The following is a 346367-nucleotide window of genomic DNA, read 5'->3' as shown; positions in this document are numbered from 1 at the left end:
TACTACGGCGACGAGATCGGCATGGGCGACAACATCTGGCTCGGCGACCGCGACGCCGTCCGCACGCCCATGCAGTGGACGCCCGACCGCAACGCGGGCTTCTCCTCCTGCGACCCCGGACGCCTCTACCTCCCCGCGATCATGGACCCGGTCTACGGCTACCAGGTCACCAATGTCGAAGCCTCCATGTCATCCCCCTCCTCACTCCTGCACTGGACCCGCAGGATGATCGAGATCCGCAAACAGAACCCCGCCTTCGGACTCGGCTCCTACACGGAACTTCCGTCGTCGAATCCCGCGGTGATCGCTTTTCTGCGCGAGTACAAAGACGATCTGGTGCTGTGCGTGCACAACTTCTCGCGGTTCGCTCAGCCCACGGAACTGGATCTGCAGACCTTCAACGGCCGGCACCCGGTGGAACTGATCGGCGGGGTGCGTTTCCCGGCCATCGGTGAACTTCCCTATCTGCTGACTCTGGCCGGACATGGCTTCTACTGGTTCCGGCTGCGCAGGGACCAGGCGTAGGCTCCACCCCTGTCACTCCCGGGCGGGGCGTTTCCACCGCCCCGCCCTGGGAACTCTCCCCGCACAACCGGCACTCCCGCACTTCTCCCTTGTCCGCACCGCGGAAAGGACGCGACGCCATGTCGGAAGCCGTCACCCGCCCGGGCATCACCGCGGACGCGCTGCTCGCCTCGCTCGATCCGCTGCTCCGCGCGTGGCTGCCACGGCAGCGCTGGTTCGCGGGCAAAGGCCGCCCCATCACCGAGTTCTCCGTCGTCACGGCGACCGAACTGCTGCCGCCCACCTCCGAGTCGGGGCTCCTGCACCTGATCGTGCAGGTCCGCCAGCCCCAAGTGCCGGGACAGGCGGGCGGCGCGCCCTCGCAGCCCGCCGACTGCTACCAACTCCTGCTCGGCGTCCGGCGCGAGCTGCCGCCCCGGCTCGCTCCCGCACTGATCGGCCATGTGACGCGCGGCCCGCTCAGCGGGTTCACGGTCTACGAGGCGCTGCACGACTCCCGGATGTCCGGTTTCCTCCTTGAGGCGCTGCGCATCCAGGCGCGTGTCGGCAAGCTGCGTTTCGAGCGCGACCGGCGCAAGGACATAAGCGCGGATCTCGCACCGCGCATGCTCGCCGCCGAACAGTCCAACTCTTCGCTGGTGTACGGCGACACGTACATCCTGAAGCTGTTCCGCCGCATCGTGCCCGGGTCCAACCCGGATCTGGAGCTGCCGCTGGTGCTGTCCCGCGACGGCTGTGCGCGGGTCCCCCCGCCCGCCGCCTGGTTCCTCGCGGACACGGGGGACTCCAAGGACCCGGCGAGCGTCCTCGGCGTGCTCCAGCCCTACCTGAAGGGCACGGTGGACGGCTGGGAGCTGGCCCTCGGGGAGCTCGCCGCGGGGCGCGACTTCAGCGGCGAGGCGCGGGAGCTCGGCCGGGCGACCGCCGAGGTGCACCAGGCGCTGGCCCGCGCACTGCCCACCGTCACGCTGGGCCGCGCCCAGGTGGAGCTGATCGCCGAAGGCATGACGGACCGGCTGACCACGGCGGCCGGGGCGGTGCCCGCCCTCCAGCCGTACGCCCCCGCGCTGCACACCACCTACGAGGCGCTCGCCGACCTGGGGCGCGGCGAGGAGACCTGGACGGCCCAGCGCGTCCACGGGGACCTGCACCTGGGGCAGTGCCTGCGCTCGCCGGCCGGTGAGTGGTCACTGATCGACTTCGAGGGTGAGCCCTCGCGCCCGCTCGCCGAACGCAGGATGCCGCAGCCGCCCGTACGTGACGTGGCGGGCATGCTGCGCTCCTTCGACTACGCGGCGCGCTCCCACGAGCCATGGGCCCCCGATTGGGCGGGCGACTGCCGGGCGGCGTACTGCGCGGGGTACGCGGCGGTCACCGGCCGAGATCCGCGCATGGACCCGGTCCTGCTGCGCGCCTACGAGACGGACAAGGCGGTCTACGAGGTGCTCTACGAGGCCCGCCACCGCCCCGACTGGCTTCCCGTCCCCCTTGCCGCGATCAAACGCCTCGCCACGAACGGCCCCGCCACCGAACCCCACTGACCTGCCATCGCCGAGGAGGCTCCCCCGTGACCCCCCGCCCGCAGCCGCGCAAACCGTCCGACGAGGCCAGCAAGAAGGGCAAGCGGAAGCCGGAGGCCGCCGGCAGGAAACCCGAGCCGCCCCGGCAGAAGCAGCCGAAGACACCGAAGCAGGCGGCACAGCCGCAGGCCGCCCGCCCCGAGTCGCCCGTTTCCCAGGACGACCGTGCCCGTCTCCTGGGCGGCACCCACCACGACCCGCACGGGGTGCTCGGCGCTCACGTCGTGCGCGAGGGCATCGCCTTCCGCGCTCTGCGGCCGTACGCCCGTTCCGTCGCCGTCGTCGCCAAGGATCTGCGGGCGGAGCTGCGGGACGACGGGGAAGGGTTCTTCTCCGGGGTGCTCCCGCTGCGCGAGGTCCCCGACGACTACCGGCTCCACGTCACGTACGAGGACGCCGAGCTGGAGATCCACGACGCGTACCGCTTCCTGCCCGCGCTCGGCGAGTTCGACCTGCATCTGATCGGCGAGGGCCGCCACGAGCAGCTGTGGCACGCGCTCGGGTCACGTCCGATGGTGCACGAGGGGGCGACCGGGACCCGCTTCACGGTGTGGGCGCCCAACGCCCTGGGCGTGCGCGTGGTGGGGAGCTTCAACTTCTGGGACGGGACGGGGTTCCCGATGCGCTCGCTCGGCGGCAGCGGCGTCTGGGAGCTCTTCGTGCCTTCCGTGGGCGAGGGCGAGCTCTACAAGTACGAGATCACCCGGCCCGACGGCACGAAGACGCACCGCGCCGACCCGCTCGCGCGCCGCACGGAGGCACCGCCCGCGAACTCCTCGGTCGTGCACGAGTCGCACCACGAGTGGCGCGACACGGAGTGGCTGGTACGCCGGGCGGAGGTGCCGGTCCACCAGGCACCCTTCTCCGTGTACGAGGTCCATCTGGCGTCCTGGCGACCGGGCCTGACGTACCGCCAGCTCGCCGAGCAGTTGCCCGCGTACGTCGCCGACCTGGGGTTCACGCACGTCGAGCTGATGCCGGTCGCCGAGCACCCCTTCGGGGGCTCGTGGGGCTACCAGGTCACCGGCTTCTACGCCCCCACGGCCCGCCTCGGCACGCCCGACGACTTCAAGTTCCTCGTCGACGCGCTGCACAGGGCGGGCATCGGCGTCCTGATGGACTGGGTGCCCGCGCACTTCCCGCGCGACGACTGGGCGCTCGCCGAGTTCGACGGCCGGACGCTGTACGAGCACGAGGACCCGGGCCGGGCCGCACACCCCGACTGGGGCACCCTGGAGTTCGACTACGGCCGCAAGGAGGTGCGCAACTTCCTTGTGGCGAACGCCAGTTACTGGTGCGATGAGTTCCACATCGACGGCCTGCGCGTCGATGCCGTCGCCTCCATGCTCTACCTGGACTACTCGCGCGAGGACGGCGAGTGGACGCCGAACGCGCACGGCGGACGCGAGAACCTGGACGCGGTGGCCTTCCTCCAGGAGATGAACGCCACCGTCTACCGCCGCGCCCCCGGCGTCGTCACCATCGCCGAGGAGTCCACGGCCTGGGACGGCGTGACCCGCTCGACGCACCACGAGGGCCCCGGCGGCTTCGGCGGGCTCGGCTTCGGCCTGAAGTGGAACATGGGGTGGATGCACGACTCCCTCGACTATGTGTCGAAGGAGCCCGTGCACCGCAAGTTCCACCACAACGAGATGACGTTCTCGATGGTGTACGCGTACAGCGAGAACTACGTCCTGCCGATCTCGCACGACGAGGTCGTGCACGGCAAGCGGTCCCTGGTGTCGAAGATGCCCGGCGACTGGTGGCAGCAGCGCGCCAACCACCGGGCCTACCTCGGCTTCATGTGGGCCCACCCCGGCAAACAACTCATCTTCATGGGGCAGGAGTTCGCGCAGGGCGCCGAGTGGGCGGAGGGCCACGGCCCCGACTGGTGGCTGCTCGACCCCGCGTACGGTGCGGAGGCCGACCACCGGGGCGTACGTGATCTCGTGCGCGACCTCAACACCGTCTACCGCGGCCAGCCGTCGCTCTGGCAGCGCGACACGGACCCGGGTGGCTTCGCCTGGGTCGAGGGCGACGCCGCCGAGGACAACGTCTTCGCGTTCCTGCGGTACGCCGATGAGGAGACGGACGAGGCACCGCTCCTGGCCGTCTCCAACTTCTCGCCGGTGGTGCGGCACGAGTACCGCCTGGGCGTCCCCGGCGAATACACCGCCTGGCACGAGGTCCTGAACACGGACGCGGGACGTTACGGCGGCGGCGACGTCACCAACCCGGACCCGGTCAAGACCGAGCCGGTGGCGTCGCACGGCCGTCCGGCGTCCCTGCGCCTCACCCTGCCGCCGCTGGCCACGGTGTGGCTGCGACCTGCTTGAGCGCCACCGGCAGCTCCTCGGCGTGCAGGATGCCGAGGCGCTGCGTGGCCCGGGTCAGGGCCACGTACAGGTCGCTCGTGCCGTAGCGGCCCGGCTCCACGACCAGGACGGTGTCGAACTCCAGGCCCTTCGCCTGACGCGGGTCGATCAGCACGACCGGCCGCGTCAGGTCCGGGGCCTCCCCGGCCGTCACACCGGGGAGCTTGTCGGCGAGCTCCGTATGCAGCTCGCGCGGGGCGATCACCGCGAGGCGGCCCTCGTCCCGTGCCTCGGCCGCCACCGCGTCGGCGACGGCCGCGGGAAGGTCGTCCGTGCGGTGCGCCCACGGGAGCACTCCCGTGGACCGCACGGAACTCGGCGGCGCGAAGTCGGGGTACTCGACGCGGGGCACCTCGGCGGCCACGTCCATGATCTCCACCGGGGTGCGGTAGTTGACGCCGAGCCGCGTGTACTCCCAGCGGTCGTCGACGTACGGCGAAAGGATCGTCTCCCAGGAGCCGCACCCGCCGGCCTCCGCCGTCTGCGCGGGGTCTCCGACCAGCGTCATCGAGCGGGTCGGGCAGCGCCGCATCAGCAACCGCCAGGCCATCGCGGAGAGTTCCTGCGCCTCGTCGACGATGATGTGCCCGAACGCCCAGGTCCGGTCGGCTGCCGCGCGCTCGGCGGCGCTGCGGTGGTCGGCCTCCTCCTGGCGCTCGGCCATCCGCTCGGCGTCGATGATGTCGTGCGCGAGCAGGACCTCCGACTCGTCGTCCTCCTTGTCCTCGAACTCGTACGTACGGGACGCGTACGACACGTCGAGCACGCCCTGCGCGTAGGCGATCTGCTTGGCGCGCTCGGCCTCCGCCATCGCCTTGGCCGCGCTGTCGTCGTTGCCGAGCAGCTCGGCGGCCTCGTCGAGCAGCGGGACGTCGGCGGCGGTCCAGGCGGCCTCGCGCGGTCGCCGGACCAGCCGGGCGTCCTCGTCCGACAAATGCGTCGGCTCCTCCAGGAAGTCCGCGAGGAAGCCCTCCGGGGTGAGCTGGGGCCACAACTCGTCGATGGCCGCGTGCACTTCGGGGCTGGCGGCGATGGCCTTGCCGAGCTGGGCGATGTCGTCGGGGCCGAGGAAGTTCGGTCCGCCGTACGGGTCGGCGCCGAGCCGCTCGGCGAGCTGCTCGGTGAGCATGTCGATGACGCGGAAGGCGAAGTGCGGCCGGCCGAGGTTGTGCGGGACGTCCGCCTCGCGGGCCGCCTCGCGCGCTTCCTGCGCGATCGTCCAGTCCAGGACGAGGTCGCCGTCGTCGTGCTCGATGATCACCGGGGAGCCGGGCTCCGGGGTCTGCTGCCGGTCGCGCACGGCGGCGGCGAGCACGTCCGCCATCTCCGCGCGCCCCTTGACCTCGTTCGCCTCGGGGGTGTCGGTGCCGGTGGCACTCACCCCGGGGAACAGCTCGCCGACGGTCGAGAGGAGGACGCCCGTCTCGCCGAGCGCGGGCAGCACCTCGCTGATGTAGCCGAGGAAGGCGGGGTTCGGGCCGACGATCAGGACGGCGCGCTTGGCGAGCAGCTGACGGTGGGCGTAGAGGAGGAACGCGGCACGGTGCAGCGCCACGACCGTCTTGCCGGTGCCGGGGCCGCCCTCGACGACGAGTACGCCGTGGTGCGGGGCCCGGATGATGCGGTCCTGCTCGGCCTGGATGGTCTGCACGATGTCGTGCATGCGCCCGGTGCGTGCCGAGTCGAGCGCGGCCAGCAGCACCTCGTCGGCGTCGGCGCCCTCGTGCCCGGTGCGCGTGGTGTCGCCGAGATCGAGGATCTCGTCGTGCAGGGCCGTGACCTCGCGGCCCTCAGTGGTGATGTGCCTGCGCCTGCGCAGTCCCATCGGCACATGCCCGGTGGCGAGATAGAAAGGACGCGCGACGTCCGCCCGCCAATCGATCACGAGCGGGGTGCGTTCGATGTCGGACGCGCGGATTCCGATGCGCCCGATGTGGTGATCACGGCCGTCGCGGAATTCGAGCCTCCCGAAGCAGAGGCCGTTCTCTCCCGCGTCGAAGGCGGCCAGCAGTCCGGACCGCTCGGCCACCAGGACATCACGCTCAAGCCTGGCCTGCAGACCGTTGCCGACCTGCGTCAACGACGCCTGCACGGCGGCTTGTGCCTCCTCGCGCAGCGCGTCGAGGCGCGCGTACAGCCCGGAGACGAATTGCTGCTCTTCCCGCAATTCCTCGGTTGACAATTCAGCCCCTCGCCAGTTACAGTGCTCTTATACAGATTCTCGCGATAACGGTATGCCCAGGCGGGTATGAGGTCGCGAAAGGATCTAATATACGCCAAGAAATACCCCGGACGTCAATTCGTCCGGGGTATTTCTCTTTCTGCGTGTGTTCCGCGCGGAGTGGAGGCGGGTGCGCTCAGAGCACCTCGGCCTCCGCGAGCTCGGCGAGGAGCTTGCGCTTGGGTCGCGCGCCCACCATGGACTTCACCGGCTCACCGCCCCGGAAGACCAGGAGGGACGGCACGGAGAGAATCCCGTACGCCATCGCCGTCTCCGGGTTGTGGTCCACGTCCAGCTGCACGATCTTCAGCCGGTCCGCCTCCTCGCGCGAGATCTCGCTCAGCACCGGCGCGAGCTGCCGGCACGGGCCGCACCACTCCGCCCCGAACTCCACGAGCACCGGCCGTTCCGCCTTGAGCACCTCCCCCTCGAAATTCGCGTCCGTCACCTCGGCCACGCCGTCCGCCTTGACCATCGCCATGCCGTGCTCCTCCCTCACCTCGTCAACCCGTCAGCCCGTCAGCCCGTCAGCCCGTCAGCCCGCACCGGGGCTCCGGGCCATCCGGGATCGCCGCCTCGGCACGCACCAACTGCGCCCCGACCTGTTCGCGCACGGCCGTCAACTCACCGATCAGTGCGTCGAGTTCACCGAGCTTGCGGCGGTACACGTCGAGTGAGGCAGGGCAGGAGTCGCCCGCCGGATGCCCCGAGCGCAGACACTCCACGAACGGCCGCGTCTCCTCCAGGTCGAACCCGAAGTCCTGCAGGGTCCTGATCTGCTCGAGGAGACGCACGTCGTCCTCGTCGTAGGTGCGGTAGCCGTTGCCACTGCGACGAGCGGGCAGCAGCCCCCGTGACTCGTAGTACCGAAGCGTCCGCGTGGTGGTGCCGGCCCGCTCCGCAAGTTCGCCGATGCGCATGCGTACGACGGTAATCCTTGACGCAGGCGTCAAGGCCAGCGTGATTCAGGGACTTCTTGGCGGCTGGTGCAGGCCGAAGGGTGAGCCCTGGTCGTCCTTGCACAGCCGGAACCGGCCGAAGGCCGCGTCCGACTCGTCGCTCTCGCCGCCGAGGGGCGCCTCGACGGTGCCGCCCAGTTTGATGACCGCGGCAAGCGCCGTCTCCAGGTCGTCCACCTGGAAAAAGAGATAGGGCGCAGCCCCCGCGTCACCGCCGTGCAGGCCTCCGGGGACACCCGGGGTCCCGATCACGTATCCCTGCCCCGAGGGTCCCGGTTCGAAGGTCCAGCCGAGCAGCTCCCCGTAGAAGGCCCGCCCCCGCTCCGGATCCTCGACGCCGATCTCGAAGAAACTCGGTTCACCGGTCATCGCACGGCTCCCACTCTGTGACGGCGGTCACTTTCACCGTACGCCGCTTCAGCGGGCGCCGCGTACGGCCTCGATGATGGCCGTCCAGCCGTCGGCGCCGTGCCCCTTGGCGATGGCCCGGTCCAGGACCGCCTTGATGCCGCTCAGGGCACCGACGTCCAGGCCCCGGTGCTCGGAGGCGTGGATGATGTGGTCGACGTTGGCGGCCTCCGTGACCAGCGGGGCCTGCTCGCCCGGGTACGTGTCGGAGTCGACCTCGACCGCCGTCGACTCGACGGCCACCGGGAAGATGGAGAGCAGGGCGCTCATGTACGGGGCCAGCTCCGCGCCCTTCACGCCGTCCGCCCCGGCCAGCGCGAAGGCGTGCACGAGGCCGTACATGCTGGTCCAGAAGAAGTCGAGCAGGGCGTTGTCGTAGACGGCCGCGAGTCCGTGGTCCTCGCCGAGGTACACGGTGTTGCCGCCGAGCACCTTGAGCGTGCTCTCGTGCCGCTCGAACACGGACCGCGGGCCACTGTGGAACAGCAGGGCGTCGGCGGTGCCGATCACTGTCACCGGCACGAGGATGGCGCCGTCCAGGTAGTCGATGCCGTGCCCGGCGGCCCAGGCCGCCGCCTCGCGCGAACGCTCCGGGGTGTCCGAGGTGAGGTTGACCAGGGCGCGTCCCGACAGATCGGCGGCGAGCGGGTCGAGCACGGCCTGCGAGACGGCGTAGTCGTAGAGGCAGACGACCACCACGTCCGAGGCGCGGACGGCGTCGGCCGCGGTCGTGGTGCGCGTGGCTCCCCTGGTCACCAGGTCGTCGCCCTTGCCGGGCGTGCGGTTCCAGACGGTGGTGGGGTGCCCGGCCTGGAGGAAGGCACCGGCGAGGGCCTGGCCCATGGCGCCGAGGCCGAGAACGGTCACTGAGGTCTTGCGCTGCTGATTCGTCATGCCGACCATGCTTGGCGAGCGCCCACCCCCGCACAAGTACGGACTAAATAGTCAGGTACTTACGAAAAGGTAAGCTTGGAGGGGGACTTGGGGCCGGGCCGGGCCCGGCCCGGCCCGGCGGTCGGTCCGGGAATCAGCCGAAGTCGAGTGCGCCGTACGCCCGCTTCAGCTCGCAGAAGCTCTGGACGCCCGCCATCAGCAGCACCCCGTCCCACAGCCGTCCCGCCGCCTCGCCCTTCGGCGCGGGCGAGACGACCGGGCCGAAGACGGCGCCCACGCCCTGGACGGACAGGACCGGCGTACCGACGTCGGGGCCGACCAGCTCGATTGCCTGCTCGTGCGAGGCCCGCACGGCTTCGTCGTACTCCTCCGTCCAAGCCGCCGCCGCGAGTTCCGTGGGCAGACCGGCGTCGGTGAGTGCGCGCTCGGCGCCGTCCCACTCGCCCCGTTCGTGCAGCCGCACCCCGAGCGCGTCGAGATACCTGCCCAGTGCCTCGCTCCCGTGCCGAGCGGCCACCGCCGCGCAGACCCGGCCTGGACCCCGCATGTAGTCGCCCCACTGCCCGTCGGGGTCCTCGGGGTCGACGTCGAGGTGTTCGTTGAGCACCGAGAGGCTCATCACCCGCCACCGCACGTGGACGTCCCGTACCTGCTCGACCTCCCGGATCCACCGGGAGGTCAGCCAGGTGTAGGGGCAGACGGGATCGAACCAGAAGTCGACGTCCTGCGGCGCATTCATGCAACAACCGTACGGGTGAGGGGGGTTGGGACTATTGCCTCGCGGGTCAGCCCGTCAGCCCGTCAGCCCAGCTTCATCACGCCGATGGCCTGGTCGGCCATCCTGGACTCGCCGAGGGCGTTCGGGTGCACCGGGACGAAGTTGGTGCCGAACAGCACCGGCTCGATCCAGCGCGTGCCCAGCGGCTTGCAGGCGTCGTGCCCGTCAGAGGCCGCGGCCATGTCGATGAACGTGGCCCCCGTCTCGGACGCGGCGCGCTGCACGGCCTTGTTCAGGTGCGCCTGGAGATCGCGCAGGTAGGGGACGTCCCCGGTGGCGATCGGCATTTTGGCGAAGCAGCCGGGGACGGACTTCTCCGGAACGATCCACGGGTAACCGAGCACGCCGACGCGGGCGTTCGGCGCCTTGGCCTTGACCGCTTGCAGGGCGGTCTTCAGCGCCGGGTACGTGCTCGCGTCGATCTGCTTGGTGAACTTGTCGCCGTTGGCGTCCTTGCAGGGGCTGCCCTTGCCGCCGGACAGCACGCCGGCGGAGCCGCAGGCGAGGATCGCGCTGATGAAGGTGTTGTTGTCGTTGCCGCCGATGGTCAGCGTCACGACATCGGTGTCGGCCTTCACGGCGTCGAGCTGCGGCGCGACACCGGGGTACTGCGATCCCGCGAAGTCCTTGGTCTGGGCTCCGCCGCAGGTCACGTCAGTGAGCTTGGCACCGGTCCGCTTGGCCACGACATGCGGGTAGTTGGCGGTCGAGCGGGCGCAGAGGAGGGGCGCGGTCACGTCGAGGGGCAGGACGCCGGAACCGGCGCTGAAGCTGTCGCCGAGGGCCACGTAGTCGAGCGGTTCGGCGCCGGCCGCCTGGGCGGGTGCGGCGGCCAGGCCGAGGGTGGCGGTGCCTGCGGCGGCGAGAGTGGCGGCTGCCAGGCGCAGGGCGCGTGCGCGGATCACCATCTGGAGTCTCCTTTGAATCCGATGGGGGGTCATTCCCGGAGAGGAGCGAGCAAGCCGCGGGCGCCAACAGCCGTACTGTGGGGGTGTTTTGAGCAGGCTTCAGCGGCTTTCGGCGGTTCTCAGTGGTGCAACGCTGAAGTTACTGGCAGGTTTGAACAAGAGTCAACAGTTTGCGCACGGGCCCACCTAGATGGCGGAACCCTCACCCAGCACGCGCCGCACCCGCCCACAGAATTCCTCCACCGCGCCCGGCTCCGGCGCCACACCTTCGGCGAACATCGCCGCCTGGAGGGCGGGGCCGTACGCATGGCCGTGACGCTCGATGTCATGCGTACGGGCGGGCTGCACGACGAAGTGCACGTGGCCGGGTACGCGTCCGGCATGGGACCAGAGGCAGACGTACATCTGCTCACACTCGTCGCCAACTTCCTTGCGCACGGCGGCGGTTACCCGCGTGAGCAACGGGCCGAGCTCGGCGCCTTCCTCGACGCCGAGCTCGTGTATTCCCGTGATGTGCCGCAGCGGCTTGACGATGAGGGTGCCGATGCCGAGGGGTCCCGTGCAGTGCTCGACGGTCCAGTGCGGGGTGCGGAGGAGGGTGCCGCCGGGTAGTGGTGCCGTGCCGTCGGCGAGCCCGCAGGCGAGGCAGTCACGAGTCTTCTCCGGCAAGTTGGGCCTCCCTGTGGGGTCAGGGCGGCTCCGCCCGTTCGCCGCGGATTCTTCCCACCCACCCACCCACCCGTCTACCCAACAGCTCCGACCAGGTGGCACGCCACCACCACCGTCCCGCCGCTCCGCGGCGGATCTATCCCACCCACCCGCCCGTTTACCCCGCAGCTCCCACCAGACGTAGGGCAACAACGCCTCCCCGGGACAATCGGCCCCACCCGATTACCCCGCAGCCCGCACCAGATGGCACGCCACCACCACCGGCCCGCCGCTCCGCGACGGATCTACCCCGCCCACCCACCCGTCTACCCAGCAGCTCCCACCAAACGTAGGGCCATAACGCCTCCCCGAGGCAATCGGCCCCACCCGATTACCCCGCAACTCGCACCAGACGTAGGGCAACAACGTCACCCGGGGCAATCGGGTGGGTGGGCGGGAAAGCATCCGCCGCGAAGCGGCGGCTCAGGCCGCAGCGGTGCCGCACCCGAGAAGCATCCGCCGCGCAGCGGCGGCTCAGGTCGGAGCGGTGCCGCACACGGAAAGCATTCGCCGTGCAGCGGCGGTTCAGGCCCGAACGGCGGCGCACCCGCGCCCGAAGCCGGGGTGCCGCCCCGCGCCTACCGGCGCCCCGCGGCCTCCGGGACCCCGGCGGTCTCCTCGGCCTCCGCGGCTTCGGCCTCGACCGTCGCCCCCGTCCGCCGCCCCGGCAAAAGCACCGCCACAACCACGGTCCCCACCCCCAGAATCACCGCACCGATCAAACTGGTGTGGGCCACCGCGCCAGAGAACGCGGAGCCCACCGCGTCCGCCATCTGGTGCGCGCCCCCGGCGAGTTCCTGCGCCTGCGACTTCAGCTGCGACGCCTCCTGGGGCGAGGACGCCTGTGCCGCCTTGGCCGAGAGCTCGCGCGCCTGCTCGGCGATGCCCTGCGCCACGCCGTTGCCCGCGCCCACCGAGTCCTGCGCCGTGTCGAGCGCGGAGGCGGGGAGCTTGCTGCCCGACGTCTCATCGGCCAGCTTCGACGAGTACGAGCTCGCCAGGACCGAGCCGAGGACCGCGATCCCCAGCGAGCCGCCGAGCTCCAGCGAGGTGTCGTTCACCGCGCCGCCCACGCCGAGCTCCGACTCGGGGAACGCGCCCATGATGACGTCCGTGCACGGCGAGACCGCGAAGCCGAGCGACAGGCCGAGGATGACCAGCGGCGCCACGAAGTCCCCGTACGTGGAGCCCGCATCGATCTGCGTGAGGAGCGCCAGCGCGACCGTGCCGCCGACCATGCCCGCGACCACCATGATCTTGCCGCCGATGCGCGGCGCCATGATTCCGGTGACCGCCGAGCCCACGAACACCGCGCCGGCCAGCGGCAGCATGCGTACGCCGGTCTCCAGCGGGTCGTAGGCGAGGACGAACTGGAGGTGCTGGGTCAGGTAGTAGAAGGCGCCGAACACCGCGAGGAAGAAGAGCGCCACGGCGAGGTTCGAGCCCGCGAAGCCGCGCTGGGTGAACTTGCGTACGTCCAGGACGGGGCGCGGGTGCTTCAGCTCCCAGACGACGAAGGCGATCAGGCCGAGGCCCGCCACCACCGCGGCGGAGATCGCGCGCACGCCCCACCCGAAGTGCGGACCGTCGATGATCATGAAGATCAGGCAGCCGACCCAGACGACCGAGAGCAGTCCGCCCACGTAGTCGATCCGGCCGTGCCGAGCGGCCTTCGACGGCGGCACGAGGACGAACGCGCCGACGATCGCCAGCACCGCCACCGGGATGTTGATCAGGAACGTCGAGTGCCAGCCGTTGTCACGGAGCAGCGCCCCCGCGATCAGCGGGCCCGCGGCGATGGCGATGCCGGACGTGGCCGCCCAGATCGTGATGGCCTTGGCCCGTTCCGCGCGCGGGAAGGTCGCCGCGAGCAGCGACAGCGTGGCCGGCATGATCAGCGCCGCGCCCACGCCCATCACCGCGCGGACCACGATGACGGCCGTCGAGCTGTCGACCACGGAGCCCGCGGCGGCGCCGACGGACATGATCAGCAGGCCGAGCACCAGCGCGCCCCGGCGGCTGTACTTGTCGCCGATCGCGCCGAGCAGCAGCATCAGCGCGGCGTAGGGGACGGTGTAGGCGTCGATGACCCACTGCAGGTCCGAGCTCGACAGGCCGAGGTCCATGGTCATGTCGGGCGCGGCCACCGTCAGCGCGGTGTTGGCCATCACGGCGATCAGCAGACTCAGACAGAGGACGCCCAGGGCCCACCAGCGGCGGGCGTACGGACGGTCCATCCGTTCGACCGGTTCCTTGATCAGCAGAGGCATCGGATTCACCCATCCCGTTTCTTGCACAGGCATCGCGCAGACAAGTGCACTGAACCTGGACTGACATTGCACAACCCTGTGCAACTACACACTGCTGTGCAAGATACTCCATGTTGCACAGAAGTGTGCAAGTGGGGGGAGCGGGGCCGCGGCCGAGTGGGCAGAATGGGGCCATGAATCCCCGCCCCGCGAGCAGCGTCAGAGCCGACGCCAACCGCCGCCGTATCCTCGACGTCGCCGTCGCCGAGCTGCTGCGCGACCCCGACGCCTCCATGGACCAGATCGCGCGTGCCGCGGGCGTCGTGCGGCGGACGGTCTACGGGCACTTCCCCAGCCGTGACGCGCTGATCGAGGCGATCGTGGAGCGGGCCATCGCGGCGGTGGAGACCGCGCACGCCGCGGGCCGGGCGGGCGTGGAGGACCCCGCGGAGGCGGTGGCGAGCTCGCTGCTCGCCGTGTGGGAGGTCGCCGACCGCTACCGCCTGCTGCTCTCTCTGGGCGAGCGGAGCGTGACGATGGGCGGCATCCGTGAGCGGCTCGGCCGCGTCCACGAGGAGGGCCTGGAGACGTTCCAGCGCGGCCTGGACGACGGCACGTTCGTGTCGCCGCTGCCGACGCGGGCGCTCGGCTACGTGCTCGAAGGCATCCTGTTCGCCCTGATGGAGGCCGTCAACGACGGTGTCGTACCAGCGGAAAAGGCGGGCAGGTCCACCGCGATCACGTTTCTGACCGCGGCGGGCCTGCCCGCCTCACAAGCCACCGAACTGGTGACACGGGTCGCCGACCGGAGAGCGGCGACCGTCGACGGCTAGGTCCTCAAGCCGTCAGGGACTTCTTCTCGCTGCTGCCCGGCTGCGTCGGGACGGCGTCCACCGCGTCCGGGTCCACGTCCTCCCGCTCGGAAGCGCCGTCGTCGTCGAGCAGCGTCTTCTCGTCGAAGGGCAGGCGCCCGGCGAGTACGTCGTCCACCCGCCGGCGGTCGACCTCCTTGGTCCACGTGCCGATCAGGAGCGTGGCCACCGCGTTGCCCGCGAAGTTGGTCAGGGCGCGGGCCTCGCTCATGAAGCGGTCGACGCCGATGATCAGGCCGACGCCGTCCACCAGGGCCGGCTTGTGCGACTGCAGGCCACTGGCCAGGACCGCGATGCCGGAACCGGAGACACCCGCGGCGCCCTTCGACGCGATCATCATGAACAGGAGCAGGGAGATCTGCTCGCCGACGCCGAGCGGCTGGTCCATCGCCTCGGCGATGAAGAGCGACGACATGGTCAGGTAGATCATGGTGCCGTCGAGGTTGAACGAGTAGCCCGTGGGGACCGTGATGCCGACGACCGGGCGGCTGACGCCCAGGTGCTCCATCTTCGCGATGAGCCGCGGGAGCGCGGACTCGGAGGAGGAGGTGGAGAGGATCAGCAGGAACTCGCGGCCCAGGTACTTCAGGAGCTTGAAGAGGTTGACGCCGGTCACCAGGCGCAGCAGCGTGCCGAGCACGATCAGGATGAACAGCGCGCAGGTGACGTAGAACCCGATCATGATCGTGGCGAGCGCCTTCAGGGCGTCCGTGCCGGTCTCGCCGACCACCGCCGCCATCGCGCCGAACGCGCCGATCGGGGCGGCCCACATGATCATGCCGAGGACCCGGAAGACCAGCCGCTGGATGTGCCCGATGCCGCGCAGGATCGGCTCGCCGGAGCGGCCCATGGCCTGCAGCGCGAAGCCCACGAGCAGCGCGACGAGCAGCGTCTGCAGCACCTCGCCCTCGGTGAAGGCGGAGACGAGCGTCTTCGGGATGACGCCGAGCGCGAAGTCGACGAGCCCCTTGTTCGCCTCGTCGGCGGCGTCGTGGCCCGCGCCCTTCTCGGAGTCGGAGATGTCCATGCCCGAGCCCGGGTGCAGGATGTTGCCGACGATCAGACCGATGGCGAGCGCGACGACGGACATCGCGACGAAGTACGCGAGTGCGAGACCGCCGACCTTGCCGACCTTGGCGGCCTTACGGACCGAGCCGACGCCGAGGACGATCGTGCAGAAGATGATCGGCGAGATCATCATCTTGATCAGGTTCACGAAGCCGGTGCCGAGCGGCTTCAGCTCCGTGGCGAAGTCGGGGAAGAGCAGGCCGACACCGATACCGAGGACCACGGCGATGATGACGGCTATGTACAGATAGTGGGTGCGGTCCCGCTTGGCAGCGGGAGCCTTGGCCACCTGGCTGTCGGTGGTGTCGGCCACGAGGGCCCTCCTTGAACGACTACGTCGGCGTTTTCGGCCAGTGCGTGCGGCTCACGTCCTGGGGGCGAATCTCGGGTGACTATCTCTCGCCCTGTGAGGGCGGTCACCCTTACGTTCATTTAGTTCGCACTTATACGGCGAGGCAGACTGGCAGCATGTCCCTCGCCCGTCCGCCCCGGCCACGCAGCCTCGCCGGACAGCTCTTCGCGATGCAGATCGTGCTCGTCACCGTCGTGGTGGCCGGATGTGCGCTCTTCACGTTCCTGAGCGACCGGCAGCAGGCCGAGGAGGGCGCGCGCCGCCAGGCGACGGCCGCGGCACGGGCGGTCGCGGACTCCCCCTCGGTACGTGAGGCGGCGCTCGCCGAGGACCCGACGAAGACCCTCCAGCCGTACGCCACCGCCGTGCGCCTGCACACCGGCGTCGACTTCGTCACGATCATGGACCCGGACGGCATCCGCTGGACGCACCCCGACGAGGACCAGATCGGCGCGCGCTTCCTCGGCCACCGGGCGGACGCGCTCAAGGGCAGGACCTTCACCGAGACCTACACGGGGACGCTCGGCCCCTCGGTGCGCGTGGTCACCCCGATCCTGGCCGACGACGGCAGCGGCCGGATCACCGGCCTGGTCAGCGCGGGTATCACCATCGAGGAGATCAGCCAGAAGGCGCGCGGCCAGCTGCTCACCCTGCTCGGCGTCGCGGCCGGGGCGCTCGCGCTCGGCGGACTGGGCACGTACGTCATCAACGCCCGCCTGCGCCGCCACACCCACGGCATGAACGCCACCGAGCTCAGCCGCATGCACGACTACCACGAGGCCGCGCTGCACGCCGTGCGCGAGGGCCTCCTGATGCTGGACGGACAGCGGCGCATCGCCCTCATCAACGACGGGGGGCGCGAGCTGCTCGGCGTGACGGGCGACCTGGTCGGCCGGAACGTCGCCGAGCTCGGCCTGCCCGCGCCGCTGACGGGCGCGCTGCTCGCGGCCGAGCCGCGGGTCGACGAGCTGCACCTGACGGCGGACCGGGTGGTCGTGGTGAACACCTCGCCCGTGTCGAGCGGCGAGCGCCGGGGCACGGTGGTGACGTTGCGCGACCACACCGAGCTGCAGGCGCTGACCGGCGAGCTCGACTCGGAACGCGGCTTCACGCGGGCGCTGCGCTCGCAGGCCCACGAGGCCGCGAACCGCCTCCACACGGTGGTCTCGCTCATCGAGCTGGGCCGCGCGGACGAGGCCGTCGACTTCGCCACGGCCGAGCTGGAGCTGGCCCAGACGCTGACGGACCAGGTGGTCGCGGCCGTGAGCGAGCCGGTGCTCGCGGCCCTGCTCCTGGGCAAGGCGGCCCAGGCGAACGAACACGGCGTGGAGCTCGTCGTGTCCCCCGACAGCAGCATCGACGACGGGATGCTGCCCGCGAATCTGCCCGCGCGCGATCTGGTAACGGTCCTCGGCAACCTGATCGACAACGCGGTGGACGCGGCCCAGGGCTCGCCCGCGGCCCGCGTCACGGTGACGGCGCGCGCGGACGAGGCGGGACTTACGCTGCGGGTGTCCGACACGGGACCCGGCGTCGACCCGGCGCACACGGAGGCGGTCTTCCGGCGCGGCTGGTCCACGAAGGCCACGGCGGGCCGCGGTCTCGGCCTCGCCCTGGTCCACCAGACGGTGACCAAGCACGAGGGGACGCTTAGGGTGCGGGAGGCGCCGGGTGGCGGCGCGGAGTTCGAGGTCCTGCTGCGGACGGCTGCCGCCGCCCTCGTGCCCACGACGCCGGGTGCCGCTGAAATGCCGGGTGCCGACGAAGAGGCGTCCGTTCCACCGGACGCAGCAGACGGAGGCACCACGTGACAGAGCCCATCCGCGTCCTGGTCGTGGAGGACGACTCCGTGGCCGCCGACGCCCACGTCCTCTACGTGAACCGCATCCCCGGCTTCCACGCCGTCGGCAAGGCGCACAGCGCGGCCGAGGCGAAACGCGCCCTGGACCGTACTGAGGTCGATCTCCTCCTCCTGGACCTGCACCTCCCCGACGGCCACGGCCTCCAGCTGGCCCGCTCCCTGCGCGCCGCGGGACACCGCACGGACGTCATCGCCGTCACGTCGGCCCGCGATCTCGCGGTCGTCCGCGAGGGCGTCTCCCTCGGCGTGATCCAGTACGTGCTCAAGCCCTTCACCTTCGCCACCCTCCGCGACCGCCTCACCCGTTACGCCGAGTTCCGCACCGCCGCGGGCGAGGCCACCGGCCAGGACGAGGTGGACCGCGCCCTGGCCACCCTGCGCGCGCCCGGACCGGCCGCCCTGCCCAAAGGGCTCAGTGGCCCCACCCTCGAAAGAGTGACGCGCACGCTGCGCGACGCGCCCCCCGAGGGCGTCACCGCGGCGGTCGCCGCCGAGACCGTGGGGATCTCCCGCATCACCGCGCGCCGCTACCTGGAGCACCTGGTCACCACGGGCCGCGCGGCCCGCACCCCGCAGTACGGCCACGTCGGCCGCCCGGAGTACGCCTACCGCTGGCTGACGTCGAACACCTGACGCACCAAATCCCCGCGCGCATACGCCGGTTGCCACCCCTCCGAAACCCCGGAAGCGTCCGCGTACCGCCTCCAATAACAACGTTGTCACGTTGATGACAAGGGGCGACGCACGGGCATTGACCTTGCTCCGAAGCCGCCCTTACGTTCACCGGGCAGCCCCGCGTTGCGCCCTGCGTGGTAACCCGGCCGCGTCGGCCAGTAGGAGGTCGTGCCCGTGCGTCCCACCGCCCCTCTGCTCCTCGCCACCGCCCTGGTCGCCGCCGGCACCCTCACCGCGTGCGGCGGGGACTCCGGCGACGATCCGGACACCGTGAAGGTCTCCTTCAAGCAGTCCACGGACAACCAGGTCAAGGTCATGGACACCTTCCTGGCGGACATCAAGAAGCAGTTCGAGAAGGAGAACCCCGGCAAGAAGGTGAAGCTGGTGCCGATCAAGGCACCGGACTCCGAGTACTACACCAAGCTCCAGCAGATGATGCGCTCCCCGAAGACCGCGCCCGACCTGGTCTACGAGGACACCTTCCTCATCAACTCGGACATCACCAGCGGGTATTTGAAGCCGCTCGACCCGTACCTGAACAAGTGGAAGGACTGGGACCAGTTCATCGACACGTCCAAGTCGGCGGCGAAGGCGGCGGACGGAAAGACGTACGGCGTGCCGGACGGCACCGACACCCGCGGCCTCTGGTTCAGCAAGAGCATCTTCAAGAAGGCCGGGCTGCCTGCCGACTGGCAGCCCAAGTCGTGGGACGAGGTCCTTGACGCGGCGCGCACCATCAAGAAGAAGGTCCCCGGCGTCACGCCCATGAACGTCTACACGGGCAAGCCCGCGGGCGAGGCGGCCACCATGCAGGGCATGGAGATGCTCCTGTACGGCACGGGTGAGGACCCGATGTACGACCCGAAGTCCAAGAAGTGGGTCACCGGCAGCCAGGGTTTCAAGGACTCCCTGGAGTTCGTCGAGACGGTCTACAAGGAGAAGCTCGGCCCTGACGTCTCCGACGCCCTCGACCCGAACTTCGCCACCCGGGTGCGCGGTGAGCTGCTCCCCGAGGACAAGCTCGGCATCAACCTCGACGGCTCCTGGCTGCCGCAGGACTGGGGCAAGGGCGCGGGTCACGAGTGGCCGGAGTGGTCCCAGAAGCTGGGCCTGGCCCATATGCCGACGCAGAACGGCGAGGCTCCCGGCAAGGTGAGCATGTCCGGCGGCTGGACCTGGGCGATCCCCTCCAAGGCGGCCAACCCGGACCTGGCGTTCAAGTTCATCGAGCAGATGCAGACCAAGGCCAACGCCCAGAAGTGGTACGTGGCGAACTCGGGCATCGCGGTCCGCAAGGACGTCGCCGCCGACCCCGCCTACCTCAAGGCGCAGCCCGGCCTGAAGTTCTTCACCGACCTGGTGGAGACGACGCACTACCGCCCCGCGTTCCCGGCGTACCCGAAGGTGTCCACCGCGGTGCAGGAGGCCATGGAGAAGGTCACGACGGGCGACGGGTCCGTGGCCGACGCGGCGAGCGGCTACGACGACGAGGTCAAGGCAGCGACCGACGGCGAGGTCATCGAGAAGTAGGCCGGGGCCCGAGAGGGTCCGAGATCCGGCAGGCAAGCAAGGGAAGTGAGATCCCCGAGGTGACCACCGCACCCACCGCCGGACCCGGCGGCGTCGTCAAGACTCCGGGGACGGGGGCCGCGCGGCCCCCGTCCCGCTCCAAGCTGACGGGCCGGGCCCTGTCCCGCGCGCTGCCCGTCTCCCCCGCCGTGATCCTCCTGCTGCTGTTCCTGGCGGGACCGATCGGCTACTGCGCCTACATCGCCTTCACCGACCTCCAGCTCACCGGCCAGGCGGAGTCGAGCTTCGTCGGGTTCGACAACTTCCGTAAGGCCTTCGGGGACGAGGCGTTCCTCAACGCGGTCTGGCTGACCCTGGTCTTCACGCTGGTGTCGTCGATCCTCGGGCAGAACACCATCGGCCTCGCGCTCGCGTCCCTGATGCAGCGGGCGTCCAAGCCGGCCCGCACGGTCACCGGCGCCATCGTGGTCACGGCGTGGGTGCTGCCCGAGGTGGTGGCGGCCTTCCTCCTGTACGCGTTCTTCCGCCGCGAGGGCACGCTCAACGCGGTCCTGGACTTCCTCCACCTCCCCTCCCAGAACTGGATGTACACGCTGCCGATCCTGGCGGTGTCGTTCGCCAACGTGTGGCGCGGGACGGCGTTCTCGATGCTGGTCTACTCGGCGGCCCTGAACGAGATCCCCAAGGAGATCACCGAGGCGGCCCAGGTGGACGGCGCGGGCGGCTGGCGCCGCATGTGGCACATCACGCTCCCGATGATCCGCCGCTCCATCGGCACGAACCTGATGCTGAACACCCTTCAGACGCTCTCCGTCTTCGGTCTGATCTGGGTGATGACGCGCGGCGGCCCGGGCAACCGCAGCCAGACCCTCCCCCTGTTCATGTACGAACAGGCCTTCCAGAAGAGCATGATCGGTTACGGCACGGCGGTGGCGCTTCTGCTCCTGGTCGTCGGCTCACTCTTCTCCCTCGTCTACATGCGCCTGCTCCGCACGGAGGTCTGAGTGTCCGCCAACACCGTCAAGTCGCCCGTCCGCAGAATGAGTTCTCGCCGTACGTCACGGCGCCTCGCGGCGGACGCCGGCCTGCTCGTCGTCGCGGTGGCGTTCGTCCTGCCGCTGATCTGGGTGATCCTGTCCTCGCTCGACACCGAGGCCGACCTCAAGGTGAAGGTCCCCGACGGCATCACCCTCGACAACTACGACGCGGTCCTGACCCCCGAGATCACCTTCACGCCTCTCCTCAACAGCCTGCTGCTGTGCGGCGGCGGCACGCTCCTGACGGTGGCCTGCGCGGCACTCGCCGCCTACCCGCTCTCCCGCTTCAAGTCCCGCCTGAACCGCCCCTTCATGCTGACGATCCTCTTCGCGACCAGCCTGCCGATCACGGCGATCATGGTCCCGGTGTACGCGCTGTTCGTGCAGGTCGACCTGATCGACACGATGCAGGGCACGATCTTCTTCTTCGCCGCGTCCCAACTCCCCTTCGCCATCTGGCTGATGAAGAACTTCATGGACGGAGTACCGAAGGAGTTGGAGGAGGCGGCATGGACGGACGGCGCGTCGTCGTTCCAGTCCCTGCTGCGCATCGTGCTCCCCCTGATGGGCCCGGGGGTGGCGGTGGTGACGGTGTTCTCGTTCGTCATGATGTGGGGCAATTTCTTCGTCCCGTTCATGCTGCTGCTCACCCCGGAACAGATGCCGGCGTCGGTCAGCATCAACGACTTCTTCGGCAACAAGGGGACGGTGATCTATGGCCAGTTGGCGGCTTTCTCGATCATCTACTCGACGCCGGTGATCCTCCTTTACGTACTGATCTCACGGCGGCTCGGCGGAGGGTTCGCGCTGGGGGGTGCGGTGAAGGGGTGACCCCGGCCCTCCTCGGCCGCCCGCCCCGCTGGCTAGGATCGCCGGGTCTACGGGCGGGGCCGAGGGAGGGCACATGCGGGGGCGTTTGCTGAACGGCCGGTACGAGCTGCTGGAGCGGCTCGGCGCGGGCGGCATGGGAGAGGTGTGGCGGGCGCGGGACCAGAGCCTCGGCCGCGAAGTGGCGGTGAAGCTCTTCGCGGCGGCGGATTCCGCGGACGCCGATGAGCTGGAGCAGCTCCTGGCCCGCTTCCGGCAGGAGGCGCGGGCCGCGGCCTCGCTGGACAGCCCGTACATCGTGGCCGTGCACGACCACGGCACGGACGACGGCACGGACGGTGGCACCTCGCAGCCGACGCCGTACCTGGTGATGGCCTTGGTGCAGGGACGTTCCCTCGACCACGTGCTGCGCGAGAGCGTGCGTGTGTCTGTGGCGGACGCGTTGCGCTGGGGTGCCGACGTCTGCCGCGCCCTGGACGCGGCGCACTCGGCGGGTGTCGTGCACCGTGACATCAAGCCCGGCAACATCATGATCACGCAGGACGGCACGGCCAAGGTCGTCGACTTCGGCATCGCGACGTTCGTGGAGCGGGCGGCGGGCGACTCGCGTCTGACGCGGACCGGGGACCTGCCGTTCGGCAGCGTGCCGTATCTGGCGCCGGAGCGGTTCCGCCAAGAGCCGGGCGACGGGCGCACCGACCTCTACGCACTGGGCTGCGTCCTCTACGAACTCCTGGTCGGCAGACCGCCGTTCACCGGCTCGGCGGCCGGCGTCATGTTCAACCACGTCAACGACGCACCGCTGCGTCCTTCGCGGGCGCGGCCCGAGGTGCCGGCGCCGGTCGAACGTCTCGTGCTCGACCTCCTGGCCAAGGACCCCGCCGACCGGCCCGCGGACGCGGCGACGACGCTGGAGCGGATTCTGGCGGCGGCCGATCAGGGCGTGGGCGGGGACGGCGGTGCGGGCGGGGCCGACGACGACATCCAGGACGCCGTCGTGGGCGAGCGGGAGCGGGAGCGGCAGGCGGCCGGGGAAGTGGAGGACGCACGCCCCCGACCCGAGCCCACACCTCAGCCCCAACCCCAGCCCCAGGCGGTCAGCAAGGTGACCCCGCCCCCGGCCCCGGACGCGATCGGCTCGCGCGGGAGGCGGCGTCTGCTCATCCCCGCGGCCCTGCTCCTTGCGGTCAGCATCCCGACGGGGCTCGGCATACGTTCTCTTGCCGCGTCCGAGGGAGGACCATCCGCCCGAGCCGTGTACGAGATCGGCGTCGCCCACAGCTACACCCACGTCGGCACGGCACGCTCCGGCGGCGGTGCCGAGGAGACCTCGGAGTACAAGCAGTTCACGACACAGCAGATGCGTACCGTCGAGTCCGCCTTCGCCGAGACGCTCGGCGAGAAGAGCGGCGGGGAGAAGAGCGGCGGGGAGAACGGCGAGAAGATCGGCGACCGCTTCCGTCTCGTTCCCGTGGCCGCGGACCCGGACACGACGTCCCGCGAACTGCTCGCCGAACACCCGGCCATGCTCGCGGTCATCGGTGACACCGTCGACTTCTCCTGGGTGCATGACACGGACGAGGCGTTCCTGCCGGAGATCAGCACGTGTTACGACGTCGCCCACGCCGGGGGCGCGTTCGCGATCCCGGCCGACGACGAACGGCAGGGCGAGGCGATGGCCGAGTACCTCCTGACGCGGACCGACGCACGCCGGGTGCTTGTGGCGGAGGACAAGGTCTGGGCGGACCGGCAGGACGGCATCGGGACCGGGCTGCGCAAGGCGGGCGTGTCAGCCAAGGCCTTGGAGGTGCGGCCGGACGAGGTGAAGACCGCACAGATCCCGGCGCTGGCCGAGGAGGCGAGGGCGGACGCGGTGGTGGTGCCGATCGGGACGGACGTCGCCGTGTGGGCGAAGAAGCTCAGGGCCGACGGCTTCACCGGCCCTGTCCTGTCCCAGAGCGCCCCCGAGGGGGTCTGCGAGGACTCGGAGGAGCGGGCGAGGGCCGAGAAGACGGCCGCGGGCATCCCGGAGGGAGTCCTGCGCACACGCAACTACTCCGGCGAGCCGGGCGACAATCTCCCCGCGCGCGGCAACCAAGAGCTGTACGACGGTGCCTTGGCACTGGCGACGGCACTCGACCGACTCCCCACGGACACCGCATCGCCGACGTCGCTCCGCCATACCCTGGACCGCGAGATCCAGAACGTCTCGGTCAACGGCGTCCTGGACGAGGTCTCCTTCGAGAAGCGCCGCTCGGCGCGTGAACGGCCGGTGTGGATCGACCGCCGGGAGGAGGACACGTGGACGGAGATCGGCAAGGTGGACGGTAAATACGAGCCGACGAAGCAGTAACGGCGGTGGTGGCGGTGGCGGTGGCGTTGCCGGCTAATACTCGACGGCGGCCCGAAGCCGCGCGGCGACGTCGGCCATCTCGCCCGGCGCCACATCCAGCACCCCGTTCTCGGTCATCAGGACGTGGAACTGCTGCTCCTCGTAAGGGATTCCGGGCGGCAGGGCGGCGATGTGCCAGTGAAGGTGGCTGTTCCCTTCCTGACTCCCGAGGGAGTAGAGGTAGGTGCGCTCGGAGTCGAAGACCCGCTCGACGGCGCGGGTGACCTGGCGCACGAAGAGCATGATCCGCACGTACGCGGCCTCGTCCAGGTCACGTACGGCGTGCTCCACGTGGGCCTTGGGCGCGACGAGAACCTTCCCGGGAAGGGTGGGCCACCGGTCGAGAAAGGCGACGTGCTCGTCGTCCTCGTGGACGAGGTGATGGTCATAGCCCGCCTCCCCGCCGAGAAACGCACAAACAAAACAGGGCCCGCTGCGAGCCCGCTCCATGTACCCCTCAAGATCCATGGCTTTCCGCTCCATCACCACGTGCGATCCCCTTTCTTGCGCCTCTTCTTGCGCCGCTTCTTGCGCCGCCCGATTCACCGGGATGAACCCCACACGCCCCATTGCTCAGCAGATTTCTCTCTGGTGCCGCCGATCAGCTCCCACTAGCGTGTTTGACTCGCGCCAACTCTCACCCTCACCAGGAGCCGTCAGTGAACCGCCCTCTCCGTCTCGCGACGGCCGCCCTCACCGCGACCGCGGCTCTGCTGCTGACAGCCTGCGGCAGCGGCGACGACGAGTCCAAGGACAACGACAAGATCGCTGGGGCGGACAAGGGGGGCGAGAAGGATTCGGCTTCGCCCAGCGCGAGCCCTGCAACGGACTCCGGCCGCCCAAAGATCGAGCTTCCGGCCGATCTGACCATGACCTTCGAGGAGCCTCGTACCGGGGACGCCGTGAAGAAGGCGGTGCTTGCCGACAACGCTGAGCGCATGCGCGCCGTGAATGCCGCCATCACGGGGACGGACCCGAAGGGTGAGGCGGTCGGCTACTACAACACCGGCAAGGCGCTCGAAGCGGCGGTGACGTGGGTCGAGAAGTTCAAGGCTGCCGATCTCTCCCTCACGGGGACAGTGCGCTATTACGACCGCCAAGTGACGCTCAAGGACAAGAAGACCGCCACGCTTTCCTTCTGTGCGGACGAAGGCAAGGGCTACACCAAGAACAAGAAGAACGAGAAGACCAACAAGACGCCGGTGACCAAGAACAGCTACGTCTCGTACAACACGCAGCTGATCAAGAACGAAGACGGCACCTGGCAGACCTCGCAGATCATCTCCACCAGGGGGGCGGCGCAATGCCAACCGTAGGAAGGGCCACAGCCCTGACGGCGTTCTTCGCGGGCCTGGCAGTGGCCTTGAGCGGCCCTCAGGCGTGGGCCGACATAGACCCGGGCGGCAACGACTCCGAGACGCAGGTGGACGCCGACAGCGACGGGCAGACCCTGTCGGCCACGGCGGGCGGCGTCAAATTCGACCGCTCGAAGAACGGCAAGGGCGGCACGGCGGGCCCGGTGACTCCGTCCACCAACTGGACGCCTCCGCCCTGCTATTACGCTCCCGCGCACACCCCGGCCCAGCTCCAGAAGAAGCTTGAGCCGATCTGGGAGGCCGAGTCCACCGGACCGCAGTGGGATCTGACGCAGCGCAATCGATACGTCGACGGGCAGCCCTACAAGGACTTCAACAAGGACAAGACCGGTGACGGCTACTGGTGGGACGGCTTCATCCCGGAAGGAAGGGAAAGCGCCCCGGGAGCATTCGACTGCGACAAGCCGTACTTCTGGGTCGACAAGGGAGACCCGCCGCCGGCCGACATTCCGGAAGCCGTTACTCCGGAGGTCCTCGCGCAGCTCGCGTACGCCGAGATCCGCGTACCCGACACCGAGGTCACGCTCGCCCCGGCGGAGACCACCAAGGTCAATCTCCCGACCTGGGCCTGGCTGGACAAGGCCGAGTTCAAGCCGGTGTCGGTGACGGCCTCGGTCCCGATCCTCGACCTCCAGGCAACGGCGACCGCCGAACCCATCTCCCTGAAGATCGACCCCGGCACCAAGGACGCCGAGACCTACCCCGCGTCCGGCGTCTGCCCGATCAACGGCGGCAAGATCGGCGAGCCGTACGCCAAGGGCAAGTCAGACGAGGACCCGCCCTGCGGCGTGAAGTACCTCCGCTCGTCCGGCGACGGCTCCTACCCGCTCAAGGCAACCGTCACCTGGAAGATCAGCTGGACCGGCACGGGGGTCGACGACCCGCAGGATCTCCCCGACGGCGAGTTCGGCGCGGATCAAGAGGTCGTGGTCGAGGAGATCCAGTCGATCAACCGCTAGACGACGACACACGAAAACCGTCGCCGGCCCTCGACGCTCGTCTCCGCATCCAAGATCTACGCCTCGACACGGAAGGGTAGAGAGCACGAGTGCCGGTGTACGAGTATGTAGGGCCTCCCGACATCAAGGAAGGCATTCCACTTCGCGGAGGGCATCGAGTTCAGTCCACTCAGGACTTGGATGCCTTTCTTGCTGCTCGCGACCAAGACGAATTGAGTCAGCCATTCACGTTCGTCATCGACATGTCACACACTCTGCTGCTCGCACCAAGACGCTCGGAGCATGTGGCATGCGCAGGCGGGAACACGGTCCTGGCCGCCGGAGAGATGGGATTTACCCGCTCGTCAGGGCGATGGTCGGCCACGTACATCAGCAATCAATCGACCGGCTACTGCCCGGGGAATGCGTCGTGGCCCACGGTCGAGAGCTGCCTGGGACACGTGGGCATCTACTGCGGTACCGGCTTCACACACCCCATCACCTTTCGCCACTGCTCCGCCTGCCGTGAATGGAACACCGTGAAGGATTGCCACTTCGTCTGTGTGTTCTGCGATGGCGACCTTTCGCGCGAAGAGCTGCCGCGGTGAGTGCGGCGGGCAGGAGCAAGTCGAGCGTCCCGAAGTGGGACGTCCCGGAGCTATCCCTCGCCCGTTCCGTCTTCGGCCCCCTCGGCGGCATCGTCGAGATCGGTGCGGTTGTCGCGACCGGCACGTGGGATCTCGCGGATGTCTCCGTGGGTGGATTCGTGGCGGGGCGGCAGGGTGATGTGGGGCGGCTGCTCGAAGTGGTCCGGCGGGTCGGGAACTTCGGGCAGCCAGTCATGGGGATCTTCGATGAACTCGGCTATCTGCGGGAGCATCCCGTCGAGGCGTCGAGTCTCCTGCTGTGGTCCTCCGGGTACGAGGACGTGCGGGGGCAGTTCGATCAGCCCCACGCCGTGCGCCGCATGAGCCGGCTCGGCGCGGACCTGCAGCTGACCCGCTTCCTCCAGGCCCTGATCACCGCGGCGATCGCACGCGGACCCAACGTCGCACGCGGAGCCGCACTCGTCGCCGAGGCGCTGCGGATCGCGGCAGGGCTCGTCGGCAGCACCACGGCCGAGGAGCCCGGCGGCCCCGCGGCCATGACCGTCCTCCGGATGTGGCGCGTCGCCCACCTCGCCGACCTGCTGCTCCCGAACTCCCCCGCGCACCCCGAGGCCCGCCCCCTCTTCCGCGCGTACGGGCACGCGCTGGAGGAGTTGCTCGGCGGGCCCCACGCCCCCCGCACACTCACCACTCCGTAGCTTCACACCAATCCGCAACCTCGTATGAACGCACCGTAGTCGCCAGCCCCCCGTGCCCATACCGTGTGCCCGTGCAATCGAGCCAGCCCAATCAACCGACGCCCCCGTTCAACTTTCCCGCCGCCCGGCGTCTGCGTGAGGCCCTCGGGATGGCGCACGGGCATGTCGCCTACGGGATGCGGGCGAGTTACGGGCTCACCTACATCACCCCCGAGACCATCGCCGCCTGGGAGCGCGGGCTTGCCGCGCCCACCTCCGCCGAGCTCACCGCCCTCGCGGGGACCTTGTGGTGCTCCCCCGGCGAGCTGATGGGCGCCGCCACCACCCTGCGCGAGCACCGGCTGGCCCGTGGGCTCGCGCCCGAGGACGTGGCCAGGGGGTCGGGTGTGGAGATCCAGGCCTATCTGCACATGGAGGAGACCAACAGCTGGCGCGGCAACGAGCGGCAGTCCGCCGCCCTCGCCGACGTGCTGCAGCTTCCGCTGCCCGACTTCATCAACGTCGTCGGACGCGCCGACGAGCTCGCCGACCTGCTGCGCAGGGCCGTCACCACCCGATGGCAGGGGTATGTGCGGCCCGTCAGCAAGATGCTGCCCGTGCAGAAGAGGCACATCGAGGATGTGCTCCAGCAGCTGCACACCGACTATCAGTCCCGCATGGTCCGCACCCTGAGCTGGGGCGGCGGGGCCGGGGCCGACGCCTCGGGGAGCGCCGGGCAGGACTTCCTGGACAAGATCCTGGAGCACTTCTGGACCCAGGTGCGCGGCGCCGCCGGGAGCTGACCCAGCGGAAGCGGAGACGGAAAGCAGTCCCTAGAAGACCGACTCAGAAGACCGACTCCGCCTCGTCCATCCTGTCCTTCGGCACCGTCTTCAGCTCGGTGACCGCCTCCGCGAGCGGCACCATCGTGATGTCGGTGCCCCGCAGGGCCGTCATCCGGCCGTAGTCGTCGCGGTGCACCGCCTCCACCGCGTGCCAGCCGAAGCGGGTCGCGAGGACGCGGTCGTACGCCGTCGGGGTGCCGCCGCGCTGGACGTGGCCGAGGATGACCGGCTTGGCCTCCTTGCCGAGGCGGCTCTCCAGTTCGTACGCCAGCGCCGTGCCGATGCCCTGGAAGCGCTCGTGGCCGAACTGGTCGATCGCGCCCTTGCCGTAGTTCATGGTGCCCTCGGCCGGGTGCGCACCCTCCGCCACGCAGATCACCGCGAACTTCTTGCCGCGCGAGAACCGCTCCTCGACCAGTTTGACCAGGTCGGCGGGGTCGAAGGCACGCTCGGGGAGGCAGATGCCGTGGGCGCCGCCCGCCATGCCGGACTCCAGGGCGATCCAGCCCGCGTGCCGGCCCATGACCTCGACGACCATCACGCGCTGGTGGGACTCGGCCGTCGTCTTGAGGCGGTCCATCGCCTCCGTGGCGACACCCACCGCCGTGTCGAAGCCGAAGGTGCGGTCCGTGGAGGAGATGTCGTTGTCGATCGTCTTCGGGACGCCCACCACCGGCAGGCCCGCGTCCGACAGCATCTTCGCGGCCGTGAGGGTTCCCTCGCCGCCGATCGGGATGAGGGCGTCGAAGCCGATCTCCTTGGCGAGCGCGGGCGCGTCCTCGCAGGCCGCGCGGAACCGGTCACGCTCCAGGCGCGAGGAGCCGAGAATCGTTCCGCCACGGGCCAGGATGCCGCTGACCTCGTTGAGACCGAGGGAGCGGTAGCGGCCGTCGAGCAGGCCCGCGTAACCGTCCTCGAAGCCGATGACCTCGTCGCCGTAGTGCGTGACGGCTCGGTGCACGACCGACCGGATCACTGCGTTGAGGCCGGGGCAGTCGCCGCCTGCGGTGAGAATTCCGATGCGCATCGTGCTGTGTCTCCTGCTCGCTGTTGATGCGTGTGAGCCGGTCCGATTGTTCCATGACCGCGCACCCGGTGCCGCTCACACACAGAGCGACCCCGTGCACGGCTGCCCCGGCCGATCCTGGGGAGAAGGCCCTTGGGCCCGCTTCACGAGGCCTTTCGTCCGGCGGGCGACCTAGCCAGCCGCAGAGGTATTGTCAAGAGGGCACGGCAACCTTATCGGGTCATTTGTCCGGCCCTGACGGGAGTCGTCCGGTCTCGCCGGGCGGCCAGGGAAACCCGCGGCGGAGCAGCGGAGAAGGAGAGAGCACGCGTGACGCGCAGCGTGTACGTGACCGGGATCGACCGCGGCGACGGCCGCCAGGTCATCGAGCTGGGAGTCATGGAACTCCTGACCCGCCAGGTCGACCGGGTGGGGGTCTTCCGGCCACTGGTCCACGACGGACCCGATCGCCTCTTCGATCTGCTGCGGGCCCGTTACCGGCTCGCGCAGGACGCGGCGTCCGGGTACGGCATGGACTACCACGAGGCCTCCGCGATCCAGGCCGAGCAGGGCACCGACGAGCTGGTCTCCCAGCTCGTCGACCGTTTTCACCGGGTGGCCCGGGACTACGAGATCGTCCTGGTGCTCGGCACGGACTTCGCCGACACGCAGCTCCCGGACGAGCTGTCCCTCAACGCCCGACTCGCCAACGAGTTCGGCGCGTCGGTGATACCCGTCGTCGGCGGCAAGAACCAGACCGCCGAGTCCGTCCGCGCCGAGACGCGCAACGCCTACCGCGCCTACGAGAGCCTGGGCTGCGACGTCCTCGCGATGGTCACCAACCGGGTGGCGCCCGCCGACCGCGACGAGATCTACGAGGGCCTCGCGGACAGCCTTCCCGTACCCAGTTACGTCCTGCCGGACGAGCCCGCGCTCGCCGCCCCCACGGTCGCCCAGATCACCCACGCGCTCGGCGGCCGCGTCGTGCTCGGCGACGACGCGGGCCTGGCCCGTGACGCGCTCGACTTCGTCTTCGGCGGCGCGATGCTGCCGAACTTCCTGAACGCCCTGACGCCGGGCTGCCTCGTGGTCACCCCCGGGGACCGCGCCGACCTCGTCGTGGGCTCGCTCGCCGCGCACAGCGCCGGTACGCCGCCCATCGCGGGCGTCCTGCTGACCCTCAACGAACAGCCCGGCGAGGCGATCCTCAAGCTCGCCGACCGCCTCGCGCCCGGCACTCCGGTCATCGCGGTCTCCGGCGGCTCCTTCCCCACCGCGGGCGAACTCTTCGCCCTGGAGGGCAAGTTGAACGCCGCCACGCCCCGCAAGGCGGAGACGGCCCTCGGCCTCTTCGAGCGGTACGTCGACACGGCGGGGCTGCTCGGCCGCGTGCAGGCCCCCAGCAGCGACCGCGTCACGCCGATGATGTTCGAGCACAAGCTGCTGGAGCAGGCGCGCTCCGACAAGCGCCGCGTCGTGCTGCCCGAGGGCACCGAGGAGCGCGTGCTGCGCGCCGCCGACGTGCTCCTGCGCCGCGGTGTCTGCGACCTGACGCTGCTCGGCCCGGTCGAGCAGATCCGCAAGAAGGCCGCGGACCTCGGTGTCGACCTCGCCGCCTCGCAGCTCATCGACCCGCAGACCTCCGAGCTGCGGGACGCGTTCGCCGCCAAGTACGCCGAGCTGCGCGCCCACAAGGGCGTCAACGTCGAGCTGGCGTACGACGTCGTCGCGGACGTGAACTACTTCGGCACCCTGATGGTGCAGGAGGGGTTCGCCGACGGCATGGTGTCGGGTTCCGTTCACTCCACGGCCGCCACGATCCGGCCCGCGTTCGAGATCATCAAGACGAAGCCCGACGCCTCGATCGTCAGCTCGGTCTTCTTCATGTGCCTCGCCGACAAGGTGCTCGTCTACGGCGACTGCGCGGTCAATCCGGACCCGAACGCGGTCCAGCTCGCCGACATCGCCGTGCAGGCGGCGGCCACCGCCGAGCAGTTCGGCGTGGAGCCGCGGATCGCGATGCTCTCGTACTCGACGGGCACGTCGGGTTCGGGCGCCGACGTCGACAAGGTGCGCGAGGCGACGGAGCTGGTGCGGGAGAGCCGCAGCGACCTGAAGATCGAGGGCCCGATCCAGTACGACGCCGCCGTGGAGCCCTCGGTCGCGGCGACGAAGCTGCCGGACTCGGAGGTCGCGGGGCAGGCGAGCGTGCTGATCTTCCCGGACCTGAACACCGGCAACAACACGTACAAGGCCGTGCAGCGCTCGGCGGGCGCGATCGCCGTCGGGCCGGTCCTGCAGGGCCTGCGCAAGCCGGTCAACGACCTGTCCCGCGGCGCCCTCGTGCAGGACATCGTCAACACCGTCGTGATCACCGCGATCCAGGCCCAGGGCCCGGCAACCGCCACCGCCACCGCCACCTCCGTATGACGTCTACAGAAAGCGCCGCACCCGTGACAGCCACCCGTGTCCTCGTCCTCAACTCCGGCTCGTCGTCGGTGAAGTACCAGCTGCTCGACATGCGGGACAGCACTCGTCTCGCCGTCGGCCTGGTCGAGCGCATCGGCGAGGAGACCTCGCGGCTCAAGCACACCCCGCTGGCCGGCGGCGGCGAGGAGCGGGAGCGCGAGGAGCCGATCGCCGATCACGAGGCCGCGCTGAAGGCGGTCGCCGCCGAGCTGACCGCCGACGGGCTCGGCCTCGACTCCCCCGAACTGGCCGCGATCGGCCACCGCGTGGTGCACGGCGGCCTGAAGTTCACCGAGCCGACGGTCATCACGGACGAGGTGCTCGCGGAGATCCAGCGGCTCGTGCCGGTGGCGCCGCTGCACAACCCGGCCAACATCACCGGCATCCGCACGGCCCAGGCGCTGCGCCCGGACCTCCCGCAGGTCGCCGTCTTCGACACGGCGTTCCACACGACGATGCCGGAGTCGGCGGCGCGCTACGCGATCGACGTGGCCACCGCCGACCAGCACCGCGTGCGGCGCTACGGCTTCCACGGGACCTCGCACGCGTACGTGTCCCGGGAGACCGCCAAGCTGCTCGGCAGGACGCCCGAGGACGTGAACGTCATCGTGCTGCACCTGGGCAACGGCGCGTCCGCGAGCGCCGTGCGGGGCGGCAGGTGCGTGGAGACATCGATGGGGCTCACGCCGCTTGAGGGGCTCGTGATGGGTACCCGTTCCGGTGACGTGGACCCGGCGGTCGTCTTCCACCTGGCCCGCGTCGGCGGGATGTCGATCGACGAGGTCGACACCCTGCTCAACAAGAAGAGCGGTCTGGTCGGTCTCTGCGGCGACAACGACATGCGGGAGATCAGGCGCCGTGTCGACGCGGGTGACAAGGCGGCCGCGCTCGCCTTCGACATCTACATCCACCGGCTGAAGAAGTACATCGGCGCCTATTACGCGGTGCTCGGCCGGGTGGACGCCATAGCGTTCACGGCGGGGGTCGGTGAGAACGCGGCGCCGGTGCGGGAGGCTGCCGTCGCGGGCCTGGAGGAACTGGGGCTCGCGGTCGACGGTGAACTCAACGCCGTACGTTCCGGCGAGGCCCGGCTGATCTCGCCGGAATACGCGCGGGTCGCGGTCGCCGTCGTCCCCACCGACGAGGAGCTGGAGATCGCTCAGCAGACGTACGCATTGGTGGGGAACCCGTCGTAGAACCTGTCGCAGAACCCGTCATAACCGCAATTCATCAGCATTTCTTCACCGCAACGCCTGAGCGCAGTTCCGCCCATTTGTAGATTCCACCAGACGGAATATTCCGAAGCGAAACAAACCGATAGGATCGCCCCTATGCGCCGTTCCAAAATCGTCTGCACGCTGGGCCCCGCCGTCGACTCCGAAGAGCAGCTCGTCTCGCTGATCGAGGCCGGCATGAACGTGGCCCGATTCAACTTCAGCCACGGCACGCACGCCGAGCACCAGGGGCGGTACGACCGCGTCCGTGCGGCTGCCGACAAGACCGGCCGTGCCGTCGGCGTCCTCGCCGACCTGCAGGGTCCGAAGATCCGTCTGGAGACCTTCGCCGAGGGTCCCGTCGAGCTGGTGCGCGGTGACGAGTTCACCATCACCACCGAGGACGTCCCCGGCGACAAGTCCATCTGCGGCACCACCTACAAGGGCCTGCCCGGTGACGTCTCCAAGGGCGACCAGGTCCTGATCAACGACGGCAACGTCGAGCTGCGGGTCGTCGAGGTGAGCGGGCCGCAGGTGAAGACGATCGTCGTCGAGGGCGGCGTCATCTCCGACCACAAGGGCATCAACCTGCCCGGCGCGGCCGTGAACGTGCCCGCGCTCTCCGAGAAGGACATCGAGGACCTGCGCTTCGCGCTGAAGATGGGCTGCGACATGGTCGCCCTCTCCTTCGTGCGCGACGCGAGCGACGTCAAGGACGTCCACAAGGTGATGGACGAGGAGGGCCGCCGGGTCCCCGTCATCGCCAAGGTGGAGAAGCCGCAGGCCGTCGCCAACATGGAGGGCGTCGTCGCGGCCTTCGACGCCGTCATGGTCGCCCGTGGTGACCTGGCCGTCGAGTACCCGCTCGAGAAGGTCCCGATGGTGCAGAAGCGCCTCGTGGAGATGTGCCGCCGCAACGCCAAGCCGGTGATCGTCGCGACCCAGATGATGGAGTCGATGATCACCAACTCGCGCCCCACGCGCGCCGAGGCGTCCGACGTCGCCAACGCGATCCTGGACGGCGCGGACGCGGTCATGCTGTCCGCCGAGTCGTCCGTGGGCGCCTACCCGATCGAGACCGTCAAGACGATGTCGAAGATCGTCGCGGCGGCCGAGGAGGAGCTGCTCGCCAAGGGCCTGCAGCCGCTCGTGCCCGGCAAGAAGCCGCGTACGCAGGGTGGTTCGGTGGCCCGTGCCGCGTGCGAGATCGCGGACTTCCTCGGCGGTGAGGCGCTGATCGCCTTCACGCAGTCCGGTGACACGGCCCGTCGTCTGTCCCGCTACCGCGCGGCCCAGCCGATCCTGGCCTTCACCACCGACGAGGCCACCCGCAACCAGCTCTCCCTGAGCTGGGGCGTCGACTCGTACGTCGTGCCGCACGTCGACAACACCGACGCGATGGTCGACCTCGTGGACGCCGAGCTGGTCAAGCTGAACCGCTTCAACGAGGGCGACACCGTGATCATCACGGCCGGTTCGCCCCCCGGTGTCCCCGGCACCACCAACATGGTCCGGGTGCACCACCTGGGCGGCGTCGGCCGCGACTGACGCCGCGCCTCCCCGTACGACACCGAGGGCGCCCCCTGACACAGGGGGCGCCCTCGGCGCTTCGCGGCTCCCGGTGAAGATCAGTCGGTGATCGTCTGGCTCAGGCCGGGGACGTGCAGGTTGCCGCCGAACTGGCCCGCCTGCTGCACCTTCACGTCCGTGAAGTAGATCAGCGGGATGTTCAGGGGCGGCGGGTGCTCCGGGTCGAACGTGATCGGGATCAGGCCGAAGAGCTTGCCGGAGATCGACTCGGTGTACATCGTCGTCTTGCCGCCACGGATCGTGGACGTGGAGCCCTTCTCGGCCTGTACGTGGTACTTCTTGCCGGCCGGGCCCTCGACGATCTGGTGCAGGTCGCCGATGTCCGTGCTGTCGACGACGTACTTCAGGGACTGCTTGGTCTTGCCGTTGGGCATCGTCAGGTTCACGACGCCCTGGTAGTCCGCGCCCTTGAGGGTGAGCGAACTGGCCTCCAGGTGCCACGGCTGGTTCGGGATCGGCGCGGGCGTCTGCTCGGCCTCTCCGTCGACCTTCTTCTCGACCACGCACGGGAACGGCTTCTTGCCGTCCTCGTCCGGTGCCATCGGGTCCGCGGACGCCTCAGGCTCATCGGACCCCGCCTTGCCGGCAGCCTCTTCGGCGGCCTTCTCGGCGTCTTCCTTGGCCTTGTCGACCGTGTCCCCGGCCTTGTCGGCACCGTCCTCGACGCCGTCCTTGACCCCGTCGAGGGCGTCGTCGACGGGCTTGGTGACGTCGTCGACCGTGTCCTTCGCCTTGTCCTCGGGGGACTCGGGGGACGTGCTCTTCTCCGAGGCCGAGGGGGTCGGCGTGGGGCTCTCGGACTCCTTCTCGTCAGGCGTGAAGAGGTCCTTGAGCGCGGGACCGACACCCAGCGGGTCCAGCGGGTTCTTGGTCTCGGAGGGCTCCGGAGCGGGCTCCTCGGCCTTGTCGTCCTCGTCCTCGGAAGCGGACGGCGACGGGGTCGGCTCGGCCTTCTCGGAACCGTCGGCGCCCGAGCCCGCCTTGTCACCGGCGGAGGGCGTCGGCTCGGCAGCCTCGTCCTTCTTGGCCGAGTCCTTGGCGTTCTTCTCCGCCAGTTCCTTCGCCGCCTTCTCCGCCTTCTCCTCGGCGGCCTTGTCGGCTTCCTTCTCGGCGTCCTTGGTCGCCTCGGAGGCGTCGTCCGGCGCCGTGACACACGGGCCGTCCTGGAAGGGGTTCTTCGGCAGCGGCTTGGCCTGCGCGAGCTGGGGGGTCAGGCCCATGCCCATGAGAACGGCGGTCGGCATGGCCGCGATGGCTATCGCCTTGCCCGCCGGGACGTGCAGGCGGGTGAGGAGCGGCTTTCTGGGTGCCGCGTGGCGCGGCCCGGATCTCGCGCGGGGCTCCCCCGCGGAGTCCACGTGGTGCACCTCGTCAGCCGGCACGGTGCCTCCCGTTCGTCCCGTTGTCCGGGCTCGTTCCTGACAGATCGTCCGTAGTGCCGCTCACCCCGTTCGCGGCCCCCGCGGCCGCGGGCTCCGGCGCCCCGTTGTCGGAGCCGTCGGCCCGCTTCTTCGCGGACTGCTTCACCGGCTTGTCCGCCGCCCAGGAGATGCCGAGGGCACCGCCGAGCATCGCGAGCAGGAAGCCGACGACGAAGCCGCCGAAGTTGGAGACCACCAGAGAGACCAGGGCGAGCAGAATCGCCGCGACACCCGCGAAGATCCGGGAATGCGGCTGGAACCACATGGTCAGGCCGAGCACGACAAGCAGGACCCCGATGATCAGCGAGCCGGCACCGGCGGTCGTCGCCATCCGGATCGTCATGGTGCCGATCGTGAGGTTCGCGTACGGGAAGTACATGATCGGGATGCCGCCGAGCAACGTCAGCAGACCACCCCAGAACGGGCGCTGACCGCGCCACCCTCGGAACGATCGGCGCATCCGGCCGAGCTTGTCGCCCAGTCCCACTTGCGCTTCGGCGCTCATGTCGTACAGCTCCTCGGGGAATGGCGTTGGTTCTGTGTCCTGCGGATTCGGGCACGGGGACGGTCGAGGTCAAGATCCGTGCGCCCCCGCGCCCGGCCGTTTCTTGGCGACAAGTGCCGCTGCTAAGGCATCAGTCGCCTCAGTAGCACTCGTGCTTGCCCTTCTTGACCGACATGGCCAGACCGGACAGCTTGAAGGTGCCGGCCGTGGTCGCCCACGCACGCTGCTTGACGTCGGTGAACCGCACCTTGTCGGCCTGCTGCGCGAACGAGTCGGGGACGTACTTGTCACCCTTCGACGGACCCGGGCCCTTGGTGGTCCGGTCGATCGAGACACCGATGTCCACGTTGGTGAACGTGGCGTCGGCCTTCAGGTCATCGGCGTCGATGTAAAGCTTCTTCGCCTCGACCCTGGGGCCGCCCTTGCCACCGGCCTTGAGGGTCATCGACACATCGCCGAAGACGGGGACCGGAACGACGACGGACTGACACAGGTTGGTGATCTTGGCCGAGTCGAGGCCGACGACGGCGACCGGGTGGTTACCCGACTTACCGCTGTCAAGCGCCCCGTACTGGACGAAACCCGTACCGTCGAGCTGGTCGGCAGTCACCTTGAACTGCTGACCGGACACACTGAACGATGCCGCGAGTGCACCCTGCGAGAGGGCCACGCCTATCGCGGCAGTCGCCGCGACGCTCGGCACCATGACTACGGCGAACCGCTTCCATCTGGTTCCGCCACGAGCCACGGACTCCATGACTTTCCTCCTTCTCGGACGTACATCTCCGGCCCTGGCTGCTGCCGTCGGAACGGCTCAGCCGGGCAGGGATGGGAGAAGCGCTACGTCCTCGGGAGATCACCCCCGAGCGACAACCACTGGTCGCACGCGACACGCACAACCTGCCGGACAGGCCCTGCCGGACGGCAGAGACCCCCCTGTCCTAGACCGGCGACGGGGTGTCTCCGGCCTGCTCGGTGGGGACCCAGAAAGCCCGCTCCCGACTGGCTTTCGGGCTGCGGGTTATTGGACCGAGCGTCGCCGATCGTGGTGCATTCTCGGTCCCCGCACAAGGGGGTTCGTTACTGGCTAGTAACGGCGCGATAACCGAACCACGACCGCCCGGTATCGGTCGGCCACAGACGGTGCACCCATGGGCAGGAACAGAACGGGATGTTGAAGGGCACACCAGGACAGAAGACTGACCTGGCCTTACTCCAAGTAACAGTGGCCGCGATTACCAAGTTTTGGTAAAGCGCGGCCACTGTGTCGCTCTGACGGCGAATTTTCACTCGGGCATCACAAGCCCCGGCGTTTAGGGACTGGTCAGCGAACGGCCCGGAAAACGGATCAGAAGAGGACCCGCGCGAGCTGCGTACGCGCCGCCGTCACTCGCGGGTCGTCCGAGCCGACCACCTCGAGGAGTTCGAGCAGCCGCACGCGCGCGGCGTCCCGGTCCTCGCCCGCCGTGCGCCGCACCGCGTCGATGAGCCGCCCGAAGGCGTCCTCCACATGACCGCCCACCAGGTCCAGGTCGGCGGCGGCGATCTGCGCGGCCACGTCCGCGGGCCGGTCGGCGGCGTCCTTGCGGACCTGCTGCGGGTCCAGGCCCTCGACGCGCTGCAGCAGTTCGGCCTGGGCCAGGCCGAGCTTCGCCTCGGTGTTGCCCGGGTCGTCGTTCAGCACGTTGCGGTACGCCTGCACCGCGCCGCCCAAGTCCCCCGCGTCCAGCGCCTGTACGGCGGCTTCGAGCAGGGCGTCGTGCGGTCCCGCGGGCACCTCGGCGACGGGGGCTTCCTGCTGCTCCCCGCCCTGGGCGTCCGGGTCGACGGTGAGACCGGTCAGACCGAAGCGCTCCTCGCCGACCTGGATCAGCTGGTCCAGGGTCTGGCGGATCTGCTCCACCGGGGCCGCGCCCTGGAAGAGCGGCAGGGCCTGTCCGGCCACCACCGCGAAGACGGCCGGGATCCCCTGGACCCCGAACTGCTGCATCAGCATCTGATTGGCGTCGACGTCGATCTTGGCAAGGACGAAACGGCCGTTGTACTCCCGCGCGAGGCCTTCGAGCAGCGGGCTCAGCTGCTTGCACGGCTCGCACCACTCGGCCCAGAAGTCGATGACGACGGGCACTTCGGTGGAGCGCTGCAGGACCTCGCGCTCAAAACCGGCCTCGTCTACGTCGATGACGAGGCTGGACGGCGAGACGCCCGACACGGCGCCCCCACCCTGCCTGGCGGCTTCGGCGCGCGCCTGCTCCGCCTTCGCCTTGGCCTCCTGGGCCGCCTTCACGGCGGCGAGGTCGACGACTCCGCTCATGGACATGTTCCGTGGCTGCATGAGTACATCCTCCCCCAAGCCGTGCGGGAACCGCGCCCGTCCGAGGCCCCCCGCCGGATTGCGGGGCCGCGGACGGCCGTGGCGCCAAGGTCCCGAGGAGGACCGATGGTTGTGGCGCAGGGTCCCCACCCTGTGCCGGTGCGTGCCGCTGTGGTTGTCGCTGTGGTGGTCGTCGTTCGTTCGCGGCGAAAGAAAGTGGGCGCCGAGGAGTTGCCGTTCATCTCGCCCACTTCTCTTTCGCTACGAGTCGTAGCGTAACTGCCGTGCCCGGCCGTGTGGACGGCGGACCTGCGAGAACTTCGGTGATCTGGCTCACTCGCCCGCGCGGGGGACGATTCCGTACTGGCCGGTATGGTCGCGGGATGCAGAGCCGCGTCCCCCCACCCGCCCGCACCGGCGGCCGCCCCCGCAACGCCGCGGCGGACACCGCGATCCTGGAGTCGACCCGCCAGGCCCTGGTCGAGCTCGGCTGGTCCAAGCTGACCCTGGGAGACGTCGCCACGCGTGCGGGCGTCGCCAAGACGACCCTGTACCGGCGCTGGGCGGGCAAGAGCGAGCTGGTCGTGGACGCGGTGGCGGAACTGTTCGACGAGTTGGAGCTGCCGGACCGCGGCAGCCTGGCCGCGGACATCGAGGGCGTGGTGCTCCAGTTCGCGGCGCTGCTGGGCCGTCCCGAGACGAAGACCGCGCTGATGGCGGTGGTGGCCGAGTCGACGTCGGACGAGCCGCTGCGGGAGCGCATCCGTACGTCGATCGTGGACCGCCAGAAGCGTCTTGTCCTCGCGGGCCGCAAGCGGGCGCAGGAGCGCGGTGAGCTGCCCGCTGAACCCGACCCCGCCGCGGCGGGCCGGACCGCCGACCTCATCTTCGACGTGATCGCCGGCGCGGTGGTCCACCGCGCCCTGGTCAGCGCGGAACCGGTCGACGAGGCCTGGGCCCGCCGCTTCACGCTGCTCCTGCTCGGCGGGCTCGCGGCGGCCGCGGCTCAGACCTGGTAGCGGTCCGGGGCGAAGAGGCGGAGGTTCTCGGCGACCCACTCCGAGGTCCGCTTCAGGCCCTCCGTCAGGGAGACCTCAGGGGTCCAGCCCGCCCACCGCATCGCCCGTGAGTTGTCGGACACGAGCCGCTGGACCTCGCTGCCCGACGGACGCAGCCGGGACGGCTCCACGACCACCTCCGCCTCGCGTCCGGACGCCTCGATCAGCGCCTGCGCAAGGTCCCCGATCGAGATCTCCCGGCCCACGCCGAGGTTCACCGCGTGGCCCAGCGCGGCGTCGCACCGGGCCAGGGCCAGGAAGCCGCGGGCGGTGTCCGTGACGTACGTGAAGTCGCGGGTGGGCGTGAGCGAGCCGAGCTTGATCTGCCGGGCGCCGGAGTGCAGTTGGGCGAGGATCGTGGGGATCACCGCGCGGGCCGACTGCCGCGGGCCATAGGTGTTGAAGGGGCGCACGACCGTCACCGGCAGCTCGAAGGCGTGCCGGTGCGAGAGCGCCATCATGTCGGCGCCGATCTTCGACGCGGAGTACGGGGACTGGGGCTGGAGGGGGTGGTCCTCGCTGATGGGCACCGTCAGAGCCGTCCCGTACACCTCGCTCGTGGAGGTGTGGACGAGCCGCCGCACGTCGTGCCGCCTGCACGCCTCCGCCACGTTCTCCGTGCCGACGACGTTCGTCTGGACGTACGCGCCCGGTGAGTCGTACGAGTACGGGATGCCGATGAGCGCGGCCAGGTGGAAGACGGTGTCGCAGCCCTCCACGGCGTCCATCACGCGCCCCGCGTCCCGGACGTCGCCCGCGAGCATCTCGACCCGCGGGTCCCCGAGGAGATGCGCGAGGTGGCCCTTCTCCGCGTACGGCTTGTAGTGCACGAACGCGCGGACCTTCGCGCCCTGTTCCAGGAGCAGGTCGACGAGCGTCGAGCCGATGAAGCCCTCCGCCCCGGTGACGAGGACCGTGCGTCCTGCCCAGCTGAAGGTGTTCTCGCTGCTGCTCATGCGTACTCCAAGTGCGGTGTGTGGTGGGTGAGTCGGATGACCTGCTCGGCGAGCAGGTCGGCGGCCCGCGCGTGCGGGCCCGGATCGGCCGCCCCGCTCATCGCGGTGAGGCGCGCCGGATCGGCGAGCAGCGGTCCGACGAGCTCCGCGAGCCGCGCGGCCGTCGTCTCGCCGTCGGGCAGCAAAAGACCGGCGCCCGCGTCGGACAGGACACGCGCGTTGTGGGTCTGGTGGTCGCCGGGCGCGTGCGGATAGGGGACGAGGACGGCGGGCACCCCGGTGGCGGCGAGCTCGGCGACGGTCGCCGAACCGGCGCGGCAGACCACCAGATCGGCGGCCGCGTAAGCGAGGTCCATCCGGTCGAGGTAGGGCACGGCACGCGCGGTCGCCTCCACGCCCGCCTCCGTCAGGCGCCGCCGCGTCTCGTCGAGCGCGGCGGGTCCCGTCTTGATCAGTAGCTGTACGTCGGCGCGATGCCGCCAGCGCTCCGCGAGCCCCACGGCCGCCTCGGTGAGCCGGGCGGCGCCGAGACTGCCGCCGTTGAAGAGCAGCAGCCGGGCCGCGTCAGGAACCCCGTACTCCCGCCGTGCCTCGGCCCGCAGCGCGGTCCGGTCGAGCGCGGCGAGCGGCGCCGCTATGGGCATCCCGGTGGTGTACGCCCGCTCGCCGCCCGGCAGATGCTCCCGGCTGCGGTCGAAGGCGACGGCGATGTGCGGGGTGAGGCGGGCCGCGAAACGGTTGGCGCGGCCGGGGACGGCGTTGGACTCGTGGATGAGGCTGGGCAGGCCGGCCATCCTGGCGCCGACGATGACGGGAGCGCTCGGGTAGCCGCCCATCCCGACGGCCACCTGCGCGCCCTGCGCCCGCAGGATCGCCCGGCACTGTGCGCCGGACTTCACCAGGGCGGCGGGCAGCAGGAACCGCTTGGCGCCGAGCGAGGGGTCGAACGGAATCATGTCGACGGTGTGCAGGCGGTAGCCGGCCTCCGGTATCAGCCGGGTCTCCAGGCCCCGTTCGGTGCCGACGAAGGAGACGACCGCGCCCGGCACCGCCCGGCGCAGGGCGTCGGCGAGGGCGAGCCCGGGATAGATGTGTCCACCGGTGCCGCCCGCGCCGATGACGACGGAGAGAGGGGCCCGCCCGTGGGTACGGGCCCCTGCCTCGGGAGATCGCATGTCGGGTGTTCGCATGGCAATGGAGCATCACGAGCAGGTCTAAGAGGGTTTTAAGAGCCGCGTTTGGCACCTTGGGTCCATGAGTCTCACGAGCAGGCCGGGCCCACCCGCGACCGGCGGCGGCCCGCCGCCCGCCAAGATCCTCGTGGTCGACGACGATCCCGAGGTCCGCGCGGCGGTGGAGGACGGCCTCTCCGTCGAGGGCCACCTGGTGCGCGGCGCCGCGGACGGACAGCGCGCGCTCTCGGCGGTGGCCCGCTGGGAGCCGGACCTCGTGGTCCTGGACGTGATGATGCCGGTGCTCGACGGCCTCGCCGTGTGCCGTCAGATGCGCGCCCTCGGCGACCGCACGCCTGTCCTCGTCCTCACCGCCCTCGGCTCGGTGAGCGAGCGTGTCGACGGCCTCGACGCGGGCGCCGACGACTACCTGGTGAAGCCCTTCGCGTTGGACGAGCTCGTCGCGCGGGTCCGCGCCCTCCTGCGCCGCACCGCGCCCGAGCCGCACGCCACCGCCGACGGCGACGACCTCGCGTACGGCGATCTCGTGCTCGACCCGTCCACCCGCACCGGCCGCCGCGGCCACCGCACGGTCGAGTTCAGCCGCACCGAGGCCGCCCTGCTCGAACTGCTCCTGCGCAACGCCGGGCAGGTCCTTCCGCGCGAACTCATCCAGGAGTCGGTCTGGGGGCGCGACTTCGGCCCCGACTCCAACTCCCTCGCCGTATACGTCGGTTACCTGCGCCGCAAGCTGGAGTCGGGCGGCGAACCGCGGCTCGTGCACACCGTGCACGGCGTCGGCTACCGGCTGGGCAGCCCGTGAGCGCCCGGCGCAGGCTCGGCGCCCGGTGGCGGCGCAGGCGCCCGCTGCGCACCCGGCTCGCGCTCGCCGCGGCGGCGGCCGTCGCCCTGGTCGCGGTCGGGGTGTGCGTGGCCGCGTTCCTCGTCATCCGCTACAAGCTCTACCAGCAGCTCGACCAGAACCTGGCCCAGTCGGCGAGCCTCATCGCCCAGCAGCGGAACTTCGACAACGAACCGGGCGTCGTCACCGGCGAGTGCCGCTACCTGGGCTCCCCCGCCTGCTCGCAGATCGTCCCCGCCGACCCTGCGGACGACCCGTCGAAGCCGTATCTGCTGCCGGTGAGCGAGTCCACGCGCAGGGTCGCGGCCGGAAAGGCGGGGCCGTACTACACGAGCCTCACCTTCCAGGGGAAGCCGACGCGGATGTACACGACCACCTACGGCAAGGGCGACGCCGTCCAGGTCGCCCTGCGCGCCGACATCGCCGAGCGCGGGGTGCGGCAGGCCGCCGGGCTGCTCTCCGCGGTGGGCGGCGCCGGAGTGCTCCTGTCGGGGCTCGGCGGCTACTGGGTCTCGCGCACCGGCCTCGCCCCGGTCGCCCGCCTCACCGCCACCGCCGAGCGCATCGCGGCGACGCGTGACGCCCGCCACCGCATCGAGCTGCCGCCGGGGCCGCCGGGCCGCGAGGACGAGGTGACCCGGCTCGCCGCCTCGTTCAACGCGATGCTGGCCGAGCTGGAGGAATCGGTCACCGCACGCCGCCGCCTGGTCGCTGACGCCTCGCACGAGCTGCGTACGCCGCTGACCGCGCTGCGCACCAACGCCGAACTCCTCGCCCGCGCCGACCGGTTGAGCGACGCCCAGCGCGATCGGGCGTCCGGCGCGCTCGCCCGGCAGCTCCGCGAGGTCACCGGCATGGTCAACGACCTGATCGAGCTGGCACGCGACGAGGAGCCGCAACCGCTCCTGGAGGAGGTGCGGATCGCTCCCCTGGTCACGCATGTCGTGGAGGCGGCGCGCGGCCACTGGCCGCAGGTGCCGTTCACGCTGCACGTGACGCCGGAGGCCGACGGCATGAGCATCCCCGGCGTTCCGGCACGCCTGTCCCGCCTCGTCACCAATCTCCTGGACAACGCGGCCAAGTTCAGCCCGCCGGGCACGCCCGTGGAGGTCTCCCTCTCCCCCGCCGCCCTGACGGTCCGCGACCACGGGCCCGGCATCGCGGAGGAGGACCTGCCGTACGTCTTCGACCGCTTCTACCGCGCCGAGAAGGCCCGCGCCCTGCCGGGCTCTGGCCTCGGTCTCGCGATGGCCCGCCAGATCGCCCACGCGCACGGAGCGGAACTCTCGGCGGAGAGGGCGCCGGGCGGGGGCGCGTTGTTCAGGCTGACGCTCTAGTTCTTCCAGGCGCAGCTGCCGAGCTCGGCGCGGCCCTTCGCGACGAGGCGGTCCGCTTCTCCGGCGGGCAGGACACGCGTGCCCTTGCCGCGGCAGACGACCGTGCGGTCACCGTGGCCCGCCAGGTCGACCAGGATCTGGTCCCAGTGGCGGTACTGCACGTCGTGCCCGGAGTCCGCGTACGTCCGCACCTTCGCCTTGCCCGGCAGCTCGTCCTGCCAGGTCTTGAGGGTGGCCGGCGGCACGGTCGTGTCCTTCTTGCCGCCGTAGAGGTAGACGGGGGCGTCGAGCTTCTTCAGGTCAGGGCCCGGGCGCCCGCAGTACAGCTTCTGCTCGTGCACCTGCGGCGCGGGGTCCGCCTGCTGGCCGCGCTGGTTGTAGGTGCGCGCGCCTTCCTCGTACGCCGTGTCGGCGAAGCCCGGTATCGACTTCACGGGGCTGTCGTCGGGGAAGGCCCACCACTTGCGCGGGTCCCGGATCGAGTCCCGCACCGTGTCGGCGAGCTCGTCGTCGGACATCGAGCAGTACGCGGGCTTCGTGCCGTAGGGCGGCAGGGCGGCCGCGAGGTGCAGGGCCGAAATCCGCTCGGGGGCGCGCCCGGCGAGTTCTGCGGCGTACGGGCCGCCACCGGAGATCGCGATGACGCTCACGTCGTCCACGCCGAGCTTGTCGAGGACTTCGAGGGTGTCGTCGGCGAAGTCGGCCTTGCCGAGCTTCTCGTCGTACTCCGTGTCGCCGAAGCCGTTGCGCTCGACGGAGATGAGGCGCAGCCCCAGGTCCTCGCGGGTCGTGCGGAAGAAGTCCGTCATGTGCGCCGCGCGGGCGCTGGTGCCGGTGCCGCCTATGAACAGGACGGGCTTGCCCTTCTTGTTCCCGGTGTCGGAGTAGTGAGCCGTCCGGCCGTCGGAGAGCTTCGCCGCGTGCACGTCGGGGCCCAGCGAGTCGAAGGTGTCCTGGACCTTCGGCTCGGCGGGCGGGCTCGCGCTCACCTCTCCGGAGCCGTACACCGTCAGCGCACCGAGCAGCGTGAGCGTCGCCGCCCCGATGGCGATCACGGCGGTACGGGTGGGTCCGGGCAGGCTCACGGGTGACACAGGGTGACTCCAGGGGCAGGGCGGGTGGACGGGCGGCGCCTACCCAGCCGCGCGCATCTGACACCCACGATTTTCCGCCGGGCCCGAGGAGGCCCCGCAGGGGCCTTCCAGGGGCGCGGGGAACTGCGCGACCAGCCACAGCGGGCCCGCAGATCCCCACGCACCTAAAGCACCCGGACTAGAACCCCGGCGGCTCGGTGTAGATCCCCCACTCGTCCCGCAGGACACCACAGATCTCCCCGAGGGTGGCCTCCGCACGGACCGCCTCCAGCATGGGCGGAATCATGTTCGCCCCGCCCCGCGCAGCGGCAAGCATCGCGTCGAGCGAGGCCCGCACCCGAACCTCGTCCCGCCCCGAGCGGCGAGCCCCCAGCACCTTGACCTGCTCACGCTCGACCTCATGGGAGACCCGCAGAATCTCCAGGTCACCGGTGACGGAACCATGGTGGACATTCACGCCCACGACACGCTTGTCGCCCTTCTCCAGCGACTGCTGGTACTGGAAGGCGGACTCGGCGATCTCCCCGGTGAACCAGCCGTCCTCGATGCCGCGCAGGATTCCGGACGTGATGGGCCCGATGGGGTGCTCCCCGCTGGGCTGCGCCCGGCGCCCCCGCTCCTTGATCTGCTCGAAGATCTTCTCGGCGTCGGCCTCGATGCGGTCGGTGAGCTGCTCGACGTACCAGGAGCCGCCCAGCGGGTCCGCCACGTTCGCGACGCCGGTCTCCTCCATGAGCACCTGCTGCGTGCGCAGCGCGATCTCGGCGGCCTGCTCGCTCGGCAGCGCGAGGGTCTCGTCGAGGGCGTTCGTGTGCAGGGAGTTCGTGCCGCCGAGGACCGCGGAAAGGGCCTCGACAGCGGTCCGTACGACGTTGTTGTAGGGCTGCTGCGCGGTGAGCGAGACGCCCGCGGTCTGCGTGTGGAAGCGCAGCCACTGGGCCTTGTCCGTCTTCGCGCCGTACACGTCCCGCATCCAGCGGGCCCAGATGCGGCGGGCTGCCCGGAACTTGGCGATCTCCTCGAAGAAGTCCAGGTGCGCGTCGAAGAAGAAGCTGAGCCCCGGCGCGAAGACGTCCACGTCCATGCCGCGGCTCAGGCCGAGCTCGACGTACCCGAAGCCGTCCGCGAGGGTGTACGCGAGCTCCTGCGCGGCCGTCGCCCCGGCCTCGCGGATGTGATAGCCGGAGACCGACAGGGGCTTGTACGCGGGGATGTCGCGCGCGCAGTGCTCCATCAGGTCGCCGATGAGGCGCAGGTGCGGCTCGGGCTGGAAGAGCCACTCCTTCTGCGCGATGTACTCCTTGAAGATGTCCGTCTGGAGCGTGCCGTTCAGGACGCCCGGGTCGACGCCCTGGCGCTCGGCGGCGACCAGATACATGCAGAAGACGGGGACGGCGGGCCCGGAGATCGTCATCGACGTCGTGACGTCACCGAGCGGGATGTCCTTGAACAGGACCTCCATGTCGGCGGCCGAGTCGATGGCGACCCCGCAGTGCCCGACCTCGCCGAGGGACTGCGGCTCGTCGGAGTCGCGGCCCATCAGGGTCGGCATGTCGAAGGCCACGGAGAGACCGCCGCCGCCCGCGGCCAGGATCATCTTGTAGCGCTCGTTCGTCTGTTCGGCGTTGCCGAAGCCGGCGAACTGGCGGATGGTCCAGGTCCGGCCGCGGTAGCCGGTGGGGTGCAGTCCGCGGGTGAAGGGGTATTCGCCGGGCCATCCGATCCGCTCGAATCCCTCATAGGCGTCCCCGGGCCGTGGCCCGTAGACCGGCTCGACCGGGTCGCCGGAGAGCGTGGTGAAATCCGCGTCGCGCTTCTTCGCGGTGTCGTACCGGGCCTGCCAGCGACGGCGGCCCTCCTCGATGGCGTCAGCGTCCATACCTCGAATTTACTTGGACGTCCTAGTAAATGTCGATGGCTCACCGCCACGGGTCTCTCCGTGGCGGTGCGGTTACGCCTTCGCGGTGGCCGGGGAGCCGTCGACGATCAGCGGCTCGACGTCCCGTGCGACCTTGCGCTCGACGAAGAACGCGGCCGTCGGGATGGTGCCGGAGACCAGCACCCACAGGAGCTTGCCGAACGGCCACTTCGCCTTGGAGCCCAGGTCGAAGGCGAAGATCAGGTAGATGATGTAGAGGACGCCGTGGACCTGCGAGACGACCAGCGTCAGGCCCTCGCCCTTGTCGAAGCCGTACTTGAAGATCATGCAGGTGCAGAGCACGAGCAGCATGACGGCGGTGACGTAGGCCATCACCCGGTAACGGGTCAGCACGGATCGCTTCATGCCACGAGCGTATCGGCCCGTTTTGCGCGATCTTCGGGCGGCCCCGGCACGAGCGGAACCCGAGGTTCTGCCGCTCGTCGTCCTACTGCTCGTCGAAATCCTCGGCGGCGACCCGCAACGGCCGCAGCATCGCGAAGATCTCCGCGCACTCCTCGGCGTCGTACACCCCGAGCCCGAAGTCCATGGCCATCAGCTCGCGGGTGGCCGCCTCGACGACCTCGCGGCCCTTCTCCGTGATGGAGGCGAGGGTGCCGCGCCCGTCGTTCGGATTGGGGCGTTTGTCGACGAGGCCGGACTTGACCAGGCGGTCGACGGTGTTGGTGACGGACGTGGGGTGGACCATCAGACGCTCGCCGATCTTGGACATCGGCAGCTCGCCGGCCTGCGAGAAGGTGAGCAGGACCAGCGCCTCGTACCGCGCGAAGGTCAGTCCGTAGGGCTTGACGACCGCGTCCACCTCGCCGAGCAGGATCTGGTGCGCCCGCATGATCGAGGTGATCGCCCCCATGGCCGGAACGGAACCCCAGCGCTGCTTCCAGAGCTCGTCGGCGCGGGCGATGGGATCGAAGGGGAGGCTGAGCGGCTTCGGCACGCCAAAGACCTTACCCGCCGGTCACATGGTGGTCAGCCCCGTCTCGCGATTCGGTCGTCTGTTCCCGTACGTTGGCGGGTTTGCCGTCGGCCCCGCGACGCGTGGCGCGCACCTCGGCCGCCAGGGCGAGGCAGCAGACCGTGCCGAGCACGCCCGACGCCGTGACGACGGTGCTCACCGCGACGAACTCCGCCGCGAGCCCGGCGAGCGCCATCCCGACGCCCTGGATCGTCATGAGCCCCGCCGTGTGCACGGTCATCGCCCGCCCGCGCAGTTCCTCGGGGACGGCGTCGACGAACCACCGGTCGACTCCCAGCGTGTACGCCGACCCGGCGCCGGCGAGCACCAGGGCGAGCATCGCCCACAGGAGACCCGGCGTGACCGCGTACACCGTGAGCGGCAGCAGCGTGACGGAGGCGAGCGGCAGGGCGACGCGGGCGCGTGAGGCCGCGGAGAGCATGGAGCCCGCGTACAGCTCGGCGGCGATCGTGCCGACCGGCAGCGCGCACATCAGAAGCCCGACGCCCGCGACGCCGACCCCGATCTGATCGGCGTACGGGGCGGCGAGCGCCTCCGGGGCGACCATGAACATCGGCGGCGCCCAGAGGAGGAGCAGCAGGGCCCTGATCCGCCGGTCGCCGAGCACCCGTCCGGCGCCGCTGAGCGAGTACTTCACCAGGGCGGAGCCGCCGCCCCCGCGCGCGGGCCTGCGTATGGTCCCGCAGCGCAGGAGCAGCGCCGAGGCGGCGAACGTACAGACGGTGATGAGGAGCGCGCCGCGCGGCGACACGACGGTGAGCAGGACGCCGCCTAGCCCGAATCCGACGAGCACGGAGCTCTGCGAGACGATCCGCAGCAGGGAGCGCCCGAGGATGAACAGGTCGCCGTCCCCGAGGATGTCGGTGAGGGTGGCCATCCGCGTCCCGTTGAACACCGGCGACACGAGGGCGATGACGCACCGCAGCGCGAGCAGGGCGAAGACGGGCGTGGCGGGCAGGGCCATGAGCGCCGCGCAACCGGCGCACACCACGTCGCACAGCACGAGCACCCGGCGCGGCGGGTACCGGTCGGCGATCCCGGACAGCAGCGTCCCGCCCACGAGGTAGGGCAGCATCCCCAGGGCGAAGGTGAGCGCGCTGAGCAGCGGCGAGCCGGTGAGCCCGTACACGAGCACGGTGAGCGCGACCTCGCTGACGACCACGCCGAGCAGCGAGAGCGCGTGCGCGAGGAAGACGGCACGGAACTCGCGGATCGTGAAGAGGCGGAGATAGCCGGTGGGTTCGGGGGCGGTGGGGTTCTCTTCGGGCATGCCCGCACCCTGCACGCGCGCGTGCCCGCCGCCCTAGAGTTTCGGTCTCAGGCGAAACATGGGGGTGAGCGCGTGCCGGACCGGCTGCACTTCGGTTCCGACGATCTCCTGCGGTGCCGGTTCGCCGTGTCGCCGCTGTGGGAGACGCAGGAGGCCGTGCGCACCCTGAAGCGGCCCGAGCGGCACGGCTACCACCCGCAGTGGCTGCGGCGCATCCGCGGGGCGAGCGCCGGACTCGAACTGGAGGCCCTGTGGCTCCTGATGCCGGTGCGCGGCTACACCCCGGACTTCATCGGCCCGCCGCCCATCGGCCCCGCCGCCACCTTCGACGAGGAGATCGCGGCCGTGCGCGCGGCAGACCCCGAGGCCGCGCGGGCGGAACTGGCGCGGGCGCTTGCCTCCACCGCGGGGGCCGCCGAGTCCCCGCGGGGCCGTGCGCTGCTCGCCGATCCCGTGCGCGCGGTGCGGGAGCTGGCCGATGCCATGGAGGCCGCCTGGCGCACCCTGGTCGAGCCGGACTGGCCCCGGCTCCGCGCGCTCCTGGAGGCGGACGTCTCCTTCCACTCGCGGCGGCTCGCGGAGGTCGGCCTCGGCGCGCTGGTCGCCGAACTCGACCCGCGGTTCGTCTGGGAGGCGGGCACGCTGACCGTCGCCAGACGGGCCGACCACGTACGGCACCTGGCGGGCCAGGGCCTCGTCCTGATGCCCAGCGTCTTCACCTGGCCCGACGTGGTGGGCGGCCACGAACCGCCCTGGCAGCCGACCCTGGTCTACCCCGCGCGCGGCCTCGCCGGGCTCTGGACCGAGCCGGGCGAGCACACCGCCGAAGCGCTCGTACGGCTCCTGGGGCGGGGCAAGGCCTCCGTCCTCGCCGCGCTCGACGACCCCGCCACCACCTCGGGCCTGGCGCACCGCCTGGGGCTCGCCCCCTCGTCCGTGTCCGCGCACCTCGGCGCCCTGCGCGGCGCGGGGCTGCTGGTCTCGCGGCGGTACGGACACCAGGTGCTGTATGAACGCACTCCGCTCGGCATCGCGCTGGCGGGCGGCGGGGGCATTTGAGGCCCTCCGAGGCCCGCCCCGGTGTCGTAACCAAGGGTGATTGGACCGTTATGTAACGATTGCCCGGTCACCGTCGCCCATAGGGGGCTGGATGTACCGGCTGCTCCGCACGTTCACCGCACTCACGGCCCTCACGGCCCTCGGGCTCACGGCAGGGTGCTCCTCCGAATCCGGCACGAAGGGCGAACAGCGGGCGGCCACCGAGGCCGACGCCTCCCCCGCGGCCACCGGCAAGGCCGCACAGAGCACCTTCTGGGTCGACCCGCAGAGCGCGGCCGCCCGGCAGGTCAGGCAGTGGGAGCAGGAGGGCCGCACCCAGGACGCCGCCGCGCTCAAGCGGATCTCCGAGCAGCCCATGGCCGTGTGGCCCGCGGGCGACGACCCGGCTCCGGACATCAAGGCGGCGGTCGACGGCGCCGCGCAGGGCGACCGCACCGCCGTGCTCGTCGCGTACAACATCCCGCACCGCGACTGCGGCCAGCACTCCGCGGGCGGCGCGCAGAGCCCGGAGTTCTACGGGCAGTGGATCGACAAGTTCGCCGGGGCCATCGGCGACCGGCCGGCCGTCGTCATCCTCGAACCGGACGCGATCCCGCACATCGTGGACGGCTGCACCCCCGCCGAGTACCACGCCGAGCGCTACCAGCTGCTCTCCGACGCCATCCAGCGGCTCAAGCAGCAGCCCCAGGTGAAGGTCTACCTGGACGCGGGCAACCCGGGCTGGATCTCCCAGGCGGGCAAGCTCGCCGAGCCGCTCCAGCAGGCGGGCATCGCGCAGGCCGACGGCTTCTCGCTGAACGTGTCGAACTTCCAGGACGACGAGACCATCAAGGCGTACGGCCGCGGTCTCTCGGGGATCGTCGGCGACAAGCACTTCGTGATGGACACCAGCCGCAACGGCAAGGGGCCGCTCGCCGGAGACCGCGAGGACGCCTGGTGCAACCCGCCGGGGCGCGGTCTCGGCACCCCGCCCACGGACAAGACCGGTGAGCCGCTGCTCGACGCGGTCCTGTGGATCAAGCGGCCCGGCGACTCGGACGGACCGTGCCGGGGCGGCCCGGCGGCGGGCCAGTGGTGGCCCGACTACGCGCTCGGTCTCGCGCGCAACGCCAAGGCCACCTGACCGCGGCGGACGCCGCTACTTCCCGCCCACGTGGATCCACTTCGCCTCTGACGACGTGCCGTCCTGGTCCGTCACGAAGAGCATGTACCAGCCCGGCGGCACCAGCGCGGTGTCGCCCCTGGGCACCTCCACCGTCACCTCGCCCTTGCCCTTGGTGAGGCCGAGCGCGATCGACCGCTGCTCGACGTCCGTCGTGTGCGTCACCGCGCTGGGGCGCATCAGACGGGCCGAGGCGATCTTCCCGGGATTCTTCGCGCGGAACGTCGCGCGGCCGTCCGCCGCCAGCTCCTCCGGGCCCTCGCCGAGGACGGGGCGGTTGTTTCCCGCCTTGTGCAGCGCGGGCGGCGTGAAGACCTCCATGCGCTGCTCGAAGTGGCCGAGCTTGGTGTTCTGCTGATTGTCGTAGAGCGGGTCGGAGCCGAAGGTGACGACCCGTCCGTCGGGCAGGAGCAGCGCCTCGGAGTGGTAGTTGCGGCCCACCTTGGGGGACGCCGCCTCCCGGAAGCTGTTCGACTTGGGGTCGTAGAACTGCGCCTTGAGGATGTTGCTCGCCCCGCGCCCCCGGTAGTCCTTGGAGCCGTTGGCCGTGAAGACCGAGTCGTCCGGCAGGATCACGCTGTTCAAGTAGCGGGTGCCCTGGGGGAGTTCGGGGCCCGTCCGGAAGGAGGGGCGCTTCTCCTTGAGGTCCACCACGGCCGTGCGCCGGGTCGCCTTGTCGGACTCGCCGACACCTCCGCCGCCCAGGATCATCACCTTCTGGTCCTGCGCCGGGGGCAGCAGGAGGGACGCGGACGTCTCGGTCTGGTCGAGGTCGACGAGGCCGGGGATCTTCTCGAACTTGTTGGTCTTCAGGTCCCAGAGGCCGGGCTCACGGCCCTGGTCGGCGGGCCCGTAGCCCGCGTTCGACGCCGGGTAGAAGAGCTTGCCGCCCTTGGTGAGGAAGAGCGCCGGATAGGTCGGGAAGTAGCGCTTGGGGCCGTCGGTCCACTTCTTCGTCTTCGGGTCGTAGATCTCGTTGTCGCCCGGGTCGATCTTGCCCACGTCGTCGAGGCCGGAGACCGCGAGCACCTTGCCGTCGTCGAGACCGACGAGCGTGGGGTACCAGCGGGCCTTGTCCATAGGCTCCACGGGGACGTACTTCTCGGCCTTCGGGTCGAACTCGTACGCCGCCTTGATCCCCTGGAAGTCCTGCTTGTCCATGGTGATCTTCTCGGCGATCCCGTACGCGTTGTCCGCCTCCTTGCCGGTGAGGCCCTCGATCTCGTACTGCGCGGACTTCTGCGTGGCGAACTCCTCGCCCTCCTGCATCGCCTCGACGAAGACGCGGGACTCGCTCGCCTTGACCGTCGTCTTCCAGGGCTTCATCACACCGGACTTGGTGTACGTGATCTCGTAGTCCCGCTCGGCCTTGGGAACCTTGACGTCGAACTTGCTCACGTACTCGACGCCCGACGGCGAGCGGAAACGCGTGCCCTTCTTGAGGACGATGGCCTTGTCGGGGTTCTCGTTCTTGACGCGCATGCCGCCGCCGGCCCGGTTGATCTCGCCGTCGAGCAGTTCGTAGCGCGCGGTGCCGCCCGCCACCAGGAGCCGCCCGTCGGGGAGCTGGGCGTGGCCCGAGCAGAAGAAGTCCTCCGGGGTCCTGACCTTCTTGAAGGTGTCGTTCCGCGGGTCCCAGAGGATCGTGTCGAAGGCGCCCTTGTCGAACTTCTTCTGCTCGTTCCCGGAGCCCGCGACGATCAGGACCTTGCCGGTGTGCAGGAGCGCGGCGTGGATGGCGTTGGTGCGGAACTCCTCGGGGATGCCGATCTGCTTCCAGGAGCCGTACTTGGCCTTGTAGCCGGGCTGGGCGATCTTGTACTCGTAGTACTGCTCCTCGGCGAACGACAGCGCCGCCGGTGCGTTGAGCCCGACGAGCAGCGCGCCCGCCCCGACACCCAGGAGTGTCTTCTTCGTCCGCTGAGAGGGCCGGTATGCCATGGGTCAGTTCCCTCCAGTCGTCGTACCGGTGGCGAACGCCGGCTCCGGCTCGCCGTCCGCGGCCGCGGTGGTGATGCCTTCCGCGTCCTGCCTGCCGCGCTGCCGGGCCCGCGCACGGGCCTCCTTGCGCCCCTCGTTCGCCCTGCGCTCCTTGAGCAGCGTGAAGCACCAGATCGTGACCGGGGCCAGCGAGATGACCAGGGCCAGGACGGCCCAGGTGCGCATCGCCGCGTGGGTGTGGCCGAGCACGAACGAGGCGACCAGTGAGCTGGTGAGCACCGCCGCCCAGAAGAGGTGGATGCGGAAGGTGAGCAGCCGGTCGGGGCTCGCGTCACCGCCCTTGGGCGTGACGACGAAGCGGCTGGGGCGGCGCACGACGGCGGCACCGAGCGACTTGGCGTAGATGGGTGCGGAGAGGGCCGACATCCCCATCCCGGCGAGGCCTCCGGAGCCGGCCGGTTCGTGCGGGGAGACGTTGTGGCGGCGGTTCCACAGATAGAGCCCCACCTGGAGGGCGGCCGCGTCGCTGTAGAGCATCAGCCAGACGGAGGCGGCGACCTGCGTCCCGGACGCGCCGAACCAGAGGAAGAGGACACAACTCAGCACACCGAGCAGCCAGTTGACGGCCGTCATGGGGTAGTAGACGAGCATCATCGTGTACGAGAAGAGGCGGCCGGGCGGCATCGTGAACGGTGCCTTCCAGTACTGCTTGAACAGCGTCTCGTACGTCCCGCGCGACCAGCGCATCTGCTGGGTGAAGAAGTCCGTCCAGGAGGCGGGCCCCTCGCCGACGGCGAGCACGTCCGGGGTGTAGACCGACCGCCAGTGGCGCTTGGTGAGCGGGTTCTTGTGCCGGTGCAGCTCGAAGCCGGTCGCCATGTCCTCGGTGATGGAGTCGTACAGGCCGCCGACCTGGCGCAGCGCCTGGATGCGTACGACGTTGTTGGTGCCGACGAACATGGGTGCGCGGTAGCGGTTGCCGGCGCGCTGGATCAGCGCGTGGAAGAGGAACTGCTGGGATTCCGCGGCCTTGGTGACGGGCGAGTCGTAGTTCCCGTACACCTGGGGCCCGACGACGAACGCGACGTCCTCGTCCCGGAAGTAGCCCATCATCCGTTCGAGGAAGTTGGGGAGCGGCACGTGGTCGGTGTCCACGGAGGCGAAGAAGTCGTAGTCGCCGCCGTGCATCGCGAGCCAGGCGTTGTAGTTGCCGTGCTTGGTGCGGGCCTTGTGGACACCCTTCTTGCGGTTCCACTCGGGCACGCCCTTGCGGGTGAAGTGACGTACGCCGAGTTCGGCGCAGAGGGCCTTGGCGTCCTCGTCGTCCCCCTCGTCCAGGAGCCACACGTCGAGGGGGCCGGGGTGGTGTATGCCCTTCGCTCCCTCAAGGGTGGCGCGGACCATGCCGAGGGGTTCCTTGCCCGGGACGTACGTCGTGAGGAACGCGACGCGGGTGCCGGGTTCGGGGGTGACCGGGATCGGGTCCCTCGCCACCATCGTCGCGTGGGCGATGGACACGACGTTGACGAGCATGAAGAGCTCGATCAGGCCGATGGCCACGAGCATCGTGATGTCGAGTCCGATGAGCCAGCTCTCGGCGCCCTCGCGCTCCGTCCAATGGCTCGGCCACACGAGGTAGACGAGGAGGAGGCCGGTGAGGACGGGTGCGAGCGTCATCAGGATGACGGCTCGTATTCGGTGGGGCTCACTGGAGAGAAGCTTGTTGTACTGCACCCGATAGCGGCCGCCTTCGCCGCTGCCGCTGCCTTCGCCGGCCGGCTCAGTGAGCGGTCCGGCGAGTGTGCTGTGGGTGTCGTAGTCGTAGCCCTCCGGCCGCACAGCGCCCTCCAGGTCGTGGGTGATCTGGCTCTGGCAGGTTCAGGTGCGAACAAGCCGATACCCACACAAAAGTGGAGTTTCCCCGGCGTGTCGAACCGGACGCGTCCGTGCGAGCGGTCTTACGGTGAGCGGTTCGGCCGGGGTTACGGGCCGGAAGCCCCCGGGGCAGCGACCGAATGAGGTTGCTCCGTCCGAGAACCGACCGGGCCTCGCGGCTGGGCGTCCGAACGCGCACACGTCCCCCACCCACCCGGTCGCGCACGCCCCACCCACCCGGGACACCGCGGGGTAATCGGGCGGGTGGGCGGGAAAGGCTTGTTCGGCCGGAGGCGGCTGCGGGGCAAACGGGCGAGTGGGTGGGAGAGGTCCCTACGGAGCCCGCCCACCGCAGGGGGCCCAGCTCAGGACCGCACAACCCGCCGTAGGCGACTCCGCATGGCCCGCTGAGCAATCGGCCCCAACTCCTCGACAGCCGTCACCAGGACGGACAACTGCTCCAGCGCATCCAGCGCCCGCTCCGCCCCCGCCGCGTCCACCCCCTCGTACAGCTCGATCCCCACGAAGGACGCCGCCACCGCCCGCGCGAGACCCACGGGATCCGCGAACTCCCCCAGGGGCGTCGCCGAGAGGACCCGTACCAGGACCTTCTCGATCTCCTCGATCCAGAGGGCGAGGCCCGCCGCCGTCGCGGGGGCGAGGCGAGGCTGCGTCTGGGCCCCCGCCAGGAGCTGGCCGAGGACCGCGACGTGCCCGGCGGCCCTCTCCTCCGCGTGCATCTCGCGGCCGAACTCAAGGAGTTCGGCCAGCGAGGACACCGCGTCGAGCCGCTCCCGGTAACGCGAGACCCGCTGCTCCGAGCCATGACGGCAGGCCGCGGCCAACAGCTCGTCGACGGACCCGAAGTGGTAGAAGACCAGCGCCTGATTGACCCCGGCGGCAGCCGCGATCGTCCGCGCGGACGTCTTCGCGATGCCCTGCTCCGTCAACGTACGCAGCGCCCCTTCGAGGAGCTTCTCCTTCGTGTCGCCGCTCACGCCCTCGCCTCCTCGCGGAGAGGCCGCAACCCCGGCCGCACACCGCAGCCGCGGACATCCGCGTACTCCGCCGTGAAGGAACCCTCGTACCCGAAGAGCGGCCCGAAGTGCCGGTTCACCACCCTGACCTGGATACGGAAGCGTCCCGCGGAGTCGTCGTAGGACTCCCGCACCTCCGCGTCACCGCCGATCAGCTCGGGGACTCGGACGTCCACCGGCCCCTCCCGGAAGCGGTGCTCCCCGGAGCGGATCAGCAGGGAGCCGTCCGGCTGGGCCCTGAGGTGGAGGTCGCTCGCGAGGTGCTGGTGAGTGCCCAGGTAGTCGAGGATCCGGTCGCCCTTGGGGCCCAGGACCATCTGGGCGTCGAAGCGGCGGGAGCGTCCTGGCAGATCGAAGGTGCGCACGAAGCTCACCGTCTCACGGCCGAACGTATCGACGTACGGCACGTTCTCGATGGTGAAGGGCACGTGGCGGCCCGCTCGGGGGACGAGGATGTTACGCGTGCCGCCGAGGGCCAGGAACGGCTTCACGAAGCCTCTGCCGTGCCAGATACGGTCCATGACGCCCCGCCCCGTGCATGCCTCGCCGCTCGCCAGGCCCACGGAGAAGCGGCGTTGCAGCTGGGGGTGCAGCCGGTCGAAGTCGGCGCCCATCACCGTACGGAAGATCGAGGTCCGCATCACTTCTCCTGGAGGGTCGCGAGTACACGCGGTGCACGCGCGCGTGCCGGTGGATTGCGCAGGCAGCGGCGCGCGGCCGGCGTCGTCGGCAGAGGCGGCAGGACGAAGGCGAGCGCGAGGACCGCGGGAGCCACCATCGGCGCGGCGACGGCGGCCGCGGCCACGCACCCGACGCGCACCCCCACCTCGGCCAGCGCGTGCAGCAGTTGGCGCTCGGGCGTGATCCCGCGCTCCAGCCAGAGCCGGAGCCGGTCGAAGGACCAGGCCGTGGCCCAGCCCATCAGGGGGCGGAAGACAGCGCGGTCGGCGAGCGCGCCGAAGCGGCCCCAGCGCGGCCGGTAGTCGTATCCGGTGAGGAAGCGGATGCCGCCGCCGGGGACGGGGACGTAACGCCAGTAGCCCGAGCCCTCCTGGAGGAGCGACAGCGGGTGCGGTGAGGCGAAGCGCAGGGCGGAGGTCCTGGTGCCGTCCGCGCGGCGCTTCTCGCCCGCGGAGATCCCGGTGCCCGCGACGGTCAGGAAGGGCAGTACGCGCGTGCCGTACCGGAAGTGCCGGGGCTCGCCCGGGACCTGCGGCAGGTAGTCGATCTCGGTGAAGCGGAGGTCCCAGCGCTGGTGCTGGGACGGCTCCTGGGTGCGTGCCCAGAGCTCGTCGAGGTCTGCGTCTATGCGTGCCTCGACGTACAAGCTCGACGGTCTCACGGAGTTCCCCCAGGTCAGTGCATTTTTGAGCGACTGCTCAAGACTGCTCAAGATGACCATAGGGATTTTTGAGCGGTCGCTCAAGTCCGCGGACAAAGAGAAGCCCCCGCCGTCCGACGGCGAGGGCTTCTCTTACGACACAGGGAGGCAGGCGACCACCCGGAGGTGATCTATGCGTAGGCGATCTACGCGGAGGTGATCTACGCGGAAAGGTGTCGCTCCACCGTCTCGACCTTCGACGTCATCCCGTCCGTCACCCCGGGACGGATGTCCGCCTTCATGACGACGGAGACGCGCGGCGCCCGCGCCTCGACCGCGGCGACGGCACGCTTGACGACGTCCATCACCTCGTCCCACTCACCCTCGACCGAGGTGAACATCGCGTCGGTCCGGTTGGGCAGGCCGGACTCGCGGACGACACGGACCGCGTCGGCGACGTACTCGCCCACGTCCTCGCCGACGCCCAGCGGGGTCACGGAGAAGGCGACGATCATGCGCTCACGACGCCTTCGCGGCGGGCGCGCGACGCGATCACGGCGGCCTCGGCCTCACGCTTGAGCTTGCGCTCGGCGAAGAAGCCGCCGGCCGGCAGGACGGAGAGGACGAAGTAGAGGGCGGCCGTCTTCAGGTCCCACTTCGTGCGGTTCCAGGCGTCGAGCCAGAACAGCACGTACAGCACGAAGAGCACGCCGTGGACCATGCCCATCACCGGCACGGCGTTGAATTCCGTGGTCCGCTTCAGCACCGAGCAGACGATCAGCAGCAGGAAGGAGACGGCCTCGGGGGCCGAGACCAGGCGGAGGCGGCGGAGTGCGGAAGCGGTCTTGATGTCCACGGATCACCTTCGGTGTGAGGCGGGAGCGAGGGGCGGGGCCGCCCGGCGGCATCGATCCGGCGATCTGGCGATCTGACGACCGGCGATCTTGTGAATGCGCGCACAAGCGACCCCCATTGTGACATCGGGGTGTTCTCGGGGTTCCCTCAGGGGCCGTTGCCCTGTTCCGACCCCATATCCGACGGCTACCGTCGATACGTGGCAACGTTCCGATTGCAGGGCAGCAGGGTGCTCGCCGTGGACATGACCGGCGACGCCGTCAAGGCGAAGAACGGCTCGATGGTCGCGTACGACGGCCAGATGGCCTTCAAGAAGATGACCGGCGGAGGCGAGGGGATCCGCGGCATGGTGACCCGTCGCCTCACCGGCGAGCAGATGACGGTGATGGAGGTGAAGGGGCACGGCACGTGCTGGTTCGCCGATCGCGCCACGGAGATCAACCTCGTGCAGCTGCGCGGCGAGAAGCTCTTCGTCGAGGCCGGCAATCTCCTGTGCACGGACGGGGGCCTGCGCACCGGCACCCAGTTCACCGGCGTCCGCGGCGCCTCCCAGGGCAATGGCCTGTTCACCACCACCGTCGAGGGCTCGGGGCAGGCGGCGATCATGTCCGACGGACCCGCGGTGGTGCTGCGCGTGAGCCGGCAGTTTCCCCTGACGGTGGACCCGGGGGCGTATGTCGCACACCAAGGAGACCTCCGCCAGAACCTCCAGTCGGGCGTCACCTTCCGTACGTTGCTGGGCGAGGGCGGCGGCGAGGCCTTCCAGATCCGCTTCGAGGGCGAGGGACTCGTCTATGTCCAGCCCAGCGAGCGGACGACGATCGCGGGGGACATCTGACATGCCCTTCCGGGAGATCAACTCGAAGATGATCGAAGCGACGGTGCTGCCGGGCCAGCGGCTGTTCAGCCAGCGCGGCGCGATGCTCGCCTACAAGGGAGACGTGGCCTTCACGCCCAACGTCCAGGGCGGTCAGGGCGGCCTGGCCTCCATGATCGGGCGCCGGGTGGCAGGCGAGGCGACGCCCCTGATGACCGTGGAGGGCAGCGGCACGATCCTCTTCGGGCACGGCGGCCACCACATCCAGGTGATCACCCTCACCGGGGACACCCTCTATGTGGAGGCGGACCGGCTGCTCGCCTTCGACGGGACGCTGCAGCAGGGCACGATGTTCATGGGCTCGCAGGGCGGCGTCATGGGCATGGTCCGCGGCCAGGTGACCGGCCAGGGCCTCTTCACGACCACCCTCAAGGGACAGGGCGCGGTCGCCGTCATGGCGCACGGCGGTGTCATCGAGATCCCGATCACCCCGCAGCGCCCGGTCCACGTCGACCCGCAGGCGTACGTGGCCCACCACGGGGACGTACGCAACAAGCTCTCCACGGCGCTCGGCTGGCGCGACATGGTGGGGCGGGGTTCGGGCGAGGCGTTCCAGGTGGAGCTGTCAGGAAGCGGTGCGGTGTACGTCCAGGCGTCGGAGGAGAAGCTGTGAACCCCTCAATGCCCGTGGGAGCACCCGCGGCCCTCGACCCGATGACGCTCCCGAGCGACGACAACGTGAACGCGTACACCTTCTGCGTGGAGCTCAAGGGGAGCCAGTGGTTCCTGCAGAAGGGAAAGATGATCGCGTACTACGGCTCGATCGAGTTCAACGGCATCGGTCACGGCCGCCTGGACCGCCTGGTGCGCACGAGTTTTCATTCGCCCCTGCACGCGAGCGACTGGGTGGTGGCCGACGGCCAGGGCAAGATGCTCCTCGCCGACCGGGCCTTCGACGTGAATTCGTACGACCTCGAAGACGGCAACCTGACCATTCGCTCGGGCAACCTCCTCGCTTTTCAGCCAACTCTCGCGCTGAAGCAGTCGATCGTTCCGGGCTTTCTGACCCTGATCGGAACCGGAAAGTTCGTGGCCGCGTCGAACGGCCCGGTGGTCTTCATGGAGCCGCCGATCCGGGTGGACCCGCAGGCCCTGGTGGGCTGGGCGGACTGCCCCTCGCCCTGCCATCACTACGACCACGGTTATCTGACCGGAGTCATCGGGGGCGTGCGGGCACTGACCGGGATCGGCGGAACCTCAGGTGAGGAGCACCAGTTCGAGTTCGTGGGAGCGGGCGCGGTGCTCCTGCAGTCCTCGGAGGCCCTCATGGCCGAGCACGCGACGGGCGCGGTGCCGCACCAGGCGGGCGTCCCGGGCGGTCACGGCGTGCCGGGGCAGCACGGCGGACAGGGTCAGCACGGCGGGCAGTCGGGACAACCACGCCTTCCCGGACAACTGGGGGACCTCCAGCGTCGCTTCGGCCTGTGAGCGGTAGTCTGCGGAGTGTGACGGGCGAACGCCTGTGCCCCTCTGACAACTGGGGGTCAGAGGCGCGTGTCACACACCGACATTCGTTCACCTTTCAACTTCTTAGGTAGAATCGATTCCATGGAGACCGATACGGCCCCGCAGTGGCTGACCAACGAGGAACAGTGCGCCTGGCGCACCCACGTAGAGGTCAACAGGATGCTGACCTATCAGCTCGAGAAGGACCTCCAGCCGTTCAACCTGACCATGAACGACTACGACATCCTCGTGCATCTCTCCGAGTCCGAAGAGAAGCGGATGCGCATGAGCGATCTCGCGGCCGCCACACTGCAGTCCAAGAGCCGCCTGTCCCATCAGATCACCCGCATGGAGAACGCGGGCCTGGTCCGCCGGGAGAACTGCGAGTCCGACCGGCGCGGGCTCTACACCGTCCTCACGGACGAGGGCATGGAGACCATGCAGCGGGTCGCCCCGCACCACGTGGACTCGGTCCGCAAGCACTTCGTCGACCTGATCTCACCCGAGGCGCTCGGCGAACTCCACAAGGCCCTGACCCCGATCGCGGAACACCTCCGCGCCCAGCGGGGCAAGCCCTGACCCTCACCGGGTGACGGCAGGGACCCTGAGCTCGAAGAGCGCTCCCCCACCGGGAGCCTCCTTGACCGTGAGGGTCCCGCCGTGCCGCGCGGCGACGTCGCGCGCGATGGCGAGGCCCAGACCCGCCCCGCCGTCATCCCTGGTGCGGGCGTCGTCGAGGCGGACGAAGCGCTCGAAGATCCGGTCGCGTTCGCCCTCCGGCACCCCGTCTCCGTCGTCGGAGACCTCAAGGACCGCCCACGCGCCCTCGGCGCGGGTGGCGACCGTGACGTGCGAGCGCGCGTGGCGCTGCGCGTTGTTCACCAGATTGCCGAGCACGCGCGCCAACTGGCTCCGGGAACCGGTGACGTCGACGTTCCTCAGATCCATGCGGACGTCGACGCGGTCCCGCGTGCGCTGCGAGAGCTCCTCGCGGGCGAGCGCCGCCACATCCACCTGCCCGCCGCCCGGCTTCTCCCCCGCGTCCAGGCGGGCCAGGAGGAGCAGGTCGGCGGCCAGTTCCTGAAGTCGTACGGTGTCCTCGACCGCACCGTCCACATCGAGCAACTCCGGGTGCGCGGCGCCCACTTCGAGCTGTGTGCGCAAGGAGGCGATGGGGCTGCGCAATTCGTGCGAGGCGTCGGCCACGAAGCGGCGCTGACGTTCCACCGAGGTCTGCAGGGCGGCGAGCGTCTCGTTCGTCGTCGTGGCCAGGCGGGCGATCTCGTCGTGCGTGTCCGGCTCGGGCACGCGGCGCGCGAGATCCTCCGACGCGGTGATCGCCGCCATCTCGGTGGTGATGGCGTCCACCGGGCGCAGGGCGCGGCGCGTCACCAGCCAGGTCACCAGGGCGATCACGGCCAGGAGCAGCGGGAAGCCGATGAGCATGGACGTCAGCGCCGTGGACACCGCGCTCTGCTGCGCCGCGAGCGAGGCGCCCGCGTGGACGGTGAGGTCGCCCTTCGTCTCGCTGTTCACCTCGACCGCGGCGAAACGGTAGTCCTGCGTCTCGCCGTCGACGGTCGCGGAGCCCGAGGTGACGCGCGGCTCGTCGTCGGAGACCTCCCCTAGTTCTGGGGCGTCGCCCTGGCTCGCGTCGTCGTCATCGTCGTCGCCCTTGGGGGGCGTGGCGGCCGGCCGGGGCTTGACCGCGGCCACACCTGTGCCGCTGATCCGCTGCAGGTCCTCGGTGGCGGCGACCAGCCTTCCGTCGCCGTCGACGACCTGGACCGGATGCTCCTCGTCGTCCAGGTCCAGGTTGTCGTACGGCTCGTTCGCCGCGAGCCGCGAGGCCACCCCGCGGGCCGCCGACTCCGCCTGGCCACTGGCCTGGTCGGTCAGGTTCGCGCGCAGCGAGAGCAGGACGGCGGCGCCGGCGGCGACCAGCGCGACGGCCACGACGAGGCTGGCGCCGATCGTGGCGCGCGCCCGTACGGAACTGAAGAAACGCTTGGTCATCGGGGGGCCTCCAGGCGGTATCCGGCGCCACGCACCGTCTTGATCAGCTGCGCGCCGAGCTTGCGCCGCAGCGCGCTGATGTAGACCTCGACGATGTTGGGGTCCCCCTCGTAGGCGAAGTCCCAGACGTGCTCCAGGATGTCGCCCTTGGAGACCACCTCGCCCACCCTCAGCACGAGCTGTTCGAGGACCGCGAACTCCTTCGCGGTGAGCGTCACTTCGTCATCCCCGTCGCCGTCACCGCCGTCCCCGCTGTCTCCGCGGAAGACGCGGCGCGCGGCGGTGTCGACCCTGAGGTCGCCGATGGTGTGGACGGGGGACGGCCCGCCGTTGCCACGGCGGCGCAGGAGCGCCTTCACTCGGGCGACGAGCACGACGTACGAGAAGGGTTTGGTGAGGTAGTCGTCCGCGCCCGTGTCGAGCCCTTCGGCCTCGTCGTACTCCCCGTCCTTCGCCGTGAGCATCAGGATCGGTACGTCGTGTCCCGCGGCGCGCAGGGTCGAGCAGACGCGGTAGCCGTTCATGCCGGGCAGCATGATGTCGAGGATGACCAGGTCGTACGTGCCCTCGCTCGCCCGGTGCAGCCCGTCGATGCCGTCGTGCACGACGTCCACGGCGTAACCCTCGGCCGTCAGGCCCTTGGCCAGGGACAGCGCGAGGCGCTTTTCGTCTTCCACGATCAACAGGCGCATGCGTTCAGGGTGGCAGAGCCAACCTGAAGAGTTCTTCAGGCGGCTTCAGCCTGGCTTCAGGGTCGCTCAGCCAGATTGGTCCGTGTCGAAAGCGAACGGCAGCGGCCCACCGGCCGCACAGCCAACGACTCGGGAGGAACCCCTCATGAAGCGCAACATCGTCATCGCCACCGTCGCAGCTCTCGCCCTGGTCGGGGGCGGCACCGCGACAGCGCTCGCCACGACCGGCGACGACGAGTCGTCGGCGGCCGCCAAGAAGTCCAGCGTTCAGCTGAAGGACCACGACCGGGACGACAACGACCGGAACGACGACCGGGACGACGACCGGGACGACGCCAAGGAGAACACCGCCGAGGCGAAGGCGGCCAAGGTGACGGCCGCCGACGCGATCAAGGCGGCCCTCGCGAACCAGTCCGGTACGGCGGTCTCCGCGGAGCTGGACGACGAGGACAACGGCGGCCTGGTCTGGGACGTCGACGTGCTCGGCAAGGGCAGCACGTGGCACAGCGTCCAGGTCGACCCCGGCACCGGCAAGGTGCTCGGCTCGCACACCGAGCAGGACGAGGACGGCGACGCGAAGCGCGTGGCCGCCGCCCTGAAGGGTGCGTCCACCTCGGCGGAGGACGCGGCGAAGGCTGCCGCCGCCAAGGGCACGGTCACGTCCGTGGACCTGGACGACGACGGCACCGCCGGCGCCTGGGAGGCGGAGACCTCCGGTGCGAAGGGTGCGGAGTCCGACTGGAAGGTTGACCTGCAGTCGGGCAAGGTCACGGCCGACAAGTCGGACAGCCACGACGACAATGACTCCGACGACGACGCCGACGACAACGACTCGGACGACTGATAACTCCCCCGTCCCCACCTGACAGCGCGCCGCCCCGCAGGGATTTCCCTGCGGGGCGGCGCGCTGTCGCGCTGGGCGGGGCCGTCTCCGCCCACCGGGCCGGCTTGCTGTCGCAACCACTAAACCGCCGCTTCGCGACGGATTTTTCCCACCCACCCACCCGTTACCCCGGGGTAATCGGGTGGGTGGGCGGGAAACATCGCCGCGAAGCGGCGGCTGGTTCGGCTGCCGGGCCAGCAGAAGGGGCAGATCCGCCCACCCACAGGCACCCGCCGGCTGCGGCCCCCTCAGCCCGCCGTCAAGCTCTCGACCAACTCATCCGCCGCCGCGTACGGGGACAACTCCCCGGCGACAATCCGCCCCGCAAGAGCGGACAGCCTCGCGTCCCCGTGCAGATCAGCGATTCTCTCCCGCAAAGCCGTGACCGCGATGGTCTCCACCTCACGGGCCGCCCGCGCGGCGCGCCGCTCCGTGAGGACGCCCCGTTCCTCCATCCACGCCCGGTGCTTCTCCAGGGCCTCGACGACCTCGTCGATCCCCTCGCCCCGCGCGGCCACCGTCTTCACGATGGGCGGGCGCCAGTCCCCCGCGCCGCGGGACTCCCCGAGCCCCAGCATGTGGTTCAGCTCGCGCGCGGTCGCGTCCGCACCGTCCCGGTCCGCCTTGTTGACGACGTACACGTCACCGATCTCCAGGATTCCGGCCTTCGCCGCCTGGATGCCGTCCCCCATCCCGGGGGCGAGCAGCACCACCGAGGTGTCCGCCTGCGAGGCGATCTCCACCTCGGACTGGCCGACGCCGACCGTCTCGACCAGGATCACGTCGCAGCCCGCGGCGTCCAGGACGCGGATCGCCTGGGGCGCCGACCAGGCGAGGCCGCCCAGGTGGCCGCGGGTGGCCATGGAGCGGATGTAGACGCCGGGGTCGGACGCGTGCTCCGACATCCGGACCCGGTCGCCGAGCAGCGCGCCCCCGGAGAAGGGTGACGAGGGGTCGACGGCGAGGACGCCGACCCGCTTGCCCGCACGCCGGTACGCCGACACCAGCGCCGACGTCGAGGTCGACTTGCCGACACCGGGAGATCCGGTGAGGCCCACGACGTACGCGTGCCCCGCAAGCGGAGCCAGCGCGGCCATGACCTCGCGGAGCTGCGGTGACGCCCCCTCGACCAGTGAGATCAGCCGGGCCACGGCCCGTGGCCTGCCCTCGCGGGCCTGTGCCACCAGGGAGGGGACGTCCTGCATGTCAGACAGCTCCGTTCCAAGACGTTTGCGAGACGGGGAAGGCTTGCACGCGCGAAACGCGCGCAACGCGTCAGGCCTTCGCCACCTTCACGATCAGCGCGTCACCCTGCCCGCCGCCACCGCAGAGCGCCGCGGCACCGACGCCGCCGCCCCGCCGCTTCAGCTCGAGGGCGAGGTGCAGGACGACGCGTGCGCCGGACATCCCGATCGGGTGACCCAGGGCAATGGCACCGCCGTTGACGTTCACCTTTTCCGAGGACACCCCGAGGTCCTTCATTGACTGCACCGCGACCGCGGCGAAGGCCTCGTTGATCTCGATGAGGTCGAGGTCGGCGACGTCCAGGCCCTCCTTCTTCAGGGCGTGCCGGATGGCGTTGGACGGCTGGGACTGGAGCGAGTTGTCCGGGCCCGCCACGTTGCCGTGGGCGCCGATCTCCGCGATCCAGTCGAGGCCGAGCTCCTCGGCCTTGGCCTTCGACATCACCACGACCGCGGCGGCGCCGTCGGAGATCTGCGAGGAGGTGCCCGCCGTGATCGTGCCGTCCTTGGTGAAGGCGGGGCGCAGCTTGCCGAGCGACTCGGCGGTCGTCTCGGCGCGGATGCCCTCATCCTTGGAGAACAGGACCGGGTCGCCCTTGCGCTGCGGGATCTCGACCGGGGTGATCTCGGCCTCGAAGATGCCGTTCTTCTGGGCGGCGGCCGCGCGCTGGTGGGAGGCGGCGGCGATCTCGTCCTGCGCGGGGCGCGCGATGCCCAGGCGGGTGTTGTGCTTCTCCGTGGACTCGCCCATGGCGATGTTCTCGAAGGAGTCGGTCAGGCCGTCGTACGCCATGGAGTCGAGCATTTCGATGGCGCCGTACTTGTAGCCCTCGCGGGACTTCGGGAGGAGGTGCGGCGCGTTCGTCATCGACTCCTGGCCGCCGGCGACGACGACGTCGAACTCGCCCGCGCGGATCAGCTGGTCGGCGAGCGCGATCGCGTCGAGCCCGGAGAGGCACACCTTGTTGACGGTGAGTGCCGGGACGTTCATGGGGATGCCCGCCTTGACGGCGGCCTGACGCGCCGGGATCTGCCCTGCCCCGGCCGTGAGCACCTGCCCCATGATCACGTACTGCACCTGGTCGCCGCCGATCCCGGCCCGCTCCAGCGCGGCCTTGATCGCGAAACCGCCCAGGTCGGCGCCGGAGAAGGACTTGAGGGAGCCGAGCAGGCGGCCCATGGGCGTGCGCGCGCCCGCGACGATCACTGAGGTGGTACCGGTCGTTCCAGACATGTGCCACGGCCCCTTGGGAGGAGGAGTTAATGAGGGTTTACTTGAATGTACTGAGCGGTACGCCGCGCGTCATCGGGCGCTAGGTGTGATCGCGCGCACGTTGCGTAATCACCGCCGGAAGGGCTGCACTTAAAACATGCTGACGCGAATCGATCACATCGGGATCGCCTGTTTCGACCTCGACAAGACCGTCGAGTTCTACCGGGAGACATATGGCTTCACGGTGTTCCACACCGAGGTCAATGAGGAGCAGGGGGTGCGTGAGGCCATGCTCAAGATCAATGAGACGTCTGACGGCGGCGCCTCCTACCTGCAACTCCTCGAACCCACCCGCGACGACTCCGCCGTGGGCAAATGGCTGGCCAAGAACGGCGAGGGCGTGCACCACATCGCCTTCGGCACCGCGGACGTGGACGGTGACGCGGCGGCCATCAAGGACAAGGGCGTACGGGTCCTCTACGAGGAGCCCCGGATCGGTTCCATGGGCTCCCGCATCACCTTCCTGCACCCCAAGGACTGCCACGGCGTACTGACCGAACTCGTCACCTCGGCAGCTCAGGAGTCACCGGAGCACTGACCTCCGCATACTTGGGCCGGTAGGGTTGGGGGCGGCCGTCCAAGTTTCGGGCGGCCGGTCGTCCGTACGCTGGGCGGCCGCTTGCCGGGGTCCGGGTTTCGGGGGACGAGCGTCAGGGCAGCAGCCCATGCTCTGCTGTTGATCTGACACCATTCCCCGTGGGCCCCGTTCGGCGGATGGACAGGGCTCGTAAGAAGAGACTTGCGACCAGGGGACGGATGGGACCGCGCAGTGCGGGGCTACGAACGCCAAGAGAGCTCGCGGGCTGAGACGGACCATCTTTCGCGGTTCGAGGCCGAGATGGACCGGCTGAAGACCGAGCGAGAGAAGGCTGTTCAGCACGCCGAAGACCTCGGCTATCAGGTCGAGGTGTTGCGCGCCAAGCTGCACGAGGCGCGCCGCAACCTCGCGTCCCGCCCTGCCTATGACGGCGCGGACATCGGCTACCAGGCCGAGCAGTTGCTCCGTAATGCCCAGATCCAGGCCGACCAGCTGCGCCAGGACGCCGAGCGGGAGCTGCGCGACGCTCGTGCGCAGACCCAGCGGATCCTCCAGGAGCACGCCGAGCAGCAGGCCAGGCTCCAGTCCGAGCTGCACTCCGAGGCGGTGTCACGCCGTCAGCAGCTCGACCAGGAGCTGTCCGAGCGCCGCCAGACCGTCGAGTCGCACGTCAACGAGAACGTGGCGTGGGCCGAGCAGCTGCGGGCCCGCACGGAGCAGCAGGCGCGTCGCCTGCTCGACGAGTCGCGCGCCGAGGCCGACCAGGCCCTGGCCGCCGCCCGCGCCGAGGCCGAGCGTGTGGCCGAAGAGGCCCGCCAGCGCATGTCGAGCGACGCGGAGTCGGCCCGTGCCGAGGCCGAGGCGATCCTGCGCCGGGCCCGTTCGGACGCCGAGCGCCTCCTGAACGCGGCGTCCACGCAGGCGCAGGAGGCCACCGACCACGCGGAGCAGTTGCGTTCGTCCACGGCCACCGAGTCCGAGCAGGCGCGCCGCCAGGCCACCGAGGCGAGCCGGGCCGCCGAGCAGCGCATGGCGGAGGCCGAGACGGCGCTGCGCGAGGCGCGCGCCGAGGCCGACAAGGTCCTCGCCGAGGCCAAGGAACTGGCGTCCAAGCAGCTCTCGGCCGCCGAGGGGGCGAACGAACAGCGCACGCGTACGGCCAAGGAGCAGGTCGCGCGTCTTGTCGGCGAGGCCACCAAGGAAGCCGAGGCCACGAAGTCCGAGGCCGAGCAGCTCGTCGCCGACGCGCGTGCCGAGGCCGAGAAGCTGATCAAGGACGCGGCCGAGAAGGCGCGCACGATCACCGCCGAGGAGACCGCGGGCCAGCTCGCCAAGGCGGCCCGTACGGCGGAGGACGTACTGGAGAAGGCGTCCAAGGACGCCAAGGACACGACGAAGGCCGCCACCGAGGAGGCCGAGCGGATCCGCAGCGAGGCCGAGGCCGAGGCGGACCGGCTGCGCGCCGAGGCGCACGACATCGCCGAGGGCCTCAAGGGCACGGCGAAGGACGACACCAAGGAGTACCGCGCCAAGACCGTCGAGCTGCAGGAGGAGGCGCGCAGGCTGCGCGGCGAGGCCGAGCAGCTGCGGGCCGACGCGGTCACCGAGGGCGAGCGGATCCGGGGCGAGGCACGGCGCGAGGCCGTCCAGCAGATCGAGGAGGCGGCCAAGTCCGCCGAGGAGCTGCTCGCCAAGGCGAAGGCCGACGCGGATGAGCTGAAGTCGGCCGCGACCACCGAGAGCGAGCGGGTCCGCACCGAGGCCATCGAGCGCGCCACGAGCCTGCGCAAGCAGGCCGAGGAGACCCTGGAGCGCACCCGCGCGGAGGCCGAGCGGCACCGCGAGGAGGCCGCCGAGCAGGCCGAGGCCACGAAGTCCGAGGCCGAGGACGCCGCGCGCGCCCTGCGCGAGGAGACCGAGCGGGCGATAGCGGCACGTCAGGCCGAGGCCGCCGACGAGCTGGCACGCCTGCACACGGAGGCCGAGGAGCGTCTTGCCTCCGCCGAGCAGGCACTCACCGACGCCCGCGCCGAGGCCGAGCGCATCCGCAAGGAAGCCGCGGACGAGACGGACCGCCTTCGCTCGGAGTCCGCCGAGCGGATCCGGACCCTTCAGTCGCAGGCCGAGACCGAGGCCGAGCGGCTGCGCACCGAGGCCGCCGCGGACGCGTCGCAGGCGCGCGCCGAGGGCGAGAACGTGGCCGTGCGGCTGCGTTCCGATGCCGCAGCCGAGGCCGAGCGCCTCAAGACCGAGGCCCAGGAGTCGGCCGACCGGCTCCGCTCGGAGGCCGCAGCCGCCGCCGAGCGCGTGGGCGCGGAGGCCGCCGAGGCGCTGTCCGCCGCCCAGGAGGAGGCCGCGAGGCGCCGCCGGGAGGCCGAGGAGACCCTCAGCTCCGCGCGCGGCGAGGCCGACCAGGAGCGCGAGCGGGCCCGCGAGCAGAGCGAGGAACTCCTCGCCTCCGCCCGCAACCGCGTCGAGGAGGCTCAGGCCGAGGCCGTCCGCCTCGTCGAGGAGGCCGACCGCAGGGCGACCGAGATGGTCTCCAGCGCCGAGCAGACCGCCCAGTCCGTACGGGACTCCGTGTCGGGCCTCCAGGAGGCTGCGCAGGAGGAGATCGCGGGTCTGCGCAGCGCCGCCGAGCACGCGGCGGAGCGCACCCGGACCGAGGCGCAGGAGGAGGCGGACCGTGTCCGCTCCGACGCGTACGCCGAGCGGGAGCGTGCCTCCGAGGACGCCGCCCGCGCCCGTCGCGAGGCGAGCGAGGAGGCCGAGGCCGCCAAGTCCCTGGCCGAGCGCACCGTTTCGGAGGCGATCACGGAGGCCGAGCGGCTGCGTTCGGACGCCTCGGAGTACGCCCAGCGTTCGCGTACGGAGGCCTCGGACGCCATCGCGTCGGCGGAGCAGGACGCGTCCCGCACCCGTGCCGACGCCCGCGAGGACGCCAACCGCATCCGCAGCGACGCCGCGAGCCAGGCCGACCAGCTGATCGGCGAGGCGCGCAGCGAGGCGGAGCGGCTGCAGAACGAGACGGTCGCGGAGGCCGAGCGGCTTCAGGCCGAGACCATCGCCGAGGCCGAGCGGCTGCGCGCCGAGACGGCCGCGGAGGCCGAGCGGGTGCGCTCGGAGTCGGTGGCCAAGGCCGAGAAGCTCATCTCGGACGCGACGGGCGACGCCGAGCGGCTGCGCGCGGACGCGGCCGAGACGGTCGGCTCCGCCCAGCAGCACGCCGAGCGCATCCGGTCCGAGGCCGAGCGCGTCAAGGCGGAGGCGGCGGCCGAGGCCGAGCGGCTCACCTCGCAGGCGCGGGACGAGGCCGAACGCACCCTGGACGAGGCGCGTCAGGCGGCCAACAAGCGCCGTTCCGAGGCGGCCGAGCAGGTCGACACGCTCATCACGGAGGCCGCGGCCGAGGCCGAGAAGCTGACGAGCGACTCCCAGGAGAAGGCGCTCAAGGCCACCACGGACGCGGAGGCGCAGGCCGACACGATGGTCGGCGCCGCCCGCACGGAGGCCGACCGGCTCGTCGCAGAGGCGAGGGTCGAGGGCAACTCCCTGGTGGAGAAGGCCCGTACGGACGCGGACGAACTGCTCGTCGGCGCCCGCAGGGACGCGACGGCCATAAGGGAGCGTTCCGAGGAGCAGCGCGACCGCCTCACCGCGGAGATCGAGGAGCTGCACGAGCGTGCGCGCCGCGAGTCCGCGGAGGCGATGAAGACCGCGGGTGAGCGCTGTGACGCGTTGGTGAAGGCCGCGGAGGAGCAGCTCGCCGAGGCCGAGGCCAAGGCCAAGGAGCTGGTGTCGGACGCGAGTTCCGAGGCCGGCAAGGTCCGGATCTCGGCCGTGAAGCGGGCCGAGGCACTGCTCAAGGAGGCCGAGACCAAGGTCGCCGAACTGGTGCGCGATGCCGAGCGGGTCAAGGCGGAGGCGCAGGCCGAGGCGGAGCGTACGGTTGACGAGGGCAAACGCGAGCTCGAGGTTCTCGTCCGGCGCCGCGAGGACATCAACGCCGAGATTTCCCGTGTCCAGGACGTGCTGGAGGCGTTGGAATCTTTTGAGGCCCCATCGGTCCCCGGCCCGAAGGATGGTGGCGTCAAGGCCGGTGCGGCGGCGGGCTCAACTCGATCGGGTGGCAAGCCGTCTGAGGGCTAGCCAAAGAACTTCGCGCGTGCTTTGTAAGGACCTTCGGCACTGTCGCTGGCAAGTGCTCCGGCGGTTAGCCACTCAAAAGGGGTGTCATTCTCCAGATCAAACGGGCATCTGCTCGATGACACGCCGCTTGGACCCCTAGGATTCCCCCTATCACCTCACCGGTCTCATTCGACAGGAACCCCATGAGCGACACTTCCCCCTACGGCTTCGAGCTTGTGCGGCGTGGGTACGACCGCGCTCAGGTGGACGAACGTATCTCCAAGCTCGTCTCCGACCGTGACAGCGCTCTTGCTCGTATCACTGCTCTGGAAAAGCGCATTGAGGAGCTGCACCTCGAGACGCAGAACGCGCAGGCGCAGGTAGCCGACGCCGAACCGTCGTACGCGGGCCTCGGCGCGCGTGTCGAGAAGATCCTCCGCCTCGCCGAGGAGGAGGCGAAGGACCTGCGCGAGGAGGCTCGTCGCGCAGCCGAGCAGCACCGCGAGCTCGCCGAGTCGGCGGCCCAGCAGGTGCGCAACGACGCCGAGTCGTTCGCGGCCGAGCGCAAGGCCAAGGCGGAGGACGAGGGCGTCCGGATCGTCGAGAAGGCCAAGGGCGAGGCGGGCGCGCTGCGCAGCGAGGCGCAGAAGGACGCGCAGCAGAAGCGCGAGGAGGCGGACGCCCTCTTCGAGGAGACCCGCGCCAAGGCCGCCCAGGCCGCGGCCGACTTCGAGACGAACCTCGCCAAGCGCCGCGAGCAGTCGGAGCGTGACCTGGCCTCGCGTCAGGCCAAGGCCGAGAAGCGTCTCGCGGAGATCGAGCACCGCGCCGAGCAGCTCCGCCTGGAGGCCGAGAAGCTCCGCACGGACGCCGAGCGCCGCGCGCGCCAGACGGTGGAGACCGCTCAGCGTCAGGCCGAGGACATCGTCGCGGACGCGAACGCCAAGGCGGACCGCATCCGCTCGGAGTCCGAGCGCGAGCTCGCGGCTCTGACGAACCGTCGCGACTCCATCAACGCGCAGCTCACCAATGTGCGCGAGATGCTGGCGACGCTCACGGGTGCGGCTGTGGCCGCCGCCGGGTCGCCCGCCGAGGACGAGCCTGTCTCTCGCGGGGTGCCGGCTCAGCAGACCCGATAAGGGCTGTCGAGACATTCAGAGCCCCCTGCCGCTCCGGTGGCAGGGGGCTCTGTCCCGTTCTAGCGTGGCCGCATGATCGAGCTCGAGGGGCTGACCAAGCGGTACGGCGAGAAGCTGGCCGTCAACGACCTCACCTTCACCGTGCATCCGGGCATCGTCACCGGCTTCCTCGGGCCCAACGGCGCCGGCAAGTCAACGACGATGCGGATGATGCTCGGGCTCGACAACCCCACGGCGGGCGCCGCGCGGATCGACGGCAAGCGGTACGCGCAGCTGAAGGACCCGCTCAAGTACATCGGCGCCCTGCTCGACGCCAAGGCCATGCACGGCGGGCGCAGCGCCTTCAACCATCTCCTGTGCCTCGCCCAGAGCAACGGCATCCCGCGCGCCCGCGTCCATGAGGTCCTGGACACCGTGGGCCTGACGCAGGTCGCCAAGAAGAAGGCCAAGGGCTTCTCGCTCGGCATGGGGCAGCGGCTCGGCATCGCGGGCGCGTTGCTCGGCGACCCGGAGATCCTGATGTTCGACGAGCCGGTCAACGGGCTCGACCCCGAGGGCATCCACTGGATCCGCAACCTGATGAAGTCGCTGGCCTCGCAGGGCCGCACGGTCTTCGTCTCCTCGCACCTGATGAGCGAGATGGCGCTGACCGCCGACCATCTGGTCGTCATCGGACAGGGACGGCTGCTCGCGGACACCTCGATGGCGGACTTCATCCAGCAGAACTCGCGCAGTTACGTGCGGCTGCGCTCCCCGCAGCGCGAGCGCCTCCTCGACGTGCTGCACCAGGAGGGCGTCACCGCCGTCGAGGCGGGCAACGGCACCCTTGAGGTGGACGGCACCCCCGCCGAGGACCTCGGTGAGCTCGCCGCCCGCCATCAGCTCGTACTCCATGAACTGAGCCCCCAGCGGGCCTCGCTGGAAGAGGCGTTCATGCAGCTCACCGCGGAGTCCGTGGAGTATCACGCGCACGCCGACCATGCGGGCTCCGGCGCCGCCCCGCCGCCTCCCGCGCCGGGCGCGGGCTGGGGCGAGAGCTGGCAGCAGCCGAAGAGGGGGGCCTGAGCGATGGCCGCGACGCAGGTACTGAAGTCGGAGTGGACCAAGATCCGCTCGGTCTCGTCGACCGTGTGGACGCTGGGTCTCGCACTGGTGGTCACGGTCGGGCTCGGCCTGCTGATCAGCATTCTGGCGAAGAACGACTACGACAGCCTCAACGCCCAGGACCGGCAGGTCTTCGACCCCACCTACACCAGCTTCGCCGGCATGAGCCTCGGTCAGCTCGCGATGATCGTCTTCGGCGTCCTCGTCGTGTCGAACGAGTACAGCACCGGCATGATCCGCACCTCGCTCTCCGCGGTCCCCCAGCGCGCCACCTTCATGGCGAGCAAAGTCGCGGTCGCCACGCTGCTCTGTCTGGTGGTGGGCCTGGTCACGAGCTTCATCGCGTTCTTCGTCGGCCAGGCGATGCTCGGCGAGCACAAGGCGCTGATCGGCGATCCGGGTGTGCTGCGCGCGGTGATCGGCGGCGGGCTCTACATGACGCTCATCGCGATGTTCTCGATGGGCGTCGCCACGATGCTGCGCAGCCCGATGCTCTCCCTGGGCATCCTGATGCCGTTCTTCTTCCTCATCTCCAGCATCCTGGGCAACGTCTCGGCGACAAAGAAGATCGGCCGCTTCCTCCCCGACCAGGCGGGCAGCAAGATCATGCAGGTGAAGACCCCCCTGGACGACGACACCCCGTACGGCCCCTGGGGCGGCCTCGCGATCATGGGGGTATGGGTGGCGCTCGCACTGCTCGGCGGCTACGCACTGCTCAAGAAGCGGGACGCGTAGCGTCCTCGTCCGGCGGCAGCAGCTCGTCGAAGCCGCGCCAGCCGTCCCACTCCCACACCTCACGTTGCAGGTCCGGTTCGAGCGGCACGAAGCGGCCCAGCTCGAAGTCCTCGGGCCCGACCTTGAACCAGCGCTCGTCCGCGACCTCGGTCCCCAGGCCCACGGTCCGCGCGGTCAGCCGCACCATCAGCTCCACACCGGCCGACTGCGACAGGTCCTTGCCCTGGATGCGGGTGAACGGCAGCCGCGGCACCGGAGCGTCGACCGGGATCCACACGGTGAACGGAGCACCCCGCTCGACGGCGAGCCAGCAGCGCTCCTCGGCCGGTTCGCCCTTCTCGTCGAGCACATTGAGCCACTTCTTGTAGATGACGAGGCTGCCGTCGTGCGGCGAGCGTTCGAGGTAGCGCAGGTGGGCGCGGGCGTGCAGGTCGACGACGGAGAGATTGTCGAAGCGGTTGTAGAACCGGATCGCGATGATCGCGTCCTCGCTCTGCGCGTGGGAGCGCCGGTACCCGGGGAAGTCGGCGGTCCACGCGTGCGAGATGGACGCCCGGCGCCGCCAGACGAAGGGCCGCAGCGCGAACATCTTGATCAGCACGAAGCCGAGGAGCACGGCGGGCGCGAGCGCCCCGATCACCGAGGCCGTCGTCGCCAAGAGCTGCTGCGAGGTGCTCCCCGCCTGGGGATCGAGGTTGTCCGTGCCGACGCACGCGCGCAGCGCGGACAGCGCGAGGTCGAACAGCCGTTCCGGATCGCTGAACCGCTCACCCAGGGAACGCGGCGAGTCCTCGGCCACCGTCCACAGCACGGCGATCCCCGCGGAGACCCCGGCGAGCACGGTCAGCGTCATGAGCAGCAGGGCGTGGACGGACCGGCCCGCGATCCATCCTCGCGCAGACGTCCGATACCGCGGGTGTGCGCCACCCCTGCGAGGCCATCTCACCAAGGACCCCAACTCCCCTCCCCCGCACCGGACTTCACCCGGCCCCCCACGGTGGATTGGCTTCTTTCCCGCAACCGGCCGGGGTTAACCCGGCGGCCGAGGAGCGGTGAAGCGGCGGCGCGGGTAGTTGTTCCCGTGGAAGGCTGTCCCCGCACCGCGTTGACCATCCCCGAAGGGCGCCATCGTGAGGACTGAGGACCGAAGCCTGGAGTCGCTGGGTCTTGACGGCGTACCGGCCAGAGAGCCACTGACCTATCCCGGCCGCCCCATCCCCGCCCCGTCGCTGCTCAACGGCGGCGAGCTGCTCCGGCTGGACGTGCGGACCGGCCGGCTCGGCGAGTGGTTCGTGGAGGAGCCGGTGCGGCGCCGTCTCGACGAGGCCCTCCTGGACCGGGGCCAGGCCGTCACCGGCCGCCGCCACCCGGTGATCGCCGTGGGGTCGAACGCGTCGCCCGGCCAGGTGGCGTACAAACTGACCCGGCTCGGCATCCCCGCCGCCGTGCCCATGGTGCCGGTCCGGGTGCGCGGCATCGCGGTCGGCTGCTCCGGGCACATCAGCCCGGCGGGCTATGTCGCGGGCACCCCGTACGTGGACCGGGACGCCGAGACGCCGCTTGTGGTGACCTGGCTGGACGCCACGCAGCTCAAGGCGGTCGACGACACGGAGTTCCCCGACTACCGCAGGGCCATACTGCCGGGCGACGACTTCGAGATGACCATGCCGTCCGGCGAGCGCCTCGGCGGCGCGTACATCTACTTCAGCGCGCACGGCGTCCTCGCCGACCCGGCGACCGAGCGCCCTCGGCCGGGCGGCGGCGACCAGGCGGAGCTGCTCGCCGCGCTCCTGAAGGACTCGCCCCGCCTGAGGGAACTGCTCGGCCCCGATCCGGCGAGCTGGGTCGCGGCGGCGGGCTCGGCGTCCCGGCTGCGCGAGCTGGGCACGCGCGTCTTCGGCGACGAGGGCTGGGTGCTGCCGCAGACCGATTTCCTGCCGTACGTCGACGAGTCGAGCCGGCTGCGGGTGTACGACGAGCTGCCCCCGCTGGCGGGCTCCCTGCCGTCGGCTCCGTGACGCCAGAGCCCTTTACGCACTCTTGGCCGGAACCGTCAACGCTCGGATACCCTCCTAACCCTTACGGGGGCGTGTGCCCCGACGTCCTGAACCATTCGATGGGTGCGGAGAATGATCGAGGCAGTCGGCCTGACGAAGCGCTACGGCGCCAAGACAGCCGTGTACAACCTTTCCTTTCAGGTGCGGCCCGGTACGGTCACCGGCTTCCTGGGGCCGAACGGCTCCGGCAAGTCGACGACCATGCGCATGATCCTCGGGCTCGACAACCCCACCACGGGTCAGGTGACGATCGGCGGCTACCCGTACCGCAAGCTCCCCAACGCCCCCCGCCAGGTCGGCGCGCTGCTCGACGCCAAGGCGGTGCACGGCGGGCGGCATGCCCGTAACCACCTCCTGTGTCTCGCGCAGCTGTCCGGTATCCCGGCCCGCCGGGTCGACGAGGTGCTCGGCGTCGTGGGCCTCCAGGAGGTGGCGAAGAAGCGCTCCAAGGGCTTCTCGCTCGGCATGGGCCAGCGCCTCGGCATCGCCGCCGCGCTGCTCGGCGACCCGCAGGTGCTGCTCTTCGACGAGCCGGTCAACGGCCTCGACCCCGAGGGCATCCTCTGGGTCAGGAACCTGATGAAGTCCCTCGCCGCCGAGGGCCGCACGGTCTTCGTCTCCTCGCACCTCATGAGCGAGATGGCCCTCACCGCCGAGCACCTGATCGTGATCGGCCGCGGGCAGCTCCTCGCGGACATGAGCGTCAAGGACTTCATCTCGCACAACTCCGCCGACTTCGCCCGCGTGCGCACGCCGGAAGGCGACGTGCAGCAGCGCGAGAAGCTGTCGGCCGCGCTCAGCGAGGCCGGCGGCCAGGTCATGCCCGAGCAGGACGGCGCGCTGCGCGTGACCGGCCTGCCGCTCCCCCGCATCAGCGACCTCGCGCACGGCGCGGACGTCCGTGTGTGGGAGCTCTCCCCGCACCAGGCCTCGCTGGAAGAGGCGTACATGCGGATGACGCAGGGCGCCGTCGACTACCGCTCGACCGTCGACCAGCGCGCGGGCCTCCAGCAGCAGCTGCCGCCGGGCGCGATGCCGCAGCAGCCGATGCCGGTGGCCGGACAGGGCCAGCCCGGGTGGTACGCACCGCCGCCGCCCCAGCAGGGCGGCCAGCCCTTCGCGATGCCGCAGGGCGCGCCCGGCGCACCGCAGGGCACCCCGAACCCGTACGCGACCGCCGCCCCGCAGGCGCCCGCCCCTGCCCCGGCCCCTGCCCCGGCCCCTGCCCCGGCCCCTGCTCCCGCCCCCGACATGACCAAGCGCGACAGCGAGGACCCCCGATGACCACGCCTCCGACTCCGCAGCCGCAGGCGCAGCCCCAGCAGGCACCTCACCAGGCCCCCCAGCAGGCCTACGCACAGGCCGGTGCCCCCATGCCGCAAGGCGCCCCGATGGCTCCCCCGCCGGCCGCCCCCGCGCCGCCCTCCGCCTGGCAGCAGGCGATGAACAACGCCTACACCTCGCCGATCCCGGTCAAGAAGACCCACCTCGGCAACGCCCTGGCCTCCGAGTGGACGAAGATCAAGTCCGTCCGCTCGACGATGTGGACCCTCGGCGTCTTCTTCCTCCTGGTCGTCGGCATCGGCCTGCTCGTGGCCGGGCAGACCGAGGACCGGGACTACGCGGACGTGCCGTTCACCATCCCGGCCTTCTTCGGTCTGGTGCTCGGCCAGATCTGCCTGATCACGCTCGGCGTCCTGGTGACGTCGTCGGAGTACGGCACGGGCATGATCCGTACGACGTTCACGGCGTCGCCGCAGCGCTATCGCGTGCTCACCGCCAAGATCATGATTTTCTTCGTGATCGCCTTCGTCGTCTCGGCGGGTTCCGTCCTCCTGGTGGGCCTGATGACGTCGGGGATGCACAGCGGTCCCGAGGCCGGCGACGTCGCCTGGGCGGGCACGGTCCTCAAGGGCGGGCTCTACGTCTCGCTCCTGGGCGTCCTCGCCCTCGCCGCCGGATCGATGCTGCGCCACTCCGCGGGTGCGATCACCGCGATGCTCGGCGTGGTCCTGGTCCCCGCGATCCTGCCCGTGTTCCTGATGATCTCCGAGGGCACGCGCCCGCTCGGCGAGAAGATGCTGGACTACAACGCCATCAACTCGCTCGCCAAGATCTTCGAGATGGACGGCGAGGGCGGCGGCACCTCACAGCTGCTGCTGCTCGTCGGCGTGACGGCGGCCGCGATCGCCGGCGCCTTCGCGCTCCTGGAGAAGCGCGACGTCTAGCCGTACAACCGGGTAGCCGTCAGTACCTCGGCGCGTTACGGGACCGCTGCACCCGCGTGGTGCGGCGGTCCTTCGCGTTCCAGCAGGCCTTGTGCCAGTGCCTGCGCTCGTCGACACCGGAGTGCTCGGGCCAGGCCACCACATGCGCGAGCCCGGAGGGGATCTCCTGGTCGCAGCCGGGGCAGCGGTAGGTCTTGCCGGCCGCGCTCGCTCCCGCGACGTGCCGCAGGCTCCACTGCTCGCCCCGCCAGCTCTCGGTGGACTGGAAGCCGCCGTAACGGCCCGTCGTGTCCCCGTCCATGCGCGGACTGTCTTCTCCGGCGCCCTTCGGGCGGTTGCGACGCGGGGACACGGGACACCTCACGGGATGTACGGGGGCCAGGGGTGTGTCCAGCCTACGCGGCGCGGACCCGGGTAGTCGTCCTGCACCAACCCCCACAGATCCCCCCTGCATTTCGCAGAAAATCCGTCAATCTTCATGCCAAGCCGTGCCTTTGGCACGTGTCATGCGTTGTTGCCCGTAGGGGGAGTGCCTGCGTCGGCGCCAAGGAGGCAGGAGTGCGATGCGTGTAGGTAGTTTTGTTCTGGCCGCCCAGTTCCCCGGACAGGGGCAGGGGGAGGCGCTGCACCGTGCGGTGCGGTCCGCCGAGGTGGCCGAGGAGGCGGGCCTGGACTCGGTCTGGCTCGCCGAGCACCACTTCGTGCCGTACGGCACGTGTCCGTCCGCCGTGACCCTGGCCGCGCTCCTTCTCGGGCGTACGCGGCGCATCCGGGTCGGCACAGCCGTGAGCGTCCTGCCGACGGTTCATCCCGTCGCCCTGGGCGAGCAGGCGGCCCTGCTGCACCTGACGTCCGGCGGGCGCTTCTCGCTGGGCGTGGGGCGCGGCGGACCCTGGGTGGACCTGGAGGTCTTCGGGTCCGGCCTCGAGGCGTACGAGAAGGGCTTCCCGGAGTCGCTCGACCTGCTGCTGCGGTGGCTGACCGAGCCCCGGGTCGCGAGCGACGCGGACCGTTTCCCGTTCCGCGAGGTCGCCGTGGTGCCACGGCCCCAGGAGGCGCTGAGCGGCTCGGACGGGGATGCCGGGGAGCCGCCCGAGGGCCCCGAGGTGATCGTCGCGTGCACCTCGCCGGCCAGCGTGCGGCTCGCGGCGGAACGCGGTCTGCCGATGCTCCTCGGCATGCATGTCGGGGACGAGGAGAAGGCCGAAATGGTGGCGTTGTGGCAGAGGCACGCGCGCGCCGCAGGGCGCACGCCGGAGGAGGTCCTGAGGGCCGCGCACGTCTCGGCCGGGGTCGCGCAGATCGCGGACCGGCGCCTGGACGCGGCGGAGACGCTGCAGAAGGCGATGCCGGGGTGGCTCAAGCAAGGGCTCGACGCGCACGTCACGGTCGACGGCCGGGCACGGGCCATGCGAGACCCGCTCGCGTACACGGAGCTGCTCTGCGGCCTGCATCCGGTGGGGACCCCGCAGCTGTGCGCCGACCGGATCGCGGCGACCTCGGAGCGCACGGGGATCACCCGCTTCGCTCTGCTCGTCGAGGGCTCGGGCGATCTGGCGACGACGGAAGAGAACGTCCGCAGGCTGGGGGCCGAAGTGCTGCCCCAGCTCGGCTGAGCCGGCGGGGCGGGGAGCTGCCGCTCCTGTACCAGAACACCTCCCGCGTACGGAGCGGCAGCAAAAGGCGTCAGCAGTCCCGCAGTTCGGGCGACTGGTTGAGCAGCTGGCCCCGGATCGAGGTGAACCGGGCGAGCCTGTCGTCCACGGATGCATCCAACGGGAAGACCGCCACACGGTGGCAGTTCTGGAATGCGAGACGCACTCCGAAGTGGCGCTGCAGAGCGCCGCGAATCGCGTCACTCGCCAGCGCCCGCAGGAGCTGTCCGCGTGCCTGCTCACTCGGCGGCGGCGTCTGGTTGTCGGCGAACTCGCCGCCGTCAACCTTCAGCTGGGCCACCAGGGAGCTGATCATCTCCCATGCGTAAGGCAGGGAGGTCCGGACGCAGTCGACGAATTCCGCTTCATCGACCTCGCCTCGCTCGGCCTGTTCCAACAGTGCCGGTGAGACGTCGAGCGACATGGGTTCTCCTCTCGCACCCCCGGGGAGCGGGGGCTTCCGGACAGGGCAGGAGCCCGTGCACGCAGCGTGCATGCACGGCGACCTCCTGCTTATACGGTAAGCACCGGACCCGAGCTGCACCAGGAGATTGGGAACATAACCGGCCAGGATCGAACAGGGCCATCGCCGGAGGAATCGCGCGGACCACCTGGGGTCGAGTAGCGTTGCGCCCCATGCGTCTCGTCATTGCCCGATGCTCCGTGGATTACGCGGGCAGGCTCACAGCCCATCTCCCGTCGGCCCCCCGCCTGATCCTTGTGAAGGCGGACGGCAGTGTCTCGATCCACGCGGACGACCGGGCCTACAAACCTCTCAACTGGATGTCCCCGCCCTGCACCTTGAAGGAGGGGTCGGGGGACGACGCGGGCGTGTGGACCGTCGTGAACAAGGCGGGCGAGAAACTCATCATCACGATGGAAGAGATCCTGCACGATTCCTCGCACGAACTGGGCGTCGATCCCGGCCTCATCAAGGACGGCGTGGAAGCACACCTTCAGGAGTTGCTCGCCGACCGGATCGAGACGCTCGGCGAAGGCTATTCACTGATCCGGCGCGAGTACATGACGGCGATCGGCCCGGTGGACATCCTCTGCCGCGACGCCGACGGGCAGACCGTCGCCGTCGAGATCAAGCGGCGCGGTGAGATCGACGGCGTCGAGCAACTCACCCGCTATCTGGAGCTGTTGAACCGCGACCCGCACCTGGCTCCCGTCAAGGGAATCTTCGCCGCCCAGGAGATCAAGCCGCAGGCCCGCGTGCTCGCCACGGACCGCGGCATCGGCTGCGCCGTCCTGGACTACAACGCGATGCGCGGCATCGAGGACGACAAGCTGCGGCTGTTCTAAGAGTTCTTGCAGGAGTTCTCGCAGGAGTTCTCGCAGGAGCTCTTGTACGGGTGAGGGGGCCGGGTCCCGGTGGACCCGGCCCCCTCTTCGTACGACTTCGTACGCGCGTCAGATCGTCGACGCCGGGCTGCTGCTCACGGATCCGCTCGCCGAGTCCGACATGTCCGGGGACGACGGCGGGTCCGGGGTCGGATCCGTGCTCGGCGGCGGAGTGGTCGGCGGCGGTGTCGTCGGCGGCTTGGTCGTGGGCGGCTTCGTGGTCGGCGGCTTGGTCGTCGGCGGCTTGGTCGTGGGCGGCTTGGTGGTCGGCTTGTCCGTCGGCTTCGTCGTCGGCTTGTCCGAGGTGTCGTCGGACGGCTTGCCGCTGTCGCTCGGCTTGTCCGACGGGCCGTCGCTCTCGCCCGGGGTGCCGTCGTCGGCGGTGCCGGGGATGTTGTCGGGGCCGTCGCTGTCCGGGCGGCTCGTCGAGTCCTTGGCCGGCTTGTCGGCGGTCAGGCCGTCGTCGTCCTGGTCCTCGCTCGCCGACTGCTCGGTCTTGACCTTGTCGGGCGGGTTGTCGTTCCCGTCCGACGTCGCGCCGAGGGTCACGACGGTGCCGAGGACCGCGGCGAGGAGGGCTCCCGCGCCCGCCGCCACGAGGTTGCGCCGGGTGCCGTTGACGATGGAGCGGCGGGTCGGAGCGGGGCTCGTGCCCACCGCGGGCGCGGCGTTGCGGGTGACCAGGGTCTCGGGCTCGGCAGGCGGTGTGGGCAGCGCGAACGCCGCCGGTACGCCGCCGGGGGGCGACGCCGACTCGTCGTGGCGCGCGTCGGGCATCTCTTCGCCCGCCGCCGGGCTCGCGCCCGGGATCACGCCGCCGGTGCGGTCGGCGACCAGGGCGAGGGCCCTGCGGCCCGCGATCGTGCCCCGCTTGTCGGCGAGCGCGCCGCGCAGGCCGACGGAGGCCTCCAGTTCGACGCGGGCCCGGTCGAGCTGTCCGCCGCAGAGCGCGAGGATGCCGAGCTCGTGGTGGAAGTACGCCTCTTCGGCGACCTCGCCCGCGGTCCGCGCGGCCTCCTGGCCCGACCGCAGGGCACGTTCCCAGGCGCCCCAGTCGAGCCCTCCCGCGAAGGCGGGCGCGACCGTACGGGCGAGCAGCACCGCGGCGCTCTCCTCGCCGGCCGCCGGCGCCCCTGAAGCGGACTGCCCCGCCACCAGGACGCCGAGGGCGGCGAGCACGGCGTCCGCCTCGGCGACGACCCGCTCCGGGCCGACCGAGGGGTGTCCGGCCCACCAGGCATAGTGCTGGGCGGCGCCCTGGGCGCGTTCGGCGGTGTCGTCCGCGTACCCGGCGGCCTCCAGCTGCGTACGCACTCCGGCGGCGAGCCGGTAGTGCGAGCCGACGGGGGTGACGAGCGCGGTGGAGACCAGCTCGGCGAGGGCCGCGTCCGCGTGGGTGTCGCCCACGAGAGCGGGCAGATGCGCCTGGTGCGGCAGTTCCCCGCCGAGCGCGACGGCGAACCGCAGGGTGCTGCGCGCGGACGGGCTCAGGCGGGAGGCGAGCAGCACCGCGGGCGCCGCGCCGTCGGCGAGCGAGGGCAGCGGCACGTCGTGGCCCTCGGCGTCGAAGGGCGCGTCGACCGGTCCCTCGGCGTAGTAGCCGTACTCGTCGAAGGCGTTCGGGTCGGCGCGCAGCTGGTCGCGCTGGCGCAGCAGGGCGCCCGCCTGGACGAAGCGCAGGGGCAGCCCCTCCGACTCGAACCAGAGGTCGCCCGCCCAGCTCGCCTCGTCGTCCGTCAGGACGCGGCCGACGGCGCGCTCCAGGAGTTCGAGGCCGCCGCTGCGGCCGAGACCGCCGAGGAAGACCTCTTCGAGGTGCGAGTCGGGCGACGGAGCCGCGACGTCGGGGGTCGCGGAGATCAGGAAGGCGCACTCGGGAGTGGCGTCGAGCAGCTCTTCCAGGGCCGCGGCGCCGAACTCCAGGTCGTCCAGGACGACGACGGCACCGATGTCGTGGACGAGTTCGAGCAGCAGGGCACGGTCGGGGCGGTGCAGCGGGGCGTTGTAGACCGCGCCGAAGAGGTCCTGGAGCAGGTCCGCGGGCGTCTTGTGGTACCCGGAGAGACGTACGACGCCGTCCGGTGCGAGGTCCGCGCAGTCCTCCGCGACGGCGTCCAGGAGCGACGTACGCCCCGAGCCGGCGGGTCCGGTGAGACGCACCGAGCGCCCGCGTGCGAGCAGGCGCACGAGCCGCTCGCGCTCCTCCTGGCGCTCCAGGAGCGGCAGCCGGGGCAGTGCGGGTCCCGGCGGCACGGGCGGCGCCGAGGCGCGGCGCACCTCGGCGCGCTCGGCCGCGGTGCGCCGGACGGGCCGGGCGGGCAACTCGCCGGGCGGGCAGGGTTCGATCTCGCTGCCGTCGACGGGGTTCACGGTGAGCAGGAAGTCGCCCGAGACGAGCTGCACGGTGCGGGCGAGCGCGGGCGCGGGCTGCCCGAAGTCTGGTGTCAGAGGATCACGCGGTGGACGCACGGGACGCGCCGAATCGTCGTCGTTGATGCCGTCATGGCCGTACTCTTCCGGTCCCCGGTTCATCGGGTCCATGGTCAAAGCCCCCCAGATGCGTCGTGTACACAGCCCCCTCCGGCCTTGTGCACACTGCGCTGTCGCTTCTGGTCCGGTGCCCCCGCTCGGGCGTCTGTCTCGTCATGACGGTGGGCGACCGAACCCTAGACCTTCGCTCAGTATCTACGAACGGGCGGGGTACCGCGCCGTCCGAGACGTCACAGCTTCGTGAGGATTGTGCGCGAGACGTGCCTCACACACGGGGAAGTGATTCGACCCCGATGCCACCTTCGATGGCGAGGATCCGGTGCAGCCGGGTGGCCACGAGCAGGCGCTGCATCTGCGGCGGCACACTGCGAAGCACGAGCCGGCGTCCGCACCGTCCCGCGCGCCGGTGCGCGCCCATGATGACGCCGAGTCCCGTGGCGTCCCACGAGTCGAGTTCGGACAGGTCGAGCACCAGGTCACCGGCTCCGTCGTCGACGGCCGAGTGCAGGACCGTTCGGGCGTCCGCCGCGCTGCGTACGTCGAGGCGTCCCCCGACGACCAGCTGGGCCTGGTCGCCCCTGATGTGCATATGCGCTCCCCGAGAGTGCTGAGTTTCGTGTGACGTCTGTTCCGTACGGCGTCTGCGTATGTCACTGCAACTGACTGCCGCATGGGCAAGGAAGTTGCCGTCTGTAAGCGAACCGATACCGAATTCACTCCGAGGGGTGACCCCACGGAGGAGGAAACAGACGTCAGTGCTTGTAGAAGCCCTGCCCGCTCTTGCGTCCGATGTCACCGGCGTCAACCATCCGGCGCATCAGCTCGGGCGGCGCGAACTTCTCGTCCTGGGACTCCGTGTAGATGTTGCTCGTGGCGTGCAGCAGGATGTCGACGCCCGTCAGGTCGGCGGTCGCGAGCGGTCCCATGGCGTGCCCGAAGCCGAGCTTGCACGCGATGTCGATGTCCTCGGCGGTGGCGACGCCCGACTCGTAGAGCTTCGCGGCCTCGACGACGAGCGCCGAGATCAGACGGGTCGTCACGAACCCCGCGACGTCGCGGTTCACGACGATGCAGGTCTTGCCGACGGACTCGGCGAACTCACGCGTGCGGGCGAGGGTTTCGTCGCTGGTCTTGTAACCGCGCACCAGCTCGCACAGCTGCATCATCGGCACCGGCGAGAAGAAGTGGGCGCCCACGACGCGCTCCGGACGCTCCGTCACGGCGGCGATCTTCGTGATCGGGATGGCAGAGGTGTTCGACGCGAGCACGGCGTCCGGGCGCACGATCTTGTCGAGCGCACGGAAGATCTCGTGCTTGACCTCGAGCTTCTCGAAGACGGCCTCGACGACGATGTCCGCGTCGGCGACGGCGTCCATGTCGGTGCTCGTCGTGATGCGCCCGAGCGCCGCCTCGGCGTCCTCGGCGGCGAGCTTGCCCTTGCTCACGAACTTGTCGTACGACGCCTTGATCCCGTCGGTGCCACGGGTCAGGGCCGCATCGGTGACATCCCGCAGGACGACGTCCCAGCCCGCCTGGGCGGAGACCTGTGCGATGCCGGACCCCATGAGTCCGGCTCCGATGACGGCGAGCTTCCGTGCCACTGTTACGACTCCCCTACCGCTTATCACGCCTGGCTTACACGCTGTTTACGCAAGCCCTTCCGGCGGACATTAGCGGTCGTGGGCGCGAGTGTGGCCGCGAAGTAACGCGCGTCACGTCTCAGATGACGGACATCACACTGGTACGGGTCATTCGGCGTCGCGCACCGCGTAGTTGAGGACCTTCTCGCCGAGCAGGTCCTCCATCTCGTCGAGCAGGACGAGGGCATCACGGGACACTTCCGCGGGTTTGCGGCACTTGGTCATCTCGTCGCCGATCCACGCCATGAGCGTGCCGTGGACCCACGAGAGCTGACCCGCGATCAGGCCGGGCATGGGGTCGTCGGCGGCGGCCTTCACCTCGTCGGCGAGGGTCTTCTTGAGGTGGTCGAGCGCTTCCTGCTGGATCTCCCAGAGCCGCGAGCGCAGGCCGTGCGCGTCGGTGATGACCTTCATGAAGTCAGCCCAGCCCGTGAAGAGTCCGACGGAGGGCGACACGCCCTCCACGTCCGAGCGCAGCTCGCGCAGGACGGCGGCGGCCGCGGACTCCCCCGCGCGACGGCCGCGTACGTAGCCGGAGAGCCGGTCGACGACGGCCTCACCTCGGTCGAGGAAGAGGTCCTCCTTGACCGGGAAGTAGTTGTAGACGGTGTTCACCGAGACGTCCGCGGCCTCCGCGACGTCCGCGACGGTCACCGTGACGAAGCCGTGCTCCAGGAAGAGCCCCGTCGCGATGTCGGAGATCCGCTGCTTCGTCTGCCGCTTCTTGCGCTCCCTGAGTCCTTCAGCCATGCCCTCACCCTACGACCACTGGCTAGGGCGACTGAAAACTTGAGCCGTCACAAAACTTGGTGTCATTGCAAAATTGCAGCGACTCTGTTTTTGTGGTCGCCATGGCAATCATCAGCACGGCCGGACTCACCCGGACCTTCCGGACCAAGCGCGGCGCCGTCGAAGCCGTGCGCGGCATCGACCTGACCGTCGCCCCCGGCGAGATCCTCGGCTTCCTCGGGCCGAACGGCGCGGGCAAGACGACGACGCTGCGCATGCTCACCACGCTCCTCGCCCCCACCGGCGGCGCCGCCACCGTCGCGGGCTGCGACCTGGCCCGCGACCCGGCCGCCGTACGGCGCAGGATCGGGTACGTGGCGCAGTCCGGCGGCGTCGACCTGAACATCTCCGTACGCGAGGAACTGGTCACCCAGGGGCGTCTCTACCGCCTGACCAAGCCCCAAGCAGCAGCCCGCGCAAAGGAGTTGGCGGCGGACCTGGACCTCACCGACCTCCTCGACCGCAAGTGCGCGACCCTCTCCGGCGGTCAGCGGCGGCGCCTCGACATCGCCATGGGGCTCATGCACCGGCCCGAGGTGCTCTTCCTCGACGAACCGACCACGGGCCTCGACCCGGGCAGCAGGGCCGACCTGTGGGCGCTGGTGCGGCGGCTGCGCGACGAGCACGGCACCACCGTCGTCCTGACCACGCACTACCTCGACGAGGCCGACGCGCTCTGCGACCGCCTCGTCGTCATCGACAAGGGCGTCGTGGTCGCCGAAGGCACCCCGAGCGCACTCAAGCTCCGGTACGGCGGCTCCATCGACGCCTCCCTCCAGGACACGTTCCTCGCCGTCACCGGCCGCGACCTCGCCCCCAAGGACACGGCGCCGGTCGCCGTCTAAGCCCTCACATCCCCGGGACCACACTCATGTCTGCGTTTCTCTCCGACACCGCGCTGATCTTCGGGCGGTACGCCCGCCAGACCCTGCGCTCCAAGTTCCAGATCCTCTTCGGCGTCCTGATGCCGCTGCTCTACCTGCTCTTCTTCGGCCCCCTCCTGACCGACCTGCCGCTCGGCTCGCGCGGTGACTCCTGGCAGGTGCTCGTGCCGGGCCTGCTGCTGCAACTCGGCCTGTTCGGCGCCTCGTACAGCGGATTCGCGATCATCATCGAGAAGCAGTTCGGCGTGGTGGAGCGGATGCGGGTGACGCCGGTCAGCCGGCTCGCGCTGCTTCTCGGGCGGGTGCTTCGCGACGCCGCGCTCTTCGTCTTCCAGGCGGTGCTGCTCGTGCTCGCGGCCGTGGTGATGGGGCTGCGGGCGCCGCTCGCCGGCATCCTCATCGGTTTCGCGTTCGTGGGCGTCCTGACGGTCGTCCTCGCGTCGCTGTCGTACGCGCTCGCGCTGCTCGTCTCCAAGCCGCACGAGTTCGGCCCCGTCATCAACGCGGTCAGCATGCCCTCGATGCTGCTCTCCGGTCTGATGCTGCCGATGGCGCTCGCGCCGGGCTGGCTGGACGTGCTCTCGCACTTCATGCCGTTCCGCTATCTCGTGGACGCGGTGCGGGCCGCCTACGTGGGCGAGTACGCGAGCACGGCGATGCTGTACGGCGTCCTCATGGCGGCGGCGCTCGCGCTCGGGTCCGTGACGGTCGGCACACGTGTCTTCCGGAAGGCGGGCGCGTAACTAGGCTGGCCCCATGGTCAATCTGACGCGCATCTACACCAGGACCGGCGACAAGGGCACGACGGCCCTCGGCGACATGAGCAGGACCGCCAAGACCGATCCCCGGATCACGGCGTACGCCGACACGAACGAGGCCAACGCGGCGATCGGCACGGCGATCGCCCTCGGTCAGCTCGCCGAAGAGGTCGTGAAGGTCCTGGTCAGGGTCCAGAACGACCTCTTCGACGTGGGCGCCGACCTGTCGACGCCGGTCGCCGAGAACCCGGAGTACCCGCCGCTGCGCGTCGAGCAGTTCTACGTCGACAAGCTGGAGGCGGACTGCGACCGCTTCAACGGGGAGCTGGAGAAGCTGCGCAGCTTCATCCTGCCGGGAGGCACCCCGGGGGCCGCGCTGCTGCATCAGGCGTGCACGGTCGTGCGACGGGCCGAGCGGTCCACGTGGGCGGCCTTCAAGGTCCATGGCCAGGCCATGAACCCCTTGACCGCCACCTACCTGAACCGCCTCTCCGACCTGCTGTTCATCCTGGCCCGTACGGCGAACAAGGCCGTCGGCGACGTGCTGTGGGTGCCGGGCGGCGAGCGTTAGAGCTTGCTGAGGGAGCTCGGGCGGTCGTCCTTGGCGGACTCCGCCGCCGGGGCCTTCTTCGGGAAGACCGTGTAGGTCGCCGCGATGATCACGTTGATGCCGATCAGCCACACCATCCGCTGCTGCCACCCCCGCAGCGAACCGATGTCGCCGTCACCCTCGACGTACCAGATCGCACCCTGGAGCAGTGCCATGGCGATCAGGCCCGCCAGGATCCAGCGGGCGGCGATCTTCCACTCGTGGACGGCACGCGCGGTGCCGTACTTGGGGGTGGACGGCGGCGGGCCGCCCGCGAAGCGGTGGGCGACGCGGACGTCGACCCACTTGATCGTGTAGTGACCGAGCGCGATGGAGTAGCCGATGTAGACGGCGGCCAGGCCGTGCTTCCAGTCCGGCTCGGCGCCGTTCTTCAGGTCGATCGCGGTGACGACGAAGAGGACGATCTCAAGGACCGGCTCGCAGAGCAGTACGGCGACGCTCGCGCGCGGCATCTTCGCCGCGTACCGCAGGGCAAGGCCCGCGGCCAGCAGCACCCAGAATCCGACCTCACAGATGATGATCAGCGTGACGATCACGGTTCGCTCCTCTCGGTCACCCTTCCAGGCTCCCGGCGGACCGGCCGCGGATCATCGTCACCAGTGACGAAGTGACACTGCATCCTTCGATGTAGCTGGGAGTTCCTCCCTCCGGATCACGCACTGCCCCGGCGCGCCGTGTTGGATGGACGCATGGCCTTGTCCCTCCCCCGCCCGCACCGCGTCGACGTACAGATCGCCGTGGGCAGCGTGCTCGCCGGGCTCGCCCTGTGGGGGCTCGGCCTGCCCATGCAGACGGACCGGCTGCTCGGCCTCAACTGGTCGCTGGTCCCGCTCTTCGTCCTGGGCGGAGTCGAGCTGCTGCGCCAGAGCATGCCGCGGACCGCCCTGGTCATCGCCACGCTCGCCCTGACCTTCGACCAGTTCACGGCCGGCAACCTGGCGTCGGTCCTGATGTTCACGGACATCATGTACGCGGCTGTCGTGTACGGGACACCGGCCTCGGCCCGCCGCATCCCGCTCACCACGGGTGCCATCACGGTGGTGCTCACGGTCGGCCTGCTCGCGTGGTGGCAGGAGCCGGAAGCGGTGCTCATCGGCGTGGCCAGCGGCATCGTCTCGTTCGGTCCCGCGGCCACCGGCGTCCTGGTGCGCAACCACCGCGAGGCCACCGCGGCGGCCAAGCTGCGGGCCGAACAGACCGCGCTGCTCGCCGAGATGGACCGCGTACAGGCCATCACCGCCGAACGCGCCCGGATGGCCCGCGAGCTGCACGACATGGTCGCCAACCACCTCTCGGCCATCGCCATCCACTCCACGGCCGCGCTCTCCCTGGACGACCCGAAGACCACCCGCGACGCCCTCGCCGTCATCCGCGAGAACAGCGTCGAGGGCCTGGCCGAGATGCGCCGCCTCATCGGCATCCTGCGGGACGCCGGCGACGACCTGGAGCCCACGGTCGCGCCCACCCTGGACGGCCTCGGCTCCCTGATCGCGGGCGCCCGTACCAATGGTCTGGACGTCACGCTCGACGACGGCCGCGAGCCGGAAGGCCCCAAGCTCCCCGCACCCGTGGAGCTCGCCGCCTACCGCATCGTCCAGGAGTCCCTGACCAACGCCCTCAAGCACGCGTCGCCCGGCCTGGTCACGGTGGCGCTCACTCAGGGCCCACGTTCCTTCGACGTCCACGTGACCAGCCCGTACGGCTCCCCCGCCGGACCCCGCGCCCCCGGCTCCGGAGCCGGTCTCGTCGGCATGCGCGAACGCACCGAACTGCTCGGCGGGACCTTCGAGTCGGGCCCCGTCGCCACCGCGGACGGCAAGGTCTGGGACGTCCGTGCCACCCTTCCCGTCGACCCCGCAGACCAAGGAGCCACCCCATGATCCGAGTGCTCGTCGCCGAGGACCAGTCCGCCGTACGGGCGGGACTCGTCCTGATCCTGCGCAGCGCGCCGGACATCGAGGTGGTCGGCGAGGCATCGGACGGCGAGGAGGCGGTGGCGCTCGCCCGTGAACTGAGGCCCGATCTCGTGCTCATGGACATCCAGATGCCGCGCCTCGACGGGGTCTCGGCGACCCGTCAGGTCGTCGCCGACGGTCTCGCGGACGTCCTCGTCCTGACCACCTTCGACCTCGACGAGTACGTCTTCGGTGCACTGCGGGCGGGCGCCTCCGGCTTCCTCCTGAAGAACACCGAGGCCAAGGACCTCCTGGAGGCGGTCCGCGCGGTCGGCCGCGGCGAAGGCCTGATCGCCCCGGCCGTCACCCGGCGGCTGATCGCCGAGTTCGCCGCCCCGAAGAACGCGCGGCCCGCGCGCCGGGAGAACGGACCCGATCCCGCCATCCTCGACACCCTCACCCGCCGCGAGCGCGAGGTGCTCGCCCGGCTCGGCGAGGGACTGTCGAACGCGGAGATCGCGGGCCGCCTGGACATGGCGGAGGCGACGGTGAAGACGCACGTCAGCCGACTGCTCGCCAAGCTTGAGCTGCGCAGCAGGGTCCAAGCCGCCGTACTCGCACAGGAGTTGGGTGTATGAGCCCGGCTCCGGTGCGCCCGACCGGCGCGATCCGGCCAATGGTTCAGACCTCTTGACCGCTGGTCCAGACCTTTCTATTCTCACCGCACTGCGGTGAGCACTCCCCCCACGTGTTCCAGGTGCTCACGGGCGGCGCAGGGATCCACCCCCTATGACCCCCGGATCTCACCCGAGGAGCACACCTTGCGCACCTTGCGCTTCAGACACAGAGCCGTGGCAGGTCTCACCACCCTGCTGCTCCCGCTCGCCACCCTGGTCGCACTCGGCGGTCCCGCCGAAGCCGCGCCGGAAGCCGCCCCCGCGGCCACCGCCACGTACGCCAAGACCCAGGACTGGGGCAGCGGCTTCGAGGGCAAGTGGACCGTCAAGAACACCGGAACCACCACCATCAGCTCCTGGAACGTCGAGTGGGACTTCCCCACCGGCACGAAGGTCTCCTCCGCCTGGGACGCCACCGTCACCAACTCCGGCAACCACTGGACCGCCAAGAACCTCGGCTGGAACGGGACGCTCGCCCCCGGCGCCTCCGTCTCCTTCGGGTTCAACGGCTCGGGCCCCGGCTCGCCCTCCAACTGCCTGATAAACGGAGCCAGTTGTGACGGCGGCAGCGTCCCCGGCGACGAGGCGCCCTCGGCCCCCGGCACCCCCACCGCGTCCGACATCACCGACACCTCGGTGAAGCTCGCCTGGAAGGCGGCCACCGACGACAAGGGAGTCAAGAACTACGACGTCCTGCGCGACGGCTCCAAGGTCGCCACGGTGACCGGCACCTCGTACGCCGACAGCGGCCTCAGCAAGGGCACCGACTACTCGTACACGGTCCGGGCCCGCGACACCGCCGACCAGACGGGACCGGCCTCCGGCGCCGTCAAGGTGCGCACGACGGGCACCACCGACCCGGGTCCAGGCCCCGGTGACAAGGTCAAGCTCGGCTACTTCACCCAGTGGGGCGTCTACGGCCGCAACTACCACGTGAAGAACATCGACACCTCGGCCTCCGCCTCCAAGATCACGCACATCAACTACGCCTTCGGCAACGTCCAGGGCGGCAAGTGCACGATCGGCGACGCCTACGCCGACTACGACAAGGCCTACACCGCCGACCAGTCCGTCGACGGCAAGGCCGACACCTGGGACCAGCCCCTGCGCGGCAACTTCAACCAGCTGCGCAAGCTCAAGGCCAAGCACCCGAACCTCAAGGTCCTGTGGTCCTTCGGCGGCTGGACCTGGTCCGGCGGCTTCACCGACGCCATGAAGAACCCGGCGGCCTTCGCCAAGTCCTGCCACGACCTCGTGGAGGACCCGCGCTGGGCCGACGTCTTCGACGGCATCGACCTGGACTGGGAGTACCCCAACGCCTGCGGCCTGACCTGTGACACCAGCGGCCCGGCATCGATGAAGAACATGATGCAGGCGTTCCGCACCGAGTTCGGCAAGGACGCCCTCGTCACCGCCGCCATCACCGCCGACGGCTCCAGCGGCGGCAAGATCGACGCGGCCGACTACGGCGGCGCCTCGCAGTACGCCGACTGGTTCAACGTCATGACGTACGACTTCTTCGGCGCCTGGGCGGCCAAGGGCCCGACGGCCCCGCACTCCCCGCTCACCTCCTACCCCGGCATCCCGCAGGACGGCTTCAACACCGCCGACGCGATCTCGAAGCTGAAGGCCAAGGGCGTACCCGCCGCGAAGCTCCTGCTCGGCATCGGCTTCTACGGCCGCGGCTGGACCGGCGTCACGCAGAAGGAGCCCGGCGGCACGGCGACGGGCGCCGCGCAGGGCACGTACGAGGCGGGCATCGAGGACTACAAGGTCCTGAAGAACTCCTGCCCCGCCAACGGCACCATCGCCGGCACGGCCTACGCCCACTGCGGCAACAACTGGTGGTCGTACGACACCCCGGCGACGGTCAAGAGCAAGATGGCCTGGTCGAAGCAGCAGGGCCTGGGAGGCGCCTTCTTCTGGGAGTTCAGCGGTGACACCACCAACGGCGAGTTGGTGTCTGCCATCAATGACGGTCTGAAGTAACCCGTCCCGCATAGACGAAGCCGGGGAGAACAGGTACGCCCCCTGTTCTCCCCGGCTTCTTGCGTGTGCAGCTAGGCCACGTTCACCCGCTGGCCCGGAGGCGCCGCCTCCAGCCAAGCCAGGAAACCCGTGAGCGCGTCCTCGCCCATCGCCAGCTCAAGGCGTACGCCGCGGTGCAGACAGCCGAGGACGATCGCGTCGGAGAGCAGTGCGAGCTCCTCCTCGCCGTCCGGCGCGCGACGGTCGACGACCTCGATGGCCGAGCGCTCCAGGGTCCGCCGAGGACGGGGAGCGTACGAGAAGACGCGGTACCACTCGATCCGGTCGCCGTTGTAGCGGGCGACCCCGTACCCCCAGCCCTTGCCGGAGGTGTCGCCCTTCTCCGGGGCGTTCCAGCGCAGGCTGCAGTCGAAGGTGCCGCCGGAACGCTGGATGAGCCGGCGCCGCAGCCCGAAGACGAAGAGCCCCACCAACACCAGCACGACCAACACGAGTCCGCACACGAGCAGAGTGAGGATCATCGGCACCGACCTCCTCGCCTCTACGTAACGGACCAACAGAATTGCACCCGCATTGCCTCAGCCGCGACCCGGTCCGGATTGCTCCGGACCTGGCCGCGGCTGAGTCACGTCAAACGCCGTCGCGCCGGTTTCAGCGCGACGACACCGCCCGCAGTCGGACGTCCGCGCGACGCTCGGCGGAGGCGTCGGCCTCCGACTTCGCGCGCTCGAGCGCCCGCTCCGCACGCTGGACATCGATCTCGTCCGACAGCTCGACGATCTCAGCAAGCAGCGACAGCTTGTTGTCCGCGAAGGAGACAAATCCTCCGTGGACGGCGGCGACGACCGTGTTGCCGTCACTCGTACGAATGGTCACCGGGCCCGACTCCAGCACACCCAGAAGCGGCTGGTGACCGGGCATGACGCCGATGTCGCCGGACGTGGTGCGCGCGACGACCAGGGTGGCCTCGCCGGACCAGACACTGCGGTCCGCGGCGACCAGCTCGACATGCAGCTCAGCAGCCAAGGGTGGCTCCTCGGGTCACCACCCGGCGGCTTCGCCGGGTGTTGGGTCAAATTCTAGTGGGCGTACCGGGAGGGGCGGGACTCGCCCACCCCTCCCGTGAGTCACGGACTCAGGAGACGCCGAGCTCCTTGGCCTTCGCCTTCAGGTCCTCGATGCCACCGCACATGAAGAACGCCTGCTCGGGGAAGTGGTCGTACTCGCCGTCGATGATCGCGTTGAACGCCGCGATCGACTCGTCGAGCGGCACGTCCGAACCGTCGAGACCGGTGAACTGCTTGGCGGCGTGCGTGTTCTGCGACAGGAAGCGCTCGACGCGGCGGGCACGCTGGACGACCAGCTTGTCCTCCTCGCTGAGCTCGTCGATGCCGAGAATCGCGATGATGTCCTGGAGGTCCTTGTACTTCTGCAGGATTCCCTTGACGCGCATGGCGGCGTCGTAGTGGTCCTGCGCGATGTAGCGCGGGTCCAGGATGCGGGACGTCGAGTCCAGCGGGTCCACCGCCGGGTAGATGCCCTTCTCCGAGATCGGACGCGACAGCACGGTCGTCGCGTCGAGGTGCGCGAAGGTCGTGGCCGGAGCCGGGTCGGTGAGGTCGTCCGCGGGGACGTAGATCGCCTGCATCGAGGTGATCGAGTGACCACGCGTCGAGGTGATGCGCTCCTGGAGGAGGCCCATCTCGTCGGCCAGGTTCGGCTGGTAGCCCACCGCGGAGGGCATACGGCCGAGCAGGGTCGAGACCTCGGAACCGGCCTGCGTGAAGCGGAAGATGTTGTCGATGAAGAACAGCACGTCCTGCTTCTGCACATCGCGGAAGTACTCCGCCATGGTCAGACCGGCCAGGGCGACGCGCAGACGCGTGCCCGGCGGCTCGTCCATCTGGCCGAAGACCAGGGCGGTCTTGTCCAGAACGCCCGACTCTTCCATCTCGTCGATGAGGTCGTTGCCCTCACGCGTGCGCTCGCCGACGCCGGCGAACACGGAAACGCCCTCGTGCAGCTTGGCCACACGCATGATCATTTCCTGGATGAGGACGGTCTTGCCGACGCCCGCTCCACCGAACAGACCGATCTTTCCACCCTTGACGTACGGGGTGAGAAGGTCGACGACCTTCAGGCCGGTCTCGAACATCTCGGTCTTGGACTCGAGCTGGTCGAAGGCCGGGGCCTTGCGGTGGATCGGCCAGCGCTCGGTGACGTCGGCCTCGGCCTCGGGGTGGTTCAGGATCGCACCGAGGGTGTTGAACACCTTGCCCTTGGTGATGTCACCGACGGGGACGGTGATGCCCGTGCCCGTGTCGGTCACCGCGGCCTGGCGGACCAGACCGTCGGTGGGCTGCATCGAGATGGCGCGGACGATGCCGTCACCGAGGTGCTGGGCGACCTCGAGCGTCAGCGTCTTCTTCTCGCCGTCCTTGGCCGGGTCGGCCACCTCGACGTGAAGCGCGTTGTAGATGTCCGGCATCGCGTCGACGGGGAACTCCACGTCGACGACCGGGCCGATCACCCGGGCGACGCGGCCCGTGGCAACGGCCGTATCAACAGTGGTCGTCATTACTTGTCACTCCCCGCGGAAGCGTCGGCCAGGGCACTGGAGCCACCGACGATCTCGCTGATTTCCTGGGTGATTTCGGCCTGGCGGGCCGCGTTGGCAGAACGGGTGAGAGCGTTGATCAGGTCACCCGCGTTGTCGGTCGCCGACTTCATCGCGCGGCGCGTGGCGGCGTGCTTGGAAGCAGCCGACTGGAGCAGCGCGTTGTAGATACGGCTCTCGACGTAGCGCGGCAGCAGGGCGTCGAGGACGTCCTCCGCCGACGGCTCGAAGTCGTACAGCGGACGGGCCTCGTCACTCTGGCCCGCCTCCTCCGCGACCTTGTCGAGGCTCAGCGGGAGCAGCCGGGAACCGGTCGCTTCCTGCGTCATCATCGAGATGAACTCGGTGTAGACGATGTGGAGTTCATCCACGCCGCCCTCGGCCGTGTCCGTCTCGATGGCCTCGATCAGGGGTGCGGCGATCTCCTTGACGTCCGCGTAGGACGGGGCATCGGTGAAGCCCGTCCACTGACCGGAGATCTTCCGCTCACGGAAGTTGTAGTGCGCGATGCCACGGCGGCCGACGATGTACGTGTCGACCTCCTTGCCCTCGCCCTTCAACTTCTCCGTGAGCTTCTCCGCACCCTTGATGGCGTTGGAGTTGAAGGCGCCGGCCAGACCGCGGTCGCTCGAGAGGAGCAGGACAGCGGCCCGGGTCGGAGCCTCGGCCTCGGTGGTCAGCGGGTGCTTGTCGTTCGCACCCGTGGCCACCGCGGTGACCGCGCGGGTCAGCTCGGTCGCGTACGGAGTGGAGGCGGTCACCTTGCGCTGTGCCTTGACGACACGCGAGGCGGCGATCATCTCCATCGCCTTGGTGATCTTCTTGGTCGCGGTGACGGATTTGATGCGACGCTTGTAGACCCGGAGCTGGGCTCCCATGAGTCAGGTCCCTTCCGTCGTCACTTGGACGCGTCGACGGCAGCCGGAGCGTCCTCGCCGAGCAGCTTGCCGTCCGAGGTCTCGAACTGCTTCTTGAACTCGGCGACGGCGTCGGCGATGGCCGTGATCGTGTCGTCGGACATCTTGCCGCCCTCCTTGATGGAGGTCATCAGGCCCTGCTCCTTGCGGTGCAGGTACTCGAGCAGCTCACGCTCGAAGCGCCGGATGTCGACGACCGGGACCTCGTCCATGCGGCCCGTGGTGCCGGCCCAGATGGAGATGACCTGGTCCTCGGTGGCCATCGGCTGGTACTGAGCCTGCTTGAGCAGCTCGACCATCCGCTGACCGCGCTCGAGGGAGGCCTTCGACGCGGCGTCCAGGTCGGAACCGAAGGCGGCGAACGCCTCCAGCTCGCGGTACTGGGCGAGGTCCACGCGCAGTCGGCCGGAGACCTGGCGGATCGCCTTGTGCTGGGCGGAGCCACCGACACGGGAGACCGAGATACCGACGTTCAGGGCCGGACGCTGACCGGCATTGAACAGGTCGGACTCCAGGAAGCACTGACCGTCGGTGATGGAGATGACGTTGGTCGGAATGAACGCCGACACGTCGTTCGCCTTGGTCTCGACGATCGGGAGACCCGTCATCGAGCCCTTGCCCATCTCGTCCGAGAGCTTCGCGCAGCGCTCGAGAAGACGCGAGTGCAGGTAGAAGACGTCACCCGGGTAGGCCTCGCGCCCCGGCGGGCGGCGGAGCAGCAGGGACACGGCGCGGTAGGCGTCGGCCTGCTTCGAGAGGTCGTCGAAGATGATGAGGACGTGCTTGCCCTCGTACATCCACTGCTGGCCGATGGCCGAACCGGTGTAGGGCGCCAGGTACTTGAAGCCCGCCGGGTCGGACGCCGGGGCGGCGACGATGGTCGTGTACTCAAGCGCGCCGGCCTCTTCGAGGGCACCGCGCACGGAGGCGATGGTGGAGCCCTTCTGACCGACGGCGACGTAGATGCAGCGCACCTGCTTGTTCACGTCGCCCGAGCGCCAGTTGTCGCGCTGGTTGATGATCGTGTCGACGGCCAGGGCGGTCTTGCCCGTCTGGCGGTCGCCGATGATCAGCTGACGCTGGCCACGGCCGATCGGGGTCATCGCGTCGACGGCCTTGTAGCCGGTCTCCATCGGCTCGTGGACCGACTTGCGGTCCATGACCGTGGGGGCCTGCAGCTCGAGGGCGCGGCGGCCGGACGTCTCGATCTCGCCGAGACCGTCGATCGGGGCGCCGAGCGGGTCGACGACACGGCCGAGGTAGCCCTCGCCGACCGCGACGGACAGGACCTCGCCGGTACGGGTGACCGGCTGGCCCTCTTCGATGCCGCTGAACTCGCCGAGTACGACGGCGCCGATCTCGCGCTCCTCAAGGTTGAGGGCGAGACCGAGGGTGCCGTCCTCGAACTTCAGCAGCTCGTTGGCCATGGCCGAGGGGAGGCCCTCGACCTTCGCGATACCGTCACCGGCGACGGTGACCGAACCGACCTCCTCGCGCGAGGCCGCGTCCGGCTTGTACGCCTGGACAAAGTTCTCCAGTGCGTCCCGGATCTCCTCCGGCCGGATCGTGAGCTCCGCCATCTGGGTTCCCTGCTCTCCTTGTTGGGCCCGAAGTTTCACTTTGGGGGTCTGGGGACTCCCCCCAAGTAAGAGGTGAATCCTCTGCACGGCCCAACTAGGGCCGTAATTACAACGTTTTGCGTTACTGCTAGCGCGCCATGCGGCGGTGTGCGTCCTCGAGGCGGTCCGCGATGCTGCCGTTGATGATCTCGTCGCCGACCTGCACCGTGATCCCGCCGAGGACCTCGGGGTCCACGTCGAGGTTCAGGTGCATCTCGCGGCCGTAGACCTTCGCGAGGGCGGCACCGAGGCGCTGCTTCTGCTGGTCCGAGAGCGGCACAGCGGAAGTGACGACGGCGACCATCCGGCTGCGGCGGTCCGCGGCCAGCTTGGAGAGGGACTCGAGTCCCGACTCCAGGCTACGTCCACGGGGCGCGGTCACGAGGCGCTCGACGAGCCGCTCCGTGGCCTCGTTGGCCCTGCCCCCGAGCAGGCTGCGCAGCAGCTCGCTCTTGGCGGCACCCGAGGCGGCGCGGTCGGTCAGCGCGGACCGGAGCCCGGTGTTCGAGGAGACGATCCGGCCGAACCGGAACAGCTCGTCCTCGACGTCGTCCAGCGCGCCCGACTTCTGCGCACCGGTCAGCTCGGCGAGGTTGGTGAGCTCCTCGAGGGCGTCCACCAGGTCACGCGACTGCGACCAGCGCGAGCGGACCAGGCCGGCCACCAGGTCGGCGGTCTCGCCGCCCACCTGCCCGCCGAGCAGCCGCCCGGCGAGCTCTGCCTTGGCCTCACCGGACTGCGACGGGTCGGTCAGGACCCGGCGCAGCGACACCTCGCGGTGCAGGAGCGCCGTGACCGAGGCCAGCTCGTCCGCCAGCTGCCGTACGTTCACCGAGGTGTTGTCGGTCAGCGCGTCGAGACGCTCTCGCGCGGCCGCGAGGGCCTCGCGGCTGGCTCCGTGCGCTGTCATCGAGCCGCCTCGGCCTTCTCCTCGAGCTCGTCGAGGAAACGGTCGATGGTGCGGCTCTGCCGGGCGGAGTCCTCGAGGGACTCACCGACGAGCTTGCCGGCCAGGTCGGTGGCCAGCTGGCCCACGTCCTGACGCAGCGACTGCGCGGCGGCCTTGCGGTCGGCGGCGAGCTGCGCGTGACCGGCGGCCACGATCTCCTCGCGCTGACGCTGGCCTTCGGCACGCATCTCAGCGATGAGCTGGGCGCCCTGCTCCTGCGCCTCCTGGCGCAGACGCGCGGCCTCGTGCCGTGCCTCGGCGAGCTGAGCCTTGTACTGCTCGAGCACGCTCTGGGCCTCGGTCTGAGCGGCCTCGGCCTTCTCGATACCGCCTTCGATCGCCTCCCGGCGCTCGTCCAGAACCTTGTTGATGTTCGGGAGGAGCTTCTTCCAGAAGAAGAAGAAGACGATGGCGAAGGCGATGGCGCCGACGAGCAGCTCAGGACCCGGCGGGACGAGCGGGTTCTGCTCTTCCTCGGCCGCCAGCTGAACCAGGTTGGCGATCACATCAATGCCTTTCGTCGAAAAGTGTCAGTAAGCAGTGACTACTTACCGAACACGAACGGCATAACGATGCCGATGAGGGCGAGCGCCTCACAGAAGGCGAAGCCGAGAATCTGGTTGGCGCGGATCAGACCGGCGGCCTCGGGCTGACGGGCCAGGGCCTGGGTGCCGTTACCGAACACGATGCCGACGCCGATGCCGGGGCCGATCGCGGCGAGACCGTAGCCGATGGAGCCGAGGGAGCCGGAGACGCCTGCGGCGAGTTCGAGGGTCGCGGACATGCCGTTACTTCCTTCTCTTTCATGGACCGGTGGGGGTTGGCCACCGGGCGATCTGGGGGCTGGAAAGCCGGGTCTTGCTCAGTGGTGCTCGGCGAGAGCGCCCTGAATGTAGGTGGCGGAGAGGAGCACGAAGACGTACGCCTGGACCGCCTGCACGAAAAGTTCGAAGAGGATCATGACGACGGTCATCACGAACGAGACACCGGCGGCGGGGATCATCCAGCTGTTCAGCAGGTACCAGGAGGCGACGGTGAACATCACCAGCATCAGGTGACCGGCGAACATGTTGGCGAAGAGTCGCACGGCGTGCGTGAAGGGACGCACAAGCAGGTTCGAGAAGAACTCGATGAACGACACGAGCCACTTGATCGGGCCCAGCGAGTTGTCGTAGCCGGTGATGTTCTTCCAGCCGCCGACGAACCCGTGGCGCTTAAAGGTGAGAGGCACCCAGATGAAGTAGACGATGGCCGCGAGGACGATCGGGTACGCGATGACCGACGAGACCGGGAACTGGGTCAGCGGGATCACGGACCAGATGTTCATGATCCAGATGAAGAAGAACATCGAGACCATCAGGGGGACGTACTTCTCGCCCTCCTTCTTGCCCATCGTCTCGTAGACGATGCCGCGGCGTACGAAGTCGTAGCCGGCCTCACCGATCATCTGCAGCTTGCCCGGGACCATCTTGGCCTTGCCGAACGCCGCGTAGAAGAAGGTGACAACGACGAGCGTGGTCAGCAGGGCGAGCAGCATGACCTTGTTGAACTCGAACCCGCCGACCTCGAAGATCGGCTTGAAGAGGAACGAGTGCAGGCCCGGAGCCGGGAAGCCACAGCCGTTGTCGGACATGATCCGACAGCTCCAGTCAAAGGCGAGCTCAGTTTGGTCAGCACTCACCGCGGGCTCCTTCGGCGTGACGCATAGGTACGGCAACCTCGTTGTCGTGTCGGCGCGGCGCGCAGCCGCGGTTCGGCACCAGACTGGTGTTTCGGATGTGGGCGCGGCGTCCAGGCATCGAGCCTCGCGATCGTGCAGGCGTCAGCTCAGATGCCCGCGCCGGCAGTGCCGCAGTTGGCACCGGACGATAGCAGCATCTCGAACGGCCATTTATCCCGCCCCTACCCTTCACGTCGAGGACCCCGACTTCTCCGGCTTGTCGTTCTGCTCGGAGTCGGGATCGACGTAAAGGATCTTGGCCTTCATGAACGCGCGGGCCTGCGACGCCATCCATACGACGGTCGCGACCACAAGACCCACGGCAAACGCCTTGGGGTTGAACAACGTGGTGTCCTTGAAGAGAGCCACGAAGACAAGAAGCAGCAGGAGTTGGGCGACGTAGAGCATCAGCCCCATCGCCTGGAACAACTGCGGAAGCGATTTCGCCGTGCGTTGCAGCACGAACATCCCGAGCCCCATGAACGCGATGACCACCAGCGTGCCGACGACCGCACCGAGCGCTCCCTTGCCGCCCGCGACCACGGCACTGACCGCGGCGGTGATCGCACCGGCGGCAGCAGTGGGTACGGCGGACAGAAGGAGAGTTCGGGTGTCTTGAGACGGCATGGCGGCGCTCCGCTTACTGATGGGGGCAGGGTGTCGTCATGGACGAGCGTAGTCCGGGGTCGAGAGTGTCCCTCGGGCCAATGGACCGTCGCACTACGGTCCTTCGGCTCTATCCCCTGGTTTCGTGAACGGTATCACAAACTATTTGATGAGGTCTTTACCTGCTAGGTGTGCTCGCCGTCACACATGAGAGTGGTTCCGCGCGTATGTGCACGCGGCGCGGCAACTTGTCTGGTATTGGGCGAGTTTGCCAGCCGCCGTCAACTCGATGACTCGGCCTTGTGCCGGTCGTCGAAGTGTGAGCGGGTGCCAACTGCCGTCGCTCCGTTGACGCCCGGTGCGACCGGAGGGCTGTCCTCCGTCGCTGCGTCCGTCGCATCCGTCCCGTCCGCCGCGGCACCCCTGCGCCGCCGGTAACGCGGCGGCACGAAGGACTCCGCCCAGCGCGGGATGTGCGGCCTGAACCGCGGCAGCATCAGCAGCACGAGGCCCACCGCGCTCAGGGCGACGATGACGAGCAGGATCCACATGCTGGCCGAGTGGACCGAGTACGCCACCGTGCCGAAGCCGATCAGCGCCGACCAGAAGTACATGATCAGCACCGCGCGGCTGTGGGAGTGGCCGATCTCGAGGAGACGGTGGTGCAGGTGTCCGCGGTCGGCGGCGAACGGCGACTTGCCGTTCCACGTACGCCGCACGATCGCGAGGACCAGGTCGGCGAACGGGATCGCGATGATCGTCAGCGGCATCAGGAGCGGGATGAAGACCGGGAGCATCGCGTGCGTCGCGTCGCGGGTGCCCCCGAAGTTCAGGCTCAGGGCGTCGCCGTCGATCTGACCCGTGGCGGAGATCGCGCCCGCCGCGAGCACCAGGCCGATCAGCATCGAGCCCGAGTCCCCCATGAAGATCCGGGCGGGATGGAGGTTGTGCGGCAGGAAGCCCAGGCACATGCCCATCAGGATCGCGGCGAAGAGCGTGGCGGGGGCCGCGGCCTCGATGCCGTAGCCGTACCAGATGCGGTAGGCGTAGAGGAAGAACGCCGTGGCCGCGATGCAGACCATGCCCGCGGCGAGGCCGTCGAGGCCGTCCACGAAGTTCACGGCGTTGATGGTGATGACGACGAGCGCGACCGTCAGGAGCGTGCCCTGGCCCTGGTCTAGGAGGACCATGCCGTAGCCGGGGACCGGGATCCACAGGATCGTCAGGCCCTGGAGGACCATGACACCGGCGGCGATCATCTGGCCGCCCAGCTTGATCAGGGCGTCGATCTCGAACTTGTCGTCCAGGACACCGATCAGCCAGATCAGCGCGGCGCCGGAGAGCAGCGCGCGCGGTTCGTTGGACCGCTCGAAGACGTCGTTCAGATTCGGCAGGTGGTCGGCGACGAGGAGTCCGGCGCACAACCCGAAGAACATCGCGATACCGCCGAGCCGGGGCGTTGGCTCCCGGTGCACGTCGCGGGCGCGGATCTCCGGCATGGCGCCGGCCACGATCGCGAACTTCCGCACCGGGCCGGTCAGCAGGTAAGTCACCGCGGCCGTGATGCAGAGCGTCAGCAGGTATTCACGCACGGGCTTCCCCACAGGTATCGCTGGCCATCTCAGCCCCACACCCTAGCTCTGCGTGCATATGGTGGGGGACTTCCGGGTAGCGACGATGGTTGCACGAGTACGCGCCTTCCTCTGACGCCGCTACCCCGACCTAGTCCGTATACGGCGGAAATCTGCCCACCAGTTCCCGCACTTCCTCTCGTACTTTCGAGTCGTTCGCCTCTTGTGACGGGTCCCGCACCGCATCGGCGAGGAGCCCGGCGATGCGCACCATCTCCGCGTCGCCCATGCCCTGCGTGCTGACGGCCGCGGTGCCGAGGCGCAGGCCGCGCCCGTCGGCGTAGGGCAGGGCGCAGGTGTCCAGGACGAGACCGTGGGCGGCGAGTCTGCCGCGTGCGGTGTGCGCGTCGACGCCCAGGGGCGCGGGGTCGGCCAGGATCAGGTGCGTGTCGGTGCCGCCGGTGATGATCGCGAAGCCCGCGGCGGCCAGCGCCTGGGCGAGGACCCGCGCGTTCGCGACGACCCGGTGGGCGTACGTCGTGTAGGCCGGGGTTTCCGCCTCGCCGAACGCGACCGCCTTGGCGGCGATCGTGTGCATCTGGGCGCCGCCCTGGGTGAAGGGGAACACCGCCCGGTCGATGCGCGAGGCGAGTTCGGTGCCGCACAGGATCAGGCCGCCGCGCGGGCCGCGGAGCACCTTGTGGGTCGTGGCGCAGACGACATCGGCGTACGGCACGGGGCTGGGGGCCGCTCCCCCGGCGATCAGGCCGATCGGGTGGGCCGCGTCGGCGATGAGGTACGCGCCGACGTCGTCGGCGATGTCGCGGAACGCCGCGTAGTCGATGTGCCGGGGGTAGGCGATGGAGCCGCAGACGATCGCCTTCGGCTGGTGCGCGCGGGCCAGGGCGCGGACCTCTTCGTAGTCGATGAGGCCGGTCTCCGCGTTGACGCCGTAGCCCACGAAGTCGAACCAGCGGCCCGAGAAGTTCGCGGGCGAGCCATGCGTGAGGTGGCCGCCGTACGGCAGGCCCATGGCGAGGACGGTGTCGCCGGGGCGCAGGAGCGCGGCGTACGCGGCGAGGACCGCGGAGGAGCCGGAGTGCGGCTGCACATTGGCGTGCTCGGCGCCGAAGAGTGCCTTGGCGCGGTCGACGGCGATGCGCTCGGCGACGTCCACCAGCTCGCAGCCGCCGTGGTGGCGGGCGCCGGGATATCCCTCGGCGTACTTGTTGGCGAGCGGTGAGCCCAGCGCGGCGAGCACCGCCGGCGAGGTGAAGTTCTCCGCGGCGATGAGCTGGAGGCCGGACGCCTGCCGGTCCTGCTCGGCGAGGAGCACCTCCGCCATCTGGGGGTCCGCGCGGCGGAGCGCGTCGAAGTCAGCGGGCGCCGTCGGGGCGGCGGTGGGTGCGGTGCTGACCGGCATCTTGGGCTCCGGGCCTCGCGAGGGGTGCGGGTCCCTCCAATGTAGGCCCGCCACACGGCGCCCGCGCGGCGTCGCGCGACCAGGGGGGAACAGAAAGGTTTACGCCTTGGCCCGCACGCCCGTCAGCGCCGTCACCACCGGGTCGAGCGCCTCGTTGATCTCGTCGCCCACCGAGCGGAAGAACGGCAGCGGCGCCCCGTAGGGGTCGTACACCTCGTCCGCCTCGGCCGTGGGCGCCAGGAGCCAGCCCCGCAGTGCCGCGGCGGCCCGCACGAGGGCCCTGGCCCGCTCCACCACTCCCCCGTCGGGGTGCGGCAGGGTCGCCGGATCTATGGCCCGCACGAGCCGCGTGAACTCCTTGAGCGTGAACGTGCGGAGCCCCGCCGAGTGGCCCATCGAGATGACCTGCGCCCGGTGGTCCCGGGTGGCCGTCAGGACGAGGTCGGCGCGGATGACGTGCTCGTCGAGGAGCTCGCGCCCCTTGAAGCCGGAGGCGTCCGCGCCGAAGTCGGCGAGCACCGCCTCGGCGTTGGTCTCCATGGGGGCGCCCTCGTGCCCCCACGTGCCCGCGCTCTCCACGATCAGGCCGCCGGTGAAGGGATCACCCAGGCGGTCGGCCAGGGCATGCCTGGTCAGCCGCTCAGTGATCGGCGAGCGGCACACATTGCCGGTGCTGACGTGGAGGATGCGGAACGAATCGGGATAAGCCGCTATGCCACGCCCCGTCTCAGGGGCTGTCAATTCGCCACCTCGAGGTCGGGTACCACCTTGCGGAGCTCCTCCGCGGTCAGGGCGCCCGCGCGCAGCAGCACCGGCACCTGCCCGGTGACGTCCACGATCGAGGAGGGGACGATGCCCGGCGTCGGGCCGCCGTCCAGGTACACGGAGACGGAGTCGCCGAGCATCTCCTGCGCGGCGTCGCAGTCCTCGGGGGACGGGTGTCCCGTGAGGTTCGCCGAGGAGACCGCCATGGGGCCGACCTCGGTGAGCAGTTCGATGGCGACGGGGTGCAGCGGCATCCGGATCGCGACGGTCCCCCGGGTGTCCCCGAGGTCCCACTGGAGCGACGGCTGCTGCTTGGCGACCAGGGTCAGGGCCCCGGGCCAGAAGGCGTCGACGAGCTCCCAGGCCGACTCGGAGAAGTCGGTGACCAGGCCGTGCAGGGTGTTCGGGGAGCCGATGAGGACAGGCGTGGGCATGTTGCGGCCACGGCCCTTGGCGTCGAGCAGGTCGGCGCACGCCTCCGGCGTGAAGGCGTCGGCACCGATCCCGTAGACGGTGTCGGTGGGCAGGACGACCAGCTCGCCACGGCGGACGGCCGACGCGGCCTCGCGCAGACCGGTCGTACGGTCGGTCGCGTCATTGGTGTCGTATCGCCGTGCCATCTAGCGGGCCTCCTCGTACACGTACTGCTGGCTTGAAGTGGTGGGGCTCACGGCATCGCCTTGCGGGCGGTCGCGAACCTCGGCCGATTGTTGAGGTCGGGGTGGTCGGCCGCGTCGGCCCAGCCCCGCTCCTCGGTGAAGATCCACGGCACCTGGCCGCCCTGGGTGTCCGCGTGCTCGATGACGACGACACCGCCGGGCCGCAGCAGGCGGTGGGCGGTGCGCTCGATGCCGCGGATCAGGTCGAGGCCGTCCTCGCCGGAGAAGAGGGACAGCTCCGGGTCGTAGTCACGGGCTTCCGGAGCGACGTACTCCCACTCGGTGAGCGGGATGTACGGAGGGTTCGAGATGAGGAGGTCGACCTGGCCGTCGAGCTCCGGAAGGGCGTCACGCGCGTCGCCCTGGGAGAGCTTGACCCTGGACCCCTCGACGTTCTTCCGCGTCCACTTCAGGGCGTCCTCGGAGAGCTCCACGGCGTGCACGCGCGAGCGCGGGACCTCCTGCGCCATGGCCAGGGCGATGGCCCCGGAACCCGTGCAGAGGTCGACGATGAGCGGCTCGACGACGTCCATCGCGCGCACGGCGTCTATGGCCCACCCCACGACGGACTCGGTCTCGGGCCGCGGCACGAAGACACCGGGCCCGACCTGAAGTTCGAGGTAGCGGAAGAACGCGCGCCCGGTGATGTGCTGGAGCGGCTCGCGGGCCTCACGGCGCGCGATCGTCTCCCAGTAGCGGGCGTCGAAGTCCGAGTCCTTGACGGAGTGCAGCTCGCCCCGCTTCACGCCGTGCACGAAGGCCGCGAGCTCCTCCGCGTCGTTGCGCGGCGAGGGCACGCCGGCGTCGGCCAGCCGCTGGGTGGCCTGAGCCACTTCCGCGAGCAGCAGGTTCACGCTGGTCCTCCGGGGGCAGTGCGGTTGTCGGGTGCTTACGCGGCCGCGAGCTTGGCTGCGGAGTCCGCGTCGACGCAGGCCTGGATGACCGCGTCGAGGTCTCCGTCGAGCACCTGGTCCAAGTTGTACGCCTTGAAGCCGACGCGGTGGTCCGAGATCCGGTTTTCCGGGAAGTTGTACGTCCGGATCTTCTCGGAGCGGTCGACGGTGCGGACCTGGCTGCGACGGGCGTCCGCGGCCTTGCTCTCCGCTTCCTCCTGAGCCGCGGCAAGGAGCCTGGAGCGCAGAATACGCATCGCCTGCTCCTTGTTCTGCAGCTGGCTCTTCTCGTTCTGGCAGGAGGCCACGACGCCGGTGGGCAGGTGCGTGATGCGCACCGCGGAGTCGGTCGTGTTGACGGACTGGCCGCCGGGACCCGACGAGCGGTACACGTCGATGCGCAGGTCGTTCGCGAGGATCTCGACGTCGACCTCCTCGGCCTCGGGCGTCACGAGGACACCGGCCGCGGAGGTGTGGATCCGGCCCTGGGACTCGGTGGAGGGCACGCGCTGCACGCGGTGCACGCCGCCCTCGTACTTCAGCCGCGCCCAGACGCCCTGGCCGGGCTCGGTCGCGCCGTTGCCGCCCTTGGTCTTCACGGCGACCTGGACGTCCTTGTAGCCGCCGAGCTCGGACTCGGTGGCGTCGATGATCTCGGTCTTCCAGCCCACGCGCTCCGCGTACCGCAGATACATGCGCAGGAGGTCGCCGGCGAAGAGCGCCGACTCGTCGCCGCCCGCGCCCGCCTTGACCTCGAGGATGACGTCCTTGTCGTCGCTGGGGTCGCGGGGCACCAGGAGAAGCCGCAGCTTCTCGGTGATCTCCTCGCGCTGCTTGTCCAGCTCCTTGACCTCCGCGGCGAACTCCGGGTCCTCCGCGGCCAGTTCACGGGCCGTCGCGATGTCGTCGCCGGTCTGCTTCCAGGCACGGTACGTCGAGACGATCGGGGTCAGCTCGGCGTAGCGCTTGTTGAGCTTGCGCGCGTTGGCCTGGTCGGCGTGGACCGAGGGGTCCGCGAGCTTCGTCTCCAGATCGGCGTGCTCGCCGATCAGTTCCTCGACCGCCTCGAACATCGGGGTCTCCTGAGTCTTCTACGCGAAGGTACTGCGCAAGGGTTCTACGCGAAGGTGGCTGCTGCGATCAGACGGCAAAGCGCCGGTCCCAACCGCCCCCTCCCGGGGGCGGCCGAAGACCGGCGCAGTGGCTCGCTACTTGTTGGCTGCAGCCTTGCCGAAGCGGGCCTCGAAGCGGGCCACGCGGCCACCGGTGTCGAGGATCTTCTGCTTGCCCGTGTAGAACGGGTGGCACTCGGAGCAGACCTCGGCACGGACGGTGCCGCTGGAGATCGTGCTGCGGGTGGTGAACTCCGCGCCGCAGGTGCAGCTGACCTGGGTCTCGAAGTACTCGGGGTGGATGTCGCGCTTCAAGGTGTCTCCTAGTTTCGGGAGGGCGCCGGGTCGTACGCGCGGATTGCTCGTACGTGAACCGGGGCCGACGTACCAGTCTGCCAGGACTGGTCGCATCTGCCCAAACCGGGGTGGGCGCCGTTCTATTCCCAGCGGGCCGCTGAGGGCGTTCTACCGGCTGGTCACGACATCGCTCGCGTCGCCCTTGTCGCCCGCGGACTTCTCGGTGGCGGACCTGGGGATGGGCTTGTCGGCCTTGAGCGCGTCCCAGACCTGCTGGTCGGCCTTCTCCAGGGGCAGGACGCGGTTGGGGTCGGCCGGGTCGTACTGGATGGGCATCGTGACCATCTTCATGTCGCCCGCGCCGATGCCCTTGAGGCCGCCCGCGAAGCCCGCGAGGCTCTTGACGTCGTTCAGGTCGGAGTCGGTGGTGATGGCGCTGGTCGCGTCGTTCGCGAGGTCGTAGAGCTTCTTCGGGTTGCTGAAGACGCCGACGTCCTTGACCTGGTTGATCAGGGCCTTGATGAAGGCCTGCTGCAGCTGGATGCGGCCGAGGTCGCTGCCGTCGCCGACGCCGTGCCGGGTGCGGACCAGGCCGAGGGCCTGCTCGCCCGTGAGCTGGTGCGTGCCGGCCTTCAGGTTGAGGTGGCTGTCCTTGTCGTTGATCGCCTTCTTGGTGGTGATCTCGACGCCGCCGAGGGTGTTGATGAGCTTCTTGAAGCCGGAGAAGTCCACTTCGACGTAGTGGTCCATCCGGATGCCGGACATCTTCTCCACGGTCTTGACGGCGCAGGCGGGGCCACCGACCTCGTACGCCGTGTTGAACATCTGACGCTGTCCGCCCGGGTCCGTGCCGTCGTCGGTCTTGCACTCGGGGCGGGATATGAGGGTGTCGCGGGGTATGGAGACGACGCTGGCCGTCTTGTGGCCCTTGTTCACGTGCACGACCATCGCCGTGTCGGAGCGGGCGGCGCCCTCGTCCTTGCCGTACTTGGCGTTGTCGCCGGAGCGGGAGTCCGAGCCGAGGACGAGGATGTCCTGCGAGCCGTTGTCGACGTTCTGCGGGCGGTCCGTGCCGAGCGCCGCGTTGATGTCGACGCCCTTGATGTTGCCGTTGAGCTTGAAGTACACGAAGCCGAGGCCCGCACCGCCGACGACGATCACCGATGCCGCGGTCCACGCGGTGACGACGAGGACCTTGCTGCGCTTCTCGCGCGGCTTGCGACGCCGACCGCCACCGCCTCGGGCGCGCTTCGGTGCCGTGTCCGCCGCGGGTGCGCTCTCGTCGGTCATGTGCTCCTCAGTCCTCGTCGGGTCGGTTACCCCCTGCTTTCAGGGTCAGGCGTGGTCTGGCGTCACTAGTCAGACGTGGAAACCGAAAGAAGGGTTGCACAGCGATTTGTGGGCGCCCCGGCGCGCACTTGTGACGCATCGTGCACTCCTTTGCCACCCTTATGGCCTCTCACCTGCGGTTTCTCCGGCCGCGGGGCTACTGCCCGTGACCATAAGGATCTCTTAGACGTGTGGCCAAGGTCATCACGCGCGCATCACGCGCCCCCTGCGACGCAAAAAGGGCCGCCCCCGTCGGATGACGGGGGCGGCCCTTCGCGATGCCGCGGGGACTAGTCGTTGCCGTTGCCCGGCGTCGGGGTCGTCTTCGCGATCTGCATGAGGAACTCGGCGTTCGACTTCGTCTGCTTCATCTTGTCGAGAAGCAGCTCGATGGCCTGCTGCGAGTCGAGCGCGTGCAGCACCCGGCGCAGCTTCCAGACGATCGCCAGCTCTTCGCTGTTGAGCAGGATCTCTTCCTTGCGGGTGGAGGACGCGTCGACGTCCACCGCCGGGAAGATGCGCTTGTCGGAGAGCTTCCGGTCGAGCTTGAGCTCCATGTTGCCGGTGCCCTTGAACTCCTCGAAGATCACCTCGTCCATGCGCGAACCGGTGTCGACGAGCGCGGTGGCGAGGATGGTCAGCGAGCCGCCGTCCTCGATGTTGCGCGCCGCACCGAAGAAGCGCTTCGGCGGGTAGAGCGCGGTCGAGTCGACACCACCGGACAGGATGCGGCCGGAGGCCGGGGCCGCCAGGTTGTACGCACGGCCCAGGCGGGTGATCGAGTCGAGCAGCACGACCACGTCGTGACCCAGCTCCACGAGACGCTTGGCGCGCTCGATGGCCAGCTCGGCGACCGTGGTGTGGTCCTCGGCCGGACGGTCGAAGGTCGAGGAGATGACCTCGCCCTTCACCGACCGCTGCATGTCGGTGACCTCTTCCGGACGCTCGTCGACCAGGACGACCATCAGGTGGCACTCGGGGCTGTTCGTGGTGATCGCGTTGGCGACCGCCTGCATGATCATGGTCTTGCCGGTCTTCGGCGGAGCCACGATCAGACCGCGCTGGCCCTTACCGATCGGCGACACGAGGTCGATGATGCGGGTGGTGAGCACGCCCGGGTCGGTCTCCAGGCGGAGCCGGTCCTGCGGGTAAAGGGGCGTCAGCTTGTTGAACTCCGGTCGCCCGCGCCCGGATTCGGCCGCCATGCCGTTGGCCGAGTCGAGGCGGACGAGCGCGTTGAACTTCTCGCGGCGCTCGCCGTCCTTGGGCTGACGGACGGCGCCGGTGATGTGGTCACCCTTGCGCAGACCGTTCTTGCGGACCTGGGCGAGCGACACGTACACGTCGTTCGGACCCGGGAGGTAGCCCGACGTACGGATGAACGCGTAGTTGTCGAGGATGTCCAGGATGCCCGCGACGGGGATCAGTACGTCGTCGTCGGCGACCTGCGGCTCGCTCGCGCCGCCGAACTCGTCGCGGCCACGACGGCCACGGCGGTCGCGGTAGCGCCCGCGGCGGCCACGACGGCCACCCGCCTCGTCGTCGAAGTCGTCCTGCGGTCCGTTGTCGCGCTGGTCGCGCTGGTCCCGCTGCTGACGGTCCTGGCGGTCGCCGCCGCGGTCCTGACGGTCCTGACGGCCGCCCTGCTGGCGGTTGCCGCCCTGCTGCTCGTCGCCCTTGTTGCCACGGCGGTCGCGGTCGCGGCCACGGCCCTGGCGGTCACGGCGGTCACGGCGGCCGTCGGCGTTGTTGTCGCCGGAGCCGTCGCCCTTGGCCTCGGACGGCGCGTCCGTCTTGGCGTCGTTCTTGTCGGACTTGGCCTCGGTCTTCGGCTCGCTCTTCGCCTCGGCGGTGACCGTCTCGGGGCTGCCCGCGTCGGCGGTGGCACGGCGACGGCGGCGCTCGCCCTTGTCGGCACCCGCGGGCTGGCCCGGGATGTCGATCTGCTGCTGGGCGGCGTCATCGGCCTTGGCCGGCTGCTCGGCCTTGTCGGCCTTGCTCGCCTTGGCGGCCTTGTCCGAGCTCGTCGAGTTCGCTGCGGTGTCCTCGCCCGTCCGGGCCTTCGAGGTGGCGCGGCGCTTGGGCTTCGTCTCGGTGTCCGCGGACGAGGCGGGCGCGGCACTCTTGGCGGAGGCTCCCCCTCCGGCCTGCGCCTCCTTGATGACCTCGATCAGCTGGCTCTTGCGCATCCGCGCGGTGCCCTTGATACCGAGGCCGGATGCGACCTGCTGCAGTTCCGCCAGCACCATGCCATCGAGGCCGGTGCCGCGGCGCCGCCGGGACCCGGCCGAAGCACCGGTGGCAGGCGCCGCAGAGGCGTCCGTGGCGGGCGTGTCGGCAGTCACGCCCATCAGATCGGTGGTGTCGCTCACGAAGGGTCCTTCCCTGGAGCGGACGTCGGCCTGTCTGGCTCGGCGACCGGTTGTGCTGTCCGGAGGTCCTTTGGTGTGTGGACCGTGCCGGGGCGGTGGTCCGCCAACGCGCGGCGGAAGAATTCACTGGTGATGGCGAGTCCCGGTGAGGTGCCACTGAGGTGCGGTGTCACTCGGCTCGGTCACGCCGGTTCCGGAGCGTGCTCGGCACCGCTCAGTGCGAGGCACAGAGCAGTTTGGGAGGCTCCCGGAAGGATGGATGTCCCGGACGGGGACACGAAGCACCTCGCCATGGTGGGGTCGGGTGCAGACTTGAGGTTAACACTACCGGATCCAACAAACATTCCCCCTCTTCTAACCGGCTAACGGGTGTCAGGGCGCAAGCGGCAACACGCTCGCGCCGGACGCGTCAAGAGCCAGGCGGTTGGCCGCCCAGCCTTCGCCGGCAAGGCGTGCGACCTTGTCCGCCGCACTCTCGTCGGCCAGCGCGAGGACCGTGGGTCCCGCGCCGGAGATCATCGCCGGGACACCGTCCGCGCGCAGGCGCTCGACCAGGGCGGCGCTCTCGGGCATGGCGGGTGCGCGGTAGTCCTGGTGGAGCCGGTCCTCGGTCGCGGGGAGCAGCAGCTCGGGGCGCCTGGTCAGGGCCTCTACGAGCAGGGCGGCCCGGCCCGCGTTGGCGGCGGCGTCGACGTGCGGGACGGTGCGCGGGAGCAGTCCGCGCGCGGTCTCGGTGAGGACGGGCTTTCCCGGTACGAACACCACCGGAACGACGGAGTCCGCGGGGTCCATCCTGATCGCCCGCGCCGCTCCCCCTTCCATCCAGGAGAGCGTGAAACCGCCGAGCAGACAGGCGGCGACGTTGTCGGGATGGCCCTCGATCTCGGTGGCGAGTTCAAGCAGGGCGTTGTCGTCGAGCCGGGCGTCGCCGCCTATGGTCACGGCGCGCGCTGCGACGATGCCGGCGCAGATGGCGGCGGACGAGGAGCCGAGGCCCCGGCCGTGCGGAATGCGGTTGGCGCAGACGATTTCCAGCCCGCGCGGCTGTCCGCCGAGCAGGTCGAAGGCGGTGCGCAGGGAACGCACCAACAGATGCGACTCGTCGCGTGGGAGCGTCTCGCTGCCCTCACCTGCGATGTCGATGTTCAGTCCGGTGTCGGCCACCCGCACGACGACGTCGTCGTACAGACCCAGCGACAGGCCTAGGGCGTCGAAGCCCGGGCCGAGGTTGGCGCTGGTGGCGGGGACGCGCACCCGGACGGCGGCGGCGCGGAACGCGGGACCGGCCATCGCTCGATGACTCTCCTTGAGCTGCGATCTTTTGAGGACTTGCCACGTGATGAGGCACTACCCGAAGGCCGCTCTGCGGCAGCACCGCGGCATATGCGGCGGGGCGGGTCCGGTACAGCCTATCGAAGGAAGGTTCTGTGGCGACATAGGGCGCACAGGAGGCGCACGATGCGTGTCGTAAGCCCCCTGTGCACCCCCTATGCGGAGTTGCGGGTTTTCCAGGCGGTTATGCCCGCCGTCAGGCTGCGGTTATCCCGGACCGGGACGGTTATGCCAGATCCGGGACACTCGCGCCAGACCAATTTCGGCTACGCCAGGCCCAGACGCTCGGCCGCGGCGGCCGAGTCGACCGGCACCGTGACCGGCTGCGGTGCGCCGGCGACGGCCCAGTCCGGGTCCTTGAGGCCGTTGCCGGTGACGGTGCAGACGATGCGCTGCCCCTTGTCGACCTTGCCCTGCTCGGCCGCCTTCAGCAGACCGGCGACGGAAGCGGCCGACGCCGGCTCGACGAAGACACCCTCCTGCGAGGCCAACAGCTTGTAGGCGCGCAGGATCTCACGGTCCGTCACCTCGTCGATGAAGCCGTCCGACTCGTCGCGCGCGTCGAGGGCGTACTGCCACGAAGCGGGGTTGCCGATGCGAATCGCGGTGGCGATGGTCGACGGGTCCTTGACGATCTCGCCGCGCACGATGGGCGCGGAACCGGAGGCCTGGAAGCCCCACATCCGAGGAGTGCGCGTCGAGATCGAGTCGGCGGCGTACTCCTTGTAGCCCTTCCAGTAGGCCGTGATGTTGCCCGCGTTGCCCACCGGAAGCACGTGGATGTCGGGGGCGTCACCGAGCGCGTCGACGATCTCGAACGAGGCGGTCTTCTGGCCCTCGATGCGGAACGGGTTGACCGAATTGACCAGCGCCACCGGGTAGTTCTCGGAGAGGGCGCGCGCGAGGTTCAGGCAGTCGTCGAAGTTGCCGTCGACCTGGAGGATCTTCGAGCCGTAGACGAGCGCCTGGCCCATCTTGCCGAGCGCGATCTTGCCCTGCGGCACGAGGACGGCGCAGACCATCCCGGCGCGTACGGCATAGGCGGCGGCCGAGGCCGAGGTGTTGCCGGTGGAGGCGCAGATGACGGCCTTGGCGCCCTCCTCCTTGGCCTTCGTGATCGCCATCGTCATGCCGCGGTCCTTGAAGGACCCGGTCGGGTTGGCGCCCTCGACCTTGAGATGTACCTCGCAGCCCGTGCGCTCGGAGAGCACCTGCGCGGGCACGAGCGGCGTGCCGCCCTCGCGGAGCGTCACGACCGGCGTCGTGTCGGAGACGGGAAGACGATCCCGGTACTCCTCGATGATTCCGCGCCATTGGTGGGTCATTGCTGCCTACTCCCCTTCAACCCGCATGATGCTGGCGACACCACGCACGGTGTCGAGATTCCGCAGCGCCTCGACGGTGCCGGTGAGGGCGGCGTCGGGCGCGCGGTGGGTGACGACGACGAGGGAGGCCTCGCCGTCCTTGCCCGTCTGACGGACCGTATCGATCGATACGCCGTGCTCGGCGAAGACCGTCGCGACCTGGGCGAGGACACCCGGCTTGTCGGCTACGTCGAGGCTGATGTGATAGCGCGTGACGACCTCGCCCATGGAGCTCACGGGCAGCTGGGTGTACGCGGACTCGCCGGGCCCGGTGGCCTCGCCGAGCTTGTTGCGGCAGACGGCGACGAGGTCGCCGAGGACGGCCGACGCGGTGGGAGCGCCGCCCGCGCCGGGCCCGTAGAACATGAGCTGACCCGCGGCCTCCGCTTCCACGAAGACGGCGTTGTACGCCTCGCGGACCGACGCCAGCGGATGGCTGAGCGGAATCATCGCGGGGTGCACGCGCGCGGTGACGGACCCGCCGTCGGCGGCGCGCTCGCAGATGGCGAGCAGCTTGATGGTGCAGCCCATGCGCTTCGCGGACGCGAAGTCGGCGGCGGTCACCTCGGACATGCCCTCGCGGTAGACGTCGTCGAGACGCACGCGCGTGTGGAAGGCGATACCGGCGAGGATCGCGGCCTTGGCGGCGGCGTCGAAGCCTTCGACGTCGGCGGTCGGATCGGCCTCGGCATACCCGAGCGCGGTGGCCTCGTCGAGGGCTTCCTGGTAGCCGGCACCGGTGGTGTCCATGGCGTCGAGGATGAAGTTGGTCGTGCCGTTCACGATGCCGAGGACGCGGTTCACCTTGTCCCCGACGAGGGACTCGCGCAGCGGCCGGATCAGCGGGATGGCACCGGCGACGGCAGCCTCGTAGTAGAGATCCCGCCCGTGCTCCTCGGCGGCGGCGTGCAGCGCGGCGCCGTCCTGCGCGATGAGCGCCTTGTTGGCGGAGACGACGGACGCACCGTGCTCGAACGCGGTGGTGATGAGGGTCCTGGCGGGCTCGATGCCGCCGATGACCTCGACGATGACGTCGATGTCCCCGCGTTTGACCAGCGCGGTCGCGTCGGTGGTGATGAGCGAAGGATCGATTCCCTCACGCACCTTCGAGGGGCGACGGACGGCGACCCCGGCGAGCTCCACCGGGGCGCCGATCCTGGCCGTGAGGTCGTCGGCGTGCGTCGTCATGATGCGCGCCACCTCTGAGCCGACGACCCCACAGCCCAGCAGCGCCACCTTCAGCGGACGCGTACGCATCATCCGACCTCACTTCTCCTACATCTACAGTGGGACCAGTCTCACCCACCGGATCGCGGTTTCATTCCACTGTCCGGACTGTGAGACATCTATTTCACTGGCCGATACTCTGCCAGACGTTGTTCCTCGGCCGGTATTTCCTCAGCCGACATCCAGACGCAGAAGATCTTCCTCCGTCTCGCGCCGGACGATGACCCGCGCCTCGCCGTCCCGCACGGCGACGACCGGCGGACGCAGGGCGTGGTTGTAGTTGCTCGCCATGGAACGGCAGTACGCGCCGGTCGCGGGCACGGCGATCAGGTCGCCCGGGGCGAGGTCCGCCGGAAGGAACGCGTCCTTCACCACGATGTCCCCGCTCTCGCAGTGCTTGCCGACGACGCGCACGAGCATCGGCTCGGCGTCGGACTCGCGCGAGACGAGCGCCACGCTGTACTCGGCGTCGTAGAGAGCCGTACGGATGTTGTCGGACATGCCGCCGTCGACGGAGACGTACGTACGCAGTCCTTCGAGGGGCTTGACGGTGCCGACCTCGTACAGGGTAAAGGCGGTGGGCCCGACGATGGCGCGGCCGGGCTCGACGGAGATGCGGGGCGTGCGCAGGTTCGCCGCCTCGCACTCACGCGTGACGATCTCGCTCAGCGCCTTGGCGATCTCGTGCGGCTCGCGCGGGTCGTCCTCGGAGGTGTAGGCGATGCCGAGGCCGCCGCCGAGGTCGATCTCGGGAAGCTCGATGCCGTGCTCGTCCCGCACCTCGGCGAGCAACTGGACGACGCGCCGGGCACTGACCTCGAACCCGGCCATGTCGAAGATCTGCGACCCGATGTGCGAGTGCACGCCGATGAGCTCGAGCCCGTCGAGCTGAAGCGCCCTGCGCACGGCTTCGGCGGCCTGGCCGCCGGCGAGGGCGATGCCGAACTTCTGGTCCTCGTGCGCGGTGGCGATGAACTCGTGCGTGTGCGCCTCGACGCCGACGGTCACGCGGATCTGCACGCGCTGACGTACGCCGAGCCGGTCGGCGATGTGCGCGACGCGCACGATCTCCTGGAAGGAGTCGAGCACGATGCGCCCGACACCGGCGGAGATGGCCCGCTCGATCTCAGCTTCGGTCTTGTTGTTGCCGTGGAAGGCGATGCGGTCGGCGGGCATGCCGGCGGCGAGAGCGGTGGCGAGCTCGCCGCCGCTGCACACATCGAGATTGAGCCCCTCCTCGTGCAGCCACCTCACGATGGCGCGGGAGAGGAAGGCCTTCCCGGCGTAGAAGACGTCGGCGTCCGAGCCGAAGGCGCCGCGCCAGGCGTGGCAGCGGGCACGGAAGTCGGCCTCGTCGAGGAAGTAGGCGGGGGTGCCGAACTCCTCGGCGAGCCGGGTCACCTCGATGCCGCCGACGGTGACGACACCGTCGGCGCCGCGCCCGACGGTCTGGGACCAGACCTTCGGGTCGAGGGAGTTCAGGTCGTCGGCCGGGGCGGTGTAGTGCCCTTCGGGCAGCACGTCGGCGTGGCGGGGCCCGGCGGGGTGTGCGGAACGGCTCATGTCGCGGTCGTCTCTCTCACTTCGGTCACGTGGGGCGCGGCTGGCGCGGCGGGCGCGGCGTTGATGTGTGGCGCGTCGTCGATACGTGGCGCGGCGGCCGCTGCGTCGATGTCCGTCACGTCAGTCACTTCAGTCGCGTTAGTCACGTCAGTCGCGTCTCTACGTGTCACAAGTAGTCGGGGGCACTGATGCCGAGCAGGGACAGGCCGCCTGCGAGCACCGTCCCGGCGGCTTCGGCGAGCGCGAGCCGGGCGCGGTGGGCGGCCAAGGGTTTCTCGTCACCGAGCGGCAGGACGTCGGGCTGAAAGGCGAGGAAGGCATCAGCGACGACGACGAGATGCCGGGCAAGCCGGTCGGGCGCACGGTGCCGGGCGGCCGCGGCGAGGATGCGGGGATGGTCGACAAGGGCGTCGAGCAGATCCCACGCCTCCGGCCCGGCTATGTCCCCGGGCTCGGCGCTGAAACCGAGGGCGGCGGCGTTGCGGCTGAGGGCACGGACGCGGGAGTGGGCGTACCGCACACGGAAGAGGGGGTTGCTCGCACGCTGGACCAGGTGCTCGTCGCCGAGGCGGGGCCGATCGTGCCCGGCGGAACTGAGCAGGGCCCAACGGGTGGCGTCGGGGCCCAGGGGGGTGGGGCTGGTGGGGGGCGCGGGGTGGGGGCGGAGGATTTCGGCGTGGGCGGAGGGCTTCGCGTGGGCGTCGATGTGTACGCCGAGCGCGGCGGCCGCCGGCCGGCTGGGGTCGGGGGTTTCGCCGCCGGGGGCTTCGTCGCCAGGGGCCTCGTCGCAGGTGAGGCGGACGGGGATGCCCTGGGTGCGGAGGATGCGGCGGAGGGAGTCGGCGAGGACGGCGGCGCGGGGTTCGCGGGGGAAGTGGAGGGTGAGGGGGGTGCGGGGGTTGGTGGGACCGTCCGCTGGGCCGGGGGGAACGTGGCCGTAATGGGCGCCGCGGGCGAGGACGTCACGTACGAGGGCGGCGCTGCCCGGGCGGGTGGTGAGGGGGCCACCGTGATCGAGGGTGATGTTGAGGAACCCGGGCCCGGTGATGTCGATGGCCGCGATGCCGGGCTCCATGGCGAGCCGCGGGGAGAGCACCTCGGCGACCTGCCGGGGCGAACGCCCGGCGGCGCGGGCGATCTGCAGGGCGACATTGGTGGCGTAATCCCCACACCCACCGGGCCTGGGCCGCTCGACGAGGACCCGCAAGGGGGTCCCGCCACTCATCTGGCCAGGGCCACCGAGCTCTCCAAGGCCAGTGAGCTCTCCAAGGCCGCTGAGCTCGCCGTCATCGACGGCGCGACACATGGCGCGCAGCACGGTGCGGGAGAGCTCGACGGGGGTCACGGGTCAAGCGTATGGGAGGAGGGGGGTGGGGACGCGACCTGGTTTCCCTGATGGTCCGGGATGTGGACGGGGAACGCTGAGGGCCGAAGGTGGTGGGGGCCAAGGCGAGAAAGCCAAACCGGTCGGGCTCAACCGCCGGGGCGGCCGGCGCGCTCGGCTTCACCGGCGGCAGCGCCGAAGTCGCCGCTGAGCGCCCCACCACCGCTCGCAGTCCCGCCACTTGCGGTCGCGCCACGCCTGCCGTTCTCCATCAACTGCCTTACGATGCCGAGGAGTTCGGACGGCTCGAAGGGCTTGGCGAGGAAGGCGTCGACGCCGACCTCCAGCCCGCTCTCCACCTCGTACTGAGTGCAGGCGCTGACGATGACGACGGGCAGATCACGGGTCCGCGGATCGGACCGCAGGCGAGCGGCGGTACGCAGCCCGTCGAGGCGGGGCATCACCACGTCGAGCGTGACGACATCGGGTCTGACCTGGTTGATCACATCCAGGCATTCGGCACCGTCAGCCGCGGTCACGACCTCGAAGCCCTCCAGCTCGAGGTTGACCCTGATCAGCTGCCGGATGACCTTGTTGTCGTCCACAACAAGCACGCGGCCTGGCACGCCTGACACAACTCGAGAGTAGGTCCGCGCCCACCACCGCGTCCGGGTTTTCCCCACTTCCGCCCCGCACGGGGTATGGCCCGGCGGCACCAGGGGCGACGTCTGGGACACAGGGTGCGGATGCGCCCGCCCGCACGGCCACGGAGTGCGGAAATACCTGTTCATGGGGAGCCGTTAGGAGCTGGTAGGGTTCTACACGTCGCCGCGCAAACCGGCCGACGCGCCCCCGTAGCTCAGGGGATAGAGCAACGGCCTCCGGAGCCGTGTGCGCAGGTTCGAATCCTGCCGGGGGCACCTTGTATGAGGTGCCCAAGACCCCGTCACCAGCGGAAACGCTGAGGGTGGGGTCTTCGCGTATCTGCGGGCGTGTGCAGCCGTAGGTCGCCCTGCGCGGCCCTGGGTGATCGCGGCCTGTGGGAGGGGGCCCCGGCGTTCGGTGTCGGCTCACCGACGTAACCAGGCTTGCCGGTGCCGAGCGATGGTGTACACCTTCTCGGCCTGCTCTGGTGTGAGTTCTCCGGTCACCGGACCGAGTGACGACACTTCGCGTTCAGCGGCGTAGCGGACGGGCTTTCCTTGATCGACGCGCGCCATCATGTCGCCCACCCAGACCGATGCCGCGTCGTGGTTCTTGGTGTTGATGCTGAACACTCCGCCGGGCCCGATGAGCAGATGGTCGATGTCACCGCCGTTGGCCTTGGGCACTCCGTGCAGCACCCGCCAGCCGTACGAGGACAGTCGCGCCAACTCGGCTCCGACACGGCGTTCGCCCGCCAGTCCCGCGTACCACGAATCCCACTCTGACGGCCGGCCAAGCACCTTTGCCCAGGTCCGCTGAATCGCCGACGGGCCCGAGCCGCGATAAGTGACAGCAGCTCGGCGCCGGGGCGGTTCTGCGCCAGGTCGTCAACCGTGGACAGCGCAGGCAGCTTGGGCAGGGCCGCCGCACGACCGCGCGAGGCCTGGCTGCCGCGAGACGTCGATGGAGGCTTTGAACGCGACGCCGGCAAAGGCGCGACTCGGAGGGGTGGGCCACTCGCCAGATGCCGGCGCAGCAGCTCCAGGGACTCGCGTCGGTAGGCGACCACGAGGATCGTGACTTCGCCCGTCCTGCGGTCGGCCCACGCCACGCTCTTGCCGTCCGGCAGATTGACGTACAGCCGGTCGTGGCCATGCCGCTTCCAGGGAACAACCTTGAGATCGCTCATGTCCGCCCCCAAACTGTTTGCCGCCCCCAACAACATGGCAGCAGCGGACCCGAGGCGTTAGCCGTGTGCGCAGCTTTGAGTGGTGGTGGTGTCGTGGGCGTCTTGTAGCGGTTGTTCGGGGGGGCGGCATGCTCTTGGGTGTGAGTGCTTATAGCAGTGATCTGGAGCTGGATGTCAGTGATGTCACCGGGAGTGGTGTTGAGGTCGATGTCGCTACGAATCTCTTGGATGGCACCGTGCGGCTGGCCGTGTTGTGCACTGATGAGATTATTCTGAGCCCTGGTGATGCTGAGCTCGTTGCCCAGGCTTTGCTGCGCGCCGCCGCGCGGGGGCGTCGCGTTGCTGAGGCGTGAGATTCGGCCGTTGGCGGGCTTGCGGTTCGGGCCTTGGGGCCTCGACCCTTCTGGCGATTAGTTTTGTTGTCGTAGGCGGTCTGTATTGGTGAACTGGTCGATCAGTCTGGGATTTGGGGATCATCATGGCCGTTACCTATACCTTTGACGTCTTCTCCAGCCTTGATGGCTTTGGGGGCGCCGGTGGTGACTGGACCGGGTACTGGGGCAAGCAAGGGCCCGAACTTCTCGATCATCGCCTTGGTCTTTATCGCGAGGATCAGCGGATGGTCTTTGGGGCCAATACGTATCGCGCTTTCTCTCAGATGCTGGCTGCCGGCACCGAGGAGTCCGAGGTTCGTGATCCGTGGGTCACGCGGATGATCAATCTGCCCGCGACGGTGGTGTCCGCCACTTTGGAAGAGCCTCTCGACTGGGCGGATGCGACCGTCGCGAGCGGTGACGCCGTTGAGGTCGTCGCCCGGCTGAAAGAGGAGTCCGCCGTGCCGTTGCGCTCGCACGGCAGCCTGTCGATGAACCGGGCGTTGATGGCCGCCGGCCTGGTTGATCGGGTCCAGGTCACGCTCTTTCCCGTGGTCACCGGTCGGAGCGGGCTGGATCCGATCTTCCAGGGTGCGGACGACTTCGATCTTGAGCTGATTGACAGCCGTGTGCTCGATGGTCGTACTCACGAGCTCATCTATCGGCCCTCCCTGCACGGCTGAGGGTTTTTAGTTCTATGGCCAGGGGGGCGGCCGTGAACATTGAGGAGTAGGTGCCCACCGCCAGACCGATCAGGAGAGCCAGGGCGAAGTCCGTCAGAGGGGCGCCTCCCAGCGTTGCCAGCGCCGTGAGAATGAATGCTGCGCCCATTCCTGTGTTGATGGTTCTGGGGAGGGTTTGCAGTAGCGCCCTGTTGGTGATTTGGGGGTAGGGGGTGGCGGTGGTGTTAGTTGTTTTGGTCTTTTTTGTTAGTTCTCTGATTCTGTCGAACACCACCACCGAGTCGTTTACCGAATAGCCGATCACCGTCAGGAGCGCGGCCAGGAAGATTCCGTCTATCGGTTTGCCCAGCCACGCGAAGATTCCGACGAGGATGACCACGTCGTGAGCCAGGGCTGCGACTGCGGCCGTTCCCAGTAGCCAGCGGAATCTGGCTGCCAAGTAAGCGAGTTGTGCGGCCAGCGCCACTCCGAGGGCGATCAGGGCGCCCTGGCGCAGTTCCTTGCCGAGGCTGGGGCCGATCGATTCGTCTCGGAGCTTTGTGGGTGGTCGGTCTGTCAGGGTGCCGATCGTGGCGGTGATCTTCTCTGCCTGGGTATTCGTCAGGGTGTGGGTGCGGATTGTGAGGTGATGGGGGGAGGTGGTGGTCGTGGCCGTGGCCGTGGCCGTGGTGGGAGTTTGGGTTTGGGTGGGGGTTCTGGGGGCGTTTGTTGTTTGGACTACCGTCTCCGGGAAGCCTGCCTGTGTTAGAGCTGTTCTGGCTTTTTCCGGGGCTATAGGGGTCTCGGTGGCGTACTCGATTACGCGGCCGCCCGTGAATTCGATGCCGAAGTCCAGGCCCTGTGAGGCGATGCCGGTGATCGCCAGGAGCAGCGCGGCCGCGGAAGCCGCCAGCCATCTGCGGGGGTGGCGCATCAGGTCGGGGTTCGCGCGGGTCAGGCGGGCTCGGATCGTGCCGATGCCCGCGATGCCGGTCAGGGCGGGGCGGCGGCGTATGGCTGGGCGTGCCGCGGCGTGGTCGGCCAGGGCGCGGGTGATGACCAGGGCGCTGAACATCGAGGCCAGGACGCCGATGCCCAGCGTGACGCCGAAGCCTCGTACCGGGCCTGACGCGAGGAAGAAGAGCAGGCCCGCGGCGATGAGCGTGGTGATGTTGGAGTCCGCGATCGCGCTGAACGCGTTGCGGAATCCCGCGGTCAGGGTGGACCGGGGTGTCGGGCGGTCCCGGGCTGCGTACTCCTCGCGGGCGCGTTCGAAGACGAGGACGTTGGCGTCGACCGCCATGCCGATGGCCAGCACGAAGCCGGCGAGGCCGGGGAGCGTGAGGGTGGCGCCGAGCGCGGCGAGGATGGCGTAGGAGATCAGGCCGTAGGCGGCCAGGGCCACGGTGGCGAGTACGCCCATGAGTCGGTAGACGGCGATGATGAAGAGTGCGGTCAGCGTGGTGCCGATGACTGCCGCCCAGATGCTGGCCGTGATGGCCTGCGCGCCGAGGCTGGCGCCTACCGTGCGCTGCTCGATGATTTCCACCGGTACGGGGAGTGCGCCGCCGCTGATCAGCAGGGCGAGTTCGCGGGACTCGCTGTCGCTGAATGAGCCCGTGATTTGTGTCGAGCCGCCGCTGATGCCGGTTCCGCAGGTGACCGAGGGGTCTACCTGTGGCGAGGAGATGATCTTGCCGTCCAGGACGATGGCGATTCTGCGGGCCGGGTCGCCCGCCGGGTGGCAAGCGGCTTCGCCCGTCAGGCGGGCCCAGGCGTCGCGCCCTGGTCCCTCGAAGTCGACGGTTACGTGCCAACCGGCGCCGCCCTGCTGGTCGAAGCGGTTGGTGGCTTTCCCGACCTGTTTGCCCGTGAGTGAGGCTTCCTCCAGGTGGAGGGGCGTGCCTGACTCGTCGGGCAGGGTTTGTTGGTGGGGGTCGGAGGGGGGTGTGGGGGACGTCGGGGTTGAGGGGGGCGTGGGGGTGGGCGTGGGGGTGGGCGTGGGGTTGTTCCGGGTTTCGTTGGTTTCCTTTGCTGCGCCGAGCACCTGGTGGAAGGTGAGTTCGGCTGTGCGGCCGAGCATGTCCGCCGCCTTGGTCGGGTCCTGGGCGCCGGGTAGTTCTACGACGATCCGGTTGTCCCCGGAGCGGGCGATGGTGGGCTCGGCGACACCCAGCGCGTCGATACGTCCGCGCAGCACCTCCACGGTGCGGTCCGTGGCCTCCTTGCCTGTCTCGGAGGTGGGGGTGGGGGTGGAGTTGGTGGTGGAGATGGAGGTGGGGCGGGTTTCCAGTACGAGTTGCGTGCCGCCGCGTAGGTCGAGCCCCAGGTGGACGGGCACGGTCAGGGCTACGTAGAGGGACAGGGCCACTGCGGCTAGGGCTAGTAGGGCTCTGATGAGTTGAGGGCGGGGGGTGGGTCGGCGTGGGGGGTGGGTGGTGGCTGATCTGCGCGGGGTCGGGCCGCGTGGGGATTTCTTTGCGTCGGGGTTCGGGAGTGGGCGGTGCACAGTGGGCCTCCGGCAGGCGTGCCGCAGCCAGGGCAGTGGCCACGGTCATCGGGGAAAAGGGGTGTCAGGTGCCGGGAGGTGGGGGCGGTGCGCGTACGCCGGGTGGGCCTGCTGCCTGCAGAGATGCGGGCGGACGTGGCGCCGTCGGGGGTGCCCACGCGGCCTGATCCAGGGCGGCAGTTGTGCCGTGCGTGGTGGGGGTGGCGGGGGGCAGCGGCGGTGAGGGGCGCTCGCCGGTGATGTCCCGTTGACTGCGGGTCGCGGCGCTGGAGGCTGCGGGGTCCGCGTCGTCTGCGTACGGGGTCTTGAGTGCGTACGGGGCTTTGAGTGCGGATGCGGCGCTGGGTGCGGGTGCGGGTGTGGGTGTGGGTGCGTTCGCATCGGCTGCGCGCGGGGCGTTAAGTGCGGGTGCCTTCGCATCGGCTGCGTACGAGGCGCTGAGTGCGGGTGCGTTCGCATCGGCTGCGTGCGGGGCGGTGCGTGCGGATGCGACCGCATCGGCTGCGCGCCAGGCGGTGTGTGCGGGTGCGTTCGCATCGGCTGCGTACGAGGCGTTGAGCGGGCGCGGCTTGCTGGAAACCGCCGGGGGCGTAGCGGCTGTATACCGTGCGCTGGATGCGGGTGTGTTCGGGCTTTTTGCGGCCGGGGTGCTGCGTGTGGGTGAGGTCTTGGTGGGTGTGGGTGTGGGTGTGGGTGGCGGTTGCTGACAGTCGTTGAGCGTCTGGGCCGGTGGGGCGTACGGCTGGTTGTGCGTGCCGTCATGCGTTTCTGTGGGATCGGCGGGCAGGCTCGGTGAGAGACCGTCAGATGTCTCTATCAGTGCGGCAGTTGTGGTGGGAGTGGGTGTGCTGCTGTGTTCTGGTGTGCCCAGCAGGGTGGTCAGAACCGTTAGCAGTACGGCTAGCCGTAGGGCGAGGGCGCGCGGGACGGTGTGCCATGAGCGTGCCACGGGCCGTCCCCCTCCTCGGGTTGTTGGTGGTGTTGGTCCACGTGCGTTCTAGGCCTCAAGGCCCGGCCGGGGAGTAGCGGCTGGGCCTTGAGGCGGTCTGGTGGGTGGGGGGAATCGGGTACGTCGGCGACGTTTGGCGGGCTGCGCTCGTCGCCCGGACCAGCCGCCGAGCGCACCAGGCAGGTGGCTCTGGCCGAGGCGGTGAGTGGGCAGGGCCGGTCGGGCCGGTAGCTGGGCAGGGGCGGTCAGGCCGGTAGCTGGGCCGGGCCGGTCAGCCCTCGGGGTGCATACGTGGGGTCGGTCAGGGGCTTGGGGATCGTCGGGTCCATCAGGCTCTGGAGAGCGTGGGTCCAGCAGGTCTTAAGGCTCGCGGGATCCATCAGGTACGGGAGGGCATGGGGTCCGTCAGGATTTGAGGCGGTCGGGGTCAGTCAGGATTTGAGGCGTTCGAGGGCCGTCAGGATTTGCGCGGTTGAAGATCGACAGGTCTTGGGATGCTTGCGGGCCGGCAGGCCCAGGGGCTTGCGGGCCGTCAGACCCTGAGACTTGCGGGCCGTCAGGTCTTGGGATGCTTGCGGGCCGTCAAGCCCAGGGACTTGCGGGCCAGCAGGGTCAGGGGGCTAGGGGATCGGCAGGGTCAGGGGGCTTGGGGGTCGGCAGGCCCAGGGGCTTGAGGATCGGCCAACCCCGGGGCTTGAGGGCCGGCACCCCCCGGGACTTGGGAGTCGGCAGACCCCGGGACTTTGAGGGCCGGCAGCCCCGGGACTTGGGGATCGGCAGGTTTTGGAGGGGTGGGGGTCGGCAGGTTTTGGAAGGGTGGGGTCAGGGTTCGATCAGGCCTGCTCTGATTGCGTAGCGCGTTAGTTCCAGGCGGTTGCGCAGGCCCAGTTTGTGGAGAAGGTTCGCTCGGTGTCTGTGGACCGTCTTGATGCTGATGAAGAGCATTTCCGCGATCTCCTTCGACGAATGGCCCTCGGCCACGAGCTTCAGCACCTCCTCCTCCCTCGCCGTCAGCACCTGGTCCGGCGGCTCCTCGCCCTGGCGGACCCGGTCGAGGTAGTTGCGGATCAGTGCGGTGACCGCGCCCGGGTAGAGGAAGGGCTCGTCCCGCATCGCCGCCCTGCAGGCGGCCACCAGGTCCCGGTCGGCCACCGACTTCAGCACGTAGCCGCTCGCGCCCGCCTTCAGCGCCTGGAAGAAGTACTGCTCGTTGTCGTGCATCGTCAGCATCAGCACGCGTACGCCCGGCTTCAGCGCCGCCAGTTCACGCGCGGCCTGCAGACCGGTCATCCGGGGCATCGCGATGTCCAGTACCGCCAGGTCGACCTCGTGCGTGCGGGCCAGCGCGATGGCCTCCGCGCCGTCCCCTGCCTCGGCGACCACCTGGAGGTCCGGCTCGCCGTCCAGGATGAGCCGCACCCCGCGACGTACCAGCGCGTGGTCGTCGGCCAGGAGGATGCGGATCGGCCTACCGATCGGCTCACTGATCGGCTTATTGATCGGCTTACTAGTCGTCATGGTTGCCATCGTTGTTGTCAGTGCGGCCCGACGGTTGCTGAGGGGAAGCGGTGTTCGACGTTTCGGGGTCGTCCGGAGTCGGGACCGTCAGCCTTACCTCCGTGCCGACGGCCTCTGCGCCGACGGCCTCTGCGTCTCTCGCCTGCAGGCCCGACGTGACATCCAGGCTCGCCCCGATGAACAGTGCCCGTTCGCGCATCCCGCGGATTCCCGCCCCCTCGTGGGCGACCCCCGTCCCCCGGCCGTCGTCCGCAACCGACAGCACCACCGCGCCGTCCGTCCTGGTCAGGCTCACCTCGACCCGGCCCGCCTCCGCGTGGCGGGCCGCGTTGGTCAGGGCCTCCTGGGCCACCCGGTACAGGACCAGTTCCGCCTGCTGATCCAGTGGGGGCAGGTGAGTGTCGAAGCGGCGTACCACTCGTAGCCCGGCGTGTGTGGCGAACTCCGTGGTCAGAGAGGTCAGCGCGCTGATCAGGCCCAGGTCGTCCAGCACGCCGGGGCGCAGCCTGCGCACCAGGCGGCGTACTTCGTCCAGGCTCCCCCGCGTGATCTCCTGCGCCTGCTGCAGCTCCTCGCGCAGAGGTTCGTCCGCCGCGTCCGACGCCCGCTTGAGGGCCAGCAGGACCGCGGTCATCGTCTGGCCGACCTCGTCGTGCAGCTCCTGGGCGATACGGCGCCGTTCCGATTCCTGGGCCAGCAGTACGCGGGCGCTGCTGGCGGCCCGTTCCTGCTCCAGCCGTTCGAGCATGGCGTTGAACGTGCGGATCAGTTCGGCGGTCTCCCCTCCGCCCTGTTCCGGCAGGCGGTGCCCGGGGCGCAGCAGGTCGACCGTGGTCATCAGGCGGGTGAGCCGTTCCAGCGGGGCCAGGCCGATGCGCAGCAGGGCCGCGTTGGCGACCAGCATGACGCCCAGGCCGGCCACGAGGATGATCGCCTCGGTCAGCACCACCGGCACGGAGACGGTCACCGGCGCCCACAGCAGCAGCGCGGTGGCGCTTCCCAGCACCACCGCGTTGAGCGCGAAGATCCGCCAGAACAGGGACAACGGGTGGCGCCTCTCTTTTTCGACTCACTTTGCCGGGTCGATCTTCGCCCGTCCTCCGTCCAGCCTGCCTGCTTCCGTTCCCTCCGTCGATGGGGCTCAATGCCCATTTCCTCACCCCGGCCTGCCCATGGACCTGCCCACGGACCTGCCCAGGCCGTGTCCGCCGGGATGGGCCTTCGGAACCTCCCTAGATGGGTATCGCGCCCGATGGGCTTTACGTCCCGTACGGGCGACGGTGGGGGCATAGAAGCGCCGCCCACCCTCGCGGTCGCCCCGCCGGAAGCCGGAAGAAGGACCTGCCATGTCGCACGACGCGCACCTGCGCCTGGAACACGAACGAGAATCCCGGCTGAGCCAGTTGCAGGCCATGCAGACCATGCGGGCCATGCGGGCCACTCAGGCCGGCGACGGAGCCGGGCACGAGGCCGAGGGGCAGGTGATGCTGGCGCAGAAGGACACCATCGAGCGGGTCCTCAAAGAAATCGAGGCCGCTCTCGCCCGCGTCCGCGACGGCAGCTACGGAACCTGCCCCACCTGCGCCAAGCCCATCCCGGTCGAGCGCCTGGAGATCCTGCCCTACACGCAGTTCTGCGTTCCCTGCCAGCGCAGGACCGGCTGACCCCGCCGCCCCATTTGCCCGCCCTCCGTCTCCCGCTCTCCCGTTTCTCCCTCTCTCCCGTCTCTCCCATCTCTCCCGCCCTGCCTGAGGGGTGAAGTGGTGAATCAGCAAACTATCGACGACCAGATCATCGACGACCGCGGTACGCACCTGTCGCCCGAGGATCTCGCCGCCCTGAGCGAGAACCTCCGCGAGCAGTTCCTCTTCCGCCGCGAGCAGTTGCAGCAGCTCTCCGCCCCCGCGCTGACCCGCGCGGACGCGCTCCTCGACCGGCAGAGCGCGTCCCGGACCGAGGTCCGCATCAAGCTCTCCGCCTCCGCCCGCATGGTCCTCGCCGACGTCGAGGCCGCCCTGCGGCGCATGGACCGCGGCGACTACGGCGGCTGCCACCTCTGCCGGCGCCCCATCGACCGCGAGCGCCTGATGATCGTGCCGCAAGCCCGCTACTGCGCGCGCTGCCAGCAGGTCCGAGGTGCCGATCGATGACCCTGACACCCGACCGCTCCCCAGCTCCAGCAGCGGGTCGGCACCGCTCATGGCCCTGGTGCCGCCGGTGTTCCGGCATCGCCCTCGACCTCGGCAGTGCGCGGACCCGTGCCTGGACGTCCGGGCGGCGGATGATCCTCGACGTGCCCACGGTGACCTTCACCGGCGGCGGTACCGTCCACCCCGTCCGGCGCGGCGCCATCGTCGACACCCCCGGAACCGCCCTGATGCTGGACCGGCTGCTCGGCCACCGGCTGCCCCGCTTCGGGCGCCCCTTGCTCATCCTGACCGCGCCCGTCCTTGGCGGGGTCGCCTACCGTGCCGCAGCCCGCGTCGCCGTCGAGGTCCTCCGTCCGCGCACCGTCCTCACGATCTCCACCGCGCGCGCCGTGGCCACGGCCGTGGACGCCGATCTGAGCCGTCCCCTGCTCGTCGTCGACATCGGCGCCCATCTCACCGAGGTCGCCCTGCTCTGCGAGGGCGATGTGGTCGACGCCCGGCACACCGCCCTGGGGACCAGCGACGTGGACGGCCCGACGACCCCATCACCGTCACCGTCACCGTCACCATTCCCCTCTCCACCCACACCACTGTCACCGTCACTGTCACTGTCACCGCACTCCCGAATCACCGCCTCCGTCGTCGCGATGGTGACCGCGATGCTCGAACAGGACCGCACCTCCCGGACCGGCGAAGCCCTCCGGCGGGGCGCGCTGCTCGCCGGTGGCGGCGCGCTGCTGCCCGGCGTCAGTTACGGACTCGCCGAAGAACTGCACGCTCCCGTCCAGGCCGTGCCCGCCCCGCACACCGCGGCGGTCCGCGGTGCCGCGAAACTCCTCGGGGCCGCGCACGCCCACCCCAGCAGGGCCCACCCCGAGTAGCCCACCTCGCAAAGAACATCCCGACGACAACCCGATGGCATCCCGATGGCATCCCGATGGCATCCCGACGACCCAAGGAGCCCCCGTGGCCGGCCCCATCCCCCCGGCGCAACCGCCCCCCGAAGCACAAGAACCCCACCTGCCCGACCCTCACCCCCATCCCCACCCCCACGCCCGTCGTCCCCACCCCCGTCCCCTCCTGTGGCGCCTGCGTCGCAACCCCATGCGTCGCCGCACCGACCTCGTACAGGGCTGGATCGCCGTCGGTCTGTTCCTGGTCGTCCTGACCGCCACCCCGGCGGCCGTCGTCCTGGTCGGCGACGCGGTCCGCCGCCACACCGAACAGATCGCCCGGCATCAGGCCGAGACCCGGCACCGCACCACCGCCGTCCTCGTCCACGACGCGCCCCGCCACCCCGAACCCGGGTCGGTCGAGTCGAAGAACGTCCGCTACCCGGTCACCGTCCGCTTCACCGACCGTCATGGAGACACCCGTACCGCGCAGCAGGACGTCGAGCCCGCCACGACCGCCGGGAGCACCGTCCGCATCTGGGTGAGTGACGAGGGGAAGCTCACCGGCCCGCCCCTCACCGATGACGAGGTCCGCGATCACACCATGGGCTACGCCGTCATGGCCGCCATCGTCGTCCCGCTCCTCGGCGCCGCCGCGTACGCATACGCCCACCGCAGGTTCGAGCGGATCAACCTCGCTCGGTGGGACGCGGACTGGGCAGCCGCCGCCACTCGGTGGGCCGCTTCTCCCTAGGACCGGCGGATCGGCGGCAGCTCGTACGTCCCGTCGAAGACCGAAGCGCGGGGCGTGTACATGCGCAGGATCGGGCGGAAGCGGCCCTCCGGAGTGGGCAGCCAGTTGGCCGCCGTCTTGTCGTCGGCGGGACGTCGTGGCTGGAGGAGGAGGGTGAGGGAGCCGTCGTCGTCGTAGCTCAGGCCCGGGGTGCGGTCGCCGATGGAGTGGCGCTCGGCGGGGTCGGCGACCAGCTGCCGGTCCGGCAGGCCGTACATCGTCACCGACCAGAACGCGTCCACCGGCGGCGGCTTCTCGAAGCGCAGGGTGTACGACTGCTCGCCCTCCAGCGGCCGGCCGTCGGCGTCGTCCCACGCCAGCGCGCACGCCGCTTCGTACCCGTGCGCGCCCCAAGGTGCCGTGTGCGCCGAGGTGGCACGCAGCATGCGGCCCGACTCCCGGTCGGCGCAGATCCATTGGGGGTCCTTGAGCGCGCCGGTCTCGAAGTGGTCGGCGTTGTAGTCGGAGGCGTGATACGCGAGTTCCCAACCGTTCTGCCGCGGTCCGCCCCCACTCCCGTCCCCGTCCCCGTCCCCGTCCGCGACCGCCTGCTCGACCCGTTCCTTGCCCGCCGCGTATCCCGCGCGCAGCGCTTCGGCGAGTTCCGGCTCGGGCTGCGCGTACGGGCTCTGCGCGTCCAACAGGCCCAATGGCGCGAACCGTTGCTGATACGCGAGGTCGGGCTGTGCGGGCGGGAAGGCGGCCATGCGGGCCCGCAGTTTCTCGTAGAAGAGGATCTCCGGCTCACCGTCCGGGACGTACGTGTGGGTCGGCAGCCCGCGGGGCTCGCCGGATGCCGTCCAGTACGGCTCCAGGAGTGTGTCCTCCTGGAGCTCCCGCACCGCCGCCACGTCATCCGGTCCCGTGCACGCCCATCGCCCGACGATCGTCGCCATCTCTGTGGGCAGGGCGATCTGGGTGGCACCCAGCGGGATGTCCTCGTCCCAGCCGGGGGGCGTGAGCAGGTAGCTGGCCTCGCCGGTGCCGGTGGCGCGGCGGCCCACGTAGGCGAAGTTGTTGGTCCACGCGTCCACGAACTGCAGGACGTAGTAGCGGCCGCCGGTGTCCGGGACGGTCAGGAGCAGGGCGCCACCGGAGAGGTCCAGCTGCGCCAGGGAGCAGATCGTGTCGGAATCAGGGTCGGAGTCGGGCCTGCTGCCGTGGCTGAACTCGTTGAACGGCGCGGGAGGCACGGAGCCCAGCCCGTTGCGGGAGACGCGGTCGACTGTGTCGAGGTTGAGCACCATCGGGTGGCCGTAGATGTACGCCTCGGCCGCCAGCGCCTGGAGATCGGTCGTGCCGTCGGTCATGCCCGCCGCCTTCTCGTGATCAAGCTCGTTCGTCGTTCGCGATCAAACTCGTTCGTCGTTCGTCGTTCGTGATCAAGGTTCTAGGGCCATCGTCGGGCCGCCCTGCCCCTCCTGCCACTCCTGCCGCACACGCGGCGTGGCGCGGTCGGGTGTGGCGGAGGCCGCGGATCACTCCGACGCGCCCGGCGCACCTGGCGCACCCGGCGGTGCCTGGTCGCCGAAGCGGCGTTCGAACTTGGCGACCTGGCCCTCGGAGTCCACGACCCGGGCGCGGCCCGTGTAGAAGGGGTGGCTCTCGGAGGAGATCTCCACCTCGACCAGCGGGTACGTCTCGCCGTCGTCCCACTCGATGGTCTGGTCGCTCTCGGCGGTGGAGCGGGTGAGGAAGGCGTAGCCCGCCGAGCGGTCCCGGAAGACGACGGGCCGGTAGTTGCTGTCCTTGTCCTGGCTCATGCCCCCAGGTTCCCCGCGCGCGAACACGACGGCGACCCCGAGGACGCCACGCGAGCTACGCAGCCACCGTGACCGCCGCCCTAGGCCCGGGCCCGGTTCTTCGTGGCCGCCTTCTTCGCGGGGGTCTTCTTCGCCGCGGTACTCGCGTTCGCCTTGGCCGTACTCGCCTTGGCCGTACCCGCCTTGGCCGCACCCGCCTTCTTCGCCGTCGACTTCTTGCCGCCCACATCCTTCGGGGTCGCCTTCGCCCGCCCGGATGAGGCCGCGGACGACGAGGGAGTCCGCTTCGACGCGGCCGCGGCCTTCTTCCGCCCGCCCCGCTCCAGCGGAGTCACGTCCGCCACCGATCCGTCATCCCGCGCCGTCTTCGCCGCGCGCACGCTCTTCTCCAGTGCCGACACCAGGTCGATCACCTTGCCCCCGTCCGAGTCGGCGTCGGTGGCCGGCGGCGCGGGGCTCGTGCCCTCGGCCTTCGCGGTGAGGAGTTCCTCCAGCGCCGCGCGGTAGTCGTCGTGGAGGGTGGAGACGTCGACCTCCCCCAGCGTGTCCATCAGGGCGTCCGCCAGATCGAGTTCCGCGTCCCTGACCTTGACCTGGGTGTCCGGGGCCACGCCTTCCGGGTCCCGGATCTCGTCCGGCCACAGCAGGGCGTGCATCGCGATCACGTCGTCCACTACGCGCAGCATCCCCAGCCGCTCCCGCCCCCTGAGCGCGTACCTCGCGATCGCCACCTTCTCGCTCCGCTTCAGCGCCTCCCGCAGCAGCGTGTACGGCTTGGTGGCGGGCACACCGTTGGCCGACAGGTAGTACGCCGTGTCCATCTGCATCGGGTCGACCTCGCCCGCCGGCACGAAGGCCACGATCTCGATCGTCTTGGCGGTCGGGAGCGGCAGGGCCGCCAGATCCTCGTCGGTGATCGGGACGACCGTGCCGTCCGGTTCCTCGTATCCCTTGCCGATCTCGGCGGACGTCACCTCCCGCTCCTCCAGCTCGCACACCTTGCGATAGCGGACCCGGCCGCCGTCCTCCGTGTGGATCTGCCGGAAGGAGACCGCGTGGTTCTCGGTGGCGTTCATGAGCTTGATCGGGATGCTGACCAAGCCGAAGGAGATCGCACCGTTCCATATGGATCGCACGTCAGGCACCTCTCAGCAGCCAAGCAGCGTTTCAGGGTGATTCATCCACATTCGTGGGATTCTCATCGTATGACGCCGATCACCGAGGTGGAGGGGCGGCGGCTCTCCCTCAGCAATCTCGACAAGGTCCTGTACGCCGCGTCCGGCTTCACCAAGGGCGAGCTGCTGCACTACTACGCCAGCACGGCCGACGCCCTGCTCCCCCATCTCCGCAACCGGCCCCTCTCCTTCCTCCGCTTTCCGGACGGGCCCGACGGCCAGCAGTTCTTCGCCAAGAACGTGCCCCCGGGCACCCCCGACTGGGTGCACACCGCCGAGGTGCGGCGCTCGGACGGCAACACCCGGCAGATCGTCGTGAACGACCTGGCGAGCCTGATGTGGGCGGGCAATCTCGTGACCGAGTTCCACACCCCCCAGTGGCAGGCGGACGCGCCCGCCATGGCCGACCGGCTGGTGCTCGACCTGGACCCCGGCGACCCCGCCACCGTCGTCGAGTGCTGCCGGGCAGGTCTCTGGCTGCGCGAGCGCCTCCGGGCGGACGGCCTGGACGTCTACGCGAAGACCTCGGGCTCCAAGGGCCTGCATCTCCTCTGCCCCTTGCAGCCGACACCCTCCGATCAGGTCACCGCGTACGCGAAGGCGCTCGCCCAGGCGGCCGAGGCCGAACTGCCCGACCTGGTCGTCCACCGGATGACCCGCAGCCTGCGCCCCCGCAAGGTCTTCGTCGACTTCAGCCAGAACGCCGCCGCGAAGACCACCGCCACCCCCTACACGCTGCGCGCCCGCCGGGAACCGACGGTCTCCGCACCCGTGACCTGGGAGGAGATCGAGGGGTGCGGCGACCCGGCGGACCTCGTCTTCCTGGCCGCCGACATCGCGCCCCGCCTCCAGCGGTACGGGGACCTGCTGGGCCCGCTCAACGACCCGGACCAGGGCCGACCTCTCCCGCGCGGGTTCCCTCGGCCGGGAGAGTGAGACCGTCCCGACGCCACGGGGGTCCGGCCGGAGGACCCTAGACCCGCAGCCACGTGTGACGGTCGCGGGCCATCGCGTGCAGCGCCTCCACATCGGCCGGTTTCAGTACGCCGCCGACGCCCGCGAGGGCCGACACCTCCCCGTCGCGCACGATCCGCACCTCGCGTGGCGGGGCCGTCACGTCGAGGTCCGTCGCCCCCGAGAGGGCGAGGACCGGGCGGATCTCGGCGGTCAGCGCGAAGGACGCCCGGTCGGCGTCGGCGCGGATCTCCCTCAGGAGTGGACGCGGGTCCGCGCGGCCGACCGTGACCATCGGGTCGGCGACGCGTACCCGCTGCTTGCGGGCGGGGAGCGTGTGGACGCTGAACAGACCGCCGGGGCCGATCAGGAGGTGGTGGATGCGGGCGCCGCCCGGCAGCGGCACCGAGTGCAGGGTGTGCCAGCCCGCGCCTTCGAGCCCGTCGAGCACCTCGCCGACGGCCTGCTCGGCGGTGAGGGCCCGCTGCCGTGGGTCGGCGCGCAGCCTGCGGGCCGGGGCCGGTTCGCGGTCGAGGGCGATCAGGAGGGCCTCGCCGGGGCGGTTCGGCGCGAGGTCGTCGTCCGGGTGGAGGGCGAGGCGGGCCAGCTCGGCGGGGGTGGGCACGGGCGGCGGGCCGATCGAGACGCCACCCGTGATGAAGGGGCCGAGGGCACGCAGGACCGCTTCTCTGTGGTCGTCGGCGAGGAGGGTCACGCGGGACGACTCCCTCTCGTACCACGCCACATTCCTGCCGTCCGCGCGGCAGACGTACAGCCGCTCCTGTCCGTGCCGCCAGGCCGGTATGACGCGCAGTCCGCTCATGCACCATCACCCCACGGACCATGGGAGCAGCAAGGACATGCCTTGGGCAAGAACCAGGCATGAACCTGGGTGCCACGGAGAGAAGTTGAGCCACTCGGGACGGCACTCGTGACGGCACTCGTGACGGCACTCGTGACGGCACCCGGGACGGCACGGCGACGGGGGCGCGACAGCCCCCGTCACCGTGCCGTCCTCGCAGTGATGGCCCGTTGTTACATTGCCGAGGAATGGTCGCAATAGCGGACATCTAGCTTCGGAGCAGAGGTGTCCGCGCCTCGACCGGCCAGCCCCCAGCCGTAAGGACCGTCCGCTCATGAGCAGCCTCCGCCGCCGCACCGTCCTCCGTTCCGCCGCCGTGACCGCTGTCGTCGGCGGCGCGCTCCTCACGCCGGCCGTCGCCGCCGTCGCGGACACACCCTCCCGGGCCGAGGACACCCGGACCGTGGCGCCGGCCGCCCCCGGCGCCCCCGAGGGCGGTGTCAGGGCGGGCACCGAGGGGTTCCACGGCGGCGACCCGGTGTTCATCGCCGCCGGCGGGGCCATGGCGGCCGCGGGTGCGGCCGGACTCGGGTACGCCATGCTGCGCCGCGGCCGCACCGACGCCTGAGCCCCCTCCCCCCCCCCACTTCCCCACCCGCAGGAGCCGCTGTGAGCACGAGCACCCCCGCCGACGAAGCGCCCGACCCCGCGTCGTCCGCCCCCGCGCCCGCCCCCGTGAAGCGCCGTCACACCACCCGCATCGCGGCCGCCGCCACGCTGACCGCCGCCCTCGGCGTCGGCCTCATCGCCTGCGGCCAGGGCTCCGGCGGCAGCCCCGCGCCCGACGTCAAGGTCGACAACGCCGTCGCCGCACCGGCCGCCGAGCCGCACGCCCCGCTGGAGAGGTCCCGGCCGACGGGCCTGCGCATACCCGCGGCCGGAGTCGACGCGAAGTCGATGCTCGACCTCGGCGTGGGCGCGGACGACGCGCTGGAGGTGCCGCCCGTCGACAAGGCGGACGAGCCGGGCTGGTGGACCGGGGGCGTCACCCCCGGCGAGAAGGGGGCGGCCGTCCTGGTCGCGCACTACGACACCGCGGAGGGGCCCGCGCTGATGCGGCACGTGGGAAAGGTGAGAATGGGGGACACGATCTCGGTGCCGCGAGCGGACGGGAGCACGGCGACGTTCAAGGTGCGCGAGATTGAACAGGTGGACAAAAAGAACTTCCCCACCCATAAGGTGTATGGGGCGACCGACCGGCCCGAGCTGCGCCTGCTGACCTGTGGCGGCCCGATCAAGGACGGTCACCGCACCGACAACATCATTCTCTACGCCGACCTCGCGCCGTAGCCGGACCCGGACCCGGGCAACGGGACCCGGACCCCGCGGCGCCGCAACCGAACCTCGCGCCGCAGCGGAGCAGCCCCGGGCCGCTCCACCGGCAGGCAGGAGTGCCGTGCACCGGAGCCGTCTCGCGCTCGCCGCAGGACTCGTGCTGCCCGCCGTCCTGCTGGCCGGCGGCTGTGGCGACCCCGGTGACCTGCGCGGCGCCGGCTCCACGCCCACCGCCGAGGCCCCCACCCGGCTGTGGCCGAAGCTGCCGCCCCCGTCGGCGCCCGCCGAGGACTACGGCACGATAGAGAGCCTGCCGGTCAAGGGCGTGGACGTACCGGGCGGCGACCTGCACAAGGTGAACCCGGTGACGGTCGCCAAGGCCGACTTCGACGAGAACCCGGGGATGTACAGCCGTTCGGACGCGGTCTACAAGCAGACGGCCGAGAAGCTCGACGCGTGCGACACCAAGGACGCCGACGACGCCGAGTGCCCCGTCCTGAAGGCCTACTACCGCGATCTCACCGGTGACGGCAGGGACGACCTCATCGTCGGCATCCGCCTGGCCCGCGGGCACGCCGAGAACCTCGACATACGCGCCTACGCCATGGAGAAGCGGCAGTTGACGCAGATCATGGAAATGGGGGACGCCGTGCTCGGCGTCGAGCTGGCCGGCCACGAGGTGATCGTCCGCGCCGTCTCCGGCATGCCGGGGTACGAGTACCGCACCGTCTGGTCCTGGGACTCCCACCAGAAGTCCATGCTGCCGACGACCGACGAGATCGTGCGCTCCCCCAACGCGCCGAAAGGCAAGCCCTCGCGCAAACCGGAACCCGCGGCGAGCAGCCGCCCCGTGCCCTCCCCCGGTGATTCACCGGGCGCGACCCCGGGCGCTTCCCCGAGCGGAAGCCGATGAGCCACCGACTGCCGCGCGGACCGCGGCTCCCCGCCTGGACGGCGACCCTGACCTGGAAGGCCGGGGTCTTCATCACCGTCATGTGCTGCGCGCTCGCCGCGCTGCTCGGCGCGCTCGTGCACGTGTCGGTGACCAACCAGACCGTGGGCCAGGCCCGCGAGCACGCCCTCACCCGGCTCGACGACGCGACCGAGGCGTTCGAGGCGGGCGACGACCTGGGCCCCGGCGCGGGCGTCGACCCCGAGGGCCTTCCCGAGCGGCTGCGGGATCTCGCGGTCGGCGGGGAGCGCGGGACGATGGTCGCCGCGCAGGACTCCCGGCCGACGATGTGGGCCGCGGGGCCGGCCACGGACCGGCGCGCCATCGCCGTCCGGGTCGACTACGCCCAGGGCGCCCGCACCATCGACGGGCTCGACCGGGCGATCCTCGGCTCCTCGGTCCTCGCGATCGGGGCGACGCTCCTGGTCGGGGCGTTCTCCGTGACCCGCGTGACGCGGCGCCTGCACCAGACGGCGACGGTGGCCCGCCGGATCAGCGCGGGTGACCTCGACGCCCGCGTGAACGATCCGCGCACCCGTGAGCCCTCGCGCAGCCAGGACGAGGTGGCCGCGGTCTCCGGCGCGCTCGACACGATGGCGTCCTCGATACAGGGCAAGCTGCAGAGCGAGCAGCGGTTCACCGCGGACGTGGCGCACGAGCTGCGCACGCCGCTGACCGGTCTGCACGCGGCGGCCGAGCTGCTGCCGCCGGGCCGCCCGACGGAGCTGGTGCGCGACCGGGTGGCCGCGCTGCGCACCCTCACCGAGGACCTCCTGGAGATCTCCCGTCTCGACGCGAAGAGCGAGCGCGTGGAGCTGGACGACCACCATCTCGCCCCACTGGCCGAGCGTGCCGTGCGGGGTTCGGGCATCGATGCCGAGCTGGTCGTCGTACGCGATGTCTGTGTGGTGACCGACCGGCGGCGCCTTGAGCGGGTGCTGGGGAATCTCATCGCCAACGCGGACAAGCACGGGCGCGGGCCCGTCGTGCTGACCGTCGACGGACCCACGCTCTCGGTGCGCGACCACGGCGACGGATACCCGGATTACCTGGTGGCGCACGGCCCGCAGCGGTTCCGCACGGAGGGCACGACCAGGGGCCACGGGCTCGGCCTGACGATCGCGTTGGGCCAGACGGCGGTGCTCGGCGCACGCCTCACGTTCGCCAACGCGGCGGACGGCGGGGCGGTGGCGACGCTGACGCTGCCGTACGAGGAGACCGGGGACGACGGTTGCCGGGGTGCCGACGGGGCGGTCTGAGCGGTGGTTTGACGCCGTGTGACCTTTTGCGCGCCCGGCGTGCCGATTTTAGTGTGAACTGCGGCCTATGACCCATGCTTCAGGGGCTCGACGCTCCAGGGACCCGCGGGCCGTATCGCATCCGCGCTTTCCAGAGGAGACCCCATGTCCCTTCGGTCCACCGCAACCGGCACCCGGCTCGGCATACTTCTCGTCGGCGGCGCGCTCGCCGCCTGCACCCTCACCGGCCCCGCAGTCGCGGCCGACGACACCGGCGCAGGCGGCCACCCGCGCACCTACAAGGGCCGCGTCATCGCCAAGTCCGGTCTGCTGCTTCGCACCTCCCCGCACCGGGGCGCCAAGGTGATCCGGAGCGTGCCGTACGGCAAGGTCGTCAACATCTACTGCAAGACGACCGGTGACCACGTTTCCGGCAACAACCGCTGGTACCTGCTCACCAACGGGACCTGGGCCTGGGGTGCCGCGCACTACATCGCCAACATCGGGCCTGCCCCGCGCTGGTGCTGACGCACCACAAGCACACGGTGACATAAGCGGACATTGACGCCTATCGCTTGCTACGTTCCGGGCATGACCGGAACAGCGACGGCGCCTCCCTCCGTACCCGCTGTTCGTGTGCCCCGGCGCCGTGGCACCGAAGTCGCACTGATCGTCGTGGCCGTCCTTCTCTCGGTCTACGGCTACTGCGACGTCGGCCTCGCCAAGAACGGCACCGTCCCGCCCGGCGCCGCCGGTTACGGCGCCGGGCTCGGCGTGCTCGCGCTCCTGGCGCATCTCGCGGTCCGCTTCCGCGCGCCCTACGCCGATCCGCTGCTCCTGCCGATCGCCGTGCTCCTCAACGGCCTGGGGCTCGTCCTGATCTACCGGCTCGACCTGGAGACCCCCGGTGACGAGGCGGCGCCCACGCAACTCGTCTGGTCCACCGTCGGCGTGGCGCTCTTCATCGCCGTCGTGTTCTTCCTGCGCGACCACCGGGTGCTCCAGCGGTACGCGTACATCTGTGTCGTCGCCGCCCTTGTCCTGATGATCGTGCCGATCTTCTTCCCGGCCGTGAACGGCGCCCGCATCTGGATCCGGGTCGGCGGATTCTCCATCCAGCCCGGCGAGTTCGCGAAGATCCTGCTCGCGATCTTCTTCGCCAGCTATCTCGCCGCCAACCGCAACGCGCTCGCCTACACCGGCCGTACGGTCTGGAAGCTGACGAAGCTCCAGCTGCCGACCGGCCGTGTGCTCGGGCCGATCGTCGCGATCTGGCTGCTCAGCGTCGGCGTCCTCGTCCTGGAGCGCGATCTCGGTACCTCGCTGCTCTTCTTCGGCCTCTTCGTGATCCTCCTGTACGTGGCGACCGGGCGCACCGGCTGGATCGCGGTCGGCCTGGTGCTCGCCGCGGTCGGGGCATACACGGTCGGCTCGCTCGAACCCCACGTGCACAGCCGGGTCGAGGACTGGCTGCACCCCTTCGCCTCCATCGACGCGGGCGAGGGGCCCAACCAACTGGCGCAGTCCCTCTTCGCGTTCGCGGCCGGCGGCATGCTCGGGACCGGCCTCGGGCTCGGCCACTCCATCCTCATCGGCTTCGCCGCCAAGTCCGACTTCATCCTGGCGACGGCGGGCGAGGAACTCGGCCTCGCCGGGCTCGCCGCGATCTTCCTGCTGTACGCGCTCCTGGTGGAGCGCGGCTACCGGGCGGGGCTCGCGCTGCGGGACGCCTTCGGGCGGCTGCTCGCGGTCGGGCTCGCCTCGATCGTCGCGCTCCAGGTGTTCGTGATCGCGGGCGGGGTGAGCGGGCTGATCCCGCTGACCGGCATGGCGATGCCGTTCCTCGCGCAGGGCGGGTCGTCGGTCGTCACCAACTGGATCATCGTGGCGCTGCTCATCCGGGTCAGCGACTCGGCACGGAGCCAGCCGGTGGGTCCCCCGCGGGAGGACGTGTGACGAGGTACATCCGGCATGCCGCCGCGTTCTGCGCGCTGCTCCTGATCGCCCTGCTCGTGAACGCCACCCGTGTCCAGGTCGTCCAGTCCGAGCACTTCGACGAGAACCCCGCCAACCGCCGCCAGGCCATCGCACGCTTCGGCCAGCCGCGCGGCGACATCATGGTCGACGGGCGCGCGGTCACCGGCTCCAAGGACACCGGGGAGCAGCTCCGCTACGAACGGACGTACAAGAACGGCCCGTTGTACGCGCCGGTGACCGGGTACGCCTCGCAGGTCTACGGCACCACCCTCCTGGAGAACGCCGAGGACGACATCCTCTCCGGCACCGACCCGATGCTCGCCCCGCTGCCCCTGTGGAACGACGTCAGCCGTGCGCAGAACCCCGGCGGCATGGTGCGGACCACCATCAGGGCCGCGGCGCAGCAGGCCGCGTACGCGGGGCTCGGCGGCAAGAAGGGCGCGGTCGCCGCCATCGAGCCCTCGACCGGGAAGATCCTCGCCCTGGTCAGCACCCCCTCGTACGACCCCGAACGGCTCTCCGGCACCAGCAAGGCGGTGGCCAGGTCCTGGGCGTCGCTGAACGGCAGCGCGGACAAGCCGATGCTGAACCGGGCGATCCGCCAGACGTACCCGCCGGGGTCGACGTTCAAGGTGGTGACGGCGGCGGCCGCCCTTGACTCCGGCACGGTCACGGACCTGGACGCCGCCACCAAGTCGCCCACCCCGTACACGCTGCCCGGCACGAGCACGCAGCTGACGAACGAGGTCGAGGGCTGCAAGAACGCGCCTCTGCGCTACGCCTTCGAGTGGTCCTGCAACACGGTCTTCGCCAAGCTGGGCGTGGACACCGGCCTCGGCGACATGCTGGACACGGCGAAGAACTTCGGCTTCAACGACAGCGGCCTGGAGATCCCCTCGTCGGTGTCAGCGAGCAACTTCGACACGACGATGGACAAGGCGCAGCTCGCGCTCTCCTCGATCGGCCAGTTCGACACACGGGCGACGCCCCTGCAGATGGCGATGGTCTCGGCGGCGGTGGCCAACGGCGGCCAGGTCCAGTCCCCTCATCTGGTGGACGAGACCACGACCGACGACGGCGACGTGGTGCGCAACACCGGCACCGGCTCCCTCCACCAGGCCATGAACCCGGCCACGGCCATGCAGCTGCGGGAGATGATGACCGACGTCGTCGAGGAGGGCACCGGCGGCAACGCGGCGATCCCCGGCGCGACGGTCGGCGGCAAGACGGGGACGGCCCAGCACGGCATCGACAACACCGGCACGCCGTACGCCTGGTTCATCTCCTGGGCGCAGAACTCCGGCGACGCCCAGCCGTCGGTCGCGGTGGCGGTGGTGGTGGAGGACGCGGCGGCGGACCGGGGGGACATCAGCGGGGGCGGCAGCGCGGCGCCGGTCGCGAAGGCGGTGATGGAGGCGGTGCTGGCGGGTTCCTGAGCGGAGGCCCGCGCCCGAGGCGGATGCCGGGCGCGGGCGCCCGGCACGGACGCCTGGTGTCATTTGGCGCCCGGCAGCGCTTCCCTCCGTCGCAGCCAGGCCTCCGGGACCGCGTCGACTCCCGTGCGCGCGCCGACCACTCCGCCGGTGATCGCACACGTGGTGTCCACGTCGCCGAGCCCCTCCGCAGTGGTCCACAGCGCCCCGACCAGGTCGTCGTGGTGCCGCGCGGCCGACCACAGGGCGAACGGAACGGTGTCCGTGGCCCGGATGCGCCAGCCGTTCCCGAGCTCGTCCGCCGCCTTCCACGGCTCGGTGTCGAAGGACAGGGCGGCCGCGCGCAGCACGCCCTCGCGGACCTCTCCTGCCGGGGTGCGCTCCGCGACCGCGGCCAGGGTCAGCTCCTCGCGTGCGGAGAGCGCGGCCGCCACGGCCACGGCCACCGCGCCCGCGATGCCCTCGGGGTGCGCGTGCGTGACCTGGGCCGACAACTCGGCCTGCGCGGCCACGAGTTCGAGGTCACCCGAGAACCACGCGCCCAGCGGCGCGACCCGCATCGCGGCTCCGTTGCCGAGGCTGCCCTGTCCGTCGAAGAGTTCGCGCGCCAGTTCCTGCCAGCGCTGCGGCTCCTCGACGAGCCGGGGCAGCAGCTCGTGCATGCCGCTGCCGTATCCGCGCCCCGAATCGGCGTCGTACAGCAGCGCGAACGCCCCGGCGAGCTCCGTCCGGCGGATCTCCCCGTGCTCGTCGAGCACCCGCTGCACGCCGAGCGCCATCGCGGTGTCGTCGGTCCAGTGCCAGTGCGGCTCCTCGGGCATCTGGCGCGCGCGGATCTGGGTGTACGCGATGCGCGGCTCACGCAAGAGCGGGAACCACCGCTCGCCGAAGGCGTCGCCGAGGGCGAGCCCTTCGAGGCTCCGGCGGGCGGCGGCGCGGTCGGCCGATGTGGAGGTCACGGAAGTCATGGGGCCATGCTGCCGTGCGGGACGACGCGCCGTGACCTTATTTTCCGTCGCCGGCGGCGATCATGTCCTCGACCTCCGCGACCCGTTCGCCCTCCTCCGCCGCGAACCGTTCCGCGTCCAGCTTCTCGGCGATCTCCTCGTCCTCGGCCATCAGCTGGTCGAGGTTGGCGTTGCCCATCTCGAAGACGCCCATGTCGACGTACGCCTCCTGGAGGCGCTTGCCCCACAGGCCGATGTCCTTGACGCACGGCACGATGCGGCTGAAGAGCAACTGCCGGAAGAGGGCGAGGAACTCGGAGTTCTCGCTGGCCTCCTCGGCCTCCGCCTTCGGGATGCCGAAGTTCTCCAGGACCTCGACGCCGCGCAGCCGGTCACGCATCAAGTAGCAGCCCTCGATGACGAATTCCTCGCGCTCGCGCAGTTCCGCGTCGGAGAGCTGCTTGTAGTAGTCCCGCAGCGCCATGCGGCCGAAGGCCACGTGCCGGGCCTCGTCCTGCATGACGTAGGCGAGGATCTGCTTGGGCAGCGGCTTGTCCGTCGTGTCGCGGATCATGCCGAAGGCGGCGAGGGCCAACCCCTCGATGAGGACCTGCATGCCGAGGTAGGGCATGTCCCAGCGGGAATCGCGCAGAGTGTCGCCGAGCAGGGACTGGAGGTTGTCGTTGATCGGGTAGAGCATCCCGATCTTGTCGTGCAGGAAGCGGCCGTAGACCTCCGCGTGCCGCGCCTCGTCCATGGTCTGGGTCGCGGAGTAGAACTTCGCGTCCAGGTCGGGCACGGACTCCACGATGCGCGCCGCGCACACCATCGCGCCCTGCTCGCCGTGCAGGAACTGGCTGAACTGCCAGGAGGCGTAGTGCTTGCGCAGTTCGCCCTTGTCGCGGTCGTTCATCTTGTCCCAGTGACGGGTGCCGTAGAGCGACATGGACTCGTCGGGGGTGCCCAGGGGGTCGTACGGGTCGACCTCCAGATCCCAGGCGATGCGCTTGGCGCCGTCCCACTGCTTGTCCTTGCCCTTCTGGTAGAGGGCGAGCAGCCTGGCACGGCCTTCGTCGTACTCCCAGCTGAAGCGGGCCGCGCCGTTCGCCGGTATCTGCCAGATGTTTCCGTCCGGGGCGTGCGTGTAGAGCTCATGCGTGGACACTGACGGCTCCTAGGTAAGTGGCCTCGTTCTCTCCGTAGTCCCCCCGTGCTGCTTTCGACTGCTCTGTACCGGTTGGTAGTTGGAAGGCTCACACGTTCGTAGACGTCGGGTCAACAAGTCGCACACAAGGGATTGACGCCCTTGCTGACAAGCAGTCTCATAATTCGTGACCGCCGGTAACTCTGACGACGAGGCAGGGGCAGAGTCATGACGACCACCACGGAGGACGCGGCGATCGAAGGGCTGCGGGACGCGCTCGGGGCGCTCAAGGACCGGGAGCAGGTGGCCGAGCGGCTCCTCGACTCCTCCGCCAAGCACTCCTTCGACCCGGACAAGGAGCTGGACTGGGAGGCGCCCTTCGAGGAGGGCAAGTGGTTCTGGCCCCCGGAGCTCCTTTCCCTGTACGGCACGCCGATGTGGCGGCGGATGAGCGAGGAACAGCGCATCGCGCTCTCCCAGCACGAGGCCGCCGCGCTCGCCTCGCTCGGCATCTGGTTCGAGCTGATCCTGATGCAGCTGCTCGTACGGCACATCTACGACAAGCCGGCCACGAGCGCGCATGTGCGGTACGCGCTGACCGAGATCGAGGACGAGTGCCGGCACTCGAAGATGTTCGCGCGCCTGATCACCCGCGGGGACACCCCGTACTACCCGGTCAGCGCCGTGCACCGGAACCTGGGCCGGCTCTTCAAGACCATCTCCACGACGCCCGGTTCGTTCACGGCGACGCTGCTCGGCGAGGAGATCCTGGACTGGATGCAGCGCCTGACGTTCCCCGACGAGCGCGTGCAGACCCTGGTGCGCGGCGTCACGCGGATTCACGTCGTCGAGGAGGCGCGCCATGTGCGGTACGCCCGTGAGGAGCTGCGCCGCCAGATGGTGACGGCACCGCGCTGGTCCCAGGAGTTCACCCGGCTCACCTCGGGTGAGTTCGCCCGCGTCTTCTCCATCGCCTTCATCAACCCCGACGTCTACACGAACGTCGGCCTGGACAAGCGCGAGGCCATGGCCCAGGTCAAGGCGAGCGCGCACCGCCGAGAGATCATGCAGACGGGAGCCAAGCGCCTGACGGACTTCCTGGACGACATCGGGGTGCTGCGAGGGGCCGGGCGGCGGCTGTGGAAGAGCTCGGGACTGCTGGCCTGACGCCCGGCCTGACTTCTGGCGCAGCGAAGAGGGTACGCAGGGTTCCGGGGCGCTTGTTCGAAAGGGCGGATACGCTGCGAGGCATGACCTCGCCTGCTCCCACCCGCGCGTACCGGCGCCTCAGTGTCGAAGAGCGGCAGCGGCAGCTCAAGGAGGCCGCCCTGTCCCTCTTCGCGGTGCGCGCACCCGACGAGGTCTCCCTCGACGACGTCGCCGAGGCGGCCGGAGTCTCCCGGCCGCTCGTCTACCGCTACTTCCCGGGCGGCAAGCAGCAGTTGTACGAGGCCGCGCTGCGCTCCGCCGCCGACGAGCTGGAGCAGTGCTTCGCCGAGCCGCCGGAGGGCCCGCTCACCCAGCGCCTGGCGAACGCGCTCGACCGCTACCTCGCCTTCGTGGACCAGCACGACGCCGGGTTCAGCGCGCTGCTCCAGGGCGGCAGCGTCGTGGAGACGTCGCGGACCACCGCCATAGTGGACGAGGTGCGCAGGACGGCCGCCGAGCACATCCTCGCCCACCTGGAGGTCGTCGGCGCCACGGGCCCGCGGCTGCGGATGACGGTGCGGATGTGGATCACCTCCGTCGAGGCGGCGTCCCTGATCTGGCTGGACGAGGAGAAGCAGCCGCCGCTGGACGAGCTGCGGGACTGGCTCGTCGAGCAGTTCATGGCGGTTCTCGTGGCCTCGGCCGGCCGCGACCCCCAGACCGCGGAGGCGGTACGGGCCGCGCTGGCCATGGAGAGCGCCGACGGCCCCGCGGGCTCGCTCGCCCGGCGCGTCCTGCCCGTGGTGAGCGACGCGGCGCACCTGCTGTGACGCGCGGCGGGCGTCTGCTGTGACACTGACCGGGTGAAGAGCGAAGACACCCCTTTCGTGGGTGGCCCCCTGGACGGCCGCGTACTGCCCATCCTGCTCGGCCCCACCGGCCACCCCCCGAAGGTGTACCGGGTCCCGGTGCCGGACGAGGCCGGCGGCCCGGCGACCGTCCTCGTGTACCGCCGGGTGGCCAAGGCCGGGGGCAAGCGGCTCGGCCTGCACCAGGGCTGGACGTACGCGTACGACCCGGAGGGCGACAAGGCCGGGCCCGGCCTGAAGTGGCCGTGGTCGAAGCCTAAGCCGGGCGGGGCGGCCTGAGCGCGGCTTGAGCGCGGCCTCCGCAAGGGTGGCGCGCCGTCGGGACCTGGACGAGTGACCGCATTGCGCCAACCCGCGCACCTTCCGGAGGCGGGCCGCGCCGGGGCCGCTGATGCTCGCGGTGCGGGGCGGAGCCGCCGCCGCGCGCCGGAGGTGATGGCATGTCAGGCAGGCTGCTGCGATGGGTCGGTACGGGTGTGGTGGTCGGCGCCCTGCTGACGCCCGCCTCCCCGGCGTACGCCGTTCCACAGCCGGAGGACACCACCGAGCGCCCGGTGGCCGAGCTCCTGAAGGACCTCCAGGAGCTGTACCGGAAGGCCGAGGAGTCGACGGAGACGTACAACGCGACCGCGGAGAAGCTGAAGGAACAGCGCGCCGCGGTCACCCGCCTCAACAAGCGCCTGAGCCGGGCCCGCGCCTCGGTCCACGACAGCCGGGGCGCGGCGGGCCGCTTCGCCCGCCAGCAGTACCAGGGCACGACGGAGATCTCCCCCTACGTACGCCTCCTCCTCGCCCGCGACCCGCAGCGGGCCCTCGACCAGGGACATGTCATCGGGCGAGCGGCGGCGGAGCGCGCCGCGACGGTGGACCGCCTGGTCGGCGGCGAGAAGAAGGCATCCGAGCTCGCGGCCACGGCGAAGAGCGCCCTGGAGACCCAACTCTCCCTCGCCGCCCGCCAGAAGGAGGCACGGGACACGGTCAAGGGCCAACTGAAGGAGGTCGAGGAACTCCTCGCCTCACTGAGCACGGAGCAACTGGCGGATCTCGCGCGGGCCGAGGAGGAGGGGATGGCGGCGGCGCAGCGGAAGTTCCTGGACTCGGGATCGCTGAGCGGGACCGCGGGGTCACCGGGGTCCCCTGGTTCCGCACCGACCCGCGCGCCTTCCCGGAAGGGCGACACAGCGCTCGACTACGCCGTGAAACAGATCGGGAAGCCGTACAAGTGGGGCGCGGAGGGACCCAAGTCCTTCGACTGCTCGGGCCTCACCTCGCAGGCATGGGCGAAGGCGGGCAAGGACATCCCCCGCACGTCACAGGAACAGTGGGCCCAGCTACGCCGCGTCTCCCTCCGGAAACTGCGCCCAGGCGACCTGATCGTCTACTTCCCCAAGGCCACGCACGTGGCCCTCTACCTGGGCGACGGCATGGTCATCCAGGCCCCGCGCCCCGGAAGCCGGGTAAAGGTCTCCCCCATCGCCTCGAACCCACTCCTCGGCGCGGTACGCCCGGACCCCTCGGCCAAGCCGATGAAGAACTACGTCCCGCCTAAGCTGCCGCGCGGGGCACGCAAGGGCGGGGACGCGGGGTACGGGCGGTCCGACGCGCCGGGGAAGGACTAGCCCGTGAGCCCCGTCAGGTACGCGCCCGTCTTCTCCGGCTCGTAGAAGAAGTTCTCGAAGTCCGACGGGTCGTTGAAGCCGTTGGCGAAGCGGTCTGCTGCCGGCTGGAGTTGGCCTGCGGCGCCGATCAGGTTCAGGACGTGCTCCGGCGGGGGCGAGAGCATCGCGTTCGTCCACTTGGTGACGTGCTGGGCCGTCTCCCAGTAGCGGTCGAACGTGGACTGCATCCACTCCTCGTCGAACGGCTTGTCGCCGTGCTCGACGATCGAGGAGAGGTACGCGGCCGCGCACTTGGACGCCGAGTTGGAGCCCTGCCCGGTGATCGGGTCGTTCGCGACGACCACGTCCGCGACGCCGAGGACGGCGCCGCCGCCGGGCAGCCGGCCGATCGGCTTGCGCACCGTCGGGGCGTAACGGCCGGACAGCGTGCCGCCCGCGTCCGTCAGCTCGACCTTGGTCGCCCGCGCGTACTCCCACGGCGTGTACTTCTCGAGGAGTTCGAGGGTCAGCGCGAGGTGCTCCGAGGGGTCCTTGACGCCCTGGAAGACGTCCAGCGGGCCGCCCGGGACGCCCTCCCAGAACAGGATGTCCGCGCGCCCTGACGTGGTGAGGGTCGGCATGACGAAGAGTTCGCCGACGCCCGGCACGAGGTTGCACCGCACCGCGTCGAACTCGGGGTGCTCGGGCCGCGGGCCCATCCCGTGGACGTAGGCCACGGCCAGGGCGCGCTGCGGGGTGTCGTACGGGGAGCGCGAGGCGTCGCGCTCGAACATCGAGACGAGCTCGCCCTTGCCCGCGGAGACGAGCACCAGGTCGTACGTGCGGGAGAAGTAGTCGAGGTCGGAGACCGCCGCGCCGTGGATGACCAGCTGGCCGCCCCGCTGCGCGAACGTCTCCATCCAGCCCGCCATCTTCACGCGCTGGTCGACGGACTGGGCGAAGCCGTCCAGCTTGCCGACCCAGTCGATGACGCGGGAGGAGTCGGGGCCCGCGACCGAGACGCCGAGGCCCTCGATCTTCGGCGCCTGCGACTCCCAGAAGTTCAGCTGGAGGTCGCGCTCGTGCTGCAGCGCCGTGTGGAACATGCACTGCGTGGACATCACACGCCCGGACCGGACCTCGTCCGCCGTGCGGTTGGACATCAGGGTGACCTCGTACCCCTGTGACTGGAGTCCGAGAGCGATCTGGAGACCGGCCTGACCGGCTCCGACGACGAGTATCTTCCGCATGCGGCGTCTTCTCCTACGTGCTGAAAAGCTTAAGGTTAAAGCTATTCGGGGGTTGCTGCGAGGGCGTGGCCGACCAGCGAGAGCAGGGACTCGATCACCGAGATCCGCTGCCTCGCGTCCATGATGAGCACCGGTATGTGTGCCGGGATCGTCAGCGCCTCACGGACGTCCGCGGGCTCGAACTCCTCGGTTCCGTCGAAGTGGTTGACGGCGACGATGTACGGCAGACCGCAGCTCTCGAAGTAGTCGAGCGCCGGGAAGCAGTCGGGCAGCCTGCGGGTGTCGGCGAGGACGACGGCGCCGATCGCGCCGCGCACCAGGTCGTCCCACATGAACCAGAAGCGCTGCTGCCCCGGCGTACCGAAGAGGTACAGCACGAGGTCGTCGTCGAGCGTGATCCGGCCGAAGTCCATGGCGACCGTGGTCGTGGTCTTGTCCGGGGTCGACGTGAGGTCGTCCGTGTCCTCGCTCGCCTGCGTCATCAGCGCCTCCGTCTGGAGGGGCGTGATCTCGGAGACGGCGGTGACCAGCGTCGTCTTGCCGACGCCGAACCCGCCCGCGACCACGATCTTCGTCGCGATCGGGGCCCGGGTCCGGTCCGTCTGCCAGGCTTGCAGGTTCTCGTCCGGGTCGGGGCCCGGGATACGCAGGTCAGAGACGGCGGAGCCCACTGAGCACCCTTTCCAGCAGTGCGCGGTCCGGCTGTCCCGGGCCATGGCCCGTTCCGTACACGCGGATCTTTCCCTGGTCTGCGAGGTCGCTGAGCAGGACGCGGACCACGCCGAGCGGCATCTTCAACAGCGCGGCGATCTCCGCGACCGTACGCATGCGGCGGCAGATCTCGACGATGGCCCGCATTTCCGGCATGACCCGTGCGATGGCGTTGCCCTGCGGCAGCTCACGGCGCTCCTCGGGGGCTTCGAGGGCGGCCACGAACGTCTCGACGAGCAGGACGTGGCCGAAGCGGGTGCGTCCGCCGGTGAGCGAGTACGGGCGTACTCGGGCGGGTTTGCGGTCGCCGCCCCGCTGGGGCAGCTTGCCGGGCCTACTGCTCATCGGACGCTCTCCATCGACTGGCGCAGCTCACTGCGGAGTTCGGGGGTGAGGACATGCCCGGCGCGGCCGACGAAGAGCGCCATGTGGTACGCGACGACGCTCATGTCGCAGTCCGGGGTGGCGTGCACGCCGAGCAGCGAGCCGTCGCTGATCGACATGACGAAGAGGCTGCCCTCCTCCATCGCGACGACGGTCTGCTTGACGGCTCCCGCGTCCATCAGCTTGCCGGCGCCGATGCAGAGGGAGCCGAGGCCGGACACGATGGTGGCGAGGTCGGCGCTGGAGCCCTTGGGCCCCGAACTGTTGTCCACCGCCTGCTCGTTGTTCCGGGCGGGGTCGGACGAGAGCAGCAGCAGGCCGTCGGAGGAGACCACGGCGACCGAGAGCAGCCCCGGCACCTCCTCCACGAGATTCGTCAGCAGCCAGTGCAGGTTGCGGGCTTCGCTGCTCAGTCCGAATCCGGCGGACCTGCCGCCGGCGGTGGAGCTGCCGGTGGACTTGCTGCCGGTGGAAGAACTGGGCGAGCGCATGGGCGCAGTCAACTACTTGCCTCCTCGACTGTGTCCCCCATGTTTTTGGTCTCTTCGTTACGTTCGGTCAGCTCGGCCTCTACGTCGCGACGGCCGCTGATGGCCCCCTGGTGAAAGCCTCCGAGACGCTTGCGCAGCGCTTCGGCGTCGACGGATCCGCTGCGCGCCCTGGGCACGGTGGGCTCGGGCGCGGAGATCTTCGGCGTGCGCTTGGGGAGCCCCTTGTCGGTGACGCGCTCCCACTTGGGGGTGGGGGCGGGCTCGGCTTCGGGCTCGGCTTCGGGCTCGGCTTCGGCTTCGGGCTCGGGCTCAAGATCGGTCGCGGTTTCGGTCTCGGGAGCCTCGGCTTCCGGAGCTTCCGGGGCCGCTGGAGCTTCCGGGACCTCCGGCTCCTCCGGGGCGGGCGGAACCGCGAGTTCCATGGTCGTCTCGGCCGAAACCTCGGGCGCGGCCTCTGCCGGAATCTCGGGCGCGGCCTCCGCGTCCGCTTCCGCGTCCCGCACCGTCCGCTCGGCAGCCGCGATCAGCGGGTCCGCGGCGGCGGACCCCGCCGAACGCCCCGGCAGCACGTTGGAGTTCGCCTCGGCCTCCGAGCCGGGCAGATGCACCGCGGGTGCCGCCCCGGCCACCGGAACGCCGACCGGTGGAGCGCCCACCGCGGGCGCCGCGGCGAGGATCGCCTTCGGCAGGACCACGACCGCCGCGACACCGCCCTGCTTCTGCTCGCGCAGCCGGACCCGCGCCCCGTGCCGCGCGGCGAGCCGGGCCACGACATAGAGGCCGAGCCCCAGGCCGTCCCCGCTCTCCTGGTCGTACGCGTCGTCGGGACGGAAGTCCGCGAGGCGGGAGTTGAGCTCCTCCATGCGGTCCTCGGTGACCCCTATGCCCTCGTCCTGCACGGAGAGCATGACCTCGCCGCTCTCCAGGAGCCAGCCCGAGACCTCCACGGAGGCGTCCGGCGGCGAGAACGAGGTCGCGTTCTCCAGGAGTTCGGCGACCAGGTGGCTGATGTCGTCCGCGGCGAAGCCCGCGACGTGCGCGTGCGGCGGCAGCGTGGCGATGCGCACCCGCTCGTACCGCTCGATCTCGCTGACGGCGGCGCGTACGACGTCGACCAGCGGGACGGGGCCGGGGTGCTGGTGGCCGTGCTCGGCGCCGGCGAGGACCAGGAGGTTCTCGCTGTGGCGGCGCATGACCGTGGCGAAGTGGTCGAGCTTGAAGAGGGTGGCGAGGCGGTCGGGGTCCTGCTCGCGGTCCTCCAGGTTCTCGATGACGGCGAGCTGCCGCTCGACCAGGCCGAGGGTGCGCAGCGCCAGATTGACGAACGTGCCATGGATGGACTGGCGCACCCGCTCCAGATGGGCGGAGGCCTCGCTCAGTTCGGCGCGCAGCGTCTCGCGCTCGTCGGCCATGGACTGCCGCTGGCCGATGAGGTGCTTGCGGTCGGCTTCGAGCGTGGTGAGGCGCTCGGTGAGGGCCGCCGCGTGCTCGTGCAGCGCGTTGACGGACCGTACGACCTGGGCGAACTCGTCGTCGCGGCCCGTGAAGCGGATCGGGTCCTGGGGCGCGGGCTCGTGGGCGAGGCGGGCCGAGCCGATGCGCAGGACGGCGAGCGGGCGGGTCAGGCTGCGGGCCATGGCCATGGAGACGCCGACGGCGACGAGCAGCGTGACGCCGACGAGCGCGACGCGGATCTCCAGCGCCGTCACGTCCTCGTCGCGCAGGTCGGTGAGGTTCTTGGTGCGCTGCACGGTGAGCGCGGACTCGGCGCCCCGCATCATCTCGATGCGGGCGGAGAGCGCCGCGTCGAGCTTCTCGCGGTCGAAGCCGAGCTCGGCGGTGGAGAGCGTGGGCTGGTCGGTGAGGCGGGTGAGGTACTTCTCCGCCGTGGTCACCTCGTGGCCCGTGACCGTCGAGTCGTACGTCGTGCGGGCTCGGTCCGTGGCCGCGTCCCGGAAGTCGGCGAGGGAGGCCTGCGCGCGCACGTGGGCCTGCTGGCCCGCGGCGCTGAGGGCGTCGCGGGTCTTGCCCGCGGCGGGCGACTCGTCGACCACCGTGGTGGGAAGGCCGGTCACGGGGTCGATGCTCGTGCTCGTCTCCGTGGAGCGCGGGACGGCGAGGGTGGCGAGGAGCAGGCCGCGGGCGCTCGCGGCCTGTTCGACGGCGTGGTCCAGGTCGGCGAGGGCGTAGGCGCCGGAGCCCGCGCGGGGCGGGGTCTTCTCGGCGAGCTCGCGGGTGAGGCCGTGCAGTTCGGTGATGACCTTCGAGTACGCCGTGTGGGCTTCGAGAGCGGTGCTCTTGCCGGTGAGCGCCGCTCTGCGCACGGCCCCGATGTCGGAGAGGTCCCCCCGCAGTGCGGCCGGGGCGTCGGCCGTGCGCAGCTCCTCGATCTGGCGGTCCACGCGGGCGCTGCGGCTTTCGGAGAGCCCCTTGCCCTGCGGGCGGCCCGCGGCGATGAACGAGGTGACCTCGTCGCGCTCGTCGGCCAGCGAGTGGCCCAGGGACACCGCGTCCTGGGTGCGCTCGGCGAGGGTCACCAGCTGCTGCGCGTCGTTCAGTTGCCCGGAGGCGGCGATGACGGCGGGCGCTCCGGCGCCGGCGATCGCGGCGGCCACCACGGCGACGGCGACGATCAGCCGGTTGCGCACGCGTGCGGTGGGCCTGGAGTTGGCCGACTTCACGGGCTTCGCGGGCTTCGAGCCGTCAGGAGGCGTCACCGCGGGGGCGGTGGGCTCTCCCGCCGCGTGCTCGGGGTTCTCTCCCGCTGCGGGCTCGGGCGAACGCTCCGTAGGGGTGGTCGCGCCCGGCGTGGCCCCTTCGGGAGCCGTCTGCTTGCCCTTGCGCCCAGGCCGCATCTTCTGCACCGGTGCTCGCATTCTTGTTTTTCGTCTGCCCATGGGCCCGGGTGACGATCCGTCAACACACGAGCCCCCCGGTACGGCTCCAGACCCTTCCAGTGCCGATGGGTGGCAGTCGTGCATCACATGCCTGGCCACCCGAAGGAGTGAACATCGGCGGGGAGTTGGCGAGCAAGTCCCGACGCGGGCCGAAAGTCCCGGCCACGGTGCGCCGGTTGGACGTCGACCGCAGGCTTTGGCAGGATGCGCCGCCACACGCCGCCGGAAGCGATCATTCCGACTGAAATCCGGCGTCTGACCTGCTGGTCCGGGCCAACCCCCGTTGTTTTGCGCCTTCCCGACGGCCTTGTGAAGGCCTCGTGCAGACTGGCCGAATGCGTATCGAACTCGCCACCGAGCCCGGGGACCCCGCGCGGCCCAACGAGGACTATGCCGCGGTGATCCTTCCCGCAGCCGGACAAGGCGGATCGCTCGTCCTCCTGGACGGGGTGACCCCGCCCGTCGGAGACGACGGCTGTCTGCATTCCGTCCCTTGGTTCACGGCGCGACTCGGCGGCGCACTGGGGGAACTGTCCGTTTCGCGACGGGATCTGCCGCTCTCCGAGATCCTCGCGGCGGCGATCGCGCGCACCGCGGAGGCCCATGGCGAGACTTGTGACCTTTCTCACCCGCGTACGCCTCAGGCGACCGTGATTCTGGTGCGTTGGGACGAGGAGCGGGTCGAGCACCTCGTCCTGTCCGACTCCGCGCTCCTGATGGCGGGCCCGGACGGTCACGTCACGCCGGTGCTCGACGTACGCCTCGCGGAACTGCCCCCGAGGATCCGCGCCCTGCGCGACGCGGTCCGCGCGCTGCCGCGCGGTACCGCCGAGCGCGAGGAGGCGGGCCGTGTGTACGGCGCCGCGGTCGAGGCCCTGCGGAACGCGGAGGACGGCTTCTTCACCGCGGCCGCCGACCCCTCGGCGGCCGCACGCGCCGTCACCGGAACCTGGCCGCGCACCGAGGTGACAGCGGTGGCGGCCCTCACGGACGGCGTCGGCCGCTGGGTCGAGACATTCCGGGAAGGCGACTGGGCGGAGTGCTTCGCGCTGCTGCGCAAGGAGGGCCCCCAGCGTCTGGTGGACCGGGTACGGGACCTGGAACGCGCGGACCCCAAGGGCACGACGTTCCCGCGGGGCAAGCTGCACGACGACGCGGCCGTGGTGTACGCGGAGCTCTGACGCAACCGGGGGCGCGCCCCAAAGGGGCGCGAGGAACGGCGCGAGCAACCACACCCAACCCGCAGACGGCAGACGTCTCAAGGGGCGCGGGGAACTGCGCGACAAGCCACAGCCCACCCGCAGGCAGAATCGCGCCCCCGACAACGCCCCGCCCTCAAGACTCCGGGGACTCATTCAGCTGCCGCAGCAAGCGGGCAAGCTCCGCGACCTCCGCCCGGTCCCACCCGGCCAGCTTCCGCACGTACCGCTCCCGCCGCCCCGCCCGCACCGTACGGAACCGCGTGCCGCCCTCCGTCGTGAGGTGGACAAGCCAGGCCCGCCCATCGGCCGGGTCGGGCTCACGGGCCACCAGCCCCAGTTCCTCCAGGGCCCGCAACTGGCGGCTCATCGTGGCCTTGCCGACGCCGATGTACGCGGCGAGGTCGGTGGCCCGCTGCGGGCCCGAGTCGTCGAGGCAGACCAGGAGTCCGTACGCGGCGGGCTCCAGATCGGGGTGGACCTGCCGCGCCATCTCACCGGACGAAGCCCGCGCCCGGCGCAGGAGCAGCGTCAACTCGCGCTCCAGGGAGAGGAACTCACGGTCGACCCCCCGGCTCACGTCGGGTCCACCGTCGTTCACGTCGGGTCCACCGTCGTTCACGTCGGGTCCACCGTCGTTCACGTCGGCTGCACCGTGATTCTCGCCCTCGTGCACTTCAGCACCCATGGCACGCTTTCTTTCCGGATCAGAGAAGTTTTCCGCCCCGCACGGCGGCAGACATCCGCGTCGGCCCATCGCCGCAGCTCGACCAGTATTTCGTAACGCCCCGCCGCACCGCGCCGAGGCCACCGCCGCTGGAGTAGACCAACGGCAGACACCGAACCCCCTTCCCAGCCCCGGGTCTACGTGCGTAGCGTCCTTCGTGACATGTTCACACCAGGAGCATGTCGACAGGTCCCCCCACGAGCTCCGACGAGCTCAATCGAGGCCTACGGAGGCACGCACATGCCCGTGCACAGACCCGGAACGCCCCGCCGCTCCCGCTGGTCAGCGGCCGCAGTCCTGCTCTCAGTCCTCTCCGCCCTCTCCCTCCTCCTCACCCTGCCGGGCGCCGCACAGGCCGCCGGCGGCGACGACACCCCCGCCCGCGGATCGGCCCGCATGGGCCAGGGCGTCGTCGAGCACGACGGGCAGGGCAGTTTGCCGCCCGGCGGCGACGCCGTACAGACCGAAGGCGTCGACGTCAGCAGCCACCAGGGCAACGTCGCCTGGTCGACGCTCTGGAACAGCGGCGTGAAGTGGTCCTACGTCAAGGCCACCGAGGGCACGTACTACAAGAACCCGTACTTCGCCCAGCAGTACAACGGTTCGTACAACGTGGGCATGGTCCGCGGCGCCTACCACTTCGCGACGCCCGACACCTCCTCGGGCGCCGCCCAGGCCAACTACTTCGTGGACAACGGCGGCGGCTGGTCCCGCGACGGCAAGACGCTGCCGGGCGCGCTGGACATCGAGTGGAATCCGTACGGGGCGGCCTGCTTCGGCAAGTCCCAGTCCGCGATGGTCACCTGGATCCGCGACTTCCTGAACCAGTACAAGGCGCGCACCGGCCGGCACGCGGTCATCTACACGGCGACCAGCTGGTGGAAGCAGTGCACCGGCAACTACGGCGGCTTCGCCGTCAACAACCCGCTGTGGATCGCGCGTTACAACACCTCGCCGGGTGAGCTGCCCGCCGGATGGGGTTTCCACACGATGTGGCAGTACACCTCGACGGGCCCGACGGTCGGGGACCACAACAAGTTCAACGGCGCCCTCGACAGGGTCGTGGCGCTCGCCAACGGCTGAGCGGACCCACCGAGCATGCGGGCCCGGCACCCCTTTCGGGGTCCCGGGCCCGCACTCACCGGCCACCTCCGTCACGCGGCGGCCGGAACCCTCACCTCGGCCTCCGTCAGGGCCAGTTCGAGCACCTGGCGGACATCCGTCACCGGGTGCACGTCCAGCTTCTGAAGGATCTCGGCCGGGACGTCGTCCAGGTCGGCCTCGTTCCGCTTCGGGATGATCACCGTGGTGATCCCGGCGCGGTGCGCGGCGAGCAGCTTCTGCTTGACGCCGCCGATCGGCAGGACCCGCCCGGTCAGCGAGACCTCACCGGTCATGGCCACATCCGTACGGACCAGACGGCCGCTGAGCAGCGACGCGAGGGCGGTCGTCAGGGTGACGCCCGCGCTCGGCCCGTCCTTGGGGACGGCGCCCGCCGGGAAGTGGACGTGCACGCCGCGTTCCTTGAGGTCGCCGACGGGCAGTTCCAGTTCCGCGCCGTGCGAGCGCAGGAAGCTCAGCGCGATCTGCGCCGACTCCTTCATGACGTCGCCGAGCTGGCCGGTGAGCGTGAGCCCGGAGGCTCCCGTCTCCGGATCGGCGAGCGACGCCTCCACGAAGAGGACGTCACCTCCCGCGCCGGTGACCGCGAGCCCGGTCGCCACACCCGGCACCGCCGTGCGCCGCTCGGCCGGGTCCTGCGCCGACTCGGGCACGTGGTGCGGGCGCCCGATGAGACCGCGCAGGTCGTCCTCGCCGACGGTGAACGGCAGCTCCCGCTCGCCCAGTTCGTGCTGCGCGGCGACCTTGCGGAGCAGCCGCGCGACGGACCGCTCCAGGTTCCGCACGCCCGCTTCCCGGGTGTACTCCCCCGCGAGCTTGCGCAGCGCGCTCTCGTCCAGGGCCACCTCGTCCGTGCCGAGCCCGGCCCGCTCCAGCTGGCGCGGGAGCAGGTGGTCACGGGCGATGACGACCTTCTCGTCCTCGGTGTAGCCGTCGAGCCTGACCAGCTCCATGCGGTCGAGCAGCGCCTCGGGGATGGATTCGAGGACGTTCGCCGTCGCCAGGAACACCACGTCGCTCAGGTCGAGCTCGACCTCCAGGTAGTGGTCGCGGAAGGTGTGGTTCTGCGCCGGGTCGAGGACTTCGAGGAGGGCGGCCGCCGGGTCGCCCCGGAAGTCGGAGCCCACCTTGTCGATCTCGTCGAGGAGCACGACCGGGTTCATCGACCCGGCCTCCTTGATGGCCCGCACGATCCGTCCGGGCAGCGCCCCGACGTACGTACGCCGGTGTCCGCGGATCTCCGCCTCGTCGCGTACGCCGCCGAGCGCGACCCGCACGAACTTGCGGCCCATGGCGTGCGCGACGCTCTCGCCGAGGCTGGTCTTTCCGACGCCGGGAGGACCGACCAGGGCGAGCACAGCGCCACCCCGACGGCCGCCGACGACCCCGAGGCCGCGGTCGGCACGGCGCTTGCGCACCGCGAGGTACTCCGTGATGCGCTCCTTCACGTCCTGGAGGCCCGCGTGCTCGGCGTCCAGGACGTGCTGGGCGCCCTTGATGTCGTACTCGTCCTCGGTCCTTTCGTTCCAGGGCAGTTCGAGGACGGTGTCCAGCCAGGTCCTGATCCAGGAGCCCTCGGGCGACTGGTCGCTGGAACGCTCCAGCTTGTCGACCTCCTTGAGGGCGGCCTCGCGGACGTTCTCGGGCAGGTCGGCGGCCTCGACGCGCGTGCGGTAGTCGTCGGACTCCTCGCCGTCCTGCTCGCCGTTGATCTCGCGCAGCTCCTTGCGCACGGCGTCGAGCTGGCGGCGCAGCAGGAACTCGCGCTGCTGCTTGTCGACGCCCTCCTGGACGTCCTTGGCGATGGACTCGGCGACCTCCTGCTCGGCGAGATGCTCGCGCAGCTGCTCGGTGGCGAGCTTGAGGCGGGCGACCGGGTCGCCGGTCTCCAGGAGCTCGATCTTCTGATCGGTGGAGAGGAAGGGTGAGTATCCGGAGTTGTCGGCGAGGGCCGAGACGTCGTCGATCTGCGTGACGCGGTCCACGACCTGCCAGGCACCGCGCTTCTTCAGCCAGCTGGTGGCGAGCGCCTTGTACTCCTTGACCAACTCGGCGACGGCGCCGGGCAGGGGTTCGGGCACGGTCTCGTCGACCTTGACGCCCTCCACCCAGAGCGCGGCACCGGGACCGGTCGTACCTGCACCGATCCGCACGCGGCCACGGCCGCGGATCAGGGCGCCGGGGTCACCGTCGGAGAGGCGGCCGACCTGCTCGACGGTGCCGAGGACGCCGGTCGCGGCGTACGTCCCGTCGATGCGCGGAACAAGAAGGACCTGCGGCTTGCTGCTCCCATCGGAACGGGCGGCGGCCTGGGCCGCCTCGACCGCGGCGCGCACCTCGGTGTCGGACAGGTCGAACGGAACCACCATGCCGGGCAGGACAACCTCGTCGTCGAGCGGCAGCACGGGCAGTGTCAGCGGTGTGGACGGCTTCGACTCGGCGGACTCAGTAGTCATGATCTCCCCTTCAGCATTCAAGTTGAGCTATGTGGGCTCAATGCTTGTGAGTGCTTGAATGTTCCCCAAGGGGTGTTCGCTGTGAGCGATCAGCGGATCAGTGTCTTGTAGCGGTGGACTTTGCATAAGTCAACTCCAGGCTGCACGTGATCTTGCATTGGTCAGCGTGACCTTGCATCAGTGGGCGGGGTTAGCTGGTCATGACTCGTGCGTTTGGCGTGGTGCCCGGTGGTGTGACAGGGCCTCCGGTGGAGGGGTTCGAGGTCGGCTACATCGACCCGGGCGGGTCGGAGTTCCGCCGTCCGCTGGCAGATGTGTGGGCGGTCCGGTTCGAGGACGCCATGCCGGTCCGCGAGTTCAAGTCGTACAAAGGACAGCGGCATCTGCCGGGGCTGTGGTGGTCGTCGACGGCGGGCGGGCACATCGGATACGAGTCCTGGCTGTAACGCGATCACGTCATGCTGCTGGACTTCGACCCCTCGGTGGTGGGGGTGTCCTCGCAACCGTTCTGGCTGTTCTGGGCGTCGGACAGCGGCAAGAGCGTCTCGCACGCGCCGGACTACTTCGCGCGGCGGGAGGACGGCTCGGCAATCGTGGTCGACTGCCGTCCGGCGGACCGGCGGGGGCCCCGGGACTGGGCGAAGTTCGTGGCGACGCAGTCGGCCTGCGACCAGGTGGGGTGAGAGTTCCGGCTGGTGGGGTCGCCGGACGAGATCGTGGTGAGGAACGTGCGGTGGCTGGCGGGCTATCGGCACCCCCGGCATCTGGTGGGGCCAGTCACGTCCGGGCTGCGGGAGGTGTTCGCCAAGCCGCACCCGCTGATGGATGGCGCCGGGCTGGCGGGGGATCCGATCGCGGTGCTGCCGGTGCTGTTCCACCTGCTGTGGTCGCAGGAGCTGGTGGTGGACGTGTCGGCGCCGCTGCACGCCGCGGCGATGGTGTCAGCGGGGGTGCGGTGATGGCCCACAAACAGGCTGCCGCGTTGCGTCCCGGCGATTGGATCGTCCACGACGACGGCGATCACCAGGTGGTGGCCCTGGCCGGGACGTCGGTACGGCTGCGCTCGTCCGGCGGGGCCGAATCCGAAACCGACGCCGCCGCCCAGTCGCCCGCGTCGGTGGTGTCCTTCGGCGTCTTCGACGCCCACGCGGAAGCCGAAAGGTGGCTATGAGAAAGCCCGCCCCGTCCCCGAGACCCGACACGGGCACGCCCGAGGAGCTGCCGCCGGATAGCCCGCTCACCACCAAGAAAGGCTGGCGCCACTTCGTCGGGCACGATCCCGTCCCGCCCCAGCTGCTGCCAGCCGCCGAGCGGGCAGCGCTGAGCGGACAGGAGCGGATGCGGGCGGACGACCGGCGCCGGGAGTATCACGCCGATCTCCCGCTGGTGAACACCCCGACGATCCGCAACGTCATCGCCACCACGCGGCTGCTGGTCCAGCTCAACCGCAACCAGGTCTCCGCCCGCCGGGGCGTGATCCTGTCCGGCGCTTCGGGCACGGGCAAGACCACCGCCCTGACCCAGTTGGGGCAGGCCCACGAGCTCGCCATACGCAAACGGTATCCACGTGACGGCAACCGGCTCCCGGTCCTCTACGCCACGGTCCCGCCCGCGGCCACGCCGAAAATGCTCGCAATGGAGTTCGCCCGCTTTTTCGGCCTGACCTTCCCCACCCGGGCCAACGTGACCGATATCGTCGGCGCGGTCTGCGCGACCACCGCCCACGTCCATGTCGACCTCGTGCTCGTCGACGAGCTGCACAATCTCAATCTGGGCACCCGGTCGGGCGCCGAAGCATCCGACCAGCTGAAGTACTTCGCCGAACGTCTGCCCGCCACCTTCGCCTACGCGGGCATCGACATCGAGTCACGGGGCCTGTTCGCCGGCACCCGTGGAGGTCAAATCGCCGGACGCTTCGTCGTCATCCCCGCTGCCCCGTTCTCCCACGCCGACGATGGGGAGAAAGACGCCTGGCGGGACCTGGTGGGCACCCTGGAATCCATGCTCCGCCTGCACCACCACACGCCTGGCACGCTCACGGCCCTGAGCGAGTACATCTTCCATCGCACTGGCGGAATGATCGGCACCCTCTCCCAGCTCATCCGCGGCGCCGCCGTTCTGGCCATCGAGGACGAGAGCGAACGCATCACCGAGGAGCTGCTCGCCCTCGTCCCTGTCGACTTCGCGGCCGAGCAGTCCGAAAAACTCACCGCACCATCCAAATCCTCCTCCCGACGGAGACGGGTGGCCTGATGCTCATGCGCCGGCTTCCTGATCCCGTGCCGCCCGCCCAGCACGAAATCGCCGCCTCCTATATCGCCCGCCTGGCCCGACTCCGCGGCCTCGACATCAATGCTCTCTGGCGATGCGTCACCGAACGCGAAGCCTGAGGAGGCATCCGTCGCGTCGTCGTCCCCGAACGCCTCGCAGCCATCACCGGCCGGACCATCCACGCCCTCGCCGGTGCTCTGCCGGAACTACGCTCCCCTCAGCCGGACTGGGCCATGTTCCGTCACCAGCCACAACCCGGCTGCCCCCACTGCAACGCCAAACACCCCGGCGGCGAGGTCATCAGGATCATGCCGCACCACCGCTACGTCTGCACCCAACACCGGTTATGGCTCTGCCCATCCGACGCCGACGGACACACCACGCCCCTCGACGCCCTCCCCGAAGACGTTCAAGCACAGCGCCGACATCTGCGCATCCTCCAACGTCACGGCTGGGCCGTCACCTACGACGCAGTCCTCACCGCCATACTCATCTGCGGCCAGCTCTGGTCCCTCCCGGAGAACAAGAACGGCGAAGCATGGCACGACTGGGTCCGCCGGGCCCGGGCCCTCATCCCACCCGACACAGCCGAATCGGGCTTCTCCGTGGCACGTCTCTGCGCAGCGGTCTATCCCGAAGCCATCTCACTGGCCACTCTCTTCGCATCGCCCTATTGGAGACAACAAGCGCAGAAAACGACATGGGATCGCGACCGCTTCAACAGAAATCGCCCAACGGCTACGGCACCCTGACCACAACTTCCGTAAGTACGACTTCCGCCAAAACCGCTACAACGACCCCATGAACTACAGCGATCCCATCAACCATTGGGCGGACGTGACTTCCAGGCGCCCTCCGCTTTCCACATGCTCCCGTCAGGCACTGAAGTCAGCCACCACAAGCGCGTCACTGACAGCTCGGCGGAAGTCCCCAAACAACTACCTCACAGCACCAACTGATGAGAGCCAGCAGCTGTTGCGAGTACGGCGTGCCACGCTGCCCGGACTCCGATACGACCAGCAGAAGCATACGACCATTGGGACGTCGACCCGTTCGCCAACGACACCTACACCTACGAGACTTTTGCGCCTAATGGGGAACCCCTTCAAGTCGACTCCAGAATTCCTGAGTTCCGACGCGTGTTCCGTCGTTAGCGAGGATCGCAGCGGGACTGCACTTCAGCCGGAGCCGGATTTTACGCTCCCCGCTCGCCGAGAAGTTCTCGTTCCCAGCGAGCCCCGAGGCTACGAGCTCGCTGACAAACCTCTTCCAGATATCCGGACCGTATTCCTGGGCCCATTTGAGCCTATTGTCCTCCGGTTGATGGTCACTGCGGAGAATGACGGACTTCTCTACACGCCGTGCCATCGTCGTCAGATAGTGGCGCGCGGCAAGCACCTCGGTGGGCGGCAGGCCGTCACGCTTATCCTCGGCGTCGACGACATCGGCTCCGTAGCGTTGCAGCGCTTCGAGGATGTGCTCCTTGCGGTAGAGAAGTTCGTTCGGAAGCAGCAGTTCCACCAGGTCGGAGTGACGCACGCCTCGCAGTCCGGCCAGATCAAGGGGCGCACCGCTCACCCTGATCTTCTTGATTACGGTGTTCCTCAGCGTCAGGGACCAGCCTCCCACCGCAGGCAGAACAAGCCCGTCGACCTCGCATCCAATGATGCGCGTATTCACTCCCTGCACCTGTGAGAGGTCAATCCCGTCCGCGAACACGGCATTGAGCACGTCCGTACCAGGAATACGGCCCGTTTCTTTAATGACAGCCGCCCAGAGGGCGCCCAGGTTGGTGGCCGCGACAGTGGACTCGATCTGCTCTTTTTCCGCGTTTTGGAGTTGTGGCGCAAAGTTCGCGATGGCCTGAACGACACGTTCCTCTCCAGCTGCGGCGACAACTCCCGTGACGGTGGCCGACCGCCAGGGGGACTGCTTGAGCATCGCTTGGAACAGAGAAAGGTGTCCGTCCAGAAGGTAGCGGCTTGCGGCGCCCGCTAGGAACTGATCGAAGAACAGCTCGTGCTGGAAACGGAAACGGGAGACTGACGCATCGTCCGAGGCTGCGGCGAGTCCGCAGAGCACAGGCAGCCGTTGCTTGAGGTGACGCCGGCTGGACAGCTCACTGTCCATGGCGTACTCGGCTGCGTCCTGAAGCTCATGAATGTCCGCCTCGCGCTCTTCGTGGCTCGCCATGAACTCTGCGACGTACTCAAACATGCGCCGCAGTTCGACACGGTTCATGAGGGCGGTGTCCCCCTGCCCCGTCAGTTTTCCTTCCTCGCGCGCCACATACTTGTCGAGCAGTCGATCGGCAAGTGTGTTGCTCTTGATCTCGCCATCGTTCGGGTTGAGCGTCATCTCCGCGAACGCATGGGCAAAGAACGGGAGACCCAACAACTGACGGTCATGCTCAGACAGTTGCCCCAGGCCCTCGCGCGGCACTCCGTAGTCGTCAAGGAACGCCTCGATGTCCTCCGGGGACCACCGCTGCACGGCTGCGACTCTGTGCCGCACAAAGGGCAGTCCCTGCTCATTGGCGCGCTCAACACTGGAGCGGTACTGCCCCATGTAGTAGGAGGAACGCGCGGACACCACCACTACGCCCCGACCACCGAGTTCATCGAGCCAGGGACGTAGCGACCCTATCGCGTCGCTATACCCCACCCCGCCGAGCAGCTCGTCAAATCCGTCGATGAGCAAGGTCATCAGCCCGTTCCGACACAGGGCCTTCACACCTCTGTCTGTTAGGTTGCGGGTCGATGCGACAGCGCTGTCCACCACGGTGCGGAGGCTGTCGAGTACCTGGCCGGTGGAACGGACGTACAGGAACAATGCCTGGTTCGACGGTTCGCCCGCCAGCATCGCCCGCTCGACCTCCTGGGCACGGGTCTTCGCTGCGTCGAGCATCGCCCGTGTCTTGCCAATGCCCGCCTCACCGTTGATGAAGACCACTTGCGTCTGGCCGCGGTTGGCCTGGAGGTCCTGGTCGATGCCGTCGATGAGTTCGGCGAAGGTGCAGGCGGGCTCTGTCTGGCTGCCGTCGATGTCGGAGACAACGACCTTGCTCATCCGTGTCGTGCCGCGCTCCTGGGACACCCAACCCAGAGTGTCGCGCTCCTCGGCCAGCACCTTGCTCTCCATCTGCTCCAGCTTCTGCCGCAGACGCGTCGCAACTACCTGCCAGTTGGCGAGTGAACGCAGATAGTCCGAGTACGGGACCCAACCGGACTCCGCGCGCCACTGCCGGGCATTGTCGGGGCCCAGGCGGAAGTAGTCACGCCGAGGCTGGGTTCCCGTGCCCTCACCCGTCGCCTTGTCCCAGTAGTACTCAAAGCCGTGATCGTGGTCAGCGTAAACGGGCTCAGAGTCGTCATCGGCGAAGCCGCGAAGATCCTGCTCGACGTCCTTGATGAAGTACACCAGCGTGCCGTTGTCCGCCTTCTGCGCCTTCAAAAGAGGCTGAAGTGCCGCGCGGATCGCCTCGTCTGAGGGAGAACTGCTCACCGATCCACCGCCGAAGCAGAGGAAGCTGGGCTGGGCACGGGTGAACTTGGAGAAGAGGTGCCAGACACCGATCGGCTTCATGAATAGGTACGGCCACAGCGACACCCTGTCCCCGTCCCAGACGAAGGACGGCCGTTGGTCCCCCGACTCGCCCTCCTCAATCGACAGCTCGGCCTCGTTGAGGGACTCCGTAATCGCGTCGGCGATGGACTGAACCAGTTGGTCCAGCGTTGCCAACTCGGTTTCTCCGGCGGGCAGCGGCCCCCCGTGGCTGATGTGGTCGCGTAGCCGCTTGAGATCGCGCAGTTCCCTGGGCGCGCCTGGAAAGCCCTGATCGTAGAGATCCATAACCCTGGTGACGGCCCGGCCCACACGGTCGGCCGGCACTGTCAGACATTCGTCCAGCTGCTGTCCGACACGCCGTAGATAGGCGGTCCACTCGCCGAGGCCCGGGGAGCGCCCGACCAGCGCGGGGGCCCGTCCCGCTGCCCGCACAGTCGCCGCCGCCAGCAGCGCCAGAAAACGCAGCTCAAAGTCGAGGACGGAGAAACCCTCATGGATGCTGCGCGGGCGTCCCGCCGACAGGGGGGAATAGGAAGTCTCCATGCGGCGGAACACCTCGGCGGGAGTCGCCGACCTCGCCCCCTCGGCCATCGATCCTCCAGCGTGGTGCACTGTTCCTCCCGACTGGGCCCGCTTAGCAGTGGGACGCACCTTATCGATCGCGCGGAGCCCCTGCCGGGCCTGTGGACAAACAGACCAGCGGGCGCAGCGGTATAGCCCCGGTAGGCCTCCGCTCAGCACCACTTCTCCAACGACCTCGTCGACATGGTGGGTCAGCCACGCCGTCCTCGGCAGTCAAGCCCGCTCCCCTCTCCCCGCCAGACCGAAGATGCAAGAAGCACTTGCGCAGATCCAGGGCGTGAGTCCAATCGATTCGTTCATCGACCAGTCCAGCGGCAGGTGACGATGCAACAACAAACCGCACCGGACAATCAGCAGCCGGCGACCAGCGGTCAGCGAGGTGCCGGGGACTGGCGCCACCGCCGCACCAGTGGCCACGTGGCGACGCCGATCGCCAGAGCCAGCAAGTGGCCCCAGTTCGTCATCGGGTCCGTGAACGCGATCAGGTCGTCGACGAGCATGCCGCCGAAGCCGGCGAGCACCAGCCACCGCAGCCATGGCCTGAAGAGCCCGGTCAGCGCGCCGACGCTCGCCGCGACACCGAAGCTGATGCCGTAGTCGAGGCGGTGCAGGGAGCTGTCGGGCAGGTGCCCCGCAAGGACCGAGAGGCCGACGGGGACCTCGGTCGCGAGGGTGGCCACGACATGGCCGAGCAGGAAGACGCCCGCCGTGCGCAGCGCGCCGATGCGGCGCTCCAGGGCGGTGAGGACCAGCAGGAAGCCGATCGCGTACGGCGACGCGATGCCCCCCGCGATCCACAGCGCGCTGGCCACCAGGACGAGCAGCGGCTGCTGCGTCAGGTGCGCGACGTCCGTGCTGGAGTGCCGGTGCAGGTCGGAGATCAGGGACGGCTCCGCGTACTGCGCCAGGAGCGACGTCAACGCGAGGACCGCGGCATAGCCGAACGTGAAGGGCGTACCGGTGGGGGTCGGCAGGACGCGCCACAGACCGGTGGTCCACGGGCGCCGGCCGGGCGCCGTCGCCTCGGGGGTCGTCGCCTCGGGCGCGCGGTCCCGTTGTCGCGGGATGCCGTCCAGGCCGGGCGGGGCCGTCTCCTCGGGCGCCGCGGGGGCGGTGTCCTCGGGCGCCGCAGGGGCCGCCGACGCGCTCGGGTCCAAGGTGAGACGCTCCTTCCGTCATGTCCACCCTTTGCCGATCTTTCCGGCACTGTCTATGACCCGTGCCACGCCCCGCGTCACGTGAGACGCGAATCACAGCAACCCCAGGGCCCGTGTCCGCGTCCGCCCCGAACAGCGCCCCCCGCGGTCATACCCTGACCGCCATGCAAACCCACACCACCGCCCCCGTCGTCATCGACCGGCGCGAGGGGCCGTACGGCGAAGTCGTACTGCGGCGCCATGGTGCGCTTCTGCAGATCATCGCCAACGGCTGTTTCCTGATGGACACTTCGGACGGCCGCTCGGAGCGGCTCCTCGTCGACGCGGCGTACGACACCCTCGACGACCCCCGGGAGCCCGCCCTGCTCATCGGCGGCCTGGGCGTCGGCTTCTCCCTCGCCCACGCGGCGGCCGACCCGCGCTGGGGCCGCATCACGGTCGTCGAGCGCGAGCAGGCCATCATCGACTGGCACCGCGCGGGCGCGGACGCCCCGCTGGCCACGCTCTCCGGCGCCGCGCTCGCCGATCCGCGCACGGAGATCCTGCACACAGACCTGGTGGCGCATCTTTCCGGTGCCGACACCCCCGAAGGCGCCCCGAGGACGTACGACGCACTCTGTCTGGACATCGACAACGGGCCGGACTGGACGGTGACGGAGGACAACAACTCCCTCTATTCTCCGGCCGGTCTGGCGGACTGTCAGGCTCGCCTGAACCCGGGTGGAGTGCTCGCCGTGTGGTCCGCCAGGCCCTCGTCCGCTTTCGACTTCGCTCTACGGAATGCCGGGTTCCGGTCGGTACGGACGGAAGAGATCCCCGTTGCCCGAGGCGTACCCGACGTGGTTCATCTCGGCGTAAGGGCTGCGTAGCCGAGGTGCCTTCGCGACCCGTACCCTGCTGACCGAACACAAGCGATCAGTGTCAGGGGCGGGCGATGGAGCAGACACACACCTCCCACAACGGCGCGACGGCGGCGATGCCAGGCGCCCAGCGCCGGGTTCTGGTGGTCGAGGACGACGCGACGATCGTCGACGCCATCGCCGCCCGGCTACGCGCCGAGGGTTTCGTAGTGCAAACGGCGATGGACGGTCCTTCGGCGGTCGACACCGCGCAGGCTTGGCAGCCCGATCTGCTGATCCTGGACATCATGCTGCCGGGCTTCGACGGGCTCGAAGTGTGCCGCCGGGTGCAGGCCCAGCGGCCGGTGCCGGTCCTCATGCTGACGGCGCGCGACGACGAGACGGACATGCTGGTCGGGCTCGGCGTCGGCGCCGACGACTACATGACCAAGCCGTTCTCCATGCGGGAGCTCGCGGCCCGCGTGCACGTCCTGCTGCGCCGGGTCGAGCGCGCCGCGCTGGCCGCGACCACCCCGCGCAGCGGCATCCTGCGGCTCGGCGAGCTGGAGATCGACCACGCGCAGCGGCGGGTCAGAGTGCGCAGCGAGGACGTCCATCTGACGCCGACGGAGTTCGACCTGCTCGTCTGCCTGGCCAATACACCGCGTGCGGTGCTCTCGCGCGAGCAGCTGCTCGCCGAGGTGTGGGACTGGGCGGACGCCTCGGGCACCCGGACCGTCGACAGCCACATCAAGGCGCTGCGCCGGAAGATCGGCGCCGAGCGCATCCGTACGGTGCACGGCGTCGGGTACGCCCTGGAGACCCCGACCCCCTGAGGTGAGCCGTCCTATGACAGGTCCCTTCGGCGGGCTGCGGCCGTTCTCCATCAAGACCAAGCTCGGCACCCTGGTGGTCGTCTCGGTCTTCATCACCACGGGTCTGCTGATGGTGGCGATGAAGACGGAGACGGAGCTGCGCTTCATCACCGTCTTCTCCGTGATCGCCACACTGCTGATCACGCAGTTCGTGGCGCACAGCCTCACCGCGCCGCTCGACGAGATGAACTCCGTGGCGCGCGCCGTCTCGCACGGCGACTACACGCGCCGCGTGCGCGGCGCCGACCGCCGTGACGAGCTGGGCGACGTGGCCACCACGATCAACCGCATGGCGGACGACCTGGAGGCCCAGGACCAGCAGCGCAAGGAGCTGGTCGCCAACGTCTCGCACGAGCTGCGCACCCCCATCGCGGCGCTGCGCGCGGTCCTGGAGAACGTCGTCGACGGAGTGTCCGCCGCCGACCCGGAGACCATGCGTACGGCCCTGAAGCAGACGGAGCGGCTCGGGCGGCTGGTGGAGACACTGCTCGACCTGTCCCGCCTGGACAACGGCGTCGTACCCCTGCGGGCCCGCCGCTTCGAGGTGTGGCCCTACCTGTCGGGCGTCCTGAAGGAGGCCAACATGGTGGCCTCCGCGCGCGCGGGCATCGCGTCGGGCTCCGGCAGTCACACGCGTACGGACGTGCATCTGCACCTGGACGTGACGCCGCCCGAGCTGACCGCGCACGCGGACGCCGAGCGCCTGCACCAGGTCGTGGCGAACCTCATCGACAACGCGGTCAAGCACAGCCCGCCGCACGGCCGCGTCACCGTGCGCGCCCGCCGCGGCCTCTACCCCGAGTCCCTCGACCTTGAGGTCCTCGACGAGGGTCCCGGCATCCCGGAGTCGGAGTGGCACCGGGTCTTCGAGCGCTTCAACCGCGGCAGCCACGCCAACACCCCTCCGCAGGGACCCGGCAGCGACGGCGGCACCGGACTCGGGCTCGCCATCGCGCGCTGGGCGGTCGATCTGCACGGCGGTCACATCGGAGTGGCCGAATCCCCTCGCGGCTGCCGGATCCAGGTCACCCTTCCGGGCCTGCCCGAACTGCGAAGTTGACGTATCGTTCGAAACGGAAGCGATTCGCGGGCGCATCGGAAGCGCGCCCGGGTGAAGCCGCCGCGCAGGGCAAGGCCCGCGCGGCAATTCTGCGTTCCGGAACCTCGCTTGTTTCCCGCCATTTACGCCGCCGAAACCATCCGTCCAGTGTGACTTACGCGACGGATGACGGGCCCGGCCTGCACCTGGCGGCGATGGAGGCGTAGCCTTGATTCCCGCTGTCCATCACCTTGTGAAGCGGAAGAGGGCGGTTACCGCCGTGTCGTCACAGTCCCCCAGTAGCTCGAGCATCTCGACCGACCAAGACGGGCAAGGCAAGAGCCCTGCTGCTGCCTTCGGTCCCAATGAGTGGCTCGTCGACGAGATCTATCAGCAGTACCTCCAGGACCCGAATTCGGTCGACCGAGCCTGGTGGGACTTCTTCGCCGACTACAAGCCAGGAGCGGGCGCGTCACCGGCCGCCGCCCCGGCCAAGCCGGCGGGTGACGCAGCCGCGGGGGCTGCGGCCACCAGTGCTCCCGCCGAACCGGCGAAGCCCGCGGCCTCTGCCGCGCCCGCCGCCCCCGCGGCCCCTGCCGCGAGCAGCACGGCCGCGCCGAAGGCCGCTCCCGCCGCGGCGAAGCCTGCGGCGGCAAGCAGCGCCGCAGGCGCCCCTTCCTCCAAGCCGGCGGCTGCTGCCGCCAAGGCAGCTGAGCCGGCCAAGCCCGCTGCCGAGGCCCAGGGGCCCGAGTACGTGACGCTGCGCGGCCCCGCCGCCGCGGTCGCGAAGAACATGAACGCCTCCGTGGAGGTCCCGACGGCGACGTCGGTCCGCGCGGTCCCGGTGAAGCTGCTCTTCGACAACCGCATCGTCATCAACAACCACCTCAAGCGCGCCCGCGGCGGGAAGATCTCCTTCACGCACCTCATCGGGTACGCGATGGTGCAGGCCATCAAGGCCATGCCGTCGATGAACTACTCCTTCGTACAGAAGGACGGCAAGCCGACGCTGGTCAAGCCGGAGCACATCAACTTCGGCCTCGCCATCGACCTCGTGAAGCCCAACGGCGACCGTCAGCTGGTCGTCGCGGGCATCAAGAAGGCCGAGACGCTGAACTTCTTCGAGTTCTGGCAGGCCTACGAGGACATCGTCCGCCGCGCACGCGACGGCAAGCTCGGCATGGACGACTTCACCGGCGTCACGGTCTCGCTGACCAACCCCGGTGGCCTCGGCACCGTCCACTCGGTCCCCCGCCTGATGCCCGGACAGTCGGTCATCATGGGCGTCGGCTCGATGGACTACCCCGCGGAGTTCCAGGGCACCTCCCAGGACACCCTGAACAAGCTCGGCATCTCGAAGGTCATGACGCTCACGTCGACCTACGACCACCGGGTGATCCAGGGCGCCGCCTCGGGCGAGTTCCTGCGGATCGTCGCGAACCTGCTGCTCGGCGAGAACGACTTCTACGACGAGATCTTCAAGGCGCTGCGCATCCCCTACGAGCCGGTCCGCTGGCTCAAGGACATCGACGCCTCGCACGACGACGACGTCACGAAGGCCGCCCGCGTCTTCGAGCTGATCCACTCCTACCGCGTCCGCGGCCACGTCATGGCCGACACGGACCCGCTGGAGTACAAGCAGCGCAAGCACCCCGACCTGGACATCACCGAGCACGGCCTCACCCTGTGGGACCTGGAGCGTGAGTTCGCCGTCGGCGGCTTCGCCGGCAAGTCGATGATGAAGCTGCGCGACGTCCTCGGCGTCCTGCGCGACTCGTACTGCCGCACCACCGGCATCGAGTTCATGCACATCCAGGACCCGAAGCAGCGCAAGTGGCTGCAGGACCGCATCGAGCGCACCCACGCCACGAAGCCCGAGCGCGAGGAGCAGCTGCGCATCCTGCGCAGGCTGAACGCCGCCGAGGCCTTCGAGACGTTCCTGCAGACGAAGTACGTCGGCCAGAAGCGCTTCTCCCTGGAGGGCGGCGAGTCCGTCATCCCGCTGCTCGACGCCGTCATCGACAGCGCCGCCGAGTCGCGTCTGGACGAGGTCGTCATCGGCATGGCCCACCGCGGCCGCCTGAACGTCCTCGCGAACATCGTGGGCAAGTCGTACGCCCAGATCTTCCGTGAGTTCGAGGGCAACATGGACCCCAAGTCCATGCACGGCTCCGGCGACGTGAAGTACCACCTGGGCGCCGAGGGCACCTTCACCGGCCTCGACGGCGAGCAGATCAAGGTCTCGCTCGCGGCGAACCCGTCCCACCTGGAGACGGTCGACCCGATCATCGAGGGCATCGTCCGCGCCAAGCAGGACATCATCAACAAGGGCGGCACGGACTTCACGGTCCTGCCGGTCGCCCTGCACGGTGACGCGGCCTTCGCGGGCCAGGGTGTGGTCGCCGAGACGCTGAACATGTCGCAGCTGCGCGGCTACCGCACGGGCGGCACGGTCCACATCGTCATCAACAACCAGGTCGGCTTCACCGCCGCCCCGGAGTCGTCGCGCTCCTCCATGTACGCCACGGACGTGGCCCGCATGATCGAGGCGCCGATCTTCCACGTGAACGGCGACGACCCCGAGGCCGTCGTGCGCATCGCGCGGCTCGCGTTCGAGTTCCGTCAGGCGTTCAACAAGGACGTCGTGATCGACCTCATCTGCTACCGCCGCCGCGGTCACAACGAGTCGGACAACCCGGCGTTCACGCAGCCCCTGATGTACGACCTGATCGACAAGAAGCGCTCGGTGCGCAAGCTCTACACCGAGTCCCTCATCGGTCGCGGCGACATCACCCTGGAAGAGGCCGAGCAGGCGCTTCAGGACTTCCAGGGGCAGCTGGAGAAGGTCTTCACGGAGGTCCGCGAAGCCATCTCGCAGCCCGCCGAGGCCGAGGTCCCGGCCCCGGAGGCCGAGTTCCCGGTGAACGTCGACACCTCCATCTCCCAGGAGGTCGTCAAGCGGATCGCCGAGTCCCAGGTCAACATCCCCGACCGGGTCACCGTCCACCCGCGTCTGCTGCCGCAGCTGCAGCGCCGCATGTCGATGGTCGAGGAAGGCACGATCGACTGGGGCATGGGCGAGACCCTCGCCATCGGTTCGCTGCTCCTTGAGGGCACGCCGGTCCGCCTGTCGGGCCAGGACTCGCGCCGTGGCACGTTCGGTCAGCGCCACGCGGTGCTCATCGACCGTGAGACGGGCGAGGACTTCACGCCGCTCCTGTACCTCTCCGAGGACCAGGCGCGCTACAACGTCTACGACTCGCTGCTCTCCGAGTACGCGGTGATGGGCTTCGAGTACGGCTACTCGCTGGCCCGTCCCGAGTCCCTCGTCATGTGGGAAGCGCAGTTCGGTGACTTCGTCAACGGCGCGCAGACGGTGGTGGACGAGTACATCTCGGCCGCCGAGCAGAAGTGGAACCAGCACTCCGGCGTCACGCTGCTGCTGCCGCACGGCTACGAGGGCCAGGGACCGGACCACAGTTCCGCCCGCATCGAGCGCTTCCTCCAGCTGTGCGCGCAGAACAACATGACGGTCGCGATGCCGACCCTTCCGTCGAACTACTTCCACCTCCTGCGGTGGCAGGTGCACAACCCGCACCACAAGCCGCTGGTGGTCTTCACCCCGAAGTCGATGCTGCGCCTCAAGGCGGCGGCCTCGAAGACGGAGGAGTTCACGACGGGTGGCTTCCGCCCGGTCATCGGCGACGACTCGGTCGAGGCGTCGGCGGTCCGCAAGGTCGTCTTCTGCTCCGGCAAGCTGTACTACGACCTGGAGGCCGAGCGGAAGAAGCGCGAGGTCACGGACACCGCGATCATCCGCATCGAGCGCCTGTACCCGCTGCCGGGTGCCGAGCTCCAGGCGGAGATCGCGAAGTACCCGAACGCCGAGAAGTACCTGTGGGCGCAGGAGGAGCCGGCGAACCAGGGCGCGTGGCCCTTCATCGCCCTCAACCTCATCGACCACCTGGACCTGGCGGTCGGCGCGGACATCCCGCACGGCGAGCGCCTGCGCCGCATCTCGCGGCCGCACGGCTCGTCCCCGGCGGTCGGCTCGAAGAAGCGCCACGAGCAGGAGCAGGAACAGCTCCTGAGCGAGGTCTTCGAGGCCTAGGCCTGAGCGGTTCGTTCGAGCGGTTCGTACGGCGGTGGGCCCGGTCCCGAGTGCTTGTCACCCGGGGCCGGGCCCACCGGCGTATCGGCTTATCCTGAATGTCCCGAGCAGTCGCTCATCTGTTGTCGTTTTCTCTGATCGCGGAGCCTGACTTGTACTTCACCGACCGTGGCATCGAGGAGCTGGAGAAGCGGCGCGGCGAGGAGGAAGTCACCTTCGAGTGGCTCGCCGAGCAGCTCCGCACCTTCGTGGACCTCAACCCGGACTTCGAGGTCCCGGTGGAGCGCCTGGCGACCTGGCTGGCCCGCCTGGACGACGAGGACGAGGACGAGTAGAGCCCGTCTTCCGACGCCCTCAGCCCGGCGCCGGCCCGGCGTCGGCGGCCCGCACCCTGTCATAGGCAAGTCCCAGAGAGCCGTGGACCAGCAGGAGCGCGCCGGCCACGGCCCATCCCCCGCTGCGCCGCCGTACGGCCCATGCCGCAAGCGGCAGCCCCGCGGCCATCTGCGCCACCGCGAGCGCGCGTGCCCGGGGTCCTCGCAGCCAGGGGCCGAAGGGCCCCCGCTCGACGACGTCCAGCTCCGCGCGCACCGCGTCCCGCCACCCGGACCACTCGATCTCCCGCACTCCCGGCGCCACGCGTGCCACCGTGCGCAGCCGGTCCGCGGGTTCGCCGGGGCCGAGGCCGGCCGGGAGGGCCACCTGTGCCCGCGCGAGGACTGCGAGCAGCCCCAGGAGCCGCGCACGGGCGTCGGACTCCGTGTCGGGGCGCCCCAGGGCCTCCAGGGCCTGCATGTCCAGTACGGGGTCGAGGCCGAGCCGGGCGGCGAAGGTCCGTAGCGCCTCGTCCTCGCCCACGGGCGTCCCGTTCGCCAGCCACACGTACTCGACGGTGCGGCGGAAGCCCGCGGCGAGGGTGCAGCCCGAGCGGTCGGAGTCCCACCACAGCGCGAGCACGGGCCAGGTCGCCCCGACGGCGAGCGCGGTGGCCCACCCCGTGAGCACCCGGTCCACCGGTTCGTCACCGTGCACCCAGGGTTTGCCCTCGGGCACGAGCACGCTCCACTCGCGCCCCGCCGGGGCGAGCAGCATCTGTTCGCGCAACAGGCGGGCGGCGGGCTCGACCGCGTCGGGTTCGGCCCGGCAGAGCAGCAGCGCACCGGCGGCGGCATGCTCGAAAGCTTCGGACGACATGGCCCCACGCTAGGTCAAATCACCATATTTGGCGCAGAGAAGCGGAGGTGTCTTGACTTTCCGTGACCGCGATATATCGTGTCTTGCAGAGACGCGATATGGCGCGTTGCCGCACAGCAGTCCAGCACGCCGAGGAGGTCAGCCCGATGTCAGAGTGGTCCGTCGCCGAGCCCCAGAAGCTCACGTTCGACGCCCCCGTGAAGACCCTCCACGTGCGCGTGGTCAACGGAACGGTGAACGTCGTGGGCACCGACGAAGTTTCCGCCCGCCTGGAGGTCTCCGAGATCGAGGGGCCGCCCCTGACCGTCACCCAGGCCGACGGCGTGCTGACCGTCGCCTATGACGACCTGCCCTGGAAGGGCTTCCTCAAGTGGCTCGACCGCAAGGGCTGGCGCCGCAGCGCGGTGGTCTCCCTGGCTGTTCCCGCGGGCACCCGCGTCGAGGTGGGCGTGGTCGGCGCGGGCGCCGTGGTCTCGGGGATCGAGGGGAGCACGGAGGTCAAGGGGGTCACCGGGGACACGACCTTCGTCGGCCTCTCGGGCCGGGTCCGCGCCGACACGGTCTCGGGCAGCGTGGAGGCCCAGGGCATCACCGGCGACCTGCGCTTCAACTCCGTCTCCGGTGATCTGACGGTCTTCGAGGGAGCGGGCTCCTCCGTCCGGGCCGATTCGGTGAGCGGCTCGATGATCGTGGACCTCGACCCGGCGGGCGTGCCGGCCGACATCGGCCTGACGAACGTCTCGGGCGAGATAGCGATCCGGTTGCCCCATCCGACGGACACGGACGTCGAGGCGAACACCGCGAGCGGCACGGTGTCCAACGCGTTCGAGGATCTGCGGGTCAGCGGCCAGTGGGGGGCGAAGAAGATCACCGGCCGCCTGGGATCGGGCAGCGGAAAGCTCAGGGCGACGACGGTGTCGGGGTCCATCGCACTGCTGCGCAGGCCACCGTCGGACGAGGCTCCGCCGGGCGCCTCGCCCCAGGACACTCCCCCGACCGACGACGCCGCCCCGACCGACAAGAAGGTGCTCTGAGATGGCCCCCGTGTTCGCCCATGGCCGACTGCGCCTGTATCTGCTGAAGCTCCTCGACGAGGCGCCGCGCCACGGCTATGAGGTCATCCGCCTCCTGGAGGAGCGCTTCCAGGGCCTTTACGCGCCTTCGGCGGGCACGGTCTACCCGCGCCTGGCGAAGCTGGAGGCCGAGGGCCTGGTCACGCACACCACGGAAGGCGGCCGGAAGGTGTACGCCATCACGGACGCGGGCCGCGCCGAACTGGCCGACCGCAGCGGTGAGCTGGCCGACCTGGAGCTGGAGATCCGCGACTCCGTCGCCGAGCTCGCCGCGGAGATCCGGGACGGTGTGCGGGGCGCGGCCGGTGAGCTCCGCCGGGAGATGCGGGAGGCGGCCAAGGAGGCGCGCGCGTCCGGTGGCGGGGCCGAGGGCAAGAGCGGGGGCAGGAGCGGGGCGGGTTCTGGAGCCGGCTCCGGCAGGCCCTTCCCCGACCCCTCGGACTTCTTCGACGGCTCCTGGGGCGACAAGGAGGGCTGGCGCCAGGCCAAGGAGGAGTTCAAGCGCGCCAGGACGGAGTGGAAGGAGCAGGCCAGGCGGGCGAAGGACGAGACCCGCAGGGCACGCGAGGACGCCCAGCGCGCCCGCCGCCAGGCAGAGGACGCGCAGGAGACGGCGCGCGCCCAGGTTCAGGAGGAGGTGCAGCGCATCGCGCGGCGCGTCCAGGACCAGGTGCAGGACCACTTCACGCGGGGCGACTGGCCGACCGGTGTGCGCGAGGGCCTGACGGAACTGGCCAAGGAGTTCGGCGACTTCGGCAAGGATCTCGGGAAGGACCTGGGCAAGGACTTCGGTGACTTCGGCCGCAAGGGGCCTCGGTCCACCGCCGAGGAGCCCAAGTTCACCGCGGCCCCCGAGGACGGGGTCCCCACGGAGTACGTCCCGGAGTGGGCCCAGGAGGACACCACCGGCAACCCGGCACGGGACCTGGACCGCCTCCTGGACCGCTTCCGTGACGACATCCGCGACACCGCCAGGGACCACGGCGTGACGGAGGACCAACTGCGGGACGCCCGCCATCACTTGTCGTCGGCGGCGGCCCACATCGCCGCGGCACTGCGCACGCCGAAGGGCTGACCCGGGGGCACCGAGGCCACCGGCCGCCTACACGGGGCCGGGGCCTGAGCCGGCCCCGTACAGCACCCGCTCCACCGACTCGTGGGTCACGCCATGGTCCGCGAGCACCTCGCTGACGATGCCGGGGCGGACGGTCAGGGCGAACAGGATGTGCTCGTCGCCGATCTGCCGGTCCCTGCGGGCGGTGGCCATGCGCAGGGACTTCACCAGGGTGTCCTTGGCCTCGCGGGTGAACGGCCGGTGCCCGCTCCAGCTCCGGCCGGGGCGCCCGGCCCTGCGCCCGCCCGCCAGCGCACCGGCGCCATGGGCCTCTTCGACCCGGGAGACGATCTCGGAGACGTCGATGCCGAGACCCGCCAGCGCCTCCGTGTCGGCCTGCGAGAGGCCCCCGCGGCGTCGCGCCTCGCCCAGGGCACCCTCGATCGAGTCGCGGCGGCGCGTGGCCCCGAGCGAGGCCAGGGCGAAGGACGCCCGGCTCGCCTCTCGGTCGAGCAGCGCGAGGAGCATGTGCCCGTCGTCGACGGAGGCCGCGCCTTCCCCCTCGGCGTGCTCGACCGCGCCCTTGACGACGGCGCGGGCGTCCTTCGTGAACCGCTCGAACATCACTGCCTCCCGTACTTCTTGTGCACGGCCTGCCTGCTCACTCCGAGCTCCGCGGCGATCCCCTGCCACGACCAGCCCTGCCGGCGCGCACTGCGCACCTGCACGGCCTCCAACTGCTCCACCAGCCTCCGCAGCGCGGAGACGGCCCGCAGTCCGACGCGTGGGTCACGGTCACCCGCCCGCTCGGCGAGATCCGTAGCTTCGGTCATGCATGTCAACTTACGTTGACAGGGAGACATTGTCAACCAATGTTGACACCCGGGTTCAGGCGCCTTCGAGCACGATCTTCCCGAACAGGTCGCCCGACTGGAGGCGCTCGAAGCCCTCGCGCGCCCGGTCGAGCGGCAGCACCTCGTCGATGACGGGACGGACGCCCGTGGCCGCGCAGAAGGCCAGCAGGTCCTCCAGTTCGTCCTTGGTCCCCATCGTCGAACCGACGATCTTCAGCTCCAGGAAGAAGATCCGGGTCAGCTCCGCGTGCGAGGGCCGGTCACCACTGGTCGCCCCCGAGATCACCAGAGTGCCGCCCGGCTTGAGGGACTTGACGGAGTGCGACCACGTCGCCGCCCCCACCGTCTCGATGACGGCGTCCACCCGCTCCGGCAGCCGCGCGCCGGACTCGACGGCCTCCACCGCGCCCAGCTCCAGGGCCCGCTTCCGCTTGGCCTCGTCGCGGCTCGTGGCGAAGACCCGCAGCCCCGCGGCCTTGCCGAGCACGATCGCGGCCGTCGCGACACCGCCGCCGGCGCCCTGGACGAGGACCGAATCCCCGGGACGCACCCCGGCGTTGGTGAAGAGCATGCGGTACGCGGTGAGCCACGCCGTCGGCAGGCAGGCCGCCTCGGCGAACGACAGGTCCTTCGGCTTCGGCAGCAGATTCCAGGTGGGGACGGCGACCTGCTCGGCGAACGTCCCCTGGTACTTCTCGGTCAGGATGGAGCGGCTCTCCGCGGGACCGACCCCATGGCCGGTCTGGCCGATGACGGAGTGCAGGACGACCTCGTTGCCGTCCTCGTCGATCCCCGCGGCGTCGCAGCCGAGGATCATCGGCAGCCTCCCCTCGGGGAGACCGACCCCGCGCAGGGACCACAGGTCGTGATGGTTGAGGGAGGCGGCCCGGACGTTCACGGTCGACCAGCCGGGCCTGGGGTCGGGGGCGGGACGCTCCCCCAACTCAAGGCCGCTGAGCGGCTGGTCACGGTCGATGCGGGCGGCGTAGGCAGCGAACATGTGGCAGACGATAGGCGTGCGGCCTACCCGCACGTAACCACGCACGACTGTGACACGCGCCGCGCCCCCGCCCCGTACGCAACACGTGCGTACGAGACGGGGGCGCGGGTCACGACGGGCGGCGCACCACTCAGCGGCGAGCCACGCCCTCGGCCCGGGCGGCAGCCGCAACGGCCGCGGTGACCGCCGGGGCGACCCGCTCGTCGAACGGCGAGGGGATCACGTAATCGGCGGAGAGCTCGTCGCCCACCACACCGGCCAGCGCCTCGGCCGCGGCGATCTTCATCGTCTCGGTGATCCGCGAGGCCCGCACCTGCAGCGCGCCCGCGAAGATGCCCGGGAAGGCAAGCACGTTGTTGATCTGGTTCGGGTAGTCCGAGCGCCCGGTCGCGACGACGGCCGCGTACTTGTGGGCGATGTCGGGGTGCACCTCGGGGTTCGGGTTGGCCATGGCGAACACGAACGAGTTCGGCGCCATGGAGGCGACCGCGGGCTCGGGGACGGTGCCGCCCGAGACGCCGATGAACACGTCCGCACCCGCGAGGGCGCTCTCCAGCGAACCGCTGAGCCCGGCCTTGTTGGTGATCTCCGCGAGCTCACGCTTGACCGGGGTGAGGTCGTCCCGGTCCCGGCTCACGACGCCCTTGCGGTCCGCGACCGCCACATCGCCGAGCCCCGCTTCCAGCAGGAACTTGGCGATGGCGACACCGGCCGCACCCGCACCGGAGATCACGGCACGCAGCTCACCGAGCGTGCGCCCGGTCAGCCGTGCCGCGTTCCGCAGCGCTGCGAGCGTGACGACCGCCGTGCCGTGCTGGTCGTCGTGGAAGACCGGAATGTCGAGCCGCTCCTGGAGCTTGCGCTCGATCTCGAAGCAGCGCGGGGCCGAGATGTCCTCGAGGTTGACGCCGCCGAAGGACGGCGCGAGCCGCACCACGGTCTCGACGATCTCGTCCGCGTCCGTCGTCGCGAGCGCGATCGGGACCGCGTCCACGCCGCCGAACTGCTTGAAAAGAATGGCCTTGCCCTCCATCACGGGGAGGGAGGCCTCGGGGCCGATGTCACCGAGGCCGAGCACGGCCGTGCCGTCGGTGACCACGGCCACGACGTTCGACTTCCATGTGTAGTCGTTCACCAGCTCCGGCTGCTCGGCGATCGCGGTGCACACTTTCGCGACGCCGGGCGTGTACGCCAGGGACAGGTCGTCCTTGTCCCGCACGGGCACGGTGGCCTGCACGGCCATCTTGCCGCCACGGTGCAGCGCGAACGCCGGATCGAAGGGCTCTTCAGCGCCTTCGTGACCCGTATTGCTGTCGCTGCGAGGATTGACGATCTCCGCTGCCACTTGTCTTACCCCTTAAGTCTTAAATCATCAGTTGAGGGTGTCCACTCCTGGTTGAGAAGTGGGCGGGCACCGCGTCTGTTCCCCGCCTGTCGGCGGAGGGAGGTACAGACACGCGAGCGCGCCGCACACGCGCTCTGGGCCCCGGATGAGGGGTGTAACGCACCTTTCTACCTGACGGTGCTCGGCCTGGGCGAGTGGGATTGGTTACCTGAGGTGCCCTTGACTGTTGTAGTGGTCCCACAAGAACGGGAGACGGGCCCACGGCGGGCCGGTCCCCGGATTTTTCGTGGCGAGCCCGTCACCGGTCCACATCGCGAGATTCACCCGGGATTCACCGAAGATCTCAAATGGCGGTACTTCGTTCCGGGCCGGTACGGCCCTGTTGTCCCGGCCTGTCTGGGTTGCCAGGTCACCCGTTATCCGATTTTGACATCTCTGGCACCCAGAATCGGACGGTCCGAATGGCAAGATGCGGTCATCACACGAGGTCGCGACACCCGAAGGTGTGTGCACGACCGCTCGGCAACTCCCTCATCCGCCGGAGGACCCTCATGACCGCACGCTCCATTTGTCGTACCACCGCCGGTAAGTCCGCGAAGTCACGGATGGCCACGGTCGGCGCGATCGCGGTCGCCGGCGCGCTGCTGCTGACCGGCTGCGGTGACCAGACCAAGAGCAAGGACGAGGGCGGCGAGAAGGTGAGCAACGCACCGCTCGCCGACAAGCTCCCCAAGGACATCCGTGACGCGGGTGTCATCAAGGTCGGTTCGGACATCGCGTACCCGCCCGTCGAGTTCAAGGACAAGTCCGGCAAGACGGTCGGCATCGACCCCGACCTCGGCGACGCCCTCGGCAAGCAGCTCGGCGTGGAGTTCCAGTTCGACAACGGCACCTTCGACACGCTGCTCGGCGGTCTGCGCTCCAAGCGCTACGACCTCGCGATGTCGGCCATGACCGACACCAAGAACCGCCAGGAAGGCGTCGACGAGGAGACCGGCAAGAAGATCGGTGACGGCGTCGACTTCGTCGACTACTTCACGGCCGGCGTCTCGATCTACACCAAGAAGGGCGACGACCAGGGCATCAAGACCTGGGGCGACCTCTGCGGCAAGAAGATCGTCGTCCAGCGCGGCACCGTCTCGCACGACCTGGCCAAGGCCGAGTCGAAGAAGTGCAAGAGCGGCAAGAAGATCACCATCGAGTCCTTCGACAACGACCAGCAGGCCCAGACCCGGCTGCGCTCCGGCGGCGCCGACGCCGGCTCGTCCGACTTCCCGGTCGCCGCGTACGCGGTGAAGACCTCGGGCGGCGGCAAGGACTTCGAGCTGGTCGGCGAGCAGGTCGAGGCCGCTCCGTACGGCATCGCGGTGTCCAAGAAGAACCCCGAGCTGCGTGACGCGATCAATGCCGCGCTCGACGCGATCATCAAGAACGGCGAGTACGACAAGATCATCTCGAAGTGGGGCGTCGAGGACGGCGCGGTCAAGGAAGCCCAGATCAACGGCGGCAAGTGACCGCGTAAAACGTCTCGCCGCTGAAAGGCCACTCCCGTGACAACCGACATCTCCAAGAAGGGGCCGGAGGACACACCCCCGTCCTCCCACCCCGAGGCCATCAAGGCCATCCCGGTCCGGCACTACGGCCGGTACGTCGCCGCTGTCGTCGCCATCGCGGCGCTCGCCGCGATCGTCTACGCGTTCTCCCAGGGCGACATCAACTGGAACGCGATCCCCGAGAACTTCTTCGACGACCGCATCCTCAAGGGCGTCCGCGAGACCCTGATCCTGACCGCCCTGTCGATGCTCATCGGCGTGGTCGGCGGCGTCATCCTTTCGGTGATGCGGATGTCGAGGAACCCGGTGACCTCGTCGATCGCCTGGTTCTACATCTGGTTCTTCCGCGGTACGCCGGTCCTGGTCCAGCTCTTCGTCTGGTTCAACCTCGGCTTCGTCTTCGACTACGTGAACCTCGGCCCCGTCTACAAGGACGAGTGGTCGGACTTCATGACGCCGTTCCTGACGGCGCTGCTCGGCCTGGGTCTCAACGAGGCCGCGTACATGGCGGAGATCTGCCGCGCCGGTCTGCTCTCGGTCGACGAGGGGCAGACCGAGGCCTCGCACGCGCTCGGCATGAGCCACGGCAAGACGCTGCGCCGGGTCGTGCTCCCGCAGGCGATGCGCGTGGTCGTGCCGCCGACGGGCAACGAAGTCATCAACATGCTGAAGACGACGTCGCTGGTCGCGGCGGTCCAGTACTACGAGCTCCTGCGGTACGCGCAGGACATCGGCACCTCGTCCGGCGCGACGGTGGAGACCCTGCTGCTCGCCGCGTGCTGGTACCTGATCATGACGTCGATCCTCAGCGTCGGGCAGTACTACCTGGAGCGCTACTACGCACGCGGTTCGTCGCGCTCCCTGCCTGACACCCCGTTCCAGAAGATCAAGGCCAACATGTTGTCGCTCGGCAACCGCGCGGGAGGTGTGCGCTGATGACCACCGCCATGGTGAAGTCCGAGGGCGTCCACAAGTCCTTCGGCCACGTCGAGGTCCTCAAGGGCATCGACCTCGAAGTCAAGTCGGGCGAGGTCTTCTGCCTCATCGGCCCGTCCGGCTCCGGCAAGTCGACGTTCCTGCGCTGCATCAACCACCTGGAGAAGGTCAACGCCGGCCGGCTCTACGTCGACGGCGAGCTGGTCGGCTACCGGCAGAAGGGAGACAAGCTGTACGAGCTCAAGGACAGCGAAGTCGCCCTCAAGCGCCGGGACATCGGCATGGTCTTCCAGCGCTTCAACCTCTTCCCGCACATGACGGCCCTGGAGAACGTCATGGAGGCGCCGGTCCAGGTCAAGGGCGAGACGAAGGCGGCGGCGCGGGAGCGTGCCGGGCAGCTTCTGGAGCGGGTCGGCCTCGCCGACAAGGCGAAGAACTACCCCTCGCAGCTCTCCGGCGGCCAGCAGCAGCGCGTGGCCATCGCCCGCGCGCTCGCGATGGAGCCGAAGCTGATGCTCTTCGACGAGCCGACGTCAGCGCTCGACCCCGAGCTCGTCGGTGACGTCCTCGACGTCATGCGCGACCTCGCGGAGTCCGGCATGACGATGGTCGTCGTCACGCACGAGATGGGCTTCGCCCGCGAGGTCGGCGACAGCCTCGTCTTCATGGACGAGGGCGTCGTGGTCGAGTCCGGCAACCCGCGCGACGTCCTGACGAACCCGCAGCACGAGCGGACGCAGTCCTTCCTGTCGAAGGTCCTGTAACGCGTACGTACGTCGAAGGGGCGGTACGGATCCTCGATCCGTACCGCCCCTTCGTGTTCCGCTACTTGAGGCCGAGCACCATCGCGTCCGACGGCGACGACCACACCGTCCGCGCCTCGCCGAAACCCGCGTCGCGCAACGTCCGCGCGTGCCACTCGGGCGAGGGGGTGTCGCCGTCCGCGTGCTCGCCGTAGATCTCGAAGCGCCTGGCGGTGGGGCCCGCGAGCACCGGGTCCTTGGCGGCGAGGTCCCACCAGTCGCGCCAGTCCAGGGCGCCCTCGGCCTTGGCCCGGTCCATGCGGGCGTGCCGCTGGGCGCGGTCGGCGTCGTTCAGGCGGGGCGTCGCGGGGTCGGGCATGTGGTCGGCGTTCAGGAAGACGCCGCCGTCCCGCACGAGCCCCGCGAGCTGGACGTAGAGCACGGTGAGGGGCTCGCTGTGCAGCCAGTGCAGGGCGGTGGCGGTGAGGACGGCGTCGTACGAGTCGTACGGGAGCTGGGCCGTCCACTCCGGGTCCTTGAGGTCGGCGGTCACGAACGTGACGCGGTCGTCCCCGGCGAAGGTGCCCTCGGCGATGGCCAGGAGCGCGGGGTCGAGGTCGACGCCCGTGCTGACCGCCTTCGGGAACCTCTTGAGCAGCCGGTCCGTAATACTCCCCGTACCGCACGCGAGGTCGAGGACGCGCGGTTCGGTGCCGACCACGGCCTCGACCATGTCCAGCATGACCCTGAACCGCTCCTCGCGGTCCGGCAGATACCACTCCTGCTGGCGGTCCCAGCTGTCCTGCCAGGCGCGCCAGTCGGCCGTGGACACCGTTTCCGTCATGAGAAGCCCTCCCGTACGTAATACGCTCTCGTAATACCCTAGAAGCACGCGCAACTGTTACTCACGCACCTGACGAAGATAGCCCGCCCCGGTAAGGACTACAAGTGGAACTGGCCTATTACTCGGACTACGCCGTACGTCTGGTCAACAGCGAGGAGCCGGGTCGCAACAAGGACACGCTCACGTCGGTCGAGGCGGTCCGTGAGCTGTTCGTGGGCAGTTCGCAGGCGGCACGGCGCGCCACGGACTCCGATGTCACCCGCTTCCGTTCGGTGCGGGCCAGGCTGAGGGCGGTCTTCGAGGCGGCCGACGGCGGCGACGAGACCCTCGCGGTCGACCTGCTGAACTCACTGCTCATGGAGTTTCCGGTCAGCCCGCAGATCTCGGGGCACGACCATCGCGACGACGACGGTCACCCGCTGTGGCACATGCACCTGGCCGACCACCCGTCGAACGCGACGTCCGGCTACGCGGCGATCGCCGCCATGGGCCTGGCCTTCCACCTCACCGAGCACGGGGTGGACCGCCTGGGCCTGTGCGAGGCAGCGCCGTGCCGCAACGCCTATCTCGACACGTCGACGAACCGCTCCCGGCGTTACTGCTCGGACCGCTGCGCGACCCGCGCGAACGTGGCCGCCTACCGCGCCCGCAAGCGCCTGGAGACGGAGCGGTCGGCCAGCACCGGGCGCGCGGCCGACACGGCCCAGCGCAGCAGGGTGAACGGCGAGCGCTGACCGGAGCCGAACTGGGGCGGGCGGTAGCGGAACCACACCTTCCCCAGGACGAGTTCCTCGGGCACCGTGCCGTAGTCCGTGCTGTCGCCTCCCGCGTACGTGTTGTCCCCGAGCACCCACCAACCGCCCTCGCGCCGCTCGGCGGCCCGCTTGACGACCAACAGGTCCTGCTGGAACGGATGGCGGAGCACCACCACGTCACCCGCTCGGACCCGTGCGCCCCACTGCACCACCAGGCGATCCCCGTGGTACAGCGTGGGCACCATCGAAGGGCCGGTCACCTCGGCCGCGCCCAACGGCAAGATGGCCCTTCTGCGTTCGCTCTCCTGTGACAGCTCCGGCATCCCCGCACCTCCCCGGTCCTATCCTCCACGAGTCCCAGTCTGACCCTGGACTTTTGTCCTAAGCCCATGGGGGCACTCGCGAAAAGCCGTCTCTCACGGAGTAATGTCCCACCTGAGAAGACGATCACGAGGAAGGACCGCTGCATGCTTTCCCGCCTGTTTGCCCCCAAGGTAAAGGTCAGCGCCCACTGCGACCTCCCCTGCGGCGTGTACGACCCGGCCCAGGCCCGCATCGAGGCGGAGTCGGTCAAGGCCGTCCAGGAGAAGATGGCCGCCAACGACGACGCGCAGTTCCAGACGCGCGCCATCGGCATCAAGGAGCAGCGCGCGGAGCTCGCGAAGCACCACGTGTCGGTGCTCTGGAGCGACTACTTCAAGCCCCCGCACTTCGAGAAGTACCCGGAGCTGCACCAGCTGGTCAACGACACCCTGAAGGCCCTCTCGGCCGCCAAGGGCTCGTCGGACCCGGCCACGGGCCAGAAGGCGCTCGACTACATCGCCCAGATCGACAAGATCTTCTGGGAGACCAAGAAGGCCTGACCCTCCGGTCGGCTCTTCTGGAGCACGGACGAAAGCACCCGGCATCCGCGCGGAGCCGGGTGCTTTCGCGTTTCCTCAGCCCTGCAGCGCCGCGAGGCCTTTGCGCAGGTCCTCCGCGTTCATCACCGGGTAGACCTCGATCTCCGCGCCGAGATCCAGGAAGAACGGCTCGGCGATGGCCGGGATCTCCGAGCTGTCCTGCATGTCGAAGACGAAGGTGGCGGTGCGCCCGCCGTCACAGGGGCCGAAGTACGCCGCCTCCGGCTTGAGCTGCTCCGTCACCGACTGAATGATCTTCGGCAGCGTGCCGCTCTTGATCGCCTCGTTCGAGACCTGCGTGTCCAGACGTGCTCTCAGCATGACTCTCATGGCTCTCACTTCCTCCCCTCCAGAATCCCGCATCAGGCCCGCTCGTGCAGCGCCGGACTCACCGAGGCATAAATCGGTTGCCGTCGCGCCCTGCCCCCTGTTGCACTCTGCGTACACCCAGACCCGTCAAGGAGACGTAATGCGCCGTTTGTTCATGTCCAGCCAGAAGGGAATTGCCATCAACCCAGAGGACATGACACTCAGTGCATACGTCACGCACGTGCAACACCCTGAACCTGGGAATCCTGGCGCATGTTGACGCCGGCAAGACCAGTCTGACCGAGCGGCTGCTGCACGCCGCCGGTGTCATCGACGAGATCGGTCGCGTCGATGCGGGGAACACCCAGACCGATTCACTGGCCCTGGAGCGGCAGCGCGGCATCACGATCAAGTCCGCCGTCGTCTCCTTCGCCGTCGACGACGTCACCGTCAACCTCATCGACACCCCCGGTCACCCGGACTTCATCGCCGAGGTGGAACGGGTCCTGAGCGTGCTCGACGGTGCCGTGCTCGTCATCTCCGCCGTCGAAGGCGTCCAGGCGCAGACGCGCGTGCTCATGCGGACGCTGCGGCGGCTGCGCATTCCCACGCTCGTCTTCGTGAACAAGATCGACCGACGCGGCGCGCGCCACGAGGACCTGCTCCGCGACATCTCCGAGCGGCTCGTCCCTGACATCGTGCCCATGGGGACGCCTCACGGCCTCGGCGGGCGCGACGCGGCTTTCGTGCCCTTCGCAGACGGTGACCCCTCCTTCACCGCCCGCCTCGTCGACGTACTCGCCGCGCACGACGACGCCCTGCTCGCCGCGTATGTCGAGGACGAGGACGGGCTATCCGGTCGGCGGCTCCGCGCCGAACTCGGCACGCAGACCAAGAAGGCGCTGGTGCACCCGGTGTTCTTCGGCTCGGCCGCCACCGGCGCGGGCGTCGGTGACCTCATCTCGGGCGTAAGGGAGTTGCTGCCCTCCGAGGACGGGAACCCGCTCGCCGACACCCCCGCGTCCGGCACCGTCTTCAAGGTCGAGCGCGGGGACGCCGGGGAGAAGATCGCGTACGTACGGATGTTCGCGGGGACGATCCGCACCCGGGACCGGCTGCCCTTCGGCGACGGACGCGAGGGCAAGGTCACCGCGGTGAGCGTCTTCGACCGCGGCTCGGCGATCCCGCGCGAGGGGGTGGCCGCGGGGCAGATCGGGAAGCTGTGGGGGCTCGGCGACATCCGGATCGGCGACGTCATCGGCGTACCGCACGCGAGGAGGGGCGTCGAAGGGCAGCACTTCTTCGCGCCGCCCACCCTGGAGACCGTCGTCGTGCCCGCACGGCCCGGCGACAGAGGCGCTCTGCACCTCGCGCTCGCCCAGCTCGCCGAGCAGGACCCCTTGATCGACCTGCGCCAGGACGACCTCCGCCAGGAGGTGCACGTGTCGCTCTACGGAGAGGTCCAGAAGGAGGTCATCCAGGCGACCCTCCTCGACGAGTACGGCGTCGATGTCACGTTCCGCGAGACCACGACCATCTGCGTGGAGCGCGTGACCGGCAGCGGTTCGGCCTTCGAGATCATCGACAAGGACGACAACCCCTTCCTCGCCACCGTCGGCCTGCGCGTCGATCCGGGCCCGCCCGGTTCCGGCGTGGAGTTCCGCCTGGAGGTCGAGCTCGGTTCGATGCCGTACGCGTTCTTCCGCGCCGTCGAGGAGTCCGTGCGGGAGGCCCTGCACCAGGGGGTCCACGGGTGGGAGGTCAGCGACTGCGTCGTCACCATGACGCACTCCGGGTACTGGCCGCGCCAGAGCCACGCGCACGGCACCTTCGACAAGAGCATGTCGAGCACGGCCGGGGACTTCCGGCAGCTGACCCCGCTGGTCCTCCTGAGCGCCCTGCGACGGGCGGGCACCGCGGTGCACGAACCGCTGCACCGCTTCCGGCTCAGCGTCCCGGAGGACGTGTTCGGGCTGCTCCTGCCCGCGCTCTCACGCCTCCGCGCGGTCCCGCACACCCAGACGGCGCGCGGAGCCTCGTACGTGGTCGAGGGCGACATCCCGGCGGCCCGCGTGCACGAACTGGAGCAGCTGCTGCCCTCGCTGACACGCGGCGAGGGCGAGCTGGAGTCGGCCTTCGAGCGGTATCAGCCGGTCCGGGGCGAGGCCCCGGACCGGCCGCGGACCGACCGCAATCCCCTCTGCCGCAAGGAGTACCTGCGGGAGGTGGCCGGTGTCCGGCGCTGACGCGACAGGGCCCGAACCCAGGTCAGCTCCGGAACGCGGGCAGGCCGAGGGCACGCACGCGGGCGGGGTCGACAAGGATGTTGAGCTCGACGATCCTGCCGCCGGCGATCGTGAACTCCATGACCGAGACGACCTCGCCGTCCGGCACTCCCACCATGCCGAACCGGCCGTTGACGAGCGCGATCTCGGTGCTCGGCGCCGCCTCCGAGAACATCGCCGCCTGCCCCGCCACCGCCGAAGCGCCCCGCACCAGCTTCGAGAGCCCGGAGGCAAGTTCGCCGGTGTCGGCCCGCAACACCACGTCCGGGTCGAGCAGTTCGAGCAGCGCGTCGAAGTCGCCGCCCCGCGCCGCCGCGAGGAAGGCGCCGACGACCTCGCGCTGACGCACGGGATCGTTGTCGGGGGTGGGCGCCGAGCCCTGCACCCGGCGGCGGGCCCGGCTCGCCAGCTGGCGCGTCGCGGCCGGGGTGCGCTCCACGATCGGGGCGACCTCGTCGAAGGGCACGGCGAACATGTCGTGCAGCACGAAGGCGAGGCGCTCGGCGGGAGCCAGCGTCTCCAGAACGACGAGGAGCGCGAGGCCGACGGAGTCGGCGAGCAGCACCTCCTGCTCGGGGTCGACCACGTCTCCCCAGCTCACCACCGGGTCCGGCACGTGGGTGTCGAGCGAAACCGACAGGGAGTCCTCGCGCCGCGACTGCCGCGTACGCAGCATGTCGAGGCAGATCCGGCCGACGACGGTCGTCAGCCAGCCCCCCAGGTTCGACACCCCGCTGATGTCGGAGCGGCTGAGCCGGATCCAGGCCTCCTGGACCGCGTCGTCGGTCTCGCCGAGCGACCCGAGCATGCGATAGGCGACCGCCTTCAGATGCGGCCGGTGCTCCTCGAACCGGACCGCGAGCGCTTCGCCCTGATCTACTGCTGCTGCTTCGTTCTGGTCCATCTGTCACATTCCCTCGTCGCGGTACGTCAGAGCAAGGACGCACCGTGCGGCCACACTTGGAGGAGAACAGTAATGAACACCGACGCGGCAGGACCCCGTACGCCCGAGCAGCGCAAGCGGGACACCCTGCACCGCCTCACGCACGACGTCGACGCGTGGGTGGCGACCGCCGACGCGGAAAGCGGGACCCCGTACATGGTCCCGCTGTCCTTCTTCTGGGACGGCGAGAGCCTGCTGGTGGCCACTCCCGACACCAGCGTCACCGGCCGCAACCTCCGGGCGACCGGCAAGGCGCGGGTCGGCATCGGGCCGACCCGCGACGTCATCCTGATCGAGGGGGCCGTACGCGCCCTGGGCGAGGACGAGTTGACCCCCGAGGACCGCGACACCTTCGCCGAGCAGACGGGCTTCGACCCCAGCAAACTCGACACCCTCTACACCTACTTCCGCATCACCCCGCAGCGGCTCCAGGCCTGGCGCGAGGCCAACGAGATCCAGGGCCGGGACCTGATGCTGGGCGGGCGCTGGACGGTGGCGTAGGCGGTCCGCGCGCCCCGGGGTCAGTCCCTGCCGAGCACCGGGGCCAGCGCCTCCCGGAGGTCGTCGGGGCCGGTGTAGTGGAGCCCCGTCATGCCGAGCGCGACGGCCGCGTCCACGTTCTCCTTGCGGTCGTCCACGAACAGGCAGCGCTCGGCGGGGATGCCCGCCCGCTCCACGGCGAGTTCGTAGATCCGGCGGTCGGGCTTGACGATGCCGACGTCGGCGCTGCTGACCACGGTGTGCGCCAGGTCGGCGATGCCGAGCTCGGCCAGGTCACCGTCGAGCCACGGGGTCGCGTTCGTCACGAGCGCCACGTGCAGGTGCGCGCGAACCCGTCTGAGCAGGTCCACCACGGTGGCGTCCGCGGAGAAACCGGCCTCGGCGAGCGCGGTGCCCAGGGCGTGCCCGCGCTCGTGGGGCACCCGGTCGGCGAGGCCGTGCGCGATGGCCTGGACCCACTCCTCCTTGCCGATGTGCCCGAGCATCAGCGGCTGATCGGTCTCGGGCGCGAAGGCGATCTCGGCGGTGCTGCCGTGTGGAAGACCGGCGGCGCGCTCCATCTCCTCCACCCGTGTCATGTCGTAGAAGCGGATCACGCCGTCGAGATCGCAGAGCACGGCGTCGAACGGCAGCGGCGGCACCTGCCAGGCGAAACGCAGCTTCTCCTTGGCGTCGGCGCCGATCCGGCCGTAGAAGCGGATCGCGCCCTCGTTCCACGCGGGCGTCTGCCACTGGACCTCGGTGAGGCCGAGGCGACGTGCCTCCGCGGCCACCGCGTCCGTCAGGCGCTCGCCGAGGCCGAGGCCCCGGTGGCCGTCCCGCAGGAAGAGGCAGTCCATGTGGAGGTACTCGGCGCCGTCCCAGGTGGAGATCTCCGGCGCACACGTGGCGTAGCCGACGACGTCGCCGCCGGGCAGCTCGGCCACCAGGCAGCGCAGCCGCGGGTCCGGCATCTCGAAGAGGAGGGTCCGCAGGCGCTGTTCGAGGCCGGGGGCGGGCGGGGCGCCCTTCTCGTACGCGGCGTGCTCGGCGATGAGTTCCACGACGCGCGGGAGGTCGGCGAGGCGTGCGTGGCGTATGCGGGGCGCCGGGTCTTCGTACGTCATCGCAGGTCCCCCTCGATGACGTCCTGGCCCCACGCGGCGAGTCGCTCCGCGAGGCTTCCGCTCCCGTCGAGCACGCACCGCACGTACGCGTCCCGCTCGTGCGTGAGCACGGCCGCCTCCCACACGCAGGGCGCCAGCCCGGCCCGCCCCGGCCTCAGCTCTTCCGGCTCCCCGGCGGGGCCCACGAAGACCGCGAGGTCGGACATGTACCCCTCGATCCAGCTCTGCACGAGGACGTAGTCCCCGTCACCGCCCGCGTGCACGATCAGCACGGCGAGCCCGGTCGAACCTCGGGCCTGGCCGAGCCCCAGGTGCGCCCCCGCGAGCGCGAGCGCGGACTCCTCGTCCCGCCCGGTCACCTTCCGCCCGGGGGCCTCGACGGCGTACGCCTTCACGAGATGCCCGCCGACCTCGCGCACGCCAAGGGGCCGTGCGGTGCGCGCGTGATGGCCGTCGGCGAGCGCGAGCAGCCGCTCACCGTCTACGGCCGACGGAAGTCCAACATCCTCGGTCATGTCCATGCGCCCATGATGCAGATGTCCCGTGCGTCATGGGACGCGGGTGTCCTCAGTCGTCGTCGGAGCGCGCGGGCGCGGGCTCCACCTCGGCCTCGGTCCGGTTCGCCGCGGGTTCGTCGACGCACGCGTCGCATCGCGGGTTGTGGCAAGGGCCGGGTCCCCACACGGGGACGTACGCCCCGAGCACCTTGCGTCGCTTGATGGCCGTACCGACAGGCCGTCCGCAGCTCGCGCACACCGGCTCGCTCCGCGGGCGGGGGCCGGACCGGCTCCCATCGCTGCCCATACGTCCAGGGTAGAGCGGGCCACCCCGGCCGGAAAGCCCGGCCGCCAATTCCTCTTGCGACCGCGTCACCCCCGGCGGATGCCCTCCGTGTCGAACTCCCCCGCCACCACCTGTTGCGCGCACTCCGCGAGCCGCAGCCGGTTCGCGCGGGCGTGGCGCCGGAGTGCCGCGAACGCCTCGTCGACCGTGCACTTCCAGCGTTCGGCGAGCACACCTTTCGCCTGCTCGATGACGATGCGGCTGACGAGCGCCTCCTGCAACTGGCCGCGCTCCGTCTCGCTCTGCTCCAGTGAGCGCCGCTGGAGTATCGCGATCGTGGCGACATCCGCGAGTGCCTGGGCGAGCGCGATCTCGTCGGGCCCCATCACCTGCGGCCGTGCCTGGAAGAGATTCAGCGTGCCGACCGCCTGGTCGCCCTGGTGCAGGGGCAGCACCTGCGTCATGGTGTAGCCCGCTTCCTTGGCCCGCGTCGCGAACTGCGGCCAGGCGATGTTCGCCTCCAGGCCGGTGAGCGCGATGTTCGTGTACGCCGTGCCGGTGCGGTAGCAGTCCAGCGACGGCCCCTCCTCCTGCTGGAGGGCGAACAGATCGAGCACCCAGGCGTGCTCGCCGGAGGCGGCCACGAGCTTCAACTTGCCCTGGGAGTCCGCCAACAGGACGCCCACGGCCGAGACGCCGAGCAGCTCCACGCAGCGCACGGCGAGGCTCTGCAGGAACTCGACGACCTCAAAACTCTCGCTGACGGAGTCGGCCATCTCCACGAAAGCCTCTGCCAGAGCTCGCTCGCGGGACGTGTCGCCGGACACCTCACGGGTCATTTTGCGGGACATGGGGCCTGTTCCCCCTTCGTTGGGCCTACGGCCAACACAGCGGCGCTACAACGACTTTAGGCGAATCGGCCGGTGTCGCCACTGTCCATGGAGAAAGGACGGGGCTCCCGCCACATCGGCCAGAGCTGCGGGCCGTCCGGCAGATCGACGGCTTTTCCCGTGAATTGGAATCCGAGCCGGGTGTAGAGCTCGCGGCTGCGGCTGTTGCTCGCCTCCAGATAGGCGTGCAGCCCATCTTGGTCACAGCGATCGAGTACGGCCGAGATCAGCGCCGAGCCGAGCCCTTCGCCCTGCCGCTCCGGGCTCACGCCGATCATGTGCAGGTACTGGTGGGGCCGGTCGGTCGGGTGCGCCTCGCCGGTCAGCCGGCCGATCTCCTCGATCCGCGCGTTGTCGGGGTCGACGGCGGCGCGCATTCGCGCGGGGCCCTCTTCGCCGCCCTCGTCCTCGCCCGCGGGGACGGACCACCACAGTGCGACGGCCGAGCCGTCCTCGGTGATGTCGACGTGACCCATGTCGAGCGCGAGGTCGAGAAAGGCGTTCATCAGGGCGCCGTGCCTGCGGCGGCGGTGCTCGGGGTCGGGGAAGACCCAGCTGCTCACCGGGTCGTCGTGGAACGCCTCGTCGAGCAGACGGACCGCGTCCGCCCTGTCGCTCTCCCCGGCTCTCCGGATGACTACGCCCACAGCACGCCCCTTCACCCCTCGACCACGCTCAACTGCGTGTACCGCCCCACTGGTTGCTTCTGTTGCAGCCTAGGCGATCGGGGTCCGACACGCGGGTGAGCCCCGCACCCTGACCGGATCTCGGGGGGTACGGGGCTCACGCAACGCGTCGTAGGTCTGCGCAGGACTACGTACGTACGCCTACACACGACTGCCTGCCCGGCGCACGCCTGCGTGCGTTCAGTGCGTACGCCGCGTGACGAACTCCGCGAGTGCCAGCAGGCTGCCCGCGGCCTCCGGAACCGGCACCGCGCCGGCCAGCTGGTTGATCGCGCGGGACATCCGGTCGCCCGCGTGCAGCAGCGCCCAGTCCCTGCCGCCCGCCGCCTCGACGGCGCGCGCCATGCGGTCCAGGTCGCCGTCGGCCGGCGGGCGGCCGTACAGCTCGGCCAGTTCGGCCGCGGCCGGGGTGCCCGAGGCCAGGGCGGCGACCACCGGCAGGGACTTCTTGCGGGCCGCGAGGTCGGCACGGGCCGGCTTGCCCGTGCACCCGGGGTCGCCCCAGATGCCGATGACGTCGTCGATGAGCTGGAAGGCGAGCCCCGCCTCACGCCCGAACCCGTCGAGCGCGTTCACCTCGCTCCTCCCCGCCCCCGCGTACAGCGCGCCCAGCGCGCAGGCGCAGCCGAGCAGGGCCCCCGTCTTGGCCTCGGCCATGGCGAGGCACTCGTCGAGCGTGACGTCGTCGGGGCCGCGCCTCTCCAGCGCGCCGTCCGCCTGCTGGCCCGCGCAGAGCTCCACGACGCAGGCGGCGAGCCGGGCGGCCGCCGCCGGGGCCCCTGGGTGGGGGTCCTCGGCGAGCAGCCGCTGCGCCAGTGCCTGGAGCGCGTCACCGGCCAGGATCGCGTCGGGTTCGCCGAACACGGTCCAGGCGGTGGGCCGGTGCCTGCGGGTGGCGTCGCGGTCGATGACGTCGTCGTGCAGCAGGGTGAAGTTGTGGGTCAGCTCCACCGCCGCCGCGGCCCGGACGGCCCTGGCCTGGTCCCCGCCAAGGGCCCGCACCGCGGCGAGCACGAGCGCGGGCCTGATCGCCTTGCCCGCGTGCCCGGCCGCCGGTGTGCCGTCCGCGTGTTCCCATCCGAAGTGGTAGAGCGCGATACGGCGCATCGCCCCCGGCAGCGAGTCGATCGCCCGGCGCAGCTCCGGGTCGACGCACTCGCGCGCCGACGCCAGGATCTCCGCCGCTTCGGACGCATCGCGCTCCGCGTGCTCCTCGTACTCCGTCATGTCCGTCGTCGTGTCCGTCATGGACTCACCCCGGAGAGGATGCGGACGGTGGCGGTTCCTGGGCCTGCGGGCGCGTACGGAAGAGGTCTACCCGGCCGCGCGCCCGCAGACACGGCCTCATCGCCAGCGGCCGATCTCGACGTTCTCAAGGACGCCCAGCGCGTCCGGCACCAGGACCGCCGCGGAGTAGTAGGTCGACACCAGGTACGAGATGATCGCCTGCTCGCTGATTCCCATGAAGCGCACGGAGAGGCTCGGCTCGATCTCGTCCGGGATGCCGGCCTGGTGGAGGCCGACGACACCCTGTTCCTCCTCGCCCGTACGCATGCAGATGATCGAGGAGGTGCGGGCCTCGGTGACCGGGATCTTGTTGCACGGGAAGATGGGCACCCCGCGCCAGGTGGGGATGCGGTGGCCGCCCATGTCGATGGTCTCCGGCACCAGACCGCGCTTGTTGAGCTCACGGCCGAACGCGGAGATCGCACGCGGGTGGGCCAGGAAGAGCTTCGACCCGCGCCTGCGGCTGAGCAGCTCGTCCATGTCGTCCGGGCTCGGCACGCCGTCGTGCGGCTGCAGCCGCTGCTCGTACTCGCAGTTGTTGAGCAGGCCGAACTCGCGGTTGTTGATGAGCTCGTGCTCCTGGCGCTCCTTGAGCGCCTCGACCGTGAGCCGCAGCTGCTGCTCGGTCTGGTTCATCGGCTGGTTGTAGAGGTCGGCCACGCGCGTGTGGATGCGCAGGACGGTCTGGGCGACGCTCAGTTCGTACTCACGCGGCGCCGATTCGTAGTCGACGTATGTGCCCGGCAGCACGGCCTCGCCGATGTGTCCGGCGGAGAGGTCGATGGGCGCCTCGCCGAACTTGTTGGTGCGCTGGGCCGGGATGGACCGCAGCCGCCGCAGGTGCTCGCGCAGGGAATCCGTGCGCTCGGCGACCTGCTCCAGGTCCTGGCGGGGCAGGGTGAGGACGGTGCACGCGGTGACCGCGCGCGTCGTGTACTCCCAGATGGCCTCCGGGTCGAGCAGTGCCTGCTCGCCGAAGTAGGCGCCGTCGGCGAGCGACCCGAGGACCGTGTCGTCCCCGTAGGGCCCGGTGCCGATCTTCTCGACCCTGCCGTGCGCGAGCAGGAACACCTCGTCGGCCTGGCTGCCGAAGGAGGTGATGACCTCCCCCGCGGCGAACTCCCGCTGCTGGCAGCGCTGGGCCAGCTCCCCCAGGACCTCGACGTCCTCGTAGTCCCGCAGGGTCGGCAGTTCGCCGAGCTCCGCCGGGATGACCTGGACCCGGTCCCCGGTCTTCACGAACGTCACGCGGCCGTCGCCGACCGAGTAACTCAACCTCCGGTTCACTCGATACGTACCGCCCTGCACCTGCACCCATGGCAGCGTCCGCAGGAGCCAGCGGGAGCTGATCTCCTGCATCTGCGGCGCGGACTTGGTGGTGGTGGCCAGATTCCGCGCGGCCGACGTGCCCAAGCTCTGCTGCGGCTCGGCCTGTTCCGCCCGGACCTCTTCGCCTACCGACATTGGCTATGCCCTCCCGATCAAGCGCTGATCTGCGCCGACAACCCTTCCAGCACGGTGAGTACCGGCGCCATTACACAAACGAGCGGGAATGGATCAGGCGAGACGGGGCACCGCGCGGGGAACTCCAAGATCCGCGCATCCGTTGAACGGGACACAACGGCCGATACGCTTCATACCGAAATGCACAGATCAGCACCAATCCGCACCTATGCGTAGGAGACGGCAATGGCAGGCTTCCTGGATCGCGCCAAGGAACAGGCGCAGCGCGGACTCACGCAGGGCAAGCAGAAGATCGACGAGGTCCAGGCGCAGCGCACCGGCGGCGACCTCCTGAAGAAGCTGGGCGCCGCGTATTACGCACAGCAGCACGGCACGGGGACGCCGCAGGCCACGCAGCAGGCCCTGCAGGCGGTCGAGGCGCACATCGCGACGAACGGCGACGCGTTTTTGCACGGCGGCGACCACCGCGGCTGACCAAATCGGCTCGCACGGTGCCCGAACAGCGGCAGATCAGGCCCGAACGGCTGGTTCAGGCACCGTGGTTCCGGTAATAGCGGACATACGAGACGGTCCGCGCCAGGCGGCCGTCGTGCTCCGCAAAGGAGTCGGCCATGGCTCCACCCATGTCCGCGGGCAGCTTCCTCAACGCGCTCAGGGACGAAGGGGTGACCGTCGTCGAAGTCGGCGACTGGCCGCACCACAACCGCAACCACAAGGGGCCGTGGGGGCCCGTGCACGGCGTGATGATCCACCACACGGTCACGTCGGGCAGCCAGCGGACCGTGGAGATCTGCCGTGACGGCTATGCCTCACTGCCCGGTCCGCTCTGCCACGGCGTCATCACCAAGGACGGCCGCGTCCACCTCGTCGGGTACGGCCGCGCCAACCACGCGGGCCTGGGCGACGACGACGTGCTGCGCGCGGTCATCGCCGAGAAGGCGCTCCCGCCGGACAACGAGGCGAACACCGACGGAAACCGCCACTTCTACGGCTTCGAGTGCGAGAACCTCGGCGACGGCGAGGACCCGTGGCCCGATGAGCAGCTGGACGCCATCGAGCGGGTCTCGGCGGCCATCTGCCGCCATCACGGCTGGACCCATCGCTCGGTGATCGGCCATCTCGAATGGCAGCCCGGCAAGATCGACCCCAAGGGCTTCACCATGAACGCGATGCGGGAGCGCATCGAGGAACGCCTCAAGTAGGCCCCCGGGCGGGCCGCCGTACGCGTGCCCGCCGGCACGGCGGCGGGCAGAATGGCGGGGTGAGCACCACCCCGCCGACCACCCCGCGCCCCCGGCTCCCGTCCCCGCTCCAAGAGCTCCGGGACGAGCGGTTCGCGCGGCGCGGCGTCACTCTCACGCTCAAGCGGGACGACCTCATCCACCCGGACCTCCCGGGCAACAAGTACCGCAAGCTCTTCCTGAATCTGGACGCCGCCGTCGAGGCCGGGCACGAAGCCCTGCTGACCTTCGGCGGCGCCTACTCCAACCACCTCAGGGCGACCGCCGCGGCGGGCCGCCTCCTCGGCATGGCCACCATCGGCGTGGTCCGCGGCGACGAACTCGCCGACCGCCCCCTGAACCCCTCGCTCACGCGATGCGCGGCCGACGGAATGCGCCTGCACTTCATCGACCGGGCGACGTACCGCGGGAAGACGGACCCGGAGGTCCTGGCCGCCCTGCTGCGCGAGACAGGCGCCGAGAATCCCTACGTCATCCCCGAAGGGGGCAGCAACTCCCTGGCCGTACGGGGCTGTACGGCCCTGGGCGAGGAGCTGCGCGGGCGCACCCACACGGCGGCCGTGGCCTGCGGCACGGGCGGCACCCTGGCCGGCCTGGCCGCGGGCCTCGCCCCGGACCAGCACGCGCTCGGCATACCGGTGCTCAAGGGCGGTTTCCTCGGCCCCGAGATACGGGCTCTGCAGCAGCGGACCTTCGGCGCCCCCACCGCCAACTGGCACCTGGACGAGCGCTTCCACTTCGGCGGCTACGCCCGTACGTCCCCCGAACTCACCGCGTTCGCAGACGACTTCGAGGACCGGCACGGCCTCCCCGTGGAGCGCGTCTACGTCGCCAAGCTTCTCTACGCGCTGACGGCCCTCTCCGAAGAGGGCGCCTTCGCCCCCGGCACCGACGTGACAGCGGTGATCACCGCGACGGAACCCGCGGCCCCCTAGGCCCCTCGGGCCCCTCGGACCCCCACGGATCAGTCCTCGACCTCCCGGTAGGCCGCGGCCTCCTCCAGGTCCAGCTTGCGCAGCAGCGTCCGCATCATCTCGTCGTCGATGCGCCGCTCGTCCCGCATCGTCACGAACACCTCGCGCTCCGCGGCGATCGCCTCCCGGGTGAGCCTGCGGTAGGTCTCGTCCGCCGACTCCCCCGTCACGGGGTTGGGTTGGCCGAGGCGCTCCCACACGGAGTTGCGGCGCCGCTCGAGAACCGTGCGCAGACGGTCCTGGAGGGGCTCTGGGAGGCGATTGCGCTCGTCCCGCATGAGTTCGTCCACCCGACGCTCCGCGGCCTGCGAGGCGGCGTTCTGCGCCTGCGCCTCCGCGAGCGTCTCCGCCTGCGTGTCACGCCCCGGCAGCCGCAGCACCCGGATCAGCCACGGCAGCGAGAGCCCCTGCACGACCAGCGTGCCGATCACCGTGGTGAAGGTCAGGAACAGCACGAGGTTGCGTGCGGGGAACGGCTCCCCGTCATCCATGACGAGCGGGATCGAGAAGGCGATCGCCAGCGACACCACACCGCGCATGCCGGCCCAGCTGACGATCAGCGGCCGCCGCCAGTCCATGTCGCTCTCGCGTTCCTTGATGCGCTTCGACAGCATCCGCGGCAGGTAGGTCGCCGGATACGACCACACGAAGCGCACGAGGACGACCAGGAAGAAGACCCCAAGGGCGTACCAGGCCGCCTCCAGGCCGCTGTACTCGCCGAGCCCCTTGAGCACGAGCGGCAGTTGCAGGCCGATGAGCGCGAAGACCGCGGACTCCAGGATGAACGCGACCACCTTCCACACGGCGGCCTCCTGGAGCCGCGTCTCGAAGTCGACCTCCCAGGAGCGGTGGCCCAGGAAGAGGGCGACGACGACCACGGCGAGCACTCCGGAGGCGCCCACCTGCTCGGCGGCCGCGTACGCGACGAAGGGGATCAGCAAGGAGAGGGTGTTCTGCAGCATCGCCTCCTTCATGTGCCGTCGCAGCCAGTGGATCGGCACCATGAGGACGAGACCGACGCCGACCCCGCCGACCGCCGCCACCAGGAACTCCTGGATTCCGCCCGCCCAGCTCGCGCCCTCGCCGACCGCCGCCGCCAGGGCGACCTTGTAGGCGGTGATCGCGGTCGCGTCGTTCACCAGTGACTCGCCCTGCAGGATCGTGGTGATCCGTGACGGCAGCCCCACCTTCCGCGCGATGGCCGTGGCCGCCACCGCGTCCGGCGGCGCGATCACCGCGCCGAGGACCAGCGCGGCGGTCAGCGGCAGATCAGGGATCAGCAGATACGCGAGATACCCGACGGCGAGGGTCGCGAACAGTGTGTAACCGACCGAGAGCAGCGCCACGGGCCGGATGTTGGCGCGCAGATCGAGGTACGAACTCTCCAGGGCCGCGGTGTGCAGCAGCGGCGGCAGGATCAGCGGCAGCACGATGTGCGGGTCCAGGTGATAGTCCGGCACCCCGGGCACGTACGCGGCGACGAGACCCGCCGCGACGAGCAGCAGCGGCGCGGGCACCGGTGTCCGGCGCGCGGCTCCGGCCACCGCGGCGCTCGCCGCGATCAGTGCCACCAGGGGCAGTACGTCCATCGGTCAGGCCCTCCGCGCTACGCGATCCCGTCGTAATCTGGCAATCATGAACGAGTGCCCGCATGTCACAGCGCTGCCGCACCCTGAGCCCGCGCCGCTGAGCGAGACCTGTCTCGAGTGCCTCGCGGCCGGCAGTCACCCGGTGCAACTACGGCTCTGCCTGGACTGCGGCCATGTGGGCTGCTGCGACTCCTCGCCCTTCCGGCACGCGACGGAGCACCACAAGGACACCGGACACGCGGTGATGCGGACCTTCGAACCGGGCGAGAGCTGGCGTTGGTGCTTCGTCGACGGTTCGATCGTCTGACGCCTGGGTACGTCAACCCGACGCCCGTACTCTCCAATTGGGCCCGCTCGACCCCTAGCCACTCTCCGTACCTATAGGCTTACTATGAGTGACAGCAACGGAGCGGGGTCCCCGGGACACGGAACTGGGGAGCGCGGTAGCGTCACCGCATAACTACGTGGTGCGTTACCCGTGTGACGCAGTCCGGCCCGCCGCACGACGGCGGACCTGGAGCCCCGAAAGTGCTTGTACCACCTTGGAGGTGAGGGTGTCCCAGATCGCAGGCGAGCCCGGGAATCAGGACTTCGTCGAGGTCCGCCTTCCGGCTGCGGGTGCCTACCTGTCGGTGCTGCGTACGGCCACGGCCGGTCTCGCGGCGCGTTTGGACTTCACTCTCGACGAGATCGAGGACCTTCGCATCGCGGTCGACGAGGCGTGCGCGATCCTGCTCCAGCAGGCCGTGCCCGGTTCGGTGCTCAGCTGCGTCTTCCGGCTCGTCGACGACTCCCTGGAGGTGACCGTCTCGGCGCCGACCACCGACGGCCGGGCCCCGGAACGGGACACCTTCGCCTGGACAGTGCTGTCCGCCCTCGCGGGTCAGGTCGACTCCTCCGTGGCCGAGGACAACACCGTCTCGATCAGTCTCTACAAGAAGCGCGGCGCGGGACCCGGGCCAGCGTGAGGGACGGGGAGGGGCCGGTGCGGGACGAAGAGCGCGGCACACGGGGTCTGCCCGGTGGCCGGGGAGGGACGCCCACGAGGCGCGGGGCTCCGGTGGAGCCGGCGCTCACGGGCATCCCCGAGCAGCAGGCCAGGCCGCACCCGGAGGACCCGGAGCAGCCGGGTCCGTCGACGGTGGCCGACGCGTCGGAGCAGGCAGAGCCGACCGCCCAGGAGGAGAGCGCCAAGCCCTCCGTCCGGGGCGGCGCGCAACGGGCGGGATACATGAGCGAACACGGTGAGCAGCAGCACACCCGGCACGATCCGCGGGACCGCAGTGGTGCACGCGCGATGTTCATCGAACTGCGCGAGCTGAAGGACGGCAGCCCTGAGTACGCGGATCTGCGCAACAAGCTGGTCCGCATGCACCTGCCGCTCGTCGAGCACCTGGCCCGCCGCTTCCGCAACCGCGGCGAGCCCCTCGACGACCTGACGCAGGTCGCCACCATCGGCCTGATCAAGTCCGTGGACCGCTTCGACCCGGAGCGCGGCGTGGAGTTCTCCACGTACGCGACACCCACGGTCGTCGGCGAGATCAAGCGCCACTTCCGTGACAAGGGCTGGGCGGTCCGGGTCCCGCGGCGCCTTCAGGAGCTGCGGCTCGCGCTGACCACGGCGACCGCCGAGCTGTCCCAGCTGCACGGCCGCTCGCCCACGGTGCACGAGCTCGCCGAGAAGCTGGGCATCTCCGAGGAGGAGGTCCTGGAGGGCCTGGAGTCGGCCAACGCGTACTCCACGCTGTCCCTGGACGTCCCGGACACGGACGACGAGTCCCCGGCGGTCGCGGACACCCTGGGCGCTGAGGACGAGGCCCTGGAGGGCGTCGAGTACAGGGAGTCCCTCAAACCGCTCCTGGAGGACCTTCCACCGCGCGAGAAGCGCATCCTGCTGCTGCGGTTCTTCGGCAACATGACGCAGTCGCAGATCGCCCAGGAAGTCGGCATCTCCCAGATGCACGTCTCCCGGCTTCTCGCCCGCACACTCGCGCAGCTGCGCGAGAAGCTCCTCGTCGAGGAGTGACGGAGGAGCAGGCCGCCCCTCCTGGTCTGCTCCTTCGGCGAGTCAGCCGGTCGGTCCCGTGCGGGACGGCTACTTCACGTCGTCCTGTGCGTTCCCCGGGCCCTTGATGCCGAGGGCCTCGGTCGTGGCGGGATTGACGAGCAGGACGAGCGCGGCGACCGCGACGGCCGCGAGTGCGATGCCCGCCGGAATGGCCATGCTGTCGGCCTGCAGCAGCTGCCAGGCCACCGGCAGCGCCATGATCTGCGTGATGATCGCGGGCCCCCGGCTCCAGCCGCGGCGGAGCAGGAGACCGCGTGCGGCGAGCAGGGGCAGGAGCGCGAGGACGATCAGCGTGACGCCGCCCGTCGTGGCCTGTTCCGGGTTGTCGGGGTCACCCGCGAGGCCCATCACGAGCATGTAGACGCCGGCGGCGATGAGGGCGACGCCCTCCAGTGCGGCAAGGGCCGCGGCGGCCGTCAGACGTCCGGGACGCGGGCCGGGCTCCGGTGCTTCGGGGGTGGGGTTCCGCTCAGTGCTCACCCTTGCAGGGTAGCTGTGCGTGTCCGTGCCCCGGCCTTGGGTCCGACCCCTCGGTCTGTGTCGGGCAGAGAGGGCTGGGTACTCTGCTTCGCATGCGTGCACTCCTTGTGGTCAACCCGGCGGCAACCACCACCAGCGCGCGCACGCGTGACGTACTGATCCATGCGCTGGCGAGCGAGATGAAGCTCGAGGCGGTCACGACCGAGTACCGCGGCCATGCCCGGGACCTCGGCAAACAGGCCGCGGAGAGCAAGGACATCGAGCTGGTCGTCGCCCTCGGCGGGGACGGCACGGTCAACGAGGTCGCCAACGGCCTGCTGCACAACGGACCCGATCCGGAGCGGCTGCCGCGCCTGGCCGTCGTCCCCGGCGGGTCCACCAACGTCTTCGCGCGCGCCCTCGGTCTGCCCAACGACGCCGTGGAGGCGACCGGCGCACTCCTCGACGCGCTGCGTGAGGGAAGCGAACGGACGGTGAGCCTCGGCAGACTGGCCGGGACCCCCGGCACCGAGGACGAGACGATCCCCGCACACTGGTTCACTTTCGCCGCCGGCTTCGGCTTCGACGCCGGAGTCGTCGGCCGGGTCGAACAACAGAGGGAACGCGGCAAGCGGTCCACGCATGCGCTGTATTTGCGCCAGGTGGTCCGTCAGTTCCTCGACGAGCCGCACCGCAGACACGGGATGATCACGCTGGAACGGCCCGGCATGGACCCCGTCAGCGATCTTGTCCTTTCCATAGTCTGCAACACCTCTCCGTACACCTACCTGGGCAATCGCCCGATGTACGCGTCCCCGCAGGCCTCCTTCGACACGGGCCTGGACGTGCTCGGTCTGAGCAAGCTCTCCACCACGGCGGTGGCCCGGTACGGGACCCAGCTCCTGACCTCGACGCCGGATCGCGGACCTCACGGCAAGCACGCAGTTACGCTCCATGACCTCACCAACTTCACCTTGCATTCGAAGGTGCCGCTCCCCCTTCAGATGGACGGTGACCACCTGGGGCTGCGCACGAGCGTGACGTTCACAGGCGTTCGCCGTGCACTGCGTGTGATTGTGTGAGTAGAAGGGCCCAAAGTCCTTTCACTCGAACGTTTAGGCCAGGGTCCACCCCATGGAAGTACGGCTGTGACCCAGTCGACACTGAGGAATCAAAAAAAACTTTCCGGAAGGGGTTGTATCCGCCGCCGAGGTTTGCGAATCTCTACATGGCGATCGGGACGGCCCGCAACATCGGCCCCACAGACCGCCAGAACCCCCTCCTCAACGCATAGGACATCGTCGCGTATGTGACGAACGTCCCTTCCGTCGTCGAGGGATTCGTGAAAGCGTTCACATTCACAAGCAACCTGCATGTAATACCAAGGAGAGGTAGCAGCCATGGACTGGCGTCACAACGCCGTTTGCCGCGAGGAAGACCCCGAGCTCTTCTTCCCCATCGGCAACACCGGTCCTGCGCTGCTGCAGATCGAGGAAGCCAAGGCCGTCTGCCGCCGCTGCCCCGTCATGGAGCAGTGCCTGCAGTGGGCGCTCGAGTCCGGCCAGGACTCCGGCGTCTGGGGTGGCCTCAGCGAGGACGAGCGCCGCGCAATGAAGCGCCGTGCCGCTCGCAACCGTGCACGCCAGGCAAGCGCCTGACGCTCACGCCCCCTAACGAGCCTTAGCCCGGCGGCGCGTACAGCGAGTACGCATCTCCCGCCCCCGAGCCGCAGCCGCGCAGTACCCCCCGATGCGCAACGCAACGTGAGCAGTGAGCCCCGGACCACTTCGGTCCGGGGCTCACTGCTTTCCGTCTGCTACTTGTCGGCGCGCATTGCTACTTGTCGGCGCGCACCGGGATGTCGAGGACGACCTGCGTGCCGCGCTCCGGGGCGCGCACCATGTCAAAGGTGCCGCCCATCTCGCCCTCGACCAGGGTGCGGACGATCTGCAGGCCGAGGTTGCCCGAGCGGTGCGGGTCGAATCCCTCGGGCAGGCCGACGCCGTCGTCCTGGACGGTGATGAGGAGCCGGGCGTCCTTGCTGGTGCCGCCGCGCACGGCGGAGACCTCGACCGTTCCGGTGTCGCCTTCCTGGAAGCCGTGCTCCAGGGCGTTCTGCAGGACCTCCGTGAGGACCATCGACAACGGTGTCGCGACCTCGGCGTCCAGGATGCCGAAGCGTCCGGTGCGCCGGCCGGTGACCTTGCCGGGTGAGATCTCGGCGACCATCGCGAGGACGCGGTCGGCGATCTCGTCGAACTCCACGCGCTCGTCCAGGTTCTGGGACAGCGTCTCGTGGACGATCGCGATGGAGCCCACCCGGCGTACGGCCTCTTCGAGCGCCTCGCGTCCGGCGGCCGAGTCGATCCGCCGTGCCTGGAGGCGCAGCAGGGCCGCGACCGTCTGGAGGTTGTTCTTCACCCGGTGGTGGATCTCCCGGATGGTCGCGTCCTTGGTGATCAACTCCCGCTCGCGTCGGCGCAGTTCGGTGACGTCGCGGAGCAGGACGAGCGAACCGATGCGCGGGCCCTTGGGCTTGAGCGGGATCGCGCGGAGCTGGATCACGCCGTCGCCGCCCTCGATCTCGAACTCGCGGGGCGCCCAGCCGCTCGCGACCTTGGCGAGCGCCTCGTCGACCGGGCCGCGGGACGGTGCGAGTTCGGCGGTCGCCGTGCCGAGGTGGTGGCCGACCAGGTCGGCGGCGAGGCCGAGGCGGTGATAGGCGGAGAGCGCGTTGGGTGACGCGTACTGGACGATGCCGTCGGCGTCGAGGCGGAGCAGACCATCCCCCACGCGCGGGGACGCGTCCATGTCGACCTGCTGGCCGGGGAACGGGAAGGACCCCGCCGCGATCATCTGGGCCAGGTCGGACGCCGACTGGAGGTAGGTCAGTTCGAGGCGCGAAGGGGTGCGCACCGTGAGCAGGTTCGTGTTGCGCGCGATGACGCCGAGGACGCGGCCTTCCCTGCGTACGGGGATGGACTCGACGCGCACCGGGACCTCTTCGCGCCACTCGGGGTCGCCCTCGCGCACGATGCGGCCCTCGTCCAGGGCGGCGTCGAGCAGCGGGCGGCGGCCGCGCGGGACGAGGTGGCCGACCATGTCGTCCTGGTAGGAGGTGGGGCCGGTGTTCGGCCGCATCTGCGCCACGGAGACATAGCGGGTGCCGTCGCGGGTGGGAACCCACAGCACGAGGTCGGCGAAGGAGAGGTCGGAGAGCAGCTGCCACTCCGAGACCAGCAGATGCAGCCACTCGAGATCGGAGTCACCGAGAGCGGTGTGCTGGCGTACGAGGTCGTTCATGGAGGGCACGTGTGCGAGCGTACCTGGCAGGTCCGGCGGGTCCGCTCCGGGAGATTCGCGACGAGCCGCGGCGCCTTCCCGACGAGCCGCGGCGCCAGGGCGGGACCCTCAACCCACCCACGGCACCGCAGCCCTTCAGGAACACCGACCACCGGAATGTGCGGTACCGGACGGCCGATCGGAGGATCCGACACGGTCAGGGCAGAGAGTGCCGGTTCCTCGGTCCACCCTCCTGTGCGGGAAGGGCGGATGCTTTTACCAACGCATTGTGGACTAGACCATTCACCTGTGTCTATGCGTCGGCAGATGTTTGTTGTACTTCAGGCCAGACCCTCATGGCCAGCTCGGCGACCGCCTCCAGCTCCTGTCGGCTCGCGCCGTCGCGGGACTGCTGGGACATGCCCTGGAGCACCGCGCCCGTATAGCGGGCCAGGGCAGGGGCGTCGGTCTGCGGGGGGAGCTCGCCCGTGGCGACGGCGGCCCTTATGCGGGACTCGATGGAGCTGATGTTCGCGTTGCGCCGCTCGCGCAGGCCGGCCTCGATCTCGGGCGTCGTGCAGTTCGTCGCGGCGCAGATGACCAGGCAGCCGTGCGGGTGCCCGGCCTCCGTGTACTTGTCGGCGGCCTCGTGCAGCATCCGCGCGACTCCGCCGCGGACGGTCGGCTCCTCCGCGAAGGCGCGCTCGCCGAAGGAACCGTGCGTCTGCCCGTACAGCAGCACGACCTCCTCGAACAGCGACTGCTTGTCGCCGAAGGCCGCGTACATGCTGGGGGCGCCGATGCCCATGGCCCGGGTGAGGTCCGCGACCGACGTCGCCTCGTACCCCTGATCCCAGAAGGTGCGCAGGGCCTGCTCCAGGGCCGTCTCGCGGTCGAAGGAGCGGGGGCGGCCGCGCTGTTTCGTCGCCATGGAGTGAATTGTATAGCGGCCGCTAGAAAAACTGCGCGGGGTGGGCTACGGTTCTTTCTGTAACGACCACTAGAGAAATTGGGGGCGGCTCTCATGGGTGCGCTTGCAGGGAAGCTCGCGGGCAGGACGGCGCTGGTCACGGGTGGCAGCCGTGGCATCGGGCGGGGCATCGCCGAGCGGCTGGGGCGGGACGGGGCACGGGTGGCCGTGCACTACGGCAGCAATGAGGTGGCCGCGAAGGAGACGGTCGCGGCGATCGAGGCGGCGGGGGGCTCCGCCTTCGCCCTCGGCGTGGAGCTGGGCGTCCCCGGCGACGCCGAGGCCTTGTGGACGGAGTTCGACCGGCATGCCGACGGCGTGGACATCCTGGTGAACAACGCGGGGATCGGCACGTCCCGCCCCTTCTCCGAGGCGGACGACGCGGAGTACGACAGGCTGTTCGCGGTCAACGCGAAGGCCCCGTTCTTCATCACGCAGCTCGGCGAGCGGCGGCTGCGGGACGGCGGGCGGGTCATCAACATCTCGTCGGGCCTCTCGCGCGCCGCGGTCATGCCGGAGATCCTGACGTACGCCATGACCAAGGGCGCCCTGGACGTGTTCACTCGGAACCTCTCCAAGGTCCTCGGCCCCCGGGGCATCACGGTCAACTCGGTGGCGCCGGGCATCGTGGACACGGACGTCAACGCCGCCTGGCTGCGCGGCGACGAGAACAAGGACGCGTGGGCGGGCGCGGCGGCGATGTCGGCGCTCGGCCGGGTCGGCACCCCCGCGGACATAGCCGACGCCGTCGCGTTCCTCGCGTCGGACGACGGGCGCTGGGTCACGGGGCAGTGGCTGGACGTGACGGGAGGGTCGCTGGCGTAGATCGCGGTCGCTCGATTGCGGGGGCGGTTGCTCGACAGGCGGGGGGCGGGCGCAGAGCCGAGCATGGGACGCGGGGACTTCGTGCTGCCGGGGCCGAGAACCTGGGCCACGGCGGGTCAGCTCTGCTAGATTGGTCTATACCACATAGACCAATAGTTCCCCCGTGGGCTCTCTCCCGGGCCCGCGTGTCCCCCCTCCAGATCGGCAGGCCCAGCGTGGAAGTTGTCATCGTCCCGGACGCCAAGGCAGGCGGCGAGCTCATCGCGGAGGCCATGGCCGCCCTGGTGCGCCGTAAGCCTGACGCCCTGCTCGGTGTCGCCACCGGATCCACCCCGCTGCCCATCTACGAAGCCCTGGCCGCCAAGGTCGGCTCCGGTGCCGTGGATGCCTCGCGGGCGCGGATCTGCCAGCTCGACGAGTACGTGGGGCTGCCCGCCGGGCATCCCGAGTCCTACCGCTCCGTGGTGCTGCGTGAGGTCGTCGAGCCGCTCGGGCTCAGCGAGAAGTCCTTCATGGGGCCCGACGGCAGCGCGCGGGACGTGCAGGCGGCCTGCGAGGCGTACGACCAGGCGCTCGCGGACGCCGGCGGGGTGGACCTCCAGCTGCTCGGGATCGGCACGGACGGGCACATCGGGTTCAACGAACCGTGCTCCTCGCTCGCCTCGCGCACCCGGATCAAGACGCTGACGGAGCAGACGCGGGTGGACAACGCGCGCTTCTTCGACGGGGACATCGAGCAGGTGCCGCACCACGTGATCACGCAGGGGATCGGGACGATCCTGGAGGCGCGGCATCTGGTGCTGCTCGCCACCGGTGAGGGCAAGGCGGACGCGGTGGCCGCGACGGTGGAGGGTCCCGTGGCCGCGGTGGTTCCGGCCTCGGCCCTGCAGTTGCATCCGCATGCGACGGTCGTCGTGGACGAGGCGGCGGCCTCGAAGTTGAAGCTTGGGGAGTACTTCCGGGCCACGTATGCGGCGAAGCCTGCCTGGCAGGGGCTTTAACCGGATCCCTGGGCCTTGAGCGAAGGTGCCGGGCCTGCCCCCTGCTGGGGGTGGGCCCGGCACCTCTTTGTCTGTAGCCATACCTGCGGGTGCATGGGGGCTGAGCGCGCAGTTCCCCGCGCCCCTTGTGAGGCGCCCCCTGCGGGCGCCCGCCTACGGGGTGCCCGTGATCACCTCTGCAGCTGCCAGGCCGCATACCCTTGCCGCGCCGTGGGTGGCGATGTGGAGGGAGCCTGTGGGGGCGGACTTGGGGACGCCCATCTCGACCACGATCGTGTCGGGGCGGGCGGTCAGCAGGGTGTCCAGGGCCTCCGCCATCCACGCGTGGCGGTGGGCGTCGCGGACCACGGCCACGATGCGCCGCTCCCCCGCCTCGTTCAGCGCGAGCGCACCCGCGTCCGGGCCGGTGAAGCTGCCCGTCTCCGTGCCCGGGAGCAGGCGTCGCAGTTCCGCGGCCACGCCCCACGGGGTCTCGTCGCCCACCGCGATGTTGGCCATCGGGGTGAAGGCGGCGACGAACGGAGCTTCGGTGAGCGGGGCCGCGTAGGACTCGCCCCGGGTGACCGTCAGGGCGCGGCGGGCCGCGACCAGGCCGATCTCGGTGCCGGGCGCGCCCCCCGAACGCTCGGCCGCGCCCGACACCGAAGTCCAGTGGGCGAGGGCCCGTACGCGCGTGGCCGCGTCGGCGAGGCGCTCCTCGGAGAGCTCGCCCGAGCGGACGGCCCCGACCAGCGCGTCCCGCAGGCGCAGGACCGTGTCGTCGTCCGCGAGGCCGCCGCCCACGCAGATCGCGTCGGCGCCCGCGGCGATGGCGAGGACGCTGCCGCGCTCGATGCCGTAGGTGGCGGAGATGGCCTGCATCTCCATGCCGTCGGTGACGATCAGCCCGTCGAAGCCGAGTTCCTCGCGCAGGACGCCCGTCAGGATGCGGCGCGAGAGCGTCGCCGGGTACTCCGCGTCCAGGGACGGGACGAGGATGTGGGCGCTCATCACCGCACGCGAGCCCGCGGCGATCGCGGCCCGGAACGGCGCGAGGTCACGCGCCCGAAGGACCTCGGGGTCCACCCCGATGCGCGGCACGTCGTGGTGCGAGTCGACCGCGGTGTCGCCGTGCCCCGGGAAGTGCTTGGTGCAGGCGGCGACGCCCGCGGACTGCAGCCCCTCCACGTAGGCGGCGGTGTGCCGCGCCACCAGGAGCGGGTCGGAGCCGAAGGACCGTACGCCGATGACGGGGTTGTCCGGGTTGGAGTTGACGTCGGCGGACGGCGCCCAGTTGAGGTTGACGCCGCACGCGGCGAGCCTGCGGCCCAGCTCGGCGGCCACGTCACGGGTGAGGCCCGTGTCGTCGACCGCGCCGAGGGCATGGTTGCCGGGGAAGGAGGAGCCGGAGCGGACCTCCAGGCGGGTCACGTCACCGCCCTCCTCGTCGATGGCGACCAGGACGTCGTAGCGCTCGGCCCGCAACTGGGCCGTCAGTGCGGCCAGTTGTTCGGGCGAGGCGATGTTGCGGCCGAAGAGACCGACCGAGGCGAGCCCTTCACCGATCCTGCGCAGCAGCCAGTCCGGCGCGCTGGTCCCGACGAAGCCGGGCTGCAGGACGGTCAGGGCGTCGCGGGTCAGGGTGTCGGTGGGGCTGGTGAGTGTCGTCATATGGCGGTTATCCCTTCACGGCACCGTCGGTCAGACCGCTGACGGCCCTGCGCTGCAGGAAGACGAAGAGGACGAGGATCGGGATGGCGAAGAGCGAGGCGGCGGCCATGGTGGCGCCCCAGTCGTCGCCGAAGGCGGTCTGGAAGCCGGACAGCCACACCGGGAGCGTCTTGGCCTCCGCCTCCTTGTTGAGGACAAGGACGAGCGGGAATTCGTTCCAGGCGGTGATGAAGCCGAACAGCGAGGTCGACATCAGGCCAGGTGCGAGCAGCGGCAGGATCACCCGGCGGAACGCCTGCATCCGTGAACAGCCGTCGACCATCGCCGACTCCTCCAGCTCGCGCGGCACCGCGGCGACGAAGCCGCGCAGCGTCAGGAGCGTGAAGGGCAGGATCATCACCATGTAGAAGAGGGTGAGCGGTACGAGGCTGTTCAGCATGTCGGCGTCGCGCACGATGATGTAGATCGCGATGACCATGACTTCCCACGGCGCCATCTGGGCCAGCATGAAGCCGATGATGAAGCCCTTGCGGCCCTTGAAGCGCATCCGGGCGAGCGCGAACGCCGACGCGAGGCCGATGATCAGCGAGAACAGCACGGCGAGGACCGTGACGGTGAGGGAGTTGCCGACCATCGTCCAGAAGTGGTCGGCGTTCACGGCCGTCTTGAAGTGCTCGAACGTCGCGTCGGTCGGGAACCACACCGGGTCCTCGCTGATGATGTCGCCGGTCGGCTTGAAGGCCGTGGCGAACATCCAGTAGACCGGGAAGACGAAGCCGATGAAGAGTACGACGGCCACCGCGTTGGGCCAGATGCGGCCGAACCTCTTCGCAGCAGTACCGGAAGCAGTACCAGGAGCAGTGCGCGTCACAGCTCGTCCTCCTCTTGCTTGAGCACGATCCGCAGGTAGAAGGCGGTCAGGGCCAGCAGGATGACGATGGTGAGCAGCGCGATGGCCGCCCCCATGCCGAAGTGCTGGTTGCCCATGCCCTCGATGTAGGCGTAGACGGGCAGGATCTCGGTGAGCCGGTCCGGGCCGCCCTCGTTGAGCGCCATGACCTGCGCGAACGCCTTGAAGACCCAGATGATCTCCAGGAACGTCGTCGCGTAGAGGAACGGCCGCAGGTAGGGCAGCGTGACGTTCGTGAAGCGCTTCCAGGCGCCGGCGCCGTCGAGCGACGCGGCCTCGTAGAGCTCCTTGGGGATCGTCGTCGTGGCGGCGTACAGGTTGATCGCCACGAAGGGGATCGACTGCCAGACGATCAGGGTGATGACCACGAAGAACGTGGAGTACTGGCTGCCCATCCAGTCGTAGTCGGCCATCGAGTGCCAGCCGGCCTTGTCCAGGACCCAGTTGACGACGCCGAAGCGCGTGGCGAACAGCCACTGGTAGACGGTCGTCGAGGCGATGATCGGCATGGCCCAGGCGAGCACGAGGCCGATCAGCAGGAACGTGCGCATCCGCTTGCCGAGCCGGGCGAGCAGCAGGCCCACCAGGGTGCCGATCACCATGATCAGCACGACGTTGACCGCGGTGAACGCGATCGAGCGTCCTGTGACCCGCCAGAAGTCCTCGCCGCTGAGGACCTCCTTGAAGTTGTCGATCCCGTTCCACTCCGTGAGGTGGAGGATGAACTGCCTCATGTTGAGGTTCTGGAACGACAGGATCCCGTTGTTGACCAGCGGCCAGCCGAGGAACAGCAGGGTGGCCACGAGCGCCGGGAGCAGCAGCAAATAGGGCGCGAGCGAGCGGGCCCCCGTGCGGGGCTTACCCGGATCCGCCGGCCGACTGTCCGATTTCAGATCCTCCGTCGGGCCGGAGGGCGGCCGTTCGGTCTGCACGGTCATGCTTCGCCATCTCTTTCGTGGGCATCGCGGAACGCAGCGCTGAACCGGGGCACCGGGCCCGGGGGTGAAGACACCCCGGGCCCGGGGGCCCCGGCAGGAGCGCGCCCTTACTGCTTCTGCGACAGGCGCTTGTTGAGCTCGCCCTCGACCTGCTTGGCGGCCGCGTCGTTGGACTTACCGTTCAGGACCGCGGTCATGTAGTTCTTGATCGGGTTCGGCGGGTTCTCCACCGCGGCCCACTCCGGGATCAGCGGGGTGGTGCCGCCACCGGCGGTCGCGGGGGCCATGGCCTCGGCGGCCGGGTTGCCCTTGAGCTGGGCCTCCAGGGCCTGCTTGTTCGGGATGACGCCGCCTTCCTTGGCGAGCGCACCCTCGAACTTGTCGTTCAGCGCGATCTTCAGGAACTCCTTGGCGAGCTCCTGCTTCTTGCTGGTCGCGGCCACGGCGAGGTTCGAGCCGCCGAGGAAGACACCCTCGGGCTTGTCGGCGGTGGCGCCGGGGATCGTGAAGTAACCGATGTCCTTCTCGATCTTCTTGTTGGCCTTGATCGCGGTCGCGGCCTCCCAGCTCATGCCGATGAAGGCGCCGGTCTTGCCCTTGGCGAAGACCTCGGCCTGCTGCGGGGTGGCCTCGTCCTTGTTCTTGGGGGCCTTGGAGAGGTCCGCGAACTGCTTGTACGTCTTCATGGCCTTGGCGACCTTGGGGTCGGCCAGGTTGGAGACGTACTTGTCGCCGTCCTTCTTGACCAGCTCGGCGCCCTCACCGATGGTCAGGCCGACGAAGTGGTACCAGTTCTGGCCCGGCAGGTAGATCGGCTCGGCGTCCGTCTTGGACTCGATCGTCTTGAGGTTCTTGAGGAACTCGGCGCGGGTCTTGGGCGTCTCCTTGATGCCCGCGTCGGCCCAGACCTTCTTGTTGTAGATGACGACACGGTTCAGGACGAACCACGGGGCGGCGTACTGCTTGCCGTCCACGACCGAGGACTTGTTGATCGACTCGGTCCAGTCGGCGCCGACGCCCTCCTTGAGGTCGCTGAGGTCGGCGAGGCCGCCGGTCTTGGCGTACGCGGCGGTCTGGGTGTTGCCGATCTCGAAGACGTCCGGCGGGTTCTCCTCGGAGAGGGCCGTGGTCAGCTTCTGCTGGATGCCGTTCCACTGCTGGATCTCGAGATTCAGCTTGGCGCCGGTCTTCTTCTCGAAGGCGGCCTTGACTTCCTTGGTCCAGCTGTCGGGCGTGGAGCCGTCCATCGCCCAGAGCGTCAGGGTCTCCCCCTTGAAGCCGTCCGCCCCGGCCTTCTTGTCATCGCCGTCGTCGCTGCCACAGGCCGCGATCGAGACCAACATGCCCGCGACACCGATGGCCGCTATGAGCTTGCGCTTCACGTCACCCTCCTCAAGGGATGCCAGTCAACCCCCCACCCGCAGCGACCAAATGGACCGAGATCTGCCCGTGGGACTGGAACCTGGTCTTTAATGGTGTAGACCAGTACGGGGAGCTTGGCCTAGACCTTTAGGGGTGTCAAGGGTGTATAAGAAGGGCTGTCGGGTCCGTTATCGGACCGACACCTGAGCGGGCACAGTAAGCCCGGCCCGGTACGTGCCACGATGTGAGCCGCGACAGACGGAGGAGCCGGTGACGGCAGCAGGAAGGCGGGCCATGGGCACCGAGGCGGGGAGTACGGACACCGAGGCGGGCACGTCCCCGGCCCCGGAGACCGGCGCGGCCGCGGCGGTCGGCCGCACCGCGCGCGTGCCCAAGTACTACCGCCTGAAGCGGCACTTGCTCGACATGACGGAGACCCTGCCGCCCGGCACCCCGGTCCCTCCCGAGCGCACCCTGGCCGCCGAGTTCGACACCTCGCGCACGACGGTCCGCCAGGCCCTCCAGGAACTGGTCGTCGAGGGCCGCCTGGAGCGGATCCAGGGCAAGGGCACCTTCGTGGCCAAGCCGAAGGTCTCCCAGGCGCTGCAACTCACCTCGTACACCGAGGACATGCGGGCCCAGGGCCTCGAACCCACCTCGCAGCTCCTGGACATCGGATACATCACCGCCGACGACACCCTCGCCGGCCTCCTCGACATCAGCACGGGCGGCCGGGTGCTCAGGATCGAGCGCCTGCGCCTGGCCAACGGCGAGGCGATGGCCATCGAGACGACGCACCTCTCCGCCAAGCGCTTCCCGGCCCTGCGCCGCTCCCTGGTGAAGTACACCTCGCTCTACACCGCACTCGCCGAGGTGTACGACGTCCACCTCGCGGAGGCCGAGGAGACCATCGAGACCTCCCTGGCGACCCCGCGCGAGGCCGGCCTGCTCGGCACGGACGTGGGCCTGCCGATGCTGCTCCTGTCGCGGCACTCCCTGGACGGCGGCGGCCAGCCCGTGGAGTGGGTCCGCTCGGTCTACCGCGGCGACCGCTACAAGTTCGTGGCACGCCTCAAGCGCCCCACGGACTGACCCACTCCCCTTCAAGAACCCTTCCGGGGTCTGGCGCAGATCACCGTGCTGCTCTACGTTCCTCCCGTCATCGCATGATGAACGGGAGGACGAGTCTGTGCGCACAGCGAATCCCCGCACCATCGTCATCTGGTCCCTCGTCGCGCTGGTGGGCGCCGCGGGCTGGACCGTGCTCGCCCTCTCGCGCGACGAGGAGGTGTCGGCCGCCTGGATGGTGGCGGCGGCCCTCGGCTCGTACGCCATCGCCTATCGCTTCTACTCCAAGTTCATCGTCGACCGTGTCCTGAGGGTCGACAAGAAGCGGGCCACCCCGGCCGAGCGCCTGGACAACGGCATCGACTTCCACCCGACCGACCGCCGCGTCCTGCTCGGCCACCACTTCGCGGCGATCGCGGGAGCCGGGCCGCTGGTGGGACCCGTACTGGCCGCGCAGATGGGCTACTTGCCCGGCACCATCTGGATCATCGTCGGGGTGATCTTCGCGGGCGCCGTGCAGGACATGGTGGTCCTGTTCTTCTCCACCCGGCGCGACGGCAAGTCGCTCGGCCAGATGGCGCGCGAGGAGATCGGCCCCTTCGGCGGGGCCGCCGCGCTGCTCGCCGCGTTCGCCATCATGATCGTCCTGCTCGGGGTGCTCGCGCTCGTCGTCGTCAACGCGCTCGCGGACTCGCCGTGGGGCACCTTCTCCATCGCGATGACGATTCCGATCGCGCTGTTCATGGGCTTCTACCTGCGCATCCTGCGCCCAGGGCGGGTCAGCGAGGTCTCCCTCATCGGGATCGGCCTGCTGCTCCTCGCGCTGGTCGCCGGGCGCTGGGTCGCCGAGTCGTCGCTCGCGGACACGTTCACCCTGGCACCCTCGACGCTGGTCATCTGGCTGGTGGCGTACGGCTTCATCGCCTCGATCCTGCCGGTGTGGATGCTGCTCGCGCCGCGCGACTACCTCTCCACGTTCATGAAGATCGGCACGATCCTGCTGCTCGCGCTCGGCGTCGTCATCACGCTGCCGACGATGAAGATGGACCCGGTGACCGACTTCGCCTCACGCGGCGACGGGCCCGTCTTCGCCGGGTCGCTCTTCCCGTTCGTCTTCATCACCATCGCCTGCGGGGCCCTGTCCGGCTTCCACGCGCTGATCTCCTCGGGCACCACCCCGAAGATGGTCCAGAAGGAGACGCAGATCCGGATGATCGGCTACGGCTCCATGCTCATGGAGTCGTCGGTCGCGGTCATGGCGCTCGTCGCGGCGAGCATCATCGACCCCGGGCTGTACTTCGCGATGAACGCCCCCGCGGGCGTCATCGGGGACAACGTCCAGGCCGCGAGCCAGGCGGTCGCGAACTTCGGGTACTCCATCTCCCCCGAGGATCTCGCGCAGGCGGCCAAGAACGTCGAGGAGTCCTCGCTGCTCTCGCGCACCGGCGGCGCGCCCACGCTCGCGGTCGGTGTCTCCGAGATCTTCTCGAAGGTCACCGGCGGCTCCATGAAGGCGTTCTGGTACCACTTCGCGATCATGTTTGAGGCGCTGTTCATCCTCACGGCGCTCGACGCCGGCACGCGCGTGGGCCGGTTCATGCTGCAGGACATGCTCGGGAACGTCTACAAGCCCTTCAGGAACGTCAGCTGGAAGCCCGGGCTCATCATCACGAGCGCGGTCGTCACCGGCCTGTGGGGCTACTTCCTGTGGGTGGGCGTGCACGAGCCGCTCGGCGGGATCAACCAGCTCTTCCCGATCTTCGGCATCTCCAACCAGCTCCTGGCCGCGGTCGCGCTCGCCGTCTGCACCGTGCTCCTGGTGAAGTCCGGGCGTCTCAAGTGGGCCTGGATCACCGGCGTCCCGCTCGTCTGGGATGCCACCGTGACCCTCACCGCGAGCTGGCAGAAGGTGTTCTCCAGCGACCCGCGTGTGGGCTTCTTCCAGCAGCGCTCCAACTACCAGGACGCGATCGACGAAGGAAAGATCCTGCCGCCCGCCAAGACCATGGACGACATGCACACCGTCGTCACCAACTCCACGGTGGACGGCGTCCTGACGGCCGCGCTCGCCCTGCTCATCGTCATCGTGATCGCGGACGCGGCACGCATCTGCGTGAAGCACGTCCGCGACCCGCAGGCGTCCAAGCTGAGCGAGGCGCCGTACGTGGAGTCGAAGCTGACCGCACCGGCCGGGCTCATCGCGACACCGGAGGAGAAGGCCGAACTGGCGGCGGCGAAGGCGAGGTCTTCCGACGACGCGCAGGTCCCGTCATGACGTGGGTGCTGCGCGGACTGCGCTGGGTGCGGTGGTACGCGCGAGAGTTGACCGATGAGTCCGCGTACGACCGCTATGTGGAGCACGCGCGGAACACACATCCCGGGTCATCCGTCCCGTCCCGGAGGGAGTTCGAGCGAATGCGGACGGACCGGCAGGAGTCAGACCCGAGGCAGGGATTCCGCTGCTGCTGATCCCGAACTGAACGGGCACATCGGCGCGTCCGGTATCCGGACGGGGGTTCCATAGATCAATCCTCTCGCTTAGATTTCCCGCACGTTAAAGGTGGGATAAGCGAGGGAGCGGAGCCGCGAAGTGTCAGATGCGCCTGAAGTGAGCAGACCGGTGGTCACGCCGGTCCGCGTGGTCGTTGCCCTCTGTCTCGTCGCGCCGTTCGTGGCGATGCTCTGGGTGAGCTCCTACGCGAAGATCGAACCGACCTTCATAGGCATTCCGTTCTTCTACTGGTACCAGATGCTGTGGGTGGTCATCTCCACCGCTCTCACCATGATCGCCTACAAGCTGTGGCAGCGTGACCAGCGCGCCCGCAAGGCCGAGCAGGCCCAGGGGGGTGCGACCCGATGAACGTGCTCGCAGCGGACACCGGCGGCGTCAACGGCATCGCCCTCGCCGTCTTCATCTTCTTCTTCGCGGCCGTCACGGCGATGGGCTTCCTGGCCGCGCGCTGGCGCAAGGCCGAGACCGAGAGCCTGGACGAATGGGGCCTGGGCGGCCGGTCGTTCGGCACCTGGGTCACATGGTTCCTGCTCGGCGGCGACCTCTACACGGCGTACACCTTCGTGGCCGTCCCGGCGGCGATCTACGCGGCGGGCGCGGCCGGCTTCTTCGCGGTGCCGTACACGATCCTCGTCTACCCGCTGATCTTCACCTTCCTGCCGCGCCTGTGGTCCGTCTCGCACAAGCACGGATACGTGACCACCTCCGACTTCGTGCGCGGACGCTTCGGCTCCAAGGGGCTCTCGCTGGCCGTCGCGGTCACCGGCATCCTCGCCACGATGCCGTACATCGCGCTCCAGCTGGTCGGCATCCAGGCCGTGCTCGACGTGATGGGCGTCGGCGGCGGCCCGGACACCAACTGGTTCATCAAGGACCTGCCGCTCCTGATCGCGTTCGCGGTGCTCGCCGCGTACACCTACTCGTCCGGTCTGCGCGCGCCCGCGCTGATCGCGTTCGTGAAGGACGGTCTGATCTACCTGGTCATCGCCGTCGCGATCATCTACATCCCGATCAAGCTCGGCGGCTTCGACGAGATCTTCCAGGCGGCGAACGACAAGTTCTCGGCGGCGAACGACGCGGCGGGCAAGCCCGTCGCGGGTCTCGCGCCGGGCGAGGCCGGGCAGTGGACCTACGCCACGCTCGCGCTCGGCTCCGCGCTCGCGCTGTTCATGTACCCGCACTCGATCACGGCGACGCTCTCCTCCAAGAGCCGTGACGTGATCCGCCGCAACACCACGATCCTGCCGCTGTACTCGCTGATGCTGGGGCTGCTCGCGCTGCTCGGCTTCATGGCGATCGCGGCCGGCGTGAAGGTGGAGAACGGCCAGCTGGCGATCCCGCAGCTGTTCGAGAACATGTTCCCCGACTGGTTCACCGGCGTCGCGTTCGCGGCGATCGGCATCGGCGCGCTCGTCCCGGCCGCCATCATGTCCATCGCGGCCGCGAACCTCTTCACCAGGAACATCTACAAGGATTTCCTCAAGCCGGACGCGACACCCGCGCAGGAGACCAAGGTCTCCAAGCTGGTCTCGCTCCTGGTGAAGGTCGGCGCGCTCGCCTTCGTCCTCACCATGGACAAGACGGTCGCGATCAACTTCCAGCTGCTGGGCGGCATCTGGATCCTGCAGACCATGCCCGCGCTCGTCGGCGGCCTGTTCACGCGGTGGTTCCACCGCTGGGCGCTGCTCGCGGGCTGGGCGGTCGGCATGGTCTACGGGACGGCTGCCGCGTACGGCGTCGCCTCGCCGACGCAGAAGCACTTCGGCGGCTCGTCCGACGAGATCCCGGGCATCGGCGAGATCGGCTACATCGGCCTCACGGCGTTCGTCCTGAACGTGGTGGTCACCGTGGTCATGACCTTCGTCCTGCGCGCCATGAAGGCCCCTGACGGCATCGACGAGACGTCTCCCGGCGACTACACGGCGGACGCGGGCGACCCCGGCGTCGTGGAGGAGCTGCCGCCGGCCACGGCGGGAGCGCCGGGCGGGCACTGAGGTTCTTCTTGTAGGCAGTACGCAGAGCGGGCCGCGGGGTTGATCCGGCGGCCCGCTCTCGTGCGCCCGGCCTCACGGGGACTCGTAGAGCTCCGTCCGGACCCGCGCCGCCGCCTGGGCCGCCGAGCGGATCGTCAGGTCCTTGTCGGGGCCCGCGTCCACCAGGACGAGCACGCCGCCGACCCGCACCTCGGCCTTGTAGTACGGGGTCTCGCCGTCGTACTCGTCGCCGCCCTCGGTCCGCGTGGACTCCAGGATCGCCTCGTCTCCCACGTCCGGCAGCTCCTCCACCGCGTGATGCTCCACCACCGGAGCCGCGTCGGTGTCGACCGTGACGCTGGGGCACGCCTTGTGGAGCTCACGGCGCAGTGCGACGTGGCGCCCCGCCTGCGCGGCCGGCATCGAGACCAGGCTCTGGGTGACGAAGGGGTCCCCCTCGTCGGCCATCGCTCCGGGGAAGGCGCGAATCGAGTGGCCGGCGCTGGCCCCGCGCAGGGCGAACAGTTCCTCGCGGGCCTTCGTGCCGGGTGCGCAGGTGCCCCAGTCACCGCCCCCGTAGTGCTGGTTGTACGACCCCGTGGTGACGTTGATCGCCTCGGCCCGCGCCCCGACCGCCTTCGCGGGCAGCAGCGCCGCCTTCAGCTCGGCGTCCGTGAAGACCTTGCGGGGATCGGCGTCGCCGTCGACACCGGCCGCCGTGGTCGGCCTCGGGGTCCGCGTAGGCTTCGTCCTCGCCTCGTTTCCGGCGTCCCCGCATCCCGTGAGCAGGAGCAGCAACACCGCGGCACAGCCCGCGAATCGCCCTCGCACGGCGCCTCCCCCGGTTCGGCATTCAGTTCGGCCGCCACCCTAGGGGATACCCGCGCCGACACAAGATGTGGGGCTGACTCCCAGAGCCAGCACAAGATGTATGCTCGTGCTCGCTGTCGCCGCAGGGGAATCCGGTGCAAGTCCGGAACTGTCCCGCAACGGTGTATGAGTACGCATTTGTCGTGCTCGCGAGTCCGAAGACCTGTCGACAGCGCGCCCGTTCCGACCGGTCCGGGTGCCGACGACGTCCGGGCCTCGTGGAATGGGCTGGTGGACGCGGGGTGCTGCCCTGCCCAAGGGCGGGCCCCCGTGTGTCACTCCCCCTCCTCAAGGCTCCGAGCCGAGCGAGGGAGTGCTCCGTGACCATCGCGCCAGCCGAACCTGCGTCAGCGCAGACCACCGACGGTCAGCAGACCGCCGACGGCCCAGGAACCGCGCTGCTGCGTACCCTGACCGACCTCACCGCCGACCTCCCCGACGCCGACCCCGGCCGCGTCGCCGCCGCCGCGCTGCGGGGCCGTTCGGCCAGGGCGGATCTGGCGGAGCTGCGGGAGCTGGCGACCGAGGCCGCGGCCGGCCTCATCTCCGAGGACCCCACGTACTCGCAGCTCGCGGCCAGACTGCTCAGCCTCAGCATCCGTGACGAGGCCGCTTCGCAGGGCGTGCGCTCCTTCACCGAGTCGGTCGCCGTCGGGCACCGCGAGGGCCTGATCGCGGACCGCACCGCCGCGTTCGTCACCGACCACGCGGAGCACCTCGACGGTCTCGTGGAGGCCGCCCTCCAGGACGGCGCGGACTTCCGCTTCGGCTACTTCGGCCTGCGCACCCTGCACAGCCGCTATCTCCTTCGCCACCCCATCACCCGGCACGTCATCGAGACCCCGCAGCACTTCATGCTGCGCGTCGCGAGCGGCCTCGCCGAGGACGGCTCCGCGCGCTCGGTGGACGAAGTCGCCGCCCTGTACCGCCTGATGAGCCGCCTGGACTACCTGCCGTCCTCGCCGACGCTCTTCAACTCCGGCACCCGGCACCCGCAGATGTCCTCCTGCTACCTCCTCGACTCCCCGCTGGACGAGCTGGACTCCATCTACGACCGCTACCACCAGGTCGCGCGCCTCTCCAAGCACGCGGGCGGCATCGGCCTCTCGTACTCCCGCATCCGCGCCCGCGGTTCGCTGATCCGCGGCACGAACGGGCACTCCAACGGCATCGTGCCGTTCCTCAAGACCCTGGACGCCTCCGTCGCCGCCGTGAATCAGGGCGGCCGTCGCAAGGGCGCGGCCGCGGTCTACCTGGAGACGTGGCACTCCGACATCGAGGAGTTCCTGGAGCTGCGCGACAACACGGGTGAGGACGCGCGCCGCACGCACAACCTCAACCTCGCGCACTGGATCCCGGACGAGTTCATGCGCCGGGTCGCCGCCGACCAGGACTGGTCGCTGTTCTCCCCGGCCGACGTGCCCGAGTTCGTCGACCTGTGGGGCGACGAGTTCGACGCCGCTTACCGCAAGGCCGAGGCAGCCGGGCTCGCCCGCAAGACGATCCCGGCCCGCGAGCTGTACGGCCGCATGATGCGCACCCTGGCGCAGACCGGCAACGGCTGGATGACCTTCAAGGACGCCGCCAACCGCACCGCCAACCAGACGGCGGAGCCCGGCCACACCGTCCACTCCTCCAACCTCTGCACGGAGATCCTGGAGGTCACGGACGACGGCGAGACGGCCGTCTGCAACCTGGGTTCGGTGAACCTCGGCGCGTTCGTGGACACGGCCGCCGGTGACATCGACTGGCAGCGGCTCGACGAGACCGTCCGTACCGCCGTCACCTTCCTCGACCGTGTCGTCGACATCAACTTCTACCCGACCGAGCAGGCCGGTCGCTCCAACGCCAGGTGGCGTCCGGTGGGCCTCGGCGCGATGGGCCTCCAGGACGTCTTCTTCCAGCTGAAGCTGCCCTTCGACTCCCCCGCCGCGCGCGCCCTCTCGACGCGCATCGCCGAGCGCATCATGCTCGCCGCGTACGAGGCGTCGGCGGACCTCGCCGAGCGCAACGGCCCGCTCCCCGCCTGGGAGAAGACCCGCACCGCGCACGGCGTCCTGCACCCCGACCACTACGGCGTCGAGCTGACCTGGCCGGAGCGCTGGGCGGCGCTGCGGGAACGTATCGCCGTGACCGGCATGCGCAACTCGCTCCTCCTGGCCATCGCGCCGACCGCCACCATCGCGTCCATCGCGGGCGTGTACGAGTGCATCGAGCCGCAGGTCTCCAACCTCTTCAAGCGCGAGACGCTGAGCGGCGAGTTCCTCCAGGTCAACGCCTACTTGGTGGAGGAGCTGAAACGCCTCGGCGTCTGGGACGCGCAGACCCGCGAGGCGCTGCGCGAGTCCAGCGGCTCCGTGCAGGGCTTCAGCTGGATCCCGGCGGAGGTGCGCGAGCTCTACCGCACCGCGTGGGAGATCCCGCAGCGCGGCCTGATCGACATGGCCGCCGCGCGCACGCCGTTCCTGGACCAGGCGCAGTCCCTGAACCTCTTCCTGGAGACGCCGACCATCGGCAAGCTCTCCTCGATGTACGCCTACGCCTGGCAGCAGGGCCTGAAGACCACGTACTACCTGCGTTCGCGCCCGGCGACCCGCATCGCCCGCGCGGCGGCCGGCCAGAGCGCCGAAGCCGCCCCCGTCCCCGCCCAGGCCACGGCCGAAGAAGCCGTCGCCTGCTCCCTGGAAAACCCCGAGTCCTGCGAGGCCTGCCAGTAATGAGCTCCACCACCAACGCCGAGAAGGCTGTGTCTTTCTCGAAGAACCTCCTTGACCCGGGCTTCGAGCTGACCCTGCGCCCCATGCGCTACCCCGACTTCTACGAGCGCTACCGGGACGCGATCAAGAACACCTGGACCGTCGAGGAGGTCGACCTCCACTCGGACGTCGCCGACCTGGCGAAGCTGTCCCCGGGCGAGCAGCACATGATCGGCCGCCTGGTCGCGTTCTTCGCGACCGGCGACTCGATCGTCTCCAACAACCTCGTGCTCACGCTCTACAAGCACATCAACTCCCCTGAGGCACGGCTCTACTTGAGCCGCCAGCTCTTCGAGGAGGCCGTGCACGTCCAGTTCTATCTGACGCTGCTCGACACCTATCTGCCCGACCCGGAGGACCGCGCCGCGGCCTTCGACGCGGTCGAGGAGATCCCCTCCATCCGCGAGAAGGCCGAGTTCTGCTTCAGGTGGATGGACTCCGTCGAGAAGATGGACCGCCTGGAGTCCAAGGCCGACCGGCGCCGCTTCCTGCTGAACCTGATCTGCTTCGCCGCGTGCATCGAGGGGCTCTTCTTCTACGGTGCCTTCGCCTACGTCTACTGGTTCCGCTCGCGCGGTCTGCTGCACGGCCTCGCCACCGGCACCAACTGGGTGTTCCGTGACGAGACGATGCACATGAGCTTCGCCTTCGACGTCGTCGACACCGTCCGCAAGGAGGAGCCCGAGCTCTTCGACGACGCGCTGCAGACGCAGGTCACGGACATGCTCAAGGAGGCCGTCGAGGCCGAGCTGCAGTTCGCGCGCGACCTGTGCGGTGAGGGCCTGCCCGGCATGAACACCGACTCCATGCGCGAGTACCTGCAGTGCGTCGCCGACCAGCGGCTCCAGCGGCTCGGCTTCGCGCCGGTCTACGGCTCCTCAAACCCGTTCTCCTTCATGGAGCTTCAGGGAGTCCAGGAGCTGACCAACTTCTTCGAGCGGCGTCCTTCGGCCTACCAGGTCGCGGTCGAGGGTTCGGTCTCCTTCGACGACGAGTTCTAGTCCGGCCGGTGTGTCCGGGCTGCGCGGGGCGTTTTCCGCCTCGCGCAGCTCGCGGTCGATCCGGCGGTCGTGGAGGTACCCGACGAGCGAGGGTGCGGCGAGGAGGAGGAAGACGGTCAGGACGGTCGCGTATGCGCTGAATGCGTTCATGTCCCTTACTGTCCTGCGCGCCGGACTGACGCGGCAGTGGCAGGACTGCCACACACCATCGACTTACTGCCACTCCTGCGGCACACTGGCGGCATGCTGAAGGCAGGGACCCTGAAGAACGTGGCCGTCGTGTTGCTCGACGGCGTGAATCCCTTTGAACTCGGCGTGGTCTGCGAGGTGTTCGGCCTCGACCGCAGCGAGGCGGGCCTGCCGGTGTACGACTTCGCGGTGGTCGCCGGAGAGAGCGGGACCCTGACCAATCACGCGGGGTTCACGATCACCACGCGGTACGGCCTCGACCGGCTCGAAGAGGCCGACCTCATCGCCGTCCCGGCGGGCCAGTCCTTCGCGGACCGCGACTATCCCGAGGATCTGCTCGCCGCCCTGCGCCGCGCGGTGGACCGCGGGGCCCGTGTCCTGTCCGTCTGCTCCGGCGTCTTCGTGCTCGGCGCCGCCGGGCTGCTCGACGGCCGCCGCTGCGCGGTGCACTGGCGGCACGCGACGGAGCTCGCGGTGCAGTATCCGCGCGCCCGGGTCGAGCCCGACGTCCTGTACGTGGACGAGGGCCCGGTCGTCACCTCGGCCGGCACCGCCGCCGGGATCGACGCCTGTCTGCACATCGTGCGCCAGGAGCACGGCATCGAGGTCGCCAACGCCATCGCCCGGCGCATGGTCGTACCACCCCATCGCGACGGCGGGCAGGCCCAGTTCGTGGAGCGCCCCCTGCCGCGCACGCAGTGCGACACCGTGGGCGGGGTCCTGGCCTGGATGGAGCGCCATCTGGACGCGGACGACATCACCGTCGAGCGGCTCGCCGAGCGCGCGCACATGTCGCCGCGCACCTTCGCGCGCCGCTTCCAGCAGGAGACCGGCACCACCCCGTACCGCTGGCTCCTGCGCCAACGCGTGCTCCTGGCACAGGAGTTGCTCGAAGGCTCGGACGAGACGGTGGACGCCATCGCCGGGCGTGCCGGTTTCGGCAACGCGGCGGCGATGCGTCACCAGTTCCTGCGGGCGCTCGGCACCACGCCGAACGCCTACCGCCGCACCTTCCGCGGCCCGGCCGTCAGCGCCTCTCGGCCCGCAGGACCAGACGCTTCGGCTGCAGCGTGATGCCGATCTTCGTGTCGGCGTCGGTCTCCTCGACCGGCGTCAGCCGCCACTTGGGCGCCACCGTCGCCAGGATGATGGCGAGTTCGGCCAGGCTGAAATGGTCGCCCGGGCACTTGCGGTTACCGGTGCCGAACGGCATCATCGCGAACTCCGGGACGTCTTGCGCTCGTTCCGGATTCCAGCGGTCCGGGTCGAACCGGAGATGGTGCTCGAAGGAACGCGGATCGCGCTGCATCGCGTACACGCTGTAGACGATGTCGGCACCGGCCGGAATGCGGTAGCCACCCAGGCTGGTTTCTCCCACCGACCTGCGGGTGAATATCCAGGCCGCCGGTTGTATACGCATGGCCTCCGTGACGACATTCCGGGTGTGCGGAAGGTCCCCGAGGTCGGCGAATGTGATCTCCCGGCCCGGTGCGACGGCATTTACTTCTTCAACCAATCGCCTTTCCTGCTCGGGGTGTTCGGCCAGCAGATGGAAGGTCCATGCCAGGGTCGCCGCGATATTCTCGGCGCCCGCCACGACAAGGGAGATCACATGGTCGTGAACCTCCTGATCGCTGAGCGGCTGACCTGATTCATCGCGCGCCCGCAGCATTTCGGCCAACAGGTCGTCCTGGTCTCCGCCCGCCGCCCTGCCTTCGGCGATGATCTCGTCGACCAGTGCGTGCAGATCGGCGAGCGCGCTCTGGAAGCGGCGGTTGCCCTGGGTCGGCACGCGGTACAGCGGCCCGACCGAGAGCACCATCCTGCGGTAGAGGCCCTCGAAGACGGTGTGCAGCGATTCGGCGATGCGGTCCGCCTTCTCGCTGATCGCGTCGACCTCCAGGAGCGAGCGGGAGACGACGCGCACGGCGGTGCGGAACATCTCCGCGTTGATGTCGATCGTGTCGCCCGACCGCCAGCGCGCGGCGGTCATTCGGGCCTCCTCCTCCATGACCTTGGCGTAGTCGGCGATCCGCTCGCGCCTGAACGCGGGCTGCATCATGCGCCGTTGGCGCCGGTGCAGCTTGCCGTTGCTGGTCGCCACCCCCTTGCCGAGGAGCACCTCCAGGGTGTCCCACAGGGGCCCTCCGACGACGTAGTCGGGGCTCCTCAGGAGTTGCCCGACCAGTTCCGGATCGCAGACCGCGTACGCCGTCTTGGGTCCCAGCCTGATGCGGACGAGATCACCGTGATCCCGTAGCGCGGCGAGGAAGCCGAGCGGGTCGCGCACCAGGTTCCAGGCGTGGCCGATGAGCGGGGCACCGCCGCTGACGAGCGGCGGCGTCATGGTCGCGGACTGCGCGGATTCGACGCTCATTCCTCACCCACCAATTCAGTTTCGGCCAAGTCGCCCATTGCGGCGTCGCTCACGTACGGCGGAATGGACCTGTCGTCCCAGCTGTCCACCCGATAGCGCCCGGATTCGTGATGGAACCAATAAACGGAAGAGAACCAGTTCCGCATGTTGGCGATGCACGATTCCACCGCGTCCGAGAGCTCCCTGCCCTGCACGCTGCCGTCGGCCAATTGCCCGGCGAGCCGGAGCACTTCTTTTTCTGCCACCAGGAAATCCGAAATGCACGTGGTGACCCGGCGGTGGACTTCCGACACCGCCTCTTCGAGGGAAAGTCCCTCGTGCTGGATCAGACTGATCCCGAGATTGTGCAATTCGTCTCCCGCGAGTTCTTTGGGGAGCGAGCACAGGTCGTTGTACCAGGCGGAGAAATCCTGCGTGGCGAGCGCCGCCCGCCGATATGCCGGATGCTTCCGCACGGCCGTCGGCAGCTCCTGCCGGGCCGTCGGTTCGAGCAGGTCGATCCACGCCCAGTGCGCGAACGTCAGCCTGCGCAGCTCGATGTAGGCCTCGACCGTCGGGACGGTTCCGGTTCTGCGGTTCCTGAACTCCAGGTCGTACGCCTCGATCACGCTGTGGAAATGCCGCGCGAACCGGGCGTTCCAGCCCGCGCCGAGGTGCGAGTACAGCCGCAGGACGCAGTCCGCGAACCCCGCCACCAGGGGATCACGGTGGTGCAGTTGCTGCCGGGGAGCCCGGAGTGTCTCGTGGAGCCCGCGGCACAGCCGGCGCCACTGCGCGGCCCTGCCGTGCACCGAGTCGCGGTCGTGCCGGTCGTCCCACGCGAAGAACCAACTGCTGAGGTCGGCTATCGCGCTGAGCAACTCGTCCGGCGCGCCAATGTAGTAGCCGGCCACCAGATCCGTGTAGCAGAGGCTGTCCGCGTACCGCTCGACCTTGTCCGCGGGCATGAGGCGCATTTCGCGCAGCCACGTCCGGGACTTCTCCTGGAGCTGCGGCCAATACGGGTGCAGTTGGCGAGGAAACCCTGACTCGATCACCGGAAGCACCAACGCCGGTGGCACGGATACCACCCGCGCATGTGTCTGTGTCGGTGAAATGCCATGTGAATATGCAGGCACGGACAAACCCCTCTCAGCCGCGTGAGGACGCGCGCCCCTCCCGCCGTACCGGGCGCGCGCCGTTGTGTATCCCCGCGCTTTCCATTCAGCACCACAACTGACCGTTCAGGGAACAGATTTGCGCCATTCACTACCCCCCAGTGCCGAGAAAATCCCCGTACGTGACTGATTATGGATCACCAAGAGCCTGATTCGATCGCACAGCTGACCGGTCCGGGTCGGTCCATGCGAACGGCCCCTGGCCGGGAGGGGGTTCCCGGCCAGGGGCCGCAGGTGACTCGCGGGGCGTGCGAGTCCGGAGTCGACTAGGCGTTCGGCACGACGGGGTAGCGCGGGGTGCCTTCTTCCATCTGCCGCAGCGCGTCCTTGCGGTCGCGCTTGGAGAGGCGGTCGATGTAGAGGTAGCCGTACAGGTGGTCCGTCTCGTGCTGGAGGCAGCGCGAGAAGTAGCCGGTGCCCCGCACCTTGATGGGGTTGCCCTTCTCGTCCTGCCCGGTGACCTCGGCGAAGTCCGGGCGGGCCAGCTCGGCGTAGGCCGTGGGCACGGAGAGGCAGCCCTCGTTCGAGTCGTCCAGACGGCGCCGCTCCGCGGGCAGCTCGCGCACGACGGGGTTGCAAACCACGCCGACGTGCCGCTTGCCCTCGTCGTCCATGCAGTCGTAGACGAAGACCTTCAGGTCGACGCCGATCTGGTTGGCGGCCAGGCCCACGCCCTCGGCGGTCCGCTGGCTGGCGAACATGTCGGCGACGAGCTGCTCCAGCTCGGCGTCGAAGGCGGTGACGTCCTTGCACTCCTTGTGCAGCACGGGGTTGCCGACGACCGTGATGGGCCGGGACGTGCCGCGCTCGCGGTAGGCCGTCTCCCGCTCCTCGCAGTCCTCCGTGTCGATGACGAAGCCCTCGTCGTCGACGGGGAGGACCCCGCCCGAGGCCTGCTGCTCAGTGTCCTGCGCCATTGTCCGACGTACGCCTTCCTGGGAACCCACGAGAGATAGTGCCGGTACAGCCTACGGCCAGGAGTCAGCAGACCTCTTCCAGATCCCGCCAGTCGCGGGAGTCCGGACTGTCCGCGACCCAGCCGTCGAGCAGCCCGCGCACCAGGGCGGCGGGCGCCGCGATGCCGCACTCCCGCTCGGGCACCCACAGGGCGCCGGGGCTGCGGTGGCCGAGCGGCCCGGGGTGACCCGGCTCGCTGTGGTCGTGCGGGTCCAGGTGCTCGCCGTCGCCCTCGTCGCTCGGCATGCGGCTCTCGGAGCACATCCGGCAGAGCAGCCGCACGGACGAGGACCAGTCCTCGGCGGCGAAGCCCGCGTCCGCGGCGAGCTTCTCCAGGGCGTCCCGGTCGTCCTCGGTGGCGGCCTCCAGGAGGACCACCCAGGTGGGGACGGGTGAGGGAGCCCACAGCTCGATCTCGTCGAAGACGGGATACGAGTCCCCCGCCCCCGTCGTCCGCTCGCCGTGCGGAACGCCGTCGTGCAGCACGACCTCGCCCCAGCGGCGCCCGGAGGAGGGCAGCGGGATGGAGAGCACCTCGATGCGGGCGGGGTCGAGCCTGCGCCCCCACACGACCTCGGCCTCACCCTCGGGCGAGAGCCGCACGGCTGCGCTGCCCAGGTCCATGCCGGTGGGCTCCCCGGAGGCGGCCACACCGCCCGGCACCTTCAGGCCGTACGCCTGCCAGGCGCGCCGGGCAAGGGGCCAGTCCTGCAGGGCGGTGGCGGCGATCCCCACGTTCCACCAGTCGGGGGCGCCCGCCGACCGGTCGAGCAGCGCGACGGCCCGCAGCCCCGCGGCCCGCGCCTGCTCCCAGTCGTGCCGGAACTTGTGGAGCAGCGCGAGGTTGAACCAGGACTCCGAGAGCCACGGCTCGAGATCCGCCGCGCGGGTCAGGAGTGCGCCCGCGTCCTCGTACCGCCCGTCGCCGATCAGCGTGAAGGCGCGGTCGGTGGCCTGCCGCCATGAGGCGGAGGGCCGGTGCCGTCCCTTGCCGAAGATCCTCACGATTCCCGCCTGCCGATGCATAAGTTCCTGTGTTCCGCCGTGCCCGAGGGCCCTCTTCGCATCCAACCACGTACGGTCGGACGGCCGCTCATTACCCATGGGTTACCCAACCGGCGGCAAGCTATGACCGCCCCGTGAAAGCACCCGGGCCAGGGCTTCCACCACTTCTGGCTGGTAGTCGCGGCCGGTGCCCAGGCGCAGCCGCTCCAGAGCGTTGAGAGGGCCTCCGGGACCTTCTCCCCTGGCCATCTCGTCGTACGCGTTGGCGGCCCGCACAATACGGGCGGTGAGCGGCTGATCGCGGTACGGGTCGGCCTGCCGCTCCACGACCACGGCGACGTCGCCCTTGACCCCCGTCTGACGCACGACGGCGCCCCCGAGCAGGGCGATCCGCCGCTGTTCCGCGTCCGGCAGGGCGGCGGTGGCGCCCGCAGGCACGGGGTCGACGAGGGAGAGCTGCCCGATGTCGTGCATCAGGGCCGCGTGCTCCAGAACGGCCAGGTCCGGCTCGGAAAGCCCCAGCTCACGCCCGACGGCCCGGCTGAGGGCGGCCACGCGGCGGGCGTGACCCTGCGGGGTGTACCCGGCGATCTCGGTGGACCGGGCGAGCGAGGTGATGGTCTGCCGGTAGGTGGTCCGCACCGCCGCGTACCGCCCGAAGGACAGCTGGGTGAGGAGCAGCGGCAGGCTGAACACCGGCAGCGCCCAGAGCCCCGCCACGGCCACCGCGAGCGCCATGACGGCCCCCGTGGCGCAGACGGCGGACCCGATGCCGAGCATGGCCCGCAGCTCGTCGCGCAGGAGCGGCCCGAAGGGCCACCGGGTGCGGGCGTGCGCCATGGCGGCGGCGAGCACGGCGTCGCAGAGGGCGGTCAGGACGAGCAGCGCGGCGATGACGGCGGCGAATCCCGGCCCTTGCCCGACCCACTCCTCCAACTTGCCCGCGTTGTAGAGCGGTTGGAAGCAGGCGGCGGCGAATCCCACGGTGAGCACGCGCCGGGCCACGTGGTCCAAGGCGGGCCCCTTGCCGAGCGCCACGTGCGGCACGGCCCCGACGAGCGCGGCGGCCACGACCACGGCGATCACCTGGAAGACGCCGTGGTGCGTGGTCTGCCCGCCGGCCTCCCCGAGCAGCGCGTACGCCAGCGCCCCCGCCGCCCCCAGCGGCGCGGGCTCCCGGTCGCTGCCGCCCGCGCCCCACCGGGCCAGCTCCCCCACGGCGACGATCCCCCCGAAGGCGAGCGCGATGCCCCCTTCGGCGACGCCGTGCCAGAGGGTCCAGCCGAGGGCGACGAGAGTAAGGGCTCCGGCGGAGCCGTGGACGGCCCTCACCGCGGCACCGTTCCAGGGGCCGCGGGGACACCGGGCGCCCCCTCGCGGGGTCCCGGCACCTCGCCGGTGTCCGCGGTGACCGCCGGGTGCCAGCCATGCCGGTCGAGGGCCCGCCGCAGGGCGCTGACCATCACGGGGTCGAACTGCGACCCCGCGCACCGCGACAGCTCGGCCATGGCGGCCGCGACGGGCCGCCCCCGCCGGTAGGACCTCGTGGACGTCATGGCGTCGAAGGCGTCCGCGACGGCCACCACCCGGGCGAACTCCGGGATCTGCCGTCCGACGAGCCCGTAGGGGTAGCCGCTCCCGTCGATCCGCTCGTGGTGGTGGAGGATCGCCGCCCGCGCCTCCCCGAGGAAGCCGATCCCGCGCACCATCTCGTGCCCGTACTCGGGATGCAGCTCGATGACCCGCCGTTCCTCGGGGGTCAGCGGCCCGTCCTTGCGAAGGAGCCGGGTCGGTACGCCGAGCTTGCCTACGTCGTGCAGGATCCCGGCGAAGCGCAGGCTCTCCACCCGCTCGTCCGCCATCCCCAGCTCCCGCGCGATCATCACGGAGGCCCGCCCCACGCGCTCGCTGTGCCCGCGGGTGTAGCGGTCCTTGATGTCGACGGCCTGCACGAGCGCCCGGATGGTGGCCTGGTGCGCCGCGCGCTCGCGGTGATATTGCGCGAAGACCCAGCAGGAGACCCCCATCGGCAGCAGCACAAGGAGCGCGGCGAGCGGCCCGTACGGACTGCGCCACAGCACCGCCATCATCAGACCGGCCAGGCCGTGCACGGCGACCGGCGCGAACGACCGCAGGAAGAGCCCGCGCCACGCGCTGCGCACGGGCACTCTTTCCGCCGTGGCGAGGATGCCGCCGTCCAGGACGGTCAGGACGACGGAGAAGGCCAGGACGGCCGCTCCCGCGGGCACGAGCGCGTACGGGAAGTCGGGCGACGCCACGGCCTCGCGCCCGCCGAGCGCGCCGTGCGTCCACGCGGCGGCCCAGGCGGCCAGGGCGAGTTGGGACGCGCGCCAGAGCCTGCGCACCCACCGGGGGCGCCGCTCGACACGGGCGAGCAGCGCCCCCGGCACGGCGACGAGCGCGGCGGCCGCGGGCGGCAGCAGGAAGACGGCGGCGAGCAGCACGGGGAAGAACGTGCCGAGGCCGCCCGGCGGAGCACCGGCACGGCGGCCGATGATCCGGCAGCGGGTGATCTGCTCGCACCCGGCGTAGAGCGCGGCGAGCAGCGCGAGCGCGGCCCACGGCGTGCGCGAGGCCGGTGCGGGCACGGCGCAGGCGGCGCCGGCCAGCGCGACGCACAGGATGTAGGCGCGCGCCCATGGAGCGATGGACCGCATGGCGCTGCCTCCTCCCCCGCGACCGTCCTCGGCCCCCGTGACCGTCCGCAGGGACCACGTTCCAAGGTCCGGAGACTAGAACGACTGCCGCCCGCTCCGAGCCCCGCACGCGGAAATTGGCACGTACGAGTGACGGTGAACAGAAAAAAGCAGGCCGTGACGGAATCCCGTCACGACCTGCTTGCGCTCAACTACCTGCGATTCAGGCTTCCTTGGCCCGCAGGCTCTTCGCGGACACACTGCCTTCGGCGGTCACCGTCTCCACCGTCACGTCATGCTCGGGCACGGCCTCGCCCGAGCGGATCAGATCGATGCGTCCCATGACCTTGGCGCGCAGGTCGACCGGCACGTCGTCCTGGCCGCAGCAGCGCTTCACCAGCTTCTTGACCGCCTGCTCGAGGCCGTACTTCTCCAGGCACGGAGAGCACTCCTCGAAGTGCGTCTCGAACTTGGTGCAGTCGCTGTCCGGCATCTCGTGGTCCAGGAACTCGTACAGATGGTCCAGGACTTCACTGCAATCCGTCTCGTGCGGCTCTCCGCAGCTCATGAGCCTGAGCCTTTCGCTTCGTTCGACGACTCTGACGCGGCGCCGGCGGGGACGAGGCCGCGGTCACGGGCGTAGTCCTCGAGCATGCCGCGCAGTTGGCGACGGCCGCGGTGCAACCGGGACATCACCGTACCGATGGGTGTCCCCATAATGTCCGCGATCTCCTTGTACGCAAAGCCCTCTACGTCGGCCAGATAGACGGCGATGCGGAATTCCTCGGGGATCGCCTGCAGTGCGGACTTCACGTCCGAATCCGGCAGGTGATCGAGCGCCTGCGACTCGGCGGAGCGCAGACCGGTGGACATGTGCGACTCGGCACGCGCGAGCTGCCAGTCCTCGATCTCCTCGGCGGCGCTGCGCTGGGGCTCGCGCTGCTTCTTGCGGTACGAGTTGATGAACGTGTTGGTGAGGATGCGGTACAGCCACGCCTTGAGGTTGGTGCCCTCACGGAACTGGTGGAACGACGCGTACGCCTTGGCGTAGGTCTCCTGCACCAGGTCCTCCGCGTCCGCCGGGTTGCGCGTCATGCGCAGCGCCGCCGAGTACATCTGGTCGAGGAAGCCCAGGGCGTCCCGCTCGAAGCGGGCCGTGCGCTCCGCCGACGTCTCAGCGCTTCCGTCGGGTCGCTCCGCCTGGCCGTTCTCGGCCCCTGCGTCGGTCCCAGTGACCGGACCCACCTCCTCCAAAGACGTGGCGAGACCAAAAGCAGTCCCACTCGAATCGGAGGATAGACGACGATCCGGTCCCGCCGCCGCTCGAATAGGAGCGGTCTTGGGCGCGCTCAGCACCGTCCATTCCAGGTCAGAGGCGCTGGAGCGGGAAAAAGAAGGTGCCGGGTTCTGCCCGTCCGCAGAAGGGCGGTGGCGGGAGACGGGCGGGCAGATGGTCGAACCCATGCGGCTGACTTCCTCTCGTACCAACAGCGTTTAGCTTCTGTTCGGCACAACAGAGGTCACGCACCCAACATTCCCGCCCACCGGATGACGCCATCCGTGACGATCGTCATGGCCTCGGCCTCGCTGATGTCAGCGCGTTTCGGGATCGCGAAGCCATGATCGCCGTACGGGACCTCCACGATCTCGTGCGTCCCCTCGGGGAACTCCGCAGGCTTCCCGAAGGGGTCGTTGCCGCCCTGCACGACGAGGGTGGGCACCCCGGCGCCGAGCAGTTCTTCGGCGCGGGACTTCTCCGGCTTGCCCGGCGGGTGCAGGGGGAAGCTGAGGGCGAGTACGGCGACGGCGCCGAGCTCGGTGGCCGTACGGCACGCCACCCGCGCCCCTGCGCTGCGTCCGCCCGCGATCACCGGGAGGCCCGGCTTCGCGAGGGCGGGCCACAGGCCCCGCCATCCCACGTCCAGGGTCTTCGGCGCGGGCGCCAGCTTCTTGCCCGCGACGCGCCAGGGCTGCTCCACGAGGGCGACGGTGACGCCGTGCGCGGGCAGGGCGGCGGCGATGGCCCGCAGGTCACGGGCCTCGATGCCGCCGCCTGCTCCATGGCTCAGGGCGAGGACCAGGCGGGCCTTGCTCTTCGGCGCGAGATGCCAGGTGATGCGTGCGTCACCCGCGTCGGTCGGTGCGATCTCACTCTTGGTCACAGCACTCTTGGTCACATCAGAAGAGTGTGCCTTCCTCGGGGCCCTCCAGCTCCTTCAGCAGCTCCGGGCCGTTGTTGCGTACGTTGCTGACCGCCGTCGACACCGGGAAGGCCCGCATCAGGCCGTGCGGCGGCGGCTCCAGGAGCGGCCGCAGATCCTCGACGTCCGTGCGCGAGGGGTCGAGCCAGGCGTCCCAGCGGTCCGGCGTGAGCATCAGGGGCATCCGCGGGTGGATGTCGTGCAGCGAGCGCGGGCCTTCCGCCGGCGCCACCCCCAGGGGCGCGGTCTCCGCCTCGGTGGTGATCACCGTGCACGTCACCCACCAGGCCAGGGGGTGCTCGTCGGGGAGCGTCTTGTCGCGCCAGAACTCGTAGAGCCCCGCCATCGCGAAGACCGAGCCGTCGGCGGGCGTCACGAAGTAGGGCTGCTTGCGAGGCCGCTTCTTCTTGCCCTCGACCTCAAGATCCCGCTCGGCGGAGGCGGTGACCCACTCGTAGTAGCCGTCGGCCGGGATGACGCAGCGGCGAGTGGCGAAGGCCCGGCGGTAGGAGGGCTTCTCGTGCACGGTCTCCGCGCGGGCGTTGATCATCCGGGCGCCGCCCTCGGGCGTCTTCGACCAGGACGGGACCAGGCCCCACTTGAGCGTGCGCAGCTGGCGAACCGGGCGAGGGTCTTCCGCGTCTTTCACGGGACGGTCCAGGACCGCGTAGACCTCCTTGGTCGGAGCCACGTTGAAATCGGGGGCCAGCGCCTCCTCCGGCTCCCACTTCTCGATCTCAAAGATTCCTGCGAGATCCTCGGGCCTACGACTCGATGCATACCGTCCGCACATACGTGCCAGACTGCCAGACCCCGTACGACCAGAGGAGTCAGTCCCGACAATGGCTGCAGCAATGGAAAGCACCGCGAACGCCAGCCTGACCGACCTCTGGGACCGGGTCTTCGGCACACAGGCCGCCCCCGACGAGTGGCTGGTGATCGCCACCGGCATCGTCGCCCTCGCCGTCGTCGTCCCGCACGGGATCTGGCGCGTGGCCCGCAACGCCATCACCATCGCGCACGAGGGCGGCCACGGCCTGGTCGCCCTGCTGACCGGCCGCCGCCTCGACGGCATCCGGCTGCACTCCGACACCAGCGGCCTCACCGTCTCCCGCGGCAAGCCCACCGGCATCGGCATGATCCTGACCGCGGCCTCGGGCTACACCGCGCCGCCCCTGCTCGGCCTGGCGGGCGCCGCGCTGCTCGCCGCCGGCCACATCACGGCGTTCCTGTGGATCGCGACGGCCCTGCTCATCGTGATGCTCGTCATGATCCGGAACGCGTACGGCGCCCTCACGGTGATCCTCACCGGCGGCACCTTCCTGCTCGTCTCCTGGCTGACCAGCTCGCAGGTGCAGGCGGCGTTCGCGTACGCGGTGGTGTGGTTCCTGCTCCTCGGCGGTGTACGTCCGGCCTTCGAGCTGCAGTCCAAGCGCAGGCGCGGCGGTGCGGGCGACTCGGACGCGGATCAGTTGTCCCGGCTCACGCACGTCCCCGCGGGCATGTGGCTCTTCCTCTTCCACGCCGTCTCACTGTGCTCGCTGATAGGCGGCGGACGCTGGCTGCTCGGCCTCTGAGCAGCCACGACCCCTCACCTCTCTGCCACTAAAGTGGGGGCATGACCGTAAACCCAGCGCACAGCACCCTCTGGCCAGCCCCGCACGCGAGCGGAGCCGTCGCCGCGACGGTCCATGTGCCCGGATCCAAATCGGTCACCAACCGCGGCCTCGTCCTGGCCGCCCTCGCCGCCGAGCCCGGCTGGCTGCGCCGCCCGCTGCGCTCCCGCGACACCCTCCTGATGGCAGGGGCCCTGCGCGCGCTCGGCGTCGGCATCGAGGAAGGCGTCGGCCCGGACGGCTCCGGCGAGGCCTGGCGGATCATCCCCTCCGGCCTGCACGGCCCCGCCACGGTCGACGTCGGCAACGCCGGCACGGTCATGCGCTTCCTGCCCCCGGTCGCCGCCCTCGCCGACGGCGCGATCCGCTTCGACGGCGACCCCCGTTCGTACGAGCGTCCGCTGCACGGCGTGATCGACGCCCTGCGCGCGCTCGGCGCCCGTATCGACGACGACAGCCGCGGCGCGCTGCCGCTGACCGTGCACGGCGCGGGCGCCCTGGACGGCGGCCCGGTCGAGATCGACGCCTCCTCGTCCTCCCAGTTCGTGAGCGCCCTGCTGCTCTCGGCCCCGCGCTTCAACCAGGGTGTCGAGGTGCGCCACACCGGCTCCGCGCTGCCCTCCATGCCGCACATCCGGATGACCGTCGACATGCTCCGCGCGGTCGGCGCCCAGGTGGACACCCCGGAGTCGGGCGGCGAGCCGAACGTGTGGCGGGTCACCCCCGGCGCCCTGCTCGGCCGCGACCTGACCGTCGAGCCCGACCTCTCCAACGCCCAGCCGTTCCTGGCGGCGGCCCTGGTCACCGGCGGCCGGGTGACCGTCCCCGACTGGCCCGCGCACACCACACAGCCCGGCGACAAGCTGCGGGAGATCTTCACCGAGATGGGCGGTTCCTGCGAACTGACCGAGCAGGGGCTCGTGTTCACCGGCTCCGGCTCGATCCACGGCCTCGACGTGGACCTGAGCGAGGTCGGCGAGCTGACCCCCGGCATCGCGGCCGTCGCGGCCCTCGCCGACTCCCCCTCGACCCTGCGCGGCGTCGCCCACCTGCGGCTGCACGAGACGGACCGCCTGGCGGCCCTCACCAAGGAGATCAACGAACTCGGCGGCGACGTCACCGAGACCGCCGACGGCCTGCACATCCGTCCGCGCCGCCTGCACGGCGGGATCTTCCACACCTACGACGACCACCGCATGGCCACGGCGGGCGCCATCATCGGCCTGGCGGTGGAGGGCGTACAGATCGAGAACGTCGCGACGACGGCGAAGACGCTGCCCGACTTCCCCGACCTCTGGACCGGAATGCTCGGGAACTGACGGGCGGAACAAGAACATGCGCCGCTACGGAAAGAACCCCGACGAGGACGACATCCGCGTCCGCCCCAACCGCAAGGGCAACCGCCCGCGCACGCACATCAGGCCCAAGCACGAGGACGCGTCCGACGGCATGGTCCTCACCGTCGACCGGGGCCGCCTCACCGTCCTGGTCGACGACCGGGTCGTCATGGCCATGAAGGCCCGCGAACTGGGCCGCAAGGCCGCCGTGGTGGGCGACCGGGTCTCGCTCGTCGGTGATCTCTCCGGCAAGAAGGACACCCTCGCGCGCATCGTGCGCATCTCGCCGCGTACGTCGGTCCTGCGGCGCACGGCCGACGACGACGACCCCTACGAGCGCGTGGTCGTCGCCAACGCCGACCAGCTCGCCATCGTCACCGCCCTCGCCGACCCGGAGCCGCGCACGCGCCTGATCGACCGCTGCATCGTGGCGGCGTACGACGGCGGTCTCACGCCGCTCCTCGTCCTGACCAAGTCCGACCTGGCGTCCGCCGACAAGATCCTGGAGACCTACTCCACGCTCGACATGCCCTACGTGGTCACCAGCCGCGAGGAGTTCACCGACAGCGCGGAGCTCGCCCGGGTGCACGAAGTGCTCGACGGCAAGGTCACCGCGTTCGTCGGCCACTCCGGTGTCGGCAAGACGACCCTGGTCAACGCCCTGGTCCCGGAGGAGCGCCGGCGCAGCACCGGGCACGTCAACGCCGTCACGGGCCGCGGCCGCCACACCACCACGTCGGCGCTCGCCCTTCCCCTTGCGGACTCAGCCGGCGGCTGGGTGATCGACACGCCCGGCGTGCGGTCCTTCGGCCTGCATCACGTCGACCCGTCCCGCGTCATCCTCGCCTTCCCCGACCTGGTGCCGGGGACGGAGGAGTGCCCGCGCGCGTGCAGCCACGACGAGCCGGACTGCGCGCTGGACGCGTGGGTGGAAGGGGGCCACGCGGACCCCGCGCGGCTCTACTCGCTGCGCAGGCTCCTCGCCACCCGTGAGCGACGCGACGACGACTGACCTCGCCGTTGTTTGCGCCCTGGGCCGAGCGGCAAAGGCATAATCGCACCAAGCCTGATCCAAGGCAGGCGAAGCGGTCACCGAACGTATGGTTGCGGAGGCACAGACATGGCGTGGCTGCTGGTCATCGTCGCGGGGTTCCTGGAGACCGGTTTCGCGGTCTGCCTCAAGCTCTCGCACGGCTTCACCCGGCTCTGGCCGACGATCACTTTCGCGGCGTTCGCCCTCGGCAGCTTCGGCCTGCTCACGCTCGCGCTGCGCAAGCTCGACGTGGGTCCGGCGTACGCGGTCTGGACGGGCATCGGCGCCGCGGGCACCGCGATCTACGGAATGATCTTCCTCGGCGACGTGGTCTCCACGCTCAAGATCGTCTCCATCTCGCTGGTGATCGCGGGCGTCATCGGCCTGCAGCTGTCGGGCTCCGCGCATTAGGCGCATGCCTAAGCGTTGATCCAGCGCCCGAGCGTCCCGCGCACGAGTTCCACGGGGTCCTCCCCCGCCTGCGAGGGCGCGACGACGTACGACAGCGCCATCCGCACGGCGCTCTCGCAGGCCATGGCGAGCTCCTCCGTGTCCTTCGGCCGCGCCCGGCCGTTCAGCGCGTTCACCGCCTTGTCCCTGACGAGGGCGAGCAGTTCGGCGGGCGAGGGGACTCCCGCGTCCGCGCGCCGCTGCGCCGGTACGGGCGACGAGGAGATGCCGGGCCTGGTCGGCGCGGGCAGCCGTTCGCTCCAGCAGCCGGTGAGCATGGCCCGGGCGAGTTCGTTCCCGCGGGCGGCGGTGATCGTCCACGCGCTCACGGCGGCGAGCCGGTCCACCGGGCCGCCCTCCACGGCCAACGCGCGCTCCACGCCGTGCAGATACGCGTCGGTCTCACGCCGGAGCAGGGCGCGCGCGAGGCCGTCCTTGCTGCCGAACTCGTTGTAGAGGGTCTGCCGGGACACCCCGGCGGTGGCCGCGACGTCGACCATGCGGACGCCCGGCCAGGGTCGGCGGGCGAGCGCCGTGTGGGCCGCGTCCAGTAAGGATTCCCGTGCCGCAGGCATCGTCGCCTCCCGGGGCCGAAGCGGCTCTGCGGCCAGAGTTGACGTGCTCGGAAGCCGTGTCAATACTCCCGGCGCGACCTGGCACGGTATGCGTCATGTCCCGGAATGGCCCGGACATACGGCGCTGTGGCTCAGGCACAACGAGATCGATACTGTTCACTCATGCCCGACTACCACGATGATCTGCGTCTTGCCCATGTCCTCGCGGACGCCGCCGACGCCGCGACGATGGACCGGTTCAAGGCTCTCGACCTCAAGGTCGAGACCAAGCCGGACATGACGCCGGTGAGCGAGGCGGACAAAACGGCCGAGGAGCTGATCCGGTCGAACCTGAAGCGGGGACGGCCGCGCGACGCGATCCTCGGCGAGGAGTTCGGCGTCGAGGGCACGGGCCCGCGCCGCTGGGTGATCGACCCGATCGACGGCACCAAGAACTATGTGCGCGGGGTGCCGGTCTGGGCCACGCTGATCTCCTTGATGGAGGCGGGCGAGGGCGGCTTCCAGCCGGTGGTGGGCGTCGTGTCGGCGCCCGCGCTCGGCCGCCGCTGGTGGGCCGCGAAGGGCGCCGGGGCCTACACCGGGCGCAGCCTGACCTCCGCGACGCGGCTGCACGCCTCCAAGGTCTCGCGGCTCCAGGACGCCTCGTTCGCGTACTCCTCGCTCACGGGCTGGGAGGAGCAGGGCCGCCTCGACGGGTTCATGGACCTCACGCGCGCGGTCTGGCGCACCCGGGGGTACGGCGACTTCTGGCCTTACATGATGGTCGCCGAGGGCTCGGTCGACATCTGCGCGGAGCCCGAGCTCTCGCTCTGGGACATGGCGGCGACCGCGATCATCGTGACCGAGGCGGGCGGCACCTTCACCGGCCTCGACGGCACTCCGGGCCCGCACAGCGGCAACGCGGCGGCGTCGAACGGCCTGCTCCACGAGGAACTGCTCGGCTACCTCAACCAGCGCTACTGAGGCAGGCGCCCCGCACGTCCGGGGCGCGCACCCCTTGTGCGTACGCCCTGAACCGGCAGCACGCGCCCCCTTGTTGACTCCCCGCATGGCTGCGACTCTGAGAGTCCCCCCACTTGTGAACTTGTGAATCGCTTCTCTTGCGGTCCACTCAGGAGGTGGCTCAAGCCCATGCTCGTCCGCGACGCCATGAGCACGATGGTCCTCACCATCGGTCCCGCCCACACACTGCGCCAGGCGGCCCGGCTGATGTCGGCGCGCCGCGTCGGCGCGGCCGTCGTCCTCGACGCCGACACCGGCCTAGGAATCCTGACCGAGCGCGACGTCCTCGTCTCGCTGGGCCTCGGCCAGAACCCCGACACCGAGACCGCAGGCACCCACACCACGACCGACGTCGTCTTCGCCGCACCGTCCTGGACCTTGGAGGAGGCGGCCGACGCCATGTCGCACGGCGGCTTCCGGCACCTGATCGTGATGGACGGCAACGAACCGACCGGCATCGTCTCGGTCCGTGACATCATCCGCTGCTGGGCCCCGAGCAGGCAGCCCGCACCCACCCTCACGGTCTGAGCGCTCCCCCGACACGACAGCGGGCCGGACCCCCGAGGGGATCCGGCCCGCCTTTTACCTACGACAAGCGATCTCAGCCGCGCAGGGCCTGGACCGCGGCCTCCAGACGCTTGCCGAAGTCACCGTCCGCCTGACGGAAGTTGTTGATCCCGCGGTCCACGATGTCCTCGCGCGAGACCTTGGCGAGGAAGCCCGCCAGGTTGTCGACCAGGCGGTTCTTCTCGTCCTCGGACATCAGGCGGTAGAGGTTGCCCGCCTGCACGAAGTCGTTGTCCTCGGCGTGCCGGGGCGTCTCGTGGTTGCCGGTGGCGCCGGTGACGGGGACGGGCTGCCACAGCGCGCGGTCCGTCTGGAAGGGGCCGCCGAAGGAGTTCGGCTCGTAGTTCTTCGTGCCCTTGTGACGGCCGTCGTACAGCGCGCCGTCACGCGAGTTGGTGCGCGCCTCGGTGGCGTGCGGGCGGTTCACCGGCAGGTGGTCGGCGTTGATGCCGACGCGGTAGCGGTGGGCGTCGCCGTACGCGAAGAGACGGCCCTGGAGCATCTTGTCCGGGGACGGGCCGATGCCGGGCACGAAGTGGGCGGGCGAGAAGATGGACTGCTCGACCTCCGCGAAGACGTTCTCCGGGTTGCGGTTGAGCTCCAGCTTGCCGATCTCGATCGGCGGGTAGTCCGCGTGCGGCCACACCTTGGTGAGGTCGAACGGGTTGAAGCGGTACGTCGAGGCCTCGGCCGCGGGCATGATCTGCACCTGCACGGTCCAGGACGGGAAGTCGCCGCGCTCGATCGACTGGCGCAGGTCGCGCTGGTGCGAGTCGGGGTCCTCACCGGCGAGCTTGTTGGCCTCGTCCTGCGTGAGGTTCTTGATGCCCTGATCGGTCTTGAAGTGGTACTTGACCCAGAAGACCTCGCCGGCCTCGTTGTTCCACTGGAACGTGTGCGAGCCGAAGCCGTCCATGTGGCGGTACGAGGCGGGGATGCCGCGGTCGCCGAACAGCCAGGTCACCTGGTGGGTGCTCTCCGGGCTGAGGCCCCAGAAGTCCCAGACGTTGTCCGCCTCCTGCGAGCCCGTGTACGGGTCGCGCTTCTGGGTGTGGATGAAGTCGGGGAACTTGATGGCGTCCCGGATGAAGAAGACCGGGGTGTTGTTGCCGACGAGGTCGTAGTTGCCCTCTTCGGTGTAGAACTTCAGCGCCCAGCCGCGCGGGTCGCGTACCGCGTCGGCCGCGCCGAGGTTGCCCGCCACCGTGGAGAAGCGCAGGAACGTCTCGGTCTGCTTGCCGACCTCTGAGAGGAACTTGGCCCGCGTCCACTGCGAGACGTCACGGGTGAGCGTGAACGTGCCGTACGCGCCGGCGCCACGGGCGTGCACGACACGCTCCGGGATGCGCTCACGGTTGAAGTGGGCGAGCTTCTCGAGCAGGAGCTGGTCCTGCACGAGCACCGGTCCGCCGAGACCCGCGGTCTCGCTCTGCTGGTTGTCGGCGACCGGCGCTCCGGCCTCCGTGGTGAGCGGTCCCTGCGTCACGTGCGCCTCCTGCGTCATTCCTGCGGGTCCTGTCCCTAGGTGTTTGCTGAACCCGATCCTACGATAGACATTGTCTAAGTCAAGTAAGCATCCAAAGTCACACCTCGTCGGGACTTAGGCTCTCTACCTGTTAGGCTGGTTCACATGAGCGACCTGTTGGAACGACTGCGCGGCCGCGGCTGGCGCATGACCGCGCAGCGGCGCGTCGTGGCCGAGGTCCTCGACGGGGACCACGTCCACCTGACGGCGGACGAGGTGCACGCCCGCGCCGTCGGCAAGCTGCCGGAGATCTCCCGCGCGACCGTCTACAACACCCTGGGCGAGCTGGTGACCCTCGGCGAGGTCATCGAGGTCTCGACGGACCGCAGGGCCAAGCGGTACGACCCGAACGCCCACCGCCCCCACCAGCACCTGGTGTGCGCGCAGTGCGGCACGATCCGCGACGTCCACCCCACGGGCAACCCGCTGAGCAGCCTCCCCGACTCGGAGCGCTTCGGCTTCACCGTCGAGGGCGCGGACGTCACGTACAGGGGCACGTGCCCGAACTGCGCGGCGGCGTAGGGCTTTCAGCACGCCTCTTCCGGAATCTGACGGTGCGTCATATCGTCGGCGGGCCCTGATATCCGCCTGCCCTCCGCAAGGAGATTCCCGTGGGAGACCCGCACCCGAAACTAGAAGCCCACGCAGTCACGAGAACCTTCGGCAGGGGCGCCAGAGCCGTGGACGCCCTGGGCCCGGTCGACCTCACCATCGCCCCAGGCGAATTCACCTGCATCGTCGGCCCCTCGGGCTGCGGAAAGTCGACCCTGCTCCGCATAGCCGCAGGCCTGCTGCGACCGAGCCAGGGCCGCCTGACGATCCGCACCGCGGACCCGCGCCCCGCCGCCATGATCTTCCAGGACTACGGCATCTACGACTGGAAGACCGTCCAGGCCAACGTCCGCTTCGGCCTCGACATCCAGCGCGTACCGCGAAAAGAAGCGAACGCCCGCGCCACCGACTGGCTGACCCGCCTCGGCCTGGCCGACTTCGCCGACGCCTATCCCGCCGCCCTCTCCGGCGGCATGCGCCAACGCGTGGCCATCGCCCGTGCCCTGGCCGTGGAGCCCGAGATCCTCCTGATGGACGAGCCGTTCGCGGCCCTGGACGCCCAGCTCCGCACGATCCTCCAGGACGAGCTCCTGGACCTCACCCAGACCACCCGTACCACCACCCTCTTCATCACCCACAGCCTCGAAGAGGCGATCGTCCTCGGCGACCGCGTCCTGGTCATGTCCGCCCGGCCGGGCCGCATCATCGCCGAACACCGCCCGCCGTTCCCGAGGCCCCGCAGCGGTGACGTACGCACGACGCCCGAATTCACCGCCCTCAAGGGCGAGTTGTGGGACCTGCTGCGCGGCGAGGTGGTCCCGGCATGACGACGACCACCCCCCGCAAGGCGGCCGACCCCGAGGAGGACGGCGTACTGGTCCGCAGGCCGGGCCCCCAGGAACTGCACCCCGCCCGCACCCACCGCAGGCGCCGCACCCTGGAGATCGGCCTCGCCGTGGCCGTCCCCCTCGCCCTGCTCCTCCTGTGGCAACTCGCCGCCACCCAGGCCTGGATCGACGACCGCGTCTACCCCGCTCCCCAGACCATCCTGGAGGACGGCTGGGAGCGCGCGGCGGACGGCGACCTGTGGCCCGACGTGTGGGCCACGCTCAAGCGCGTGCTCGCCGGTTACGCGATCGGCACGGTCACCGGCTACGCGCTCGGCCTCCTCATGGGCTCGCTCTCCCTCGTACGCGCGGCGCTCGAACCGCTCCTGGACGCGCTGTACGTCGTACCGAAGCTGGCCCTGCTGCCCGTCTTCCTGAACATGTTCGGCCTCGGGGAGGGCCCGCAGATCGCGCTCGTGGCGGCCACCGTCTTCTTCTTCGTCTGGATCTCGACGATGGCGGCGGTGCTCGCCGTGCCGTCGGGGCACCGAGACGCGGGCCAGGTCTTCGGGGCCTCGCCGTGGCAGATGTTCCGCCACGTCCTGCTGCCCGCCTCGCTGCCCGCCGTGCTCGTGGGCGCGCGCATCGCGGCGGGCGTCGCGGTCCTGGTGATCGTGGCGTCCGAGCAGATCGCGGCGTCGAACGGCCTCGGGCACCTCATCTTCGACTCCCGGGCGCTGTTCCAGAACGACGTGATGTTCGTCGGCATCGTCTGCGTCGCCGTGCTCGGCGTCGTCTTCTCCGAACTGGTGCGGATCGCGGGCCGGTTGCTCACCCCGTGGGCCCCGCGCGACCGCGGCAGAAGCCAGTCATGAACCAGTCATGAACCATTCGTACGCGTACGGAGGCTCCATGCACACCCGCACCCGGTTCTCCGCCCTGACCCTCCTGGTGGCGGGCTCGCTGCTCGCCTCCGCGGGCTGCGCGAAGGAGGACGACGCCCCGGACTCGGCCGCGCCCGCGAAGCCCCGCGCCGTCAAGGCGGTCGCCGGCTGCGGCGAGGGCAGCTGGACGGACCCGTCCGACCTCGCCGAGGACCGCGCGCCCGCCCGCTGCGACAAGGGCGCCCCGGCGCCACGCCCGCTGCCGAAGGAACGCGACCTCACCATCGCCACGGGCACGCTCAGCGCCGAGTACGTCGCACCCCTCCAAATGGCCGTGGAGAAGGGCGAGTTCAAGAAGGAGGGCCTGAACGTCCAGCTCAAGGTCCTGCCGACCCCCGACGCACTCCCCCTCCTCGCCAAGGGCGACATCGACGCCCAGTGGGCCGCACCCGAGGCCGCCGTCATGAACGGCATCACGGGCGGCTTCACCATCAAATGGGCCGCCGGGAACTTCTCCCCCGACCCGAAGTCCAAGAGCGGGCTCTGGGTGAAGCTGAAGAAGGGCGAGAGCGCGGACCACGTCCCGATGGCGGGCCGCAAGCTCGGCACCATGATCGGCAAGGGCTCGGTCATCTCGTACCCCATGGGCAAGGCCCTGAAGAAGCACGGCGGCGGCCTCGACAAGATCCAGTTCCAGCAGCTGGGTTCGGCGGACGTCCTGACGGCACTCCAGAACGGCGGCACGGACTCCGCGTGGCTCCTCGACCCGGTCTGGCGCAAGGTCGACGGCGACGAGCGGTACGCCTTCCTCGGCGGCCAGCCCCAAGGCGAACCGCTCGGCGGTCTGCTCTTCGGTCCCCATCTCCTGACCGAGGACCCGGACGCGGGCGTCGCGCTGCTGCGCGCGTACATCCGGACCGTGAACACGTACTTCGCCGGTGACTACAAGGCGGACAAGGCCTTCGTGGCCGACCTCGCGAAGCTCCTGAAGATCGACGAGGCGGTCCTGAGGTCGACTCCGTCACTGCGCATGGACTGGGAGATCCGGTCGGGCACGACGGACCGGCTCCAGGCGGCGTACGAGGCCGCGGGCGTCGCCGAGGGCGAGAAGGTCCCGGAGGGGAAGGCGGTGGACCGCAAGCTGTACGAGGAGGCGGTGGGACACAAGGGGCCTTGATCAAGCGCCGCCCTGAACACACCAGAGGCCGGGAAGCTAATGCTTCCCGGCCTCTGGCCTTTAGTAGCGGGGACAGGATTTGAACCTGCGACCTCTGGGTTATGAGCCCAGCGAGCTACCGAGCTGCTCCACCCCGCGCCGTTGTGTTGCAACCGTACGTCAGGGTCGACGACCAGCGCAAATCCGTTCCGGGCCCTGGCTGTGGGCAGGCGTTCCGCAGGGCGGAACGGGTGGGCACAGCCCACAGACGGCCCGCACCCGCTTGACAGCGGGAAGTCAGAACAGGCGCAGGCGCAAGGCGCAAGGCACACGCGGGCAGGGCGAGCCAAGGCAGAGGGCTAGGCAGTCAGCTCCTGCTGCAAGGCTTCACGCAACCGAGCGGCCCTCTCGGAAACCTCGGCCGGCCCAAGCTCCACGGCACGTGCGGCCCACCGCTGCCCCTCGACCAGCTGCCCGCGCCGAGCGTAGAGCAGCGCAAGCCGCAGAGCCGCCCGCCCGTGCCCCGCGTCAGCGGCCCGCGTCCACCAGAGCGCGGCCTCGGGCTCACTCCCCTCACGGGCAAGGAGAAGCCCCAGGTTGAACGCCCCGTTCCGGCTGCCCGCGTCCGCCGCGAGGCGGTACCACCGCGCCGCCTCGACGACATCCCCGCGCCCCGCGGCCAGCATCCCGACCCGCACCTGCGCACGCCGGTGCCCCTGCTGGGCAGCCCGCTCGTACCACTCCTCGCACTCGGTCTTCTCGGCGGCGGGCTCCCCCAGCGCGGGCGGGCCCGCGGCGGACCGCCGCGCGTCGAGCAGGGTGCCGAGGCGGTACGCCGCCTCCGCGCTGCCGCCACCGGCAGCGCACCGCAGATGCCGCTCGGCCTCCTGCTCGTCGCCGTCCCGCAGCCGCGCGGTGCCGACCTGGAGCGCGGCCTCGGTGTGCCCGGCGGCCGCCGCACGCTCGTACCAGGGCAGGGCGGAGTCGTCGTCGTCCCGGGACGCGTACAGGATCCCGAGGTTGAAGGCCGCGTCCACGCTGCCCGCCTCGGCCGCCTTGGAGAACCACGGCTCGGCGCCCGCCGCGTCGCCGCCCTGGAGCAGCAGCACGGCAAGCGCGTTGGCGGCCTCGCGGTGACCGGCGTACGCGGCACGCCTGTACCACTGGTCGGCCTGCGCGGTCCGCCCCTGCTCGGCGCAGAGCAGACCGAGGTTGTACGCGCCGTTCACGTCGCCCGCGTCCATGGCGGCCCTGTACCAGCGCTCGGCGGTCTGGGTCTCGCCGCGCTCGGCGTGCAGCGCGCCCAGGGCGTTCGCGGCGTTCCCGTCGCCGTCCTGGGCTGCTTTCAGCCACCAGACGGCGGCGCTCTCCTCGTCGCCCGCGTCACGCAGCAGGAAGCCGAGGGCGCAGGCTGCACGCGCCTCGCCGTCCTTCGCGGAGTTCAGGTACCAGCGCCCGGCCTCCTTCAGCTCGCCGCGCTGCTCCAGGATCGCGCCGAGATGCAGCGCGGCCCGCCGGTGTCCGCGCGCGGCGGCCTGGCGGTACCACTGCTCGGCCTCGGCGGCGGCGGAACGTGCTCCTTTGACGTCGGCCTTCGCCGCGGGCTTGCCGACGGTGCGCTCGGCGGTCGCCCGCCGGTCGAGGGCGCGGGCGATCCTGTACGCGGCCTCGCGGTGACCGCGCTCGGCCGAGGCCCGCATCCAGCGCTCGGCGCCGACGTCACCGCGGTGCTCGAGAAGATCGGCGAGGGCGTACGCGCCCAGGGCGTGACCCTGCTCGGCGGACTGCCGCAGCCAGTACTCCGCGGCGGGCTCGTCGCCGCGCTCACGGTGGTGGCGCCCGAGCGCGTGCGCGGCAGCGGCGGAACCGGCCACGGCGGCGACCCGCCACCAGCCGGCCGCCTCGTCGGCGTACCCGCGCTGGTGGAGGAGGACCCCGAGGTTGTTGGCCGCGGCACGGTCGCCCTCGGCGGTCGCGGCGCGCAGCAGGGACTCGGCCCCGTCGAGATCACCGCGGCGCAGCAGCAGGCTTCCGAGGACGCTCATCGCGTCGACATCCCCGGCCTCGGCGGCCATCCGATGGCGCAACTCTTCGGCGGCCGTCCCGGGATCCTCCCGGTCGGCCGCCTGCACAAACCGCCCTGTATCCAACAGAGTTGCCTTGTCCCCCATAACGTCCATCGTCGCACCACCTGCAACCCTGGGTATACCTGAAATACCGCAGCCAGTGAGGTCACTTCAGCGTTTTGTCGACATGCCCACAGAGAGATAAGTCAAACACGAATCCCTCAACTCCCCCCGGGCGGCGCACGGTTCGCACAGACCAGCGCACGACGTCACGGGCCCCACGCACACACGACGAAGGCCCGGATCCGATAAGGATCCGGGCCTTTGCCTTGAGTAGCGGGGACAGGATTTGAACCTGCGACCTCTGGGTTATGAGCCCAGCGAGCTACCGAGCTGCTCCACCCCGCGCCGTTGTGCTGCAACCGTACCACGGCGCGGAGGGGGTGTTTCGCAGCTGGTCAGCCGCCCTTCTTGTCGCCCTTGTCGTCGCTGTTCTTGTCGCCGCCCTTGTTGTCGTCGCCCGCCTTGGCCTGGGCGTCCTCGGCGCGCTGCAGGGCTTCCTGCAGGTCGTCCTGCGCCTTGCCGTACGCCTCCCAGTCGCCGTCCTTCAGGGCCGTCTGCCCGTCCTCGAACGCCTTCTGGGCGTCGTTCAGGGCGGCCTGCACCGTCGGGTCGTTCGACTTGGGCGGCTCGGTCGGCTCGTCCGTGTCGCCCTCGTCGGCCGGTGGCTTGGTGGTCCCCTCGGCGCCGAAGACCTGGTTGAGGCCGTCGCTCAGGGAGTCCGCGAACGCGGTCTCCGTGCCGTAGGACACCGCGACCTTCTTCAGGAGCGGGTACGCCGACTTGCGTCCCTGTACGTACACCGGCTCTACGTAGAGGAACCCGTCGTCCAGTGGCACCGTCAGCAGGTTTCCGTAGAGGACGTCGGAGTCGGCGCCCTTCATGTCCCGGACGAAGTTACCGACCTCGGTCATCGAGTTCAGCTTGTTCTGGACCTGTTCGGGGCCGTCCACGTCGCCCGTGACTCTCAGCAGTTGCATCTTGCCGAAGTCCTTGCTTCTGGCGTCGGCGTCGACCGTCATGAAGGCGCGCAGATTGGGGCGCCCGCTGGGGGTGAACGTCGTCGTCAGTGCGAACTGCTGCTGCGTCTGGCCCGGCGTCTTCATGGACAGGTAGTACGGCGGAACCGCGCTGTTGTCCTTCTTCGTCGGGTCGTTCGGCACCTGCCAGGCGTCACTCGCGTTGTAGAACTGGCCCGGGTCCGTGACGTGGTAGAGCGTCAGGAGCTCGCGCTGCACCTTGAACATGTCCTGGGGGTAGCGCAGGTGGTCCATCAGGGCCTTGGGGATCTCACCCTTGTCCTTGACGGTGTCCGGGAACGCCTTCTTCCAGGTCTTCAGGACCGGGTCCTTGTCGTCCCAGGTGTAGAGCTTGACCTCTCCGGTGTACGCGTCGACGGTCGCCTTCACCGAGTTGCGGATGTAGTTGACCTGGTTCTGCTGGGCCACCACCGCGCGCGCGTCGTCGGACTCCGACAGCGAGTCGGCCGTGGTGTCTCCGAGCGTGGTCCGCGAGGCGTACGGATAGCCGTTGCTGGTCGTGTAGGCGTCGACGACCCACTGGATCCTGCCGTTGACGACCGTCGGATACGTGTCGCCGTCGATGGTCAGCCAGGGAGCCACCGACTCGACGCGCTCCTTGGGGGTGCGGTTGTAGAGGATCCGCGACCCCTCACCGATCGCGCCCGAGTACAGCATCTGCGGCTCACCGAAGGACACCGCGTAGGCCGCGCGGTTGATCGGGTTGGAGAGATTGACCCCGCTGTCGCCCTTGTAGCTGTAGGTCTTCTGGCCGCCGCCGTCCTCTTCGTAGTCGAGCTCCTTCTGGGGCCCGCCGACGATCGAGTACTGGGTGGTCTTCTCGCCGTAGTAGATCCGCTGCTCGTACTCACCGAGGTTGCCGGAGGTCGGCAGACCGTAGTTCGTGAAGTCCGGGGCGCCCTTGGAGCCCTTCTTGGTCTCCGTGCCCTTGGCCGTGACCATGCCGTACCCGTGGGTGTAGGCGAAGTGGTCGTTGATCCAGTTGCGCTTGTCGAGCTTGTCGAGGCTGAGCTCACGCAGACCGACGATGGTGTCCTGGCCGTTGTAACGGTCCACGTCCAGGGTCGTCGGGAAGCGGTAGTACTCGCGCTCCTGCTCAAGCTGCTGGAACGTCGGCGAGACGATGTTCGGGTCGTTCAGCCGGTAGTTGGCGGCCGAGTCCGCGTCGTCGCGCTTCTTCTCCGGGTCCTCGTCGGCCTTGCCGGCGCCCTTGTAGTCCTCGGGCTTCACGTTGCTGATGCCGTACGCGTCGCGTGTCGCCGCGATGTTCTTCTCGATGTACGGCGCTTCCTTGGCCTGCTCGTTCGGCTGGACCTGGAACTTCTGCACGATGGCCGGGTACAGACCGCCGATCAGGATGGCGGAGAGGACCATCAGGCCGAAGCCGATGACCGGCAGCTGCCAGGTGCGCCGCCACAGCGTCCCGAAGAAGAGCAGGGCGCAGATGACGGCGATGCAGAAGAGGATGGTCTTGGCCGGCAGGTACGCGTTCGCGTCCACGTAGCGAAGACCCGTCCAGTCGCCCGTCGCCTTGAAGTCGCTGGACTTCACCGCGAGGCCGTACCGGTCGAGCCAGTACGCCACTGCCTTGAGCGTCACGAAGACGCCGAGCAGCACCGACAGGTGCCCGGTGGACGCGGCCGTGGCGCGCGCGCCGGGGCTGGTGACCCGCAGCCCGCCGTACAGGTAGTGCGTCAGGGCGGCGGCGATCAGGGAGAGCACCGTGGCCGCGAAGCCGAAGCCGAGCAGGAAGCGGTACCAGGGCAGGTCGAACGCGAAGAAAGACACGTCCAGGTGGAACTGCGGGTCCTTCTGGTTGAAGGAGACGCCGTTCACCCACAGCAGCCATGTGCGCCACTGGCCCGCCGCGGACGCGCCCGCGATCAGGCCGACGAGCGTGGCGATGCCGAGCAGCAGCCACTTCTTGTACGGCGCGATGCTCATGCGGTACCGGTCGAGGCTCTGCTGCTCCATCGACATGGCGCTCAGCGGCGGGCGCAGCCGGTGCGCCAGCCAGATGTTCAGTCCGACCGCGGCCGCCATCAGCAGGCCGAAGACGAAGAACAGGCCGATCTTGGTCCACAGTGTCGTCGTGAAGACCGACGAATAGTTAACCGAGCGGTACCAGAGCCAGTCCGTCCAGAACCCCGCGAACATGACGAACACCATGGCGAGTACCGCCAGGATGCCCAGTGTCATGAGCAAGGTCCGGACGCGACGGGACGGTCGGCCCACTCTGATCCGTGGCCCCGTCGGGCCTCCGCCGCGGTCCGGCATCTGGAAAGCCAAGGTGCGCACCTCGAAGTTCGATGTTGATTCTGTTGATCCGTCAGGGCCCTGTGATCGTGGACCCACACCTATGCAACTTACCTACGCTTTACTCGGTTCCCGTTTCTCGGGACTAACGAGGCAGGATTGTGACCATGTCCAACACTCCCATGGCAGCGAGCCCCCTCACCCGTGCCGTTCTCGAGATCGACGAGTACGCGTCCGGCCTCGGCTGGGACCGGCCCGCACGCCTCTTCGCGCTCGTCGACACGGCGCGACTGCGCTCCCAAGAACCCGGCCTCGCCAACCAGCTCGGCCTCGACAACTCCCCCGAGGAGACCGGCCTCACACCCATCGAGCAGGAGGAGATCCCGGAGGGCAAGCCGCTGGACGAGTTCCTCGGCACCATCGCCTGGCCGGACGCCGTGGCGGGCTGCGCGCTCACGGTGGAGCGTCTGATGCTGCCGCCGTCCGCGGAGACGTCCGTCCCCGAAGGGCTCAGCGAGGCTCAGCTCGCGAAGTGGGTGGCCGAGCACCCGGACCGCCAGGAGGTCCGCATGACGGTCGCGGTGCTGCGTGACGGTGCGCGCGAGTCGGCCCTGCGGCTGCGCGAGAAGGACTCGGCCACCGAGGTCCTCACGGGGTCCGACCTGGTTCCTGGCCTCGCGGAGGCGCTGGCGGCCACGTTCGCCTGAGACCGCGCCGTTCTCGTACGCGGGTGGGGTCGCCCCCGCCCGCGTACGTCCAGCTACTTCTTCACCGTGCACTGCGGCAGGTCCGCGGTGTCGCCCTTGCGGATGGCGTCGAGGGAGTCCACCGCGTCGTCGATGGTGTCCACCTTGACCAGCGTGAGGCCGTCCGGGACGTCCTTGGCCGCCGTGGCGCAGTTGTCCTTCGGCGTCAGGAAGTACTCGGCGCCCTTGGCGCGCGCGCCGACCGTCTTCATGCCGATGCCGCCGATCGGGCCGACCTTGCCGTTGTCCTCGATCGTGCCGGTGCCGGCCACGAAATTGCCGCCGGTGAGGTCGTTCGGGGTCAGCTTGTCGACGATGCCGAGCGCGAACATCAGTCCGGCGCTGGGGCCGCCCACGTCGGCGAGCTTGATGTCGATCGTGAACGGGAACGTGTGATCGGTGCCGGCCTGGATGCCGACGATCGCGCGGCCGTCCTTCGCCTTCTCGGTGGTGATCTTGACGTCCTCCGTGCGGGTCGGCTCCTTGCCGGCCTTCTCGGCGGCGGCCGCCTCCTTCACGGGGACGAGGCTGAAGACGACGTCCTGGCCCGGCTTGTGCTTCGTGACCAGCTCGGCGACGTCCGTCATCTCCTTCACGGGCTTGCCGTCGACCTTCTTGATGACGTCACCCGCGTGGAGCTTGCCCTCGGCGGGGCTGTTCTTGAAGACGGTGGAGACGACGACCTGCGACTTCACCGGGAGGTCCAGCTCCCTGAGCGCGGCGACCTTGGCGCTCTCCTGGGACTGGCTGAACTCCTCGGCGTTCTCCTGGCTCGACTGCTGCTCGGTCTTGCCGTCCGGGTAGAGGGTGTCGTGCGGCACCACGATGTTGTCGTGGGCCATCCAGCCGTACACGGCCTCCGCGATGTTCATGTTGTAGTCGGCACTCGTGACCCGGACCGTCGTCATGTTGAGGTGACCGGTCGTCGGATAGGTCTTGTGGCCGGAGATCTGCAGCACCGGCTCGCCGCCGTGGTCGCCGAGGGTGTTCACCGTCGGACCCGGGGACATCTCCGAGTACGGCACTTTGATGAGGACTCCGGCGCAGAGCAGCGCGATCAGCATCAGGGTGGAGGCGAGCATCGTCGCGGTGCGGCGTGGCATGGAACGACAGTACGGGACCTGTCTGTCAGTGCACCTTCGGGGCCATCGGCCTCACGTGCCCGAGTGGGACTTCTCCATCGCCTCACGGAAGGCCGCGTAGCCGTTCAGCTCGGAGTGGTCCCCGGTCTTGCCGGACTTGCGGTTGCGCGCGGCCAGAGCGGCCCACAGCCCCGCACCGACGGCTGCCGCGAACGGAATCAGCAACCAGGCAAGTGATGCCATGTCGACCTCCCGACCCCTTGAGCGACAACAACTGACTGATCAGCAGATTAACCATCCGCTGCGTCAACGCTCACGCCAGGGGTCGGGTTACGCAACCGGAGGCCGCTTGGGTTAACTGGCCCGGTGCGACGGCAACCGATCAGCAGGCGCCGACCCACTCCTCCTGGCCGGCCCAATCCCCGATGGCCGCTCTCGCACTGCTCGGCCCTGGCGGGCCTCCCAGGCTTCGACCGACCGCGTCGGACTCCGTCCGCCGACCGTGTCCGAACGGCCGGATCAGACGCGATCCCGTTCCGACCACGGCGGGCTCAGCAAGCGCCGACCCACTCCTCCTGGCCGTCGGAGAATCGTTGGTGCTTCCAGATCGGCACCTCGTGCTTGAGGTCGTCGATCAGCTTGCGGCAGGCGGCGAAGGCCTCTCCGCGGTGCGGGCAGGAGACCGCCACGACGACCGCGAGGTCACCCACCGCCAGGTCGCCCACGCGGTGTACGGCGGCCAGGGCGCGCACCGGGAACTCGGCGACGACCTTCTCCGCCACTCGGCGCATCTCGGCCTCGGCCGTCGGATGGGTCGAATAGCCGAGCTCGTCGACGTCCGCGCCGCCGTCGTGATTGCGCACGGTCCCCACGAAGAGCGCCGTGCCGCCCGCGGCGTCGTCGCCGACCGCCCGAAAGACCTCGTCCAGGGAGAGCGGTGCGTCACGGATCGCGAGCAGCCGGATGGGGTCCTGTGCGGCCTGCTCGCCGGGGTGGTCGTTCGTGGTGCGTGCCATGCGGCCATGGTGCCGCACGGCACGGACATCACGGAATAGCGCTTTCGCCCGGCACGCGCGCGTGCCGCGTTGGAGCTCTCTACAGGCCCACGGCCGGGCAGGGGTACGTCTCAGATCCGGCGCCGCGCCTTCCGGGCGCGCCGCACCACCGCAGCGGCGCCCAGCAGAGCGACCGTCGCACCCGCGGCACCCGCCGCCGTCGCGTCCTTGCGGCCGAGCCTGCGGCCGGCGACGGTGCGGCGCCCCGCGACCTCCTCCAGGAGCTCCCCGAGGACCTCCTCGTTGGTCCACCGCGGACGCCAGCCCGCGTCGTGCAGCCTGCTGACGCTGACCACCCACGGGTACATCGTGTACGCGAGGTCACCGGCCGGGGACGGCGTGAGACCGATGCGGTGCAGCCGCGCGGCCGCGCCCAGGGCGACCGTGGAGGGCAGCTCCATGCGCCGGATCTCGCTGAGCTCCTCGACCTCTTCCTGTTCGAGCCAGCCGTCGCAGCCGACGGCCAGCTCCCCGTCGACCTTCTCCAGGACGGCGTACTCCAGGGCGCTGCACAGGTCCTCGACGTGGCAGAACTGCCAGGCGGGGCGTGAGCCCGCCACCACGAGCAGCCGGGGCGACTCGAAGTACCGCGTGAGCGCGGTGTCCGTGCCGCCCACCAGGATCGCGGGCCGCACCACGGTGACGTTCAGGCCGGGGTGGGCCCGGGGAGCGCGCCGGGCGAGGCGCTCGACCTCCAGGAGGTCGCCGACTCCGGTGGCCTCCGCGGTGGCGCGCAGTTCGGCGTCTTCGGAGAGGGGCAGTTCGTTGTCCTCGAGCGCTCCGTAGACCATCGCCGACGTGCAGAGCACGACGCGGTGGACGCCGGCCGCGGCGGCGGCCGTCAGCACGGTCTGCGTGCCCCGCACGTTGTACGCCGTACGGGCCGCGGGGTCCGTCTCCAGGTCGAGATCGAGCGCGAGGTGGACCACGACGTCCGCGCCCCGCAGCTTCTCGGCGATGGCCGGATCCCTGACGTCCAGGATGTGCCACTGGGCCTGGGCGCACTCGCCCCGCCGCTCGTCGATGGCAACGACCTGCTTGATCTCCTCGGACGCGGCCAGGCGCTCGGTCAGCAGCGCGCCCACGCCGGAGGCGGCGCCGGTGACGGCGACCACGGGCCCTCGGACGGGGGCCGGTGTAGAAAGGTTTCGCGCTGCGCGAACCTGTGGATCTGGGGAACTCACCAGGCGTCTCCAGCGGTTGTCTTCAGTAGATACGCGAATGACGCGTACGTACCAGGTGGCATCCATCCTGCCGCAGGCCATGACTCGGCGGAGCACTGAGGCCCGATCCCGTCACGGTGTCTACGCTGGGTGGTGTTGTAAGGCAGCCGCCGCCGGAACCGTACCGGCGGCCTGACGAGCCGAGGAATCCCGTGAGTGACACCCCATTCGGATTCGGCCTTCCGCCGGAGGAGCCGGAGAACGGCGACGAGGGCAAGAAGAAGGAATCCCCCGGACAGGGACAGAGCGGGGGACAGGGCGGAGGACAGGGCTCCGGTGGCCCCGCGAACCCCTTCGGCTTCGGCGGCCTGCCCGGCGGCGCCGGCGGTGACAACCCGTTCGCCGCGATGTTCGGTTCGATGAACCCGAACGACCTGGGCGCCGCGTTCCAGCAGCTCGGCCAGATGCTCTCGTACGAGGGCGGCCCGGTGAACTGGGACATGGCCAAGGACATCGCCCGCCAGACCGTCTCCCAGGGGACGTCCGACGGCACCAAGGACGCGAGCGTCGGTCCCACCGAGCGCGGCGCGGTCGAGGAGGCCATCCGCCTCGCCGACCTGTGGCTCGACGACGCGACGTCCCTGCCGTCCGGCTCCGGCGTGGCCGTGGCCTGGAGCCGCGCCGAGTGGGTCGAGGCGACCCTCCCGGTGTGGAAGGAACTGGTCGACCCGGTCGCCGAGCGCGTCGGCCTCGCCATGGGTGACGTGCTCCCCGAGGAGATGCAGGCCATGGCGGGCCCGCTGATCGGGATGATGCGCTCCATGGGCGGCGCCATGTTCGGCCAGCAGATCGGCCAGGCCGTGGGCGTGCTCGCGGGCGAGGTCGTGGGCTCCACGGACATCGGCCTGCCGCTCGGCCCGGCCGGCAAGGCCGCCCTGCTTCCGGTGAACGTCGAGGCCTTCGGCAAGGACCTGGGCGTCCCCCAGGAGGAGGTCCGGCTCTACCTGGCGCTGCGGGAGGCCGCCCACCAGCGGCTCTTCGCGCACGTGCCGTGGCTGCGCTCGCATCTGTTCGGCGCGGTCGAGGGGTACGCCCGCGGCATCAAGGTCGACACGGCCAAGCTGGAGGACGTGGTCGGCCAGCTCGACCCGCAGAACCCCGAGCAGCTGCAGGAAGCACTCCAGCAGGGCATGTTCCAGCCGGAGGACACCCCCGCGCAGAAGGCGGCCCTGGCCCGCCTGGAGACGGCTCTCGCGCTCGTCGAGGGCTGGGTGGACGCGGTCGTGCACGCGGCGGCCAAGCCCCGCCTGTCGTCCGCCGACGCCCTGCGCGAGACGCTGCGCAGGCGCCGCGCGTCGGGCGGCCCCGCGGAGCAGACCTTCGCCACGCTCATCGGCCTCGAGCTGCGTCCGCGCCGGCTGCGGGACGCCTCGCGCCTGTGGGCCTCGCTCACGGACGCGCGTGGCGTGGACGGCCGTGACGGACTGTGGGCCCACCCGGACATGCTGCCGACGGCCTCGGACCTGGACGACCCGGACGGCTTCGTGCACCACGAGCAGCTGGACTTCTCCGAGCTCGACAAGATGCTCGGAGAGGCAGCGGGCGGCGGCGCCGCGAAGCCGGACCTGAAGAAGGACACCGGGGCGGCCAAGGCCACCGAAGAGGAAGAGACGGACGACAAGGGCGACAGCGAGAAGTGAGCCTCCACGACGACGCGGTCCTCGTGCTGAAGAGCTACGAGGACCAGGAAGAGCTGCGTCAGTACTACCTGGACCACCTCGCCGCCCACCCCGAGACCGGCATGTGGAAGGCGTGCACGGACGGTCATGTGACGGCCAGCGCCCTGGTGATCGACCCGGAGCGCGGGCGCGTGCTGCTGACCCTGCACAAGAAGCTGCGGATGTGGCTGCAGATGGGCGGCCACTGTGAGCCGGGCGACCCGACTCTGGCCGCCGCCGCGCTGCGTGAGGCCACGGAGGAATCGGGGGTCCCGGGCCTGACGCTCCTCCCGGGAGGCCCGGTCCGTCTGGACCGCCACCCGATCCCGGGCCCCTGCACCCAGCACCTGGACGTGCAGTACGCGGCACTGGCCCCCCGGGACGCCGTCGAGGCGATCAGCGACGAGTCACTGGACCTGCGCTGGTTCGCCTACGACGAGGTGGCGGGGGTGGCCGACAAGTCGGTGGTGCACTTGGTGGAGGCGACGCGGGCGCGGCTGTAGGCAGGGCCCCGTCAGGGGCGCGGGGAACTGCGCGACCGGCCACGACCGGCCCGCGGTTCCCCACGCTCCCGCTGTCTGGCTAACTCCAGACATTGCCCTGGTTCTGCCCCCGGGCCCCCTGCTGACCCATGCCGTACTGAGCCCTGGCGCCCTGCCCGATGACGGCGTTCTGGGGCGGCAGCAGCTCGCTCGGCTGGACGAGGGCGTAACCCTGGCCCATGAAGCTGAGCTCCCAGCCCTCACCGGTGTTGCCGCGGCGGCGCCACACTCCGGAGGAGTGCGTCTGGGCCTGCATCTGCACCCGCAGCCCGTTGGACCAGGCGACGATCGCGTCGGCGTCGGCGTTCACGTACTGGTCGGGCCTGACCTGCAGCATCAGCGGCTGCCCCGAGGTCATCAGGGCGACCTTGCCGCAGCCCGTGATGTTGAGCTGGTACTTGCCGGACCCGGAGATGCCGTACTGGCTGTCCACGGCGATGACCTGATGGGTCAGCGACGAGTCGAGCGCGAGGACATAGCTGCTGTCCACGGTCAGGCCGTCTTGGTCCACGTCCACCACGTGGATGTACTGGGCGAGGTTGGCGAGATAGACCGTGCCCTGGCCGTGGCAGCGCATCAGGTCGAGGCCTTCGCCGGTGTGCGCGCGGGCCCGCTGGTTGCCCTGGCTCTGGTACTCGGCGTCGAACTCGATCAGCCCCTGGTAGGCGACCATGGCGCCCTTGCGGGCCAGGATGTCGTCGTGGCCCCCGAGGGCGACCCGAAGGAGTTGCGGGTTCTGGACGGTGTAGCGCTCCTGAGTCTGCTGCTCGGTGTGCGCGAAAAGTGGGCTCTGCATGGTGTGTTGCTCCCCCTCAGCCCCGGGCTCGGAGACGGTCGGTGCTGTCCTCGCTGGGCTGTACGACGACGATGCCCTCTCCGGAGAAGCCCATCTGGTAGGCCTCGCCGCTGCCGCGCCCGATGAGCGAACCGGCCTTGAAGCTGCGCTTGCCCTTCACCTTGAGGTTCGGGGACCAGGCGATCAGGGCGTCCGGGTCGACGTACGTCTCGTCGTCGCCGCGGCCGCAGTCGACGACGACCGGGGTGCCGCGGGAGGTCAGCGCGACCCAGCCCTGGCCGGAGATCTTGATGTTCCACAGGCCCTGGCCGGCGAACTTGGCGAGGCCCTTGACCCGCTCGACGCCCCACTGGAGGTTCGCGTCGAGGGCCAGCAGGTTCGTGCCGTTCACCGAGAGCGAGTCGCCCGCCAGATTGATGACGACGACGTCGGCTCCGTAGTCGGCGAGATAGAGCAGGCCGTCTCCGGAGCACTTCATCAGAGGCGCGCCCTCGCCGGTCATCCACTCCCGCGCGATCTGCCGCACTGCGGGCGGATTGGGCTCGTACTGCACGAACCCTTCGTAGGCGACCATCGAGCCCACGCGCGCGAGGAGGTCGTTTCCGGTCTGCATCGCCACCTTGACCATGTGATGGCCGTGGTTCTCCATACGGGCGGCGACGGGCGCGGGGGCGAAGCCCGCGAGTTGCTGATTCATGACGGGCTCCCTCAGACCTCGAACGGCTGGACGATGATGAAGTTGCCGGGAGCGCCCCGGAACTGGAGGTTCACGCTCTCCCCCGTGGAGCCCGCGGACGCGTTGGCGCGCAGCCGCACCTGGCTGGAGACGATCGCCTGCGACGCGGCCGACCAGGCGACCACGGCGTGGCAGTCGGCGAAGGTCGTCGGGGTGACGGGCAGGACGACGGGCACACCGTGCGTCTTGACGATGACCGTGCCGGTGCCCTGGAACTGCATCACGAACAGCGCGCCACCGGGGATGCCGTGGCCCTCGATCCTGCGGACCTCGTGCTGGAGGGACTCGTCGAACGCGAGGACGTTCTCCGCGGAGACACAGATCGCGTCCCCCTGGAGCTCGATGGGGTGCAGATGCGTGGCTTCCTCGGCGAGGAAGACCTGGCCGCGGCCGGAGCAGCGCATCAGCTGCATCTCCTGGCCGGTCGAGTTGCCCACGACGCGGCCCGCGAAGCCCGCGCCCTTGTAGCTGAACTCGACCTTGCCCTGGTAGAGCACCATGCTGCCCTGCCGGGCGAGCACGGCCTGCTCGCTGACGCCGAGGTCGACGCGGATCATCTTCTCGTTCTGCTGCGTCCAGCGCTGCCCGGTGGGGGCCTCGCGGTACGCGGCGAGAGCCGCCGCCACGCCGCCGGCCTGCGGGGCTCCCTGGGGGGCGCCTGCTCCGTACGGGGACGGGGCCGCGGGCTGGCCGGGGAACTGACCGGGGGGCTGCTGGCCGTAGCCGGGGGGCATCGGGGCGCTCGGCTGCTGCCCGTAACCGGGCGGCAGGGGCGCCGACTGGCCGGGAACCTGGCCGAACTGCGGCTGCTGCGGTGGCTGCTGCTGGCCGGGCTGCCCGTACGGGGCGGGGGCCGGCGGGGGCGGGACGGTGCCGCCCTGCGGCGGGGTCATCGGCGCCACGATGGTCTGCGCGGCGTGCACCGAGGGGTCCGCGGGGGCCGGGGCCGGCGGCGCGAAGTTCTGGGCCGGGGCCGGGGCGGGCGCGGGGGCCGGTGCGGGGGGCGGGGTCTGCGCGGGGCCGGCGGGTGCGCCGAACGCGGGCGGGGCGGCGGCCTGGCCGGGCGGGGCGAAGGCCGGGGCGCCGGTGGCCTGCGGTGCCTGCGGCTCGGGCTCCTCCTCGGCGACCTCGCCGCCGAAGTTCTTCAGGAGCGCGTCGAGACCGCCGTCGAAGCCCTGGCCGATCGCGGCGAACCGCCAGACGTCCTTCATGTAGAAGTCGCCCAGCATCACGGCGCGCTCCGTGGAGAACTCCGCGCCGTTGAAGGAGTAGCGGGCCACTTCCTCGCCACCCGCGACGATCCGGATGTACCCGGGGGCGACCTGCGACATCTGTCCGGCGCCGTCGATCGTCGCGGTGAACGACAGCTTCTTGATCTGCGGCGGGATCCGGTCGAGCGTGACCCGGAAGGACTCCGTGTCACCGGCCTGCGCGCCGAGGAGCTGGATGGACTCCTCGGGCGACTTCGGCTGGTTGAAGAAGATGAAGTAACTGTCGTCCGACAGGCGCTCGTCCGCGTCCAGGCCGAAGCAGCTGATGTCGAAGCTCAGTCCGGGGGCGGAGATCTGCACGCCTACGTACAGATCGGTACCCGCGGTGAGGTCACTGATCTTGGCCTTGTGGCCGCGTTGGAATTCCCTGGCCATACGTAACGACCGTCCCCCATCCCGAATGTAAATGCGTCGCGCCAGGCTAACCGCAATCCGCGACAGCGGACCAAGCCGGTACAGACCCGGTACACAACCACCGCGCGGGGCGGAAGATCACTCGTCGCGGGCAGCCGGCAGATGGGGCAGGCGGTCGGCGGCGACCACACCTTCGAGGTACCCACGGGCCCGTTCCGTGCGGGGGTAGGCCTCGAGGAGCTGCCAGAAGTTGGGGCCGTGTCCGGGGACGAGGAGATGCGCGAGCTCGTGGACGAGGACGTAGTCGACGACGTACTCGGGCATTCCCTGCAGCCGGTGCGAAAGGCGGATGCTGCCTTCCGACGGGGTGCACGAGCCCCACCGGGTGTTCTGGTTCGTGACCCAGCGAACGGACGTGGGCCTGGCCCGGCCGTCGAAATACTGCTCGGAGAGCCGCTCGGCGCGCTCGGCGAGCTCCGCGTCGCCCAGGACCCGCTTGCTCTCCTGGGCCGCGAGCTTGTCGAGCATCACGTTGACCCAGCGCTGCTCCTCGGCCTCGGACATCCGGGCGGGGATGAGCACGACGGTGCGATCGCCCTCTCGGTACGCGGAGACCGTTCTGCGGCGGCGGGCGCTCCGTCTGACCTCGACCGCGCTCGCCACCGAGCCGGGTGACGGCGGGCTGGTCATGCTGCGCTGTGGGTTTCCGGCGCGGTGCAGTGGGTCGGCGGGCACGCCACGACGTTACCCGCTGGATGTGGGGGAAGTCCCGCCTCCGGGACGGTTCGGCGGGGTATCGCTCCCCGTGCGATCGATTAGTACGACGAATACCCCCTGCCTGTGGACAACGCTGCGCGGCCGTCCGCCGGGGCGGGCATTCTGGCTGTCGACCGGTGATGCGAACGGGGACAGCGCCGGAGAACGACGGGGGACGAAGACCATGCATCCGATCTTGAAACCCGCGCTGCGGCGCGGCTGGCGCGATCTGAACACGATCCAGTTCGGCGTGGCGCCCGCCCATGCCCTGGTGCTCGGTCCGGTGGACACGGCGACGGGCAGCTTCCTCCAGCTCCTGGACGGGACACGCGGGCTGCCGCTCCTGCGCGACGAGGGCAAGCGGATGGGGCTGCCCGACGAGCACGTGGACAAGCTCGTGCGGCGGCTGTCCGCGGCCGGGCTCCTCGACGACGCGACGGGCGGCGGCGCGGCGGCCGACGCCCTGCGCAAAAGGACGGCGGCCCTGGACCGGCTGCGTCCGGATCTGGCCTCCCTGTCGGTCGTGACCCCCGGGCCGGGTGACGGGATGCGGAAGCTGGCGGCGCGGCGCGCGATGCGGGTGCAGGTGCGGGGAGCGGGCCGGGTGGGGGCTGTGGTGGCCTCGGTCCTCGCCGGGGCGGGCGTGGGGCAGGTCGACGTGATGGAGGGAGGAGTCGTCGAACCCTGGGACGTGGCGCCGGGCGGCCTGCCCCCCGAGTCGGTCGGCCACCGCAGGGACACGGCGACGCGGCGGATCGTGCGGCAGTCGGCTCCGGACCGCCCGCCACGGCGCGGCAAGAAGGAGGCGGGTGCGCCTCGACAACCGGGCGAAGGGGATCCGGGGCTTGCCCTCGTGATCATCGCCCCGCGGGACGGACTCGACGTCCACGCGCCCGACCCGCGCACCGCCGAGCCACTCGTCGCGTCGGGGACACCTCATCTCTACGCGGGGGTGATCGAGGGAACCGGAGTGGTCGGGCCGCTCGTCCTGCCGGGGACGACAGCCTGCGCGAACTGTCTCGCACTGGATCGCGCCGACCGCGATCCGACCTGGCCGCGCCTGCTGGCGCAGTGGCGTTCGGGACGGGCACGTCGTGTGCACGCATGCGATCTGGCACTGTCGACCACGGTCGCCGGCCTTGCCGCGGCGCATGCCCTGGCCTTTCTGGACGGGGCGGCACCGGCGAGCGCGGGGGTTCGCTGGGAGGCGTCCGTGCCCGGATTCGACTGGCACGCACGGCCGGTGCCACCGCATCTCACGTGCCCGTGCGGGGCGGGTGTGGTGGATAAGGGGGAACACCCCGCCGGGGACGAACAGCCGCACGACACAATGGCCGGGTAACCGCTCGCGAGGGCGTGGCTGTCTGGGACTTGGAGGGGCGCATGTCTGATCTTCCCCGGAAGGCGGTAACCCGTACCGCCAAACTGGCCGCGCTGCCACTCGGCTTCGCCGGGCGGGCGACCTGGGGGCTCGGCAAGCGGATCGGGGGCAAGTCGGCGGAGATCGTCGGCCGTGAGCTGCAGCAGCGCACGGCGGAGCAACTGTTCAAGGTGCTCGGCGAGCTCAAGGGCGGGGCCATGAAGTTCGGCCAGGCGCTGTCGGTCTTCGAGTCGGCGCTGCCTGAGGAGGTCGCGGGGCCGTATCGCGCTGCGCTGACGAAGCTGCAGGAAGCGGCTCCGCCGATGCCGACGCGCACCGTGCACGCCGTGCTCGCCGAGCGGCTCGGCGAGGACTGGCGCGAGCTGTTCCTGGAGTTCGAGGACAAGCCGGCCGCCGCGGCCTCGATCGGCCAGGTCCACCGGGCGGTCTGGGAGGACGGGCGCGAGGTCGCGGTCAAGGTGCAGTACCCCGGGGCGGGTGAGGCGCTGCTCTCCGACCTGAACCAACTCAGCAGGTTCGCCAAGCTCCTGGGGCCGCTGATCCCGGGCATGGACATCAAGCCGCTCATCGCGGAACTGCGCGACCGGGTCTCCGAGGAGCTCGACTACAGCCTGGAGGCCCAGGCGCAGCGCGCGCACGCCGAGGAGTTCGCGGACGACCCGGATGTAGTGGTCCCCGATGTGGTGCACCAGTGCGAGCAGGTCCTGGTGACCGAGTGGATCGACGGGATACCCCTCTCGGATGTGATCGCGGACGGCACCCAGGAGCAGCGGGACCGGGCGGGACAGCTCCTTGCCCGTTTCCTCTTCTCGGGTCCCGCCCGCACGGGCCTGCTGCACGCCGATCCGCACCCGGGCAACTTCCGGCTGCTGCCGGACGAGAAGGACGGCTGGCGGCTCGGGGTCCTGGACTTCGGCACGGTGGACCGGCTGCCCGGCGGGCTTCCCCCGACCATCGGCCGCTCCCTGCGGATGACGCTCGACGGCGAGGCCGACGCGGTCTACGCGATGCTGTGCGAGGAGGACTTCGTCCAGGAGTCCGTGGAGCTCGAACCGGACGCGGTGCTCGACTATCTGCTGCCGATCATCGAACCGATGCTGGTGGAGGAGTTCACCTTCAGCCGAGGCTGGATGCGCGGGCAGGCGGCTCGGGTCGCCGATCCCCGCTCCCCCGCCTACCAGTTGGGCAAGCGGCTGAACCTCCCGCCGTCGTATCTGCTGATCCACCGGGTGACGTTGAGCACGATCGGGGTGCTGTGTCAGCTGGGGGCGACGGTGCGGATGCGGGACGAACTCGAGGAGTGGCTGCCGGGCTTCCTGGAAGAGGAGCCGGAGGAGGAGCCGGAGACCGAGGCGGACGGCACCACCGGGTAGGTCTCACCACCGGAGTTCACCGCTGGAGCTCACCACCACGGGGAGTCGAGCCGTCCCTCGATGGCTCTGAGGTTCTCGCGGGCGCAGGAGTCGCAGAAGTAGCGTCTGACGCCGTTCTCCACGGAACAGGTCCAGGTGGGCGGCGTGCCTTCGGCGATCGTGCCGCAGCGGGAACACACGAGATTCTCGGCATTCTCGCTGCCCGAGGGCTGGGGAGTCTGCTGGTCCACCCGGCGACCCTATCGCCGCGCCCGGAGGTTCGCCCGGCACAACGCACCGCGGGGGCCGGTCCGTTCGGACCGGCCCCCGCGGGCATCGTGGTGTGGCTCAGTCAGCGCGTCGGCCGACTCGTCACTGCATGACGGCGATGGCGAGCGCGCGCCTGGCGCGCAGCGACGCGCGCTCGGCGCGGCGCTGCATCCGGCGGGCGGCCATCAGGCGAGCGGCCGGGCGCTGGGCCTCGGCCTCACGCATGCGTTCGCGCATATGCGCACGAGCCATGGCTTCTGGGATGAGTTGCATCTCGCGGGTCCTGTTCTGGCGCGAGTCGTTCGCACCGGTGGTGGTGAAGTCCGGGGTGGCGGAGCCTGCGGGCTCGGCGGTGGCTGCCTTCATCGGGGCCTGCTTCTTGGGGTCGTGCGTCAGGGGGCGATCGATCGTTCCGATGGCGTTCATGCGGCAACGACCGGGTTCTTGCGCGGACGGCCACGCGGCCGCTTGCGGGCGACGACGACACCCTGGACGAAGAGCTCGCCGCCCCACACGCCCCACGGCTCACGCCGCTCCTTGGCGCCGGCCAGGCAGGCCTCCATCAGCGGGCAGGTACGGCAGAGGGACTTGGCGTACTCGACGTCGGCGGGCGACTCGGCGAAGAAGACCTCGGGGTCGTAGGCACGGCAGGGGACGGGTACGCCGAGGTTCTCGATGGCGTCGTCGAGCGCGGTGAGCGCGGTCAGGGGAGTCAAGGTCGGGTCCTCCGTGGGAACGGGCGGCGGGAGAGTCTCTGAAGGCGGTACGGACGGGGCGTGCGCTTCGAGTTGCACGGTGGTGTTTTCCTCGTCTGGTCGTGCCGGCCTGGGTCGGCCGGTTGGCGGCTGGTACCGGGTCTTGCTCGGCCCCTTCGCTCCGTCATCCCGTTTTGGGGAAAACAGAAGGGCCGCGGATCCCGGGTGGGGTTCCGCGGCCCTGAAGGCGCCGGTCTGATCGAGGATCAGACTGGATCACTCCAGGGTTCGAGCCCACGGAAGGCCCACATCGTGTGGTGCTGCGTCGTCTGCTTCTTGGATCCGGCACCGGCTGCGGCAAAGGCATAGGCCTGCGCCTGTGCCGTCACTACTGCTTCCGGTGCCTTGGTCGCTCGCTCGCTGCCTTCATTGACCTCACGCATCGGGGAAACGTTGAGACCGGTGCGCGGGAGGGACAGAGGCAGGACAGAGGACTCCGGACGGACGGCGGCGGCAGCGATGCCACCGGACAGACCGGTGCCCAGGTTCGAGAAGCCGAGCAGGCAGGAAGCGACGACCGAGCGATCGGTCATTTTCACGGTGCTGATGAAGCTCTCGTTGATGCTGATCACTGGAATCGCCTCCTCTCGGCGTCTATGGGATCGACCGAAACCGATCCTGCGGGCGGACTATTAAGTACAGCACGGAGCCAGGGCTTCGGAGAAGCCGCCGTTCCCGTGCTTAAGAACCTATGGGTCTTCCTTGCGCATGCGCAAACTATTTTTTCGACGAGTTTGAATCAGTCGCCATCGGCGCCCCTTACACGGTCGTCACCTGCACAAATGGCGAGGACATCAGATCCGAAGCGGTTGAGCTTGCGCACGCCGACGCCCGGGATCCGGGCCAGCTCGCCCTCCTCGTCGGGCGATACCTCCGCGATGGCGATCAAGGTCTTGTCCGTGAACACGCAGTACGCGGGCTGTCCGAGGAGCTCCGCCTGGCCCGAGCGCCACTCCCGCAGGCGTTCGTAGAGCCCTTCGTCCATGTCGGACGGGCAGTCCTCACAGCGCATCAGTTTCATCTCGCCCGCGTCGGTCAGTGACCGCCCGCAGACCCGGCACCGGGCCGGGGACCTGCTCGTCCGCCGACGGCTCCTGGCGCCGCCGCCCTCTGCGCCACCGCTGCCGCTGCCGCGCTCGACGCCACCGGGCCCGCCGCCCGCGGCGCGGGCCCCGGAGCCCGCCCCCGAGCCCGGTCGCAGCCCGTCCAGGAAGCGGCTGGGGCGGCGCCCTCCGCGGCCCCCCGGCGAACGCGACAGCGCCCAGGAAAGGGAGAGGCGGGAGCGCGCCCGGGTGACGCCCACGTACAGGAGGCGGCGCTCCTCCTCCACCTGTTCGTCGGTCTTGGCGTACGTGATCGGCATCATGCCCTCGGCGAGACCGACCAGGAAGACGGCGTCCCACTCCAGGCCCTTGGCGGCGTGCAGCGAGGCGAGGGTGACGCCCTCCACGGTCGGCGCGTGCTGGGCGTTCGCGCGCTCGTCGAGCTCCCCCACGAGGTCGGAGAGCGTCGCGCCGGGCTTGGCCCGCGCGAAGTCCTCGGCGAGGCGCACCAGGGCCGCCAGGGACTCCCAGCGGTCGCGGGCCGCGCCGGAGCCCGCCGGGGGCTGCGTCGTCCAGCCCTTCGTGGAGAGGACGGCCCGCACCTGCGAGGGCAGGTCGACGACGTCGTCCAGCAGGGAGTCGTTTCCCCCGAAGCGGGCCGCACCGCGCAGCGCGGCGCCCGCCTCCCTGACCTCGGTGCGCTCGAAGAACCGCTCGGCGCCCCGCAGCTGGTAGGGCACCCCGGCGTCGGCGAGCGCTTGTTCGTAGATCTCGGACTGGGAGTTCGTGCGGAACAGGACGGCGATCTCGCTCGCCGGGACGCCGTCGGCGATGAGGGCACGGATGCGGCGGGCGGCTCCCTCGGCCTCGGCGGGCTCGTCCGCATACTCCGTGTAGAAGGGCTCGGCCCCGGCGTCGCGCTGGGAGATCAGTTCGAGGCGGTGGTCCGCGGCGCGGCCGCGGGCCTGGGAGAGCAGGCCGTTGGCGAGGTGGACGACCTGGGGCGTGGAGCGGTAGTCCCTGACGAGCTTGACGACCGTCGCGCCGGGGTGGCGGGTGCGGAAGTTCAGCAGATGGTCGGGGGTCGCGCCGGTGAAGGAGTAGATCGTCTGGCTGGCGTCGCCGACGACGCAGAGGCTGTCGCGGTCGCCGAGCCACAGCTCCAGGAGGCGCTGCTGGAGCGGGCTGACGTCCTGATACTCGTCGACCACGAAGTGCTGGTACTGGGCGCGGACCTGGTCGGCGATGTCGTGGCGGTCCTGGAGGATGCCGACGGCCAGGAGCAGGACGTCCTCGAAGTCGATGACGGAGCGGTCGCGCTTGAGGTCCTCGTACGCCCCGTAGATCTGGGCGATCTCGGCCGCGTCGCGGGGGACGAGGCGGCCGGACTTGGCGGCGGCGGCAGCGTAGTCGGCGGGGACGGTCTGGGTGACCTTGGACCACTCGATCTCGCTCGTCACGTCGCGTAGTTCATTGCGGTCGAGGCGGATGCGGGACGCGGCCGCCGCGTCCGCGACGAGCTTGATCTTGCGGTCGACGATCCGGGGCAGCTGGCCACCGACCGCTTTCGGCCAGAAGAACTGGAGCTGGCGCAGGGCCGCGGAGTGGAACGTGCGCGCCTGAACCCCGGAGGCGCCGAGCTGGCGCAGGCGCCCGCGCATCTCGCCCGCCGCGCGGTTGGTGAACGTGACGGCGAGCACGCTGGCCGGCTGGAGGATTCCGGCCCGCACGCCGTAGGCGATGCGGTGCGTGATCGCGCGGGTCTTGCCCGTCCCGGCGCCCGCCAGGACACACACCGGCCCGTGCAGGGCGGTTGCCACCTCGCGCTGCTCGGGGTCGAGCCCGGCGAGCACCGCGTCGGCAGAGTCCGGGACCTGCGGGAAGAGGGTGGAGTGCGTTGCTGCTGTCACCCCGCCATGCTGCCAGGTCGCCGGAGGCGCGTGAGCCGGTTGTCCACAGGGAGGCGGGTGCGGTCGTACTAATGCGGGAATGGTGGCCGGGTCACGTACGTTCAGGTCATTGCGATGACGCACCCCGAGCAACAAAGGAGCGCGAGACACATGCCGGGCACTGTGACGATGTACAGCACCACGTGGTGCGGCTACTGCCGCCGGCTCAAGGGCCAGATGGACCGCGAGGGCATCACGTACAACGAGATCAACATTGAGCACGACCCGGATTCCGCGACCTTCGTCGAGAAGGCGAACGGCGGAAACCAGACGGTTCCCACCGTTCTCTTCCCGGACGGCTCGACGCTGACGAACCCGTCGCTGGCCCAGGTGAAGCAGAAGCTGGCCTAGCCGACGGTGCCCGGCTTCGGCAGGGGCTTTCCGTACCAGAGCTCGATCAGTCGGGCCGCAATCGAGATCCCGTAGGGAGGCAGGACCTCCCCGGACTCGAATGCGGCCCGCAGGTCTTCCCGGGAGAACCAGCGCGCCTCGGAGATCTCCTCGCCGTCCACGTTGATCTCGTACGACGTGGCGTTGGCCATGAAGCCCAGCATCAGGCTGGAGGGGAACGGCCAGGGCTGGCTCGCGACGTACTCGACGTCGCCGATGGTGACGCCGGCTTCCTCGAAGACCTCGCGCCGCACCGACGTCTCGATGGACTCGCCCGGCTCCACGAAGCCCGCGAGCGTCGAGAAGCGGCCCTCGGGCCAGTGCACCTGGCGGCCGAGGAGCGCGCGGTCCTGGTCGTCCGTCACGAGCATGATCACGGCCGGATCCGTACGCGGGTAGTGCTCCGCGCCGCACGCCTGGCAGCGGCGGATGTGGCCGGCCGCCGCGATGACCGTGCGCTCGCCGCAGCGCGAGCAGAAGCGGTGCAGGCGCTGCCAGTTCTCCAGGGCGACGGCGTGCACCATCAGGCCCGCGTCGCGGGGCGACAGGAGGAGCCCGGCCTCGCGCAGGCCCGCGGGGCGTGCCTGCTGGTCCATGCGGCCCGGCAGGGAGTCCTTCTGCAGCGCGAAGTAGCTGACGCCGTCGTCGTCCGTGCCCAGGAAATAGCGGTGGGCCTCGGTGAGGGGCGCCTCAAAGGACGGCGTCATCACCAGTTCGGTGGTGCCTTCGGGTGTCTCGTCGATGAGTACCTGGCCGCCGGAGACGACGAAGACCCGTGTCGTGGGGTGGCTCCAGGCGGCGGCGAGCCAGGCCTCGTCGAGGCGGTGGTGGGCTGCGCGATCGATGCCGCTCGGTGCGGTGAGCGAGACGGGACGGTCAGCGGTGCGGTCGGTCCAGGTGGTCACAGGTGCTTCCAACTCCCCCGATGGAATGGGTGGTGCGGCAAGGTCGACAAGGCGCGGCTCAGTGTGCATCGCGCCAGTGCTCGGCGAGATCGCCCCACAGGTAGGCCGTCGTCTCGACGCCCTTGAGGAGCAGATCGAGTTCGACCTTCTCGTTCGGTGCGTGCCAGCCGTCGGACGGCACGGAGATGCCCAGGAAGAGCACGGGGGCGGCGAGCACGTCCTGGAGATCGGCCGCCGGTCCCGAACCGCCCTCCCGGGTGAAGCGGATCGGCTGTTCGAAGGCCTGGCCCATCGCCCGTACGACGGACTGCAGGGCGGGGTGGTCGAGCGGCGTCAGGCACGGGCGCGTGGCGGCGCCGAAGGTGATCGTGTGGCTGATTCCGTTCGGCAGCTGGTCGGCGACCCAGGTGCGTACGGCCTCTTCGACGCGGTCCGGGTCCTGGCCCGCGACGAGGCGGAAGGAGAGCTTCAGGAAGGCGGACGACGGGACGATCGTCTTGCCGCCCGGCCCTTGATAGCCGCCGCCGATGCCGTTCACCTCGGCGGTGGGGCGGGCCCAGATGCGCTCCAGCGTGGTGTGGCCCGCTTCTCCGTGGGTCGCGTGCGACTTGGCCGTACGCAGCCAGCGCTCCTCGTCGAAGGGCAGCTCGGCGAAGAGTTCGCGCTCGCGGTCGGTGAGTTCGGTGATGCCTTCGTAGAAGCCGGGTACGGCCACGCGCGCGTGCTCGTCGTGCAGCGCCGCGACGAGGCGGGCGGCGGCGGTCGCCGGGTTCGGGACGGCGCCGCCGAAGGAACCCGAGTGGATGTCCTGGTCGGGGCCGCGCAGCTCGATCTCGCAGTCCGCGAGGCCACGCATGCCGGTGCAGACCGTGGGGGTGTCCTCCGCCCACATGCCGGTGTCCGAGACGATCACCGCGTCGGCCGCGATGCGCTCCTTGTGCTCCTCGATCAGCGCGCGGAAGTGCGGGGAGCCCGACTCCTCCTCGCCCTCGATCAGGAGCTTCAGGTTCACGGCGGGGGCGGTGCGGCCGGTGGCGGCGAGGTGGGCGCGGACGCCGAGTGTGTGGAAGAACACCTGGCCCTTGTCGTCGGCGGCCCCGCGGGCGTAGAGGCGGTTGCCCTGGACGACGGGCTCGAAGGGGTCCGTGTGCCAGCCGTCCTCACGGGCCGCGGGCTGCACGTCGTGGTGGCCGTAGACCAGGATCGTGGGGGCCTGCGGGTCGCCCGAGGGCCACTCGGCGAAGACGGCGGGAGCGCCGGCCGTCTGCCAGACCTCGGCGGTCGGGAAGCCGGTCTCCTTCAGCTGCGCGGCGAGCCAGTCCGCGCTGCGCCGCACGTCCTGTGCGTGGTCGGGCTGTGCCGACACCGAGGGGATGCGCAGCCACTCGGCGAGGTCGTCGAGGAAGGCGGCACGGTGGGTCTGAATGTACGTACGAACGGCGCTGACGCCACTGACGTCACTGTCAACGGACTGGCTCATGGTCACGAGCCTAGCCGCCCCCGGGAGCCGGATCGTCCGGTGGTTCGTCACCCGGCTGCGCGCCCGGTTCCGCGAGCAGGATGCGCTCCAGTTCGGCCCGGCCGGGCAGGTGCGCGGGGCGCGACGTCTCGCCGCTGCGCACGTACAGGAACGACGCCTTCACGGACTCCGGGGGCACGTCGTGCAGCTCGGCCCAGGCCAGGCGGTAGACGGCGAGCTGGAGGGGGTCGGCGGTGCGGGTGCGGCTGGTCTTCCAGTCGACGATCTCGTACGTCACGTCGTCGCCGTCGGCCTCCTTGTAGACCGCGTCGATCCGGCCGCGGACCACACGGCCGGCGAGCGTCAGCTGGAAGGGCACCTCGACGCGGTGCGGGGTGCGGTGGGCGTACTCGGTGCGCTCGAAGGCTTCCTTGAGCGCGTCCAGGTCGCGTTCGTCGGCGATCTCGGCCTCTCCGGGGCCGCCGCCCGGCAGGTCCTCGGGGCCGAGCAGCGGGAGGCGCAGCTCTTCGAAGCGGGTCTCGATCCAGGCGTGGAAGCGGGTGCCGCGCCGGGCCGCGGGCTGCGGCGGGCGTGGCATGGGGCGCGCGAGTTCCTGCGCGAAGCCCTCGGGGTCGGCGGCGAGGCGCAGCACTTCGGAAGCGGTGAGCGATGCCGGTACGGGGATGTCCCTGACCGCTTCACGGGCGCGCAGGAGTTCGCCGGTGAGGGCGTCCAGGTCACGGTCCCAGGAGGCGAGCGTGCGGGCCTCCTCCGGGGTGAGGCGGGTCTCCTCCGGGTGGGTGGTCACAGGGTGCGGGCGGGCGTCCGACTCGGAGGGCGGGGCGGCGGTCTGGTGCGGAATCGCCGGGCGGTCCGATGTCCAGGAGTCCCAGTCCTCGGGGTCGGCCTCGGGCATTCCGGCGTCTTCGTAGGGTGGCTCTTCGTCCTCCGGAGGGGGCGGCCAGTCCGGGTCCTCGGCGGGAGGCACGTCGTCGTACGCCGACGGGTGAGGCTCCTCGTGCGAGCGGGCGTCGTCCGGTGAGTCGGGTGAGTCCGGTGAGTCGGGTGCCCCCTCCCCCGTCAGGCCGTCCAGGTGCGTGAGGACCGTCTGCGCGGCGGCCCTGCGGCGCGCGAGGGACGTGTCGTCCAGCGGGAGCGGCCACGCGTGCTCGGCGGCACCTTCCGCCAGGGCGGGATTCTCCTCGCCCTCCTCCGGTTCGTCGGCCCAGGCCTCGATCTCCCCGTGGCCCACCGCGCAGTGGTCGTACAGCGCCTGGAGGAAGTCCGAGGGACCGCGCGGCTTCTTCTGCGAGGGCCCCCACCAGTGGCCGGAGCCAAGGAGCAGCGAGCGGGGCCGGGTGAACGTCACATAGCCGAGGCGGAGCTCCTCGGTGCGCTGGTGCTCCTTCATGTCCTCGTGGAACGCCTTCATGGACCGGGAGTCCCACGCCTCTATGTCGGGCAGGGTCGCCGCGTCGCCGCGCAGCGCGTGCGGGACGACCTTGCCCTGGGCCGTCCACTTCTCGCGGCCCTGGGTGCTCGGGAACGTCCCGGTGACCAGGCCGGGGACGGCCACGACGTCCCACTCCAGGCCCTTGGACTTGTGGGCGGTGAGCACCTTGACCGTGTTCTCGCCGCCGGGCAGGGCGTTGTCCAGGCCCTTCTCGTACTGCGCGGCCGTCCGCAGGAAGGCCAGGAATGCCAGCAGGCTCGCCCCACTGTCGTTCGCGGCGAAGGACGCGGCGACGTCCAGGAAGTTCGACAGGGTCTCGCGGCGGCGGGCCGCGAGGGCGTGCGGCGACGCGGAGAGCTCGACCTCCAGGCCCGTGACGGCGAGCACCCGGTGCAGCACGTCCATCAGGGGGTCGGCCAGCGAGCGGCGCAGATCGCGGAGTTCGGCGGCGAGACGGGCGAACCGCACCCTCGCCTCCGGCGAGAAGGGCAGCCCGTCGTCCTCCGTGCCCTCCTCCAGCGGCGTCTCCAGGAAGGTGTCGAGCGCGTCCGCGAGCGATATCACCTCGGCGGGGTCGACCCCCTCGACCGCTTCGGCGAGGCGCCGGTCCGGGTCGTCGTCCGTGGCCGCGTGCCCATGGCGTACGAGAAGGCGTGCGCGGCGGCCGAGGAGAGCGAGGTCACGCGGGCCGATGCGCCAGCGCGGGCCGGTCAGCAGGCGCACCAGGGAGGCGTTGGCTCCCGGGTCCTGGAGCACCTCGCAGACGGCGACCAGGTCGGCGACCTCCGGGAGGTGCAGAAGTCCGGAGAGGCCGACGACCTCCACGGGGACGTCTCGGGCCACCAGGGCGCCCTGGATCTGTGCGAAGTCGGTGGCCGTGCGGCACAGGACCGCGATCTCGCCGGGGGCCTTCCCGGTGCGCACGAGGTGCGCGATGGAGTCGGCCGTCCAGTCGATCTCCTCGGCGTGCGTGCGAAGGAGGGCGCAGCGCACCATGCCGTCGCGCTCGGCGCCGGGCGCGGGCCGCAGCGCCTCCACGCCCGCGTGCATGGCGCGCAGGGGCTCCGCGAGGCCGTTCGCGAGGTCCAGGAGGCGGCCGCCGCTGCGGCGGTTCTCGCTGAGGGAGTGCCGGGCCGCGGGGCGCCCGTCGGCGTGCGCGAAGTGCTCGGGGAAGTCGTCCAGGTTCGCCACGGACGCGCCGCGCCAGCCGTAGATCGCCTGGCAGGGGTCGCCGACGGCCGTCACGGGGTGGCCCGTGCCGCCTCCGAAGAGGCCCGCGAGGAGGATGCGCTGGGCGACCGAGGTGTCCTGGTACTCGTCGAGCAGGACGACCCGGAACTCGTCCCGCAGGATCTCGCCGACCTCCGCGCGGGTGCGGGCCAGCGTCGCGGAGAGGGCGATCTGGTCGCCGAAGTCGAGGAGGTCGCGGGCGCTCTTCGCCTCCCTGTAGCGGCCGACGAGCTCGGCCAGTTCGAGCCGGGCGGCCGCCGTCTCCGGCACCTTGCGCAGGTCGGCGTTGGAGAGCTTGGCGCCCTCCAGGACGTGCAGCAGCTCGGTGTCGTACGCGCGGAGCTTCTCGGGGCGTACGAGGTGCTCGGCGAGCTCGCCGTCGAGCGCGAGGAGGTCGCTGACGAGGTCGGGGAAGGAACGGGTCAGCGCGGGATACGGGCCCGGTGCCTCGCGCAGCACGCGCGCGGCGAGCTGGAAGCGGGTGGCGTCGGCGAGCAGCCGGGCGGTGGGTTCGAGCCCTATGCGCAGCCCGTGGTCGGTCAGGAGGCGGCCCGCGAAGGCGTGGTACGTGGAGATGACCGGCTCGCCCGGAGGGTGGTCCGGGTCGAGGGCCTCGGGGTCGGTGACCCCGGCCTTGATCAGCGCCTGGCGCACCCGCTCGGCGAGTTCACCGGCCGCCTTGTTCGTGAACGTCAGGCCGAGGACCTGCTCGGGGGCGACCTGCCCGGTGCCGACCAGCCACACCACACGGGCCGCCATCACCGTCGTCTTGCCCGACCCGGCTCCGGCCACGATCACCTGCGGGGCGGGCGGCGCGATGATGCAGGCCGTCTGCTCCGGGGTGAACGGGATACCGAGGAGCTCTTTGAGCTGCTCGGGGTCGGTGATACGAGATGACACGTCAGAGAGGCTAGCGGCGGCCACTGACAATCGGGGCCTCCCGGTCGTCAGTGGCCGCCGTCACGCATGACGTCGAGGCGTCAGGACTTCATGAGCTCTTCCATGTCCATGACGTCGCCCGGAGCCGGAGCCTTGACGGCAACGGGCTTGCCGTAGTCCGAGAAGTTCATCGTGCCCGGGTCCTCCTTGCCCGAGGTGACGACCTTCAGGAAGTAGGGCTTGCCTTCCGCAGCCACGTAGAAGGTGGTCTTCTTGCCGGACTTCTCCTTCGTGAGGACGGCCGCCTTCTTGCCGTCGACCTCGGAATCGTCCTCGCGCTTGAGCTTCTTGAGGTCCTTGGACTGGAACATGGCGTCGGCGTCACAGACACCCTCACCCTTCGCGTTCGGCGTCTTCACCCACTTGTCCTTGAGGGTCGAGGCCTTGCCGCTGCCGCCCATGGCGTCCTTCCAGAACGCCTCGTCGCCCTTCATGTACTGGGCGTTGCCGGACACGAGCAGCTCGGCGGTGCCTCCCGTGCCACCGTCCATCTTGCCCTTGCAGTCCCCCGACTTGGCGACCGAGAAGTCGACCTTGACCGTCTTGGAGTCCTGCTTGCCCTCGCCGGCCACCCGGAAGGAGCCCGCGTCCTTGGACGCGTTGGACGCCTTCTTGGCGATCTTGTCGGCGCTCATCCCCTCGAAGGGGTCCTTCTCCTCGCTGGAGCAGCCCGTGATGCCCACGAACGCGGCGGCGCAGACGACGGCCGCGGCCAGGATCTTCCGGTTGGCTGCCATGTGTGTTTCTCCTCATGAGACGTTGAGCTTTGCCGCGACTTTAGATGTCCTGTGCGGCTGCTATGAGCGCGTACACAGAAGGGTGACGTTGGCCACTGGCACCCCGGGGTGTCACTCCACGACCTGTCGGCCCTCCGGTCTCGCGCTGCATGAGGCGCGGAAGGCGCAGTGCGTGCAGTGCTGACCCGTGGTGGGCGAGAAGCGTTCGTCCAGGACCTTGCCGGCCGCCGTGGCGAGCAGGTCGCCCACCCACTCCCCGGCGAGCGGCTCCTGGGCCTGCACCTTGGGGAGGGTCTCGCCGCCGTCCTTCTTGGCGGCGCCCTGACGCAGCTGCACCAGTTCCGCGCCGCCCGCCTCCGGGCGTACGCCTTCGAAGGCGTCGTCGACCGCGCCCTCGCGCAGGGCGAGCTGGTAGACGGCGAGCTGCGGGTGGCGGGCCACCTCGGCGGCGGTGGGGGTCTGCTTGCCGGTCTTGAAGTCCACTACGTAGGCACGCCCTTGGGCGTCCTGTTCGACGCGGTCCATGGAGCCGCGCACGCGCACTTCGTAGGGCCCCGCTTCGAGGGTCACGTCGAAGTCGTGCTCGCTGCTGACGGGCGTGCGGGTCGCGCGGTCCATCACATGCCACTGCAGGAACCGTTCGAGCGCCACGCGCGCGTGCTCCTTCTCCTGCGCCGACTTCCAGGGGGCGTCGAAGGCCAGGGCGTCCCAGACCGAGTCGAGGCGCTCCATGAGGACGGCGAGGTCGGCGGGTGTCCTGCCGGAGGCCACCTCGTCGGCCAGGACGTGCACCACGTTGCCGAAGCCCTGGGCGGCGGTCGCGGGGGCGTCCGCCTTCACCTCGCGGCCCAGGAACCACTGCAGGGAGCAGGTGTTGGCGAGCTGGTCCAGGGCGCTCCCGGAGAGCACGACGGGCTTGTCGCGGTCCCGCAGGGGGACCTCGCTGGCCGTCGGCTCGTACATGCCCCACCAGCGGTACGGGTGTGCGGACGGCACGAGGGGGCGCCCGTCGGCGTCGCTCAGCGCCGCGAGCCGGGCCAGGCGGTGCGCGGCGGCCTCGCGCAGCGGCTCCGAGACCCGGGGGTCGACGGTGGTGGAGCGCAGCTCGGCGACGAGCGCGGAGACGGAGAGGGGGCGGCGCGGGCGGCCCGTTATGTCCTTGGGTTCGACGCCGAGTTCGGTGAGGAAACGGGACGGCTGGTCGCCGTCGTCCGCGGGCGCCTTGACGGCGGTGACGACGAGGCGTTCACGCGCGCGCGTGGCGGCCACGTAGAACAACCGGCGCTCTTCGGAGAGGAGCGCTCCGGGAGTCAAGGGCTCGGCGAGGCCGTCGCTTCCGATGCGGTCGGCCTCCAGGAGGGAGCCGCGGCGGCGCAGGTCGGGCCAGAGGCCTTCCTGGACACCGGCGACCACCACGAGCGACCACTCGAGGCCCTTGGAACGGTGCGCCGTCATCAGGCGTACGGCGTCGGGGCGTACCGCCCTGCGCATGAGGGTGTCCGCCGCGATGTCCTGCGCCTCGGTCTCCTCCAGGAAGTTGAGGGCGCCACGCCCTCCGGTGCGCTCCTCCGCGCGGGAGGCATACGCGAACAGTGCGCAGACCGCGTCGAGATCGCGGTCCGCGTTGCGCCCGGCGGCGCCTCCGCGGCGCGCTGTCCGCTCCAGGCGGCGCGGCCACGGCGTGCCGTCCCACAGCTCCCATAGCGCCTCCTCGGCGGTGCCGCCGCCCGCGAGACGCTCACGGGCCTTGCGGAGCAGCGCGCCCAGCCGCTGGGCGCCGCGCGCGTACGCGGGGTCGTGCGCGACGAGCCGCTCCGGTTCGGCCAGCGCACGCGCGAGGAGGTCGTCGGAGGGCGGCGGCAGGTGGTTCCCCGCGGCACGCTCCTCCGCGCGAAGGGCACGCCCCAGGCGGCGGAGATCGGCGGCGTCCATGCCGGCGAGGGGGGACGTGAGGAGGGTCAGGGCGGTCTCGGTGTCGAGCCAGGCGGAGGCCGTGGCTCCGGGGGCGACCGCACCCTCCGTCTCGCCTTCTTCAGCAGGCGGCACCTCCGACACCACCGCCGTCGCCACCGCCCGCAGCGCCGTCAGCAGGGGCGTGACCGCCGGTTCGTGGCGCAGGGCGATGTCGTCGCCGTCGATGTCCAGGGGGACGCCGGCCGCGGTGAGGCTGCGGCGGACCGCGGGGATCGTGTGGGCTCCCGCGCGGACCAGGACGGCCATCTCACCCCACGGGACACCGTCCTCCAGGTGCGCGCGGCGCAGGATGTCCGCGATGTTGTCGAGCTCGGCGCCCGCCGTCGGATAGGTGTACGTCTCCACGCGGCCGCCCTCCCTGACCGCGGCCAGCTCCCGGTGGGCCCGCACCTTGTCCGCGGGCAGCCTGGTGAGCGGCATGCGGCGGGTGAGCAGACGGGTGGCCTCCAGGAGACCGGCGCCCGATCTGCGCGAGGTCGTCAGGACCTCCACCGGCGCCGGGGTGCCGTCCGCGCGCGGGAAGCGGTCGGGGAACTCCAGGATGCCGTTCACGTCGGCACCCCGGAAGGTGTAGATCGACTGGTCCGGGTCGCCGAACGCGACGAGGGACCGCCCGCCCCCGGCGAGGGCGTGCAGCAGCCGCACCTGCGCCGGGTCCGTGTCCTGGTACTCGTCCACGAACACCGCGTGGTACTGCGCGCCGAGCGCCCGCGCGACCTCGGGGCGACGCGCGAGGAGCACCGCACGGTGCACCAGTTCCGCGTAGTCGAGCACTCCTTGCATGTCGAGTACGTCCAGGTACTCCGCGAGGAACGCCGCCGCCGCGCCCCAGTCCGGACGCCCCGCGCGACGGGCGAAGGCGTCCAGGGCATCGGGACCGAGGCCCAGTTCACGGCTCCGGGCGAGCACCGCGCGCACCTCGTCGGCGAAACCGCGCGTGGTCAGGCAGGCGCGCAGCTCGTCCGGCCAGCGGACGTGGGCGCGCCCCTCCCCCGCCAGGTCGATCTGGCCCGCGAGGAGCTCGCGTACGGCCACGTCCTGTTCGGGGCCGGAGAGCAGCCGGAGCGGCTCGACGAACAGGTCGGCGTCCTGGTGGGCGCGGATGAGGGCGTAACAGAAGGAGTGGAACGTCGTCGCCTGCGGGGCGTTGGCCGCTCCTATGCGCAGCGCCATGCGGTCGCGCAGTTCCACCGCGGCCTTGCGGCTGAAGGTGAGGACCAGGACCCGCTCTGGCTCCGTGCCCTTGGCGACCCGCGCGGCGACGGACTCCACGAGCGTCGTCGTCTTGCCCGTGCCGGGCCCCGCAAGGACGAGCAGCGGCCCTCCGGAGTGGTCAACCACCGCACGCTGCCGTGCGTCAAGACGAGGGGGGTCCACGCGCACCGGCGGGGTACGCACCAGCCGATAGGCACCCTGGGTCCCCTGTCGCGCCTGGAGGTGCGACGGGTGCCGGGTGTGCCGGGCGGAAGAAGTGGAGCTCACGTGGGTCGCCGGTCCTGGTGGGTGTACGGGGTGAAAAACGGCTGCGCGGTGGCTGCGGGCTGAGAGAGCGGGGTGAGGGAAATGCGTGCCGTCGACGCTACGCCAGCGGGCGTGCGGGACGCGTGGCTTCCCCCGTACGGGCCACCGGCCCCCCGCGACATCGCGGGATGGCCGAAGCTGTCAGGTGTGAGCCTCCGGAGCCCGCGGGTGAGCGTTCTCGCCGCTTCCCGCCGCGTCGTCGCCCGCCGCCTTGCCGCCCCCGTGCGGACCGGCGCCGTCCCCGTGCGGCCCGGCGCCGTCCCAGCGTGCCCGCCGCATGTCGAGGCGCGGCACATGGCCCTGGGCCGCGCGGCTCGCCTCGCGCAGGGGCGTGCCCTCCGCGCGGTAGTGACCGATCGCACGCAGTTCGTGGCCGGGCAGGAGCACACCGTCCGAGCGCACCACGCGCCACCACGGAACCGCGCCTCCGTAGAGCGCCATCACCCGGCCGACCTGCCGCGGCCCGCCCTCCTCCAGCCACTCGGCGACGTCCCCGTAGGTCATCACCCGCCCCGGAGGGATCAGCTCCGCGACCTCGAGGACCCGCTCGGCGTACTCCGGGTACTCCGGAAGCCCTTGCTCCGGTCCGCTCTCCTCGCTCATCCGGTCCATCCTGCCGTACCCCACCGACACAGTGAGCGGCCCGCGACAGAGTGTGCGGTACGAGACAAACTGGAGCTCGGTGAACACTTTGCGCCCCCGCATTGCACCCTGATGCCCCCCTCTGTCGGTGGGACATGCCACCATCGTGCGGGCGGTGACTGGTGATACGAGATCAAGAAGAGGCGACGGAGCAGCAGGATGTGCACCCCGATGAGACGGCGGGCACCCCTGCGGCCGAGGCGCACCCGGACACCGGTGGGCACTCCCTGAAGAAGCACGAGAAGTTCGAGAAGTCGGGCGGGCCCGACGAGGACGGCGCCGGGCTCTCCGGAGCCGGGTTCTCCGGAGCCGGGCAGGACATCCACGACGCCTTCGTGCCCGATGACTGCGCGGACGAAGAGGAAGCCCACACCGACCGCGTGGCCGGTGACGAACCGCTGCTCGCGGCGCGCGTGCACCGCCCCTCCGACCTGATGCGGCTCCTCGTCGGCATCCTCGGGATCGCCGTCGTGCTCGCCATCGCCGCGTTCGCGCACGGCACGACGTCGGGTCTCGCCCAGGACATCGACAAGGGCACGGACCAGGCGCCCGACCTCCTGATCAAGTTCGCGGGTCTCACCGCGAGCATCGGTGTCCTGCTCGTGCCGGTCGCGTTCGCCATCGAGCGGCTGGTCAAACGGGACGGCCTGCGCATCGCCGACGGCGTCCTGGCGGCCGTCCTCGCGCACGGCGTCACGCTCGCCACCGACCTCTGGGTCGCCAAGGCCGCACCGGGCTCCATCCAGGAGGCGCTGACCCGGCCGTCCCCCGGTGATCTGCACGCGCTCACCGACCCCGTGCACGGCTATCTGGCCCCGGTCATCGCGTACATGACAGCCGTGGGGATGTCCCGCAGACCGCGCTGGCGCGTGGTCCTGTGGGTGGTGCTGCTGCTGGACGCGTTCACCATGCTGGTCACCGGCTACACGACGCCGTTCTCGATCATCCTGACCGTCCTCCTCGGCTGGAGCGTGGCCTACGGCACGCTGTACGCGGTCGGCTCACCGAACGTGCGGCCCACCGGCCAGACACTGCTCGCCGGCCTGCGGCACGTCGGCTTCCACCCGGTCAGCGCGGCCCGCGAGGACGCCCCGGACAGCGAGCACGGCGACCGGGGCCGCCGCTATTTCGTCACCCTGGAGGACGGCCCGCCCCTGGACGTCACGGTCATCGACCGCGAACAGCAGGCCCAGGGCTTCTTCTACCGCGCCTGGCGCAGACTCACGCTGCGCGGCATCACCCAGCGCCGCAGCCTCCAGTCGCTGCGCCAGGCCCTGGAGCAGGAAGCCCTCCTCGCGTACGCGGCGATCGCGGCCGGGGCCAACGCGCCCAAGCTGATCGCCACCTCGGAGCTCGGCCCCGACGCGGTGATCCTCGTCTACGAGCACACGGGCGGCCGCACCCTGGACTCCCTGCCGGACGACGTCATCACCGATGAACTGCTGTGCGACACCTGGCGGCAGGTGCAGGCGCTCCAGTCGCGGCGGATCGCGCACCGCAGGCTCGCCGGCGACGCGATTTTGGTGGATCGTTCCGGCACGGTCATCCTGACCGACCTCAGGGGCGGTGAGATCGCCGCGGGCGACCTCGTCCTGCGGATGGACATCGCCCAGCTCCTGACCGCTTTCGGGCTCCGCGTGGGCGCCGAACGCGCGGTCGCGACCGCGGTCGACGTGCTCGGCCCCGACTCGGTCGCCGACTGTCTGCCGCTGCTCCAGCCCATCGCGCTGACCCGCTCGACCCGCGGAACCCTGCGCAAGCTGGCCAGGGAGAGGTCCCAGCGCGAGCGCGAGGCGGTCCTGGAGGCCTCCCGCCAGGACAAGCTGGCCCGCGCGGCGGAGGCGAACGCCGACGCGGCGGCGGAAGCGCTCGAGACCGCCGAGGGGGGCGCCAAGGGCCCCGACCGCAAGACCGTGCGCGCGGAGAAGCAGGCCGAGAAGCAGGCCATAGACGTCGCGCTCGACCAGGCCCGCGAGGAGGACCTGCTCACCCAGATCCGCCACCAGGTGCTGCTCATCCGGCCGCAGGCGCCCGTCGAGCCGGCCCAGCTGGAGCGGATCAGGCCGCGCACGCTCATCAGCTTCATCGCCGGTGCCATCGGCGCGTATTTCCTGCTCTCGCAGCTCACCCACGTCGACTTCAACACGATCGTCAGCGAGGCCGAGTGGGGCTGGGTCGCCGTGGCCGTGGCGTGCTCGGCGCTGAGCTACTTCGCGGCGGCGATGAGCCTGCTCGGCTTCGTGCCGGAGCGCGTGCCGTTCCTGCGGGCCGTGCAGGCGCAGGTCGCCGGGTCGTTCGTGAAGATCGTGGCGCCCGCCGCGGTGGGCGGCGTCGCGCTCAACACGCGCTTCCTGCAGCGCTCCGGAGTGCGCTCCGGCCTCGCGGTGGCGAGCGTCGGCGCCTCGCAGCTCTTCGGGCTCGGCTCGCACATCATGCTGCTGATGATCTTCGGTTATGTGACGGGCACGGAGAAGACGCCTTCCCTGTCGCCGTCCCGGACGGTCATCGCCGGTCTCCTGTCGGTCGCGGTGCTCGTGCTCGTCGTGACCGCGATCCCGTTCCTGCGGAAGTTCGTCGTCACGCGCGTGCGCTCGCTCTTCGCGGGCGTCGTGCCGCGCATGCTCGACGTACTGCAGCGCCCGCAGAAGCTGCTCACCGGCATCGGCGGCATGCTCCTCCTGACGCTGATGTTCGTGCTCTGTCTCGACGCCTCGGTACGCGCCTTCAGCACCACGGAGATGAAGCCGCTGACCCTGGCCAGCGTCGCCGTGGTCTTCCTCGCCGGAAACGCGCTCGGCTCCGCGGCGCCCACGCCCGGCGGTGTCGGAGCGGTCGAGGCGACGCTCACCTTCGGTCTGATCGCGGTGGGCGTGCCCAAGGATGTCGCGGCGCCCGCCGTGCTCCTGTTCCGCCTCCTCACCCTGTGGCTGCCGGTGCTTCCCGGGTGGCTGTTCTTCAATCACCTGACAAGGAAGGGCCTTCTTTAGAACGAGGGGCCTTCTTTAAGAGAAGGAGGCCGGTTCACGGAAGGCCGAGCCAGCCGTGCGCCCCGTTCACGCCCCCCGCAGGATGGGGAGCATGCCCAACCTCAAGGCGCGTGCCGCCGCCACCGTCGTCCTGCTGTCCGCGACCCTCGCGGCCTGTGGCACAGGCGACTCCAAGGACTCAGAGGACTCCGAGGACGAGAACCTGTCGGCCCAGGAGCTCAGCTGGAAGGACTGCCCCGCGCCCGCCGCGTCCGAGGGTGGCGGCGAGGCCCCGTCCCCGCTGCCCGGCGGCGCCGCATGGCAGTGCGCCACCATGAAGGCCCCCCTCGACTGGGACAAGCCCAGGGGGGACACCCTCGACATCGCCTTGATCCGCGCCGCGGCGAGCGGCGAGAAGGACCGGCGGATCGGCTCGCTCGTCTTCAACTTCGGCGGCCCCGGCGGCTCGGGCATCACCACGCTGCCCGCCTTCGGTGAGGACTACGCCAAGCTGCGCACCCGCTACGACCTGGTCAGCTTCGACCCGCGGGGCGTCGGCCGCAGCGCGGGCGTGCGGTGCGAGGACGACGAACAGCTCGACACGTATTTCCAGCAGGACTCCACACCCGACGACGACGCCGAGCAGAAGAAGCTCGTCGCCAACGTGAAGGGCTTCAACGGAGCCTGCGAGAAGAACTCCGGCGAGGTGCTCCCGCACGTACGCACCACCGACGCGGCCCGCGACATGGACCTGATGCGCCAGGTGCTCGGCGACGACAAGCTGCACTACTTCGGCATCTCGTACGGCACCGAACTCGGGGGCGTCTACGCGCACTTGTTCCCCAAGAGGGTGGGCCGTGCCGTCTTCGACGCGGTCGTCGACCCCACCGAGACCGCCGAACAGGGCTCGCTCGGCCAGGCCGAGGGCTTCCAGCTCGCGCTCGACAACTACGCGAAGGACTGCACGTCGAAGGTCGCGGACTGCCCCGTCGGCGACACCGAACAGGACGTCAAGGACAAGATCGCGGGGCTTCTCAAGGACCTGGACGCCAAGCCTCTGCCTGCCGTCGCGCCACGCGAACTGACCCAGACCGCCGCCACGAACGGCATCGCGCAGGCGCTGTACTCCAAGGACTTCTGGCCGTATCTCACCGAGGGCCTCGAAGAGGCGTACGACGGCGACGGCAAGATCCTCATGGCGCTCTCCGACTCCATGAACGGCCGCAACCAGGACGGCACGTACAGCAACATCCAGGCCGCCAACATCGCCATCAACTGCGCGGACGACAAGGAGCGCTACACCCCTCAGTACGTCGAGCGGAAGCTCCCCGAATTCCGTGCGGCGTCGCCGCTGTTCGGCGACTATCTGGCGTGGGGCATGGTCGGCTGCACCGACTGGGCGGTGGACGGCGCCGCCGAACACCCGGACGTCAGCGCGGCGGACGCACCGCCCATCGTCGTCATCGGCAACACGGGCGACCCGGCCACCCCGTACGAGGGCGCGAAGAAGATGGCGGACGCGCTGGGCAAGGGCGTCGGCGTCGAGCTGACGTACAAAGGCCAGGGGCATGGGGCGTACGACAGCAAGAACAAGTGCGTGCGCGACGCGGTGAACGGCTACCTGCTGGACGGCACCGTGCCGAAGGAGGGCACGGTCTGCGCGTGACGGGGTGATCAACCCGCTCAGGGGACTGTCGGTGGCCCCGCCTACTATGGATTGACTGTCTTCCGAGGGGGGAAGCGCTCCATGCCGCGTTTCGTACGGTCAGCAGCCATGGCCGCCGCAGGGGTTCTGGTGGCGGGGCTCGCCGTCGGCTGCGGTGGCTCCGACGGGGACGGGGGCAAGGACGACGCCAAGCCCGCCCCGACCGGACCCGAGCAGTCGCCGAAGCCCGACCCCTCCTCCACCCTGCCCGCCTCGCTCACCACCCAGAAGCTCGACTGGGGCGGCTGCAAGGCGACCGACGGCGACCCCGCCCCCGGCTCCGAGTGGCAGTGCGCGACCCTCAAGGTCCCCCTGGACTACGCGAAGCCGGACGGCGAGACGATCGACGTCGCGCTGATCCGCGCCAGGTCCACCGGTGAGGGCAAGCGCATCGGCTCGCTCCTGTTCAACTTCGGCGGACCCGGCGGCTCCGGTGTCTCCATGCTGCCGTCGTTCGCGGACATGTACGACAAGCTCCGCGAGCGCTACGACCTGGTGAGCTTCGACCCGCGCGGGGTCGCGGGCAGCGAGGGCATCCGCTGCCGCAGCGACAAGGAGACGGAGGCCGCGGAAGCCGTCGACCTCACCCCGGACACCCCGGCCGAGGAAGCGGCGTACTTCAAGGACGCGGCCGCCTTCGGCGCGGGCTGCGCCGACGACGCGGACCAGCTCCTCGGCCACGTCTCGACGGTCGAGGCGGCCCAGGACATGGACGTGATGCGCCAGGTACTCGGCGACGAGAAGCTGCACTACATGGGCATCTCGTACGGCACCGAACTGGGCGGCACGTACGCCCACTTGTTCCCCAAGAAGGTGGGGCGCCTCACCCTGGACGCCGTCGTCGACCCGACCGCGGACTCCGTGGGCCACGCCAAGAACCAGGCACGGGGCTTCCAGCGCGCCCTGGAGAACTACCTGAAGTCCTCGGGCCAGGACCCCGAGGACGGCTCGCAGAAGATAGTGCGCCTCCTCAAGCGCCTCGACGCCGAGCCGCTGCCCGGCTCCGGCGACCGCGAGCTGACCCAGTCCCTGGCCCTCACCGGCATCACGGTCACCCTCTACAGCCAGCAGACCTGGCCCGCCCTGACCCGCGGCCTGGAGGCGGCCGAGAAGGGCGACGGCTCGGCCCTGCTGCAGCTGGCCGACGCCTACAACGAACGGGACGACTCCGGGCGTTACAGCACGCAGAGCCACTCCCAGCGCTCGATCGCCTGCCGCGACGCCAAGGCGCGGACGACGCCCGCGCAGGCGAAGGCGCAGCTGGCCGACTTCCGCGAGATATCGCCCGTCTTCGGCGAGTTCATGGGCTGGGACACGGCCGGCTGGTGCCACAAGTGGCCGGTGGCCGGGCTGCACGACTCCCCCGACGTGAGCGCCCCCGGCGCGGCGCCGGTCCTGGTAGTCGGCAACACCGGAGACCCGGCGACGCCCTACGAAGGCGCCCGAAAGATGGCCGACGAGCTCGGCAAGGGGGTAGGTGTCGAGCTGACCTGGAAGGGCGAGGGCCACGGCGCGTACGGCATGGGCAGCGACTGCGTGGACAGCACGGTGAACGCCTACCTGCTGAACGGAAAGGCCCCCAAGAACGGCAAGGTCTGCGAGAACTGAGACAGCGGTTCAAGCAGAGGGGCCCCGCACCAACGGAAGGGGCCCGCACCAAAAGGTGCGGGCCTCCTCGTCGTCCGTTCAGGCGCTACGCCTAGTAGACCGGCTTCTCGGGCTCGATCTGGTTGACCCAGCCGATCACGCCGCCGCCCACGTGCACCGCGTCGCTGAAGCCCGCGGACTTCAGCACGGCGAGGACTTCCGCGGACCGGACACCCGTCTTGCAGTGCAAGACGATCTTCTTGTCCTGCGGAAGGCTCTCCAGGGCGGTGCCCATGAGGAACTCGTTCTTGGGGATCAGCTTGGCGCCGGGGATCGAGACGATCTCGTACTCGTTCTGCTCGCGTACGTCGATGATCTCGATCTTCTCGTCCGCGTCGATCCACTCCTTGAGCTGCTTGGGAGTGATCGTCGCGCCGAGCGCCGCCTCCTGGGCCTCGTCCGACACAACGCCGCAGAAGGCCTCGTAGTCGATGAGCTCCGTGACGGTGGCGTTCGGGCCGCAGACCGCGCAGTCGGGGTCCTTGCGGACCTTGACCTGGCGGTACTGCATCTCCAGGGCGTCGTAGATCATCAGGCGGCCGACCAGCGGGTCGCCCACGCCGGCCAGGACCTTGATCGCCTCGGTGACCTGGATGGAGCCGATCGACGCGCAGAGCACGCCGAGCACGCCGCCCTCGGCGCAGGACGGGACCATGCCGGGGGGCGGGGGCTCCGGGTAGAGGCAGCGGTAGCACGGGCCGTGCTCGCTCCAGAAGACGGACGCCTGGCCGTCGAAGCGGTAGATCGAACCCCATACGTACGGCTTGTTGAGCAGCACGCAGGCGTCGTTGACCAGGTAACGCGTGGCGAAGTTGTCCGTGCCGTCGACGATCAGGTCGTACTGGCTGAAGATGTCCATCACGTTCTCGGCCTCGAGCCGCTCTTCGTGGAGGATCACGTTCACGTACGGGTTGATGCCGAGGACGGAGTCCTTCGCCGACGCCGCCTTCGAGCGGCCGATGTCGGCCTGGCTGTGGATGATCTGGCGCTGCAGGTTCGACTCGTCGACCTCGTCGAACTCCACGATGCCGAGCGTGCCGACGCCCGCCGCGGCGAGGTACATCAGCGCCGGTGACCCGAGGCCGCCGGCGCCGACACACAGCACCTTGGCGTTCTTCAGCCGCTTCTGCCCGTCCATCCCGACGTCGGGGATGATCAGGTGGCGGGAGTACCTGCGGACCTCGTCGACGGTGAGCTCAGATGCTGGCTCGACCAGGGGTGGCAGCGACACGGAGACTCCGTTGGTCGGTATGTGGAAACGGTTGTTCTGTCCGTAACACTGCCACGCCCCTCTTCATTCCGAGACACCCGTTCCGATGCGCGAGACGATTTCGTCCCAGTACCCGGGCATCGACTCCCAGGGCTCGTCCCCTCCCCCGCCGTCCACCCGGTCGGTGAAGTAGATCGTCGACGCGCCCTGCCAGCGTGCGATGCGCAGCGCCTCGTCGAGATGGCCGCGGGGCATGCCGTGCACGAAGTGGCAGAAGCGCTCGGGCGGATAGTCGGCCGTCCACTCGGCCACCTGTGACCAGCGGTAATCGCTCCAGGGGCCGGAGAAGGTCACCAACTGGTCGGCGGATTCGGCGTATCCGGGATACGGGTGGGTGCCGTGCCCCAGGACGATGTGCGCGTCGTCACAGAGCGCGCGCAGCGTCGTGACCGTCCTGCGCACCTCCGGGAGCGCGGCACGCTCCGTGGGGCAGCGGTCCAGCGAGAAGCCGTCGACCTGATACCAGTCGAGGTAGCGGTGCGCGTCGGAGATGAGCTCCCCGAAGCCGCGCGCCCCGTACGTCACGTCGAGGTGACCGAGAACACGTACGCCCGCGTTCCGCAGCCGCCCGGCGGCCTCCAGGCAGTGCGGGTCGGGCCGCTCTCCCGGGCCCCTGCTCACATTCAGGACGACCCAGTGCAAAGGGGCACCAGGACGGGTGAGTTCGGACCATTCGGTGGGCGCGACGAGGGGATGCGCGAACCCGGGAATGCCGAATCCGAGCCGTACGTCGGTGTGCGCGGTGCCTGTGGCGGTGCTGGTCAGATGCGGCATGCCGCCTCCATCCAGATGTCGGCGAGTGATTCCTCGAGGTTGATCCGGGGGCGCCAGCCGAGCCGGTCGCGCGCGGTGCGCACATCGGCCTGCTGCCAGCTGCCGCACCCGTCGGGATAGGGATAGGCGGCCGGGCTCCCGTGGTCGGATTCGGAGCGGGGGTGCCCGATGGATTGCCGCAGGGCCCCTTGGTCGAGCTCGTGCAGGGCTCCGCCGTACCCTGCGACGCGCGCCAGGACGGCCGCCGCGTCACGCAGTCGTACGGCGCGACCGGCGCCGATGTTCACGATGCCCTGGGCGGCGGAGAGCGAGGCGGCGTGCACGGCGCGCGCCACGTCGCGTACGTCGATGAAGTCCCGCTGGACGCCGAGCCCCCCGAGTTTGAGCTCGCCGTCACCGGCCTGCATGGCCCGCCGCATGGCCTCGGCGAGCCGCCCGAGCGGTGATCCGGCGGGAGTACCGGGCCCGGCGGGCGAGAAGACCCGCAGGACGACCGCGTCGAGACCGGACCCGAGGACCAGTTCGGTGGCCGCGAGCTTGCTGACGCCGTACGGCCCGCCGGGCCTGGGCACGGCGTCCTCGGCGGTGGAGGACCCCGGCTGGCTCGGCCCGTACTCGGCACCGCACCCCAGCTGCACGAGCCGCGCCCCGCAACCGCTGCGGCGCAGGGCCTCGCAGATCGTGGCGACGGCGACGGTGTTGTGCCGGGTCAGCTCGCGGGCGCCGCCGCGGGTGGCGCCCGCGCAGTTGATCACGACGCCCGGGTGCACGGCGTCGAGGAAGCGGGTGAGCGCGCCGGGGCTGCCGCTCGCGAGGTCGAACCGTACGTCCGAGTCGTCGCCGCGGCCGAGCGCGGTGAGCTGCACCGCCGGGTCGGCGAGCAGCCGGTCGGCGACGAACCGGCCGAGGTATCCGTTGGCTCCGATCAGCAGCACCCTCATCGGGCGGCTCCCGGATCGGATTCTCGGATGCTGGGGGTCCTCATCTGGCGTTCTCCTTCAGGGGGTTGCCGTAGTGCACGGGGTAAGGCCCGCGGTGTCGGCCCCGCGGGAGAGTGAGTTGTCGAATGGGGCCAGGTGGAACTGGCGGTGCGCATCCTCAGGGCGCTCCGTCGCCGTGCGCGGAGGCCCGGCTGAGCACGCGCAGGCAGTGGAGCAACAGCACGCACGCGGCGGCGCCGCACGCGACGAGGGGGACGATGCCGGGCCCCCCGGCCCGGACCGCGCCCTCCACCGGAGCCGCGAGCCACGCACACCCGGGCAGGCGTCCCGCGAACACGGCGGCGAGCGAGGCCGCCTCCATCGCGCCGGCGGCCCCCAGCATCAGCAGGGGTGCCCGCGTGAACCCGTACGAGGAGAGCAGCCGGGCGAGGAGCAGCAGCGCGCCCAGCGCACCGGCGCCAGCGGAGGCCGGTACGCCATGGACGGCGGCAGCCCCCACGAGCAGGGCCCCCAGGGCGCACAGGTACAGCGCGACGCAGCCCAGCAGCAACGGCCGTACGGAAGCGGTGAATTCGGTGAGCCCCCGGCTGAGCGCGAGCCGTCGCCGTGCCCCCACGGCGAAGAGACGCACGCACCACATGGCGGGGGCCACCGCGAGCGAGAGCCCCAGGGCCGCGGCGATCGACGGCGCCCAGGGGCCGTCGGGCCCGCCGGATACGGCGGCCCGGGTGAGCCCGTCGCCGAACAGGGCGTACGCGACGAGAAAGCACGTCCACGCGCGCGTGGCCGGCACGACATGGTGCGCGGAACGCAGCGGTCCATGACGAAGGGCCACCCGGAGCGCGACGGCCACGGCGAGTGCTCCGCCGAGCCCCACCGCGTACCGCGCACGCCCCTCGCTCAGTTCGATCCCGACGGCGGTGAGCGCGCAGGCCACGCCCGGCAGCAGGGCGAACAGCGCCCACCCGGCGGGCACTTCGGGGGCGCGGCGTGCGGGGGCCGGCAGGGTGGTGCCGTGCTCTTCCTCGTCGCGCGGCACGCGCGCGTACATCTCCTCGGCGAGCGCGAACACGTCCCGGTGCCTGAAGCGCGCGGCGGTCCGGTCGGTCACTCCGTGCGCCTCGAGGCCCGCGGCGATCTCCAGCGGGTCGACGGCGCGCTCGCACAGCTCGCGATGCCGGTGCATCAGCGCCTTGACCGGGTCGACGCCACCGCGCCGCGCGGGCCTGGCGTCCGTCCCGGCACCACCCCCCGCGCCCCGCCAGGCCGCGGGCTCCCGCACCAGGGCGGCGTCGGCCACCAGGTCCTCCGACCGCGCGTCCCACCCGCCGGGGCTCCCCGGAGCCCGTGGCGCGTCGATCTGCTGTTCCTTGTTCATACGCCCGCCTCCTTCAACCGCTCAGGTCCGTCCGCCTCTTGGGCCCAGCGGGGCGCGCCGCCCGCGCCGGTGCCCGCGTCCCCGCCACCGGAGGCCACCGCCCACCGCCCCGGCATGTAGGCCTCCGCCGGGTTGCCGAAGGGCACCGGCTCGCCCGCGTCGTCGAGCGCCTCCCTGCGCACCGGGCAGTGCGAGACGATCTCCAGGTAGATGCCGCGGAAGGCTTCGGTGTTCTGCTCCACGGTGAACAGTTCGAGCGCCCGCGCACGCGCCGCCGCCCCGAGCCGGTCGCGCCTCCCGGCGTCACGCAGCAGCGCCACGCACGCCTCCGCGAGCGCCCGCGGATTGCGCGGCGGGACCACGAGTCCGGTGCCGCCGATGACCTCGACGACCGCGCCGACATCCGTGGAGACCGTGGCGCGCCCGCAGAACATGGCCTCGACCAGGCTGATCGGGAAGCCCTCGACGACGCTCGAAAGGACGACGACGCTGCCCGCGGCGTACGCGTCGGCGAGTTCGGGCACCTCGGGCGCGCCGATCTCCTCGAAGGAGACGGGGTTGTCCCCGACGGCGTGCGCGCCGTCCGCCTCGTCGGGGAAGAGCTGCGCCGCGAGCGCCTTGCAGTGGGCGAGGTACGCGGCCGCGTCGGGGCCTTCCGCGGGCGCCCCGACGATCCGCAGCCGGGCCTTGGGCTCCTCCTTGCGGATCTCCGCGAAGGCGTGCAGCAGGGAGATCAGGTCCTTGGCGGGCTCGATGCGGCCGACCCAGAGGAGGGTGTCGGGGTCGCCCGGGTCCTCCCGCTCGCCGACCTCCGCGAAGCGGGACGCCTCCATGCCCGGGTAGACCGTGCGCAGCTTCGACCGCTCGGCCCCGCACCGCTCCTGCCAGCGGCGGGCGTGCGTGTTGCCGGGGGTGATGACGGTGGCCCTGCGGTACACCTCGGCGGCGAGCTTGCCGTGGAAGGAGGTGAGCAGTGCCCGCGCCGGCGCACTGAGGGCCTCGTCGCCGGTCGCGAGGTAGTGCGCCCGCAGTTGCACGCCGTATTCGGTGACGAGGAGGGGTACTCCGGAGAAGTGCTGGGCGAGGAGGCCGGGGAGCGCCGCCGGGCCGCCGGACGTGGCGTGGCACAGGTCGACCGCGCCGAGGCCGTCGGCCCCGTACCAGTCGAGGGAGAGTGGTCGCAGCGCGCGTTCCAGGAGGCCCGCGACGGCGAGCAGGTCGGGTACGCGAGCGGTGCGCGCCGCGCGGAGTGCGCCGGGCGCGCGGCACGCGCCCTCCAGGGCACGCACAGCGGTTTCGGAACGCAGTGCCCCGACGAGTCCGCCTTGCTCGCCGGCGAGTTCGGCGAGGCCGTAGAGCGCGCTGCCGAAACGGTCCGCCAACGCTTCGGAGTCGCCGGAGGCGCCACCGGCGGCCCCCGTTCCGGAGTCGCACACCGCTGTGGCCAGTTCGCCGAAGATCTCCGCGAAGCGCCGCCGCGCACGGCGTCCGTAGCCGGCCCCGAAGGACGCTCCGTCGTCGGTCCAGTCGGCGGTCCACAGGGGCGCCGTCCGTACTCGGTTCACCTGGGGCGGCAGCTCGATCCAGCCCTGCTCCTCCTGCCGCTCGCTGCGGCTGAGCGCGTAGATGTCGAATTCGTGCTGCCCGAGCCCGCGCACGAGCCGGTCGCACCAGAGCCTGGCCTCACCGCTCACATACGGATAACCACCCTCCGTAAGCAATCCGATGCGCACGCGTACACCCCCGATCTCCCATGTGGGGAGCCGCCGTTGGACCGGCGGCTCGCAGCGGGATGAACGTATGCGGACATGCCGGTGGCGCGACGGACGGTTGTCCATCGCGCCACCAAAAGGGGTGAACGGCAGTAACTTTCTCGCCCCGGTAGCGTTCTGTCGCGCTATGCAGCCGGGAGAGCGCTCTTTCGCTACGGAGGGTTAAGCTGCGGCCAGCTCCCTGCGGGCCGCGCGGCGCCGTGCCGCGGCCTCGGGATCGAGCGCGGGCACGGCCGCCAACAGCTGTCTGGTGTACGCCTGTCGGGGCGCCCCGTAGACCTCGTCGACCGAGCCCTGTTCGACGATCCGGCCCTGCCGCATCACCGCGACCCGGTCGCTGACCTGGCGTACCACCGCGAGGTCATGGGCGATGAAGACGAGCGCGAGCCCGTGTTCCCGTTGCAGTTCGGCGAGCAGTGCGGTCACTTGCGCCTGCGTCGTCACGTCGAGCGCCGAGACCGGCTCGTCGCACACGATGACCCGTGGATCGGCGGCGAGGGCCCGCGCGATCCCGACGCGCTGACGCTGGCCGCCGCTGAACTCGTGCGGGTAGCGCCCGTAGTACGCCGGATCGAGCCCGACGCGCTCCATGAGGTCGCTCACGCGAGCGCGCACGACCGTGTCGCGCTCGCCCCGCGCACGCAACGGATCGGCGATGGACTCACCGATGGAGCGGCGCGGATTGAGCGAGGAGACGGGGTCCTGGAACACCATCTGCACGCCGCCCCGGGTGCCACCGTCCGTCGTCTTCTCGCCCGGCTCCCGCGCGTCCCCGTGGCGGATGCCTCCCGCCGAGGGCTCAAGGAGCCCCACCAGCATCCGGCCGAGGGTCGTCTTGCCGCTGCCGCTCTCCCCCACGACCCCGAGCGTCTCGCCCCGGCGGACCGTGAGCGAGACCCCGTCCACCGCGGCGAAGGCGCGCTTGCCGCGGCCGAACTCCTTGCGCAGGTCCACCGCTTCGAGGACGACGTCACCTTGCGCGTGCGCCGTGGGCGCCTGCCGCGGCGAGTCCACCCGGGGCACCGCCCCGAGCAGCTCTTTCGTGTACGCGTCCGCGGGCGTCCCGAGGACCTCCCGCACGGGGCCCCGCTCGACGGCCCGCCCGTACCGCATGACCAGGACGTCGTCGACGCTCTCCGCAGCGACGCCCACGTCATGGGTGACCAGGAGCAGCCCCATCCCGGTCTCGGCCCGCAGCGCGTGCAGCAGGTCGAGGATCTGGGCCTGCACGGTGACGTCCAGGGCGGTCGTCGGCTCGTCGGCGATCAACAGCTCGGGCTCGCAGGCCAGGGCCATGGCGATGAGCGCGCGCTGCCGCATGCCGCCGCTGAACTCGTGCGGCCGGGAGCGCGCCCTGCGCACGGCGTCCGGGATGCCCACCCGGTCGAGTACCTCGACGGCACGCGCGCGTGCCGCCCGGCGGGAGGCTCCGGTGTGCACGCGGTACACCTCGGCGATCTGGTCGCCCACCGCGTAGTACGGGTCGAGGGACGACAGCGGGTCCTGGAAGACCATGGCCGCCGTCCCGCCCCGCAGCCGCCGCAGCTCCGCACCGGACGCCTCCTGTACGTCGATGCCGCCGACCCGCACCGCGCCGCCGACGTTCGCCCCCGTGCCCCGGTGCAGCCCGAGCAGCGCGGACGCCACGGTGCTCTTGCCGGAGCCCGACTCGCCGACGAGACCGAGGGCGGCGCCCTTCTTCAGGGTGAAGGAGAGCCGGTCGACGGCACGGGTCTCCCCGAAGTCGACCACCAGGTCGTCCACTTGGACGAGGCTCGGGACCAGGCTCATGACAGGACCACCCTTCGGTCGGCCACCGCGTACAGCACGTCCGCGACGGCGTTGGCGAGCACCACGAAGAAGCCGGTCACCAGCACCATGCCGACCACGACCGGCAGATCGACGACCTTGACGGCGTGCACGAGTTCGCGCCCCATGCCGGGCAGCCCGAAGAGGGTCTCGCTGAGTACCGCGCCGCCGAACATCGACCCGAAGTCGTTGGCGCTCAGCGCGATGACCGGCGCGTACGCACCCCGCAGGGCGTGCTTGCCAATGATCGAGCGCTCCCCGACCCCGTACGCGCGAAAGGTCCGCACGTGGTCGTCGGCGAGGGTCTCCAGCATCGAGGCGCGGGTGAGGCGCGCGTACTTGGCGGCCTCGATCAGCGCGAGCGACAGCCAGGGAAGGAGCAGGTTCCACGCCCACTGCTGGGGGTCGTCGGTGAACGGTACGTACTGCGGGAAGGGCAGCCAGTTCAGCTGCCCGCAGACCACGATCATCAGCAGCAGGCCGATGACGAAGACGGGCGTGGCCGTGCCAGCGAGCGTGACGGCGGTCAGGACGCGCTCGGTGACGCGCCCGCGCCGCCAGGCGGACAGGACGCCGGTGCCGACGCCGAGGATCAGCCACATCACCATGGCGCCGAGCGCGAGCGACCCGGTGACGGGCAGCTTCGCCAGGATCAGCTGGGTGACCTGCTGGTCGCTCTGGTAGGAGAGCCCGAGGCAGGGGGCGTCGCAGTGCTCCACACCCGTGCCCGTCGAATGGTCCTGGCCGACGAAGATGCCCTCAAGGAAGTCCCAGTACCGGACGTACACCGGATCGTCGAGCCGCAACTGGTCGCTCACCTGCGCCACTTGAGCCGGTGAGCAGCGCGGCCCGCAGGTGATCTGGGCGACGTCACCGGGAGCGACGTAGAAGACCGCGTAGATGATCACGGAGATGGCGAGCAGCGTGACGAGGGCGCCCACCGAGCGCCGCAGAAGGAAGCCGGTCATGCCTCGCAAGGGGCTGCTCATGCCTTGCCCTCCCCCCTGTGCCCGGTGCCGATCCGCAGCCGCGACGCGGCCCGTGGGTCGAGCGCGGTCCGCACGCCGTCCCCGAGGACGGTCAGCGCGAGCACCGTCACGAACAGTGCCCCGGCAGGCAGCAGTAGGTACTGCGGCGCCGCCTGGTACCAGATGTCGGCCGAGGTGAGCATCTGCCCCCACGACGCGGTCGGCGGTTTGACGCCGACGCCGAGGAAGGAGAGCGCCGCCTCCACAGTGATGTTCATCGGGACGAGCAGCGCCGCGTACGTGATGACGGGGGCGGCGAGCCCCGGCAGGAGTTCGCGGCGCGCGATGCGCCAGGTGCTCCAGCCGCTGAGCCGGGCGGCGGCCACGTGATCGAGCTCCTTCAGGGTGATGGTCTGCGCGCGCACGATCTTGGCCGTGCTGCCCCAGGCGACGAGCCCGATGACCAGGGCCACCAGGACGGGGCGCGGGAATCCGCTGGGCACGACGGCCATCAGGGCGAGCGCGAGGACCATCAGCGGCATCGCGACGATGACGTCGGTGGCGCGGCTGAGCACCTGGTCGACCAGGCGGTTGCCGAGCCCGGCCGCGATGCCGACGGCGACGCCGAGCAGCACCTGCACGACGGTCGCGGCGAGCGCGACACCGAGGGAGACCCGCGCGCCGTACACGAGACGGGCGAAGAGGTCGCGTCCGGTCTGCGGTTCGACACCCAGCCAGTGCTCGGCGCTGATCCCGCCGAACGGGCCGATCGGCACGCCGCCGCGGCCGGAGTCGATGAGGTCGGGGTGGTACGTGCTGGGGTCCTGGCCCTCGACGGCGGCGAGCAGCGGTGCGGCGAGCGCGACCAGGACGAGCAGCGCGACGACGGCCGCCGCGACGAGGGCGGCACGCTGCGCACGCAGCCGCCGCCAGAACTGACGGGCACCGGAAGTCGGGGCGGGCGCCGTGGCGCCCGTCCCCGCTCCCGAGGCCAACAGGGCCTCGCTCATGGTGATGTGACCGGTAGCCCTTACTTGACCGCGACCTGGGAGACGTCCAGGACGCCCGTCCAGTCGCTGATCACGATGTTCTTGACGTCCTTGCCGTAGAGCCGCTTGTAGACGGGGTGGAAGAGCGGCACGGTCAGGGCCCGCTCGCCGATCTTCTTGTCGAGGGCGCCCCAGCGCTCGGCGGCCGCGTCGAGGTCGGTGAGCTTGTTGATCGCGTCGATCTCGTCGTTGACGGACTTGTCGTCGAGGAAGCCGGTGTTGAAGTTGGCGCCGTCCTTCACGATCTGCCGCCCGTCGAAGATCGGGGCGAGGAAAGGGCCGCCGGAGGGCCAGTCGGCTCCCCAGTGGGCGAGGAAGAGGCCCGGCTCGTCCTTGACGCTGTGGATCTTGTCCGAGTAGTCGTTGTCCTCAAGGCCCTGCAGCTTGACGGTTATCCCGGCCTTCTTCAGGGCGTCCTGGATCGCGGTGGCGATCTCCGGGCTCGTCTCGAAGTCCTTGGCGTTGGAGTGGGTCAGCGTGATGGTGAGCCCGTCCTTGTGCCCGGCCTCCTTCAGGAGCTCCCTGGCCTTCTTCGGGTTGCCGTTCGCACCCGCCGGGAAGTGGTCGTACTTCGTGTATCCGAAGGATTTCTGGTTCGGCAGGTACGTCGTCGCGGGCTCGGCGAGGGACGAGCCGCCGGCCGCGTTGACGACGGACGACCGGTCGACGGCGTACGAGACGGCCTGGCGCACCTTCGGGTCGTCGAAGGGCTTCACCTTCGGGTTGAAGGCCAGATAATTCGTGTATCCGAAGTGCCCGGTGCCGACCCGCGAGGCCAGTGCCTTGTCGCCGGTGACCTTGGCGAGTTCGGCGGGGCCGAGGTTCGTGTCGGTGGTCACGGCGGCGGCGTCCGCGCCTTGGCCCGCCGAGAGGCGCTGGTTGATGACGGAGGAGTTGAGGCCGGACCGCACGTCGATCGTGTCCGGGTAGGCCTTGCGCTCGGAGTCGGTCTTCGCCGACCAGTGCGGGTTGCGCTCCAGGATCAGGCGCTCGCCGTCGTTCTCGTTCTCGGCGACCTTGTACGGGCCCGAGGAGACCGGGTGTTCCTCGTACTTCGTGCCCTTGTCCTTGCTCTTGGGGACGGGCGTGAACTGCGTCTGCGTGGCCAGATAGGGGAACTCGCCCTCGGGCTTGTTGAGCCGGAAGACGATGGTCCGCTCGTCCGGGGTCTCGATGGAGTCGAGCCCGCCCTTGTCCTTGTAGGGCCCGGCGTACTTGTCGCCGCCGATCAGCCAGTCCCTCAAGTAGGGAGCCCCGCCCGAGAGTTCACCGGCGAAGGAACGCTCGATGCCGTACTTGATGTCGGCGGACGTGATCGGCGAACCGTCCTCGTACTTGAGCCCCTTCTTGAGGGTGTACGTCCACACCGTGGCGTTCTTGCTCGACTTGCCGAGGTCCGTGGCGAGGTCCGGCACGACCTCCGATCCCTTGGCGCCGTCCTCGCGGTTGCGGGTGGTCAGGGTGCGGAAGACGAGCGAGGGAACGTTGCCGCCGCCGGAGGTGTAGAGCCGCGCCGGGTCGAAGTCGACCTGCGGGTCGCTGTTGAGGACGGTGAGCGTGCCGCCCTTCGCGGGCTTGCCGTCGGCGCCGCCGCTCCCGGCGCCGTTGTCCTCGGGGCCCGCGCAGGCGGCGGCGCCCGCTGCCAGGACGAGGCTGACGGATGCCGCTGCCGCACGGCGGGCCAAGACGGACGATTGACGCATGGGAAAGGACCTCTCGGAGAAGCAAGCAGGGGAAAGAGAGCAGAGCTCGCCCCGGGGTCGCCGAAGAAGGTCAGTCAGGACAGCAGAAAGCGCACAGGTACAGAGAGCGCAGAGACTGCAAAAGGTCCCGAGAGAAAGCGACGCACGCGCCAGGGGCGGGCGTCAGCAACAGTGGACGTCGGACACGCAGAGCGCGGTCACGCCAAAGAGCGCCAGCTCAAGGGCGGCGCGCGAGGAGGCGTGACGAGGCGACATGCGGAGAAATATGAACGAACTTTCGGCGGATGTCAAAGCTGCTGATCGAAAGATGACCACATGACGAGCAGATCCGTCTCAACTCTTGGGAAAAGCCCAGGGGTTGGCCTTGCACTTGATTCCGTCGTGGTCGAGGAACTTCGTCTGCTGCTGCATGACCGGCGCGAGGTCGCCGTCCTTCGTGCAGTCCGTGTGATTGAAGCCCAGCCGGTGGCCGACCTCGTGATTGATCAGCATCTGCCGGTACGGGTGGATGCGGTCGCCGTAGGTCTTGGCGCCCTGCGCCCACCGGTAGGCGTTGATCATCACGCGCTCGGTGGCGGCGGAGTCACAGGAGACGTTCTGTTCCAGCGTGTTGAGCCCGGACTTCGCGCACCATTTCCCGGTCGTCCCCGGGCTCGCGAGCGTGATGACGAAGTCGGGCTTCCCCGAGGAGATCCGCTCGAAGGTCCGGCCTCCGCCGTGCGCCCAGCTCCGCTCGTCGTTCAGGGTCTTCTGCACGGCCGACGCGAACAGCTCGCCGTCCAGGCCCATCCCCTTCTCGACGTCCACGCGGTAGCGGAACAACTGCCCCTTGCCCGGCGCCTTGTCGAAGCCGGCCATCGCGTCGAACTTGCCGGACGCCGTGAGCTTGGCGTCGAGCGGGTACTTCTTGGCCATCTTCGTCTCGTACGTCGCCGGGGCGGACTCCGGAGGCGTGGGCCGGTCGTCCGAGCGGGACGCGTCCTCGCCCGCGGCACGGCTGTCCTGGCCCTTCGCGGCCCGGGGGGCGGCCTCGGGAGCAGAATCCTTTGGCCCGTCGGCCACTTGGCCGGCCACCACGACCGCGAGGACGGTCGTGACAGCGGCGGCGGCGATGCCGGCGAAGGCGCGGCCCTTGCCTCCCTTGCCGTCCTGGGCGTCGTCGTCCGCGAAGGCACCGGGGCCGTCGGCTCCGTCCGCTCCATCGGCGTCATCGGCTCCGTCGGCTCCGTCGGCTCCGTCGGCCCAGAGCTCTCCCCGCGCTTCCTCGTCCTCGTCGACCGAGCGGTCCCAGTCGGTGACGGAGGCGTACGGGTCGCGGGGCTGGGGTGTCCGCGGGGGCGGCGGCCCGGTCGGCGCCCGCGTGGCGCCGGTCGCACCGCTTCCGAAGAGGTCCTCGTCGGCGAACTCGTCGCCGAACGCGTCCACGTAGTCGCGGCGCGGCCCCGGCATACGAGGCGGCGCGGTCCGCGCTCCCGGCGTCCCGTAGGCAGCACCCATCCGCGGCCCGGCACCCCACGCCCCACCCGGCTCACGCTGCTCGGGGTGCCCGCCGCGGACGTGCGGCGTGCCGTGCGAGGGGGTGGCCTGGGGCATGCCGTGCGGCGGGGTGGCCTGCGGGAAACCATGCGGTGGCGTGGCCTGCGGAACGCCGTGCGCGGGCGTGCCGGGGTCCCCCGGGGCGCGTCTGCGGCGTCCCGTGCCGGGGCCGGGCGGGCGTGCGCCCTGCGCCGGCGGCAGGTCGCCGGTGTCCGTGTTGCTCGTACTGCCCGTGTTGCCCGTGTTGTCTGCGAGGTCGGTTGAACCCCGGCGGCTATGACGTCCCACTCGCCGCCTCAGCTCCCCGCGCCCGATTGACCGGATGCATGCAACTCGCCCGTGTCCGCGAGGAGTTCGCGGATCGCCGTGGCCACCGTATCCGGATACTCCATCATCGCCACATGCCCTGCGTCCGGCAGGGTGAGAAGCCGCGAGTCACGGAACGCCGCGGCGGCCTTGCGAGCCATGCGGTACGACACGAGCAGATCCTTGCCGCCGTACACCAGCAGCGTAGGCGCAAGGACTCGCTCCGCCTGCCGCCACAGGCCGTGCTGGCCGCCCAGCGTGTACGCGTTCACGATGCCGCGCGCCGAGCGGGCCATCGCGTCCCACATGTACGGCAGGGCGAGCCTGCGCTCCATCTCCCGCACCGCCGCGCTGTACCCCTCCGGCGAGACCCGGCCCGGGTCGCCGTAACAGAGCCCCATGACACCGCTGACCCGCTGCTCGGCCGTCCAGTCCTTGGTGAGCCTGGTGAACAGGGACGCGACGCCGGGCACCGCCAGAAGACCGGTCGGCACCGCCGTGCGCTGCACGCGGAGCTCGGGGAGCGCCGGCGAGATCAGCGTCAGCGTGCGCACCAGGTCGGGGCGGACGGCGGCGACGCGGGTGGTCACCGCGCCGCCGAGGGAGTTCGCGATCAGATGCACGGGCCCGTCTTCGCGCGAGTCCAGATAGCGGATCACCGCGCGCGCGTGCCCGGTGACCGAGTAGTCACCGTCGTCCGGCGGCGGCGAGTCGCCGAAGCCCGGCAGGTCGAGGGCCGCGCAGTCGACGACGTCCTCGAGGAGCGGCATCAGGGCCGACCAGTTCTGCGAGGACCCGCCGAGCCCGTGCACGTACAGCGCGGAGGGCAGTCCCTCGCGGACCGACGGCCTGGAACGCACCGAAAGCGTGAGCCCGGGGAGGGTGACCGAGTCGAGCCGCTCGCCGTCCGCGACCGCCACGACGCCCGGCTTGGGGGCGACGGTGGCGGCGATCACGTTCGGCAGCTCGGTCGAAGACATGCGGCAATGTTACGAGACGATCACACGGTGGTTCATGTGTTCGCCGTCACAGATCCGGCCGATCTCGCCCGGAGATCGCGTAGCGCCCGGTTCGGCAGTCTCCTACGCTCATAGAAGAGGGCGAATACGCTCATAGGAGAGGACGGACAGGGCACTCGCACCACTAGTCCTCTACGGAAGAGAGCCACGATGACCGTCGACCCCACCGACCCCGAGACCTTCGAGGCCGAGGCACCCACCGACACCAGCACCGAAGCGCCCGAGGCCGACGCCGCGGAGCAGCAGACCGACCTCGCGCCGCGCGGGGACGACTCCTTGCAGGGTGTGGACACGGACGCGGCCAACGAGGCCGACCTGGCCGAACAGGCCCGCGTCGTCAGCCTCGACGAAGACGACTACCGCTGAGCTGCCCGTGTTTGCCCTGCTACGCACGGCTTTCACGGTCGTCCGGTCCGTGAAATTCTCCGCTCGTACCGCGCACATCGCGGTTACTGAAAAGTACGATGGCCGCGCGGCGCACACCGCACATTCACGATCATGGGAGGCGGCGTGACAGCCATCGAGCAGACAGAGGCAGCGCGCCCGCGGGGCACACGCCTGCCGCGTCGTGCCCGACGCAATCAGTTGCTGGGCGCGGCACAGGAGGTCTTCGTCGCGCAGGGGTATCACGCGGCGGCGATGGACGACATCGCCGAGCGGGCCGGAGTCAGCAAGCCGGTGCTGTATCAGCACTTCCCCGGCAAGCTCGACCTCTACCTCGCCCTGCTCGACCAGCACTGCGAATCACTGCTGCAGTCCGTGCGTACGGCGCTCGCGTCGACGTCGGACAACAAGCTGCGGGTGGCGGCCACGATGGACGCCTACTTCGCGTACGTGGAGGACGAGGGCGGCGCTTTCCGCCTGGTCTTCGAGTCCGACCTGACGAACGAGGCGGCGGTCCGCGAGCGCGTGGACCGGGTCACCCTCCAGTGCGCGGAAGCGATCTGTGAGGTCATCGCGGAGGACACGGGCCTGCCCCGTGACGAGGCGATGCTGCTCGCGGTGGGCCTCGGCGGTTACTCACAGGTCGTCGCGAGGTACTGGCTCGCGAGCGGCAGCACGGTCCCGCGCGAGAAAGCGGTGGAACTGCTGACGTCGCTGGCCTGGCGCGGTATCGCGGGCTTCCCGCTGCACGGCCTGGAAGGCCACTGACGCACCCCGGAAGGCTTCCCGCCTTCTGTTCCCGATCTCTGTTCGCTACCGGCGTGCAGCGGCACAAGCATGCACGTCGCCTCACCGGGCTAATGTGTGCTGAGTACGGCGCGGCAGGCCGCGCACATCACTGACCGTCGGAGGGACAAAGCCGTGGAGGTCAAGATCGGCGTGCAGTACGCGCCCCGCGAGATCGTGCTGGAGAGCGGCCAGAGTGCCGAGGAAGTCGAGCACGCGGTGTCCGAGGCGCTGACCGGCAAGTCGCCGCTGCTGAGCCTCGTGGACGACCACGGCCGCAAGGTCCTGGTTCCGGCCGACCGCCTCGCGTACGTCGAGCTCGGCGAGCCGACCGCACGCAAGGTGGGTTTCAGCGCCCTGTAGTTCAAGGCGCTGCACGCACAGCACACACGAGAACGGCCCGGTGGTTGTGACCACCGGGCCGTTCTCGTGCGTCGCGATGCGTTGAGGCGACCTGCGGGGGAAGGCTTTGGAGGATTGCATTCCGGCCGCCAGGGGTAAGACCGGCTACGACCGTTTTGCACCTGGCCGCGAGGGAGGGAAGACCCTGTGATTCTGGAAGCACTCGGCTCCGCACTGCTCGGTTTCGCCCTGGCATGGGCGGCGGCCCACCGACTGTCCGCGCGGCTCCCCGCGCGCAAGCTGGTCCTGTCGACCGGCGCGGCCGGCGCCATGATCGGCGCGTTCGTCACACACATGGCCCTGGGCTCAGGCCACTTCCTCGGCACACTCGCAGGCGCCGTAGCCGTGGCAGCAGCCCTGCTCTCCCTCCTCCTCCGCCCCACCCGCGGCCACCTACGCCGTCGCTCAGCGACGGCGTAGGGAGAGCGCCCTACGGTCCCTGCCGAAAGACGCCCCGGCCCCCTTCAGGGGCACGGGAAACGGCACTCCGGACCCCTTCAGGGGCACGGGGAACGGCGCTCCGGGCCCCTTCAGGGGCACGAGAAACGGCGCTCCGGACCCGTTCAGGGGCACGGGGAACGGCGCTCCGGGCCCCTTCAGGGGCGCGGGGAACTGCGCGACAAGCCACAACGCACCCCGCAGGCGAGTACGGCGCCCAGGCCCCCTAAGGGGCGCGGGGAACGGCGCGAGGAACCACAACGCACCCCGCAGGCGAGAACGGCGCCAAGCCCCCTAAGGGGCGCGGGGAACGGCGCGAGAAACCACGACGCACCCGCAGCCGAGGAGAACCCGCCCCCCGGAGCCCCTGCGACTACGCGGCCAACCCCAACGCAGCCATCCGCTTGGTGTGCGCCTCAGTGATCCGAGAGAACATCCGCCCGACCTCAGCAAGGTCGAACCCATCGGCCACGCCCCCGACCAGCATGGTCGACAACGCATCCCGGTCAGCAACGACCCGCTGCGACTGCGAAAGCGCCTCCCCCATGAGCCGCCGCGCCCACAGCGCCAACCGCCCACCCACCCGGGGATCCGCGTCGATCGCGGCACGCACCTTCTCCACCGCGAAGCTCGCGTGCCCCGTGTCATCGAGCACGCCGAGGACGAGTCGACGGGTGTCACCGTCGAGCCGCGCCGCGACCTCGCGGTAGAAGTCACTGGCGATCGAGTCACCCACGTACGCCTTGACCAGCCCCTCGAGCCAGTCGGACGGCGCCGTCTGACGGTGGAAGCCGTCGAGCGCGGCCACGAACGGCTCCATCGCCTCGGTCGCGTCCGCGCCGATAGCCGAGAGCCGGTCCCGCAACTGCTCGAAGTGGTGGAATTCCGCCGACGCCATCTTCGCCAGCTCCGCCTTGTCGCCCAGCGTCGGCGCCAGCTTCGCGTCCTCCGCGAGCCGCTCGAACGCCGCGAGCTCTCCGTAGGCGAGCGCTCCGAGCAGGTCCACGACCGCGGCGCGGTAGTTCGGGTCGGCGGAAGCGGTCGTCCAGTCCTGGGCAGCGATTCCCGTGGGTTCGGCAGGTGTGTCAGCGGCGGTGTCAGGCGTCTCCATAAACCGCACAATAGCCCGCGCGCAGCAACGTGTAAGGGCCTGGTCAGTGACTGTGACGACAGTGACGTGACGAATTCGCCAGACACGGCTGCGAGATTCCGGGGTACAGTGGTAATGCGCCCGCCGAATATTCGACGGGCCGTACGAATGAGGATGCCCGGTCGGAGGCCCGATCGGCTCCGACCCGACAGCCCTCCAGGCGGCCCGCGCAGTGCGGACGGCACGAGGAGGGAACCTCAGCGGTACGAGCGCTCGAGCGCAGGCAGTGGTCCCGCGCCCCCGGCCCCGCCCCCCAAGCAGCCGGCGGTAGTGGCACGGTCACGACCCCCCAGCGTTCGCCTCGGGCCGCGTCTCACAGAAGAGGCAATGCTCTGACTACGACTTTCCGCGATCTCGGAATTCTCTCCGAGACGGCCGAGGCCCTTGAGGCCGTCGGCATCACCAGCCCTTTCCCCATCCAAGAGATGACGCTCCCCGTCGCGCTCTCGGGCAGCGACGTCATCGGCCAGGCCAAGACCGGCACCGGCAAGACGCTCGGCTTCGGTCTCCCGCTCCTGGAGCGCGTCACCGTCCCCGCGGACGTCGAGGCAGGCCGGGCCAAGCCCGAGCAGCTGACCGACGCCCCGCAGGCGCTCATCGTCGTCCCCACGCGTGAGCTCTGCCAGCAGGTCACCAACGACCTCCTGACCGCCGGCAAGGCGCGCAATGTCCGCGTCCTCGCCATATACGGCGGCCGTGCGTACGAGCCGCAGGTCGAGGCCCTCAAGAAGGGCATCGACATCGTCGTCGGCACGCCGGGTCGTCTGCTCGACCTCGCGGGCCAGAAGAAGCTCAACCTGAAGCACATCAAGTGCCTGGTCCTCGACGAGGCCGACGAGATGCTCGACCTGGGCTTCCTGCCCGACGTCGAGCGGATCATCAACATGCTTCCGGCCAAGCGTCAGACGATGCTGTTCTCGGCGACCATGCCGGGCGCGGTCATCGGCCTGGCCCGTCGCTACATGTCGCAGCCCACGCACATCCGCGCCACCGCGCCGGACGACGAGGGCCAGACCGTCGCGAACACGAAGCAGCACGTCTTCCGCGCGCACAACATGGACAAGCCCGAGATGGTCTCGCGCATCCTGCAGGCCGAGGGCCGCGGACTCGCGATGATCTTCTGCCGTACGAAGCGGACCGCCGCCGACATCGCCGAGCAGCTCGAGAAGCGTGGCTTCGCCTCGGGCGCCGTGCACGGCGACCTCGGGCAGGGTGCCCGTGAGCAGGCGCTGCGCGCGTTCCGCAACGGCAAGGTGGACGTGCTCGTCTGCACGGACGTCGCCGCGCGCGGCATCGACGTCGGTGGCGTCACGCACGTCATCAACTACCAGTCCCCCGAGGACGAGAAGACCTACCTGCACCGCATCGGCCGCACCGGCCGCGCGGGCGCCAAGGGCATCGCGATCACGCTGGTCGACTGGGACGACATCCCGCGCTGGCAGCTGATCAACAAGGCGCTGAACCTCGGCTTCAACGATCCGGTCGAGACGTACTCCAGCTCTCCTCACCTGTACGAGGAGCTGAACATCCCGGCGGGCACCAAGGGTGTCCTGCCGCGCGCCGAGCGGACCCGCGCCGGCCTTCGCGCCGAGGAGATCGAGGACCTCGGCGAGACCGGCGGCAAGGGCGGCTCGCGTGGCCGCGACCGCGGGCGCGACGGCGGGCGCGACGGCGGCCGTGACCGTGGGCCTGCTCCCGTACAGGAGCGCGAGCCGCGTGAGGCACGTACGCCGCGTCGCCGCCGCCGCACCCGTTCGGGTACGCCGCTGGAGGCTCCGGCGGTGGCGGTCGCCGAGGCCGCCGCACCGACGCCGGTAGCCACCCCCGCCCCCGAGTCCGAGCCGACGGAGCCGCGCACACCGCGCCGCCGCCGCAGGACGCGCAGCGGTACGGAGGCTGCGGAGGCAGCGGTCGAAACGGCGACCCTGGTGGAGACCGAGCCCCCGGTGGAGAAGCCGCGCCGCAGGACTCGCAAGGCAGCGGAGCCGGTGGCAGAGGCGACGGAGACCCCGGCGGAGAAGCCGCGCCGCACCCGCAAGGCAGCGGAAGCAGCGGTGGACACGGCCGAGGCCACCGAGACCCTGACGGAGAAGCCCCGCCGCAGGACCCGCAAGGCAGCGGAACCGACGCCCGAGGCGACGGAAACCCCCGCGACCAAGCCGCGCCGCACCCGCAAGGCAGCCGAGGCAGCGGTCGACACAGCCGAGGCCACCGAGGCCCTGACGGAGAAGCCCCGCCGCAGGACCCGCAAGGCAGCGGAACCGACGCCCGAGGCGACGGAAACCCCCGCAACGAAGCCGCGCCGCACCCGCAAGGCAGCCGAGGCAGCGGTCGACACAGCCGAGGCCCCGGCGGAGAAGCCGCGCCGCCGCACCCGCAAGGCAGCGGAGCCGGTGGCGGAGGTGACCGAGGCCGGGATCCCCGCGCAGCCGACGGAGGAGACGAAGCCGCGTCGCCGTACGCGCAAGGCCGCGGAGGCTCCGGCTGCCGCCGAGGAGGCCACGGTCACCAAGCCGCGCCGCAGGACCCGCAAGGCGGTGGCTGCACCGGCCGAGGAGCGCTAAGGCACTCCACCAAGCAGCAAGCAAAACCCGAAGGCCCGGCCCCCCACAAGGGACCGGGCCTTCGGCCTACCCACCCCTACAACCCACCGCCCGATTCCCCACATCAACGGCCAGGACGAACAGGCAACGGAGACGGACAGAAGACCCAAGGCCCTGCACCCGCATCGCACAAAAATCCCACCCACGGTGCTCTGACCACGGGCAACCGGAGGGGCGGGTGGGAAGAATTTGCGCGGAGGGCGGGCAAGTACTCGCGCGAAGCGGGTGCAGGACACTCGCGGCGCTCCAGCAAACAGCCCATCCACCCCGCTCCGACCACAGGGCAATCGGACCGGGAGGCGGGAGAGAACTAGCGCAAAGAACGTGCATGACACCCGTGGCGCGCCAGCCGAAGAGCCGCGCCCCCCTGCAACTGCGGGGCGCTCGGGTGGGTGGGCGGGAAACATCCGCGCGAAGCGCGGGCAAGGCACCCACGGCGTACCCGCCGGACAGTCCTGCCGCCACTGCGGGGTGCTCGGGTGGACGCACACGCGACGCACGGGCCGTCCACCCGCAACGCACCCACCCGCCGAACGGTCCCGCCCCTCTGACTGCGGGGCAATCGGGCGGGTGGGCGGGCGACATCCGCGCGAAGCGCGGGCATGACAGCCGCGACAGCCGCGACGTACCCGACGAACACCCCCCTGGACTGCGGGGTGCTCGGCCGGTGGGCGGGCGACATCCGCTCGGAGGGCGGGCAGGAACAGGCGCGGCGCGACAGCCGAAGAGTCACGCCCCCTGCAACCGCGGGGTGCTCGGGTGGGTGGGAGGCGCGGGTATGGCAGGCGCGGCGCGTCGGCCGGAGAGTCACGCCCCCCCCTGCGCGTCGGCCGGAGAGTCACGCCCCCGGTGACTGCGGGGTGCTCGGGTGGGTGGGTGGGAAAAAGCCGCGCCGCGGAGCGCGCGTACGACGTCCCCCGGCGTGGCAGACGAGCGGTCCCCTACGGCTGCGAGGCGCTCCGGCCCCCGGGGAAGCAAGCCGCCAGCCCCCACCAGAGGCGCCCCACCCCAAAGCCCGGCACGGACCCGTAGAACCCCCGCCCCACCCGCCAGCTAGCCTCAAGGCATGAGCAGGCCCCCGACCTTCACCCCGCCCCCCGGCGTCGACGCCCGGCGTCTTCGGACCGCGCGCGGCGACTTCGCCGCCCTGGACGCCCGCCCGGCCGGCAAGGCCAAGGGCACCGTCCTGCTGCTCCCCGGCTTCACCGGGAGCAAGGAGGACTTCATCGCGCTGCTCGAGCCCATCGCAGATGCCGGGTACCGAGCCGTCTCCGTCGACGGACGCGGCCAGTACGAGTCCGAGGGGCCGACCCACGACGAACTCCCCTACGCCCAGGACGAGTTGGCCCAGGACGTCCTCGCCCAAGCCGCCGCCCTCACCCAAGCCGACACCGACCCCCACCCCCCGCACCTCCTGGGCCACTCCCTCGGAGGCGTCATCGCCCGCGCCGCAACCCTCCGCGCCGCCACCCAGCAAGCCCCCGCCCCCACCTTCGCCTCACTCACCCTGATGGCGTCAGGCCCGGCCCAGATCGCTCCCTCGCAGCAGGCCCGCGCCAAGATGCTGACGGACGCGCTCGGGGTTCTGTCGATGGACGAGGCGTGGGCGGCCATTCAGGCGATGGACCCGCCGGAGGAGACGGACCTCGACGGTGACGCCCTGCGCGTCCGCTGGCTGCGCCACAGCCCCGCCCAGCTCATCGCCACCGGCAAGCAGCTCTGCGTCGAGCCCGACCGCGTCGCGGAGCTCGCCGCGCTCCCCCTGCCCAAGCACGTCATCTCCGGCGAGCGCGACGACACCTGGCCCATCCCCTGGCTGGACGACATGGCGGCCCGGCTGCACGCCCACCGCACGGTCATCGCCGGCGCCGAGCACTCCCCCAACACCGACCGCCCCGCGGAGACCGCCGCCGCCCTCATCGCCTTCTGGGACCGGATCAGCAGCAGCGGCGGCGGCAGCGACAGCGACAGCGACAGCGACAGCGCAGGCAATCACTAGTACTGCGTCTGCAGGTGCTCCCAGAATCCGTCCCGCAGCGCCCGCCGCAGATCCGACTGCCCCCGCAGCGAGTACGCGAGCAGCTTCTCGGCCTCCACCAGGAGCTCCTGGTCCACGGACCCGGGCAGGTACGGATGCCCCGGCAGCAGGTCCACCAGCGCCGCACGCCCCCGCGCGGCCAGCCATTTGGCGGCGATCTGCGCGCCCACGAAACGCACGTCCTCGCGCGCGGGCCGCGGCGTGCCCGCGCCCTCGTACGTCGCGTACGGCGTGACCGAGCGCCGGGACACGTACGGCTTGAAGAAGTCGAGGTCGAACGTGCGCTGGCTGTCGACCTCCCACAGCAGCGGCTCGGCCTGATTGCGGCCCTCGGCGGCCTCGATGCCCCACAGGTGCACCCGCGCGCCGTACCCCTGCGCCGCCTCCACCGCCGAGACCAGGTCCTCGTCGCCGCCGATCAGGGCCGCGTCGCTGATGGCGCGGTGCCTGGCGAGTGACTCCAGATCCGTCCGGATGAGGGAATCCACGCCCTTCTGCTGATTGTTGGCGTTCAGGTTTCCCAGGCGGACCTTGACGTCGGGGAGCTCCGCGATCGACTGCTGCTCCACCGTGTGGATACGGCGCCGCGCACCGTCGTACCAATAGACGCGCAGCAGGCGGCTGTCCGCGAAGATCGTGCGGGCCTTGTCGATGAACGCATCGATCAGCCCCTCCGCGTCCAGGTCGAAGGCGCGCCGGTCCTCCGTGCCGACCGCGAGCCGCCCCGCCGCGGCGTACACGTACCCGGCGTCGACGAAGATCGCGTGCGTGGACGGCGTCTTCGCCACCTCGGCGAGCATGCGCTCGAGGAGGCTGGTGGCGCGCTCCAACTGGGCACTGATCTGAGTGCCCAGCTCAGTGCCCAGCTCAGTGCCCAGCTGAGTGCCCGGCTGGGAGCCGTCCTGGAGGCCGTCCTGGGAGCTGATCTCGATCTCGTCGTTCATCGGTGCCATTGTCCCGTTGGTCACGCAGCGAACACAACCGGTTCCGCTACTCATGAGTAATTAGTCTGTCGAAAAATTTCCTTAGCGTAGGGAATGTTTGCTGGGGGCAACTCGTTGTACCCGTATGGAACGCCGGACACAGCTGTCCCGGTGGCCACCACACCAGTAGTTCTCCTTCAGGAGGATGACCAGACGAAGGGAGAAGCCTTATGCGCTTCGAAATCATGCGACTCGACGACGTCGACGGCGCCGCCGTGGACCGGACCGTCGTAGACGCCGCCTCCGTCAATCGGATCGTGCAGCAGGCCGCAGCGATCGGCCAGCGCATCTATATCCGACCGGCCGAATCCCCGGCCTCGTAACGCCAGGTTGCACGCATAAGTTGGCGCGCACAGGTTGCGCGCACAGGTTGAAGGGCCCCCGTACACCTTTGGTACGGGGGCCCTTGGCATGCCCGAACACGAACACATGGCTGCCGAGCCCCTAGGCGCCGTTGATCACCTGGGTCACGCCGTTGATGATCTGCTGCACCGCGATCGCGGACAGCATCATGCCCGCGAGCCGCGTCACCAGGACCACGCCGCCGTCCTTGATGACCCGGATGATCAGCAGCGAGTAGCGCATCACCAGCCACAGCACGACGTGCATCGCCACGATCGCCGCCCATACGGAGATCTGCGTGCCGACGCTGTCGGCGTCCTGGACGGCCAGGATGACGGAGACGATCGCGCCGGGTCCCGCGAGCAGCGGCATGCCGAGCGGCACCAGGGCGACGTTCACGTCCTTGGTCTGCGTCGGCTCGTCCGACTTGCCGGTGAGCAGGTCGAGCGCGATCAGCAGGAGCAGCAGACCGCCCGCGATCATCAGCGCGGGGACGGAGACATGCAGGTAGTCGAGGATCTGGTGCCCCAGGACACCGAAGACCGCGATCACGCCGAAGGCGACGCAGACGGCCTGGAAGGCCATCTTCTTCTGCACCTTGGCCGGACGGCCGGAGGTGAGTCCGAGGAAGATCGGCGTGATCCCGGGGGGATCCATGATCACGAAAAGGGTGAGGAAGAGGGAGCCGAAGACGGCGACGTCGAACACAGTGATGGCCTTGCAGTGAAGTGAGCGTACGAAAATGCCGCACGGGCGCGGCGGACAAGTGGGAGGAGCGGGAAGGAGTGGGCCCGGGAGGGGCCGAGGAGCGGCGAGCGGGGAAAGTGAGCCCTGCGGCGCCGGCTACGCGCCGGCGCGTCCGCCCGCGCCCGGCACCGGGAACGCCCCGGTCGCGCGCCGCGTGATCTCCCCGTAGATCTCGGGGTCGGTGGTGAACTCCCCGAGCACGCAGGTCTTGCGGCTGCCGTGGTAGTCGCTCGACCCGGTGGCGAGCAGGCCGAGGTCCGCGGCGAGGCCGTGCAGCCGGGTGCGGGTGGCCGGGTCGTGGTCCATGTGGTCGGCCTCGATGCCGTCGAGTCCGGCTGCGGCCAGCGCCGCCATCGCGGCCTCCGGCACCACCTGGCCGCGCTTGACGGCCGCCGGGTGGGCGAAGACGGTGACGCCGCCCGCGGCCTTGACCAGGCGGATCGCGTCGAAGGGGTCCAGTTCGTGCTTCTCGGCGTACGCCCGGCCGCCGTCGGCGAGCCAGTCCTGCGTGAAGGCGTCGGAGACGGTGGGCACGACGCCCAGTTCCACCAGGGCCTCGGCGATGTGCGGGCGGCCCACGGAGCCGTCGCCCGCGATGCGCGCGACCTGCTCCCAGGTGACCGGGACGTCGAGTTCCCGGAGCTTGTCGATCATCGCCTTCGCGCGGGGCACCCGGTCGTCGCGCACGAGCTCGCGCTCACGGGCGAGCTCCGGCTCGTCGGGGTCGAAGAGGTAGGCCAGCATGTGCAGGCCCACGCCGTCGAGGCGGCAGGAGAGTTCGGCGCCGGTGACGAGGGTGAGACCCCGGTCGAGCCCTTCCAGGGCCGCGACGGCCTCCGCGTGCCCGCGGGTGGTGTCGTGGTCCGTGAGGGCGACGACATCGAGTCCGGCGGCGGCCGCGTTGCGCACCAGCTGCGCCGGGGTGTCCGTGCCGTCGGAGGCGGTGGAGTGGGTGTGCAGGTCGATGCGCACGACGCGGACTCCAGGCTCTGACGGGGCGGGGGCGTACCGGTCCACGAGGGATGGCCGCAAAGGGGACGCTCAAGGATAACGGGACCGACACGTTCCACCGCCCGCCCCAAGGGAGACACCCCTCACTCCCCCGACGCGCCACCGCCCCCTGAAAGCCCCGACCCCACACACCTCACGGCATAGAGCCCCCACCACCTCAAGACATCAAGATCCGCGGCGAAAGCGCCCCGCACGGCAGCAGGTCCACCTCCGCGCCCGCGTCCCGCAGGTCGGTGAGGACCAGCTCGTCGTACATCAGGAGTCCCGACTGCTCCGGCCACGCGATCGCCCACAGCCACAGGCCCCGCGCCTCGCCAGCGAAGACCGCGCGGTCGTCCGGTGTGCCCGCCACATGCCACATCGGGGTCGGCCGACCCGCCGCGAGCAGCTTGGCCGCGGGGGGCTTCTCGACGTTCAGATACGGGCCGGGGTCCGGGCCGTCGACACCGGCATACCGCGCGCCGAGACCGACGCCGAGCTCCTCGGCGACCAGGACCAGCTCACCCATGCCGCCGAGCGGCGCGGGCCCCGAGCAGGCCACCGCGGTGGCACGGCCGCCGCTGCGGTCGTCGCCCGCGCAGGCCACGCCCGTGAACAGCCAGCCGACCGGCAGCGGCCACGGCATCCAGACCGGCACCTGCGCGCGATGCACCACGACCTGGAGCGCCTCGACGCTCGGCGGGATCACAGGTTGCAGCGGATGCACCGTCCCGTGCACATCGCACTGCCAGGAGTCGGCAAAGAGGCCGGGAGCCCTGACCCGGCCACCACACTTCGGGCAACTGGGTTCGCCCCTCATAGCGACCAACGGTCCTCCCCGGTCGTCGCCCCGTCAAGGACGATCACCCGTCCGGTGGCCCTGTCACCAGGCGAAACTAGATGTAGCTTGCATCTTTTAGCTTGGCTAACTAATGTGTGTATACGTCAACGATCTCGACGGAAGCCGCTTACGCAGCCGCGAAGGAGCAGGCATGAACAGCAGCACAGGAGGGCCCACGACAGGTCCCGCCGGAGGGCACACCGGAGGGTCCGCCGGAGTGGACCCGTTCGACGAGGGCGCGACCAGCCTCCTGCGGCAGCCCAAGGCCGTCTGGGCCACCGCCGGCGCGTCCGTCGTCGCCTTCATGGGCATCGGGCTCGTCGACCCGATCCTCCCCTCCATCGCCAAGGGCCTCGACGCCTCCGCGAGCCAGGTGTCCCTGCTCTTCACCTCGTACTTCCTGATCACCGCCGTCGCGATGCTGGTGACCGGCTTCGTCTCCAGCCGGATCGGCGGCAAGAAGACCCTGCTGCTCGGCCTCGCGCTCGTCGTGGTCTTCGCCGGGCTCGCCGGCACCTCGGGCTCGGTCGGCGAACTGGTCGGGTTCCGCGCAGGGTGGGGGCTCGGCAACGCGCTCTTCGTGTCGACCGCGCTCGCGGTCATCGTCGGCGCTTCGGCCGGCGGCAGCGCCGCCGCGATCCTGCTCTACGAGTCGGCGCTCGGCCTGGGCATGGCGTGCGGACCGCTGCTCGGCGCGGTGCTCGGCAACGCGAGCTGGCGCTACCCCTTCTTCGGCACGGCCGTCCTGATGGCGGTCGGCTTCCTGTGCATCACGGCCTTCCTGAAGGAGCAGCCCAAGCCCGCCCAGAAGACCTCGCTGCTCGCGCCGATCAAGGCTCTTGGTCACGGCGGGCTCGCGTCGGCCGCCGCCTCCGCGTTCTTCTACAACTACACGTTCTTCACGGTCCTGGCCTTCACGCCGTTCGTCCTGAACATGACCCCGTACAAGTCGGGTGCGATCTTCTTCGCGTGGGGCCTGCTGCTCGCGGTCTTCTCGGTGCTCGTGGCGCCGCGACTCCAGGCGAGGTTCGGCTCGCTGAAGGTGCTCGGCGGTTCGCTCGTGCTGCTCGCGGCGGACGTGCTGGTTCTCGGGTACGGCACCCACGCCACGGCCATCGTCTGCACGATCCTGTCCGGTGCCTTCATCGGCGTGAACAACACCGTCTACACCGAGCTCGCGCTCGGCGTCTCGGACGCGCCGCGCCCGGTGGCCAGCGCCGGTTACAACTTCGTCCGGTGGTTCGCGGCAGCCGCCGCCCCGTTCTTCGCGCCGAAGATCGAGGAGTGGAGCAACATCCACATCCCGTTCGTGGTCGCGGCCGTCACGGCGGTGCTCGGCGCGGCCGTGGTGTGGGTCCGCAAGGACTCCCTCACGCACGAGGCCGAGGAGCTCGAACCGCGGCACGCGACGGAGGACGGCGTCACCGTCTTCGCCAACTAGGGCTGCCGGCAGCGGACTTCAGTCCAGGGACACGGACTTGCGCAGCGGATCGCGCAGGTCCGTCCCGCTGCTCAGCCAGCGCTCCTGCAGGGCCTGCGCGCCGTGCACCCGCTTCCACGCGCCCTCGTTCGGCGTCATGGGAAGGAGCGGCAGGAACCGTACGGGATCCATGGGCGCGTCCAGCTCCAGGTCCTCCACCAGACCGCCGGGCTCCGCGACGAGCACCGACGTGAACTGGGCGCCGGGCCACAGCGGTTCACCCACGTCGAGCGACGCGCCGGGGGCCACGATCAGGCCCTCGACCACCGGCGAGGCCGCCAGTACGGCGAGGGGGCGCAGCACCTTGTCCGTGTCGGCGACCCCGCCCCGCACCGTGAGGATCAGTTCCGCGCGCGGACCCTTGACCGGGTCGGCAAGCGCGGCGGTGGGATCGGCCATCGGCTGGGCCGACATGCCGAGGGTGGCGTATCTGACCAGGTCCCCGTCCGTGAAACGCAGCACTTCGACGCGGTCGGTGCCGAGGAAGGTCACCGCGGCGCGGGCGTCCGGTTCACCGAGGCCGGTGCGGAGACGGGCCTCGACCAGAGCAAGAACATCAGCCATGACGCGAGCATAGAACTCGTCAGTGGCGGGTAAAGACGGGGCTTGACACTTCAGTCGGCTGATAGTGTTGGCCGCTGGTTCCGGGCAGCACGCAGAGCGCGCTTTCAAGCCCGGGCAGATGACTTGGCGCGCTACGCGCTTGGGACTTCCCCTACGGGGGACCGGCCGGAGGAGGTGGGGCTGCCATGGATCGAAGTCGACCGTGCAGTACCACCCGTTCTTCCGTCTGACACCTCACGCAGCCCTGTAGCTGCCACTGTGCGCCAGTACTCCCCGTGCTCGCGTGCGACGGAAGAGCACTTCGTTTCCACCTGATCTCTCTGTGTCCCCTGATCTGAGTCAGTAGCGAAGCTGCCACCGCGATGGTGCGGTGCTCCCCGCTTTGTGGACGTGCCGAACATCCTCAGCAGGACGTCCCCATTCCGGGTAGTTCCAACCGTCGCAGGCCGCCTCCGTCGAAGGAGCCTGCCCATGTCGATGATCCGTGACCTGCGTGCCGCCGTCCGTCCCTCGCTCCGCAAGGACGGCAGCGCCTACAGCTCGTACGACACCACGCGCGACCCGACCGCCGCCTCCGCCGTCGTCGACTGCGCCGTCTACCGCGACGGCCGCCGCGCGGCCTGCGACGACACGCTCACGCCGCACGAGGCGATGCTCCAGGTGCGTCGCGACGGCGGCTTCGCCTGGATCGGTCTGCACGAGCCGACGGAGGCCGAATTCGCCGGTATCGCCGCCGAGTTCGGGCTGCACCCGCTGGCCGTCGAGGACGCGGTGCACGCGCACCAGCGGCCCAAGCTGGAGCGTTACGACGACACGCTCTTCACCGTCTTCAAGACCATCCACTACGTGGAGCACGCCGAACTCACCGCCACCAGCGAGATCGTGGAGACCGGCGAGGTGATGTGCTTCACCGGGCGGGACTTCTTCATCACGGTCCGGCACGGTGGTCATGGCTCGCTGCGCGGCCTGCGGCGCCGGCTCCAGGAGGAGCCCGAGCTCCTCGCCAAGGGGCCCTCCGCCGTCCTGCACACCATCGCCGACCACGTCGTCGACGGCTATCTCGCGGTGGCCGACGCCATGCAGGACGACATCGACGAGGTCGAGACCGAGGTCTTCTCCGCCCCGAGCAAGGGCAAGGGCTCCGCGCGCGGTGTCGACGCCGGGCGGATCTACCAGCTCAAGCGGGAGGTCCTGGAGTTCAAGCGGGCCGTGTCGCCGCTGCTTCGGCCCATGCTGCTGCTGAGCGAGCGGCCGATGCGGCTCGTCGACCCGGACATCCAGAAGTACTTCCGTGACGTCGCCGACCACCTGGCCCGCGTCCAGGAGCAGGTCGTCGGCTTCGACGAACTGCTCAACTCGATCCTCCAGGCCAACCTCGCGCAGGCCGCGGTCGCGCAGAACGAGGACATGCGCAAGATCACCTCCTGGGCGGCGATCATCGCCGTGCCGACGGCGGTCTGCGGGGTCTACGGCATGAACTTCGACCACATGCCCGAGCTGCACTGGCGGTTCGGCTACCCGATGGTGCTCGGTCTCATCGCCGGAGCCTGCTGGACCATCCACCGCACCCTGAAGCGCAACGGCTGGCTCTAGGTCCCTCGCTGGACCCGGGCGCAGGCGGCACGCGGCTCGATAGGCTGCGCGCATGACAGACACGCTGCTCGCCCAGGCCCTCGTCGAGGAGGCCACCAAGAAGTCCGGCCTCATCTGGGTGCGCGGCGAAGGCCCTGCCCGTGCCCTGTGGCACGTGTGGCACGAGGGCGCGGCGTACCTCATCGGCGACGGCCCCGGCGAGCAGCCGCTGCCGGGTCTCGTCGACGGCGGCACCGCCGAAGTGACCGTACGCAGCAAGGACAAGGGCGGCCGGCTCATCGCCTGGACGGCGGAGGTGACCGAGCTCGCGCCGCGCTCCGAGGCGTGGGAGGCGGCCGTCGCCGAGCTCAAGGGCAAGCGCCTGAACGCGCCCGACGGCGAGCGGATGCCGCAGCGCTGGGCGGACGAGTGCCGGGTCGTGCGGCTCACCCCGCGGGAGACCGTCACCGACCTGCCCGACGGCTCACTCGCGGCCCCGCCCCTGCCGACCGGGGCGACCACCCGCAAGCCGGTGCCCGAGGCGCTGCCCCGGCTGCTGTTCAAGCGCAAGAAGCGGCGGGGCTGACCGGCCCCGGGCCAGGACTCTACGAATCGGGCAGCTGCTCGCCGTAGTCCACCATCTCGTCCTTGGCCGGCGCCTCCAGGGTGAAGTCCCTGCCCCAGTCGCTGAGCCGGAGCGTGCCCGCGTCGCCCGCGCGCTGCAGGCGCAGCGGGTAGGGCTTGCCCTTGAGGGAGACGTCCAGGGTGCCGCCCGCGCCCTTGTCGCCGGTGATCTTGATGCTGGGGTTGCCCGACGTCGTGCCGCGCTCGCCGGTGGCAAGGTCGCCGTGCAGGGTGAGCATGCCCTCCAGGAGGAGGTCCTTGTCGGTGAAGCCGCTCAGCTGCTGGTAGGACGCGTCTTCCTCGGGGACCTTCACGTACTTGCCGTCGAGCTTCGCCGCGGCGCCCTCGTCCGCCTTGCCGGGCTTCTCGCCGCCCTTGGCGTCCTCGTGGGTCCAGAAGGAGGAGTCGGCCATCAGGAAGAGCTGCTTGCCGACGCGCAGCAGCCTGAAGGTCTCACCCTTGGAGGTGACCGAGCCGCTGCCGCCCTCGTCCTTGAGCTGCATGTCGAGCTTGTACGTGTGGCCCTTGCTGACCAGCGTGCCCGAGAGCCGCACCGCGGGCGCCGCGTCGGCCGCCGCGCGGGACTTGCCCTGGATCTTCGCGGCGGAGAGTTTGCCGATGCCGTTCGTGCCCGCGTCCGGGTCCTCTTCGCTGCTGCACCCGGTCAGACCGGTGACCCCCAGGACGAGGCCCGCGCACATCGCGCTCACGAGTGCCGTCTTGCGGATACGGCGGACCGGGGGAATCGCTGACACAGGGGGCGCTGCCTCTCGTGGGGACGACGGCTACGGCTACGGCAGTACGGCAGCGTACCCGTGCTGACTAGGTAGATTGTCGCCAGTCCGGCCGGACGCCCCGCCGGGGCGTATCCGACCGGGACGGGCTAGCCTGAAGCCCGCATTGACTGACAGAACGGCATGAAAAGGTCACGAGCAGAAGAGGGGGCGTGCGATGGCGGCAAGCGCCTCCCGGGTCTTCGTGTCGCATCTGGCCGGCACCGCCGTCTTCGACCCGAACGGCGACCAGGTGGGCCGGGTGCGCGACCTGGTCGCGATGCTCCGGGTGAACCGCAGGCCGCCGCGGCTGCTCGGACTCGTCGTCGAGCTGTCCACGCGGCGCCGCATCTTCCTGCCCATGACGCGGGTGACGGGCATCGAGTCGGGCCAGGTCATCACGACCGGCGTACTGAACGTACGGCGCTTCGAGCAGCGGCCCACCGAGCGGCTCGTGCTCGGCGAGATGCTCGACCGGCGGGTCAAGCTCGTCGAGTCGGGCGAGGAGGTCACCGTCCTCGACGTGGCGGTGCAGCAGCTGCCGGCCCGCCGTGACTGGGAGATCGACCGCGTCTTCGTACGGAAGGGGAAGGGCGGCACCTTCCGGCGCAAGGGCGAGACGCTGACCGTCGAGTGGTCGGCCGTCGACGGCTTCTCCCTTGAGGAGCACGGCCAGGGCGCCGAGAGCCTGCTCGCCACCTTCGAACAACTGCGCCCCGCCGACCTCGCCAACGTCCTGCACCACCTGACGCCGAAACGGCGTGCGGAGGTCGCGGCGGCCCTCGACGACGACCGGCTCGCCGACGTCCTCGAAGAGCTCCCCGAGGACGACCAGATCGAGATCCTCGGCAAGCTCAAGGAGGAGCGCGCCGCCGACGTCCTGGAGGCGATGGACCCGGACGACGCCGCCGACCTGCTCGCCGAGCTCCCCGAAGAGGACAAGGAACGGCTGCTCACGCTGATGCAGCCGGACGACGCCGCCGACGTACGGCGTCTGATGGCGTACGAGGAGCGCACCGCGGGCGGCCTGATGACGACCGAGCCGATCGTGCTCAGGCCGGACGCCACGGTCGCCGACGCCCTCGCGCGGGTGCGCCAGCAGGACCTGTCCCCCGCCCTCGCCGCGCAGGTCTACGTGTGCCGCCCGCCGGACGAGACGCCGACCGGCAAGTACCTGGGCACCGTGCACTTCCAGCGGCTCCTGCGCGATCCCCCGTACACGCTGGTCAGCTCGATCCTGGACGACGATCTGCAGACCCTCGCGCCGGAGACCGCGCTGCCCCAGGTCGCCGGGTTCTTCGCGACGTACGACATGGTGGCGGCCCCGGTCGTCGACGAGGGCGGCTCGCTGCTCGGCGCCGTCACCGTCGACGACGTGCTCGACCACATGCTGCCGGACGACTGGCGCGAGACCGAGTTCCACCAGGAGGAGGCGCCGCGTGCCACCGGCTGACCGCGAGCGGGACAACCGCGCCGAGCAGCGGACCGCTCCCCGCTTCCGGCTCGACCAGCCGCGGCCCCCGCGCCGCAAGTTCCTGCCGGAGTACGACCCCGAGGCGTTCGGGCGGCTCTCGGAGCGGATCGCACGGTTCCTGGGCACGGGACGCTTCATCGTCTGGATGACGGTCACGATCATCGTCTGGGTGGCGTGGAACGTCTGGGCGCCCGAGGCGCTGCGCTTCGACCCGTTCCCCTTCCTGTTCCTGACCCTCGCGCTCTCCCTCCAGGCGTCGTACGCGGCGCCCCTGATCCTGCTGGCGCAGAACCGGCAGGACGACCGGGACCGGGTCAACCTCGAACAGGACCGCAAACAGAACGAGCGGTCCATCGCGGACACCGAGTATCTGAGCCGTGAGATCGCCTCGCTGCGCATGGGCCTGGGCGAGGTCGCCACCCGCGACTGGATCCGCAGCGAACTCCAGGACCTGGTCAAGGAGCTGGAGGAGCAGCGCAGGGGCCCTCGCGTCGTATTCCCGGCGGAGGAGAGCGGCGGGCGTGACGTAGGCGACCGTTGACGGCTCTTTCCGGGGCGGGGTTACCGCGCCGTACTATCGGTCTTATGGCTACGGAAGACGCGGTGCGTGAAGCACTGGCGACGGTGAACGACCCCGAGATCCATCGACCCATCACCGAGTTGGGGATGGTCAAATCGGTCGACATCTCCCCTGACGGGGTGGTGGCGGTCACCGTGTACCTCACGGTCTCCGGGTGCCCGATGCGCGAGACCATCACGAAGAACGTGACCGACGCGGTCGCCGCCGTCGAGGGCGTCACGCGCGTCGACGTCACCCTCGACGTGATGAGCGACGAGCAGCGCAAGGAGCTGGCGAGCGCGCTGCGCGGCGGGACCGCCGAGCGCGAGGTCCCCTTCGCCAAGCCCGGCTCCCTGACCCGTGTCTACGCCGTCGCGTCCGGCAAGGGCGGCGTCGGCAAGTCCTCGGTGACGGTGAACCTGGCGGCCGCGATGGCGGCGGACGGCCTGAAGGTCGGCGTCGTGGACGCGGACATCTACGGCCACTCCGTGCCCCGGATGCTGGGCGCGGACGGCAAGCCCACCCAGGTCGAGGACATGATCATGCCGCCGTCGGCGAACGGCGTGAAGGTCATCTCGATCGGCATGTTCACGCCGGGCAACGCCCCCGTCGTCTGGCGCGGCCCGATGCTCCACCGCGCCCTCCAGCAGTTCCTCGCGGACGTCTTCTGGGGCGACCTGGACGTGCTCCTGCTCGACCTGCCGCCGGGCACCGGCGACATCGCGATCTCCGTGGCCCAGCTGGTCCCGAACGCCGAGATCCTCGTCGTGACGACGCCCCAGCAGGCGGCGGCCGAGGTCGCCGAGCGCGCGGGTTCCATCGCCGTACAGACGCACCAGAAGATCGTCGGTGTCGTCGAGAACATGGCGGGGCTGCCCTGCCCGCACTGCGGCGAGATGGTCGACGTCTTCGGCACGGGCGGCGGGCAGCGCGTCGCCGAGGGCCTCACGAAGACGACGGGCGCCACGGTCCCGGTCCTCGGCTCCATCCCGATCGACGTCCGCCTGCGCGAGGGCGGCGACGAGGGCAAGCCGGTCGTCCTGACGGACCCGGACTCCCCGGCGGGCTCCGCGCTGCGCACGATCGCGGGCAAGCTGGGCGGCCGTCAGCGCGGCCTCGCGGGCATGACCCTGGGGATCACCCCGCGCAACAAGTTCTGAGGCCCTCCCGGGCTTCTGCCGTACGCCGATGGGGGCGCCGCTCGTCATGAGCGGCGCCCCCATCGGCGTATGTGTGCGTCGGCCGGACCGGCCGGGCGCGTCCTAACCGGCCGCGTAGTCGTGGATGTCCTTGACCACGGAGAAGCCCAGGCCGTACGCGCTCATGCCACGGCCGTAGGCACCCAGGTGGACGCCTTCCTCCGTGGACCCGGCGAGCACCCAGCCGAACTCGGACTCGCGGTAGTGGAACGAGGTCGGCACCCCGTCCACCGGGAGCGAGAGCGTCGACCAGTCCTCGCCCTGCAGGTCGTCCGCGAGGACCCAGGCCGTCTCGGTCTGCTGGTCCAGCCAGTCGTCACGCAGGCTGTGGTCCATCTGGCTGGGCCAGGTGAAGGACAGCAGCCCCACTCCGGCGAGCCAGGCCGCGGACGACACCGACGTCGCCTCGAGCAGGCCCGTGCCGTCCGGGCTGCGCCGCACCGGGTTGGCCGCGACGGTCACCACGGCCGCGAAGCGCTCCTTGTCGTTGTTGCCGAAAGGCCCGTCACTCCGTACCGACGGCTCATCGCCGTGCCCGATGGAGCCGTGCTCCACCGTGCCGTCCGCGGCGGTGCCGACCTGCATCAGCCAGCGCTCGCCCGTGAAGGCCTCGTCGAGGCCGTACCAGGGGAAGGGCGCCAGCAGATAGCTGTCGACCGTGCGCCGGGCGGAGGGCATCGCCTGAGCGGTGCCGTCCGCGGCCGGCGCCTGTGCGCCTACGCGACTTGTCGTCTCCATGTACCCGGCCGCCTCCTCGTTCTCATCGGTCCGCAGGGCCCGCCCCCCTCGGGCGTCCTCAGCCGGACAACAAGGCAGGATAGCCACACCCGTTCCGGAAGCCGGGACACCGGTCGGCGGTCGGGTGACGCGAAAGGTGCGCCGATGGGGGCGCTCAGGGGCGCGGCGGGGGTGCCTCGGAGGAGGTCAGGTGGCGTCCGCGTCGAACGGCGGATGGTCGGCGGGCGCGGCCTTCTCGGGCTTCTTGTCCATGTCGATACGACCGTCCTTCTTGGCCATGTCGACGCGGCTGCCGCCCCCGTCGGACGCGGCATCGGAGGATTCACTCTCCCGCCCGTGCACGGCGTCCGTGACCTCGGCCATCTCCTTCTTCAGGTCGAAGCCGTTCCGGATTTCCTTCAGGCCGAGCTCGTCGTTGTCGAGCTGCTTGCGGATGAAGGTCTTCGGATTCAGGTCCTCGAACTCGAAGTCCTTGAATTCCGGGCCGAGTTCACTGCGGATGTCCGCCTTGGCGCTGTCCGAGAATTCACGGATCTTACGAATGGTCCGCGAGGCGTCCTGAATGAGCTTGGGCAGCTTGTCCGGGCCGAAAACGAGCACGGCGAGGATGATCAGCGCCACTACCTCGAGCGGGCCAATGTCTGAGAACACCTTGAGCTCCTTGCCATCCGGACCGCGTCCACGGTACCTGGCGTTCCTGTCCGTCCGGTAGCCGCTGGGCGACAGACGTGGATCAGTTCCCGTCCGAGGCGCCGAGCACCAGCGTCACTTTCCGGTCCTTTCCCGCGCGCTGGACGGTCAGTTCAAGGCGGTCCTTGGGGCGGTGGGCGCGGATCTTGACGATGAGTTCGTCGCCGGAGTGGATGCGCTGGCCGTCCACTTCGGTGATGACATCGCCGGGCTTGATCCCGGCAGCATCGCCCGGACCGCCCTTGTTCACGGCGGGGCCGCCGTCCTTGCCCTTCTCGCCGACGCGGGCGCCGTCGCCCGTGTACTCCATGTCGAGCGTGACACCGATCACAGGGTGTGTGGCCTTGCCGGTGTTGATCAGCTCTTCGGCGACGCGCTTGCCCTGGTTGATGGGGATGGCGAAGCCGAGGCCGATGGAACCCGCCTGGCCGCCGCCGGGGGCCGAGCTGTCGTCGGCGGAGCGGATTGCGCTGTTGATGCCGATGACGCGGGCCTGGGAGTCGACCAGCGGGCCGCCGGAGTTCCCGGGGTTGATGGGTGCGTCGGTCTGGAGCGCGTCGACGTAGCTGACGTCGCTGCCGTCGCCCTTCTCGCCGCCGGCGGTGATGGGGCGCTCCTTGGCGCTGATGATGCCGGAGGTGACGGTGTTGGCCAGGTCGAAGGGGGCTCCTATGGCCACCACGGGGTCGCCCACCTGCACGTTCTCTGAGTTGCCGAGGGGCAGCGGCTTGAGTCCGCGTACGCCGGAGACCTTGACGACGGCGAGGTCGTAACCGGCGTCGCGGCCGATGACCTCCGCCTTGGCGGTCTCTCCGCCGCTGAACGTCACCGATATCTCGCCGCCGGTCCCCGCGGGCTCGACCACGTGGTTGTTGGTGAGGATGTGGCCCTTGCCGTCCAGCACGAAGCCGGTGCCGGTGCCTTGCGCCTCGTCGCCGCTGACGTGCAGCGTCACCACGCCGGGCAACGAGCTCGCCGCGATCCCGGCGACGCTGTCCTTGGCCCGGGTCTTGTCCTGCGAGTCCGCCTGCGGCAGCTCGATGTCCGAGACCCCGGCGTTCCGCTCGACGTAGGCCCCGATGGCTCCACCGATCCCACCGGCCACGAGCGCGATGACGGCGATCCCCACCAGAACAAGCCGCCGCGCCCGCTTCTTCTGCTTCCCCGCATCAACGGGCACGGCCCCACTCTGCTGAAGGGGCGCGTTCCAGGGGTCGTAGGGCTGCCGGGGCGGGGCGATGGGTTGGGGCTGCTGGGGGGCTGGGTGGGGCTGAGCTTGCGGCGGCTGCTGCGGGGTCGGGTGGGGCTGGGGCTGGGCTTGCGGCGGCTGCTGCGGGCCCGGGGTGCCGTGGGGCGGGGTTCCGCCGTGCTGCGCCGCCGGGAGCTGCGTGCCGTGCGCCGGGGTCGCCGCCGGGTGCTGTACTGGCGGGGCGGGGGCCCAGGGACCGGGCTCACCGTAGGGCGGGGTGCTGTACGGATCGGGGTCGTGCAGCGGGCGGGGTCGCTCGGCGGAGCCGCCGGGGACGGTGGCCGAGTCGGACGGACCGGAGCCAGGTTCGGCCGGCGCACCGGGAGCCATGCCGCTCTGGGCGGGGGCCCCCGGAGCAGCCGGAGTCGCGGAGGCGGGCTCGGCAGGTGCAGGGGTCGCGCCGGGCAGAGTGCCCGAGGCATCGCCGGGGTAAGCCAGAGCCGAAGCGTCCCCAATCAGGCCACCCAGAGCGGCATCCGCGGCCGCACCAGAAGCCATGCCCGCCTGGGCGGGGGCCCCCGGAGCAGCCGGAGTCACGGCGCCGGGCTCGGCAGGTGCGGGGATTGCCCCGGACGGAGCGTCGGCAGCGTAAGCCGGGGGCAGTGCGCCGGAGTCGGGTTCCGTAGGTGCGGAGGTTGCCGGTGGTGTTGCCGCGGCCAAGGTGAAGTCGCCTGAAGCGTCCTCCGGTCGGCCGGTGGCGGCTGTCCCCTCCGGTCGCGGCGCGGAGGCCGACCTGGAGCTGCTCCACCACTTCGCCTTCGTGGGCTTGCCCTCGTCCATGCTCTCCCCACACCTGGCCTACGGCGGACGCCGATGACGTGCTCATCTCCGCGCCCGCCACAAGCCTCGGGCAGGCACGGCCCACCGAGGATTCAACCAGGTTCCCGCGCCGAAGCGCAGAGCACGTCAGCGTATCTGCGAAGTGCCCTGCAGCCTGCCCTCGACGGGCGCGGACGCCGTGCCCGCCGTCGGCACGGTGCCGGTGGGGGACGCGCTGCCCTGGACCACGGGAGGGACCGGACGGATCAGCGGGGACATGATCGCCGCACCGGTCAGCATCGGCGCCGCGACCTGCTGCCCCGCGTACACCGGCTCGGGCTGCTGGACACGAGGACCCCGCGCGGGCACTCCGGGCAGCAGGGGCCCGGTCGCCTGCGTGGGCGCGACCGGCGCCGCGAGGACCCCCGGACGCTGGCCCTGCACCGACAGCGGCCCACTGCCACGGCGGCGCACCGAATCGGGAGCCGCGGTGACCGCCGAGCCCGGCGAACGCATCGGCGACGCGTTGCTCTTGCCGTTGCCCGACGTGCCGTTGCCCGAGGTGTTGCTGTTGGAGCTGTTGCTCGTGCCGGAGCCCGCGCGCGGGTCACCCGGGTCGGCGGGAATGCCCGTCGTGACACCGCCAAGGGCTATCGCGGCCAGCGACACCGCACCCGCGGCGGCGAAGGCGAACCGCCGCCCGCGCCACAGCGACCGCTCGGCCTCGGCACGACCGACATCACGGCCGACGTCACGGCGGTCGACGTCATGGATGCGGAAACCGCGCCCCGATCCCGGCAGGACCGCGGCATGGCTGCCCGACGGCGCGTAGCCGAAGGTCTCGGGCCGCACACCGAAGACTCCGCTCGGCGGCAGCCCCGACTCACTGTCCGCGGTGGCGAAGCCGCCGCTTCCAGGGGGCCTTGGGCCCGAAGGAGGCTCGCTGCCACCGCCGGGAAGGCCTTGCAGCCGGGCGAGGAAACTCTCGGAGGGAGGCGGCGGCGCCGCCTCGGCGAAGACACTCTTGAGCCGGCGCTGCGCGTCGGCCTCGGTCTTGCACTTCGGACAGGTCGCGAGATGAGCGAGAACCCGCTCACGCGCGTCATGGCCCAACTCACCGTCCACCAGGGCGGCGAGTCGGTCCCCCAGATGCTGCTCGGCCAGATGCCGCTCTGCAGGATTCGACCGTGATCCACTCACGCGGTCGCGCCCCCTCCTCCCAGCGCCACGGCTCCTGCGAGCGAGCGACGCTCGGCGCGGGCTTCGGGCGACCGGTGCTGAAGGGCCTTGCGCAGCTGCGAACGGCCACGGTGGATACGGCTGCGGACCGTGCCCAGCTTGACGCCGAGCGTCGCGGCGATCTCCTCGTACGAGAGACCTTCGATGTCGCACAGGACCACTGCCGCACGGAACTCGGGTGCGAGGGTGTCGAGCGCCTGCTGGACGTCCGCGTCGAAGTGCGTGTCGTTGAAGACCTGCTGCGGCGACGGCTCACGGCTGGGGAGGCGCTCGGCCGCGTCGTCCCCGAGGGCGTCGAAACGGATGCGCTGCTTGCGGCGCACCATGTCCAGGAAGAGATTCGTGGTGATGCGGTGCAGCCAGCCCTCGAACGTGCCGGGCGTGTAGGTCGACAGGGACCGGAAGACACGGACGAAGACCTCTTGCGTGAGGTCCTCGGCGTCGTGCTGATTGCCGGTCAGGCGGTATGCGAGGCGATAGACGCGTCCGCTGTGCGTGCTGACGATCTCCTCCCAGGTGGGCGGAGTCCACGCCTGCGATTCCGCATCAGCGGCAAAGGTCGCGGTCTGAGCGGAGTTGGCGGTGTGGAATCGGTCAGCGGTGTCGGTCACGGATTTCGGCTCACCCGCCAACCCGAGAAAGCGCCTCAGCGCTCCTCCCCGATCCGCGGACGCAGCCGCACCTCCCCTGTCGGCTCTGGTGGTGTCCAGTGGAGCCCCTACCATAACCACCTCGCCCGTTAGCTCCGGATAAGCGTTTTTACTGGAATTTGGTACGGGCTTCCTGCCAGGTGTCCTGCCTGGTCGCAGGGCCCGCAGCCAGTCTTGATCCATTCGTTACCCCCGGCGTCCGCCTACCCCTACTAAACGCCCGGTCCCATCTGCGGGTTCCCACCCCCAACGGATACAGTCACGGCCAGGCACCCACGGGGACAGGAGAGGGCCATTACCGGCAACCGGCAGACGAGCTGGGCGTTCGCCGACGCCTTTGTCGCCGAGGACGAGGCCACACGCTGGGCCCGTGACCGGGCCCAGGACGCGGGCGTGCCCTCGGTGTCTCCCGGTACCGGCGCCGCGCTGCGCCTGCTGGCCGCCACGGCGGACGCCAAGGCCGTCGCCGAGATCGGGACGGGCACGGGCGTGTCCGGGCTCCACCTGCTGCACGGAATGCGGCCCGACGGCGTGCTGACCACCGTCGACCCCGAGCCCGAGCGCCAGCAGTTCGCCCGGGAGGCCTTCCGCGCCGCCGGGTTCGCCGGCAACCGCGCGCGCTTCATCCCCGGCCGCGCACTCGACGTACTCCCGCGCCTGGCGGACGGCGGCTACGACCTCGTGTTCTGTGACGGCGACCGCACGGAGTACCTGGACTACCTCGCTGAATCGTTGCGCCTGCTGCGCCCCGGCGGGCTCGTCTGCTTCGAGGGCGCCTTCTCCGACGGCCGGACGGTGGACTCCGGCCCGCAGCCCGTCGAGGTGCTGCGCATCCGCGAGCTCCTGCGCACCGTGCGCGAGAGCCAGGACCTGATGCCGGCGCTGCTCCCCGTGGGCGACGGCCTCCTGTGCGCCGTCAAGCGCTAGCCCCCCACGTCCCCGCACCCCTTTGAACCCGGACATAGCACTGCCCCGGCATGTCTTGACGATGCCGGGGCAGTGAAAAGTGTGGGCGCTTCCGCGTCAGCCGACGACCTTCTTCAGGGCGTCGCCGAGTGCATCGGCCTCGTCCGGAGTCAGTTCGACGACAAGTCGCCCGCCGCCTTCGAGCGGAACGCGCATGACGATGCCCCGCCCCTCCTTGGTCACCTCGAGCGGGCCGTCGCCCGTTCGCGGCTTCATGGCCGCCATGCTCGTTCCCCTTCCTGAAACCAGCTCATCGCAGCCGACAACCCAGGTGTCACCGGCATCGAACACATTGCTTCCAGGCCATTATCCCGCATGGCAGGACCCGATGACCAACATCGGTCTGCATCGCTTGCGCAACGCGCGCCCGCAAAACCACTCAATTCGGCGATGTGGCTGCGATACTTCGCCGCCCCTTACGCCTCCATGGCCAGGAATTCTTTGACGCAGGTCACATATCTCCCCTCATGTCGGAGCCCGATGATCTCCGTCATGCTGGGCTCGACAAAGATGACCGGCGCAGGACCACTGGAGGGGATTCACCATGGCCGACACCGTGCTCTACGAGGTGAGCGACGGGCTCGCGACCATCACGCTCAACCGCCCCGAGGCGATGAACGCGATGAACATCGAGGCCAAGGTCGCCCTGCGGGAGGCGGTGGAGTCGGCCGGGTCGGACCCCGCGGTCCGTGCCGTACTGCTCACCGCGACCGGGCGCGCCTTCTGTGTGGGGCAGGACCTGAAAGAACACGTCGGTTCCCTCATGGCGGACCGCGCCGCGGGCACCGGACAGACGATGAGCACGGTGCGGGAGCACTACAACCCCGTCCTGCGCGCGCTGACCGGGATGGCCAAGCCGGTCGTCGCCGGGGTCAACGGCGTCGCGGCGGGCGCGGGTCTCGGCTTCGCCCTCGCCGCCGACTACCGGATCGTCGCGGACACCGCGCGTTTCAACACGTCCTTCGCCGGGGTCGCGCTGACCGCCGACTCGGGCGTCTCCTGGACGCTGCAGCGCGTGATCGGCCCCGGCCGCGCGAGCGACCTGCTGCTGTTCCCGCGCAACATCGGCGCGCAGGAGGCGTACGACCTGGGCATCGCCAACCGGGTCGTCCCCGAGGCCGAGTTGGCGGCCGAGGCCGAGAAGCTGGCCCGCACCCTGGCCGAGGGCCCCACCCTCGCCTACGGGGCCCTCAAGGAGTCGCTCGCCTACGCGGCGGGCCACACCCTGGAGGAGGCCCTGGAGAGGGAGGACGAGCTCCAGGCGAAGGCGGGCGCGTCCGAGGACCACGCGATCGCCGTCCAGGCGTTCCTGGACAAGGCGAAGCCCAAGTACCTGGGCCGCTAGCCGCTCCGGCCGTCCCGGGGGACGCGGATCACGCAGTCCTCCAGGTGGTCGTTCACCAGGCCGCAGGCCTGCATCAGGGCGTACGCCGTGGTGGGGCCGACGAATCGGATGCCGCGCTTCTTCAGGGCCTTGGACAGGGCCGTGGACTCGGGCGTGATCGCCGGTACGTCGGCCAGCGCGCCCGGGGCCTTGCGGGATGCCGGGTCCGGGGCGTGCGACCAGATGAGCTCGTCGAGCTCTCCCTCGGACCAGCCGGCGAGCACGCGCGCGTTGGCGAGGGTCGCGTCGACCTTGGCGCGGTTGCGGATGATGCCGGGGTCGGCGAGGAGCCGCTCCCGGTCGGTGTCCGTGAAACGCGCGACCTTCGCGATCTCGAAGTGCGCGAAGGCGGCGCGGAAGCCCTCGCGGCGGCGCAGGATCGTGATCCAGGAGAGGCCCGACTGGAAGGCCTCCAGGCAGAGCCGTTCGTAGAGGGCGTCGTCCCCGTGGACCGGGCGGCCCCACTCCTCGTCGTGGTACGCCACGTAGTCCTCGGTCGAGAGGCCCCAGGGGCAGCGGAGTCTGCCGTCCGGGCCGGCCACCGCGTCGCCGCTCACCGTCCGTCCTCCTCTTCGGCCGTGTCCTTCACGAACTTCGGTGTCTGCGGGGCCGTCTGGTCCTCGGGCATCGCCGGGGCGTGCGTCTTGAGGAGGCCGGGGCCGCCGACCGCGGTGGCCTGGGCGCCCGCGAGGGCCGCCTCCAGCTCCGCGATGTGGGCGTCACGCTCGGCGAGTTCGGCGGCGACACGGCCGAGCGCGTCGTCCACGTCCGCCATCCGATAGCCCCGCACGGTCAGCGGGAAGCGCAGCGCCTCCACGTCCGCGCGGCGCAGGGCGCGGTCCGGCGGCAGCGGGTCGGTGAACCGCTCGGCCGGCACGTCGGGCAGCACGGCGCGCTCCCCGCCGCCCACGACGGCCAGAGTCACCGCGCCGACCACCACGACGAGGGCGATGACCAGGAACAAGAACAAGACCATCTCTTCAGGCCCCCACGCTCGACTGCCGTGCTGAAACTGTCAGGCCCTGATCGTGCCATGCCCCTGTGACAGTTAAGGTCGCAGGCGGCCGGACCACGGCACCGACGAAGGAGGCTCACAGGGGATGCTCAGGCTTGGCAGGCGTGAATTCGACGCGCACGAGCCGGTGATCATGGCGATCGTGAACCGGACCCCTGACTCCTTCTACGACCAGGGCGCCACGTTCCGTGACGAGCCCGCGCTCGCCCGCGTGGAGCAGGCGGTGTCGGAGGGCGCCGCCATCATCGACATCGGCGGGGTCAAGGCCGGTCCCGGCGAGGAGGTGACGGCCGCGGAGGAGGCGCGCCGTACGGTCGGATTCGTCGCCGACGTGCGCAAGCGGTTCCCCGATGTCGTCATCAGCGTTGACACGTGGAGGCACGAGGTCGGTGAGGCGGTCTGCGAGGCGGGCGCGGACCTCCTGAACGACGCGTGGGGCGGTGTCGATCCCCGGCTCGCGGAGGTCGCCGCGCGCTATGGCGTGGGGCTGGTGTGCACGCACGCGGGCGGCGCGGAGCCGCGTACCCGCCCCCACCGGCTTGCGTACGACGACGTCATGGCCGACATCCTCTCGGTCACCCTCGGCCTGGCCGAGCGCGCGGTCGCGCTCGGGGTGCCGCGTGAGTCCGTGATGATCGACCCCGGGCACGACTTCGGGAAGAACACGCGGCATTCGCTGGAGGCGACGCGGCGGCTCGGGGAGATGGTCGACACCGGGTGGCCCGTCCTGGTGTCCCTGTCCAACAAGGACTTCGTCGGCGAGACGCTCGACAAGCCGGTCAAGGAGCGGGTGCTCGGGACGCTGGCCACGACCGCGGTGTCGGCGTGGCTGGGCGCGCAGGTGTACCGGGTGCACGAGGTCGCCGAGACGCGGCAGGTCCTGGACATGGTCGCCACCATCGCCGGGCACCGGGACCCGGCCGTGGCGCGCCGGGGACTGGCGTAGCGGGGCGTACGGCCACCGGACGGGCCAGGTGTGGGCCCGCCCGGCAGAGGGGCCTTAGCGGCCGACTTCCTTGGTGACCAGGGCGACCGCCTCGTCCACGTCGTCCGTGACGTGGAAGAGGTGCAGGTCGTGCTCGGACGCCTTGCCGCCCGCCACCACCGTGTCGCGCAGCCAGTCGACGAGTCCGCCCCAGTACTGCGAACCGAAGAGGACGATCGGGAAGCGGGTCACCTTGCGGGTCTGGACGAGCGTGAGCGCCTCGAAGAGCTCGTCCAGGGTGCCGAGGCCGCCGGGCAGCACCACGAAGCCCTGGGCGTACTTCACGAACATGGTCTTCCGCACGAAGAAGTAGCGGAAGTTCACACCGATGTCGACGTGTTCGTTGAGGCCCTGCTCGAAGGGCAGCTCGATGCCGAGGCCGACGGAGACGCCCTTGGCCTCGCGCGCGCCCCTGTTGGCGGCCTCCATGGCGCCGGGGCCGCCCCCGGTGATCACGGCGAAGCCCGCGTCGACGAGCGCCTTGCCGATGCGGATGCCCGCCTCGTACTCCAGCGATCCGACCGGCGTGCGTGCCGAGCCGAAGACGCTGATGGCGCTGGGAAGTTCGGCGAGCGCGCCGAAGCCCTCGACGAACTCCGACTGGATGCGCATGACCCGCCAGGGGTCGGTGTGCACCCACTCCGACTGACCCTCGCCGTCGGTGTCGAGGAGACGCTGGTCCGTGGTGCCCGGGGTGATCTGCTCACGCCGCCGCACCACGGGCCCCAAGTGCTGCTCGTCCCGCGGGCCCTGCCCTTCTGGACTACCCATGAACATCCCCTTCCGCTGACACTCTTGCTCGACGTGCCACTTCAGCGTAGGTCTACGGGCGTTACAGGCGTCGCATCCTCAACAGAACTCAGGATGTCAACCAGGCGCTGAGCCGCTTCTCCGCCTCAGGGATGAGGGAGGCCTGCACCCTCTCGTCGATCTTGTGGGCGAGCAGCGGGTTGCCCGGGCTGTAGTTCACGGCGGGCACGCCGAGCGCGCTGAAGCGGGAGACGTCCGTCCAGCCGAACTTGGGCTGGGCCGTGCCGCCGACCGCCGCCATGAAGGCCGCGGCGGCCGGGTGGTCCAGGCCGGGGCGCGCGGCGCCCGTGTGGTCGTCGACGATGAACTCGTCGATCTCGCAGTCGGCGAAGTAGTCGCGCACGAAGGCGAGTGCCTCGTCCTCGGAGCGGTCCGGCGCGTAGCGGAAGTTGACGACGACGGTGCACTCGTCGGGGATGACGTTGGTCGCGACGCCGCCCTCGACGCGTACGGCGTTGAGGCCCTCGTGGTATTGGAGGCCGTCGACGACCGGCTTGCGCGGCTCGTACGCGGCGAGCTTCGCGAGGATCGGCGCGGCCTTGTGGATGGCGTTCGAGCCCATCCACGCGCGCGCGGAGTGCGCGCGCGTGCCCTTCGTCTTCAGGAAGACCCGCAGGGTGCCCTGGCAGCCGCCCTCGACCTGGTTGTCCGTCGGCTCCAGGAGGACCGCGAAGTCGCCCGCGAGCCAGTCGGGGTGGGCCTCGGCGACGTGGCCGAGGCCGTTCAGGTGGGCGGCGACCTCTTCGTTGTCGTAGAAGACGAAGGTGAGGTCGCGGTTCGGCTCGGTCACGGTCTGCGCGATGCGCAGCTGGACGGCGACGCCCGACTTCATGTCGCAGGTGCCGCAGCCCCACAGGATGCCGTCCTCGTCCAGGCGCGAGGGCACGTTGTCCGCGATCGGGACCGTGTCGATGTGCCCGGCGAGGATCACGCGCTCGGCCCGGCCCAGGTTCGTGCGGGCCACCACGTTGTTGCCGTGCCGGTCGACCGTGAGGTGCGGCAGGCCGCGCAGGGCCGTCTCGATCGCGTCCGCGAGGGCCTTCTCCTGGCCGCTCGGCGACGGGAAGTCGACCAGCTGGGCGGTGAGCGCGGCAGCGTCGAGCGTGAGGTCGAGCGACGCGTCGTGTGAGGTCTGAGCCATGGTTTCGACCCTAACGCCCCTCGGCGCGCCGCCCTGTCGGTGGCCTCCAGTACCTTGGTCGCGTGCCTGAGCCCCCCACCCTCGTCCGGCGCGGCCGCCTCCTCCGTATCGGGGCCGCGGTCGCGGTCCTGCTCGCGCTCGTGGGCTATGTGGTCGTCCAGTACGTCTTCGGGGGCAAGGCCGCGCCGCGCTGCCAGGTCGTCTCGGGAAACGGCGACGGCGCGTCGTACGAATTCGGCGCCGAGCAGGCGGAGAACGCGGCGACGGTCGCCGCCGTGGGCACCTCCCGCGGCATGCCGGAGCGTGCGGTCACCATCGCCCTGGCGACGGCCCTGCAGGAGTCGGGGCTCCGCAACATCAGCCATGGTGACCGGGACTCGCTCGGCCTCTTCCAGCAGCGGCCCTCACAGGGCTGGGGCAACGAGAAGCAGATCATGGACCCGGCGTACTCGGCGGCGCGTTTCTACGACCACCTCAAGGACGTCCCGGGCTATTCACGGCTCCCCCTGACCGTCGCCGCGCAGCGCGTACAGCGCAGCGGATACCCCCAGGCGTACGCGAAGCACGAGCCGGACGCCGTGCTGCTCGCCGCCGCGCTGACCGGCCGCGCCCCCGCCACCCTCACCTGCGAGGGCCGCACGGCCGACGAGCCGGGCGATCCGGCGAAGGTACGGGCCGCCCTGGTCCGCGACTTCGGCCGCGAGGTGGCACCGGAGGGCGGCAGCGGCAGTGTCACCGTGCCGGTCAGTTCCACGGCGTCCGGCGCCGGGGGCGGCGGCGCGCAGCGGGGCTGGGAGCTCGCGCACTGGGCGGTGGCCCAGGCGTCCGCGCTCGGCATCGAGCGCGTCTCGTACGGCGGCCGGGAGTGGAGCGCCGAGGGCTCGCGGATGGAATGGCGCAAGCCGGGCAAGGCGGGCGCGACGGGCGCGGACGGGCGGCCCACGGACGGCGGGGCGGGCGCGGGCGACGTCCGAATCGTCCTTGGGCAGTAGTACGGCTGATCACTCGATCGAGTCACGCCGATCACTCACGGACGAAGCGCCGCCCAGAGGTTCGCGCAGTCACGTCGACACCCACCGGACCCCTTGCCAGCACCGGGCATTGACGTTTCAGCAGCCTCGCGTGAGCTGATCGTTTTGCCCGTTTTTATCCACAGCAGATTATGCGATGCATTGCCAATTCTTTGCGTTGGCCCACCGCAACCTTCGAGGGCTTCGAGCGGTAGTCACTGCGTCCGAACGCCGGGCCCCATCCGGCCGGACACACCAACGTTCTCCCCCGTCTGAAGGAGCATCATGTCCCTCCCCCTGACCCGCCGGATCGCCCGCGCCGCGCTGCTCATCGCAGCGGGGGCGGCTCCCGTGGTCGGTGCGGCCGGCTCCGCAAGCGCCGCCCAGCTTCCGGCCGCCCCCGACCTGGGCGGTGTCTCCGCCCTGGACAGTGCCGGTCTGGGCAACACCGTCGACGGCGCAGCTCAGAACACCACCGGTCTCGCGGGTGAGACCGGCAGCAAGGCCGTGAAGAAGGGCGTGCCGACCGCGGGCAAGGTCGTCGGATCGGGCGCCAAGACCGCGACTCCCGCCGCGCAGAAGGCCGCGGGCGACCTCGCGGGCAGCGCCGGTGACGTGGTCGGCGACACCGCGGGCACCGCCACCAAGGGCGGCCTGCCGACCGACACCGTCGGCGAGGGCCTGCCGACGGACGCGGTCACCAAGGGCGGACTGCCCACCGACCAGCTGCCGGTCAAGAGCCTGCCGCTCGGCTGACCGCCGCACATCTGAGAGGAGGGCCCGGAGCCACTGGCTCCGGGCCCTCCTCGCGCGTCGGCCGCCGCACGCCTCACCCGTCCCGCTGCGCCTCGATCAGGACCTCCCCCGCCGCCGTACGGAAATACAGCACCGCACGCCCCGTACGCCGCCTCCGTACGAGCCCCGCGTCCAGCAGCACCCGCAGATGGCGGCCCACCGAGCCGAGCCCCTGCCCCGTCAGCGTCACCAGCTGCGAGGTGCTCTTCGGCGTCGCGAGGAGCACGAGGACTCCCGCCCGCGCGGGGCCCAGGAGCCTGCCGAGCGCCTCGGGCACCGCCGTCGGCCGGTCGGCGTCAGCGAGCACCCCCGAGCACGGATACACCACCGCGTACCGGTCCGCCGCGTCCCACGAGACCCAGCCCTGCGGGGGTGTCACCGGCACGAAGACAAGGCGCGCCCCGGAGATCTCGCGCGGCGGGTACTCGTGGGTGTTGATCTGCAGCCTGCTCTCCCCCAGCCAGCGCATCCCCGGCCGCATGCCGTTCAGCGCCTCGGCCCAGCCGCCCTGGCTCAACTGGGCGGTGCGCGCGATGACATCGGCCTCGATGACCGTACGGACGCGGGGCCAGCGCGGCAGCACCGTCCGCGTCCACACCCACTCCAGGAGGTCCGCCATCAGCTCCGGAGCGCCGGAGCGCCGGAGCGTCTCGGGGAGCGGGCCGCCGTGGGCCACCGTCAGGTGGGCGCGGGCCGCCTCGTCGGGGATCTCGCGGATGCGCGCCAGCTCCTCGGAGAAGGAGGGTTCGCCCTCGCCCGTCGGCGTCGGCGTGAGGAAGTCCGCGATCCAGCGCGTCCGCTCACCGAGCGCGGCCCGCACCAGCTCAGCAAGGCCGGGATCGGCGGCGAGCCGTTCGCGGTAGGCGGGCAGATGGGCGTCGAGCCAGGCGCGTTCCCCCGGGTGCGTGACCGTGCGGCGCTCCAGGGAGATGAGGCTCGCGGTCGTCTCCGCCAGCGGTGAGACGACGAAGCGGCTGCCCGCGAGGGTGTCCGCGTTGATCTGCCACCAGCCCATGCCGCAGCCCCTTCCCCCGGCACCTTTCGCCTCCGCGCGAAACATTAACCCCCCTGCGCGAGGCCCCCGAAGACTCCCCGCATGCGCACCTACCGCGAGCTCTTCCGCACCCCGGAGTTCACCCCGTTCTTCCTGAGCGCCTCTTTCCTTGCGGCGGCCCAGACGGTGAGCGGCCTGGCCCTGGGCACGCTGATCTACGACAGGACCGGCTCGCCGCTGCTCTCCTCGCTCGGCATGTTCGGCCCCGCGCTCGCCCAGGTCGTGGGCGCCGCCTGTCTGCTGTCGGCGGCCGACCGGCTGCCGCCACGCGGTGCGTCGGCGGGCCTCGCGCTGTTCTTCGCCGTGGCCACCGCCGCTCAGGCCATCCCCGGTCTGCCGCTGTGGGCCGCCTTCGCGCTGCTCCTGGTGCTCGGGAGCCTGGCCTCGCTCGGCGGCGGCGTGCGCTACGGGCTGCTCAACGAGATCCTCTCCCGGGAGGGTTTCCTCCTGGGCCGCTCGGTGATCAACATGTCGGGCGGCACCATGCAGATCTGCGGCTTCGGACTCGGCGGTGTGCTGGTCACCGTGTTCTCGCCGCGCGGCACGCTGCTCGCCGGCGCCGCGCTGTATCTGGCCGCCGCGGTCGCCGCCCGCGTCGGGCTCACCCGCAGGGCGCCACGCGCCACCGGCCGCCCCTCGATCGGCGCGACCTGGCGTACGAACGGGCTGCTCTGGTCGTCCCGGCCGCGCCGCTCGGTCTATCTCGCGCTGTGGGTGCCCAACGGTCTGATCGTGGGGTGCGAGTCGCTTTTCGTGCCGTTCGACCCCGAACGCGCGGGGCTCCTGTTCGCCTTTGCCGCGTTCGGGATGCTCGCGGGGGACGTGCTGACCGGGCGGTTCCTGTCGCGCCGGTGGCGGGAGCGGCTCGGGGCGCCGCTGCGGCTGCTGCTCGCCGTCCCGTATCTCGTCTTCGCGCTGCGGCCCGAGCTGCCCGTGGCCCTGACGGCGGTGACACTCGCCTCGGTCGGGTTCTCGGCGAGCCTGCTGCTCCAGGAGCAGCTGATGGCCCTGACGCCGGACGAGTTGAGCGGGCACGCCCTTGGCCTGCACACGTCCGGGATGCTGACGATGCAGGGCGTGGGCGCCGCGCTCGCGGGCGGCGTCGCCCAGCTGACGTCGGCTCCGGCCGCCATGACCGTGCTCGCCATGGCGTCCGTCGCCGTCACGCTCGCCCTCGCCCCGGGGCTGCGGTCAGCGGCTCAGGCGAGCCGCTCGACCGCCGCGGCCACGCGCTCGTCCGACGCCGTGAGCGCCACGCGGACGAAGCGGTCGCCCGCCGGGCCGTAGAAATCGCCGGGCGCCACGAGGATGCCCAGCTCCGCGAGGTGCCCGACGGTGTCCCAGCAGGACTCGTCGCGGGTCGCCCAGAGGTAGAGGCTCGCCTCGCTGTGCTCGATGCGGAAGCCGTGCTTCAGGAGAGCCTCGCGCAGGGCGGTGCGCCGGGCCAGGTACCGCTCGCGCTGCTCGCGCACGTGCTCGTCGTCGCCGAGCGCCGCGACGACGGCCGCCTGCGTCGGCGCGGACGTCATCATGCCGCCGTGCTTGCGGATCTGCAGCAGCTCACCGAGGACGTCCGCGTCCCCGGCGATGAACGCGGCGCGGTAGCCCGCCAGGTTGGACCGCTTGGAGAGCGAGTGGACGGCGACGATCCCTTCGAAGGAACCGCCGCACACGTCCGGGTGCAGGACCGAGACCGGCTCCGCCTCCCAGCCCAGTTCGAGGTAGCACTCGTCGCTCACCAGGAGCACCCCGTGCTCGCGCGCCCAGGCGACCGTGCGGGTCAGCTCGTCCTTGGACAGGACGCGGCCGGTCGGGTTCGAGGGCGAGTTGAGCCAGAGGAGCTTGAGGTTCGTCGGGTCCAGCTCGGTTGGGTCGTCGTACGAGACGTACTCGGCGCGGGCCAGGCGCGCGCCCACCTCGTACGTCGGGTAGGCGAGGCGCGGGTAGGCGACGACGTCACCCGGGCCGAGGCCCAGCTGCGTCGGGAGCCAGGCCACCAGTTCCTTGGAGCCCACGACCGGCAGCACGTTCCGGTGCGTCACGTCGCGTGCGCCGAGGCGCCGCTCGCACCAGCCGGTGAGCGCGTCACGCAGCTCGGGCGTGCCCCACACCGTCGGGTAGCCCGGCGAGTCCGCCGCCGCGACCAGCGCTTTCTGGATCAGCTCGGGGACCGGGTCGACCGGGGTGCCCACCGACAGGTCGACGATGCCGCCGGAGTGGGCGGCCGCCGTGGCCTTGTACGGCTCGAGCTTGTCCCAGGGGAAGGCGGGAAGGCGGCCGGAGAGACCGGAGACTACGGACACGTGCTGACTCCCGTACTGCGTGTACGTCCTGCGTGTATGGGGAAATGCCTCGGTCCCGCACGGCGACTTGTGCCGTACGGGACCGGGGCGGCGCTTCAAGCCGCCGTTACTGGTTCTGCGGCGGCAATGCGGCGATGAAGGCGTGGTCGCGCTCGATCAGGCCGAGCTTGCTGGCACCACCGGGCGATCCGAGCTCGTCGAAGAACTCGACGTTCGCCTTGTAGTAGTCCTTCCACTCTTCAGGAGTGTCGTCCTCGTAGAAGATCGCCTCGACCGGGCAGACCGGTTCGCAGGCTCCGCAGTCGACGCATTCGTCCGGGTGGATGTACAAGGACCGGGAGCCCTCGTAAATGCAGTCGACCGGGCACTCCTCGATGCACGCCTTGTCCTTGACGTCGACACAAGGCTGCGCGATGACGTAGGTCACGCTGTCGTTCCTCCTCGATACGGGCGTTGGCGGGCCGTCCTCAGGCTCCGCTCGCCTGGCGCGCGGGAGCGCGGCGTCGTCGATGCCCGCCTCTAGTATCTCCGTTCCCGGGCATGATCCGAACAGGAGGGGCATACAGAGCTGTGGAATTCACTGCGGGCGGACGGCTTGAGGTGCGCATCAGCCCTGCTGACGTGGGCAAACGGGTGTCGGTACGCCGCCTGAACGAAGGGCCTGGGGCGGGGGAGAAGTTCACTGACACGGTGGGTGTTCTCACATCGTGGGACGACGGTGTGGTACTGATCACACGCCGCGACGGCGAGCGTGTCCACATCCCGGAAAGTTCCCTGGTGGCGGGCAAGGTGGTCCCCTCCGCCCCGGCCCGCAGGCGGGGCCCGGCGGCCTCCTACCGGGAGCTGGCCCGGGTGGCGGCGCGCGCCTGGCCGCCCGTGGAGAGCGAGCAGCTCGGCGAGTGGGAGCTGCGCGCGGCGGCCGGATTCACCCGGCGGGCCAACTCGGTGCTGCCGCTGGGCGATCCCGGACGGCCGCTGGACGAGGCCCTCGCGCAGGTACGTCAGTGGTACGCGGAGCGGGAGCTGCCCGCGTACATCCAGACCGCGACCGGGACCGAGGACACCCAGGAGCTGCTCTGCGCCGAGCTCGATGACCGGGGCTGGGAGCGCGAGGTGAGCTCCGCGATCCACGTCGGCGCGCTCGCGCCCCTCGGCGACGCGGACGTGCCCGGAGCAGGGGCGGAGCGGGTGCTCCTGGCGCGCTCCTTCGACGAGGCGTGGCTGCGCCGGTACAAGCGGTTCAAGGAGCCGGGGCCCCATGTGCGCAAGGTGCTGGCGGGCGGCCCCTCGGTGTGGTTCGCTTCCGTGCCCGGGGCCTCTTTTGACGCGGGGCCCGCCGCGATCGGGCGGTGCGTCGTGGACGGACGCTGGGCGGGATTCATGGCGGTCGAGGTGGATCCGGCGCACCGCAGGCAGGGACTGGCGACGGCGGTGATGGCCGCGCTCTCCCGGCAGGCGCTCGCCGAAGGCGCTTCGGCGGCCTGGCTGCAGGTCGAGGACGACAACGAAGGTGCGCGGGCGCTGTACGGCGGTCTTGGCTTCGCCGCGCACCACACGTACCACCACTATCGATACCCGTCGGCTCGGTAGCTCCTACCGGTCGGCTCGGTAAGTAAGGCACGAGGCACGCATGCACGAGGAGTCAAGGACGGCCGCGTCCCGGCGGCGGTTCGCCGAGGAGGCCAGGTCCGAGCGGCCCGACCTGTCCCTGCTGTGCCTCCTGCTGAGCGCGGAGGCGGACCCCGGGCTCGACGAAGACGGCATCGACGCGGCGCAGATCGAGCTCGACCGGCTCGCCGGGCAGCTCCCCTACCGCCCCGGCGGGGCCCGGGAGTGGGCGGCCGCCCTCGCCGAACTCCTCGGCTCGCAATGCGGGTTCAGGGGCACGCCCGCCGACTACCAGCGCCTGGAGTCCTCCCTGCTGCACGAGGTGCTTCGGCGGCGCCGCGGCCTTCCGATCCTGCTCTCGGTGGTGTGGATCGAGGTGGCCCGCCGGGCGGGAGCACCCGTCTACGGCGTCGCGCTTCCCGGTCATTTCGTGGTCGGTTTCGGCACCCGCGAGGAGCAGGTGCTCACCGACCCGTTCGCCGGCGGGCGGCTGCTCACGGGCGCGGACGCGGAGCTGCTCGTCGCCGGGTCCTCGGGCGGCACGGTGTCCGCGTCGATGCTGACGCCCGCCGATCCGCTGAACATCGTGCTGCGCATCCTGAACAACATCCGCGCCTGGGCGGCGGCCCGCCCCGAGCGCTCGGACGTCGCGCTCTGGGCCGTTGAGCTCTCCCTGCTGCTGCCCGCCCACCCGGCACGGCTGCGTTACGAACGGGCCCAACTCCTGGTCCAGCGAGGGGACTTCCTCGCGGGCGCCGCCGAGCTGGAGGAGTACGCCGACGTGGTGACGGCGGTGGAGCCGACCACGGCGGACCGCGTGCGGGACCAGGCACGGGCCGCCAGGGCGATGCTCAACTGAGGGTCTTGGACGTGCGGGCGTAACGCCCCGGCGCGATGCCCACCATCCGCTTGAAATGCCGGGTGAGGTGCGACTGGTCGTAGAAACCGGCGGCGGTCGCCACCTCTCCCGGCGGCTGCCCCGCGAGGAGGAGACGGCGGGCGCGGTCGACGCGGCGGGACATCACGTACTGGTGCGGCGCGATGCCGTAGGCCCCGCTGAAGGCGCGCACCAGGTGCGTGGGGTGGGCGTGGACCAGGCGCGCCGCCTCGTCCAGGGTCACGCCGTCGAGCAGCCGCTCGTCGAGGAGGTCACGGAGGTTCCGGGCGACGCCCCGACCCGTGTCGCCGGGGGTCTCGGTGGTGGCCCTGGGGCGCAGGTGGCCGCGCAGCCGCTCGCTGATCAGGGTCAGGCGGCTCTCGGCCTCCAGCTCGTCGCCCCGGCACGCCAGAGCCGTGTGCAGCTGGCCCACGCGGGTGCGCAGGACGGGGTCGACCAGGTCGGGGCCGTCCACCGCGGCGCCGATGAGGCCGGCGTCCAGCTGCGTCATGTCCAGGTAGAGCACGCGCTTGCGGAAGCCGCCGGGGGTGGCGGGCGAGCCGTTGTGCGGGACCTGGGGCGGCAGCAGGGAGACGGTGTCGCCCGGAGTGCCGTGCTCGTGGCGGTCCAGGTCGTAGCGGACGGCTCCGTCGTCGACGATCAGCAGGGTCCACGCGTCGTGGACGTGCATGGGGTACGCGTGCTCCGTGAAGTGGGCGTGGAAGACCTCCACGACACCCGCGACCGGCGGGCGCCATGCGGATATTTCCTGCCGGACCACCATGCAAAGAACGTACAAGACGCGGCGGCGGACCACTCGGCAGTCTCAATGCATGAGAACCACCGCTACCGCTGAGACAGACACCGCCACCGCCACCGCCGCGACGCCGGACGAGGCCCCCGTCCGCTTCGACACGAAGATCGCCGTCCTGCTCCGTGACGACCTGGAGCCCTGGCAGCGCCTCAACGTGACCGCGTTCCTGGTCAGCGGGCTCGGCACGGCGGCGCCCGAGGTGATCGGCGAGCCGTACGAGGACGCCGACGGCACCCCGTATCTGTCGATGATCCGCCAGCCCGTCCTGGTCTTCGAGGGGACGAAGGAGACCATGACCGCCGCACACAAGCGTGCCCTCTCGCGGTCGCTGCCGAGGGCGGTGTTCACGTCCGACCTGTTCACCACCGGCAACGACCGGGACAACCGGGCCGCGGTGCGCGCCGTGCCGACGGATCAGCTCGACCTGGTGGGGCTCCTCGTGCACGGTCCGCGCAATGCGGTCGACAAGGTCCTCAAAGGGGCCCGGATGCACCCTTGACCGACGGGGTCGAGGCCAAGGGGTGAGATCGGAGCGCTATCGATCGGCCCGGCAGGGCACGAAGCTCCTATGCACCCCCAATCCCCCGAGCGGCGACGTCTCTTCGCCGATCAGGCACGGGCGGCGCGGCCCGATCTCGCGCTGCTGTGCCTGCTGATCGGCGCGGAGGCGGACCCGGATCTCGACGACGCGGGCATGCGCGCGGCGCGGCGCATCCTCGACCGCCTTGCCGACCAGCTGGCCGAGCGGCTGCCCGACAGGACCGGCGGCCCCCGGCCCTGGGCACTCGCGCTCGCCGAACTGCTCGGCACGCGCCACGGGTTCAAGGGCAGGCCCGGCGAATACCAGCACCTGCGGTCCGCGCTGCTGCACGAGGTGCTCCGACGGCGCAGAGGCCTGCCCATCCTGCTCTCGGTGGTGTGGATCGAGGTCGCCCGTCGTGCGGGCGTGCCCGTCCACGGGGTGGCCCTGCCCGGCCACTTCGTGGTCGGCTTCGGCAGTCACGACGAGCAGATCCTCGCCAATCCCTTCGCGGGCGGCGACGTATTGACGCCCATGGACGCGGAGTTGCTGGTCGCCGGGGCCACGGGGGCGCCGCTCGTGCCGTCGATGCTGAGTCCCGCCGGGCCCCTGGACATCATCCTGCGCGTCCTCAACAACATCCGCGCGTGGGCGGCAGCCCGGCCCGAGCGCTCGGACGTCGCGCTCTGGGCGGTCGAGCTCTCCCTGCTGCTGCCCGCGCACTCCGACCGGCTGCACTACGACCGCGCCCAACTCCTCGTGCAGCGCGGCGACTTCCTGGCGGGCGCCTTGGAGATCGAGACGTACGCCGACGCCCTTGCCGCGACGGACGAGGCGACCGCGATACGGCTGCGGCGGGAGGCACATGGGGCGCGGGCGATGCTGAACTGACGCTTTGCGAGGGGTGGTTCAGAGCCAGCCCTTGTCGCGGGCCACCTTGACCGCCTCGGCGCGGTTGCGTACGGCGAGTTTCTGGATGGCCGTCGAGAGGTAGTTGCGGACCGTGCCCGCGGAGAGGTGCAGGGCCGTGGCCAGCTCGGCGTTGGTGGCGCCGTCGGCCGCCGCACGCAGGATCTCGCGCTCGCGGTCGGTCAGCGGGTTCGCGCCTCCGGCGAGCGCGGCCGCCGCGAGCGTGGGGTCGATGACCCGCTCCCCCGCGAGGACCTTGCGGACCGCGTCGGCGAGCTGGGCCGCTGGGGCGTCCTTGACCAGGAAGGCGTCGGCGCCTGCCTCCATGGCGCTGCGGAGATACCCGGGGCGGCCGAAGGTGGTGAGGACCACGATCTTCAACTCCGGGAGCTCCGCGTGGAGTTCGGCCGCCGCCTCGATGCCCGTGCGGCCGGGCATCTCGATGTCGAGGAGCGCCACGTCCACCGCGTGCTCGCGCGCCGCCGCAAGCACCTCGTCGCCGCGGGCCACCTGCGCGACCACCTCGATGTCCGGCTCCAGGCCGAGCAGCGCGGCCAGCGCCTCGCGGACCATCGACTGGTCCTCGGCGAGGAGCACCCTGACGGCGGGCCCCGCACTGTTCGTACTCATGCGGAGGCTCCTAGGGCCGAAGATCCCGGAGCAGGCCCGCCGGTGCCCTCCCCCTCACCGGCCTCTTCGTCCACCCGCGCCGACGGCTCCAGCGGCACCCTCGCCGTGAGCCGGAAGCCCCTGCGCGCGCCAGGACCCACGTCGAGGACACCGCCGACCGCCTCCACGCGCTCGGTCAGACCCGCCAAGCCGTTGCCCTGGGCGGCGACGGAACCACCCCTGCCGTCGTCCTCCACCGTCAGCTCGACCACCGGCCCATCGAGGGTGTGCCGTGCGGTGAACGCCACCGTGCAGCGGCGCGCACCGCTGTGCCGCACGACATTCGTCACCGCCTCGCGCAGCGCCCAGGCCAGCGCCGTCTCGCCTCGCTCGCCGGGCAGCACTACGGGCGCCTCCAGCGGTACGTCAGCTTCGACACCGGCCGCGGTCAGCGCCGTGCGCGCGCCCGCCAGCTCACCGGCGAGGGTGCGCCTGCGGTAGCCGGAGACCGCCTCGCGCACGTCCACCAGGGCCTGGCGGCTGACCTGCTCGATGTCGGCCACCTGCTGGGCGGCCTTGTCGGGGTGGGCCGGGAGCATGCGTCCGGCCAGCTCGCTCTTCAGGGTGATGAGGGAGAGCGAGTGGCCGAGGAGGTCGTGCAGATCGCGGGCGAGCCGCAACCGCTCCTCGTTCGCGGCCAGTTGGGCGACGGTGGCCCGCGCCTGGCGCAGCTGGATCGTCGTACGCACCAACTGGCGCACCCCGGTCATCGCGAAGCCGACCAGAAGGGTCAGCACGGCGAGACTGCCGAGCAGGTCCTCGACGCTGTCGGTGCGCAGGCCGATCGCGATCATCACGCCCGTGACGGCCGGGATGACCCACATCGCGTGCCCCAGTGGCAGCACGGCCCCCGCGGACACGGCCACGTACACGAAGAGCCCGAGCCAGGCCGTGCCGAAGGCGAACGAGAGGACGACCGCCAGCGCCAGCAGCACCCCGAACGACACATGCACCACACGCCAGTCGAGCACCCTGGAGGTGTAACGGAAGACCAGGGTCAGATAGCAGACCACGAAGGCCGCGAGGCCGAGCCAGCCGAACGCCGTGGCCACCGCCCCGCGGTCCGCGCCAAGCAGGTCCTCCACCGGGCTGGCCAGGAAGACCAGCCAGATGCCGATCCAGAGCGCCTTGGTCAGCAACTGGCGGCGGTCCGCCACCGGGTGGCCGAAGCTGTCCAGCACGTGGGCCCGCTCGGTGCGGTCGGTGCGGTCGGTGTGGTCGGTGTCGCTCACGCCTTCGATGTGTCCTTCCGGTACAGCCATGCCGCGCCGCCCGCGAAGAGGACGAAGTACCCGACGAGGAGTACGACGTCCTGCGCGTGCGGGGCTTCGCCCAGTTCGATGGCCTGTCCGAGGGCAGCGTACGCATGGGTCGGCAGCCAGGTCGCGATGTCGCTCAGCCACCCCGGGAAGGTCGCCGTGGGCATCCACAGGCCGCCGAGCACGGAGAGCCCGAAGTACACGATCATCGTGATCGGGCGCACGGCGTCGCCGGTCGCGAGATAGCCGATGGCCACGCCGAGCGCGGCGAAGACGAGGCTGCCCGCCCAGATCGCGCCGGTCAGGGCGAGCCACTGCCAGGCCTCAAGGCGTACGTCCTTGACGGCCGCGGCGACCACGAACACCACGACGATCGAGGGCAGGCTGACCACGGCGGCGCTCGCCGTCTTCGCGATGACGTAGCCGCGCCCCGGCAGGCTCGTCAGCCGCAGTTGGCGTACCCAGCCGCTTTCGCGCTCCTTGGCGATGCGCTCGCTGTTGCCCATGAGGACGGCGGTGAGGGCGCCGAAGGAGGCCATCGACACCATGAAGAAGGCGGGCAGCGCGAGCCCCGTGTCCCCCACCGTCTCCTTGCTGTCCTGGCCGCCCGCGATGATCAGGAAGAGCATCGACGGATAGATCACCGAGAAGAAGAGGAACTTCTTGTTCCGCAGCGCGCGGACGATCTCCAGCTTGATCAGCATGCCCCGGCCTCCTTCTCGGCCTCCTTGACCGACCTGTTGGCCTCCTCGGCGGCGGTGATCGCCACGAAGGCCTGCTCCAGGCCGAGACCCGCGACCTCAAGGTTGCGGGGGTAAAGACCGAGCCCGTAGAGCGCGTGCACGGTGGCGTCGGCGTCCGTCGACCGCAGGCGTACGGAGTGGCCGGATACGTCGACGGCGGCGAGGAACGGCAGGGCGCCGAGCTTCTCCGCGACCGCGGCGTCCGGCTCCGAGAGGTCGAAGGAGATCCTGCGCACCCCGGCCATCGCCTTGATCTCGGCGGCCGTGCCGTCCGCGAGGAGCCGGCCGCGGTGCAGGACGAGGACGCGGTCCGCGATCGCGTCGGCCTCCTCCAGGTAGTGCGTGGCGAACAGGACCGTGCGCCCCTGATCGGCCTGCTCGCGCATGGTCGCCCAGAAGGCCTGGCGCGTGGTGACGTCCATGCCGGTGGTCGGCTCGTCGAGGACGATCAGGTCGTTCGCTCCGGCGGTCGCGAGAGCGAATCGCACACGCTGTTCCTGCCCGCCGGACAGCTTGTCGACCTTCCGGTCGGCGAGCTGGGTGAGACCCGCGGCGGCCAGCACGTCGTCCGCGCGGTGCGGCCTCGGGTGTAGATCGCAGGCGAGCCGCACCAGCTCGCGGACGGTGACCTCCGCCATCAGGCCGCCGCTCTGCAGCATCGCGCCGACCCGGCCCGCGGTGATCGCCTGGCGCGGACTCGTGCCGAAGACCCGCACGGTGCCGCTGTCCGCGTCGCGCAGGCCGAGGAGCAGGTCGAGCGTGGAGGACTTGCCCGCGCCGTTCGGCCCGAGGAGTGCGACGGTCTCGCCGGGGCGCAGATCGAGCGTGAGCGCGTCCACCGCGCGCACGTCCCCATAGCTCTTGGTCACGTTCTCGAAGCTCACCGCGGTGACGGGCGGTGCTGCGGTCGTCGTCATGCGCCCCATCGTCGCCGGGGGCGGGGCGACGGCGGCAGTGTCGTGTGTGCCGGGTCCGGGATGACAGATGTCATGCCACGTCGCGTCACGGCATGCGGAAGGCCGGACGGTTCGATGTCACGAACCGTCCGGCCTCCGTCCTTCCGCACGTACCGGAATCAGCCGGCGTCGGTCTCGATCACACCGATCCGCTCCGCCGGCGTCTTGCCGATCAGCGCCTTGTTCATCGCGGCGGCCACGTCCGTCGGCTGGACCGGGGTC

327 protein-coding genes, 3 tRNA genes and 1 riboswitch (1 of these 331 running past the window's edge) are annotated in these 346367 nt (G+C 70.3%); of the genes, 146 read left to right on the top strand and 184 right to left on the bottom strand.

What is annotated here, in order from left to right; all coding sequences use genetic code 11:
* The 3 genes from AB0I66_RS21030 to glgB form a co-directional block, all read left to right on the top strand.
* Positions 1-525, top strand: a 525-nt coding sequence (locus tag AB0I66_RS21030) for an alpha-glucosidase C-terminal domain-containing protein (RefSeq protein ID WP_363209366.1), incomplete at its 5' end; no start/stop codon positions are given.
* A gap of 119 nt (positions 526-644) precedes the next feature.
* A complete protein-coding gene (locus AB0I66_RS21025; RefSeq protein ID WP_363209365.1) occupies positions 645-2066 on the top strand; it encodes a maltokinase in 1422 nt (473 codons plus the stop codon).
* Positions 2067-2092: 26 nt separating this feature from the next.
* Positions 2093-4441, top strand: a complete 2349-nt coding sequence (glgB, locus tag AB0I66_RS21020; RefSeq protein WP_363209364.1) for a 1,4-alpha-glucan branching enzyme — start codon at positions 2093-2095, stop codon at positions 4439-4441.
* Here the strand turns inward: glgB and AB0I66_RS21015 are convergent.
* The 9 genes from AB0I66_RS21015 to AB0I66_RS20975 all read right to left on the bottom strand — a co-directional run bounded on the left by AB0I66_RS21015 (position 4398) and on the right by AB0I66_RS20975 (position 13626).
* Positions 4398-6662, bottom strand: coding sequence for a helicase (locus AB0I66_RS21015; protein WP_363209363.1), 2265 nt, complete (start codon positions 6660-6662; stop codon positions 4398-4400). The genes glgB and AB0I66_RS21015 overlap by 44 nt on opposite strands.
* Positions 6663-6837: 175 nt before the next feature.
* Positions 6838-7176: a thioredoxin gene (gene trxA / locus AB0I66_RS21010; protein ID WP_363209422.1), complete on the bottom strand. Its 339-nt coding sequence runs from the start codon at positions 7174-7176 to the stop codon at positions 6838-6840.
* 52 nt (positions 7177-7228) lie between these two features.
* Positions 7229-7621, bottom strand: a complete 393-nt coding sequence (locus AB0I66_RS21005; protein WP_363209362.1) for a MerR family transcriptional regulator — start codon at positions 7619-7621, stop codon at positions 7229-7231.
* Between the two features lie 45 nt (positions 7622-7666).
* Entirely contained in the window at positions 7667-8029 is a 363-nt protein-coding gene (locus AB0I66_RS21000) for a VOC family protein (RefSeq protein WP_363209361.1), read from the bottom strand.
* A gap of 48 nt (positions 8030-8077) precedes the next feature.
* A complete protein-coding gene (locus tag AB0I66_RS20995) occupies positions 8078-8962 on the bottom strand; it encodes an NAD(P)-binding domain-containing protein (protein WP_363209360.1) in 885 nt (294 codons plus the stop codon).
* 133 nt (positions 8963-9095) lie between these two features.
* A complete protein-coding gene (locus tag AB0I66_RS20990) occupies positions 9096-9701 on the bottom strand; it encodes a DsbA family protein (RefSeq protein WP_363209359.1) in 606 nt (201 codons plus the stop codon).
* 62 nt (positions 9702-9763) lie between these two features.
* Positions 9764-10642 (bottom strand): SGNH/GDSL hydrolase family protein, encoded by an 879-nt coding sequence (locus tag AB0I66_RS20985; protein WP_363209421.1) that lies wholly within the window; start codon positions 10640-10642, stop codon positions 9764-9766.
* A 192-nt stretch (positions 10643-10834) separates the two neighbouring features.
* Positions 10835-11317, bottom strand: a complete 483-nt coding sequence (locus AB0I66_RS20980) for a hypothetical protein (RefSeq protein WP_363209358.1) — start codon at positions 11315-11317, stop codon at positions 10835-10837.
* Positions 11318-11934: 617 nt separating this feature from the next.
* Positions 11935-13626, bottom strand: a complete 1692-nt coding sequence (locus AB0I66_RS20975) for an MFS transporter (protein WP_363209420.1) — start codon at positions 13624-13626, stop codon at positions 11935-11937.
* 173 nt (positions 13627-13799) lie between these two features.
* Between AB0I66_RS20975 and AB0I66_RS20970 the strand changes: the two genes are divergently transcribed.
* Positions 13800-14438 carry a TetR/AcrR family transcriptional regulator gene (locus AB0I66_RS20970; protein ID WP_363209357.1) on the top strand — a complete coding sequence of 213 codons (639 nt, stop codon included), beginning with the start codon at positions 13800-13802 and terminating at the stop codon, positions 14436-14438.
* 4 nt (positions 14439-14442) lie between these two features.
* Here AB0I66_RS20970 and AB0I66_RS20965 read toward each other — a convergent pair whose 3' ends face one another.
* Positions 14443-15858 carry a cation:dicarboxylase symporter family transporter gene (locus tag AB0I66_RS20965; RefSeq protein ID WP_363209356.1) on the bottom strand — a complete coding sequence of 472 codons (1416 nt, stop codon included), beginning with the start codon at positions 15856-15858 and terminating at the stop codon, positions 14443-14445.
* Positions 15859-16013: 155 nt separating this feature from the next.
* Between AB0I66_RS20965 and AB0I66_RS20960 the strand changes: the two genes are divergently transcribed.
* The 6 genes from AB0I66_RS20960 to AB0I66_RS20935 all read left to right on the top strand — a co-directional run bounded on the left by AB0I66_RS20960 (position 16014) and on the right by AB0I66_RS20935 (position 24181).
* The gene (locus AB0I66_RS20960) at positions 16014-17708 is read left to right on the top strand and encodes a sensor histidine kinase (protein WP_363209355.1); all 1695 of its coding nucleotides are present in this window, start codon (positions 16014-16016) and stop codon (positions 17706-17708) included.
* Complete coding sequence (locus AB0I66_RS20955) at positions 17705-18391, top strand: response regulator (RefSeq protein WP_363209354.1); 687 nt, start codon at positions 17705-17707, stop codon at positions 18389-18391. The genes AB0I66_RS20960 and AB0I66_RS20955 overlap by 4 nt, the downstream gene beginning before the upstream one ends.
* Before the next feature lie 210 nt (positions 18392-18601).
* Entirely contained in the window at positions 18602-19963 is a 1362-nt protein-coding gene (locus AB0I66_RS20950) for an extracellular solute-binding protein (protein ID WP_363209353.1), read from the top strand.
* Positions 19964-20106: 143 nt separating this feature from the next.
* Positions 20107-20967 (top strand): sugar ABC transporter permease, encoded by an 861-nt coding sequence (locus AB0I66_RS20945; RefSeq protein ID WP_363209419.1) that lies wholly within the window; start codon positions 20107-20109, stop codon positions 20965-20967.
* A gap of 36 nt (positions 20968-21003) precedes the next feature.
* Complete coding sequence (locus AB0I66_RS20940) at positions 21004-21831, top strand: carbohydrate ABC transporter permease (protein WP_363209418.1); 828 nt, start codon at positions 21004-21006, stop codon at positions 21829-21831.
* A gap of 73 nt (positions 21832-21904) precedes the next feature.
* Positions 21905-24181, top strand: coding sequence for a protein kinase (locus AB0I66_RS20935; RefSeq protein ID WP_363209352.1), 2277 nt, complete (start codon positions 21905-21907; stop codon positions 24179-24181).
* Between the two features lie 33 nt (positions 24182-24214).
* On the opposite strand, the gene AB0I66_RS20930 is transcribed toward AB0I66_RS20935, so the two are convergent.
* Positions 24215-24688, bottom strand: a complete 474-nt coding sequence (locus AB0I66_RS20930; protein WP_363209351.1) for an HIT family protein — start codon at positions 24686-24688, stop codon at positions 24215-24217.
* A 191-nt stretch (positions 24689-24879) separates the two neighbouring features.
* Between AB0I66_RS20930 and AB0I66_RS20925 the strand changes: the two genes are divergently transcribed.
* From AB0I66_RS20925 to AB0I66_RS20905, 5 genes are all read left to right on the top strand, one after another.
* Entirely contained in the window at positions 24880-25536 is a 657-nt protein-coding gene (locus AB0I66_RS20925; RefSeq protein WP_363209350.1) for a hypothetical protein, read from the top strand.
* Positions 25524-26555 (top strand): hypothetical protein, encoded by a 1032-nt coding sequence (locus tag AB0I66_RS20920; protein ID WP_363209349.1) that lies wholly within the window; start codon positions 25524-25526, stop codon positions 26553-26555. The genes AB0I66_RS20925 and AB0I66_RS20920 overlap by 13 nt, the downstream gene beginning before the upstream one ends.
* An 89-nt stretch (positions 26556-26644) precedes the next feature.
* The gene (locus tag AB0I66_RS20915) at positions 26645-27142 is read left to right on the top strand and encodes a hypothetical protein (protein WP_363209348.1); all 498 of its coding nucleotides are present in this window, start codon (positions 26645-26647) and stop codon (positions 27140-27142) included.
* Complete coding sequence (locus AB0I66_RS20910) at positions 27139-27840, top strand: hypothetical protein (protein ID WP_363209347.1); 702 nt, start codon at positions 27139-27141, stop codon at positions 27838-27840. The genes AB0I66_RS20915 and AB0I66_RS20910 overlap by 4 nt, the downstream gene beginning before the upstream one ends.
* 71 nt (positions 27841-27911) lie before the next feature.
* Positions 27912-28622, top strand: a complete 711-nt coding sequence (locus tag AB0I66_RS20905) for a helix-turn-helix transcriptional regulator (protein ID WP_363209346.1) — start codon at positions 27912-27914, stop codon at positions 28620-28622.
* Positions 28623-28665: 43 nt separating this feature from the next.
* On the opposite strand, the gene AB0I66_RS20900 is transcribed toward AB0I66_RS20905, so the two are convergent.
* Positions 28666-29691 (bottom strand): ATP-dependent 6-phosphofructokinase, encoded by a 1026-nt coding sequence (locus AB0I66_RS20900; protein WP_363209345.1) that lies wholly within the window; start codon positions 29689-29691, stop codon positions 28666-28668.
* A 309-nt stretch (positions 29692-30000) separates the two neighbouring features.
* Between AB0I66_RS20900 and pta the strand changes: the two genes are divergently transcribed.
* From pta to pyk, 3 genes are all read left to right on the top strand, one after another.
* Entirely contained in the window at positions 30001-32100 is a 2100-nt protein-coding gene (gene pta, locus AB0I66_RS20895) for a phosphate acetyltransferase (protein ID WP_363209344.1), read from the top strand.
* Positions 32101-32123: 23 nt separating this feature from the next.
* Positions 32124-33335 carry an acetate kinase gene (locus AB0I66_RS20890; protein ID WP_363209343.1) on the top strand — a complete coding sequence of 404 codons (1212 nt, stop codon included), beginning with the start codon at positions 32124-32126 and terminating at the stop codon, positions 33333-33335.
* A gap of 135 nt (positions 33336-33470) precedes the next feature.
* Positions 33471-34901 (top strand): pyruvate kinase, encoded by a 1431-nt coding sequence (gene pyk / locus AB0I66_RS20885; RefSeq protein ID WP_363209342.1) that lies wholly within the window; start codon positions 33471-33473, stop codon positions 34899-34901.
* A gap of 80 nt (positions 34902-34981) precedes the next feature.
* On the opposite strand, the gene AB0I66_RS20880 is transcribed toward pyk, so the two are convergent.
* The 4 genes from AB0I66_RS20880 to AB0I66_RS20865 form a co-directional block, all read right to left on the bottom strand.
* Positions 34982-36325 (bottom strand): hypothetical protein, encoded by a 1344-nt coding sequence (locus AB0I66_RS20880; protein WP_363209341.1) that lies wholly within the window; start codon positions 36323-36325, stop codon positions 34982-34984.
* Complete coding sequence (locus AB0I66_RS20875; RefSeq protein ID WP_363209340.1) at positions 36315-36869, bottom strand: DUF6114 domain-containing protein; 555 nt, start codon at positions 36867-36869, stop codon at positions 36315-36317. Before AB0I66_RS20875 ends, AB0I66_RS20880 begins: the two co-directional genes overlap by 11 nt.
* Before the next feature lie 139 nt (positions 36870-37008).
* Positions 37009-37626 (bottom strand): DUF6230 family protein, encoded by a 618-nt coding sequence (locus AB0I66_RS20870; RefSeq protein WP_363209339.1) that lies wholly within the window; start codon positions 37624-37626, stop codon positions 37009-37011.
* Positions 37627-38217: 591 nt separating this feature from the next.
* Entirely contained in the window at positions 38218-39204 is a 987-nt protein-coding gene (locus AB0I66_RS20865) for a tetratricopeptide repeat protein (protein WP_363209338.1), read from the bottom strand.
* Between the two features lie 362 nt (positions 39205-39566).
* Between AB0I66_RS20865 and AB0I66_RS20860 the strand changes: the two genes are divergently transcribed.
* Entirely contained in the window at positions 39567-40202 is a 636-nt protein-coding gene (locus tag AB0I66_RS20860) for a TetR/AcrR family transcriptional regulator (protein ID WP_363209337.1), read from the top strand.
* Here the strand turns inward: AB0I66_RS20860 and AB0I66_RS20855 are convergent.
* Complete coding sequence (locus AB0I66_RS20855; protein WP_363209336.1) at positions 40190-41197, bottom strand: SDR family NAD(P)-dependent oxidoreductase; 1008 nt, start codon at positions 41195-41197, stop codon at positions 40190-40192. The two genes, AB0I66_RS20860 and AB0I66_RS20855, sit on opposite strands and share 13 nt — an antisense overlap.
* Positions 41194-42372, bottom strand: coding sequence for a UDP-N-acetylglucosamine--N-acetylmuramyl-(pentapeptide) pyrophosphoryl-undecaprenol N-acetylglucosamine transferase (locus AB0I66_RS20850; RefSeq protein ID WP_363209417.1), 1179 nt, complete (start codon positions 42370-42372; stop codon positions 41194-41196). Before AB0I66_RS20850 ends, AB0I66_RS20855 begins: the two co-directional genes overlap by 4 nt.
* Before the next feature lie 79 nt (positions 42373-42451).
* On the opposite strand from AB0I66_RS20850, the gene AB0I66_RS20845 reads away from it, so the two are divergent.
* Both AB0I66_RS20845 and AB0I66_RS20840 read left to right on the top strand, forming a co-directional pair.
* Positions 42452-43192, top strand: a complete 741-nt coding sequence (locus AB0I66_RS20845; RefSeq protein WP_363209335.1) for a response regulator transcription factor — start codon at positions 42452-42454, stop codon at positions 43190-43192.
* Positions 43189-44568, top strand: coding sequence for a HAMP domain-containing sensor histidine kinase (locus tag AB0I66_RS20840; protein WP_363209334.1), 1380 nt, complete (start codon positions 43189-43191; stop codon positions 44566-44568). Before AB0I66_RS20845 ends, AB0I66_RS20840 begins: the two co-directional genes overlap by 4 nt.
* Here AB0I66_RS20840 and AB0I66_RS20835 read toward each other — a convergent pair.
* The 5 genes from AB0I66_RS20835 to AB0I66_RS20815 all read right to left on the bottom strand — a co-directional run bounded on the left by AB0I66_RS20835 (position 44565) and on the right by AB0I66_RS20815 (position 49847).
* On the bottom strand, positions 44565-45662 hold the full coding sequence (locus AB0I66_RS20835) for an alpha/beta hydrolase (RefSeq protein WP_363209333.1): 1098 nt from the start codon (positions 45660-45662) through the stop codon (positions 44565-44567). The genes AB0I66_RS20840 and AB0I66_RS20835 overlap by 4 nt on opposite strands.
* A gap of 178 nt (positions 45663-45840) precedes the next feature.
* Entirely contained in the window at positions 45841-47541 is a 1701-nt protein-coding gene (locus tag AB0I66_RS20830; protein ID WP_363209332.1) for a methylmalonyl-CoA mutase family protein, read from the bottom strand.
* A 72-nt stretch (positions 47542-47613) separates the two neighbouring features.
* Positions 47614-47946: a DUF3817 domain-containing protein gene (locus AB0I66_RS20825; RefSeq protein WP_363209331.1), complete on the bottom strand. Its 333-nt coding sequence runs from the start codon at positions 47944-47946 to the stop codon at positions 47614-47616.
* An 82-nt stretch (positions 47947-48028) separates the two neighbouring features.
* A complete protein-coding gene (locus AB0I66_RS20820) occupies positions 48029-48538 on the bottom strand; it encodes a MarR family transcriptional regulator (RefSeq protein WP_363209330.1) in 510 nt (169 codons plus the stop codon).
* Between the two features lie 10 nt (positions 48539-48548).
* Positions 48549-49847, bottom strand: coding sequence for an MFS transporter (locus AB0I66_RS20815; protein WP_363209329.1), 1299 nt, complete (start codon positions 49845-49847; stop codon positions 48549-48551).
* Between the two features lie 72 nt (positions 49848-49919).
* Between AB0I66_RS20815 and AB0I66_RS20810 the strand changes: the two genes are divergently transcribed.
* Positions 49920-50906, top strand: a complete 987-nt coding sequence (locus tag AB0I66_RS20810) for a DUF5937 family protein (RefSeq protein ID WP_363209328.1) — start codon at positions 49920-49922, stop codon at positions 50904-50906.
* Positions 50907-50997: 91 nt separating this feature from the next.
* On the top strand, positions 50998-52029 hold the full coding sequence (locus AB0I66_RS20805) for a glycoside hydrolase family 6 protein (protein ID WP_363209327.1): 1032 nt from the start codon (positions 50998-51000) through the stop codon (positions 52027-52029).
* Positions 52030-52044: 15 nt separating this feature from the next.
* On the opposite strand, the gene AB0I66_RS20800 is transcribed toward AB0I66_RS20805, so the two are convergent.
* From AB0I66_RS20800 to AB0I66_RS20770, 7 genes are all read right to left on the bottom strand, one after another.
* Positions 52045-54009: a kelch motif-containing protein gene (locus AB0I66_RS20800; RefSeq protein WP_363209326.1), complete on the bottom strand. Its 1965-nt coding sequence runs from the start codon at positions 54007-54009 to the stop codon at positions 52045-52047.
* Between the two features lie 3 nt (positions 54010-54012).
* Positions 54013-55848, bottom strand: a complete 1836-nt coding sequence (locus AB0I66_RS20795; protein ID WP_363209325.1) for a cellulose synthase catalytic subunit — start codon at positions 55846-55848, stop codon at positions 54013-54015.
* A gap of 401 nt (positions 55849-56249) precedes the next feature.
* Positions 56250-56882, bottom strand: a complete 633-nt coding sequence (locus tag AB0I66_RS20790) for a TetR/AcrR family transcriptional regulator (protein WP_363209324.1) — start codon at positions 56880-56882, stop codon at positions 56250-56252.
* Entirely contained in the window at positions 56879-57562 is a 684-nt protein-coding gene (locus AB0I66_RS20785; protein WP_363209323.1) for a DUF4166 domain-containing protein, read from the bottom strand. The genes AB0I66_RS20790 and AB0I66_RS20785 overlap by 4 nt, the downstream gene beginning before the upstream one ends.
* Positions 57562-58263 carry a hypothetical protein gene (locus AB0I66_RS20780; protein ID WP_363209322.1) on the bottom strand — a complete coding sequence of 234 codons (702 nt, stop codon included), beginning with the start codon at positions 58261-58263 and terminating at the stop codon, positions 57562-57564. Before AB0I66_RS20780 ends, AB0I66_RS20785 begins: the two co-directional genes overlap by 1 nt.
* 200 nt (positions 58264-58463) lie before the next feature.
* Positions 58464-58757 carry an MTH1187 family thiamine-binding protein gene (locus AB0I66_RS20775; protein ID WP_160507269.1) on the bottom strand — a complete coding sequence of 98 codons (294 nt, stop codon included), beginning with the start codon at positions 58755-58757 and terminating at the stop codon, positions 58464-58466.
* Positions 58754-59098: a DUF3817 domain-containing protein gene (locus AB0I66_RS20770; protein WP_363209321.1), complete on the bottom strand. Its 345-nt coding sequence runs from the start codon at positions 59096-59098 to the stop codon at positions 58754-58756. Before AB0I66_RS20770 ends, AB0I66_RS20775 begins: the two co-directional genes overlap by 4 nt.
* 198 nt (positions 59099-59296) lie before the next feature.
* Between AB0I66_RS20770 and AB0I66_RS20765 the strand changes: the two genes are divergently transcribed.
* The 4 genes from AB0I66_RS20765 to AB0I66_RS20750 all read left to right on the top strand — a co-directional run bounded on the left by AB0I66_RS20765 (position 59297) and on the right by AB0I66_RS20750 (position 61999).
* The gene (locus AB0I66_RS20765) at positions 59297-59935 is read left to right on the top strand and encodes an AIM24 family protein (RefSeq protein WP_363209320.1); all 639 of its coding nucleotides are present in this window, start codon (positions 59297-59299) and stop codon (positions 59933-59935) included.
* A gap of 1 nt (position 59936) precedes the next feature.
* Positions 59937-60587, top strand: a complete 651-nt coding sequence (locus AB0I66_RS20760) for an AIM24 family protein (RefSeq protein ID WP_363209319.1) — start codon at positions 59937-59939, stop codon at positions 60585-60587.
* 8 nt (positions 60588-60595) lie between these two features.
* Positions 60596-61402 (top strand): AIM24 family protein, encoded by an 807-nt coding sequence (locus AB0I66_RS20755; RefSeq protein ID WP_363209416.1) that lies wholly within the window; start codon positions 60596-60598, stop codon positions 61400-61402.
* Positions 61403-61522: 120 nt separating this feature from the next.
* Positions 61523-61999: a MarR family transcriptional regulator gene (locus AB0I66_RS20750; RefSeq protein ID WP_363209318.1), complete on the top strand. Its 477-nt coding sequence runs from the start codon at positions 61523-61525 to the stop codon at positions 61997-61999.
* Positions 62000-62002: 3 nt separating this feature from the next.
* Here AB0I66_RS20750 and AB0I66_RS20745 read toward each other — a convergent pair whose 3' ends face one another.
* Together AB0I66_RS20745 and AB0I66_RS20740 are read right to left on the bottom strand one after the other, a co-directional pair.
* Positions 62003-63436 carry a HAMP domain-containing sensor histidine kinase gene (locus AB0I66_RS20745; RefSeq protein WP_363209317.1) on the bottom strand — a complete coding sequence of 478 codons (1434 nt, stop codon included), beginning with the start codon at positions 63434-63436 and terminating at the stop codon, positions 62003-62005.
* The gene (locus AB0I66_RS20740; protein WP_363209316.1) at positions 63433-64128 is read right to left on the bottom strand and encodes a response regulator transcription factor; all 696 of its coding nucleotides are present in this window, start codon (positions 64126-64128) and stop codon (positions 63433-63435) included. Before AB0I66_RS20740 ends, AB0I66_RS20745 begins: the two co-directional genes overlap by 4 nt.
* Positions 64129-64273: 145 nt before the next feature.
* Here AB0I66_RS20740 and AB0I66_RS20735 point away from each other — a divergent pair, with 145 nt between their 5' ends.
* A complete protein-coding gene (locus AB0I66_RS20735; protein WP_363209315.1) occupies positions 64274-64972 on the top strand; it encodes a PepSY domain-containing protein in 699 nt (232 codons plus the stop codon).
* 287 nt (positions 64973-65259) lie between these two features.
* Here the strand turns inward: AB0I66_RS20735 and meaB are convergent, their stop codons facing one another.
* Entirely contained in the window at positions 65260-66216 is a 957-nt protein-coding gene (gene meaB, locus AB0I66_RS20730; protein WP_363209314.1) for a methylmalonyl Co-A mutase-associated GTPase MeaB, read from the bottom strand.
* 70 nt (positions 66217-66286) lie between these two features.
* A complete protein-coding gene (locus AB0I66_RS20725; RefSeq protein ID WP_363209313.1) occupies positions 66287-67489 on the bottom strand; it encodes an acetyl-CoA C-acetyltransferase in 1203 nt (400 codons plus the stop codon).
* A 136-nt stretch (positions 67490-67625) separates the two neighbouring features.
* On the opposite strand from AB0I66_RS20725, the gene mce reads away from it, so the two are divergent.
* From mce to AB0I66_RS20700, 5 genes are all read left to right on the top strand, one after another.
* Entirely contained in the window at positions 67626-68066 is a 441-nt protein-coding gene (mce, locus tag AB0I66_RS20720) for a methylmalonyl-CoA epimerase (protein ID WP_135330222.1), read from the top strand.
* 231 nt (positions 68067-68297) lie between these two features.
* Positions 68298-72215, top strand: a complete 3918-nt coding sequence (gene scy, locus AB0I66_RS20715) for a polarized growth protein Scy (RefSeq protein ID WP_363209312.1) — start codon at positions 68298-68300, stop codon at positions 72213-72215.
* Between the two features lie 182 nt (positions 72216-72397).
* Positions 72398-73333 carry a cellulose-binding protein gene (locus tag AB0I66_RS20710; RefSeq protein WP_190081912.1) on the top strand — a complete coding sequence of 312 codons (936 nt, stop codon included), beginning with the start codon at positions 72398-72400 and terminating at the stop codon, positions 73331-73333.
* Between the two features lie 72 nt (positions 73334-73405).
* On the top strand, positions 73406-74398 hold the full coding sequence (locus AB0I66_RS20705) for an ABC transporter ATP-binding protein (protein ID WP_363209311.1): 993 nt from the start codon (positions 73406-73408) through the stop codon (positions 74396-74398).
* 3 nt (positions 74399-74401) lie between these two features.
* The gene (locus tag AB0I66_RS20700; RefSeq protein WP_363209310.1) at positions 74402-75172 is read left to right on the top strand and encodes an ABC transporter permease; all 771 of its coding nucleotides are present in this window, start codon (positions 74402-74404) and stop codon (positions 75170-75172) included.
* Here AB0I66_RS20700 and AB0I66_RS20695 read toward each other — a convergent pair.
* Complete coding sequence (locus AB0I66_RS20695; RefSeq protein ID WP_363209309.1) at positions 75153-76025, bottom strand: hypothetical protein; 873 nt, start codon at positions 76023-76025, stop codon at positions 75153-75155. The genes AB0I66_RS20700 and AB0I66_RS20695 overlap by 20 nt on opposite strands.
* A gap of 277 nt (positions 76026-76302) precedes the next feature.
* Between AB0I66_RS20695 and AB0I66_RS20690 the strand changes: the two genes are divergently transcribed.
* The 3 genes from AB0I66_RS20690 to AB0I66_RS20680 all read left to right on the top strand — a co-directional run bounded on the left by AB0I66_RS20690 (position 76303) and on the right by AB0I66_RS20680 (position 79457).
* Positions 76303-77190, top strand: a complete 888-nt coding sequence (locus AB0I66_RS20690) for a hypothetical protein (protein WP_363209308.1) — start codon at positions 76303-76305, stop codon at positions 77188-77190.
* A 111-nt stretch (positions 77191-77301) separates the two neighbouring features.
* Positions 77302-78513 carry an ABC transporter ATP-binding protein gene (locus tag AB0I66_RS20685; RefSeq protein WP_363209307.1) on the top strand — a complete coding sequence of 404 codons (1212 nt, stop codon included), beginning with the start codon at positions 77302-77304 and terminating at the stop codon, positions 78511-78513.
* 158 nt (positions 78514-78671) lie between these two features.
* Complete coding sequence (locus tag AB0I66_RS20680; protein WP_363209415.1) at positions 78672-79457, top strand: ABC transporter permease; 786 nt, start codon at positions 78672-78674, stop codon at positions 79455-79457.
* Between the two features lie 19 nt (positions 79458-79476).
* Here the strand turns inward: AB0I66_RS20680 and AB0I66_RS20675 are convergent, their stop codons facing one another.
* Complete coding sequence (locus AB0I66_RS20675) at positions 79477-79809, bottom strand: ATP/GTP-binding protein (protein WP_363209306.1); 333 nt, start codon at positions 79807-79809, stop codon at positions 79477-79479.
* Between the two features lie 211 nt (positions 79810-80020).
* Between AB0I66_RS20675 and AB0I66_RS20670 the strand changes: the two genes are divergently transcribed.
* Positions 80021-81073, top strand: a complete 1053-nt coding sequence (locus tag AB0I66_RS20670; protein WP_363209305.1) for an LLM class flavin-dependent oxidoreductase — start codon at positions 80021-80023, stop codon at positions 81071-81073.
* Positions 81074-81143: 70 nt separating this feature from the next.
* On the opposite strand, the gene AB0I66_RS20665 is transcribed toward AB0I66_RS20670, so the two are convergent.
* On the bottom strand, positions 81144-81536 hold the full coding sequence (locus AB0I66_RS20665; protein ID WP_361049961.1) for an SCO5389 family protein: 393 nt from the start codon (positions 81534-81536) through the stop codon (positions 81144-81146).
* A gap of 212 nt (positions 81537-81748) precedes the next feature.
* Here AB0I66_RS20665 and nucS point away from each other — a divergent pair, with 212 nt between their 5' ends.
* Positions 81749-82420: an endonuclease NucS gene (gene nucS / locus AB0I66_RS20660; protein ID WP_363209304.1), complete on the top strand. Its 672-nt coding sequence runs from the start codon at positions 81749-81751 to the stop codon at positions 82418-82420.
* Between the two features lie 108 nt (positions 82421-82528).
* On the opposite strand, the gene AB0I66_RS20655 is transcribed toward nucS, so the two are convergent.
* The 4 genes from AB0I66_RS20655 to AB0I66_RS20640 form a co-directional block, all read right to left on the bottom strand.
* On the bottom strand, positions 82529-85000 hold the full coding sequence (locus tag AB0I66_RS20655) for an ATP-binding protein (RefSeq protein WP_363209303.1): 2472 nt from the start codon (positions 84998-85000) through the stop codon (positions 82529-82531).
* A gap of 214 nt (positions 85001-85214) precedes the next feature.
* Positions 85215-85538: an STAS domain-containing protein gene (locus AB0I66_RS20650; RefSeq protein ID WP_160507247.1), complete on the bottom strand. Its 324-nt coding sequence runs from the start codon at positions 85536-85538 to the stop codon at positions 85215-85217.
* Positions 85539-85701: 163 nt separating this feature from the next.
* Entirely contained in the window at positions 85702-86550 is an 849-nt protein-coding gene (locus AB0I66_RS20645) for a 3-hydroxyacyl-CoA dehydrogenase family protein (protein ID WP_363209302.1), read from the bottom strand.
* Positions 86551-86697: 147 nt separating this feature from the next.
* Positions 86698-87339 carry a TetR/AcrR family transcriptional regulator gene (locus tag AB0I66_RS20640; protein ID WP_363209301.1) on the bottom strand — a complete coding sequence of 214 codons (642 nt, stop codon included), beginning with the start codon at positions 87337-87339 and terminating at the stop codon, positions 86698-86700.
* Between the two features lie 101 nt (positions 87340-87440).
* Here AB0I66_RS20640 and AB0I66_RS20635 point away from each other — a divergent pair, with 101 nt between their 5' ends.
* From AB0I66_RS20635 to AB0I66_RS20625, 3 genes are read left to right on the top strand one after another with little or no spacing between them, the layout of a single operon-like run.
* Positions 87441-88223 (top strand): ATP-binding cassette domain-containing protein, encoded by a 783-nt coding sequence (locus AB0I66_RS20635; RefSeq protein WP_363209300.1) that lies wholly within the window; start codon positions 87441-87443, stop codon positions 88221-88223.
* A 26-nt stretch (positions 88224-88249) separates the two neighbouring features.
* Positions 88250-89005: an ABC transporter permease gene (locus AB0I66_RS20630; RefSeq protein WP_363209299.1), complete on the top strand. Its 756-nt coding sequence runs from the start codon at positions 88250-88252 to the stop codon at positions 89003-89005.
* Positions 89006-89018: 13 nt separating this feature from the next.
* The gene (locus AB0I66_RS20625) at positions 89019-89591 is read left to right on the top strand and encodes a cob(I)yrinic acid a,c-diamide adenosyltransferase (RefSeq protein ID WP_363209298.1); all 573 of its coding nucleotides are present in this window, start codon (positions 89019-89021) and stop codon (positions 89589-89591) included.
* Here AB0I66_RS20625 and AB0I66_RS20620 read toward each other — a convergent pair.
* A complete protein-coding gene (locus AB0I66_RS20620; RefSeq protein ID WP_363209297.1) occupies positions 89588-90166 on the bottom strand; it encodes a hypothetical protein in 579 nt (192 codons plus the stop codon). The genes AB0I66_RS20625 and AB0I66_RS20620 overlap by 4 nt on opposite strands.
* Before the next feature lie 153 nt (positions 90167-90319).
* Here AB0I66_RS20620 and AB0I66_RS20615 point away from each other — a divergent pair, with 153 nt between their 5' ends.
* From AB0I66_RS20615 to AB0I66_RS20605, 3 genes are all read left to right on the top strand, one after another.
* Complete coding sequence (locus AB0I66_RS20615; protein ID WP_363209296.1) at positions 90320-91510, top strand: histidine kinase; 1191 nt, start codon at positions 90320-90322, stop codon at positions 91508-91510.
* Entirely contained in the window at positions 91507-92163 is a 657-nt protein-coding gene (locus tag AB0I66_RS20610; RefSeq protein WP_363209295.1) for a response regulator transcription factor, read from the top strand. Before AB0I66_RS20615 ends, AB0I66_RS20610 begins: the two co-directional genes overlap by 4 nt.
* A gap of 192 nt (positions 92164-92355) precedes the next feature.
* Entirely contained in the window at positions 92356-94191 is a 1836-nt protein-coding gene (locus AB0I66_RS20605) for a glycoside hydrolase family 18 chitinase (RefSeq protein WP_363209414.1), read from the top strand.
* 71 nt (positions 94192-94262) lie between these two features.
* Here AB0I66_RS20605 and AB0I66_RS20600 read toward each other — a convergent pair whose 3' ends face one another.
* The 25 genes from AB0I66_RS20600 to AB0I66_RS20480 all read right to left on the bottom strand — a co-directional run bounded on the left by AB0I66_RS20600 (position 94263) and on the right by AB0I66_RS20480 (position 120533).
* Complete coding sequence (locus tag AB0I66_RS20600) at positions 94263-94712, bottom strand: DUF2550 domain-containing protein (protein ID WP_361833629.1); 450 nt, start codon at positions 94710-94712, stop codon at positions 94263-94265.
* 130 nt (positions 94713-94842) lie between these two features.
* Positions 94843-95217, bottom strand: coding sequence for a F0F1 ATP synthase subunit epsilon (locus tag AB0I66_RS20595; RefSeq protein WP_361049993.1), 375 nt, complete (start codon positions 95215-95217; stop codon positions 94843-94845).
* Positions 95218-95326: 109 nt separating this feature from the next.
* Complete coding sequence (gene atpD, locus AB0I66_RS20590; protein WP_363209294.1) at positions 95327-96769, bottom strand: F0F1 ATP synthase subunit beta; 1443 nt, start codon at positions 96767-96769, stop codon at positions 95327-95329.
* Complete coding sequence (locus AB0I66_RS20585) at positions 96769-97686, bottom strand: F0F1 ATP synthase subunit gamma (protein WP_363209293.1); 918 nt, start codon at positions 97684-97686, stop codon at positions 96769-96771. Before AB0I66_RS20585 ends, atpD begins: the two co-directional genes overlap by 1 nt.
* 20 nt (positions 97687-97706) lie before the next feature.
* Positions 97707-99305: a F0F1 ATP synthase subunit alpha gene (gene atpA, locus AB0I66_RS20580; protein WP_363209292.1), complete on the bottom strand. Its 1599-nt coding sequence runs from the start codon at positions 99303-99305 to the stop codon at positions 97707-97709.
* Positions 99306-99432: 127 nt separating this feature from the next.
* Positions 99433-100254 (bottom strand): F0F1 ATP synthase subunit delta, encoded by an 822-nt coding sequence (locus AB0I66_RS20575; protein WP_363209291.1) that lies wholly within the window; start codon positions 100252-100254, stop codon positions 99433-99435.
* Complete coding sequence (locus tag AB0I66_RS20570; RefSeq protein ID WP_363209290.1) at positions 100251-100799, bottom strand: F0F1 ATP synthase subunit B; 549 nt, start codon at positions 100797-100799, stop codon at positions 100251-100253. Before AB0I66_RS20570 ends, AB0I66_RS20575 begins: the two co-directional genes overlap by 4 nt.
* Positions 100800-100837: 38 nt before the next feature.
* Positions 100838-101077, bottom strand: a complete 240-nt coding sequence (gene atpE, locus AB0I66_RS20565) for an ATP synthase F0 subunit C (RefSeq protein WP_055564408.1) — start codon at positions 101075-101077, stop codon at positions 100838-100840.
* A gap of 78 nt (positions 101078-101155) precedes the next feature.
* On the bottom strand, positions 101156-101926 hold the full coding sequence (gene atpB, locus AB0I66_RS20560; RefSeq protein ID WP_363209413.1) for a F0F1 ATP synthase subunit A: 771 nt from the start codon (positions 101924-101926) through the stop codon (positions 101156-101158).
* Positions 101927-102202: 276 nt separating this feature from the next.
* Positions 102203-102640: a hypothetical protein gene (locus AB0I66_RS20555; RefSeq protein ID WP_363209289.1), complete on the bottom strand. Its 438-nt coding sequence runs from the start codon at positions 102638-102640 to the stop codon at positions 102203-102205.
* Positions 102641-102900: 260 nt separating this feature from the next.
* Positions 102901-104211 (bottom strand): MraY family glycosyltransferase, encoded by a 1311-nt coding sequence (locus tag AB0I66_RS20550; protein ID WP_363209288.1) that lies wholly within the window; start codon positions 104209-104211, stop codon positions 102901-102903.
* A 130-nt stretch (positions 104212-104341) separates the two neighbouring features.
* A complete protein-coding gene (gene glyA, locus AB0I66_RS20545) occupies positions 104342-105613 on the bottom strand; it encodes a serine hydroxymethyltransferase (RefSeq protein ID WP_363209287.1) in 1272 nt (423 codons plus the stop codon).
* Positions 105614-105712: 99 nt separating this feature from the next.
* Positions 105713-106354: a protein-tyrosine-phosphatase gene (locus tag AB0I66_RS20540; RefSeq protein WP_363209286.1), complete on the bottom strand. Its 642-nt coding sequence runs from the start codon at positions 106352-106354 to the stop codon at positions 105713-105715.
* A complete protein-coding gene (locus AB0I66_RS20535; RefSeq protein ID WP_363209285.1) occupies positions 106351-106998 on the bottom strand; it encodes an L-threonylcarbamoyladenylate synthase in 648 nt (215 codons plus the stop codon). The genes AB0I66_RS20540 and AB0I66_RS20535 overlap by 4 nt, the downstream gene beginning before the upstream one ends.
* A 47-nt stretch (positions 106999-107045) precedes the next feature.
* Positions 107046-107891, bottom strand: coding sequence for a peptide chain release factor N(5)-glutamine methyltransferase (prmC, locus tag AB0I66_RS20530; RefSeq protein WP_361050016.1), 846 nt, complete (start codon positions 107889-107891; stop codon positions 107046-107048).
* A gap of 35 nt (positions 107892-107926) precedes the next feature.
* Positions 107927-109003, bottom strand: a complete 1077-nt coding sequence (gene prfA, locus AB0I66_RS20525; RefSeq protein WP_363209284.1) for a peptide chain release factor 1 — start codon at positions 109001-109003, stop codon at positions 107927-107929.
* 135 nt (positions 109004-109138) lie between these two features.
* The gene (rpmE, locus tag AB0I66_RS20520; RefSeq protein WP_363209283.1) at positions 109139-109357 is read right to left on the bottom strand and encodes a 50S ribosomal protein L31; all 219 of its coding nucleotides are present in this window, start codon (positions 109355-109357) and stop codon (positions 109139-109141) included.
* A gap of 150 nt (positions 109358-109507) precedes the next feature.
* Entirely contained in the window at positions 109508-110629 is a 1122-nt protein-coding gene (locus AB0I66_RS20515; RefSeq protein ID WP_363209282.1) for an LCP family protein, read from the bottom strand.
* Positions 110630-110958: 329 nt separating this feature from the next.
* Positions 110959-113040: a transcription termination factor Rho gene (gene rho, locus AB0I66_RS20510; RefSeq protein WP_363209281.1), complete on the bottom strand. Its 2082-nt coding sequence runs from the start codon at positions 113038-113040 to the stop codon at positions 110959-110961.
* 372 nt (positions 113041-113412) lie between these two features.
* Complete coding sequence (gene thrB / locus AB0I66_RS20505; RefSeq protein WP_363209280.1) at positions 113413-114330, bottom strand: homoserine kinase; 918 nt, start codon at positions 114328-114330, stop codon at positions 113413-113415.
* 308 nt (positions 114331-114638) lie between these two features.
* Entirely contained in the window at positions 114639-115697 is a 1059-nt protein-coding gene (thrC, locus tag AB0I66_RS20500; protein ID WP_363209279.1) for a threonine synthase, read from the bottom strand.
* A 6-nt stretch (positions 115698-115703) separates the two neighbouring features.
* A complete protein-coding gene (locus AB0I66_RS20495; protein WP_363209278.1) occupies positions 115704-116996 on the bottom strand; it encodes a homoserine dehydrogenase in 1293 nt (430 codons plus the stop codon).
* 138 nt (positions 116997-117134) lie between these two features.
* Complete coding sequence (gene lysA, locus AB0I66_RS20490) at positions 117135-118526, bottom strand: diaminopimelate decarboxylase (RefSeq protein WP_363209277.1); 1392 nt, start codon at positions 118524-118526, stop codon at positions 117135-117137.
* A 166-nt stretch (positions 118527-118692) separates the two neighbouring features.
* Entirely contained in the window at positions 118693-119871 is a 1179-nt protein-coding gene (gene nrtL / locus AB0I66_RS20485) for an ArgS-related anticodon-binding protein NrtL (protein ID WP_363209276.1), read from the bottom strand.
* A gap of 128 nt (positions 119872-119999) precedes the next feature.
* Positions 120000-120533 carry a response regulator gene (locus AB0I66_RS20480; RefSeq protein ID WP_363209412.1) on the bottom strand — a complete coding sequence of 178 codons (534 nt, stop codon included), beginning with the start codon at positions 120531-120533 and terminating at the stop codon, positions 120000-120002.
* Between the two features lie 165 nt (positions 120534-120698).
* Here AB0I66_RS20480 and AB0I66_RS20475 point away from each other — a divergent pair.
* A tRNA-Arg gene (locus AB0I66_RS20475) sits at positions 120699-120770 on the top strand.
* Positions 120771-120920: 150 nt separating this feature from the next.
* Here the strand turns inward: AB0I66_RS20475 and AB0I66_RS20470 are convergent.
* Complete coding sequence (locus tag AB0I66_RS20470) at positions 120921-121223, bottom strand: nuclease-related domain-containing protein (protein ID WP_363209275.1); 303 nt, start codon at positions 121221-121223, stop codon at positions 120921-120923.
* A gap of 601 nt (positions 121224-121824) precedes the next feature.
* Between AB0I66_RS20470 and AB0I66_RS20465 the strand changes: the two genes are divergently transcribed.
* The gene (locus tag AB0I66_RS20465; protein WP_363209274.1) at positions 121825-122037 is read left to right on the top strand and encodes a hypothetical protein; all 213 of its coding nucleotides are present in this window, start codon (positions 121825-121827) and stop codon (positions 122035-122037) included.
* 125 nt (positions 122038-122162) lie between these two features.
* Positions 122163-122741, top strand: a complete 579-nt coding sequence (locus AB0I66_RS20460; RefSeq protein ID WP_363209273.1) for a dihydrofolate reductase family protein — start codon at positions 122163-122165, stop codon at positions 122739-122741.
* On the opposite strand, the gene secD is transcribed toward AB0I66_RS20460, so the two are convergent.
* The 3 genes from secD to AB0I66_RS20445 all read right to left on the bottom strand — a co-directional run bounded on the left by secD (position 122713) and on the right by AB0I66_RS20445 (position 128741).
* A complete protein-coding gene (gene secD / locus AB0I66_RS20455; protein ID WP_363209272.1) occupies positions 122713-125091 on the bottom strand; it encodes a protein translocase subunit SecD in 2379 nt (792 codons plus the stop codon). The genes AB0I66_RS20460 and secD overlap by 29 nt on opposite strands.
* Before the next feature lie 1909 nt (positions 125092-127000).
* Positions 127001-127696 carry a response regulator transcription factor gene (locus AB0I66_RS20450; RefSeq protein WP_363209271.1) on the bottom strand — a complete coding sequence of 232 codons (696 nt, stop codon included), beginning with the start codon at positions 127694-127696 and terminating at the stop codon, positions 127001-127003.
* Entirely contained in the window at positions 127686-128741 is a 1056-nt protein-coding gene (locus AB0I66_RS20445; RefSeq protein ID WP_363209270.1) for a HAMP domain-containing sensor histidine kinase, read from the bottom strand. The genes AB0I66_RS20450 and AB0I66_RS20445 overlap by 11 nt, the downstream gene beginning before the upstream one ends.
* 301 nt (positions 128742-129042) lie before the next feature.
* Between AB0I66_RS20445 and AB0I66_RS20440 the strand changes: the two genes are divergently transcribed.
* From AB0I66_RS20440 to AB0I66_RS20425, 4 genes are all read left to right on the top strand, one after another.
* Positions 129043-129360: a TraR/DksA C4-type zinc finger protein gene (locus tag AB0I66_RS20440; RefSeq protein WP_363209269.1), complete on the top strand. Its 318-nt coding sequence runs from the start codon at positions 129043-129045 to the stop codon at positions 129358-129360.
* Between the two features lie 96 nt (positions 129361-129456).
* Complete coding sequence (locus AB0I66_RS20435; protein ID WP_363209268.1) at positions 129457-129846, top strand: TraR/DksA C4-type zinc finger protein; 390 nt, start codon at positions 129457-129459, stop codon at positions 129844-129846.
* On the top strand, positions 129843-130727 hold the full coding sequence (locus tag AB0I66_RS20430) for a rod shape-determining protein (protein ID WP_363209267.1): 885 nt from the start codon (positions 129843-129845) through the stop codon (positions 130725-130727). The genes AB0I66_RS20435 and AB0I66_RS20430 overlap by 4 nt, the downstream gene beginning before the upstream one ends.
* Before the next feature lie 223 nt (positions 130728-130950).
* Positions 130951-131493, top strand: a complete 543-nt coding sequence (locus tag AB0I66_RS20425) for a hypothetical protein (RefSeq protein ID WP_363209266.1) — start codon at positions 130951-130953, stop codon at positions 131491-131493.
* Here the strand turns inward: AB0I66_RS20425 and AB0I66_RS20420 are convergent.
* The 3 genes from AB0I66_RS20420 to AB0I66_RS20410 form a co-directional block, all read right to left on the bottom strand.
* The gene (locus AB0I66_RS20420; RefSeq protein WP_363209265.1) at positions 131490-132842 is read right to left on the bottom strand and encodes a DUF1254 domain-containing protein; all 1353 of its coding nucleotides are present in this window, start codon (positions 132840-132842) and stop codon (positions 131490-131492) included. The two genes, AB0I66_RS20425 and AB0I66_RS20420, sit on opposite strands and share 4 nt — an antisense overlap.
* Positions 132843-133010: 168 nt before the next feature.
* Complete coding sequence (locus AB0I66_RS20415; RefSeq protein WP_363209264.1) at positions 133011-133295, bottom strand: type B 50S ribosomal protein L31; 285 nt, start codon at positions 133293-133295, stop codon at positions 133011-133013.
* An 80-nt stretch (positions 133296-133375) separates the two neighbouring features.
* The gene (locus AB0I66_RS20410) at positions 133376-134431 is read right to left on the bottom strand and encodes a Ku protein (RefSeq protein WP_363209263.1); all 1056 of its coding nucleotides are present in this window, start codon (positions 134429-134431) and stop codon (positions 133376-133378) included.
* A gap of 69 nt (positions 134432-134500) precedes the next feature.
* Between AB0I66_RS20410 and ligD the strand changes: the two genes are divergently transcribed.
* Positions 134501-135406, top strand: coding sequence for a non-homologous end-joining DNA ligase (gene ligD, locus AB0I66_RS20405; RefSeq protein WP_363209262.1), 906 nt, complete (start codon positions 134501-134503; stop codon positions 135404-135406).
* A gap of 37 nt (positions 135407-135443) precedes the next feature.
* On the opposite strand, the gene AB0I66_RS20400 is transcribed toward ligD, so the two are convergent.
* A complete protein-coding gene (locus AB0I66_RS20400; RefSeq protein ID WP_363209261.1) occupies positions 135444-136247 on the bottom strand; it encodes a nuclease-related domain-containing protein in 804 nt (267 codons plus the stop codon).
* Between the two features lie 313 nt (positions 136248-136560).
* Between AB0I66_RS20400 and AB0I66_RS20395 the strand changes: the two genes are divergently transcribed.
* The 7 genes from AB0I66_RS20395 to AB0I66_RS20365 all read left to right on the top strand — a co-directional run bounded on the left by AB0I66_RS20395 (position 136561) and on the right by AB0I66_RS20365 (position 143164).
* Complete coding sequence (locus AB0I66_RS20395; protein WP_363209260.1) at positions 136561-136854, top strand: hypothetical protein; 294 nt, start codon at positions 136561-136563, stop codon at positions 136852-136854.
* A 41-nt stretch (positions 136855-136895) separates the two neighbouring features.
* On the top strand, positions 136896-137576 hold the full coding sequence (locus AB0I66_RS20390; RefSeq protein WP_363209259.1) for a class F sortase: 681 nt from the start codon (positions 136896-136898) through the stop codon (positions 137574-137576).
* Between the two features lie 106 nt (positions 137577-137682).
* On the top strand, positions 137683-138474 hold the full coding sequence (locus AB0I66_RS20385; protein ID WP_363209258.1) for a hypothetical protein: 792 nt from the start codon (positions 137683-137685) through the stop codon (positions 138472-138474).
* The gene (locus tag AB0I66_RS20380) at positions 138471-139772 is read left to right on the top strand and encodes a HAMP domain-containing sensor histidine kinase (protein WP_363209257.1); all 1302 of its coding nucleotides are present in this window, start codon (positions 138471-138473) and stop codon (positions 139770-139772) included. The genes AB0I66_RS20385 and AB0I66_RS20380 overlap by 4 nt, the downstream gene beginning before the upstream one ends.
* Before the next feature lie 144 nt (positions 139773-139916).
* On the top strand, positions 139917-140279 hold the full coding sequence (locus AB0I66_RS20375; RefSeq protein ID WP_363209256.1) for an SH3 domain-containing protein: 363 nt from the start codon (positions 139917-139919) through the stop codon (positions 140277-140279).
* A 63-nt stretch (positions 140280-140342) separates the two neighbouring features.
* Positions 140343-141707, top strand: a complete 1365-nt coding sequence (locus AB0I66_RS20370) for an FtsW/RodA/SpoVE family cell cycle protein (protein WP_363209255.1) — start codon at positions 140343-140345, stop codon at positions 141705-141707.
* Positions 141704-143164 carry a penicillin-binding transpeptidase domain-containing protein gene (locus tag AB0I66_RS20365; protein WP_363209254.1) on the top strand — a complete coding sequence of 487 codons (1461 nt, stop codon included), beginning with the start codon at positions 141704-141706 and terminating at the stop codon, positions 143162-143164. Before AB0I66_RS20370 ends, AB0I66_RS20365 begins: the two co-directional genes overlap by 4 nt.
* A 59-nt stretch (positions 143165-143223) precedes the next feature.
* Here the strand turns inward: AB0I66_RS20365 and AB0I66_RS20360 are convergent, their stop codons facing one another.
* On the bottom strand, positions 143224-144129 hold the full coding sequence (locus AB0I66_RS20360) for an ADP-ribosylglycohydrolase family protein (RefSeq protein ID WP_363209253.1): 906 nt from the start codon (positions 144127-144129) through the stop codon (positions 143224-143226).
* A 37-nt stretch (positions 144130-144166) separates the two neighbouring features.
* Positions 144167-145273, bottom strand: coding sequence for a ferritin-like domain-containing protein (locus AB0I66_RS20355; RefSeq protein ID WP_363209252.1), 1107 nt, complete (start codon positions 145271-145273; stop codon positions 144167-144169).
* A gap of 207 nt (positions 145274-145480) precedes the next feature.
* Between AB0I66_RS20355 and AB0I66_RS20350 the strand changes: the two genes are divergently transcribed.
* From AB0I66_RS20350 to AB0I66_RS20335, 4 genes are all read left to right on the top strand, one after another.
* A complete protein-coding gene (locus AB0I66_RS20350) occupies positions 145481-146419 on the top strand; it encodes a diiron oxygenase (RefSeq protein ID WP_363209251.1) in 939 nt (312 codons plus the stop codon).
* Between the two features lie 83 nt (positions 146420-146502).
* Positions 146503-147231: a TetR/AcrR family transcriptional regulator gene (locus AB0I66_RS20345; RefSeq protein ID WP_363209250.1), complete on the top strand. Its 729-nt coding sequence runs from the start codon at positions 146503-146505 to the stop codon at positions 147229-147231.
* A 33-nt stretch (positions 147232-147264) separates the two neighbouring features.
* A complete protein-coding gene (locus AB0I66_RS20340; RefSeq protein ID WP_363209249.1) occupies positions 147265-147549 on the top strand; it encodes a hypothetical protein in 285 nt (94 codons plus the stop codon).
* Positions 147550-147710: 161 nt separating this feature from the next.
* Positions 147711-148889, top strand: a complete 1179-nt coding sequence (locus AB0I66_RS20335; RefSeq protein WP_363209248.1) for an NlpC/P60 family protein — start codon at positions 147711-147713, stop codon at positions 148887-148889.
* On the opposite strand, the gene AB0I66_RS20330 is transcribed toward AB0I66_RS20335, so the two are convergent.
* Genes AB0I66_RS20330 through AB0I66_RS20310 form a run of 5 tightly spaced genes read right to left on the bottom strand, consistent with a single transcriptional unit; the run spans position 148886 to position 154559 of the window.
* The gene (locus AB0I66_RS20330) at positions 148886-150118 is read right to left on the bottom strand and encodes a styrene monooxygenase/indole monooxygenase family protein (RefSeq protein ID WP_363209247.1); all 1233 of its coding nucleotides are present in this window, start codon (positions 150116-150118) and stop codon (positions 148886-148888) included. The two genes, AB0I66_RS20335 and AB0I66_RS20330, sit on opposite strands and share 4 nt — an antisense overlap.
* 41 nt (positions 150119-150159) lie before the next feature.
* Entirely contained in the window at positions 150160-150789 is a 630-nt protein-coding gene (locus AB0I66_RS20325; protein ID WP_363209246.1) for an ATP/GTP-binding protein, read from the bottom strand.
* A complete protein-coding gene (locus AB0I66_RS20320; protein ID WP_363209245.1) occupies positions 150770-151174 on the bottom strand; it encodes a DUF742 domain-containing protein in 405 nt (134 codons plus the stop codon). The genes AB0I66_RS20325 and AB0I66_RS20320 overlap by 20 nt, the downstream gene beginning before the upstream one ends.
* Positions 151171-151704 (bottom strand): roadblock/LC7 domain-containing protein, encoded by a 534-nt coding sequence (locus tag AB0I66_RS20315; RefSeq protein ID WP_363209244.1) that lies wholly within the window; start codon positions 151702-151704, stop codon positions 151171-151173. The genes AB0I66_RS20320 and AB0I66_RS20315 overlap by 4 nt, the downstream gene beginning before the upstream one ends.
* 8 nt (positions 151705-151712) lie before the next feature.
* Positions 151713-154559, bottom strand: coding sequence for a nitrate- and nitrite sensing domain-containing protein (locus tag AB0I66_RS20310; RefSeq protein WP_363209411.1), 2847 nt, complete (start codon positions 154557-154559; stop codon positions 151713-151715).
* Positions 154560-154936: 377 nt separating this feature from the next.
* Here AB0I66_RS20310 and AB0I66_RS20305 point away from each other — a divergent pair, with 377 nt between their 5' ends.
* The gene (locus AB0I66_RS20305) at positions 154937-155782 is read left to right on the top strand and encodes a protein phosphatase 2C domain-containing protein (RefSeq protein WP_363209243.1); all 846 of its coding nucleotides are present in this window, start codon (positions 154937-154939) and stop codon (positions 155780-155782) included.
* A 154-nt stretch (positions 155783-155936) separates the two neighbouring features.
* Here AB0I66_RS20305 and AB0I66_RS20300 read toward each other — a convergent pair whose 3' ends face one another.
* Entirely contained in the window at positions 155937-156488 is a 552-nt protein-coding gene (locus tag AB0I66_RS20300) for a MarR family transcriptional regulator (protein WP_363209242.1), read from the bottom strand.
* A gap of 279 nt (positions 156489-156767) precedes the next feature.
* Between AB0I66_RS20300 and AB0I66_RS20295 the strand changes: the two genes are divergently transcribed.
* Positions 156768-157610: a lysozyme gene (locus AB0I66_RS20295; protein ID WP_363209241.1), complete on the top strand. Its 843-nt coding sequence runs from the start codon at positions 156768-156770 to the stop codon at positions 157608-157610.
* Between the two features lie 71 nt (positions 157611-157681).
* Here the strand turns inward: AB0I66_RS20295 and lon are convergent, their stop codons facing one another.
* The gene (gene lon, locus AB0I66_RS20290; RefSeq protein WP_363209240.1) at positions 157682-160105 is read right to left on the bottom strand and encodes an endopeptidase La; all 2424 of its coding nucleotides are present in this window, start codon (positions 160103-160105) and stop codon (positions 157682-157684) included.
* Positions 160106-160305: 200 nt separating this feature from the next.
* On the opposite strand from lon, the gene AB0I66_RS20285 reads away from it, so the two are divergent.
* From AB0I66_RS20285 to AB0I66_RS20260, 6 genes are all read left to right on the top strand, one after another.
* The gene (locus tag AB0I66_RS20285; RefSeq protein ID WP_363209239.1) at positions 160306-160551 is read left to right on the top strand and encodes a hypothetical protein; all 246 of its coding nucleotides are present in this window, start codon (positions 160306-160308) and stop codon (positions 160549-160551) included.
* A 12-nt stretch (positions 160552-160563) separates the two neighbouring features.
* Positions 160564-160788: a hypothetical protein gene (locus AB0I66_RS20280; RefSeq protein WP_363209238.1), complete on the top strand. Its 225-nt coding sequence runs from the start codon at positions 160564-160566 to the stop codon at positions 160786-160788.
* A gap of 12 nt (positions 160789-160800) precedes the next feature.
* Positions 160801-161064, top strand: coding sequence for a hypothetical protein (locus AB0I66_RS20275; protein ID WP_363209237.1), 264 nt, complete (start codon positions 160801-160803; stop codon positions 161062-161064).
* The gene (locus tag AB0I66_RS20270) at positions 161064-161276 is read left to right on the top strand and encodes a hypothetical protein (protein WP_363209236.1); all 213 of its coding nucleotides are present in this window, start codon (positions 161064-161066) and stop codon (positions 161274-161276) included. Before AB0I66_RS20275 ends, AB0I66_RS20270 begins: the two co-directional genes overlap by 1 nt.
* Positions 161273-162358, top strand: coding sequence for a TniB family NTP-binding protein (locus AB0I66_RS20265; protein ID WP_363209235.1), 1086 nt, complete (start codon positions 161273-161275; stop codon positions 162356-162358). Before AB0I66_RS20270 ends, AB0I66_RS20265 begins: the two co-directional genes overlap by 4 nt.
* Positions 162359-162609: 251 nt before the next feature.
* On the top strand, positions 162610-163128 hold the full coding sequence (locus tag AB0I66_RS20260; protein ID WP_363209234.1) for a hypothetical protein: 519 nt from the start codon (positions 162610-162612) through the stop codon (positions 163126-163128).
* A 337-nt stretch (positions 163129-163465) separates the two neighbouring features.
* Here AB0I66_RS20260 and AB0I66_RS20255 read toward each other — a convergent pair whose 3' ends face one another.
* Positions 163466-166486, bottom strand: coding sequence for a hypothetical protein (locus AB0I66_RS20255; RefSeq protein ID WP_363209233.1), 3021 nt, complete (start codon positions 166484-166486; stop codon positions 163466-163468).
* 410 nt (positions 166487-166896) lie between these two features.
* Positions 166897-167682: a rhomboid-like protein gene (locus AB0I66_RS20250; RefSeq protein WP_363209232.1), complete on the bottom strand. Its 786-nt coding sequence runs from the start codon at positions 167680-167682 to the stop codon at positions 166897-166899.
* 164 nt (positions 167683-167846) lie between these two features.
* Between AB0I66_RS20250 and AB0I66_RS20245 the strand changes: the two genes are divergently transcribed.
* The 5 genes from AB0I66_RS20245 to AB0I66_RS20225 all read left to right on the top strand — a co-directional run bounded on the left by AB0I66_RS20245 (position 167847) and on the right by AB0I66_RS20225 (position 174881).
* Positions 167847-168551: a spermidine synthase gene (locus AB0I66_RS20245; protein WP_363209231.1), complete on the top strand. Its 705-nt coding sequence runs from the start codon at positions 167847-167849 to the stop codon at positions 168549-168551.
* A 65-nt stretch (positions 168552-168616) separates the two neighbouring features.
* Positions 168617-169357 (top strand): response regulator transcription factor, encoded by a 741-nt coding sequence (locus AB0I66_RS20240; RefSeq protein ID WP_363209230.1) that lies wholly within the window; start codon positions 168617-168619, stop codon positions 169355-169357.
* A gap of 13 nt (positions 169358-169370) precedes the next feature.
* Positions 169371-170456, top strand: a complete 1086-nt coding sequence (locus AB0I66_RS20235) for a HAMP domain-containing sensor histidine kinase (RefSeq protein WP_363209229.1) — start codon at positions 169371-169373, stop codon at positions 170454-170456.
* A 259-nt stretch (positions 170457-170715) separates the two neighbouring features.
* On the top strand, positions 170716-174546 hold the full coding sequence (locus AB0I66_RS20230) for a multifunctional oxoglutarate decarboxylase/oxoglutarate dehydrogenase thiamine pyrophosphate-binding subunit/dihydrolipoyllysine-residue succinyltransferase subunit (protein ID WP_363209228.1): 3831 nt from the start codon (positions 170716-170718) through the stop codon (positions 174544-174546).
* Positions 174547-174698: 152 nt separating this feature from the next.
* Positions 174699-174881, top strand: a complete 183-nt coding sequence (locus tag AB0I66_RS20225; protein WP_003961784.1) for a DUF6104 family protein — start codon at positions 174699-174701, stop codon at positions 174879-174881.
* Positions 174882-174900: 19 nt separating this feature from the next.
* Here AB0I66_RS20225 and AB0I66_RS20220 read toward each other — a convergent pair whose 3' ends face one another.
* The gene (locus AB0I66_RS20220; RefSeq protein WP_363209227.1) at positions 174901-175740 is read right to left on the bottom strand and encodes a hypothetical protein; all 840 of its coding nucleotides are present in this window, start codon (positions 175738-175740) and stop codon (positions 174901-174903) included.
* 146 nt (positions 175741-175886) lie between these two features.
* Between AB0I66_RS20220 and AB0I66_RS20215 the strand changes: the two genes are divergently transcribed.
* Both AB0I66_RS20215 and AB0I66_RS20210 read left to right on the top strand, forming a co-directional pair.
* Positions 175887-176774: a DUF4097 family beta strand repeat-containing protein gene (locus tag AB0I66_RS20215; protein WP_363209226.1), complete on the top strand. Its 888-nt coding sequence runs from the start codon at positions 175887-175889 to the stop codon at positions 176772-176774.
* 1 nt (position 176775) lies between these two features.
* Positions 176776-177888, top strand: a complete 1113-nt coding sequence (locus tag AB0I66_RS20210) for a helix-turn-helix transcriptional regulator (protein WP_363209225.1) — start codon at positions 176776-176778, stop codon at positions 177886-177888.
* Positions 177889-177915: 27 nt separating this feature from the next.
* Here the strand turns inward: AB0I66_RS20210 and AB0I66_RS20205 are convergent, their stop codons facing one another.
* From AB0I66_RS20205 to AB0I66_RS20190, 4 genes are all read right to left on the bottom strand, one after another.
* A complete protein-coding gene (locus tag AB0I66_RS20205; protein ID WP_363209224.1) occupies positions 177916-178491 on the bottom strand; it encodes a Clp protease N-terminal domain-containing protein in 576 nt (191 codons plus the stop codon).
* Positions 178491-178700, bottom strand: coding sequence for a helix-turn-helix domain-containing protein (locus AB0I66_RS20200; protein WP_361833496.1), 210 nt, complete (start codon positions 178698-178700; stop codon positions 178491-178493). The genes AB0I66_RS20205 and AB0I66_RS20200 overlap by 1 nt, the downstream gene beginning before the upstream one ends.
* A 55-nt stretch (positions 178701-178755) precedes the next feature.
* The gene (locus AB0I66_RS20195) at positions 178756-179721 is read right to left on the bottom strand and encodes a zinc-binding dehydrogenase (RefSeq protein ID WP_363209223.1); all 966 of its coding nucleotides are present in this window, start codon (positions 179719-179721) and stop codon (positions 178756-178758) included.
* Between the two features lie 130 nt (positions 179722-179851).
* A complete protein-coding gene (locus AB0I66_RS20190; protein WP_363209222.1) occupies positions 179852-181066 on the bottom strand; it encodes an NADP-dependent malic enzyme in 1215 nt (404 codons plus the stop codon).
* A gap of 551 nt (positions 181067-181617) precedes the next feature.
* Here AB0I66_RS20190 and AB0I66_RS20185 point away from each other — a divergent pair.
* From AB0I66_RS20185 to AB0I66_RS20175, 3 genes are read left to right on the top strand one after another with little or no spacing between them, the layout of a single operon-like run.
* Positions 181618-182580 carry an ABC transporter substrate-binding protein gene (locus AB0I66_RS20185; RefSeq protein ID WP_363209221.1) on the top strand — a complete coding sequence of 321 codons (963 nt, stop codon included), beginning with the start codon at positions 181618-181620 and terminating at the stop codon, positions 182578-182580.
* Positions 182581-182616: 36 nt separating this feature from the next.
* On the top strand, positions 182617-183555 hold the full coding sequence (locus AB0I66_RS20180) for an amino acid ABC transporter permease (RefSeq protein ID WP_363209220.1): 939 nt from the start codon (positions 182617-182619) through the stop codon (positions 183553-183555).
* An 11-nt stretch (positions 183556-183566) separates the two neighbouring features.
* The gene (locus AB0I66_RS20175) at positions 183567-184319 is read left to right on the top strand and encodes an amino acid ABC transporter ATP-binding protein (protein ID WP_363209410.1); all 753 of its coding nucleotides are present in this window, start codon (positions 183567-183569) and stop codon (positions 184317-184319) included.
* A gap of 61 nt (positions 184320-184380) precedes the next feature.
* On the opposite strand, the gene AB0I66_RS20170 is transcribed toward AB0I66_RS20175, so the two are convergent.
* Positions 184381-185142: a class I SAM-dependent methyltransferase gene (locus AB0I66_RS20170; RefSeq protein ID WP_363209219.1), complete on the bottom strand. Its 762-nt coding sequence runs from the start codon at positions 185140-185142 to the stop codon at positions 184381-184383.
* Positions 185143-185246: 104 nt separating this feature from the next.
* Here AB0I66_RS20170 and AB0I66_RS20165 point away from each other — a divergent pair, with 104 nt between their 5' ends.
* Positions 185247-185876 (top strand): CGNR zinc finger domain-containing protein, encoded by a 630-nt coding sequence (locus tag AB0I66_RS20165; RefSeq protein ID WP_363209218.1) that lies wholly within the window; start codon positions 185247-185249, stop codon positions 185874-185876.
* Here AB0I66_RS20165 and sodX read toward each other — a convergent pair.
* Positions 185780-186220, bottom strand: coding sequence for a nickel-type superoxide dismutase maturation protease (sodX, locus tag AB0I66_RS20160; RefSeq protein WP_363209217.1), 441 nt, complete (start codon positions 186218-186220; stop codon positions 185780-185782). The two genes, AB0I66_RS20165 and sodX, sit on opposite strands and share 97 nt — an antisense overlap.
* Before the next feature lie 144 nt (positions 186221-186364).
* On the opposite strand from sodX, the gene sodN reads away from it, so the two are divergent.
* Positions 186365-186760 (top strand): superoxide dismutase, Ni, encoded by a 396-nt coding sequence (gene sodN / locus AB0I66_RS20155; protein WP_160507177.1) that lies wholly within the window; start codon positions 186365-186367, stop codon positions 186758-186760.
* 75 nt (positions 186761-186835) lie between these two features.
* On the opposite strand, the gene AB0I66_RS20150 is transcribed toward sodN, so the two are convergent.
* Positions 186836-187129, bottom strand: coding sequence for a DUF3303 family protein (locus tag AB0I66_RS20150; protein ID WP_363209216.1), 294 nt, complete (start codon positions 187127-187129; stop codon positions 186836-186838).
* A gap of 203 nt (positions 187130-187332) precedes the next feature.
* Between AB0I66_RS20150 and AB0I66_RS20145 the strand changes: the two genes are divergently transcribed.
* The gene (locus tag AB0I66_RS20145; protein ID WP_363209215.1) at positions 187333-189354 is read left to right on the top strand and encodes a translation factor GTPase family protein; all 2022 of its coding nucleotides are present in this window, start codon (positions 187333-187335) and stop codon (positions 189352-189354) included.
* Positions 189355-189376: 22 nt separating this feature from the next.
* On the opposite strand, the gene AB0I66_RS20140 is transcribed toward AB0I66_RS20145, so the two are convergent.
* Complete coding sequence (locus AB0I66_RS20140) at positions 189377-190297, bottom strand: sigma-70 family RNA polymerase sigma factor (RefSeq protein WP_363209214.1); 921 nt, start codon at positions 190295-190297, stop codon at positions 189377-189379.
* Positions 190298-190369: 72 nt separating this feature from the next.
* Between AB0I66_RS20140 and AB0I66_RS20135 the strand changes: the two genes are divergently transcribed.
* Positions 190370-190837, top strand: coding sequence for a pyridoxamine 5'-phosphate oxidase family protein (locus tag AB0I66_RS20135; RefSeq protein WP_363209213.1), 468 nt, complete (start codon positions 190370-190372; stop codon positions 190835-190837).
* A 20-nt stretch (positions 190838-190857) separates the two neighbouring features.
* On the opposite strand, the gene AB0I66_RS20130 is transcribed toward AB0I66_RS20135, so the two are convergent.
* The 7 genes from AB0I66_RS20130 to AB0I66_RS20100 form a co-directional block, all read right to left on the bottom strand.
* Entirely contained in the window at positions 190858-191943 is a 1086-nt protein-coding gene (locus AB0I66_RS20130) for an HAD-IA family hydrolase (protein WP_363209212.1), read from the bottom strand.
* Positions 191940-192464: a hypothetical protein gene (locus AB0I66_RS20125; protein WP_363209211.1), complete on the bottom strand. Its 525-nt coding sequence runs from the start codon at positions 192462-192464 to the stop codon at positions 191940-191942. The genes AB0I66_RS20130 and AB0I66_RS20125 overlap by 4 nt, the downstream gene beginning before the upstream one ends.
* A gap of 46 nt (positions 192465-192510) precedes the next feature.
* Positions 192511-192747 (bottom strand): hypothetical protein, encoded by a 237-nt coding sequence (locus tag AB0I66_RS20120; RefSeq protein ID WP_363209210.1) that lies wholly within the window; start codon positions 192745-192747, stop codon positions 192511-192513.
* 65 nt (positions 192748-192812) lie between these two features.
* The gene (locus AB0I66_RS20115) at positions 192813-193577 is read right to left on the bottom strand and encodes a GAF and ANTAR domain-containing protein (protein WP_363209209.1); all 765 of its coding nucleotides are present in this window, start codon (positions 193575-193577) and stop codon (positions 192813-192815) included.
* 56 nt (positions 193578-193633) lie between these two features.
* Positions 193634-194263, bottom strand: coding sequence for a GNAT family N-acetyltransferase (locus AB0I66_RS20110; protein ID WP_363209208.1), 630 nt, complete (start codon positions 194261-194263; stop codon positions 193634-193636).
* A 219-nt stretch (positions 194264-194482) separates the two neighbouring features.
* Entirely contained in the window at positions 194483-195550 is a 1068-nt protein-coding gene (locus tag AB0I66_RS20105; protein WP_363209207.1) for a family 2 encapsulin nanocompartment cargo protein polyprenyl transferase, read from the bottom strand.
* A 96-nt stretch (positions 195551-195646) separates the two neighbouring features.
* Complete coding sequence (locus AB0I66_RS20100) at positions 195647-197053, bottom strand: family 2B encapsulin nanocompartment shell protein (protein ID WP_363209206.1); 1407 nt, start codon at positions 197051-197053, stop codon at positions 195647-195649.
* A gap of 225 nt (positions 197054-197278) precedes the next feature.
* Between AB0I66_RS20100 and AB0I66_RS20095 the strand changes: the two genes are divergently transcribed.
* The 3 genes from AB0I66_RS20095 to AB0I66_RS20085 all read left to right on the top strand — a co-directional run bounded on the left by AB0I66_RS20095 (position 197279) and on the right by AB0I66_RS20085 (position 199229).
* A complete protein-coding gene (locus AB0I66_RS20095; protein ID WP_363209205.1) occupies positions 197279-197527 on the top strand; it encodes a hypothetical protein in 249 nt (82 codons plus the stop codon).
* A 137-nt stretch (positions 197528-197664) separates the two neighbouring features.
* Entirely contained in the window at positions 197665-198255 is a 591-nt protein-coding gene (locus AB0I66_RS20090; protein ID WP_363209204.1) for an N-acetylmuramoyl-L-alanine amidase, read from the top strand.
* A 59-nt stretch (positions 198256-198314) separates the two neighbouring features.
* Positions 198315-199229 carry a pyridoxal-phosphate dependent enzyme gene (locus AB0I66_RS20085; RefSeq protein WP_363209203.1) on the top strand — a complete coding sequence of 305 codons (915 nt, stop codon included), beginning with the start codon at positions 198315-198317 and terminating at the stop codon, positions 199227-199229.
* Between the two features lie 29 nt (positions 199230-199258).
* Here the strand turns inward: AB0I66_RS20085 and AB0I66_RS20080 are convergent, their stop codons facing one another.
* Positions 199259-200857 (bottom strand): Na+/H+ antiporter, encoded by a 1599-nt coding sequence (locus tag AB0I66_RS20080; protein ID WP_363209202.1) that lies wholly within the window; start codon positions 200855-200857, stop codon positions 199259-199261.
* Positions 200858-200903: 46 nt separating this feature from the next.
* Between AB0I66_RS20080 and AB0I66_RS20075 the strand changes: the two genes are divergently transcribed.
* From AB0I66_RS20075 to AB0I66_RS20065, 3 genes are all read left to right on the top strand, one after another.
* Positions 200904-201164, top strand: a complete 261-nt coding sequence (locus tag AB0I66_RS20075) for a UBP-type zinc finger domain-containing protein (RefSeq protein WP_363209201.1) — start codon at positions 200904-200906, stop codon at positions 201162-201164.
* Between the two features lie 247 nt (positions 201165-201411).
* On the top strand, positions 201412-201825 hold the full coding sequence (locus tag AB0I66_RS20070) for an anti-sigma regulatory factor (RefSeq protein ID WP_135332116.1): 414 nt from the start codon (positions 201412-201414) through the stop codon (positions 201823-201825).
* Positions 201822-202883 (top strand): RNA polymerase sigma factor SigF, encoded by a 1062-nt coding sequence (locus AB0I66_RS20065; protein ID WP_363209200.1) that lies wholly within the window; start codon positions 201822-201824, stop codon positions 202881-202883. The genes AB0I66_RS20070 and AB0I66_RS20065 overlap by 4 nt, the downstream gene beginning before the upstream one ends.
* Before the next feature lie 69 nt (positions 202884-202952).
* Here the strand turns inward: AB0I66_RS20065 and AB0I66_RS20060 are convergent, their stop codons facing one another.
* Positions 202953-203405 carry a hypothetical protein gene (locus AB0I66_RS20060; RefSeq protein WP_363209199.1) on the bottom strand — a complete coding sequence of 151 codons (453 nt, stop codon included), beginning with the start codon at positions 203403-203405 and terminating at the stop codon, positions 202953-202955.
* Positions 203406-203497: 92 nt separating this feature from the next.
* On the opposite strand from AB0I66_RS20060, the gene AB0I66_RS20055 reads away from it, so the two are divergent.
* Together AB0I66_RS20055 and AB0I66_RS20050 are read left to right on the top strand one after the other, a co-directional pair.
* Positions 203498-204466, top strand: coding sequence for a diacylglycerol kinase family protein (locus AB0I66_RS20055; RefSeq protein ID WP_363209198.1), 969 nt, complete (start codon positions 203498-203500; stop codon positions 204464-204466).
* Between the two features lie 318 nt (positions 204467-204784).
* Positions 204785-205042 carry a WhiB family transcriptional regulator gene (locus tag AB0I66_RS20050; protein WP_016639615.1) on the top strand — a complete coding sequence of 86 codons (258 nt, stop codon included), beginning with the start codon at positions 204785-204787 and terminating at the stop codon, positions 205040-205042.
* A gap of 178 nt (positions 205043-205220) precedes the next feature.
* Here AB0I66_RS20050 and AB0I66_RS20045 read toward each other — a convergent pair whose 3' ends face one another.
* Both AB0I66_RS20045 and AB0I66_RS20040 read right to left on the bottom strand, forming a co-directional pair.
* Positions 205221-206687, bottom strand: coding sequence for a PAS domain-containing sensor histidine kinase (locus tag AB0I66_RS20045; protein WP_363209409.1), 1467 nt, complete (start codon positions 206685-206687; stop codon positions 205221-205223).
* A 292-nt stretch (positions 206688-206979) separates the two neighbouring features.
* Positions 206980-207597, bottom strand: coding sequence for a TetR/AcrR family transcriptional regulator (locus AB0I66_RS20040; protein WP_363209197.1), 618 nt, complete (start codon positions 207595-207597; stop codon positions 206980-206982).
* A gap of 93 nt (positions 207598-207690) precedes the next feature.
* Here AB0I66_RS20040 and AB0I66_RS20035 point away from each other — a divergent pair, with 93 nt between their 5' ends.
* A complete protein-coding gene (locus tag AB0I66_RS20035) occupies positions 207691-208461 on the top strand; it encodes an SDR family oxidoreductase (protein WP_363209196.1) in 771 nt (256 codons plus the stop codon).
* A 215-nt stretch (positions 208462-208676) separates the two neighbouring features.
* Complete coding sequence (nagB, locus tag AB0I66_RS20030) at positions 208677-209462, top strand: glucosamine-6-phosphate deaminase (protein WP_363209408.1); 786 nt, start codon at positions 208677-208679, stop codon at positions 209460-209462.
* A 153-nt stretch (positions 209463-209615) separates the two neighbouring features.
* Here the strand turns inward: nagB and AB0I66_RS20025 are convergent, their stop codons facing one another.
* The 4 genes from AB0I66_RS20025 to AB0I66_RS20010 all read right to left on the bottom strand — a co-directional run bounded on the left by AB0I66_RS20025 (position 209616) and on the right by AB0I66_RS20010 (position 214342).
* Positions 209616-211112: a glycoside hydrolase family 3 protein gene (locus tag AB0I66_RS20025; protein WP_363209195.1), complete on the bottom strand. Its 1497-nt coding sequence runs from the start codon at positions 211110-211112 to the stop codon at positions 209616-209618.
* A 7-nt stretch (positions 211113-211119) separates the two neighbouring features.
* Positions 211120-211926, bottom strand: coding sequence for a carbohydrate ABC transporter permease (locus AB0I66_RS20020; RefSeq protein ID WP_363209407.1), 807 nt, complete (start codon positions 211924-211926; stop codon positions 211120-211122).
* A 53-nt stretch (positions 211927-211979) separates the two neighbouring features.
* Positions 211980-212960 carry a sugar ABC transporter permease gene (locus AB0I66_RS20015; protein ID WP_363209194.1) on the bottom strand — a complete coding sequence of 327 codons (981 nt, stop codon included), beginning with the start codon at positions 212958-212960 and terminating at the stop codon, positions 211980-211982.
* A 107-nt stretch (positions 212961-213067) separates the two neighbouring features.
* On the bottom strand, positions 213068-214342 hold the full coding sequence (locus tag AB0I66_RS20010) for an extracellular solute-binding protein (protein WP_363209193.1): 1275 nt from the start codon (positions 214340-214342) through the stop codon (positions 213068-213070).
* 274 nt (positions 214343-214616) lie between these two features.
* Between AB0I66_RS20010 and AB0I66_RS20005 the strand changes: the two genes are divergently transcribed.
* From AB0I66_RS20005 to mctP, 5 genes are all read left to right on the top strand, one after another.
* Complete coding sequence (locus tag AB0I66_RS20005; RefSeq protein ID WP_363209406.1) at positions 214617-215414, top strand: GntR family transcriptional regulator; 798 nt, start codon at positions 214617-214619, stop codon at positions 215412-215414.
* 97 nt (positions 215415-215511) lie between these two features.
* Entirely contained in the window at positions 215512-217665 is a 2154-nt protein-coding gene (locus AB0I66_RS20000; RefSeq protein ID WP_363209192.1) for a carbon starvation CstA family protein, read from the top strand.
* Positions 217662-217859: a YbdD/YjiX family protein gene (locus AB0I66_RS19995; RefSeq protein ID WP_363209191.1), complete on the top strand. Its 198-nt coding sequence runs from the start codon at positions 217662-217664 to the stop codon at positions 217857-217859. The genes AB0I66_RS20000 and AB0I66_RS19995 overlap by 4 nt, the downstream gene beginning before the upstream one ends.
* A 121-nt stretch (positions 217860-217980) precedes the next feature.
* Entirely contained in the window at positions 217981-218250 is a 270-nt protein-coding gene (locus AB0I66_RS19990; protein WP_363209190.1) for a DUF3311 domain-containing protein, read from the top strand.
* Positions 218247-219896, top strand: coding sequence for a monocarboxylate uptake permease MctP (gene mctP / locus AB0I66_RS19985; protein WP_363209189.1), 1650 nt, complete (start codon positions 218247-218249; stop codon positions 219894-219896). Before AB0I66_RS19990 ends, mctP begins: the two co-directional genes overlap by 4 nt.
* A 72-nt stretch (positions 219897-219968) precedes the next feature.
* Here the strand turns inward: mctP and AB0I66_RS19980 are convergent, their stop codons facing one another.
* A complete protein-coding gene (locus AB0I66_RS19980; protein WP_363209188.1) occupies positions 219969-220706 on the bottom strand; it encodes a hypothetical protein in 738 nt (245 codons plus the stop codon).
* A gap of 125 nt (positions 220707-220831) precedes the next feature.
* A riboswitch (cobalamin riboswitch) is annotated at positions 220832-220909 on the top strand.
* Between the two features lie 156 nt (positions 220910-221065).
* On the opposite strand from AB0I66_RS19980, the gene AB0I66_RS19975 reads away from it, so the two are divergent.
* From AB0I66_RS19975 to AB0I66_RS19965, 3 genes are all read left to right on the top strand, one after another.
* Positions 221066-223462, top strand: a complete 2397-nt coding sequence (locus AB0I66_RS19975; RefSeq protein WP_363209187.1) for a ribonucleoside-diphosphate reductase subunit alpha — start codon at positions 221066-221068, stop codon at positions 223460-223462.
* Positions 223462-224502: a ribonucleotide-diphosphate reductase subunit beta gene (locus tag AB0I66_RS19970; RefSeq protein WP_363209186.1), complete on the top strand. Its 1041-nt coding sequence runs from the start codon at positions 223462-223464 to the stop codon at positions 224500-224502. Before AB0I66_RS19975 ends, AB0I66_RS19970 begins: the two co-directional genes overlap by 1 nt.
* A 243-nt stretch (positions 224503-224745) precedes the next feature.
* Positions 224746-225765 carry a helix-turn-helix domain-containing protein gene (locus AB0I66_RS19965; RefSeq protein ID WP_363209185.1) on the top strand — a complete coding sequence of 340 codons (1020 nt, stop codon included), beginning with the start codon at positions 224746-224748 and terminating at the stop codon, positions 225763-225765.
* Here the strand turns inward: AB0I66_RS19965 and AB0I66_RS19960 are convergent.
* From AB0I66_RS19960 to AB0I66_RS19915, 10 genes are all read right to left on the bottom strand, one after another.
* Positions 225719-227068, bottom strand: a complete 1350-nt coding sequence (locus AB0I66_RS19960; RefSeq protein WP_363209184.1) for a cytochrome P450 — start codon at positions 227066-227068, stop codon at positions 225719-225721. The genes AB0I66_RS19965 and AB0I66_RS19960 overlap by 47 nt on opposite strands.
* Positions 227065-228186, bottom strand: a complete 1122-nt coding sequence (cyc1, locus tag AB0I66_RS19955; protein ID WP_363209183.1) for an epi-isozizaene synthase — start codon at positions 228184-228186, stop codon at positions 227065-227067. The genes AB0I66_RS19960 and cyc1 overlap by 4 nt, the downstream gene beginning before the upstream one ends.
* Before the next feature lie 305 nt (positions 228187-228491).
* Complete coding sequence (gene def, locus AB0I66_RS19950; protein ID WP_363209182.1) at positions 228492-229142, bottom strand: peptide deformylase; 651 nt, start codon at positions 229140-229142, stop codon at positions 228492-228494.
* A 64-nt stretch (positions 229143-229206) separates the two neighbouring features.
* Entirely contained in the window at positions 229207-230187 is a 981-nt protein-coding gene (locus AB0I66_RS19945) for a hypothetical protein (RefSeq protein ID WP_351163657.1), read from the bottom strand.
* 102 nt (positions 230188-230289) lie between these two features.
* Positions 230290-231519, bottom strand: coding sequence for an HD domain-containing protein (locus AB0I66_RS19940; protein WP_363209181.1), 1230 nt, complete (start codon positions 231517-231519; stop codon positions 230290-230292).
* Entirely contained in the window at positions 231516-232865 is a 1350-nt protein-coding gene (locus AB0I66_RS19935) for an HD-GYP domain-containing protein (RefSeq protein WP_363209180.1), read from the bottom strand. Before AB0I66_RS19935 ends, AB0I66_RS19940 begins: the two co-directional genes overlap by 4 nt.
* A 202-nt stretch (positions 232866-233067) precedes the next feature.
* On the bottom strand, positions 233068-233412 hold the full coding sequence (rsrA, locus tag AB0I66_RS19930) for a mycothiol system anti-sigma-R factor (RefSeq protein ID WP_363209179.1): 345 nt from the start codon (positions 233410-233412) through the stop codon (positions 233068-233070).
* On the bottom strand, positions 233409-234089 hold the full coding sequence (locus tag AB0I66_RS19925; protein WP_336605886.1) for a sigma-70 family RNA polymerase sigma factor: 681 nt from the start codon (positions 234087-234089) through the stop codon (positions 233409-233411). The genes rsrA and AB0I66_RS19925 overlap by 4 nt, the downstream gene beginning before the upstream one ends.
* A 275-nt stretch (positions 234090-234364) precedes the next feature.
* Positions 234365-235021 (bottom strand): alpha/beta family hydrolase, encoded by a 657-nt coding sequence (locus AB0I66_RS19920; RefSeq protein WP_363209178.1) that lies wholly within the window; start codon positions 235019-235021, stop codon positions 234365-234367.
* A gap of 1 nt (position 235022) precedes the next feature.
* Positions 235023-235838, bottom strand: a complete 816-nt coding sequence (locus AB0I66_RS19915; protein WP_363209177.1) for an SOS response-associated peptidase — start codon at positions 235836-235838, stop codon at positions 235023-235025.
* A 61-nt stretch (positions 235839-235899) separates the two neighbouring features.
* Here AB0I66_RS19915 and AB0I66_RS19910 point away from each other — a divergent pair, with 61 nt between their 5' ends.
* From AB0I66_RS19910 to AB0I66_RS19895, 4 genes are all read left to right on the top strand, one after another.
* Entirely contained in the window at positions 235900-236622 is a 723-nt protein-coding gene (locus tag AB0I66_RS19910) for a M50 family metallopeptidase (protein WP_363209176.1), read from the top strand.
* Positions 236623-236663: 41 nt separating this feature from the next.
* On the top strand, positions 236664-237980 hold the full coding sequence (aroA, locus tag AB0I66_RS19905; protein WP_363209175.1) for a 3-phosphoshikimate 1-carboxyvinyltransferase: 1317 nt from the start codon (positions 236664-236666) through the stop codon (positions 237978-237980).
* Between the two features lie 16 nt (positions 237981-237996).
* Positions 237997-239010, top strand: coding sequence for a ribosome small subunit-dependent GTPase A (gene rsgA / locus AB0I66_RS19900; protein WP_363209174.1), 1014 nt, complete (start codon positions 237997-237999; stop codon positions 239008-239010).
* A 108-nt stretch (positions 239011-239118) separates the two neighbouring features.
* Positions 239119-239442 (top strand): multidrug efflux SMR transporter, encoded by a 324-nt coding sequence (locus AB0I66_RS19895; RefSeq protein WP_344525002.1) that lies wholly within the window; start codon positions 239119-239121, stop codon positions 239440-239442.
* An 8-nt stretch (positions 239443-239450) separates the two neighbouring features.
* Here the strand turns inward: AB0I66_RS19895 and AB0I66_RS19890 are convergent, their stop codons facing one another.
* Positions 239451-240056, bottom strand: a complete 606-nt coding sequence (locus AB0I66_RS19890; RefSeq protein WP_363209173.1) for a TetR/AcrR family transcriptional regulator — start codon at positions 240054-240056, stop codon at positions 239451-239453.
* 162 nt (positions 240057-240218) lie between these two features.
* Here AB0I66_RS19890 and hisN point away from each other — a divergent pair, with 162 nt between their 5' ends.
* Together hisN and AB0I66_RS19880 are read left to right on the top strand one after the other, a co-directional pair.
* Positions 240219-241019: a histidinol-phosphatase gene (gene hisN, locus AB0I66_RS19885; RefSeq protein ID WP_363209172.1), complete on the top strand. Its 801-nt coding sequence runs from the start codon at positions 240219-240221 to the stop codon at positions 241017-241019.
* Between the two features lie 168 nt (positions 241020-241187).
* The gene (locus AB0I66_RS19880; RefSeq protein WP_363209171.1) at positions 241188-241586 is read left to right on the top strand and encodes a CBS domain-containing protein; all 399 of its coding nucleotides are present in this window, start codon (positions 241188-241190) and stop codon (positions 241584-241586) included.
* A gap of 73 nt (positions 241587-241659) precedes the next feature.
* Here AB0I66_RS19880 and AB0I66_RS19875 read toward each other — a convergent pair whose 3' ends face one another.
* A complete protein-coding gene (locus AB0I66_RS19875; protein WP_363209170.1) occupies positions 241660-243111 on the bottom strand; it encodes a catalase in 1452 nt (483 codons plus the stop codon).
* Positions 243112-243255: 144 nt separating this feature from the next.
* On the opposite strand from AB0I66_RS19875, the gene AB0I66_RS19870 reads away from it, so the two are divergent.
* The 4 genes from AB0I66_RS19870 to AB0I66_RS19855 all read left to right on the top strand — a co-directional run bounded on the left by AB0I66_RS19870 (position 243256) and on the right by AB0I66_RS19855 (position 246590).
* The gene (locus AB0I66_RS19870) at positions 243256-243672 is read left to right on the top strand and encodes a Fur family transcriptional regulator (RefSeq protein WP_363209169.1); all 417 of its coding nucleotides are present in this window, start codon (positions 243256-243258) and stop codon (positions 243670-243672) included.
* An 89-nt stretch (positions 243673-243761) separates the two neighbouring features.
* Complete coding sequence (locus AB0I66_RS19865; protein WP_363209168.1) at positions 243762-244529, top strand: ABC transporter ATP-binding protein; 768 nt, start codon at positions 243762-243764, stop codon at positions 244527-244529.
* Entirely contained in the window at positions 244526-245404 is an 879-nt protein-coding gene (locus tag AB0I66_RS19860) for an ABC transporter permease (RefSeq protein WP_363209167.1), read from the top strand. The genes AB0I66_RS19865 and AB0I66_RS19860 overlap by 4 nt, the downstream gene beginning before the upstream one ends.
* Before the next feature lie 37 nt (positions 245405-245441).
* A complete protein-coding gene (locus AB0I66_RS19855) occupies positions 245442-246590 on the top strand; it encodes an ABC transporter substrate-binding protein (RefSeq protein WP_363209405.1) in 1149 nt (382 codons plus the stop codon).
* A gap of 64 nt (positions 246591-246654) precedes the next feature.
* On the opposite strand, the gene AB0I66_RS19850 is transcribed toward AB0I66_RS19855, so the two are convergent.
* From AB0I66_RS19850 to AB0I66_RS19835, 4 genes are all read right to left on the bottom strand, one after another.
* Positions 246655-246728, bottom strand: a tRNA-Met gene (locus AB0I66_RS19850).
* Positions 246729-246928: 200 nt separating this feature from the next.
* Complete coding sequence (locus AB0I66_RS19845) at positions 246929-248749, bottom strand: tetratricopeptide repeat protein (RefSeq protein WP_363209166.1); 1821 nt, start codon at positions 248747-248749, stop codon at positions 246929-246931.
* 220 nt (positions 248750-248969) lie between these two features.
* Positions 248970-249043: transfer RNA gene (locus AB0I66_RS19840), tRNA-Met, on the bottom strand.
* A 50-nt stretch (positions 249044-249093) separates the two neighbouring features.
* Positions 249094-252012, bottom strand: a complete 2919-nt coding sequence (locus tag AB0I66_RS19835; RefSeq protein WP_363209404.1) for a UPF0182 family protein — start codon at positions 252010-252012, stop codon at positions 249094-249096.
* A gap of 146 nt (positions 252013-252158) precedes the next feature.
* On the opposite strand from AB0I66_RS19835, the gene AB0I66_RS19830 reads away from it, so the two are divergent.
* The gene (locus tag AB0I66_RS19830; RefSeq protein WP_363209165.1) at positions 252159-252698 is read left to right on the top strand and encodes a PPA1309 family protein; all 540 of its coding nucleotides are present in this window, start codon (positions 252159-252161) and stop codon (positions 252696-252698) included.
* 53 nt (positions 252699-252751) lie between these two features.
* Here AB0I66_RS19830 and AB0I66_RS19825 read toward each other — a convergent pair whose 3' ends face one another.
* From AB0I66_RS19825 to AB0I66_RS19810, 4 genes are all read right to left on the bottom strand, one after another.
* Positions 252752-253840, bottom strand: coding sequence for a PDZ domain-containing protein (locus AB0I66_RS19825; protein WP_363209164.1), 1089 nt, complete (start codon positions 253838-253840; stop codon positions 252752-252754).
* Positions 253841-253891: 51 nt separating this feature from the next.
* Positions 253892-254062: a hypothetical protein gene (locus AB0I66_RS19820; RefSeq protein WP_363209163.1), complete on the bottom strand. Its 171-nt coding sequence runs from the start codon at positions 254060-254062 to the stop codon at positions 253892-253894.
* Between the two features lie 308 nt (positions 254063-254370).
* Positions 254371-254835: a molybdenum cofactor biosynthesis protein MoaE gene (locus tag AB0I66_RS19815; RefSeq protein ID WP_363209162.1), complete on the bottom strand. Its 465-nt coding sequence runs from the start codon at positions 254833-254835 to the stop codon at positions 254371-254373.
* Positions 254836-254945: 110 nt separating this feature from the next.
* Positions 254946-256058, bottom strand: a complete 1113-nt coding sequence (locus tag AB0I66_RS19810) for an NAD-dependent epimerase/dehydratase family protein (RefSeq protein ID WP_363209161.1) — start codon at positions 256056-256058, stop codon at positions 254946-254948.
* Between the two features lie 191 nt (positions 256059-256249).
* Here AB0I66_RS19810 and AB0I66_RS19805 point away from each other — a divergent pair, with 191 nt between their 5' ends.
* Positions 256250-257737: a zinc-dependent metalloprotease gene (locus AB0I66_RS19805; RefSeq protein WP_363209160.1), complete on the top strand. Its 1488-nt coding sequence runs from the start codon at positions 256250-256252 to the stop codon at positions 257735-257737.
* The gene (locus tag AB0I66_RS19800) at positions 257734-258258 is read left to right on the top strand and encodes an NUDIX hydrolase (RefSeq protein WP_363209159.1); all 525 of its coding nucleotides are present in this window, start codon (positions 257734-257736) and stop codon (positions 258256-258258) included. Before AB0I66_RS19805 ends, AB0I66_RS19800 begins: the two co-directional genes overlap by 4 nt.
* A gap of 79 nt (positions 258259-258337) precedes the next feature.
* Here the strand turns inward: AB0I66_RS19800 and AB0I66_RS19795 are convergent, their stop codons facing one another.
* The 4 genes from AB0I66_RS19795 to AB0I66_RS19780 form a co-directional block, all read right to left on the bottom strand.
* A complete protein-coding gene (locus AB0I66_RS19795; RefSeq protein ID WP_363209158.1) occupies positions 258338-259093 on the bottom strand; it encodes an AIM24 family protein in 756 nt (251 codons plus the stop codon).
* A gap of 16 nt (positions 259094-259109) precedes the next feature.
* Positions 259110-259790, bottom strand: a complete 681-nt coding sequence (locus AB0I66_RS19790; protein ID WP_363209157.1) for an AIM24 family protein — start codon at positions 259788-259790, stop codon at positions 259110-259112.
* 11 nt (positions 259791-259801) lie between these two features.
* Positions 259802-261475 carry a TerD family protein gene (locus AB0I66_RS19785; RefSeq protein ID WP_363209156.1) on the bottom strand — a complete coding sequence of 558 codons (1674 nt, stop codon included), beginning with the start codon at positions 261473-261475 and terminating at the stop codon, positions 259802-259804.
* Positions 261476-261592: 117 nt separating this feature from the next.
* The gene (locus tag AB0I66_RS19780; RefSeq protein WP_363209155.1) at positions 261593-262189 is read right to left on the bottom strand and encodes a M48 family metallopeptidase; all 597 of its coding nucleotides are present in this window, start codon (positions 262187-262189) and stop codon (positions 261593-261595) included.
* A 205-nt stretch (positions 262190-262394) separates the two neighbouring features.
* Here AB0I66_RS19780 and AB0I66_RS19775 point away from each other — a divergent pair, with 205 nt between their 5' ends.
* Positions 262395-263552: a ThiF family adenylyltransferase gene (locus AB0I66_RS19775; protein WP_363209154.1), complete on the top strand. Its 1158-nt coding sequence runs from the start codon at positions 262395-262397 to the stop codon at positions 263550-263552.
* A 41-nt stretch (positions 263553-263593) separates the two neighbouring features.
* On the top strand, positions 263594-264964 hold the full coding sequence (locus AB0I66_RS19770; RefSeq protein WP_363209153.1) for an AarF/ABC1/UbiB kinase family protein: 1371 nt from the start codon (positions 263594-263596) through the stop codon (positions 264962-264964).
* 29 nt (positions 264965-264993) lie between these two features.
* On the opposite strand, the gene AB0I66_RS19765 is transcribed toward AB0I66_RS19770, so the two are convergent.
* The 5 genes from AB0I66_RS19765 to AB0I66_RS19745 all read right to left on the bottom strand — a co-directional run bounded on the left by AB0I66_RS19765 (position 264994) and on the right by AB0I66_RS19745 (position 268921).
* On the bottom strand, positions 264994-265194 hold the full coding sequence (locus AB0I66_RS19765; RefSeq protein ID WP_363209152.1) for a hypothetical protein: 201 nt from the start codon (positions 265192-265194) through the stop codon (positions 264994-264996).
* Between the two features lie 121 nt (positions 265195-265315).
* Positions 265316-265639, bottom strand: coding sequence for a hypothetical protein (locus AB0I66_RS19760; RefSeq protein ID WP_363209151.1), 324 nt, complete (start codon positions 265637-265639; stop codon positions 265316-265318).
* Positions 265636-266007 (bottom strand): WhiB family transcriptional regulator, encoded by a 372-nt coding sequence (locus AB0I66_RS19755; RefSeq protein WP_190082052.1) that lies wholly within the window; start codon positions 266005-266007, stop codon positions 265636-265638. The genes AB0I66_RS19760 and AB0I66_RS19755 overlap by 4 nt, the downstream gene beginning before the upstream one ends.
* 167 nt (positions 266008-266174) lie before the next feature.
* Entirely contained in the window at positions 266175-266540 is a 366-nt protein-coding gene (locus AB0I66_RS19750; protein WP_363209150.1) for a hypothetical protein, read from the bottom strand.
* Between the two features lie 167 nt (positions 266541-266707).
* Positions 266708-268921 carry an ATP-dependent DNA helicase UvrD2 gene (locus AB0I66_RS19745; protein WP_363209149.1) on the bottom strand — a complete coding sequence of 738 codons (2214 nt, stop codon included), beginning with the start codon at positions 268919-268921 and terminating at the stop codon, positions 266708-266710.
* Positions 268922-269071: 150 nt separating this feature from the next.
* On the opposite strand from AB0I66_RS19745, the gene AB0I66_RS19740 reads away from it, so the two are divergent.
* Positions 269072-269311: a mycoredoxin gene (locus tag AB0I66_RS19740; RefSeq protein ID WP_363209148.1), complete on the top strand. Its 240-nt coding sequence runs from the start codon at positions 269072-269074 to the stop codon at positions 269309-269311.
* Here AB0I66_RS19740 and nudC read toward each other — a convergent pair.
* The 6 genes from nudC to AB0I66_RS19710 form a co-directional block, all read right to left on the bottom strand.
* Positions 269308-270255: an NAD(+) diphosphatase gene (gene nudC, locus AB0I66_RS19735; RefSeq protein ID WP_363209147.1), complete on the bottom strand. Its 948-nt coding sequence runs from the start codon at positions 270253-270255 to the stop codon at positions 269308-269310. The two genes, AB0I66_RS19740 and nudC, sit on opposite strands and share 4 nt — an antisense overlap.
* 58 nt (positions 270256-270313) lie before the next feature.
* Positions 270314-271735 (bottom strand): dipeptidase, encoded by a 1422-nt coding sequence (locus AB0I66_RS19730; protein ID WP_363209146.1) that lies wholly within the window; start codon positions 271733-271735, stop codon positions 270314-270316.
* 10 nt (positions 271736-271745) lie between these two features.
* The gene (locus AB0I66_RS19725; protein WP_363209145.1) at positions 271746-275297 is read right to left on the bottom strand and encodes an ATP-dependent DNA helicase; all 3552 of its coding nucleotides are present in this window, start codon (positions 275295-275297) and stop codon (positions 271746-271748) included.
* 80 nt (positions 275298-275377) lie between these two features.
* Positions 275378-276073 (bottom strand): hypothetical protein, encoded by a 696-nt coding sequence (locus AB0I66_RS19720; protein ID WP_363209144.1) that lies wholly within the window; start codon positions 276071-276073, stop codon positions 275378-275380.
* A gap of 111 nt (positions 276074-276184) precedes the next feature.
* Positions 276185-279529: an ATP-dependent DNA helicase gene (locus AB0I66_RS19715; RefSeq protein WP_363209143.1), complete on the bottom strand. Its 3345-nt coding sequence runs from the start codon at positions 279527-279529 to the stop codon at positions 276185-276187.
* 180 nt (positions 279530-279709) lie between these two features.
* Positions 279710-280171, bottom strand: coding sequence for an MGMT family protein (locus tag AB0I66_RS19710; RefSeq protein ID WP_363209142.1), 462 nt, complete (start codon positions 280169-280171; stop codon positions 279710-279712).
* Between the two features lie 161 nt (positions 280172-280332).
* Between AB0I66_RS19710 and AB0I66_RS19705 the strand changes: the two genes are divergently transcribed.
* The 3 genes from AB0I66_RS19705 (at position 280333) to AB0I66_RS19695 (ending at position 286489) form a co-directional block, all read left to right on the top strand.
* Entirely contained in the window at positions 280333-283197 is a 2865-nt protein-coding gene (locus tag AB0I66_RS19705) for a lysylphosphatidylglycerol synthase transmembrane domain-containing protein (protein ID WP_363209141.1), read from the top strand.
* 91 nt (positions 283198-283288) lie between these two features.
* Positions 283289-284842 (top strand): alpha/beta hydrolase, encoded by a 1554-nt coding sequence (locus tag AB0I66_RS19700; RefSeq protein ID WP_363209140.1) that lies wholly within the window; start codon positions 283289-283291, stop codon positions 284840-284842.
* An 81-nt stretch (positions 284843-284923) separates the two neighbouring features.
* A complete protein-coding gene (locus AB0I66_RS19695; RefSeq protein WP_363209139.1) occupies positions 284924-286489 on the top strand; it encodes an alpha/beta hydrolase in 1566 nt (521 codons plus the stop codon).
* A gap of 91 nt (positions 286490-286580) precedes the next feature.
* On the opposite strand, the gene moeZ is transcribed toward AB0I66_RS19695, so the two are convergent.
* The 12 genes from moeZ to AB0I66_RS19635 form a co-directional block, all read right to left on the bottom strand.
* Positions 286581-287759 carry an adenylyltransferase/sulfurtransferase MoeZ gene (gene moeZ / locus AB0I66_RS19690; RefSeq protein ID WP_363209138.1) on the bottom strand — a complete coding sequence of 393 codons (1179 nt, stop codon included), beginning with the start codon at positions 287757-287759 and terminating at the stop codon, positions 286581-286583.
* A 63-nt stretch (positions 287760-287822) separates the two neighbouring features.
* Positions 287823-288572: a spherulation-specific family 4 protein gene (locus tag AB0I66_RS19685; RefSeq protein ID WP_363209137.1), complete on the bottom strand. Its 750-nt coding sequence runs from the start codon at positions 288570-288572 to the stop codon at positions 287823-287825.
* On the bottom strand, positions 288560-289513 hold the full coding sequence (locus tag AB0I66_RS19680; RefSeq protein ID WP_363209136.1) for an NAD-dependent epimerase/dehydratase family protein: 954 nt from the start codon (positions 289511-289513) through the stop codon (positions 288560-288562). Before AB0I66_RS19680 ends, AB0I66_RS19685 begins: the two co-directional genes overlap by 13 nt.
* A gap of 157 nt (positions 289514-289670) precedes the next feature.
* Positions 289671-290891 carry a hypothetical protein gene (locus AB0I66_RS19675; protein ID WP_363209135.1) on the bottom strand — a complete coding sequence of 407 codons (1221 nt, stop codon included), beginning with the start codon at positions 290889-290891 and terminating at the stop codon, positions 289671-289673.
* The gene (locus AB0I66_RS19670) at positions 290888-292624 is read right to left on the bottom strand and encodes a DUF3492 domain-containing protein (RefSeq protein WP_363209134.1); all 1737 of its coding nucleotides are present in this window, start codon (positions 292622-292624) and stop codon (positions 290888-290890) included. Before AB0I66_RS19670 ends, AB0I66_RS19675 begins: the two co-directional genes overlap by 4 nt.
* Before the next feature lie 201 nt (positions 292625-292825).
* Positions 292826-294454 carry an ABC transporter ATP-binding protein gene (locus tag AB0I66_RS19665; protein WP_363209133.1) on the bottom strand — a complete coding sequence of 543 codons (1629 nt, stop codon included), beginning with the start codon at positions 294452-294454 and terminating at the stop codon, positions 292826-292828.
* Positions 294451-295440 carry an ABC transporter permease gene (locus AB0I66_RS19660; RefSeq protein ID WP_363209403.1) on the bottom strand — a complete coding sequence of 330 codons (990 nt, stop codon included), beginning with the start codon at positions 295438-295440 and terminating at the stop codon, positions 294451-294453. Before AB0I66_RS19660 ends, AB0I66_RS19665 begins: the two co-directional genes overlap by 4 nt.
* Before the next feature lie 17 nt (positions 295441-295457).
* Positions 295458-296450, bottom strand: coding sequence for an ABC transporter permease (locus AB0I66_RS19655; protein WP_363209132.1), 993 nt, complete (start codon positions 296448-296450; stop codon positions 295458-295460).
* Between the two features lie 20 nt (positions 296451-296470).
* The gene (locus AB0I66_RS19650; protein WP_363209131.1) at positions 296471-298192 is read right to left on the bottom strand and encodes an ABC transporter substrate-binding protein; all 1722 of its coding nucleotides are present in this window, start codon (positions 298190-298192) and stop codon (positions 296471-296473) included.
* A 162-nt stretch (positions 298193-298354) separates the two neighbouring features.
* A complete protein-coding gene (locus tag AB0I66_RS19645) occupies positions 298355-298447 on the bottom strand; it encodes an Ms4533A family Cys-rich leader peptide (RefSeq protein WP_363209130.1) in 93 nt (30 codons plus the stop codon).
* Positions 298448-298525: 78 nt separating this feature from the next.
* Positions 298526-300016: a DUF3152 domain-containing protein gene (locus AB0I66_RS19640; RefSeq protein ID WP_363209129.1), complete on the bottom strand. Its 1491-nt coding sequence runs from the start codon at positions 300014-300016 to the stop codon at positions 298526-298528.
* An 8-nt stretch (positions 300017-300024) separates the two neighbouring features.
* Complete coding sequence (locus tag AB0I66_RS19635) at positions 300025-301014, bottom strand: alpha/beta hydrolase (RefSeq protein WP_363209128.1); 990 nt, start codon at positions 301012-301014, stop codon at positions 300025-300027.
* 189 nt (positions 301015-301203) lie between these two features.
* On the opposite strand from AB0I66_RS19635, the gene AB0I66_RS19630 reads away from it, so the two are divergent.
* The 4 genes from AB0I66_RS19630 to AB0I66_RS19615 all read left to right on the top strand — a co-directional run bounded on the left by AB0I66_RS19630 (position 301204) and on the right by AB0I66_RS19615 (position 303045).
* Positions 301204-301419, top strand: coding sequence for a hypothetical protein (locus tag AB0I66_RS19630; protein ID WP_363209127.1), 216 nt, complete (start codon positions 301204-301206; stop codon positions 301417-301419).
* Between the two features lie 144 nt (positions 301420-301563).
* Complete coding sequence (locus tag AB0I66_RS19625) at positions 301564-302205, top strand: TetR/AcrR family transcriptional regulator (RefSeq protein ID WP_363209126.1); 642 nt, start codon at positions 301564-301566, stop codon at positions 302203-302205.
* Between the two features lie 153 nt (positions 302206-302358).
* Positions 302359-302586: a DUF3107 domain-containing protein gene (locus AB0I66_RS19620; RefSeq protein WP_055565193.1), complete on the top strand. Its 228-nt coding sequence runs from the start codon at positions 302359-302361 to the stop codon at positions 302584-302586.
* 186 nt (positions 302587-302772) lie between these two features.
* On the top strand, positions 302773-303045 hold the full coding sequence (locus tag AB0I66_RS19615) for a hypothetical protein (protein WP_363209125.1): 273 nt from the start codon (positions 302773-302775) through the stop codon (positions 303043-303045).
* A gap of 391 nt (positions 303046-303436) precedes the next feature.
* On the opposite strand, the gene AB0I66_RS19610 is transcribed toward AB0I66_RS19615, so the two are convergent.
* On the bottom strand, positions 303437-304174 hold the full coding sequence (locus tag AB0I66_RS19610) for a ferritin-like fold-containing protein (protein WP_363209124.1): 738 nt from the start codon (positions 304172-304174) through the stop codon (positions 303437-303439).
* Positions 304175-304638: 464 nt separating this feature from the next.
* Between AB0I66_RS19610 and AB0I66_RS19605 the strand changes: the two genes are divergently transcribed.
* Positions 304639-306777, top strand: a complete 2139-nt coding sequence (locus AB0I66_RS19605; RefSeq protein ID WP_363209123.1) for a DEAD/DEAH box helicase — start codon at positions 304639-304641, stop codon at positions 306775-306777.
* Between the two features lie 1105 nt (positions 306778-307882).
* Complete coding sequence (locus tag AB0I66_RS19600; RefSeq protein ID WP_363209122.1) at positions 307883-308815, top strand: alpha/beta hydrolase; 933 nt, start codon at positions 307883-307885, stop codon at positions 308813-308815.
* On the opposite strand, the gene AB0I66_RS19595 is transcribed toward AB0I66_RS19600, so the two are convergent.
* Complete coding sequence (locus AB0I66_RS19595) at positions 308812-309798, bottom strand: NYN domain-containing protein (RefSeq protein ID WP_363209121.1); 987 nt, start codon at positions 309796-309798, stop codon at positions 308812-308814. The two genes, AB0I66_RS19600 and AB0I66_RS19595, sit on opposite strands and share 4 nt — an antisense overlap.
* Positions 309799-310007: 209 nt before the next feature.
* Between AB0I66_RS19595 and AB0I66_RS19590 the strand changes: the two genes are divergently transcribed.
* The gene (locus tag AB0I66_RS19590; RefSeq protein ID WP_167829028.1) at positions 310008-310160 is read left to right on the top strand and encodes a hypothetical protein; all 153 of its coding nucleotides are present in this window, start codon (positions 310008-310010) and stop codon (positions 310158-310160) included.
* Between the two features lie 121 nt (positions 310161-310281).
* Here AB0I66_RS19590 and AB0I66_RS19585 read toward each other — a convergent pair whose 3' ends face one another.
* The 3 genes from AB0I66_RS19585 to AB0I66_RS19575 all read right to left on the bottom strand — a co-directional run bounded on the left by AB0I66_RS19585 (position 310282) and on the right by AB0I66_RS19575 (position 312736).
* Positions 310282-310887, bottom strand: a complete 606-nt coding sequence (locus tag AB0I66_RS19585) for a MarC family protein (RefSeq protein WP_363209120.1) — start codon at positions 310885-310887, stop codon at positions 310282-310284.
* Positions 310888-311022: 135 nt separating this feature from the next.
* A complete protein-coding gene (locus AB0I66_RS19580) occupies positions 311023-311898 on the bottom strand; it encodes a PHP domain-containing protein (protein WP_363209119.1) in 876 nt (291 codons plus the stop codon).
* A gap of 196 nt (positions 311899-312094) precedes the next feature.
* Positions 312095-312736: a DUF6758 family protein gene (locus tag AB0I66_RS19575; RefSeq protein ID WP_363209118.1), complete on the bottom strand. Its 642-nt coding sequence runs from the start codon at positions 312734-312736 to the stop codon at positions 312095-312097.
* Between the two features lie 172 nt (positions 312737-312908).
* On the opposite strand from AB0I66_RS19575, the gene AB0I66_RS19570 reads away from it, so the two are divergent.
* Positions 312909-314198: an MFS transporter gene (locus tag AB0I66_RS19570; RefSeq protein ID WP_363209117.1), complete on the top strand. Its 1290-nt coding sequence runs from the start codon at positions 312909-312911 to the stop codon at positions 314196-314198.
* 18 nt (positions 314199-314216) lie between these two features.
* Here AB0I66_RS19570 and AB0I66_RS19565 read toward each other — a convergent pair whose 3' ends face one another.
* Complete coding sequence (locus AB0I66_RS19565; protein WP_363209116.1) at positions 314217-314801, bottom strand: suppressor of fused domain protein; 585 nt, start codon at positions 314799-314801, stop codon at positions 314217-314219.
* A gap of 471 nt (positions 314802-315272) precedes the next feature.
* Here AB0I66_RS19565 and AB0I66_RS19560 point away from each other — a divergent pair, with 471 nt between their 5' ends.
* Positions 315273-316394, top strand: a complete 1122-nt coding sequence (locus AB0I66_RS19560) for a magnesium and cobalt transport protein CorA (protein ID WP_363209115.1) — start codon at positions 315273-315275, stop codon at positions 316392-316394.
* A gap of 52 nt (positions 316395-316446) precedes the next feature.
* Complete coding sequence (locus tag AB0I66_RS19555) at positions 316447-316959, top strand: hypothetical protein (protein WP_363209114.1); 513 nt, start codon at positions 316447-316449, stop codon at positions 316957-316959.
* A 19-nt stretch (positions 316960-316978) separates the two neighbouring features.
* Here AB0I66_RS19555 and AB0I66_RS19550 read toward each other — a convergent pair whose 3' ends face one another.
* Positions 316979-317752 (bottom strand): hypothetical protein, encoded by a 774-nt coding sequence (locus AB0I66_RS19550; protein ID WP_363209113.1) that lies wholly within the window; start codon positions 317750-317752, stop codon positions 316979-316981.
* A 196-nt stretch (positions 317753-317948) separates the two neighbouring features.
* Between AB0I66_RS19550 and AB0I66_RS19545 the strand changes: the two genes are divergently transcribed.
* The 3 genes from AB0I66_RS19545 to AB0I66_RS19535 are packed head-to-tail and all read left to right on the top strand — an operon-like array spanning position 317949 to position 320963.
* Positions 317949-319223, top strand: coding sequence for a CBS domain-containing protein (locus tag AB0I66_RS19545; RefSeq protein ID WP_363209112.1), 1275 nt, complete (start codon positions 317949-317951; stop codon positions 319221-319223).
* Positions 319210-319785 (top strand): DUF1003 domain-containing protein, encoded by a 576-nt coding sequence (locus tag AB0I66_RS19540; protein WP_363209111.1) that lies wholly within the window; start codon positions 319210-319212, stop codon positions 319783-319785. The genes AB0I66_RS19545 and AB0I66_RS19540 overlap by 14 nt, the downstream gene beginning before the upstream one ends.
* 44 nt (positions 319786-319829) lie before the next feature.
* The gene (locus tag AB0I66_RS19535; protein WP_363209110.1) at positions 319830-320963 is read left to right on the top strand and encodes an Mrp/NBP35 family ATP-binding protein; all 1134 of its coding nucleotides are present in this window, start codon (positions 319830-319832) and stop codon (positions 320961-320963) included.
* A 102-nt stretch (positions 320964-321065) separates the two neighbouring features.
* On the opposite strand, the gene AB0I66_RS19530 is transcribed toward AB0I66_RS19535, so the two are convergent.
* The 3 genes from AB0I66_RS19530 to AB0I66_RS19520 form a co-directional block, all read right to left on the bottom strand.
* Positions 321066-321740, bottom strand: coding sequence for a hypothetical protein (locus AB0I66_RS19530; RefSeq protein WP_363209109.1), 675 nt, complete (start codon positions 321738-321740; stop codon positions 321066-321068).
* A 186-nt stretch (positions 321741-321926) separates the two neighbouring features.
* On the bottom strand, positions 321927-322391 hold the full coding sequence (locus tag AB0I66_RS19525; protein ID WP_363209108.1) for a sec-independent translocase: 465 nt from the start codon (positions 322389-322391) through the stop codon (positions 321927-321929).
* A gap of 82 nt (positions 322392-322473) precedes the next feature.
* Entirely contained in the window at positions 322474-324177 is a 1704-nt protein-coding gene (locus tag AB0I66_RS19520) for a trypsin-like peptidase domain-containing protein (RefSeq protein WP_363209107.1), read from the bottom strand.
* 196 nt (positions 324178-324373) lie between these two features.
* Here AB0I66_RS19520 and AB0I66_RS19515 point away from each other — a divergent pair, with 196 nt between their 5' ends.
* A complete protein-coding gene (locus tag AB0I66_RS19515) occupies positions 324374-324496 on the top strand; it encodes a hypothetical protein (RefSeq protein WP_363209106.1) in 123 nt (40 codons plus the stop codon).
* Positions 324497-324585: 89 nt separating this feature from the next.
* Here the strand turns inward: AB0I66_RS19515 and AB0I66_RS19510 are convergent, their stop codons facing one another.
* Positions 324586-325638: a zf-HC2 domain-containing protein gene (locus tag AB0I66_RS19510; RefSeq protein WP_363209105.1), complete on the bottom strand. Its 1053-nt coding sequence runs from the start codon at positions 325636-325638 to the stop codon at positions 324586-324588.
* On the bottom strand, positions 325635-326402 hold the full coding sequence (gene sigE / locus AB0I66_RS19505) for an RNA polymerase sigma factor SigE (RefSeq protein ID WP_363209104.1): 768 nt from the start codon (positions 326400-326402) through the stop codon (positions 325635-325637). Before sigE ends, AB0I66_RS19510 begins: the two co-directional genes overlap by 4 nt.
* A 153-nt stretch (positions 326403-326555) precedes the next feature.
* Here sigE and AB0I66_RS19500 point away from each other — a divergent pair, with 153 nt between their 5' ends.
* The gene (locus AB0I66_RS19500) at positions 326556-327254 is read left to right on the top strand and encodes an O-methyltransferase (RefSeq protein ID WP_363209402.1); all 699 of its coding nucleotides are present in this window, start codon (positions 326556-326558) and stop codon (positions 327252-327254) included.
* A 96-nt stretch (positions 327255-327350) separates the two neighbouring features.
* Here the strand turns inward: AB0I66_RS19500 and AB0I66_RS19495 are convergent, their stop codons facing one another.
* Positions 327351-327518, bottom strand: coding sequence for a DUF3117 domain-containing protein (locus AB0I66_RS19495; RefSeq protein WP_003966491.1), 168 nt, complete (start codon positions 327516-327518; stop codon positions 327351-327353).
* 319 nt (positions 327519-327837) lie between these two features.
* Between AB0I66_RS19495 and AB0I66_RS19490 the strand changes: the two genes are divergently transcribed.
* Positions 327838-328638 carry an enoyl-CoA hydratase-related protein gene (locus AB0I66_RS19490; protein WP_363209103.1) on the top strand — a complete coding sequence of 267 codons (801 nt, stop codon included), beginning with the start codon at positions 327838-327840 and terminating at the stop codon, positions 328636-328638.
* Here AB0I66_RS19490 and AB0I66_RS19485 read toward each other — a convergent pair.
* Together AB0I66_RS19485 and AB0I66_RS19480 are read right to left on the bottom strand one after the other, a co-directional pair.
* Entirely contained in the window at positions 328635-329234 is a 600-nt protein-coding gene (locus AB0I66_RS19485) for a DNA-3-methyladenine glycosylase I (protein WP_363209102.1), read from the bottom strand. The genes AB0I66_RS19490 and AB0I66_RS19485 overlap by 4 nt on opposite strands.
* On the bottom strand, positions 329231-329653 hold the full coding sequence (locus tag AB0I66_RS19480) for a DivIVA domain-containing protein (RefSeq protein ID WP_363209101.1): 423 nt from the start codon (positions 329651-329653) through the stop codon (positions 329231-329233). Before AB0I66_RS19480 ends, AB0I66_RS19485 begins: the two co-directional genes overlap by 4 nt.
* Before the next feature lie 124 nt (positions 329654-329777).
* Between AB0I66_RS19480 and folP the strand changes: the two genes are divergently transcribed.
* Entirely contained in the window at positions 329778-330638 is an 861-nt protein-coding gene (folP, locus tag AB0I66_RS19475; RefSeq protein WP_363209100.1) for a dihydropteroate synthase, read from the top strand.
* A gap of 54 nt (positions 330639-330692) precedes the next feature.
* Here the strand turns inward: folP and AB0I66_RS19470 are convergent, their stop codons facing one another.
* Complete coding sequence (locus AB0I66_RS19470; RefSeq protein WP_363209099.1) at positions 330693-331448, bottom strand: TIGR00730 family Rossman fold protein; 756 nt, start codon at positions 331446-331448, stop codon at positions 330693-330695.
* An 88-nt stretch (positions 331449-331536) separates the two neighbouring features.
* Positions 331537-332628 carry a succinyl-diaminopimelate desuccinylase gene (gene dapE / locus AB0I66_RS19465; protein WP_363209098.1) on the bottom strand — a complete coding sequence of 364 codons (1092 nt, stop codon included), beginning with the start codon at positions 332626-332628 and terminating at the stop codon, positions 331537-331539.
* 62 nt (positions 332629-332690) lie between these two features.
* Here dapE and AB0I66_RS19460 point away from each other — a divergent pair, with 62 nt between their 5' ends.
* Positions 332691-333620 carry a heavy metal transporter gene (locus tag AB0I66_RS19460; protein WP_363209097.1) on the top strand — a complete coding sequence of 310 codons (930 nt, stop codon included), beginning with the start codon at positions 332691-332693 and terminating at the stop codon, positions 333618-333620.
* Between the two features lie 303 nt (positions 333621-333923).
* Positions 333924-334394: an ATP-binding protein gene (locus AB0I66_RS19455; RefSeq protein WP_363209096.1), complete on the top strand. Its 471-nt coding sequence runs from the start codon at positions 333924-333926 to the stop codon at positions 334392-334394.
* Between the two features lie 73 nt (positions 334395-334467).
* Here AB0I66_RS19455 and AB0I66_RS19450 read toward each other — a convergent pair whose 3' ends face one another.
* Complete coding sequence (locus AB0I66_RS19450) at positions 334468-335448, bottom strand: ArsR family transcriptional regulator (RefSeq protein ID WP_363209095.1); 981 nt, start codon at positions 335446-335448, stop codon at positions 334468-334470.
* Between the two features lie 81 nt (positions 335449-335529).
* Between AB0I66_RS19450 and AB0I66_RS19445 the strand changes: the two genes are divergently transcribed.
* Positions 335530-336774, top strand: coding sequence for an MFS transporter (locus AB0I66_RS19445; protein ID WP_363209094.1), 1245 nt, complete (start codon positions 335530-335532; stop codon positions 336772-336774).
* On the opposite strand, the gene AB0I66_RS19440 is transcribed toward AB0I66_RS19445, so the two are convergent.
* Together AB0I66_RS19440 and fdxA are read right to left on the bottom strand one after the other, a co-directional pair.
* On the bottom strand, positions 336687-337790 hold the full coding sequence (locus AB0I66_RS19440) for a bifunctional succinyldiaminopimelate transaminase/glutamate-prephenate aminotransferase (protein WP_363209093.1): 1104 nt from the start codon (positions 337788-337790) through the stop codon (positions 336687-336689). The genes AB0I66_RS19445 and AB0I66_RS19440 overlap by 88 nt on opposite strands.
* Before the next feature lie 106 nt (positions 337791-337896).
* The gene (gene fdxA / locus AB0I66_RS19435) at positions 337897-338217 is read right to left on the bottom strand and encodes a ferredoxin (RefSeq protein ID WP_030573070.1); all 321 of its coding nucleotides are present in this window, start codon (positions 338215-338217) and stop codon (positions 337897-337899) included.
* Positions 338218-338360: 143 nt separating this feature from the next.
* Between fdxA and AB0I66_RS19430 the strand changes: the two genes are divergently transcribed.
* A complete protein-coding gene (locus AB0I66_RS19430; RefSeq protein WP_363209092.1) occupies positions 338361-339380 on the top strand; it encodes a GNAT family N-acetyltransferase in 1020 nt (339 codons plus the stop codon).
* Positions 339381-339420: 40 nt separating this feature from the next.
* Positions 339421-340257, top strand: coding sequence for a transglutaminase-like domain-containing protein (locus AB0I66_RS19425; RefSeq protein WP_363209091.1), 837 nt, complete (start codon positions 339421-339423; stop codon positions 340255-340257).
* Here AB0I66_RS19425 and AB0I66_RS19420 read toward each other — a convergent pair.
* Positions 340250-341059: an AraC family transcriptional regulator gene (locus AB0I66_RS19420; protein ID WP_363209090.1), complete on the bottom strand. Its 810-nt coding sequence runs from the start codon at positions 341057-341059 to the stop codon at positions 340250-340252. The genes AB0I66_RS19425 and AB0I66_RS19420 overlap by 8 nt on opposite strands.
* Here AB0I66_RS19420 and AB0I66_RS19415 point away from each other — a divergent pair.
* Complete coding sequence (locus AB0I66_RS19415) at positions 341058-341588, top strand: DUF2000 domain-containing protein (RefSeq protein ID WP_363209089.1); 531 nt, start codon at positions 341058-341060, stop codon at positions 341586-341588. The genes AB0I66_RS19420 and AB0I66_RS19415 overlap by 2 nt on opposite strands.
* A gap of 69 nt (positions 341589-341657) precedes the next feature.
* Positions 341658-342500 (top strand): transglutaminase-like domain-containing protein, encoded by an 843-nt coding sequence (locus AB0I66_RS19410; protein WP_363209088.1) that lies wholly within the window; start codon positions 341658-341660, stop codon positions 342498-342500.
* Positions 342501-342518: 18 nt separating this feature from the next.
* On the opposite strand, the gene AB0I66_RS19405 is transcribed toward AB0I66_RS19410, so the two are convergent.
* The 5 genes from AB0I66_RS19405 to AB0I66_RS19385 all read right to left on the bottom strand — a co-directional run.
* Positions 342519-343148 (bottom strand): response regulator transcription factor, encoded by a 630-nt coding sequence (locus AB0I66_RS19405; protein WP_363209087.1) that lies wholly within the window; start codon positions 343146-343148, stop codon positions 342519-342521.
* Positions 343145-344365: a sensor histidine kinase gene (locus AB0I66_RS19400; protein ID WP_363209401.1), complete on the bottom strand. Its 1221-nt coding sequence runs from the start codon at positions 344363-344365 to the stop codon at positions 343145-343147. The genes AB0I66_RS19405 and AB0I66_RS19400 overlap by 4 nt, the downstream gene beginning before the upstream one ends.
* A gap of 50 nt (positions 344366-344415) precedes the next feature.
* Positions 344416-345150 carry an ABC transporter permease gene (locus AB0I66_RS19395; protein ID WP_363209086.1) on the bottom strand — a complete coding sequence of 245 codons (735 nt, stop codon included), beginning with the start codon at positions 345148-345150 and terminating at the stop codon, positions 344416-344418.
* A complete protein-coding gene (locus AB0I66_RS19390; protein WP_363209085.1) occupies positions 345144-346106 on the bottom strand; it encodes an ABC transporter ATP-binding protein in 963 nt (320 codons plus the stop codon). The genes AB0I66_RS19395 and AB0I66_RS19390 overlap by 7 nt, the downstream gene beginning before the upstream one ends.
* Before the next feature lie 158 nt (positions 346107-346264).
* On the bottom strand, positions 346265-346367 hold the final stretch of the coding sequence (locus AB0I66_RS19385) for a hypothetical protein (RefSeq protein ID WP_363209084.1). The gene runs 2093 nt beyond the window's last position; the window shows 103 of its 2196 coding nt (coding positions 2094-2196); the start codon falls outside the window, past its right edge — the gene reads right to left on this strand; its stop codon occupies positions 346265-346267.

This window comes from Streptomyces sp. NPDC050439 (genome assembly GCF_040655335.1).
In the GTDB taxonomy this organism is placed as follows: Bacteria; Actinomycetota; Actinomycetes; order Streptomycetales; family Streptomycetaceae; genus Streptomyces.
The sequence above is the reverse complement of the archived record's forward strand: the minus strand, read 5'-3'. Positions and strand labels throughout refer to the sequence as shown.

Coding starts and splice junctions, on each gene's coding strand:
- AB0I66_RS21025 (WP_363209365.1), top strand. CDS start 645: ATGTCGGAAGCCGTCACCCGCCCGGGCATCACCGCGGACGCGCTGCTC.
- trxA (WP_363209422.1), bottom strand. CDS start 7,176: ATGGTCAAGGCGGACGGCGTGGCCGAGGTGACGGACGCGAATTTCGAG.
- AB0I66_RS21005 (WP_363209362.1), bottom strand. CDS start 7,621: ATGCGCATCGGCGAACTTGCGGAGCGGGCCGGCACCACCACGCGGACG.
- AB0I66_RS21000 (WP_363209361.1), bottom strand. CDS start 8,029: ATGACCGGTGAACCGAGTTTCTTCGAGATCGGCGTCGAGGATCCGGAG.
- AB0I66_RS20995 (WP_363209360.1), bottom strand. CDS start 8,962: ATGACGAATCAGCAGCGCAAGACCTCAGTGACCGTTCTCGGCCTCGGC.
- AB0I66_RS20990 (WP_363209359.1), bottom strand. CDS start 9,701: ATGAATGCGCCGCAGGACGTCGACTTCTGGTTCGATCCCGTCTGCCCC.
- AB0I66_RS20975 (WP_363209420.1), bottom strand. CDS start 13,626: ATGCCTCTGCTGATCAAGGAACCGGTCGAACGGATGGACCGTCCGTAC.
- AB0I66_RS20970 (WP_363209357.1), top strand. CDS start 13,800: ATGAATCCCCGCCCCGCGAGCAGCGTCAGAGCCGACGCCAACCGCCGC.
- AB0I66_RS20960 (WP_363209355.1), top strand. CDS start 16,014: ATGTCCCTCGCCCGTCCGCCCCGGCCACGCAGCCTCGCCGGACAGCTC.
- AB0I66_RS20940 (WP_363209418.1), top strand. CDS start 21,004: ATGAGTTCTCGCCGTACGTCACGGCGCCTCGCGGCGGACGCCGGCCTG.
- AB0I66_RS20935 (WP_363209352.1), top strand. CDS start 21,905: ATGCGGGGGCGTTTGCTGAACGGCCGGTACGAGCTGCTGGAGCGGCTC.
- AB0I66_RS20930 (WP_363209351.1), bottom strand. CDS start 24,688: ATGGATCTTGAGGGGTACATGGAGCGGGCTCGCAGCGGGCCCTGTTTT.
- AB0I66_RS20920 (WP_363209349.1), top strand. CDS start 25,524: ATGCCAACCGTAGGAAGGGCCACAGCCCTGACGGCGTTCTTCGCGGGC.
- AB0I66_RS20900 (WP_363209345.1), bottom strand. CDS start 29,691: ATGCGCATCGGAATTCTCACCGCAGGCGGCGACTGCCCCGGCCTCAAC.
- pyk (WP_363209342.1), top strand. CDS start 33,471: ATGCGCCGTTCCAAAATCGTCTGCACGCTGGGCCCCGCCGTCGACTCC.
- AB0I66_RS20875 (WP_363209340.1), bottom strand. CDS start 36,869: ATGAGCGCCGAAGCGCAAGTGGGACTGGGCGACAAGCTCGGCCGGATG.
- AB0I66_RS20870 (WP_363209339.1), bottom strand. CDS start 37,626: ATGGAGTCCGTGGCTCGTGGCGGAACCAGATGGAAGCGGTTCGCCGTA.
- AB0I66_RS20865 (WP_363209338.1), bottom strand. CDS start 39,204: ATGCAGCCACGGAACATGTCCATGAGCGGAGTCGTCGACCTCGCCGCC.
- AB0I66_RS20860 (WP_363209337.1), top strand. CDS start 39,567: ATGCAGAGCCGCGTCCCCCCACCCGCCCGCACCGGCGGCCGCCCCCGC.
- AB0I66_RS20855 (WP_363209336.1), bottom strand. CDS start 41,197: ATGAGCAGCAGCGAGAACACCTTCAGCTGGGCAGGACGCACGGTCCTC.
- AB0I66_RS20850 (WP_363209417.1), bottom strand. CDS start 42,372: ATGCGATCTCCCGAGGCAGGGGCCCGTACCCACGGGCGGGCCCCTCTC.
- AB0I66_RS20845 (WP_363209335.1), top strand. CDS start 42,452: ATGAGTCTCACGAGCAGGCCGGGCCCACCCGCGACCGGCGGCGGCCCG.
- AB0I66_RS20830 (WP_363209332.1), bottom strand. CDS start 47,541: ATGGACGCTGACGCCATCGAGGAGGGCCGCCGTCGCTGGCAGGCCCGG.
- AB0I66_RS20825 (WP_363209331.1), bottom strand. CDS start 47,946: ATGAAGCGATCCGTGCTGACCCGTTACCGGGTGATGGCCTACGTCACC.
- AB0I66_RS20815 (WP_363209329.1), bottom strand. CDS start 49,847: ATGCCCGAAGAGAACCCCACCGCCCCCGAACCCACCGGCTATCTCCGC.
- AB0I66_RS20805 (WP_363209327.1), top strand. CDS start 50,998: ATGTACCGGCTGCTCCGCACGTTCACCGCACTCACGGCCCTCACGGCC.
- AB0I66_RS20800 (WP_363209326.1), bottom strand. CDS start 54,009: ATGGCATACCGGCCCTCTCAGCGGACGAAGAAGACACTCCTGGGTGTC.
- AB0I66_RS20785 (WP_363209323.1), bottom strand. CDS start 57,562: ATGCGGACCTCGATCTTCCGTACGGTGATGGGCGCCGACTTCGACCGG.
- AB0I66_RS20775 (WP_160507269.1), bottom strand. CDS start 58,757: ATGATCGTCGCCTTCTCCGTGACCCCGCTGGGCGTCGGCGAGGACGTG.
- AB0I66_RS20760 (WP_363209319.1), top strand. CDS start 59,937: ATGCCCTTCCGGGAGATCAACTCGAAGATGATCGAAGCGACGGTGCTG.
- AB0I66_RS20755 (WP_363209416.1), top strand. CDS start 60,596: ATGCCCGTGGGAGCACCCGCGGCCCTCGACCCGATGACGCTCCCGAGC.
- AB0I66_RS20750 (WP_363209318.1), top strand. CDS start 61,523: ATGGAGACCGATACGGCCCCGCAGTGGCTGACCAACGAGGAACAGTGC.
- AB0I66_RS20745 (WP_363209317.1), bottom strand. CDS start 63,436: ATGACCAAGCGTTTCTTCAGTTCCGTACGGGCGCGCGCCACGATCGGC.
- AB0I66_RS20740 (WP_363209316.1), bottom strand. CDS start 64,128: ATGCGCCTGTTGATCGTGGAAGACGAAAAGCGCCTCGCGCTGTCCCTG.
- AB0I66_RS20735 (WP_363209315.1), top strand. CDS start 64,274: ATGAAGCGCAACATCGTCATCGCCACCGTCGCAGCTCTCGCCCTGGTC.
- meaB (WP_363209314.1), bottom strand. CDS start 66,216: ATGCAGGACGTCCCCTCCCTGGTGGCACAGGCCCGCGAGGGCAGGCCA.
- AB0I66_RS20725 (WP_363209313.1), bottom strand. CDS start 67,489: ATGTCTGGAACGACCGGTACCACCTCAGTGATCGTCGCGGGCGCGCGC.
- mce (WP_135330222.1), top strand. CDS start 67,626: ATGCTGACGCGAATCGATCACATCGGGATCGCCTGTTTCGACCTCGAC.
- AB0I66_RS20710 (WP_190081912.1), top strand. CDS start 72,398: ATGAGCGACACTTCCCCCTACGGCTTCGAGCTTGTGCGGCGTGGGTAC.
- AB0I66_RS20705 (WP_363209311.1), top strand. CDS start 73,406: ATGATCGAGCTCGAGGGGCTGACCAAGCGGTACGGCGAGAAGCTGGCC.
- AB0I66_RS20700 (WP_363209310.1), top strand. CDS start 74,402: ATGGCCGCGACGCAGGTACTGAAGTCGGAGTGGACCAAGATCCGCTCG.
- AB0I66_RS20695 (WP_363209309.1), bottom strand. CDS start 76,025: ATGACGCTGACCGTGCTCGCCGGGGTCTCCGCGGGGATCGCCGTGCTG.
- AB0I66_RS20685 (WP_363209307.1), top strand. CDS start 77,302: ATGATCGAGGCAGTCGGCCTGACGAAGCGCTACGGCGCCAAGACAGCC.
- AB0I66_RS20680 (WP_363209415.1), top strand. CDS start 78,672: ATGAACAACGCCTACACCTCGCCGATCCCGGTCAAGAAGACCCACCTC.
- AB0I66_RS20670 (WP_363209305.1), top strand. CDS start 80,021: ATGCGTGTAGGTAGTTTTGTTCTGGCCGCCCAGTTCCCCGGACAGGGG.
- AB0I66_RS20665 (WP_361049961.1), bottom strand. CDS start 81,536: ATGTCGCTCGACGTCTCACCGGCACTGTTGGAACAGGCCGAGCGAGGC.
- nucS (WP_363209304.1), top strand. CDS start 81,749: ATGCGTCTCGTCATTGCCCGATGCTCCGTGGATTACGCGGGCAGGCTC.
- AB0I66_RS20655 (WP_363209303.1), bottom strand. CDS start 85,000: ATGGACCCGATGAACCGGGGACCGGAAGAGTACGGCCATGACGGCATC.
- AB0I66_RS20650 (WP_160507247.1), bottom strand. CDS start 85,538: ATGCACATCAGGGGCGACCAGGCCCAGCTGGTCGTCGGGGGACGCCTC.
- AB0I66_RS20640 (WP_363209301.1), bottom strand. CDS start 87,339: ATGGCTGAAGGACTCAGGGAGCGCAAGAAGCGGCAGACGAAGCAGCGG.
- AB0I66_RS20635 (WP_363209300.1), top strand. CDS start 87,441: ATGGCAATCATCAGCACGGCCGGACTCACCCGGACCTTCCGGACCAAG.
- AB0I66_RS20630 (WP_363209299.1), top strand. CDS start 88,250: ATGTCTGCGTTTCTCTCCGACACCGCGCTGATCTTCGGGCGGTACGCC.
- AB0I66_RS20625 (WP_363209298.1), top strand. CDS start 89,019: ATGGTCAATCTGACGCGCATCTACACCAGGACCGGCGACAAGGGCACG.
- AB0I66_RS20615 (WP_363209296.1), top strand. CDS start 90,320: ATGGCCTTGTCCCTCCCCCGCCCGCACCGCGTCGACGTACAGATCGCC.
- AB0I66_RS20610 (WP_363209295.1), top strand. CDS start 91,507: ATGATCCGAGTGCTCGTCGCCGAGGACCAGTCCGCCGTACGGGCGGGA.
- AB0I66_RS20600 (WP_361833629.1), bottom strand. CDS start 94,712: ATGATCCTCACTCTGCTCGTGTGCGGACTCGTGTTGGTCGTGCTGGTG.
- atpD (WP_363209294.1), bottom strand. CDS start 96,769: ATGACGACCACTGTTGATACGGCCGTTGCCACGGGCCGCGTCGCCCGG.
- AB0I66_RS20585 (WP_363209293.1), bottom strand. CDS start 97,686: ATGGGAGCCCAGCTCCGGGTCTACAAGCGTCGCATCAAATCCGTCACC.
- atpA (WP_363209292.1), bottom strand. CDS start 99,305: ATGGCGGAGCTCACGATCCGGCCGGAGGAGATCCGGGACGCACTGGAG.
- AB0I66_RS20575 (WP_363209291.1), bottom strand. CDS start 100,254: ATGACAGCGCACGGAGCCAGCCGCGAGGCCCTCGCGGCCGCGCGAGAG.
- atpE (WP_055564408.1), bottom strand. CDS start 101,077: ATGTCCGCGACCCTCGAACTCGCCGCAGGCGTCTCCGGCTCCCTCGGC.
- atpB (WP_363209413.1), bottom strand. CDS start 101,926: ATGTCCGACAACGGCTGTGGCTTCCCGGCTCCGGGCCTGCACTCGTTC.
- AB0I66_RS20555 (WP_363209289.1), bottom strand. CDS start 102,640: ATGCCGTCTCAAGACACCCGAACTCTCCTTCTGTCCGCCGTACCCACT.
- glyA (WP_363209287.1), bottom strand. CDS start 105,613: ATGCCGGTCAGCACCGCACCCACCGCCGCCCCGACGGCGCCCGCTGAC.
- AB0I66_RS20535 (WP_363209285.1), bottom strand. CDS start 106,998: ATGGCACGGCGATACGACACCAATGACGCGACCGACCGTACGACCGGT.
- prfA (WP_363209284.1), bottom strand. CDS start 109,003: ATGTTCGAGGCGGTCGAGGAACTGATCGGCGAGCACGCCGATCTGGAG.
- AB0I66_RS20515 (WP_363209282.1), bottom strand. CDS start 110,629: ATGACCGACGAGAGCGCACCCGCGGCGGACACGGCACCGAAGCGCGCC.
- thrB (WP_363209280.1), bottom strand. CDS start 114,330: ATGGCCGGTCCCGCGTTCCGCGCCGCCGCCGTCCGGGTGCGCGTCCCC.
- thrC (WP_363209279.1), bottom strand. CDS start 115,697: ATGACCCACCAATGGCGCGGAATCATCGAGGAGTACCGGGATCGTCTT.
- AB0I66_RS20495 (WP_363209278.1), bottom strand. CDS start 116,996: ATGATGCGTACGCGTCCGCTGAAGGTGGCGCTGCTGGGCTGTGGGGTC.
- lysA (WP_363209277.1), bottom strand. CDS start 118,526: ATGAGCCGTTCCGCACACCCCGCCGGGCCCCGCCACGCCGACGTGCTG.
- AB0I66_RS20460 (WP_363209273.1), top strand. CDS start 122,163: ATGGCCGTTACCTATACCTTTGACGTCTTCTCCAGCCTTGATGGCTTT.
- AB0I66_RS20450 (WP_363209271.1), bottom strand. CDS start 127,696: ATGACGACTAGTAAGCCGATCAATAAGCCGATCAGTGAGCCGATCGGT.
- AB0I66_RS20440 (WP_363209269.1), top strand. CDS start 129,043: ATGTCGCACGACGCGCACCTGCGCCTGGAACACGAACGAGAATCCCGG.
- AB0I66_RS20430 (WP_363209267.1), top strand. CDS start 129,843: ATGACCCTGACACCCGACCGCTCCCCAGCTCCAGCAGCGGGTCGGCAC.
- AB0I66_RS20425 (WP_363209266.1), top strand. CDS start 130,951: ATGCGTCGCCGCACCGACCTCGTACAGGGCTGGATCGCCGTCGGTCTG.
- AB0I66_RS20420 (WP_363209265.1), bottom strand. CDS start 132,842: ATGACCGACGGCACGACCGATCTCCAGGCGCTGGCGGCCGAGGCGTAC.
- AB0I66_RS20415 (WP_363209264.1), bottom strand. CDS start 133,295: ATGAGCCAGGACAAGGACAGCAACTACCGGCCCGTCGTCTTCCGGGAC.
- ligD (WP_363209262.1), top strand. CDS start 134,501: ATGACGCCGATCACCGAGGTGGAGGGGCGGCGGCTCTCCCTCAGCAAT.
- AB0I66_RS20400 (WP_363209261.1), bottom strand. CDS start 136,247: ATGAGCGGACTGCGCGTCATACCGGCCTGGCGGCACGGACAGGAGCGG.
- AB0I66_RS20395 (WP_363209260.1), top strand. CDS start 136,561: ATGAGCAGCCTCCGCCGCCGCACCGTCCTCCGTTCCGCCGCCGTGACC.
- AB0I66_RS20380 (WP_363209257.1), top strand. CDS start 138,471: ATGAGCCACCGACTGCCGCGCGGACCGCGGCTCCCCGCCTGGACGGCG.
- AB0I66_RS20375 (WP_363209256.1), top strand. CDS start 139,917: ATGTCCCTTCGGTCCACCGCAACCGGCACCCGGCTCGGCATACTTCTC.
- AB0I66_RS20370 (WP_363209255.1), top strand. CDS start 140,343: ATGACCGGAACAGCGACGGCGCCTCCCTCCGTACCCGCTGTTCGTGTG.
- AB0I66_RS20360 (WP_363209253.1), bottom strand. CDS start 144,129: ATGACTTCCGTGACCTCCACATCGGCCGACCGCGCCGCCGCCCGCCGG.
- AB0I66_RS20350 (WP_363209251.1), top strand. CDS start 145,481: ATGACGACCACCACGGAGGACGCGGCGATCGAAGGGCTGCGGGACGCG.
- AB0I66_RS20345 (WP_363209250.1), top strand. CDS start 146,503: ATGACCTCGCCTGCTCCCACCCGCGCGTACCGGCGCCTCAGTGTCGAA.
- AB0I66_RS20335 (WP_363209248.1), top strand. CDS start 147,711: ATGTCAGGCAGGCTGCTGCGATGGGTCGGTACGGGTGTGGTGGTCGGC.
- AB0I66_RS20330 (WP_363209247.1), bottom strand. CDS start 150,118: ATGCGGAAGATACTCGTCGTCGGAGCCGGTCAGGCCGGTCTCCAGATC.
- AB0I66_RS20320 (WP_363209245.1), bottom strand. CDS start 151,174: ATGAGCAGTAGGCCCGGCAAGCTGCCCCAGCGGGGCGGCGACCGCAAA.
- AB0I66_RS20315 (WP_363209244.1), bottom strand. CDS start 151,704: ATGCGCTCGCCCAGTTCTTCCACCGGCAGCAAGTCCACCGGCAGCTCC.
- AB0I66_RS20310 (WP_363209411.1), bottom strand. CDS start 154,559: ATGCGGCCTGGGCGCAAGGGCAAGCAGACGGCTCCCGAAGGGGCCACG.
- AB0I66_RS20305 (WP_363209243.1), top strand. CDS start 154,937: ATGCGTATCGAACTCGCCACCGAGCCCGGGGACCCCGCGCGGCCCAAC.
- AB0I66_RS20300 (WP_363209242.1), bottom strand. CDS start 156,488: ATGGGTGCTGAAGTGCACGAGGGCGAGAATCACGGTGCAGCCGACGTG.
- AB0I66_RS20295 (WP_363209241.1), top strand. CDS start 156,768: ATGCCCGTGCACAGACCCGGAACGCCCCGCCGCTCCCGCTGGTCAGCG.
- lon (WP_363209240.1), bottom strand. CDS start 160,105: ATGACTACTGAGTCCGCCGAGTCGAAGCCGTCCACACCGCTGACACTG.
- AB0I66_RS20285 (WP_363209239.1), top strand. CDS start 160,306: ATGACTCGTGCGTTTGGCGTGGTGCCCGGTGGTGTGACAGGGCCTCCG.
- AB0I66_RS20280 (WP_363209238.1), top strand. CDS start 160,564: ATGCTGCTGGACTTCGACCCCTCGGTGGTGGGGGTGTCCTCGCAACCG.
- AB0I66_RS20270 (WP_363209236.1), top strand. CDS start 161,064: ATGGCCCACAAACAGGCTGCCGCGTTGCGTCCCGGCGATTGGATCGTC.
- AB0I66_RS20265 (WP_363209235.1), top strand. CDS start 161,273: ATGAGAAAGCCCGCCCCGTCCCCGAGACCCGACACGGGCACGCCCGAG.
- AB0I66_RS20260 (WP_363209234.1), top strand. CDS start 162,610: ATGTTCCGTCACCAGCCACAACCCGGCTGCCCCCACTGCAACGCCAAA.
- AB0I66_RS20255 (WP_363209233.1), bottom strand. CDS start 166,486: ATGGAGACTTCCTATTCCCCCCTGTCGGCGGGACGCCCGCGCAGCATC.
- AB0I66_RS20245 (WP_363209231.1), top strand. CDS start 167,847: ATGCAAACCCACACCACCGCCCCCGTCGTCATCGACCGGCGCGAGGGG.
- AB0I66_RS20240 (WP_363209230.1), top strand. CDS start 168,617: ATGGAGCAGACACACACCTCCCACAACGGCGCGACGGCGGCGATGCCA.
- AB0I66_RS20235 (WP_363209229.1), top strand. CDS start 169,371: ATGACAGGTCCCTTCGGCGGGCTGCGGCCGTTCTCCATCAAGACCAAG.
- AB0I66_RS20220 (WP_363209227.1), bottom strand. CDS start 175,740: ATGTCGTCCGAAGCTTTCGAGCATGCCGCCGCCGGTGCGCTGCTGCTC.
- AB0I66_RS20215 (WP_363209226.1), top strand. CDS start 175,887: ATGTCAGAGTGGTCCGTCGCCGAGCCCCAGAAGCTCACGTTCGACGCC.
- AB0I66_RS20210 (WP_363209225.1), top strand. CDS start 176,776: ATGGCCCCCGTGTTCGCCCATGGCCGACTGCGCCTGTATCTGCTGAAG.
- AB0I66_RS20205 (WP_363209224.1), bottom strand. CDS start 178,491: ATGTTCGAGCGGTTCACGAAGGACGCCCGCGCCGTCGTCAAGGGCGCG.
- AB0I66_RS20200 (WP_361833496.1), bottom strand. CDS start 178,700: ATGACCGAAGCTACGGATCTCGCCGAGCGGGCGGGTGACCGTGACCCA.
- AB0I66_RS20195 (WP_363209223.1), bottom strand. CDS start 179,721: ATGTTCGCTGCCTACGCCGCCCGCATCGACCGTGACCAGCCGCTCAGC.
- AB0I66_RS20185 (WP_363209221.1), top strand. CDS start 181,618: ATGACCGCACGCTCCATTTGTCGTACCACCGCCGGTAAGTCCGCGAAG.
- AB0I66_RS20175 (WP_363209410.1), top strand. CDS start 183,567: ATGGTGAAGTCCGAGGGCGTCCACAAGTCCTTCGGCCACGTCGAGGTC.
- AB0I66_RS20170 (WP_363209219.1), bottom strand. CDS start 185,142: ATGACGGAAACGGTGTCCACGGCCGACTGGCGCGCCTGGCAGGACAGC.
- sodX (WP_363209217.1), bottom strand. CDS start 186,220: ATGCCGGAGCTGTCACAGGAGAGCGAACGCAGAAGGGCCATCTTGCCG.
- sodN (WP_160507177.1), top strand. CDS start 186,365: ATGCTTTCCCGCCTGTTTGCCCCCAAGGTAAAGGTCAGCGCCCACTGC.
- AB0I66_RS20150 (WP_363209216.1), bottom strand. CDS start 187,129: ATGAGAGTCATGCTGAGAGCACGTCTGGACACGCAGGTCTCGAACGAG.
- AB0I66_RS20140 (WP_363209214.1), bottom strand. CDS start 190,297: ATGGACCAGAACGAAGCAGCAGCAGTAGATCAGGGCGAAGCGCTCGCG.
- AB0I66_RS20135 (WP_363209213.1), top strand. CDS start 190,370: ATGAACACCGACGCGGCAGGACCCCGTACGCCCGAGCAGCGCAAGCGG.
- AB0I66_RS20130 (WP_363209212.1), bottom strand. CDS start 191,943: ATGACGTACGAAGACCCGGCGCCCCGCATACGCCACGCACGCCTCGCC.
- AB0I66_RS20125 (WP_363209211.1), bottom strand. CDS start 192,464: ATGGACATGACCGAGGATGTTGGACTTCCGTCGGCCGTAGACGGTGAG.
- AB0I66_RS20120 (WP_363209210.1), bottom strand. CDS start 192,747: ATGGGCAGCGATGGGAGCCGGTCCGGCCCCCGCCCGCGGAGCGAGCCG.
- AB0I66_RS20115 (WP_363209209.1), bottom strand. CDS start 193,577: ATGTCCCGCAAAATGACCCGTGAGGTGTCCGGCGACACGTCCCGCGAG.
- AB0I66_RS20105 (WP_363209207.1), bottom strand. CDS start 195,550: ATGACGGACACGACGACGGACATGACGGAGTACGAGGAGCACGCGGAG.
- AB0I66_RS20100 (WP_363209206.1), bottom strand. CDS start 197,053: ATGTCGGTAGGCGAAGAGGTCCGGGCGGAACAGGCCGAGCCGCAGCAG.
- AB0I66_RS20095 (WP_363209205.1), top strand. CDS start 197,279: ATGGCAGGCTTCCTGGATCGCGCCAAGGAACAGGCGCAGCGCGGACTC.
- AB0I66_RS20090 (WP_363209204.1), top strand. CDS start 197,665: ATGGCTCCACCCATGTCCGCGGGCAGCTTCCTCAACGCGCTCAGGGAC.
- AB0I66_RS20080 (WP_363209202.1), bottom strand. CDS start 200,857: ATGGACGTACTGCCCCTGGTGGCACTGATCGCGGCGAGCGCCGCGGTG.
- AB0I66_RS20075 (WP_363209201.1), top strand. CDS start 200,904: ATGAACGAGTGCCCGCATGTCACAGCGCTGCCGCACCCTGAGCCCGCG.
- AB0I66_RS20055 (WP_363209198.1), top strand. CDS start 203,498: ATGCGTGCACTCCTTGTGGTCAACCCGGCGGCAACCACCACCAGCGCG.
- AB0I66_RS20050 (WP_016639615.1), top strand. CDS start 204,785: ATGGACTGGCGTCACAACGCCGTTTGCCGCGAGGAAGACCCCGAGCTC.
- AB0I66_RS20045 (WP_363209409.1), bottom strand. CDS start 206,687: ATGAACGACCTCGTACGCCAGCACACCGCTCTCGGTGACTCCGATCTC.
- AB0I66_RS20040 (WP_363209197.1), bottom strand. CDS start 207,597: ATGGCGACGAAACAGCGCGGCCGCCCCCGCTCCTTCGACCGCGAGACG.
- AB0I66_RS20035 (WP_363209196.1), top strand. CDS start 207,691: ATGGGTGCGCTTGCAGGGAAGCTCGCGGGCAGGACGGCGCTGGTCACG.
- AB0I66_RS20025 (WP_363209195.1), bottom strand. CDS start 211,112: ATGACGACACTCACCAGCCCCACCGACACCCTGACCCGCGACGCCCTG.
- AB0I66_RS20015 (WP_363209194.1), bottom strand. CDS start 212,960: ATGACCGTGCAGACCGAACGGCCGCCCTCCGGCCCGACGGAGGATCTG.
- AB0I66_RS20005 (WP_363209406.1), top strand. CDS start 214,617: ATGGGCACCGAGGCGGGGAGTACGGACACCGAGGCGGGCACGTCCCCG.
- AB0I66_RS19995 (WP_363209191.1), top strand. CDS start 217,662: ATGACGTGGGTGCTGCGCGGACTGCGCTGGGTGCGGTGGTACGCGCGA.
- mctP (WP_363209189.1), top strand. CDS start 218,247: ATGAACGTGCTCGCAGCGGACACCGGCGGCGTCAACGGCATCGCCCTC.
- AB0I66_RS19970 (WP_363209186.1), top strand. CDS start 223,462: ATGAGCTCCACCACCAACGCCGAGAAGGCTGTGTCTTTCTCGAAGAAC.
- AB0I66_RS19965 (WP_363209185.1), top strand. CDS start 224,746: ATGCTGAAGGCAGGGACCCTGAAGAACGTGGCCGTCGTGTTGCTCGAC.
- AB0I66_RS19960 (WP_363209184.1), bottom strand. CDS start 227,068: ATGAGCGTCGAATCCGCGCAGTCCGCGACCATGACGCCGCCGCTCGTC.
- def (WP_363209182.1), bottom strand. CDS start 229,142: ATGGCGCAGGACACTGAGCAGCAGGCCTCGGGCGGGGTCCTCCCCGTC.
- AB0I66_RS19935 (WP_363209180.1), bottom strand. CDS start 232,865: ATGCGGTCCATCGCTCCATGGGCGCGCGCCTACATCCTGTGCGTCGCG.
- rsrA (WP_363209179.1), bottom strand. CDS start 233,412: ATGAGCTGCGGAGAGCCGCACGAGACGGATTGCAGTGAAGTCCTGGAC.
- AB0I66_RS19915 (WP_363209177.1), bottom strand. CDS start 235,838: ATGTGCGGACGGTATGCATCGAGTCGTAGGCCCGAGGATCTCGCAGGA.
- AB0I66_RS19910 (WP_363209176.1), top strand. CDS start 235,900: ATGGAAAGCACCGCGAACGCCAGCCTGACCGACCTCTGGGACCGGGTC.
- aroA (WP_363209175.1), top strand. CDS start 236,664: ATGACCGTAAACCCAGCGCACAGCACCCTCTGGCCAGCCCCGCACGCG.
- rsgA (WP_363209174.1), top strand. CDS start 237,997: ATGCGCCGCTACGGAAAGAACCCCGACGAGGACGACATCCGCGTCCGC.
- AB0I66_RS19895 (WP_344525002.1), top strand. CDS start 239,119: ATGGCGTGGCTGCTGGTCATCGTCGCGGGGTTCCTGGAGACCGGTTTC.
- AB0I66_RS19890 (WP_363209173.1), bottom strand. CDS start 240,056: ATGCCTGCGGCACGGGAATCCTTACTGGACGCGGCCCACACGGCGCTC.
- hisN (WP_363209172.1), top strand. CDS start 240,219: ATGCCCGACTACCACGATGATCTGCGTCTTGCCCATGTCCTCGCGGAC.
- AB0I66_RS19880 (WP_363209171.1), top strand. CDS start 241,188: ATGCTCGTCCGCGACGCCATGAGCACGATGGTCCTCACCATCGGTCCC.
- AB0I66_RS19870 (WP_363209169.1), top strand. CDS start 243,256: ATGAGCGACCTGTTGGAACGACTGCGCGGCCGCGGCTGGCGCATGACC.
- AB0I66_RS19860 (WP_363209167.1), top strand. CDS start 244,526: ATGACGACGACCACCCCCCGCAAGGCGGCCGACCCCGAGGAGGACGGC.
- AB0I66_RS19855 (WP_363209405.1), top strand. CDS start 245,442: ATGCACACCCGCACCCGGTTCTCCGCCCTGACCCTCCTGGTGGCGGGC.
- AB0I66_RS19845 (WP_363209166.1), bottom strand. CDS start 248,749: ATGGACGTTATGGGGGACAAGGCAACTCTGTTGGATACAGGGCGGTTT.
- AB0I66_RS19835 (WP_363209404.1), bottom strand. CDS start 252,012: ATGCCGGACCGCGGCGGAGGCCCGACGGGGCCACGGATCAGAGTGGGC.
- AB0I66_RS19830 (WP_363209165.1), top strand. CDS start 252,159: ATGTCCAACACTCCCATGGCAGCGAGCCCCCTCACCCGTGCCGTTCTC.
- AB0I66_RS19825 (WP_363209164.1), bottom strand. CDS start 253,840: ATGCCACGCCGCACCGCGACGATGCTCGCCTCCACCCTGATGCTGATC.
- AB0I66_RS19820 (WP_363209163.1), bottom strand. CDS start 254,062: ATGGCATCACTTGCCTGGTTGCTGATTCCGTTCGCGGCAGCCGTCGGT.
- AB0I66_RS19815 (WP_363209162.1), bottom strand. CDS start 254,835: ATGGCACGCACCACGAACGACCACCCCGGCGAGCAGGCCGCACAGGAC.
- AB0I66_RS19795 (WP_363209158.1), bottom strand. CDS start 259,093: ATGCAGAGCCCACTTTTCGCGCACACCGAGCAGCAGACTCAGGAGCGC.
- AB0I66_RS19790 (WP_363209157.1), bottom strand. CDS start 259,790: ATGAATCAGCAACTCGCGGGCTTCGCCCCCGCGCCCGTCGCCGCCCGT.
- AB0I66_RS19785 (WP_363209156.1), bottom strand. CDS start 261,475: ATGGCCAGGGAATTCCAACGCGGCCACAAGGCCAAGATCAGTGACCTC.
- AB0I66_RS19775 (WP_363209154.1), top strand. CDS start 262,395: ATGCATCCGATCTTGAAACCCGCGCTGCGGCGCGGCTGGCGCGATCTG.
- AB0I66_RS19770 (WP_363209153.1), top strand. CDS start 263,594: ATGTCTGATCTTCCCCGGAAGGCGGTAACCCGTACCGCCAAACTGGCC.
- AB0I66_RS19760 (WP_363209151.1), bottom strand. CDS start 265,639: ATGAACGCCATCGGAACGATCGATCGCCCCCTGACGCACGACCCCAAG.
- AB0I66_RS19740 (WP_363209148.1), top strand. CDS start 269,072: ATGCCGGGCACTGTGACGATGTACAGCACCACGTGGTGCGGCTACTGC.
- AB0I66_RS19730 (WP_363209146.1), bottom strand. CDS start 271,735: ATGAGCCAGTCCGTTGACAGTGACGTCAGTGGCGTCAGCGCCGTTCGT.
- AB0I66_RS19720 (WP_363209144.1), bottom strand. CDS start 276,073: ATGGCAGCCAACCGGAAGATCCTGGCCGCGGCCGTCGTCTGCGCCGCC.
- AB0I66_RS19710 (WP_363209142.1), bottom strand. CDS start 280,171: ATGAGCGAGGAGAGCGGACCGGAGCAAGGGCTTCCGGAGTACCCGGAG.
- AB0I66_RS19700 (WP_363209140.1), top strand. CDS start 283,289: ATGCCCAACCTCAAGGCGCGTGCCGCCGCCACCGTCGTCCTGCTGTCC.
- AB0I66_RS19695 (WP_363209139.1), top strand. CDS start 284,924: ATGCCGCGTTTCGTACGGTCAGCAGCCATGGCCGCCGCAGGGGTTCTG.
- AB0I66_RS19685 (WP_363209137.1), bottom strand. CDS start 288,572: ATGCCGCATCTGACCAGCACCGCCACAGGCACCGCGCACACCGACGTA.
- AB0I66_RS19680 (WP_363209136.1), bottom strand. CDS start 289,513: ATGAGGGTGCTGCTGATCGGAGCCAACGGATACCTCGGCCGGTTCGTC.
- AB0I66_RS19675 (WP_363209135.1), bottom strand. CDS start 290,891: ATGAACAAGGAACAGCAGATCGACGCGCCACGGGCTCCGGGGAGCCCC.
- AB0I66_RS19665 (WP_363209133.1), bottom strand. CDS start 294,454: ATGAGCCTGGTCCCGAGCCTCGTCCAAGTGGACGACCTGGTGGTCGAC.
- AB0I66_RS19660 (WP_363209403.1), bottom strand. CDS start 295,440: ATGACCGGCTTCCTTCTGCGGCGCTCGGTGGGCGCCCTCGTCACGCTG.
- AB0I66_RS19655 (WP_363209132.1), bottom strand. CDS start 296,450: ATGAGCGAGGCCCTGTTGGCCTCGGGAGCGGGGACGGGCGCCACGGCG.
- AB0I66_RS19650 (WP_363209131.1), bottom strand. CDS start 298,192: ATGCGTCAATCGTCCGTCTTGGCCCGCCGTGCGGCAGCGGCATCCGTC.
- AB0I66_RS19645 (WP_363209130.1), bottom strand. CDS start 298,447: ATGTCGCCTCGTCACGCCTCCTCGCGCGCCGCCCTTGAGCTGGCGCTC.
- AB0I66_RS19635 (WP_363209128.1), bottom strand. CDS start 301,014: ATGTCTTCGACCGAGCTGCCGAACGTGATCGCCGCCACCGTCGCCCCC.
- AB0I66_RS19630 (WP_363209127.1), top strand. CDS start 301,204: ATGACCGTCGACCCCACCGACCCCGAGACCTTCGAGGCCGAGGCACCC.
- AB0I66_RS19610 (WP_363209124.1), bottom strand. CDS start 304,174: ATGGAGACGCCTGACACCGCCGCTGACACACCTGCCGAACCCACGGGA.
- AB0I66_RS19605 (WP_363209123.1), top strand. CDS start 304,639: ATGACGCTCCCCGTCGCGCTCTCGGGCAGCGACGTCATCGGCCAGGCC.
- AB0I66_RS19600 (WP_363209122.1), top strand. CDS start 307,883: ATGAGCAGGCCCCCGACCTTCACCCCGCCCCCCGGCGTCGACGCCCGG.
- AB0I66_RS19595 (WP_363209121.1), bottom strand. CDS start 309,798: ATGAACGACGAGATCGAGATCAGCTCCCAGGACGGCCTCCAGGACGGC.
- AB0I66_RS19590 (WP_167829028.1), top strand. CDS start 310,008: ATGCGCTTCGAAATCATGCGACTCGACGACGTCGACGGCGCCGCCGTG.
- AB0I66_RS19575 (WP_363209118.1), bottom strand. CDS start 312,736: ATGAGGGGCGAACCCAGTTGCCCGAAGTGTGGTGGCCGGGTCAGGGCT.
- AB0I66_RS19570 (WP_363209117.1), top strand. CDS start 312,909: ATGAACAGCAGCACAGGAGGGCCCACGACAGGTCCCGCCGGAGGGCAC.
- AB0I66_RS19565 (WP_363209116.1), bottom strand. CDS start 314,801: ATGGCTGATGTTCTTGCTCTGGTCGAGGCCCGTCTCCGCACCGGCCTC.
- AB0I66_RS19560 (WP_363209115.1), top strand. CDS start 315,273: ATGTCGATGATCCGTGACCTGCGTGCCGCCGTCCGTCCCTCGCTCCGC.
- AB0I66_RS19555 (WP_363209114.1), top strand. CDS start 316,447: ATGACAGACACGCTGCTCGCCCAGGCCCTCGTCGAGGAGGCCACCAAG.
- AB0I66_RS19545 (WP_363209112.1), top strand. CDS start 317,949: ATGGCGGCAAGCGCCTCCCGGGTCTTCGTGTCGCATCTGGCCGGCACC.
- AB0I66_RS19535 (WP_363209110.1), top strand. CDS start 319,830: ATGGCTACGGAAGACGCGGTGCGTGAAGCACTGGCGACGGTGAACGAC.
- AB0I66_RS19530 (WP_363209109.1), bottom strand. CDS start 321,740: ATGGAGACGACAAGTCGCGTAGGCGCACAGGCGCCGGCCGCGGACGGC.
- AB0I66_RS19520 (WP_363209107.1), bottom strand. CDS start 324,177: ATGGCTTCTGGTGCGGCCGCGGATGCCGCTCTGGGTGGCCTGATTGGG.
- sigE (WP_363209104.1), bottom strand. CDS start 326,402: ATGGTAGGGGCTCCACTGGACACCACCAGAGCCGACAGGGGAGGTGCG.
- AB0I66_RS19495 (WP_003966491.1), bottom strand. CDS start 327,518: ATGGCGGCCATGAAGCCGCGAACGGGCGACGGCCCGCTCGAGGTGACC.
- AB0I66_RS19490 (WP_363209103.1), top strand. CDS start 327,838: ATGGCCGACACCGTGCTCTACGAGGTGAGCGACGGGCTCGCGACCATC.
- AB0I66_RS19480 (WP_363209101.1), bottom strand. CDS start 329,653: ATGGTCTTGTTCTTGTTCCTGGTCATCGCCCTCGTCGTGGTGGTCGGC.
- folP (WP_363209100.1), top strand. CDS start 329,778: ATGCTCAGGCTTGGCAGGCGTGAATTCGACGCGCACGAGCCGGTGATC.
- AB0I66_RS19470 (WP_363209099.1), bottom strand. CDS start 331,448: ATGGGTAGTCCAGAAGGGCAGGGCCCGCGGGACGAGCAGCACTTGGGG.
- dapE (WP_363209098.1), bottom strand. CDS start 332,628: ATGGCTCAGACCTCACACGACGCGTCGCTCGACCTCACGCTCGACGCT.
- AB0I66_RS19455 (WP_363209096.1), top strand. CDS start 333,924: ATGTCCCTCCCCCTGACCCGCCGGATCGCCCGCGCCGCGCTGCTCATC.
- AB0I66_RS19450 (WP_363209095.1), bottom strand. CDS start 335,448: ATGGGCTGGTGGCAGATCAACGCGGACACCCTCGCGGGCAGCCGCTTC.
- AB0I66_RS19445 (WP_363209094.1), top strand. CDS start 335,530: ATGCGCACCTACCGCGAGCTCTTCCGCACCCCGGAGTTCACCCCGTTC.
- AB0I66_RS19425 (WP_363209091.1), top strand. CDS start 339,421: ATGCACGAGGAGTCAAGGACGGCCGCGTCCCGGCGGCGGTTCGCCGAG.
- AB0I66_RS19415 (WP_363209089.1), top strand. CDS start 341,058: ATGCAAAGAACGTACAAGACGCGGCGGCGGACCACTCGGCAGTCTCAA.
- AB0I66_RS19420 (WP_363209090.1), bottom strand. CDS start 341,059: ATGGTGGTCCGGCAGGAAATATCCGCATGGCGCCCGCCGGTCGCGGGT.
- AB0I66_RS19410 (WP_363209088.1), top strand. CDS start 341,658: ATGCACCCCCAATCCCCCGAGCGGCGACGTCTCTTCGCCGATCAGGCA.
- AB0I66_RS19405 (WP_363209087.1), bottom strand. CDS start 343,148: ATGAGTACGAACAGTGCGGGGCCCGCCGTCAGGGTGCTCCTCGCCGAG.
- AB0I66_RS19395 (WP_363209086.1), bottom strand. CDS start 345,150: ATGCTGATCAAGCTGGAGATCGTCCGCGCGCTGCGGAACAAGAAGTTC.
- AB0I66_RS19390 (WP_363209085.1), bottom strand. CDS start 346,106: ATGACGACGACCGCAGCACCGCCCGTCACCGCGGTGAGCTTCGAGAAC.